We start from the raw sequence: 461,373 nt of genomic DNA, 5'->3' as shown, positions 1-461,373 counted from the left end.
AATTGATGAGATTGCGGATGCATTAAGGCGTGGTGAAAAAATAGGTGGTTAAGTTATCATACTTATCAGGTATGAATGTCATGCTAATCGCTTATTGTTCTTTTGCCAGTAAGTAAGGTAAGATAAAACTAATAGACGAACGGTAGTGAAGGGGAGTTTTGAGAATGATTGAGAGAAGAGTCCAGGTTAAATTAAAATTAGGACTACAAGCTAGACAAGCAGCATTATTTGTGCAAGAAGCAAATCGTTTTAGTGCTGATATCTTTCTAGAAAAAGATGAGAAAAAAGTAAATGCCAAATCCATTATGGGTGTTATGAGCTTAGCAGTTGCTAAAGGTACCGAAGTGACTTTAAGCAGTGAAGGTAACGATGCTGAGCAAGCGGTTACAGCATTGGCAACAATTATTGAAAATGAAGATTAACATTCATTAAATACAAAAGGCATCACAGAGCAATTCTGTGATGCCTTCTATTTTTTATTTATTATCGCTACGGTGCATAATATGATCGATTAAACCGTATTCTTTAGCACGTTCAGCAGTCATGAAGTTATCACGATCTGTGTCTCTTGCAATGACTTCAAGTGGTTGACCAGTGCGTTCAGATAAAATGCCATTTAATTTTTCACGTAAGAATAGAATACGTTTAGCAGCAATTTCAATCTCTGTCGCTTGACCTTGTGCACCACCTAGTGGTTGGTGAATCATGACTTCAGCATTTGGTAAGGCAAAACGTTTACCAGGTTCTCCAGCTGCAAGCAGGAAAGCACCCATTGATGCAGCCATACCAATACAAATTGTTTGTACCTGTGGTTTAATGATTTGCATTGTGTCATAGATAGCCATACCAGCCGTAATGGATCCGCCAGGTGAGTTAATATAAAGAGAGATATCTTTATCTGGATCTTCTGCCTGTAGGAAAAGAAGCTGAGCGACAATGGAGTTAGCAACATTGTCATCAATAGCACTTCCTAAAAGGATAATACGGTCTTTAAGTAGACGTGAATAAATGTCATATGCACGCTCACCACGACTAGTTTGTTCAATAACTGTAGGAATTAAATTCATGTTAAATCCTCCTTAAAAAGCTAAATTCGAATACCTTTGCTGAAAATTTTCCTTTGTATTTCAGCTGTATCCTTATCATACACATTATAGTCAGGGAAGGTCAAATATTAACCCTGCTAAAGTGAAATTAAAAAAAATAAATTGTTTTTGCATTCTATGGTTGAATTATATAGGATAGGCTTGTATAATGATTAAGGTTATAAGGTTTAAAGTACAGGACACTATTTTGCAGGTATGCTTCAAAAATGAGGGTTATCTACATCATGCTTTTCGTAAGCCTAGAGTGAGTACTTTTTTTTTTGTGTCTTTTGCCCTCGTGGTGTAATGGATAACACGTAAGATTCCGGTTCTTGCACTGGGGGTTCGATTCCCTCCGAGGGCGCCATTTTACTGATTAATTGATATACTGTTATAGCTCATCTCCTAATAAGTAGTTTAGCAGCCTGCTTACTGGAGATCGAGAGGAAGAATAAAGGGAATACTGTCCTAGTTGGCATTATTCCCCTATTTATTCCTTTCAAACCTTCAAAAAAGCAACAACTCCAAATTATTTTTTAGTGAACATACTGTACGTGAGACTAGTAATAGTCGAAAAAAAGAATCCTATCTGAGGGGATTCTTTTTTTTTGCCTAAATTTATCGAAATTTGGCATGGTTCTTATTGTATATATATTAGTTTTAGGTTAATTTTCTTGTTATTTATACATATTTTTTCAAAATATATGAATTTAATATAAATTTATATGAAAAAATATTTAATTTTATGCGAAAAGTTGTTGTCTAAATACTATAATGTTAATATAATTGACCTAATAGTCTAACATTTCCGAATTGCGAAAAATAATACGTAATTCGGAAAATTATCGAACTAGGGGGAAATACAATGAAAAAAACAGGTTGGATGTTACTGATGATAATTGCAGCATTAACATTAGCACTTGCCGGATGTGGTACAAAAGAAGATGCATCTTCAGGTAGCTCTTCTTCAGAAGATGGTGGAGATGGTAAAAAAGTTTATAAAGTAGGTACTGAGGCTACTTTTGCACCATTTGAATCTGTTGACGATTCAGGGAAAATTGTAGGGATTGATGTCGATATTTTACAAGCTATTGCAGATGAGATGGACTTTGAGGTTGAGTGGAATAATATTGGATGGGAGCCAGTGTTCCAAACAATTAAAAACGGTGAAACAGATATCGGTGCTTCTGGAATCACAATTACGGAAGAGCGTAAAGAATCATTTGATTTTACAGAACCGTATTATGAGTCTCAGTTATTAATTGTTGTGAAAGAAGATTCAAAAATTAAATCTCTTGATGAATTAAAAGATAAAAAAGTATCTGTACAAATCAATGCTACTGGTCATATGGCGGCGAAAAAGCTACAAGGGGAAGCAAGTACAAATATTATGGCTTTTGAAAGTCAGCCAATCGCTATTCAAGAAATGTTAAATGGGAATGTTGACGCAGCTATCGGAGATAACGCAGTAGTTTATGAATATATCAAAGCTCACCCAGATCAAAAACTAAAAGTAATTGAAGATGATGCATTCGAAAAAGAATACTATGGCTTCATGGTTCAAAAAGGAAATAAAGAATTGCTAGATAAATTAAACGAAGGTCTTAAAAAAATTAAAGAAAACGGTAAATTAAAAGAAATTACAGGCATTGATTTTCAATAAAAATGAATGAAATGATGCTTTAACATAGTAACTGTGCTAACAAGCTCATTTATTAATCGTAATTTAAAGGGGAATGGGGTTTTCGGATGGACATCTTTGACTTACGCTGGGACATTGTCTGGAACTACCGAGATATGTTTATACGAGGTATTGGCGTAACACTTATTTTGACACTTAGTGGTTATTTTGGCGGTATTCTATTAGGGCTATTTTTAGGCCTTGGAAAATTATCGAGTAAGAAATGGATTTATTGGCCATCTAAACTATATATCGATTTATTCCGTGGAACACCGATGCTTGTACAAATCTTGTTAATTCACTTAGCAGTTATTCCAACAATTTTTGGTCATTCTTTAGGTTATATGGTATCAGGGATTACAGCGCTTATTTTAAACTGTGCTGCTTATAATGCGGAAATTTTCCGTGCAGGGATTCAAAGTATTGCAAAAGGGCAAATGGAGGCTGCACGTTCTCTTGGATTAACGCATAACCAAGCAATGCGTAAGGTCATTTTGCCTCAAGCTTTTAGACGTATGATTCCGCCATTGGGGAATGAATTTATTGCATTATTAAAAGATTCTTCACTCGTAACTGTAATTGCAGCACCAGATATTTTATATGCTAGTAAGGTCGTAGCTGGTGCAAGCTTCCGCTTCTGGGAACCGTATATCGTTGCAGCATTATTATATTTAGTGTTGACATATGGTGTAACGAAGATTGTAGCATTTATCGAGAAACGATTTAGCAATAGTTACGTCCCTCGTAAAGCTAAGGTAGAAGGGCGGGAAGCAAGATGATAAGAATTGAAAACCTACACAAATACTTTGGCAAGCTTGAAGTATTAAAAGGAATCGATTATGAAATTCAAGAAAAACAAGTTGTCTGTGTTATTGGGCCATCTGGTTCAGGAAAAAGTACATTTCTCCGTTGTATCAATATGTTAGAAGAAGTAACGGATGGTGCTATTTATATTGAAAATGTAAAAATTAATGATCCTAAAACGAATATCAATGAAATACGCGCTGAAGTGGGTATGGTGTTCCAACAATTTAACTTATTCCCGCATATGACTGTTATCGATAATGTCACGATGGCACCTATGCAAATTCGTAAAATGAGTCGTACAGACGCAGAAGCTCTAGGACATGAGCTATTAAACAAGGTTGGGCTCGACAGCAAGGCCTATAATTATCCTGAGCAGCTTTCTGGTGGTCAGCAACAGCGTGTGGCGATTGCTCGTGCCTTAGCAATGAAGCCAAAAGCTATTTTATTTGACGAACCAACTTCAGCCCTTGACCCTGAAATGGTAAAAGAGGTGCTCGATGTTATGAAAAATCTAGCAGCTGAAGGGATGACAATGGTTGTTGTGACACATGAAATGGGCTTTGCTCGTGAAGTAGGCGATCGAGTAGTCTTCATGGATGGGGGCTATATTGTAGAAGAAGGGTCTCCAGAGGAACTATTCGGTAATCCACAAAGCGACCGTACGAAAGCGTTTTTAGGAAAAGTATTATAAAGCAGAAAAAGCGAACGAGCATGTCGTTCGCTTTTTTTGTGCTAAAAACAACAGAGCATGGTGAATATTCACCATGCTCTGTTGTTATTTAATGAAGGGGATTAGATGTTGTGTCGAATGCATTCAGCATCGTTTGCATATCCTGTTGGGAATACTGAGGCACCTGATAATAGCCGTGTTTGTTTTGATAAATGGATAATTCGTATCCCATTTCAATGCAGTTAGGAATACTATCCGCAACAACGCGACGAACTACAGGGTTTGTTGTCTCCAACGCAGCAGTTGTCATACATTTTGCTGCTCCTTTTTGAGCACCGAGTAAAAATCCAGAAATAGCTTCATCATTAATTTCATTAGCGTTTTGCATTGGCTTTTTTGGTTGACCAGGGTTTAGGCCATATTTGAAATCATTTCCTGTTTCCATCTGGTAGCGTCCTGTTGGAACAGATGGATCGTGTCCTGTTTTAAAGGACTCAACGATCGTATTGTACATACCAAGAGTGAAATTATATTGGCGATCCAAGATGTTGAGTAATTCAGGATCTTTTACATGGGGACGCAAAATAATAGCTTGGTTCATACCTGCAATAATTTCGCCAATTGTTTCATGCATGTCCATCATTTCATGTCCACCATGATTTAGGCTATGTTGTTGATTTAAATTTGTTTGGTTTGATGATTCATTGTAAAACGATTGTGACAAAAAAAACGCCTCCTCAATAATTTTTTGTTGCAGTATTTAGTATGGCGTGTCAATTCGATTTCATACGGTATAAATGTAAAGGTAAAAATGTAGACTAAAGATAGAAGGAAAAGCAAGTCAAGGAGGCTTAAAATTGAAAAAGTTACTTGGACCAATTGGAATAATTGTCATCATTCTTGTTGTCATCGCCTTATTATTTATACCTAAATATAATAGCCTGGTGACAGCTGAGGAAAATCTTGATTCTAAATGGGCACAAGTTGAAAATCAGCTCCAACGTCGCTATGATTTGATTCCCAATCTAGTGGAATCTGTGAAAGGCTATGCGAATCATGAGCAAGAGGTGATAGCAAATATAACGGAGGCACGTGCACAAATGGGAAATGCAAGCTCACCAGAGGAGCAAGCTGTTGCCAATGATGCTTTAACTGGCGCTCTTAGTCGTTTACTAGTAGTTGTAGAGAATTACCCAAACTTAAAGGCAGATGCAAACTTCCGCCAGTTAATGGATGAGCTAGCAGGTACCGAAAATCGGTTGGCTGTAGCACGTGAGGATTACAATAATGAGGTACAGCAATTTAATAAACATGTTAAACGTTTCCCGGGGAATTTAATAGCAGGGATGTTTGGTTTTGAACAAAAAGAATACTTTAAAGCCGCAGCAGGAGCTGACAAAGCACCATCTATCGACTTTAGTCAATCGGGTACACATTAATGAAACGTTGCATTGTACAGATGATCATCGTTTGTTCGGTGCTTCTTTTTTTCTCGAATCTAGCAGAAGCAACGATGCCATCACCGATGAAAAGTACGTATATACATGACTTTGCCAATGTAATTTCTGTCAATGTCAAAGAAGAGCTAAATCATTATTCCGAGCAGTTGGATCAAGGCACTGGTGCTGAAATCATGGTAGTCACAGTTGATAGTCTTTATGGACAAGAGCCGAAAATGTATGCGACAAAATTGATTCGTTCATGGGGCATTGGTGACAAGGAAAAAAATAACGGTGTCTTGATTTTAGCTACCTTAGGTCAAGGGGAAGGAAATAACGACGTTGTAATTGCCGTGGGTCAGGGATTAGAGGGAGCATTACCAGATGGTAAATTAGGACGCATTTTAGATAATGCATTTTATCCCTCAGCAAGTACTGGTAATTTAGATCAAGCTTTTCAAGCAACTTATTCTGAAGTTTTTCGCGCTGTTGCCCAAGAGTATAATTGGAACGGTGATTTGCCGGCGCAAACAAAAGAAGAGGATGACATACCCACTTGGTTAATTATCCTAATCATTATCATTGTTATTATTATCTATTCATTCTTTTCGAAAGGTGGCGGAGGTCCTCGCTCTGGAGGCTATGGCGGTTATCCAGGTAGTTTTGGTGGAGGACATTCGAGTAGAGGGAGCTTTGGCGGGTTTGGTGGGGGATCTTCTGCTGGTGGGGGAGCAAGCAGGAAATTTTAATAGAGGTAATGGCGAACTATTCTATTTAGTTCGCTTTCATTTTGGCTAAATCAAAAACCTCTCAATTAATAATGCTAGAATTGTTATAATTTAAATATATCGACAATCGATATAACGTAAACTGATATAGGGAGGAATCATTTTGAAAAAAAGATTTTTATCTGCATCGTTAGCAATTATTTTAACAACCTCTGTAGTTATTCCTGCAACAATGCAAGATGTTCGTGCTACCAATGAAACAAATAGCAGCGTAATAGCACAAGAAGAACGTGTGTCAGCGCAGGAATTTTTGAATTTAGCTGTAACAACTTTAACATTCCAGCACGGCTCAGGCTAAGACAGCTCAAATAACCATCATCAAAGAATAGTAGCCATTTCTTCATTGCCACATCGTTTATAATAAAGGAGGAGGTGCTATCTATGAAAATTAAATTTTTTAGTAGGGCGAATTGTCCTTTATGTGTAGAAGGGCTACAGACATTAAAGCTTGTTCAGGAAGATGTTCTATTTGATATTGAAATAATTGATATTGAGCAGGATGATCGCATACATGAAAAATATATGCTAATGATTCCGGTAGTTGAAAAAGATGGTGATGTCATGCAGTATGGTCATTTAGATTATGCCACTTTAATGGAGCGATTAGGCAGTTAATCTGCTGAAAGTATAAAGAGTTATTAACGGTATAAATGACTTTATTATTAGGTGTCATTCTCACAATTCACAAATTGTTCAATGAAAGCGGTTTGATTTTGAACAGTTTGTGAAGACCTTCACATTACTCTTTCTTTTCCTAAAAATCGGAGTAGAATAAGTATCAAGTAAGAAGTTGTTATAAAACAGTTTAACGAATGTATCACAAATTTTAGTGGTTGTTATATTACAAAAATGAATGATGTGAAGGGAGATTTTACAATGTGGGTTATTACAGTATTTGAGAAAAAGGACGTTCGTATTTTTGAGTTTACAAATAAAACTGAAGCAACAAAAGCTTTAGAAGGTTTTAAAAAGAATGCGATTTTATCTTTTACTAAATAAGTACAACAAAGTCTTGTAGCTGTTTTTATAGCTATGAGGCTTTTTTTATCCAGAACAAGACAACTACTTGCACTTTAAAACAATGCATATTATAATAAAACCATAAGTGGGACACAAAATAATTAAGTGGGTTAAAAATAAACCCACAACTATTAATTAGGGGAGTAGATAGATATGTTAACTGTTCCAGAGGCACAGCAAAGGCTACTTCCTGAAATGTATCCGCTTCTGCAAGCAAGATATCGAATATTGCAAGCCGTTCAACTCATGCAACCAATCGGACGACGTACACTAGCTGATTCACTGAAAATGACAGAAAGAGAAATACGCAAAGAAACTGATATTTTACGTGAACAAGGGTTATTAGATGCGCAAAAGTCGGGTATGGTATGTACAGATGATGGTGAAATAGTCATTGAAAAATTAAGAGCCATCGTTTATGAATGGTCTGGTTTAACCCAGCTTGCAAAAGTGCTTGAAAGCCACTTTGGCATCCAACGTGTAGTCGTAGTTCCTGGTGATTACAATGAGGATCATACAATCCTAAGCATGCTAGGCAAAGAAGCAGCATTGCAATTTATGTCAACTGCTTTTGATGAGCAAGTTGTAGCTGTCACGGGCGGAAAATCTGTTGCCTCTCTTGCGCAGTTTTTACATCCTTTAGACGGACAAAAGGATATCACTTTTGTAGCTGCACGGGGGGGGATTGGACATGAAATGCAAATGCAGGCCAATACACTTGTTGCAACATTTGCCATGCAAATGGAAACACAATACCGTACTTTATTTTTACCAGAGCATTTAAGTGAGCAAGCTTATCAAGCGATGTTAACAGAGCCGATGGTAACAGAAATGATGGCCTTCTATGATCAAGCAGATTGCGTCATTCATGGGATTGGCTCCGCAGAGGAAATGGCGATTCGTCGTAACTCATCTCCTGAGGACTTGCGAATTCTTGAGGAAAAAGGCGCTGTAAGTGAGGCTTTCGGCTATTATTTCAATGCAGATGGAGAAATAGTACATCGTATACGCACAATTGGTATCCAGCTTGAGCAGGTACAAAATAGTGAGCAGGTCATTGCAGTTGCAGCAGGAAAACAGAAGGTCAATGCAATGCTTTCTTATTTTAAAGTAGCACCTAAGCAAACCATATTTGTAACAGATGAAGCAGCGGCCAAAGCAATTGCTGCTAAAATATCTTCTATAGAAAATAAGCATCTTGAATGATGGCAAAGTTGTAAACATGTCACTCGATCTCAGAAAGTGCTAAAGCATTTTTTGAATGAGCATAAAGTAAATTTTGATGTCTCTATTCGTAGAGACAGACATCACACATTATTGGAGGAATTAACAATGGCATTAAAATTAGCGATTAATGGATTTGGACGTATTGGACGTTTAGTATTTCGTGAGGCAATGAAGCATGATGAATTTGAAGTAGTAGCCGTAAACGACTTAACAGATGCTGGTCAGCTTGCGCACTTATTGAAATATGATTCAGTACACGGTATCTATGATGCTGAAGTCAATGCAGATGAAGATTCTTTCGTAGTAAATGGTCAACGTGTAAAAGTATATGCTGAAAAAGATCCTGCACAATTACCATGGGGCGAATTAGGCGTAGATGTAGTGCTTGAATGTACGGGTCGATTCCGTTCAATGGAAGAAGTAGGCAAGCATATTGAAGCAGGGGCGAAAAAAGCGATTCTATCGGCACCAGCAAAAGGGGCAATGCCTACATTTGTTATGGGTGTAAACCATGAGGATTATAACCCAGCAACTGATGATGTGATCTCCAATGCTTCTTGTACAACAAACTGTCTAGCACCAGTAGCTAAAGTGCTTGATGAGAAATTTGGCATTGAACGTGGTATGATGACAACAATTCACTCTTATACAAATGACCAACGAATTCTAGACTTCCCACACTCTGACCCTCGTCGTGCACGTGCTGGAGCGGTGTCTATGATTCCAACAACAACAGGTGCAGCAGTAGCTGTATCAAAAGTATTGCCACAGTTAAAAGGTAAGCTAGATGGTTTCTCTATGCGTGTGCCAACACCTAACGTATCATGTGTTGACTTAGTTGTAGAGCTAAAAGCAGATGTATCGAAAGAAGCGATTAATGCAGCATTAAAAGAAGCTTCTGAAAATGAACTAAAAGGTATTTTAGATTACAATGAGCTACCATTAGTATCAATTGATTATAACGGTAACCATTATTCTTCTACGGTAGACGGCCTTTCAACAATGGTGTTAGAAAACAAAATGGTGAAGGTTTTAGCTTGGTATGATAACGAAATTGGTTACTCTACTCGCTTAATGGACCTAGCTTTATACATTGCTGAACAAGGCTTAAACCATAAATAAGTATCATATTTCGACATTTTGAGTAAAAAGTGTGACATATTACTGCTTTTTATGCACAAAAAGTATAGCCTTTATAATATCGAATAGATATAATATACAAGGGTATTGGGAGTAAGGGATAACCCTTACTCCTTTTTTTCTAGATTCAGCAGAAACGCCCACCTCTATAGGTGGTGAGATGAATACACAAATTACTCTCTTGATTCATTGGTGTCCAATCACCGACTGAATCAAGCTAAAAGCCGCTGCGAATGTCACAATTTTGAAGAGGAATGTTTCGAGCAACTCGAAAAAATGTGGACGCAATTACGCTGAGGCGTAATTGATACATGTTGATTGCAAGACATCGCAGTTAACTTTTGCTACTATAAAAACAAGTATTAGGGTTCATTATCAAAAGTTGGAGAATCATCCTTACACGAGATAGTGGCTCTGAAAAAGTACCAAAATGACTATTCAATTTAGTAAGCATGGTGTAGAGCCAAGATGGGTAAAACACAAGGATGTAAGACTAAAACAAACTTTGAAGGGAGTTTCTTCATGTTAAATAAGAAAACAATGAGAGATATTGATGTTAAGGGTCAACGCGTTTTTGTACGTGTAGATTTTAATGTACCAATGGCAGACGGTGCTATTACAGATGAGACGCGTATTCGTGCAGCGATTCCTACAATTGAGTATTTAGTAGAGCAGGGTGCTAAAGTTATTCTAGCTTCTCACTTAGGTCGTCCAAAAGGAGAAGTAAAAGAGGATATGCGTTTAACAGCTGTTGGCATTCGCTTAGCGGAATTAATGGGCAAGCCTGTTACGAAGCTTGATGAATCCATTGGGCAAGCGGTGGAAGAAGCCGTTGCAAACATGCAAGATGGAGACATTCTACTGCTTGAAAATGTTCGCTTCCATGCTGGTGAAGAGAAAAATGATCCTACATTAGCACAGCAATTTGCTCAGCTAGCAGATATTTATGTTAATGATGCTTTTGGTGCAGCCCACCGAGCTCATGCCTCTACAGAAGGAATTGCTAAGCATATTCCAGCTGTATCTGGATTCTTAATGCAAAAGGAATTAGATGTACTAGGTAAGGCATTGTCTAACCCTGAGCATCCGTTTACAGCCATTATTGGTGGTGCCAAAGTAAAAGATAAAATTGGTGTTATTGAAAGCCTATTAGAAAAAGTAGATCACTTAATTATCGGTGGTGGTTTATCCTTTACATTTATTAAGGCACAAGGCCACGATATCGGTAAATCATTGCTAGAGGAAGATAAAATTGAGCTAGCAAAGTCCTTTATTGAGAAGGCAAAAGCAAAAGGTGTGCAATTACATATGCCAGTCGATGCTGTTGTGGCAAATGAATTTTCACAGGATGCTGAAACACAAATTGTTGATGTAGATGCTATTCCAGCTGATTGGATGGGTCTAGATATTGGACCTAAAACGGCTGCAAATTATGCAGAAGTTATCAAAAACTCTAAATTAATCATTTGGAATGGACCAATGGGTGTCTTTGAAATGGACAAATTTGCAAACGGCACAAAAACAGTAGCTGAGGCAATGGCAACAACAGCTGGCTACACAGTAATCGGTGGCGGTGATTCAGCTGCGGCAGTTGAAAAATTTGAAGTAGCAGATAAGATGGATCACATTTCTACAGGTGGTGGTGCTTCCTTAGAATTAATGGAAGGCAAAGAGCTTCCAGGGATTGTAGCACTAAACGATAAATAAGCTAATCGGAGGCAAAATGATGCGTAAACCAATTATTGCAGGTAACTGGAAAATGTTTAAAACATTTGAAGAGGCTATTCAGTTTGTAGATGCTGTACAAGAAAAACTTCCTTCCAATGACAAAGTAGATGCTGTTATTTGCGCACCAGCTCTTTACCTACCTACACTTGTGCAAGTTGCTAGTGAGTCAGAGCTGGCAATTGGTGCACAAACTATGCACTATGAAAATGAAGGTGCTTTTACGGGTGAAATTAGTCCAGCACAGCTAGCAAGTGTGGATGTTGACTATGTCATTTTAGGACACTCTGAACGTCGCGAATACTACAATGAAACAGATGAAGCGATTAATAAGAAGGTAGCAGCAGCACTTGCCCATACTATCGTACCTATTATTTGCTGTGGCGAAACACTAGAAGAACGTGAAGCAGGCACAACAGAGCAAAAAGTGGCAGGCCAAATTAAAGCGGCACTTGCTGGGTTTGAAGCACAGCAAGTAGAGCATATGGTCATTGCCTATGAACCGATTTGGGCGATAGGTACTGGTAAAACGGCTACGGCAGACGATGCAAATCAAGTATGCGGAGCGATTCGAGCAGTAGTAGAAGAGCTATATAATGCTGAAACTGCGAATGCTGTGCGCATTCAATATGGTGGCAGTGTTAAGCCTGATAACATTCAGGAGCTTTTATCGAAAGAACATATTGATGGTGCTTTAGTTGGTGGAGCAAGCTTACAAGCAGAATCTTATTTAACATTATTGGAGGCGGCAGCAAATGCCTAAAAAGCCAGTAGCCTTAATTATTTTAGACGGCTTTGCATTTCGAGATGAAACATTCGGGAATGCAGTAGCACAGGCGAATAAGCCAAATTTTGATCGATATTGGCATCAATTTCCTCATGCGACATTAACAGCAGCAGGAGAAGCCGTTGGATTACCTGAAGGACAGATGGGGAATTCCGAGGTGGGACACTTAAATATCGGTGCAGGACGTATCGTATATCAAAGCTTAACACGCTTAAATAAATCTATTCGTGATGGAGATTTCTTTACGAATCAAGCCTTTTTAGATGCAGTAGCACATGTTAAAGCTCATCAGTCAAAACTACATGTTATGGGCTTATTGTCAGACGGTGGTGTTCATAGTCATTATGAGCATATGTTTGCACTAATGAAGCTAGCTAAACAGCAGGGATTAGAGGAAGTTTATGTACATGGCTTCTTAGATGGTCGTGATGTTGGTCCAACAACAGCATTAGACTATATCGAAGAAACGGAAAAGCAAATGGCTGAAATAGGCATAGGGAAATTTGCTTCGATTCATGGACGTTACTATGCAATGGATCGTGATAAACGTTGGGATCGTGTTGCACTGACTTATAATGTACTGGTGGATGGCGTCGGTCAAACAGCAGAAAGTGCTAAAAGTGGTGTAGCAGCATCCTATGAGCGTGAGGTAACAGATGAATTTGTCATTCCATTTAGCATTCAAGAACATGGCGAGCCAATAGCAACAATTGGCGATCATGATGCAGTGATTTTCTTTAACTTCCGTCCTGATCGTGCCATTCAGCTGTCAACAGTTTTTACAAATGAAGGATTCGATGGCTTTGCTATATCTGCAAATCATCCAAAGAATTTAAAATTTGTGTCCTTCACACACTATAGTGATGAAGTCAACGCACAGGTTGCTTATGAAAATGACAACTTGAAAAATACAATTGGTGAAGTATTAGCTACGAGTGGGAAAACACAGTTGCGGATTGCGGAAACTGAAAAATATCCACATGTTACATTCTTTATGAGTGGTGGACGTGAGGAAAAATTCCCTGGTGAAGAACGTATTTTAATTGCTTCTCCAAAGGTGGCGACATACGATTTAAAACCTGAAATGTCTGCCTATGAGGTGACAGAAGCCTTACTTGCAGAAATTGCGGCTGAAAAATTTGATGGCATTATTCTTAACTTTGCCAACCCTGATATGGTTGGTCATAGTGGAATGCTGGAGCCAACAATTAAAGCCATTGAAGTAGTAGATGAATGCTTAGGGAAAGTAGTAGACGCACTCCTTGCAAAAGGTGGCGCAGCTATTATTACAGCTGACCATGGCAACTCTGATGAAGTGTTAACTTTAGCAGGTGAGCCAATGACAGCTCATACAACAAATCCTGTTCCAGTAATTGTGACAAAATCAAATATAATGTTAAGAAATGGTGGTATTTTAGCCGATTTAGCGCCAACCATGTTAGAATTATTAGAGGTGTCACAGCCTACTGAAATGACAGGACAATCATTAATTGAAAAAGAGGAGAATTAATTATGCCATTTATTACACAAGTTTATGCGCGCGAAGTTTTAGACTCACGTGGGAACCCAACAGTAGAGGTTGAAGTATTTACAGAATCAGGCGCATTTGGCCGCGCAATCGTACCATCAGGTGCATCAACAGGTGAATACGAAGCGGTAGAATTACGCGATGGTGACAAATCTCGTTACCTAGGCAAAGGTGTATTAAATGCAGTTGAAAATGTAAACACAATTATTGCGGAAGAATTAGAAGGTAACTATTCTGTTCTTGATCAAGTAGTCATCGACAAAGCTTTAATCGAGCTAGATGGCACGGAAAACAAAGGCAAGCTTGGTGCCAACGCAATTCTAGGTGTATCCATGGCAGTTGCACATGCTGCGGCAGATTATTTAGATGTACCTCTTTATCAATATCTTGGTGGGTTCAATTCTAAGCAATTACCAGTACCAATGATGAACATCCTAAACGGTGGTGCTCACGCAGATAACAATGTAGACATTCAGGAATTCATGGTTATGCCTGTTGGTGCAGAATCATTCCGTCATGCATTACGTATTGGCGCGGAGATTTTCCATAGCCTAAAAGCTGTTCTAAAAGCAAAAGGCTACAACACAGCAGTAGGTGATGAAGGTGGTTTCGCACCAAACTTAGGCTCTAACGAAGAAGCAATTACAGTGATCTTAGAAGCGATTGAAAAAGCAGGCTACAAACCAGGTGACGAAGTGAAACTTGCAATGGACGTAGCATCCTCTGAACTATTCAATAAAGAAGATGGCAAATACCACTTAGATGGTGAAGGTGTTGTCAAAACTTCTGAAGAAATGGTTGATTGGTACGAAGAGTTAACAAATAAATACCCAATCATTTCAATTGAAGATGGCTTAGACGAAAACGACTGGGCTGGACACAAGCTATTAACAGACCGTATCGGCAAACGCGTACAATTAGTAGGTGATGACCTATTTGTAACAAATACGAAAAAATTATCAGCAGGTATTGAGCAAGGTGTAGGAAATGCAATCCTGATCAAAGTAAACCAAATCGGTACGTTAACTGAAACATTTGAAGCAATCGAAATGGCCAAACGTGCAGGCTACACAGCGGTTATTTCTCACCGTTCTGGTGAATCAGAAGATGCGACAATTGCTGATATCGCTGTTGCAACAAATGCTGGTCAAATTAAAACAGGTGCTCCATCACGTACAGACCGTGTAGCTAAATACAACCAACTTCTTCGCATCGAAGATCAACTTGGTTCAACAGCAGAGTATCTTGGTTTAAATTCATTCTATAACTTAAAATAAGTATTTGATTGAAGCGAAAATGCTTTGAACTTAGTAAAATACAGCTTTTATATTTGAACCTCTGATTTATAAGTGTGATAAACACTTGTAGATTGGGGGTTTTTCGTGCTTATTAAAGATTTGTTGAAAGAATTTACATTCGCATTACAGATTAAAAATTATTCAATTAGAACAACAGAAACTTATAACTACAATACAGCTCACTTCATTCAATATCTTAAAAAATATATTCAACATCAATTAATTCTTGGTAAAAAGGCGACTTACCTTAATTAAGTCGTTGGGGTGTTTTACACGTATTTGGTTGCGGAAGAATATGTCACTTAAACATCATGGCACACTCAGAATCGTTGTGTGATGAACCTTGGTGAAAAGGATACGAATTGTAATCTCACCCTTAGAGAGCAACTATGACGGACTTACCTATATTAACGCATACAAAATTGTATTAGTTGTATTTAATCAACGAACGCAATTTTGCGTTGGTACCTACTGTATACAATGTACATACCATTATCTACGAACAGGGTTTTTCATTGAAACTTATTTCAATATTCTGCTATTATTATCCTAATTACATAATATAAACCAATACATAATGATATAATGATATAAATGACAATGAGGAGTTAATGACATGAAGAGAAAAACAAAATCTGCAATTGTTATCATTGCAGTGTTGGTCATTTTTGGAGGGATTTTTGGTTACATTAAATCCACCGAACAAATGGAAAAACCTGTTGCCAAAAAAGAAAGAGCCACTATTGTTGTTGACGGAGTACCGCTTGAAGATAAAAAAGTTACAAAAGAAGAATTGCTTTATCCTGACAATTTAATGGAAAGCAAGGTGAATGAAACCATCCATAGCATGTCTCACCAAAAAGTGAAAGCTGCTTCTCAATGGGGTCGTGAGCGAATAACACAAGAAAAAGTTGACCGATTGTTAACTGTAGTTAAAATGAATGATTATAAATATAAAGAACTTTACATTTCAATATTGGAAAGATGGTCTAAAGGTGATTTTTCAAACGCCGTTGACGACCATAACAAAATTTGGGAAATGCAAGGCGGCGATGACACAACAAATTCAGGAAGAGCAACTCGTTTATTATCGCCCGAGGAAGAAGAGCAGTATATTGAACAATTTTACAAAGAAGAAAAATAGGTGAAGCTTTGAATTGTATGCAAATTTTTCTGTTTGTTATCATTAATATTTATTACACAAAATCCACCAATTACTAAGATACAAAAAATTATTGGTGGAGGGTTTTATTAATGAACGAAGAAAGAAGCGGCACGAGCAGACCAATGTGGTGCAGGTTTTAACATCGGAGTGCAAGAGGTAAGGAAGCTTTCTAGTGAGTCAGCTACAGCAACAGAACAAATGAAGCAGCCTCCAATGATCAGGCAGAGGAGGTTCAACAATTCAGTGAAGCCATTGAAAAACTAAATGAGATAAGTGAACAAATGGCGCTTTACATAAAAGGTCTCTTACGATAATAAGAAAGGACAGTCTACTATATTAGACTGTCCTGACTATGGTTATGGCTGTGACCAATGCTGATCTAGTTCTTGATCGAGATAGACCCAGCCCTTCCAGGCAATATGAATTGTATCCATTATAAAATAAGGATCATATTCATGATCTGAAAAATCAACATAGGCAACATTCGCATCCTTTAATACTTGCTCCATTTTATCGTAATACTTTTGACGTCGCTCCTCAGGATAGCCATTATAATCATACCAATAGCCATTCACCGGAATGGAGACGAATAGTGGCTTGGCACCTGCATCCTTTAAAACATCGATCACTAGTTGGAAATCCTCGTATTCAGGAGAGTTTGAATAATCCTCTTTTTTTCGTATATCCTTAAACTTTGAAAATTTAGCATTTACAAGTCGCTGATAGGCGCGATCTTCAATCATATAGTCATTGGATACACGCTTCTCCCCATATGCCTCTGCATGCTGCAATTGTTGCTCAAAGCTTTGATTGGCAATGAGCTTGTCATTACTTTTTAATGCATGACCTTTACGTGGGAAAAGGGAATAATATAAATCCTTCTTTTCTAGTAATGCCTTGTGGAAACGCCCCGCGACCATGGCCATACGTCCAGTAATTGGTTTTTCCTTGCCGTTAGACATTTGATATTGATACATGGTCTTTAAGAGGCGATCTCGTTTGACAGTATCAAATTCTAGTAGACGCTCCATTGCTCTTTTACGAAGATTGGCATCCATCTCCTGATTAAAGGCTAAATCATAAGCATGTAGCATGGAATAATTCGGTGAAAAGTGAAATTCACCCATGCCCTTCTCTGTAAACCACTGTGGAGAGATGATAAAGACCACTTTTTTATCCTTTAAATTCTTTTCTTGTGCTGCGAAATTCAAGAAGTGGGTAATGGACTGCATGCCTCCACGTCCAATCATAAAGGTCGAATACGGAGCATCAGTGGCTCGCGTATAATTGTAAGGATGGAACGGATCAAAACGGTTTAATTCCGAGGAGCCGTAAAGTGGCATGGAACTAGGCTCCTGTAACATTCGCTCCTGTAAATATGTGCCCTGAAATACAAGTGGAGACATGTTCGTTTTGGCTTGTTCCACATCCTCATTGGATATCCATGCTTTAATCCAAGCATTAGGAAAAAAGACAAAGCCCGTAAAAAGAGCAAATGCAATAAATAAAGAAAGAAAGCCTTTTTTGATCATTGTCTTTCAGCTAATTTCCCTGCTATTCGATTAGGCGTATTCCATTCTTCACGATTGAAATCAGTAATAGGGACAGAAATATTAAAACGATTTTCAATTTCAACTAATAAATTAATTGTCCCAAAAGAATCCAGTAAACCTTCTTCAAATAAATCTATATCTGGGTTTTCTACAATAATTTCATCTTCACATAACTCGACTAGCATTTCTAAAACTTGTTGTTGATCCATTAATAATTCTCCTTTAGTGAACAGGCTCTTACAGCCCTTTGTTTAAAATAATGTGCCAGAAAAAATATAGAAGCCGAAGCATACAGCATGAAATGTAATGATTACGCCAATAGCATGCGTCCATTTATTTTTTGGCCAACGCTTATGCTTTTTATTCCAGCGTTCAAATTTATCAAAGCTGATAATCAATAGGGCATGATAGAGTCCATAGACCACAAAGTGCCATTCCAGACCATGCCAAATACCCATTAAAAAGAATAGTAAAAAGAAGCCTATATACGAAATAGCAAATTTATTTTTTAACCATTTTTTCTTTGTCATCCAAAGGACAAAGCGCATATAGACATAATCCCTAAACCAGAAGGAAAGGCTCATATGCCAACGATTCCAAAAATCTTTAATATTGCGGCTGGCGAAAGGGCGATTAAAGTTAATCGGTGTTTGGATACCCATTATCCGGCTCACACCAACAGCAAATGCACTATAGCCAGCAAAATCAAAGAATAAGTAAAAGCTATACATATACATATACGCTAGCTGCCCCTGAAAAGGTGTCAAATAGTTATAAGTATGGTTAGGCAAATAAATAAGCGTGTAGTTGTAAATTAAATAAGCCAAAATAAACTTATATAAAAAGCCGACAAAAATATAGTTAATACCACTCAATAGCAGCTTTTGGTACTCCTCCGAGGAAGGCACGGCATGAAAATCCTTTGTAAAACGACGCCAACGATCAATCGGCCCCGATGATACGGTAGGAAAGAATAATAAGAAATAGACTAGCTCTACTACCGAAATTTTCTCTTTCATCAAGCCATCACGGGTTTCTAAAATCATTTGCACCGCTTTAAACGTAATGTAGGATACACCAAGGAAGCCAAATAAATGATGTAAACCGAGAATCGGCAAAACCTTTACAAGAATCAAGGGTAATATGGATAAAAGCACCGCTATTATAAAAATGGTTCCGCTATTTTGCTGAAGTCGATAGCGCTGATAAGCCACAATAAGTACTACCTGAAAGACAGTAAATAATACGAGCGAGATGGACCCATTCAATGAATGTCCGAAGATTAATGCTAAGACAATGACCGAAACAAAAAGATTATAGCGTTTCGAAGATTTGCCTCGTAATCCTAAGAGGATGGTAGGTAGTAATAAAAGTCCGATGATCACAAAAAATGCTATATTTCCATAAGGCGTCATACTGTCTCCATAACCGCCAATCCTTTACGATCTACCTTACCATTTGGATTTAGTGGTAAAGCGTCCATATATTTAAATGTTTTCGGTATCATATAGGCAGGTAAGTATGCCGATAAAAGTGCCTTCAATTGCTTTGTTGTTTTAAAAGCAGCGTCTGTTAATGGCTCACGTAAAACAATATGGGCACTAAGAGAAATGATTTCCTTCTCCTTATAAACAGGTACAACAACACAGCTTGAAACAGGTGGCAGGTTACTGATTTGTTTTTCAATCTCTTCAATCTCTAAACGATAGCCATGTAATTTCACTTGGAAATCCTTACGACCTGAAAAGAACAAATAACCATCCTGCACAAAGCCTATATCACCTGTTTGATAGATGTGATCGCCATCCACGATCGGGAAAGCTTTAGCTGTTAATTTAGGCGCTCCCAAATACCCTGCGCTAACGGTTGGCCCTGAAATAATAATTTCCCCATCTTCTGCTACAGAAACGTTTGGCTCCGTTATAGGGGCAATCGGTAATTGTTCGAAGCGTCCTACTAGCTCTTTCGTCACCTTTACATAGGATACAGCGACGGTTGTTTCCGTAGGACCATATAAATTATAAATTGTTGCCTGTGGAAAACGGAGCATCAACTCGTTACATACCGCTATCGGTAAAACCTCTCCGCAAAATAAAAAAGTATCCAATGCAGGCATGAGTTTTTGATCCCATTCTTTGTTCATCAAACACATCCTGGCAAAAGAAGGTGTAGAAGTCCATACACGAGTATTTGACGTCGCTAATGAATCAAACAATGCTTTTGGATTAGCAATTTCTTGCTGTGTAATCGCATAAAGTGTGTGTCCACCAACAAGAGCTGGGTAGAGATCCATAACAGATAAATCAAAGGAATAAGGTGCTTGGTTTAAAAATACGCCGTCTTCCTGTAAAGGGAAGTGCTCCTGCATCCACATTACAAAGTGTGTTAGATTACTAGCTGTTATTTGTACCCCTTTTGGTTGACCCGTTGAACCAGAAGTGTAAATAATATAATGGATATCCTCATCATGAACCCATGTTGCGGATGATAGGATCACGTTCTTTGAGGAGGCATCCAGAATATCATGCACTGCCATAACTGGAAGGTTCATCTGCATCTGTAATAGCTCTGTTGTCAATACTAAACCTGCTCCAGAAGCTTCTGTAATGAGTTGTAATCTTTCCGATGGTGTTGATGAATCAACAGGTACATATGGATGGCCAGCCTTTACAGCTCCGATAAACGCAACAATTTGCAGGGGGGACATATGTCCATAAATGACAATAGGTTGTTGTCTCCGCAAGTTAAGCTTCATTAAATAATCGGCAAGACGATCCGATAAATGCCAAAGCTCACTATAAGTTAAGGAGGCATTGTGTGTCTGATAAGCAGTTTTTTGTGGCTGCTGGATGGCCACACGTTCAATAGCTGCCAAAATACTTAACATTTTTTAATCTCCTTTATTTAAAATTCCGTATATATAAATGGTCCAGCGTTCATATCATGGAAGCCATGTATAAGAAACAACAGTACCAAAACAATCAAATAAAACAGCGTGAAGCCAATGAAGCGTAAATACTCATTATTTTTGATGGATTGCATTTGTCCACCTCCAATGAAAAAAAGTATAGGATTAAACTTTCAAAAAATAGTAATTTACTAGTTAAAAATCCTTACCTTATGTTTTTAACACTGATTTGACGGAATGTGGAGAAAAATGTTGCTGAATTAAGATGAATTCAGTAAATCATAAGATTAATTTAATGTAAATTTAAGGTTTTGGGGGGATATGTAGAGTTTACAAATTATTGGCTGGTTTACTTATGTAAAAAAAGCACGAACATAAGGAAATAATCTCAACTTATGTTCGCGCTATTATTTTTATTTCACTTGATTAATAACTTTTTTAGATACATAAAATTCAGAGCCATTGTAGACATTGATTGTATCAAATGTATGAGTCTTTGCCGTGTTTGAGGAAGTTTGTTCATACGTCATCGTGTTTTTGTTGACTGGAATTTTCACTGTGACATCTGCTTTTTGCGCAATAAATGTTGGATTTTCTTTATCCGATAAGTCGATTTTTGTTGTAAATCCTTTTTCCGTAAATGCCTTCGTTGCAGGCACATATAAATCATTTGTTAATGTGTTTAAGTCAAAGCCCATAAAGCGTGCCATTGTATGAGCTAAATCAGTGTTTTCTACTAATCCTGTCAATTTAGAAGGACCAAATGAATATAAGAATACATCTTCACCCGTATGGCCACCTGTTGTATAACCGATGTTTGCACGATTGGCTAGCATTTTTACCATTTCACTACCTAAGTCTTTAGCAGACTGTAATGTTTTAAGCTCGTCCTCCGTTAATGAATCTAAGCCATAAAGAGCAGCGACCTCAACTAAATTAGAGCGATCTTCTTTTAGCTGGCTTAAAGCTCCTTCAATGGTCATCGTAGCTTTTTTTAACGGGTCGATGTAAGCAGAGACTGGAATGCTAGAATAGGTACTAGTAGTGTTAGCGTTCCCCATCGTAATGCCGCTATTTCCATGATCAGTTACTGCAATGACTAGAGTATTACCGTCTTCCTTCGCAAAATCGACTGCTTCTTTCACTGCATCATCGAATGATAATATATCGCTAATGATACCAATTGTATCGTTGGCATGTGCAGCCCAGTCAACCTTGCTACCTTCTACAAAGAGGAAGAAGCCATCCTCATCCTTTTTCAGCGTATTGATTGCTTTATTCGTCATTTCAGCAAGTGTAGGCTCAGATGCTCTTGTTTTTGCACGATCTAAATCATAAGCAAGTGCACTTGGTGCAAAGCTTCCCCAAATTTTTGAGGATTGACTATTAAATAGCTCATCGCGCGTTTTAACGAGATCATAATTTTTTTCATTCAAAACCTTGATTAAATCCTCGCCATCTTGACGAGCATTTTTTGATGTGCCTGGTGATAGTGATTCCAGACCACCGCCTAAGACAACATCAATATTTTGATAAACCTGCTGCTCTGCAATATCCCCATATTGACTTCTATTGTTGACATGGGCAGAAAAACCAGCTGGTGTAGCATGTTGAATTTCGGAAGTAGAAATTAATCCAGTAGCCTTACCTTGCTGCTTAGCTCCTTCTAGCACATTGGCTACAGGGCGGAAGGCTTCATCCTTAGCGATTTGCGCTAATCCAGGGGAGTTGATCACAGATGGGAGAACACCTATATATTTATCGTTCGATTTATGGCCAGTTGCTAATGCTGTCGCAGCAGGCGCGGAATCGGTAATGGCAGATTCAGCAGAATATGTGCGCATAGCACCTGATAAAATTTCATCCATTGCTAGGCTTTCACCTTTATACCAGCGGGAAAGGGTGACAGCATTATTACTACTACCATCCATCACAAGCATAATGACATTTGTCGGTTTCTTTACTTCGGCTGCATGTACCTCTTGCTGTGAGATACTAACTGCGGATAAAGTCACTGCACTTGCTAAAAACAATGAAGTCCATTTTTTTGCGTATTTCATGATTTTCCTCCTTTAGATGAATTCAACTGTAAGTGTAAAGGAAGGGTGTAAAGCTAGCGTTAAAGGTTTGTTAATGAAATATGGTAATTATGTAAATGAAAGGGGAGGAAAGAATCTGTGTAAGGGTCACACAGATTCTTTTGGGGCATTACAAATTTTCCTGATGTTGTGCACCATCGATCGTTTCATAATATAAAATGTCTTCTTCAATGTACAAGTTGAGGACTTCATCTTCAAGTAAGACTTCTTCAGAGCCGTCCTGGACATTAATTTTTGTTAAATAACCGGCATTGTCATAGTCACTGCAATAAATGGAATCATCATAAGTAGCTAAATAATAGCATGCTGTTTCTGTAATTTGATTGTTTTCATTTGTGTCTAAATTATAGGAATAGACCATATTATCTTTGATATTATTATAATAAATCACATCATCGACAGTATTGGCATACCACATATCATGCATAAAATCATAATTGTTATTTGTAGCAGTAAAATAATTTTCATTAATCCATAAATGATCTTGGCTTAATTTTTCATCACTGACTAAAAAGTATTCATAGGAAATCGCATAAGGCTCCGCTGAATCCACGTCATTCCACGTTGTATCAAGATGATACCAATTGCCATCGATACTGACTAAATTCCAAGCATGCAGCTGATCCTCACTATAGCCATATACGTATTTCGCTTCTACATCCGAAGCTAATAGTAGGCGATAAGCTAGTAGAGCATAAGCTTGACATACCGCAGTTTCTTCGTTTATCAGCTCAAAAACCGTTTGTCCCTCAGTAGAGCCTTGTTCAGTATAAGTGGCTAACTGTACAACCGTATCATTAATGATTTTAGCACGTTCAAAATCTGTCATATCTGTCGAAATATACTGATCAGCAAAAGCCTCTACATATTGATCGACCTTTTGCTCCTTTTTGGCATCTGTTAAGTAATCAATCGACAACTCTACCAAATAGCCATTATCTATTTCCCAAGCCGTCCATTCATAAGTAAGAAAATAACCAGCTGTATAGGGATCGACGAAGGAAAGCAGGCTATTTAAGTCATTCAGCTGCACCTCAAAATCTTCGAAGTTTAGCTTCCCCGTATAAGGGACTTCAAAGTGCTGTTCAAACTTTGCTACTTGTTTTTCAACTTTTTTAGTGAATTGTAGTAAGGCAGGATCATCCTTAAATAATGAGGTTGAGAAAAGATCATTAGGTGAAAAAGAGGCAGATAGCGCTTTACTTTCTGGTTTCTTCATATCATTCTCTGTATCTTCTGCTAAGGTTGTGGTTGTTACATCCTCTTCCTCAAGAAGTAGGTCAATGGCCTTTGAGCATGCCGTAAGAAAGGGAATCATGCAGCATAGTACTAGCAGCGCTGTTATTTTTTTATTCATTTTCCCACCCTCCAAAAAAGTTCATTTTTGCCATTATAATTTAATTTGTAGGGAGTGACATCCACAAATAGTAGCATAAGTCGACAAGGATGGAAGCATGAGGCGGAAAATTTCCAGCAAAACATAAAGCGAAGTTTGTCATCACAACCTTTTTTTGTTATAATGTAGTCTGTTGTGATGTTTCAAAGTTCGGGAGGTGCAGTGAATGCATACAGTAGTATTAGTTTCATTAGTTATCGTATCATTAGCGTTAATCGTTGTGGTATTACTTCAATCTAGTAAAAGTGCAGGCTTATCAGGTGCCATCTCGGGTGGAGCTGAGCAACTATTTGGAAAGCAAAAAGCACGTGGTATGGATTTAATCCTTCACCGTGCAACAATTGTGTTAGCTATAGTGTTCTTTTTATTAGCAATCGCTATTACAAAAATCTAATAGTTGAAGATATATCGCCTAACCGAATTGGTTGGGCGTTTTCTTTTATCATTGTTAAATGATAAATTCTCTCTCTGTAGTAAAAAATGAATGGTAACGCAATAACCAATGATCCGCTAGGCATCATCGAGATGACGAGATTGGGTATAGTATGTATAAGTGTTTTAGAATGAAGGAGTGCTTACAGTGAACAAATCATTATCACAGCCATTTTTCTTTCAGGCAGGACCACGTGCTGTTTTATTATTACACGGCTTCACAGGAAGCTCTGCAGACGTACGAATGCTTGGTAGATTTTTAGAGAAAAAAGGGTATACTACATTAGCACCTCACTATAAAGGTCACGGTGTGGAACCAGAAGAACTAATCACAACAGGTCCAGCAGACTGGTGGCAGGATGTTATTGCCGCCTACAAACAGTTACAGGATGCTGGCTATCAGGAAATAGCCGTTGCTGGACTTTCATTAGGCGGTGTTATGGCATTAAACGTTGCATTAAATAATCCTGTTAAAGGAATTGTGACAATGTGTGCCCCTATGACAATGCGTACAACCGACGTTATGTTTGAGGGTGTCTTGAAATATGCAAGGGACTATAAAAAGTTCCAAGGAAAACAGGAAGAACAAATTGAAGCTGAAGTTGCAAGTATTGCTGACAAAGGCATGCCATCTCTACAGCAGCTTCGAGAATTTATAGTCCGCACTCGTCAAGAAATTGACATGATTTATGCGCCTATTTTCGTCGTACAAGCTACAAATGATGAAGTAATAGAGACAGAATCTGCCAACATTATATATAATCAAACTGAGTCACTTGAAAAGCACATCAAGTGGTATGAAAACTCAAAACATGTTATTACATTAGATCAAGAAAAAGATCAATTACATGAGGACATTTATCGCTTTTTAGAAAGCCTAAATTGGGCACAATAATATAAATAGGATTTTCTCATGAAGGAGGGAATATGTATGAAAGACCAAAAAGATACACTACAAAGTCGTTTACTCGATTTTTTCAGCACAGATGATTATAAACCACTAACAGTCGGTGAAATCGAGGATGAATTTGGCTTTGAGGATGCGGAGGAGTTCAAGGAGCTTGTGAAAACACTTGTCCGCATGGAAGGGCAAGGCTTAGTTGTGCGTTCCCGCTCCAATCGCTATGGCCTACCAGAGCGTATGAATTTGCTAAGAGGTAAATTTATCGGACATGCGAAGGGCTTTGGCTTCGTGACACCTGACGTCGAGGGCATGGATGATGTGTTCATTCCACCGCATGAAATTAACGGTGCCATTAACGGAGACATCGTTCTGATACGTGTTTTAAAGGAATCATTCGGTGATCGACGTGAAGGTACGGTTACAAAGGTCGTCGAGCGTGGTCAAACAAGCTTTGTCGGTACATTCCAGGCTAACCGTGGCTTCGGCTTTGTTGTTCTAGACGATAAAAAGCTACCAATGGATATCTTTATTGCCAAAGGAGATACATTAGGGGCTGTCGATGGACATAAGGTTGTTGTTGAGGTAGCAACATGGCCAGAGGATTTAAAATCTGCTACAGGCTATATTACAAAAATTTTAGGGCATAAAAATGATCCGGGTGTGGATATTTTATCCATTTTGTATAAGCATGACATTCCACCTGAATTCCCAGATGAAGTCATTGCTGCTGCACAGCGCGTGCCAGATGAAATTACAGAGGCCGATTTAGTAGGTCGTCGTGATTTACGTCATGAAACGATTGTGACAATTGATGGGGCAGATGCAAAGGATTTAGATGATGCCGTAACTGTAACGAAAAATGTAGATGGAACTTATAAGCTTGGCGTACATATTGCAGACGTAAGTTATTATGTAACGCAAGGCTCGGTCATTGACATTGAAGCTTACGATCGTGCGACAAGTGTTTATTTAACAGACCGTGTCATTCCAATGATTCCACATCGTTTATCAAATGGCATTTGTTCATTAAATCCACAGGTTGACCGTTTAACACTATCCTGTGAAATGATTATTGATGCGAATGGTAATGTGGTTGCACATGAAATTTTCCAAAGTGTCATTAAAACGACTGAGCGTATGACATATAAGGACGTTTACAAGATTTTAGAGGAGCAGGATGAGGCACTAATTGAACGCTATGAGCCACTTGTTCCAATGTTTAAAAACATGGCTGAGCTGTCGGGTATTTTACGCCTTAAACGCGAAATGCGAGGAGCCATTGACTTTGACTTCAAAGAATCCAAGGTAATCGTAAACGAAGAAGGATGGCCCGTTGATATTGAATTACGTGAACGGACAGTAGCGGAGAAATTAATTGAAGATTTCATGCTAGCTGCCAATGAAACAGTGGCAGAGCACTTCCACTGGATGAATGTACCGTTTATATACCGTATTCACGAAGATCCAAAGCCTGAGAAGCTTCAACGCTTCTTTGAATTTGTCACGAACTTCGGTATTTTAATTAAAGGTACTGGTAATACCGTTCATCCTAAGGCATTACAGGATGTATTGAAGGCCATTGAAGGTATGCCAGAGGAGCCTGTTATCTCAACGATGCTCTTACGTTCAATGCAGCAGGCGAAGTACTACCCTGAAAGTCTTGGACATTTTGGCTTATCAACGGATTTCTATACACACTTCACATCACCAATTCGTCGTTATCCTGACTTAGTTGTACACCGTTTAATTCGTACGTATTTAATTAACAAGGATACATCGAGAGAAACCATTGCACAGTGGAGTATGGCAATGGATGAAATTGCTGACCACACGTCTGAGCGTGAACGTCGTGCTGTTGATGCAGAACGTGATACAGACGCACTGAAAAAAGCACAATATATGTCCGACAAAATTGGCGAAGAATTCGAAGGGATTGTTTCATCCATTACAAACTTCGGTATTTTCGTTGAGCTACCAAACACCATCGAAGGACTAGTCCATATTAGCAATATGACTGATGATTACTACCGCTTCGATGATCGTCAAATGATTATGATCGGGGAACGAACGAATCGCCAATTCCGTATTGGGGATGAAGTGACAGTTCGTGTGGCAAATGTCATTATTGAGGAGTCATCCATTGACTTTGAAATCGTTGGAATGGTAACTTCATATGGACGAACACGAAAAGCAGCACCAACTGTTATTCATGCACGTAAAAATTACAGCGATAACAAAGGTGAACGAAGTCGCCGAAGCACACGCAGTGATGAGGAAAAAGGCGGACGTGGTGGCAATCGTAGAGGCGGTCGTCAAGAGGATGATCGTGGAACTCGTAGCACCAAGCAAGGTGAACGACGCGAAAGTGACCGGGATCCGCGTGGTCGCCGCAAAGATGACTCAAGCCCAGGTCCTAAAAAACGCGTGAAGCAAAAGCAAAAGTTCTATGAGGGCATTGCCAAAAAAGGCAAAAAGAAAAAAACAAAACGTAAATAAGCCTAAGCGAAAGTATTCATTGAAAGGGTGCTTTCGCTTAAGCTCAACCTTTTAAGTAGAGGGTGAAAGATATGGCAAAAGGTTCTGGTAAAGTATTAGCACAAAACAAAAAAGCAGGACACGACTACTTCATCGAAGAAACAATTGAAGCAGGCATGGTCCTAACTGGCACAGAAATCAAATCCATCCGTGCAGGCAAAGTCCAACTGAAAGACTCCTTTGTCCGCGTCCGCAATGGCGAAGCATGGATCAACAATATGCACGTTAGCGCCTTCGAACAAGGCAACCGTTTCAACCACGATCCACTACGCACCCGCAAGTTGCTGCTCCACAAAAAGCAGATCGGCGAGCTAGTCGGTGCCGTAAAACGTGACGGCTACACAATCGTCCCATTGAAAATGTACATCAAGGATGGCTACGCCAAGCTCCTAATTGGCATCGGTAAAGGGAAAAAAGACTACGATAAGCGTAGCGACATGCGCAAAAAAGAAGCTAAACGCGAGATGGAACGTGCCTTCAAGGAACGCCAGCGTTAAAAAGGCTGATGAGAAAGCAGGCAAGTGCCACACTTTCTCATCTGTTTTTTTCTATATTGAAGCAAATTTGTTAGAAGCTGTTTGGATAAATCCAACAGCTTCTTTTTTTGGTCCGATAACACAAAAAAATTAAAATATAATCCCCTTTTTTATCTTCTAAGACATATGTTTAGAAAATTCCAACAATTAAAATTGTAGTAACTACATAATTCATTTCGAGGTGAGTCTTATGAATAAAACAGTTATCGAAAAAATTACGCACATTGTTGGTGAAAAATACGTAAAAAGCTCAACTGCACAGCTCTTAGCTTATTCCTATGATGCAACAGCAAACTTCCAGCGCTTACCTGATCTTGTTATTTCACCAGGGAATGCAGAGGAAATTGCGGAGGTTTTAAAAGTATGTAATGAATATAAGATTTCAATTATTCCTCGAGGCTCTGGGACAAACCTTGCAGCAGGAACGGTGCCTTATGAGGGAGGGGTAGTGATTTTATTTAATAGAATGGATCAAATTGTAAATTTTGATAAGGAAAATTTAACGATTACAGTACAGCCAGGTATTATATCCGAGAATCTTTGTATATTTGTTGAATCACATGGTTTATTTTACCCTCCTGATCCAAGCTCAATGAGAATTTCTACAATTGGTGGCAATGTCAGTGAAAACTCAGGTGGCCTGCGGGGGTTAAAATACGGTGTAACAAAGGATTATGTGAAAGGGTTACAAATTGTTTTACCGAACGGAGATATTCTAGAAACAGGTGGCAAACTAGCAAAGGACGTAGCAGGCTATGACCTCACCTCATTATTTGTTGGAGCAGAGGGAACATTAGGTGTAGTAACAGCCATTACCTTAAAGCTTATCCCTTTACCACAATATAAAATGACGAGCATCGCATACTTTGAATCTTTAGAGGATGCAGCGAGAACAGTATCTAGTATTATTGCACATAAAATCATTCCAGTAACGCTAGAATTTCTTGATAAAAAAACAATTAGCGCCGTCGAGCAATATATGAAAATAGGTCTCTCAACAGATGTAGAAGCAATGCTCCTACTCGAGCAGGATGGTGAAATGTATCAAGTAGAACAAGATGTCAAAGAAATGGTACGAATTGCGGAAGAAAATGGTGCTCTTTTTACGCAAATTGCAAAAGATGCACAGGAAGCGGAGCAAATTAAAACAGCAAGACGTGTCGCATTATCAGCATTAGCAAAATTAAAACCGACAGTTATTTTAGAGGATGCCACAGTACCACGATCAGAGCTGGCCAAAATGGTGAAGAGAATTAATGATATTTCCGAAAAGTACAAGGTCAATATTGCCACATTTGGTCATGCAGGCGATGGAAATTTGCATCCTACATGCTTAACAGACCTGCGAGATGAAGATGAGATGCACCGTGTGGAAGCGGCATTTGCGGAAATTTTTGAGGCAGCACTTTCGCTAGGTGGCACGATTACAGGGGAGCACGGTGTAGGTGAAATGAAGGCACCTTATTTAGAATGGAAGATTGGTCCTGTTGGTATTACTGTAATGAAAAACATTAAGCAAGCCTTTGATCCAAACAATATTATGAATCCTGGCAAAGTTTTTGCAAAAGAGACGAAGAAAAGAGTGGTGGTAGATGGTGGCAACTAATGTTCAGCAGCAAATGCAACAATCCTTCGAGACGCATATCGATGAAAATTTATTACTGGACTGTATGAGATGCGGTTTCTGTTTGCCAAGCTGTCCGACATATCTTCATACAGAGCAAGATGAGGCCCAATCACCTCGTGGGCGTATTGCCTTAATGAAGGCGGTGCGTGATGGAATAGTACCCTTTGATGCGTCCATTGAGAAGTCATTTGATTTATGTTTAGGATGTCGTGCTTGTGAGCCAGCATGTCCGGCTGGGGTACAGTATGGTGCTTTGATTGAGCAAACGCGTGAGGCGGTACAAGAAGTGAAGCACGCATCCCTCGTAGAAAAAACAACACGTACAATTGTTTTTAATAATCTTTTCGTCAAACAAAAAAATATGCAACATGCCGTCAGCCTACTGCATCTTTATCAAAAAACAGGCCTACAAAAGGCTGTGCGAAAAATTGGCTTTTTAAATTTATTCCCCAAGCATGTAAAAACAATGGAGGCATCTCTACCACCCATAGCAAGAAAAATACAGCCATTCAAACAGGTGAAACCAGCTACGATGAAGGTGGCCTTTTTTACAGGCTGTTTAATGGATACGCTTTATAAGGAAACAAACGATAAAACAGTATTCTTGCTACAAATGCTTGGTGTGGATGTTATTATTCCAGATAATCAAAGTTGCTGTGGGGCTCTGCATGGACATAGTGGGGAGCTAAAGCGTGGTAAGCAAAACTTAATTCGTAATGTAGAGCTATTTGATTCAGATGATTACACTTATATTGTTAATAATGCTGGTGGCTGTGGAGCTTTCTTGAAGGAGTATGAAAAGCATTTACAGAGTGATGATCAGTATCGTGAAAAGGCAATTCGATTTTCTGAGAAGACAATTGATATTTCAAGCCTGCTTGTCAAAGCTGGTCTGCTTGATTATTTAGCCACCTTGCCTCAGCAAGCAAAGCAAACACTTGTAACGTATCAGGATTCCTGTCATTTACGCAATGTCAATAAAGTCTTCAATGAGCCAAGAATGATTTTACAGGCACTACCAAATGTCCTTTTCACAGAACTGCCAAATGCCAACACTTGTTGTGGTTCAGCAGGAATATATAATTTATTGCAACCTGCATCAGCTAATGACATTTTAGCTACAAAAATGGCAACGATTAAGGCGCTACAGCCCACAGTTATCGTTACGGCCAATCCTGGTTGCTTGTTACAAATTCAATCTGGTATCCATAAGGAAAAGCTAGAATCAAGCATGTATGCCTCACATATTGTTGATTTTATCTACAAGAGCATAGAAAACTGTAGTAAAATAGCTAAAATATACTAAATTTTCGGCATAATCAGTATATTAATCTTTATGGGGGGTGGCACAATGTTTGATTTGCAAATAATTGGCACAAAAATTGTAAGAGAGCTTGGTGAGTTGATTGATCAAAATGTTGTTGTAATCGATCATAATGGATTTATTATTGCCAGCACAGACATGTCGAGGATGAATCAATTTCATGAAGGTGCTTTAATAGCCATGAAAAACAAAGAAGTCATGCATATGACGAAGGAGCTGTCGATTCAATTGAAGGGTGTGCGTGAGGGTCTTGTCATGCCATTAGTTATTGAAGATACATCAATTGGAGTAATTGGTGTTACTGGCCAACCTGCGGAAATAGAAAAATATGGGAAACTTGTTCAGAAAATTACACAGTTTTTTGTGGAAGATTTTTTAATGCACCGTAAAAAAGAACGAGAGACTAAAATGTTTGAGCTCTTCCTGCTAGATTTATTAAATGGTCAGGTAAATCAATTGTTGCTAGAGCAACGAGCAGAAATGTTAAATATTGATACAGAGCTCTACAATCGAATTATTATAATTCAATTGAATAAGAGAATCGATGAGAAGGGGGTGGATTATTTGCGTGCAATTCAAATAATCCATCCTCAATTACATATTTTTCAATGGAGCTTTGATAAGCTAGTGTTGCTTGTCCCAAAAATAACGCGTATTCATTTAGAGCAAACACTTCATTCATTTAACCGCAAACTTATAAAGCTATATGATGACGATATATTTATAGGTGTCGGCAACTCACATTCCTTCTTTGAGCTAAATGCATCCTACAACGAAGCAAATATAGCGTTAACGGTTGCTATAGAAAATAGACAAATAGTATTTGAAGAGGATTTGAAATTAGAGTTACTATTGTCCGACCTTGATGAACAAAAGGTTGGCCATTTCATCGGCAGAACAATTGGTTCTTTATTAGAGGAAGAAGAACTAATATACAATCTAGAAATGTGGCTAAAAAGTAAAGGGGGCTTACAGGAAATTGCTGATGCCCTTCATATTCATAAAAATACATTAAAATATCGCTTAAAAAAAATAGAAAAGCTTTTAAAGATTGATATAAATAATAATGAAAATAAATTGGAATTAATGATTGCTATTTTGCTGTTTCGAAAAAGAAAAAGCGTTTAATGAAATACTTAAAATGCTGTTATTTGTATGATTTTTATTTATTAGAGACAAAAATCACTCAATTATCATGTAACTTTTTATCCCCTAGGAATATATATTTAGATTTTTCGGAATTATAAAATAATTATAGAATCTAATATAAAAAGAGTAGGGGGATATATTTTATGAGGAAATTTTTAAAAGGGAGAAATCTTCTCTTGGCTATGCTCTTGATCGTATCAGCAATACTAGCTGCCTGTGGTGGTAGCAGTAGCGGGGATGCTGATGATAAAGAAAAGTCATATAAATTAAAAATGTCTGTTACAGTATCAGATTCATCAACATGGTATGAGGCAGCAAAAAAACTGGCAGATGATATGGATAAAGAAACAGATGGTCGCATTAAAATTGAAGTATTTACAAATGAACAATTATCTGGGGGAGATTCGGGTAAGGCTGTTGAAGGCTTAGCAAAGGGTTCAATCGATTTAACATTTAACTCTACGATTATTTATTCGATTTTAGATCAACGTTTTGGTGTGACAAGTGCACCTTTTTTACTTAAGGATCATTCAGAGGTAGATAAAGTGTTTAATGGAGAAGGGGGAGAAAAGCTTAAAGAACTTTTAGCTGAAAAGGGTGTACAAGCTTTAGGCTATGGAGAGAATGGTTTCCGTCAAATAACGAATAGTAAGCGTGAAATTAAGCTACCAGAAGATTTAAAGGGATTAAAGATTCGTATACCTGGTATTACCATGTACACAGATTTATACCGTTCATTAGGAACAGATCCTGCAACAATGACATTCTCAGAAGTGTTTACAGCATTGCAGCAAGGAACGATTGATGGGCAAGAAAATCCTATTGATGTTATTGCTTCGTCAAAGCTTGACGAAGTTCAGGATTACTTAACATTGTGGAACTATTCATATGATCCATTAGTGTTAGGTATGAATAAAAAGCTCTATGATTCTTTAAGTGATGCAGACCGTGAATTATTTGATCGACTAGGTAAAGAGGCAGCTGCATATCAAGTGAAAATTGCACGTGAAAAAGAAGCATCACAAATTGAAGATTTAAAAGCTAAAGGAATGAATGTTTATACGCCAACAGATGCAGAATTGGAAGCGTTTAAAAAAGCTGTTCAGCCTATTTATGATAAATATACGGATATTTGGGGAGAAGATTTATTGAAAGCGTTTACGCCATAAGGGGGAAACATATGAAATTCTTAGACTATTTTGAAGAGATTATATTAAGCGTTACATTTGCAGCGATTACATTTATAACATTTGTAAACATTGTTTCTCGTAATTTAGTCAACTTATCCCTTTCTTTTACAGAAGAAATCACAGTTAATTTGTTAGTATTGCTTACATTTGTTGGTACAGCATTGGGTGTGCGTAGATACGCACACCTTGGTTTTACCTTATTGTTCGATAAAGGGAATAAGCTGACAAAAAAGGCGATTGTCATTATTTCATCAGTAGCAAGTGGCGTATTGTTTGCAGTATTACTTTATTACGGCATTGATATGGTATTGTTCCAAATGGAGATTAATCAAACAACACCGGCATTAGGAATGCCGCAGTGGATTTTATCTTCTGCCTTACCACTAGGTGCATTACTATGTTTAATTCGTACAGTTCAAGCGATGGTTGAAGAATATAAAGCGGTAAGTAATGAAGGGAATGGAGCGGAAGGAGATGAGCTAGCATGATAGCATTATTACTTTTTGGCTCCTTTATCGTGCTCGTATTTTTAAGGGTACCCATTGCTGCGTCCTTAGCAGTAGCTTCAATGGTAGTGCTATTTACATCACAAGGGCTATCTGGATTTGAGGCATTAACAGATATTATGTATACGAGCGTGGCAAAGTTTACGCTATTAGCGATTCCATTCTTTATTTTAGCGGGTGTCATTATGGACCATATCGGAATTTCTAAGCGTTTAATCGATTTTGCACAAACATTAGTTGGACATCGTAAAGGTGGCATTGTACTTGTAACGGTATTAGTAGCGATTTTCTTCGCTGCTATTTCAGGGTCTGGTCCAGCCACAGTTGCTGCCATTGGAGGTATTCTCATTCCGGCAATGGTGAAAAACGGCTACCGTAAAGAAACTGCTGGGGGATTAGTGGCGAGTGCGGGTGCGATAGGTATTATTATTCCCCCATCGATTGCCTTCATTATTTTTGCAGTAGTAGCAGGAGATCAAATCCCTATTACAATTAACCGTCTTTTTATGGCAGGGGTTATACCAGGTATTTTAGTAGGAATCGGTTTATTTATTGCTGGAATGTACGTTCGTAAACGGGACATTAAAAAAGGTATTTTTAATGACTCTGTGGAAGCAGTTAAGCGAAAAAGTACAGGAAAAGAACGCTGGGATGCATTTATTAAGGCACTTCCTGGATTAATGATTCCTGTCATTATTTTAGGTGGAATCTATGGAGGGTTTTTCACACCAACAGAAGCGGCAGTTATTGCGGTTGTATATGGACTAATTGTAGGACTGTTTATCCATCGAAAAGGCTACATAAAAATGATGTATCGTATTTTTATTGAATCGGCGTTACAAACAGCAGTTGTAATGATTATCGTAAGTGCCGCCTCTGTTTTTGCCTATATTGTCACAACAGAGCAAATTGCCTCAACTATTTCAAATACAGTTTTAGGTTTAACCGATAATAAAATCATTATTTTACTACTAGTAAATATTATTTTATTAATTGCGGGTGCATTTATCGATGCCATTTCTGCGTTTTATATATTTGTCCCGATATTACTTCCAATTATGTTAATGCTCGATGTAGACCCGGCTGTATTTGGCGTGTTTATGACGATTAACTTAGCAATCGGCTTATTTACACCACCTGTTGGCTTGAATTTATATGTTGCTGCCAGTATTTCAAAGGCCAATATCGTTCAAATTTCAAAAGGGGTGGTCCCGTTTATTGTTGCTTCGGTTATCGTTTTATTACTTGTAACCTATATACCTTCTCTATCAACATTTTTACCAGATTTATTAAATATTAAATAGCAAAGGGGAAAACTATGATGACATTAAAAGATGATGTAGCGATTGTTACAGGAGCGGCAAGTGGTATTGGACAAGCAGTTGCGGTCCAGCTTTCAAAGCAAGGGGTACATGTTGTTTTAGTTGACTTAAATTCATGTGAGAAAACAATTGAAAAACTAGCACATGATAGCTATTTAGAATGCTTAGGAGATATTCGTGATGCAGAGTTTGTGAAAGCAACAGTCAATCGCACAGTTGAAAAGTATGGAGAGATTCATATCTTGGTAAATAATGCTGGGACATGTAGTCGCAAAAATATTGAAACAATGACTTTTGAGGAATGGTCGCGTGATCTTGATACGAACTTAAAAGCAACATTTATGTTTACCCAGGCATGTGTGTACCCACATATGAAGGATGCACAATATGGTCGGATTATTAATATTAGCTCAGTTTCAGGTTTAAACGGTGGTGTTACCTCTGGTGAAGATGGTACAGGTCGCTCAGGTCCAGCTTATGCTGCATCAAAAGGAGGGGTTATTGCCCTTACGAAATGGGTAGCAAAAGAGCTTGGCCCACTTAATATTACTTGTAACTCTGTGGCACCAGGCGCAACCTTAACAGGTATTACAACAGGGGTTCCATACAATTTAGATCAACAGGTTATTAAGCGTATCGGCACACCAGATGATATTGCAAGTGCCGTCTTATACTTTGCATCGAGGGAGGCTAGCTATGCAACTGCTCAGGTGTTAAAGGTAGATGGAGGGATTAGTATTGGATAATTCTCGTTGGCAAGCTTTGTATGACCGACCTACGGATAGAATTATCGGGAGATTGAAAGCAGGAACGGATTTATTTACTGGGATAAAAGAGGTTTGCAATCACTTTGGGGTAAAGGGAGGGCAATTTCAATGCATGGGATCCCTAAAGCAGGCTACCTATGTTCAAGTTCAAAGAGGTGAAAAGCAAGGGACCATTGTTTATTCACCAAAACGGCAAACTACCTCTCCAGTCGAACTTATTTCTGGTTTAGGGTTTATTGGGATAGATATGGAGACGAATAATTTAGATATTCATTTCCATGGATCTTTTGTCGATTGTGATCAACATTTTACTGGTGGTCATTTTCTTGAAGGAGAAAATGAAATCGCCATCACAGTCGAATTCATCCTCTATCCATTAAGAGAGGCGATACCGAAAAGACGGAAGGATCACCAATTTGGGGTTCTAATTTTTCATTTTGATGAATAGGGGGAAGATAAATGAGTACAATTGGCCAATTAGCACTGAAATCGGCTCGAGCGTATCCAGATAAAATAGCAGTTAAATTCAAAGATCGTGCGATTTCCTATGCCAATTTGATGGAACGGGCCTATGCTCTAACAGCTTATTTTAAAAGCCTTAACTTACAAAAAGGAGAGCGCGTAGGTATTTTAATGTCAAATCGATTAGAGCATATAGAGCTTGATGTAGCTGTTTCTTTATATGGTCTTATTAAAGTCCCACTTAATTACCGATTGCATCCGAAAGAACATGAGTATCAGGTGAAGGATTCAGGCATGAGTCTGATGATTGGTGAAAAATCATTAATTGATCCGCTACAAATTGACTTTCCAATTCTTTATTGTGGAGAACCGTATGAGCTAGTAGTGAAACAGTTTAAAGGGCAATCCCATGAAAATGAAGTGAACGAAAATGATACGATGGCCATTATGTATACTTCAGGAACGACAGGTAATCCGAAAGGCGTTATGCTATCACATCGCAATATGGTTAGTGGAGCCCTATCCTTAGCAATAGCGTGTGAAGTTGACTATACGGATATGCTCGGTCACGTCGCACCACTGACACACGGGGCAAACTTTTTAAGTCATGTGGCATGGCTCTATGGCTTAACACAAGTTATTTACGATAAATTTGAGCCAGAGCAATTTGTTCATTTATTAGAGCAGGACCGTATTTCAATTATTTTCCTAGTCCCAACGATGGTCAACCTAATGATTCAGCACGATCAGTTCAACCCGCAGAAGCTTCGTACCATTAAATCGATTAATATGGCAGGCTCACCGATTGCTGCTGCTAAGTTGCAAGAGGCACTAGATAAAGTAGGAACAAAATTTGTAGAAACCTATGGTCAAGTAGAGGGACCGATGTGCATTTCGATGATGCCACGCGAGGATTTACCATCTCGCCTTGATTCATGTGGTAGAGTTGGACCATTTGTTGATGTGAAAATCGTGGATGCTGAGGGCAATGAATGTCCAGTAGGAGAAATAGGCGAAATTACGGCAAAGGGCCCGCTTATTATGCAAGGCTATTGGAATAACGAAAAGGCGACTGCCGAAACATTGCGTGATGGCTGGCTTCATACAGGTGATTTAGGCAAGCTAGATGCGCATGGCTACCTATCGATCGTGGACCGTAAAAAGGAGGTCATTATTTCAGGTGGCGTTAATATCTATCCTCGCGAAGTAGAGGAAGTGTTGAACAAGCATGAATTCGTCAAGGAAACATGTGTAATTGGTATTCCAGATGACAAATGGGGCGAATCCATTGTCGCCTATGTCGTGCCAAACGGCCGTGGAGAAATTGAGAAGGATGCCTTAATCGAGCTTTGTCAGCAACATTTAGCGAGCTTTAAAAAGCCAAAAGAAATTTTCGTAGTAGAGTCCCTACCAAAAAGCTCCTATGGGAAGATTTTAAAACGTGAGCTAGTAAAACAGCATATGGAGGTGACACAATGACGGTATATGTTCATAGTGTAAGCATGACGAAGTTCGGTAACAATGAAAATGCTTCATTAAAGGATTTAATGCTCACTGCTAGTAAAGAGGCGCTAGATGAGGCAAGAGACTTAAAAATCGATGCGGTTTATGTTGGCAACTATATGGGAGGTAGCTTAGCCAATCAAGAAATTCTAGGTGCGATCGTAGCAAATGACCTAGGGCTCGGCCCCATTCCTACAGCCAAATTAGAAGGTGCCTGTGCATCAGGTGGTATTGCATTACGACAAGGTATTTTAGGTATATTAAGTGGCGAATATGAAAGCGTTTTAGTTGTCGGTGTAGAAAAAATGAAGCATGCCCCAACCGCCACGGTCACGCAATTTATTAACTCTGCAATGGATCAGACGACAAACGAACGTTATGCGGGTCTAACTTTCCCAGGATTTTTTGGCGTAGTCGCAAACCGCTACTTCCATGAGACAGGTGCAAATAAATCCCATTTAGCAAAATTAGCGTTGAAAAACCGTGAAAATGCATTACAAAATCCATTAGCCCAATTCCAAAAACCAGCAACACTCGAAGAAATAATGAATGCACGCATGATTACAGATCCACTTGGTTTATTCGATTGTTCACCTATTACAGATGGAGCAGCAGCAGTTGTGTTATCTCGTAAGCCATCGGATATTAAAATAGTAGCATCTGCACAGGCTTCAGGACCGACAATGATGCAGGATGCCATTGATTTACTATCATTACCAGCGATTCGCATTTCAGGACAGCAAGCCTATGAAAAAGCAGGGGTTGGTCCTGAGGATATTGATGTTGTGGAAATTCACGATTGCTTCTCCATGACTGAAATGCTGGCCATTGAAGAGCTTGGTTTTTTCCCGAAATTAGAAGGCTGGCTAGCTATTGAGCAAGGAAAAACGCGCGTGAACGGAGAAAAGCCTGTCAATACAAGCGGAGGTCTATTATCGAGAGGACATCCTATTGGCGCAACAGGTGTGGCGCAGTTTTACCAATTAGTACTACAATTACGTGGATACGCGCCAAACCAGCTAGAAAAACGACCGCGGTTAGCACTTGCACAAAATTTAGGTGGTACTGGTTCTTATTCGGTTGTCCACATATTAGAAAGGGTGTAGCAGATGAAGGTTTATGAATGCTGTGGTGTAGAGTCAGTAACGAAAAAAGTGTATTGCAGCACCTGCCGCCAAGAAATTAAAAACGAACGAGAAGTCCCAGATGAGGGAACCGTGTACAGCTTTACGATCATTCAGATTGCACCAGCAGAATATGCCCATTTGGCACCGTATTCTGTGGCACTAGTCCAGCTAAAGGATTCAACAGCCAAGCTAACAGTGCGCATTCAAGAAAATGTCCAAATCGGTGACCTCGTACAGCTTGATGAAATGAAAGATGGAACATACATTTATCAAAAGGTGAGAAATGCTTAAGGATGAGTATGAAGTATGGTAGGCTGTTTGGAAGGCGATGTCTTTCCTGGCGGCCTACTTTCTTATGAATAGTCTACTAGACTTATTATAAAAGCCCCTTTATTGTGGCAAATTTCAATTTGGATCCTGCAGCAGGTGTTAGCCTGTTGTCTCATAGAACATAGAGAGGCTTCTTATCTTGCGATCGAATAAAACAGGAGGTGATGACATGGCAAATGCAAAGGTTTATTCCATTTTAATTTTCGTTATGTTTCTTTGGGGCATGAACGTTACATGGCTAAAAGTGATTGTTTCCAATGGCGATCCATTAACGATACAAACGGCGCGTATTTTTCTTGCAGCTATTACGATTTTTATTATTTTAAAGCTAACGAAGCAGCCGCTTTATAGAAAGGGGATGCCATTTAAGTACATATTCATTGGTTGTTTTTTCGGCGTCATTTGTCACCATGTCTTTTTAGCATATGGCATCGTTCAAACAACAGCCATGAAAACAGCCATTATTAGTGGCTTAAGTCCACTTTTTACGGCTCTCATTGCCGTACTATTTAAAGACACGGTTATGACAAAATCTAAATTAATTGGCTTTGCCCTTGGAGGAGTTGGCGTGCTATTCGCAGTGGTAGACGACATTACTGAGCTGACCAACCTACAGCTAGGTGATTTCCTCGTCTTTATGTCATTCTTTTTGCAGGCCTTTAGCTTTATTGCCATTCGCCGTGCCACGGAAGTCATCTCTCCCATGCTGATGACAGGCTGGATGCTTCTCATAGGCTCATCACTCTTATTAATTTTCACATTCGCTACAAGCTTCCGAAGCTACGGGGCATTCTTATCGCTCAGTCCGTTCATATGGCTCGTATTTTTCATGTCCGCCATTTTAGCCACTTCCATCGGACATACACTATATAATTTATGTATAAAACACATTGGTGCAGCGGAATCCGCAATTTTTGTGAATTTCAATACCATATTCGCACTCATTGGAGCGGCCTTATTTTTACATGAAATCATTACACTGCAACAATTTATCGGCAGTTTAATTATTATTTCAGGCGTTATAATCGGCACAAGCAATTTAGAAGAAAGACTTCTTCAAAGGAAAAAAAATCGCGATAAACTAGAGTGTTAGAATAGTAGAGATGCTCAACTTTTCCTAGGCTTCTAATCAGAATGTTTTAGTTGGTGAACTAGCTTATTCAGTGTCTCTACTTGATATTTTAAGCTTTTTATTTTATAATAGTACTACATGCCAGTGAGCATCTACTCATACGATGTTCATTTACAACCTGCCTTGTGCAGCGTTGTCCGAACGGTTTATAACCGGATTATATCCGGGGACGTTACGGATTCGACAGGGATGGTTCAAGCTTTGGTCGCGCGTCGGAGGGCTCGGCTCCGTCATCAACGACAGTTATATAATAACTGGCAAACAACAAAACTTAGCTTTCGCAGCGTAAGCTCGTAAGCGCTCTGCCTCTCTATCGCCCATGTAGAGAACGTGGGGCCCAACTTTAGTGGGATACGGTCGATGGTGCCACCTGAGTCATCGGCAAGAGATTTCCAGGTTAGCGTACAGGACGCCTGTTTGTCGGCATAATGTTACGTGAATCGTAAATAGGCAAACTACACGCGTAGAAGCTGAAGTATTGGAGTTTCTGGACGCGGGTTCGACTCCCGCCGTCTCCATACAGTGAAATTTACTGAATTTCATGGAGTGTCTGTGACGTAAAGCATAAAATTTCCGTTTGGAAAGTTTATGCTTTATTTTTTTTGTGGAAATTTTATGGTTGATTTTTATTTTTATAAATATTTTATGAAAAATTATAATAAAGGGGTAATATAATTATAGACATATTATTAGGAGGTGAAATTTTGAAGCGGAACTTGAGATTATTAAATGCAGAGGATCCAAATTACATTGTAGAAGTGAATTATAATGAGAGTATAAGTTTTACGGTAAGATACGTAAATGATAGAAATATGGGAGAGTTTTATTTCAACATTGAAGATGAATTTGTTTCTACTTTACCCGACACGGAGATTCAAAGGTTAAGGCATTTAATTAGGGGATTTGTAAATCAATATATAGAGCAGTTATAAATGAAAGATATTTATTATATAAGTGAGTTATTTAATAGGCATCTTTTATATTGCTTATTTTATAAGAATATTTGGGTGTTTTTTGGAGGGAATATAATGGAGGCTTGTATATATTGTAATAGGGATGACAAAGTGACAGAGTCACATATAATACCTAATGCACTTTCAAATGGAACTATGAAAAATTATTATGTTTGTCCCCTGCATAATAATAGTTTTAGTGATGCGTTCGAGACCAAGATAATAAGTGGTTTAGGTATTATAGCAAATCGATTAGATATAATATCTACTAACGGAAATGATTATCCTAGATATACTGTTGAATATGAGTGGGATGGAAAAACTTTCATTGATAACAAGCACACAAGTATCAATGGTTGGATTGATAAGATTTTAGAAAGTACAGATAGGACAATGAAAATTGGCCCTAAAAATAAAGTACATACAGAAAAGATAGTAGCAATTGATTTTGCAGACGCTAACCTAAAAATTAATTTTCCAATCAACTTAGAGATCTTTAATTCTTATGAAATGAAGCGTTTAATAGCAAAGATTGCTTATGAATGGTTTTGTAGTTTTAATAAAATTACTACTATGCCGGAGTTTTTGTATGAACTAAGGGAATTTATTTTGGGAGAATCAACTAATGACGTTGTGGAAGTAATTAATGATTTAAAAATTAAAAATGCCTTTAATGGAATTGGTGGAGATTACAGTCATAAACTACTTACATTTATAAATAGTAATAATAAATATTGTGTTATTATCGCATTTTGGGACATAGTATATTATGCAGTTGAAATTTGTCATGTTTCAAGCTTTCCAGAAGGAAAAGAACTTTTTTATCGGGAACAAGTGCTAGATTCTTCACATATCCCGTATGTAAAGCAAACACAAAAAGAATTTGAATTTGAATTTGGGGATTCGTTAAAGAACCTATATTATTCAAAAGATATTTTTGAAGAAAAAATGTTGTCGAATTCTGTGAAAATTACGGCGTTAAATCCTTCCGTTCAATTAAACGAAACATCGTTTAAAATAAACTTAATGATGTTATTAAATGCTTGTGAAAATTACATATGTGGTCAAAAAGAAGGATTTGAAGGCTATTATCAAATTCTGAAGAATGAAGTAGATGAAATTATAAGAAGTAGTGTAGTGACCCCTAGGAAGCTCAGAAGAATTGCCGATGCTATTAAATTTCAAAATAACTCGGTAGACATGAGTGCTTTAACTATAATGCAATTGCCTATTATATATTTGATTTATAAATTAGGGAAAAATCCTCCTCAAAACTTAACTGACATAAATTTTAAAGAATTTACTAAAAAACATCTCTCCACAATTTTTAATGAAAAAGTAGCTGATGAATTAACTAAAGAAATGGTTGAAGATTCTCATTGGATTTTTTATTTAGAACAGGGAACAAAGTATTTGAAACAAATTTGATTTTTTCTGTTTTTCTAAATCGAGATGTTAAAATTAACGAAAAGTTGGAAGGGTTTAAAATAACCTTCCAACTTTTTTTAAATCATTTTTGAATTCTCTAAAATCAGTTTCTTTAATAAAATAAACATCATGAGTGGCTCTAGTAATTGCTACATATAGCGTATTTATTTGAGTAGAGGATAACTTCATAATTGAAAAGTCATCATCAAATAATTCATTAAATGTATTAGTGAGGATAATACAGGTTTTCTTATAAGTATCTCCTTTTGAATAACCCCAATTTATATTTGGCGTGCAGGCATATTTTGAGCTTTCTTGATAGAAAAGTTTATGGATAGATTGATCAGATAGCATTTCCTTAATTTTCTCGCTATTATTTACTAATTCAAAATGACCTTTAACAGTACTTATTGATTCGATATGAATTTGTAATTTTGTTTTAATAAACTCACAAATTTCTTTGGGGACTCGTCTACTTTTGATTAAAGTTGTTTCATCAATTATTGTAGAAGCAGGAAATAGACTTTTGTAATCTTCTTTTGAAATATATGTCTTCCCCTTTTTAAACGGTTTACTAGCGGTCTTGTTAGATTTACTAACAGAATGTTGATAAAAGTCTCCTACAGCAATAACCTCTATACCTTTATATTTTATGAAGAATTGAATTAAATTAAAATCAGCTTCCATAAAATCTTGTAGTTCATCGAAATAAACACAATCACAAAACTTAATAAGTCGCTCTAAAATCAATTTTTTTACAATGCTTTTTTGTTCATTAAATAATGAAGACATTCTGGAGGAATAATATTTTTGATAATAGAGGTAATGTTTCAAATCTTCTTTTTTCTTATATTTGGGATTTGGTTTACCTTGTATTGATTGAGGCTCAGGTGACGTATGAACCTCAACACCTATGCTGGATATTCCTTCTAAATCCCCAATTTTCAACATAGGTTCAAAGGGCTTTAAAAGCCATCTATATGTAAAGCTTGAAAAAGTTAATACCCTAGTGTTTTTAGGAACTTTACCGTGTTTTTTTATAATTTCTCGTTCTAAATTTTTTACATTTTGATTTGTAAATGTAATGACTAGATTTTTTTTGAGTAGATCTAGATGATTAGCAATATAATGAGTTTTTCCAGAACCAGCAGTGGCCAGAATTACTGTTGAATTAGCCATTCAATGCCCTCCTTTATATAATTGGGTAGAAGGGTATTCCTATATTGTTCTTCAGTTGTGATACGCAATGCACTTTCAGTTTTATTTTTTAACATATATGCTAAATCCTTATCATAAGGTTTATTTTTATAAGAAGCTTGCGTTTTTGATTTTTTATTAGAAATATTTTTTAGAATCGATTTATTTTCGTTATAAAGGCATACTTCAAAGGTAAATTCGTCAACAGTGTTACCACATTTAATTAGAATATTAGAATTAGCATCATTAAAAGCAGTAATTTCATCTAAAATATCTTGGTTTTCATCATTATCTGTTATCACTAACAAATTGTTATTAATAATTTTTGATATTTCTATATAGTGTTTGTAAGTTATACCACCGCCAGATAATACCTCGATTTTTAAATTATCTAAGTGATTTTTAAATGAATTGTAGGTAAGGGTTGGTAGTAAAATATATTCACTATTACCTTCAACTAGAATAACTTTATTAGATAATATAAAGTTTAATAATTGCATATTATCGGTTTTCATAAAGTAATCAGCGGTTGCTTGGTTCACAGCTTTTAGAGAAAATGAATTGTAATCACAAATCCAAAGCGTATTTCGGATATTTAATCTACTTACTATTGAGGGGTTATGAGTTGTTATAATAATTTGGGCTTGTCCACAAAGCTGTTGAATATCATTTATTAATTTTCTGGTATTCACATAGCTTAAATGATTTTCTGGTTCCTCAAGCATTATTAAGTCGCTGTTAACTTCTAAAGCAATTTCTGTTTTTATAAGATTTTCTTTACCTTTTCCTTTATTCTGTATAGAGATTCCATCACTTTTTAAATCGACTAAGTTATCTAATATGGTTTTATTCTCATCAATACCAATTGTATAGTCTTTAATGATTAGATCACCATTGTTATCAGTGATAAAACTGTGAATTCTCTTTTTAAATTCATGTCCTAATTTTTGACGTTTAGGTCCATCAATATTTGCGTTGAAAATTTTCTTAGAATAAGAATCAAAAATATTATTTCTCCGTGTAGAATTATCTATTAGAACGTTTTTTATAGGAGTATTTCTGCTAATGTACTTTCTTCCTGCAAAAGTCATCCATTCAGCAATGTAATATTCGGTAGGTATAGGTACAGTAGACTTTTCTTTAGATAATTCATCTTTATCTATTTCAAATAATTCACGATAATTTTGGTCGAATTTGTATGTAAAAGTAATCCCACATTTTAGCTGCGGGCTAAATGAAGAATGGAGACCACAGTAAAATTCATTGTCGATTTTTGTATCATCATCATTAAAAATAACTTCAATTTTGATTTCTGGTAATGAATCGATTGAGGGATTATCCTGGAATTTGTTAATGTTGTTTAGATTAAAATATTTTTCGACAGTAGCATTATTATTAAATAAACGCTGATTTAGAACGATATCTATAGCCTCTAAAATGGTACTTTTACCAGCTTCATTTTCACCGATTAAGACATTAATATGTTCGTTAAATTCTATTTCAAATGCTTCGAATTTTTTTAAACCCCATATCTTTAACTTCGTTATATGCATATAATCACCTTAATTACTTATTTTTGTATATAATAACACAAAAAGGTTTTTTATTAGAAATTAAGGTAGGTGTTTGAATGCTAAAGTTAAATTTCGATGTTAAAAAAGCTAATGACTCACAGATAGAGATTTTTCTTGCGGGATATGATGATCTATGGAGGCTTACAAAGTTAATTTCAATCAAATATTCGCTTGAAGAAAGGGAAGCCTTGAAGAAAAAATTAAAGTCATATTATGGTCCCTCTTTTAGTGTTGATAGTGATGATTATATATATAATCAGGCAACTAACGGCCTATTATTTAGTGCTGTTTCAGAATTAGTAATGTACATGGAGGATTTATTTGTATTAATGAAATATATTCGTGAAGAAGAGGAATTTATCAAAAAAGTGGTAGTTTATTATGCAAATAAAATTGGTAAACTGCCTGAAAAAATATTGAAATTGGATAGAGAAGATATTTTAAAGATTTTCTTAATTCCTTCAAAAGACCATATAGATAAACTAATAAAAGAAACCAATTCACCTTTAGAACATTTAGATATTTATAGTGAAGGGATAAGTAATGTATATAGATATTTAGATGATATTATAATTTCATTTAAAAAATATAGATTTATTTACAATCAATATAAACATGGTTTAACAGTTGCGTTAAGACCTTATGGTAACAATTTATCGAAAAAAGAGTTAAATAGACGAAAAAATTCATTAGACAGTTCTTTATATTGTTATGATAATACCGATATTGGAAAAGCAATTGAAAGAAATCCAGCTCAGCCATTTATTATTCCTTCAATTACAGAGAATTTACAACCAGGGATTACGAGCTTAAATAATAATAACAATTTACTTAGATACAGTGGAGTATATGATGTAAGTATTGATGAACTTATTAAGTTAGGAAGTAAGGTTCATTCTTTGATTAGAATATTGAGCAGTAATAGATATGATTTTGTTAAACCACATCATTTAGAGGCAAATACATTTTATTTACCTGTTCCAACCAGAAAAGATAAATTGAGATTAGTTCAATTTAGTCTAGTACCTAAAGAGTCTTTGCTAAAACTAAATGATTTTAATGTAGAAATTTGAAAGAAGAGAGTATGTTAAATTCATTTAAGCTAGAAGTACTTATAAAAATGATGATCCAAGGGACAATTTGAGTCATCATTTTTATTATAAGTTCGAATTATAAGCTTGTGAATTATAGCACGAGTATAATAACAAGGTTATTATTAATAATTGAAGATACTGGAATCTAACATATTGGATTTAAGGAGTTTTGTAATGAGCATTCTAGAATTAGAAGATAAATTAAAAGAAATAGTGGATAGCCAGGATTACGAAAATTTCATCTACGGATTATTAGACATCTACGGTATTTCACGAAGCACTATAACTTTGCTGAAGAAAGGCTCTAAAAATCTTTCTAAAAACAAAGAAGAAGTCCATTTGAAAAATAAAGTCTGGTATGTCAAAGCAAGCCAAGGGATGACCTTAGAAAGATTCGCTGAAATTGACAATCAAGTTAAGGACCTAGCAGCTAAACCAAGATATACAATTTCTACTGATTTTAATGTATTTATAGCAAAGGATAATACGACTTTAGAAACAATAAATGTTAAATATAAAAATTTATCTTCAAGTTTCGATTTCTTCTTAGCATGGAAAGGAATAGAAAAGGTAGATTTTGAAAATGAGAGTTTATTAGATATTAGAGCAGCAAATAAATTTGCTAAGCTCTATGATATTTTAAAAAAAGAAAATGCAGAGCAAGACCTGAAAGCTATAAATCTAGATCAATTCTTAATGAGAGTGTTATTTTGTTTATTTGCAGAAGATACAGGTATTTTTAAACAAGATATTTTCACGAATCTAGTTAATATTTATAGTAAATCAGATGGTTCAGATTTAAATATTTTATTTAATGAGTTATTTACTGTTCTGGATGAAAAAGATAGAACTGATACCCCTAAATACTTAAAGGATTTCCCATATGTAAACGGGCAGTTATTTTCGGAACCTCACAAAGATATCGTCTTCTCACAAAAATCTAGAGATTTGATTATAGATTGTGGTGTTTCTTTAAATTGGAAAAAAATTAATCCTGATATTTTTGGTTCGATGGTACAGGCAGTAGCTTCAGATGAAAATAGAAGCCATTTAGGAATGCATTATACAAGTGTACCAAACATATTAAAAGTTATTAATCCATTATTTATGGACGGTTTAAAAAATGATTTTATGACGGTAATTAATGAACCAAAGAGGCTTGAAGAATTGCTACATCGGATTAGTAAAATGAAGTTTTTTGACCCAGCATGTGGACCAGGAAACTTTTTGGTAATTACTTATAAGGAAATGCGTAGATTAGAGATAGAGATAATAAAAAGACTTCAAAAACTTTTAGGAAACTATATGTATGTCCCGTCTATTACACTTTCTCAGTTCTATGGTATAGAAATAGATGAATTTGCCCACGACATAGCTAAATTATCTTTATGGATTGCTGAACATCAAATGAATGAGGAATTAAAACAAGAAATACTAAACGCGGTACGTCCAACACTGCCATTACAAACTGCTGGGGATATTAGATGCGCAAATGCCATACGAACAGATTGGCTTGATGTTTGTAAAGCTAATAAAAGTGAAGAAGTATTTATATTTGGTAATCCTCCATACTTAGGTTCAAAAAAACAAAGCAAGGCTCATAAAGATGATATGTTGACTTTGTTTGAAGATGTGAAAAATGGTAAGCAGTTGGATTATATTTCAGCATGGTTTTATTTAGCTGCTAAGTACGTCTCACAAACACATGCAAAAGTAGCCTTTGTTTCTACTAATTCGATTACTCAAGGTGAACAAGTATTCACATTATGGAATGAGTTGCTTAGCTATAATATTCAAATTAACTTTGCCTACAAATCATTTAAATGGACTAATAATGCTAAGAATAATGCAAAAGTTATAGTCGTTATAATTGGTTTTGGTCCAATAAATGAGAAAGAAAAAAGATATTTATTTGAAAATGAAACTAAAAAAGAGGTTCATAATATAAATCCATATTTAGTTGAAGGAGAAAATGTACTAGTTGAAAATAGAACAACTTCAATTGTAGGTTTACCTAAGCTGAGATTCGGTAACATGCCGAATGATGGTGGGGCTTTGTTATTTACTGTAGAGGAATATGAATCTGCCATCGAAGAATATCCAAGCTTAAAACCATACCTTAAAAGAATTGTTGGATCAGTTGAATTTATCAATGATAGTTTGAGATATTGCTTATGGTTAGATAAAGAACAATACAATCAAATAAAAGATAATCCGTTAATTAAAGATAGAATTGAAATATCTATGCAACATAGAAAGAATTCAAAAGATACAGGTACAAATAAATTAGCCTTAACACCTTGGAAGTTCCGAGATACCCACCAGGCTAAGAAACATACTATAGTTATACCTTCAGTTTCTTCTGAAAATCGATTTTATATTCCTATGGGAATCGTAGATAGCGATGTTATTTTATCTAATCTTATTTATGGAATATATGATGCAGATGTTTATCTATTAGGGATTTTAATGTCACGTATGCATATGACTTGGGTTAAAGCAGTAGCAGGTAGATTAAAAACTGATTATAGATATACAGCTGGATTATGTTATAACACCTTCCCATTACCTGAAATTTCAGCAAGAAGAAAAAATGAAATACAAGAAGTTACTCTTGAAATATTAGACATAAGAGAAGAGATTGGAGGGAGCTTAGCAGATTTATATAATGCTGAAAAAATGCCTAAAGAATTAAAGGCTGCACATGAGAAACTTGATGGAATTGTAGATAGAGCATATAAAAAGAGAGAATTTGAGAGCGATGAAGAACGTTTAAGTGTATTACTTAATTTATACCAAGATTTGATCAAAGGGGAGTCGTAATATGAGGAATATTATGCAGGTTAATTATCGTCAAACAGGTGAAAGTAAAAAGCTTAATCCTTTTGGTATGAGGGAAATGCAAGCAAGGGCTTTTGAAAAACGTAATGCTCAATATCTTTTAGTTAAGGCTCCCCCTGCATCTGGTAAGTCTCGTGCTTTAATGTTTTTAGGTCTAGATAAGTTAAGAAACCAAGGAATCCAAAAGGTTATTGTAGCTGTTCCAGAGAGATCTATAGGTTCTTCATTTAAAAATACAAGTTTAAAATCTAATGGTTTTTTTGAAGATTGGGAAGTTGAACCAAAAAATAATTTAACAGTGGTTGGTGGAGGAGAATCGAAAGTTAAGTCATTCATTCGCTTTATGGAGTCCGATGATCAAATATTAATTTGTACTCATGCGACATTGAGGTTCGCTTTTGAACAGATTGATGATAAAGCATTTAATAATTGCTTGTTAGCAATTGATGAATTCCATCATGTCTCCGCAGATAATAATTCTAGGTTGGGAGAATTATTAAGGAGTGTTATGAGAAATTCCTCTGCACATATAGTGGCTATGACGGGTTCCTACTTCCGAGGTGATTCTGTACCGATATTATTACCAGAAGATGAAGCACAGTTTGAAAAAGTAACGTATTCTTATTATGAGCAGTTAGACGGATATGAGTATTTAAAAGGATTTGGTATAGGATATCATTTTTATCAGGGCAAATACACTACAGCGATTGCAGAAGTCTTAAATACGGAATTAAAAACAATTATTCATATCCCAAATGTTAATTCAGGTGAATCAACTAAAGATAAATATGAGGAAGTTAGCCAAATAATAGATATCATAGGTGAAGTCGAATACCAAGATGAACAAAGTGGAATTATTTATGTTAAACGGCATATAGATGGGCGAGTTTTAAAAGTTGCCGATTTAGTGGACGATAGTGGAACCAGAGAAAAAGTAGTGTCTTATTTAAGGAATATAAATGGTGTTTCGGATTTAGATCTTATTATAGCATTAGGTATGGCAAAAGAAGGGTTTGACTGGCCTTACTGCGAGCATACTTTAACCATCGGATATAGAGGGTCTCTTACAGAAATAGTTCAAATAATAGGACGTTGTACAAGAGATAGTTTTAATAAGACTTATGCACAATTTACAAATTTAATAGCTCAACCGGCAGCTAAAGATGAAATAATTACACATACAGTAAATACAATGTTGAAAGCTATAGCAGCTTCATTATTAATGGAACAAGTACTTACACCAGATTTTAAGTTTAAGGCACGAAAGGATAATGATATTCCCTCAACAGATGCAGGTACACTGTTAATCAAAGGGTTAAAAGAACCTTCAACGGATAAAGTTAAGCAGATTATAGAAAATGATATTTTAGATTTGAAAGCTAAAATTATGCAAGATAGTCAAATACAAAAGACTTTCTTGAGTGATATCGACCCTAAAGTTATTAATAAGGTTTTGATACCAAAAGTAATTCAAAAAGTTTATCCCAACCTAACAGATGAGGAGATTGAAGAAGTAAGGCAGCATGTTGTGTTAGATACACTTGTAAAAGGCGCAGAACGCGAAGTAGTAGGGAGTAAAGAATTTATTCGGATGGCTGATAAATTTATAAATATTGAAGAATTAGATATAAACTTAATTGATGCAATTAATCCGTTCCAAAAGGCGTTTGAAATTTTATCTAAAGAACTTAATTCACCTGTATTAAAAATAATTCAAGAAGCAATTGATGTTAAAAAAATTTCTTTTGATGAAGACGAGCTAGTATATATATGGCCAAAAGTTGAAGAGTTTTATAAAAAAAGTGGAAAACGCCCTAATTCCAAATCACAAGATCCTTTAGAGAAACGTATGGGTGAAGCTGTATTATATATGCAAGATTTAAGAAGGAAGCGAGAGAATGCAGAATAGATATAATTCAATTCAAGACATATTAAGCAGTGATTTATTTGATGAATTAACTTTCGAAGAAAAGAAAGAAGCTAGTAAATTCACATATGATTTAGAAGTAGAAAAGTTCATCGAGATTGTAAATTTTGTTAAAGAAAATGAAAGAGAACCTTATAAAACTTTAGAAGATTTAATAGAAAGAAAACTTGCTAGCAGACTACAAGGAATTAGAAAAGACTCTGAACGAAAAAAATATTTAAAACCGTATGATGAAGTAGGGTTACTGGATCAAGAAATAGAAGATATTCCAAAAATCGAATCTGTTGAAGATATTCTTAATAATGCATCTAGTGGATTGCTAGATACTTTATCAAGTAAAGGCGACTCAATTTTTGATGTTAGTTCTTTACCCAAGACTACTACAATGCCAGACTATATAGCCAAAAGAAAAAAAGTTAAAAACTTCAGTCCATATGAGCCACTTTTTAAACAATGTCATTTGGAGCTTACAGAGGGTAAAAGAGTTATCAAACCATTTAAAAATGGTCAAGATATACATCCTAATAGTTTTTATTTACTAAAAGGTGTATTAGTTTATGTTGAACAAGTAGGAGAATTAAAAAAAGTTAAGGGAAGTTTAAATGCACGTTTGAGATGTATTTTTGAAAATGGAACAGAATCAGATATGCTATTGAGATCTTTAGCTGCCGAATTATATAAACATGGTCGAAGAATAACAGAGAATGAAGAACATTTATTAGATGAACTGGAGAATGCCAATATATCTTCCGGCCATATTTATGTTTTAAAATCTTTAAGTAATGATCCTCAAATAAAAGGAATCAAAAATCTTTATAAAATTGGATATACTAAAGGTTCAGTTGAAAAGAGAATTAGTAATGCAGAAAATGAATCCACATTTTTATATGCTCCAGTAGGGATAGTAGCTGTATATGAAGTTTTTAATATGAGTGGTAGTAAATTCGAAACAGCCCTTCATCATGTATTAGCACATAAAAATCTTGATGTTTCAATTCTTGGTGTAAATGGTAAAATGATTGTTCCGAAAGAGTGGTTTGTCATTTCATTAGAAGAATTACAAGAAGCTATAAATCAGATTGTAATGATGGTTAACTTATATGAAGATTAATTAATATACAAAATGTAAAGCACCTCCGTAAATAATCGGAGGTGTTTTTTAGGCTTCATTTTTATAACTATCGTTATTTTGAACGTCTTCATTTAAATGAATTGCTTTCAGTATAGCAAGGGTTTCTTTTCTAGCCGCAGGATTTAAAGTTAAAAATACTTCTAAAAAAGATTTTTCATCTGAAGTTAATGAAGTTAAGATTAGCTTTAAAAAATAAGCGTTATATACAGCGTTTACAATTTTTTTATCTAAATTAAATTTACTTATTAATTCTAATTTATTTTCAGATAGTTGCTGAGGAATAATTTCCATTATTTCCTGAATCATATCAGAATTGGAATACTGTGCAGCTAAACGTGTATCACCTTTAATTAGCCAATCTGTGGATACACCAAATTGTTCACTAATGTTGTTTAAAGTGTCTAAGGAAGGCTTAGATTTACCTTTTTCAATATCACTTAAAGAAGCCTGGGAAATTTGTATTTCTTTTGCAAAAGTGCTTTGATTCATAGAATGAGCTTTCCTAAGATATTTAATCCTACTTGCTAATGTATCCATTTTTTAATTCGCCTCAACATTTCTCTTTAATTTTTATAGGTAAACCTATATAATCAATTTATAGGTTTACCTATAAATATTTTTCTTATTCTGACTTAACAATTATAGCTATTATTTTATTACGAGTATATTAAGAAAGAAAAATTTACGCTTATAAATGACGAGGTATTAAGAAATATTGCTTTCGTGAAAAAAGTGGAAATGGTTGGACAAAAAATAGTGAAATATATAAGAGGGGCAGCAGGTTCTAAGATTTTAGCTAAATATATTTTAGGGTGGATGTATACATGATGTAAAGAATCCAGCTAAAAGCATTATTTTATAAGTTAGAAAAAGTCATTCTAGCTGGCCATATATTTTTTTACGGAGGTAGCTCTAATGTCAGAATTAATTCATCAACGAAGTGTCTTTTATAATTTACAACCATTTAATTTAAATTCAGGCTCAGTAGAAAGTTTGAGTAGTTATTTAATAAGGTTATCAAACACTCATAATATTGATGTAGGATCTTTAGTAAATAAAATAATTATTCCTAAATTGAAAAAAGACTACTTGAGTAGAAGTACAGAATATGGCGGTAATAGCTTCTTTGAGGGTGCTAAAACTATGAATAGCTTCAATGAAAATTCTTTTGATATGGCAAAAGTATTGGGGGAACTGACAAGTAGAAATGATTTAAATCAGTTAACGCTTTTGAATTTCAAGGGGAAGTTCTCTAATAGAGATTTGTTGAAAAATGAGCTTTCATGGTGTTCTGAATGTTTAAAAGAATGGCTGGAGAAAGATGGTCTATATTATCCTCTGATTTGGCATTTTAAATTAGTACAGGTTTGTTTTAAGCATAAATGTCTCCTTAGAAATTGTTGCGAGAATTGTTTCAGAATAAATCCAATTTTAAGACGTAAGATGCTTTTAGGATACTGTTCATATTGTGCGCAACCTATGTTTGAAAATAGCAAAGTAGTGAATTGTAATTTTAAAAAAGAAGAATTAGAATGGTATGATTTTTGTTTTCTGAATATTGAATTAATTTTAGAGAACCGTTTAGAAAATTTTAATGCATCAGGGTTTATCAATGCTATCTTTACTCAATATCTTTCTGATGATTTAAGTGTATTTACAAGAATTACCACTATACCAAAATCAACGTTAAGAGGGTGGTTAAGGGGCGATAATGTGCCAACGCTGGAGGGCATATTAAAGGTATGCTACGCATTAAATATAAGTTTGGCTAATCTAGGGAGAAAATCTTTACAAATATCCACAAATGGTTACTCAGAAACAATGACTTTCAAAAAAGAATCTAGTGCAAGGAAACCAATAGATTTTAAACAAACTGAATTAGAACTAAATAGGATCTTAAAACAGGAAATCCCTATTTCAATGATTAGTGCAGCACGTCTGATTGGGAGAAATAAGAGAGTATTATATTATAATTTTCCTGATTTGTGTAAATCGATATCAAAACGTTATTTAAACTATAAACAAACAGTGGCTAATAATAGGATTAAAAATATCCAAAATGAAATAGAAATAACCTTTTTCGAGTTGATGTCAGAAAATATTTTTCCAAGTAGAGCAGCAATTGAAAAAAGAATAAATAAACCAGGTCTTTTAAGAGAACCAAGAATAAAGTCTTTTTGGCAAAGTTTAATCAATACCGAGGTGAATATAAATGATGAATGAACATGAATTTACTAAATGGGCAGCAAGTATGGATTTGTCAGAAGAGGCTAAGGCAGAAATTCAGCGTATAAGACAATCACCACCAGCAAGAAGAGTTGGTGGAGGTAGAAATAACGTTAGCGGTAGATATAGTAGTAAAAAAATGGGGATGACCATTCAATTTGAGAGTCATAAAGTTGAATTACCAGCAATTTATATGATGGAATTTAACGAAAATGTTTTAGAGTATTACGATCAGCCTCCTAAAATTAAAGTTAACTATTTTCAAAGTAAAAAAAATGCAAGCAAAAAAATGGCTTATTGGTATACTGCAGATTTTTTTGTAATCGAAAAAGAAAGAGCATATTGGGTTGAGTGTAAAACAGAAGAGGAACTTATTAAGAAGTCTCAGGAAAAACCAGATAGATATTTTAGAAGAAATGGGGAATGGGGATTTTCCCCTGGTGTTAATTACGCAACTAAGTTTGGTTTAGATTTCATTGTACGTTCATCTTCTGATATTAATTGGATTCTTCATCGTAATCTGGAATTTTTAGCGGATTATATTGCAAGAGAATGCGTACCTGAATATTCAATTGTTTCTAAAATTAAGGGGGTTATCTTATCCTCACCGGGAATAACTCTTTTGGATCTAATTATACATTCAGAGGAACAGTATACCGCTGATGATATATATGCATTAATAACAAGTAACCATATTTATATTGACTTGTATAATGACTTAATTACGGAACCTGAGAATATAATCGTTTTCTTAAATAAAGAACAGTATAAAAGTTTTTCTATTGTTGAAAAGTCTAGTAGAAAAAATAAAAGTTCGAGTAAGGTAGATTTAAAACAGGGGCAAAGAATTTTATGGGGAGATATTATTTGGGAAATTCTACATTATGATATTAAGAATAAAATAGTTTTCCTACTAAAAGAAGGTGAAAAGGAGCATAAAGAGTTTCCACTTGAAGTATTTGAATCTTATATTTCTGATGGCTATATTGAAGGAATTAATAAAGAAAGTTCTAGTAATGATAATTTGAAGGAACTAATTTCTCAAGCAGCTGAAAAAGATTTGGAACAGGCAAATAAAAAATATGAGATAGTTATGAAGGTTTTAAATGGTGAAGTAGTGGAAACGCAAAATGTAACACAAAGAACTATTCGAAACTGGATTAAAAAATATAAAGATGCAGAAGAATTGTATGGAAATGGTTTTTTAGGTTTATTACCAAAAACAAAAGAAAGAGGTAACCGAACTGCAAAGCTTCCAACAGAAACTAAAGACATGATGGAACAAATGATTACTGAAAACTATGCAACAATAAAGTCTAAATCTGCAAGGGAAGTCTATCGCGAATTTATAGTGAAATGTGAAGAGTTGAAAATTCCAGAAGCATCATATAAAACATTTTTAAGTACTATAAAACAGCGTTCTAAATACGAAATAGAAAACGCCAGAAAAGGAAGAAGAGCTTCTTATAAATATGAGGAATTCTATTTTGAATTAGAATTTACTACACTTAAGCATGGTGAACGAATTTTTAATATTGCACACATTGATCATACCGAGCTAGATATTGAATTAGACGTTGGTAATGGTAAATCAATACGACCTTGGTTGACGTTAATGGTAGATGCATTTTCACGTCGTATACTTGCATATTATTTAACATTTGAGCCACCATCTTATCGTTCTTGCATGATGGTTATTAGACAATGCGTTAAGAATTATAATCGGTTACCAAATTATATTGTTGTAGATGGTGGAAAGGAATTTAATAGTGTATATTTCGAATCACTACTTGCATTTCATAGGATTCATAAGAAAGAGAGACCTGCAGCAAAAGCAAGATTTGGTAATGTTGTTGAACGATTGTTTGGAATAACGAATCAGTTTTTTATCCATAATTTGAAAGGTAATACTAAAATAACTAAAAATGTAAGACAAGTAACTAAATCTGTAAATCCCAAAAATCATGCTGTATGGACACTTGATTCTTTAAATATTAGAATTGAGAGTTGGATAAATGATGTATATGATAATTTAGAAAATAAGTCACTTGGACAAACACCAAAAGAAGCGTATAACGAATCTCTTGTGATTTCTGGGAATCGAGCTAACACATATATTCCTTACAATGACTTGTTTATTTTAATGACTCTACCTTCCCCTGTTGGAAGAGTTCGAAAAGTCCGTCCAGGGCAGGGGATTAAATTAAATTACTCTCATTATTGGTGTGATGAATTTAGAAATCCAAGAATCGAAAGTACTTCCGTAGAAGTTAAATACGATCCATTTAACATTGGTATTGCCTATGTATTTATAAATAATAAATGGGTCAAGTGTTTGGCTGAAGAATTTAAGTACTTAAACGGAAAAACTGAAAAAGAAATACAAATCATTGCAGAAGAAATTAAAAAGAAGAGAAGCTTACATTCAAAATCGAATTCAATTAATGCAAAAATGATTGCAAGGTTTATCATAGAATCTGAAATAATTGAAGAACAACTTTATGAGGAAAAGAAAAATAATAGTCCTGTAAAGCCCGATTTTAAGGTCATAACGGAACAAACCAATATAGATAAAAATCAAGGTGTAGTAAAGAAAATCCATTTTGAAGAAGACGTAGATGAAGAAGTTTTAGTGGATTATGGGGAGTTACCAATATGAAGAATAGTAATAGAAGATTTAATGAAGAGTTATTATTAGCTTCAAAAGAAGAACGATTGGATTACTTTAAAGATTATACCGTAGCACATCCAAAATTAGAAAAAGCATTAATTGAATTAAAAAAAGCAATATATTCACCTGATAACTTTAATGTAATAATGGTTGTTGGTCCATCGGGAGTAGGAAAATCGAGACTTTTTGAACAGACTATAAGATCAATTTTGAAAGATATGGCAGAAGATATTGAACAAGATAAAAGTATAATACCGGTAACAGGAATTGAATTGCCTAATCCTGATTTAGGTAAATTTAACTGGAAGGATTTCTATTATAGAGTACTTACTTCTTTAAATGAGCCATTAATAGATTTTAAGATTGATTATGAACAGATTTTAGGAAAAAAGGTTAAGAAAAAAATAAGTCCATTGAAATCTGAAACTACTCCAGAATTACGTAGATCCTTGGAAAACGCCTTTTTGTATAGAGAAACAAAGGCATTATTGATTGATGAAGCACAACATTTTTTTGATGTAGGTACATCTGTAAAAATGCAGAAACAGTTTAATTCAATTAAGTCGTTATCAAATATGGCAAACACAAAAATTGTTCTGTTTGGTACTTATGATCTTAATTCAGTAATAAATCTTGATGGACAATTGTCTAGAAGAGTTTATGAAATTCATTTTCCTAGATATGATTATAGCAATGTTGAAGAAATGAAAATGTTTAAAAATATGCTGTTTTCTTTTCAAAAAGCATTACCATTAGAGGAAGAACCTAATCTTATTATGATTCATGAATATATTTATGAAAATTCCATCGGATGCGCAGGTATTGTGAAAGATTGGTTGCAAAGATGTCTTTCGGAAGCGATTGATAATAACGAAAAGACTATAACTCTTGATAGTTTAGCTAGAAATGCTATTAATACTAAAAAATTATTAACTTTAGTAAAAGAAGCGAATAGTGGTGAATTAGACTTTATTGAGAGTAAGCAAGATAGGGAAGAGCTAAAAACTTTATTAGGAATAAATGGTGATACTAAAGAAACATCCGTACAAAAGAAAAAAGGTAATACGTTACCTGGAATAAGAAATCCTCAAAGAGACGCTGTTGAGCAAGTTGAATTTCAATAGAAAAAGAACATAAGACAATGAAAACTGGGTGATTTTACTGCTCGGTTTTTATTGTTGTAATAGGAGGGTTAAAGGTGGATGCACATGAAAATGAGGAAGAGAATGATATAATACATAGTTTATTATCAACTAGAAGTGTTTTATATAATTTGGAACCTATTGGTATAGGAACACCATATGTTGAGAGTATGACAAGCTATATTTCAAGAATAGCTATAGTTCATAATGTGAATGTAACTAATTTACTAAAAGGTGTGGTAGCACCAGTACTTAAAAAAGATTATTTAAAAAATGAACTAAGTACAGGGTTTTATAAAACCATTGAGCAATTTATTAATGAAAACAGTATTGTTACCCAAGATATAATAAATGCATTAGAGTTACTAACTTGTAGAGAAGATTTAAGTTATTTGACAATGTTAAACTGGCAAGGTGTTTTTCCTAGAAACATTCGTAGTTCTTCTCGAAAATGGTGTCCATTGTGTTTATACGATATGAAAGAACAATCTAAGCAAGTATTTGAGCCATTACTATGGAGTTTAGATGACATAAAAAAGTGCGATATACATGAGACTTTACTACAAGATGAATGTTCAAAATGTAATAGAAAATTGTCGTTCTTTCATAGTCATTATTTGGTGGGATACTGTCAATATTGTGGTACATGGTTAGGTAGCAAAGAGGTTACTCACAGAGAAAAGTTAAATGAAAAGGAATTATTTATCAATTTAAATTATAAACAATTAATTGAAAATGCACCACTAGTAACTTTTTTCCCTAGTAGTCGATTTATTGCTGTTTTCTTTAATGAAATAATGGAAAATTGTGAATTTAATAGTATAAATGCGTTTGCAAATTTTTTGGGATTTAATCTAAGTACGGTTTATAGTTGGATTAGAAATGTAAGTGTACCTAATCACAAATCCTTACTAAAAGCTGCTAATAGATTAAACAATACATTATTTGACTTTATTTATAAAGAAAATAAATACAATATAAATAGCAATAAATTCAATATTCCCCAAAAAAGAAATCTTTCAATTGATGAAATTAAGATCCACTTAGAAAGATCATTAATTTTAGTCGAACCAAAAAGTTTAACGAAAGTTGCTAGAGAGGCTGGTTTTGGAACTGGAACCGCAATAAAGTACTATCCAGATCTTTGTCTGAAAGTAAAAGAACGATATGTAAATTATCAAGCAGAAAAAAATATGTTCAAAAAAAAGGACTTAACACAAAAGCTTAATGATTGTTTAACAAGAGAAATACCTATTAGTTTAACACAATTTTCTAATATTATTGGTGTCCCAATTAAATCTATTAGGAGGATTGCCCCGGATTTAAGTAAAAAAATAAGTCATAGATATAAGGAATATGTGATTAAATCGAAAGAGGAGAAAATATTTGAAATTAAACAAGAAATCATGGAGTTAGCTATAGGTATGCATAAGGAAGGGGTATATCCTAGTTCTTGGAAAATTCAACAATCAATAAAAAATAAAAATTCATTTCTGTATGAGGAAGTTAGAGAAATATGGAAACAAGTATTGGAAGATTTGGGGTATGCAATTGACTAATGTAATTTTAACAAGTGTAATATAGGCAATAAATATGTATTGACTCGATATGAATCATAAAATTTCCTAAAGTAAAATAATAACCCATAAAGTTTCCTTAAGTATAAAAAAATGATATTTTTTCCTTATACCTAGCTTAAAATGTTACATACTAAAAATAAAAAATTACCTTTAGTATAGTTTAAAAGCTTGTGTCTGTAAGGCTGGAAACTTTATGGGTAACAGTTAGGAATTTATATGGGTAATGTCACAGAAGTGTTAAAATCCTTGATATATAAGGGTTTTGGCACTTTTTGATTTTCAAAATGTTTCATTGGATTTCAAGTTTTTTGGGTAATTTTTGGGTCAAACTAGGCCATTTTTAGGTCAGCATTTAGTCATTTTTTAAATACGCTTCGAATTTATCGATAGTGCTAGCCTTCGTTTTTTTCGAAACATGCGTATAAATGTCCATTGTCGTTTTGACGTCAGTATGACCTAAGCGTTCCTGTACTTCCTTAATACTTGCACCAGCCTCAAAGAGCAATGAACAATGCGTATGACGTAAACCGTGCGTAGTGATTTGGGGTAAATCTACTTTTTTAGAAATCTGCTGCAGCTACTTTTGTGTTTGAACCGGCTGAATGAAATCATTATTTAGATTAGTAAATACAAGCTGCTTTTTTGCTGTTTTCGTATTAAACTTTTTAGCCTGTTCATCTTTCCACTCTGCAAGTAAGTCCAACGATTGCTGATCCATGCCAATTTTTCGAGCGATTCCATTTTTAGTTGTCTTTAAGTAGAGCTGACAATCTCGTCCGTGTGAAATAGCTTTATTAATTCGAATTTCGTTATCTTCGAAATTAATATACGCCCAAGTTAAGGCTAGTGCTTCGCCTTTTCGCATTCCTGAGTAAGAAAGTAAATGGAAAAGTATCATAGTATTCCTATTTTGCTTAAATGCATCAAGTAATTGAAGTAACTGCTCACGCTCATAAAATTTAGAGAATTCTTCATCATCTTCGAGTGAAATTTGTTTTTTTTGGTTTAGGCATTTCAACTAAATCGAATGGATTTTTCGTTATATATTCATTTTTATTGCGTAGTTTAATACTTTTGCAGCATAAGCCTTTACTTTGCGGAAATGAACTAATTTTTTTGACCACTCATTTACATGCTTTTGACATGTTGCGATTCGATTTTATCAATTTTATAATCCCATCACAGGCAAAATATGATTCTTGAAAATACTAATTTTTTACAAACGTACTTTCCTAAGTATTTTCGTAATTGTCCACCCAAATGTTGTAAAGGTTTCGATAAGTCTCAGTTTGACGCTTTTTATAAGTACCAGAATTTACCTCAAATTGAAGCTGTTTAAAAGCCTCTTGAGCTTCTTTACGTGTCTTAAAGCCTCTGCGTGTTGCGCTAAGGGTTTACCTGTTGAAAGGGTCGACACATAAAGTAAAACTTGAACATAAAGCGCTTGCTGCCGTCTTTGTAGGTGTACTCTTTGATTAAATTTTTACTGCTCATTACTGTTCCTCCTGTTTAACTGCTTACGGAGACAGGAGTGTAGATTACATCTACAACTTTATTTTAATATGATTTAGGTATGGAGACAAATCAAAATAGCCACAAAAAAAGAGCAAGCTAAATGCTAGCTTGCCCTATAGATTAGTAATTCATATAATTAACAAATTTTTGGAATGCCTCTTATTTAGTTTCATCTATATCCATTATATACGATTTTTCAGTGACATCTTTGAATGAATGTCCTAACCGTTTCTTAACCTCATAATAGCCAACTCCTTCGTAGCGTGAGTACGGCGCAAGCCATGTGGATTAATGTATTTTAAACCATTTTTTTCGGTAATTGAATTGCACCAATCAAAGGCTTTCGATGGATAGGTAATTTCATTAAAGCTGTTAGGGAAAATTAGTTGGTCCTTTTTTACTTTTCCAAGAAGCATTTTTTGAGTTGTTTGCCATCTTTTAAAACCTTTAAAGTTTCGTCATCAACTTATAATGTTCTAGTATCTCCAGTTTTAGTTGAGCCTAGAGTTAAATTTTTATTTTCATCATATGTTACCGCTTTAGTGATTGAGATAGTCTTTTCTTTAAAATTTACATCAGACCACATTAAAGCGAATCCCTCGGATCGACGAAGTCCGAGATAGGCTAAAACACGTAAATAAGCATATTTTTTTAAAGAATCGTTTTAGCTGCTTCTAAAAATGCAATTAATTCTTCACGTTTATAGTAGTGTAGTACTATTATAGTCCTTGCTAGGAGTTTTAATGGGATCCATTGGATTACGATCAATTAATAAGGAACTGTGAGCATATGATCGAAAACCTATTTATGCAAAAGATATTCCCAATTTTTATTCCGCAATTGATAAAGAAGTAGATGGATTTGAAAAAAATTGCTTTTCGAACTTCCGAAGACTTTTGATTGAAAAAGATTTAAAATAATAAGAATCTTTTTGATCAGACTATTCAGCTGTCTAAGATTATGTTAAAATTTTACACGTAGGTTTTAGCCTAAAGCATGTGTAGATACACATGCGTCCCGATAATCGGTATAGGGCATTCGTTTCAGTCATTTATAATCAAATTATAAACGTTGAAATCGAATGGAGGATAATACTAATGAATCTATTAATGCAATTATTAATTGACTTATCAGTTTATCCAGCAGTCTTATATTACATATTAGGCTGTTAGAACTTTAACCTATCTTTGTTAGATAGGGAGGCGGTTGAACCCATTCCTCCTTGCCCACCGCCGCAGCGAAATGGAGGAATATCATAGCTATGGAAGAAAAAATTTTTTTTGAAAAGTTAGTGTCAAAAGAAAATATTAAAAATGTTTTTAACGAGTATGTTGCTCAAAAGACAGATTATTTAACATTAGAAAAAGCAGTAAAGGTTCCAGAAGGACTAGATAATATTGATTATTTATTGTTTCAAAAAAACATTTCTCATCAAGTAGATATGATTTTTAAAAGAATTAGAAGAGGTAATTACTTTTTTTATCCATTAAGAGAAATAGTCATTTCTAAAGATCCTCAATTAAATATACAAGAAGCTAAAATGTTAGGGAAAACAAGGGTTTTATCAATTGCAACGCGTGTTACTCACCCGTCCGCCGCTAACGTCAAAGGAGCAAGCTCCTTTTCTGTTCGCTCGACTTGCATGTATTAGGCACGCCGCCAGCGTTCGTCCTGAGCCAGGATCAAACTCTCCATAAAAGAAATTTGATTAGCTCAAATTGTTTTGCTGGCATCATGTTTGATGTCCAAAATTGTGTTTCGTTCACTAGTAAAACTAGCTACTTAAAACTTTATTGATTACGTTTTGCTTGTTCAGTTTTCAACTGCGTATAGAAAGAATGTAAATGCCCAAAAGGCAGCACAGAAAGTTTACAATGATTTAAATGAAGGATATATATATGCTTTAGATGTTGATTTAAAAGGTTTCTTTGATAATATACCTCATAATGAACTTTATCAACAAATTGTTTACTTCTTTAATGATATGCTAAAAATTCAAAAGCTTTTATATCGATTTATTCATGTTGATAAAGGATATAAAATAAAAAATAATAACAAGGTTGTAAGAATAAAAAGAACTAAAGGAATTCCGCAGGGTGGAATTATTTCCGGTTTGTTAGCAAATATCTATTTACATCAATTTGATTGTTGGATTATGTCTAATTTAAAATCCAAATATGATATCAGATATACTAGATATGCGGATGATTTTATAATTTTAGGTAAATCTGAAGAAGATATAATTAAAGTAAAAGATGAATGTGAAAATTATTTAAAGAGCATTAAGTTAACATTACACCCAGATCCAGAAAAAACTAAAATTAGTAAAGTAACTTATAAAAAGGGAATAAATTTTGTTGGATTTACAATTTCCAAAAGACATATCAGTATTAAACAATCTAATGTTATGAAATTCAAAAAAAGAATTGAATCTATATTAACTACAACGGATTTTAATAAAAAGAAGGCACTAAAACTTTTAAAGTTAAGGCTAAGTTATAAATATTTTGGAAATGAATATAAAAAGTTCAAATGTAAAACTTGTGGTGAATTTGAAAAGTCAAGAAATTGGATGAGTTTTTTTTAAGTATTACAGATTATAATCAATTAAAATACATAGACAATTGGGTTTATAAATCAATTAATTATTATTATTTCAAAGATACAGGAAAAAGATTACAGAAAAATGTTCTGAAAAAATTGGATTTTCCATCATTAGAAAAACTTTATTATGAATATCGTAAACAATTAAAAAACGAAATGACAACTTGTAAGTGTACAAGCTTGAATAAGAATTTATACGCAACAGAAGATCCATATAAGGAGCTTTTTAATATTTATCCTTAATTTGTTAAAAATAATTAGGTTTCAAAAGTATTTTCCGAAAAGTATTAATTCATTTGCAAGAGCTAATTTTGAGACTAAAAAAGTTTTAATATTGAAATGATAAGGTTTTTCTGCTTCTTAGACAGACAGATTATTTTCCATCTCTATACTATGAAGTGTACTGAATTTCACTTAGCGCCACAATCGTTGATAGACTAACGTTTGTGGCGCTTTTTTATTCCGTTGAATTGGATCCAACTTGAAAACTATAAAAGTTAAAATAAGAAAAATATAATAAAGTATTTGAATAAAATAAGCGAACAATATGTTGTCTGAGTTATTAGATTATTATGGTATTATTGAACTATCCTATAGTATAGCTAGAAAGCAATTCAAAAAGAACGTACAAAGTTTTTGGATTATTGTCAAAATTTTTATTAAGGAGTGGTATTATTGGATACTTTAACGATTAATAATAAGGCATCAAATTTGATTCAATATATAAATGATCTATCAAAACTGAAGCAGCGTCCGATTGCATCTTATAAAAGCTATGAGGAAATAATTTGGATTGAAAAAGATATTCCGACTGAGCCAGAAACAACGGACTTTTTTAGATCCGATACTAGCAATTGGTTAACAGTGAAAAAGCCTGTAAAACCTAAAGAGCCAATCTTGCCAAATGAATTAAAAGATTGGTTATTGATTAATTTTCATAAATTAACGTATGAAGAAATCGATGTGAAAAGCGAGCAAATTGTAAATGATGACAATGTAACGGTTATCATTGATGTTTCAATAGATGAATTTCCACATATAAAAGGGGAACGTAAAGCTTTTATTGAAAATGTATGGGAGCCTTACGTAAAAGAAATGAAACGCGTTAAAAAGGTTCAAGACTTATACGATCGCCTATTTACAATTCACCAGATGCTTCAAACGAACAGTGAATCACTAGAATTAATTGTAGCAATTGGTTTACTGCAATGGAATTTACCTAAGCAAGCGGTTGAAAGGCATGTGTTAATTAATAAAGTAGAGCTGCATTTTGATAAAGAAAAGGCTGTTTTTAAAATAGAGGACAGTGCAAATGGGCTTGCAGTTGAGTACGAAGAGGATATGCTTTCACTCGAAAATCAACTGCAAAAAGTGGATCACAATGAAGTACAACAATTAATCAAAGGAATTAATGAAGAACAGAGCGTCATGTCGCAGCTAGAAGCAATATTAAAGACGGTTGCGAATGCTTTAGATTCTCGTAGCCAATATAACGAATCTTTAGCAATCCCTAGTATAAAAGATAGCGCATCATTGCTAATTTCAAATAGTCCTGCATTTATTGTGAGAAAGAAAACACAAAAAAGCTTTCAAAATGCGTGTGAAGTTGCAGTTCAGCAATTAAGTGATGATAGTGTTGAAGTACCGACTAATTTAGCGAATATGTTTAATTATGAGCAAGGGGAAAAAAGCACGATTCACGAATATGAAGCGACTGAACATGACGAAGTAACACTGCCGAAAAGTAACCCATTTTATTTCCCTCTTCCTTCAAATGAAGAGCAAGAGCGAATTATAAAATCATTATCGAACAAGGATAATGTTTTAGTTCAAGGACCACCAGGAACAGGTAAAACGCACACGATAGCGAATTTAACCGCACATTTATTATCGACAGGGAACCGAGTGTTAATTACAAGTCAAACTGCTAAAGCGTTGAGCGTTTTAAAAAGTAAGCTACCTACGGATTTACAAGCATTAACCGTAAGTTACTTAGGTGGCGATTCTAGCTCTATTAAAGACTTAGAAAAAGTAGTAGGTACCATTTCGGTAAATAAAGAACGGTTCGATTTAAAAGAAAAGAAACTAATTGTTGAACAAAAAGAACAGCAGCTGAAGGAATTAAAAGGGAAATTAAATAAAACGAAGACGGAATTGCTCGAAATTAGAGAACAAGAAACGTATAAACATGATTTTTCAAAACCATATGTAGGGACCGCGCAACAAATAATAAGACAAGTTCATGCATTAGATGAGCAATATAAATGGTATACATCAGATGTTACTTTAGAAACACGAGAAGATTATTGGCAATTAGAAAAGAAATTAATCGATGACATTATCCTATTAAATGCGACTTTTGAAGATATACCTAGTGAATATAAAACATTTGATTATCCGAATTTGCCAATTGAAACGGAAATTCAAAGTTTTGAATCGTTATTTACTGAGGAAGTGCGTTTAATCGAAAATCTAAAATTATTAGAATCGGCCAAAAAGGAGAATCTAATTGAATTAGTACAGTCGTTGACACACGAGCAACAATCGAATATGTTAAACGAATTTGAACGGTATAATTCTTTGAAGCAGCCATTATTATTTAAAATATATCCAGCTTTACAAAAGATATTAGCAGATGTGTTTATGAACCGAGGAATGAACTGGAAAGAGTATAGCGAACAGTTAGCACATGCATTAAGTACCTATGTACAATATGAAAATGAAGTCGAAGAAACGTTATTTGATGTAAAGGAGATTTCGCTTGCAACTTTAAAAGTGATGTCTACTGATTTGACAACGTATTTAGATCAAGGTGGCAATTTAGGCAATTTTTTAATGAAGCCAAAAGTTGTAAAACAATATAAAGATCAATTAAGTGTTATAACGTATAATAGGCAGTTACTGAAAACGCCCGAGCAAATATATTTATTGAATAAATATGTGCTGCTTGAAACGGCTAAACAAAAATTGAAAGAATTATTAGTACCGCTATTTATAGAAGAACATTTAATGAAGCCAGTAACATTCAAACAGGAAGTTCAGTCTATAATGGAACAATTAAAAATGATAGAAGCTATTCATGAATGGCGAGAAAACGTATTAAACAAATTTGACGTATTATCACCTAATGAATTTGATGAAACGTTAATCGAACAATTAACAAATAATATTCAAATTGTTCAACTTGAAAAACAACTAGTGCAATTGCAGACTTCGCTTAAAGAAATTACGAAACCGATTGAAGAGGTTATAACAGATAGCGTACATGGTCTTTATAAACAGTTGTTAGAGGCGATGCAAGCAAGAAATAGCAATTTAGTTCGTAGCATGTGGGAGAGTTATATACTTTATCAAGAGGTTAAGAAACGTGATGAAACGGTAGTGGAGCTTAAAAATAAGCTGTTTGCTCATTCGCCATTAGTTGGTGCTTCATTTATTGAAACTATGGAAGATTCAATATGGCAAAAACGATTGATAGAATGGGAAAAAGCCTTTATGCATAAACAAGTGAAAAATTGGCTAGAGGCATTTTTATTACGTGATGAACATGTGTTATCTAAAAAGTACGATGAAATTGAAGCACAAATAAAGCAAACGATTATTGAAATCGGCTCTACTAAAGCATGGATCAATATGTTGCAATCCATGACAGATTTGCAAAGTCAGCATTTAAAAGCGTGGATGAAATCGGTTAAAAATGTCGGAAAAGGCACAGGTAAAAATGCTACAAGATATCGAATGGAAGCACAAATGCATATGGAAAAATGTATGGGGGCAATTCCAGCCTGGATTATGCCGATGAATCAGGTATTCGATAACTTTGAAATTAAACCGAATTTATTTGATGTTGTGATTATCGATGAGGCAAGCCAATCTTGGCATGAAGCGCTATTGTTAAAATATGTCGCAAAGAAAATGATCATTGTTGGTGATGATAAGCAAATTAGCCCGACAATAATCGGTATTGATGAAGATGATGTGAAGAAGCTACAAACAAGATATTTTAAAGATATTGGCTTCGACTTTGGCTTCGATTTAAATATTAAAAATTCATTTTTTGATATATGTTACATCATGTTTAAGGATACGATTACACTTCGTGAGCATTTCCGTTGTATGCCAGAAATTATCGGTTTCTCTAACTTAATTTCATACAGCGAAAATCCATTAATTCCTTTACGCCAATATCCTGCAAATCGTCTCGAACCGATAAAAACGAGGTATTTGCCTGAGGGTGTTCGAGAGGGAACAGGGCAATACGCATATAATGAGGCAGAAGCGGATGCAATCGTTGAAGAAATAGTGAAATGTATAGAAAATCCACAGTACGAGGGGAAAACGTTTGGCGTTATTTCGCTTTTAGGGATTGGACAAGCTAAGCTGATTCAAAATAAATTACTACAAACGATAGGCGCCGAAATAATGGAGGAACGTCATATTATATGTGGGGATGCATATAGCTTCCAAGGGGATGAACGAGATGTTATTTTCCTTTCATTAGTTGCAGCAAAAGGAGAAAAACGCATTACGGCATTAACGAATGAAGGCGCTCGTCAACGATTTAATGTTGCAGCCAGCCGCGCGAAAGATCAGCTATGGCTTATGCATTCAATTACGACAAATGATATTTCGAACAAAGAATGTTTACGTTATCAGCTGTTATCGTATATAGCCAATCCATTACAAGAAGAAAATGAATCCAATCGTCTACTATGTGAAAGTGAATTTGAAAAGAGTGTATCTGATGCTATCACTGTTAGAGGATATAAGGTTATTCCTCAATATCAAGTAAATGGCTATCGCATTGACCTAGTAGTAGTCGGTGAAAAAACAAGGATAGCAGTCGAATGTGACGGAGATCATTGGCATACTTCACCTGAAGATGTAGAACGAGACTTCCAGCGTGAAAAAATATTACAACGTGCTGGTTGGAAGTTCTGGCGTATATTAGGCAGTAAATATTATCACAATCCAGAGAAAGCATTGGAATCATTATGGGCTACATTAGAGGAAATGGGCATTTATCCGTTTGCAGCATCAGTAGAACCAACAACTGATGTGGTGGTAAATACTGAAATAGCAGCAACGACGATTGAGCTTGATACAGTTAGCGGTCCGACTGAACTTTATCATGATGTAAGAAAGATGCTACGAACGGAAGGCTTTGAAGTATTACAAGACAGACCTTTAACGAACAAGCTTTATGTAGTAGGTTCAAAGTTATTACAAAGAGAATTAGATTATGTTCTTCCTAAAGGCGTTGAATTTACTTTCTATTCAGATGGCCTTGATATAACGGAAGGAATGCCGGTGTGGGTTATTGTAATAAATAATTAGCCCTACTAGAGATTAGTTCAGCTTGGAAACAAGAAGAAATTACAAAGTGGAAAAAAATACAGCAATTTCAAACAGAACAATTATATGATAAGGCGTATATAGAGGTGAACAATAGATGTTAATAGATATAAAAAAATATAGAGAAGAAACACTAAAAATGTCAGTTGAAGAAGTTGCGGAACATTTAGAATATGGTGTCGAAGATATTGTTTATATGGAAAAATTAGGTGTTTATTCAAATGAATTTATCCAAGAGTTTTGCGGATATTTTGGAGTTAACCCATTAGATTTGAAGAAGGATAAATCTATTAAGAAAAAAGAAGTAAAAAATCTTGAATTAAATGATTGGCAAGAAATTAAAGATTATAGGGATGCTTTATTAGAGCAATTGCAATCAAATATAAAAGAAGTATCGAAGTTAAAACGACAAGAAAGTTCGGAATTTTTAATAAATCAATATAAAGCTAATATAGAATCCTTAAAAAAAGTTCATAATACAATTACATTAACATTCCGTAAACCAACGATTGCTATTGTCGGAATGTCTGATGCAGGAAAAAGCACACTAATTAATCACCTGTTAAATGCAGATAAAATGCCTACTTCATGGACACCGACTACTACGATAAGTGTAATTATCAAGCATATTAACGATCGACCAACTTTTTTACAAGAGGAATTAGTGATATTAGGTGGTCAGAAGTCATTTTTTAAAGTAGAAAATTTACATAATGAAACATATGTGAAAAAGTTTATTTTAATTGAGGGAGATTCGAGTCTATTACATGAATATGGCACTCGCCAAGGTAACAAAATGGATGAGGCAACCCATGCAATTTTATATTTAGATAGCGAATTATTAAAGGTTTGTGATTTTGTAGATTTGCCTGGATTCGGAACAGGGGAAAGTAAAGATGATAAATTAGCGCAGCAATCATATAAATTTGCGGATATCGTCATTTATTTATCCGTTGCGAATGGCTTTTTAAGAGGAAATGATATTGAATTTATAAAAACTTCATTACAATCACTTCAGCCTTTGGAAAACCCGACGAATAATCTAGCAAGCTTACGTAATTTTTATATTTTGGCCTCTCAATCACATACAGTGAATCGAGGAAATCGAGCGGATTTACAAATGATTTTGGATAAAGGTGCAGAGAGGTTGTATAACGAAATTCCACCAGAGGTATGGGAGCAAAAAGAGCAGTTAACAAATAGGTTTGTAGAGGAAACAGATATACGTAATCGATTCTTTACGTTTACTACCGATTCAAAGCTTTTACGACGTGATTTTGAAGAAGACCTTTATAATCTGTTAAAAGAGATTCCGAAATTAGTATTAGAAAAAGGTCAAAAAATGATTGCAAATGCTGTTTACTTAGAACGGGAAAATTTATTAAAGCAGCTAAATGCTATTCACGAAACAATGACGAAATATGAAGAAACCATGGGAAAGTATATAAAAACTAAAACGGAGGAAGGTGCGAGGGTACAAAAAGTTTTGTTAAGTAGGGAACGATTATTTAAAGCTTTAAAAGAAAAAGAACTCGCATCGATACAGCAGTTTAAAGGTGAATATCAAAGTGTTTTAAGCGAAATAAATATTATCGAGATAATTGACAAAAATAATTATAAAAAGAAAAAAGCAGATTTAGAACGATTAGTAAGTTATATAAGTACTCAATTACAGACAAAGTTGCAAGATACGCTATCTTATTATGCAAAGAAGTTCCAGGCTGATATTAACCAATTTTTAGAGGAATACGATAAAGCTATCCCAATTAATAGTGATACGGAAATATCTAATATTGTGATTCCTTTTAATACAAAGGCTGTTTTTGCAGGTGCTGTGGCAGGTTTAGGAACATTTGGAGCATTAAGTATATGGGCAGCATCAATGGGGAATTTAGGTGCTTATATTTTGGTGGCAAAAGGTGTTAGTCTATTATCTGCTGTTGGAATTAGTGTCGGTGGTACTGCAGCTGCTACAGCAGGGGTTGCTGCTATAGGAGGACCTGTAGTATTAGGGATTGCCATTGCGGCGATATTAGGAGTAGGAGTTTGGAAGCTGTTTTCAGGTGGCTGGAAAAAAGATATTGTAAAAAATATTAACAAACAATTTGATAAACAGGGTGTTAAAGATAAGCTTCTTGAAGAAGTATATAGTTTTTGGAAAACTACAGAAAATGAAGTGAAAAATGCTATTGAAGAACTTGAATCTTCATATCATAAAACATTAGAAGAATTAGAGGCTAATTTAGATGCTACTAATTCTAATGAACTTCCAGAAAAGAAAGAAATTATACAAATGAATATTAATGTTTATGATCAATTACTAGTTAAAATTGATTAATATATTCTAGAGTAAGAGGGATAAATGAGTATTTTTATCCTAAAATAAAAAGTAGACAGTCGGTGAAGGCTGTCTACTTTTTTGTAAAATACGAGGTAAATTTCAAAATAGAGACATTATATGTCCATTAGCTTTGATAAAGTAAAATCAATATCAACATACCTACTAGAGATTAGTGGTAATACATTAATTACTGATATTTAATATAGTATTGATTAGCGCTATTTATAAATACATTAGGTTCTAAAGTGTGTTTTTATTGTAAAATGATGTAATTGAAATTATGATTAATTAAAGCAAAAGAACTAATAATAGTAGTAGGAGGTTTTTGAATTGGTTGTAAAAAATGATTATAAAGAAAAGATACAGCAATTACTAGATGAAGCAGAGTCAGCTCAATCGAAAAGGTATAAAATTACATGGAATTCTACAATAGATCGTTATGTTTCAAGTTTAGTAAAAACAAAAACAATTTTAGGCAATAGCAATTTAACTGAAACAGTTGCTGGTGGTACTTTACCGAAAATTGATTCTTACATTTCACAATGCGTGAATCCAGAATTTCACATAGCGATAATTGGTGTTGTAAAAGCTGGTAAATCAACGTTAATTAATGCTTTATTAGGAAAAAATTTAGCTTCAACTGCTGTAACTCCTGAAACAGCTGTATTAACAAAATTCCGTTCTGGTAAAGGTAAGAATTTCGTGAAAATTAAATTTTACACGACAGAGGATTGGACTGAATTATGGTCAAGTGTAAAAGAAAATACGGGTTCTACATTCTTTAAAGAGTACCAAAACTTAAAGGCTGATAATGAAAAGGATAACTGGTTAAATCACAAAGAAGTTTATGCAGAGTTTACGCAAGAAAGTGATTTAAAAGAATTTATTAAAGAATGGACATCTTCACAAGAGCCAAAGCATTATTTTGTAAAAGAAGTAGAAGTGGGACTGCAAGACTTCAATTTACCGGATCACGTAGTGTTTGTGGACACGCCTGGATTAAATGATGTTGTACGTTACCGTTCAGATGTAACTCGTCGTTATATTGATCGAGCAAATGCGGTTATTTTATGTGCATTATCGAAAACTTTAAATACAGGTGATTTACAAGCGATTTATAGTGTATTTGCAAATTGTCGTTATAATCCGCAAAAGGTATACATACTTGGTACACAAGTAGACTTATTAAATGATCCTAATGAAGAATGGCTACAGCTAAAAGCACAGTGGGTTCGATATTTTGAGTATCAAGATTGTTATGGAAGCCGCGAACTAGCTGAGCATAATATTTATGGTTTATCTGCTTATTTGTATAATAGTGCGATAAATTTTGAAGGGTTAAACAGAAAAGCGCAAAGAATATTTGAAAATACTGTCTTCAAATATGTTGCTGAAGAAGTAGACGATATTTCTGACACGGAATTAATTAAGGTAGCAAAAAAGATATCAAAAATTAAAGATTTTGAAAAAACCTTATTTAAAGAAATTATCGATAAACACGAAACGTTATTACTAGAGGAATTAAAAGCTAGATTTGAAACGATTCAAAATGATTTAGTGGAACAATTCATCTATATCAAAAATTCGCAGCAGGAAACGTTAGCAATGGCGGATAAAGGACTAGATGAAGTCATTAAACAACAAAAAATGAAACAGGAAGAATTGAAGTTGGTTCAACAAGAGCAAAAATCGCTAGAGAACGCTTTATTAGAAATTCGTTTGGCTACAAGCGAGCGTACGAAAGCGCTTCGAGATAAGATGAAAGCATTAATTTAAAATTTACTTTATAGGAGAAGATAAAAATGGGACTATGGGGTTTTGTAAGTAGTGCGGTAAGCAGTGCAGTAAGTACCGTAAGTAACGCAGTAAAAAGTGTTGCGTCTTCAGTCGGCAGTGCAGTAAAAACGATAATTAGTAATCCTACAGATATTTTTATGGATAAACCTATTTGGCGAGAGGTTTTAGACATTGTTATAAATTTATTTAAAGATAAAAAATATGACTCAGGTACAGCTTCTGTTGAGGAAACATGCGATATTAACCGTGAATTAGCGAAATATGCAAAATCTTTTCACGAAGAAGCTAATAAGGTAGAAGGGCAAGCCATTGCCATTGCGAATGATTTCTTTGATCAGTTTTTAGATAAACTAGAAGAAATTAAATCGACAAATGATTTAATTGCAGGTATGCCGATTCAAAATATTAAAAAGGAAATTCGTGATTTACGTAATATGATTCAAGGAAGTATCAAGAAGGAAATCGATCAAAAGTACTCGCTAGATAATCCTGATTTACTTGTGATATTAGAAATGGATCCTGGCGAAAGTCGTGACCGTTTATTCCAAAATCTTTCGAAGGATATTATGCGCCAGGCGTTAGAAAATTTAACGAATAAAATCGAAGAAATGTCTGAAAAGCAAGGGCAAATTATTTCATCGGTTTTAGAAGAGCAAATCGATCAAATTTCTCAAACGATGAAGACAGAAAATAAATTGTTAGCGGACATTGAAAAATCAATTAAATTAGGTGAAGAAGAATTAAATAAGACAAAAGCTAACATTAACTACACGATTAATTTATGCGATATAGCGGTTAATGGGCTACAGTCAGTTAAATAGATAGCGAGGTAAACAAATGGGTGATTGGTCGAAAATAGGTTTAGTTTCTAAGCAACAATTTGATGAACAGATGCTAAATCAAAGTCAACAGCTTGAAGCTCTAAAAGAATTAATAATAGAGTCAAACAAAATCCAAGAGGCTAATGCTAAGTCTATACGTAAAGAATTAAAGGCTCTTAAAACACGTATGGATTTGATTGAAGAAGTGTTAAAATTAAATTGGACAAACGAATTATTAAATCAATTAGAGTCTAATCTTAATGAATATGAACTTCAAAACAGAAGATAATCATAACAGATTGACTGGAACCTACGCGAATCTGCACGTGCGAAGATGCATATTACGGTTAAACGACTGTTGAAGAAGTATGGTTTTCCACCTGACGTTCAAAGAGCCGCTGTTGATACAGTTATTAAGCAGGATGAATTGATGGCGCAGCTGGAATGCGAGCTTTGATAAACCAAAATAAAAAAGAGATTAAAGGTCTCTTTTTTATTTTTAAATATATGTTGTTTTTTTGTGTAAAGGATTTGTTAAAAATATACATAATTATATATTTTTGGTGTGGAATTTAAATGAATTGTAGAAAATCTCTAAATATACACTATGGTGCATATTTCATTTTAAAAGAAAGGAAGTCATAAGCGAACATGGACAAGTTTGAAGTATTAAAAACTACTTATTTAGAAAAGAGTTTTATTGATAACATTCAAGACATAAGATTGATTATTGAAAAGGACTTAATTGAATTTATTAAAGATGTAAAAAAAGAAAAAATAAAAATATTTGAAAATTTAGAATCGAGGGTAAAGAGTGTAGAGAGTTTTTGTGAAAAAATAAAAAGAAAAAACTATATTAATACTTGGGAGGTTCCTGAAGATAAAAATTTAATTGGAGAATTTATAGCTAAAAATTTACCTGATTTGATTGGCTTTAGAATAAATTGTTTCTTTTATGATGACGAAGAATTAATTTATAAAAAATTAAAAAACTATTATGTAGACGGGAAATTTGGTAAGGAATATTATTTAAATTTTGGCGAGAATACGCAACAATCTAATGGACATACTATTTATAAAGTATCGGGTAATTATAATGAAATTAATTTTGAAATTCAGATAAAGTGTTCAGTACATAATATTTGGGGAGAAGTAGAACATAGTAGAATATATAAAAGTGAACATTATGATCCCAAAATAAATTCTAAAAAATCCATAACCGAAGAAGTATTCAAAATATTAAAGTCTTCAGATCAACAATTGAAAACAATATTTGAAGAAGATTATTCTTCAGAAGAATTAATAAAGTCTCTATTTTATAAGTTCACTCAGGAAGATGTAGTTAACAGTGAAAATATAAAAATTTTATCTAATCATTACCAATATTTTTTCAATGTATTTAATAGTGAAAGTCATTTGGAAAATATAAAGACATTTGTTTCCGATAAATTAGTTAACAAGCGATATTCCCCAGTTAAATTAGAAATTGGAAAGTCAGAAATTATGACATCAACGGAATTTTTAAATAGATATATTCCGTTTGAAATTGAAATTATGCATAAAATTGTATGCATAATTTATGAAGAGATGAATATGGACGATTTTATTGAATACTTAATTAAAATTATAGAAGAACAAGCGACAAGTCAGGATGAATTTGATTTGGAAGAGGACTTCTTTGATTCAGAAAGTGAAAAAGAGGATTTAAAAAATTCTATATTTGCAGTATATGATAATTATTTCAAGAAAAGTGAGGAAAAGTAAATATGGAAATAACTCCAATTCGACAAGAGGACAATACATTTTTACATACTGTGAAAACTGTGGAATGGCTGGTTAATAATACAACTGTAAGTGTTTTTAACCCAATTGAATTTACTGGATATCAAAGAGAGATTAGTGATGCGCATTGTGCTAAAATAGTTAATTATTTAAATAGCAAATTTTATCTACCTACTCCTATAATTTGTGCTTGTGATAATGAATATAAAGACGCTGATTCTTTAAGAATTGTTGATGGTCAGCACAGAGTGCAGGCTTTTAGAAAACTTAAAGAGCAGAACGAAACTAGATATAATGAAATTAAAGATTACCAAATTTCTGTTATTGTAATGGAAAATGTAGACATTAGGCTAGAAATCGATACATTTATTACAATAAATAAAACTTCAAAGAGAGTGGATACTTCACTTGCTTATGTTTTGAAAAATAAGTTGAATATTGAGAAAAATAGTGCTGATTTAAATATTTCAAAATTGGACTATATTGCAGTCGAGTTAGCAGTTTTAATGAATGAAAGAAATCCATTATGGAAAAATAAAATCTCTTTTACAGAATCACCTAAACAAAGTGGTCCTGAAGTTATCAGCTTAAATGCCTTTGTTAAAGCAACTAGACGATTGATCGGACAATTAGAAAAAAAAGGTATTATTGAGATAAAATGGGAAAACGAGAGTGAGATAAACGAATGTATCGAGTTAGTAGAGGGGAAAATAGGTAATTTATGGAAGTTTGTTATGGGAAAATGGGGAAATTCTATTGAGTCTAATGAAAGTAACTTGAAAATATTACAAGGGCCAATAGGTTACTCATCCATAACTAGATTTATTTCAAATGAAATTAAAGATTTAGGAGACGATAAACTAGAAGGTATTTCAGGAAGTGCGATAGATATGATGATTTTTAATTGGATTAATTCAATTAATCTTTCAGAAGATGTATGGTATCCCGGAAATAAATTTTCAAAATTAACTTCAGAATCGGGTTATAATATTATAGCTGCCGAATTGAAAAATTCCATGAAGAAATAAATAATTTTAATTAATAGCAGCTCTTTAATCAACTTTATAATTATACATGTTATCTCTATATATAGAAAAATAATAAAACAAAAGAAAAAAATTAATGGGAAAATCAATCTTCTTAAAGAGTAAGTATCAAAAACATCAACTAACCAGTCTTTGCTAAATAATCAAAGACTGGTAGCTGAATGAGGAGACGGAGTTAAGAAAAGAACTTTATAATAACATGTGTCATATAGTCATTTACATAGTCAAAAAAATCATAAAATGGCGGATACAAATATTTTAAATACATTTGGCAAAGAATTATTTACTAAGCTTTTACTGAATTTAAGGTTAAGCAGTACACCAATATAGGAAAAAGGTTTACATCAGCAAAATAAGGTATACTATATTGGTTGAATAGATTTCTTTAAAGGCAGGAAAAGTAGGTGAACCAAAGTGGGGAAATATCAATTGGATACTAAAGGTAAGGCGGCTGTGACGAAGTATCATGAAAAAAACAAGCCAGCCCAATTTGATAAAAAGCAGCAACTTGAGAAAATACGTGCGGCGTATTTGAAAAAGAAGCAAGAACAAACAGATCAATAATTTGAATGAAAACATAGGAAGACTAAAATCTCCCTATGTTTTTCTTTAACATAAAATTGCGGTATATTTTATTATTCTCCTAAATTGCAGATTCGATGACAGACAACTTATTATCAGATATCCATTCCTCTTAACATTTCTTGTACCTTACCACCCTAGAATTTTTATTTGTTCATACTCCGTGCATTTGTTGTCATAGGGAAGATACTCTTTTTTGAAAAACAAATGAAATCGTTGGAAATTTGAGAGAATATATCCATCTCATTTTCATTTTTGTTTCGAACGCTTTTATGACAAATGCGAAAATGTCATCGATTCTATCAAGAGCTTTTGAATTAAGTGGTCTTTCTTCAGTTCAACTTAAGCTGATTTTGGCCTCTCAAAGTGTTTATTGTGGAGCATGATGCAACAATCTCAAAAAGTACGATTCGCGGGATTCAGCCTAAAAAGATGTGAATGTCATCACTATAATGTATAAGGGTGTACTAAAAGCCGCGAAACTTTTAGCACACCTTTTTTGTATTACTTGAACAGACGACAATGAAGGAGTATTATACCTCCGTATTTTTCTATCCATCATGTAAAAATATAGTATAGTTATTGTAAAAACAGAAATGATCGAGGGGACTGGAATAGATGAATTTACTAGAAGTTGGAGTAAAAATAAAGCAGATGCGGAAGAAAAATAAAATGTCTCAGGATGATTTAGCTTCGCAGATTCATTTAACGAAAAGCCATATTTCAAAAATAGAAAATGGCAAAGCGACACCGAGTCTGGTGACATTGTCCAAGATTGCAGAAATATTTGATGTGCCAATGGCTTGGTTTGTTATCCAGGATCAATTTGATGGCATTTCGATTGTATCGAAAAAAGAGCGCAATGAGACTGTTGAAACGAATGAACTTGGCTATCAATATGAGCTGTTGGCGAATAAGAGTTATATGAGCAATATCAATCCTTCTATTGTTACTGTACATAATGGAGCGGAAAATTTAGCCCCTTATACACATGATAATGATGAATTTATTTATGTCATTTCGGGTAGTATCGTCTTGAAATATGATCATAAATTTTACCATCTAGAAGAGGGGGACTCTGCGTATTTTTCTGGGAAAAAGGAGCATATCTTTATTAACAATTCTGCGGAAAACTCAAAGGTATTAACAATTTATGTTGAGGATTAAATCTTTCTTTTAAACGTAAATATTATCGAAAATACAAATTTCTTGTTTACAATACTATTCAGACAATTTACAATTGGTGTAATGTTATTCAACTAAGTTGAATTATATTACACTTTTTTATTTTTGGGGGTATAGGGATGACTTCACGAATTAAAGGATTTTATTTACTTTCAGTAGAAGAGCGAATTAAGTTAATCGCTGAAAAATCAAATTTAACCAACGAGGAAGTTGAAGCTTTAAAAAGTGGAATTTCATTAGAGCTTGCAGATGCAATGGTTGAAAATGTTATTGGACATATTTCAGTGCCTCTAGGGGTAGCGGCCAACTTTAAGGTGAATGGCAAAGAGGTATTTATTCCGATGGCTACCGAAGAGCCGTCAGTAATTGCTGCGGCTAGTAATGCGGCACGAGCAGCATATGAGTTAGGTGGTATTTTTACTTCCAGCTCTGGAACAGTTATGCGAGGACAGATTCAGGTATTAAATATTGAGGACCCTCATGCAGCAAGGGCGAAAATTTTTGAACATAAAAATGAGATCATCGAGCATTGTAATGAAAAGGATCCAACGTTAGTCAAGTTAGGCGGCGGAGTGAAGGATATCGAGGTACACTTAATCGACACAGCAAAAGAAACAATGGTTGTCGTCCATTTAATCGTAGATACGAAGGATGCAATGGGGGCAAACGCTGTTAATACGATGGCGGAATCTGTGTCACCATTAATCGAACGTATTACAAATGGACGAGTGGTGCTCCGGATTATTTCAAATTTAGCAGATAAGCGTATTGTTCGTGCGCGTGGAGAATTCTCGACAGAAATGCTCGGGGGGATAGAGATTGCGAAAAATATTGTAAGTGCTTACGAATTTGCAGATGCTGATCCGTATCGGGCTGCCACACATAATAAAGGAGTTATGAATGGTATTACTGCTGCGGTATTAGCATCAGGTAATGATACACGTGCTGTTGAGGCTGGTGCTCATGCCTATGCTGCTCGTTCTGGTAGATATCGTTCTTTAACAACGTGGGAGCTGAATAAAGCAGGCAATCTTGTTGGGACGTTGGAATTGCCATTAGCTGTTGGTATTGTGGGAGGGGCTACGAAGACTCATCCTGTTGCAAAAGCAGCGCTAAAAATTATGGATGTGCAATCTGCAGAGGAGCTAGCAAGCTACATTGCCGCAGTAGGATTAGTAGAAAATCTAGCAAGCTTACGCGCACTTTCAGCAGAGGGTATTCAATCTGGTCATATGCGTCTGCATGCGAAAAACTTGGCTGTAATGGCTGGGGCTACAGGCGATATTATTGATCGTGTTGTGCAGCAGGCGGTAGAAGAGAAGGATTTCCGTTATGATCGTGTTTTAGAGATTACAAACTCTCTGCGAGGTGAATAATACATGGCGAATACTCCATACAATGAGCAAAAAAAGGTAGAGGAAAAGAAGTTTATTGAAATTTTAGGAGACACGGTTTCTGGTAATCAGTTAATTATTTCAATTATTTTAAGCGTTGCCGCAAGCTTTTTAGGCTATCAGTTTGGCCAGTGGTTTTTTCCAAAGTTTGCAGACCCTCAAATGATTAACTCTTATTCACTGTTAACAGGAATCACGGGTATTCTGATTGTTGTCGCTATTAATACGATTCTTTTTAAACCAAAGCGTATTTTAGTAGAAGATGAGGCATCTAGTCATTCTTTAAAGGAAGCATTTGAGGATTTACAAATTGATATAGACGAGGAAATACGCTTAATCGAGGAAGATCCGGTGACAAAAAAGGAGCTTGAGGATTTTGGCATTCTTTCTAGCTTACAAGGCTTGAAGGGAGCGGATAAAAAATGAGTATTTATTTAATAGCTCTTTTATTTGCACTTCTTGGTGCAGCTATCTTTACTATAATTGGACTTATTTCAGGTACAGATGAAACAGCAATTATGGTACCCATTACATTGCTAGTTATTTTGCTGGGAGCGCCTCCTGAAGGGGTATTCGCCTTTTTCATGGCAGGCGTGTTAGCTAAGCATTTAACACATGCTGTCCCAACTGCGTTATTAGGCATTCCAGGGGATACAACGGCTGTACCTTTGATCGACCATGCCAATACATTACGCCGTTTAGGGATGCCGCACGTTGCACTACGTAAAATGATTTCTGGCGGCGTTATCGGTGCATTTATCGCTCTACCAACCGCTGTACTGTTAGGCCAGTTTTTAGGTCAATTTGCCGACTTTTTTAAATCTTCATCAGGCATCATTTTTACACTTGCCGCTATTTTAATCGCATTCTTTTCAAAAGGAAAATGGGCAAGTATTTTAATCATTATTCCATTTGCATTTTTCATTAAAGCTTTAGATAGCGTTAGCTTCGCGATGCTGGATAAACATTTAAGTATTACATTCTTTTTAGGAATTGCGATTGGACCGATGTTTTGCAATATTTTAATGGCGGCTTCCTCTGTTGCTAAAAATGATCTAGCACGCAGTAAGCCAAATCAATATAATCTTGCTCCCGAAACGAAATCATGGAAGGGCTATTTCCCGAATCCATTTAAAATTTTATCGAAAAGACAGACCATTTTTACGAGCATTACAACGTTTCTTTCCTCCCTTACATTTGTCTTTAGTCCTGTCGGGATGACGTCATTGATGGGAGAAATTGTAGGCTCTCGTACAAAAGGTGCCTATAAAAAATCAACAACGAGTCTTACTGTCATGAATGGTGTAACGGAATCGACTTATATAGCTGAAGCGATTATTCCATTAATTGCATTCGGTATTCCGTTAAGTCCAGTAGCACTTGGACCAGCATCACCTTTATTTAATGCACCACCGATTTTTACAGTAGATCCAGTTAACAACTTACACACGCTAATGTCTTCATGGGACTTTTTCATTTTTGGGTTAATCGGTATTAGTGTAGCCGCTTTAATTGCTTATCCATTTGCGATGAATTATGCACGTAAAGCATCTGTATTAGTATTGAAATATATTAGCCAGGAAGCAATCGTAGCAATGTTTATCGGATTAGCATTTTTGCTTGCCTATAACGAGGCACAATTACTAGGAGTAGTGTTAACATTTACAGTCGCAACTGTTGGTGGTTTATTAAATCGTATTTTAGGTGTAGGGGCCGGTGTGCAATTCATGGTATTCTACGCATCAAGCTGGATTATGCTACAGCTGTTCGGCATTTAATTAAAGGAAGTGTATCTTGATGAACTTACCAAAAGCAGTGGAAATAAGAGAAGTTGGTCCTCGTGACGGCTTACAAAATGAGAAAATTTTTATTCCAACTGATTTGAAAGTGCAATGGATTAACTTAATAAGTGAAACAGGTGTCCGCCATATCGAAGTATCCTCTTTTGTTAGTCCCAAGTGGATACCAGCTTTAGCCGATCATCATGAAGTGTTTGAGCAAATCACACGTCATGAAAAAATAACGTATGCAGCGCTTGTGCCTAATTTGAAAGGGGTAGAAGGAGCCATTCAACAAAAGGTTGATGAAATTGCGTTATTTATCTCGGCCTCTGAGGAGCATAATCAAAGTAATGTAAACGCTTCAATTAACCAATCTTTACAGAACTTAAAAGCTGTAGCTGAAGTAGCAAATCGTGAAGGTATATCGTTAAGAGGCTATATTTCAACTGTATTTGGCAGTCCGTTTGGTGATGAAGTAAAGCTTCAAACAGTGATGGATATCATTGATGCCTATCTAGCAATGGGCGTTTCTGAAATTTCACTCGGCGATACAATTGGGGTAGCGGATCCTGTACAAGTGAAGGCTATTTTATCAGAGCTGCTCACTCAATACGATCGTGATTTATTTGCCCTTCATTTTCATGATACGTATGGTCGTGCTTTAGCCAATATATTTGCAGCACTTGAGCTGGGGATTACAAAATATGACAGTGCTATTGGAGGTTTAGGGGGGTGCCCCTATGCCCCTGGTGCAAGCGGCAATGTGTCAACAAATGATTTAGTAAATTTCCTGCATCGTTTAGGTGTGCAAACGAATATTGATGAAGGAAAACTATTTACCGCCACACGATTTTTACAGCAGGCAATAAATAGACAGCTTGATAGTAAAGTATATAAAGTGCAAAGTAATTAAGTAAAAGAGCGCCTCTATAGTTAGAATTAAAATTAGAATTGCATCACCACTTGTTAGTCACACTCTACCAATTGGTGGTGCAATTTTTTCTATGGGGAAATTTCCTAATGAGAAAAAATAGAGGTTGTTTTAAGCTATTTGAAATCATAAATAAATTACACATAACGGTTTAACAAGCTACGCTTAATAGGAATCCTTCATCTAGCCAGAAATGATTTGACTGTCCTTGACATATCTTGAAACAAAAATCAAAATGAGAATGATTATCATAAATAATTCTAATTGTAATATGCATGGGAAGGAGCAATCTAATGGACAGGATAGATAACGTTCGTTTCGTGGCAATATTATGAATATAAGCGAACAAATTCAACTGTGGAATCAAGTCGTCATTCGCGTACTGGACATTCGGGTAAAACGAGTTGGAGGTGGTGACGAAATTTGTGATTATGTAACACCAGCAAGCATGTTTATGTTTGTGGCAAATGGACGTGGTGAACTGTGGACAAACGATGAAGTATGGCTATCCGAAAGGTTTCATTTAATACATATCGGCAAGGGGCAGCGGATAACGGTTCAATCCGCTGACTTTCTTGACACCTACATGATTTTATACAATGCTTCTTTACCCGCTTCAGCATTGCGGGAGTTTCATATGATGATGCAAACAGACAATCCATTTATGAAAAGCTGGGCAGTGTCACCATCCGAACCGCTCGTTATGTTGGAGATGCTAGAAACAATGCTTACCGACTGGCAACAAATAGACAATGGGCAGTTAGACAAAGAGAAAAACATGAAGGATGTCCATGAATTGAGAAGACTGAAGGCCAAGGGGGAATTCATCCGTTTCGTACATGCAACGTTACAGGAGCGGATGGAGCATGCTCACGCCCCATCTCTAACAGAACAAGTTGTCCGCTATATCGCAAAAAATTATCGTGGTATGATTTCTATGGAGCAGTTGGCCCAGCAAATGAATTACACTCCACAGTACGTTTCGAGGAAATTCAAAGAGCAGATGGGATGTAGTCCAATTGATTATACGATTCGATTACGCATAGACTTGGCGCGAAAATTACTGTGTGATACCGAAGCGACGCTACAAGAAATAGCTGCTTATGTTGGTTATCCAGACACGGTCTATTTTAACCGTATGTTTAAGAAACAAACAGGCATAACTCCAGGAGAATACCGCAAGCAATATCAGTATATAGGTTCGAAAGATACAATGAATAAGCCAAATTTGTCCATTGTTGCACCACATCCAGCAATGTATCATTTAAATGGTAATGATATTCATTATCAATTGATGTTGGGTGGAGGAAATGATATGGAAATTAGAAAGAAAAATCTATTAGCAATGGCACTATTGTGTCTGACTATGGTCGCATCAGGATGTGGAACAACACCAGAAGGGGCAAACGGAAAGAGTGGCGCAACAAAATCAAATCAAGTAAAGTCAGAGGCACCTGCCAATATCCAAATGCGAACAATTAAGACGGCACTCGGAGATGTAGAAGTTCCTATACAACCACAACGTATAGCAGCACCTGCCTATTTAGGAACCGTGTTGGCACTTGACGTCCAACCAGTTGCATCTGATTTTTTATTGATGGAAAGCCCGTATTTAGAAGGGATGCTTGACGGTGTAACTGATGTAGGAGATTCGCTAGAAGCACTGGTTGAATTGAAACCAGATTTAATCATCACAAATATTAATAAAGAAGAAGCAGTGGACAAATATTCACTCATCGCGCCAACAGTGGCTATGCCTTATAATAGCTTTGAAACCATTCAGGAGGAAATGCGTTATTTCGGTGATTTATTAGACAAAAAGGATGTAGCTGAACAATGGATTACCGATTTTGAGAGTCGCACTGGTAAATTACGTGATGAAGTTCAAGCTGCACTTGGTGAGGGAGAGACAGTTTCTATCATGCAGGAGTATGATGGAAAGGTATTCTTATTCGGATCAAAGTCTGGACGCGGCGGTCGAATTATGTATGAAATATTAGGTGCGAATCCACCTTCAACTGTTCCAGAACATATGCTAGCTGAATCATTTTACGAGTTTTCTCTAGAAATGCTTCCTGAATATACTGGAGATTATTTGGTATTAACAACAAAATCAACGTTGGAGGAACTGCAGGCTGATCCGATTTGGGGTAACTTGCCTGCGATTCGAGATGGAAAAGTATACTTGTGGACTGAAAGTGAGTCATGGTTTAGAGATCCGATTGCTGTAGAAGGGCAAATAGACAATTTAGCTAAATGGATTATTCAAACTGCTAAAACAAAATAAAAGTATAGCAAAAGAACGACTGTTATAAATAATTATCAAACATGATAGAAAAGAGACATTTCGATCTTCGAAATGTCTCTTTTCTAATGTCATCTCAGAATATAGTGTAGATACCCCTATAGTCCAAATGACAAATCATATCTTTTTAATAAGAGAAGGGTCCAGTTTGTATAAGAGTTCAATGTCACAATATGTGGGTATCGAACAGGAAATTATTCTTTGGATGACCCTACTAAACATGATCAATATATTTCAAACACTTTGCCAGCAGTTGGGTACGATTGGTTACTTGAAATTTTCTATATAGATTTTGAAGATGTTTTTTGATTGTATTTTCACTGACGAATAATTGCTTAGCGATTTCTATGTTTTTTAAGCCTTTGAATACAAACTTTAAAACTTCTCGTTCTCGATCTGTCATTTCCAACACGATGGAGGGCTGTGAAAAGTGATGTAAGGAATACATATTTTCGATATTTCTTTTCAAATATACTAACTTTAAAATATCTTTTTCATTAAATAGCTTCTCTCCTGTTTTCCTTAAAAAGCCAATAACGGCTACGAGCCTATTGTCTATCCTCAAATACATGGCCATTTCATCTTCATAGCGATTTTCTTTCAAAAATACTTCTTTATAGTGGGTTTGTTTTTGCAGGCACATCACTTCATTCCTACTCATTAGCTGAATGGAAGGCTGTGTATTTATATTTTGGGGGTGCAATGGATCAAAGCTTTTATATCTTTGTAAATAGTCATTAATTGTGTGACGCTCTATATTAAAAAGCACAGGGGCGGTTAGCTCATTATTTGCTATTTCCCAAAATAACATATGGTGATAGCCGAGATGCTGACTAATTGTTTGCAATAGTTCATGTTTAAAACCTTCATTGCTTTGTTTCACATTCATATTCGAAATATGATAGCTTGCTTTAAGAATGTTTTCTAAATCATTTTCTAAAAACATGAAAACACCTCGTTTCTCTATTATGCATTTATATTCTACTTAAAACAGAATTATCCTTTCGGGTAATATCTTAAATTTAGAATATTCAGTACATTATAGTTGCAAGATTACTACTATACGAGGTGATAATATGAATTTACAAGAGTATGCATCCTATGACGGTATTGGGTTAGCAGAGCTAGTAAAATCAAAGGAGGTAACACCACAGGAGTTAAAGGAGCTAGCGTTAGAAGGAATAAAAAAAGTCAATCCAACCATTAATGCGGTCGTTAATGTGTTAGAAGAGCAGGCTGACAAGGCAATTGAAAAGGTTGATGAAAATGCGCCGTTTGCAGGTGTTCCGTTTTTAATTAAGGAGCTTGTGTTACATGCAGAGGGTGTTCCGCATAGTATGGGGAGTCGTATTGGAGAAAATACAGTTATACCCGTCGATAGTGAATTAATGGCACGCTTTAGAAAGGCTGGCTTGATTTTAGCAGGTACTACGACAACACCTGAGTTTGGCTATAATGCAGCGACTGAAGCGGTTATTTATGGTGCAACGCGCAATCCGTGGAATTTAACTCATAGTCCAGGTGGCTCGAGTGGTGGGTCAGCAGCTGCTGTGGCAAGTGGTATTGTGCCAATCGCTCATGCCAATGATGGTGGAGGTTCTATTCGTATTCCCGCTTCCTGTAGTGGGTTAGTGGGATTAAAGCCAACACGGGGAAGAGTTCCAGCTGGTCCATTCAATAGCGAGCCTTTAAATGGTATTGCCATTGAGTTCGCTGTGACGCGTACAATTCGTGATACAGCTGTTTTATTGGATCAAGTAGCAGGCCCTGACTTAGGGAGCTATTCCAAATTAGAAGTAACACATGCACCATATGGACAACTTATCCAGGAAACAGTGCGCCCGCTAAAAATTGCTTGGACAACTGAAACAAATTCTGGGGCATTTGTCGATCCGGAATGTATAGAAGCGGTTCATAAAACAGTTCAAGTTTTAAAGGAGCTAGGACACGAGGTAGTAGAAGCGCGTCCGAAATATGAACAAGCATCATTTACAAAGGCGACGGTTGCTATTTGGACAGCGAATATTTATCACATGATTAAGGGGGCTGCAGCGGGAACTGGTAAAGCAGTTTCTCCGGACTATATTGAAGCAGCCATTTGGAAATGCTATGAATATGGTGGTCAATTAAAAGCGGCTGATTTATTGGAAGCTATTCATACAAATGCAGTCGTTTCACGTCAAGTAGCAGGCTTCTTTGAAGACTATGATATTTTATTGAGTCCAACCATTGGCACACTTCCTGCTAAAATTGGTGAATTAAATGCCAACAATCCTAACATTTCGGCTGTCGAATGGACGGAGCAAATTTTCACTTATGCACCGTTTACAAATTTATTCAATGCTACAGGCCAGCCTTCCATATCATTGCCTTTAGCCGAAAGTAAATCAGGCCTACCAATTGGTCTACAAATGACGGGTAAATTTGCAGATGAATTGACGTTATTACAGCTAGGTAGACAATTAGAGGAAGCCATGCCTTGGAAAGACCGTCAACCAGCAGTACATGTCAGTGAACAGCCTCAGCCAGCAGTATAATCTAGCATGAACGCACTTAGTAGAGACTAGGTGCGTTTTTTTGCGGTCGTAATTTTCAAGCTTCCTCATAAGCAGGTTTTATCCTGACCTCGAACTCATATACATAAAATAAAAGCTAATAGGAGTAGTGATTATTGGACAAACAACAACATAAGTACAGATGGATTGTGTTTGTTGCTGTATTGTTTACCTATTTGTTAATGGCAAGTCAGCGAACTGCTCCAGGGTTAATTACAGATCAATTGATGGAGGATTTTGGGGTAACGGCATCGACAATCGGCTTATTGACGAGTATTCAATTTTTTGTGTACACGAGTTTACAAATTCCAATGGGGATTTTAGCTGACCGATTTGGGCCAAACGTTTTCCTCATCATTGGTGCCATCCTTACAGGTATAGGAACCATTCTTTACAGTTTAGGTACACATGAATTCATTCTATTCTTTTCTAGAATACTTACTGGTATAGGAGATGCCACCATATGGGTGAATATGGTGCTTATTTTGGCACAATGGTTTCATAAAAAGGAGTTTGTCCGATTAATTGGCTTTGCAGGTATGACAGGGAGCTTAGGTTTCTTATTGGCAACAGTGCCTTTTGCTACATTGATTTTTTTATTAGGTTGGCGAATCACCTTTTTCTCTACAGGACTTTTACTATGCTTATGTGGTGTACTTCTTTATTTTGTGCTTGTACAAAACACAAAACGCATTTTTTCAAAGGAATCTGTAAGCATAACTAAAGAAATAAAACGTGAAAAAAGCTCCATATTATTACGAAGAATATTTTCAAGCAGGCAAGCATGGGCTTTATTTTTTTGTCATTTTGGCGTTGTGGGCGGGTATGTTGGCTTTATTAGCTCGTGGGCAGTACCATATGGGATCAATATGTATGAGATGTCACGGTCAGAGGCTAGTCAGCTAATTATGATTGGTCTAGTCGGAGCGCTTTTAGGAGCACCTTTAATGAGCTGGATTGCTGGCTGGTTAGGTACAATTAAGAGACCCTATATTGTTGTGCATATTGCGGTTTTAGTGAGTTGGATTGCCTTTCTTTTATTGAAAGGGCATCCGTCCATTTTCATGCTCATTGTCCTGTTCTTTATCATTGGCTTTGGCTATGGTGCAAGTGCTTTAACCTTTGCGGCAGTTCGTCAAACTTTCCCTTTAAATGAATCAGGCATTGTTTCTGGATTTGCCAATACTGGGGGCTTTCTAAGTGCCGCATTGCTGCCTATTATTTTTGGGTATATTTTAGATTATTTTCAGGCTGCTACAGGCAATGTAATTGATGGGTACTACTATGGCTTCATCTCGCCAGTCATATTTTCTATCATTGGCTTGATTGGAGTAATGATGTTTAAGGAAAAGCTTTTAAGAGTGATGGATTAAGTCATGCTATATAATATGAGCATAAAGGGGATACCTGCAATAGAGGTATTCCCTTTTTAACGTTGAACAAATTATCCCATATATACACTAGCACAAGTATCTGGAGCAGGTTCAAAAAAGCAATGATTCTTAAATTGTCCTGTAAACGGCTGACCATACCATGTTGGGGGACATGGTGCATATGGATTGAAGTACCAGAGTGCGTATTTTGCTGGATGTTCTCGCCAGAAATCTAAGTTTTGTTTCGCTAATCTTTTTTCCGTTTCTCTTGCTCGTTGGTAAAACATATTTCCTTTTTGAACAGCTTCGAAAGAATAGTTTCCGCCTTGTACCTGGTAAATAACCTGCTCAATCGTTCTTACATCATTGAAATCTAAACAGGATGCCACTGCACGATTCACAATGACATTGCCCACGTAAAGCATACCTTGTTGACCTTCACCCTCAGCTTCTGCTCTCATCATCCTTGCCATTAAAGCAACGTCTGCATCACGGTATTTTACTCTTGGCATTTTTCCACCTCCACCTTATAGTATGAAAAAGAACAAGGCTAGTTTCACTTTATCTTGAAATTCGTTGCTTTTGCAGATCACTCCATAAAAAACACCATCTTTCCTGTTCAACAGCAAGATGGTGTATTTTCATTAAAAATTGTTTTTGAAGTATGGCGTTTTTTTCAATACAACACATACTGGGATGGCAATAACTAAGCCTACGATGTTTTGAATGACGTCCCCAGGAATGGATGCCAGCGGGGCAATCCAGCTGTTGAACATAATGGCTTGCCCAACATAGTAAACAGCAATCATCACGGGCATTGATACTACTGCTCCTAAAATATTCAGCCCAAGATTATCACCTTTATGTCCTTTTGCCCAAGCAATTTTACCAACAATGAAGCCTTGTAATGCGCGTGAAATAATGGTTGTGGGTGCCCAAATTAACCAGCCACCTACGATATCGAATAAACCCATTCCAATAGCTCCAGCAAGTGCTCCTTTTTTAGGCCCAAATAAAATAGCGGAGATAAACAGCATAGATGTTCCTAAGTGGATAAGACCACCTTGCCCGAACGGTAGCTTAAGATTGATAAACATTGTAGCAACGAAAACAAGTGCTGCTAAAATGGCTGTAATGACTAAATCAAATGTTTTTGTGCGTGATTTTGTATAGGATGTTGGCCTTTGTATATTTTGCATTTGTCTCTTCCTCACTATGATGAATATTTTGATGATTTTTACTTTAGCAAAGGACTGACTATTGTAAAAGTGTCAATTTCATAAAAAAGTTAAGGGTCAGTTTGAGGTTATTTTCGCATCTTTCGAATTGTGATACGATGGGGAAAGTAAAAGCAGGATCAGTTAGGTGGAATGTATGATGAAAAAAGTTGCTGTAATTCAAGATATGTCGTCCTTTGGTAAGTGCTCATTGACGGCTGCGATGCCTGTACTCTCTGTGATGGGTGTGCAAGCAGTCCCACTACCAACAGCTATATTAACGGCACAAACAGGATATTCAAGCTTTTATTGTGAAGATTTAACGTCAAAGATGGACTCTTTTATTGAGGAGTGGAGTAAGCTTGGAGCTACCTTTGATGGAATTCATACAGGCTTTGTTACAGGTAAGGAGCAAATCGATAATATATTTCGCTTTTTAGATGTGTTTCACTCAAATAAGACAACGTTGCTTGTCGATCCAGTAATGGGCGATCATGGTGAGGTCTATAAAATGTTTACGGGTGAATTGCTTGATCGTATGAAAGCATTAGTAAAGCATGCCGATATTATTACGCCAAATGTCACGGAATGTTGCTTGCTTACAGGTTTATCCTATGAAAGGCTACTGAGCTATCAAAATGATACAGATTATATTCTTGCCCTTAAAGAGGCAGGTCAGCAGCTACAGCAAGCAACTGGAGCAAACGTCATTATTACGGGTTTGAATCCACCAGTAGGTGATACGGACAAGCGTTATGTTGGGAATATGTTTGTCGATTCTGAGCGGTCTTTTCATAGTATCCGCAACTATAATGGTGAGAGCTATTCAGGCACAGGCGACCTCTTCGCATCCATCATGATGGGCGGCATGATGCGCGGACAAGATTTAATGGAATCAATGACACTAGCAGAAACATTTTTAGCTGCAGCGATCGAAGCTACTTCGAAGGAGCAAGTACCCCGTGAGGCAGGCGTGCATTTTGAAAAGTTTTTACGTATGCTGCTGTAAACGTTAATAAGCCCATAATAAGTAATTGTGATAAAAAATTCGTAAATGTCAGATTTATAGTGACCTTTACGGATTTTTTTGTTGAAGGAAAATTAAATAATATAGGATGATTTTATTAGATAAATAGGGTGACATTATAAAAAAATAGTAAAATTAGAATGATTTTATGGTATTATTATGGGAATAAATTCCTTGAAAGAAGGCACCTCAGTAATATAAGTTTGCCAATCAAGGTTGCTAAAAATATGAAGTTTAGAGGAGGATTCCCCAAAAATGAGTCAATGCAATATCAATACCATCCTGTACGGTCCACCAGGAACAGGGAAAACTTATAATACGGTGAACTACGCGGTTAGTATTATTGAGAATAAAGAATTTATGGCGATTTGCGCAGAAGCGTATCAAGATGTTTTTGAACGTTATCTTACGTATAAAAAGCAAGGTCTGATTCGATTCGTTACTTTTCATCAATCATATGGATATGAAGAGTTTATCGAGGGAATTAAGCCTGTTTTAAACGATGAAGCAGAAGAGAGCATTCAATATAAAATTGAATCAGGCGTGTTTAAAGAATTTTGTGAGCAAGCGCAGCAATTAAAATTAACTGCTCATGATCAGGTGATGGAAGGAAATAAAAAAGTTTGGAAGATTTCTTTAGGAGGCAGTGGCAAGAATTGGCTGAAAGAAGAATGCTTTAAGGACAATCAAATTCGTATAGGCTGGGATGAGGAAGGTACTGATTTTATTGAGGATGGGGAATATCCTTCAGATACCTTGTACTATTTCTATGAGGGAATGAGTGTAGGCGATATTGTCTTTTCTTTAGGAGATCAAAAGCATATTGATGCAATTGGCATTATCACAGGAGAGCCTGAATGGTTAGAGGCAGAGGAAGATTTTAAAAGAAGTCGTGAAGTAGAGTGGATTGCCACGGATATCTATGAAAATATTTATGAGCTAAATGGCAAAACGAACTTAGTGCAGCAAACCATTTATGAGCTTTGGCGACTATCCATCAATGATGTGAATAATTTAATTTTAAAATACTCGCAAAATGATCAAATCGATGTGGAAGAAAACACTAATAATTATGTCTTTATTATCGATGAAATTAATCGAGGCAATATATCGAAGATTTTTGGTGAACTTATTACATTAATTGAGCCGACAAAGCGAATTGGAGCACTAGAAGAAATGCATGTGAAGCTTCCATATTCTAAAAAGGATTTTGGTGTCCCTCAAAACGTCTATTTGCTGGGAACGATGAATACAGCCGATCGTTCGATTGCGCTGATGGATACAGCACTTAGGAGACGCTTTGATTTTATTGAAATGCTGCCAAATTTGAATGCAGTAGCTAATATAAAAGTTGGGAACATCCATATTCAACATCTAATGGAAGTCATGAACGCTCGTATTGAAGCACTGTATGATCGCGAACATACTATTGGCCATGCCTATTTTATGAGCTTAAAAGAAGACAGTTCATTAGAAAATCTAGCTAATATTTTTAAGAATGCGATTATTCCACTTCTCCAAGAATATTTTTATGAAGATTATAGCAAGATTCAGTTAGTGTTAGGAGATCATTTAAAACCCCAGCAATATCGATTTATTTTGGATGAGAAATTAAGTATAAAAGGATTATTTGGTCGAGACATTGATATAGACCTCCCAGAAACGAAATACTATCTTCAAGCAAGTGCATTCGAGGAACCATCAAGCTATATATGGATCTATGGAAGGGTCGAGAATGAAGAGGCTAATTGAAATGAAGGAATACGATATTCTGACATGCAATCAAGCTTTTAAAGATGAGTATGTATACATAGACAATGATTCTTTCGAGCAGCTTGAAAATATGATTTTGGACTGTAATGAAATGGAAGATGTTGATGCATACAATTTTTTCTCTGTCTCCACAAAGCGGCATGTTGGAAAGGTCATTCGTGCAAAAAATTATGTTGGTATTGTGCAATTAAAGAATGGTACACAAATTCAAATTTTGCCAAAAATATATGGGAAAACAGCCATTGACCCTAAAAAAACATTTTTGAAAATGCTTAAGTCACTACAAGAATTTCCTAGCAAAACCTTTAATGAGACTAGTCTTCGTACAGATCAGATGACGTTATTGAAATTTTCATTCGATTGTACATTGAAGAAGTACAAAAATTGATTAAAAAAGGACTTAAATCATCCTATTATGCGATGGAGGATAACTTAAATGTATACAAAGGAAAAATGGTATTCTCACAGCAATTAAAATATAACCTTATTCATCGACAACGTTTCTATACACGCTATGATGAGTTTGGATTAAATCGAGCAGAAAATCGGCTAATCAAGGCTACATTGCTTTATTTGTTAAAACAATCTACTAGCAATGACAATATAAATGAAATTCGTAAGCAACTCATACACTTTGAACTCATTGAGCAATCAAAAAACTACAGTAAGGATTTTTCTCAGGTAAAGATTGATCGTAACTCAAAAGATTATGAAACGATTATGCAATGGTCTAAAATTTTTTTAAATAATCAAAGCTTTACAACTTTTTCAGGACATTCATTTGCTAAAGCCTTATTATTTCCAATGGAAAAAGTTTTCGAGTCTTATATTGGCTTTCATCTGAAAAAGCTACTAAGTGATTCAGCATGGCATGCACAATTACAGGATAAAGGCTATCATTTATTTCAAGGGAAATTTGCATTACGACCAGATATTGTGTTAACTAATGACGCTCGTAAAATTATTTTAGATACAAAGTGGAAAATGCTAAGTAACACGCCACACAATAACTATGGCATTTCACAGGCAGATATGTATCAAATGTATGCTTATGCTAAAAAATATCACGCTAAAGAAATATGGCTCCTTTATCCATTGAATACGGAAGGTGAACAAATGAAAGAAATACATTTTAACACAAATGAAGGGGATCAAAGTGCAGAAGTGAGGGTGTTTTTCGTCGACTGTCATCATGTAGAGAAAAGTTTGGAGAAACTAGTAAAGAAGTTTACTCTAGCAAATCAATAATATGAATAGACATCCTATCAGGAGGAATCTATGGGAGTTATAGTTGAAAATAAACGTAATCTATATGCAATAGGGGTAATAAGTTTACTATTGTCAGCCATTTTAACGTCTATTAGCCAAGTGTATTACTCGAACCGTGTACAAGCCGTGCATCCATTTCTTTTCACCGGTATTAGTTTTTTTCTCACGACTGTCTTCTTTCAATTAATCACAAGTAAGCAAAAGGTAGAGCCCTGCTGGAAAGAGGCACGTTCATCATTATGGAAGTTAAACGGTGCTTCCATATTAGCCTTTATGGGGTTTTACTTTGCATTAAAATATATTGAACCAGCGATAGTGAGCTCTCTTGAAATGGGACTAGGCCCCTTGTTTGCATTGCTACTTGCAATACAGCAGAATAAACGAGTGATACATGCACAGTGGGGTATTGCAATTGGCATATTTGCAGCTAGTTTATTACTGATTGGTGCTATTTTTACAGGGAAATCGGCTGTACAAACATGGGACCAATCAAGTATTTTAGGAGTCGGTGCGAGCATATTGTGTGGACTTGGTGCGGTATTATGTACAGTCTATTCTAAGCAGCTCAGTCAATTAGGATGGACAAGCTCGATGATATTATCAAAAAGATTTTATGGTATCATTTTGCTTTCATTTATCGCTACATATGATGTCATGTTTACTTATTTGCTTGAAAACATTGGTTGGATTTTATTGATGACCGTCATCGGTGTTTTGATACCAATGTATTTATTACAGAAGGGTATTCAATATTGTGAAGTATTTTTAGTCATGATGTCATTGTGCTTTATTCCTGTATTCACCTTCTTTTTTCAGCTATTCGATACAAGGCTACAATGGTCAAATATTACGTTAATGGGTGTCTTATTACTGTTATTGTTTGGAATTTTAAGTGTAATTCTAGAACAAAGAGCTCGTAGCGTTTCCTAATGAAATTTTTCCATGACAAAGTTGCTATACTGAAAAATCCGGAGCCAGTTTTGATGGGCATAAAATCATATTGGCTCTATTTGATTTCTTTAATTGTACCTTTCAAATTCTTTTCTCCTAAAAGCCCTTCCATCCTATTAAAGTGATGCCTCTCATGAATAGCCAGCAACTGAATAGCTTGAATGAGATTAGGATAATGCGCAATGGGATCAGGAAAAACAATATGCCCTGCAACATCCTCGTCTATATTTTGTACTAACTTTTGCAAAGCAAGTGTCTCGTTGATAAGTAATTGCTCGATATCATAACTGTTTAATACAAAGCGTACTTTCTTAGGTGGAACTAAAATACCTGGTGCTCGCATTCCTTGTCCTTTTTTGGATTGATATTCTTCATAAATATCATGTATTTCAGTAGAGTATGGCTTGTTTCTTCGCCTTTTAGCGATAGGCATGAGGAATAAAGAATATTTGGTTGCTGTGTGGAGCATTTTGAGAATCAAATAAAGGTGATAAAAGTGTTCACCAATGGACCATTTTCCCTCACGTGTTACTCGCCATAGTTCTTCCTGTGAAAGTGAATGAATAGCTGGTAGATAGTGTGCTCGTTGTGCCTGTAATGTAAGAAAGTGTTTTGACATATTAGTAGATTCCATAGATTTTCAGCTCCCTTATTTCCATTTTAAGGATTACTGTTGTAAAAGTACATCAAATGCCAATCGTTATGGCCGATAAATAGGAAAAGTATGATAGGAGGAAAAGGCATGGAAATTAGACAATTAACAGCTGCAGATGCTGAGGTATATAGAGATTTAAGATTAGAGGGATTACAAACAAATCCAGAAGCTTTTGGCGCTAGCTTCGAGGAAGAAAAGGATTTGTCACTTGAGTCGTTTGCAAGTAGGCTCGAAGGACAGGGAACATTTACATTTGGGGCATTTGACCAGGAGGATTTACTCGGTGTGGCGACATTGGTGCAAGCAAATAAAATGAAGCTAAAGCATAAAGCGAGTATTTTTGCCGTTTATGTTTCTTCAAAAAAGCGGGGATTGGGCATAGGAAAACAACTAATGGTAGGGATCATCAATCAAGCAAAGTCAATAGTAGACGTCGAGCAAATTAATTTAACAGTTGTTTCTTCCAATGAATCAGCAAAAGGATTATACACATCGTTAGGTTTTCACGTTTTTGGAACAGAACGAAACGCCTTAAAAATAGGACAGCAATATTTTGATGAGGATTATATGGTGCTGTATTTCTAAAAATGCTAAAAAGCCTTTGAAGTATTCATCTTCAAAGGCTTCAATTTATTATGGTGAGTAGCAATGGAACAATGAAAAGAAAGCAAGGTATAAAAGAATCCCCGTGATAAAAAGAATAAGTAAAGCACTAACAATGCCTGCTTTCTTTATAAGAAACCATATACTTAGCATGATAATAATGACCGAAAATGTGGATGCGAGCCAAAATCCAAGAATCTCCAAGTATTCAAGCATAATGGGGAATGAATCGTGAAAGTAATTATACGGAATATCTAGCCTAAGAAAAGTGGTCAACAGAAGATCCATAAAATCCCCCCATCTACATATTTGTTCTTACATATATGGTATGCAGAAGCATCTTTAAGTCACACGGCAGCATCCTTTAAAAAGGATGCTGTCGTAAATTTTTTTATAGGTTTATTAATTTTCCCTTTTATCTAACAACTTCAGGATGATCGCTTCCAAATTTTCTATTTTCTTCTCAAAACGCATAAAGAGATAGATGGTAATGGCAATAGGGAAACCTGAATTACCTATTAGGTGAACCCACATTTGTATAGTTTCAACTGGTATCATAACATCTTCCTCCCTCATTATTGTGATGCTTACAGTTCTTAAAAGTGAACGTACGATTAATAAAATCAATATGAATGAATAAAATATAGAACATTTGTTCTGTTTTTGGTTTATAATAGATATATGATATTCACTTTAATGAACAAGAAGGCGAATATATAGGAGTGATGCGAATGTGTAATGAGTACAAAATTATAGAAGAGTTTTTTTACAGAAATAGAGAACAGGTTAAAAATCCAATTATCAGAAGTTTTTTGGCAGATGCACAAAATCTTTATTTGGTACAACATGCAATCTTATATCCCAATGATTATAATTTGAAAATGGTTGATGAAACATTTCAAGCTCATTATCAAAGGGTACAGAAAATAAAATATATCAGCAATTTAATTTATTTCTTTAGCCTGGATTTCGATAAAAAAAAGAGAAGATTGCAAAATCGCTTTTTATTAGTCGCAGATAGTGGTCTAATGGACGACGGTATAAGAGAAGAAGAGAGCGGAGAAGAAGGGTTATTAGAAAAAATTGAAAATGAACAGCTCTTTAAAGGTTTGCAAAAATTAACAGACAAGCAACTTCAAATTTTAGAAATGATTTATGTCAAAGACTATTCTATAAAAGTAATCGCTGAAACATTACAAACAACATCACAGAATATATCCAATGTTCATCAAAAGGCTTTAAAGAAGCTTCATCATATTATTAGAAAGGAGGAGATTTAGTAAATGCAGAACAATATGAATGAGGAGATGCTAATAATTATCCAAAATTTTACTCCAAAAATTAAGCAGTGTCTCCACCAAACAAGTTACCAGGATAGAGAAGACTTAGAACAGGAGATTAAATTGAAAATTATTGAAAAGCTGACAACGAAGGAATTTCAAAACACACCTAGTTTTTGGGATTTTTTTGTATGAATAAAAAAGAGCAATGCCCTTTTAAGAAGGACCATTGCTCTTTCTAATCATTAACCCTTTAAGAAATCTGATTTTGCAAAGCTTGGGTTTGGATATGTGTAGAAACCTTCACCTGTTGCGCGACCTAATTTACCTTTTTCGATGTACTCTGTTTTTAAGAGGTTAGCTAATTTTTTCATGTTTTCATCACCAGTGGCATTTGCTTTCGCTTCCACAATGTTATAGGCAGTGTTAATGCCAACGATGTCTAGAATAGCAAATGGTCCAAGTGGAGCGCCTGTACCAATCATCCATGTTTTATCGATTGTTTCTGGATCAGCCACTTCTTTTACAAGTAAAGATTCTGCTGCATCTAAAAACGGAACTAGTAATGAGTTTAAAATATAGCCAGGTTGCTCTTTATGCAATGGTAGTGGTACCATGCCGATGGCGCGTGCAAATTCAATCACTTCATCAAATACTTTCATATCTGTACCTGGGTGTTTCATAATTTCTGCAGTATTGTTTTTCCAGATCGTATTAGCGAAGTGAAGTGCTAAAAACTTCTCTGGACGGCCAGTTGCTTCAGCAAATTGGCTTGGTAGTAAAGTAGACGAGTTTGTTGCAAAAATTGTATTTGCTGGTGCTACTTTTCCAAGATTCGTGTAAAATTCTGTTTTGATGCTCACAACTTCAGGGATTGCTTCTATAACAAGATCAGCATTGGCAACGGCTTGAGCCAAGTCACTATTAAATGTAAGACGTGCATAGGCTGCATCCACTTCTTCTTGTGTAGCACTTAAATCTTGTTGATAAAGTGGTTTTAATTTGGTAATACGATCCTGTGCATTTTTTAACGCCTCATCATTAATGTCATACACTGTTACATTAAAACCTTTGAAAGCAGATTGATAAGCAATTTGGCTTCCTAATACACCACTACCTGCAACCGTAATGTTTTGATAATTCATCGAAATTCCTCCTTTGGAATTGTTACATTAATATAATAGTGTAGATATGTAGAAAATCCTTCGTTACAATTCCATACTACTTCTACCATTGAATAAAAATCAAATGAAAGCCTCTAATGTTATATGAGTATAAAAATGTGATAGCAAGTTAAAACTCTCTTATTGAAGTATGTGCGAATTTACATTAAAAATAAGTCCATAAAAAATTGTCACCCAATTGAGTGACAAGCTTAGTCTATAAAAATTTTTACTTTTTTCGTTAATTATTCATATTTAATGAATTCGAAATTATAATGTAACCTTAAAACTAATAGCTTTTCCGATAATTTTTGCAGGATTATTCTCATCCACTATATAAGGTTCGTGTTTGGGGTTATCTGGCATAAGTAAAATCATGTCACCTTGTTTTTTTACGCGTTTAAGAGTCGCTTCAGTATCACCATTTACAAGTACAGCAGCTATTTCACCGTATTCAACTTCATTCTGCTCTCTTATAAGAACTTTAGAGCCGTTTGGTATAGTTGGTTCCATTGAATCACCTTTAGCCACAAGAGCGAAAATATTACCTGTTGGCAGTAATTCTGAAAACTCATACATATACCCTTCTACATTTTGTTGTGCAATGATTGGCTCTCCACAAGCGATCACACCTAAAATTGGAATTTTTACAAAGTTAGGTTGTACTTCTATTAAGTTTGTTGGTTGCTCCTCTGTTAAATCGGAACGTCTTATATTAAAATAGTCTGCCATTAATTGTATTTTATCATGTCTAGGGTATGTACTAGCTTTCATCCAATTAGATACGGTTGTTTCAGGTATATTTAGTTCCCTTGCCATGTCTGTTTGATTTAAACCCTTCTTCTCTAATTGAAGTTTTAAGTTTTTTGAGAAAACCCTCTTTAGTTTATCCGAGTTATCCATATTTCATCACCTCCTTATTATGATAATACCGATAAAAAGTATTTTTGTAAATATTTTAATACCTTTTAAAAGTATTTTCTCTTGACTGTACCGTTTAAAGGTACTATATTGGAAATAACTTGTTAAATGGGTAATAGATTATTAAAAGTAATAGGAGGAGTTAGATGTGCAATTTTAATAAATATCATTGTAAAAAAAGAAATGGGAAGACATAAGTTGTTACTGTGTAATACCGTTTAAAAGTGTTTTAGGAGATGTGAAAATTAGAGGTAAAAATTCAGAAAGCTAAAAGGGTGGTTGTTAAATATGTACGAATGGTTACTAGATTATCAGCAAATTGAGGATGAAATTGCTTATTTGGAATATAACCTTGAGCGATCACAGAAAGAATTAAAACGATGGGTTACTGGAGATTTGGCTAGGGTAAAACTCACTGCTGAATCGGATGGAGCAAAACTAGAAGAGCGAATTGAAAGAATTGAACGAGAGTTGCAAGTTAAACTTGTGGAACAAAAAAAAATCTTGGATCTTATTGGAAAATTTAGTGGGTTGAATCATAAAATATTAAAATTAAAATATGTGGATGGAATGACATTAGAAGAAATAGCTGAGGTATTAAATTATAGTGCTAGTTATATTTACAAAAAGCATGCAGAAATTGCAAAGATGATTAAATTTGCACATGAAATTAAACTAACAAATTGATTTAGTTTTTCTTATTAATATATAAACAATGTGGTGACCACTTTTTATTAAAGGTGGTCTTTTCTATTGCTTCAATTTAAGCTTTCACTTAATTGACACCAACTAGATTGTATAGAAATGATTGATAATCCATAATATGATGGTAATATAAAAATTCGGTTAATTGAAGTGCTATATTAGCAGAGGATTTTTTTAGTATCTTTCCTTTTACTGACACTCAGATGATTGAATAGAAGGTATAGAAATTCCGTAATATGATGTTAATGTAGAAGTTTGTTATATGAAATTTTAACTTTACATGAATTGTGTTAGGTGAAGGCCACTCAAAATTGAGTGGTCTTTTCAAATACTCATAATAAGGGGATGATTGGATGGAAGTAATTTATGCAAAATGCAATAAATCATGTGGTTATAAATTCTATGTTCAGTCTTTTAAGAACGTGAGACTGAGCCATACGATTGAAAAAAACTATTTTACTTGCCCTAACTGTGGTCGGGAGTATGTTTGTTTTTACACTGATGATAATGTACGAAAACTTCAAGCAGAATTAAGGAAACTATATCTTGAAATGAGAAGGGTTAATGGTTTTCAGTATAGGAAGTTAAAGAAAATAGAGTCTGCTTTGAAACAAAGTATTTTTAACAGTATGACGGATATTAAAAATATGGTTGAAAGATAGCTAGTGAAAATAAATATTTTGAAAGGAGGTGAAAAATAGTGATTAAGAGAGAACGAATGAAAACGTCTACTGAGTTATTGTCAGTAGGCGTTTTTAGCTTGAAAAAAATCCACAATTGCAGAATGACTGTAGTTGAAATGATTCTTTATTTTAGGAGTTCAATATTTCATTCACTTAAGGGGAATATGTTCAAAATCTAGCATGGACTGAGTTTTTTTCATATTTCAAAGAGTTAGGAGAAATAAATATGAGGGATTTAATGAATCATATTCCTATTATTTTAGAGCCATTAGGTTTGCCTATCATCTTTAATGGATTTCCTAAAGAATCCGAAAAACCAAATCAATTCATCACTTTTTTAGAAATAAGTGCCAAGCCTATCTTTGTAGCTGGTGGAAACGAAATTGAAACTGAACGGATTGTCCAAGTTAATGTATGGTCCAACCTGAACTATCACCAGCTAGCAGAGAGTATCAAACATTTGATGGGAAATGCAGGATTTGAACGGATTCTAGAATATGATGAGCCTTATATTGTAGGCGAATCTCATAATAACAGGGTACTTCAATTCGTCTTGTGTGAAGAATAATAATAAAAATATGGAGGTCATGTAAATGACAATTTTAAATGAAAAACCACAAAAACTGAGCTTAAAACGAATTCATTATGCACTAATGACAAATGAACAAACAGAAACATGGGGTGAAGTTAAAACATTAACAATGCCTATTTCCATGACACTTACACCTAACTTTTCAGAAGCACATTTAGATGCAGGAGACCGTGTAGTAGATCAGGAAGCACAATTGGATTCTATTACAATTGCAGGGGAAACAGCTGATTTACCAACTGACGTCCTAGTAGATTGGTATGGGCATAAGAAGTCAGCAGAAGGTGGTATCATTACAAATGCAAATGATACACCTAATCCAATTGCAATTGGTTTTGAATCGGGTACTAAGCTTGTTTGGCTATTAAAAGCGAAATTGAAATTAGGTGAAGAAACAAATTCGACTCGTAAGAAAGGTGAAACAGGTTACAAAGTATATCCATTCGGTGGTGAAGCATTACCATTAATCGATGGCGTAATTAAACATACAGTAGATACACGAGATGCAGGGGTAACGGTGACAGCTGAATCATTCTTTGACTCTGTCGCAAAACCAAGTGAAACTGTTGTAACTCCTTAAATGAATAGGCTAGGACATAACTAATTGAGACCTTCATAAAGCTGAATAATCTCTAGATTAACAAAAAATAGTAATTAAAAACCGAACTATTCGAAACACTTCGTGAGCGTTTCAAAGGATAGTTCGGTAATTTTGTAGGTTAAAACACTTTAGTCCCAAGCCTCTCTTCCCTAATATAGAAAGTTACTAGAAAGGATGAATAATAAAATGCAAATTACTTTAAAAATTGATGGTCAAGAAAAACAATTTTCAAATGACTTTGTGAAAGCCCGAGTGTTTCGCAATGCGCTCAAAATGAATGAGAAAATGAGACAAGAAGGGAATGAAATTTCTGTTGAAACTTTTGATGAAATGATTGCCTTTGTTGTCAATGTGTTTGAGAACCAATTCACAATGGATGATGTTTGGGATGGGTTAGAGGCAGGAAGATTGCAAGATGAAATTATGCGAGTTTTTAATAGTGTTCTAAACATTGGAGGACTAGAAACAAAAACCATCGTAAATGATGAAGAGGGAAAGTAAGTGAAATAACTCCTTATCAACATATTAAATTATTTTATAGAAAATTGATAAAAGAGGGTTATAAACTACATGAGATTGACGAAATGGATATTCATTTTTGGTTTGAATTGTTAGTTGATGATGATGAAATAGAGGAAGTCACAGCTGATGAAATTTCCTGGTTGTGATGAAACAAAGGCGGTGATGAAATATGGCAGAAATCAGTGCTGTTGAGCTTAATTTAAATACATCGAATTTTAATGGCTCTATAGAACAATTAACTCGTAATTTGACAGCAATGGGAGCTGAATTAAGGGCATTACAAGCACTAGGTAATGAATATGAAAGTTCGGTGGAAGGTTTAGCAAATAAACAAAATATTCTTAGGCGATCAGTTGAAGCTGCAAATCTAAATTTTACGGAGCAACGTAGAAAGTATGATGAATTAATAGCCTCAGGTTCAGCAAATACCGAGGAAATAGAAAAACAGGCAATTGCTGTGAATGAAGCTCTTGTTGAATACAATCGTTTAAATACACAGCTAACAGAAGTCGATCAGCAATTAAGTGAGCAATCATCAAAATGGAATAAATTTCAGGAGCTTGGTGGAAAGTTAAAGACTGTTGGGGAAAGTATGTCTACTATTACAGCTCCTATCAAAGCTTTTGGTGTGTATGCCCTTAATGCTGCTGTAGATTTTGAAAGTGCTTTTGCCGGTGTACGTCAAACTGTGAACACTAGTGAGGAAAATTTTAAGAAGCTTGAAAGTGGAATCCGTAGTATGGCTAAGGAGCTTCCAGTAAGTGCTACTGAAATTGCTGGAGTTGTTGAATCTGCTGGGCAGCTAGGAATTGCAGAAGAGCATCTTATTTCATTCTCCCGTGCTGTTATTGATATGGGCAATTCAACGGGGATGACACGTGAACAGGCAGCAAAAGAGTTCGCTGAGTTTGCAAATATTGTAGGAATGGGGCAAGGAGACTTTGATCGATTAGGTTCCTCTATTGTTGATTTGAGTACTACTATGGGTGTTGCTGCATCTGACATTATGAAGATGGGAATGGGATTTGCTGAGCAAGCTTCTAAAATTGGTTTAACCGAATCTCAAATAATGGGACTAGCTGCTACTATGTCGAGCCTAGGGATTAACGCTGAAACTGGTGGAGCGGCTATGACTTCTGTTTTGCAAAAGATTCAAAAAGCTGTAGGAGATGGCGGTGAAAGCTTATCTGGTTTTGCTCAGGTAGCTAACATGACTAGTGCCGATTTTAAAAAGGCATTTGAAACAGACGCGGCCTCTGCTTTAGATGCATTGGTTAAAGGGTTAGCAGAATCATCTGAAGGTGGAGCTAACTTAAAAGATGTGCTTGCTGATTTAGGGGTTAATGGTGATGAAACTGATGTACTTTTGAGTATGGCTGGTGCTTCGGATTTACTTACATCAGCTGTTAATTCTTCTACTGATGCCTGGAAGGAAAATACGGCTTTATCTGATAAAGCAGCCGAGCGTTATCAAACGACAGAGTCTCAAATGGCTATAATGAAAAATCAGCTTGTAGATGTAGGTATAAGCATCGGAAATGTATTAATTCCCATTGTACAAAAAGTTCTTGATATTTTTGTGCCCTGGATCGAGAAGTTCAGCAGTTTATCTTCTGAAACACAAAATACAATTGTTATTATTGGTGGTTTAGCAGCCGCTATTGGCCCTTTATTAGTAGTTGGGGGAACATTAATTTCAAGTATTGGATCAATCGTGACTGCAATCGGTGGGTTTTCAATGGCAATTGGAGCAGCAGGTGGGGCTACAACGGCGTTAGGTGCTACATTAGCATTAATAATGAATCCTGTAGGCATAGCTGTTGCTGCGTTTGCAGGTTTAGGAATCGCAGCATATGCAGTAACTAAGAATCTTAATGAATCATCTATCCAAGTAGAAGATTGGAAAGATAAAGTATCTGAAGCCACTGCCGAGTCAGTAGGAAGCTTTTTGGAGTTATCAGATCAAGCGACAGTGGCACTTAATCAACTAGCGTGGTCTGGTCAAGCAGTCACACAAGAAATGGCAACAAATATGATAACCATTTATAGTGAGATGGGTGATCAAGTGTTAGCCGAAATGCAAGCTGATCATGCTCAAGAACTAGAGACCATGCAGAACCATTTTGCTTCAAGTAATGCTCTAACTGAAGAACAGGAAGCAAATATTTTAGCTCGAGTAGCACAAAGTCAAACAGAGCAACAACAAGCTATTACAGATGGAAAGGCTCGAATTACAGAAATTTATCAAAATGCTGCTGCTAATAATAGAACCATAACTGAAGCAGAACAACATGAAATTAATCTGATTCAACAAACGATGAAGGAGAATGCAATAAAGCATCTTTCAGATAGTGAAGTAGAGCAAAAGATTATTTTAGAAAGCTTGAAAAATGAAGCCTCAAAAATTTCAGCAGAACAAGCTGCTGAAGTTGTCCAAAACTCCTTGAAACAAAAAGAAGATGTTATTCGAGATGCTGAGGATCAATACAACGAAACATACAAGTGGGCAGTTAGACAACGAGATGAAACAGGTGCGATGTCTGCAGAAGAGGCCCAAGCTGTAATTGATGAAGCTGGTCGTAAACGAGATGAAACCATTAAAAATGCCGAGTCTATGCATCAGAAGGTTGTTAATGAAGCAAAACTCCAAGCTGAAGAACATGTGAATAAAGTAAATTGGGAAACTGGAGAAGTACTTTCTAAGTGGGAAGTTTTTAAAAATAATGCTTCAAAAAAATGGGATGATATTAAAGTAGGTGCTTCAAATAAATGGGAAGAAATGAAAACAGACACTATTCGGATATGGGAAGAGATAAAGGCTTGGCCTGGTAGGAAAATAGAAGAGATGAAATCCACAGTCGAAGACAAAATGAACGACGTCAAAAATAAAATCGAAACAAAGTGGAATGAGGCACAGTCATTTTTGAAAAATATTGAGCTCTCAAGTATAGGTAAAAACATTGTCTTAGGTTTGATTTCTGGAATAGGTGATATGTTCGGTAATGTCCGTAGGAAAATTGAAGAATTAGCAGGACTTATTCCAAACTGGGCAATGGAAATCCTAGGTATTAAATCTCCTTCGCGAGTATTTATGGCTATTGGAAGAAATACAATTGAAGGCTGGGAAATTGGTATGGCCGAGAGAAAAAATAATCTAAAAGGAGTAATGGATGACTTAACAGATAGTGTTGAAAATACAGTTCGAAAAAACCTTGATATTCATTGTCCTTCACCCATTATGAGTAATTTTGGTAGTGATATAGGCCAAGGGTTAATTTTAGGAATTGATGACATGGCAGGTAGGGTTGCAAATGCAGCACAGCGTTTAGCATTCAATATGGATGGTCAGCAAGGGATAAGTTCTTCCCACGCAACGTCGATTGATAGATCTCGCTCTTATACGAGTGGAGATACAAATATTTATATATACGATAGTCACCCTTCTCCTTCGGAAATTGCTCGAAAAAATAAACAAGTACAACGTCAATTAGCAATGGAATGGGGGATGATTTGATGATTGAAGAAGTTATTTTTACAAATGCTCGGGGGCAATCTATTAAATTCTCCAACCAGAAGCCCTTCTTGTTACAGTCCATAGAGGGGAAAGCTGATGTTAGTGCTGATATTCAAACACAATCAGCACCTTTTCAAGACGGTAGTACTTATATAGACAGCTACCTACAACAGCGTTCAGTAGCTTTAAATGTGTCAATATTAGCAGAAAATAATTTATCTATGATAAAACAACGGCAGTTACTTGTTTCTGTATGCAACCCTAAATTTGGTCTTGGAAAGCTCACTTACATTAAAGGAAATACAAAACGCGAAATTCAAGCTGTAGTTGAAAATGTACCCGTTTTTGGTGTTGGGAGAGAGAATAATGGAATAAGATTCCAACGTACTATTATTAATTTTCTGTGCCCGTCACCTTTTTGGCAGGAATTTTCTACTGAAAGTTATAAATTGGAAGACTTTGTTAGCAACTTTAGATTTCCTTTTTATTTCCCAGTACGTTTTGCAACAAGAGGTGACTCGAAAGTGCTAATTAATAATGGTGATGTGCCGACACCAATCGTAGTTGAGTTCAGAGGACCTGTTGAAAATCCCCAAATCACCAATATAACAACAGGTGAATTTATTCGTGTAAATCGAGAAATACCTACAGGTTACAAACTTTTTCTTGATACATCATTTGGCAATAAACAAGTTGAAATAGAGAGTCCCAATGGAGTTAAAGAAAATGCATTTCACTATATTGATTTACAATCTACCTTCTTTCATTTAAATGTTGGTGAAAATAGGGTTGCTTTTATAACGGATAGTGGAAATCCAGAGGTTTACGTAAAGTTTAAACAAAGATATTTAAGTGTATAAGGATGTGATGAAATGGCTGAAAAATATAAATTTTTTGATCCAGTACAAAGAGAAGATGGTACTTACGATAGGGAATACAGCGCACAAGAATTTACCGATTATTTTAAAACATTAATAAATACAGGCATTCTAAAGGCAGCTGGTAATCAATTACATGTTGCAGCAAATGGATCTAATATGATGACAACCATTGACACAGGGGTGGCATTTATATTAGGACGCTATTATGAAAATGATAGTTTAAAAGAATTACTTCATGATACAGAATCACTCGGTAATAGTCGTATCGACAGAATAGTTATTAGAATGGATTTAAGTACAGAGGCAAGATATGTAAAAGCGTTTATTAAAAAGGGAGTAGCTTCCGCAAAACCAGTTGCACCAGCATTAACCCAAACGGCCAATTTTTACGAGATTTCATTAGCACAAGTTAAAGTGATAGGTGGGCAAACTTATATAAATGCTAGTGATGTGACGGATGAGCGTGGTAGAGATACACTTTGTCCATGGGCAGGGTCTAACATTTTACCAAGCTTTAATGACAATGCTTTGAATATGCATATTAATGATGGTACGTTGCATATACCTTATGCCATTACAAGTGGCTTAACAAATACCTATACAGTACTAATTCCTAACGTTAATCAATACACAGAAGGTATGGCGATGTCTGTAAAGATTAACATTCAAAATACAGGGGCATCAACTATAAATGTTAACGGATTAGGTGCCAAAAATATAATAAAAGCAAATGGGAGCCTTCTTTCAGGTGGTAATCTAAGAACAAATAGTGTTTACACATTAAGATATAATGGGACGGCTTTTATATTACAGGGTGAAGGGGGGGGAGGAACTGCAACCTCAACAGATGTACTAGCGGGAAAAACATTTACCAATGATAATGGTGAAGTTACAGGGTCTATGATTAATCATGGTTCAAAAGGAACTATTATACCTGGTACTTTCAATCAAAGCATGGCTGCAGGTTACTATAACGCTTTTAACGTTTTAGGAGATGCGAACTTGATTGCGAGCAACATAAAAAAAGGTGTTAATCTTTTTGGTATAGCTGGAACTTCTGAAACTAAAATTGCGTATACTTCAGCAAATAGAACTGTGTCATCTGGCAACCCCACTATGCAAACATTTACTATAACACTAAACGCAGGCTTTACAATAAAGGCATATATAATCGTTATTAATTCCATATATTTCGGACCTTATACTCTTAGTGGAATCGGAGTTTTGGTAGACGGAGTAAAAAGTGGGACACTACAATTAGGTGGGATGGGATATAACAATCAAAATTGGCTATACGTTAGCAATGGAAGTTCGATTTCTGGAACCACATTAAACGGTTCTATTACTGTTAATGCAAACTACTCTGGGATAACAAGTGGACAAACAATTTCATTAGAAGCTATAGCTTGGGGGTTTTAATAATGAGTTTTAAACAGTTAGGTTGAAGAATATAGTATTCAGTATCAAATGGTACGCTTATATTGGATACAGGAGAATATGCTGGATATGATCATATGTTTTTAATGAAATAGAACATATAGATTTATCTTTTGGTGAGTTTAGAGAAGAATTTACAACTTGTCTCTCGTTTAGAGTAAATCCCCCAAACCCCAAAAATTGAGTTTGCCTATCAAAACCAGATTTATTTGAAAAGCCAATCGAACATTTAAAAGGATTAAAGATGAGAGAGAACAAGATCAACAACGTATATTAGATTTAGAATTAATGCTTGCAAAAGCAAAAAAAAATTTTAGCAAGATAATTTTTAGAGTAACACTATTGTATATTTTTGTATAAGAAGTAGAGGTGAGTAACTATAAAAAAGAGCATTCGAATATTATCCCTAAACATGGACATATTAGCTGAAATTGACAACTATGAGTCCATGTTTTTCAATCGTTCATGGTATGATGTAGGAACAATAGAATTGCGAATAAATCGCCATATAAAATACGCTAACACTTTATTAAAAGATAACCTTATTCTCATCGGAACAGATTTGAATAAGGTTTTTATTATTAAACATCGTGAAATTGAGTTAGATGCAAGTGGTAAAATTACAGAGAACTGGTTAATTAAAGGTTACTCTCTAAAATCGATTGTTGCTCAGCGTATTACCATTCCACCTACAAATAATGCATATGATAGTAAGACAGGTACAGCTGAAACTGTAATGAAACATTATGTGTCTCAAAACCTTGTGAATCCATCTAATAGTAAAAGAAAAATACCCCATTTGTTCATAAAAACGGATCAGCAACGGGGTGTGTATTTAAGTTATTCAACTAGATTTAAAAATTTAGCAGAAGAGATAAGCATTCTTTCTCTATCGAGTAAGTTAGGTTGGGATATAATACTGGATTTAAAAGATAAAAAATGGATATTCGATGTGATGGAAGGTAGGAATTTAACAGTAGGGCAATCAATAAATCCACCGGTCATTTTTTCACCTCAATTTGAAAGTTTAAAATCATTGCATTACACAGAAAGTGAATTAAATTACAAAAATCTAGCAATAGTTGCTGGACAAGGTGAAGGTGTGGATAGGCGAATTATCGAGGTAGGTGACTATTCATCAACAAAACGTCATGAAGTTTTTATTGATGCCAGAGATATTGCAGAAGTTGATGATAATCAGCAATTAATATCACATGAGAAAATTACTGAAGCTTTGGTTGCTCGTGGAAAGCAACAGTTAAAAGAATTCATGCAAGAAGAGTATTTGGAGGGACAAATACTAACTAATAGTCCATTTAAATATCAAAAGGATTATGACTTAGGGGATGTTATAACAATTCAAAATTCTGAATGGAATATTTCAATGGATGCACAAATAACAGATATAAAAGAGATTTATGAGACCTCAGGATTTAGCATTGAAGCAACTTTTGGAAACAACAGACCTACACTTATACAAAAAATTAAGCAAGAGTTTACTCAAATAAGTGGAGAGATAAGAAAATAACTGATATGAATAACTATTTTAGTACTTATCTTAAGGCCTTCCATACTTTTGTGTATGGAAGGCTTTTTCTACAAAAAGGAAGTGGTGTAGTGGAAAAATGGATAGCAACATGGGGTGGCTTTATTGGAACTCTTATCTCATATTCAGTAAATGGTTTAGGAATCGCAGTAACTGTTTTGATCGGATTTATGGCTATAGATTATATTACTGGGATACTATCAGGGATAGTCAATCATAATTTAAATAGTCGGATTGGTGTTAATGGTATCATTCGAAAAATCTATTATTTGATGTTGGTAGGCTCTATTTACTTATTAGCTTTTGTGATTCCAGGGATTGAGTATGCAGGTGACGGAGCAGCTATTGCCTTTTGCGTCCTTGAATTTATTTCAATTACGGAAAATGGAACAAAGATGGGGTTGCCAACACCAAATTTCATCAAAAATATTTTAGCAATTGTAAAAGATCATGCTGGAGAGGAGGACAGCAAATGAGCATAAATATTACAAAGGCTTGTAGAGATTTAGATCAGTTGCTATCAGTAGCACAAATAGCATGTCGATTATTATTTCAAGAATGCTATAAAGAAGGGATTAAAAATATTTTTATTACTGAAACATATCGTTCTCAGGAAAGACAAAATTACCTATATGCACAAGGTCGAACTAGACCAGGACAAATTGTGACTTGGACATTAAATAGTAATCATACATCACGACTTGCTTGGGATATTGCAATTGGTCCACCACAATCTTTGTATGATGAAGCTACTTTAAAACGAGTAGGAGTTATTGCTCGTAAGCTAAGTATTATATGGGGTGGAGATTGGACAGGTAGTATAGATCGACCTCATTTCGAGGTACCAATATCTTGGAAAATGCCAGCTAATTATAAATTTGAGGGACAAGTCATTATACCTAGTAGCAGTACAAAGAAAGTCCAATTAATTATTGGAGAAAGGAAGGAGGAGACAAAATTGCCTCAAGCATGGAACCCACATTCAGCAGCAATACGTACAGCAACGGAGAGCTTTATAGCACAAGCAATCAAAGAAGGGGTTATTCAAGAATCACATTTAAAAGATTTAAGGAACGGTGTGATGACAACTGATCACTTACTAGGTCTTTTTATTACCATTCAACAACGACGTGCCAAGTAGTTAAAATACCGCCAAATAAATGGCGGTGTTTTAACAGTAAATCCACATAGTAACAACCATTACCATTAGGAAATCTCATTGCATGTAATATTATGAGGTTAGGCCATGACATGGAATAGCCAGCTACTAGCTTCTGAAGGACAATATATCAATAGGTAAGCATTCGGAATCAATTCAGATAAAGTGTTCACTTTTTTCAGTGACCCGATTAATGCATGAATACATATAATCACCAATAGGGTAGAACCTAATAGCCAGCTGATTAATTTGATACCCAACTGCATACACGACCATTAAATTGAATTAGTTGGGTAGATCTTATTCAAGGAACGGTAAGCATTTTAAGCACCTATTAATATAAAGATAAAAAATATTTTAGAGCTAATCATACAATGTGAGAATATTTGTATTATGTATAGTTACATATTTTGTTATAAATGAGGGAATTACTCTATAAAAATTTAATCTGTTTCTTTATTGGATTCTTCACCATTCAAAAATAGAAATAGGGAAATTATAACATATTAAAATAGGACTTTTATATAATTATTGTATAATTCCCATATTTTTATAGATTTACAAACTGTTGTTTTAGTACACTGAATCTATGAATCGAAGGGGGAAAAACAGTGAAGAAAATAATGTTAGCTGGTGCACTGAGTATTGCATGTTTTACAGGAGGGTTTGGTGGACAGGCGTATGCACAGGATGTAGTAAATGTGGCAAATATAATTCATCCAAAGCAGAATGTTGCAGCCACTAATCAGTTACAAGCCATGCCCTATCAAGATATTTATAAAATGCTTTTGTTATCTAAAATAGGCTTTGAAAATAACGAAGTGTCGATTGTTACAACAAAAAATAGTATTACAGTAAAAATTTCATTAGAGGCGATTCTTCAATCGTACAAAGATGGTACAAACCTCTATTCAGAGGGAGAAAAAGAGTTTAAGGAAAACTATGAAGAACTGAAGAAGTTATTTGGGCAGGCAATTCAAATAAAAATTACACAAACTAGTAATGGCTATAAGAGTGAAGTATATACAGCTGGCAAATGGGAAGCAGTTAGTGCAGAAGATTTAAATGATATGGTACAGGTATTTGCCCGTGCCGACGTTGAGTTAAAAGCAGGTGGATATTTCAAGGATGGTATTGGTCATTGGGCTGAAAGCTATATTCAGTTACTATATCAAACAGATATCATTAATGGGACAACAGCTACTACGTTTAATCCAAATGGACAAGTGACGCGTGGAGAACTTGCGGCTATTATTTTCCGTGCATCTGGCTTAAATGTGAATGAAGATTATGAGGGTCCTGCATCTTATACTGATCTTAATGGTTTCTGGGGTGCTAAGGAAGTAGCGATTCTTGAAGAGTATGGCTTAATCGATATTTTCAATGGTGAAAAATTTGAGCCGAAAAAGCCCGTTACGCGAGAGGAAATGGCCTATATTACTGCTAGGTATTTAGAAGGTATGGAAGTGGATGTTGCGCAAGTGAGCAAAAACAATTCATTCACAGATAAAAATCAAATGCGTCAAGAAACAGTAGAGGCTATTGGTCTATTGCAACATCTAGGTATTTTAAATGGTACGAATGGTAAATTTAATCCAAAAGGTAATCTTACTCGGGCAGAGGTTTCTAAAATTTTAACGCTTACTTTAATGCTAGTTAGTGAAGAAGAATAAAAAGGAAAGGGATGTCTCTTGTGCGGAGACATCCCTTTGTTATTCAACAAGTATATGGAACATATAGCTTAGGAAATAACCTAGAAATAGATACATAAAAAATGCTTTAATTGAGACTTTCTGTAGCTGATGCAAAATGAATTCAGAAATACTAGCTGTAGCAATCAATCCTATCGAAATGCCCATTAAGATCCCTTGTACTTTGTCTGGTAAAGCCCAATACTGACCAAACCAGATGAAAATACTAAAGAAAATGGAGAAGATAAAGAAATAAATGAAAAGTCTCCAAAGCCTTTCACCTTGAGAGATAAGTGCAGTAGATAGAGCAAATCCCTCTGGAACATGGTGAAGAATAATGGAGGCTGTGAGAGAAATACTTAATGCAGCATTTCCAAGTAAATTTCCAACAGTGAGGCTAATAGGGATTGTATGGATAATCATAGCTAGTGTTAATAGTGAGATAGAGGGATTTTGTGTATGAGAAGCATGAAATAAGGTATCTAGTAGTTGAAAGATAAAATAACCAATAAAAATACCTAATATAATCCCAAATGATTGATAGATTTGAAAGGAAGAGGGGATGATATCTAGCACAAGCAGGCCTACTAAAAAACCTCCGCACAATAATGATAATCCCTGTGTTGTATGCTGAAATAGCTTAGAGAAAATCCAGGCAATCGCGCCCCCAATGCTCACACTGAAAAATAGAAAACCGCCAAGTATCATTGCACTCACCTGTAAAATTCCTCCGCCCTATCATCAACTTAATGTCTTTATCAAACTATATGCTAAGTAGAAATGAATATGCTTGACATTGATTTGCCTGCATAAAAACGATAATGATAAAGATGTGCATACTGCAGGTTAGCGAAGGAAAGAATAGAGTCGAAAATCTATGCTTTTGTGATGATACATGCAAAGGGAGTTTTGTCGTGAAAGCTGTAACATATCAGGGAATTAAAGATATAGAGGCCCCAACTATTAAAAAGAAGGACGATATTATTGTGAAAATTACTTCTACTGCTATTTGTGAGTCCGATTTGCACATTTACCAAGGATATTCCCCCACATAAGGATTATGTAGTAGGTAGGAGTAGCTGTGACAAAAGTGAAAAAGGGAGACAGTGCCATCTTGCCATTTAATGTATCGTTTAGAGATTGTAATAATAGAATCGACAGAAATCATTGCACATCAATTGCCATTAGAAGAAGCAAATAAGGCCTATGAAATATTTGGTGGACGGGAAGATAACTGTATAAAGGTGATTCTAAAACCTTAAATGGAGAGTAAGTATGCGCCTTTTTTTGGGGAAAAATAGGGAATGGTTTAAATTGACTGAATATTGGTTTAATTCTATACTTTTTAATAGAAAGGACTGATTCATCGATTTAGCTCATATAGGGAGGAATGGTTGAATGAAATGGGATGCAAGTTATGATGTAGTAGTAGTAGGCTCTGGTGCAGCGGGATTGACAGCAGGTTTAACAGCAAAGTTACAAGGAATGAAATCATTAGTGATCGAAAAAACAGATCGCTATGGTGGTGCATCTGCTATTTCAGGCGGTGCCTTATGGATTCCTAATAATCATATCATTAAAGGTGCAGGTGTCCCAGATACACATGAACTTGCACGCCAATATCTTGATTCAACAATCGGTGATCGTGTGCCAGAAGAGCTAAAGGAAGCTTATATTACGAGAGGACCTGAAATGTTACGTTTTTTATACAATAAAACAAAGCATATGCGCTTCCAATATGCAAAAGGCTATTCGGATTATTATCCAGAAAAACCAGGTGGCTTGTCACAGGGACGCTCCATTGAACCACTTATTTTCGATTTAACAAAAATGGGCTCTTTAGCAAATTCTATGCGTCGTGCAACTCTATCAACAAAAGGCTTCACGATGAATAGCTACGAGTTTCATAAAGTGAATATGATTACACGGACGCTAAAAGGTAAAACTACTGCACTGAAATTAGGGGCGCGTTTAGTCAAGTCAAAGGTGACTAAGAGCGATCCAGTAGCATTAGGAGAAGCTTTAATTGCACGTTTACGCCTCTCCCTTGCAGAAGCAAATGGTGAGCTTTGGCTATCTACGGCCTTTAAAGATTTTATTATGGGCAAAGGAAGAGTAATTGGAATTATTGTGGAACGAGATGGACAAGAACTTAAAATTGAGGCAAAGAAAGGTGTTGTTCTGTCATCAGGTGGCTTCTCACATAATCAGACACTTCGGGAAAAGTATTTACCAAGTCCTACGAATGCTGCATGGACTTCTTCTCCAGAAGGTCAAACAGGTGACATCCTTGAACCTGGCGTAAGAATTGGTGCAACGTTGGATTTAATGGACAAAGTATGGGGAGCACCTTCTGTTATTGATCCACAAGGACATCCATTCTTCCTTGTGGCAGATCGTGGCGTGCCCAATATGATTGTAGTGGATAATGCAGGGCACCGTTTTGTCAATGAAGCAGCTCCATATCATGAATTCGTGGATACGATGTATAAGCATCAAGAGGTCACAAAGCAGGCTGTTCCTTCTTGGATATTAATTGATGCCTCAGCAAAAAGTCGCTATATTTTTACAGGATTGTTCCCAGGACAGGCATTCCCGAAAAGTTGGTTTGAGCAGGGAGTCGCAAAAAGTGCGGATACGATTGAAGAGCTTGCCAAACAAATGGATGTGCCAGCGGAGAGCCTAGTAGCAACGGTGAATCGTTTTAATGACTTTGCGCGGAACGGACATGATGATGATTTTTATCGAGGAGATAGTGCCTATGATAATTACTACGGGGACCCGACACTACCAAACCCAAATTTAGCAGAAATCAAGAAAGCACCATTCTATGCATTGCGTCTTTATCCTGGAGACATCGGCACAAAAGGTGGCCTCGTAGTGGACAAATATGCTCGTGTAATAAAGGAGAATGGCGAACCCATTGAAGGGTTGTACGCTTCTGGCAATTGTTCAGCATCTATCATGGGGGAAACGTATCCTGGCCCAGGCGCAACCATTGGGCCTGGGATGACACTAAGCTTTGTGGCGACAGCACATATGGCCAATGCAGTGACAAAAGATGAGGCATCACTTGTAAACGTGTAAATGAAACGAAGCCCTTCCTTTCTAATAAGGAGGGGTTTTTACGTTGGTGTAATGTTCTAATACTTTCTTGCTAGGAATATAGTGGCTACTAAATGTATGGCGATGATCATGTGAAAAGGAGCGATTTAGTTCATTGCTAGCTTATAAACTCATCACGACTATCGAAGAGTTAGAGCCCTATCGGAGCACTTGGTCAGAGATTCTGGAAAGAGAGTATAATAATAACCCTTTTATTGAGTACGAATGGATTTCAACTTGGTGGACAACACTCGGGATTCATGACAATGTCAAGATTTACATAGTGGAACATCAAGGTAGAGCAGTTGCCTTTTTTCCGTTAGTGCATTCTGTACGTTTTGGTACAATCCATTATTTCAGCTTTTTAGGACAAGGTTTTGCGACCTATATGGAAGTGATCGCTGACAAGGAGTGGTTAGAACCTTCCATTACGTTTCTTTTGAAGGAGTTTTCACGAAAATATAAGCGTTATTTAATCGTGTTACATGGATTATTAGAAAGTAAAAATACCTCTCAAGAATTAGAAAAATATGCGATTGAATATCAGATGCCTCATTCGATTTTTCGAACTGTCACATCTTATATTGATTTTCAAACCATTCCTATGGAAACATTTCTAAAGAGGCATCGCAAGAAATTCAAAAGCCTTAAACGGCGTGAAAACAAATTAAATTCACTTGGTCATGTCGTCTTTCAGGAAGTAAATCACAAGCATCTACAAGACATGTTTACGTTATTCAAGAGAAGATGGCAAAAGAAAATTGATAAAAGTGGCTTTACCGAAAAGCAAACTCGTCTATTTTATGAGCAGCTAGCTAAAACCAACAGTAAGGAGCTTCGCGTAGAAGTCGATAGCTTACAATTTGAAGGACAGTGGATTGCTTTTACAATTGACCTATGCTGTAGAGAGCGCAATTTTTGTCAGGCAATGGGCCATGAGCCAGATTTTAATCTATTTGGTCCAGGACGCCTCATTGAAAAAGAAAATATGCTAAAAGCACATCAAGCTGGCTATCGTTATTATGACTTAGGAAGTGGCTATGAGCCATATAAGTTTGAATGGTATACACATATTGATTTTACTAGGAAATTTGTGATGAGTACAAAAGGAGTTAAAGAGCGTAGTATTCGATTATGGATGGTCATACGTGATCGCCTAAAAGGGCTATTAACGAATAATCATCAGCTAGTAAAATTGAAGCGAGACCGATTAGGAGAACTACGTTATTTTCTGAAGCATGCAAGCATGAACGATTGGCTAAGAGCGGTTACAAAAATGTTCCAACGAATGCTAGCCATTCATATTTTAGACATTTATATTGCAGAGCAACAACAGAATAACGGAAATGTGAGATTTCAAGAATTATCAATGAAGGACATCATGACAATGAAGGATCGAGCGACAAATGTTACAGATTTCTATAAGGGCTATCGACTCTTTGCAGATAGCGTTCATGTCATCTATAAGCGACACGATAAAACGGTAACGGAAGAAACGGTTAACTATACCTATGAGCTGTCAGACAATATGTCGTTTATAAAAGAATATGATAGCCTGCGACTAGAGGAGATTGTTGCAGATGTGCAGCGGGAAGGGAGAGCAGTCTGTACAATAGCCCCGTGGTATAAGAGATACAGACGAAGAAAGCTCAGACAGGCAGGCTTCCATAAAGTAGCTAAAATTAATATAATAAAGATTTTCAAGTGGCAAAAAATATACCATATCTAATAACAACACCCTCAGCATATTTTGCTGAGGGTGTTTCATTAAAAATGAATACCAGGTTTATCAATTAGCTTACAGCCTGTACCATACTTGGCTTTTAAGGCACCTTTGAAAAGAGTGTGCTCCAGCTCTGGGAATGTCTGTTTCCAAAGTTCAAAGACATTATGGCTCGATGCTTTGCCGTCCTTTGTTAGTCGTGCAATATGGAAGCCATATTCATCATTACAGCGAGCCAATGGGCGGTTTTCTCTTACTGTAATAATTCGACCACTTGTCGTCATTTCATATAAGCCTTCATAGCCAGCAATCGCACGGCTTTCTTCTTGTCCTTCAACTAAAGGCTTTTCTTCATTTGGTGCTACTTTTTCCTCTGTCGTTGCTTCCTGTTCAGAAGATTGAGTTTCTTTAGCACTGTTTCCTTCTGGTAGTTGTTCAACAATCACAAAATCTTTCTTAGAAGCTTTATCGCTCATTGTCGCCATCACGTTCATGATAGAGCCTACATAGCGTAATGGTTTTTCTCTTCCTTCTTCGAAAACAAAAATATTATACTCGGTTTTATTAATCTTTTTCATAATAATATTACCAGTTGTAATAGTAAAACCGATGAATTTGTTCTTTTTAAGTGCCTGTATTGCTTCTTGCTTTGTTAAAATCATTTTGAAAATCTCCTAAAGAATTATTTATTCTATTCTACCATAAAAATTATCATATTGTTTTTCGTAAAATAATGGTTGATTTTGTACAATGCAGGGAAATATCCCTATTTTCTCAAATTTAATAATGGTACTATTAAGAATGTTTGGGGAATAAAACTCCTTTAAAAAGGAGTCTTTCATAATAGAGATACAATTTTAGTAGGGAGTGTTGATAGGTTGATCAATGTGCTTGGGGGCATCGGGTTATTCTTACTTGGAATGACGATGCTAACAAACGGTTTAAAGGAATTGGCAGGAGATGCGTTGAAAAAATGGCTCAATCGTTTTACAGGTGGGACCATTAGCTCGGTATTATCTGGTACATTTATGACAATGCTTGTACAATCCTCCACGGCCACGACCTTGATTACGATAGGTTTTGTCAGTGCTGGACTTCTCACATTTGTCCAATCGATTGGCGTTATTATTGGCGCCAATATCGGGAGTACGAGTACTGGTTGGATTATTTCATTAATCGGCTTTAAGATCAATATGCAGACAATGTCCTTGCCTTTTATTGCGCTTGGTGTATTTGTTCAATTGCTCGCACCGCGTGATTACAAAGCAATTGGGGGGTTAGTGACTGGTTTTGGCTTATTATTTTTAGGCATTGATGTTCTTCAGGGAGGAATGGCTGCGGTACAAGATAAAATTCCATTCGATGCATTTAGTGCCAACTCTATTAGTGGAAAACTAATTTTAATTGTTTTGGGTCTTATCATGACGGTTATTATGCAGGCTTCTAGTGCTGCAATAGCAGCCACTTTAACAGCTTTATATGCAGGTGCCATTGATTTTGAACAGGCTGCTTATTTAGTCATTGGTCAAAATATTGGGACGACAGCTACAGCGTTATTTGCTGCGATTGGTGCATCAACAGCTGCAAAACGAACAGCTGTGACACATGTCATGTTCAATGTAGTCACGGCTGTACTAGTGACATTCGGTGCAAGATTTATGTTTGCTCTTACAGAGTTCGTCACGAAATCCATCAATGGTAGCTTTGATGAAACACTGGGCATTGCTGTTTTCCATACATTGTTTAGTGTGATTGGCGCGATACTCTTTGTACCATTTGTTCGTCCTTTTGCAAAGGCCATTGAAAAAATGATACCTGAAAAAGGAAATTATTTAACTCGTAATTTAGATAGTAGTGTTGCCAAACTACCTGGGGTTGCTGTAGAGGTATCCTTTAATACATTGCAAGATATTACTAAGGAAATGACGACTGTACTCGTTTCACTTATTCAAGGAAAAAAACGCACAGCTGAAACAGACAGTAGATTGGCTCAAATAGATGAAGCAATCGAAAAAACGCGTTTATTTATGGATGCTATCCAATCTTCCTCTCAAAAAGAACGGTATAAGCATATTGCCCTTTTACATGCTTTAGACCACCTATATCGTTTGTCAAAGGCAATACGTGAGCAACATCCAAATGCCTTTCAATTACAGGAGACATTAACCCAAAAGTGGTTAGAGGTATTGGAAAAAGTACTATTAATCATTGATGAGGATGAACGTCTACCTGAGATTGCTACCTTGCTTGAGGTTACTTCCTCTGAAATGGCTGCGGTGCGTCGTGATAAACGAAACGCATATTTTGAGCATACTGTTGAAAATGTGGTAGAGTTAGAGACAGCCGTATCGAATGTGGAGACTTTGCTGTGGATTGATCGACTTGTCTATCACTATTGGCGTACAACGGCTCGTCTTGCGGAGTACCAAACCGTGACTAAGAAAGGTCGTCATATTGAGACAGAAAAAAATACAGTAACAGTTGAATAAAAGGAATGCTCGTCTTACGTTTGTAAGCGGGCATTTTTCTTCGCTTCACAAATAAAGGAGGATCTAGAATGGTTCAGCATAAATTTATAATGGACTTAACTTGGTCAGAAGGAAGAAACGGTACAGGAAATATCCAAGCTAGTAATTTGCAAACACAAATTTCTATTCCTCGGGAAATGAATGGACCTGGCATTGGTACAAATCCAGATGAAATGCTTTTAGGGGCAGCTGCAACCTGTTATTTAATTACACTAGCTGCTTTATTCGAAAGGTCAGAAATAGATGTGCTGGAATTATCCATGCAGGCACACGGATTTGTTAGTGTAGAAAATGGCATTTTTACGTATGAAAAAATTGTGCATAAACCGACTATTATTGTGCAAAAGCTAACAGAACATCTTGCAAAAAGACTTCTACGCTTAGCACACAAGGCAGAACAAACATGTATGATCAGTAAAGCATTAAAAGGTAATGTTGTGATTGAATGTGATGTGCAAATTTTTGAAGCAAGCATATAATAAGACAGCAAGAGTTATTCAGCAAGTAACGCTGATATAACTCTTTTTTCATAAAATAAGCACTTTTTCTAAAAGAGTTCTAGAAATGTTCAAAATGAATATATAGAGTTAAGTGCTAAAAAAATGCAAAGGATGATGTATTGCACGTTCAGACAGCTCAGAATCTCACATTCTATGGTCAGTACGGCAAAAGAATATTTGATATTATTGGGGCATTATTTTTGCTTTTTATAACGATACCTCTAATGCTAGCTATATTCCTCATTTTACTCATAACGACAGGTCGCCCCATTTTTTTTAAACAAATCCGAACTGGCCTCGATCATCACCGCTTTGTGATTTGGAAGCTACGAACAATGTGTATTCAGGCAGTTCCAGTCAATATGCCGACTATCTGTGCTGATGGAATCCCTGATGATTATTATTTTAAAACAGAGCAAGATACACGCATCACAAAAGTGGGCGCTATTCTTCGAAAACTCAGTATTGATGAAATTCCACAACTTTTAAATGTGTTAAAAGGTGATATGAGCATTGTAGGTCCACGTCCTGAGGTACCAACGATCACGAATGCATACAATACCTTACAGGCTCGGCGTTTAGAGGTAAAGCCAGGATTAACAGGCCTTGCTCAAATTAATGGTAGGTCGAATATTTCACATGGACAAAAAATATCATATGACATTGAATACGTTGATCATTATTCCTTTTGGTTGGATGTCCAAATTTTGTTGAAGACAATTTATGTTGTAGCTACACGCACAGGTGCTTATTAAAAAATAAGGAGTGGCCATACTGAAGATCGTTCAGCTTATTACACGAATGGATAAAGTTGGAGGTGCGCAAAAACATGTGGAGGCACTTGCTATCCACTTAAAACAGGATGGGCATGATGTCACAATAGTGACGGGCTCCTATCAACCATCACTGTGGCACTTACAAGAACATGAAATTCCAGTTATTGGTATATCTGCTCTTCAACGGGATATCCATCTAGCGAAAGATTTTCAAGCATTTTGGCAATTAAGAGCCGTTTTCAAACATCTACAACCAGACGTTATAGCCACCCACTCCTCTAAGGCTGGTGTGATCGGTCGCGTAGTTGGTAGGTTGTTAAATATTCCAACTATTTTTACAGCACATAGCTGGAGCTTTACAGAAGGTGTTCCTTACAAGAAAAAGCTATTCTATCAACGGATGGAAAGATCCATTCAGCCATTTACGACAAAAATTATTACGGTGTCTGAATATGATCGGGAACTAGCACTACTGAAAAAGGTCGCTCCTGCTCATAAATTGCTGACTATTCACAATGGCATTGACCCTATAGAGAGAAATGAGACAACTGAAAAGATATGCATGGAGCAGCCAGTCATTGTCATGGTTGCTCGTTTTGAAGTGCCTAAAAGACCAGATGTTTTGTTAAAGACTTTAGCGGAACTGACAGATATCCCTTGGCACCTTCAATTGATTGGTGATGGTTCTCTGCGTCCAGCTTTAGAACATTTCGTTGAACAAAATGGTTTATCAAATCGTGTAACATTTTTAGGTAATCAATTAGACGTTCATTCTTATCTTGAGAAATGCCACCTATTTGTTCTGTTATCAGATTGGGAAGGCTTGCCGATTTCGATTATTGAAGCGATGCGGGTAGGACTTCCTATTATTGCAACAAATGTAGGTGGTGTGAAAGAGCTTATTATTGATCATGACAATGGGTTTTTAGTGGAGCGAGAGAATAATGAATTATTGAAGAAGAGGCTGCATCAATTATTAATGGATGCTCCTTTAAGAGGGGAAATGGGGACGGCCAGTGAGCAGCGTTATTTAGAGTACTTCACCTTCACTCCCATGTATCAAAAAACATTAATGGTTTATCAACAGGCTGTTTCAGAACTAGTGAAGAAAGGGGATTAAATTGCAATTAATTCGCATTAGAACTGATGATGAGCTTATGTGGTACAAGGAAATTTGGGATGCCATTTTAGAAGAAGAGAACAATGATAATCCATTTATAGAATTTGCGTGGTTTTATAATTGGTGGCAAATTGTAGGACGGAAAGAGCGTGTAGAGCTTTACGCCATTGAACATGAGGGGACAATTAGGGCCTTTTTTCCATTTACAGTGTCTATTCGTTGGGGGATAAGGGTGTATGCTTTTGCAGGAGAAAACATCGCCAATTATACAGGGGTTGTGGCTAAAAAGGAATGGTTACAGCAAGTTACAACCTTTGTATTTGATGAACTAATAAAAAAGCATCGGCATATTCTTTTTTCCTTGCATGGGTTATTAGAAAGTAAGGTGTCTACTAAAATCTTAGAGCAATACTTTGTAGAAAGACAATTACGTACAAGCCTGTTCCGAGTTGTGACACCCTATCTTGCTTTTTCAGAAATTGACTTTCAGCGCCATTTCAATCAACGCCGAAAAATGCATGGCGTTGATCGATGAGAACGAAAACTAAGAAATTTAGGATCCTTAGAACGACGTGAGCCTTCACAGGACGAGCTTTGGCAAATGTTTCGGTTATTTGATCGACGATGGGCAAAAAAACTAGATACAAGTGGCTTTACAAAAGGTAAGAAAAGAGATTTTTTTGAGCGTTTAACAATGCTTAAAGGTGAGGCATTACAGGTAGAGGTCGATGCACTTGTCTTTGAAAACCGGTGGATTGCTTTTACCTATGGATTATGTTGTCGTGGCCGCTATGTAACATATGCTCTTGCGCATGAGCCAACTTTTAATTTATTTGGTGCTGGTCGGATAGTCACTCAGGAAACCATCCAGCGAACGTTTACTGCTAACTATCGCTTATATGATCTGAGCATAGGCTATGAGTCTTATAAATTTGACTGGCGCTCCGACATTGATTTTACCAGACAGATGCTTGCTAGCAGCGGTACGAAACGTACAAATCTACTGGCAGGTTTTTTATCGTTAAAGCAAAGGCTCAAAGAATTTATGAAAGGGAACCAACGAGTCGTAGATTGGAAGCGTAACACACTGGGCCATTTACGATACTTAGTAAAGTATGGAAAGGTAAAAGATTGGCTAGAATATGGACAACAATTCGTAGAAAAATTTATTCGTTTGAAACAAGTGGAGCTGTATGAATTATCCCCATCAGAGGACGTATCACCACAGCAACCTGTCGGAAACTTATTTGAAGAAATGTCGATTCAGGAAGCGATGCAGCTTGATCAGGAAAAAGTCATGGCCCTCCTTTATAAGGGCTATACGATTTATAAAGACTCCTTTGCGGAAACGAATAAGCTGGCGTTTGCATTACATGCCACAAACTGGCGAGTGGATTCAATGCAAATTGTAGAAGCCTTACCGAAACAAACCTATTTTTTAGCCTATGATGTTTTCAAACAAATCGATATTATTACAGCTTTTTTACGGAAAATAAAACCAGCACAAACATTGTGGATAACGGTAAGTTTTTGGCAATGGCGCAAGCGCAAGCGCTTAGTACAGCTAGGCTATAAACCTATTTCTCGAATGAAACATTATAAAATTGCTCGTTTTGAGCGACACCGTGTAGAAAAATATACAGAGAGTGGGGGCGATGTACATTCTGTCCATTAAAAGTAAGCGATGGAATATCGCAATGCAGCATTTTTATTTTCTCGAAAAGCCAGCCAATTTTCGAAAGTCTATGAAAGTTGTAGGCTATACGCATTCATTAGTACCAAGTCGGAAGCTTGTAAAAAGCGAAACGATTCACATTTCTTTGCAAGAGCATGAGCTTTCATTGTATTTAGCACTGTCTGAAGGGAATCGTAAAATCTTACGACGTGCCCAAAAAGAATCCTATCAAGTCATTTTGTATAAAGAGCCATCCATAGAAAATTTGAAAGCCTTTCAGCAATTTTACAATCAATTTGCCAAAAGAAAAAAAATTGAAGCAATCAGCAAGTCGCAAATGGAAACGATTCTGCTCCTCAATGAACAGGGTGCATTATTATTATCAGAGATCCAGAGTTTTTGTGGACAGACATTATGTTATCGATTAGATATTGTGCATGAGAAAAAAGCGATGTCTTATTTCGAGGCAACGTATCATGGAACGGCATTGCCTGCACAACTAAAACGTCCTTTCCGTTATGCAAATCGGTTTTTAATTTGGCATAATCTGCTACACCTAAAGGAGCAAGGTTTTGTCTTATATGATATGGGAGAATTAACGGACAATCGAAATGTACGAGCCTTTAAATTAAGCTTTGGTGGCCAGGTTGTTCATGTTTACTCAGGCTACATTATCCAATCAAAAATACGTGCACTACTACTAGGTGTGCAAAAATGGAGGAAGTAGCAACATGAATGGTGGGGGTCTCGTTATTTCATTAGATTTTGAGCTGAATTGGGGTGTCCATGACGTATTTCGTTATGGCCAATACAATAAAAACCTATATGGTGTACGTAAAGCCTTGCCCAGGATACTAGCGTTATTTGAGCAATATGACATCCATGCAACTTGGGCTACAGTTGGATTATTGTTTGCTGAATCAAAGGCAGAAATGGCTCATTATTTGCGAGGTATCCCTGTGAAATATGAAAATATGCGCTTTGCAGCACATACACAGCTAGCAAAAGTTGGCGAAAATGAACAAGAAGATCCACTGCATTTTGGTAAATCCTTACTAGAGGAAATTAAACGTACACCACATCAGGAAATAGGAAGTCATACCTTTTCTCATTTTTATTGCTTGGAGAAGGGCCAAACAGAAGCTGCCTTTTGTGCAGATTTACATGCAACCAAAACAATTAGTGACGGTTATACTGCGCCCATGAAATCCATTGTCTTTCCTCGTAATCAAGTAAACAAAGACTATTTTACAGCATGTTTAGAAGCAGGGTATGTTTGTTATAGAGGCACCGAAAATCATATGCTATATGACGCGCAAACGTTTACGAAAAAGGGAAGACTTTTAGGTGCTAAGAAGTGGTTAGATAGCTATTGGAATATAACTGGTCATCATATAGCCACCCTGGAAGAAATGCAAGAGGAGCAACTGATTAATATTCGATCAAGTGCTTTTTTAAGACCATACTGTAGTCCATTGCGTATATTCGAAAATTTAAAAGTAAAGCGAATAAAGGAAGGCATGCTCAAGGCTGCACAGGCACAAGCCTTTTATCATTTATGGTGGCATCCTCATAATTTTGGCAAGCATATTGATAAGAATTTGGCGATGCTAGAAGAACTATTAAGTTATCATCAAGAACTGCGTAGTCAATATAATTTTCAAAGCTATTCCATGTATGAGGTAGCGGAACTTTGCGATAGCCTTTCGAAACAGCAGAAGTAGACGAAATGGAAGAGTTCTCTGCTTGAGTAAGAGAGATTTCTGGACGAAGAGTTGGTAAAAAAGAGGTTCGCTCTCTGAAGAGTATTGACAGTGCTCGCACAAGAGAGAAAGCCACTCATAAAGAGTCTCAAAGGAATCACAAAAGAGTGGTACCCGCTCATTAAAAGTGTCAAAGCGCTCAAGGTCGGTGAACAACACTCAAAAAGTTGAGAAAAGCCACAATCTCCTAACAAAAGAAACATGCAATTTCTGAGCAAACTGATTTCAAGTTTGCTTTTTTTATTTGCTCAAAAGAATATTTTCAATAAAAGAGAAAAAAAGAAAAACTTTGACGAAAATCATTGGACGAATGGTACTATTACTATAAAGAAAATATGTTAGGACATTTACAGAGGAGCACCAATTGATTTAGGTCAATTGAACTTGAAAGGAAAAGAGAAGAAGGTGGTAGATGAATATGTTTACACAGTCAGAATGCCAATGGAGGCAGGAAAATGGATCAGCTATGCATCAGTGGATAAAGCAACAAACAAATCCGAATCCGAATGAGGTAGATATTGTCGTATATGGCGCTCTTTTATCATATGCCAATGGTGCGTCATCAAAAGCGCAATACCCAACAGCCTTTCGTAAGGCTTGGCCAGGGTTTCAATCGTATAATTTAGATGAGCAGGTGAATTTACGTGCCCTTTCAGTTGTGGATATCGGGGATGTCGCGATTCTAGAAAATGATAGAATGCTTTCGGAATCTGCCATCGAGGCTGCTGCGGAAAATTTAAGTATAGCCTTTCAAAGAAGTTTTACTTGTTTGATAGGGGGAGATCATACTATTACCGCACACTCCATAAAAGGTATAAAAAATGCCTTTCCACAAGATCGCATTGGCATCATTCAGATTGATACGCATTTAGATGCAAGAAACCAAGAGGAAATTGGTTTAGCGCAAGATTCTCCAATTCATCAGTTAATTGCAGCAGGGGTTGTGGAGGGGAGACATGTCTATAATGTCGGTTTGCATGGCTTTTTCAATTCACCCGAAATGATTCATTATGCTAAAGAACAAGGCATTCATATGATTACGTTAAAACAAATGCGACGTGATGGTATTCAACTCACAATACGTGAAATGCTGCGTCAGCTTATGTATGAAGTAGATCGCATTTATGTGTCAGTGGATTTAGATGCACTTGATATTGTATTTGCCTGTGATGTTCCTGCAGCCTCACCTGGTGGTTTAACGGCTTATGAGTTATTTGATATCCTCAAGCTTATTGGCGAAAATGAGGGTGTTCGTCATATTGATTTTGTTTATGCTGATCCTAAAGAAGGTATATTACGTCCAGAAACTGTTAAAATCGGTGTAACTGCATTTTTACAATGGTTAACAGGCATTCAGCTAGATCATCGTAATCGTATCTCTAAAAAAGGAAAGGTTATGTTGTAAAGCAAGTGTATTTCCGAGTATTAACAATGCTGATTTTTAAAAGTTTGCTATAATGTTTAAGTAGAAAACAATAAATAAATACAAACTTTGTATTGTAATAGAGAGGAAATTATTATGACAACAAAACCAAAATTATTGATTGTCGACGGTATGGCTCTGTTATTCCGTTCTTTTTTCGCTTCGGCTGCTATGGGGCATTTTATTCGCTTGGCAGATGGAACACCAACGAATGGAGCCCAAGGGTTTGTGCGACATGTTCTAACAGCACAAACGATTATGAAGCCAACACATATGGCTGTTTGCTGGGATATGGGCGCACACACATTCCGCAATGATTTATTTGATGGCTATAAAGCGAATCGCCCAGCACCTCCAGAGGAAATGCTACCACAATTTGATATGGCGAAAAATTTATCGCAGCAAATGGGCTGGCAAAATTTCGGCGTGAAGGGCATGGAGGCAGATGATTTAATTGGCTCCATGATAACGAAATGGCAGGACGAGGCAGAGATTACGGTCATTAGTGGTGATAAGGATTTACTTCAGCTTTTAAGACCATCTACAGAAATTGCGTTTATGAAAAAGGGCTATACAGAATATGATATTTATACACACGCTCGCTTTAAAGAAGAATATTGTATTGAACCATCACAGTTTGCACAGGTGAAAGCCTTTATGGGTGATTCAAGTGACGGCTACCCAGGTGTGAAAGGGATTGGTCCTAAACAAGCATTAACGCTTATTCAAACATATGGCTCAATAGACAAAATCCTGGTATCTCTCGGTGAATTGAAGCCAGGTCAAAGAACAAAAATTCAAGATAATTTAGATATGTTGCAGCTATCACATGAGCTTGCAACGATTCAAACCAATGTACCAATTGACGCTGATTTTACAAGCCTTGTGTTACCAACTTACGAACCACATATTTTTAAAGCAATAGAAGAGCGTGGCTACACGCTAATTGCCAAGCATGCCCGTTCTTTGTATTCGCTTATTTAATCAATCATCGCAGAGTATAGTCATATGCTCTGCTTTTTTTATTGTAAGGAAAAGAATAGAAAGCAAATAGAAGGTTAATCGATATTTGCTCTAGTAAGGAACCATTTTCACGAAGGATAATACCTTTTCGTTGTCTTTATAGAGAGCCTGTCGTATTTGGCTATCACGATGTGGACCACCATTATCATGGAATATTAGCCATAGCTTATCATTTTTTATCTCATAGCCAATAAGCGGTACCCAATGATAAGCAAAGGTTGATTTTTTATCTCGCCACTGAAGGCTAAAATAGCGATCAAAACGCATAGCAACTGGTCGACCTGCGTCAATTTCCTGTAGAGCTTCCTTTAATGAACAAGTTCGAATATCCCACGTTGGAAGCAGTTGACGAAGATGGTGAATCAGTCTCCATTTGAATAAGCCAATTTTTGTACCACCAAGCAGTTTATATAGCTCATTAATGGAAGGAGTTGACCCAATTAAAAATTTTAAGATGACATGAATCGTAGTAGGTCCACAGGCAGAATTGCGATAGCTTGGTGCAATGGAAATCCCATATTGTGAAGCCCCTCGTAGTGCCAATTGGTGACGCATAATAAACTCCTTTCAAAAAGAGCTGCATTTCAAGAAGAAATGCAGCTCTTTCACCATTATTGTTGAGCAGATAAAAATTCTGTTACTTGCTGAGGTGTTTTTGCATTTGCACTATGTAAGTGTGCAAGTTTTTCACCATTTTGGAAAATCAATAGGCTTGGAATTCCCATAACATCGTACTTATCAGCGATTTCTGGAAGCTCGTCACGGTTTAGCTCATACCAGTCATATTGGTTGTACTCTTCAATGATTGGATCGATGAACATATTCATACGTGTGCAATCAGGGCACCAGCCAGCATAAAATTTTACTAAAACTTTTTGGTCGCCAGCGATTAATTCGTTAAATTGTTCTGCAGTAGTAATAGTTTTCATTAAGTATTCACTCTCCTTGCTTTCCATTCTACACATTTTTCTCGCAATCTGAAAGTTTTCTGTTTGGCCGTTTCAATCGCTACTTCTTGTCCTCTTTTAGCTCGTTAAAAACAAAAAAAGATGTATACTGCAAAAATAATTCTTGAAAAAAGATTGCTAAATTAGACAAAATAATCTACACTAAAAACAGAAAAGTAGTTTTATCTTCATTCATTGAGAAGTGTCATTTTGGAGCGAAGATAAACCTTAGTCGTGCTTGGTTGAGTGGAGGGAATCTCATTCAACAAAAGGACAAAAAATTCACTAAGGAACACTTGATATTTTTTTGGCCAAAAAATGAATGGCTATTCATTCAATGGGAGAATAAGGGGGAATTGCTTGTGACTTACAACATTAAAAAAGCAGCTGTTCTAGGTTCTGGGGTGATGGGCTCTGGAATTGCAGCACATTTAGCAAATATCGGTATACCAACATTACTATTGGATATTGCACCAAAGGAACTGACGCAAGAGGAAGAAGCAAAGGGCCTTTCTTTAGAGCATCCAGCTGTTAGAAATCGTATTGTAAACGGAGCTTTGCAAAAGTTATTAAAGCAAAAGCCAGCACCACTTACTTCTAAGAAAAATTTATCACTACTATCAGTTGGCAACTTCGAGGATGATTTAGGGAAACTAAAAGATGTAGATTGGATTATTGAAGTTGTTGTAGAAAACTTATCAATTAAACAAAGTCTGTACGAAAAAATTGATGCAGTTCGTTCACCAGGAACAATCATTAGTTCAAATACATCTGGTATTAGCATTAATGCGATGGCAGAGGGACGTTCAGATGATTTTCAAAAGCATTTTCTTGGCACACACTTTTTCAACCCACCTCGCTATTTAAAATTATTAGAAGTGATTCCTGCCAATACAACTGCTCCTGAAGTAGTTAGCTTCATGAAAACGTTTGGGGAAGATGTGCTTGGTAAAGGTGTTGTACTTGCAAAAGATACACCAAACTTTATTGCCAACCGCATTGGAACATATGGTTTACTTATCACTTTACAGGAAATGTTAAAAGGTGGTTACTCTGTTGGTGAGGTAGACTCTGTAACAGGTCCGCTTATCGGCCGTCCAAAGTCTGCAACTTTCCGTACGCTAGATGTAGTTGGTTTAGATACATTCATTCATGTAGCGAAAAATGTTTACGATCAAACAACAGGTGAGGAGCAGCAAGTATTTGCAGTACCTGAATTTTTACAAAAAATGGTCACGAACGGTTGGTTAGGTGCAAAATCGGGTCAAGGTTTCTTCTTAAAACAAGGAAAAGAGATACATGAGATTGATCCAGCAACCTTAACGTATAGTCCAGCCAAAAAATTAAAAACACCTTCTATTGAAATGGCAAAACAAACTCGTGGATTGGCCAATAAAGTGAAGGCGTTAACCTATGCAAAGGATCGTACAGGCGAGCTATTATGGGGGATTTTTGCACCAACGCTCCTTTATTCTGCACAGCTACATGGGGAGATTGCAGATGATATCGTAGCCATTGATAACGCGATGAAATGGGGCTTCGGTTGGCAACAAGGGCCATTTGAGATTTGGGATGCTATAGGCGTAAAAGATTCTGTGGCGAAAATGGAGGCTGAGGGCCGAGAGGTACCTGCATTTGTCAAAGAGATGTTAGCAAATGGCGTGGAGACATTCTATACAGAATTAGACGGAGATTTAGCTTACTATAATGGTTCACAATATGTGAAAGTGCCAGTCAATGAAAAAGAGATTAATTTAAAACGTTATAAGAAAAAGCATGGTGTGATTAAATCAAACACAGGTGCTAGTTTAATAGATTTAGGGGATGGAATTGCATTACTTGAGTTCCATTCGCAATCCAATGCAATCGGTTTGGATATTATCCAAATGATTAACTTTGCGGTAGATGAAGTAGAGGCTAACTATAAGGGCTTAGTCATCGGTAATCAGGGGAAAAACTTCTGTGTTGGGGCTAATCTAGGAATGATTTTAGTAGAAGCACAGGATGATAATATATTTGAGCTAGATTTCGTCATTAAGGCATTCCAAGATGCTATGCAGAAAATAAAATATTCACGTAAGCCTGTTGTAGCAGCACCGTTTGCCATGACATTAGGCGGGGGAGCAGAGGTTTGCTTACCAGCTGCACATATTCAAGCAACAATGGAAACATATATGGGCTTAGTGGAAGTAGGGGTTGGATTAATCCCAGGTGGTGGCGGAAATAAAGCGCTCTATCAAAAATTCCTCAAGGGCTTACCAAACGGCGTAGAGGTAGACTATCAACATATTGCTAATAAAGTATTTGAAACAATTGCGATGGCGAAGGTTTCAACATCTGGTGAGGAAGCACGTGAAAATAATTTCCTAAACTTTGCGGATGGTATTTCAGTTAATCCAGATCATCAATTGTATGATGCGAAGCAGGCGGCATTAGCACTTTACGAAGCGGGCTATCAACCACCTGTACCAACTAAAGTGCCAGTGGTCGGTGCATCAGGCTATGGTACATTACTCATCGGTGCGCAAGGGATGTTTGAGTCAGGCTTTATTAGCGAACATGATTTAAAAATTGCTAAAAAATTAGCTTATGTTATTGCAGGTGGAAAGGTTCCGTACGGCACATTAGTCGATGAGCAATATTTATTGAACTTAGAGCGTGAGGCATTCCTTAGTCTTGTTGCTGATCCGCTATCACAGCAAAGAATGCAACACATGCTGTTAAAAGGTAAACCACTTCGTAACTAATTGACGAAATAGATCAATCTTGCACATGAAACAAAGGGGGATTAATACGATGCGTGAAGCCGTTATTGTAGCAGGAGCACGAACTCCAATTGGAAAAGCAAAAAAAGGTTCTTTAGCAACAGTAAGACCAGATGATTTTGGTGCTGTTGTAGTCAAGGAAACATTGAAAAGAGCAGGCTATGAAGGGCCAATTGATGATTTAATTTTAGGCTGTGCAATGCCTGAAGCAGAGCAAGGAATGAATGTAGCACGTAGTATTGGGGCACTTGCTGGATTACCAGATACAACCCCTGCTCTGACAATTAACAGATTTTGCTCATCAGGTTTACAGGCAATTGCCTATGCAGCAGAGCGAATTATGTTAGGACACTCAAAGGCAATTCTTGCTGGTGGTGTAGAATCCATGAGTATGGTGCCGATGGTAGGGAATACACCACGTTTAAATCCGACTTTAGCAGAAACGGCTCCACAATATTATATGGGCATGGGGCATACAGCTGAGGAAGTAGCTCGTCAATATAATGTTAGTCGTGAAGACCAAGATGCTTTTGCTGTTCGCTCGCACGAGCTTGCTGAAAAGGCAATTAAAGAAGGTAAATTCAATGATGAAATTGTACCAATCGAAGTGGAACAGCATTACGTAGACGATAACAATAAACCACAGGTGAAAAAATTCACATTTAGTATGGATGAAGGTGTACGTCCAGGTACATCAGTTGAAGGTTTGGCAAAATTGCGTCCAGCTTTCCACGTAAAAGGCAGTGTAACGGCGGGTAATGCCTCTCAAACTTCTGATGGTGCAGCAGCTGTACTAGTAATGGATCGTGAAGAAGCTGACAAGCAAGGACTGACACCAATGGCAAAATTCCTAGGCTTTGCAGTTGGCGGTGTACCTCCTGAAGTAATGGGGATCGGGCCTATCGTGGCAGTGCCAAAAGCGTTGGAAATTGCAGGTTTATCCATCGAGGATATTGATTTATGGGAAATCAATGAAGCGTTTGCTTCACAGTCATTACAAGTGGTACGTCATTTAGGCATCGACCAAGAGAAAGTCAATGTCAATGGTGGAGCGATTGCATTAGGTCACCCACTAGGCGCAACGGGAGCTATTTTAACATTAAAGCTAATTCATGAATTGAAGCGTCAAGGGAAGAAATATGGCGTAGTGACAATGTGTATTGGTGGCGGCATGGGTGCTGCTGGCGTATTTGAAGTTCTATAATTTTTGCTAGATCAGCTTGAGGTGTACTGTTTGCGGTTGCCTCCGAACATTGTATACGTCAAGCTTTTCTATATATGATCACTAGGGGAATCAACTAACAAAAAGATATATTGGGAGGAATTAATCATGACTGAAAAAACAACTGATTTCATTAAAGGCGGCGGATTTCTTATTGAAGATGTGGAATTAGATCGTGTATTTACACCGGAAGATTTCACTGACGAACATAAAATGATTGCTAAAACAACAGAGGAATACGTTACAAATGAAGTTTTACCAGTAGTGGAAAATTTAGAGCACCATGAATTTGAACATTCAGTGCGTCTCCTAAAAAGTGCAGGCGAATTAGGCTTACTTGGAGCAGATGTGCCTGAAGAATACGAAGGGCTTGGATTAGACAAAGTTTCTTCCGCTTTAATCGCTGAAAAAATGTCTGTTGCAGGTGGTTTCTCTATCACACATGGTGCTCACGTTGGTATTGGGTCATTACCAATTGTTCTATTCGGTAATGAAGATCAAAAGAAAAAATATTTACCTAAGCTTGCTTCAGGTGAATTAATCGCTGCCTATGCATTAACAGAGCCAGGTTCAGGTTCAGATGCTCTAGGTGCAAAAACGACTGCAAAATTAAATGAAGCTGGCACACATTATATTTTAAATGGTGAAAAACAATGGATTACGAATGCAGGCTTTGCTGATGTATTTGTGGTCTACGCAAAAATTGATGGCGATAAATTCTCTGCCTTTATCGTAGAACGTGCCTACAATGGTGTTTCAGTTGGTCCTGAAGAAAAGAAAATGGGGATTAAATCATCATCAACTCGTACATTAGTATTGGAAGATGCGGAAGTACCTGTAGAAAATCTATTAGGCGAAATTGGGCGTGGGCATATCATTGCGTTCAATATTTTAAACATTGGTCGTTATAAACTAGGCGTGGGCACAATTGGCGGATCGAAACGTGCATTGGAGTTAGCTATTCAGTATACAAACCAACGTCAGCAGTTTAAGACAAAGCTTTCTGATTTCAATCTGACAAAAGAAAAATTATCAACAATGGCTTCTCAATTGTATGCTTCTGAATCATTAAACTATCGTACTGTTGGACTATTTGAGGATCGCTTAAGCCAGTTAAGCCTGGAAGAGCAAAAGCAAGGAAAAGTAATTGCAGGTGCGATCGCCGAATATGCGATTGAATGTTCTATTGCCAAAGTATTCGGTTCAGAAACATTAGACTATATTGCTGACGAAGCTGTCCAACTTCATGGCGGTTATGGCTTTATGGCTGAGTATGAGGTAGAGCGTATTTACCGTGATTCTCGTATTAATCGAATTTTTGAAGGAACAAACGAAATTAACCGCATGATTGTACCTGGTACATTTATGAAAAAGGCGCTAAAAGGTGAGCTGCCATTATTACAAGTGGCTCAAAATTTACAGCAAGAGCTGCTTATGCTAATGCCAGAGGAAATCGGTACAGAGCCGTTAGCACAAGAAAAATATTTAGTGAAAAATGCCAAGAAAATTGCTGTCTTAGCTGCAGGCTTAGCAGCCCAACGCTTTGGTGCAAAGCTTGATCAAGAGCAAGAAGTATTGGTAAACATTGCGAATATAGCTAACCAATTATTTGCAATGGAATCAGCTGTCTTACGTACAGAAAAGGCAATTGCTCGTGACGGTGTTGAAAAAGCACATCAAAAATTGCTATACACACAAATTTTCTGCCAGGAAGCATTCGCAGAAATCGAAAAGGAAGCAAAAGACACAATTCTTGCTTCAGCAGATGGCGATGCAGCCCGTATGACATTATCTGCACTGCGTAAGCTAACGCGTAATAATCCATACAATCTAATTGTGAAGAAGCGTGAGGCTTCAGTTAAATTAATTGATGCTGAAAAATATATTGTTTAAAGCGCACACCTAACCTAGCTATCTGCAAAAGATAGCTAGGTTTTTTTATATAAGAAAAATGACTAATATCGTAAGAGGACGGATAAAAATGCAAAACTAGTGGATAAACTTACAAAAAAGAGTGAAGTTCACCATTGAAAACAACTATGATGGTATACTACAGAAAAAGACAGAAGAGGAGCATTGTAATGACGATTCAATTTTTCCATTATCCGAAATGTACAACATGTAAAAAGGCACAGAAGTGGTTAAATGAGCATGAGGTTTCCTATGAAGAGGTACATATCGCAGAGCAACCTCCCACTAAAGAAGAATTAACAGCTATTTGGCAGGCTAGCGGACAGCCTTTGAAGAAATTTTTTAATACCTCAGGTATGAAATATCGTGAGCTTGGCTTAAAGGACAAGTTAGCCGAAATGACGGAGGATGAGCAGCTTGAGTTATTAGCTTCAGATGGTATGTTAATTAAACGTCCCATCGTCACAGATGGAAAAAAGTTACTTTAGGTTTTAAAGAAGTAGATTTTGAGCAAGCTTGGAAATAACCGTATTAAACCTTGTATTTAGAGGAGAAGTATGGCACACTGAAAGTGAATATATTACATATTTATGGAGGGGTTTTTGCATGAGCACACCTAAAGACTTACGATACTCTGAAGAACATGAATGGGTAAAAGTAGAAGATGGAAAAGTACGTATTGGTATTACTCACTTCGCACAATCTGAATTAGGAGATATCGTATTCGTTGAGCTTCCACAAGTTGGCGACGAAATCAAAACAGATGATCCATTCGGTAGCGTAGAATCAGTAAAAACTGTTTCTGAATTATATGCACCAATCTCAGGTACTGTAGTGGAAGTAAATGCAGATTTAGAAGATAGCCCAGAATTCGTTAATGAATCACCATATGAAAAAGCATGGATGATCGTTGTTGAGCCTGCTGATGCATCAGAAGTTGAGAAACTAATGACAGCAGAGCAATACGAAGAAATGATCGCTGAATAAGACAAGCCATAATCGAAAAACGTCGGCAACTACCGGCGTTTTTTGTTATATAATGACTTATAAGTGGGGATCTCTAAATGGAGGTGGCGTAATGTTCGAGGGAAAATGCTTGATAGTAGAAGGGCGTTCAGATAAGCTACAAATTGAGCCTATTTTGAATGAGAATGTTACAATACTATGTACGAATGGTACAATTGGTGTGCATCAACTAGAAGAACTACTGGATCCCTATGAGGGCTGTGAGCTATTTACTTTTTTTGATGCAGATACTTCTGGGGATAAGCTACGTGCATTAATGGACAGACATTATCCAGAAGCTGAGCATCTGCGCACAATGCCAACATACAAGGAAGTAGAAACGACACCAAGAAAAGTCCTAGCGATGATTTTACTGCGTGCACATTTTTCAATCCATAATGAATATATTTTGTAAGGTTGCGTGAGTAAATGGAAGAATGGTCAACAGAGCAGTGGGAAACGGCTAAACAGTCGGGAGAGAAAACTGCATTTTATTTATATACACCGATGTGTGGAACATGTGCAGTGGCATCTAAAATGATGTCCGTTATTGAACAATTACTGCCACAGCTACAAATTGGTAAAGCAAATATCAACTTTTTGGAACACATTGCCTATGAGCATCAAATTGAAAGTGTTCCCTGTCTACTCATCAGTGATGGCGGAAAAGTGACAGAAAAAATTTATGCCTTTCAATCCGTACCATTTTTATATGAATTGTTAAAAAAATCAATTGACTGAACTTTACTAGCGTGGTAAAGTATCAAATATATTACTAAAACATTAAATATATCGAACTCTTATGAAGAGTGGCGGAGGGAAGTGCCCTATGAAGCCCGGCAACCATCACAATGTGAAAAGGTGCCAAATCACTCAAAGATTTTTCTTTGAAAGATGAGAGAACGGTTTAACGTATCATACGTGACCCCTTCTACTTGTCTGTGAGTGAAGGGGTTTTCTATATGAGAAAAGGAGTATTCGCTATGATCCAGCTTCAAAATATTACAAAGAAATACAAAACAGCAAATGGCGAATTAACGGCAGTCAAAGACGTCAACCTTACTATTAATAAAGGTGAAATTTTTGGCATTATCGGCTATAGTGGTGCTGGTAAAAGTACCATGATTCGTTTATTAAACGGTTTAGAGAAACCGACAGCAGGAACAGTAACGGTGAACAATCAAGAATTTTCATCGATAAAAGGGCAAAAGCTTAGAGCGGCTAGACAAAAGGTAAGTATGATTTTCCAGCATTTCAATTTACTTTGGTCGAGAACAGTTGCCGAAAATATTGCATTCCCTTTAGAAATCGCAGGCTTCCCAAAGGCTCAACGTGAAGCACGTGTGAAGGAATTGATTGCCCTTGTAGGCTTAGAAGGGCGCGATAAGGCCTATCCATCCCAGCTTTCTGGTGGACAAAAGCAGCGTGTAGGAATTGCACGTGCATTAGCGAATAATCCAGAGGTTTTACTATGTGATGAGGCGACTTCCGCACTCGATCCTGAAACAACGGATGCTATTCTTGATTTACTCGTAGATATAAATGAACGCTTAGGCTTAACAATCGTCCTGATTACCCACGAAATGCATGTCATTCGCAAAATTTGTCATCGTGTAGCGGTGATGGAGGCAGGCGAAATTGTGGAACGTGGTGAGGTATTGCAAGTCTTCCAAGCCCCACAGGCAGCTATTACTAAGAAGTTTGTATCTCAAATTACAGACACTAAGGAAACACAAGATACGGTAGCACAAATTAAAACAAACTATCCAACTGGACAACTTGTCAAACTTATTTTTGTTGGTGAAAAAACAGAACAGCCTGTCATCTCACATCTTGTGAAACAATTTGATGTAGAAGTAAGTATTGTTCACGGAAATATTTCGCAAACAAAAAATGGTGCATATGGTACATTGATTGTGCAAATTGATGGCTCTCAGACAAACGTCACTGAAGCCCTTCGTTATTTAAATACAGTGGAAGTACAGACGGAGGTGATTGAAAATGCTAACTAATCTCTTTCCGAATGTAGACTGGGAAAATATGTGGCAAGCTACGTATGAAACATTATACATGACAGCTATATCAACGGTTGTGACATTTATTCTTGGGTTAGTCATTGGTATTGTTCTATTTTTAACTAGTCCCAATCAGTTATGGGCAAATAAAATCGTTAACTTTTTAACAGGATCACTCGTCAATATTTTCCGGTCCATTCCATTTATCGTATTAATTATTTTATTAATTCCATTTACGAAGTTTTTACTAGGTACAATTCGAGGAGCTAATGCGGCGTTACCTGCATTAATTATCGGTGCAGCACCGTTTTATGCTCGTATGGTATTAATTGCGTTACGTGAAATTGATAAAGGTGTGATTGAAGCAGCTCGTTCAATGGGGGCGAAAACTTCTACAATTATTTGGAAAGTATTGGTTCCTGAATCATTGCCAGCCTTGATTTCTGGTATCACTGTAACGGCTGTTGCTCTTGTAGGTTATACTGCGATGGCAGGAATTATTGGTGCAGGGGGTCTTGGTAACTTAGCTTTCTTAGACGGCTTCCAGCGAAATCGCCAAGATGTGACATTAATGGCAACTATTTTGATCTTAGTAGTCGTATTTATTATTCAATGGATTGGTGATTTAATTACCGAGAAAATTGATAAACGCTAGCAAGTAAAAGAGGTTATTTCGGTTCTTACCGCTAACATATTTTAAACAAATAAAAGGGAGTGTCATAAATGAAAAAGTTATTAGCAGGATTATTTTTATCAATACTTGTACTAGCATTAGCAGCTTGCGGTACAGATAAAAAAGAAGATGAAAAATCAGCATCAGGTGATCAAACAGATAGCAAAGAAAACGTAACATTAAAAGTAGGTGCTTCTAATACACCACACGCAGTCATTTTAGACAAAGCAAAACCGATCTTAGCTAAAGAAGGCATAGACCTTGAAATTGAAACGTATACAGATTATGTTCTACCAAACCAAAATTTAGAGTCAAAAGATATTGATGCCAACTATTTCCAGCACATTCCTTATTTAGAGCTACAAATTAAAGACAATGGCTATGATTTCGTCAATGCAGGTGGTGTTCACATTGAACCAATCGGTATTTACTCAAAAAAATATAAAACGTTAGAAGACCTGCCAGAAGGCGCAACAATCTTACTTTCTAACTCAGTATCTGACCATGGTCGTATGCTGTCATTATTAGAGGCTAAAGGCTTAATCAAACTAAAAGAAGGCATTGATAAAACAGCAGCAGAATTAAAGGATATTGAAGAAAATCCTAAAAACTTTAAATTCGATGCAAATACTGCACCAGAGATGCTTGTACAAATGTACGAAAATGATGAAGGCGATGCAGTACTTATCAATTCTAACTTTGCCATCGATAACGGTTTAAACCCAATTGAAGATGCTATTTCTCTTGAAGATAAAGAATCTCCATATGTTAACATCATCGCTGTACGTGCAGGTGATGAAACAAAACCTGAAATTAAAAAATTATTAGAAGTATTAACATCTAAAGAAATCCAAGACTTCATTTTAGAAGAGTGGAAAGGTGCAGTAGTACCGGTAAAATAAGAATTAAATAAAAAGGGTACATAAGTTTAACGACTTATGTACTCTTTTTTATTTGTAGTTAAATTGATGAGAAACTATGTATTTTTTATGACGTCTATTTATGTTTAGATATTGTTTAGTCACATTTATTACTATAGTAATGTTGTTAATCTACGAAATAAATGATAGAAAGTAATAATAAGAAAAAACTAGATGGAGTGATTCTAATGAATGATATAAAATTCACCCATGACATCATGCAAGAACATGAAGTAGAACGTTACTTTAAAATATGGCGAGAAAGTGTTATTAGATCACGCCTTACCATAACAGCAGTCTTTTTAAAAACAGCTAATTCTACACCACTAAATGAAAATGTGAATGATCAAGTTACCTCGTTTTTACAATCAAAAATACGCAAGACAGACTTGCTTTTTCAATTAGCCGATGGGGATCATTGGGGCATCTTCTTTTTACAAAGTAGTGATGTAGAAGCTAGGGCGTTTTTAAAACGAATATTTGCCATCTTAAAAGCAGAACGGAAGTTCCAACAGATTACATTAAAGGCCTCTATAACAGAAATAAGAAATAATAACGTTATTTTTGAAGAGCTGTTAAATAAAAATAAACAGATGTTATCAAGGGATGAGCAATTGATATGGAGTATAGCAGAGGTTAAGGATTACTGTGAGCAACCAACTGAATTAGTGAAAGTTAGTATTATTGAGCAAAACGCAATTTTTAGACAAGTATTAGAGTCAACGCTTAATCAAATAAATATCCCTTATTTTTCTTTAGATGTGAAGGTTTATGAGGATGGCTATAGCTTTTTGCAATCGGATGATTATAAATCAGGGCATATGCATCTAATTCTTATGAATGATATTTTACCTCTAAAAAATGGTCTAGAAATATTGCATATCTTAAGACATATGCCCAATGAAAAGAAATTTATTATTTATATGATGTCAGAACGCAATTCTGAAGGGGCAGCGCTTAATGCTTATGAAGGCGGTGTTGATGAATATATTGTCAAACCTTTTAATTTACGTTTGCTAGAAGCCAAAATTAAAAGAACGTTTGCGAGGTTTTGGCTATGATCAAGCTGACTATTTCGACGCTTTTTGCAATAATTTCCTTCTTATTAGTTGTGCTCTTTATCTTTTTAATGTATTTACTTGTTCAGCGACAGCGTGAAAGCTATTTTGAAAAAGTTCGTGACCGTTATTTACAAAATTATTCTCAACTTTGGTATGATTACTTATTCAATAACGCATTATTTAGTATCGTATTGGTACCTCGAGGAAGTGCCCAAGTAGAAGCTATTGAAAAAATTTTTTCATCCTATTTAAAGAATATAAGGAATGAACAGGTGGAACTAAAAATTAAACAATTCTCCAATCAATATTTAAAAGCATTCTACGAAAAAGATTTATCAAGTAGACGATGGAGTATTCGAATGAATGCCCTCTATCGAATTGCAGACTTACAAATAGATGAATTGCTAACGAAGTGCCAAGAATTCGAAAAAAATAACATTACAGATGAAGAACATTTCCAGTTATTAAAAATCTACTCCCTTTTCCAACCAGATTTATTTATGGAGAAAATAAAAAATTCCAATGTAAATTACGCTGAAAGTGAATATAGAAGACTATTTGTATTATTAGATGATAATGTATTCATTCGATTTATCCGTGATTTTAATAGTTTGTCGGCCAATATGCAATTTGCTGTTATTGATACTGCTGCTGTAAAAAGAAAGATGGAGTATCTGGATGAATTAAAAAAATTATTAGATCATGATACACCGGAAATTAACATCAGAGCATTAAAAGGGCTTTATGAAATTGGTATTATTGATGAGATTGATCCCTTTATACCTTTTGTGACTTCAGAAATGTGGGAATCCAGGTTAATGGTTGCTAAAATTTTTAAGCATGTACCGCTAACTTACACTTATAGTTATTTAGAGCAGCTTCTTCAAGATGAGAATTGGTGGGTACGTTCCCAAGCGGCAAAAACGATTGTAGAAGATCGACAAGGTGTAGCCAAATTACAGCAATTCATTGAATCCTCAAATGACCAATATGCAATTGAAATGGCTCAGGAAATTGCAGCAAGAAAAGAGGGGAAATAAATGAAAATAATTGACTATTGCATGATGTTTTTTGGGGGCATCATTTTATTTTATATGCTGTTCGTTATCGTGTCATATTGTACAATGTTCATCATTGCTATGATGGATTTAAGAAAACGCTATCGTCTCGATCTATCAGAGTATGATGATGCACATATCGATGCCTTTTATTCAAAACCCGTGTCGTTACTTGTTCCTGCTTATAATGAAGAAGTAGGGGTTGTAGATACAGTTTATTCATTATTGAATTTACGTTATCCTCAAACTGAAATTATCATTATTAACGATGGGTCTACAGATCAAACCCTTCAAACGGTCATCGAACATTTTCAAATGAAGCCAATCAATAAAATTGTCCGAACTAACATCCCTACAAAAGACATTAAGCAAATATATGAATCTGAAATCTATAAAAATTGTATTTTAGTTGATAAAGAAAATGGTGGTAAGGCTGATGCGCTAAATGTGGGTATTAATGTCTCTCAATATCCGTATTTTTGCTCTATTGATGGGGACTCCATTTTAGATGAAAAATCCTTACTGCGGGTGATGAAGCCTATCATTTTATCTGATGGTGAGGTCATTGCAGCAGGAGGGAATATTCGTATTGCAAATGGTGCAAAGATGCAGTTTGGCTCTATTTATGAAACTCAATTACCTAGCAATTATTTAGTAATCATGCAAGTAATCGAATATTTGCGGGCATTTTTAATGGGGAGAATAGCTTTAAGTAAATTCAATTTAGTCCTTATTATTTCAGGAGCATTTAGTGTTTTCTCTAAAAAATGGGCTGTTGAAGCAGGTGGATATTCAACCAATATTATTGGCGAAGATATGGAACTTGTAGTGAATATTCATCGACTTATAAAAGAAAAAAAGGAAAATAAACGTATTGAATTTGTACCTGACCCAGTTTGCTGGACGGAAGCACCTCAAACATTAGGGGTACTGCGCAATCAACGAAGAAGGTGGCATCAAGGGTTATTTGAAAGTCTATGGAAGCATAAAAAAATGACCTTGAATCCTAGATATGGCATGATTGGATTTCTTTCGTTCCCGTATTTTTGGTTAGTAGAATGTCTAGGGCCTCTTGTCGAGTTAGGTGGGTATATTTATATTGTCATAGCCTTTTTCTTAGGGAAAATTTATTATGAGGTTGCTCTTATGTTGCTATTACTATTTGTGATTTATGGTGTTATTTTTTCAATAGCGGCAGTATTGTTTGAATCATGGAGTATGAATACGTATCCGAAAAAACGAGAGTTGTTCCGCATGATTCTTTTAGCGTTTACAGAAATATTTTGGTATCGTCCACTAACATTATTCTGGCGCTGTGAGGGATTAGTTCGTTTTGTCTTAAGAAAAAGTGACTGGGGTAATATGAAACGTGTCGGCATTGCTGAAAAGGAGAAAAGTGTATGAAACGAGTCTATATAGGGGTTATGGTCGTTCTAGTCCTCATTATAATCCCTATTGCATGGTGGTACTTAGAAGATGAAAAACAGCTTAATGTGGCCATTATAGATAAAACGGTTCCGAATGAATCTTACCGAGAGCACTTAGGGGTGAATTGGTTTTTAAACCATTATAAATATAGATTAAATAATGAACCTTATGACGTAGAACGCGATTACTATGGTACGGTTCCAAATGATGAAACTAAAAGTGTTGTTGAAAAGAATTTGCCAAATGATTATAGTGACTATGATGTCATTTATTTGGCAGATACGTACGGAGTTTATAAAGATGATTTACAACAAGCAAAACGTTTAGGTGAGCGTTCTGAAAAAATTGTTGGAGGACTTGAACAAAAAGAATGGCAGGCAATCGTCGAACGCTTAGCCAGCAAAAAAAAGAGCATGTTAATTGCTGAGTATAACACGTTTGCTTCACCAACATCAGGGGAAGTTCGTAAAGAATTACAGGATTATTTAGGAATCACATGGTCTGGCTGGATTGGGCGTTATTTCGATGAGCTTGATTATCATAAAAACTTAGAAATACCGCAATGGGTTATCGATGAACATGGCGATAATTGGTCATATAAAGGTGGCGGCTTTTTACTATTTAACGAAATAACTGAGGAGCTCCTTGTTCTAGAAATGGACAGGCATGTTAAATCTGAAGGCATTCAAGTGCAGTTTACTAAAAATGGGGAAAAATTCTTTCATTCATCTGCAAGGGCGCAATACGATTATTGGTTTGATATTATTACACCTAAATATGCTGAAGATGCTCTTGCAAATTATAAATGGGATTTAACAAAAAAAGGAACAGAGCTGTTAAAGGCTAATGGCATTCCAGAACAATTTGCAGCAATTGTAGGTCAAGATAAGCGCTACACATCTAGTTATTATTTTGCCGGAGATTTTAATGATATCGCACGGGTACCGAATATTTATAAAATAAAAGGGTTACCTACAATCTATAAATATGCTGAGAAGTATGCGGACAGTTCGTTTTATTGGTCCATTTACATCCCAGTAATGCATAAAATATTTGATTCATTTGAGCACAAAGAGGTTCAGGAAACAGTAAATTATGAAAAGTTAAACTATAATGCAAGGATCCAGGGACAATCTTTTGAAGTGCTAAGAGATGGCAAATGGGAACCAATCGTATTTAAGGGTGTCAATATCGGAATGGGGAAACCTGGCGCCTTTCCTGGAGAAGCAGCAATTACAGAAGAGGAATATTATCGATGGTTTAAACAAATAGCAGAAATGAATGCCAATACGATACGAGTCTATACATTACATCCACCTGGCTTTTATAGAGCACTTGCTAAATATAATGAAGAACATTCAACTAACCCATTATATGTTTTACATGGGGTTTGGATTAATGAAGAAGGTTTAGCAAATTCATTGGACGCCTATGATAAAGAAACGTTAAAAGATTTTCAATTAGAAATGAAACGAATGGTAGATGTCATTCATGGAAACATCTATGTGGAGCCTCGACCAGGACATGCATCTGGCTTGTATGATGTAGACGTATCAAAATATGTTATAGGATGGGTACTAGGAATTGAATGGTATCCACACATGGTTGCTGGAACGAATGAAAAACATGCAAATATTGGTCAGTACAATGGTACTTTTTTTGAAACCAAGAATGCCTCTCCATTTGAGCATTGGCTAGCAGAACAAATGGATGTTGTGTCAGTTTATGAAAAGATAAAATATAACTGGCTACGTCCAATGAGTTTCACGAACTGGGTCACAACTGACATTCTTGAACATCCGTCAGAGCCATCTGAGGAAGAAGATTTAGTAGGGGTCAATCCAAATGTTATTTATACGAAAGGAGAGATGACTGAGCCGGGACAATTTGCTTCCTATCATGTGTATCCTTACTACCCTGACTTCTTTAATTTCGATAAAGATTATTTAAATTATGTCGATTTCCGAGGGAACAAAAATAGCTATGCAGGTTATTTAAATGAGCTCCATGAAGCTCATACTATGCCTGTTCTTATTGCGGAATTTGGTATACCAGCATCACGTGGGAAAACACATGATAATGTATATGGTTGGAATCAGGGGCAAATGTCAGAACAAGCACAGGGAGAAACACTTCAACATTTATTTGAGGATATTATGCATGAAGGGCTCATGGGAGGACTTGTTTTTACATGGCAAGATGAGTGGTTTAAACGAACGTGGAATACGATGGATTATGATGATCCGAATCGTCGACCATTTTGGTCCAATGCTCAAACAAATGAGCAACAGTTTGGTTTATTAAGCTTTGATAGACTGAAGGTAAAAGTAGATGGAGAGACAACGGAATGGACAGGTAAACAGTTATATGATACTGCACCAAACAATCCAACAGATTTTGCAGTAGACTATGATGAGCGCTATTTGTACATTAAATTAAAAAGTGAGGAGTTAGCCAATACCTCCCCTCGCATTTTATTAGATGTTGTACCAGATCAAGGAAATACGTCTGCTACATCAATAAAAAATATGAAGTTTTCAAATGGTGTTGATTTTATAGTTGAGCTCAATAAAAATGGTCAATCTAGAGTTGTTATTGATGAATACTACGATTTCTATGATTATTTATATGGCCACCGTTTAAATTTAGTTGCTCCCCGAATGGCTAATGCTATTGAAAATAGTGGAAAGTTCTCCCCTATTTATTATGTGTTAAATAAGAAACTATTTTTACCGGAGCAAAATAGAACGACTGATTTTAGTATCTACGAAACTGGGAAATTACTTCAAGGAAATGCTAATCCAGAAGCAAAAGATTATGATTCTTTAGTTGATTATACTTGGACCGATGACAATGTTATCGAACTTCGCATCCCTTGGCTATTGATTCAAGCTAAAGATCCGAGTCAGCGTGAGTTTATAGGTAACCTGTATAAAGATGGCGATAAAGCGGCCGTTAAAGTAGACAATATTTATATAGGTGCTTTATTTGTAGATAAAGAGAACAACGTTGTTCAATCTATGCCAGCAGCTACTAATGGTATTTTACCACCACTGTCTGCTTATACATGGGAAACATGGCAAGTTCCAAAATATGAAGAGCGATTAAAACAATCCTATTATATTTTACAAAAATTATTTAAATCATATTAAAGGAGCTAAGGGTTGATTCTTCTACCCTTAGCTCTTTTTTATTGAAATTGGGATAGGCGAGAAAAGAAGTTTTTCACAAAGTCTAAAAATATAGCTTCTGAAGGTGCGATTTCTCGATTAACTGGTGAAATAATACCAACTGTTCTAGGTATTGTTGGAGATTCGATAGGGACCTTAATGGTAAAGCGAGCTGCTGAATCATAAAGAGAGCTCTCTGGTAATAGACTAACACCTATGCCAGCTGCGACTAAGCCCTTTAGTGCATCCAAATCTTCTCCCTCTGAAATGACATTTGGTAAAAAGCCTGCAGCTCGACAAGCATCCATTGCTACCTTATGCAAAATGTAACCATCTGGAAATAATACAAATAGATCATTTCTCAACTCTGCAAGCTGTATGCTTTCTCTTTTAGCTAATGGATGATTGGCTGGTAAAAGAGCAGCAATATTTTCAGTAAACAGAATGGTTGATTGGATGGATTCGTCCTTCGGGGGCAGGGGTCCCAAAAAGGCGAGGTTCAACTCCCGATTTTTGACTGCATCAATCAAAAATCGATAAGACCCTTGACGTAGTTGAAATTGTAAATCAGGATATTCGCGTTTAAAGGCAGAAATAACGGTTGGCAGAACATAGCTAGCTAAACTTGTTGGAAAGCCGATTTTAATTGAGCCCTTTGCAGGATCAAGATATTCTTCTATTTGCTTTGCTGCAAAATCGATGGCCTTTAATGCCGTAATGGTATGTTCAAGAAATGTCTTCCCTATTGGTGTTAATTTGACATTTCGTCCCACTCGTTCAAATAACGGGGTGCCTAACTCATCTTCAAGATTTGCGATTTGCCGACTAATGGCAGATTGGGCTACATGAAGATGCTCAGCTGCCTCTGAAATATGCTCACGTTCAGCAACCTCTACAAAATAGCGTAATTGACGTAACTCCACTAACATTTCACCTCTATTAATCTAAAAATAAGATTGATTATACCTTAATTATATATTATTTAAGATGAAAAATGACTGTTCATGTCAAAATAAAAATTATAAGCTGTTAGATATTTGAGAGTTTGCTATTGTAAGATGAGGAGGAGGTGGGATTCATGATAAAAAAAAGTTTAAGTTGGTTATTTATTTTAGTAGCCATCACGATGCTAACTTATTTAATTTTTAACGATCAAGATACAAGCAATACTAAGTTACAGGCAGTGGATGGTCAATTAGATTTATCGGAAATAACAAAAGAGGAAGAGATTGTAGCATTGTCTGGAGAATGGCGTTTTATAGGCAATAAATTTCTTGAACCTGCTAATTTTCCTGATCATGCTCCCATTGAAAAGGTTCCTGGACCATGGCAGGCCGATGCAGAGTATGGTACTTATCAACTTAAAATTAAGCTACCACCTCATTTCAAAAAAATAGGTATTCGGGTACGAAATATTTGGTCATCTCATCGACTTTTTATAAATAATGAGATCGCTGCCTCCTATGGTAAACTTGCTACTGCTCGAGAAGCATCAGAACCAAGTAATCCTGTTTATGAAGTGTATTTTTCACCTTCTTCAGATTCGGTGATCCTAACAATACAAGTTGCAGATTTTTATAATGCAAGGCATGGCATTATATTTCCTATAGATATTGGAGATGCGGATGCTCTAGCAAAAGATGTCATTCAAGATGTGTACTTAGAAAAAACAACGATTATCATGTTATTAATATTTTCAATCTTTCATTTTAGTTTGTATTTATTAAGAATAAGAGACAAAGCGTTTTTTTATAGTGCAATGTATTTTTTTACGTTGGCAATTTTGGTATGTACAAGAGGCGAACGAACTCTTTATAGAGAGTTTCCTACTATAGAATTTGAATTTTATTTTCGTTTGCAAGATTTTATAACGTATATAAATGCAGTGATGCTATTCCTGTTCTTTGCCTATACGGTAACAGCTATGATGAAGCGTAGGACAGCTTTATTATTTGTGTCACCACTACTATTATATGGTGTTGGAACACTGCTTTTACCAGCAAGATCCTTATCAGAGCTACAATATATATTTTTTACCTATATAAATTTCCTAGCATTTTTTATAATAGGACGATTATTGTATTTGATCATGACGAAAAGTGCTCATGTTCCGAAAAATGAACTGATAATATTAAGTGCCACAATTATATCTCTATTAATTTTTAGCATAAGTGGAACCTTTGATCAGCTTTTTTCTCTGGACGAAATGTTTTTAATCGTATTGGTCTGCTATTCTTTGTAGTATGTATGAATATTTATTTGGCAATGCGACTAATTAATCGAACAAGAGACGCTGAATTATATAGTCAACGTCTAGAAAAGGCGACAATCGGTAAGGATTCCTTTTTAGAAGTGACAACAAATGAATTAGAACAACCTCTTTATCATGCATTAAATATAATAAAATCCTTATCCAATCAATCTATGACGGATAAGCAACAACTACTAGAACAACAATTAGAACGCTTATTATATCTAGTAAATGACTTAAAAGATTTTACTAGAATAAGATTTCAGGATTTCAAAATAGATGTACATCCAGTTAATATGCAAATGATTATTCAGCATGTACTAACTATGCACGAAAAGAAAATAAAAAAAACGCATATTCGTTTATACAAGCACATGAATCCGAAATTATTAGTTCAAGCTGATGAGCAGCGTGTAGGACAAATCTTATACAGGGTACTTGAAACAGCTATTGCTCACGCTGGGAATGGGGATGTGATCCTAACTGTTTTACATCTTAATACAGACGTAAGGCTCTTGGTAGAAGGAGCTGGCCCTGAGCCTATACAGCAAAAAGCAGCAGATGAGACAGGACAGTCGATAGGGAAAGCCATCATTGAGCAGATGGGTGGTACATATTCGATAGATTTATTACAAAATGGCATTCGATTTATCATCACCTTGCCATTTGGGGGCTACGAGCAAGTGCTAAAAGACAATGAGAAGTTTATCATTACGAATGATCAGCCACTGTTCAATGAAAATTTGCCAAGATTACTCATAGTTGAGGATGATGTCATTCATGCAGAGGTTTTACAAACATTACTACAAGGCCAATATGCGATAGAGGTAGTGCATTGTCCTGAGGAGGCACTCAGCATTATTCAGCAAAAAAGACCTGATTTTTTATTAATAGATGAAGTGATGCCTGGAATGGGGGGCATTGCCCTAACCAAATATATACGTCAGTATTATAGCTATATAGATTTACCGATTATTATGTTAGTAGCTAATGAATATCCAACGAATATTTCACTTATCCTGGAATCAGGGGCCAATGATTATATCCGTAAGCCAGCTACAAAAGAAATGTTACTTTCGCGTTTATCGGCTATAGCATTAACGAAAGAGGCTATGGGCAAAGCGATACAGCATGAAATGGCTTTTCTACAGGCACAAATCAATCCTCATTTTTTATACAATGCACTCAGCAGTATTATTTCATTTTGTTATACAGACGGGGAGCGAGCAGGGCATTTATTAACGATGCTTTCTACCTATTTACGTTATATATTAGAATCAGGTAAGGATGGACAACGCGCAACGTTAGAGAAAGAGCTTGAAATTATACATGCCTATGTAGAGATTGAACAAGCACGCTTTGGTGATAAGTTAACGGTTATTTTGACAGTAGAAGAGACATTAGATGTTGCCAAGGTAGAAATTCCAAGTTTACTGATACAGCCTTTGGTTGAAAATGCAATTCGTCATGGGATTTTTGAAAAGGATGGAAATGGGACAGTCTTTATTGAAATTAAAAGGCGGCAAAATAATCTTAGCATTCAAGTGAGAGATGATGGCGTTGGTATGACTGAGGAACAGGTAAAAGCTTTAAACAATGGAGAAAATATATTTTCAAATGGCATCGGATTTACTAATGTTCTACGTCGAGTAAAAGAAATGCCGAGTGCTACTCTTTCTATTACTTCTAAAAAAGATGAAGGTACAACAATGATATTTATACAACCTTTAAAGGAGCTTCAACATGTGGAAAATTATTATGGTAGAGGATGAACAGCCAATTTTAGATTTGCACAAGCTATTACTTGAAAAAGAGGGACTTTTTCAAGTTATTGCCACCTTTACATCACCTTTAGAAGCAATAACTCAAATTTTGTCCATTAAGGGTGAATATGATGCGCTAATTTTAGATATAGAAATGCCTAAGATGAATGGATTAGAGCTTGCGGCTATTTTAGTAGAAGAAGGCATTGATGTCCCTATTATTTTTTCAACAGCCTATGCAAAATATGCTGTTGATGCTTTTCGAGTACAAGCATTAGATTATGTATTAAAGCCCATGACACCAAGTATTGTACTACAAGTAAATGAAAGACTTACAAAATATTATGGGCGTCAAACACAGCGAAACACTACGAAGTTGGTAGTTAGTTTAAAAGGTGAGGTTGGAACAAGGATACATGACAAAGCTATTAAATGGCGAACAAAGGTTATGGAGGAGCTATTTTATTATTTATTAGTCCATGAAGGCATCGTAGTATCGAAGTATCGTATTTTAGATGATATTTGGCCTAATATAGATGAGAAAAAAGCGTTAGCTAATCTTTATAATACGATTTACCGTCTACGTCAGCTTTTTATAGAGCTAGGTTTACCTATTCAAATAGAACGCGTGAATGAGGGCTATGAGCTGAAGACAAATGATGCAATTGTTATCACTTCTACCTCAGAGTCAGATGCTTTTTTACTGGAATCAAAAGGATATTTATGGGCATATCATCTAAATTAATGGAGAAATGGCAGAAATGTTGGATACAATCTACGTTTCTGTCTTTTCATTTACCTAAATTTACTTTTTTGAGGATACAATCCATTAATTTTTATAGCAAAATTTCTTTCTTCCAATATGAACTTAAATTGATTCCATCTTAATGAAATAGGTTATAGTATAGATATGTTGTTTATGCTAATTTGTCACAAAACCTCTACAATTAGCACTTTTCTCGAGGTTTTCACTATGTAGCTAGATGAAATCAATTCTCAATTAGCGATATTTTATTGAAAATGAAGAAAGTCTATTCTCATTGTTTAGGTGAAGTAGTAATAATCTGAAAATGCTTACAAAGTCTTTATTTTTAAAGATTTTATTTAAGGAATAGGAAAGTAATTGAAATGGTTTGCATAGAGAACGATTTTCAGTTAAGATTAGAATGATGATAATTAAGGAATGGTTGACCCATTCACTGAACACTATGGAGGTATTTTCATGTCAACTTTAGTTATTAAAGATCTTCACGTTGCTATCGACGGAAAAGAGATTTTAAAAGGCGTAAATCTAACAATTAATACAAACGAAATTCACGCAATTATGGGACCAAACGGAACTGGTAAATCAACACTAGCTTCTGCTATTATGGGTCATCCAAAATATGAAGTAACTTCAGGTACTGTTGAGCTTGATGGCGAAGATGTACTTGAGATGGAAGTAGACGAGCGTGCTCAAGCTGGTTTATTCCTAGCTATGCAATATCCTTCTGAAATTGCTGGTGTTACAAATGCTGATTTCCTACGTTCAGCAATTAACGCGCGTCGTGAAGAAGGCGATGAAATTTCATTAATGAAATTTATCCGCGAATTAGATAAAAACATGGAATTCCTTGAAATGAACGAAGATATGGCACAACGTTATTTAAATGAAGGTTTCTCTGGCGGTGAGAAAAAACGTAATGAAATTCTTCAATTAATGATGATTAAACCAACGATCGCTATTTTAGACGAAATTGACTCTGGTCTTGATATTGATGCTCTTAAAGTAGTATCTAAAGGAATCAACGCAATGCGCGGTGAAGGCTTTGGCTGCTTAATGATTACACACTATCAACGTCTTCTTAACTACATTACACCAGACCATGTACACGTAATGATGCAAGGACGTGTTGTGAAATCAGGTGGTGCAGAGCTTGCACAACGCTTAGAAGCAGAAGGTTATGACTGGATTAAAAAAGAATTAGGAATCGAAGAAGAAACAGAAGAACAAGAAGCATAAGAAGGAGGACGAACTAGCATGACAGTGGAACTTAACTTGCCTGTAACAGTACAGGACGTGCGCTCGTTCTCAGAAGCAAATGGTGAACCTACTTGGTTTACAGAACTTCGCGCGGCAGCACTAGACAAAGTAACTGGTTTAGATTTGCCAAAACCAGATAGAACGAATATTACAAAATGGGATTTCATGAACTTCCCAGCGTTGGCAGTTCATAGTGAGGCATTCCCTTCATTGGATGCTCTACCTGAAGAAGCAAAAGGTTTAATTGACCTTGAAGCACAAGAAAACCTATATATTCAACGTAATAATACACCAGCATATATTAAGGCATCACAAGAACTTGCTGATAAAGGTGTTATTTTTACTGATATTTTCACAGCAGTTCGTGAACATGGCGAACTTGTACAAAAATACTTTATGACAGAAGCTGTTAAAGTAGATGAGCATAAGTTAACAGCACTTCATACAGCACTTGTTAATGGTGGAGTGTTTGTATACGTACCAAAAAACGTGATCATTGAGCAACCACTTCAAGTTGTTTTCCTTAATGACAATGCGGAAGCTTCATTATATAACCATGTTTTAGTAGTAGCAGAAGCGAATTCAGCAGTAACATATGTGGAAACTTATGTTTCAACAGTTGAAGAGGCAAAAGGGCAAGCAAATATTATTGCGGAAGTCGTTGTTCAAGATAATGCACAGGTGACATATGGTGCAGTAGATGTCCTTGCAAAAGGCTTTACGACTTATGTAAATCGTCGTGCACGTTTAGCACGTGACGCAAAAGTAGATTGGGCTCTTGGTTTAATGAATGACTCAGATACAATCTCAGAAAATATTACTCATCTAATTGGTGACGGTTCTCATGCAGATACAAAAACAGTAGTTGTTGGTCGTGGAGAACAAAAACTTAACTTCACTACAGAGGTTCGTCACTGGGGTAAAAACTCAAACGGGCATATCTTAAAACATGGTGTCATGAAAGATGCAGCTCAATCTATCTTTAATGGTATTGGCTATATCGAGCATGGTGCAACAAAAGCAGATGCACAGCAAGAATCACGTGTACTAATGCTGTCAGAAAAAGCCCGTGGGGATGCAAACCCAATTTTATTAATTGACGAAGATGATGTAACAGCAGGACACGCAGCATCTGTTGGTCGAGTAGATCCATTACAGCTTTACTATTTAATGAGCCGTGGTATCTCGAAAACAGAAGCAGAGCGCCTTGTTATCCATGGATTCCTTGCGCCAGTTGTTACGCAATTACCAATTGAAGGCGTTCAAAAGCAACTGACGGAGGTTATTGAAAGGAAAGTTCGCTAATGATGAATAAAGACATTAAAAGCTATTTCCCAATTTTAAATCAGGATGTAAATGGTCATAGACTTGTATATCTTGATAGTGCAGCGACGTCTCAGAAGCCTGTTCAAGTGATTGAAGCCATTAAAGCTTATTATGAATTTGATAATTCCAATGTTCACCGTGGGGTGCATACACTAGGAAACCGTGCAACAGATAAATATGAAGGTGCTCGTGAAAAGGTTCGTAAGTTTATTAATGCACAATCAACACAGGAAATTATTTTTACGCGTGGTACAACAACCGCTTTAAATACAGTTGCGACAAGTTATGGACGTGCAAATGTTGTCGAGGGTGATGAAATAGTCATTACTCATATGGAGCATCATTCCAATATTATTCCTTGGCAACAATTAGCCAAAGAAAAAAATGCAACTTTAAAATACATTGAGCTTGAAGCTGACGGCACTCTTAGCCTAGAGAAAGTACGTGCGACAGTCACACCTAAAACTAAAATTGTTTCGGTGTCTATGGCATCAAACGTACTTGGAACAATAAATCCAATTAAAGAAATTGCTCAAATTGCACATGCTAATGGTGCTGTCATGGTAGCCGATGGTGCACAAGCTGCGCCACATATGAAAATTGATGTGCAAGATTTGGATGTAGATTTCTTAGGTTTCTCAGGGCATAAAATGTGCGGACCAACTGGAATAGGTGTACTATATGGTAAAAAGGAACACCTTGAAAAGATGGAGCCAATTGAATTTGGTGGCGAAATGATTGATTTTGTTGGGCTTTATGAGTCAACGTGGAAGGAATTACCGTGGAAATTTGAAGGTGGAACGCCTATTATTGCAGGTGCAATAGGTTTAGGAGCCGCTATAGATTTCTTAACTGATATCGGGTTAGATAACATTCTAGAGCATGAGCATAAGCTTGCAGGCTACGCAATGGATCAACTTGAGACAATTGACGGTTTGAAAATTTTCGGCCCACGTGACCCTATGAAGCGTTGTGGATTAGTGACATTTAATCTAGATGATGTACATCCACATGATGTGGCAACGGTGCTTGATATGAACGGTATTGCTGTTCGTGCTGGACACCATTGTGCACAGCCACTAATGAAATGTCTTCAGCAAGTAGCGACAGCACGAGCAAGCTTCTATCTGTACAATACAGAGGAGGATATTGACCGTTTAGTTGCAGGGTTACGTTCTGCGAAGGAGTATTTTGGCGATGTCTTTTAATAATTTAGATCAACTATATCGTTCAGTCATTATGGATCACTATAAGAATCCTCGTAATAAAGGATCTTTAGAAGAGAATGCTGTAACGATCGATATGAACAATCCGACTTGTGGCGACCGTATTCACTTAACATTGAAAGTGACAGACGGTGTTGTAGAGGATGCAAAATTTGATGGTGAAGGCTGTTCTATTTCTATGTCCTCTGCATCAATGATGACACAGCTCATCAAAGGAAAGAAAGTAGAAGAAGCTATTGAGCTTTCTGATATTTTTTCTAAAATGATGATGGGTGAAGAGTACAGTGATAAATATGACCTTGAGGATGTTGAGGCACTGCAAGGTGTTTCACAATTCCCAGCACGAATTAAATGTGCAACATTGGCTTGGAAAGCAATGGAAAAAGGTGTGAAATAAATCTTACTTCCTTGTTCTTGAGTGAAAGCTACTATGGCTTCACTCAAAGCAAGGGATGATTATCTAGAAAAATACATCTCAATGAACGGAGGAGAAACGATGGCTAAAAAAATGCCTGATATCGGCGATTACAAATACGGTTTCCATGACAAGGACGTATCAATTTTCCGTTCAAAACGCGGTTTAACTGAAGAAATCGTCCGTGAAATTTCAAATATGAAACAAGAGCCAGAATGGATGCTAGAATACCGTTTAAAAGCTCTTGAAACATTTTATACAAAACCGATGCCACAATGGGGTGGCGATCTTGGAGATTTAGATTTTGATGAAATTACGTACTATGTAAAACCATCAGAAGCTACTCAAAAATCATGGGATGAAGTACCTGATGAAATCAAAGCAACTTTTGATAAATTAGGTATCCCAGAAGCAGAACAAAAATATCTTGCAGGTGTATCTGCACAATATGAGTCTGAGGTAGTTTATCACAACATGAAAAAAGACCTTGAAGATCTTGGTATTGTGTTCAAAGATACTGACTCTGCTCTACGTGAAAACGAAGATATTTTTAAACAATATTGGGGCAAAGTGATTCCTTACACAGACAATAAATTTGCTGCTTTAAACTCAGCAGTATGGTCAGGTGGATCATTTATTTATGTGCCACCAGGTGTTAAAGTAGAAACACCGTTACAAGCTTACTTCCGTATTAACTCAGAAAATATGGGTCAATTCGAACGTACACTTATTATTGTAGATGAAGGCGCTCACGTACACTATGTTGAAGGTTGTACAGCTCCTGTTTACACAACAAACTCTTTACACTCAGCAGTTGTAGAAATCGTTGTACGTAAAGATGCATATTGCCGTTATACAACAATTCAAAACTGGGCGAACAATGTTTACAATCTTGTAACGAAACGTACAGTTGTAGAAGAAAACGGTACAATGGAATGGATTGATGGTAACATCGGTTCTAAATTAACAATGAAATATCCAGCATGTATCCTAAAAGGTGAAGGTGCTCGTGGTATGACATTATCGATTGCATTAGCAGGTAAAGGACAACACCAACATGCTGGCGCAAAAATGATCCATATGGCACCGAACACATCTTCAACAATCGTTTCTAAATCGATTGCTAAACAAGGTGGTAAGGTAACGTATATGGGACAAGTTCGTTTCGGTCCTAAAGCAAGTGGTGCACGTGCTAACATCGAATGTGATACGCTGATTATGGATAATCAATCGACTTCTGATACAATTCCTTATAACGAGATCTTTAATGATAATGTATCTTTAGAGCACGAAGCAAAAGTTTCAAAAGTATCTGAAGAACAATTATTCTATTTAATGTCTCGCGGAATTTCCGAAGAAGAAGCAACAGAAATGATCGTAATGGGCTTCATCGAGCCATTCACAAAAGAACTACCAATGGAATACGCAGTAGAAATGAACCGTCTGATTAAATTTGAGATGGAAGGTTCTATCGGTTAATTTATTAGCCACCCCTAGTCACAACATACATTGTGACTAGGGGTTTTTTGTTTTGTGTTTTTACTTGAGAATGAAAGTGGATATTTATAATATATCGAAATAGTACTGGATTTTTTTAAGATTACATACTAAAATGATAATGAAAATCAATATCAATTAAAAAAGGGGTTGATAAATCTAGAAGATGTTCGGTACTTCAATAAAACCAGATGAGATAGTTAATGATCATAACAATCATCATTCAAAGGTGAATATGTAAATGAAAAAAAGTTTTTATTTATTAGCTACATAGCAATTAGAATTAAATCCAGATGTCATTTTAGGGTCGACAAAGTTCCCAGAAGAGGTGCAAAGTAAATTAGAGAAAATTGCCCCTACAATTTTGGTTTCACATATTTCGACGAACTGGGAATCTAATTTGAATTTACTAGCTGAACTAACTGGTAAGCAAGCAGCTGCTGAGAAGATATTATCTAGATATAAGGCTGATATTGAAGCTGCTAAATCCACGTTAACTGAAAAACTACAAGACCAAAAAGTGGCGGCTATTCGTATTCGTGGAGGACAAGCGTATGTTTATCCAAAAGAAGTATTTTTAAATGCTGTTCTTTATGGAGAGCTTGGTTTAGCAGTACCTGATGAAGTTGCTAAAGCTAAATCTCAAGAGGCCATTTCTGTTGAGCAACTTGCAGATATGAATCCTGATTATTTATTTGTGCAGTTTTCAACAGAAGAAAATGCGGATGCGCCGAATGCTTTAGAAGACTTTAAAAAGAATCCAATCATCCAAAACATTAATGCATTTAAAAATGACCAAGTATTTGTTAATGTATTAGATCCATTAATGGAAGGCGGCCCTGCATACAGCCGGATTAAGTTTTTAGAGGCGATTCAGCAAAATCTTGTGAAATAAATGTAGCCTGTTAAAGTAGCATGAGTTCAATGGAATATGGACGCATGCTTTTTCTTTTGCAAAATTAAGTAGATGCTCAATCTGCTATTAGTTTAGACAAAACAAGGTATATTTTTTACATGATGTTTATTTGTAGTGACATACTGTGTGCTATGATTATGTACATAGAGGAGGATGTCACATGATTGTAGTAGGATTAACTGGTTGGGGCGATCACCCTTCACTTTATAGTGGAGTGACTACTTCAAAGGATAAATTATTTGATTACACAGGTCATTTTTTAACGGTTGAAGTAGATACTTCTTTTTATGCTATACCAGCCAAAGAGCATGTTCGCAAATGGTGTGAGGATACACCTGAAAACTTCCGTTTTGTTGTGAAAGCTTACCAAGGCATGACGGGGCATTTACGTGGAGAGATTCCCTTTGAATCCAAAAATGATATGTTCAATGCATTTATTGAATGTGCCAATGAATTTAAACGTTATGGAAAGCTAGCCATGGTATTAGCACAATTTCCACCATGGTTTGATTGCCAAGGAAAAAATGTGCAATATTTATTGTATATCCGACAACAGTTAAAGGATTTTGAAGTAGCGATTGAGTTTCGAAATCAAACATGGTATGCAGAAAATGTTGTCAAGCAAACGATAGATTTCTTACGAGAACAACAATTTATCCATACGATTTGTGATGAACCACAGGCTGGTGTAGGATCTGTTCCTTTCTATCCTGTAGTGACTGCAAATAAAGCGTTGATTCGTCTCCATGGTCGCAATATACATGGATGGCGGAACACAGGAAATGCAGAAAATTGGCGTAAAGTTCGCTTCTTATATGATTATAATAAAGAAGAATTACAGCAGCTTGGGGATAGCATGAAAAAGCTTGAAACAGAGGTCAATGAACTCTTCGTTTTATTTAATAATAATTCAGGTAATCATGCAGCGAAAAACGCAAAGGAGCTACAAGGTATGTTGAATATTAACGATGTCGGGTTGGCACCTAAACAATTAAACATGTTTGAAGGGGAACTATAATGGAGTTTATTTTATTAGTCATCATTGCATTGCTAGCTGGTCTAATTGGCTCATTAGTTGGGCTAGGTGGTGGTGTAGTATTAGTACCAGCAACATTATACATCGGCTTAAATTTAGGAATGATCCCAGATATTACACCACAAAAAGTAGTCGGTTTATCAGTTGTGATGATGATTTTCACGGGACTTGCCTCCACACTAAGCTATATGAAATCTAAAACGGTGGATTATAAAAGTGGTTTTATATTCTTTATTGGAAGTATCCCTGGAACGATTCTTGGCGCATGGGTCAATAAAGGGTTAGATTTACCATCCTTCAATTTATATTTTGGTATTTTACTTATTATTTTATCGATTATTTTGCTTGTGCGTGACAAACTGAAGCCTGTAAAATGGTTTGTAAAAAATGGTATGCAGCAAGAATTTACTGACTCTGAGGGAAAAACCTATGTATATGGCTATCCCATTTGGTTTGCCATTACATTAACATTTGGTATTGGCTTTGCTTCCGGGTTATTTGGAATAGGTGGCGGCTCCATGATTGTGCCAGCAATGATTATTTTATTCTTATTCCCACCACATGTCGCTGTGGCAACATCGATGTTTATGGTATTTTTAACGTCCATCGTTAATTCCGCAAGCCATATTGCGTTAGGACATGTCCCTTGGCTCTATACAATCCCAGTGATCCCAGGTGCTTACTTGGGTGCAAAGCTAGGTGCTGCGTTAAATAAAAAAATTAAATCCGATACACTTGTACTAGCTTTAAGGATTATTCTATTATTATTAGGAATTCGATCTATTATAGAAGGCATATTAGCTTAATTTGAAGTGAGGTGGCTTTAATGCTTGAAAAGATCCATATTTTTCACACAAATGATTTGCATAGTCATTTTAAGTATTGGCCACGAATGCAAAGCTATGTGAAAGAGAAAAGAAATAATCTGGCGAATATCGGGGAAACAAGCTATTTGTTTGATGTTGGAGATCATTTAGATCGTTCCAACATTTATACAGAAGCAACAGTTGGGAAAGGCAATGTGCGATTGCTCAATGAAGCAGGTTACGATGTGGTGACAATCGGCAACAATGAAGGCATTACATTATCTCATGAAGAACTCTTTCACTTGTATGACAATGCTAATTTTGATGTTGTTGTGGCAAATGTATATGCCTCCCATGGGAAGAAGCCAGCATGGATGAAACCCTATGTAATATTAACAACAGCAACGGGTACGAAGCTGGGTGTCATTGCAGCCACGGCCATGTTTGAAGTATATTATGAAGAATTAAATTGGCATATGGACGACGCTCGTAGTACATTGCTACGTTTAGCGCATCAACTACGTGAAGAAGTAGACATTGTTGTATGCTTATCCCATTTAGGCATTACAGAGGATGAACTCTTAGCGGACGAGTGTCCAGAAATTGATGTTATATTCGGCTCTCATACGCATCATGTCCTACCAGAGGGCAAAGTGGTTAATGGGGTTTTACTGACAGGTGGAGGTAAGTTTGGCCAATATACTGGACATCTTATCATAGAATATGATAAAAAATTGAGGAAAATTGTTGAAAAAAAGGATACTTTAATTCATAATAAGGATTTGCCAATTGTTAAGAATGAACAAAACATGGTGCAGTTTTTGGAGGATGAGGGTAACAGAATTTTGGATACTCCAGTTTTTACAACAAAGAAAGCCTACAACAAGGAATGGTTCCATTATTCACAGCTATCTGATTTATTTGCACATGCAATTTTGGAGAAAAGTGGTGCCGACTGTGCATTATTCAATGCAGGGATATTTTTAGATGGTCTTCCTAAGGGAATAGTGACTGCCTTAGATTTGCACCGAATTTTCCCACATCCCATTAATTTATGTACAATTGAATTATCCGTTGCTGAAATGAAAGAAATTTATATGCAATCCAAAAATGAAGAATGGCCCTATATCGAACTAAAAGGATTAGGGTTTAGAGGCGTCATTTTTGGAAAAATATTGACATATGGATTTTCCATGAATGAAAATCGGCAATTATTAATTAATGGTAAGCTAGCCAATCAAAATCACATTTATAAACTGGTCACATTGGATCTGTTTACATTTGGTTATTTTTATCCAAGTTTTAAATATGCAAAAAAACAATATATTTTACCTGAATTTTTACGAAACATTATGATAGATTATGGTCAAAGATTCTTTAAACAATAGAGAGAGTTTAAAGAATGGAATGGGGAAGAAGTCATGCGATTAATTTCAATCGATGTATTAAAAGAAGGAATGGTATTAGGAAGAACCATTTGGAATGAGGCAGGTCATCCGCTTTTAAAGAAAGATGTTGTCATTAATGACCGTATTATTCAAAGACTTCAACAGTTAAATACACATTATTTATATATTGACGATGAGATTTCTGAGGGTATAGAAGTAGAAGAGACCGTTCCACCTGCTATGCGAAATAAAGTCATCAAAACTATAAAGGATTCGTTCCAATCCATTGATGGTTTGAATCCAGTAAATGCTTCTTATATATTAGATCAGCAATCAAAGACAATTGTTTCGATTGTAGATGAATTACTTTCTGCAGTTACTGGAAATAATGAAATTCTAACCATTTTAACAGATGCTTATTTATTTGATGAATATTTATATCAACACTCTTTCCAAGTGACATTGTATTCTATTGCCATTGCCAAAGAACTTGGTTACTCTGCTGAGGATTTACGTTTGATCGGGATCGGTGCATTATTACACGATGTCGGTAAACTAATGGTACCGAAAGATATTTTAACAAAGCCAGGACGTTTAACGAATGATGAGTTTGAAATGATGAAGATGCATGCTCGTTACGGTTTTGATTTATTGCGGAATTTACATTCAATCTCTCTGCTTGTGGCGCACTGTGCTTTCCAACACCATGAACGTATTGATGGAAGTGGCTATCCAAGAGGACTTGTTGACTTTGAAATTCATCCATTTGCCAAGATAATTGGCGTTGCAGATGTTTTTGATGCGGTGACGACGAATCGTGTATACCGGGAAAAGATGCTTCCTTCACAAGGACTAGCTATTGTTGAAGCTGGCTCGGGTACTCTTTATGATGCTCGAATTGTAAAAGCTTTAAAAAGAGCTGTCGTTCATTATCCAAATGGTGTTATTTTAAAATTATCAGATGGACGCCGTGGGATTGTATCTAGACAAAACACGTTGGATGCGGCATTACCATGGATTCGTATTTTTGAAGAACAAGATCAATTGCTTGCAGCTACATATGAAATTAATTTAGTGGATTATCCTGAGGTAACAGTTGAAAATGTTGAGACGGATTATGTGGTTCCCGCAAAAGTAGAATAAATTACTCCTCCTGTTCATACGTTATGGAACAGGAGGAGATTTTTTTGTTTTTCCCTCGAAAAAGAATGAAATTACGCTCATATGGTAGAAGGGGAATGCGTCTTAATAAATTAACGATTTTAATTGTTAGTATGGTTGTTTGCCTTATATTATTTATTTATTATTTAAATGAACGGCTCATGCCAACCTATTTGCAATATGCAGAAGTACAAACTACGAAGATTGCCTCATATGTTGTGAGTAAAGCCATTAATTCACGTACCTCTAATGTATTAGATGTAAATGATATCATTGAAGATATTCCTCCAGGTACGTCTGAAATGATGACCACCAAGTTTAATACAGAAATCATTAATCGTGTTCGAGCAGAGACATTAGAGCTTGTTAAAATGTATTTGGAGCAAGCTGAACAAGGAGAGCTATCCCATTTACCTGAATTAGATAATGTTGAATATGATATTAACAGGATCCAAGATGGTGATGGCATTGTCTTTTTTGTACCGCTTGGTCAAGCAGCCAATATTCCTTTGCTTGGAAATTTGGGGCCCAAGATCCCGATCCGCTTCCATGTGATTGGGAATGTTCATAGTAATGTGACATCCTCTATTCAAGAATTTGGAATCAATAGTGCTTATGTGGAGGTAGGTATTCATTTAGAGGTAAATGTTCAGATTATTGTTCCATTCGCTAGTAAGTCTTCTACCGTTGCGCAGGATATACCTGTAGCGATGGGTCTAACAAGGGGACCAGTTCCAAACATTTATACCAATAGTAGTGACGCGCCCCAACCGTCCATAGAAATACCTGTCCCTTATAAATAGAAATGTTTGTTGTGATAGTTGTTGGAGTGCCTTTAATATGTTACATTGACAACAGTGAAGATAGTTAATATTAAAAAATGTATATTTTTGATAGGGGCGATATTCGTATGACATCTTGTAAACCTACAAGTAAAGAAGAACATGTAAGAAAACCAGACTGGCTAAAAATAAAACTAAACACGAATGATGAATATAAAGGGCTTAAAAAGCTGATGCGTGAGAAAAATCTGCATACAGTATGTGAAGAAGCTCGTTGTCCAAACATCCATGAATGCTGGGGAGAGAGACGTACTGCTACCATGATGATTCTTGGTTCCGTTTGTACACGTGCTTGTCGTTTCTGTGCAGTGAAAACAGGTTTACCAAATGAACTAGATTTGGCAGAACCAGAGCGCGTTGCAGATTCAGTAGCCATTATGAATTTAAAGCACGTAGTTATTACAATGGTAGCACGTGACGATTTAAAGGATGGTGGAGCGCAAGTTTTAGCAGAAACAGTACGTGCAATTCGTCGTAAAAGTCCTTTCACATCTGTAGAGGTATTGCCATCAGATTTAGGTGGGATGAAGGAGAACCTTCAAATGTTAATGGATGCAAAACCAGACATTTTAAATCATAATATTGAAACAGTACGCCGTTTAACACCAAGAGTGCGCGCTCGTGCAAAATACGAACGCTCTTTAGAGTTCCTGCGTTTAGCTAAAGAGATGCAGCCTGAAATACCAACGAAATCATCACTAATGATCGGATTAGGCGAGACACATGAAGAAATTTTAGAAGTCATGGACGATTTACGTGCAAATAATGTTGATATTATGACGATCGGTCAATATTTACAGCCAACGAAAAAGCATTTACCAGTTAAAAAATACTATTCACCAATAGAATTTGGTAAACTGCGTAAGATAGCCATGGAGAAAGGCTTTAAGCATTGTGAGGCTGGCCCACTTGTACGTAGTAGTTATCACGCAGACGAACAAGTAAATGCTGCAACGAAAGAACGTCAATTACAAGCGGAAGTGTAAACGTCAAGGCTGAACGAAAAGGGTGGTGTCACTTTGATCATAGTTGAAGGATTAGAATATGAACTAATAGAGGATTATCGCGAGGCCTTTCAGGAGGAAGTTTTTCAGGAAAGATACTCAGATATCTTAGCCAGATACGATTATATTGTAGGTGATTGGGGCTATAACCAGTTACGTTTAAAGGGCTTTTTTGATGACAAAAATCAAAAATCCACTTTTGATACAAAAATAAGTACGCTTCAAGATTATCTATACGAATACTGTAATTTTGGTTGTGCTTATTTCGTATTACGTAAACTGGGGAAAGTTATGAAACAGCCAGAAGTAGTGGATATGAGTGAAGTAACAAAGCCAACAGACCATGAACCTTTAGCAGAATAAATTCTTATACAAAAACCTGATGTGATAGGCATCAGGTTTTTTTTCATCATTGTTAGCTTTTGTGTAATTAGGGAAAACTAAAGCACAAAACAGCTTATCGAAGGTGTGTTGTAAATGAAAAGAGCCGTATTTTTAGATCGTGATGGTGTTATCAATGAAGTACTAACAAATCGTGTGAAGTTTGTGAATAAGCCTAAGGATTTATACTTTTTACCGCAAGTGCCTGAGGCAATCAGAAAGCTAAATAAGCATTTTGATTATGTGTTTGTCGTGACAAATCAAGGTGGGGTTGGATTAGGCTTTATGAAGGAAAGTGGCTTACAGAAAATACATGAACATATGGTGAAGGAGCTAAAGAAAAAAGGGGCAACGATCCATGAAGTCGTTTATTGTCCGCACAAACCTAAGTCAGGTTGTGCCTGCCGAAAGCCCAATAGTAAATTAATTGTGGATTTAGGAAAGAAATATAACATTGATTTATCAAAATCCTATATGGTAGGCGATACAGATACGGATATTATTGCAGGAAAACGGGCAGGAACAAAGGGTGTTTTCTTAGGAGAACAAGATTCATTAGCAGATGCTGTCTTTCCAGATTTAATAAGCGCTGCCCAGTGGATTATTAAGGATGCAACAGCTTAAACGTATTGAGAAAAAGGAAGTATAAATCATTAAAAAAGGGATAATTTATGAATGGAGGTGATGATGTTGGCAAAAGAAAAACGCAATAAAAAGCCATTAGATCGAGAGGAATATGGGTATGGTTTTGATATTAGTGTAGACGATTTAGCTGTGATTGGTCAAAATCAGCAAGCGAAAAAACAAAATGATAATGAAAATAAAGACAAGCCCCATAATAAAGATAATCCATCCACTTTAAATAAATAACAATACGTAAAAAGATTTCGCAATCGCCCATGGCTAGCGAAATTTTTTTATATAATATAAAAAAACACCCAATAAATTGGGTGTTAGTTCAATAATTCACGCAAGTATTCCCGTAATTCGATTGTTTCTTCCTCTGTGCGATTGTACACATGTTCTAAGTAACCAGGCTCTTCTACATCATCAGGACCAATAATAGCAAAGCGACCGAACTGGATATCCATGACAAGCACTTTTCCAAAGAAGCGGCCAGATTGTAATATAGCTAAATCATAACGTAGCTTTTGTCCAGCAAAACTAACAAATCTTGTTTTCGTATCTTCTACATCATCATATAAAAAAAAACGTTCCATCTTTTAATCTCCTTCCAATCCTATAGTTATGGTACTATAGAAGAGAAAAGACTATCAACTTTTAAAGATTTGAATGGAGGCTTTCCTTGTGTATTTTGTAGATCGTAATAAAATCACAAAAAATTTACAGTACTTAGATGGGCTATTAACTATTTTGGAAACAGAGGATAACTGGCTTCAGAATGATATAAAGAAATTAGCTATCGAGCGAATTGGACACAACATTATGGAGTCAATGATGGATGTAGGAAATTTAATGATTGACGGTTTCATTATGCGCGATCCAGGAAGCTACGAGGATATTATTGATATTTTAGTCGATGAAAAAGTTGTAGCTGCTGATTTGGAAGCACCATACAAAGCAGTTGTTGGCTTACGTAAAATGCTTGTGCGTGAGTTTATAGAGGTAGATATCCAAGAGGTTATCCATGTACTAACAGCTAATCTAACAGCTTTAAAGCAGTTCTCGCCAGCAGTTCATAATTATTTAACAAATGAATTAGGACCTGTTTCAGCATTTTTGCCAGAGGATCATCAATGAAACAATATAAGGCCTATTGCTTTGATTTAGATGGAACTGTCTACCGTGGGAAGGAAGGTATTCCTTCTGCGGTAGCTTTTATTCATCGTTTACAGCAAGCAGGAATTGAGCCATTCTATGTAACGAATAATTCTTCGAAGACGCGAGAACAACTGCAAGAAGCTTTACTGTCTATTGGTGTGAACGCGCCATTAGAGCATATTTATTCAAGTGCATTGGTCACAGCAAAGTATGTGGCCTTACATTTTCCAAGCAAGAAAGTAGCCATGATGGGTACAGATGGTATTCGTCAGGCACTACTCAATGAAAATATTGTGCCTGTTGAGGATGAGCCCGATGTATTTGTTATGGGGATTGATCGTACGCTTGATTATATGGCACTAGCTAGGGCAACGGTTTTTGTTCAGCAAGGAGCAACCTTTATTGCCACGAATCAGGATATTAAATTCCCAACAGAATATGGGTTCTTACCAGGCAATGGTTCTTTTGCACGCTTGGTAGGAGAAGTTGCAGATGTTGAACCAATCTATATTGGTAAGCCATCGCCAGCCATGCTGGAAGTAATTGCTACCGAGCATGGGATTGCGAAAGAAGACATGGTAATGATCGGTGATAATTATGATACGGACATTATGTGTGGTATTCGTTTTGGCTGTGACACCATTCATGTGAATACTGGGGTGACGCCTACAAAGACTGTCCTCGAAAAAGAATGCCAACCTACATATGTAGTGGACGTACTAAAGTAATAAAAGGATGTTTATGCTAATTTTCAGCATAACATCCTTTTTATTTGTTCAAATTTATTCATATAGGCATTTTAGAAAACTACCATAAAGGATTTTCTTCGATAAATTGATAAATGGCTTTCGTTAATTCATCAGGAGAATCAGCTTCTACTAATTCACCGTTTACAATTGCATAAAAGGATTCTGAGCACTTTGTACAATAACTGAGGCAGCCATATTCCAAAACGTCGATGTTTGGATCGCGTTCGAGTACTTCATAAGTTGCTTGAGAGCCATTTGCTAAATTACTTATACAAAATTCAACCATTGGATTCATCCATGTCACCTCACCAAAGTAATGCTACTCGGTTTTGCGATTTTCGTCAATTATTTATGTTTAAGAGAAAAGAAACGTTTTTTAATAAAACATAAAGGGAATTTGTTATTAATGGCTTAAAAATCAATAGAAATGAACAGGTTTTCGTTTATTTTGTGAAATCTTTCACAAAATTTCATTCTGATATTGTGAAACTTCTCACAATCGGTTATACTCGTTTGTGGATACTTTGTGAACAATTATTAAAAGAGATATAAAAGGAGACTATTATGGGAAAATTAGTACTTTTAGGTGGCGGCTACGGCAATATGCGTGTCATGCTTCGTCTATTAAACAGCCTACCATTAGACAGAGAGGTAGTTATAGTAGATAGAGCCCCTTTCCATAGTTTAAAAACAGAGTTTTATGCATTGGCGGCAGGGACAGCAACAGATAAAGAAATTCGTGTAAGCTTCCCAGAGCATGAACGTTTAACAGCCGTATATGGAGAAGTCGTTGAAATTAATCGTGCGGAAAAAGTAGTCATTCTTGAAGACGGACAACGTATAGAATATGATGATTTAGTCATCGGGCTTGGCTGTGAAGATAAATATCATGGTGTACCAGGTGCGGAAGAGTATACGTACAGCATTCAAACAATGGGCAAATCACGTGCAACATTCCAAGCACTTTGTGGGTTACCAGCTGGATCTACAGTTGGAATTATAGGGGCTGGCTTAAGTGGAATCGAGCTTGCAAGTGAGCTACGTGAAAGTCGCTCAGATTTAAAAATCAAGCTATTTGACCGTGGTCAACGTATATTGAAAGATTTTCCAGAAAAACTAAGTAAGTATGTAAAGGATTGGTTTGTTAAGCATAATGTTGATGTTGTTGCCAATTCAAATATTACAAGAGTAGAGCCAGGTAAAATTTTTAACCATGATGATGAAATTTTACTCGATGCAGTGGTTTGGACTGCTGGTGTTCAGCCAGTCAAAATTGTTCGTGATATGGATGTTGAAAAAGATAAACATGACCGTCCACTTGTCACACAGTATTTTAATTTACTGGATGATGAACATGTCTATGTTGTAGGAGATTGTGCTTCATCAGATTTAGCCCCAACAGCACAATTAGCAGAGGAACAAGCGGAGCAAATTGTGAAAGTACTTCGTATGCGTTGGAAAGGTGAACATTTACCAGAGAAGATGCCAGATATTAAATTAAAAGGCTTCATGGGGGCTCTTGGTAAAAAACAAGGCTTTGTATACTTAGCTGATACAACAGTAACTGGGCGTATCGCTCGCTTAATGAAATCAGGATTATTATGGTATTACAAACGTCAAAATGATTAATTAGCTAAAAGGGATTGTTTCAAAAATCATTTTGATACAATCCCTTTATTTTTGTTAAACCGTTTCGTCTGGAACAAACCCTAAATTTTCAAGTGCTGTAAATACAGGCTTTAATTGGACGTAGCCCTCTCCAACTACCTCATTGTTAATGAGGACAAGGGGATAGAAAAATTCATCATCTTGAATACGTGATGCATACTCTTGATCGCGTTCATTCTCAATTGGCCCTTCAATATCGATATAGCGAATATCATATACTTGATCTGGATATTTCCGATTGATGGCCGCTTGTAGCCATTCATATGTATCCTTGGAAGATGGGGCATTGACACAGCTAGCACAGATGACAGCTGTTCCATAAATTTCAATCATAGGTTTTGTTGATGGCATAGTATTTTCTCTCCTTGTGATTCAATATTGGATTTTTTCTGTTGCTAACATTATAATCATTATAAGGAAAGGAGTCGAGATAAATGGCAGAAGCAACAATTAACGACCAAGTTCAAGAGGTATTAGATAAATTACGTCCATTCTTACTACGTGACGGTGGAGACTGTGAATTAGTAGATGTTGAGGATGGCGTTGTGAAATTACGTTTATTAGGTGCTTGTGGCAGTTGCCCAAGTTCTACGATTACATTAAAAGCTGGTATTGAACGAGCATTATTAGAAGAAGTACCAGGTATTGTAGAAGTAGAGCAAGTATTCTAAGCCTTTCTAAAAAGTTCTAGCTGTTAAGCTAGAACTTTTTTATCTCCCTATATATGACGCGCATGTTCTTTTTCTTCACGAATAATGGCCCACTGTTCTTTCGCCATATCTATAATTTTTGCCTCACCACCGACACTTTGTTTTTCAATGACTCTAGAAAAGAAGCGTGTCGCATTTTCAATATCTCCAATACGTCTAGATAATTCAGCAATCATATACATAATTCGGACGGCTGACATTTGTGTGGAGCTGTAGTCCTCGGTTGAATAAGATTCCATATAATAATCACGTGCTAATTTAATAAAGCGCTCTTCTTGTCCACTATTGTTCAAGGAACGATAGAGCCATGCAAGACGTAAAGTTAGTCCAGCAATCGCTACATTTTTTTCTTTTTTAATCGTGCCACAAAGAAACGCTAACTTATAGGCTTGAATGGCTTGAAATACAGTACGTTCACCCTTGAAATCATGATGCACCCATTTTTCTGTAATTTGTGTACGTATATGATCTTGGATACCTGGTGCAAAATATTTTGTAAAATCTTCTGTAAAGGAAAAGCCACAATGCTCACATACAAAAACATTGTAATAAAGAGCATTCACTTCATCTGCATAAATAGGTTGAAAATCTGTTTCTGTATGATCTACTTTAATAAATTTTGAACGCACTTTTAATGTGGGAAATTCTTTTTTGCAATTTAAACATTGAATCTTTTTCTCGTAATATGGTGAAATCTCCATATATATTACCCCCTGCCAAGAATTCGTTGTAACTATTATACCAATGATGTTTTTATTAACATGAATAAAAAATACTATTAATGTGAAAAATATGAGAATTATAACTTAAAATCGACATGAAGCTGAATGTTTGTCATACAATGGTCAAAATTGTTATGATAATACGTAAGAAGGAAGGTGATTGGGATGACAAGTACAAAGCAAATTATAGAAGTGACACAGGCTGCTGGCTTTCATATTAATGAAATGATGGAGCATAATGAAGAACAAGGTTCTTTTTTACGTGTAGTGGTGAATGGTGGCGGCTGTAGCGGGCTATCCTATGGCATGCATTTTGATAAAGAGAAAAAAGAGGATGATTTTGAAGATGTACAGCATGGTTTAACAATTCTTGTTTCCCGTGAAGATGCGCCGATTTTGATGGGAACAAAAATTGACTATAAACAATCGCTAATGGGCGGTGGCTTCACAATCGATAATCCAAATGCCATTGCATCATGTGGCTGCGGTACATCTTTCAAAACAGCAAAGCGTGAAGGTACACCTGAGGTTTGTGAGTAAAAGTAAATAAATCCATTCGAATAATGGGCTAACAATAACAGGCTTCTTTGATTGATGATGTTGCAAAACATGATGAATGAAAGGAGCTTTTTTCTTTCTTTTTATTTTCCAGTTTGTAAGTAACTATGTTAAAAATCATCTGACACTTCTAAAAAATTTTTATGACCTTATTTAGTGAAATTCTAGGCAGTGTATAATAGCTTCTTTCATTGAGGTTGAATGAAGGAAGCATTTTCACTGTGAATTAACTGTAAAATTCTGAATAAATGCTTCATTCCATAGAAAGTGAGCAGGTATAATAGGTAGATAGAGGTGAAGGTTATGAGAAAAGATAGAGGGAAAATATGGTTGGGTGTATCAGGTGTTACGGTGAATGAGCTTGGGCAATGGTTAGTTGTGAAAAAGGCTTATAGCGGATTGAAAGGACGTTGGTCATTGCCAGCAGGTTTTGTTAATGCAGGAGAAACGGTGGATGAGGCGGTCATTCGTGAAATCAAAGAAGAAACAGGCATCGATTGTAGAGTCTCAGGCTTAATTGGATTTAGAACAGGTGTTATCCGTGATGACATCAGTGATAATATGGCCATTTTTTATTGTCGAATGCTAGATGAGCAGCAGCAGGTATGTATTCAGGAAAATGAAATTTTAGAAGCTAAATGGTTGTACCCTAATGAGCTAGCCCAAGATGAATCAACATCTGTTATGTTAAAGGAAATGGCTTCCAATCAATTTGAAAGACATCAACTAGAGGCGATAGAAGGGATTAATCCAGGTGATATTTTTGGTTATACCTCTTATCGTTTATTCTTTAAAAAATAATATGACCTTTAGGAGGTGACCTTTGATGGAGCTGTTTTTATTTATGTTAGAGCGAGTTGGGCTGATCATTGTGTTTGCCTTTTTAATGTCAAGATGGCGACTCTTTCGAGAAAAGCTGTTTCAGGAGCAAGGAACGAAAGAGAAAATATGGCTCATCATTATCTTTAGTAGCCTATGTATTATCAGCAGTTATACAGGGATTAAAATTGAAAGTGGGACAATCCATCCTTTAAATCAGATGATACATAGTACGATCAATGCGGAGGAGGCCATTGCTAATACGAGATTAATTGGTGTCGCCATTGCAGGAATTTTTGGTGGACCACTTGTTGGTGTATGTGTAGGAATTATTGCAGGTATTCACCGAATTACACTTGGTGGTTTTACAGCAATAGCCTGCGGTATTTCAACGATTCTAGCTGGCTTTATTACAGGTGGTTTAAGTAAACGCTTTAAAATACGTCAAACTTTTTCCTATAAGAAAGCAGTCATCATCGGCATCTGTGCGGAAACAATTCAAATGCTGGTGATTTTAGTAGTTGCGAAGCCATTTGAGCAGGCTTTGCAGTTAGTCTCATTAATTGCAATGCCGATGATTTTAATGAATGCCTTTGGGATATTTTTATTTTTCATGATTATTAAAACGTTTATTGATGAAGAGGAGCGAACAAAGGCGTTACAAACCCATCAAGCTTTTTCAATTGCCCAACAAACAATTGAGCATTTTCGTAAGGGCTTGAATGAAGAATCATGCCAAACGGTTGCAGAAATTATTAAAAGAGAAATAAAAGTAGATGCGGTCGCTATTACCGATAAAAATGGGGTGCTTGCACATGTTGGCGTTGGTGAGGATCATCATTTAATTCATCGAGAAATTATGACAGCTTTGACAAAACGAGTATTAGAGGAAGGCAAAATTTTAATGGCTACATCTGAAAAAGAAATTCAATGTCCACACGCTAGCTGCCCATTAAGTGCTGCCATTGTCTTGCCCTTGAAGGTACAGCATCGAACAGTTGGAAGCTTAAAGCTTTATTTCACTAAAGCAGATTCTATGACAGGGGTGAAGAAGGAGCTAGCAGAGGGTTTGAGTAGACTATTTTCCTCACAGCTTGAATATGCTGAAATTGAGCAACAGCGAAAATTATTAAAGGATGCTGAAATCAAGGCATTACAAGCACAAGTTCATCCACATTTCTTCTTTAATAGTCTAAATACTATTTCAAGCTTGATTCGGACAGATGCAGATGAGGCAAGAGCGTTATTAATCAAGCTTAGTACATTTTTTAGAAGCAATTTGCAGGGCGCACGACAAATGCTTATTCCATTAAAAAATGAAATTGATCATGTTGAAGCTTATTTATCTATTGAGCAAACACGGTTTCCAAATCGTTACGAAGTTGAATTTATCATGGATGAAACACTCTTTGATGTGCAAATTCCTCCATTTACCTTACAGCCTCTTGTCGAGAATGCTATTTATCATGCCTTTAAAAATCGTAAAGAAGGCAAAATTTATGTCAAAGTACAACGAGTGAATGATAAGCTACTGCTGTTGACCGAGGATAATGGGTGTGGCATGAGGAAAGAACAGGTGAAACAACTAGGTAAACGTATTATGGAATCGGAACAAGGGACAGGCACGGCTTTATGGAATATTTATCAGCGAATTCATGAAATTTACGGTTCGGAGGCTGATTTTCATATAACAAGTACGTTAGATGTGGGCACAAAAATTATGATTCAACTGCCGTTAAAGGCGACTAGATGGGAGTAGAAGAATTTGAATGTATATATTGTGGATGATGAACCCTTAGCACGCAAGGAACTGCGTTATTTATTAGAGCAAACAGCATTAGTGAATGTTTGTGGTGAATCTGAAAATCTTGAGGAATTGTGCAAAGCGTCACAGCTTGAAGAAGTCGATTGTATATTTTTAGATATTGAATTAGGCATAAACAATGGACTTGACTTAGCTAAACAATTATTACTGAATGCGCAGAGACCTGAAATTATTTTTGCTACAGCTTACGATGACTATGCTTTGCAGGCATTTGAAGTCAATGCATTCGATTATATATTGAAACCCTTTGAGGCCCAAAGGGTACAAACGGCCGTGGAAAAACTGTTAGCTAAAAAAAGAGCTGCTCAGGCAAAAACATTGGAGGAGTTAAAGGTGTCGCAGCTGGACAAGCTCGATAAATTAACCGTTTATGCAAACGATCGAATTTTGTTACTGAAAATACAGGATATTTTGTATTGCACCTCTGAGGATAGTAAAACGGTTGTTGTGACAGAGCAGGGGCGCTTTATTGCTTCCGAATCATTGGCTGCGTTAGAAAAAAGACTTACCTTAAAAGGCTTTGTACGTGTCCATCGTGCATATATTGTCAATTTAGAGCATATTGTGGAACTTGAGCCTTGGAGTAGTTCGAAATTTAATTTAATCGTGCACAACAGACATGCCATTCCTGTCAGTAGGCTGTATATGAAGGATGTACGGAAAATTTTTGACCTATCGAGGTAGTTGCATTTCAACGGACAAATACTACCTTTCAACTTTAATTTCTGACATTTCAGTTATTTTGAGAATAATAGGGACATTCCTTTGCTATGATGTGGAAAAAGTAAAAGGGGTGTTTGCATGAATGCGATTACAATAGTGATAGGGTCTATTTGTATTTTGATGATCAGCTATCGTTTGTATGGCATTTTCTTTACAAAGAAGGTACTCAAAATAAAAGATGATACGCCCACCCCAGCCCACGCTTTGGAAGATGGTAAAGACTATGTTCCGACGAATAAATGGGTAACCTTTGGGCATCATTTTGCAGCGATTGCAGCAGCAGGACCTTTAGTTGGACCAATCCTAGCCGCACAGTTTGGATATTTACCTGGACTTCTATGGCTATTAATCGGGGCAGTAATTGGTGGGGCAGTTCATGATGCTGTTGTTTTATTTGCATCCATGCGTCATGGTGGTAAATCCCTATCTGAAGTGATGAAGGAGGAGTTAGGCCCTATCGCAGGTTTCTGTACAGGCCTTGCAATGCTATTCATTATTACGATTACAATGGCAGGTCTTTCGATGGTGGTGTTAGGTGCTTTAGAGCGCAATCCATGGGGAACGTTTGCGGTAGGTATAACGATACCAATCGCCATGCTTGTGGGTATTGCCTATCGTAAAACAGGCAATTTAATTGTTACATCTACTATAGGCTTTATTTTATTAATGATTGGGGTATTTATCGGACCGCTTATTCAAGGCACAGCATTCGGTGACTTTTTAACATTTGATCGGGAGACATTAGCTATCATCTTACCGATCTATGCCTTTTTCGCCGCTGCGTTACCTGTGTGGCTATTATTAGCACCTCGTGATTATTTAAGTAGTTTCATGAAGATTGGGGTATTTATTGCACTAATTATTGGCGTTTTCTTTGTTAATCCTGCTATTCAATTCCCTCCATTGACAGAGTTTATTCATGGTGGTGGACCAGTAATTGCCGGTCCTGTGTGGCCGTTTGTCTCTATTACAATTGCCTGTGGTGCCATTTCTGGCTTCCATGCTTTTGTAGGCTCAGGAACAACGCCTAAGATGATTGATCGTTGGGAGGATATTCGTATTGTAGGCTTTGGCGCTATGTTAGTAGAGTCACTAGTAGGTGTGATGGCTTTAATCGCAGCTACTGCTCTTCATCCAGCCGACTATTTTGCGATTAACTCAGCACCAGCTGTGTTTGCTACATTAGGGATGGAGCCCGTTCATCTACAAGCATTGTCTCAAAGTATCGGCATGGACTTGGAAGGACGAACAGGAGGTGCTGTAACGCTAGCAGTGGGCATGACAGATATCTTTACAGGTATTCCTTGGTTCGCAGAGTTATCTTCGTACTTCTATCAATTTGTCATTATGTTTGAGGCAGTTTTCATTCTTACAGCCATTGATGCTGGAACAAGGGTAGCTCGTTATTTAATACAGGACTTTGGTGGCAATGTATATAAACCACTGAAGCGTACCAATTGGGTACCAGGTACAATTTTTGCTAGTGCACTTGCCTGCTTTATGTGGGGCTATTTATTGTATTCAGGGGATATTAGCTCTATCTGGGTATTATTCGGTGTATCCAATCAGCTCATGGCAGCCATTGGTCTAGTATGTGGAGTAACGATGGTATTGAAGGTCGCAGATAAACGCATCTATGCATTGACATGCTTTATCCCATTGGCTTATTTATACATTACGGTCAACGTTGCAGGCTATTGGATGATTAAAAATGTATACTGGAATCCAGCCGCTGCAGGTTTTAATATGTTAAATGGGATTTTATCAGTTATCATGCTAATGCTTGGCTTCTTAATTGTGCTGACAGCATTTAAAAAATGGGCACAGCTTTGGAAATCACCAAAGTTTTTAGTAGCTCAATCAACTTCATAAAATCATTGAAACTATTGAAGATAAGCATTTGTCTTCAATAGTTTTTTGATGAAAAAGCATCTACGGTGAAGGAGAAGCAAATACCCGAGGAAGAAGCAAATACCCCTAAATTTAAAGATCAACCATAGATGATCGATTAATGATTTTCCCAAATATGACGAACAAGCGAAAACAAGGATATGTTCATTGAAAGCGGTGTCGTAATCATGTAAACTAATGAGAGGAAAACGGAGGTTATACATACATGGATGGTCCAGTTTCATTAGTACAGTTAATCATTTCTATTTTGTTATTTTTCGTCATGTTTTTTGGTATCGGATTCTTGTTAAATATGCTGTTACGGATGACATGGTTAATGGCAATTGTGTATCCAATTGTTGTCATCTTTATTGTAGATGAAGTAAGCTTCTTAGATTATATTTTTAAGCCAGGCTCTGCATTCCCAGCATTAATTGATAAATTACAGGCACTTCAGTTTGTGGATATTGCTATTTTATCAGGTGGCTTTGCGGGTTCTATTGTGGCGGGTATCGTGATGATTTATTTACGTAAAAGTGGCTATCGAATGTTCTAACGTGCTTAGTATTCTTTCTTCAACTGAAGGGGGAATACTTTTTTTATACAAAAAAACACAGCCTCCCTCTAGAGGATGTGTTTATGTCTGTTAGATAAAAAACTCGTAGGTTATGATGGCGATAAAAATACCCGTGAGAGCCCCAAAAAATACTTCACTTCGTTTATGGCCTAATAGTGTTTTTAATTCCTCCAATTTTTCTTGTCCGTCCATCTGTGGCCATTTTTTTAAATCATGAAGCAATGTTTGGAAATCCTTACGTAGTTGATTTAAAATGGCTGCATGCTGCCCTGCTTGGTAACGAACACCACTAGCATCATACATCACAATAATGGAAAACATGGCGGCTACCGCAAAAATGGGGGATTCCAAACCCGTCTCATAGGCAATTGAGGTTGCCAATCCAGTGACAGAAGCAGAGTGAGAACTAGGCATTCCACCTGTTGACGTAAAAAGTCCCCATTTTACTTGTCTGGTCATTAAAAAATGAATGGGGATTTTAACTAACTGTGCAAAGAGAACCGCAAAGAGGGCAATTAGTAATGGGGTATTTTGGAGTAAACTCAATTTCATCACAACCTTCGCAAATAATTGCTTTTATTATAACATTCATTATTTTCTAAAAGAAGATATAGGCAAATATTACGCGCTTTTCAGAAACTTCGTTATAATAGTATATGGAATGGAGGAATTTACATGCATATTGTAAAAGAAGCAAAAACATTTGAAACGATTTCTACAGAACTATTAGTGGTAGGAGTCACAAAACATCGTGAACAAATGCAGGACTGGGCAAGCTTTTCATCTTTTTACGGTGAAACCCTTGATACATGGATTAGTGCAGGAGACGTCTCAACTGAATTAAAGAAACTAACGAAATTACCATTTGTGAAAAACCATAACAACCTGAAACGTATTGTATTTGTAGGTTTAGATGAGCGTAAAAACCTAACAGAAGGTGATATTCGCGCAGCATTTGGTTTAGTAGGGAAAGAATTAAGATCTTTAAAAGTAAAAGAGTATTCCATCTGGCTTGAATCATTTACAACAGAGTCAATTTCAACAGCAGATGTAGCATTTTTAGCGGGGGAAGGAATTGGCCTTGGCTATTATGCTGTTCCACATTATAAAACAACTTCAAACGAAGTAGATAAACGTATTGATACTGTTCACCTTGTGACTACAGCAGAGGATTTAGATGAAGTGGTGGCAAGTTTTGAGGTAGGTACGATTTATGCAGATGCTGTCAATGAAGCTCGTAGCTTAATTAATTTACCTCCAAATCTACTAACAGCTACGGATTTAGCTAACTATGCACAATCTCTAGCTGTGGAATACGATTTTGAAGTAGAGATATTAGATAAAGCACAATTAGAGGAACTAGGTATGGGTGGTATATTAAGTGTTAACCGAGGCTCTTATGAAGAACCACGATTAATTACCTTAAAATATAAAGCGACTGAAGATTTTGAAGATCCAATTGGTCTTGTTGGTAAGGGTGTAACGTATGATACAGGCGGCTATTCTTTAAAACCAAAGGATTCTATGGTTGGTATGAAAGGTGATATGGGCGGTGCTGCTGCTGTACTTGGTGCGATGAAAATTATAGGCGAATTACGTCCAAATAAAAATGTTGTAGCCGTTATCGGTTCTACAGATAATATGGTGTCGGATACAGCGTTTAAACCAGATGATGTGATTACGACGTACAGTGGAAAAACGGTAGAAGTATTAAATACGGATGCAGAAGGGCGTTTAGTTCTGGCAGATGCAACTACATATGCTAAACAGCAAGGGGTTACTTCACTGATCGATGTTGCTACTTTAACTGGAGGCGTTATTACTGCACTAGGTATGGATAAAACAGGTGCACTTGCAAATGATGATGCATTTTTTGAAGCATTTATGGAAGCTGCAAAAGAGACAGATGAATTTGTTTGGCGTATGCCTTTAACAGAAAATGATAAAAAACGAATTCGAAAATCAGATGTAGCTGATTTAAATAACTCACCTGGTCGTGATGGTCATATGATTTTCGGCGGCGGTTTTGTGGGCGAATTTGTTGGTGATACACCATGGATTCACCTGGATATAGCAGGCACATCAGATGCAGTAGCTGTACATGATTTAGGACCTAAGGGTGGTACTGGTGTTATGGTCCGTACACTCGCGAATTTTGTCCAACGTTTAGGGGAAGAAAAATAATAAACTGTGTCAATCAGCGGGAGTTTATTCTCGCTGATTTTTTGTAATTTACGCACTAATCCCGATAGAATAGGCATTCTACATATGATAGATGTATCTTCCTTCATACGATAGAGTAAAAAGGGGAGGTAGCATATGCGCAATTTCGGAGGTTATCCAGGCGGAGGATTTGGAGGCTTTATTTGGCCATTTGGCGCACCGTTTTTTGGTGGTTTTTTAGGCAGTTTCCTTGGCTCTCAATTTAATCAATATCCTTACAATCCATATTATCCAAACTATCGACCATATCCACCAGGTCCATATTTTCGACCAGGTCCGCGATATCGTAGACCATGGTAAGCACATAATTAGATCAGCCAGTTGTCGATCTTGATATCGACAACTGGTTTTTATTGTGCCTAACGAAGTATCAAATTTAGTGTTGACAGAATATACTAAATTATTTATTATTCTTATTATATTACTAAGAATTAAATATGTGGCTGACTAGCAAACTAGAGGCTTTTATTATTCATAGGCATTTTTGTGCCTAAGGGTAATATTAGCCTTTTTTCTTTATCTTAATTTAGTAAAGGTTTTTGTACCGAAAGCAAAGTGTCAGGTTTAGAAAATCGAGGACCATTATTAGTAAGTTTAATCAATCTGAAATGCCATGACAACAAGGCTAATTAACAGAAGGAGTGAGATGAAATGGGGAAAGTGTATATTGTCGGTGCAGGTCCTGGAGATGTTGACCTCCTTACGATTAAAGGATTACGTTGCATTGAATGTGCAGATGTCATTTTATATGACAGACTCATTAATAAAGAGCTATTAGCCTATGCCAAGAAAGACGCTAAATTAATCTTTTGCGGGAAGTTGCCTCAGCAACATGCCATGATTCAGGAGCAAATCAACCAAACGCTTGTTGATTATGCCCAACAAGGATATGTTGTCACAAGATTAAAAGGAGGAGACCCATTTGTTTTTGGTAGAGGGGCAGAGGAGGCAGGTGTGCTAGCGAAGCATCAAATTCCCTTTGAAATTGTGCCTGGTATTACGTCAGGTATAGCAGCTCCAGCATATGCAGGTATTCCTGTCACACATCGTGATTTAGGCTCAAGCTTTGCTATGGTTACTGGGCATATGCAGGATGGAAAAGAAGATGCTATCCGTTGGGAAAGTCTTGCAAAAGGGATTGATACGATTGCCATTTATATGGGTGTTGGTAATCTGCCGTATATCCGTCAACAATTACTCAAATATGGCCGTGATGAAAAAACGCCTGTGGCTGTTATTCACTGGGGAACAGTTTCTACTAAGCAAAGAACTGTTACGGGTACTTTAGCTACAATTGAGGAAATCGTGTGTGTGGAAAAGATTCAAAACCCTAGCATCATATTAGTAGGGAAGGTTGTGACATTAAGAGAAACCATTCATTGGTTTGAGCAAAACCCAGCACAGCCAATCCAAATAACGGGATAAGGTTGTGGGATTATGCAGGCTATTTTATATATTGCACATGGCAGTCGTGTAAAGGAGGGTGTAGAGCAGGCCGTAAACTTTCTTCAAGGCGTTCAACAAGAAGTGACAGTACCTATTCAGGAAATATGCTTTTTAGAGCTGGCAACACCAACCATTGCAGAAGGCATTGCTAGCTGTATTCGTAAAGGAGCAACAGCGATTGCCGTAATGCCTATTCTCCTACTAGCTGCTCAACACGCAAAGCATGATATTCCGAAAGAAATGGCAAAAGCTCAAAAACTATATCCATATGTAAAGTTTACATATGGTGAGCCTCTTGGCATTCATGAACGATTAATTGACACGTTACAGGCTAGGATAATAGAAAAACTGAAACCTAACAGCAATGCGAGTGTTTTACTCATAGGACGCGGGAGTAGTGATCCAGCCGTCAAGAGGGATTTAGCCAAAATTGCCAAAAGGCTACGTACTAAATATCACTATAAAGCCGTTGATACATGCTTCTTATACGGAATGGGACCAACCTTTGAAGACTGGTTACTGCAAGTTAAAGGGAAGCAACAGCAAATTTTTATTGTCCCTTATTTATTATTTACAGGCATTTTAAGACAAAGTATTGCCAAGCGATTACAAGGCTTTGACAGCCAAAACATTTTGTTATGTGAAAGCTTAGGCTATGACGACAATGTGAAAAAAGTATTAGTGGAACGTATTGATGAATTACTACATTTTAAAGAGGAAGGTGTTTCGTAATGGTAGATAAAAGAACTGAAAATGTAAATCTAGCATTAGATAATGTCCGCCAAATGTTAAATACTGTGAACCACGGATCCATTACATTGATTGTTCAAAATTCCTATGTGGTTCAGATTGAGAAAAAGGAAAAAATAAGGCTTCGATAAATTTAAAAATATGAAATGATGATGATTCGTGAGGTGGCAAAGATTGAAATTACAAGTAATAAACAGTCCATTTAATGAAGAGCAGGTGAAGTTATTAAACGAGCTTCTCCCTAAATTAACAATTGAACAAAAATTTTGGCTAAACGGTTACTTAAGTGCTCCCCAAGCAACTCTTGATGCAATTGCTGAACAGGCACCACCAGCAGCCCAACCGATTACAAAAACAATAGCAATTTTATATGGTTCCCAAACAGGCAATAGTCAAGGATTAGCTGAGAAGTATGCAGCAGCTTTAAAAGAACAGCAGGTAGATGTAACTGTCTCATCATTAGGGAAATTTAAAGCTAGTAATTTAAAAAAGATCACCAATCTATTACTTATTGTGAGTACACATGGAGAGGGAGATCCCCCAGATCAAGCAATACAATTCTATGAATTTTTGCATAGCAAACGGGCGCCTAAACTAGAACACCTACAGTATTCGGTCCTTGCTTTAGGGGATAGCTCCTATGAATTTTTCTGTAAGACAGGTAAGGACTTTGATGAGCGATTTGCGCAATTAGGTGCAACAAGAATTGTTCCTCGTATAGATTGCGATGTAGATTATGATGACGCAGCTGCACAGTGGTTCTCTGCGGTTCAACAGGAATTTCTTCAGCACACAACTTCAGCAGCGTCTACTTCAGCACACAACGAAGGGGCGCAAGTACTTGAAGAATCTACATATTCAAGAAAAAATCCATTTTACGCTGAAGTACTTGAAAATATAAATTTAAATGGTCGTGGCTCCAATAAAGAGACACGTCATCTTGAATTATCGATTGAGGGAGCTAATTTCCATTTTGAACCCGGCGATAGCATTGGCATTCTGCCAGAGAACGATGAACAATTAGTCAATGCATTGCTGACAGCACTTCAATTTGATTCGGAGACAGAAGTGACTGTTTTTGATGAAACAATAACAATAAAAGATGCACTACAGAAAAAATTAGAAATTACGGTGTTATCTAAGCCGTTACTCGAAAAAATTGCTGCTCATACAGAGCATAAAGAATTTTCTAAGCTATTTGAAGAACCAAAAGCATGGAAAGACTATGCAAAAGGAAGAGACTTGCTCGACCTAGTAGAGGAATTTACACCATTTACTTGGAATGCACAGCAGTTTGTAGAGTTACTGCGTAAAATTCCAGCTCGACTTTATTCTATTGCTAGTAGCCAAAAGGCCAATAGCGAAGAGGTTCATTTAACGATTGGCAAGGTAAGCTATGAAACAGCAGGTAGACAACGCCTTGGTGTTTGCTCTGGAAGTGTGGCAGAACGAATACAAATAGGTGATACATTACCAATCTATGTTCATAAAAATCCGAATTTCAGATTGCCAGAGAATAATGAAACGCCAATTATTATGATTGGTGCAGGCACAGGTGTTGCACCATATCGAGCTTTTCTAGAGGAGCGAGAAGAGTTAGGGATTGAGGGGAAAGCTTGGCTCATCTTTGGTGATCAGCATTTTGTTACGGATTTCCTCTATCAAACGGATTGGCAACGTTGGCTAGCTACTGGCACATTAAGTCACATGCATGTAGCCTTTTCACGTGATACAGACAAAAAAATCTATGTTCAACATAAATTGCAAGAAAATGCCGCAAGTTTTTATGAGTGGCTGGAGCAGGGGGCTGTCATTTATGTATGTGGTGACGAAAAATCAATGGCATCTGATGTGGATGCAACCATTCATCAAATCATTGAGCAGCAAGGACAGAAAACACCAGAGGAAGCAAAAGCCTATGTGAATGAATTAAAACAGCAAAAACGCTACCAACGTGACGTTTATTAATGCAGTTCAACACAAATTTCTAAAAATCCTTCCCTTATTAATGAGTTGATCTCTTTGTTAGCAAGTAAACCCTCAGGTATGCCCAATACGCTGAGGTGTAATGGATTAAAGGAGCGATAAAGAATGACTGAAAAAATAGTGTTACCTCCACAGCCTGGGAAACCAAGCGATGTAGAGCGTATTAAAACCGAAAGTAATTACCTACGTGGAACACTGGAACGTACCATGAACAATCCATTAAGCTCTGGTATTCCAGAGGACGATAATCGCCTTATGAAATTTCATGGCAGTTACTTACAGGATGATCGAGATCTTCGGAATGAACGTCAGAAACAAAAGCTGGAACCTGCCTATCAATTTATGGTACGTGTACGAACACCGGGTGGAGCAGCCACCCCAGCACAATGGCTTGTGATGGATGAAATGGCTAGAAAGTATGGCAATGGCTCTTTAAAATTAACAACACGTCAAGCATTTCAAGTACATGGCATTTTAAAATGGAATGTTAAAAAATATATGAAGGAAATCAATGAGGTGTTATTGGATTCTCTTGCGGCTTGTGGAGATGTGAACCGTAATGTGATGTGTAATGTCAATCCAAACCAATCTGCATTACATGAAGAGGTCTATAATTGGTCTGCGAAACTAAGTGAGCATTTACTGCCGCGAACACGCGCTTATCATGAATTATGGTTAGATGGAGAAAAGGTAGTAGATAGTCAGGATGTAGAAATTGAACCGATTTACGGAGCTCAATATTTGCCCCGTAAATTTAAAATTGGTATTGCAATTCCACCAAGTAATGATGTAGATGTTTTTTCACAAGATATCGGACTGATTGCCATCGTTGAAGACAATCAGCTTGTTGGTTTTAACGTAGCGGTCGGTGGAGGCATGGGCATGACACATGGTGATCATGAAACCTATCCACAGCTTGCTCGTGAAATTGGCTTTATAACGCCAGATAAATTACTAGAAACAGCAGAAAAAATAATCACGATACAGCGTGATTATGGGAATCGCTCTGTCCGTAAAAATGCACGATTTAAATACACAATTGATGCGAGAGGACTTGAATGGTTCCAAGAAGAATTAACGCGTCGTCTAGGCTGGGAAATTCGGCAGGCTCGTCCTTATACATTTGAGCGTACAGGTGATGAATTTGGCTGGATTAAAGGGGCAGATGGTCATTGGCATTATACGTTATTTATTCAAAATGGCCGTATAAAAGACTTTGAGGATTATCAGTTGTTAACTGGCTTACGTGAAATAGCTAAGGTGCACACGGGTGATTTTCGTTTAACACCGAACCAAAACTTAATGATTAGCAATGTAACCCCCAGAAAAAGAAACAAATAAATATCCTTATTGAACAATACAAGCTAACAGATGGTGCGCATTATTCTGCCTTACGCCGCAATTCTATTGCCTGTGTCTCGTTACCGACATGTGGCTTAGCCATGGCAGAAGCAGAACGCTATTTACCTTCTCTTATAACAAAAATTGATGCCATTATTGATGAGGCTGGCTTAAATGAAACAGAAATTGTTATTCGCATGTCTGGTTGTCCAAATGGCTGTTCACGTGCAGCAATGGGTGAAATCGGCTTTATTGGCAAAGGGCCAGGTAAATACAATATGTACCTTGGTGCAAGTTTTACAGGCAACCGCTTAAATAAAATCTATCGTGAAAATATTGGTGAAGAGGAAATTTTAGCAGAGCTACGCCCAATTCTTCTGCATTTTTCAAAGGAACGTTTAGAGGGCGAGCATTTTGGAGACTTTGTCATTCGTGCAGGGAATGTCACAGCTGTTTATGATGGAAGAGAATTTCATTAAAAATTAAAACCATGTAGCAAATTTTTCTTTGCTACATGGTTTTTTTATATAGAATAATCTTCAGGAATAAACACCTTTAATTGTTTCGGCTTTACAAATACCTGATCGCCCACCTTCAGTTGAAGAAGATGAAATTGTTCTTTTGATAACTCCGCTTCTAAAAATTCATCAAGATCCTCACGACGTAGCTCAATTTGGACAATAGGGCCTAGTAAATGAATATGGCTGATTTTAACAGGAACCGTATCTGGAATACTTGTTTTCTCAATCTGAATATCATGTGGACGGACATAGCCTATCGCATTGTCCTCTGAATGTGTTAGGGCATCAGGTACATCAAGTACAACTTCGCCCTGCATGAGCTTACCATTATGTAAGCGACCTTTAAATAAATTGACATTGCCCAAGAAGTCATAGACAAATGGACTTTTGGGATTTGTATAGACCTCGTCTGGACTACCAATTTGCTCGATTTTGCCATTGTTCATGACCACAATACGATCTGCAACATCGAGAGCTTCCTCCTGGTCATGTGTCACAAAAATACTTGTAATATGAAATTCATCATGTAACTTTCGAAGCCAACGACGTAACTCCTTGCGTACTTTTGCATCGAGAGCTCCAAATGGTTCATCTAGTAACAGTACCTTTGGCTCTACGGCAAGCGCTCTTGCCAGTGCGACACGTTGTCGTTGCCCACCCGAAAGCTGTGTTGGAAACCGATCTGAGAAATTTTCAAGCTTCACAAGTTGCAATAATTCCATCACTTTATCTTTGATTTGTTGTTTTGAAGGTCTGCTTTTTCGAGGACGTACCTTCAAGCCATAAGCTACATTGTCAAAGACCGTCATGTGGCGAAAAAGCGCATAATGTTGAAAGACAAAGCCCACATTACGTTCCTTTGGATGGTGATCTGTGATGGATTGACCATCAAATAAAATGTTGCCAACATCCGTTGTTTCAAGCCCAGCAATCACACGTAATAAGGAGGTTTTTCCTGATCCAGAAGGGCCGAGCAGTGCTACTAGTTCCCCAGACTGAATATGTACGGATATATCCTCTAGTGCCTGAAAGGACCCATATTTTTTGGATACGTTTTGAATTTGTATACTCATTGAGACCATCTCCTTTTAACTAGATCTTGATTTCCAAGCAATAATGTCTTTCACAATTAATGTAAAGATGGCCATTACGCTCATTAAGGAAGCAACTGCAAAGGCTGCTGCAAATTGATATTCATTATAGAGAATTTCAATATGAAGTGGCATCGTATTTGTCATGCCACGAATATGACCAGATACAACAGACACAGCCCCGAATTCTCCGATGGCTCGTGCATTACATAAAATCAAACCATAGAATAGTCCCCATTTAATATTGGGTAATGTGACATACCAAAAGGTTTTAAAGCCACTTGCCCCCAATGAAATGGACGCTTCTTCCTCAGATGTACCTTGGGTTTGCATCAGCGGTATTAATTCACGTGCAACAAAGGGCAAAGTGACGAAAATTGTGGCAAGGACAATGCCTGGTAGTGCAAACACAATTTTAATATCATGTACAAACAACCAATCACCAAATAGTCCCTGTGAGCCAAACAATAAAATAAACACTAAACCTGCGATAACAGGTGAAACTGCAAAAGGTAAATCTACCATAGTAAGTAATAGATTTTTCCCCTTAAAATTAAACTTTGTGAGTGCCCAGGCAGCCATTACGCCAAAGATTGCATTGAGGGGTACAGTAATGGCTACGACGATTAAAGTAAGCTTAATAGCAGCTAATGCATCTGGATGTGTAATCGCAGCAAAGTAAACGTCGGCTCCTTTTTGAAAGGCTGTAATAAAAATAGATACTAAAGGTAGTACGATAAAGAAAGCTAAAAAAGCTAAGGCAATAAATATTAACATATAGCGAATAATACGAGGCTCCTGTAAGGCAGCAGACTGAGTAGCTGCTTTACTTTTTTCTGTACTAGCCTGCTGAATAAAAGCTGATTGTTCCATATAGTACCTCCTAATGTACAAACCGACGATTGGCTAGCCATTGTATCAAGTTAATGGTGAACAACAAAATAAAGGATGTCACAAGCATGACAACAGCTATGGCAGTTGCCCCTGCATAATCATATTGCTCAAGCTTTGTCATAATAATTAACGGCGTAATTTCCGTTTTCATCGGCATATTTCCTGCAATAAAAACAACCGAGCCATATTCACCTAAAGCGCGCGCAAAGGCCAAGGAAAAGCCAGTTAAAATAGCTGGTACTAGCTCTGGTAAGATGACTTTACGGAAGGTTTGTAAACGATTGGCTCCAAGGCTTGCCGAAGCTTCCTCAACCTCAGCACTGATATTTTGTAAGACGGGCTGGACCGTTCGTACAACAAAGGGTAGCCCGATAAAGGTTAAAGCAATAATGATGCCAAGAGGTGTAAAAGCAATTTTAAAATTAAAAAATTGACCAATCCAACCATTTGGCGCATAAAGAGATGTTAAAGCAATTCCAGCAACAGCAGTAGGTAATGCAAAAGGTAAGTCTACAAGCCCATCAATGATTCGTTTAAAGGGGAATTGATAGCGAACGAGAACCCATGCAATAGTCGTACCGAAAAAAACATTTAGTAAGCCTGCAATCAATGCAGTGCTAAAGCTTACTTTGTAGGAAGCAACAGCACGGGGATCTGTAATGATATCGATAAATGCTGACCAGCTTAAGGACATGGTATGAATGAAAATCATTGAAAGTGGTAGTAACACTAGTAAACTTACGTAAAGCATTGTATAACCAAGAGATAAATGAAAGCCTGGAATAATTCGACGCGATTTTTTAGGAATGATTAAACTGCTCATCAAAACGCTCCTTATTGTGGTACGTATATTTCATCAAAGGTACCACCGTCTTTAAAATGGTTTGCTTGTGCTTGTGACCAACCACCAAAATCATCAATGGAAACAAGTTCAAGCTGAGGGAATTGATCTTTATATTTTGCTAGAATCGTTTCACTACGTGGGCGATAATAATTTTTCGCCGCAATTTCTTGCCCTGTATCACTATATAAATGCTGTAAGTAAGCTTCAGCGACTTCACGTGTCCCTTTTTTATCTACGATTTTGTCTACAACTGCAACTGGTGACTCTGCTAAAATACTTAATGAAGGCGTGATGATTTCAAATTCATCCTTACCTAATTCATTGAGAGAGAGATATGCTTCATTTTCCCACGCAATTAAGACATCTCCAATTTTACGTTCTACGAATGTTGTTGTAGCTCCACGAGCGCCAGAATCAAGTACTTCTACATTGCTGTAAAGTGATGTCATAAATTCTTTTATTTTTGTCTCATCATTGTTATATAACTTTCCGGCATAAGCCCAAGCAGCTAAGTAGTTCCAACGTGCACCTCCAGATGTTTTGGGATTAGGTGTAATGACAGATACATCATCTTGAATCAAATCATCCCAATCTTGTATGTTTTTTGGATTGCCCTGGCGAACTAAAAAAACAATTGTAGATGTATAGGGCGTCGAATTATGATCAAATTCGGTTTGCCAATCTTTATTCAGCAGCTCACGTGTTTGAGCAATTTCATCAATATCGTAAGCCAGTGCGAGTGTCACAACGTCGGCTTCAAGACCATCTATAACTGCACGTCCCTGTTTGCCAGATCCACCATGTGATTGATTGATTGTGACGTCTTGGCCAGTATCATCCTTCCATTTTTTTATAAAATCCTTGTTGAACTCATCGTAAAGCTCCCGTGTTGGATCATAGGATACATTTAGTAGCTCTACAGACTTCTTGTCTTCCTGGCCGCTTGCTTTTTCATCTGAGTTAGCACTTCCACAGCCAGCTAAACTAAGTGTTAGAATAGTTAAAAATGCTAATGATTGGAGAACATAGCTCTTTTTTCTCATAGTTAATCCGCCCCTTTTCTGTCTTAAGAATGCAAAAAGCCATCACCCACAATGACATGACAACATTGGGTAGATGGCCTTCAGATCCTCTGATCAGCGTTTTTTTATTTAGGTCAAAGCTTTAGTAATACATTAAACATATATTTCCTATTAGTCAACAAGGAATTATGAAAAAGATTATTTATTTTGAAAATTAATGGAAGTGTCCCTAGATACCATTCATCATATGCGGCAAGGAACAAAAAAAATGGGTGTAAGGAAAAGATATTAAAAAAACCTAGTTGACTGCTTGGTGTACTTTAGTATATATTTGGTAATAAGTAGAATGATTGTGATACGAGGTAGCAACTACTAGTGAACAATCATTAAATATAGAGCTGGCTAGTCAAACTAGAGGCGTTTTAACAAAGACCTGTTTTTCCTATGTCTTTTGTTAGAACGCCTTTTTTGCTATGAGGGGGATTCGATGTTAACTTACGAAAATTGGCAAGAACCGATCATTGATTTTCAGGTTGATGATTTGTATAAGGCTGCACTAGAGGTTTTACAGTGGAGCTATCAAGAATATGGAGATGAAATCGTCTATGCATGTAGCTTTGGTATTGAGGGCATTGTCTTAATTGATCTCACTTCAAAGGTAAAGCCTAACGCTACGATTGTTTTTTTGGATACAGATGTACACTTTAAAGAAACATATGAAACCATTAATAAAGTCAAAGAAAAATATCCACAACTCAACATTGTCATGAAAAAGCCAGCCCTTACACTAGAGCAACAAGCTACACAACATGGTGACGAGCTATGGAAGTCCAACCCAAATAAGTGCTGTGATATTCGTAAGATAAAACCTTTACACGAAGCCTTATCAGGTAAAAAGGCTTGGATATCAGGCTTACGTCGTGAGCAATCACCAACACGTCAACAAACAAACTTTCTAAATCGTGACGATAAATTTAAATCGATTAAAGTTTGTCCATTGATTCATTGGACTTGGAAGGATGTCTGGCGCTATGTTTCAAAGCACAGTTTGCCATATAATCCGTTACACGATCAAGGCTATCCAAGCATCGGCTGTGAGCATTGTACGAAACCAGCATTTACAATGGAGGATTTACGTTCAGGTAGATGGCAAGGTTCTGGTAAAACTGAGTGCGGGTTACATGAATAAAGGAGTTCTGCCATGCTTGAATATTTTGCAATAGCTATTAGCTTATTTTTTGCGATGAACATAGGGGCAAGCGGAGCAGCAGCCTCAATGGGTGTTGCTTATGGGGCAGGTGCCATCAAAAAAGCGTGGCAAGCATTGCTTTTATGCGCGATAGGCGTATACAGTGGAGCTGTATTAGGCGGAGGAGAGGTAGTCAAAACGATAAGCTCAGGCATTATGCCCCAGGAATATATTACGGTAAAGGTTGTCATCATTATCTTGATTTCTGCGACAAGCTCGTTATTTTTCGCCAATCTTTTAGGCATTCCCTTATCAACGAGTGAAGTAACAGTGGGTGCTGTCGTGGGTGTAGGAATTGCCTATAAAGTTTTATTCGTCAATTCGCTGCTTGTCATTATATCATTTTGGGTGATTGTACCGCTTGTTGCCTTTGTCATTGCTCTTGTATGTGGAAAGTTATTATATAAGTTACAAAACAGAGGGCTGCTGAAAGATCGGCCAATTTTAACTGTTCTTCTCATATTAGCAGGATTTTTTGAAGCATTTTCAGCGGGTATGAATAATGTTGCCAATGCAGTTGGACCGTTGGTGGGAGCAGGAATGATGGATGTGACAACAGGCATTGTGCTTGGCGGTGCATTTGTCGCAATAGGTGCTATGCTACTTGGTAAACGAGTGCTTGAAACAAACGGTAAAAAAATAGTGCGCTTTCAAAAGGTTGAGGGCATTCTCATTTCAAGTACAGGTGCATTGCTTGTTGGCGTAAGCTCAATTTTTGGGCTTCCAGTACCCTTAACACAAGTCACTTCTTCATCCATCATTGGGATGGGGATGGCGAAAAACGGAAAGCAAATCTTCCATAAGCATATTGTGAAAAAAATTATACGTATTTGGGTTGTATCACCCATCTTTTCATTAGTCATTTCTTATTTTTTAGTGCAGTTATTTTTAGAAAAAGACTTTTATGCCATTATTTTAAATGGCAGCATTATTGTTGGGACGCTAGGGGTTATTAGTCTGATGCGTACGATGCGTGAAGAAGAGCAGTCTATCTATGATGCAGGGGAAGGCATTTAAATTGAATCATGCCATCACTAGCTCTTGACTATAAAACTTAGTATTTAACTAGAATTAGGAGGAGATTTTAATGAGTCTACAACCACATGGTGGGCTACTTGTGCAAGCATTTAATCCAGAAAAAGAAATCACATCTATTCATAAGGAAATTGAGTTGGATGCGATTTCGTTGAGTGATTTAGAGCTAATTGCTATAGGGGGTTATAGCCCAATTGAAGGTTTTTTAACACAAATAGATTATGAGTCAGTCGTGGCACAAAGTCGTTTAGCATCAGGTGTAGTATGGAGTATTCCGATTACATTACCTGTTTCAAAAGAGAAAGCGTCCATTTTACAGCCTGGTGACGAGGTAAAGCTGGTTTATGGTGATGAAGTATATGGCGTTATTGAAGTAGCAGATATTTATGAGCCGAATAAACGAAAAGAGGCTTTACTTGTCTATGGAACAGAGGATTTAGCACATCCGGGCGTTCAAAAGCTTTTTGATCGTCCTGCCATTTATGTTGGAGGAAAAATTACGTTAATTAAACGTCTTACACAAAAGTTCCCTGCTTATTCATTTGACCCAATAGAAACACGACAATTATTTGCTGACAAGGGATGGAAAACCATTGTTGGCTTCCAAACACGTAATCCAGTCCATAGGGCGCATGAATATATTCAAAAGGCAGCACTTGAAACGATTGATGGGTTATTTCTAAATCCACTTGTTGGTGAAACAAAGTCAGATGATGTATCAGCTGCTATACGTATGGAGAGCTATGAGGTTTTATTAAAAAACTATTATCCTGAAAGTCGTGTACAATTAGGTATTTTTCCAGCCGCTATGCGGTATGCAGGACCAAAGGAAGCTATTTTCCATGCACTTGTTAGAAAAAATTATGGCTGTACTCATTTTATTGTTGGTCGTGATCATGCAGGTGTTGGTGATTATTATGGCACATATGATGCACAAAAGATTTTTGAACAGTTTACTGAAGATGAATTAGGAATTGTCCCACTAAAATTTGAGCATAGCTTTTATTGTCAGCAATGTGAAGGCATGGCTACGACAAAGACATGTCCACATGATAGCTCTGCCCATGTCATTCTATCAGGAACGAAGGTACGTGAGATGCTACGAAATGGAGAAGTACCACCAAGTACATTCAGTCGTAAAGAAGTCGTAGACATTTTAATTAAAGGCATGAGTAAGGAGGTAGTGAAATGAGTTCAAACATTGTTTGGCATGAAGCCTCCATTACAAAAGAGGAACGCCGTTCAAAAAATAAACATCAAAGCTTTATTTTATGGTTTACGGGTTTATCTGCTTCAGGGAAATCATCAGTGGCCAATGCTTTTGCCCGTCGATTATTTGAAAGGAGCAATCAAGCCTTCGTATTAGATGGTGATAATGTGCGTCATGGCTTAAATAGTGACTTAGGATTCGATGAAGCAGGGCGCAAAGAAAATATTCGTCGAATAGGTGAAGTCTCAAAGCTATTTATAGAGAGCGGTCAAATTGTACTAACAGCTTTTATTTCACCTTATCGAGAAGATCGTCAGGTAGTTCGTGAACTTGTAGAGGATGGTGAATTTTTAGAGGTCTATGTAAAGTGTTCAGTAGAAACATGTGAAAAAAGAGATCCTAAAGGTTTGTATAAAAAAGCAAGGAATGCTGAAATTGCTAATTTTACAGGGATTAGCGCTCCATATGAAGAACCAATTAACCCAGAAGTTATTTTGGATACAGAACAGCATTCTATAGAAGAATGTGTGGAGCAACTGACAAATATTTTAACTGCCAAGGGATATATTTAACTAAAAAAATCTGCTCGATTTTGTAATCGGGCAGATTTTTATATTTATTTTACACCTTGTTCCTTTTTCATTCTGTCAATTTCAGGACCTAGTTCATCACGTACAGTACCTTTCCATGGCTTAACACCAGCAATATAGGAAGAACGCGTCATAATGTGTCCGCCAACAGGACCAGTGATAAAGAGGAAGAGTATCCCCAGTAAAATACGAGGGTTGAAATGATCTTCAATCAGCCAAAAGTGAAAGAATACACCGATCAGTACACACATGACGCCAAGTGTTGCACTTTTTGAAGCGGCATGGGCACGTGTATACAAATCAGGTAAACGGACAAGTCCGATAGCTGTCACGACAATAAAGAGTACTCCAACAGTAATGAAAAAGATAACTAAACTATTAGCGAGAATTGTCACGTTTGATGATATCTCCTTTCTCTATGAATTTAGAGAAGGCCATCGTACCGATAAACGATAAAATTGCTAGCAATAAAATGATTTCAAGAAAGAAGCTTGTTTCCACTAAAATCGAAAATAGTCCGATTAGGGAAATGAGTGAAACCCCAAGTGAATCCAAAGCTACAACTCGATCGGATGCGGAAGGACCTTTTACCATTCGATAAATGACCGCTATCATCGATAAGCAAATCACTACGATTACAGCAATAATAAATGTTGTCATGATTTACTCACCTCCAAAATCGCTTTCTCAAATGAATCTCGAATGGAAGCAATGGCTTCATCTGCATCATTAATATCAATTGCATGTACATACAATGTTTTCGCATCGTCTGATACATGCACTACGACTGTTCCTGGTGTTAGAGTAATAAGGCTTGATAATAAAGTGATTTCCCAGTCTTGTGTTAGAACAGTTGGATAAGCAAAAAAGGCAGGTTGCATGTCCAACTTTGGCTTTAATACTACTTTCAATACTTGAACATTTGCTAAAATTAACTCTTTTAAGAACAACAAAGTTAATTTTAGAATGGCCCATAATCGATAGACATAAAGACGCGACTTGAAAAACCTCCGCATGAGAAAGAGTAAGATTATTCCCATAATGAATCCTATGATAAAACCAGTTGCTGTGTAATTAGAGGAAAGGAACATCCAGACAAAGGCAAGTACAAAATTTAAAATCATTTGAAATGCCATAGTGCTAATCCTCCTTCATCACAGCATCTATATAGATAGATGGATCATTTAATAGTTTTGCAGCATCATCCATAAATGGCGTAATCCATTCAGAACCCACACCATATGCGACAGTAATAAGTACTAGCAACGCAGTAGGCATAAATAGCATTTTATAGGTAGATTTGTCGACGGTACCTTGTGTTTCTTTTTCCCTACCCCAAAAGGCATAGAGGAAAATACGAATCACGGATAGTAAAACAAGCAGTGAAGATGCTAAAATGAAAATACTGCTCCACATACTTCCAGCCTCAAAGCCTCCCTGAACAATTAACAGCTTTCCAACAAACCCACTAAGTGGTGGAATTCCAGCTAAGCCAAAAGCTGCTATTAAATAACACCAACCCAGTGCAGGGTATTTTTTCATTAGCCCACCCATTTTACGCAAGTCAGATGTACCAGTAATATAGATGATAATGCCGATTAACATAAAGAGTGCTGCCTTAATCAGCATATCGTGTATTAAATAAAACATAGCTCCTTTTAAAGAAGCCTCATTCATTTGAGAGACACCAAATAAAATGACACCTACTGCAATGACAATGTTATAGATAATAATGAGCTTTACATCGAAATAAGCGAGTGCTCCAATACAACCAGCCACAATTGTTGCAATAGCTAATGCCATTAGTAAATCATGTGTATAGGATAAATCATGTACAAAAAATAGTGTATAGGTACGTGTAATGGCATATACCCCAACCTTTGTGAGCAGAGCGCCAAATAGAGTTAAGACAGGGATCGGGGCTGCTGCATACGAAGTAGGAAGCCAAAAGTATAATGGGAAAATAGCTGCTTTTAGTCCAAATACCATTAAAAATAGTACGGCAATAACAGTAATAATTCCTGGTTGATTAATTTCAGCAATTTTTACCGCAATATCAGCCATATTTAATGTCCCTACTACAGAATATAAATAGGCAACGGTTATAACAAATAAGGCCGAAGAAATAACATTAATTAAAATATATTTAATAGACCCTTTCAGTTGCCCCTTCTCACCACCTAAAACGATAAGCAAATAGGAAGCCATTAACAATACTTCAAAGAACACAAATAAGTTAAAAATATCGCCTGTTGTAAAGGCACCATTGACCCCAGTTAAAATAAACATAATACCAGGGTAATAAAAGAAGCGTTCGCGTTCCTTAGTAATAGAACCGAAGCCATACCAAACAACAAATAGCGCAATAAGCAATGTCGTTGTAACGAGCAATGCAGACACCATATCAGATACCATTGTAATACCGTAAGGAACAGGCCAATTTCCAAATGTGACCTTTTGAATACCATCTTCCTTCACTTTTAAAAGCAGTGAAAGGGCAGAGAGGAGGGCTAGTCCAATCCCAAGTAATGAAAATGATCGCTGATAAGTTAGATTTTTTTGTCCAAACATTAAAATCATACCGAAGAAAAACGGGATGATTATGGGTAATAGTAGGAAGTTATTCATCCTCATCACTTCCTCTCATTAAGCTAATATCATCCGTGTTAAGCTCTTGATAGGAACGGTAGGCAAGTACAAGGAAGAATGCTGTCACCCCAAAGCTTATAACAATCGCAGTTAAAATAAGTGCTTGGGGTAAAGGATCAGCAAATGTTTTGGCTCCTTCGTTTAAGACAGGTGGAGCTTCACCACCAAGACCACCCATTGTTAAGATGAGTAGATGAGCACCATGACTTAACAGACCTGTTCCAATAATAATGCGCAATAAACTTTTTGATAAGATTAAATAGACCGCTGCCATAAAGAGAAAGCCGATCACAAATGCCATAATTATTTCCATTATTCATCCTCTCCAATCGTTTGAATAATGGTCATCGTAACGCCGACAACAACCAAATAGACACCGCTATCAAAAAGCATAGCCGTGTGTAATGACTGTTTGCCTAGAAGCGGTAAATCGAAATAATCAAAGAAATGTGTGAAAAACGGTTTGCCCACAAACATTGGGTATGCCGCAGTAGCAAGGGCTAATAGTAAGCCAATGGCTGTTAAATATGTGTAATTAATCGGTAGAATATGGCGGACTGTGTTGATATCATAGGCTAACACTAAAAGAACAAGTGCACTTGATGTTAACAGACCACCAACAAAGCCTCCACCAGGCGTATAGTGACCAGCTAAAAAAATATGAATGGAGAAGAAGAAAATAATGAAAAATACAATTTTAGCTGTAAATTGTATTATCACATCATTTGTTTTCATGAGTGTTCTCCTTTCTATTCATACGTAACTTAATCATAGCTAAGATGCCCATGCCAGCTATGCCGAGTACTGTAATTTCAAACAATGTATCGAAACCACGATAGTCTACTAAAATTACGTTTACAATATTTCCGCCACCAGCTAATGAATAGACGGTTTCCTCGTAGTACTTAGCAATAGAGGGAATTAGTTTTTGGGAATGAGCTGATAACGCAACAAGTGTTACCATCACACCAACTGCAATGGAAACAATGGCACGATTTAACTGGAACCTCATTCGCTCCTCGCGTTTACCAAGCTTAGGTAGATGGTAAAATGCTAATAAAAATAGTGCTACTGAAATCGTTTCTATAACGAGCTGTGTCAACGCTAAATCAGGTGCGTTAAAAATGACAAAGAATAAGGCTACTGTATAGCCAACAGTACCAAGCCCAATAATGGCCGTTAATCGTGATTTTGCCAAAATGGTGATGCCAGTACCAATTAATAAGACAATGATCAAGATAATTTCGTATAGATTAATTGGTGAGGCTCCTTGGAATGAAATATTAAATGCATCTTTCACAAATAGAGAGCCGATAACAATAATAGTTATTCCGCTAAACATATAGAGTAAATAGTGACGCATAGAACCTGTCATATAGCGTCTAGATAAACGATTTAAGCCAACATCTAATCCCTGCATGATTTTGTCATAGGCATTGTTTAATGTTAACGCTTGTGGGAATCGTTGATACATCCCTTGCCATTTTGGTAAGGCAACAAATAACAATACGCCAACTATTATAATTCCAATAGTCATCAGTAGCTCAGGAGTGATCTTACCATGCCAAGCAGATACATGAATATCAACAGCTTGAGGCGAATCATACAAAAATGGCTGTATCGCTTGAACGGCTGGTTTTACAAAGGTATTACCTATAAAGTTTGGAATAAAGAAGATTGTCACAACTAAAGCCGCTAAAAGCATAGGAGAAATTAGCATACCAATCGGCGCCTCATGTGGTTTATGAGGTAACTGCTCCGGTTTGTAATTTCCATTAAATGTTCGGAAAACAAAATAGAAGCTATAGATAAATGTAAAAATACTAGCAATCCACGCAACAATAGGGAAAAGTGCTCCCCATGTTTCAAAGCCGAAAAATTCAAACTTTTGAAGTGCAAGCATGGCTGTTAAAAACATTTCTTTACTTAAGAAGCCATTAAATGGTGGAAGACCAGCCATTGATAAACTTCCTATTGCAGCCACAGTAAAACTAATTGGCATAATACTCATTAAACCACCGAGTTTACGAATATCTCGAGTTCCTGTTTCATGATCAACAATACCCGCAATCATGAAGAGACTGCCTTTAAATGTTGCATGATTAATAAGGTGGAAAATGGCAGCAAATGCAGCAAACTTAATGGTATCGACTGAGCCATTTGCATGAAAAGCAACAGCACTTGCCCCAAGTAGTGACATAATAAGCCCAAGCTGACTGACTGTAGAGAATGCTAGAATACCTTTTAAATCAGTTTGCTTGACTGCAAAGAAGGAACCCCAGAATAAAGTTAAGATACCGACACCTGTTACAAGCCAGACCCAAAGCTCAGAGGCTGCAAATATCGGCGTAAATCGTGCAACTAAATAGATACCTGCTTTAACCATTGTAGCTGAGTGAAGGTATGCACTTACTGGTGTTGGCGCCTCCATGGCATCTGGTAACCAAATGTAGAATGGGAATTGCGCGGATTTTGTAAATGCTCCCAAGAGTAATAGGACAAGTGACCAAGTAAATAAAGGCTGATCTACTAAATTTGGTGCCATGACAATCAATTCTCGAATGGAATAGGTTCCTCCCATTAAATAAAGAAGAACGAAGCCACCTAGCATCATTAAGCCGCCGCCAACTGTAATCATCATAGACTTTAATGCACCGAAGCGTGAGGCATCTCTATTATACCAATAGCCGATGAGTAAAAATGATGATATGGATGTTAGCTCCCAGAAGAAATAGAGTGTAATTAAATGATCTGATTGTACTACTCCCAGCATGGCTGACATAAATAACAGTAAGTAAACATAAAAGTTATGTAATTTTTCTTTATGTTTATCTAAGTAAAAAATGGAGTAAAGCACTACTAACGAGCCAATTCCAGTAATGAGTAATGAGAATAATAAGCTAAGTCCATCTAAATATGAGATGATGGAAATATTAAGCGATGGAATCCAAGGTAGCTCTGCAGTAAATACCTCACCTTTAGCAACTTGAGCAATATATGTTGCATAAATAACAGCAAGCGTAACAGGTACAGCAAGAACAAACCAACCTGTGTGAATATTATTCATGCGTTTATATAATAATGGCACTAATATTGCAACAAGCATTGGAATAAAAATATAAAGTACTTGTAACAAAAAAACCCTCCTTTATGCAGGTAAGTAAATCAATTATAACGTACTTTAATTGAGAATGCATATGTACTATAGGGATTTAGCTTGCGGTCATTGGAGAATTTTCGTTATATTATAAATAGGAAGTTATCAATAAAAATAGAGGAAAAAAATTTTTTATGAAGAACCCATATATCTATGGTTATCTACCATTAATTACAATTTTATTGTTTAGTTTGACATTTGGGATGTATGCTGTTGGTAAATCTTTGCAGATTTTTCAAGCCATCGGTGTGTATTCAGGAATGCGAGAGTTTTTATCAGATTTTGAATTACGTGTATTTCTTCTTATCGTCTTTGCCATTGTTTTTTTTATGTTATTTTCTGCTCTTAAACTTGTAGGCGAAACTATTCATGAAGTAGGAATGCTGTTCTTTTCAAAGGACAACGAAGGAGCCACAGTTAGTCAGGCTCGAGGTGGCTATATTATTTTATTTGTAGGTGCTATGTGTTCTGCATTTGCCATCCAATTTATTTATGTTTTAATAGGTATTTTTGTCATAACGATATTTACCTACTTTATTTATCTGATTTATAAAATGAGCCATTTTATATCAATGGGTGGCACAATCGGACTATTAATCTTTGAGCTTTTTATGTGGACGATTCTTTTAACATTAATTGTTTATGTCGTATTAAAGCTATATAATGGCATTTTGGCAAGTTTGCCATTTGCAAATTAAGACATACTATTAAAATAGTGATGTTAATAGCAGAAAAAGCGAGTTTGCAAGGCGAGGGGTTGATTTCCGTTACGCCAGCTAAGTCCCCTAGGAGTGACGCTGGCTCCACCCCAATTAGTAATGTGTAAAAGTGTCTTTTCTTTATTTTCATACTAGCTGTAGTAAACAAAATAACTCATTATCTGTATGATTAGAGAGGGATAACCTTTCCCAAAAATTTTATTGATCGTTTTGTTTTTTAACACTATGAAAAGGTAATAGTCTCAGTGACTACTACCTTTTATTTGTTTTACTATTCAAGCAACACATTAAATAATTGATGATGAATTTTGTACTCTTCTAATTGCTGCATCGATTGAGGTTTATCATACCCTAGCCATACAGCAGCAGTATATTCATTATTGAGTCCAGCAAGCCAGTAGTCACGATAGTCATTCGTTGTCCCTGTTTTTGCACCAACGTAGCTGCTGTTACTATAGACACCTTGACCCGTACCGTTTGCTACAACATCCGCAAGGAGTTCACGCATGTATTTTACTGTTTTAGGAGACCAAATTTGTTCACGCTGTGAATCCCAACTATAAAGCTCTGTTCCATCTATTGCTGTGACTTTGCGAATACTATGAGCAAGTACATAAGAGCCATCAATAAAACTAGTATAAGCATCTGCTAGTTCTAATGCTGTTACACCATAAGTTAGTCCTCCTAATGATGCGGCATAATTATAATCTTTCTCTACAATCGAGCGGAAGTGAAAGCGATTAAGGTAATGAAAGGCTGTCTCGACGCCAACGGTTTGAAAGAGACGAAGTGCTGATGTATTATAGCTATGTCGAAAAGCAGTACGAATTGACACGTCACCATACGTATAGCCCCCATAGTTTTGTGGACAAAACGAGCCCACACAATAACGCCCACCATTGACAATCGAATCAGGTGTATGAGATGTTGTTTCGAAGAATGGTGCATAGACTGCCAGAGGCTTAAAAGCTGAGCCTGGCTGACGTGTTCCTTGGAATGCACGATGGAAATCAAATTTTTCATAGTTTTTTCCTGCATACAGACTGACTATTTCTCTTGATTGGTTTTCAATGGCTGCACCTGCTGCTTGCAATGGGTTAGTACCTAAAATAGCTGACATTTTTTCCTCATCATGCTGCTGTTTAGTAGGATCAAGTGCTGTGTGAATGATGAGTCCATTTTGAAATAAAGTATTGAGTCGATTGTCTAATTGTGCTTTAATTTTTTTCTTTTCTTCCTCATTATCTGTAGAGCTTAGTCGATCCGCATAACCTTCTTTTTCTGCAATAAGCCATTTTAGCTCTTGAAGAACATAAGTGCTATACATTGGATAACTTTGAATTTTATCTTTCACATTTAATGTAATGGGATCAGCTTTATAGTCTTTTGCCTCTTCCTCTGTAATAGCCCCATTTGCTGCAAGGGTATCTAACAAACGCTCTTGCCTTGCTTTAGTTTGATCATAATTCTTTAAAGGATTATAAAGGGAAGGGTTATTTGGGATAGCAGCAATGAAGGCTATTTCAGCTATGGATAATTCTTGGAGTGGCTTTTGAAAATAATAGGTGGCTGCTCCGCCAATGCCATAGACTTGATTACTGAAATAGGACTCATTTAGGTACATCGTTAAAATGGCTTCTTTATCAAATTCTTTTTCTAATTCATATGCATAAAAAAGCTCTGTTAATTTTCGTTCATATGTTTTTTCTTCAGATAAATAACGCATTCGAACAAGTTGCTGTGTGATTGTACTACCACCTTGAGAGGTTGTGTTGCTATTTGAATTGGCTACAACTGCACGAATAATCGCACTTAAATCAAAGCCAATATGCGTATAAAAATCAGCATCCTCACTGGTAATGAATATTTCCTGGGCAATTTGTGGAATTTCCTGTAAACTTAGTGGCTGCCGCCATTCGACATATTCCTCACTAAATGTTTGCCCATTTCGATCAATAAGGGTAACAGGTAGCTGGGCCACTACCTCAGGTAAATGTATAGCATTAGTCATTTGTTCCTCATGTGCTTGTGCAATATTGATTTCTGTTTTAATGTTTGTGCTAATCCACCATAAAGCAGGAAGGGATAGTACTATAATAAAAAAACCAAAAGCCTTTTTCATGTGTGCCTCCACTCTTTCTATAAATCCTTCATCAGAATAACATATTTTGGATTGATTCCAAATACTCGCTCAGACCTATTTACATAGTTTTAAAAATGAATAGTAAAAGTGCAAAAATCGTCAATACTTAGATGGAGAAAACCAGTAGGAAGTATGTTAGACTAAAATGAGGTCAGAAAAGGTGCAAGGGCATCTTTTTCATTGAAACTGAAATTTATCATTAAAGGAGAGACTTCCATGTTTCCACAGTTAACAACAGACGTACAAGCAGGCGAAGTGCTTGTAGAAATGAACACAACATTAGGTGCTATCAAAATTAAATTATTCCCAGAGCACGCACCGAAAACGGTTGAGAATTTTTTAGGTCATGCTAAATCAGGCTACTATAACGGCATTATTTTCCACCGTGTTATTCAAGACTTTATGATCCAAGGTGGCGACCCAACTGGTACTGGTATGGGCGGAGAATCAATTTGGGGTAATTCCTTTGAAGATGAGTTCTCAGAGCAATTGTTTAACCTACGTGGAGCGCTTTCAATGGCAAATGCAGGTCCAAACACAAATGGTTCTCAATTCTTTATTGTACAAATGAAGCACCTTCCAAGTGATATGCTTCGTCAATTACAAGGGGCGGGCTTCCCTGAAGAGATCATCGAAGCTTATGCTCAAAATGGTGGTACACCTTGGTTAGACCATAAACACACAGTATTCGGTCATGTAGTAGAAGGTATGGACATTGTGGATAAAATTGCAGATGTGGAAAAAGATTTCCGTGACAAGCCATTAGAAGATGTGAAAATTGAGTCAATTACAGTCTTTGAATAATACGTATAAGGACGTGTAGAACATGCAGAACTTTATGTATCAATTTTTATATTTCCCAGAAGATAAATCAGGTTATATTCCAGCAGCATTTGAATTTTTAATTATGCTTATTTTATGTATTATCGTTTTTACGCTTTTCAGAAAAATTTCTAAGAAACAAGAATTAAAATCAAAAGAAATTGAAGCACGTATTTTAGCAGAAAAGAAAAACACAAACAATCAACAGAATATATAAGAAAAAGAATCCGCTTGCCACAGAGGGCGAGCAGATTCTTTTTTATTGTATCAATTTTTTTTAAAGCGTCGGATAGTATTTTGCAGGGCCTTGACGGCAGTGAAACAAACCAGTACAAGTGACAAGCCAATCCCACTCAATGCAGTAATAAACGCTACCCACTCAAAGAGTGTATAACTACCGATGCTATCGAAATCACTGCTATCTTTCCAACCTTCAATGACTAAGTTCATCCCATAAATGCCGGATACCACTGTAAAGACTGTTAAAATAAATAGTAAATTATTACTTCGATTATCGGATTGATCTTCCTGTGTTCGATACAAACTATTCAATGTTTCTTTCGTTTCTACATAATGTTCATTTATACGGAAGAACTTTCGTAACAATTGAGCAATTTCTCTACCTTCTGTTCGTACGATGACTTCTTCAAAATAATAGCGTGCAGAAAATTTTGTAATCAGCTCGATTAGTTCATTGACAACCTGTTTATCTTTGCCCCACTTTATTTCACTATACTCATAGGAAAGCTTTAAGAGCATCATTTTATAAAAATAATGAATGAACAAATTGTAATAGTGTGTACCCATAAATTCTTGAATACTATGTGTACATTTGGCAAACGGCCTATTTGTAATCGTTATTTGTGCTTGTGACGAGGTGATAATATAACTGTTAGGAGCCCAGCGTGTATGGGCATGCTCTTGTACATAATTAGAGATATATGGAGGATTAGTGCTAGAAATAAAAGGTTTGCCAGCAGGAGTCCTACCGTCTACTTGCCCTAATCGAAATAAATGCTCGGGTATAATTTTAGCTTCTTCCTCTGCAATTAAATAAGCTGAGGCAAACATTCTCTCATCTTCAAAGAAAGGTAAGCCTTCATAGCTATGGTCTTGTTGATGTAATAGAAAGGGTTTTAAATAAGGTATAAAATACTTAAATAATAATTCACTCGTAGAAGAACAATGACCAAATGAAAAATGATGACTTGCACCTTTCTCCTCTCTTAGTTTAGCCTCTAATACTCTAAAATAGTGAATAAAATTTAATATATCACTTAGATCATGTGATTGATCTATAATATTTGTTCTTACTGTTATAATCCCATTCCCAAAAGGACATAATGTCACATCAATACTCATCACTTCGTAATCATAATTGATTTGACTTTCTTGAAGATGTAAGGCGCCTTGTGTATAAAAAGCTTTCGAAAAACGAATAAAGTCAGGGTTATTCATATCGTTCGGAAATAATTTATCCTCCAAAAAAGGATAGAAAAATTGGGCAAGTTCCTCATGTATAATCGTCATATCACCATAAAAAGCGTCTTCAAGAGATGTATTTTTTAAGGTGAAAAAGGAAAAGCCCTCGTTTAGTAGTACATCACTGATTTTTTGACGATTTTTTTCGGAATAGGCGAAGGGAAATAGGAATGTCATATAAGCACGTTTAATCGTTAATGGGACAATGTCCATGTAAAATCACCTCTTTATAAATCCGATTGATAAGAACCTTTTCCACAAAATTTTGATTTTAAACATAGAAAAAGGATATCTCCAAGGGAGAGATATCCTTTCAACCATTTTATTGCGCAAAGACCTTTTTAAAACGCTCGACTCCATCCTTCACAGTATCAAATGAACAAGCAACATTCATACGTAGGAAGCCACGACCTTCTTCTCCGTATTTTGTACCTGGTTCTAGAGCAAGCTTTCCGATTTCAAGTAAGCGGTTCATGATCTCCTTCTCTTCAAGCGCTAGCTCTCGGTAATCAATCCAGATTAAATAAGTGGATTGAGGAATCGTAACACGAATACCTGGAATCTGCTCTAACTCAGCTTTCACATATTCCATATTGGCAGAAATATAAGGGAGTAATTCATCTAACCAAGGAGCCCCTTCTGTGTATGCTGCATGAAGGGCAACGGAGGCAAATGTATTTAATGAGCCTTGACCACTTGCCATATTGATGGCCTCTAGCTTCAAGCGTTTTTTCTTATCTGTTACGATCATATATGAAACTTGAATTCCTGCTAAGTTAAATGTTTTTGTAGGAGCCATACACGTAACAATGCGATTGATTTCATCACCTGCAACTTTAGCTAAAGGAATATGTTTATCCCCATTGATCATTAAATCAGCATGGATTTCATCAGAGATAATAATGACATCATATTTAGCACAAAGTCGTACAATTTCCTTTAAAGTAGCTTCATCCCATACATAGCCTCCTGGATTATGCGGGTTACATAGTATGTAAGCTTTCACATCTTGAGCTAATGCCTGCTCGAAGGCTTCAAAATCATAGACAAACAACCCGTCTTTTTCTGTTAATGGACAGCTCACAACTTCACGACCATTACTTTTTGGTATGTTAAAGAATGGCGGATAAACTGGAGGTGAAATGAGTACTTTGTCACCAGGGTTAGTTAGGGCAACAACGCTGTTAGCTAATGCAGCCACCACACCATTACAGAATAGGATGGCTTCTTTCTCAATGTGCCAGTTATGGCGAGTATTTTGCCAGTCTATAATGGATTGAATCGCTTCTTCACTCATATAACTATAGCCAAAAATAGTATGTTCAGCATGTTGTTGTAAAGCCTTTGAAACGGCTATTGGAGCAGCAAAATCCATATCGGCTACCCACATTGGCAAGATATCTGAGGCATCGTTTAGGCCATAAACCTTTTCCATTGCGTCCCATTTGACAGAGTTTGTACATCGACGTTTGATAGTTTGATCAAAAATAGACAAGTAAAATCACTCTTTTCTTTTTTTTTTACTATGGTATCATACGAGTATGATCAAAGGATAATAGGTGAGTATTTTGGAAAATATAAAAATGAATCAAGCAGCTGTCCATCTGCTAGAGGAGTGGGATCCATTCCACTTAGGTCCAGACCATTATGATACAGAAACAGCAGATGTAGTTGCAGCACTGCAAGGGATTGATGATCCATCAACACTTGCAAAAGTTATTCAAGAAACATATGAGCATTCGTTTGAGCAATGGATACCGTTTGAAGATTGTGTAGCCATTTCTTACAAACTAATTGCCATTAAATTTGAAGCGAAATGTATTATTTAAAATATTTTGCATATTCCTTATAAAAAAGGGGTTGTCAATGGACAACCTCTTTTTTAATGTATCATGAGGCTAATACTTATTTAAATAAAGGCAAAATCCCCTGGATGAAAATAATAAAAATGGCGAGTGGGGAGACGTAGCGAATTAAAATGTACCAAATATTAAACAAGAAGCTAGACGCAGCTAATTCTTTACGTGAAATATCCCTTGTATAATAATAACCTGCAAAAATTGAAATCAACATAGCTCCAATCGGCATACCGATGCTATTAGTCATAAAATCAACAAAGTCAAAAATAGAGCGATCTACTATTTTTATATCTGCTAATATACCAAATGAAAGGGCACTTGGAATACCAAAGATGAAAATAATGATTCCACCAATCCAAGCAATTTTTCTGCGTTTTTCTGTTTTATCACCAATTGCGATTGCCACGACTATTTCTAACATGGAAATGGAAGAAGTGACTGTAGCAAAAAGCAATAGAATGAAGAAGATTATTAAGAATAAGCCACCAAGAGGTAACTGCTCGAATACAGCTGGCAAAATAATGAATACTAAGCCTGGCCCTTGATCAGGCGTATAACCAAGCGCAAACACTGCTGGGAAAATAACAAGTCCTGCAAGTAAAGAGATAATAATATTCATAGATGCTACATTAATCGCAGAGTTACCAATCTTCTCTGTTTTAGATAAATAGGAAGCATATGTAATCATAACCGCAATACCTACACTTAATGAGAAGAAAGCTTGTCCTAAGGCCATTAAAAATGTTTCAGCATTCAAATAGGACCAATCAGGTACAAACATAAATTTAACGCCTTCCATAGCCCCGTCTAAAGTTAGAGAGCGAATAACTAGGACAATAAAGAAAATAAAGAGGAGAGGCATCATCCATGTGCTGGCTTTTTCAATTCCACCCTTAATACCTGCTGACACAATGACTACTGTTAATAACATAAATAGTCCTTGTACAAGTACTGCTTCAAAGGGGCTTGAAATAATATCGCCAAATAAATCAGCGTAGTTGAAGTCAGAGCCAGCATTCGTTAGCTTAAATGTAAAGGCACGACCCAAGTAGCTTAAAATCCATCCACCAACAACGCTGTAGAATGATAAGATAAGACCTGCGATTACCATACCGCCCCAGCCAATCAAATACCATGGCTTCCCTGGCGCTTGTTCCTTAAAGGAAGTGACGGCATCCTTTTGACCACGACGACCAATCATGAACTCAGCAATGAGTACGGGTAAGCCAATAAAGAAAGTACATAAAATAAATAATAAAATAAAGACACTACCGCCATTCGTACCCGCCATATAGGGGAATTTCCAAATGGCTCCTAATCCTATAGCACTTCCTGCGGCAGCTAAAATAAACCCAATTTTTGTTGTAAATTGATCCCTCGATGACACGAAAATAAATCCTCCTTATACTAAAGTATTATTTTACCTCAATATTCTCATAACACAAGCAAATATCAGAAAATTGATGATAGCTAGAAAGACATTTGACGGAGTAAAAATATAGAGAGATGACATATGAGGAAAGACATTTAAATTATGTAACAATTAGGTAGAATGCTTCGTTTCATTATTAAAAGGGGGGGTAGCTATGACGGAGGTTGAACTAATAGCAAGGGCTCAGCAAGGAGATAAAGATGCCTATATCGAGCTTATCCGTATACATCAGCAAACCGTTGAAAAGTTTGCCTTTCAATGTGGCGTACATACAAATGATTTAGCTGATGTTTCACAGGAGGTATTTGTTAAACTGTATCGCTTTTTACACCAATTTAAACAGGATCGATTTACCACGTGGCTCTATAAAATCACATTAAATGCTACGCGCGATTATTATCGTAAGGAACAACGGCAGCAGGCTAAAGAGGACAAGCTACAAGCCCAACAGCAAAAGACTCATTCATCTGCTGAAGAGGATGTTCTTTTGTTTGAAGAGGACAGGCATCTACATCGTGCTATTCAGGTCCTTGACGAAAAATACCGTTATCCTCTCGTGTTGTATTACTTCCACGAATTAAAATACGAAGAAATCGCTGAGGTCTTAAATATTTCGTTATCGACGGTGAAAGTGCGATTATTACGAGCAAAGGAAAAGCTAAAGGCAGCATTAATGCAAGATGGGAGTGTTGAAAATGGATGATAAGCAATTTGACCAACGTATGGCACTACTGAAAAAATCCTATGAACGAATGGAACCGAAGCTTGATCCACAACGTGTTCTTCATCAAATTGAAGCTGAGGATAATGTAAGGGAGTCTCTAGAAAGTATGAATCCAGTTCGAAAGCCTTCTGCAAGATGGCAAAAATCGGCTGTATGGATCGCGAGTATTGCCAGTGTGCTTTTGGTAGGTATTCTAATTTCATCTTATATGTTCCATCCTTCAGCACTCGTTCATTCAGATGAAGAAAAAATAGAAAGCAACTATGAAGATTGGTTTTCTAGATTTCAAAAGAAATATCATGAAAAACGTGAAAAAACACGCCTTGAGCTCAATATACCTGAGGAAAATTTTAAGAAACTAACATTTGTTGTATCTGCTGATTATAAATACAATGATAAAGCTAAAAATAAAAAAATAGTACTAAATAAAATGGCTTATGATCCTAAATATTTAACACAGTTAGAGCAAGAGATACTAGACAGTTTGCAAACACCTCGAGAGCTGATAGAGCGGATTGAAACGTACGAAAATCCGATGTCATTTGCCGAGTCTAGATATTTCTTTAGCATATATTACCCAACAAAAGATGTTTTGCAATATTATACAAATGAACTTTCCCAATATAATAAAGTACTGTCACAAAAAAAGAAAGATTATCCTAAAGAACTAAATCAATTAATTGCAACGGCAAAAAAACAATATTTTGAGTTGTCTTATGATGGGCAAAACTATAGTTTTAGAACGAATCCGATTTTTATGAAAGATGCACCAGTATCCATTGACCGTCTTCATCCTGATATATTAGGTTATTTTAAATATTTGGCTACAGGCTCTTTATTCAATGGTGAGGATTTACGTTTTTCTGCAGAAGAATCTGCTCGTATTTTAAAATTATACGAAAGAACATTAGTTAACGATTTATCAAATTCATACCTCGATTTCCAATTGCGAAATTTAAACAAAGAGTTTGAAAATACGTGGCTTGTACTTTTGAAAGGTGATGACAAAACTAGATACTCACCAGAACATATAGAGCTATTAAATGATACGGCTAATGGGAAGTATGGGGAATCGATGCGTTTGACCGCACAATTCATCCTCGAAGAATTTAAGAGAGAAGGAACATCCAAAACCATAGACAAACTAACAAGACAGGATATTAGGATGGAGCTTTCATATTTGAGTAATGAAGTCTATATAGAAATATATGATGGTTCAACAGGTTTACAAATTGATAACCGTTGGATTATCCAAACGGAAGGTTTATACAACGCGTATGTGTCAAGTAAAGATGATACCATCCTAGATTCATTAAACCCAATGAATGTTGTGAGCCTATTCTTATATGCACAAGGAAAAGGCGATCAAGAAACAGTAAAACAGTTAGTGTCTCAAGCTGTAGATGTGGATAAATTGGTTCAATTTGATGGTATGCAACATTTTACAGTTCTATATGCAACAGATACATCCCAAACAACCATTAAAGTAGGTGTTAAACCAGAATCCATTCAAATGATTGGCCAGCGCTTAACCTTCCAATTAGGTACAGTGACTACAGGAAAAGGTGAAAAACGTTACATCATTACAGCCATTGCCGAATAAGGAGATTTTTTGCCCCGTTTTTACACGTATGTTATAATTTAAGCGATATATACGTAGCAAACAAGAGAAAGTGGGCAAAGGTTATGGTAAAAAAATATGAATTAGGAGACGTGTTGACCGGAAAAGTTACAGGTATTCAACCATACGGTGCATTTGTTGCACTAGATGACAATACGCAAGGCCTTGTGCATATTTCGGAAATCACATACGGCTTTGTGAAGGACGTTAGTGAATTTTTAGCTGTTGGGCAAGAAGTTGAAGTCAAGATTCTTGAGATCGATGAAGAGGCCGAAAAAATTAGTTTATCGATGAGAGCGCTACAGGATCGCCCAGCAACAGTAAGAAAAAAAGATGCACCACCACGTAAATCATTGCAGGACCGTGTAGATGAATCGGATGCCAATGGTTTTAATTCCTTAAAAGATAAATTGCAGGACTGGATTGAACAATCTGGTCAATAAAGAAACGAGGATGCTTTCGAATGAAAGGATCCTCGTTTTTTCTATTGTTTTTTTATTTTACGGATTCGATATTGTAGGTTTTGTCTGCTCATACCAAGTGCATTTGCTGCCTTTGTTATATTGCCCTCATATAAATTTAAGACATTTTGCACATAATATGATTCGGCTTCACGCAAATAGGCATCGAGTGGCATGACATTGTGATTTTGATGGAACATAAAAAATTCTGGTTCACGATTATTTGTATCTTGCTGTTGCACTTTGAAGCGAAAATGTAAAGGTAATAAATCTGAGGTAACAGTGGATTCCGTTGTCATAAATGAAACAATTTCATCCAATAGTAGCTCAAGCTCTTTTAGATTTCCTGGCCAATCATATTGTAAAAATAATTCCTGTACATCTGGTGCAAGTTCAGTGACTTGTGAGGCAAATCGTTCTCGATGTCGACTAAAATAATCTTCTACAAATGGAAGAATGTCTTCTTTTCGATCCGTTAAATTGGGAATAGTAATAGCCATTGTTGCAAAGAAATAATATAGAGATTTTGACAGCTTCTTTTCGGCAATCAATGTAATGGGATCACTGCCCACACTGCCAATTAGCATATATTTGGACTGTGGAAGTGAATGTAGTATATCTAAAAGTTGCTCTTGAATGTCTAAGCTTAAAAAATCTATACGTTCGAAGAAGAAGGTGTAATCTTTATCTTCTTCTAATAATTGCTGTAATTTATCAAGCACCGATTGAGCTGAACGGCGACTAACGAGTGTCACAAAGGCATCAGGATCAGGTGAAGCTGCGTGGTGAATTCCCTCTGCTACTAAATCTTTCCCTGTGCCAGATTCACCAATTAATAATACTGGTAATTTTACAGCAGCTGCTTTTTTAGCGTTGTCAATAACCTGCTTCATTGATTCAGAATCAGCTTTAATCATATCAAATGTTAATGGTTCATCGTACCTACGAAGGGGCTGATAAACAAGCTTTTCCAGTGAAGTAATATCACGTGCAAATTCGATTGCTCCAATCAGTTTGCCTTCAACAAAAAGTGGAAAAGTATCATTAATTGTTGTAATTTCATGACCATTTTTATTCCAGTAGGATTGTTTAACATTCATTTCTTTTTTTCCTGTTTGTAAAACACGCATTAACGTACTTTCATGTTGACGGAAGGAAAACATTTCAATAATGGAACGATCCGCAAGTTCATCAAAATGAAATCCTTCAATTTCTTTCATTTTCGTATTGTAAATAATCGTTTTGCCAGATAGGTCTACTGCATGAATACCAACGGATACATTTGTTGCAATAAACTCATAAAAAGGTAGTAAAGGTTCAGAATTTTTCATAAAAATGTGCACCTCAAAAATTTTTTACTTGAAATATGCAACGAAATTTTGCATTATAATAAGTGTAAGAATATTTTATACGCAAAGATATTTTGCGTCAATGTTTTTTGCATACCCAAACACATCTCACAAGGGAGGATTAAGTATGATTCCATACAAACACGAACCATTCACAGATTTTTCACAAGAGGCAAACTACAATGCTTATGTAGAGGCTTTAAATAAAGTTGAAGGTTACTTAGGTCAAGACTACCCACTAATTATCGGTGGCGAACGCATTACAACAGAAGACAAAATCGTTTCGTACAATCCTGCAAAGAAAACAGAAGTCATTGGTCGCGTTTCGAAAGCAAGCAAAGATTTAGCTGAAAAAGCGATGCAAGCGGCAGATGAAACATTCAAAACGTGGAAAAAAGTTGATCCAGCCATTCGTGCAGACGTTCTTTTCAAAGCGGCAGCGATTATCCGTCGTCGTAAACATGAATTCTCAGCTTTATTAACAAAAGAAGCTGGGAAACCATGGGCAGAGGCTGATGCAGATACAGCGGAAGCAATCGACTTCATGGAATACTATGGTCGCCAAATGCTACGCATTAAAAACGGTCAGCCAGTTGAAAGCCGTCCAGGTGAATACAACCGTTATGACTATATTCCACTAGGAATCGGTATTGTCATTTCTCCTTGGAACTTCCCATTTGCAATCATGGCTGGTACAACAGTAGCTGCTTTAGTAACAGGGAACACAGTGTTATTAAAACCAGCTTCCACGACGCCAGTTATAGCGTATAAGTTTATCGAAGTATTAGAAGAAGCTGGTCTTCCAGCAGGTGCGGTGAACTTCGTACCAGGTTCTGGTGCTGAAGTAGGTGACTACTTAGTCGATCATCCAAAAACACGCTTCATCAGCTTCACAGGTTCACGTGATGTCGGCTTACGTATCAACCAACGTGCATCTGTGCTAAATGAAGGCCAAATTTGGATTAAACGTGTCATCGCTGAAATGGGCGGTAAAGATACAATCGTAGTGGATAAAGAAGCAGATTTAGAATTAGCTGCACAATCGATCGTGAAATCAGCATTTGGTTTCTCAGGTCAAAAATGTTCAGCATGTTCTCGTGCTGTCATCGTAGAAGATGTATATGAGCAAGTGGTAAATCGTGTAGAAGAGTTAACAAACGCTTTAACAGTGGGTGACCCAACTGATTACAGCAACTTCATGGCAACAGTTATTGACCAAGCAGCTTTCAACAAAATTACTGAGTACATTGAAATTGGTAAAGGCGAAGGCCGTCTAGTAGCTGGTGGTACAGCGGACGATTCAGTAGGTTACTTCGTACAACCAACTGTATTTGCTGACGTAGATCCTTCTGCACGTATTATGAAAGAAGAAATCTTCGGACCAGTTGTAGCCATTGCAAAAGCAAAAGATTTCGACCATGCGATTGAAATTGCAAACGATACAGAATACGGTTTAACAGGCGCTGTTATCACAACTAACCGCATGAACCTAGAAAAAGCGCGTGAAGAATTCCATGTAGGAAACCTTTACTTCAACCGTGGCTGTACAGGTGCAATCGTTGGTTACCAACCATTTGGTGGCTTCAACATGTCAGGTACAGATTCAAAAGCAGGTGGCCCAGACTACCTACAACTGCATATGCAAGCAAAAACAACTTCAGAAATGCTTTAATTTTCACACTGACGTGAGGGCTATTCAAAGTAAGTAGAAATTAAGGCATTTTGAATAAATTTGTGACACTTCTCCAGGTAACGCTACCCTGGCTAAAACCGTAAACTTTCATGACGTAGTTTATCTTGGAGAAGTTAGCAAATTTCTCGTTTGAATTGTTGCTATATTCTTAATCATTCTACTTATAGTGATACATAGTCCCTTTCTTTTATAATGATGATTAGTAAGGAGAGAATAGGATATGACAAAAACTCAACAAGTTATTGAACAAACACAAAATTTTGGTGCGGCAAACTATCATCCACTGCCAATCGTTATTTCAGAGGCTGAGGGTGCTTGGGTTAAAGATCCAGAAGGTAACAAATATTTAGATATGTTATCTGCTTATTCAGCAGTAAACCAAGGACATCGTCACCCAAAAATTATCGCTGCTTTAAAAGAGCAAGCTGATAAAGTAACGTTAACTTCACGTGCTTTCTATAGCGAAAATCTTGGTGAATGGTATGAGCTAGTAGGGAAATTAACAAATAAAGAAATGGTATTACCGATGAATACGGGTGCTGAAGCAGTAGAAACTGCGTTTAAAGCAGCTCGTCGTTGGGCATATGATGTAAAAGGCGTAGAAGAGGGTAAAGCTGAGGTTATTGCATGTAATGGTAACTTCCATGGTCGTACAATGCTAGCTGTATCTTTATCTTCTGATGAAGAATACCGTCGTGGTTTCGGTCCAATGCTACCAAATGTTAAGTTAGTAGATTATGGTAATCTGGAAGCTTTAAAAGCTGCTATTACACCAAACACTGCTGCATTTTTAATTGAGCCAATTCAAGGTGAAGCGGGTATCGTAATTCCAACAGAAGGCTTCTTAAAAGCAGCTCGTGAACTTTGCCGTGAAAACAATGTACTATTCATTGCTGACGAAATTCAAGCTGGTTTAGCACGTACAGGTAAAATGTTTGCTTGTGATTGGGAAGAAGTAGAACCAGATATGTATATCTTGGGTAAAGCTCTAGGTGGCGGCGTGTTCCCAATTTCTTGTGTGGCTGCAAACCGTAGTATTTTAGGTGTATTCAACCCAGGTTCACATGGTTCAACTTTTGGAGGTAATCCTTTAGCTTGTGCAGTTTCAATTGCATCTATTAAAGTATTATTAGATGAGAAATTAGCAGAGCGTTCACACGAACTTGGTGAATACTTCAAAGGTAAATTAAAAGAAATTAACAACCCAGTTATTAAGGAAGTACGTGGTCGTGGTTTATTTATCGGTATGGAGCTAACAGAAGCAGCTCGTCCATACTGTGAAAAACTTAAAGAATTAGGTCTATTATGTAAAGAAACACATGATACAGTGATTCGTTTTGCACCACCACTTGTTATTTCTCAAGAAGATTTAGATTGGTCAATTGAACAAATTGAAAAAGTATTTAAACTTTAACAAAATGTTCACATTTTAATTCGGAAGTATGTTACAATGATGCCGATAACTATCATTAAAAAAAACAAAGAGGCGATTTAATAATGTCTGAAAACTTAAATCTTTTCACATCAACACAAGATGTCATTCAAGATGCTCTAAATAAACTTGGCTATGATGAAGCAATGTATGAATTACTAAAAGAACCGCTTCGCATGCTACAAGTACGTATTCCAGTGAAAATGGATGATGGTACAACAAAAGTATTTACTGGTTACCGTGCACAACATAATGATGCCGTAGGACCAACTAAAGGTGGGGTTCGTTTCCACCCACAAGTGTCTGAGGAGGAAGTTAAAGCGCTTTCAATGTGGATGACATTGAAATGTGGTATTGTCGATCTACCATACGGCGGTGGTAAAGGCGGTGTCATTTGTGATCCACGTCAAATGTCAATGGGCGAAATCGAACGTTTAAGCCGTGGCTATGTTCGTGCGGTAAGTCAAATCGTAGGACCAACAAAAGATATTCCTGCGCCAGACGTATTTACAAATGCACAAATTATGGCATGGATGATGGATGAATATAGCCGCATGGATGAATTCAACTCTCCAGGCTTCATCACTGGTAAGCCACTAGTACTTGGTGGTTCTCAAGGTCGTGACCGTGCGACTGCACAAGGTGTTACAATCGTAATAGAAGAAGCAGCAAAAAAACGTGGTATTGATATTAAAGGTGCTCGTGTTGTTATTCAAGGATTTGGTAACGCAGGAAGCTTCCTTGCGAAATTCATGCATGATTTAGGTGCGAAAGTAATCGGTATTTCAGATGCTTATGGTGCACTTCATGATCCTGAAGGTTTAGATATCGACTATTTATTAGATCGTCGCGATAGCTTCGGAACAGTAACTACTTTATTTGAAAACACAATTTCTAACAAAGAATTATTAGAGCTTGATTGTGATATTTTAGTACCAGCTGCTATTGAAAACCAAATTACTGCTGACAATGCACATAATGTAAAAGCAAGTATCGTAGTAGAAGCAGCAAATGGTCCAACAACAGCTGAAGCAACTAAAATCTTAACAGAGCGTGGCATTTTACTTGTACCAGACGTATTAGCCTCTGCAGGTGGGGTTACAGTTTCTTACTTTGAATGGGTGCAAAATAACCAAGGTTATTATTGGACAGAAGAAGAAGTGGAAGAGCGTCTATACAAAAAAATGGTCGAAGCATTTGATAATGTATATACAACAGCAACAACACGTAACATCAACATGCGCTTAGCAGCTTACATGGTAGGTGTTCGCCGTACTGCAGAAGCTTCTCGCTTCCGTGGTTGGGTTTAAGTAAAATTAAGATAATGAGTCATTCCTATATTAATGGGATGACTCATTTTTTTCATTTTTATTCGATTGAAGAAGATGGTCTAGGCGCTGTTCTAGTAGCATCTTTTTTTCGTTCCTTATTTTTTTGATTTTAAAAAATCTTAGCAGAAAAAAGCCCGGAATTATAGTTATGACAACAATTATAATAATAAGCATGTGCAAAAATTCCTTTTATTTTATGTAATGTCTAGTACTATACAACTATTGCCTGAACAAAATCTAAACAACTTGAAAAAACGCCTTCGAAATAGCAAAGTGTTGACAGCGTTTAATCTTTGCTTTCTCTAGCGTAATTATGAGAAAATCCAACTAGAAAGGGGCGAATTAGATGGATTCATTTACTTTTTTTAACCCAGTGAAACTACATTTTGGTGAGGATGCACTTGAAAAATTACCGAAAGAATTAGAGCAATTTGGAAACAAGGTATTAGTTGTATATGGTGGCGGAAGTATTAAATTGAATGGTGTATATGATGCTGTTATCGAGAAATTACAACAGGCGGATAAGACTGTATTTGAATTAGGTGGTGTAGAGCCAAATCCACGAGTGGAAACAGCTAGACGAGGTATTGAGATATGCAAAACAGAAGGAATTGACTTGGTTCTTGCTGTGGGTGGTGGTTCAGTAATCGATTGTTCTAAATTAATTGTTGCTGGCGCTAAGTATGATGGCGATGCTTGGGATATCGTGAAACGTAAAGTGTTTGTAGAACAAGCTATACCACTAGGAACGGTATTAACACTTGCTGCTACAGGCTCAGAAATGAATGCTGGATCAGTGATAACGAATGCTGCTACTGAAGAAAAACTAAGTTGGGGTAGTCCAGCAGCCTTCCCGAAATTTTCAATACTAAATCCAGCATATACAGTGACTGTACCTAAAAATCACACTGTATATGGAATAGTGGATATGATGTCACATGTATTTGAGCAATATTTCCACAATACAACGAATACTCCTATCACAGATGAAATGTGTGAAGGGGTATTGCGAACGGTTATTACGACAGCTCCAAAATTATTAGAGGACCTAGAAAATACGAAGTTACGTGAAACCATTCTATTAGCAGGGACAATTGGTTTAAATGGATTCCTATCAATTGGTTCACGAGGGGATTGGGCATCTCATAATATTGAACATGCCGTATCTGCTGTTTATGACATTCCACATGCAGGTGGTTTAGCCATTCTTCAACCGCATTGGATGCGTTTAAATGTACCAGTAAATCCTGAGCGTTTTGCAGGTATAGCAACACGTGTGTTTGGAGTCGAGGCAACAGGCAAAACAGTAGAAGAGGTTGCTTATGAGGGGATTGATCGTTTATCTGCATTTTGGACATCATTAGGGGCACCTAGTCGTTTGGCAGATTACGATATTGATGATTCGAAATTCCAGCAAATTGTAGATCATGCTATGCAAAATGGCCCTTTTGGCAACTTTAATCGATTGCAAGAGGAAGATGTAAGAACTATTTTACAAAATTCTCTTTAATACATTAAGTATGAGACTATGCTTATAGCCTCATACTTTTTTTATTGCAAGGTTAAGAAAAATTAACGATAAATGTAGAATTTTGTCGTAGAAGTTTCTTTAGTCCTGCAATATAATAAAATAGATAGATAATAAAGGGATTGCAAATACATTTTTCTTTATTTTAAGTGAGTAAAGTCATGTTTTTATTGAGTCATTCAACCTATATTGTAGATTGTTTTACTATAAGGTGATTTATTGAATGACAGAAAAGAATGGTTTTTTGTCGTAATCAGTCAATTCGTGTGTCAATGTTCAGAAGTTGTTCAGCCACCTTTACTAAAATAATTACAATATTAAACAAAGAGGAGAGGGATCAAATGTTGAAACAATTGCTACAGGACCGTATTGTTACATTAAGTTGTATAGAAATGCCATTTCAGCAACATGTTTATAAAATGCAAAATTGTGTAGAAGTATTAGGAATTGAAGCGAAATCATTGCAAATTGAAAATGATAAAATTATCACTGGATACATTGTAGATCAAAGTATATTTTTTAAAAGCGTGCGTTTTGGGCAAACGAATGTTATTTTTTCGGATGGTGTAAATAAAGCAATTGTACAATTATTTGTTCGTCCTTCTGGAGAAATTGTTGTAGAAGTTAAGCCGTATTTGGGGGGTGCTGAGATTGTTCCTGTTTATTATCGAACAATTTTAGCAGATACAGCTATTGCAATTGATTTAAAAGGTGCTTTAAAACATTATTTGGTAGCCCATCAATTCATGAATTTAGAAGATTCAATTGCTGAAGTACATTATCAATCCATGCATCCGAATGTATTAAAGGATTCTTTTGCAGGAAATTTTGTGTTGGGTTGTCATGTGGATGGCAGAAATATTCTCAATGCAGAAGAGTATGCATTAGCTAATCGTCAAGCCTCCTTACAATTTTCAAAAATTGTTATTCATCAGAATGGTAAAAGACAAATGATTGCTTGTAATAAATTACTTACTTTTATGGTTACAAACCATGTTTATGTAGGTTATGAGGATATTCCTAATTTAAAATTAGTCTAACAAATAGCCAACTGCCTGAAATACGGCAATTGGCTATTTGTTTTTATAAAGTATTAAATGGAGTTATTTGGTTTCTCACCAACGTGTATCCAGCTAGCTTTCCCGTCATCCTCGTCGAATAAAATAGCTACTTTAGATACTCCTTTTTGGCTTATGATTACCTCTGTTAAATGATCACGTACATCATCTAAAAAGGCTAACGATAAAAGCGGATCTGCTTCAGCTACTAATTCTACATGTAAAAACTCTCCTTCTTTAATCACTTCAAGACGCACAATATCTTTTATATTCGGATCATCCATTACGAGGTGAGCGATATGGTTTAACATCTCTTCATCAGTCTCGCCAATGACGCCACGTGCATTATCGAGGAATACCTTACCAACTACATAAAACATCATGACCCCAATTATCATCGAAACTAGTCCTTCTATTCGACCCCAACCTGTAAAATAAGCAATTAAAATAGCAGCAAAGGCTAAGAAGTTGCCCCCAGTAGCAACTAAATCTTCCATAAAAACTAATTTTGTTGCCGGTTTTGCCCTATTCAAGTATGAGAAAGCTTTGGGAATAGCTGCGATACCTGCCTTTTCTTGACCTGCTTCATGTAACACTTCTGCAGCCGCTTTAGCTAGGACCGTCCCTTCTAAAACAATCCCGATGAATAATACCCCTAGGGCGATCAGTATCCCGCTAGACTCTCCTGCGGGATGAATAAAATGATGCCAACCTTCTTTTATTGTTTCATAAGAAAGGATAGCTACAATTATTACGGCAAAAAGGCATACTAAATTGACAATACGACCGAAGCCACCAGGAAATTGTTTTGTAGGTGCCTTTTTAGAGAGTGCTGAGCCTATATACACAAATAATTGGTTTGCTGCATCGCCTAGAGAGTGCATCATTTCTGCAAACATCGCCACGTTACCTGTAAAGAAAAAGGCGATTCCTTTAATAATTCCTAAAAAGGCATTTACACATGCAGCCATTAGAGAGGGTTTGTTGCCGTCTTTTAGTAGTTTTAATAGTTCTGCCATAAAAAATCCTCCAACTAGTTTAAAATTTCCATTTCGATTTTTTCTATATAAGATAGTGCTCGTAATGAACGATAAAAGGACAACAAATTATCCGAGACGATTAAGGAAAGGCGTAAATCTAACTCATGTAAAACACTATCATTTTTTAAGTGCACATCTTTAATGCGTATATTTTCAATGATAATGTTGTTGTCCTTTAAAAATAATAGAAATGCTTCTGTATGGTTGTCATCATCAATTTGAACTTTTAATAAAATTTCCCGCATACGAATTCGCTTGGGTCCGATTTTCATAAGAAAAGGTGATAGTACTTCAATTCCAAAAACAATGATCACAACAGCTAGTGTTGCATCCATGTAAAAACCTGCACCAACCGCAATACCGATACCAGCGGCTCCCCAGATCATAGCAGCGGTTGTTAAACCCGTAATGCTGTCATTCCCGCGTCTTAGAATGACTCCTGCACCAAGAAAGCCAATTCCACTAACAATTTGTGCTGCTAAACGAAGAGGGTCCATCGTAATATTAATATCATCTCTAGCGGGGGTTGAGTAGGCTGTTTCAATGGAGATAATCGTTAATAAGCAGCTGAAAGTAGCAATAACTAAACTTGTTTTTAATCCAACTGGTTTTTTCTTTAATTCCCTTTCGATACCGATTACTAAACTTAATGTGGCTGCAATAACTAATTTTATGCCAACTTCATATGTAATCATATTTTCGAATAATGTTTCCATACACAACCCTCCATTGTTATTTCGTATTGCTAAGAGATATGCAAACTGTCATTATTATATGTGCATCACTTTTTTGTATTGTACAACATGAAGTAAGGACATATAAGTATTTTTTTAGGAAGGTGGGGTTTTTTGGAGCAGCCAAAAATTCATCCATACATCCCAATTGTGATCGGTGTAATTTCAGTATCGATGTCAGCAATTTTTGTGAAATTAGCATCGGCGGAAGCGGGGATTATAGCATTTTATCGCATGCTATTTTCCGTTTTAATCATGGCGCCATGGTTTTTAAGAGGATATACAAAGGAGTTAGCAACTTTAAAAAGACGTGATTGGCTATTTTCTTCAGTTGCTGGGATTTTTTTAGCTTTTCATTTTATATTATGGTTTGAATCACTCAACTATACTTCAGTAGCAAGTTCAACAGTTTTAGTAACGCTACAACCTTTGTTTGCGTTTGTGGGCACTTATTTTTTCTTTAAAGAAAAAATTACGATGAAAACAATCGTAGCAGGATCCATTGCAATAATAGGAAGTGTTTTAATTAGTTGGGGCGATTTTAAAGTAAGTGGAACAGCCTTTTATGGAGATGTACTGGCGCTCGTTGCATGTGCACTTGCAACAGCTTATTTTCTATTAGGACAGGATGTACGTAAAAGATTATCACTTGTGACCTATACAATGGTTGTATATGTTGTAAGTACCATCACTTTATTTATATATGTAATGATTAAAGGGGAATCATTTGGTCCATATTCTTCGATGGATTGGTTATGGTTTTTCTTATTAGCATTAATCCCAAATTTACTTGGTCATACTTTGTTTAATTGGTCAATTAAATATGTTAGTACGAATGTTGTTTCAATTGCTATATTATTTGAGCCTGTAGGAGCTGCTCTTTTAGCTTTGGTGATATTTAAAGAGTATTTAATCATGACACAAATCATCGGTGGATTGATTGTATTAGCAGGAATTCTATTGTTTGTAATAGATATTAAAAAGATTTTTAATTTTTTTATGAAAAATGCTTGATTTTTAAAATGCTATATTATATATTATTACTTGTCCTTAACAAGAAGAAACGCTTGAAAATAAAGTTTTAAAAAGTTGTTGACTTATAGTTAAGAATGAGGTAAGATAATAAAGTCGCTGAAAAAGACTTGAATAAAATGAACCTTGAAAACTGAACAAGCAAAACGTAATCAATAAATTTTTAAGTAGCTAGTTTTACTAGTGAACGAAACACAATTTTGGACATCAAACATGATGCCAGCAAAACAATTTGAGCTAATCAAATTTCTTTTATGGAGAGTTTGATCCTGGCTCAGGACGAACGCTGGCGGCGTGCCTAATACATGCAAGTCGAGCGAACAGAAAAGGAGCTTGCTCCTTTGACGTTAGCGGCGGACGGGTGAGTAACACGTGGGCAACCTACCCTATAGTTTGGGATAACTCCGGGAAACCGGGGCTAATACCGAATAATCTCTCTTGCTTCATGGCGAGAGACTGAAAGACGGTTTCGGCTGTCGCTATAGGATGGGCCCGCGGCGCATTAGCTAGTTGGTGAGGTAACGGCTCACCAAGGCGACGATGCGTAGCCGACCTGAGAGGGTGATCGGCCACACTGGGACTGAGACACGGCCCAGACTCCTACGGGAGGCAGCAGTAGGGAATCTTCCACAATGGGCGAAAGCCTGATGGAGCAACGCCGCGTGAGTGAAGAAGGTTTTCGGATCGTAAAACTCTGTTGTAAGGGAAGAACAAGTACAGTAGTAACTGGCTGTACCTTGACGGTACCTTATTAGAAAGCCACGGCTAACTACGTGCCAGCAGCCGCGGTAATACGTAGGTGGCAAGCGTTGTCCGGAATTATTGGGCGTAAAGCGCGCGCAGGCGGTCCTTTAAGTCTGATGTGAAAGCCCACGGCTCAACCGTGGAGGGTCATTGGAAACTGGGGGACTTGAGTGCAGAAGAGGAAAGTGGAATTCCAAGTGTAGCGGTGAAATGCGTAGAGATTTGGAGGAACACCAGTGGCGAAGGCGACTTTCTGGTCTGTAACTGACGCTGAGGCGCGAAAGCGTGGGGAGCAAACAGGATTAGATACCCTGGTAGTCCACGCCGTAAACGATGAGTGCTAAGTGTTAGGGGGTTTCCGCCCCTTAGTGCTGCAGCTAACGCATTAAGCACTCCGCCTGGGGAGTACGGTCGCAAGACTGAAACTCAAAGGAATTGACGGGGGCCCGCACAAGCGGTGGAGCATGTGGTTTAATTCGAAGCAACGCGAAGAACCTTACCAGGTCTTGACATCCCGTTGACCACTGTAGAGATATAGTTTCCCCTTCGGGGGCAACGGTGACAGGTGGTGCATGGTTGTCGTCAGCTCGTGTCGTGAGATGTTGGGTTAAGTCCCGCAACGAGCGCAACCCTTGATCTTAGTTGCCATCATTTAGTTGGGCACTCTAAGGTGACTGCCGGTGACAAACCGGAGGAAGGTGGGGATGACGTCAAATCATCATGCCCCTTATGACCTGGGCTACACACGTGCTACAATGGACGATACAAACGGTTGCCAACTCGCGAGAGGGAGCTAATCCGATAAAGTCGTTCTCAGTTCGGATTGTAGGCTGCAACTCGCCTACATGAAGCCGGAATCGCTAGTAATCGCGGATCAGCATGCCGCGGTGAATACGTTCCCGGGCCTTGTACACACCGCCCGTCACACCACGAGAGTTTGTAACACCCGAAGTCGGTGAGGTAACCTTTTGGAGCCAGCCGCCGAAGGTGGGATAGATGATTGGGGTGAAGTCGTAACAAGGTAGCCGTATCGGAAGGTGCGGCTGGATCACCTCCTTTCTAAGGATTATTTCGGAATACAAACCTTGGGTTTGTACGATTACGTTTTGCGTTCAGTTTTGAAGGTTCATTCTATCTGAATGAAACACTTCAAAACTTGTTCTTTGAAAACTGGATAAAACGACATTGAAATTGTAACAAACACATTTATTTTTTAAGTTTTTTTATAGGCTTAATAACTTGGTTAAGTTATTAAGGGCGCACGGCGAATGCCTTGGCACTAGGAGCCGAAGAAGGACGGCACTAACACCGATATGCTTCGGGGAGCTGTAAGTGAGCTTTGATCCGGAGATTTCCGAATGGGGGAACCCACTACGTTTAATCGCGTAGTATCTTGACGTGAATACATAGCGTCTTGAAGGCAGACCCAGGGAACTGAAACATCTAAGTACCTGGAGGAAGAGAAAGAAAAATCGATTCCCTGAGTAGCGGCGAGCGAAACGGGAAGAGCCCAAACCAAGAGGCTTGCCTCTTGGGGTTGTAGGACACTCAATACGGAGTTACAAAAGAGCGAGTTAGATGAAGCGACTTGGAAAGGTCCGCCAGAGCAGGTAAAAGCCCTGTAGTCGAAAGTTCGTTCTCTCCTGAGTGGATCCTGAGTACGGCGGAACACGTGAAATTCCGTCGGAATCCGGGAGGACCATCTCCCAAGGCTAAATACTACCTAGTGACCGATAGTGAACCAGTACCGTGAGGGAAAGGTGAAAAGCACCCCGGAAGGGGAGTGAAAGAGATCCTGAAACCGTGTGCCTACAAGTAGTTAGAGCCCGTTAATGGGTGATAGCGTGCCTTTTGTAGAATGAACCGGCGAGTTACGATTACGTGCAAGGTTAAGCTTTAGAAGGCGGAGCCGCAGCGAAAGCGAGTCTGAATAGGGCGAAATAGTACGTGGTCGTAGACCCGAAACCAGGTGATCTACCCATGTCCAGGGTGAAGGTGAGGTAACACTTACTGGAGGCCCGAACCCACGCACGTTGAAAAGTGCGGGGATGAGGTGTGGGTAGCGGAGAAATTCCAATCGAACTTGGAGATAGCTGGTTCTCTCCGAAATAGCTTTAGGGCTAGCCTCGTGATGAGAATACTGGAGGTAGAGCACTGTTTGGACTAGGGGGCCATCCCGGTTTACCGAATTCAGACAAACTCCGAATGCCAGATATTTATACACGGGAGTCAGACTGCGAGTGATAAGATCCGTAGTCAAAAGGGAAACAGCCCAGACCACCAGCTAAGGTCCCAAAGTAATCGTTAAGTGGAAAAGGATGTGGCGTTGCACAGACAACCAGGATGTTGGCTTAGAAGCAGCCATCATTTAAAGAGTGCGTAATAGCTCACTGGTCGAGTGACGCTGCGCCGAAAATGTATCGGGGCTAAACGATTCACCGAAGCTGTGGATTGACATCTACGATGTCAGTGGTAGGAGAGCGTTCTAAGTGCGTTGAAGTCAGACCGGAAGGACTGGTGGAGCGCTTAGAAGTGAGAATGCCGGTATGAGTAGCGAAAGACGGGTGAGAATCCCGTCCACCGTATGACTAAGGTTTCCTGAGGAAGGCTCGTCCGCTCAGGGTTAGTCGGGACCTAAGCCGAGGCCGATAGGCGTAGGCGATGGACAACAGGCTGATATTCCTGTACCACCTCCTCACCGTTTGAGAAATGGGGGGACGCAGTAGGATAGGGTAAGCGCGCCGTTGGTTGTGCGCGTCCAAGCAGTAAGGCGTGTGTGTAGGCAAATCCGCACACTGTAACGTTGAGCTGTGATGGCGAGTCCGTATGGACGAAGTTCCTGATTTCACACTGCCAAGAAAAGCCTCTATCGAGGTGAGAGGTGCCCGTACCGCAAACCGACACAGGTAGTCGAGGAGAGAATCCTAAGGTGTGCGAGAGAACTCTCGTTAAGGAACTCGGCAAAATGACCCCGTAACTTCGGGAGAAGGGGTGCTCTTGAGCGTGCAAGCGCATGAGAGCCGCAGTGAATAGGCCCAGGCGACTGTTTAGCAAAAACACAGGTCTCTGCAAAACCGTAAGGTGACGTATAGGGGCTGACGCCTGCCCGGTGCTGGAAGGTTAAGAGGAGTGGTTAGCGCAAGCGAAGCTGCGAATTGAAGCCCCAGTAAACGGCGGCCGTAACTATAACGGTCCTAAGGTAGCGAAATTCCTTGTCGGGTAAGTTCCGACCCGCACGAAAGGCGTAACGATCTGGGCACTGTCTCAACGAGAGACTCGGTGAAATTATAGTACCTGTGAAGATGCAGGTTACCCGCGACAGGACGGAAAGACCCCGTGGAGCTTTACTGTAGCCTGATATTGAATTTTGGTACAACTTGTACAGGATAGGTAGGAGCCAGAGATCTCGGAGCGCCAGCTTCGAAGGAGGCGTCGGTGGGATACTACCCTGGTTGTATTGAAATTCTAACCCATGCCCCTTAGCGGGGCAGGAGACAGTGTCAGGCGGACAGTTTGACTGGGGCGGTCGCCTCCTAAAAGGTAACGGAGGCGCCCAAAGGTTCCCTCAGAATGGTTGGAAATCATTCGTAGAGTGTAAAGGCACAAGGGAGCTTGACTGCGAGACCTACAAGTCGAGCAGGGTCGAAAGACGGGCTTAGTGATCCGGTGGTTCCGCATGGAAGGGCCATCGCTCAACGGATAAAAGCTACCCCGGGGATAACAGGCTTATCTCCCCCAAGAGTCCACATCGACGGGGAGGTTTGGCACCTCGATGTCGGCTCATCGCATCCTGGGGCTGTAGTCGGTCCCAAGGGTTGGGCTGTTCGCCCATTAAAGCGGTACGCGAGCTGGGTTCAGAACGTCGTGAGACAGTTCGGTCCCTATCCGTCGTGGGCGTAGGAAATTTGAGAGGAGCTGTCCTTAGTACGAGAGGACCGGGATGGACACACCGCTGGTGTACCAGTTGTCTTGCCAAAGGCATCGCTGGGTAGCTATGTGTGGACGGGATAAGTGCTGAAAGCATCTAAGCATGAAGCCCCCTCAAGATGAGATTTCCCATTACGCAAGTAAGTAAGATCCCTCAAAGACGATGAGGTAGATAGGTTCGAGGTGAAAGTGTGGTGACACATGGAGCTGACGAATACTAATCGATCGAGGACTTAACCAAAAAAAGTTTGAAACATTCAATGCACCGTTTATCCAGTTTTGAAAGAACAAATCTTTCAATAAAAAAGAGAGCTTCAAGACACAAGTAGTACAAGGAAGCAAACGAGTGATTGAAGGAGCGTACTTTTGTACGTGACTGATTGAACGAGAGCAGCTGACGCAGTAATACGCCGTGTATTGGAGGTCGAATAAGTCTAGTGATGATGGCAAAGAGGTCACACCCGTTCCCATACCGAACACGGAAGTTAAGCTCTTTAGCGCCGATGGTAGTTGGGGGCTTCCCCCTGTGAGAGTAGGACGTCGCTAGGCATAATACCCAGGAGGATTAGCTCAGCTGGGAGAGCATCTGCCTTACAAGCAGAGGGTCGGCGGTTCGAGCCCGTCATCCTCCACCATATGCCGGTTTAGCTCAGCAGGTAGAGCAACTGACTTGTAATCAGTAGGTCGTGGGTTCGATTCCTATAGCCGGCACCATTTTTTCGAGCCATTAGCTCAGTTGGTAGAGCATCTGACTTTTAATCAGAGGGTCGAAGGTTCGAGTCCTTCATGGCTCACCATTTTTAAATAATAATAAGCGGGTGTGGCGGAATTGGCAGACGCACTAGACTTAGGATCTAGCGCCGCAAGGCGTGGGGGTTCGACTCCCTTCACCCGCACCATTATTTTCATTGCCAGATAAAAAAACTTATGCACATGCGGAAGTAGTTCAGTGGTAGAACACCACCTTGCCAAGGTGGGGGTCGCGAGTTCGAACCTCGTCTTCCGCTCCAAATGTGCCGGGGTGGCGGAACTGGCAGACGCACAGGACTTAAAATCCTGCGGTAGGTGACTACCGTACCGGTTCGATTCCGGTCCTCGGCACCATTTTAAATGCGCCCGTAGCTCAATTGGATAGAGCGTCTGACTACGGATCAGAAGGTTATGGGTTCGACTCCTGTCGGGCGCGCCAAAAGAACAACGGGAAGTAGCTCAGCTTGGTAGAGCACTTGGTTTGGGACCAAGGGGTCGCAGGTTCGAATCCTGTCTTCCCGACCATTTCCAAAAAAATTATGGGGCCTTAGCTCAGCTGGGAGAGCGCCTGCCTTGCACGCAGGAGGTCAGCGGTTCGATCCCGCTAGGCTCCACCATAAGTAAATTAACCAGTATAAAGATCCTGGCGGCGTAGCTCAGCTGGCTAGAGCGTACGGTTCATACCCGTAAGGTCGGGGGTTCGATCCCCTCTGCCGCCATCTTAAAGGACCTTTAGCTCAGTTGGTTAGAGCAGACGGCTCATAACCGTCCGGTCGCAGGTTCGAGTCCTGCAAGGTCCACCATTTATATATTGTAACGGAGGTATACCCAAGTCTGGCTGAAGGGATCGGTCTTGAAAACCGACAGGCGGGTAACACCGCGCGGGGGTTCGAATCCCTCTACCTCCTCCAGTTTTAAATTTTTATAAATGGTGCTTTAAAAACTCGAAACAGCATAAAATTATCGCGGGGTGGAGCAGTGGTAGCTCGTCGGGCTCATAACCCGAAGGTCGTTGGTTCAAATCCAGCCCCCGCAACCAAAAGGTCCCGTGGTGTAGCGGTTAACATGCCTGCCTGTCACGCAGGAGATCGCCGGTTCGATCCCGGTCGGGACCGCCATTTTTAAAATAAAAGTCATGAGAAGCAAAAGAATGAGTAAGCTTAGCATGGACGAAATGGGTCAGTAGCTCAGTTGGTAGAGCATTAGATTGAAGCTCTAAGTGTCGGCGGTTCGATTCCGTCCTGACCCACCATTTATGCGGGTGTAGTTTAATGGTAAAACCTCAGCCTTCCAAGCTGATGTCGTGGGTTCGATTCCCATCACCCGCTCCAAGGGCCTATAGCTCAGCTGGTTAGAGCGCACGCCTGATAAGCGTGAGGTCGATGGTTCGAGTCCATTTAGGCCCACCATTATTCCGAAGTAGCTCAGTTGGTAGTAGCACCTGACTGTTAATCAGGTTGTCGCAGGTTCGAGTCCTGCCTTCGGAGCCATTTTTATTTTGGGGAAGTACTCAAGAGGCTGAAGAGGCGCCCCTGCTAAGGGTGTAGGTCGGGTAACCGGCGCGAGGGTTCAAATCCCTCCTTCTCCGCCATGGGCCCGTTGGTCAAGTGGTTAAGACACCGCCCTTTCACGGCGGTAACACGGGTTCGAATCCCGTACGGGTCATACTAAAAACAGTAGATGCATTTGCATCTACTGTTTTTTGATATTCATAGATACAAAATTTACTCTTGATTCAATGCATTTTCATCCATATAAACCACTTCCCAGATATGCCCATCTACATCTTGAAAACCCCGACCATACATAAATCCGTGATCTTGTGGTTCACTATATGGTTTACCACCAGAGGCAAGTGCCTTATTCACTAATTGATCTACTTGTTCTCGGCTTTCAGCAGAAAGACATAAGATTGCTTCTGCAGAAGTAGTAGTATCTGTAACTTCTTTCTTACTAAATCCTTTAAATCGTTCTTCAACCATTATTAATGCGAAGATATTTTCACTAATAATCATTGAGGCTGTTGTTTCATCACTGAATTGTTGATTGAACTCAAAACCTAATTCCTTAAAAAAACTGATAGATTTGTTTAGATCTTTTACTGGTAAATTGATAAAGATATTTTTCGATTGAAAAGCCATTTAATATCACCTCCAAATTGACAGTATCATGGAGAATAAAGTCGTGTCAATTTTAGCAATGTAGGCGAAAATGGAAGCCATTAGCACTATTGAAAGCAGGTGTTTGTAAACAAAAACAGAAAGGTTATATCTTCAACCTTTCTGTTTAAAAAGTGTAACTATTTATCCTCTGGCTAGCATTCTATCAAGTGAACTAAGTGCTTCAGCGGTAGTATGTTCATCTACTTGTATACGGTTATGAGGTTGACCTTGCTCAATACTTTCTAAGCTCCATAACAAATGTGGAAGGTCAATTCGATTCATTGTTAAACAAGGACAAAAGTTTTCATTTAAGGACACAATATGTTTATCAGGATGCTGCTTAATAATGCGATTGACAAGATTCATTTCTGTTCCAATTGCCCATGCAGATCCGCTTGGAGCTCGATTGATTGTATCAATAATGTATTTTGTGGAGCCTGCATCATCAGCCGCTGCTACCACTTCACGGCTGCACTCTGGGTGAACGATAATCCTCATAGTCGGGTGTTCTTTGCGAATAACCTCTGTATGTTGAACCGTAAACCCTTCGTGCACAGAGCAGTGACCCTTCCAAAGAATAACCTGGATATTTTCAAGAGGCTCTTTTGTTTCGAGCATGTTCTTATGTGGATTCCAAACAGCCATATTTTCAAGAGGTATACCTAAATCATAGGCAGTATTCCTTCCTAAATGTTGGTCAGGTAAAAAGAAGATACGCTGTTTTTGGGTAAAAGCCCATTGAACAAGTTCCTTTGCATTCGATGAAGTGACACAAGCACCACCATGCCTTCCAGTAAAGGCTTTAATAGCCGCAGTTGAATTAACATAGGTTAGAGGAATAATCGTATCACCAAAGAGTTCTTGAAGAATGGGCCATGCTTGTTCTGTTTGATAAATATCTGCCATATCAGCCATTGAACAACCAGCGCGCATATCTGGTAAATAGACACGTTGCTGTTTCGTTGTCAGCATATCAGCAGTCTCTGCCATAAAATGTACACCGCAAAATACGATGTGTTCAGCTTCCTTATTTGCTGCGGATAATTGAGCTAACTGTAAAGAATCCCCAGTTGCGTCTGCAAATTGAATGACTTCATCTTTTTGATAATGGTGGGCAGGAATAAATAATTTAGGACCTAATTTTTTCTTTATTGATAAAATACGAGATTCCATTTCCTTTACAGATAGTTCCCGATAATGCTCTGGGAGTAATGTCGTCTGTTGTAATAAACTAGTGATGGACAAGGGAATGATCTCCTTTCATTTGAACGAGTGCACTAATATCAAAAGCTTTAACTGAATGTGTTAAGGAGCCAAGTGAAATCCATTGAATACCCGATTGGGCATATGCCTTTAAATTTTCAAGTGTGATGCCCCCAGATGCTTCAGTCGCAATAGTGGGAGGAACAATGGGAAGCCATGCACGAATTTCTTCTGGGCTACGGTTATCAAACATAATAATATCTGCTCCTGCGTTGATAGCTTCTTCTAATTGTTCTTTTGTTTCAATTTCAACTTCAATTTTTACGGTATGACCGACTTTTACTCTAGCGGCCTGAACTGCCTTTGTAATGCTACCAGCAAAGGCAATATGATTATCCTTTAGCATAATTGCGTCATACAGGCCATTACGATGATTAAAAGCACCACCAATTCGAACAGCATATTTATCTAACATACGCAGTCCTGGTAGTGTTTTACGCGTATCACATATTTTTGCGTGAGTACCTACTGTTTCTTGAACGGCAAGATGGGCTGCCGTTGCAATAGCAGACATACGTTGAATAAGATTTAAAATGACACGCTCACCGATTAATAACTTTTGTAAGGGACCTTTAATCACAGCGAGTACATCACCTGACTTAACCATCTCTCCATCTTTTTTATGAAGGTTGACTTCGATTGATCGATCGAGTAAGAGAAAGCCATGCTCAATAATGTTAGCCCCGCAAAAAATTCCGCTTTCTTTCGCGTAAAAAGAAAAAGCTCCCTGCTGTTCGGGTGAAAAGATAAATTCACTCGATAAATCTCCATCTCCTAAATCCTCATTAAAAAATTGCTTGAGCATTTCCTCGAGTTTGATGATATTCATACAATGAGTTCCTCACTTTCATTTGTCCTTGCGAAAAAATAATCCATCGGCTTGCCCATTGTGATTTCATTTCGGGTTTATCCGTTCGAATATGAGCTCCTCTTGTTTCCGTTCGGGTAATTGCTGCATGTGCCATTAATGTGGCGACTACATGCATCATAAATAATTCCAACTCAGCTAGTTCAAGACCCTTTAAATTAACTTGAGTAAGTGATTGCAAGGAGGGGAGTTGCTTTGCAAAATGCTGCAAGTCATCAATATTTCTAACAATACCTAGGAACCGCATCATGTGTTGCTGTAATTGGGGTTTGCTAAATAAAGGTGGCATTTTATCAGCACATTGATGCTTTTCCAGTAAAAAGTTTTTTTGATGACACCCTTTTTGAATAATGTACTGCGCCATTTTTTGACCAAATGTAATACCTTCCAATAGGGAGTTACTTGCTAAACGATTCGCGCCATGTACGCCTGTACAGGCAACCTCACCGACTGCATATAAGTTTGGTATAGTAGTTCTTCCTTTGTCATCAGCAATAACACCACCCATCAAGAAATGACTTCCTGGAGCCACGGGGATTAGGCCATCTTGTAAATGAACGTGATGAACATGGCATAGCTGAGCAATTGTTGGAAATTTTTCTTCAAAGTCGTGAATGTTAGTGATATCAATATACGTTTCTTCACCAGCTGCACGTTTTGTAAATAGGGCAAGTGCAGTAATATGTCTTGGTGCTAGGTCAAGTTGAGCATGTAAACCTTTCATAATGGGCTGATGCTGTGCATTAACAAAAATACCACCAGCCCCTCTGACAGCTTCAGAAACTAATCCCTTTGCTTCATTTTTACACCAAAGAAGACTCGGGTGAAATTGCATAAATTCCATATCACTAATGGCAGCGCCTGCTCGAAATGCTAATGCGATCCCATCCCCTGTATTAGTTGGAAAATTAGATGTACTTGAATAAAGGGCACCTGCGCCACCTGTCGCTAAAATAACATGATGTGCCAAATAACGTTTTGTACCTTTTTCTCCTTTGGTTAATACTCCTACACAGTCACCATCTGTATTCCGTAAAAGCTCATAAGCCATTTCATAGCAATTGATCTTTGTTTTGGGTGAGAGTTTATGAAGCAAATAATCTATGAAAATCTGACCAGTACGATCACCACCTGCATGTAGAATACGATGATGACTATGTGCTCCTTCAAGTCCTAGAGCAGGTTTTCCATCGACCTGCCGATCAACAGGGAGGCCATCCTTTAGATAGTTTTGCATAATCTCAGTGCCATCTTTTATAAGTGTTTTAACATGCCTTTTCTCATGATGATACTCGCCAGCTTTCAATGTATCAGCAATATGGTGTTGAATATGATCTTCCTCACTAGTAACAGCAGCAATCCCACCTTGTGCACGGTAAGAACTACTCATATATAAAGATGATTTTGTAACAATTTGTATTTGAAAATGTTTTTCAAGCACTAAAGCAGCCTGAAGTGCAGCAATTCCACTACCAATTATAAGGACGTCTGTCTTTACATCCATAGTTATACCTTCTTTACAGTTGTCTTGACACTTATCTTTACATAAAATAAAAAAGAAAACAAGACCTGATGAACAAGAGAGGAAGAAGACGATGATTTATATGGATTATGCTGCAACATCACCTATGATGAGGGAATCTCTTGAGGCCTATGTAGAGGTGGCACAACGGTATTATGGAAATAGTGCGAGTCTGCATGATTTAGGGGGACAAGCCCTTTATTTTGTCCAGCAATCAAGAGAGGTTGTAGCCCAAGCCCTAGGTGTAACTAGTGATGGTGTAATTTTTACGGGTAGTGGAACAGAGGGAAATCTCATAGCCATCTTGTCGTTAGCACTAGCCTCAAAAAAAGGAAAACACATTATTTCTTCTCAAGCTGAGCATACGTCAGTGCATGCAGCTTTGAATACACTTGAGAAAAAGGGCTTTACTGTAACAAAATTACCTTTGCAGAAGGATGGTTGTGTTGATCTGGGACAATTGCAACAAGCAATCCGAGAAGAGACTGCTTTGATTACCATTCAACATGTCAATTCTGAAATTGGTTCAATCCAGCCTGTAGAGAAAATCGTAAAGATGGCAAGAAAATCAAATATTTTCTGTCACGTTGATTGTGTACAATCATTTGGTAAACTAGCTATACCAAAGGGGGCCGATGCTATTACCATCTCGGCTCATAAAATAGGTGGGCCAAAGGGCTGCGGTGCTATATATATGAACCCTGCAATCAGAGTACCTGCATTAACACCAGGTGTGACACATGAGAGGGGTCTTAGAGGGGGAACATTAGATACTCCTGCAATCGTGGCCTTTGCCGCGGCAATTGAAAACTATCAATATGAGTTGCAACATTATGAAACGTTAAGAGATTATTTTGAAAATAATTTACCTGAAACATGTCAGCTCGTTGAATGTAAACAGCAACTACCTAATATTTGTGGGGTAATGATGGAGAAAGTAGAGGGGCAATATGTTCTTTTAAAGTTAAATGAGGCGGGAATCTGTATCTCTACTGGTAGTGCATGTGATATTCATAGTGAATCGGGAACAAAGGCTATTCTATCTATGGGGTTCTCTTTGGAAGCGGCACGCCAATTTTTTAGAATATCTTTTGGTCCTTCTACTACACTTGAGGATATTGTAAAATTAAAAATAGAGCTTTCAAATATTTAATGAAAAGAAGAGTGAAGGATTATCTATATTCTTCACTTGTATTGAAATAGATTATAAGCTAAGAATATCGGCAAATAAAATAATTGTTTTCTTTTGAACCAACAATTGCTATAATATTTTGCAGGGCAATATTTTCTCTTACTTAACAAAAATAACTTTAAAAAGTAATAATTTTTTTTTTATAAAAAAGTATTGCACAATGTTAGAAAACGTTATACAATAATTCTTGTCTTGAAGGACAGGTAAACAACTTCAAAACAAGATACATAACAAAGTCTAGTGATGATGGCAAAGAGGTCACACCCGTTCCCATACCGAACACGGAAGTTAAGCTCTTTAGCGCCGATGGTAGTTGGGGGCTTCCCCCTGTGAGAGTAGGACGTCGCTAGGCATAATACCCAGGAGGATTAGCTCAGCTGGGAGAGCATCTGCCTTACAAGCAGAGGGTCGGCGGTTCGAGCCCGTCATCCTCCACCATATGCCGGTTTAGCTCAGCAGGTAGAGCAACTGACTTGTAATCAGTAGGTCGTGGGTTCGATTCCTATAGCCGGCACCATTTTTTCGAGCCATTAGCTCAGTTGGTAGAGCATCTGACTTTTAATCAGAGGGTCGAAGGTTCGAGTCCTTCATGGCTCACCATTTTTAAATAATAATAAGCGGGTGTGGCGGAATTGGCAGACGCACTAGACTTAGGATCTAGCGCCGCAAGGCGTGGGGGTTCGACTCCCTTCACCCGCACCATTATTTTCATTGCCAGATAAAAAAACTTATGCACATGCGGAAGTAGTTCAGTGGTAGAACACCACCTTGCCAAGGTGGGGGTCGCGAGTTCGAACCTCGTCTTCCGCTCCAAATGTGCCGGGGTGGCGGAACTGGCAGACGCACAGGACTTAAAATCCTGCGGTAGGTGACTACCGTACCGGTTCGATTCCGGTCCTCGGCACCATTTTAAATGCGCCCGTAGCTCAATTGGATAGAGCGTCTGACTACGGATCAGAAGGTTATGGGTTCGACTCCTGTCGGGCGCGCCAAAAGAACAACGGGAAGTAGCTCAGCTTGGTAGAGCACTTGGTTTGGGACCAAGGGGTCGCAGGTTCGAATCCTGTCTTCCCGACCATTTCCAAAAAAATTATGGGGCCTTAGCTCAGCTGGGAGAGCGCCTGCCTTGCACGCAGGAGGTCAGCGGTTCGATCCCGCTAGGCTCCACCATAAGTAAATTAACCAGTATAAAGATCCTGGCGGCGTAGCTCAGCTGGCTAGAGCGTACGGTTCATACCCGTAAGGTCGGGGGTTCGATCCCCTCTGCCGCCATCTTAAAGGACCTTTAGCTCAGTTGGTTAGAGCAGACGGCTCATAACCGTCCGGTCGCAGGTTCGAGTCCTGCAAGGTCCACCATTTATATATTGTAACGGAGGTATACCCAAGTCTGGCTGAAGGGATCGGTCTTGAAAACCGACAGGCGGGTAACACCGCGCGGGGGTTCGAATCCCTCTACCTCCTCCAGTTTTAAATTTTTATAAATGGTGCTTTAAAAACTCGAAACAGCATAAAATTATCGCGGGGTGGAGCAGTGGTAGCTCGTCGGGCTCATAACCCGAAGGTCGTTGGTTCAAATCCAGCCCCCGCAACCAAAAGGTCCCGTGGTGTAGCGGTTAACATGCCTGCCTGTCACGCAGGAGATCGCCGGTTCGATCCCGGTCGGGACCGCCATTTTTAAAATAAAAGTCATGAGAAGCAAAAGAATGAGTAAGCTTAGCATGGACGAAATGGGTCAGTAGCTCAGTTGGTAGAGCATTAGATTGAAGCTCTAAGTGTCGGCGGTTCGATTCCGTCCTGACCCACCATTTATGCGGGTGTAGTTTAATGGTAAAACCTCAGCCTTCCAAGCTGATGTCGTGGGTTCGATTCCCATCACCCGCTCCAAGGGCCTATAGCTCAGCTGGTTAGAGCGCACGCCTGATAAGCGTGAGGTCGATGGTTCGAGTCCATTTAGGCCCACCATTATTCCGAAGTAGCTCAGTTGGTAGTAGCACCTGACTGTTAATCAGGTTGTCGCAGGTTCGAGTCCTGCCTTCGGAGCCATTTTTATTTTGGGGAAGTACTCAAGAGGCTGAAGAGGCGCCCCTGCTAAGGGTGTAGGTCGGGTAACCGGCGCGAGGGTTCAAATCCCTCCTTCTCCGCCATGGGCCCGTTGGTCAAGTGGTTAAGACACCGCCCTTTCACGGCGGTAACACGGGTTCGAATCCCGTACGGGTCATACTAAGTGCAGTAGATGAATTTACATCTACTGCACTTTTTAATTTATTAGATACTTAGATTAATAACATAGCTATATTAAATGAAAGCCTACACAGATTAATCATTCTGTGTAGGCTTATTTTTTCAAATTAACGATTAAATTTTTCGTCCTTTTCCATATGGGATGCAAAGAGGTGTACCAAAGATTGGATCTGTCGTCATTTGGCAATCAAGGTCAAACACATGACTAACTAAATCAGTTGTCATAATTTCTTCTGGTTTCCCTTGACGATAGACACCACGGTCACGCACTGTAATAATATGATCGGCATAGCGACAAGCAAGATTAATATCATGTAATACCATAATGATAGTTCGCTTTTGCTGTTGGTTCAATTCGTACAGTAAATCTAAAACGTCTATTTGATGAGTTAAATCTAAGTATGTCGTAGGCTCGTCTAAAAGAATGATATCTGTATCTTGAGCAAGCGTCATAGCTATCCACGCACGTTGACGTTGTCCTCCTGATAGCTCATCTACTGGTCTATCTTGTAAATGCTCAGTACCTGTAGCTTTTAAAGCATTTAAAACGATTTCTTCATCCTTTTCAGTCCACTGTTGTCGCCAACTTTGGTAAGGATAGCGACCTTGTTTCACAAGTTGTAGGACAGTTAATCCTTCTGGTGCAACAGGAGATTGGGGAAGAATAGAGAGGTTTTTAGCCACTTGTTTTGTTGATAATTTAAAAATATCCTCACCATCTAATAAAACGGAGCCTTTTTTAGGTTTTAATAATCGAGCAATGGAGCGTAAGAGTGTGGATTTAATTTAATTATTGGCAATAAATTACGACAAGAAAAAGATTATGCGAAACTTAGCAAAATTGCTCCAACAGTGTTTTCTGAAACATTACGTGGCGACTGGAAAGAGAATTTTAAATTATTCGCTAAAGCAGTAAATCAAGAAACAAAAGGTGAAGAAGTACTAAAAGCTTACGAAGATAAGTTACAAGCACTGAAAGAAGAGCTTGGAGAACAAACCAACCAAGAAGTTTCATTTGTACGCTTTATGGCCGATAAATCTCGTATCTATTACACAGATTCATTCTCAGGTGTGATTTTTGATGCTTTAGGATTTAAACGTGTTGCAGCGCAAGCAGATTTATTTAAAGATAATGCAAAACTAGGAAACTTAGCGATTGAAGTTGGGAAAGAAGCAATCCCTCAAATGGATGGGGATGTTATTTTCTACTTCACGTACATGCCAACAGGTGATGATTCAGCACTAGCAACTGAACAAGAGTGGACACAAGACCCACTTTGGAAAAACTTAACAGCTGTCCAAAAAGGCAATGCACATAAGGTGGATGATGTCATTTGGAATACGGCTGGAGGCATTTTAGCTGCGAATATTATGCTAGATCAAGTGAAAGAAATCTTTGTTAAATAATTTTCTCATAAACTATACATTTATCGGTGTTTGATAAATGTATAGTTTTTTTATTTCCTAATATATACTCTCCTGGTACTATTAAGTTAGATAGACTATGATGTAGATATTGACCGTAAATTGAGGGGGATGGCGATGAAGGAAAAATTAAGGTGGGTTTATAATCAGCATTATTTAGAGCAAGACCATATAAAACAAGCAACTGCAATACTTCCATATTTTTCACTAGACCAAGTGAGAAAGATTGGTCAATTTCAGCGTACATATGAGCATTTTGAGAAGACACCACTCCATCATCTTGAGGCACTATCTTCATATATGGGTGTAGAAAAAATCATGATTAAAGATGAATCTTATCGATTTGGTTTAAATGCCTTTAAAGTTTTAGGCGGAATTTATGCAATTGCACAATATGTTGCCAATAAGCTTGGAAGGAATATAGAGGAGCTATCGTTTGAACAGTTAAAAACCCCAGAAGTAAGAGCGCAAGTAGGCAATCCAACATTTATTTCAACGACAGATGGTAATCATGGTCGTGGTGTGGCCTGGGCGGCAAGAGAACTGGGTTTTCAAGCAAGAATATATATGCCAACTGGTAGCTCCGCTGAGCGGTTACTGCATATTAAAAGTGAAGGGGCTTTTGCTGAAATTACGACAATGAATTATGACGATACTGTTCGTTATACCTCACGGCTTGCACAAGAAAATGGCTGGGTCTTGATTCAGGATACGATGTGGGAAGGCTATGAAGAAATTCCATTATGGATTATGCAGGGGTACACAACCCTTGTACAGGAGATTGTTGAACAGATTCAGCAAGCCCCAACACATGTATTTTTGCAAGCTGGTGTGGGGTCCTTTGCCGGAGCAGTAGTAGCATTTTTACAGCAATACTATGAGCAGGAAATTACATTTGTCTTGGTTGAGCCTCATGTCGCTAATTGCTATTATGAAAGCTTTAAGAAAAATACAGATCAATTTGTCACTGTTGGTGGAGAGATGCAAACAATAATGGCAGGTCTTGCTTGTGGTGAACCTAATCCACAGGCTTGGCAAATCTTAAAAACCTTTATAAAAATAAGTATCTCGTGTGAGGAAGAAATAGCAGCAACGGGTATGCGCGTTCTAGGAAATCCTTTAGCTACAGACACCCGCATTATAGCTGGTGAATCAGGAGCGGCGCCATTTGGTTGCTTTTATGAAATAATGACTAATAAACAATATAAGGAATTAAAACATGCCTTGCACCTAAATGAACATGCAAGGGTGCTGTTTATTAATACAGAGGGTCATACAGATAAAGAGAGTTATCGAGAAATAGTATGGCATGGGAAATATGCGAATCAATAGCAAACTAGTGATTTACTAGTTTGCTATTTTTACTTTTGTAAAAGGATATGAAGGTATGATTAAGTTTAATAAAATTTTTTTATTTTACTCTTGACCTTAACGTTGCGTCAAAGCTTACAGTAGCATTAAGTGGAGGTGATGATATGGAATATACCATTCAGGAGCTTGCTCAACTATCGGGTGTTAGTACAAGAACATTGCGTTATTATGATGAAATTGGATTGCTAAAACCAGCAAGAACCAATGAGGCAGGTTATCGATTTTATGGCCAATGGGAGGTCGATATGTTGCAGCAGATTTTATTTTATCGTGCATTAGATATGAAATTAGCGACAATTCAGACTATTGTTCAAGCACCAAATTTTCAGCATGCTGAGGCGCTCAAAACACATAGAGCTGCTTTGCTTCAACGCAAAGAACAGTTGGAAACGATCTTACAGACAGTAGAAAAAACAATACAATCCATTGAGGAGGAACAACCAATGTCAAATGAAGAAAAATTTAAAGGCTTTAAAGAAAAGTTAATGGAGGATAACGAAAAGCAGTACGGCAAAGAAATCCGTGAGAAATATGGGAATGAAACAGTGGATGCATCCAATGCTAAGCTTATGAACATGACGGAGCAACAATATCAAGCGATGCAACAGCTAGAACAGCAAATGTTTGAACGCTTAGCAGAGGCAATGAAACTTGGAGATGCTGCAAGTGACATTGCGATGGAAGTTGCAGAGTTGCATAAACGCTGGCTCAACTTTACGTGGAAAGAGTATTCCAAAGAGGCACATGCAGGGCTGGCACAAATGTATATTGCTGATGAACGTTTTACAGCTTATTATGATGAACGTGGTGAAACAGGAGCAGCGCAATTTTTGCATGACGCCATTATAGCTTATACAAGTAAGTAAATAGGTCTTCCTTATGCTGACATGTTTTAGAAATCGTAAAATAGGAAAAAATGAAAGCATGAGGAGGAGATTATTGTGGATCAACAAGTAATGCAACAATTAAAAAGACAACTAGAGCAAGAATTACAAGAAATAGAACAACGAATAGAAGAATCAGAGCGACCTCAAGCGACAGAACTATCGAATTATGATAATCATCCAGCTGATAATGCAAGTGATTTAACGGATCAGCTCACAGAAATGGCTATTGATGAGCATCGTGGTGATAATGCTGAAGAAATAAAAGAAGCTCTTCAAGCAATGGCAGACGGTACATATGGCAAGTGTGCAGTCTGTGGTAAAGAAATTCCGATTGGTCGCTTAAAGGCAATGCCGCAAGCTCTGACATGTGTGGAGCATGCTGAAAAGAAAGAAGACAGTTTACGACCAGTGGAAGAAGATGTTCTTTCTTCAACACCAAAATCAGATGATTTTATCGAGCTTGAGGAATTCGGCTCTTCTGATACACCACAGGATAAAATGTAGTCAGCTTTTCCTTACAGAAGCAGTATAATAACTGTAGAGGTGAGGATATGAAGATTATTGATTTACATTGTGATGCGCTTTTAAAGTTAACTACTCTTGAAACGGCAAATTTTGCAGAGGATGTGCGACTACATGCTAATCAAAAAAGATTGCAATTAGGGCAAGTAGAGGCTCAAGTGTTCGCTATCTTTATTGACCCAAAAATCGCGCAAAATTTGCAATTTCTTGAGGTCATGCGCCAAATCGAAGCATTCCATACTCACGTAATACAAACAGAGGGCATGGTGCATATTACAGATTGGGCACAGTTAGATCAATTAGCTCCACACGAAATAGGAGCCATTTTAAGCTTAGAGGGCTGTAGTGCCATTGGCGAAGATTTAACAAAACTGACAGCTGTACTGGATGCAGGAGTGAAATTAGTAGGTTTAACGTGGAATGAAGAAAATGCTGTGGCTCATGGTGCTGAACAGGATGCAACTCTTGGTTTAAAGCCATTTGGTAAAGAAGTTATACAATTATTAAATGAACGCGATATTATTATTGATGTATCTCATCTAAATGAGCAAAGCTTTTGGGATGTTTTGCCGCTTGCAAAGCATATTATTGCAAGCCATAGTAATGCACGTGCACTATGTGATCACCCGCGTAACTTAACAGATGACCAGGCAAAGGCACTTGTAGAGGCGGGAGGACATATCCATGTAGTTTATTTCCCACTCTTTATAGGCAAAGGTGCAACACTAGACCATTTAGTGGGACATGTGGAGCATTTAGCAAAACTGGTAGGTGTGGAGCATATTGGATTAGGCTCCGATTTTGATGGGATTGATCGGACTGTCAGTGGCTTAGCACATGCAGGAGAGGCGCAAAATTTACTAGAGGTATTACGTACACGCTTTTCAGATGAAGAAGTGTATGGTATTGCAAGCAAAAATTTTCGACGCTATGTAAAAAAAGCAGCAACCCGTTAAGGCTGCTGCATCTTAATAAAAGAAATAATGAATTAATAAACCGATTCCTAATAGGAAGCCGAAGAATGTATTTGTTTGCGCTGTATATTTCATCGCAGGCATTACCTCTTTGGCTTCTTTTTTGTCTCGGAAAATTTGAATGGCACGTAATGGTTTTGGAATACTTAGGAAGATGATTAATGCCCAAAAAGTAATGCCATCAACTGCTACAAGAGCAATCACCCATAAATAAGAGACGATAAAAAAGCCTGATAACACGGAAATCGCATTATCACGTCCTACCAAAATAGCTAAAGTTTTTCGTCCGCCTTCTGTATCGCCAACGATATCACGTATATTGTTCGATAGCATAATGGCACCGACTAAAATCATGCTTGGTACAGAGAGCAAGACAGCATCCAGTGTTACTGTAAGCGCTTGAATATAGAAGGCAATTAATACAATGCCCATCCCCATTACTGCGCCAGAAACAATTTCACCAAATGGCGAATAGGCGATTGGGTACGGTCCACCTGTATATAAAAAGCCAATAAGCATACAAACAAGTCCGACAGCAGCTAACCACCAAGATGTTGAGGCACATATGTAAATGCCAAGAAGCATGGCAATAGCATAAAAGCTTAATGCAATCATCATAATTGTCTTTGGCTGTACACCATGACGGACAATCGTTCCGCCAATCCCGACGGAATGCTCGTTATCTAATCCTAATTTGTAATCATAATATTCATTGAACATATTCGTTGCTGCTTGTATAAGCATACTTGCAATGAGCATAGCAAAAAATAGTCCAAAATCAATTGTTTCTTTTTCAATTGCTAAGGCAATTGCTGTTCCTAGGAATACAGGAACAAATGAAGCGGTTAAAGTATGTGGACGTGTTAAATGCCACCAAACTTTAAAACCCCTATCAGCTTCAATGACTTTGGTCATAAGGTCTTTCTCTCCTTCAAATGTTGTCGACTCTTCTTATTTTAAACGAAGATTGAGAAAATGGGTAGGTTCACAGCTTATTACATACTGTTTAATGAAAAAAAGTGATACAATAGAACATGCATTTATGAACTGAAAATAAAAAAGAACGATTAGCAACAGGACGAATCACGTGTTGCCAACCAAAATATGATGTGTTATTTAATCATCATTAAAATTATGTACATTGCAACAACGGAGGTAATTTTCATGCAACAGAAGTGGTACCAAGCCACAGAAGTAGAAGTGGACTCTTTGGGCCAAAGCCTTCATTTTTATATGGAAACAATGGAAGTAAGTCGCCTATCTGCACTGGCGTTTTATGCAGCTGGCGAGGAATGTTATAAAGGTGAACGATTTTATTGGCAAAATAGAGAGAAAACAATGACATTAGTTGGGCTAGGACATGCTCATATTATTCAAAACAACGCTAAAGAAAACCGCTTTGATGCAGTTGAAGCGGAATGGAAAAACATAACGAAAAACTGTCCAAAAGGTCAACAAGAGTTACAACCAATTTTGTTTGGCGGTTTTACATTTGATCCTCAAAATAATGTAGATGGGGAATGGACGGATTTCCCAGAGGCTTATTTTGCATTAGCAACGTTTCAACTGGTGATACGCGATGATAAAGCATATGTGAGTATTCATCTTTTGACACAAGACCAACAGGCTGAGGATCAGTTCGAAGCTTTAAGAAAAGAGCGAGATCATTTAATCCATGCAGCTCAGGTTAAAGAAGTGAAAACGTATACAAAACCTGAAATCACAAGTTATTTTGAACCATATAAAGAACCTTATTTAGCCTCAATCGATCAAGTGACAGCATTAATTAAACAGAAAAAGGCAGATAAGGTGGTCATTGCACGATCACTTGCTTTGCAATTTAAAGAGTATGTATCCGCACCACAAGTACTTTCTCAAATTATTCATGAACAGCCAGAAAGCTATTTATTTGGTTTAGAGCATAGACATTTATTGTTTTTCGGAGCATCACCCGAACGACTTGTGAAGGTAGAAGATGGTCGAGCATTTTCTTCTTGTATTGCTGGCTCAATTAAACGAGGTAAGACTGCAGAGGAAGATGAGGCTTTTGGACAAAGTTTATTAAATGACCCTAAAAATGGCGGAGAACATCAGTATGTTGTGGATATGATTGCGGAAACATTCCGTAAAAATTGTGTGGACATGACGGTGCCAGATAGACCACGCTTGTTAAAAATACGAGATATTCAACATTTGTATACACCTGTTGAAGGTCAGTTAAATCAGGATGCAACAATCTTACAATTGACTAAATCATTACACCCAACACCCGCTTTAGGTGGTGTACCACGCACGGAAGCATTGGCAGCCATCCGTAAATATGAGCCGATGAATCGAGGACTGTATGCTGCGCCAATAGGCTGGCTAGATGCAGAGGGGAACGGTGAATTCGCAGTTGCCATTCGTTCAGCAGCCTTATTAAATGATAAAGCTTATTTATATGCAGGCGGTGGAATCGTCGCAGATTCCGAACCACAATCTGAATATGAAGAAACATTAGTAAAATTCCGTCCAATGCTTCGTGCGCTAGGGGGACAATTACATGAGTGAACGAAAAATACTAACAGATTATGTTTATAAAATGGTCGCATCACTAGTGCAGGCTGGTGTAGAAAACGTTGTCGTTAGCCCAGGCTCACGTTCAACGCCGCTTGCTTATGCGGTTGCATCTACTAAACAAGTAAAAATGTATCGGCAGGTAGACGAGCGCTCAGCAGCATTCTTTGCGCTAGGGCTTGCTAAGGCAACTACTAAGCCTGTGGTTCTTTTATGCACATCTGGTACAGCAGCAGCTAACTATTTTCCTGCGATTGTGGAGGCAAGCTATGCACGTGTACCATTAATTATTATAACAGCTGATCGCCCACATGAATTACGTGAGGTAGGCGCTCCACAGGCTATCAACCAACCCAATTTATATGGTTCACATGTGAAGTGGAGTGTTGATTTTCCGTTAGCAGATGGTGCTGAACCAACATTGCCTTTTATTGAGCGCCATCTTGCTCGTGCGGTAGCCATTGCCACGAGCGCACCTTTTGGACCCGTCCATATTAATGTACCTTTCCGTGAACCACTATTAATTGATTTACAGCAGGAGCTACCAGCAGTGACGTTTAAGCACAGCAGTATGGGACAATTAACCCCAACACGTGTGGATCAACAGGAACTATCCTCTATTATACAATCGACTAAAAGAGGTTTTATGATCATTGGTGAGTTAGCTCTTGGTACAGAATTATCCATTGTTTGGGAATTTGTACGTCAGCTGAAGTGGCCTGTCATTGTTGAAAGTTTATCGAATATGCGTACATCCGTACCAGAGGATTGTTTACCATATATCGTGACAACCTATGATGCCATTATGAAGAGTGATGACTTCAAAGCACTGGTGCAACCAGATACAGTAATCCGAATAGGGGCACAACCAGTCTCGAAGTTTATGATGCAATTTATTACAAAGTCACGACCAAATGCATATGTGATTATCGATGAAGATCCTATGTTCAGAGATGCTACAGGCGTATCTACGCATTTTATTCATGCGAATGTCGATCAATGGCTAACAGAATTAGCTATCACTGAAACAGCTATCGAGGAAACATACTTAGCTGAATGGCAAAAAGCGAATCAGCTTGCTTCTATGTATATTGAGCAATATTCAGAGGTAGAAAAAGATGAAGGGGCTATAGTCAGTCGTTTACTCAAAATGATTCCTGACGGTAGTGATATTTTCGTTAGCAGTAGTATGCCAGTACGAGATATTGATACATTTTTATTGGCTACACCGAAAGATTTACGTGTTTTTGCCAATCGAGGAACGAACGGGATTGATGGTGTTGTATCAACAGCAATCGGTTTCAGTCAAGGAAATAATCGAGAAAGTTATTTACTGATTGGTGATTTAGCTTTTTTACATGATGTGAATGGACTCATTGCTTCCAGATATCAGGAATGTAACTTAACGATTATTGTGATGAATAATGATGGTGGTGGTATTTTTTCTTATTTACCACAGTCAACTGTTGAAGATCACTATGAGGATTTATTTGGCACACCGACAGCCCTCGAATTCCGTGATATTGCACATATGTATAATATGGACTATGTACGTGTCGAAACAATCTCTGAGCTTTCTGAAAAATTTTCAACTTGTAAAAACCATTCTTTACGATTAGTTGAAATATTTACAGATAGAACTGAGAATGTGAATGCACATCGAGGTCTATGGAATCGAATTAATGCGGAGTTAAAAGCATGACAAAGTGGATGATTCGTGGTCTTGAAACCCATGTCGACATATGGAATGAAAACGGTGAATACACAGTCGTTGCCTTACATGGATTTACCGGTAGCTCAGCAACATGGCATAATCTAGCACAAGCTCTACCTCATGTGCGTGTTATTGCGGTTGATTTAATCGGACATGGTCAAACAGCTATTCCACAGCACGTACAGCGTTTTTCTATGGAAGAGCAATTACAGGATTTAGAAGAACTATTTTGCCAGCTTCATTTAGAGAAATTTACACTGCTAGGCTATTCAATGGGTGGAAGAATCGCTTTATCCTATGCCATTTCGTATCCAGCTCGCATACATCAGCTCATTTTAGAAAGTGCTTCTCCTGGCTTGCGAACAATGGAAGAGCAACATGAACGTTGTAAGCGAGATGAAGAACTGGCGCAAAAAATAATGACAAATGGTTTACTGTCCTTTGTCAATGCATGGGAAAGCATCCCGCTTTTTGCTTCACAGCAACGTCTACCTAAAAGGGTAAGAGAAACCATTCGAGAAGAGCGACTTTCACAGAAGGAAGAGGGACTTGCTGGTAGCTTGAGAGGTATCGGGACAGGCGTTCAACCTTCAAATTGGGATAGACTGATGCAACTAGAAATACCTGTCCTGCTAATTACCGGTTCATTGGATGAGAAATTTTGTAAAATTGCACTAGAAATGAAAGCGCTATTAAATACTGTTAAGCATTTAACAGTAAATGACGCTGGACATGCAATTCATGTGGAAAATCCCGCTGAGTTTGCTACAATAGTAGAGGAGTATTTAACGTAATATACGATTACGTTAGCGCCTCGCTAGAAACGAGACGAATTTAATGATATAGGAGGCAATTCAATGACACGTCAATGGACAACATTACATACTTATGAAGACATTAAGTATGAGTTCTATAACGGTATCGCAAAAATTACGATTAACCGTCCAGAAGTGCGTAATGCATTCCGCCCAAAAACGGTAATGGAAATGATTGACGCATTCTCACGTGCACGCGATGATAAAAATATCGGTGTTATTATTCTAACTGGTGAAGGTGAACATGCTTTCTGCTCAGGCGGAGACCAAAAAGTTCGCGGTCACGGTGGCTACGTAGGAGAAGATGAAATTCCACGTCTAAACGTTCTTGATTTACAACGTTTAATCCGTGTAATTCCAAAACCTGTAGTAGCAATGGTAGCTGGCTACGCAATTGGTGGAGGACACGTTTTACATGTTGTCTGTGACTTAACAATTGCAGCTGACAATGCTCGCTTTGGACAAACTGGACCAAAAGTAGGTTCATTCGATGCTGGTTATGGCTCAGGCTATCTTGCTCGTATTATTGGTCATAAAAAGGCACGTGAAATTTGGTACCTATGCCGTCAATACGATGCACAACAAGCACTTGATATGGGCTTAGTCAATACAGTTGTGCCTTATGCGCAATTGGAAGATGAGACAGTTCAATGGTGTGAAGAAATGCTTCAAATGTCACCAACTGCACTACGCTTCTTAAAAGCAGCGATGAATGCAGATACAGATGGTTTAGCAGGTCTTCAACAAATGGCTGGAGATGCTACACTTCTTTACTACACAACTGATGAAGCAAAAGAAGGCCGCGATGCATTCAAAGAAAAACGTCAACCAGATTTCGGTCAATTCCCAAGATTCCCTTGATTAATATAGGGTTGAAAGCTCGTATCTTTTGGAGATACGAGCTTTTTATATGTCTTGAGCAGATTGAGGATAAAAATCTAAAAGTAGGGGATAGAAGCGGCTAAGAGGTGGATAAAATTATTAAAGTAGCGGATAGAACTCAATAGGTGAAGGATAGAGGTTTTCACTAAAAAGCTAGATACTACATGGAGTAATAGACAAACTAGATGGGAAAGCGTTAAGATGTAGGGTGATTGGAGTGACAAAGATGTATCCTAACTGGATTTTACAAAGAGCTTATTTAACACCATTGCGCAAGGCACTTACTTTTAAAAAGCAAAGCTGGACTTTTCAAGAATTAAATAATGAATCGATAAAACGTGCTCGACAATTAGTGACACTCGGTATTCAACAGGGTGATCGAATTGCTATTATGGGGCCAAGTAAGCCTGAGCTTGTGATCATGATGTATGCCTGCATGCATCTGCAATGTGAAATGGTGATGCTTAATCGTAGACTTTCACAGGATGAGTTGGCTTATCAGTTAGAGGATTCAGAGGCTGTAGCCGTATTGGTTGCCGATGAGGATATAGCAAAGCTGCCATCTGAAACAACCTATCATTTATTTTCAGCAATTGAAAAGGGTGCAGAGAGTGCAGTAGATATTGTAAAGGAATGGCCTCTTCATCAAACAACTACGATTATGTATACGTCGGGTACAACAGGCTTTCCAAAAGGGGTTCGCCAAACAGTTGGAAATCATCAGGCTAGTGCCACTGCCTCCGTTTTAAATATTGGGCTGCAGGCGCATGACATTTGGCTATGTGCGGTCCCTTTATTCCATATTAGTGGATTCTCCATTTTAGTGCGTTCTCTGCTATATGGAAATCAAATCTTTTTATATGAGCAATTTGATGTAGAAGCTATCGCACAAAATATTATGGATGGGGATGTCACCCATATGTCTGTTGTAGCGGTGACCTTGGAACGAATTCTACATACGCTAGAGCAACGCAATGCGAAAGCTTCCTCTTATTTTAAGTTAATGCTAGCTGGAGGTGGACCTGTTCCCGTTGATTATTTAGCGAGAGCACATGCTTTAAATTTAGCTGTCGCACAAACGTATGGAATGACTGAAACCTCCTCACAAACTGCCACATTGGCAAGTGAAGATGCTATGCGGAAAATTGGTTCTGCTGGAAAGCCTCTATTTTTTAATCAAATAATGATTGCTGAGCCAAATGCTAAAGGTGAAGGGGAAATTTGCATTCGAGGTCCCCATGTTACACCTGGCTATATTGGACGTTTTGCACAAAAAAATGCAACGAAGGCTGGCTGGCTTCATACAGGTGATATTGGTTATGTGGATGAAGAGGGTTATTTATTCGTCATTGATCGAAGGGCAGATTTAATCATTTCAGGGGGAGAAAATATTTATCCTGCAGAAATAGAAAATGTACTACTTACACACCCAGCTGTCAAAGAGGCGGGTGTATGCGGTATGCCTGATGAACAATGGGGACAGGTACCCATCGCATTTATCGTGTTAAATGAGCAGGTATCTGTTGAGCAACTAAAGGCCTTTTGTTTACAGAAACTTGCTAAATATAAAGTACCTAAAGAAATGATTATTACAGACAGTCTTCCGCGCAATGGTGCGGATAAATTGTTGAGACGGAAATTATTACAGTAAAAACTTTGTGAGAGAAGTCTTCTTAAAAGGAAGGCTTCTTTTTTATTTGAACTTTTAGCATGAAATTAATCATTTATTAACATAATAAAAAAAGAGAGGCATAAACTATTTAGTAAAGGAGAATGACTCATATGAGGAAATATATATATAATGTTGTCATTATATTATTTGTTCTACAAATGAGTCATGTGCAAGTATTTGCAAACTATGAAAAAGAAGATGTAGCAACAGCTCATTCAATTGAAACACTACAATCTCTCATTAATAAAGAAGTTATGCATCTATCATCCGAATTCTCGATTCGTTATACTGGTGACTTAGCCAAGATAAAGGATGAACTAACAGAAATTACTAAAAATGCAATTGAAAACTCTTATATTTATACTAATATTTCTAGTTTCCAATGGAAGTACGAAGGTTATAGCAATAATATCGTCATTGCCTTTGCATTTACGTACCATCTCTCACAAACAGAGGCGTTATTTGTAGAGCAAACTTTGGAAAATATTATTGCACCTATGCATGGATTAAGTGACATAGAAAAACTACAGGCTGCACATGATTTTATTGTATTGTCCGCGGAATACTCTAAGGAAACAGAAGGAAGTCAATATTCTCCTTATACATTATTAACGGAGAATAAGGGCGTCTGTCAGGCATATGCTTTAGTGCTATATAGAATGTTAGAAATGTTGGGCTTTGAGGTACAATATGTACCTGGAAAAGTAGGAGAACAGCTACATGCCTGGGTATTAGTGAAACTTGATCATGCTTGGTATCATATTGATGTGACATGGGATGACCCTTTGCCTGATCGTAAAGGAGAAGTGCGCTATCAATATTTTTTAGTGTCTGATCGCCAATTAGCACAAGATCATACATGGGATTATAAAAATTTCCCTGCTGCAACAAGCGAGAAATATATAGATTTGCAGGAAGAAACAAAAAGACAAAGTTTAGCAACACCTATACAACATCAATTGAATCAAATTATGGGGTTATCAATCATCGAAGAAAATCGGTTAGCCGTACAACCATTAGTGGAACAGCCGATGAAGCTTATTACTCAAAAAACAAATAAACAAGACAATTCAATTCAGTTTAACTTTACGGAGTGGCCACCGATGCTAGTAGAAAGTAGTATAACGGCTTTTGTTGTCCTTCAGCCAAAATTTAAGCATGTAACTAAGCAAAAAGCAATGAAGTGGCTAGGGTCTTTTTATCGAACGGGAAAACGAATGCCACAAGAAAAATACGTCATAATAAAGGAGGTGTCCCAATAGCGGGGCACCTCCTTACTCATATTATTGAACGCTTAAAGCTTTTTCTAATGTTTGAATATTTTTTTGCATCAATGTGAAATAGGTTTCTTTATTTTTTTCATCATCAGCTGTTAATACGCTTAAATTATGCAAGACAAGAGATTCTGCACCAACTTCTTTTTGAATAATCTCTGCTAATTTGGAAGAGACGTTTTGTTCAAATAAAATATAGTGAATGTGCAATTCATTTGCTTTGTCTACAATCTTTGTTAATTCCTTTTGAGATGGCTCATTTTGTGAATTCAAGCCAGCAATCGGCACTTGAGTTAAGCCGTATTGACCTGCAATATAGCCAAATGCAGCATGGGATACAAAGAATGTTTTATTTTGTGCTTTGTCAGTCATTGCTTTGAAATCTTGATCTAAATCCTGCATTTCTTTTACTAACGCATCATAATTTGTGTTAAAAGTTGCCTCCTGTGCTGGCATTTTTTCAACTAGTGTGTTTTTAATAGCCAGTGCTAAGTCTTGACTAATTGTAGGAGATAACCAAACATGCGGATCGATATCCCCATGCTCATGCTCATCATGTCCATGTTCTTCAGCTTCATGTTCATGATTGTCCTCTGCTGTACCGTGCTCATGCTCATCATGTGCGTCTACTTCATGTTCTTCATCTTCTGCATGAACATGTCCTGTGCTTACAGCTAATTTTTCATCTGAAACTTCATCAGCAGTTGCCACCATTGTGACATCTTCGTTCGCTAAAGTTTTTTTAGCGTTTTCTACAAAGCCTTCAAGTCCTAAGCCAATATAGAAAAAGATATCAGCATCTGCTAATTTCATCATATCTTTTTGAGTTGGCTCGAAGGTATGTTCATTCGCACCAGCTGGGTATATAGAAGCTACTTCAACATAATCTCCACCAATCCGCTGTGCAAAATAGCTTAACGGATAAACCGTTGTATAAATACTTAATTTATCTTTTTTCTCAGTCTTTTGGGATGTGGACGATTTGTCTCCACAAGCGGCAGTAAATAAAGCAAGAACTGCGACTAACAGTAATACATATAGTTTTTTCATATAAGTAAGATACCTCTCTTAAATAGTAATCATTACGATTTATTTTTTAGAACAGTTATTATGATAACGCACAACTTAAAAAAGTACAAGAAAAAAATGCCCTCCGAAATTAATTCTTTTTCGAAGGCCATTTTTCAGGCACAGGATCAAAGCCACCAGGATGAAATGGATGGCATTTGGATATACGTGTAATGGTTAAGAGGAAGCCTTTGAATCCACCGTGCTTTTGAAAAGCTTCGAGCCCATAAGAAGAACAGGTAGGATGAAAACGACACGTAGGTGGCGTCATAGGTGAAATAAATTTTCTATAAAACTGGATGAGCCAAATAAAGGGGTATTTCATCGTTGCTCTTCCTTTTGCTGAGACGTAAGTTGTTCAGGCTTTGGATCAATTGTTTGTGTAAAAATATTATTTTTTTTCTTCATAATGATAATGACAGAAACACCAAACATTAGCATCATCATCGCAATCATAATGATAATTGGTAAAGGTACGCCCATTTCTTTCACTCCAAATTCAGTAATGGTATTTAATTTTCCTCTTGATGATAGCTTTGCTTCGGTTTTTCATCAACAGTATGTTTAAAGGCATAGGCACGGTTGACACTGATAATTGTCGCAATGGTGATTAAAATAACGATGATAACTGCGACTATTAAGAGCGTAGTTAAACTCATAGTATTCACTCCGTTCTTTATTCATCATACCTATTATAAATTATCTGGTCCTATTAATTGTGAAGGAAGTTTGACATAAAAGCGAATAAAACAACACCTATCACTCCATACTATGGAAAAAGGAGTGAATCGTAAAGATGGATCGTCAGCGCGTATATTTTTCACTTGCCAATAGAACGTATTATACCAACCCATATGCAGGCCCATGGAATTTCGAACTCAATGTAGATCGACAAGCATTAGATGTGTTTGAGAGAATCTTTCAGCAAATGCAACTGTTGGAAATTTCGAATGCATGGCGTGCACAGTTACCGTATTTACAGTATCACCTAGATAGAGAAAATGATGAAATAGATAAAAGATTAATGAAAATCTATGCACTTGTTCATGAATATGGAGATGATGATACGAAGGCATTCGTTGAGCAGCTTCCTTATTTCAATAAGCGTGTCTAGCGAATAGGGGAAAAGGTCACTGAATCAGAAGTGACCTTTTCTTCTATTAACAAATGGCTTTTAAAATTGTAAAAACCGCTTCTCGAGGGACGATGATGGGGATAGTGAGTTGATCTTTAATCATGTTTTTCATTGTTGTGGAATAGCCCATACAATCAAGAATAAGCAAATCAGCTCCTTGCTCTTCTAATTGTTGTGCTTTTGACAATAAATGTTGGTTATCAAAGTGATATGGGGAGCTTGCTGAAAAAGTTACATCGAACTGTGCTTTTTGCCATTTCTCTGCAACCGATTGTTGTTGTTCGGGTTCGGGACCTATTAAACCAATGGCTAATTCTGTATGTAAGCCCTTCACTAAATTAGTCATCATACGATCAGGTAATAAAAGATTTTTATAGGATAATTTATTCGCAAAATCTCCTGTACACATAAGTAGTATCCAAGTGAATTCATGTAGATCATCAATGCAGCTTTGAATATAAGGCATGAGCTTTTGTTTACTGAGCTTTACTTGTCGACCATTGGTAAGAAGTGTTACTAAAACATCTGAGTCCTCACAAGAAGGCGAAAGTGTAGCAATTTCCTCTGAGGAAAGTGAATCCAGTACACCGAATTCATGAACATGTAAACCTGCTTCTCTTAATTGCTGTATATCCTCTGCCATATCTTTACGTGGTGCCTGACCAATTGTTACAACGGCAATTTTCGAATGTTGCATTGCGCTCACTCCGCTTCGTAATATTTTTGTCCATTTACATAAGTTTGTAAAACCTTTGCTTCTGTTTCAAAAATAGGGTGCGACCAAACAACAAAATCAGCATCTTTGCCTTCCTCAAGGCTACCAATGCGGTGATCTAGCTGTACAAGCTTAGCTGCATTGATCGTAATGCTTTTGAGGGCTGTGTCTTCATCTAAACCATAACGAATCGCTTCTGTGGCACAATACTTTAAGTATTGAATTGGTACAAATGGATGATCTGTCATGATAGCAAACGGAATATTATGTTCTTTAAAAATGCCAGCAATTGCTGGTGTAGAATGACGCGTTTCGTATTTAGATGGCGTTAACATATAAGGACCAAGCGTTGCATGGAATCCACTTTCTTTAACGGCATCCACAATGAGATAGCCTTCTGTGCAGTGTTCTAAATGAAGCTTCACATTAAATTCTTTGGCAATTCTAATTGCTGTCATAATGTCATCTGCTCTATGGCAGTGAAGGCGAAGTGGCATGTCCCCTCGAAGAACCTCAATAAACGGGCGTAACTCAGCATTTTGTTTAATTTGCTCAGTTTGTTGTTGTTCATTGAGTTGACTTGCACGTTGGAAACCATCTCGTAAAAGCTGTGCAATGGCCATGCGAGTCATCGGCTTGCGCTTATACTGATTGCCAAAGACGTTTTTCGGATTTTCCCCTAGGGCCCCCTTTAAACCGCTCCGCTCTACTAAAACACGAGAGGAAAGGGTAGGCCCTGCTGTTTTAAGAATGCTCCAAATGCCACCAATGACATTGGCACTACCTGGCCCAGTTTGTACAGTGGTTACGCCACCTTCTAACGCATGTTGAAAAGAAAAGTGTCGGATATCTACACTGTCTAAAGCGTGCATAAGAGGTGTAAAGGGTTCGCTATATTCATTGGCATCATTAATGTCTTCAGTGACTTCAGCCCATGTTCCAACATGGGCATGAATATCAATTAACCCTGGTGTAACATAAGCTCCCTGTAGATCAACTAGCTCTGCTTGTGAGGGGAATTCTTTGGCTGGTCCAATATAGACAATACGCCCATCTTCGATCCATAACTGTTCACAAGTATCGTTCTGCTCATTGACTGTAAGAAACTTCGCATGATGATAAATAATCATTGTGTAAACCCTTCTTCCCGTGCATAAACTTTTGTTCCTTTAATATAGGTTGCGATAACCTGGGCATCTAAATTTAATGGATGCTTATCCCAAATAACAAAATCAGCAAGAAGACCATCACGAATAGCACCTGTTTTATGGGCGATCCCTAGAAAACTTGCAGCCCCTGTTGTGAGAGCATATAGCACGTCCTGGCGTGCCATACCTTCTCTTACAGCTAAGCAACCTTCTAATGTTAGATGAGAGGTGCTACTAACAGGATGATCCGTACAAAAAACGAATGGAATATTGTTCTTAAACAGTTGATGATACAGTTTGGGTGATAGTGCCATCATCTCATTGTGTTCAATATATCGAAATGTGGGACCAGCTATAACCGTATTAAAGGATGTTTCATGAAGGAATGTAACTTCAGTGCCATGGATAATATGAAAATCAAAAATTGACCCAAATTCTTGTTGAAGGCGGCTAACGAATTCAAGATCAACGGCTTTGTGAGCTCGAATAACGATTTTCGTAATGGACGGCTCTTGTTGCTGAATTTGTTGTAATGTTTCTCTTAAAATTTTAGCAATGCCCATACGTGTGAGTGGTTTTTTCTTTTCAGCGAAAAATGTACTTTTTGCCTGATGTCCAATAGAGAAGGAATAAGCCACATCTTTTGAAATAACCATTTCATCAACCGTTGTATGTGTATGATGTATAATAGCCGTTTTTGCACCTATCAAGCTTTTAGGTGAGGGAACAATATGAGATGCCGTCACCCCATGAGAAACAGCTTTTTGAAAAGCAGTATCAAATGGGTATATGCCATCAACTACAGAATATTGCAGATGTGAGTCAAATTCATAGCTATCATCTCCTTCCCAACGAATCCCTATTTCAGCTAGACCGATTTGTGAGCAGCTATCGATAAAACCTGGTGTAATATAGTAGCCATCTAAATCCAACTCTGTTTCAGGTGAATTAGTAGCGGGTTCAAAGTATTGCCCTTGTACTTGAAAAGATTGCTTATTAAAGCTACGAGTCTCAGAATTAAAAACAAGTCCATTTATATAGCGTGTCATCGGATCAAATCTCTCCTTATGAAGAGAAAAGCGGAGACTGGTATCCCCACTTTTCAAGTTTAATTATTTTGTAATGGATACGTTTGTGCCATTTGGATGGACAATTTGTACGGAGTTATCAGCAGAAACCTCAAAGCCCTGTACTTTTTTGTTTACACCTGCAACCGTTTGTGTTGCCTCTAATTCAATACGTGGAACATCAGCTAAAATCAACTTTAATGCTTCTTGGTATAATTTTGCACGTTCTTCTTGCACCACTGTTTCTGATACGGCACGTTCTAATAATTTATCCACTTCTGGATTGCTGTAGCCTTTACCATTTCCTAACGCACCAATTTGATTTGTGTGGAATAATTGATAAAGGAAGAAATAAGGATCTGGGTACCAAGTCCAGCCACCAATATTCATTGGCGCATTACCCTTTGCCACAGTATCACTGTAAGTACCCCATTCAAGCACTTTTATTTCCACATCAATATTTAAGTTCTTCTTTAACTGACTTTGGAAAATCGTTGCGTAAGGAACACGTGCTTCTGATACAAAAATCTCTGTCTTGAACCCATCAGCATAACCAGCCTCTGCTAGCAATTTTTTTGCTTCTTCTGGATTATACTTTGGTACCATATCAACTAACGATTGATCATATCCCCATGAACCTGGTGGTAATGGTAAATAAGAAACATCGCCGCCACCCCATTGGTTAACGCCAGAAATAATTTCCTCTACATTTGTTGCCATATAAATTGCTTCACGAACGCGCTTGTCAGCAGTTGGACCTACTTTGTTATTAAGATCAAGATAAACAATAGATAGACCTGGATTTGTTAAAAGCTCAAGGTTACTATCTTGATTGATGATTTCTCGGTTTTGACCTTTAACATCCATGGCAATATCAATATCACCAGAACGTAATGCGTTTGTCATCATATTTTGATCGGAGATAAATTTCATTGTTAAGTTATCGATATTCGGCTTATCGCCCCAGTAATTACCGTGACGAACTAATTTTACCTCTTGGTCTTTTTTCCATTCAGTTAGTTGGAATGGACCTGTACCAACAAAGTGTTCAGAAAAATTATCGCCCCATCCTTCAACCTCTTCTTTTGGAATAATAATATTCCCTGCATCCGTTAGCATAGCAAGTAGGGCAGCATTCGGTGTAGCTAAGTGAATCTCTACCTCATAATCCGATAACACTTTCACTTCTGTGACACCACTTAAACGATTCATAGCAGATTCTTTAGCAGAGCGTTCTAAAGAGTATTTCACATCTTCAGCTGTCATTTCACGGCCATCCTGATACTGACCTTTTTGGAATTTAACACCTTCGCGTAATTTGAATGTGTAGACTAACATATCCTCTGATACATTCCATTCTGTTGCTAACGATGGGATGATATCAGATAGATCTTTGTTATAAACAACTAACGTATCACCCATTTGACGCATTACCTGTGATTCATAAACCCCTGTATATTTGATCGGATCAAACGTTTTTGCATTGGCTGACAGACCGACATTTAATGTGCCTCCAGAAGTAGCTTCTCCTTCTTTTTCCTCCGTTGAAGTACTTTTCTCATTGTTTCCACCACAAGCTGCTAAAACACCAATTAGTAAAGTTAAAAAGAGTAGTAGTAAAGACTTTCTTACGTTTAATTTCTTCATATGCACTAGCCTCCTTAGTTTTTGTTTCACAATATGAACCGTTGATTCAAAAATGGTAGGTTCGAGATTAAAATTAGCACATTTGTAAACAGAAAGTAAATATAAAATTACAAAGATTCAGAAAAAAATATATTTACAAACAATTATTATGTGGTGTACTATGTGATTATTCACAATATGAACCACTGATTCTAATAATGAAAAGGAGGTCTTGCTAAGATGGGCTCATTTATTTTAAAAAGATTAGTTAACCTCATCCCGACACTGCTAGTAGTAGGAATTATCGTCTTTATTATTACGCGAATGATTCCTGGTGACCCGGCTTCAGTCATGCTTGGACCACAAGCGAGTGTAGAAGATGTAGAGAATTTAAGAGAAGAGCTAGGATTAAATAAATCCATGCCTTCGCAATTTATTTCATATGTAGGAGATCTAGCACAGTTAAATTTAGGATATTCCTATTCTTATAGTGAGTCTGTCATCGGACTTATTCTCGAAAGGTTCCCTAATACAGTGATATTGGCATTGGCAGCGCTGTTAATAGCAGTCGTGATTGGCATCCCAGCAGGAATATTTGCAGCGAGAAAGCAAAATACCATCATTGATTATGTTGTTATGCTTGTGTCGTTAGTTGGTGTATCCATGCCAATTTTCTGGTTGGGCATCATGCTTGTTTTATTCTTTAGTGTTAATCTTGGTTGGTTCCCGGCGACTGGGATGGGGAATATCAGCGATGGACTCTGGACCTATTTGAAGCATTTAATTTTGCCAGCATTTGCTTTAGCAACGATTCCAATGGCGACATTTGCACGGATTACCCGTTCAAGTATGTTAGAGGTTATTTCGCAAGATTATATTAAAACAGCTCGTTCTAAAGGTATTAAAGAATATTTAGTAATTGGTAAACATGCATTTAAGAATGCACTAACACCGATTTTAACCGTGTTAGGAATGCAAATTTCTAATTTACTGGGCGGAGCGGTTTTAACAGAAACAATTTTTAGTTGGCCTGGTATGGGTCGATTAATTGTAGATGCCATTGATAAACGTGACTTTGTAGTCGTCCAAGGTACTGTTATTTTCATTGCGTTTATCTTTGTGCTTGTTAACTTAGTAGTCGATGTACTTTATAAAGTGGTGAATCCTAAGGTCAATTTAGAATCGGATGGGGGGAAAAAATAACAATGACTCAAGCAATCGTCCAAGAAACGAAAAAAAGAAATACCTTATTGCGCAAGTTGCTAAAAAATAAATTAGCGACAATTGGGTTAATCATTGTCACTTTAATGGGTATTGTTGCTATTTTTGCCCCATTGATTGCTACCCATCCACCGAATGAAATGATTGTCGGTAAATCGTTTTTACCGATGAATACAGAAGGACATTTGTTAGGAACAGATAACTATGGTCGTGATTTGTTTAGTCGCTTAGTTTACGGTACAAGAATCTCAATGATTGTTGGGATTGCGGCAGTGCTATTTGGTGCTGTGTTTGGCACACTGCTAGGCTTAGTGGCAGGGTATTTTGGTGGACGCATTGATTCCATTATCATGCGCACAATGGATGGTCTTTTCGCATTCCCGTTTATATTATTAGCTATTACATTAATGACGGTATTAGGGCAAGGACTTGTCAATGTCATTGTTGCGATTGGTATTGCTAATATTCCAGGTTTCGCACGTCTTGTTCGAGGACAGGTGTTAAGTGTAAAAGAGGAAGAATTCGTTGAAGTAACGCATTCTTTAGGTGCTACACATACGAGGATCATTTTTAGCCATATATTACCGAACTGTTTGGCACCTTTAATTGTCTATGGAACGATGAGCACAGCTGGCGCTATCATTTCAGAAGCTGCCCTTAGCTTTTTAGGATTAGGCGTTCAACCACCGACAGCTTCATGGGGCAGTATATTAAAAGATGGCAAAGACTTTTTAGTATTAAATCCCCAAATGGCGACATTTTCAGGCATTTGTATTTTATTAACAGTTCTTGGAATTAACCTATTAGGGGATGGATTGCGCGATGCATTAGATCCGAAAATGAAAGTTTAATGGAAGGGGGTGGAGTCATGACTGAACGTTTACTAGATGTAGAAAACTTAACAGTAGAATTTAAAAGTGGCGGCTCTACAATGAAAGCTGTTAATGAAGTAAATTTACAATTAAATAAGAAGGAAACACTAGGTATTGTGGGAGAGTCAGGATCAGGAAAAAGTGTTACAGCCACTGCTCTCATGCGTTTAATTCCATCTCCGCCAGGAAAAATAACGAATGGAAAAATTCTATTTAATGGCCGCGATTTAATAGGAATTTCTGAAAAGGAAATGCGCAATGTACGAGGCAATGACATCTCAATGATTTTCCAAGATCCTATTACAAGTTTGAATCCTGTATTAACAGTAGGCAATCAAATTATTGAAGTGATTCAAGCACATGAAACAATATCGAAGAAAGATGCTGCTATCAAAGCCGTTGATATGTTAAAAATGGTTGGGATTCCTGAGCCAGAGAAACGATTAAAAATGTATCCTCACGAATTTTCAGGTGGAATGCGTCAGCGTGTCATGATTGCTATTGCCCTAGCTTGTAACCCGAAACTACTCATTGCTGATGAGCCTACAACTGCACTAGATGTAACTGTACAAGCTCAAATTCTTGATTTAATGAAAAAATTACAACAAGAACACGATACAGCCATTATTATGATTACGCACGATTTAGGTGTGGTTTGGGAGCTATGTGACAAAGTAAATGTTATGTATGCAGGTCGTACAGTAGAGTCTACTACAACAAGACAGCTCTATGAAAAACCTTTACATCCCTATACGTGGGGATTATTAGAGTCTCAAATTACAATGGGGACACAAGAGCAACAAAGGCTGCCAGCTATTCCAGGTAGTCCGCCAGATTTAACAATGCCACATAGTGGCTGTCACTTCTCAGCACGATGTCCTTTAGCAACAGATATTTGTCGTAGTAAGGTGCCTGACTTAGTGGAAGTACAGGACAACCATTTTGTAGCCTGCCATTTACAAGCAAAAGATCAAATTGTCCCAAGGAAGGAGGGAATTTTTAATGCAACAGTACAATGAACTTGTCTTAAAGGTAAGTAATTTAAAAAAGCATTTTCCCATTAAAAGTTCAATTCCTTTTAAAAAACCAACACAATTTGTGAAGGCGGTAGATGGTGTAAGTTTTGAGTTATATAAAGGCGAGACACTGGGGATTGTGGGAGAGTCGGGGTGTGGTAAATCGACAGTCGCCCGTTTAATCAACCAGCTAATTTCACCAACAGAGGGAATAGTTGAATTTAAGGGAACGGATTTAGCAAGCTTAAATTCAAAAGATATCCGCTCTGCTCGAAAATCCATCCAAATGGTTTTCCAAAATCCTTATGCATCACTCGATCCTCGTAAAACGATTGAATATCTTATTGCTGAGCCATTAGTGATTCATGGGATTGGTGATGAGGCATCCCGTAAAAAGCGAGTAGTTGAATTACTTGAAACGGTCGGATTAAGTGCCTACCATGCAAAGCGCCATCCACATGAATTTTCTGGTGGACAGAGACAACGCATTAATATTGCTCGGGCTCTTGCACTGAATCCAGATATTGTGGTGTGTGATGAACCTGTTTCCGCATTAGATGTCTCTGTACAGGCTCAGGTTATCAATCTATTAAAAGATTTACAGAAAGAATTCGGTTTAACCTATATTTTTATTTCACATGATTTGAATGTGGTGAACTACATGTGTGATCGTATTGCTGTCATGTATTTAGGGAAAATAGTGGAAATTGGTTCATACAAGGAAATTTATGAGAAACCTCAGCATCCTTATACAAAAGCCTTGTTATCGGCCATACCTAAGGAAAATCCTTTTGATAAAAAGGACCGTATTATTTTATCTGGCGATGTTCCAAGCCCTGTTAATCCTCCGAGTGGCTGTGCATTCCATAAGCGTTGTCGTTTTGCTACAGAAAAATGTGCAGAGGTCCAACCGACACTTGATACAGTATCAGCTACACATCAAGTATCGTGTCATTTATTTAAGTCGATACAGCAAGAAGTATCATCCATTTAACGAAAGATAAAATTTATTGAAGCAGAAAAAGGAGCGGACTGATTATGTCATTGAAGCATGTTATTGAATTATACGAGGTAATGGATAGTATTTATGTAAACGGAGACACGATTAAAGAGTATTTACACAATATTGATTCCACAGCAGATGTCAAGGTAAAAACTATTCAAGGCGAAAGCGGCTCAACTGATTTTGTTCGCGTCCTCGTGAAAGGAAAGAACGGTAAATCCTCTGGCGGGAATGCACCTACATTAGGAATTATAGGACGATTAGGTGGTATTGGAGCACGCCCTGAAATGACAGGCTTTGTATCAGATGGAGACGGTGCACTAGCATGTCTGGCAGGAGCAGCCAAAGCTATTGATATGGCCTTAAAGGGTGATCAACTAGAGGGTGACGTTATTTTCTCCACACATATTTGTCCAACAGCTCCAACCTTACCACATGAGCCAGTGCCATTTATGAACTCTCCAGTGGATATTAGTGTCATGAACGAAAATGAAGTAGAAGATACAATGGATGCTATTCTATCCATTGATACAACAAAAGGCAATCTAGTATGTAACCATAAAGGATTTGCTATAACTCCAACTGTCAAAGAAGGTTACATATTAAAAATTAGTGATGATTTATTGCACGTTTATACACAATCTGCTGGCATTTCTCCAGTTGTTCTGCCGATCACGATGCAAGACATTACACCATATGGGAATGGTTTATTCCATATCAATAGTATTTTACAACCAGCAGTTGCAACATCTAGCCCTGTTGTAGGTGTAGCGATTACAACTGAATCTGTTGTGGCAGGCTGTGCAACAGGTGCAACCCATGTCACAGATGTAGAAAATGTTGTGCGATTTGTGTTAGAGGTAGCAAAAACTTATGGTGCTAATAAATGCTCTTTCTTTGATGAAACACAATTTACACATATGAAAGGCTTATATGGTAGCATGAGTCATTTACAAACGAAAGGAAAAGAGGTACACACACATGAATGATTTACAAGCACTTAAAGCTCAATTAGTAGATGCAGTTGAAAATCATCAAGATGAATTGATAGCGTTTTGTTCAAAGCTCATTCAAATTCCAAGTGTCAATCCTCCGGGGGATACGACTGAAATAACAGCTTTTATCGAAAATTATTTAAATGAAGTAGGCATTACTTATCAAAAATATGAAGCTGCAGATAAAATGTTTAATTTAGTAGCTTCTATTGGAAATGGGGAAGGAAAAGAACTCGTTTATTGTGGCCATACCGATGTTGTTCCTGTCGGTGATCTATCAAAATGGGATTTTGATCCGTTTTCAGGAGAAGTGAAGGATGGCTGGATGCTTGGCCGTGGGGCGAGTGATATGAAAGCCGGTTTAGCAGGTATTATTTTTGCAACAAAGCTATTAAAGAAACTGAACATTGAACTACCAGGGAAATTAACTTTGGCGATCGTACCAGATGAAGAAACTGGCGGTGAATTCGGTGTTCCTTGGCTGTTAGAGCGAGGCTATGTGCAGGGAGATGGTTGTTTAATCGCTGAGCCCTCTTCACCTTTAAACCCAACCATTGGACAAAAGGGCTCTTACTGGTTTGAATTAGAGGTGCGTGGGGAACCTGGTCATGGAAGTCTATCACCATTGGCTGGACGAAATGCCATTGTCGATGCAATTCGAGCTATAGAAGAGATTCGTACACTATGGGATGTAGAAATCACAATTCCTGAAGAGGTACAGCTACTTATTGAGGTATCAAAAAAATACATGCGTGAAGTGGAGAAAGATCGCTTGAAATATCAAGAAGTTTTAGAGAAAATTACTGTAAATATTGGTACAATTGAGGGAGGTACGAAGTCAAACGTAATCCCAGATTACTGTAAGGTCCAGGTCGATTGTCGTTTACCATTTGGTATTACACAAGAAGAAGTAACTGAAATCTTGACAACTAAACTAGATGGCTTGGCTATGGATTATTCAATCCAACGTTTTGGCTTCAAAAGCGTAGCCAATTATACGCCTGCTGAAAATCCTGTTTGCCAATCGATAGTGGAAAATATATCGTATGTGACAGGGCAAGAGGCATATGGTGTCATGCAATGGGCAAGCAGTGACGCTCGTCATTTCAGACAATATGATATTCCTGTATTGCAATACGGCCCAGCTTATTTACCAAGTATTCATGGTTATAATGAAAAAGTGCGTGTTGAGGATATCGTACGCTGTGCAAAAGTTTATATAACTGCTGCTGTTGATTTCCTATATCAAAAGTAAGAGATTAGCTACTCTCTTACTTTTGATAAAGTGATATCAGGTGCTGACGGCTGCTAAATCTGTCAATTATTTCCCCCTTAAGAGAGAGATTTGCAGCCGTTTGTACAGATAAATAGTTCAGAAGGATGAGAGATATGCTAAAGACATTAAATTTATCAATTGCGGTTTTAAAAATGTTTACAAAGGAAAAGCCCACATGGGGTGGTCGAGAGTTAGCACTGGCGATGAACATGAATCATACAAATTTATATCGCATTCTTGAAACCTTCGAAAATAATGGGTTTATTACAAAAGATCCTATAACAAAAAAATATTCTCTGGGAATTGCACTATGGGAAATAGGTATGAATATGTATGATTCATTAAACATAGATCAGCTATGTATGCCAGTTCTTGAAAAATTAAAGGATGTCACTGGTGAAACAGCCATTTTTACCGTACTGAATGGACTGGAAGCGTTAACATTATTGAAAGCAGAGCCTGTAAATAAGGTGAAGTTTACAGTTTCAAGAGGAAGTAGATCGCCACTGTATGTAGGAGCATCTTATCGTTCGATGCTTGCTTTTTTAAATGAAGAACAAATTGCAAAGGTTATAGATGAACCATTAACAGCTTATACAAATAATACAATGACAGATGCCACAGAAATAAGGGCAGAGCTAGAAAAAATTAGAACATGTGGCTATGCACTTAGTAACAGTGAGTATTCGGTCGATGTATTGGCGCTAGCTATGCCTATATTTAATAGTGAGGAACAGGTCGTAGCGTCTATTACCGTTTCTGGACCAATTTATCGTTTTACAGAGCAACGTGTTCCTGAGTTTTTGGGACCTTTAACGGAAGCTAGAAATGAAATAGAAGGAATTATTCGTAGATATCATTTGAATTTTAATTAAGGAGTCCTATTATGCATCATTTACATGACATTGCACTAAATGTTTTAAAAGGCAATTTAAATGTTCAATCTTCAGAGTCACTATTAATTTTGACGGATAGCCACAAACAAGACATCGCGAAAAATTTTTATGAAGCTGGACTGTCAATTACTGCAAATACAATGTTCATGGTGATGCCCCTGTTAGAGAAATCAGGGCAGGAGCCAATCCATGCAGTTTCTGAGCTTATGGCAAATGCCGATGTTACACTGTGTATTACCTCCCACTCCCTAACACATACATTGGCTCGTAAACATGCCTGTGAAAAGGGTGGACGTGTAGCAACAATGCCAGGGGTAACATTGGAGATGCTGGAGCAAGGTGCCCTTCATGCAGATGCACAGGAGATCGAAGCTACAGTAGAAAAATATGTCCTTTTACTTGATACGGCAAAAGATATTCGTATTATCAAGGATGGCCATGAGCTGACGTTCAGTGTAGAAGGTCGTTTCGGCATTCGTTCCACAGGGGTGATTCGTCAACCTGGTGAGTATGGGAATATTCCTTCAGGAGAATCCTATATTGCACCAATAGAAACATCAGCGAATGGAGAGATTTTAGTAGATGGTTCTATTGCTAATATTGGTGTCTTAAAAGAGCCATTATTATTAAAAATAAAGAATGGTCGCTTAGAAGAAGCAATCGGTCCTGATGGTCCACGACTACTGGCATTACTTGGTGAAGGCAATGGTAGAGTTATTGCTGAGTTTGGCATTGGAGCCAATAAAAGTGCTATCCTATGTGGCAATGTATTAGAGGATGAGAAAGTGTATGGGACCATCCATATCGCTTTTGGCAGTAATGCGCCATTTGGTGGAGCCAATGCGTCAGATGTTCATATTGATTGTGTTGTGAAAAGTCCTATCGTCTATTTTGACGGTCAGCAAGTAATTTAAAGAAAAGCGTGTCTTCCTATGAAGCACGCTTTTTTCATGCTTTATAAGACTGTAGCTTAGGGTTGCTTGTCATTGTAGGTTTACAATATAGTTAATAGAGATAGGAATAGGAATTGGAATGATGATTAAATTCTGTCCATAAAATAGAAGTATTGATGAAGAAAGTAACTTTTGTTTTGCAACAAGAAAGAACGTGAGGGTGAAGAGATGTTAACATTTACAGATTTACATGGCCTACAAGTAGATTTGAGTTTTACAAGAGGCGAATTTAAAGTAAAACCTAAACACGTCCTTGTCCTTTTAAAGTATGAAAATAAATGGTTATGTACTGTCCATAAACGACGTGGTGTAGAAGTGCCAGGGGGGAAATTAGAAGAAGGCGAAACATTAGAGGAGGCGGCGATTCGAGAAGTTTTTGAAGAGACGGGTGTTCATGTGAAAAATCTTCAATGGTTTGCAGAGTATGCAGTGTATGATGAAATCGTTTTTTGTAAAACTGTTTTCACTGCACAATTTTTAGCGCAAGAGGATATAGAATTTGATTTAGAAACGTCAGGCATGCTTTGGTTAACCGATGAAGAATTTGTTCAGCATCCTAACTTGAGTTTTCACATGAAGGATGAGGGGATGAAGAAAATGCTGGAGGAGCTGAAACATCGTGACATACAATGGTGATATTATCGAAAAACGCCCCTATCCTTCACCAAATCCAGCTATACGTTTAACGGAAATAACCTATCTTTCACAGGGCTTACGTATAAAAGGACTATTAGCAGAGCCAAAGGCAGAAGGTACATATGATGGCTTTTTATATTTAAGAGGCGGCATGCAAAGCATTGGGATGGTCAGACCCTCTCGTATTGCACAATTTGCGGCGCAGGGCTTTATCGTATTTGCCCCATATTATCGTGGGAATCGTGGGGGAGAGGGTCGTGACGAGTTTGCAGGGGCAGACCGTTACGATGCGGTCTATGCCGTAGATGTACTCAAACAATTCTGCAATGACAATATCCATGTTTTTGGTTTTTCACGAGGTGGTATTATGGCTCTGTGGACAGCCATTTTAAGAAGGGATATTACTTCTGTTGTAACATGGGCAGGTGTTTCTGATGCAACGGCCACCTATTGGGAACGTACAGATATGCGCAGGATGATGAAGCGCGTTATTGGAGGAACACCTAATCGTGTACCAGAAGCGTATGATGCAAGAACACCTCTTTTTGAGATAGAGCGAATAACAGCTCCCGTTCTTATCATTCATGGCTATCGTGATGAAAATGTGGATATTGAACATGCCAGACAATTGGCATTTTTTTTAGAAGAAGCAAATAAATCATTCGAAACTTGGTATGATCTTCACTATGCACATCAATATCCACCAGCAAAAAATCGTGAAACTGTCCGTGCTCTTTGCAAGTGGATGAAACAACAATAAAGCGTAGAGAAAACAAAAAGACAAAGGGAACGAATAATTTGTTCCCTTTGTCTTTTATATAGACGTTACTTTAATGGGCCACCAAGTGTAGTGATGGCTTCAGAAACGTTTGAGAATTTCTTGAAGTTTTCGTTGAATAAGCCTGCAAGCTCAGCAGCTTTTGCATCGTATGCAGCTTTATCTGCCCAAGCTTCACGAGGATTTAACACTTCTGAAGGTACTCCTTCAACTGCTGTTGGAATGTGTAAACCAAACACAGCATCTTGTGTTGTTTCAACATCTGCTAATTTACCATCGATTGCTGCACGGACCATTGTACGTGTGTATGAAAGTTTCATACGGCTACCTGTGCCATATTCGCCACCAGTCCAACCAGTGTTTACTAAGTATACCTGTGCACCGTGCTCGTCAATTTTTTGACCTAACATTTCTGCGTATACTGTTGCGGGAAGCGGAAGGAAAGGAGAACCGAAGCAAGTAGAGAATACTGGTTCTGGCTCAGTCACACCACGTTCAGTTCCAGCAAGTTTAGAAGTGAACCCGCTTAGGAAGTGATACATTGCTTGTTCTTTTGTTAATTTACTGATTGGAGGTAACACGCCAAATGCATCAGCTGTTAGGAAGATGATTGTTTTTGGATGACCTGCAACAGAAGGATCAACGATATTTTCGATATATTGGATTGGATAAGCTACACGTGTATTTTCTGTTAGTGAACCATCGTCATAGTCACAAATACGAGTTTCTGGATCAACAGCTACGTTTTCTAATACAGAGCCGAAGCGGATTGCATTGTAGATTTCTGGTTCTTTTTCAGCAGAAAGGTTGATTGTTTTTGCATAGCAACCACCCTCAATGTTGAACACACCATTATCAGACCAACCGTGTTCATCGTCACCGATTAGCTTACGATCAGGATCAGCTGATAACGTCGTTTTACCAGTACCAGATAGACCGAAGAATAACGCCACATCGCCAGCTTCACCAACGTTTGCTGAGCAGTGCATTGAAAGAATACCTTGTTGTGGTAATAAGTAGTTCATGATACCAAAGATAGATTTTTTCATTTCACCAGCATATTCTGTACCACCAATTAAAATAATTTTCTTTTCAAGTGATACGATGATGAATGTTTCAGAAGCAGTACCATCAACCGCAGGATCTGCTTTAAAGTTAGGAGCTGAGATGACAGTGAAGTCAGCAACATGAGAAGCTAATTCATCTGCTGTTGGACGGATAAATAATTGATGAGCAAAAAGATTGTGCCATGCGTATTCATTAATAACTTGAATGCTTAATTGTGAATCTTTGTCAGCACCTGCAAAGCCTTTGAATACGAATAACTCGTCACGTTCTTTTAAATATTTTATTACTTTTACATATAGGTTATCGAACACTTCAGAAGAAATTGGTTGGTTTACTTTACCCCAGTCAATTTGATCTTTTGTGCTTTCTTCTTCTACCGTATATTTATCTTTAGGTGAACGACCAGTGTATTTGCCAGTTTCTGCACGAACTGCGCCATCTACTGTTAACATTGCTTCACCACGAGATGTAGCTTTTTCTGCTAATTGTGGTACTGAAAGTTGAACATTAATGTTACCGCCGTTTAATAATTCCTTCAGTTCGTTTGCAATTTCTACTGAATTCATCGATTAAATACCATCCTTTTTTATAGTATTCCCTTGATTTAGAGGGATTTTTTCTTAATTTCAAAAATAGTATAACACAATTGCTTAAATAATCTATACTAATTAAGAAATTATTTTAGAGTTTTTACCACTTTTCAATAAACTGACAAAAAATAATGTTTTTCGAGGAGAATACCATCAATCCTACTGTAATTAGGCATGAAGATTGAGCCACACATATGTTACCACAAGTAGCTAGGTATGTTGTAGGGATTAATTTGCTTCTATTTACATCATCATCCAAGTATGAAAAGTTTTTGTGTAATAAGTTCTTTCCTTTCTATACAGTAATACATAAGAAAATATTTGACAACGTTCGACCTTTTCAGTAACATGAGATTGAACGGATACTCTTATCCCGAGCTGGTGGAGGGTCAGGCCCTGTGAAACCCGGCAACCTGCATGAACTATTTCACGACATGCGTTGGTGCCAACCTGATGCAAGGGAACATCCCTTGAACGATAAGAGTGAAAGGTTACGCAGTCATTATTCCTTTCCTCATGTAAAGTAACGTGAGAAAAGGATTTTTTTATTGTTAAAAATCAATGTAAAGGTAAGTATATGTAGTTCTTTCCTTATTATAATGACGGATCTTTCGAAATCCTCGTGATAAAAGCAGCAGTAACGGCTTGAGAGTTCAATCCTTAGGAGCGGACTTGACATGGGTAATGAGTACCGTATTCATACACAACTACTTATTGTAAGAGTATTTAGGAGGAAAACCAAATGACAAACCGTCGACTGTTTACATCAGAGAGTGTAACAGAAGGACATCCAGATAAGATTTGTGACCAAATCTCGGATGCCATTTTAGATGCTATTTTAGCAGAAGATCCAAATGCACGTGTAGCGTGTGAAACAACTGTAACAACAGGATTAGTATTAGTAGCAGGAGAAATTACAACTTCTACTTATGTAGATATTAAAGGTATTGTTCGTGACACTGTAGCTGAAATTGGCTATACACGAGGTAAATATGGCTTTGATGCTGAGAACTTAGCGGTGCTTGTGGCAATTGGTGAACAATCACCTGATATTGCTCAAGGTGTTGATCAGGCATTAGAGGCACGTGAAGGCTCTATGACAGATGCAGATATTGAAGCAATTGGTGCTGGTGACCAAGGCTTAATGTTTGGCTATGCATGTAATGAAACACCAGAGCTAATGCCATTACCAATTAGCTTGGCACACAAATTAGCACGCCGTTTAACAGAAGTACGTAAATCAGGTGAACTTGCCTATTTACGTCCTGATGGTAAAACGCAAGTAACGATAGAATATGATGACAATAATGTACCGGTTCGCGTGGATACAATTGTTATTTCAACACAGCATGATGAAGAAGCAACACTTGAACAAATTCAAGCAGATTTAAAAGAATTTGTTATTGCACCAGTTGTACCAAGTGAATTATTAGATGCTAATACGAAATACTTTATCAATCCAACTGGCCGTTTTGTAATTGGTGGACCAAAAGGTGATGCTGGATTAACAGGACGTAAAATCATTGTTGATACATACGGTGGTTATGCACGTCACGGTGGTGGTGCCTTCTCAGGTAAGGATGCAACCAAGGTAGACCGTTCAGCGGCATATGCAGCACGTTATGTAGCGAAAAATATCGTAGCAGCTGGCTTAGCAGAGCGTGCTGAAGTGCAACTCGCTTATGCGATTGGCGTTGCGCAGCCTGTTTCCATTGCTGTCGATACATTTGGCACAGGTAGAGTGAAAGAAAGCGAGATCGTTGAATGGGTACGCGAGCTATTCGATTTACGCCCAGCAGGTATCATTAAAATGCTTGATCTTCGTCGTCCCATTTATAAACAAACTGCTGCATATGGACATTTTGGTCGTACAGATTTAAATGTACCATGGGAGCAAATTGATAAAGCAGACGCGTTACGAGAAAAAGCATGTTTATAAACTATTGAACTAAAGTAATGAAGTCATTAGAAAATTATTCTAATGTATTAATAAGCAAAGGAGCAATATTGCTCCTTTTGTTTTATAAAAAATACCTCGCTAGGATTCGTGAACATATTCGGTACACGAAAACGCGAGGGATTTTTTCGTTGGTATTAATTTTTTTGTGTAGATTATTTATTTTTGAAGTGATTTATAATATTGACCTTTTTCTGCGTATTCTCGTACGATGCGTTCCATATCCTCTTTATCCTCAGCATTTAATTCTCGGACAACTTTTGCTGGACGACCTAAAGCTAGACTATTTGGAGGAATGACTTTACCAGGAGGTACTAGGCTTCCTGCTCCAATAAATGCACCTTCTCCAATCTCAGCTCCGTCTAAAATAATGGATCCCATACCAATTAAGGCATTTTTGCGAATTGTACAACTATGTAAAGTGACTTGGTGTCCAACTGTTACCTCATCTTCAATAATGAGCGGATATTTTGGGCTTTGGTGTAAACAGCAAAGATCTTGAATACTGACACGTTTACCGATAATCGTTGGGGAAACATCACCACGAATAACCGTATTAAACCAAATGGTTGTTTCGGCGCCAATTGTTACGTCGCCCGTAACAGTTGCATAATCAGCAATGAAAACAGATGGATCGATCTTTGGCGTTTTATCTTTAAATGGATAAATCATGAAAATCGCCTCTTTTCTTTCTATAATGTAGTATTATCGTATCAAATACGCAACATTATGGAAATATAAAATTAAAATGTGCTATTTATTTCGATATAATCAAAGTGTAATTATTTTTTAGGAGGACTATGTAAATGTGGAAATGGGAAGCTGATGGACAAGCAAAAGCTGTGATTGCTATTCTTCATGGTGCTTATGAAAATCACCGTTGGTATGCATGGCTGATAGAGAAATTAAGATTAGAAGGCTTCCACATAGTCATGGGGGATTTACCGAATCATGGGGGTAATGCAAGGTTTGCTCGAGTCCATGATGAAGACTTCAAATTGTACAATAAGTATACAAGAAACCTGATTGAGAATGCTTTTTCATATAATTTACCAACCTTTGTAATAGGACATGGACTAGGTGCAACATTAATCCTCCATACAATGCAAAAGAGACAATATGAATGTGCGGGCATTATTTTAACATCACCTTGGTTGCAACTAAAGCTATTACCAGGTAAATTAACAAATGCTTTAACAAGTCTAAGTGCGTTAACAGCGAATGTTAAATTGACACATGACATTACATTAGAGAAATTAACGCGTAGTGTTGAAGGCAGAGAAGAAATGAAAGATGAGGTACCGCTCATGTCTGTTGTTTCTGTGAAATGGTATCGAGAGCTTCAGCAGATGATGAAAAATTTAGTGATGCTGCCTAAAGGTGAAATGCCAAATATGCCTATGCTCATTATGACAGCTGAGAAGGATAAAATTACGGACACTCGCCAAACTCGAAATTGGCTTCATCAACAGGAATTCACGGAATTTCAGTTTAAAGAATGGGCAAATTGTTATCATAATTTATTCCATGAGGGAGAGCGCGAAGAAATTTTTATGTATATACGAGATTTTATTAATAATGCTCTTCGAAGAATTGGTTATATAATTAAATAGGTTTATACCCTTCCATTTACTAGGTTACTTACTTAAATATTGTTACTCAAAAATAATATTGTAATTTTCTGAAAAGTGTAATACTATAATGATCTAAAGTAAGGTATTTTAAATTGGAGGGGTAAAATGGATGTAATTGTGGAGAAGTTGAATGGTATTTTATGGGGACCATGGTTTATTTATGGTATCTTATTGATTGGGTTATTTTTCTCAATTATCACAAGGTTCCTACAGGTAAGGCACATTAAAGATATGTTTGTTTTAATGTTTAAAGGGGAGAAATCGGAAAAGGGAATATCTTCTTTCCAAGCAATGTCTATCGCATTATCAGGACGTGTAGGTACAGGTAATATTGCTGGTACTGCGACAGCAATTGGAATGGGAGGACCTGGTGCTGTCTTTTGGATGTGGGCAATCGCTTTCATTGGTGCGGCTACCGCGTATGTAGAGTCAACATTAGCTCAAATCTATAAAGAAGAGAAAGATACAGAATATCGTGGTGGACCGGCCTTTTACATAGAAAAAGGAATGGGTCAAAAATGGTTTGCAGTTATTTTTGCTGTAGCTGCTTTAATTGCAATGTTAATTTTGATGCCTGGTGTGCAGTCAAATGCCATCGCAGGTGCTGTTGAAAACGCTTTCGGTTTGGATACATGGATCACAGGACTTATAATTGTTGTGTTACTAGGTGCTATTATCATTGGTGGTATTAAATCGATTGCAAACGCTGCTCAAATAATTGTACCATTTATGGCATTAGCTTATATCATTATGGCCATTATCATTATCTTTATGAATATTTCACAAGTACCAACAGTTATCGGATTAATTTTTTCTAGTGCCTTTGGGGCTCAAGAAATTTTTGGCGGCGTTATTGGTTCAGCGATTGCTTGGGGTGTTAAACGTGGAATTTACTCCAATGAAGCTGGTCAAGGAACTGGAGCTCACCCTGCGGCAGCTGCGGAAGTATCGCATCCTGCTAAGCAAGGAATTGTTCAAGCAGCGTCTGTGTATATTGATACATTATTAATTTGTTCTGCTACGGCCTTTATGATTTTATTTACAGGTATGTATAATGTGCAAGATGAAAAGGCAGCTGAAGGCGCAGATCCATTTATTCATGTTGGAGAATTCAATAGTGGTGGATTAGCAGGCGATGAGCAAATGACTTTTGCGAAAAGTATTGAAGCAGGAGCTGCGTATACACAATATGCAGTTGACTCATCATTACCTGGCTTTGGAGCTCCGTTTGTAGCCATAGCGTTATTCTTCTTTGCCTTTACAACAATTATGGCTTACTACTATATTGCAGAAACAAATGTTGCTTACTTATTTAGAGGTAGCACAGAAAAGGTATTCATCTGGATTGCCAAAATTGCCATTTTAGTTGCGGCCTTCTATGGTACAATCCGTACGTCTGGTCTAGCATGGGCAATGGGTGATGTAGGCCTTGGTCTGATGGTTTGGATTAATGTTATAGCTATTTTAATTATTATGAAACCAGCTATTGTTGCATTAAAAGATTACGAGAAACAGAAAAAAGAAGGAAAAGACCCAGTCTTTGATCCTCGTAAATTAGGAATTAAAGGTGCAGATTTCTGGGTTGACTATAATGAAAAACGTAATAACAAGTAGATAAAGCAAGGCGATCAGCTAGTTTGATAGAAACTAGCTGATCGCCTTTTAGCTTGTCCTCAACAATAGTATTAAATAGGATATTCTTTCATTTTTTCTAACGCAATGACGAATGGTGGATCATTTTGTTGATTAAGAAATGCGTATTTTAAGACATGGATATATTTTTGTGGAAGTTGACTTACATAATCAATGACCTTATCACGTTCTTCTTTTCCACCTGGATGACCATGATAAATAACAAGAACAATCAAACCGCCCACTTTCAAGAGCTTTAATATATCTTCAAGAGCTTGAATTGTTGTATTAGGCCTTGTAATAATATCATGGTTGCTACCAGGTAAATAGCCGAGATTAAAGATTGCCGCAGCTACTGGCTTGTGTACAAACTGTTTGACTTCTTCATGCCCTTTATTTAAAACGAGTGCTCGATGTTCTAAACCATGATCTAAAAGTCGAAGGAGTGTCGTGTCAACCGCCTTTTTTTGGACATCAAAGGCATAAACTTGTCCTTCATCCCCAACAAGCTGTGCCAGAAACAATGTGTCATGACCGTTTCCAGCAGTTGCATCAACAACTGTATCTCCCTCTTCTATATTATCTTTTAATAACTGCTGGGCATATTGTAAAACGCGTTGTAGTTTCATTTCGTAACCTCTGTCTTATACAACTTCCCTTGCCAACTACCACGACGTTCAAGCTCAGCGTCAATGCCATTCAGTACTTCCCATTTATTGACACTCCACATTGGTCCAATCATTAAATCAATCGGTCCATCACCTGTAATACGATGAATGACCATCTCTGGTGGTAAAATTTCCAATTGGTCTGCTACTAGTTTTGTATAGACATCTTGATCTAAAAACTCTAGCATACCTTTTTCATATTGCTTCACCATAGGCGTTCCTTTTAATAGATGAAGTAAGTGGATTTTAATGCCTTGGACATCTAATTGAGCAACTGCTCGTGCCGTTTCCATCATCATGTCATAGTCTTCGAGAGGCAACCCATTAATGATATGTGAGCAAACACGAATGCCATGCTTACGCAATTTTTCAACGCCTTCCACATACGTTGCATAATCATGGGCGCGATTAATAAGATTAGCCGTTTTCTCATGCACCGTTTGTAGACCGAGCTCAATCCATAAATACGTCCGTTCATTTAACTCTGCTAAATATTCGACAACATCATCGGGTAAACAATCAGGGCGAGTAGCAATAGAAAGACCTACTACACCTTCTTGCGCTAAAGCTGCTTCAAATTTTTCTTTTAAAACTGGCAAAGGGGCATGTGTATTTGTGTAGGCTTGGAAATAAGCCATGTATTTGCCATCCTTCCATTTCTGATGCATTTTGTCTCGGATTTCAGCAAATTGAACATCAATTGGATCTACCTTATTGCCAGCAAAATCACCAGAACCTGCAGCACTGCAAAATGTACAGCCACCGAAAGCGACTGTGCCGTCGCGGTTAGGGCAATCAAATCCTGCATCTAAGGCCACTTTAAATACTTTATGACCAAATTGGTCACGTAAATAGCGATTCCATGTATAGTATCTTTTCCCCTCTGAAGGAAAAGGAAAATTCGTCTCTGTCATTTATTTCACTCCTCTAACGCTCTATTCTATCATGTGCATTTCGTTCCGTCATGGGGTAAGGGTATTATCAAGATTTGGATAAAGAAAAATGGAAAGGAACATAACTAAATATGATGGAAAATAGGATAGAAGTCTTGTAAAAAAGGTAAAATTATTTTCCTTGTACTTTTAAGTATTTCAGCATACACTAGCTATTTAGAGAAGCGAAATAATGGAGGTCATTCTATGCCAAAACGTGTTTGGTTTTTAATTATCGGAATGCTTGTGAACACAACAGGCAACTCTTTTTTATGGCCTTTGAATGCCATTTATATGCATGATTATTTAGGCAAATCTTTAGCTATGGCTGGTTTTGTCTTAATGTTGAATTCTGCTGCTGGAGTAATAGGCAATCTATTAGGTGGTTACTTATTTGATAGAATTGGTGGCTATAAAGCTATTATGCTTGGTATTCTGTTAACGATTGCTTCATTAATTGGCTTAACAATTTGGCATGGTTGGCCACATTATGTGTGGTTTTTAACGATACTAGGCTTTAGTGGGGGCATTGTTTTTCCGGGTATGTTTGCCTTAGCTGGAGCTGCCTGGCCCGAAGGTGGACGTAAGGCTTTTAATACTATCTATTTAGCACAAAATGTCGGTGTTGCCGTAGGTCCTGCCCTTGCAGGTATAGTGGCAGATTATCAATTTGACTATGTGTTTAAAGTAAATTTAGGTATGTATATTTTATTCTTTTTCATTGCCTTATTTACATTTAAGCGTTTGGAGGCGGGCAGTATTGCACCTAAAAATGTCTTGAGTGAAAGTAAACGAATCGTAAACAAGGCCCCTTTCTATGCTTTGTTAATAATTAGTGCATCCTCTGTTTTATGCTGGCTAGCATATTCTCAATGGAGTGCAACCATTTCATCTTATACACAAGATTTAGGATTGGGATTAAAGCAATACAGCCTACTTTGGACAATCAACGGTCTTCTAATTGTCATTGGGCAACCACTCATTGCACCGCTCGTAAAGCGGTGGGAACACAATTTAAAGCGTCAGTTAGTATTTGGTGTAACGCTGATCGCACTTTCCTTTGGTATTATTGCCTTTGCAAATGATTTTAAAATGTTTGGAGCAGCGATGCTTGTCTTAACATTTGGCGAAATGTTTTATACGCCAGCATTACCAACGATTGCTAATCAACTGGCACCAAAAGGTCGTCAAGGATTCTATCAAGGGATTATCAATAGTGCTGCTACTGGAGGACGGATGATTGGTCCACTATTTGGTGGTATTATGGTAGATCAATTTGGCATGATTCCTCTCGTTTTAACATTGGTGGTCATCGTACTATTGGCGATTATTCCATGTTTAACATACGATTATCCTTTAAAGAAGAACAAAATAGTAGCAGATTAATACACTGAAAAGAGCAAAAACGAGTGTTAAGCACTTGTTTTTGTTCTTTTTTTATAGTAGATATTGAAAAAATGTTGTGACAGGATTACAATCATACATATTCAAATATTTGAATATGTAGTTATATGGAGGGGTTTTTTATGGAAGAGGGCTTACAACAGTTTAAAGCAGATTTTTTCAAAGCATTAGCACATCCGTTACGCATTAGAATACTTGAACTCCTTGTAGATGGACAGAAAAGTGTCAATGAGATTCAAGATTGCTTAGAGAAAGAGGGTTCTGCTGTTTCTCAGCAATTAAGTGTATTGCGTGCTAAAAATATTGTTTATGGCGTCAAGGAAGGCAAAAAAGTTTATTATTCTTTAAGTGACCCAATGATTGGTGCATTACTTGGGGTGGCAAAGGATATTTTTAATAACCATTTGGTTCATACCATTTCGAGATTAGAGGAAATGACAAGTAATGAAGGTGACGAAGAGAATAAGTAAATCAATGATGATGACAAATTGGGCTTTGCTTATTATTTCGAAGGGAAGATTTATCTATGAAGTCACTGTTTACAGGACGCTTTGAAGGATATTCAGTTCAACATGTAAAGAAGGATTTATTGTCAGGGATTATTGTGGGAATCGTTGCTATTCCGCTTGCCATGTCCTTTGCCATAGCATCGGGTGTGAAACCAGAATATGGGATTTATACGGCTTGCATTGCAGGTATTCTTATTTCTCTCTTTGGCGGTTCTAAATATCAAATAGGAGGGCCTACGGGGGCGTTTGTGCCAATTCTATTGGGGATTGTACTTACCTATGGTTATGAAGATTTATTACTTGCGGGTTTAATGGCAGGGGTATTGCTTTGTGTCATGGGCTTTTTTAAGTTAGGGACTTTAATTAAGTTTATTCCACGTCCTGTAACAGTTGGTTTTACAGCAGGGATAGCTGTGATTATTTTTACAGGTCAAATCGCTAACTTTCTAGGCCTAACAAATGTTAAAAGACATGAATATTTTATCGCCAACATACAGGAAATCATTAAGCAGCTTGGTACGACAAATACGTATAGTATTCTTACTGCCGCCGTATGCTTGGCGACAATAATGATAACACCAAAGTTTTTTCCAAAGGTTCCTGGAGCATTAGCGGGTATCATTGTCTCTACACTGATGGCAACTTTCTTCTTTTCAGGACAAGTTGCTACTATTGCAACCGCTTATGGTCAGATTCCTAATACATTACCTCATTTCGCCTTACCGAACATCACGCTCGAACGATTACAACAACTTATTGGTCCCGCGTTTGTCATTGCAATGCTAGGTGGTATTGAGTCTCTATTATCGGCAGTTGTGGCGGATGGAATGACAAATAGTAAGCATAACAGTAATCGTGAGTTAATTGGTCAGGGGATTGCTAATATTGTGACGCCTTTATTCGGTGGTATTCCAGCAACAGGCGCCATTGCACGCACAGCGACCAATATCAAAACAGGCGCAGTATCTCCCATGTCGGGTATCATTCATGGTGTGTTTGTTTTAATCACATTATTGTTATTAGCTCCATATGCATCTCATATTCCGTTAGCAAGCATGGCTCCGGTACTGATGGTCGTAGCCTGGAATATGAGTGAACGACATCATTTTTCACATATCGCAAAATTAAAATCAGGCGACACACTAGTATTATTGATTACCTTTTTATTAACGGTATTCACTAGTCTTACATTAGCAGTTGAGGTAGGGCTTGTGCTGGCTGTGCTATTATTTGCGAAACGCATGAGTGAAAAGCTTGTTGTTACAAAAGTACTTCCAGATCATTCAAATAAAAGTGAAAAGGTACAGCCACATGTAGTGCATCAGCAGCATGATTGCCCGCAAATTAGTATGTACACAATTGAAGGGCCGTTGTTTTTTGGTGCTGCACAAATGTTTGAACAAACGATTGAAAGTACTTTGCATCAGCAACCAAGAGTTTTGATATTACGGATGGGGAAAGTGCCCTTTATGGATTCTACTGGAGAAGCATATTTTAGCAATATCATTGAAAATTATACAGCACAGGGCGGTACTATTTTGGTAACGGGTGTGCAAGGAGATTTAAAGGATGCTCTGCAGCACAATGGACTTTACGATAAAATAGGCGCGCAGCATTTTTTTCAGCATACTGGAGAAGCGATTACAAAAGCTTTCCATTATTTAAACGTCAATCAATGTATTGGTTGTCAGCACTTTGCTTTTCATGAATGTCAGGATTTATCAAAGTCTAAGGAAGAAAAGGATTTAATTGTTCAGTAATGGGTAAGCTGTAAACAAAGGCTTGTGCTTTTCAATACTTTCCATTAGAATAAATGCAATATCATGTAAAGACTGTGATGAGGAATAGTAGATTTGTGGTTCTTTTTAGAGAGCTAGCGGTTGGTGGGAGCTAGTAAGAATGCAAGTTGAACTCGCCTTCTGAGTCTGCCCGCGTGAAACAACGTGTGTCGTTTCTTCCGCGTTAAGGAAGCTTGAGCCGAGTGTAATCACTAATTTGGGTGGTACCGCGGGAGTACAAATTCTCTCGTCCCTTCTATAAGAAAGGGGCGAGTTTTTTTATTTTTTAAATATTTTGTCAATTATGATGGAGAGCAGCACGATCAATCGAAGGAGGAAAAAAATGAGTTTTAATCATGAACAAATTGAAAAAAAGTGGCAGCAATATTGGGCTGATAACAAAACATTTAAAACTGAAAATGAAACAGCGAAGCCTAAATTTTATGCATTAGATATGTTCCCTTATCCATCTGGCGCAGGACTTCATGTAGGCCATCCAGAGGGGTATACGGCAACTGATATTCTATCACGCTTTAAACGTATGCAAGGCTATAATGTACTTCATCCAATGGGCTGGGATGCTTTTGGTTTACCGGCTGAGCAATATGCACTTGATACAGGGAATGATCCAGCTGAATTTACAGCTAAAAATATTGCGACATTTAAACGACAAATTCAAGAGCTAGGCTTCAGCTATGATTGGGATCGCGAAATTAACACAACTGATCCAGAGTATTATAAATGGACACAATGGATTTTTATCCAGCTTTATAAGAAAGGTTTAGCTTATGTGGATGAAGTAGCTGTTAACTGGTGTCCAGCACTTGGTACGGTATTAGCTAACGAAGAAGTAATTGATGGGAAATCAGAGCGTGGTGGTCATCCAGTAGAGCGCCGACCAATGAAGCAGTGGATGCTTAAAATTACAGCCTATGCTGACCGTTTAATCGATGACTTAGAAGAAGTTGATTGGCCTGAATCTATTAAAGATATGCAACGCAATTGGATTGGCCGTTCAGAAGGGGCAGAAGTGACATTTGCCATTGACGGTTCAGATCAAAACTTCACAGTTTTCACAACACGTCCTGATACATTGTTTGGTGCTACATACTGTGTGCTTGCACCAGAGCATAAATTAGTGGAACAAATTACAACAGCTGACCAACGCCAAGCTGTTGAGGCTTATTTAGAGAAAGTTAAAATGAAATCTGACCTAGAGCGTACAGATTTAGCGAAAGAAAAAACAGGCGTATTTACAGGTGCTTATGCAGTGAATCCGATTAACGGTAAAAAAGTGCCAATTTGGATTGCTGACTATGTGTTAGTGTCTTATGGTACAGGTGCTATTATGGCGGTGCCAGCACATGATGAGCGTGACTATGAATTTGCAACTGAATTTGGCTTAGACATCGTTCCTGTCCTTGAAGGTGGAGACATTAGCAAAGAAGCATTTACAGGTGATGGTCAACATATTAACTCTGAATTCCTGAATGGCTTAAATAAAGCAGATGGCATTGCGAAAGCCATTGAATGGTTAGCGGAAAAAGGTGTAGGGGAGAAGAAAATTTCTTATCGTCTACGTGACTGGTTATTCTCCCGTCAGCGTTATTGGGGTGAACCAATTCCAATGATTCATTGGGAAGATGGCACGATAACGCCAGTTCTAGAATCAGAATTACCATTAATGCTACCAAAAACAGATAATATCCGTCCATCAGGTACTGGTGAATCACCATTAGCAAATATTGATGAATGGGTAAATGTTGTCGACCCAGAGACAGGTAAAAAAGGGCGTCGTGAAACAAATACAATGCCGCAGTGGGCAGGTTCGAGCTGGTACTTCCTACGCTATATCGACCCTACAAATACAGAGGCGATTGCAGACCCAGAGTTACTAAAACGTTGGTTACCAGTGGATATTTATATTGGTGGTGCGGAGCATGCTGTATTGCATTTACTATACGCTCGCTTCTGGCATAAAGTTCTCTATGATTTAGGCGTTGTTCATACAAAAGAGCCATTCCAAAAATTATTTAACCAGGGAATGATTCTAGGTGAAGGTAACGAGAAAATGTCTAAATCTAAGGGTAATGTTGTCAACCCAGATGAAATCATTACGTCACATGGTGCCGATACATTACGTTTATATGAAATGTTCATGGGCCCACTTGAGGCTTCTGTTGCATGGTCGACAAATGGTTTAGATGGAGCACGCCGCTTCTTAGACCGTATCTGGCGTCTATTTGTCAATGAAGAAGATGGCGCAATTTCAGCAAAAATCCAAGTGTCTAACGATCAATCACTTGAAAAATCATACCACCAAACAGTGAAAAAAGTGACAGAGGATTATGAAGGCATTCGCTTTAACACAGCTATTTCACAAATGATGGTCTTTATTAATGATTGCTATAAAGCTGATGTGATTCCAACGACTTATGCTGAAGGCTTTGTGAAAATGCTAGCTCCAATCGCTCCGCATATTGCAGAAGAACTATGGCAGTTATTAGGACACGATTCAACACTTTCATATGAGCAATGGCCAACATATGATGAAGCAAAGCTTGTGGATGATGAAGTAGAAATTGCAGTACAAGTTGCTGGTAAAGTACGTGCTAAGATCGTCGTAGCAAAAGATGCTTCAAAAGAGGATATTGAAAAAGTAGCACTTGCCGATGAAAAGGTTCAAGAATACATGGTAGGAAAGAGCTTAGTGAAAATCATCGTTATTCCAGGCAAACTTGTCAATATTGTCGTAAAATAAAGAGATATAAAGTAAAAATGTACATTACTAAATTCAATTTTAGTAATGTACATTTTTTAATTTGGAGTAACCCTAAGCAATAAAAAAGGACTGCACCCCTCTAACTGAGTGCAGTTCAATAAATAGTTCCTGATACAATTTAAATAATCAATCCCACAATAATAGCTGTTAGGATACTTACGAGTGTAGCGCCGTACAACAACTTTAAACCAAATCGAGCAACGACATTCCCTTGCCTTTCATTCAAACCTTTTACAGCTCCTGAAATAATCCCGATTGATGAAAAGTTGGCAAAAGATACGAGGAATACAGAAATAATACCTAATGTACGTTCACTCATGGACTCGGCAACATCGCCAAGGTTAATCATAGCAACAAATTCGTTTGTTACTAATTTGGTTGCCATAATACCGCCAGCAGCCACAGCATCTGCCCATGGGATACCCATTAGGAAAGCGATTGGCGCAAAGATATAGCCTAATATTTCTTGGAAAGATATACCGATAATCATATCGAATAATGAATTGATTAAATCCATTAATGCTACGAAACCAATAAGCATCGCCCCAACAATGATGGCTACTTTAAAGCCATCCATAATATATTCGCCAATCATTTGAAAGAACGCTTGCTTCTGTTCATCTTCAATTGTTAAGATATCTTCTTTTTCATCCACAGTATATGGATTAATGATGGAAACAATAATAAATCCACCAAACAGGTTTAATACAATGGCTGTAACAACATACTTTGGCTCAATCATCGTCATATAAGCTCCCACTACTGACATCGAAACAGTCGACATAGCAGATGCGCATAATGTATACATTCGTTGAGGTGCAATCTTATCTAATTGCTTTTTAACAGTTATGAACACTTCTGATTGGCCTACCATAGCAGAAGCAACAGCATTATAGGATTCCAACTTCCCCATACCACTTACTTTACTTAAAAATAAGCCTACCCATTTCATTAGAAAGGGAAGAATTTTAAAATGCTGCAAGATCCCAATCAGAACAGATATAAAGACGATCGGTAATAAAACTGCTAAAAAGAAGGGTGATTCTCCTTCATTTGCTAAGCCACCAAAAACAAATGATATGCCCGCATTTGCATAGGACAATAAGTGATCAAATACTTTGGTGATTCCTTTAATTAGCACATAGCCAACTGTTGTATTAAGGAGTAAAGCTGCCAATAAAAATTGGATGATCAACATAATCGCTATATATTTATATTTTATTTCTTTTTTGTTTTTACTCATTAATAAAGCTAAGGCAAAAACAAGTAACAATCCACAAAGGGAAATTAAGTATCTCATAAGTTCCTCCATAAGTATCTGTGATTTTTTGTCCTGATGTTCCAATTTCAGAAGAACAGCTAAAAGATCTTAATTAGTCAGACGTCAGACAAACAATCTCACTATAACAGTTTTTTTGCTAGTTATTCAATAGATAATAGAAAAAAAGTATGTAACATGGCATACAAATAAATTCAGTCTAAAAAATGTAGGATATTTCATAAAAAATACCCTCTTATTGTGTGAGGATTTTTTCTTTTTATGACTCTCATGTTAACGAAACTTTTTCGATTTTTTTGAAACCAACTAAGTTCGGATTACGACTATAGGGTGAATGTTTATAGGAGGTGTTTGGATGAGTGAGCATTTAGTGGCCATTATGAAAGAACACGGAGAATATTGCTTACGTGTGGCTTATCTTTATGTAAAGGATTGGGCGATGGCAGAAGAAATAGTCCAGGATGTCTTTTTTTCTTATTATCGGCAGCGGGATCGCTTTGAACATAGAGCATCTCTAAAGACCTATTTAGTTAAAATAACTGTACATAAAAGTCATGATTATTTACGAAGCTGGAAAAATAAACGCCATCAACTGTTTGAAAAATTGCATATTGGTGCAAGTAAACGAACACCAGAAACGCTGCTATTAGCACAGCATGAACGGTCAAACTTAACAAATGCTTTATTTGAGTTGCCTATTACTTATAGAGAAGTCGTCATTCTTTATTATTATCAGGAATTAAAGGTTAGAGAAATTGCAGATATTCTTACATGTGCAGAAAATACAGTTAAAACCAGATTGCATCGAGCAAGGAAAATGTTACAGGAAAAATTAGTGAATAGTGAGTGGGAGGTGTTAATGGATGACAACTTTTAAAGAGAAATTGGATCAAGAACTTGGTGAAGCACCACGATTTACACAATCCTTACAGGAGGATATTTTACGGCAAGTGCGGAAAACAAAAAAAACAAGACGCTGGACATATCCCTTGATCATCATAGGCACGATTGTCATGTTTCTATTGATAATAGAAATCGGTCCATTAGGGCAGATAGAGCAAAAGCAACATGCTTCAATTGTTCAGTTAGCACAGCAGCAATCAATAAAAAAATATACAATGATTTATAATTCAGATGAGGAGATCTTTAAGGCTGGAAGACCTGGGTGGGTCATTGGACAACGAGTAATGGAGCAAAGTTCAGAAAAAGAGTTATTACATCAACTATTACAGCAAGCTACAATGAAACAAATGAATGAGCGTACCTTTTTTAGATTACAACGTGATGTCTGGGTAGAGTTTGAAAAAGGGCAGGTTATGAAGCTGAAAATGTTCATAAACGAGGAGGATATCGGAATTGTTGATTATGACAACAATTCATTTTATAAAGTAGATAATAAAGAGCTGGCAAAGGCTTATTTAGATCTTGCTCTCAAAGAAGATGCTAAATTGGGAATGTCAGGTTTAATCGTTATGCTAGTTTTTCTCATAGCTATCCAAATGCTTGTCGATAAACTAATGAGGAAAAAATTTAACATACCAAAGGAATATGTCAATAGTCGGCATAGACGTGCTGTTTGGGCTATTAAAATTTTGAATACCATGATGCTCATGGTGATCATAATAAAAGGATGGATTTTATTTACTGTTATCATTGGAGGATATTTAGCTGTCAGCCTTTTCAGCTCTATTTTTATTGACTATTACTATGGTCGAGAGGAAAAAAGACATTATGTTTCCATTAGTTCGGCCATTGTTGGCTTGCTATCACTAATTCTATTCTTATTTTATATCAGTTAAATAAAGTATAAACCTGAACCCGAATAATCTCGAGTTCAGGTATTTTTTTCTATCGTTTCTGTCTGAAGCATTAATTGATAAATACTCGAGATCATAAAGCTTGCAGCTAATCCGTAAAGCGTATTAAAGCTTAAACCAACACCAATTCCAATGATGATGGAAAGCAGGATGACAAGCCAACTATGCTTATGAACATGACGATTCGTAAATAAAAGGATTAACACAAACGGTAGCATGGTAATGTGCAGGAAGGCAAAAGAATAAATAACACCTAAAATCGTTAAATCGATAGATAAGAAACAGGTGAATAAAATAATCATCAGGCCAATCAAATAGAAATAATAGGGTCTTTTGGTCACAAAAAAACGTTTCGTTGCCCGCATGTCCACAAGCAAGGTTGTGACAATGGCTAATAGGACAATGACGAGAAAAGCAAATGTAAGAAAGCCTGGTTGCACTTCATATAAAAACGTAAAAATCAGTACTTGGAATTGGCCAAATGATCCGCTGTATAGGGCAATCATTAAAATCGCAGTAAATGATAGCGTTAATAACGCTAAAATTACACCTGAGGAAAACAGACTGCGACGTACTTTTTTAGGTTTTATAAAGGCAATTAAATACCATGTTGATTTATCAAAAAATACTTGTCCTAAAACAGCTAGTTGAATAATGACATAGAACAGCAGAATTTCGCTATTTTTAAAATAAAATAAATAAGGGTGATATAAGCGAATACCCTCATATACGGTGCTTGCCCCATTTAATACAAAGTAATAAATAGGGATAAAAATAAGTAATGAAAAAAGAGCAATAATAAATAAAATTTCCAACCATAGTATACTTTTCACTGACATGATGCGGTCAAGAAGTAAGATGCCGATTAAAAAGAAAAAAAGTGTAATAGGTACTGGAATATTTAACATAATTTCAGACAATACACTAATGCTTATTAATTGAATAAGCCAAAGTTCAATACCTGTTAGCAGGTAAAATAGACGTATAACCTTTAAATTCATTCCACACAATTTACGCTGTATGGTAAAGAGCAAAAAACTTTGTGTATGCTGATTTTTTGTGTAATCGCTCTTATTCAACAATGAGCCAAGTATGATAAACGAAATAGCTGTTGCTAATGTATAACAAATGCCCGCCATAAAACCAAAAGAAATAAGGGCTGAAGGAGAGGACAATAATAAATTACCATTAATCCATCTCGCTAAAAGAATAATGACTCCTGCTGCTGTGCTTAAACTTCCAAATGGAACAAGCAATGAAAACTTCCTTAACATACTATCTAAAGACCTTTACTCATTTTAGAGGATTTATATTGACGTGGTGATTGATTATATTTTTTCTTAAACGCAACACTAAAATAGTGCTGACTATTAAAACCACAGCTCTCAGCAATCGCAGACATACTTGTGTCTAGATTTTCATTGATTTTCTTTACAGCCATTTCTAGGCGATAATTATTAATATATTCATTAATGCCAATAGACTGCTCCTCCAAAAATTTCCTACTTAAATAGCTAGGATTCAAATGAATTTTTTCAGCAATAATATTGAGACTCAGTTTTTCATAATAGTTTTCATGAATATAGGAAAGTGCGCTTTGGATCGCATCATGGTTAGAACTCCACACCTTATATTTCTCCACAATCGCATCTAATTCACTTGCAATGACTGGTTTTGTAAGATAATCCTTTACTCCGATCCGCAATGCTTGTTGGGCATATTCAAACGTTTGATAAGCTGTTACCATGATGATGTCTACCTCATAAAGCGCTTTTAATTCCTTGCTCAACGTGATTCCATCTTTCCCAGGCATTTGAATATCCAAAAAGGCGATAGTCATACGGTGCTTTTTAGCTAATTGCAGAGCTTGTGAGGCATCTTGGGCAGTATGGAAGGTCCAATTTGGAAAATGTGGCTTTAATAAATAAATCATTTGCTCAAGCTCTAATGGCTCATCATCTGCGATTAAAATATTCATGGTGAGATTCTCCTTTCTCCTTCCAGTTGATAGAATGCCTAAGCAGGAACATGGATTGTAACGGTGTAATGCTGTTCATTGTTTTGTATCGAGAATAAAATATTTTCTAGCCCATAGATAAGCTCAAGCCGTTTTCTAATATTTTCGAGACCATAACCTTGCTGCAGTTCGTCTACTACCTGTTCAGTAGTCATTTCTATTTTTTCTAATGGCTGTGTATTTTTAATTTCAATTAATAAGCTATTATCCATTTTTTTGATTATAATGGATAGCTCTGCAGGTCCTATATGTTTTTCAAAGCTATGTTTATATGCATTTTCAATAATGGTCTGCAGAATAAAAGGTGGTATTTGGACGGATAGTGCTTTATCATCAACATATTTATTTACAGTCAAACGATGGCCAAATCGCAATTGTTGAATATTTAAATAACTATCGACAAATTGTATCTCGTTCTTTAACGCAATTAACACCTCATGATTATTGTATTTAAATTTAAAAAATGTTGCCAAAGCCTCAATGCCCGCAACCAAATCTTCCTTCCGATTGATGCGAGCTAGGCTTAATAATGAATTTAATGCATTAAAAAAGAAATGTGGCTGTATTTGCTGATTCAACTGGAGAATATTTGCTCTTTGTAAATCCTGCTCAAGCTCTAAATTTCTTTTTTCCTCCTCAAGGCTATCGATTTGCTTTTCGAAAATAAATATAAAAGTAAGCAGAAAAGCTCCAATAATTGGAGCAATTACACATAGGAGAATATATATGTTGAAGGTTTCTGGTTGTAACATAATGACCTCTCCGTTTATTTTGTAAGTGTAAGATACATTAAACTAAATTTTCTGCGAAATGGCAAGCTACCTTATGTGTTGCAGTGATCTCTCGTAGTGCTGGCACTTCTGCTTTACATTTATCCGTCGCGAATGGGCAACGTGTGTGAAAGCTACAGCCAGTAGGGGGACTAAGAGGTGATGGTAAGTCACCTTTTAAAATAATACGCTCCTTACGATACTGCTTATCAATAACAGGTATAGAAGAAAACAGTGCTTTTGTATAAGGATGATGTGGCTGAGTAAAAAGGGAATGCTTATCAGCAATTTCTACGACCTTTCCAAGATACATCACCATAATACGGTCTGAAATATGTCGAACAACACTTAAATCGTGTGAGATAAATAAAAAGGTTAAATCTAAATCTCTTTGTAGTTGTTTTAGTAAATTTAGTATTTGAGCTTGAATGGAAACATCTAGGGCAGAAACAGACTCATCACAAATAATAATTTTAGGATTAACAGCAAGGGCTCTGGCAATACCAATCCGCTGACGCTGACCACCCGAAAATTCATGTGGATAACGCTCTAAGTATTCAGGACGTAACCCGACAAGAGACATTAATTCAATCATGCGTGCTTCTTGATGCTCAGGTGGTACAATTTTTTGAATAGACATGGCCTCTGTTAACATTTTACGAATGGTTCTTCGTGGGTTAAGGGACGCATAGGGATCTTGGAAAATAATTTGAATGTCCTTGCGTGCAGCACGAAGCTCTTTTTTGTTCATATTCACTAAATTTTTACCGAATAATAATACCTCTCCAGCAGTAGGCTCATCTAATCTTAAAATAGAACGACCAGTTGTTGATTTTCCGCAGCCAGATTCTCCTACAATACTGAGCGTCTCACCAGGCATGATGTCGAAAGACACCCCATCCACAGCTTTTACAACCTGCTGTGGACCGAAGAGCTTTTCTTTTTTAAGAAAAAATGCTGCTTTAAATCATTTACTTGTAATAGTGGTTGTGTGTGTTGCGCTGTTGTCATACTGTCAGCTCCTTCATAAGTGTGTCTCCTTGCCATTCATTACTGTACATCCAGCATCTTACCTTTTTACCTTGCTCAACAGTCAAAAGCTCAGGCTGTTGTTCACGACATAAATCCGTAGCAAAAGGGCAACGTTCTGCATAACGGCAGCCAATTGGATAATTATAGGGACTTGGGACAGTTCCGTGAATAGTAGATAATTCTTCTTGGTCTTCATATAGCTTCGGTAATGATTGAATTAATCCATTTGTATAAGGGTGTAGCGGTTTTTCAAAAAGACTTTCTGTTGTGCCTTCTTCTACAACCTGTCCCGCATACATAACAGCAATCTTATCGCAGATTTCTGCTACAACACCAAGGTCATGGGTAATGAAGATAATGCTCATGCCTAGTTGTTTTTGCAGGTTTTGAATAATATCAATAATTTGAGCTTGAATGGTTACATCTAGAGCAGTCGTCGGTTCGTCAGCAATTAACACATCTGGTGTACACGCTAGTGCCATGGCAATCATAATGCGCTGTCGCATCCCACCACTTAACTGATAAGGCTCCTGCTTCGCTCTTTTTTCGGGTGCAGGAATTCCAACTAGGCGAATCATATCGACAGCCTTTTGCCATGCTTCTTTACGTGATAAGCCTTGGTGCAATCGAATGGATTCAGCTATTTGCTCTCCAACGGATAACACAGGATTTAAGCTTGTCATAGGCTCTTGGAAAATCATCGAGATTTTATTGCCTCGAATTTTACGTAGCTCTTCATCTGAGAGCTTCAAAATGTCTGTATTATTTAATAAAATTTCGCCATTAATAATTTTACCCGGAGGCGATGGTACTAAACGAAGTAATGACAAGGAAGTCATGGATTTCCCACAACCAGATTCACCAACAATGCCCAGTGTTTCTCCTTTTTGAAGCGTAAAGGATACCCCATCTACAGCTTTGGCAACCCCTTCACTCGAATAAAAATAGGTTTGTAAATGTTTTACTTCCAACACGGTTTCTTGTTTCATCCGTTTTTCCCCTCCTTAGTTTAAATCCATCCGTTTATTAAAGAATCGGTACAATATGTCTACAAAAAGATTAATGAAAACAAATATTAATGAGGCAACAAGAACGCCACCTTGTACGACTGGTATATCACGTGTTCGAATGGCATCTACAATCATTCGTCCTAATCCGTTTACAGCGAAAACAGATTCAACTAAAACTGTTCCGCCAAGTAAACTACCAAACTGTAAGCCTACTACTGTAATAACCGGAATCAAGGCATTGCGTAATGCGTGCTTTAAAATGATGATGTATCCTTTTAAGCCTTTTGCTTTCGCTGTTCGTATATAGTCTTGGTTTACAACCTCTAACATACTAGAGCGAGTCATACGAGCGACGATGGCAGCTCCACCAGCACCAAGTGTGACAGCTGGTAGAATAATATGTTTGGCACTATCCCAGCCTGCTACAGGAAGCCAGTGTAACTGTACAGAGAATACATACATTAATAAAATTCCTAACCAGAAGCTTGGAAGGGAAATCCCTAATAAAGCGACAACCATTAATCCTATATCCATCAATGAATAAGGACGGATAGCGGAGATAATACCCGCAATAAGCCCTAGAACAATGGTGATTAAAATACTATAAAAGGCTAGCTCTATTGTAATTGGTAATCGGGAGGTAATTTCCTCGAATACTGGTTGATTATTTTTCAAAGAGTTACCCATATCTCCTTGTAGAAGATTTTTAATATAGTCTGTATATTGAACTGCTAATGGTTTATTGAGCCCTAAATTTTCACGTAATTCTGCCACTGTTTCTTGAGAAGCTCCTTCTCCTGCTAAAATAATCGCTGGGTCTCCAGGAATCATCTGCATAATTAGAAAAACAACAAGCGTTACACCAAGTGTCACAGGAATAATTTGAGCTAGTCGTTTTAAGATAAATAATGTCATGTGTCTTCTCTCCTTTAATTTTTCATTCTTGGATCGAGTGCATCGCGTAAACCGTCACCAAATAAGTTAAAGCCTAATACAAGTATAGAAATCATAATACCTGGGAATAGCGCCATATAAGGAGCGGTAAATAGGAAATCTCGTCCGTTAGAAAGCATGGCACCCCATTCAGGAGATGGTGGCTGAGCACCTAAACCTAAGAATGATAGACCTGCAGCAGATAGAATAGCGGTTGCTAAGCGCATAGATGCTTGTACAATAATAGGTGATAAAATATTTGGAAAAATATGCTTAATTAAAATCGTCATATCATTCGCTCCAAGTGTTTTGACAGCATCGATATATTCTAATTTTTTAACTTCCATTGTTGAACCACGTACTATACGAGCAAACATGGGAATAGAGAAAAACCCAACAGCAATTGTGACATTGATAAGGCTTGGTCCCAATGCACTGACAATCGCTAAAGCTAGCAAAATACCAGGGAAGGCAAGCATGATATCTAAAATTCGACTAATAATAGAATCAACCCATCTGCCATAATAGCCAGCAATAAGACCTAAGAAAGTGCCGATTGTACCACCGAATAAAACAGCTGAAATACCAACACCGATTGATAAACGGGATCCATATAAAATTCGACTTAAAATATCTCGCCCTTTGTCATCCGTTCCCATTAGATGGTCAACGCTTGGCCCTTGTAATTTTTGATCTAATTGTACGTCGTAGGGATCGTAGGGGGCTAAAATGGGCCCGATAAGAAACATCAATATATATAGAAGAATGATGATGCCTCCTGCGACAGCTGCTTTATTTTTTTTGATTTTGTTTAGGAAAGAAACAAGATTCTTTTTTCTAGATGCCTTGCGTGCATTCACTAAAACAGAACGATCAATAGTAGTTGCTACTTTATTCATATCGAATACTCCTTTTCTATTTGAGTTGATTTCAATTTAGTGAAAAGCGTAAAGAATGTAAATATTTTATGGCTTATTAGTCAGAAAATTTAAAAAACACGTAAAAATATTAAAAAACAAGTGAATTTTATTTCTTTATAATTCGAAATGTAAGGAACAAATCACACAAGGAGGAAATGTTGATGAAGAAAATGAAGTTCTTTTTATTCATGGCACTAATGACTGTACTTATTCTGCAAGCCTGCTCTACTGCTAGCAATAATAGTACAGAAGGTTCCAAAGAGGGATCAAAAAGCGTAGGAGGAGAATTAGTTGTTCTAAGAGCAGCAGATGCGACAAGTCTTGATCCTCACTTTATTACAGATATTCCATCAGCAAATATTATTCATGGCAAGGTATATGAAACACTTGTCGCTTTTGATAGAGATCGTAAAATTGTTCCATTACTTGCAAAAGAGTGGGAGCAAAAAGATGAAGTCACTTGGACATTTACATTGAATGAAGGCATTAAATTCCATGATGGAGCAGGTTTTAATGCAGAGGCTGTAAAAGCGACATTTGACCGAATTCTAGATCCTGCAACTGGATCACCACAGCGTGATAAATTATCTATGATTAGTGAAGTAGTGGTAGATGATGAATATGTTGTAACGTTGAAATTAAAAGAACCATATGCTCCGCTTCTATCTATTTTAGCTAGTCAAGAGGGGAGTATGATGAGCCCAAAAGCGATTGCTGAAGCAGCGGACGAATTAGCAACTCATCCAGTAGGAACAGGCCCATTTGTATTTGAAACTTGGAAATCAGGTCAAGAAATTACTTTAACTTCGAATAAAGACTATTGGGGAACTGTACCGAAAGTAGATAAAGTAACATTTAAAGTTGTACCAGAGGATTCTACTCGTCTAGCAATGATTGAAAGTGGAGAAGCACATATTGCTGAACAAGTACCTGTAACAGAGATTGATCGTATTGATAATTCTTCAACGATGAATTTATTCCGTGCAGAAGGACTAGCAGTAGAATTTATCGGATTCAACGTGAAAGATGCGTTATTATCAGATGTAAAAGTACGTCAAGCTATTAGCTATGCTGTTGACCGTGAAGCAATTATTAGCGGTATTTATGATAATGTAGGAACACTTGCAAATTCTGCAATGAGTCCAAAAATTATTGGATATTCTAGTGAAACGAAACCGTATGACTATGATGTAGTGAAGGCAAAAGAATTGTTAAAAGAAGCTGGTGTTCAAGAGGGAACAAAAGTTAAATTACTGACAAGTGATCGTAAAGAGCGTATCAACATGGCGGAGGTTATTCAATCTCAATTAAAAGGAATCGGATTAGATGTAGATATTCAAGTAATGGAGTATGGTGCATTTATTTCTGAAATTACGAAAGAGCAGCACCAAATCTTTATTAGTGGCTGGGGTAATGCAACGGGTGATGCTGATTATAACCAATACAATCTATTCCACACTGCTTCTATGGGACCTCCAGGAAACCATTTCTACTATTCAAATCCAGAAGTAGATAAGCTAATTGAGCAAGGACGTTCTGAAGCAAACCAAGAGGCACGTAATGAAATCTACAAAGAAGCCATGCAAATCGAGTTAGACGAGGCTGTCTATATTCCAGTGCGTAACTATGAGCATTTAGCAGTTTACAGCAATGCTGTAAAAGGTTTCTGGTTAGATGCATCTAACTACACGATGATCAGTGGCGTTGAAATTGTAGAATAATCAAATTTGGTGATAGACGAAAAAATACCAATTAGGAGGAAACTATGAGTAAACTATTGCTGAAAAATGTGAGATTAGAAGAAGCATATGAGCGCGAAAATGAACACATTGTTGCTACTCGTACAGGTATTTATGATGTTCTAATCGAGGATGGGTATGTTCAACAAGTAGATAAGGATATAGTGGCTGATGGAGATGTAGAAGTAATAGATGCACAACAGCAACTATTAGTCCCTTCATTCCGAGAGATGCATATTCATATCGATAAAACTTATTTCGGCGGAGAATGGCAGGCACCAAGGCCCATTACTAAAGGGATTTTAACACGCATTGAAGAAGAAAGAACACTACTACCTAAACAATTGCCGACAGCTGCTTATCGAGCTGAGGAAATGGTGAAGTGGCTCATTTCACAAGGGCATACACATATTCGTTCCCATTGTAATGTCGACCCACAAATTGGGACAAAGCATATTGAAATGACAAAAGAGGTTTTAGCAAACTATCGAGATCAAATTACCTATGATATTGTGGCCTTCCCACAGCATGGCTTATTACGCTCCAATGTAGAGGGACTGCTCCGTGAGGCAATGGTAATGGGAGCAACGCTTGTTGGTGGCGTTGACCCATCCATTGTAGATCGCAATATCGAAAAGTCATTGCAAACAACGATAGGTATTGCCCAAGACTATAATGCAGGGATAGATATTCATATTCACACGGCGAACACACTAGGCGAATTTGAATTTTATAAGCTGATTGAGTTAACGAAACAAGCGAAAAAAGAAGGACAAGTCACAATTAGCCATGCGATGGCACTTGCTGATTTAGAACAGTCACGCTTAGAAAATTTAGTTCAAGCGATGGCTGAGGTACAAATGGATGTTACGACAACTGTCCCAATCGATTTGAATCGTTCGACGATACCAATTCCTTATCTTTATAACAATGGTGTCAAGGTATCTGTAGGACATGATAGCTTAACAGATCATTGGTCACCATATGGTACTGGTAATACGATTATGAAATTAAATGTCATGGCGGAGAGATTCCGCTTTATTGATGAATATTCATTAAGTCGAGCTTGGAAATACGCTTCTGGTGGTATCACACCAATGAATGATGCTGGAGAACGGGTTTGGCCTCAAGTTGGTGATAAAGCTAATATGCTGTTAGTGGATGGTGTGAGCACTGCCCATGTGATAGCAAGAAGATGTCCAATTACTACCGTCATTTCACGAGGTAAAATGATACACCAACAGGATGTAGGAGAGTTGAAAGGAGAATTCAGATGAAGCACTGGCTGACAAATGTTCTACTTGAAACAGGAGAATATCTAAAGGAAAATGATACAGTTGGAACGAAAGTGGAGCTTTTTCACCTTGAAATTACAGATGGCTTCATTTCGCAAATTGTACCCGCAACAGACGCAATCGAGTCTCCAAGCGAAGTCACAGATATGAAAGGGAAGCTGCTATTACCTGCCTTTAAGGAAATGCATAATCATTTAGATAAAACTTACTTATCTTTACCTTGGAAGGCTTGTGTGCCCGTAAAGAATTTAAAGGAACGACTTGATCGTGAAGCACAAGAGCTATCCGTTCTAGCTACAACAGGTAAACAACGTGCGACTGCAATGATTGAAAAAATCCTTAAGAATGGTGCGAATCATATTCGTACACATGTCAATATTGATCCATACATTGGATTAAAAAATTTAGAAGGTGTACTAGCGGCATTGGACGATTATAAAGATGTCGTGACATCCGAAGTCATTGCCTTTCCACAGCATGGTCTATTAAGAGATGATGTCCCTAAATTATTGCGTGAAGCTTTACGCAATGGAGCGACGATGATTGGCGGCCTAGATCCAGCTGGCATCGATAACTCGATTGAGCCTTCTCTTTATGAAGTGATGGATATTGCACAGGAATTTAATGTTGATGTCGATATTCATTTACATGATGGTGGCCATGTTGGGTATTACACAATCGATAAATGGATAGATATCGTGGAGGATGCCAAATATCAGGGGAGAACGGCGATAAGTCATGCCTTTTCACTTGGTGATGTATCAGTCATGGAGCAGCATAAAATTGCAGATCGTTTAGCACAACAACAAGTAAAAATAATGTCAACGGTGCCATTTGATTTGCGACGATTAATTCCACCAATTGAATTACTAGCAGAGCGCGGCGTGGATGTCCACTTTGGTTGTGACGGCTTTTATGATTCTTGGAGTCCTAATGGCTCAGGAGATATTTTAGAAAAAGCGACTACTTTTGCAGACATTTCTCGTAAACTTGACGAACGTTCGATTCGACAAACATTAAAATATATTACAAATGGTATCACACCATTGGATGCAAATGGTCAAAAGGCTTGGCCTAATGTGAAAGATGAAGCAAGTTTTGTATTCTTTGACGCAGTTTCAAGCGCTGAAGTTATTGCACGTAAACCATCCAACCGAGTGGTTATGTCAAAAGGTAAGTTTATCAACAAAGTATAAATCTAAATCCCCCTTATTTAGATAACATAGCAAACTAGAAATCTTCTAGTTTGCTATACTTATGTTTTAATAGAAAAGATGAATAAAGGAAAGTAGATTTGCCATTACTTATGTAGAAATCTCTTTATTTGCGGGTGTGATAAAATATGAAACAACTAACAATCTATATGATTTTATTTAGCTGTGTATTTTTTTGGGCTAGTAACTTCATTATTGGCTCTATTTTAATTGACCATTGGGATCCTTTAACAGTCTCCATTTTTAGATTGATTGTCATTGTTCTGTTTTTAGGAAGTATTAGTTGGAAAATAATTTTCCGAACAACATTTACAAGAAATGATTTATTGTTATTGATCCTTGCAGGAATACTAGGCGTTTCCATTAATCACTATAGCTTTTATGCTAGTCTCCAGCACACTTCTCCTATCACTGCCGCTTTAATATTAGCCTGTGCACCGATTGTTACATCTCTACTGAATAAAATGATCTATCATGAATCACGGAACGGCATATTTTGGCTAGGTGCGATACTTTCATTTGTTGGTGTTGGCCTCATCATTACCAAAGGGGCACTTATCACCATTTCAATCGGTGTGGGTGAAGTGTTGAGCTTAATTACAATGCTAAGCTTTGCTTTGTTCCTCATTATTGTCAATCATCTTAGTCAGAAAATGTCAGCCCAGTCGATTACGTTCTATACAAATTTAATAGGTTTACTGGTGCTCGTGCCGTTTTCATTTACTATTTTGCCGCAGACGAATTGGCAAGTTGCAATGCCCTACTGGTTTTTGCTCATTTTATCAGCGATTATTATCCACGGGGTAAGCAATTTAATATGGAATCAAAAAATGAAGGAGGTCGGCTCAACAAATGCGTCACTGTTGTTAAACTTTGAGCCAGCTATAGCCATGCTATTGAGTGCGGTATTTTTAAAACAATTCCCTACAAGTGTTCAATTATATGGCTTTTTATTAATTTTAGTAGGAATTTTACTGTGCATATATTATAAAGAAATGAAAGCAATTGTACTTGTAAAAAAACAATGAATTAGCAAAAAAAGAGATGCTCATTTTTTGAGTACATCTCTTTTTTTCTGTTTCTGTAGCGAATTTAAAATAAATAGGTATGTTATTGGCAGAAAAGCAGTAATGATTACGATACCATGCCATTGAAATAATGACCAAACAGGGCTTAATATTGTGCTTCCAGAGGCCACCCCAAGGTAATAAGCGACCAGATATAGACTAGAGGCACTTCCTTTTTGAGAAAGAGCTAGCCGACTTACCAATGAAGAAGTTAATGCATGAGCAGTAAAAAAACCTAAACATGCTAGACAAAGTCCAATTACAATAATGAAAAGTGACTTGCTTAATGTAAAAAGTATTCCCACAGTTAATAAACAAACTCCAAATGTTCGAATGGTATTTAATCCAACTTTTCCTGCAAGTGCATTAGCAATAGGCGAACCAATAATACCTAAACCATAGGCTAAAAAAATAAAAGAAATGCTTTGTAAAGATAATAGAAAAGGAGGCGCTGTTAAGTAATAGGGAATAAATGACCAAACCCCAGCAAAGGATAATTGTAAAATAACTCCTAATCCAAAAAGTATTAATATTTGAGGGTTTTTCAAATGGAAACAAAAGCCTTGTAAATCTTGTTGAATCGTACGCTGTTGTACCGAAAAATTTTTGGATTTAGGTAGCATCCACCAGACAATTACCATAACGATGCACCCCATAATGGCTAATGAAACAAATGCCATTTTCCATGAAAAATATTCAGTGATATACCCCACCATGAGTCTACCAATTGTTCCGCCTAGTGCATTACACGAAATATACAATGCAGTGGCAAAGCCCATTGATTGTTGATCAATTTCTTCGCTAAGATAGGCAAGTGCTGCTGCAGGTACACCTGCAATAGCAAAGCCCTGAATAAAGCGTAATAAAATAATAGTAGAAAAAGAATCAGTTAGTGGCATGAAGAAAAATGGTATGATGGTAAAGACTATGGATAAATGAATGAATAATGCTCTTCCATATCGATCTGATAAAAAACCTAGCACGATTAATCCAACAATTACTGATAGAGTAGTCATAGATACGGATAGACTTGCAACGGATACAGAAATATGAAATTGCTCTGTAAAGAAGGGGAGCAGGGGCTGAACAGAATACATTGCAGCAAAGACAAAAACCGAAGCCCCGCCCAAACTAATGAAAATTGTCCAAAAAGAGCGATCTCTTATTGAATAACCCTTTGTATTTATACCCATCTTAATGCCTTATTTCATTTGCTCTGGTAACCAGAGAGAAAGTTGTGGGATTAAGACAACAAGTGCTAAGAAGATAATCATTAAAATGATAAACGGTATAACGCCTTTTACCACTTCCCCAAGTTTTTCTTTTGCTATCCCACTTACCACAAAGAGATTCAATCCAACTGGTGGTGTGATCATACCTAATTCCATATTAATCGTCATAATAATGGCAAAGTGTAATAGATTGATATCGAAGTGTGCAAGAATTGGCAATAATATTGGTAAAGTGATTAAAATAATAGAGACAGCTTCTAAGAACATACCCATAATAAAGAACAAAATATTGACAATGATCATAAAAATCCACTTATTTAAATCGCTTTCAGCAATCCATGCGCCCACTTGTTGTGGTACTTGTGCATTTGTTAAATAAAGCCCAAATAACGAAGCGGCACCTATTATTAAGAAAATCATAGCGGTAATATTAATAGATTCTACTAATACTTCGCGGAAATCCTTTAGCTTCATTTCACGATAGATAAACAAGGATACAATAAGGCCATAAAAAACTGCAATCACCGCTGATTCAGTTGGTGTCACAACTCCTGAATAGATTGTTCCTAAAATTAAAAAAGGTAAAAATGCTCCCCAAATGGCTTTTAAAGATTTACGCCCACGTTCTTCCCAAGAAGCTGGTTGATCTCCATTAAATCCATTGCGTTTCGCATAAAAGATGGCAGCAATAATTAAAATTCCTGTTAAAGCTAATCCAGGAAGAACCCCAGCCATAAATAATTCACCAATTGATTGCTCCGAGGTGATACCATAAATAATTAATGGAACACTCGGTGGAATTAAAATTCCTAATGTACCACCTGCTGCAACAAGTCCCATCGAATAACGTTTTTTATAGCCTGCTGAAATCATTGCAGGGATCATAATAGAGCCAATTGCTGCTGCTGTGGCAGGTGAAGAGCCTGAAATAGCGGCAAAAATAGCACAGGCAACAATTGTAACAACTGCAAGACCACCTGGCAGGTGACCAATCCATGCACGTAAAGCTTCAATTAAATATTTTGATATCCCACCGCGCGCCATTAATACGCCAGCTAGCACGAATCCTGGGATGGCCATCATAGGGAAGGAATCTAATGCAGTAAAAATGCGCTGTGGAATCATATTCATATTAAAATCTATTTGGAAGAACACTAGAATTGTTGATAGTGCTAAGCTAATAGCAACAGGTACTCGTAGAAATAATAGCAAAAAGAAACTAAGTAAGAGGATTAGCATATTCTTCATCCTTTCCTCGTAGAATATTAACTAATCGTTCTACGAATCTTAGTAAAAATAAAATACCTGAAAGAGGTAGGACTAAATATACAATCCACATTGGAATCCCGATATCAAGTGAAACCATACCAGATGTATAGCGATTTTCCACTAAAACAAAACCATAGTACGTGTAAATTAAGCAAAAGGCGATGCTCAAGCCTGTTGCTACTAAATCTAATAGACGTTTTTTCGATGGCTTTAACTTGTCATATAGAATATCCACCTGTATATGCTGATTGTGGCGAAGAGCTAAGCCAAACCCCAAAAATGTACCCCAAATTATAGAATAGCGTGCTAATTCCTCTACCCATGCTTGTGGCTCATTGAATATGTAGCGCATAATAACCCCATAAAAAATGAGTACAACACCTGCTACGAAAAAAATTCCTGCAAGAATTTCTTCTAAGTAGCCCCATATTTTATAAACGGCCTTCATGTTTTTACCTCCTTTATTTAAAGTTAAAAACGGATGCTTTTATTCCCACTGTAAATGTTGCAGTTTGAAGTGAGCTTCTTAGCACCCGTTTTTAAGTAAGCGATATACTAATAAAATTATTGATATTGACGATAAATCATCTACTACAGTGCAACTTCCTAACAAAGAATACCCTAGAAGTTGTTACGATTTTCTATTCCTTACATCAACTAATTGTTGGAATAGTAAGTTTTTTAAGAACTCTGTTTATTTTAAATCACGAATACCATTAATGAGTTCTTCTGTGATAACATCAGTAAACTCTTCATAAACTGGTTCCAGTTGTTTTTTGATGGCTTCTTTTTCAGCATCTGATAGCTCAATGACTTCGATGCCAGAATTTTTAATGTTTTCGAATGATTTTTCGTTTTCTTCCGCAGCTAAATCCCAAGCTAACGTTGTTGCCTCATTTAATGATTCTTCAACTGCTGTCAATAGCTCTGAAGGTATTTTTTCCCAAAATGTTTTGTTTACAAAGATGGCATAGTCTAGACGACCATGTTCAGATACGGAGAAGTACTTTTGAACTTCTTGATATTTTTGAGTATCAAAGTTATTAAATGTGTTTTCTTGTCCATCTACTGTTCCTTGTTGTAAGGCAGCATACGTTTCACCAAATGCAATTGTCGCAGAACCTGCATTTAAAGCCTTAAACTGCGATTCTAAAACTTTACCTGCTTGTGCTCTGAATTTTAGTCCTTTAAAATCGTCCACTGTCACAAGTGGGTGTTTGTTATTGGAAAAGTGTTTAAAGCCATTTTCCCAGAACACGAGACCTTTAATGTCGTTAGCTGCTAGTTGTTCAGATTCTAAAATTAATTTTGCAACATCTGAATTAAAGAACTTACGAGCATGCTCTTGATTTTCAAAAAGATATGGCATATCAACGTATTGCCAGCGAGGGTCGATTTTTACCATTTTCGTTACAGAAGGAGCAATCATATGCACATTTCCTGATACTAAGGCATCTAATTCATCGTTATCTCCATAAAGTTGCGAGGATGGATAAACCTCAACTTTCACTTTACCCTCTGTTTTTTCCTCTACTAATTTTGCAAATGCCTCGGCTGCTTTACCTTTAACACTATCAATTGAAGTTACATGCGAGAATTTAATAACAAGAGGTTTTTCTTTGGTGTAGCCACCATCTCCCTCAGCTGCTGGTGCAGAAGCTTGTTCTTTTTTGTCGCCACCACAAGCTGCAAGTACTAGTAAAAGCAAAGCCATGAATGACATGAAAAGCCATTTTTTCATTCTATATCCCCCTAAAATATATATTTATAGTTAAAAGGGCAACCTTTTAAACCCTAGTTAATGAAATTGATTTTTAGGAAGTGCCTCAATATATTTAAAACCATAATTTTCTGTATAATAGTCGTATACTGGTTTAAAGGCTTTTTCCCAATCCTCTATTTCTTCCTCCGTTAAATAATGAATTTGTATGCATTGACATGCTTCCATTTCCTGAAGTCTTTCTGCACTTAAATTCTCTGCTTGTTGCCACTCCCATTTTTGTACTTCCTCAAGAGTATCAATCAAAAGCTCCTGTACATTTTTAGGGAGGGAATTCCAAAATTCATTGTTCATTAATAACAAATAGCCTAGATAGCCATGATTACTAATAGTTAAGTAATCTTGAAGTGAATGTAGATTTTTGCTTGTAATATTAGTGAGCGTATTTTCTTGCCCATCAACATTGCCTTTTTGTAGTTGATGGAAGACCGTATTAAAATCGATTCGTCTAGGATAGGCACCGGCAATGGAAAATTGCTCGGCTAAAATATCACTTGGCATTATTCTCATGCGTAAGCCTTGTAAATCAGTTAAGTTTTGGATGGGACGAATACTATTACTTAACTGTTTAAAACCACTATCCCATATGCCCATCGAGATTAGATTGTGTTTATTTAATCTCTTCATTAATGATTGCCCAACTTCGCTTTCAACATATGTATGAACTTCTTTTGCATTTTTAAATGCATAAGGTAAATCCATGACAGACCATTCGGGTACAAACGTAGTAATTTTTGAAATGGCAGGGGCAATCATCTGAATATCTCCTCTTAAAAGAGCATTCATCTCCTCACCATCCTTGTACAGTACACCATTTGGAAAAACTTGAATCTCTACATGACCATTACTTCGTTCCTTAATAAGCTCCGCAAATTTAATTGCTGCCATTCCTTTTGGTGTGTTTTCACCAACAACATGTGAAAAACGAATGACAATTTGTTCTTCATGACTTAATTGCTCATTGTCAGTTGGATAGGTTTGCTGTTGACAGCCTATAAGGATGGTTAAAAAACATAAGTTTAAGAATAGTACTTTTATAGGGTTACGCCACATGTCAATTCACTCCTAACTGTATAAGATGTGAACGCTTTCTATTGTATTTTATACGAATAAATATTCAATATTATGGTTTTAATGAACATTTTGGTATTTATGGTATATAACAATTAGTTATATTGATAAATTGTTATAATACAAGATGATTGCTAGAGAAAAAAGAATCTGCTTACTTTTCTTTTATTAATGTGCATAGTAAAGCATCATAAAGCTATGCATAATAAGAAAAATAGCAGATTCTATATGAGTTTTTATTTTAATAACTATTTGTGCTCAACTATTTTATAGAATAATATTTCGTTGGTCGTCCAACTGTTCCATATTGTAGTTCAATGCTAACGGTTCCTTTAGTTGCTAAAAAATCTAGGTATTTTCGAACTGTGACCCTTGCCATTCCAACATTTTGGGCCAGCTGCTCGGAGGTTATAGCTACTCGATATGTTGTTAAATAATCTAATATTTGTTTCATCGTTAAATTGTTTAAGCCTTTAGGTAATTCATTTGACCCTTGTTGTATACCTAGCCAATTATCAATATCCTCTTGATTTAAGGCCGTGCAATTAGAAAACAACTTGGAGCTATTTTTATATTGCTGTAAAGCTTTTTCAAAACGTTCGAAACGAAAGGGCTTAATGAGATAATCGCTTGCACCAAATCGTAAAGCCTCTTGAACAGTCGGAGCATCCCGCGCAGCAGTTATCAGAATAATATCTGAGGGAATCCTTTCTGAACGGAGTTTTAAAAATAAATCCATACCAGTCATATCTGGTAAAAACATGTCTAGTAAAATTAAATCTGGTTTTTTCACTTTAATTTTTTCGTAAGCATCACGACCAGTGATCGATTCGCCTACAAGCTGAAAACCAACCATTTTATTTAAAAAACCTTTATTTATCTCAAGCACCATTGGATCGTCTTCTACAATAAAAACTGAAAGTATGCTCATTGTTCCTCTATCATCCCTACCTCAATAGTAATATTTGTACCGATATTGACCGTTGATTCAACTTGTATATTTCCGTTATTAGATTCTACAATTTGTTTAACAAGTGCAAGGCCAATACCATGTCCTTCCTTTTGTTTGGTAGTAAAACCATATTCGAAAATTCGATGCGGTAAACCTATTATCCCCAAGCCACTATCCTGTACTTCTATATATAGATAGTGCTTATCGCCAATTAACGTTAATCGTACATCTTTATACGTACACTCAAAGCATGCTTCCATCGCGTTATCAAGCAAATTCCCAATTATAGTTACCAAATCACCACTAGAAAAACCGCTCATAATATCGGCTAGCTTTGAATCATCATCAATGGTCAGTTCCACGCCGAGTTCTTTTGCTCGCGAGTACTTCCCAAGTAGTAAACCTTGAATCGAGTAATCAAGTATTTTATCATGTAAAATTTGTATAATTTCCTCTTCATCCGTAATTTCATCAATAATAAGACTCAGAGCTTCCTCATTACGATCTAGTTGAATTAATCCTGCAATACTATGTAAACGGTTCATATATTCATGCTGTTGAGCTCGTAAGGAATCCACAAGCATTTTAATCCCTGTTAATTCTTCAGCTAACATATTTGCCTCTTTACGATCCGTTAACATTATAAGGTATCCAGCATTTTGATCTAAAATTCGAATAGGGAAGGTGCGTACTAAATACATCTGGTCATGTATAAGTAAAGGTCTATATATTTCATGCTGCTGTAAAATGTCTTCCGCAAGCCATGTCCCATTAAATAATTCTTTGCGGGAAATTCTTTGTTCAAAGAAATGAGTATACTGCCTTGCGAGACGGTTAATAAATGATACATTACCGCTTTCGTCAGTTGCTAATATACCGATATCCATTGCCTGTATAATGCCAGATCGTTCTTCGACTAAGCGAGCGATTTCGTATGGTTCTAAGTTAAATGTTTGACGCTTTAAGTGATTAGCCACCCAGACTGAACCACCTAATCCAATAGCTAGTCCCCAAAAAAGAGAAATCAATATATCAAATTGATATTCATCTAATAGGTTGTACCATTTTGGTGTGAGTAACCCAACTGTAATAACACCAACTTGTTGTGTACCTTCTTCATTCATTATAGGAACGAATGCACGGATGGAATAGCCAAGCACTCCCTGAGCTTTTGATATGTATTCATGCTGTGAAAAAGCTTCTATTTCGTCTCCACCCTCAAAAACTGTGCCAAGTTTGCTCTCGGAAGGGTGAGAATAGCGGATTTTCTTCATATCAATAATCACGATATAATCAACATCAGTTGTTAAACGAATTCTCTCCGCAATGGGTTGAATAACTTCAAATCCATTCGGCTTCCCAACATTATTTTGTACATCTGTCAGTTGTGAAACGGTTCTCGCGATAGCAATGGCTCGTGCTCCAAATTCTTTCTCAAATGCACCCGAAAGGTTATGGAGCATGATAGCACCACTTGTTGCTATAGAAAAAAGGACAATAATAAATGAAAAAATAAACATTTTTAGACGTAAAGATATATTTTTCATAGACATATAAAAGAGCGATAGCTATTAGCTTTCTTTTATACATTCATCACCTCAATTCTACAAAATAAGCATGTTTACCTTAAAACATACTAAAAATTCTTAGTTTATACTAAATTACCATAAATAACAAAGCTGTTGTAATACAAGATTTGTTGAAGAGTATTTTTTTTATTGTGTAGTATAACAAAACGATTGATAAATATGATTTATATTGTTGTAATGGCATACATATGCCAGAAAATTGGACTCTAATATATATATTTGAATAATAAAAAATTTTTCACTTTCAATAAATAATTTGAAATATACATTGATTGTATTGTAATTTTTTTAAATTATAATAAAAATATGGAAATAAAAGACGGAAACCAGCTTTTTGTTCATACATATAAAAGTAAAAATCTTGTAGAAAATAGTTTCAAATTTCTCTTCTGTTCTTAAAAATTCTAGCGTAATAAACTAAATAAATAGTTCTTTCTTTAGATAGATAATAGAAATTAATTTTCTAATTAAGATTTTATTCATAAACAGCATGTGAAAATATACACAAAAATAATTATTTAAGAATAATTAATATATAACGATAAAATAGAGTAGAAAAATAATAAAATCTAGTTTATGTAGATTTTTTAGTTTGTAAAACTTCATTTTTCTTAGAGGCTGTAAGGTTTGTTTGATTTTAATTTTTAAGAAAAGAATGAAAAACTTTTTGGAGAAATAATATTTTTTAGAAAAACATCTTGCATTTGAATAATTCTAAGTGGTAAATTGTTTTACATGGACGTTCATAGAATTTTCACAGGTAGCAAAAGAGGGGAGAAATGAGAATTTATGAATAAAAATAGATGGTTAATTGCATTATCTGCAATCGCTATTCACCTTTCAATCGGTGGAGCCTATGCATACAGTGTATACAAGCTACCGATTGTCACAGAAATGGGATGGAGTGAAACAAAGGTAACGATTGCCTTTACCATTATGATGGGATTAGCTGGTTTCTCAGCTGCATTATTTGGTAGTTTAGTAGAAAAAATGGGACCACGTAAATCGGCGATGGTAGCAGCTGTCTTATTTGGAGCAGGACAAGCTGGTGCTGGTGTAGCCATTTCAATGGATTCTGTTGTTATGTATTGGTTAACATATGGTGTTCTTAGTGGATTAGGAATGGGGATTGGCTATATTGCACCTGTATCAACACTTGTAAAATGGTTCCCAGACCGTCGTGGTCTAGCAACAGGTATGGCCGTACTTGGTTTTGGATCGGGTGCACTGATTACAGCACCAGTCGCAGCCAACTTAATGGAGGCAGTTGGCATTTCTACAACATACTTTATTCTAGGGGCAAGTTACTTCACGTTAATGATTTTAGGGGCTTCATATATAGCACCACCTAAGCCAGGTTATATGCCTGCTAATATGAAAGCAGCTGCCAATAATGGTAAGGACGTAGTGAAGAAAGATTTAGCTGTTATGTCAGCACGAGAAGCTGTTAAAACAAAGCACTTCTGGATGCTTTGGTCAATGCATTTAGTTAATGTAACAGCAGGGATTATGATGATTTCTGTTGCTTCACCAATGGCACAGGAAATTGTTGGTCTATCAGTAGCAGGTGCTGCCGCAATGGTAGGAATTATGGGGTTATTTAATGGTGGTGGTCGTTTAATCTGGGCCGCTGTGTCTGATTATATCGGTCGTTCTAACGTTTTCGTTATTTTCTTTACTGCACAGCTAATCACATTTATCGTTTTACCACATACAACTAACGTAATTATTTTCCAAGCACTTATCTTCTTAGTTGTTAGTTGCTATGGTGGTGGGTTCTCAAATCTACCTGCATTTGCAAGTGATTTATTTGGCACAAAGCAACTTGGTGTGATTCATGGTTATTTATTAACAACGTGGTCATTGGGTGGAGTATTTGGACCGTTGTTAGTAAGTGCAATCAAAAATGCGTATGGAAGCTATATTCCTGTATTCTATGTATTCGCAGGTTTAATCGCAGCTTCGTTGATTATTTCCTTAACGTTACGTGCAGATGTACGTAAGCAAACAGCTTTAAAAGCAGCGCAAAATGTTGGAGATGTATCTGCTACACAATAATATGAACTTTCAAATTACTATATAGGTGTCATTTCGTGGATGGCACTTATATAGTTATTTTTTTGAAGCGCTTGTTATATAACAATTGTAATTTCTTTGTTTAATGTATAACAGCACATGTCTGATGTCAATAACATTACTGGAAATAAAGTGATTTCGTTATTAAAAGAGAAATTTTGTAACGAAATGCACAATGAGGAACAAACCGTTAAAAATTGAATCTTTTCTCAAAGATCAACGTATATAAAGTAATTAGGGAGGGATCAATCATGGGGAAATTTTCTTTAGATGAATTTGTTCATAAAACACAGCAGGACGATAATGAGAATGATTATTTTGAATTGGAAACTGAACGCGTATTAGAGGTTAATCTAAACGGTGAAGTGTGGTCAAAAATGGGCGCTATGATTTCCTATACAGGTGATATTAAATTTGAACGTGAGCGCGTCTTGGAGCATGGTCTTGGCAAAATGTTTAAAAAGGCTTTAACGGGTGAAGGTACGCAATTGATGAAAGCTAGCGGAAAGGGTAGACTCTATTTAGCGGACCAAGGAAAGAAAGTAACTGTTTTTGATTTGAAAAACGACAGTATTTGTGTCAATGGTAATGATTTACTTGCCTTTGAGCCTAGCATCGAATGGGATATACGTTTGATGCGTAAAATGGCTGGCATCATGTCAGGTGGTTTATTTAATGTAACCCTTCAAGGAACAGGGAAGGTTGCGATTACAACTCATTTTGAACCACTGACATTATTAGTGAAGCCAGGTGAAACAGTATATACTGATCCGCATGCTACTGATTTGAACGACAAAAAGATAAAATGTTAGAACACGCTACCTATAAGGGTTTAGCGTGTTTTTTGTTTTCAGTAAGATTCAACAATCTATCAAAATTCACAAGTAAGGAAAGTTTTTTTCATTTTCTAAAAGCGTAATTATTAAGCTTATATTAATCAATGATGCTATTCTGCAAAAATTTATTTTTGGAAAATCCTTTGCAAAAGTTGAAAATTAACATAAAATATATAGTAAGGGGTATTTTACCCTAAGAATAGATTTGAGGTTTTGGAAGATAGGTAAACACACACAAATATTCTATCTAAAGGAACTGATAACTAATGAAACAGCAACAAGAAGAAACAGCAAGAAGCAAACAGAAAGAGCAAGCTCGCACAGTGAGCAGACTATTCGCTAAACATGGCATTGACCTGAGTTTGGTAGAAGCAGGCAGGACGCTTTACCAATCGTTTATTCAAGCCAAAGACCGCACAAAAAAAGACCCTTACTATATCAAAAAGGGCATCAAATTTAACTTCAACAAAAAGCCAAGTTTAGCTTTGATTGAAGTCATAAACGGTGACATTGCTTTTTGGCAAGGATGGTTTAAACAGCAGGCAATCTTTGATAAAACAGGTCTTGAAGACGATAGACCGACTTTGCATAGATTAGACCCCGATGGTCACTATGAGTTTGGCAATATTGGAGCTTTACCATGGGGAGAGCACAAGCAAGAACACGCAGTCCCCTTGCTGATTATTGACACTGACAATCTGACAATCAATAGCTATGAGAGCATTACGAAAATGGTTGATGCAGAGGGCATTAAACAGCACAAAATTGATGCTGTTCGAGCTTCCAAAAAAGATGCAGAAAAGGAATAGGGGCTTAATGCTCCTATTTTTTTGATTGAAGAAGTCGCCCCTATAATAAGGTTAGCAAAAGGTTACTTTCTTCAATTCTAATTCTAATTTTAATCGTAATTTATAGTTGATATTGATTAGTTTCAATGTTGATAGAAAGAGTGAATCATATGACAACTAAGACAAACACAAATTCAGCAATTGGTAAGGATATTTCAAAGATTCCTAACCGACATAAACCTTATTTCAAGGTTGATTCAGATAACAAAATCATTGGATATAAGCGTAACATAGGCATTGATAAGCTGATTCTAAAGGCAAGGTTCACAAAAGAAGAAATTGAGGATTTGACTTCACAATTTATCTCTTATGACCAACATGAATCATTGCCCAATGGCTATACATTGGTTTACCATATCGTTGACTTAAGAGAGCCATATGGTGTTTATATCAAGTTATTGCCTTTTGAAGATGGCGTAAATACAGAGATTCAACTTCATTCAAAGTTCACAACTAATCTAATTGGGAACAGTCCTGTGATTCTTGATATTCTAAACAATCCAAAGTGGTTCATAGTTCGCTTAGATGTAGCTACTGACTATGTAACACCATTCAATACAAGTGCTTATTTGCGTACTCATGGCAACAAGAAACAAACCAATTTTGAAACATCATCATGGGCAGGTTCAATGGGCAATCCAAATAAAAAAGCTTGTGATTCTCATTATGACCGCAAAGCAAAAGATGAAATGTTAGAGGACAACTTCATTAATCGTTTTGAGGTCAAATTGTTCTTCAAAGAATCAGATGGTATGAAGCTTTATGACTTAAATCATGACGAAATCATAGCACGCTTGCAGAAGGAAATGTTTATTCCATGCCTGACTTATTCGTATTTCCATGATAAGCAGGTTAAAACAAATCGAGGTCAGAAGGAATACATTGACCTTATTAAACAAGCAAAAGGGGCGGATTGTGAGAACACTATCAAACCACATCTTACTGATGCACAGTGGAAAACATTCCGTAAGCATTTCAAAGAGAGCAGGGACGATATTGAGCAAGCTTATATTGACGTACAGGACTTTATGTATGATTTTTTAAAAGCACAACATTAATTGTTGTGCTTTTTCTTTTTGAAGCACCGCAGAACAGCATTGTAAAGCATCGAGATTCGTTCAAGTGGATGATTGGTCACGTGGATTAAGCTCACAGAGCGATTCTAAGAAGCGTACTTGTGATTGTTATGATGCATAACAAAAGGACTTGGGTGAATGTTACTCACAAGCCCTTAGATTGATTGTGATGAGTATTGTTTCGGCTAAAGAATAGTCAATAGTTGCCCACTTAAACTATTTTTAACCCTAATAAACTTGCAAAGCCGATTGCTTGTTCAGTAGATACTGTACAACCCCTTAAAGATTCTAAATCTAAAGTTATGTGTTGAAACGAACTTGTACTTAAATCAATTCCTTTAAGAGAAGTGTCTGTGAAATCAATATCATTTATATCACAGTTTTCAAAACCAACTTTATTCAAAACACAATCATAAAAATATGCATTTCGGAGAGAAGCTTCATCGAAAATGACTTGTTTAAATCGAGCTTCTGCAAAGTTAGTTAAATTTGCTATACACTCATTAAAAATGGAATTACTAATATTTGCCTTAGTGAAATTACTTCCTAAAAGCTTACACCGTTCAAATCGAACTCTATTTAACCTAGCATTGCTTAGGTCGAGATTGGATAAATCACAGTTTTCGAAAATAACGTCTGTCATATCTATTTGATAAAAAGTGCTATCTATAAAAGTAACATTTTTAAGATGTATTTTTGATAAAGTTAGTAAATCTATTCTCTCGTTTTCAATCAATGTATTTTCGATTAATCCGTTTGATAAATATGGCTCTTCTTCATAAAAAATATCTTGAAAGTTTATCTTATCTATTACTGTTGGAATAATTGGTTCATCTAGTTTTATTTTTCTATTCATAAATTAGTTCCACGCTTTCTATATAAATTTACAATACAAAGTTTAGAACATTTGTTCTTGGTAGTCAAATAAAAGTGCTACAAAAACACAACCTTGTTGTTGCAACGATACGAGCTTGTCTAAACCGCTACTAATCTAATCAATCACTAATGCTTGATGAATCGCATCATAAACCTGTATCAATTGCACCAATGGATAAATAGATGAAAGAGCAGCGATACACAGGTCAAATTGGTTCATTGATTAAAAGCAGATGATTCTATATAGCTGTTTATTCAAATGGAACATACGTTCTAACGAGAATGGATTGGAATTTGAATGTATGCTTTTGTTTAAAAGGATACATATGAAATGTTGGTATATAGCTGTTCTTATATTGACCTTTAATTGAATGTATGGTATTATAAAAATAATAATAAAAGGATACATAAGAAAGAGGTCATAAACATGGCAAATAAGAATCCAAAAGAAGGTACATTAATTGATGTACAACCATTGAAAGATAAGAAAGATATTAATAACTTAATTGAAGCTTTAGGCATGACAAAAGAATTTGGTCTACGCAATCAACTTCTATTCAAGCTCGGCATTTCAACAGGTCTTAGATGTGGTGACCTAGTGGCACTTACTGTGGAACAGGTTAAAGGGAAATCTAATTTTAAAATTCGTGAGGGTAAAACTAAGAAAGAGCGTACAGTGTACCTTAACAATCTTATGGCTGATATTGCAGAATACATTGAAACGCTACCACAAGGCACAGTGTACCTATTCCCAAGCCGTAAAGGTGACGGTCATATTTCAACTACACAAGCTTATCGCATCATCACAAAAGCAGGTGAAATGATTAGTAGGAATGACATTGGTACTCACACAATGCGTAAAACATTTGGTTACACATACTACCAAGCTACAAAAGACGTAGCCACACTCATGGAAATCTTTAATCACAGCTCGCAGAAAACAACGCTACGCTATATCGGAATCACAGAAGAATCAATAGAAAATAGCATTAAGAGCATTTCATTCTTCTAATGGCTCTATTGTTCTAAAAGCATTGATTTATAAGGGTTTATCATCTATTCAATAACTTTAAATTGACCTGTAAAATCTCTCTTTTACTTAGTATTGATATTGCAGGTCAGTGAGCTTGTCAGAGCCGTAAAGTGACCTCGTAGGAGCTTCACAGAGCCACGTCACAGGTTGGGGCGATACATAAAGTTGTGTGAGCGTCAGAACGTCTCAGAAGGGCATCTGACAAGGATTTAGAAAATATTTACAAAGGGCGGTAGGTAGCCCCCTAGTTTCCGATATTTGAGCTATTAGCAATTGAAAGTAGGCATGACCTGCTACATCTACACACCACGAGAGAAGGAGCGAAACGATATGACACAGAATAAACAAGATATTCGTGCTGTAGCATATACACGTGTAAGTACCAAAAAAGAAGGACAAGATAAATCCTATGAAGGTCAAAAGAGATACTATAAATCTTTTTGTAAGCAACAAGGATATAATTATATTGACACATATGCAGATAAGGGAAGTGGAACAAACGCTACAAGAAAAGAGTTTTTAAAAATGCTTAAAGACGCAGGGATTGACGCTAAAAAGCTCGATGGTAGTAAAGACTACGATTATACAATATCAAAAACACGTAAACCTTTATTTGATTTGATAGTCTGTAAAGATACAAGTCGCTTTGCTCGTAATGCGTCAGAAGGAATGACTTTAGTAAAGCGGTTAAGAAAAATTGGAGTACATATTTTCTTTGAAGGACTAGATTTAAGTACAGATGTTGCCGATAACGATAATCAAATCAATCAATGGTTTTTAAACGGTGAAAATGAATCGAGAGCTACTTCAAGGCGCATAAAAAATGCTTTTAAGTTCATTAAAGAAGAAAATGAATACCCAACAGGCATGTTTCCTTATGGACTATATAAAGATGAAACAGGTAAGCTATGTGTCGATGAAGATAAAAAGAAGGTTGTTAATGAAGTTTTTGAGTTAGCAAAAACAATGGGCTGTAGAAGAATTGCTAACATTTTAAATGAAAAAGGTTATCCAACAACTACAGGCACTAAGTGGGGCTATTCACAGGTAAACACTATGCTGAAAAACACATTGTACTATGGAACAGCTATGAGTGGCAAAACAGAGGTCAAGGCTTTAACTGAAAATCCTAGTCCTGTGCCTGTTGAACAACAAACGAAAATGGTTGATATTCTAAAAGAGCCTATTATATCCAAAGAGGAATTTGAAAAAGTTCAATTAATCTTAGCGGATAGAAGTTCTAACAAAAATGGTACTAAACGAGGACAAAACGTTGCTAAGAAAAAGGATATATTTTCTAAAAAAATCAAGTGTGCGAGATGTGGTGGTGCTTATACACGAGCTGTAAGAAGGTATAAACATCAGAACGGTGAGGTAGTTGAGTTCTACTATTATTACTGTCTGACACGTAATAGAGCCAACGCATGTGATAACAGTAGGCATGTACCATTTAATACATTAAAAAAAGCAATCTCTATGATAGAGCCAAAATTACTTTTCGGTGACAAGGGAATGGGTGCTTCAATCATAAAGACGATTGAACAAGTGAAACGTGAACATGCAAAGATTGCAAGTGACTATCAAACTAAGATTAGTGACAATATGGTTTTGATTGCTGAAAAGTCACAAGTTCTTACAAAGCTAAAGATAGACAGTGTAATTGAGATGGTGGAATCTGAAATCAACGAATTGATGGAACAGAACCACGAGCTACAGCAGAAAATTAACTCTCTTAAGCTCTCTAATTTGGATAGACTTGTTCAAACTGTAGGAGAGCGTGAAGCAGAAATCTTAAGTCTATCGGAATCAATAACAGAGGAAGATAAGTTGAGAATGATAAGTGAAATAAGAATAGATGGTTACAAGTACACATTCTTTTTTGATGTGCCTAACTTCAATGATATTATCAATGAGTTGAACAGTTTTGTTTCAACAACTTTAGAAGCTGATACAGTACTTGAGGATATTTTGAATGAGTTTAGAGTGGTTGAGCAAAACAAGAAATTAGTAGTAGCATACTGATTTATATTTATCTTTTTGTCCTAATAAACAACTGTCGCATGGTCAGGCAACTTAACACCTGAATTTAAAACAGATATTAGCTTCCGTACATTTATCGGCCGAGGCAGTGGAGAATCCATCCAGATGGCGTTTTCTGGTGAGGGCTTTGTTATTATCCAACCATTTGAAGAAGTTTATATGTCTAGTGAAAGCTAAAAAAGCGCGTCCGTTTTCTACGGACACGCTTTTTCTTCTATTATAATGCCGCATGCATTCCTGCAATACGTCCCGTTACGAGGGCTGAAGTGATGTTATAGCCGCCTGTATAGCCATGAATATCAAGAATTTCTCCACAAAAGAACAGTCCTTCTTTTTTCTTTGAGGCCATTGTTTTTGGCTCGATTTCTTTTACAGAGACACCGCCACCTGTTACAAACGCCTTATCGAGTGACTGTGTGCCACTCACTGTTAAGGTGAAGTTTACTAGTAAACGTGCTAGCTGACGAATTTTCTCTTGGGATAATTCAGCGCCCGTCAATTGAACATCAATATGTGCTCGCTCACATAAGAACAAGAGCCATCGTTCAGGTGCTATGCCTTTCCAAACATTTTTCACAGCCTTTTTCGGATCTTCTTTTATTAATTTATTTAAATATTGTAGACATGTTTCTTCATTATAATGTACCAGTGTTTGAATACGCATTGTCACGGGCTCATAGCCTGTTTTCATTAATTCTTTCACAACGAATTGACTACAACGCAAAATAGCAGGACCACTTAAACCAAAATGGGTAAAGAGCATATCCATTTGATGGGTGACGAGTGTCTTGCCTTTTTTATTTAGCACGGAGACAGCAACATCACGCAATGCTAGTCCTTGTAGCTCACGTGCTTGAATAAAATCTTCTTTTGAAATAACAGGGACTTCTGTTGGGAATAAGGTAGTGATTGTATGACCCGCACGTTCAGCCCAAGGATAGCCATCACCTGTTGAGCCTGTTTGTGGAACCGCCTTGCCCCCAACGGCTACAACGACTGCTTGACTACGGACTTCTGTGCCATCAGCAAGACGTACACCCAAAATTTTATCTTCATCCATTAGAAGCTTACTGACAGCTGTGTGTAAACGTACTTCAATATGAAGACGTTGTAGCTGTCTAATCAGCGCATCAACGACATCTTGTGCGCGATTGGATACAGGGAACATTCTACCGTGGTCCTCTTCCTTTAGGGCGACACCAAGTCCTTCAAAAAATGCAATTATATCTTCATTATTATAAACGGTAAATGGACTATAGAGAAAACGACCATTACCGGGTATATGTTTCACAATTTCTTCAACAGGCAAACGATTTGTAACATTACAGCGTCCTCCGCCAGAAATGGCCAATTTCTTGCCTAGTTTTGTGCCTTTTTCTAACAATAACACCTTCTTTTTGCGCTCTCCAGCAGCAATCGCCGCCATTAATCCAGATGGGCCACCACCAATCACGATTACATCATACATAGTTAGAAACTCACTTTCTGTTCAAATTAGGAATCTTTCCTATTATACATGAAGTCTATATAGAGAGGGGCTTTCTTTGACATTGAAAATAATAGAAAAGTGTTTTATAATTCTTTATCTCTTCTTTTGGGATGAAGAGCTTATACAGTAGAATGAAACACAATATTCTTTGTTATACAATTGGATGAATGAAAGTTTTCCTTTATTAGCATTGTCAGCATGAAATGAATGTCTTTTCGTGCTATTATGGTAAAGGTTATGCACTAAATTATGAGGTGAAAAATAGAATGTGCGGATTTATAGGTTATATTAATGGAACAAATGTGATTGATCATCATCAGACGATAGAAAATATGATGAATACAATTATTCACCGTGGACCAGATAGCGGTGGTATTCATAGTGACGATAAAGTGACGTTGGGTTTCCGTCGATTAAGTATTATTGACTTATCAGACGTAGCAAATCAACCATTATATAGTGCAGATGGCAATATTGTGCTTGTATTTAATGGAGAAATATTTAACTTCCAAGAGCTGCGTGCAGATCTTATTGAAAAAGGTCATACGTTTAAAACGCAGTCAGATAGTGAAGTCATTATTTATGGCTATGTAGAATATGGCGTAGATTTTGTGAAGAAACTGCGTGGGATGTTTGCCTTCTGTATTTGGGATAAAAAGAATGATTTACAATTCATTGCGCGCGATGGCTTTGGAATCAAACCATTGTATTACTCTGAGCATACAACTGACGGTACGTTTATCTTTGGTTCTGAGATTAAATCGTTTTTACCACACCCATCATTTATTAAAGAGTTAAATAAACAGGCACTTCGCCCTTATTTAACATTCCAGTATTCATCTATGGATGAAACATTCTTTAAAGGTGTCTTTAAATTACCACCAGCACACTATATGCTAATTCAAAATGGACAAAAGCAAATCGTGCAATATTGGGATAAAAAATTCCATGCAAAAGAAGCACCAATCGAAAAATATATTGAAGAAATTCGTTCAACTGTTAAAGAATCTGTAGAGGCTCATCAAATCAGTGATGTAAAAGTTGGTTCATTCTTATCGGGTGGTATTGACTCTAGTTATATTACGTCCTTATTACGCCCAGATAAATCCTTCTCAGTCGGGTTTGCGGACTATGAAGATATGTTCAATGAGACAAATCTTGCAAAAGATTTATCGGATACGTTGAATATTCAAAATGAACGTAGATACATTACAGCAGATGAGTGCTTTGAAGCGCTACCTAAAATTCAATGGCATATGGATGAACCACAATCCAATCCATCTTCAGTGCCACTTTACTTCCTTTCGGAGCTTGCTTCAAAGGATGTAACGGTTGTCCTATCAGGTGAAGGTGCTGATGAAATTTTTGGTGGGTATGCTTGGTATCAAAACTCAGGAAGAATGCAAAAATACGAAAAATTACCATTAGGTCTTCGTAAAACATTACGTGGGATGGCAGAAGCTCTACCGAAAAATCAATACACGAATTTCCTTATTAAAGGTGCTCAAACAGTAGAAGAGCGCTTTATTGGAGAAGCGGTAGTGTGGGATGAAGTAGATGCTATTAATGTTTTAAAGCCAGCTTATAAAAATGCCCCATCTGTAAAATCGATTACAAAACGTATTTATGATGAAGTGCCTGGCGATGATGATGTGACAAAAATGCAGTATCTAGATCTAAATCTTTGGATGCCTGGTGATATTTTATTGAAGGCAGATAAAATGAGTATGGCACACTCGATTGAATTACGTGTACCATTTTTAGATAAGGAAGTAATGGAGTTAGCGAAAAATATTCCTTCAAGATACCGTGTGAATGATATCGATACAAAATATGTTTTACGTCAAGCTGCACATCAGGAATTGCCAGAAGAATGGGCAAAGCGTCCGAAACTTGGATTCCCAGTGCCAATTCGTCACTGGTTACGTGAAGAAAAGTATTACAGTATGGTAAAAGAAATGTTTACAACTGACTTTGCAAATGAATTTTTTGATACAAAACAATTAGTTGGCTATCTAGATGAGCACTACGAAGGGAAAGCAAATCGTGGTCGTTATATTTGGACAGTTTATGTATTCCTAGTATGGTATAAAAAGTTCTTTGTGGACATGGTATAAGAAATACCTTAATCGGTGGGGATGTTCAATTCCTCACCGATTATTTTAAGGCCTTTTTTCTTCAAGTTTCTTTATGAATGAACTTTTTGGTGTTTTTATGCGTCTCATTTCCTATAAATGTGGTAAGATTACAATTGGTTTACTTAAATCATTTACAAGGTGACAGCGTTTGCATGTCGTGTATGAGTAAGGAAAATGTTTTATAAGAGCCATTAAAGTGTTACGATAATAATATTGATTTTACAATGAATGGATGGGTATGATGTCCAATTTAATGAAAGGTACTGCGATATTAACAATGGGGATGTTTTTATCGAAGGTACTCGGATTAATTTATATTTTTCCGTTTTATGCAATTGTTGGCGAGAAGAACATTGCGCTTTACCAATATGCATATATTCCCTATTCAATTATGCTGGCAATCGCCATTTCAGGTGCACCAATAGCCGTCTCTAAATTTGTATCCAAATATAATGCTATGGGGGATTATCAATCGGGTCGCAAGCTGATGAAATCTGGCATTCTTATTATGATGATGACTGGCTTTGCAGCATTTATTGCCCTCTTTCTACTTGCTACGCCAATAGCAGGGTTAGTTATTAAGAGTGAGGAACAAGTCTTTACAGTCGAACAAATTGCTTCAGTAATACGATGGGTTAGTTTTGCCTTAATCGTAGTACCATTTATGAGTCTATGGCGTGGCTTCTTCCAAGGCTACGACAAAATGGAGCCTACTGCCGTTTCTCAATTGGTGGAACAAATTGTGCGAATTGTTGTGTTACTTGGTGGATCGTTCCTAGTGGTTATTGTGTTTAAAGGAAAACCAGAGACAGCCATCTCCTTTGCTGTGTTTGCTGCATTTATCGGGGCAATCGGAGGATTAGGTGTTCTTTATTATTACTGGAAAAAGTATCAGCCTGAATTTAACTTATTACGTAGCCAAAGTGTGACTTCCACACAGTTACCAATGTCCAATATTTATAAAGAAGTGATTACCTATTCCATCCCAATGGTGTTTGTAGGGGTGGCCAATCCGTTATTCCAATTAGTCGACATGCTTACGTTTAATGGAGCAATGACGTCCATTGGTTTAGCAGAAGTAACAGATACTTATTTATCGATGATTAACTTTATGACACATAAAGTTGTTATCATCCCTGTTATGCTAGCGACTGGATTTTCGATGGCGCTTGTACCAACAATTACAAAGTATTTTACACAGGGGGAGTATTTAGCGCTCCGCCATGCAATGGATAAGACCTATCAAATTTTAATCTTTATTACATTGCCAGCTGTGGTTGGTATTTCTCTATTAGCCAATGAAATTTATTTTATGCTTTATTCAGAAAGCGAAATGGGAGCAACGATTTTAGCGCATTATGCACCTGTTGCTATTTTATTTGCGTTATTTCAAGTCACAGCAGCACTACTTCAAGGAATTGATTTTCAAAAGTGGATTGTTTTCAGCTTATTATCTGGAATTTTCGTAAAGCTAGCATTAAATATTCCTTTAATTCGCTGGTTAGAGGCAGATGGTGCAATAGTAGCTACAGCTATTGGCTATAGTGTTTCGATTATCATTAATATGCTTGTGTTACGAAAAACGTTGAATTATCGATCAGAAATGGTTGTGCGTCGTGTCATGCTAATTGCTTTATTGACAATGGCGATGGCCATTAGCGTGCTGATGGTGCATAAATTATTGGAATTACTAATGGGACCAGTTGATAGTAAATTCTCAGCATTACTATTCTCAATTATTTGTGCGGGTGTTGGTGCGGCTGTTTATGGCTTTTTATCATTACGCCTAGGTTTAGCCCAAAAGCTATTAGGTGAACGATTAACCCGTATTATGAGTAAACTGGGATTGAAATAGGAGTGGAACGATGCGTTTAGATAAATTACTAGCAAATATGGGGTACGGTTCTCGTAAGGAAGTGAAGCAGTTATTAAAGCAAAAAGCTGTCACAGTAGATGGTGCTTATGTCAAGGATGCAGCTTTACATGTAGACCCAGAACAGCAAATTGTTTCAGTGTTTGGAGAGCGCGTTGTTTATACAGAATTTGTTTATTTTATAATGAATAAACCGCCTGGTGTTATTTCTGCCACTGAGGATTTAAGAGATGAAACAGTAATTGATTTATTAGAGCCATTACACCAGCATTTTCAACCGTTTCCTGTTGGTCGATTAGATAAAGATACAGAAGGGTTGCTCTTATTAACAAACGATGGTCAATTAGCTCATAATTTATTGTCTCCAAAAAAGCATGTGCCAAAAGTTTATTACGCACAGATTGAAGGCGTTGTGACAGAAGAAGATGCCGAGAAATTTGCAAATGGTGTTGAACTAGATGATGGCTATGTTACAAAGCCTGGAAAGCTTGTGATTCTAAAGTCTGCACAGCAATCGGAAATAGAGCTAACGATTCAAGAAGGCAAGTTTCATCAGGTAAAGCGAATGTTTGAGGCTGTAGGAAAACGTGTAACATATTTAAAGCGTATTTCTATGGGAAGCCTGATATTAGATGAAAATCTAGCGTTAGGTGAATATCGTGAGCTCACTACAGAAGAGCTAAACGGTTTACAAAACAATCATTAAACATATTATTCCTCGATGCCTCACATAGCATCGGGGATTTTTATATACAGTAATATGACTGTAACTGTATAATATGAAATGAGTTATTGTGATATAGTCATAGAATGTATCATATTTTGAAATGTTTCCCAAAAGACGATGGTATAAATAAGTAGAGGACAATGAAATGAAGAACCTGCGTATTAAATTATTACTATCTTTAATAGCATTTGCACTCATACTTGTTGCTGTTATTTCATATGTGAACCGACAAATACTGGTAACAGAGATAGAAAAACAAGTGAGCATGAATAAAATATTAATTGAAAATCATATTTTGACAGATATGCAAACTGTTGATAATGCCCATTTTTATTTTGATAATACTATTTCAGACAAAATGGAACAGGAGCTTAGACAGTTAAAAAACTATTACCATGAAAACCCTAATGTAGCTACTTGGGATTTGCAGCAAATGAAAAAGAAACATGGTATGGATATTTACATAGTAGATCAATCCAATACAGTGGTTTACACGACTTTTGCCAAAGATATTGGCTTGGATTTCTCGCTTTGTTGTCAACGTTTTTCTGCTTTATTGGATGAACGGCGCGCTAGTGGCGAATTTTTTACAGATGGCATTGATATTTCAACATCAACAGGAGAATATCGAAAATTTGGCTATCTGGCAACACATGATAAGAAATATTTGCTTGAGTTAGGTATAGACCTACTAAATGATCCTGTCTTCCAAACCTTTAATTTTGAGAAAACTGCACAGTACTTAATTGGTAAATATATTGATTTAGTGGATGTGCAAGCTATTAATGCAGGTGGCGTTTTCTTTAATGATTCGAGATCGAAGAAAATCACTGTACAGGAGCAATCTAAGAAATTTCAAGAATACTTCGAGCTAGCAAAGAAAACAATGGAGCCAGTTGAGTATGAAAAGGCTTTAGACAATGGTTATATAGAAACACATCGTTTTCTGCCCTATGAAGCAGAGACAGTGAGAGGGGAGTCATCCAAAAGAATTGTCTATGTGAAATTTATTAATTTCACTAAAATGGAAGCTCTTCAAAAAAATACGAAACAATTTTGGTTTTTACTGTCTATCGCCCTACTAACATCCTTTATTATGCTGTTAGTTATTAATAAAATTTTATCTAAAACAATACACCTAGCTACCTTCGATCCGTTAACAGGTGTTTATAACCGTGCTACATATATTAGAAAAATTGATAATTTATTAAGAAAAAGAAAAATGAATGTGCCAGGTTTATTGTTAATTGATTTAGATAACTTTAAACAAGTAAACGATCAATTTGGTCATGTAGAAGGAGATCATATCCTCATTGAAACAGCGAAAATTTTAAAGCATGTTGTGAAACAAAGTGGCTTTGTCGTACGCTTCGGTGGGGATGAATTTGCCATTGTTTTATACGATACAACAGAGGAACAGATGCAGCACATGGCAGAGGACATCTTGACTCAAATAAGATCAGTTAGATATGATGGCCAAGTGAGCGAGAAATGGTCTGTGTTGTCTGTGAGCATGGGCGGAGCCATTTATAATCATGCTGAGGATACAGAAATGAGCTTATTTGAACGGGCCGATAAAGCGCTTTATCAATCCAAAAATGCTGGTAAGGATCAATATTCTAGTTATGCAGAGGTCGCTGCTGACGAGGGTTATAATAGTTAAAAAAACGCCCCATTCTATCGATAGCATAATTAGCTATTTTGATAGCAATGAGGCGTTTATTATTGAGCTGCTATTTTTGTTCTATAAAAGATACAACTACATAAAACAAGAACAGCGATGACTGGAAACATAGCGTTCATATAATGAGTCAAGAGCCATCCGCCTATTATTGGGCCAATAAAGCCACCTAAATTTTTAAATTGTGCAGCACCTAAATAGGTTGCCTTTTGAGTATCTGGTGCAATTTCATCAATCATGACATTCATTGTAGGGAAGGCAAAGATTTCACCTATGGTAAAAATAATCATGGCAATGATATAGAGCGTATAATTATTGGAGAATCCAAACATACATAATCCAATAGCAAAGAACAGTACACCTACTAATAATGTTGCTGTAGATGAAAAGCGCTCTGATACTATACTAATAGGTAATTGTAGTAATAACACAACTGCTGCATTGAGAGAGATTAATAACGAATAAAGTTTCGCACCTTCATCAATCTTTAATTCGATAATTTGAGGTAGCGTTGAGTCAAATTGCGAGTACCCAATATTGATTAAAATGGCTCCCAATATGAAGCTAAGCAGCACACGATTTGTCAAAAGAATCGTGAATGTACTGAGTATTTTTGTTTGTGTAACAGCTTTGGGTTGCTGCATTTGATAGCGATTTAACACAAAAAATAAAAACACTGCGTAAATAATATACATCATCCCTGTCAGCATAAAAGGGATACTTGGACTGGATAGCTGTGAGATATACACGCCAATAATAGGACCAATAACCGCTGCAATATTTATGGCCGTATAACGTAAGGAAAATAGTCTTTTTCGTTTATCGGCAGGTGTAAAATCAATCATCAATGCCTGTGTGGAAGGTTCAAAAAATGATCGACAAAGTCCATTTAAAGCATTGAATAGGATAAAAAGCCAAACAGCATGAACCGTTGCGAAGCCAAAGAACACAAGACTCCAAACGATAATTGTTAATAGAATAACGCTTTTTCTACCAAAGCGATCTGTTAAATACCCCCCGAAAAATCCACCTACTGTGGAAATGAGCGGCGCGATACCGATTGTCAATCCAATTTGTAAGGGAGAGGCTTGAATTTCATTATGTAAATAAATAGCTAAAAAAGGCATTGCCATAAAGCTTGCAATACGTGTAAAAATTGTCCCACCTAAAATAATCCAAACTAATGGATGAAACAACTTTGACAAAGTCATATAAAATCCTCCTCTCAACATTTAGAATGTTTCGAGTTTAACGGATTGTTAAGCAACTGTAAATAGTTAAAATAATCTTGAAAGAGAACAGAGCAGCTAATGGCGCGCAGATTTATGCTACTATGCTAAAATGTGTAGCTCAGATTGAAGGGTAAAGGAGCGATGTAAATAATCACTTTATAAATCATCAATTTACGGAGAAGTCAGTAAGCAAAGTGGGCAAAAAATCTAATAATCTTCTTACGACAAAAAAGAATGACCCCGACGAAAGGTCATTCTTTTTCCATACATAATGCTTTACGTACAAAACGTAAAACTAAGACGTTAATTTTACTTTTTTCTTCGTCGTTGTCCATCTGCCTCGACTTGGACTCGTCACCAAATCGTTAAAGGCTAACACGTTCAAATCTCTTTGAACGGTGCGAGGAGTGATACTAAACTCTTCGACTAAATCCTGTGTAGACACGGTTCCTTTGTCTAAAATAAACATGTACACGTCTTTAATACGATTAAGCATTCGATCAGTAGTTGGTTTCATTAAATGAACCACTCCTTCATCTTAATTCTCTTGGCAAAGACTAGCGGACGACAATATGTGCGGAGTGCACTTAGGCTAATAAGTAGCTGCCTTAGACATCCCCTTTTCTAATTTTATAGTCAGAACAATTATTCTGATAACTTTATTATATAGAAAAACTACTTAATTTTCTAGTGAATGCAAGAGAAATTTACAATTAATATATAAAATTTATACTGTATTTTGTGGGAATACGTGAAAAACGTGCTATATATGGTAGTGACAGTAGAAGTTACTGAAAATAGTTGTCAGAAAGCTGATTGTCATATATGTTGTAAGGTGTAGAATAATGTTAATACTTTGAAGGAGGTACATGGTATGGATTGGTTACAAGCTGCAAAAGAAAGGCAAGACGAATTAATACAAGAGTTACAGGAGCTTGTGCAAATAAATAGTGTGCTCGATGAGGATACAATAACTACTGAAGTACCTTTTGGAGATGGTCCACTTCAAGCGCTTGAATGGTTACTAGCAAAGGGTCAAAAAGAAGGCCTGCTCACGAAAAATGTTAATAATTATGCTGGACATATTGAAATGGGAACTGGTGAAGATTTACTTGGTATTTTATGTCATGTTGATGTTGTCCCAATTGGAGAAGAAGCAGATTGGACTTACCCTCCTTTCAGCGGCACAGTAGCTGATGGTAAATTATTTGCACGTGGTGCGATTGACGATAAAGGGCCTACGATTGCGGCATGGATGGCCATGAAACTTGTGAAAGATGCAGGTATTCCGTTAGAAAAAAGAGTACGAATGATTATTGGTACAGACGAAGAAACAGGATTCCGCTGTGTCGACCACTATTTTAAACAGGAGGAAATGCCGACAATTGGTTTTGCACCAGATGCAGATTTCCCGCTCATCAATGCAGAAAAAGGCATTGCAGAGCTTGTGTTCTCTCAAAATAAAGTGGGTGATGCAACGAAAGAACAACTACTACTATTTAATGCAGGAAAGCGCTCAAATATGGTACCTGATTTTGCAAAAGCAATGATTCAGCATGTAACAGCATCATTCGAACAGAATTTTCAAACATTTTTAAGCAAAAATCAGCTAGAAGGCTCTTTATTAATGGAGGAGTCTCGCTATATAATAACTATCAAAGGTAAAGCAGCCCATGCAATGGAACCAGATAAAGGTATCAATGCAGCTGTTTATCTTGCAGCATTTTTACAACAAGAGTTGACGACAGAAGCAAGTAAACAATTTGTCGACTTTATTGCAGATGTTTTTTATCAGGATCATTATGGTAGTCAGCTCGATCTGCAGTTTGAGGATACAATGTCAGGACCAACAACATTAAATCCAGGGATCGTAAGCTATGATGTCCATAAAGGTGGCAGTTTAGTAATTAGTATGCGCTATTCAGTTTCCTATCCGTTCGATGAAAAAATAACAGCAGCACAACGCTTAACGGTAGAAAAAGGGTTTTCTCTAGACATACAAGACGACTCCAAGCCACATTATGTCAGCGAAGATGATCCATTCATCCAGACATTAGCAGCTATATATAGACGTCAAACGGGAGATACAGAAACACCTTTATTATCAACTGGTGGTGGGACGTATGCACGTGTGATGAAAAAAGGCGTGGCATTTGGCATGTTGTTCCCAGGGGAGCCAGATGTAGCGCATCGAGCGGATGAGTTTGTTGTCGTTGAAAACCTCGTAAAAGCAGCGGCAATTTATGCTGAAGCAATTGTTGAACTTGCAGGAAAAAAATAACTCAAAGACGAAAAGGATGAACAAAACATGGCATATTCATTATGGAATGATCAAATTGTTGAAGAAGGATCCATTGCAGTATCACCAGAAGATCGAGGCTATCAATTTGGTGACGGCATTTATGAAGTAATCAAAGTGTATAACGGAAATATGTTTACAGCACAAGAGCATATTGATCGTTTCTATGCAAGCGCCGAAAAAATTCGTCTTGTTATTCCTTATACAAAAGACGTTTTACACAAATTATTACATGAGCTGATTGAAAAAAATAATCTTGGTACAGGGCATGTTTATTTCCAAATTACACGTGGTGCCAATTCACGTAATCACGTTTTCCCAGATGCGAGTGTCCCAGCTGTATTAACAGGTAATGTGAAAGCTGGTGAACGTGCATATGAAAACTTTGAAAAAGGGGTTAAGGCTACGTTTGTAGAGGATATTCGTTGGTTGCGCTGTGATATCAAATCTTTAAACTTACTTGGTGCAGTATTAGCAAAACAAGAGGCAGCTGAAAAGGGCTGTTACGAAGCAATTTTACATCGAGGGGATATCGTAACAGAATGTTCATCAGCAAATGTTTATGGGATTAAAGATGGTAAGCTTTATACACACCCAGCTAATAACTTCATTTTAAACGGTATTACTCGTCAGGTCATTTTAAAATGTGCAGAGGAAATTAGTTTACCTGTCGTTGAAGAACCAATGACAAAAGCTGATTTATTAACAATGGATGAAATCATTGTATCCTCTGTATCTTCAGAAGTTACTCCTGTTATTGATGTGGATGGCAACCAAATCGGTACTGGAGTGCCAGGTGAATGGACGCGTAAATTGCAACAAGCTTTTGAGGCGAAATTACCACTTTCTTTGAATACAAAATAAAAGAACCGTTTAAGAGAACTATCGATAAGGGTAGTTCTCTTTTTTATGGATGTAATGTTTGGTATCGTCATGTAAAATAAAAAGGATAGTAATGAATAATTTTACAGATTGAAATTTGTAGAATAATTGTCGATGTATTGAATACAATGCCTCTTTTTTCTACCAAAGCAATCTAGATAAAAGAGAACTATAGATATGGTGAGTAAGAATGGAGTGACCTTTACATGGCACAATTGGTGAAATTACAAGATTACATTTCACGCTATCAAATTGATTTAGCGAGATACCCAACACAATTTGTGCGCTTGAAGAAAAACCAATGGGAGCGCATTAAGCGACAGTGGGAATTGGGAGAAGATATTAGCGAGTGGCAACATGTCGACAATGAGGCTGAAGCGGAGGCTTACGAGGAAAAAGAACGTTTTTCCTTCATAAAAAAATTATTTGCTGGACGTCAAAAGGAAACAACGGAGGATGTGGAAGAAGTAGAAATATCAAATGAGCTTGTTAGCGATGAGGATATCATTCCTGAAGAAGAAACGACGCTCACATTTGAACCTAAAATTGTGTATGCACCACAATCCATCCATGAGTTGAAACGAATGTTTATTGATCAGTTCTTTCATTTTCAAATGAAATGGGCCAGTTCAACATTACGGGAAAAATCATATGTAGATCCTCGCTTCATGCGTGACTCATTGCTCCGTATGCTATTGCAAACATTGCCAGATAATTATCTGTTGTTTTATTATCCAATACTACAAATTAGAAAAGCACCTATAGAGCTAGATGTAGTGTTAATGTCGCCGACAGAGTGTATTTGTATTACGGTCTTAGAGGCTGAAAATCAAGCTGTATATGTAGGTGGCAGTGATCGCTTCTGGATTAAAAAAGTAGGGACGAAGGATTCTAAAGTTCTGAATCCAACAATTAACTTAGGGCGGATGGAATCGGTACTGTCGCAATTATTTAAACAAGAGGATATTGATATGCCCATCCGTAAGGTTGTGCTATCTCGTAATGGTTATTTTGATTATCCTGGTTCACCATTTGGGGTTCGCTTTGTTGATCGTCGAAATTATCATGAATGGATAGAGCATTTAAGAAAAGTTTCCTCTCCTATGAAGCATATGCAAATCCGAGCTGCGCAGACAATTTTAAATACGGTCCAAACCACCTCCTTTAACCGAGATATTTGGCAGCAAGCATCTCAGCCAACAGAGGAATGATCTATGAACATTCTATTTATTGTCAATGAGGCTGCTGGGAATGGAAAAGGAAAAAAAGTTTGGCTCCAACTTCAAGAGCAACTAACGATTTCCTACCAAGTGGCTTTTACTGAATATGCAGGACATGGACAGAAAATCGCTCAACAATGGGCACACCAGCAACAAGAGAAAAAATTGCTTGTCGTTGTTGGCGGTGATGGCACTATTCATGAAGTGGTTAGTGGTGTTATACATAATAAATACATCATAATTGGTGTAGTTCGTGCTGGCTCTGGTAATGACTTTGCACGTTATTTTCATACCTTTTCCAATGCCCAGCAAATCGAGGATTATGTAAAGACTACCTTGGCTAATGTAAGAATGGATGCAGGGATCGTTCATATTGGTAATCAACAAAAGGAAATATTTATTAATAATGCTGGCATAGGCTTTGATGCCTTTGTGACAAAATCAATTAACACTTCTCGTCTTAAGTTTTATCTCAATAAGATTGGACTAGGCAAACTTTCGTATGCTGTCGCTGTAATTAGAGGGTTATTTCGCTTTGAACGCTTTGACATAACGATACGTTCAGGGGAACAGGAATGGCAATTTCAGCAGACGTGGTTTGTGGCGATGAGTAATCAACCTTATTTTGGAGGCGGCATGAAAATATCACCTGCCGCAAAAGCAGATGATGGGCAAGTGGATATCACGATTGTACATGATATTTCTCGTATCAAATTATTACTTGTATTTGTCACTGTGTTTTTTGAAAAGCATACAAAATTTAAGGAAGTTACTTTTTTACAGGGGCAGGTCTTTGAACTTATCGTAGCAGATAAGGTTGACTGCCATACGGATGGTAATTATATTGGCATTGTCAATCAAGAGACCAATATCCATTGTACAATACAGAAAAATGCTTGGCAGGTTATTGTTAAGGATTTATAAAAATATCATGGTGCAATAATTTCATGCGAATTATAAGGGAATACGTTATACTATAAAAAAATCAATAATTTCATAAGAAAGAAATGAGGAACAACATTGAGATTAAGAAATAAGCCTTGGGCAGAGGAAATGATTACAGATCACCCAGAGGTGATTATTCCAAATCCTGAAGACTTTAAAGGAAATTGGCAGGCTGTTTTCGGCAATGACAACCCTATCCATATTGAAGTAGGGTCTGGAAAAGGACAATTTGTGACCGGTATGGCTTTGCAAAATCCAACAATCAATTATATTGGCATTGAACTTTACGATAGTGTGATTGTTTGTGCACTAGAAAAAGTGCTAGAGGCAAAATCTCCAGCGAATTTACGGTTACTAAAAGTAAATGGCGCAGATTTATATAAATTCTTTGACAAAAACGATGTATCACGTGTATACCTGAATTTCTCAGATCCTTGGCCAAAAACAAGACATGCAAAAAGACGTTTAACGCACGGGGATTTTTTGAAATTATATGAGTCGATTTTAGTGGATAATGGGGAAGTCCATTTTAAAACAGATAACCGAGGTCTTTTCGAGTATTCTTTAATCAGTATGTCTGAATATGGGATGTTATTAAAGTATGTATCTCTCGACCTGCATGCAAATATGCCAGAGGATAATGTGATGACGGAATATGAAGAGAAGTTTTCTGCGAAGGGGCAGCCGATTTATCGCTTAGAATCGCAATTTATCACTAAATTGTAGGGGGAATATGGATGGATCAGTTACAGTTTCACAATATGTCATTATCATGGCTAAACGGGGGTGTTACGTGCCTAGATGGTGGTGCGATGTTTGGTGTTGTACCAAAGCCTCTTTGGTCCCGCAAATATCCAGTCAATGAAAAAAACCAAATTGAATTGCCAACAGAACCTATCCTTATTCAATTTGGGGGCAAAAACTACCTTATTGATACGGGTGTGGGCTTTAACAAATTAAATGAAAAGCAGCTACGAAACTTTGGTGTAACAGAAGAATCTTCGTTAGCAGATAGCTTACAAGAGTTAGGATTAACGACAGCGGATATTGATGCAGTGTTAATGACGCATTTACATTTTGATCATGCTGGTGGATTAACGCAGTGGGAAGGGGATGTACTTGTACCGACTTTCCCAAATGCCAAGATTTTTGTAACGAAAATTGAATGGGATGAAATGCGTAACCCCAATATCCGTTCTAAAAATACTTATTGGAAAGAAAATTGGGAGCCAGTTCAGCATTTAGTTGAAACCTACGAAGAGTCATTGGAAGTAGTACCTGGAATCGAAATGATTCATACTGGTGGTCATAGTGAGGGACATGCTGTCATTAAGCTAACGCAAAATGATGAAGTGTTATTGCATATGGCAGATATTATGCCGACTCATGCTCATCAAAATCCATTATGGGTATTAGCCTATGACGATTATCCAATGACAAGTGTATTTGCAAAGGAGCGACTGATGAAGGAAGCCCTTGCAAATAACTATGGCTTTATTTTCTATCACGATGCTTATTACCGTATGATTAGATGGGATGAGTCAGGTAAAGAGATTGTGGATAAATTAGAGCGTAGTAGACAAGCTGTTATTACATTTTAATAGAGCAAGCAAAGGCGAGGTATTTTGGCATATAAAATGTCAATACCTCGCGTTTTTGTTCGTGAACAGGATAGAAAATATGATACACTTAACACGATACTAAAATACAAAAGAGAGTTGAAATAAACATGGCAACTGAACAACCATTTTTACCCGTTTTACTTGGATCAGATATGAATGCATATGGAATGGCACGTGCGTTTTATGAAGCATATGGTATAAAACCACTTGTCTTAGGACGTTCTCATTTAACAGCAACACAAGATAGCCATATCCTACAATTTCAAGAAATAGACCGTTTAAATGAACAAGATGTTTTTGCACCTGCCCTTGCAGAAGTTGCAAAAAAATATGCTGATAAAAAACTGTTACTTTTAGCATGTGGGGACGATTATGCCAAGCTGATCATCAAAAATAAACCAGCGTTACAAGAGCATTTTACCGTACCTTATATCGATGAATCGTTGATGGACGAAATTTTATTGAAAGAAAATTTCTATAAAATGTGTGATCAATATAATTTTAAATATCCAGGTACAACAACGGTGACAGCGGACAACTATGAAAACTTTACACCACCATTTGCTTACCCTATTATTTTAAAGGCTTCAAACTCTGTAGAGTATTGGGCTTGTAAATTCCCTGGGAAGAAAAAAGTATTTGTTGCACATGATGAAGCGGAAAAAACGGCTATATTAAAAGCTATTTATAGCTCTACTTATCAGGATACAATGATTATTCAAGAATTTATTCCTGGGGATGATTCCTATATGCGTGTGTTAAATGCCTATGTAGGGAAGGATGGAAAAGTGAAGCTGATGTGTCTAGGTAACCCTATTCTAGAAGAACATTCTCCTGAAGGAATCGGAAGTTATGCAGCCATCGTGACAACCTATGATAAAGAATTAATGGATCAAGTACGTTTCTTCCTAGAAGACATTGGCTATACAGGTTTTGCGAATTTTGATATGAAATATGATATTCGAGACAAGCAATATAAACTTTTTGAAATCAATTTACGTAATGGTCGTTCTAGCTATTATGTAACAGCAAGTGGGCATAATTTAATGAAGTATGTTGCGGATGACCATATGTTAAATATCGAGCAAGAAGTCACATATGTGCAGGACAAGCATTTATGGATGATTATTCCTAAAGGTGTATTATTCAAATATGCATCCAATGAAAAGCTCAAACTAGAAGCAAAAAAATTAATTAGTGAGGGTAAATACACAAATTCTCTTTACTTTAATGAGGATATGAATGCGAAGCGTTGGGTGAAACTAACACTCAATAATTTAAATTATTATCGTAAGTATAAAAAGTACTTTAATAATAAAGGATTATCCGAATAACATAGAGAAGCCATCTCCATTTTATGAGATGGCTTCTATTGTATATACATAATTAAACTTCTGTTAGTTCCACGACAACACCAGAGCGTGCATCGGCAGCAAATTCGAATGTCTGCATCTCACCTTCATGCATACGCGAGATCCCCCCACGATATACTGGGATGGTAATAATACCGTTTGTGAAATCTTCAGTTTTCATAAAAATCCAAGAACCATCAATCGGCGAATCCTTTTTAAATTCTCTTTTTATGTTTTCAAGTACTTGTCCTGCAGGTACGAACGGAGAAACTTTTTCACTAGCTTCTTTAATAATGACTGCGGCAGCTAAGCCAGTTGCGACACCAATTAAAAAATCACGTAATTTCATACTTTTTTCCTCCTTTTTCTATACCTTTATTTTAGCATAGCCTATAGAGTGAATGCACGTTCACAATTAGCGGATTTAGGAAATGTATCAATATTTCGAATTCGGAAATAATTGTGTTACAATAGGCAAGGAAGAATATTCTACTTCGTGGGGAGAGAGTCATCATGAATGAGGACACATTACAATTATTTAAAACATTAACAGAATTACCAGGCGCTCCGGGTAATGAACACGCAGTACGTGCGTTCATGCGTTCTGAGTTAGAAAAGTACTCGGATGAAATCGTTCAAGATAATTTAGGGGGTATTTTTGGTGTTAAGCACAGCGATGTTACGGATGCACCGAAAATATTAGTTGCTGGTCATATGGATGAGGTTGCATTTATGGTTACTTCTATCACAGATAATGGAATGATCCGCTTTCAAACATTGGGCGGCTGGTGGAACCAGGTTATGCTTGCACAGCGTGTAGAAGTATATACGAAAAATGGGGCAATTCCTGGTGTAGTTTCATCCATCCCACCACATTTATTAACAGATGCAGAACGAGCGAAGCCAATGGATATAAAAAATATGCTTATCGATGTTGGTGCTGATAATAAAGAAGATGCTATGTCTATGGGTGTTCGTCCTGGACAATCCATCATACCAATTTGTCCATTCACACCAATGGCAAATCCGAAGAAAATTATGGCTAAAGCTTGGGATAACCGCTATGGCTGTGGTCTAGCGATTGAATTAATGAAAGAAGTACAGCACGAAAAATTAGGCTCACATTTATACTCAGGTGCAAATGTAATGGAGGAAGTTGGCTTGCGCGGTGCACAAGTATCAGCAAACATGATTAAACCAGATTTATTCTTTGCACTAGATGCTTCTCCTGCCAATGATATGTCAGGTGAAAAAAGTCAATTTGGACAGCTCGGCAAAGGTACTTTACTTCGTATTTTAGATCGTACAATGGTAACACATCGAGGTATGCGTGAATTTATTTTAGATACGGCCGAATCCAATCATATCCCTTATCAGTACTTTGTCTCCCAAGGTGGAACAGATGCTGGTCGAGTGCATACGGCAAACGATGGCGTTCCAAGTGCAGTCATTGGTGTATGCTCACGTTATATTCATACATCAGCGTCAATTATTCACATTGATGATTATGCAGCTGCCAAAGCATTAATTGTTGAATTAGTGAAAAAAGCAGATCGTTCGACATTAGAGACAATTCACGCTAATGTATAAGAAGTTAGAAGATGCCTTTTAGAGGCATCTTTTTCTATGGAAAGAAAGTAGGGATTAAATGAAGATAGCAATTGGCACAACCAATAAAGCCAAAACAGAAGCAGTTGAAGTAATTGTTCGCAAATACTTTGAGGATTCTCTCTTTACTCATGTCAAAGCTGCTTCTGAAGTATCAGATCAACCGATAAGTAATGAAGAAACTAGATTAGGAGCAATGAATCGTGCTAAAAACGCATTGATTTTAACGGATGCAGAATTATCATTTGGCTTAGAAGGTGGCGTAACTGAAATCGATGATGAAATGTACGTTTGTAACTGGGGTGCATTAACTGTATCAGACGGAACAATGTTTACAGCTGCCGGCGCACAAATTATTCTGCCAAAAGAAATTGCCCAGGAAATAAGAACTGGTGGAGAACTTGGACCGATTATGGAGCAATATACAAAGCGTCGAGATATTCGACAGGGTGCAGGTGCTGTAGGTATTTTTACGCAAGGTTTAGTGAGTAGACAGATGATGTTTGAGCATATTGTCTCGCTTTTGGTTGGTCAATATTTGTTCACATTTTCACAAAAATAGTTAAAAAGAATTAGTGGCGAGAGGGTAGTTAGGTTGCATCTTATGAATAATTTTTTTAAAATAGAAAAAAGTTAGTAGTGAAAGGAAGAGAGACATGTTATTTTCATGGCTAAGAGCAATTGGCCTAATGCTTTTACTTCTTGTCCTTTCTGGCTGCAATCAATCTATTGATGATCAAATTGCTAATGGGCTCCAATTAACGGAGAAGGTTTTTGCTGAAGAGCCAGAAGAACATACAGTAGAAATTGGGGATATCAAATTATACTTACCTTCAAACTTTAAAATTGAAGACAGTTCAGATGCTTATAATATTGTGATTTCAAAAGGAAAAGAAAGCTACATTCTTTTTATCAATGATCGTGAAGCACAAGACAGTAAACTTTATTATAGTCTTTTAAAAGAAAATGATGCGGACAAAATTATCGAGGAATCGACTTTTGATAAGGATGGTCGTTTTGGCTTTACAGCGGTTCTAAAAACGGACGAAGAAAATGAAATGGAACTCATTGTAAGTAGTGGTGGTGTGAAGATGACAACCATTTCAAAGGCTAAACAAATTGAAAATAATTTGCGTGAGATGACGAAAATCGTTCATTCGGTTAAGATAAAGTAAATAGAAGGAATGAACAGAACGGTTCACAAACATGTGAGCCGTTTCATTTTGAAGTTAGGATGTGAAAAAGATGAAGCAAATGAAGTCTGAACAACTAGTCGAGCTATTAAAAAAGCATTTAACTGAAGAGAAATATGAATTTCATTTTGATAAAAAGTACGATAAATTACGCTTGAATCATAAGATGATTGAAAAAGGGATGGAGCTCTCCTTACCTGGGATTTTAGCAAAATATAATGAGAAGCAAGAGTCGGCGATTGAAGAAGTTATATATACAATTGAGCAAACCTTTAATGCGATGGTACAAGAAAAAGAACAGGGTTTCCAAACGACTACACAGATTTATCCCGTAATTCGTGCCACTTCTTATCCACAGAAATCGAAAGAAGGGCATGCCTTTATTACAACTGAGCATACAGCTGAAACGCGCGTTTTTTATGCACTCGATTTAGGTAAAACCTATCGCTTTATTGATGAATCCATGCTAGAAGCCTTACAATTAACTGTAGAACAAATTCGAGAAATGGCACGCTTTTCGGTGAAACAACTACCAACCGCCTATAAAAAAGATGAGGTAGCAGGTAATATTTTTTACTTTGTCAATGTGAATGATGGCTATGATGCTAGCCGTATTTTAAATGAGAGCTTTTTAAAAGAAATGCAGGCACAAGTGGAGGGCGATATGACATTATCTGTGCCTCATCAAGATGTATTAATTATAGGTGATATTCGTAATGAAACAGGGTATGATGTATTAGCACAGATGACAATGCATTTCTTTGCAGTCGGTACTGTACCGATTACGTCATTATCTTTTATTTATGAAGATGGGGAACTAGAACCAATCTTTATCTTAGCAAAAAACAGAGTGAAAAAGGAGCAAGAATAACAATGAACGTATTTTACAACAAAGAGCATGTAGGAGATGTCTTACTAGTTCAACTAGCAACGGAGGCCATTGTGAAAACAGAAGTAGAACGTGCTGGTGATATTGCTATTTTAAGAGAAGCTCAAACGGGAGAAATTAAAGCCTTCAATTTATTTAATGCGAGCAGTTACATCCAAACAGATGCTAAAGGCTTAGTAGAAGTGACACCAGAATTAGTAGCACAGCTAGCAGTGGCAATCGAAAAAAATGGAGCTAATATTAATCTTGATGTTGATTTTTCACCAAAATTTGTTGTTGGTTATGTAGAAACAAAGGACAAGCATCCTAATGCTGACAAATTGAGTATCTGTTCAGTCAATGTAGGAGATGAGATACTACAAATTGTATGTGGTGCCCCTAATGTAGAAGCAGGTCAGAAGGTAGTTGTTGCGAAAATTGGTGCCGTAATGCCTTCAGGAATGCTTATTAAAGAAGGGAATTTACGCGGTGTTGAGTCTTACGGCATGCTTTGTTCAGCGCGTGAATTAGCGATTCCTAATGCACCATCTGAAAAAGGAATTTTAGTATTACCAGAGGATGCTATAGTAGGTAGTGCTTTTGAAGCACCAACTAAATAAAAATTTCCCTATTTAAAAAAGAAATTATTAAAATTTAAAGGTTTTATCATGATATTATTCCTTGTGTCAAGGTGAAATGCCCTAAATCGTTATGTTACTAATATGCTAGTAGCATAACGATTTTTTTGTTTAGAATGAGCCTCTAAATGCAAGTTTCAAGACCGTTTTTATGGTATGCTTTTTGATGTAGACATTGAGCTATTGATAAATTTAAAACTAGACAATGCTATAAATGAAGTGTAAGAGAAATGAGTGAAACGAAGTGAACTGGTTTAAAAAACAAATTAGTAAATTTATTAATAAAGAAGATGAAGACTATGAGTATGAAGAATATTATGAGGATTATGGAGAAGTTCAGTCGGAGCAATTACATACACAAAAAGAACCACCAATCTCTAAGCAAAAGACTTTCCGTTTTCCTTTGATTGACGATGATGAAGGTGAGGCTTCCTATACGTCCTCAAAAGAAATGTTTGATCAAATGGAAGATGATGAATATGGACAAATAGGGGAATTATCGTTACCAAAACATTTAAATCATCATATTGTCGATTCTAGTGTTTATGATGTAGAGGTTTCAGGAATTCGAGATTTACTAGCAAATCGCTCTAAACGTACAGGTAGAAAAACAACGATGAAAAGTCAGCCTTCAGAACAAGAATTTCGTTCAAGAGCAAGCTTAGTGTTTCGTGATGCACAAAATGAAACAGCTAATATAAGTCCTATGACTGCACCTGCACCAAAAGAAAAGAGTCAGCGAAAAGAACAAAAAGTTGAAAATATTATGCCTGAGAATCGCAAAAGATTTGTTCCAACAGATGTGCCTTCACCTGTCTATGGTTTTGCAAAACCAAGTCCCATCAAAGAATTATTAGATAAAAGAAAAGAGGAATACGAGAAGCAAGAAACCGATGTACAGGCAGTTGAAAAGGTAACTGTTGCAAAGCCTTTAAAAGAAGCGACAACAAATGAGGTCAATGAAAATATACTAGAAGAAAAAGAGCCGGCTAGCACAAACCAAACGGTTGTATCCGAACACCATGAGATTATTCAATCGAAAGAAATTTTGACAGTAAGTGAACCAATTATTTTTGAGGAAGAACTGTTGGTTGAAGAGAACGATGATAAGGAAAATTTGTCATCAAATGTAGCTGTGCCTCAAACGACTTCTTTTGCTATGGATTTTGAAGGGCAAGAGAAGGAAGCTGTTGTTCAAGATCAAACAGTTCAACAACTTTCAGCAGATCAATCCGAAATCCATGTCAAAGAAATGATTGTGGAACAAGTACAAATTGAAAATTCTACGATCCATATTGGAGAAGTTACTGTCGTTCAACCGTCAATGGATGACCAATCTCCTGATACTGCATCGAGGGAAGACAAAAGTCGAATTCCATTTAATGTACTCATGTTAAAAACAGATAAAGAAAAATGGAGAATCCAACAGCAATTAAAGATGGCTCATCAGCCTATACGTGTAGAGAGCAAGCCGGAAACAGAGAAAAACAAACTAGTGGATGTGATGCCAGAAAAATCATCGTCCTTAGACAGCATGACAACAAATGAAATGTCCGTTTCACCATCAAAAGATGACAACGATTTCCATATGACAGAGAATGTTCAATTGCAAGTAGATGGTCCAGTGCAACTTGATATAAAAGATGAAGTAGAAAGTGTCACTACAAATAGCAATGCTGAAGAGCCTATTGCTGTAATTACAATGGCTCCTGTTACATCAATGTCAAGTATCTCAACAAATGAAAGAATAGAAATTGAAAAAACCACTGCAGATGAAATTTCTGCAACTATTGAGCCAAAGCTTGAGTTAGAACCAGAACTTGAACTAGCTTCAGAACGACTTGAACTAGCTTCAGAACGGGAACAAGTGTCAGAACCAGAACTAGCTATCGAACCTGAAGTCGTTTCAGAAATTGTAGAGTATGCTCCAGTAGAATCTGTTGAGAATCAAGTAGTAGAAGTAGAAGTTGAGTTACCAGCAAAGCCTGCTCACGTCTATCAAAAGCCTACGGATGAATACCTAGAGCCACCAGAGGAAAAAACACAAGATACGGATTGGATGGAGCAACAGGGCGACACATTAGTCGAAGCACTATCTTATTTCCAAGTTTCTGCACAAATTGAATCGATTATGCAAGGTCCTGCCGTTACTCAATTTGAAATAACGGTGAGCCATGGTACAAAGGTTAGTAAAATTCGAAACTTAGCAGATGATTTAAAACTTGCCTTAGCAGCAAAAGATATTCGTATTCAAGCACCAATTCCTGGGAAGAGTTCGATCGGTATTGAGATCCCAAATCGGGTATCACGAGCTGTTCGCTTATCTGAGGTAACAAATAGTCCCTCCTTTGTTGAGTCAGATTCACCATTAGAGGCAGCATTAGGACTTGATTTGACTGGAAAGCCTGTTACGTTAGATCTACGTAAAATGCCACATGGCTTAATCGCTGGTGCTACAGGTTCGGGTAAATCCGTTTGTATTAATTCTATTTTGGTTAGTTTATTATATAAAGCTGCACCACACGAGCTAAAACTCATGCTGATCGACCCTAAAATGGTAGAACTGGCGCCTTTTAACCATATTCCGCATTTAGTTAGTCCTGTCATTACAGATGTAAAGGCGGCAACGGCTGCACTTAAATGGGCAGTTGAGGAAATGGAGCGTCGCTATCAACTATTTGCTCATGCAGGTGCACGTGATATTACACGTTTTAACGCCATAGCAGATAAAAATAATGAACATAGCCTGAAGTTGCCTTACATTTTAATTGTCATTGATGAGCTAGCTGATTTAATGATGATGTCTCCAGCAGATGTAGAGGAGGCCATTTGCCGTATTGCTCAAAAGGCACGTGCATGTGGTATCCATTTAATTGTTGCAACACAAAGACCTTCAGTGGATGTTATTACAGGGTTAATCAAATCAAATATCCCTACACGTATTGCCTTTGCCGTTTCCTCTCAAATTGATTCTCGTACCATTTTAGATGGGCAGGGAGCAGAAAGGTTACTTGGTCGAGGGGATATGCTATATTTAGGTAATGGTATGTCAGCGCCAGTGCGTTTACAGGGAACTTTTGTAACAGATGATGAAATTGAATCGATTATTGAGCATGTTCGTGAACAGGGTGAGCCTGATTATATTTTCGATCAAGAGGAATTATTAAAGAAAACAGAGGTGTCGGCAGAACAGGACGATTTATTTGAAGATGTTTGCCGATTTGTCTATGAGCAAGGTGGCGCTTCTACCTCATTGATTCAACGAAAGTATCATATAGGCTATAATCGTGCTGCTCGTTTAATTGACATGTTAGAATCACATGGTTTTGTTTCGGAAGCAAGAGGAAGTAAGCCACGTGAAAGTTACATTACCGAAGAAGATTTAATTACTATGTTTGAATAAGAATTGCATTGTTTTCGTCTAGATTATCTAATTTACGTCGAATTTAGTTTTTTTAGAAAAGTTACACATCTATCCTTATGCATAAAAAGTGCTATAATAGACAAGATGTGTTGAATAGTACGTATTTTTTAACACTTGTGAAGGTATTAATACCTAACCATTCGTGAAATAATACGATACACCTAATAGATGATAGATGGGATATTGAAATTCCCGGGGGGTTTAATTAATGACAGTTTTTCATTTCACAGGCATTAAAGGTTCTGGCATGAGTTCGCTTGCTCAAATCTTATTTGATGCTGGTGAACAAGTACAGGGCTCAGATGTCGATAAATATTTCTTCACGGAGCAGCCGTTACGTGAACGTAATATTCCAATTTTTACATTTAATGCAGATAATATTAAAGAAGGTATGACAGTGATCGCAGGTAATGCATTTTCTGATGATCACCCTGAATTAGTACGTGCTCGAGAAATAGGTGTAGAAGTCATTCGTTACCATAAATTTTTAGGTGAATATATTGGCAACTATACATCCATTGCCATCACAGGTGCACATGGTAAAACGTCTACGACTGGTTTAATGGCACATGTAGTAGGTGGCTATAAACCGACATCTTATTTAATTGGTGATGGTACTGGGGCAGGTCATGAAAATGCTGATTTCTTTGTGATGGAGGCGTGTGAATACCGCCGTCACTTTTTAGCCTATAATCCTGATTATGCTGTGATGACGAACATCGATTTTGATCATCCAGACTACTTCGCTAATATAGAGGACGTATATTCTGCATTTCAATCATTAGCATTACAAGTGAAAAAAGCAATTATCGCATGTGGTGATGATGAACAGCTTCAACGTATTCAAGCAAAAGTACCAGTTGTGTATTATGGATTTGGTGCCGAAAATGATTTTGAAGCACGTAATGTTGAAAAAACAACTGAGGGTACAAAATTTGATGTTTTTGTACGTAATGAATTTTATAGCACTTTCTTTATCCCATTATTTGGAGATCATGCTGTTTTAAATACATTGGCGGTTATTACGCTATGTGAATATGAAGGCATTTCTCCAGATATTATTCAGGAGCGTTTACACACGTATAAAGGTGTAAAAAGACGTTTTACTGAGACCAATATAGGGGATAATGTTTTAATAGATGACTATGCACACCATCCAACGGAAATTCGTGCGACAATTCAATCAGCACGACAAAAATACCCTGAGCGTGAGCTAGTTGCGATTTTCCAACCACATACATTTACACGTACACAAGCTTTTTTACAAGATTTTGCGGATAGTTTGAGCCTTGCTGATACAGCCTATTTATGTGATATATTTGGCTCTGCGAGAGAAACGCAAGGCGCACTTTCTATTCATGATTTAGCGTCACTTATTGAAGGCAGTGCAGTGATTACCACTGAAGGAATTGATATATTAACAAAACATAATGGCGCAGTATTCTTATTTATGGGCGCTGGTGATGTTCACAAGTTCCAAGATGCTTTTGAAGACGTGCTTAAAAACAATGAAACAGCTTAGTCCGTAGGGGTTAAGCTGTTTTTTCTCAAATTTAAGCAGGAATTCCGTTTTTTTTGTCGAAGATAGGGAAAGTAATAGTAAAGACAATTTACTAGCAGGAGGTCAACTTATGGAAGTGATTTTGTATATTGCAGCCATTATTGCTGCAATCGGTTTTTTAATCTTATGTGTGAGCGTGGGCATGACACTATTCTCGCTTAAATCCATCCTAAACAGCTTAGCTGGGACATTATCTGGGATTGAAGGCCAAATGGAAGGCATTACACGCGAAACAACGTCTTTATTATCAAAAACAAATAGCTTAGCAGAGGATATTCAACATAAATCTGAACAATTAAATTCAGTTGTTCAAGCTGTTAAAGGTATTGGTGACTCCGTTAATGGTTTAAATAATTCTGTTCAGCAGATCACTTCTTCTGTTTCTAAAAGCGTAGAACAAAATGAAGAAAAAATTGCACAAGTTGTACAATGGAGTAACGTTGCGATGGGTATTGCGGATAAATGGAAAAAACGCAAAATCATCGAGCAGGAATCGGTATCACCAGATGCCTATGCATTTGAAACTGTGCAAGTAGAAGAAACACCAAAAAGAAAATGGGGTCGTAAAAAATGATAATTATTCAGTGAGTATTCTATGCTGGCTGAATAAAAATAAAGTCTTAGACATATAAGTTGAAGATGCATCTGTGAAAGTAGATGGACAACCAGTCTAGACAAATTTGATAATTAGATGGGGAGGAATTGTTGCATGACAACTCAAAAGCCAAATTTTAACGAAGTAAAGGAACAGCAGCTTGAAAGTTCTTTGCCTCAGCTTTATCATCCACAAGACTCGATTTATGAAGAGGAGCGTGTTAACATGAAGGATTTTGTGATTGGCGCATTAGTTGGTGGAATCGTAGGGGCTGCTGCAGGTCTACTGTTAGCTCCAAAATCAGGAAAAGATTTACGCAGTGATGTGGCTGTACAAGCTGTTCAGCTAAAAGATAAGAGTGCAGACTTCTCGACAACTGCAAAAGATAAAACAGTTCAACTTTCTAAACAAATTCAAGAACAATCTACACAATTAGTAGAGAAAGTAAAAACACTAAAAACCGCAAAAGCACCAACTGTTTTTGATGATGGTACGGTTTCCTTTGAAGGGGAAGAACCATTAGAGGATTACATTCCAAGTGAGGAACCAAAAGCCGAAGAAACGACAGAAAACGCAGATCAAAAAGAAGAAACAAATGAAGAAGTTCGTGCATAATGCATAATATAAAGGGATACGTTACAAGATAAAATTGTAACGTATCCCTTTTTTTAAATGATAGGTGTAGATTCTAATATTATTTCTAATTGATCACCACCAAATATCTCTGTATCAAAGCTCGCTGTCTGGCCATTTCTTAAAATTGTAAAATTCCCCTTAAAGTTGCTTGGTAGCTGCCAATTAGAGAATCGGAAAACATCTTGATAAATCCAACGACTGCGATCCTTTTCTTTAAATATTAAAGTCGCTCCATTGTGTACAGTGGACTGTGGTGATACAACCATTTTATTAACAATTGCTTCATTTGCAGTCTTCTTTAGTTCCAAAACTTCCTGTTGGAAATGAATAATGATTTTATCCTCTAGCAAAAGATTCATTTGGTCTGCGATGTGTTGTACTGTTGGTAGAGATGGTTGTTGGAAGCTTATCACATCTCCATTTTGTACAGCATAGCTCAATTTTGCTACTTTTCCATTAATCATTAGCTGAGGGGAAAATTCTGGTAAATATAAAGGTTGTCCATCCACTTGAATCGTATAGGACTCAAATTGTTTTAACAAATGCCAATTATTAGTGATTTTAAAGACATCCTCAATTGTTTCGGCAATATCAAAAACGACGATATCACGATCATTTAAAACGGTATCGAGTGATGCAGAAGAGTTATTGACAGTAATTTTCGGCTCAATCACATATTTGGTGTTTTGAATTGTCACTGTCTTTATTGCTGCATCATCTATAAGATCTCTTACTGTAGCCGTCGCCTGTTGCCCATCTTGGCCTTCTATTAACTGAATGGCATCTCCAGTTTTAATCAGGCTTTTTGTAGATGCCTGTTGCCCGTTTACCAATATTTCAGCAGGCTGACCATGTCCGCCTGGTATAAAAATGTCCTGTCCGTTGACACTGATAGATAGCCCATGTCCTGGTTTTCCATATAATTGCTTTGCGCGAATATTTGCAGCTAGAAAGGCATCAGCCACAGTCATTTCTTTTAGTTCAAAAAGACGTACCACTTGATTATTGACTGTTAAACTCATATATTGAATCGGCATCTTTTTAGCAGCAATGGCAATACCAATAGGTGTGACTAATTCAGGTGAGGCTTTTATATGTTCTTCTTTTGTTAAGTTTTGAATAGCATCAATGCCTCGAACAGCAATACGATTAGCTGGTAAATTTAGAACTTGACCTAGTTCTGTAGTAAGGTTGGGTGTTAAACTACCTCCACCAACCAGCATAACGGCTTTGGGTGCTACTCGGTTATTGAGTCGTAAAATTTCTTCTCCGATAGACTTCGCCAACTGTTTCACTGCAGGCTCAATAGCTAAAAAAACCACTTCTTTGGGATAGAACTGATCAAAGCCTAAAATATCTTGAATCAATATCTCTTCAGAGGTTTGTAGCTGACGTTTAGCCTCTTCAGCTACAGGGAAGTCTAGCAAATAGTGGTCGCTTAAAGCTTCTGTTATTTCATCGCCAGCTGTAGGGACCATGCCATAAGCTACAACTGTACTTTTATCCGTAATGGCAATATCTGATGTCCCTGCCCCTATATCAACAAGTGCCACATTTAAGCGACGCATCGTTGGAGGAATCAGCACATTAATGGCAGCAATCGGTTCTAACGTCAATGCTTCCATCTCTAAATCAGCTCGTTTAAGAGCAGCAATCAATGATTCCACCACCACCCGAGGTAGAAATGTTGCTATCACTTCGATTTGGGCTTCATCCCCTTGTTGATCCAACAGGCTTCCAATCTCCTCGCCATCCAAGCGATAATACAGGACTGAGTAACCTACACAATAATAGTGGCTAATTTTTGCATCCTCTTTTTGTTGCAAGAGTTGCTGCTGTGCTTGTTGAACAGCCTGAAGTTCCAAGCGACTAATATCTTCTTCAGTAAAAATGGGTCGATTACGTATATTGATGGTCACACTAGCTTGTTCAGTTTTCAAAGATCGACCTGCTGCAGCGACACTTACCTTTGTGAGAGGTCCATGTTTCTCTTCAAGTTCACGTTTTATTTCATTAATTAATTCTGCCACATACATGACATTATGTATTTGTCCATCTACCATGGCACGTTCTTTATGCTCTTTTACTAAAATATCTTCCACATGAAAATGGTCATTTTCTTCTTGGAGAATAATCCCGACCACAGAGCGAGTGCCAATATCAAGTGCGAATAGTTTAGAACTCAATGTAATCGCTTCCTTTCGCGTCATACTTGAAAATAATTTAGCGAGTTGAAGCGCTAAATTAAAAATGCGTGACATTCTGAACAACATTGATTATAATAATGCTATTATCTAAAAATGTAACATACATTTCAGAGTTCTGAAAGTGTCTGTCATGAGGAGAGGAGCAAGAAAGCATGAGCCAAAAAGATTTAGAAAGCTTACGTAGTCAAATAGACGGTTTAAACTTAGAAATTCTTCGTCTAATTAATGAGCGTGCAGCTGTAGTTGATGAAATCGGTAAAATTAAAGAAAAACAAGGTGTGAATCGCTATGATCCGCTGCGTGAAAGACACATGCTTGATCTTATTAAAGAACACAATCAAGGTCCATTAAACCAAATGACGGTTGATTATATATTTAAGCAAATCTTTAAAACAGCTTTAAAACAACTTGAAGCTGATAAAAAGAAAGAGTTGCTTGTATCTCGTAAGAAGAAGTCAGAAGATACAATTATTAATATCAATGGTGAATTAATTGGACAAGGAAAACCATCTTTCGTATTCGGTCCTTGTGCGGTTGAATCTTATGAGCAAGTAGCAGCAGTTGCCGCTTCTATTAAAGCAAAAGGCGAAAAGTTAATTCGTGGTGGTGCTTATAAGCCACGTACTTCTCCTTATGACTTCCAAGGTCTTGGATTAGAAGGTCTGAAAATCTTAAAACGTGTGTCCGAGGAATATGGTTTAGGTGTTATTACAGAAATCGTGACACCAGGTCATTTAGAGGAAGCATTGGATTATATTGATGTCATCCAAATTGGTGCACGTAATATGCAAAACTTTGAATTATTAAAAGCAGCAGGTGCAACAAATAAACCTGTATTATTAAAACGAGGCTTAGCTGCAACAATTGATGAATTCATTCATGCTGCCGAATACATTATGTCTAAAGGAAATGAAAACATTATCCTTTGTGAACGTGGTATCCGTACTTATGAAAAAGCAACTCGTAATACATTAGATATTTCAGCCGTACCAGTTTTAAAACAAGAAACGCATTTGCCAGTATTCGTAGATGTTACGCATTCAACAGGGCGTCGTGATTTATTATTACCATGTGCAAAAGCAGCGATTGCCATCGGTGCTGATGGCGTTATGGCAGAAGTGCATCCAGATCCATCTGTTGCATTGTCTGACTCACAACAACAAATGGACATCCCAACATTTGACGCATTCTATGAAACACTACAAAAATTCATGAAAAATCATGAAATTCATGCTTAATTGTTAACAGCGAACACCGCTTGCTTACTTCGGCAGGCGGTGTTTGTTATATCGTGACAAAATAATGTCTAGAATAGGACTATTAGTACTTGGTTTTTACGTAGTTCTTCTTGAAAATAATATGAAAATTATCGTATGATAAGGCTATAATAGGAAAAAAGGGAGGCACGTACGATGACTGTTACAATTTATGATGTTGCAAGAGAAGCAAATGTTTCTATGGCAACGGTCTCTCGTGTAGTCAATGGTAATCAAAACGTAAAACCAGCAACACGAAAAAAAGTACTAGAAGTAATTGAACGATTAGAATACCGTCCAAACGCAGTAGCGCGTGGATTAGCAAGTAAGAAAACAACAACAGTTGGCGTGATTATCCCAGATATTGCAAACAATGTTTATGCAGAGCTGGCTCGTGGTGTAGAGGATATTGCCACAATGTATCGTTATAATATTATTTTAGCCAACTCAGATCAACATGAAGATAAAGAGTTACAGCTACTGGATACTATGCTTGGAAAACAGGTTGATGGTATTGTTATGATGAGTGATGAGGTTACAGAAAAGATGCAGCAAACGATGGATCATTCGCCAGTACCAATTGTGCTTGCAGGCTCTGTGGATGAATCCCAAACAATTGCAACTGTCAATATCGATTATTTCCAGGCGGCTTATGAAGCTATTTCATTACTTATTCAAAATGGCCATACACGGATTGGTTTCGTAACGGGTCCACTTTCGTATACAATTAACGGAAAATTCAAGCTAGCAGCCTATAAGAAAGCATTGCAGGATGCTGGTTTACCAATAGATGAAGCATTAATTGCTGCAGAAGAGTCCAGCTATGATATGGGCTTAGAGGCATGGGAAATTTTATCTGCACTTGAACAGCCACCAACAGCTTATTTTGCAGGAAGTGACGAACTGGCCATCGGTTTAATTCATGGCGCACAAGATGCGGGCAAAAATGTTCCAGAAGATATTGAAGTTATCAGCTTTGAGAACTCAAAGTTAGCACGAATGGTTCGTCCACAGTTAACAAGTGTCGCGCTACCGCTTTACGATATTGGAGCTGTTGCAATGCGTCTGCTGACAAAATTAATGAGCAAGGAAACTGTTGAGGACGAAGCGGTTATTTTACCACACCGTATTGAGCATCGACAATCTGTCAAAAGTAAATAATGATACCTAACACGTAAATCGCTTATGAAGGATTTGCGTGTTTTTTACTGGAAGGAACGTCAAAAATAGAGGATAGCGTTTCAAAAATGAGGGATAGAACAAAAGAATTGATGGATATACGACCAAAAGACCAAAAGCATTAATCTAATTTAAAAAGCCCCACGAATATCGTGAGGCCAAGAAATTAATCCCGTCTTTCATTCCGAATAATATATAGCGATTTGGCTAACATTTGAGCATTCTTTTCCTCTATTTCTGCTTTACGCGGAATTGGCTCATATAAAGGCATCGGGTCCTCCCATGTTGGAATAAAAGGAACAGGGGCTTCTGGTTGCCAGCGATCCAACCATGCTTGAGGGAGTGGCCCCATTGGTAACACTTGGTCAGTCATTTCCAACCATAACATGGACCAGGCACGGGGCACCACTCGCCAAATATCGTAGCCACCGCCACCCACTGCAATCCATCGACCATCACAATATTCATGTGCTAATTGATGAGCTAGCTTAGGAATTTCGCGATAAATATTCATTGTTCCATGTAAATGTGTTAATGGATCAAAATAATGTGCATCTGCCCCATTTTGCGTTAATACAACATCTGGCTTGAAAAATTCAAAAATCTCTCGCATTGACTGTTCATAGATCTCTAGAAAACTTTCATCCTCAGTAAATGCATCCATTGGAAAATTAAAGGAGGTTCCATAGCCTTGACCATTGCCACGCTCAGTAATATTTCCGGTTCCAGGGAATAGATAACGACCAGTTTCATGTATGGACAGTGTACAAACATTAGGATCCTCATAAAAGCTCCATTGGACACCATCCCCATGATGGGCATCTGTATCTACATAAAGTACACGAGCGTTGTACTTTTCCTGTAAGTAACGAATAGCCACTGTGCTATCATTGTAAATACAAAAACCTGATGCACGACCACGGAAACCATGATGGAGTCCTCCACCAAGGTTAAGGGCGTGTTCGGCTTTTCCTTCCATTACATAATCAACAGCGGTTAAAGTTCCACCAACTAGCTGTGCACTTGCTTCATGCATATTTTCAAAAATGGGGGTATCTTCAGTGCCAATCCCGTAGCTTTCACATTGTGCTTCTGATAATTCACCATGCCCTGCTTTTTTTACGATATCTATATATTTTGAATCATGTGCAAGCAATAGTTCTTCTTCCGTTGCAACACGTGCTGGTACAATATCTACATCATCGAGAGCATTAATATTTTTTAGTAAATCCATAGTTAGCGTCAAGCGTTTATGATTGAAAGGATGTGTATCTGAAAATTTATATCCGAGTTGTTCTGGCGAGTAAACGAATACAGCCTTTTTCATTATAGTGAAACACCTGGTAAATTTGGCCATAGGACATCAAAGCCCTCTTTGCGTAGATCTTCAATCATTGCTAAAGGATTTAGTGTTTTTACTCGGACGCTTAAAATTTTGTTTTGTGTATTTTCAGAGTCAGGATAAACTAAGACGCTTTGAACATTGGCATGATGTTGATGAAATATTTTTGTAATTTCAAATAAAACTCCCGGTGTATCGGATACCCGAATCTCGATTTTTGACCCAGGCTCTGTAGCACCAGTCAGCTCTATATATGTATAGAGTAAATCTGTTGTGGTAACAATGCCTACCAATTTTCCACCAGAGACGATAGGTAAACAGCCTATTTTTGATTCGTAAAACGTCAGTGCTACCTCTTCAACAAAATCTAGTGGATGACCTATAAGGGGGTCTTTCACCATAATATCCTCTACTTTTGCATTAAAAATAGGAGAGTTTGGTTCATCCTGCAAAGATGAGGGCAAGACCTCTTTAATATCTCGTTCAGTAATTACTCCTAAAACGTGTTGTTCATCATCTACAACTGGTAAATGACGAACTTTCTTTTCACGCATTAACTTTAGTGCCTCCTGCACTGTATTGGTAGGAGCTAATGTATAAGGCTTATCATTCATAATTTCTTCTACAATCATATATGCATCCCCTTTGTATTAGTTTTAATACATGAAACGATTTCTAAAACGAAGTCTATCAAATCTTTCCATTGTCTCAGGAGGCACCCGTTTTCCTTCGCGTGCCATCAGGCAATTGGCTGGATGTGATGTAATTTCAGGATCATCTGTTGCAAAATATTCGAAACCAGCAGAGCTCATCATTTTCTCCATCATTTTGCGGTAATCCCAAACATTTAAACCAGTTCCTTTTAAATCCCAATGCCAATAGTACTCGGTAGTAATCACAAGATAATCTTCCATTTCATCCCCCATAAATGAAACGGCTAGTAGTGCCTTCCCAGCACCAGTACCACGGTAGTCTGGAATGACTTCAATGGCACCTAATTCAATCATGTCATCGATACGATCTTCTGCCCATCGTTCAAGTGGATCAGGGTAAAGATAGGTAACATAGCCTACAATAATATCTTGGTTTCGAATAATAATAATTCGGCCTTCGGGTAGTCCAGCAATTTCTATAAGGGCCTGCTGTTGCTGTTTTGGAGGTCTGAAGGCAACCAAGCCTTCATGGAATGAATATGTAGCTAATTTTTCTGGAGGCACAGGTCCTTCCACATACACAGTACCATGCTTTGTTTCCTTTGTGACAGAAAAAAAAGTTTTTTTATGTTCCATAATTACACCACCTGAGTTTAATAATTCCATTATAGCTGATTTCTTGCGTAAAAACGCTTATTTTTGCAAAATATACCTGTATTTTTGGAAAAATAAAAATATTGAGACAATCCATCCTAATTCGTGTAAAATAAGATTATATTGCTTCTGTTATTTAACAGATAAAAGTAGTGCCATTAGGGATTCGACCATTAATACTACGGATAACTGTTATATAACAAATGCTACATATCAATTTTGCTTTTGAAAAATTCTCTGATTTTCAACAGGGGGGATTGTTGAAATTTAGTCAAAAACAAAAGCAAAGAAAGGGGTATTTTCATGGGGATGAAAATGAAGGAGAAGTTAATGGCTTTACCTGGTCAACACCATTTAACGAATTATGAAGAAGTGGCAGAATCTCATAATTGGGCAGATACGGAAAAGGCATTTAGTTGGAGCGAAACAGGTTTAGTGAATATGGCATATGAGGCCATTGATCGCCATACCGAAACACACCGCAAAAATAAGGTGGCATTGTATTTTAATGATGGTAAACGGAAAGAGGCATATTCATTTAATGAAATGAAAAGGTTAACAAACAAAGCAGCAAACGTTTTTAAAACGACTACTAATCTGCAGAAAGGTGATCGTTTATTTATTTTTATGCCTCGTTCACCTGAGCTTTATTTTTCATTATTAGGTGCGTTGAAAATGGGGGTTATTGTTGGACCATTGTTTGAAGCTTTTATGGAAGGTGCCGTGTATGATCGACTTGCTGATAGTGAGGCGAAAGTATTAGTCACGACACCCGCTTTACTTGAACGTGTACCTTTAGCTAAATTACCTAAATTGGAGCATATCTTTTTAGTAGGGGAGGGCATTGAGGAAACAGCTCAAATCCTAGACTTTACTAAACATTTAAAAGAAGCTTCCGCTCATTTTGATATAGAGTGGGTAGACAGAGAAGATGGGATGATTCTTCACTATACCTCTGGATCAACAGGTGCTCCAAAGGGCGTATTGCATGTCCATAATGCTATGATTCAGCAATATCAATCGACGCAATGGGTACTTGATTTACGTGAAGATGATATTTATTGGTGTACAGCCGATCCTGGATGGGTTACAGGAACAGCCTATGGCATTTTTGGTCCGTGGTTAAACGGTGTAACAATGCTAATCGTCGGAGGAAGATTTTCACCACAAGCATGGTATCAGGCTATTGAAGATTATAGTGTGACAGTGTGGTATAGTGCACCAACAGCGTTCCGTATGCTGATGGGGGCAGGTAGTGGCTTGCTTGAAAGCTATGATCTAACATCTTTACGCCATGTGCTGTCTGTTGGTGAGCCGTTAAATCCAGAAGTTATTCGCTGGGGAGTAGAGGAACTAGGTCATCGTATACATGATACATGGTGGATGACAGAGACGGGAGCACATATGATTTGTAATTATCCTTCGATGGATATTAAGCCAGGTTCAATGGGGAAACCTCTTCCTGGTATTCATGCGACGATTGTAGATGATGCAGGCAATGAGGTACCACCATTTACAATGGGGAATCTAGCTATTCGTCGTGGTTGGCCTGCCATGATGCGCCAAATTTGGGGAAACCCAGAGCGTTATGAGTCTTATTTCCTGAAAGGAGAATGGTACGTTTCTGGAGATTCTGCCTATATGGATGATGAAGGTTACTTCTGGTTCCAGGGGCGTGTGGATGATGTCATTATGACGGCTGGTGAACGTGTAGGACCTTTTGAAGTAGAAAGTAAGCTACTTGAGCATCCGGATGTAATTGAAGCAGGTGTTATCGGGAAACCAGATCCGGTGCGAGGCGAAATCATTAAAGCCTTTGTATCCTTACGAGAAGGGGTTGAACCTTCTGATGCATTAATTGAAGATATACGTGATTTTGTTAAAAAAGGTTTATCTGCACATGCAGCACCACGTGAAATAGAATTTAAAGATAAATTGCCAAAAACACGTAGTGGTAAGATTATGCGTCGTGTTTTGAAAGCTTGGGAATTAAATTTACCAACTGGTGATTTATCAACAATGGAAGATTAATTAATTATCTAAAACATCAATTGATATTTATACAACATGTGCATAAAAAGAAGGCAGGGATTCATTCGATGGGCGAAAGGATTCTTGCCTTCTTTTTTCTGTTTTTACAATAGTATAGAAGTGAGAGTAGGTGAAATATTATCTGTTTCAAAAAAACAATGAATTAAATAAAAATTCAGTTGACTTAATAAATATGCAGACGTATACTATTTTTAACTTATTTCAGAGGTGAGTGCAGTGAAAGTAGGTATTGTTGGAGCAACTGGATATGGTGGTCTAGAACTTATTCGATTTTTACATAATCATCCAGCTGTGGAACGAATTGATTTATTTACTTCTTCAGAAGAGGGTGTCCAATTTTCTTCGAAATTTGGTCATCTTGTTAGGATAGCTGATACACCGTTACAAAAGATAGCGTATGACACTTTAGAAAAATTCGATGTTGTTTTTACGAGTACACCATCTGGAGTGACAAGTGAGCTATTACCGCCTTTGGTTGGGAAAGGACCAAAGCTAATCGATTTATCTGGTGATTTTCGGTTAAAAGATCTAGCAAGCTATGAAACCTGGTATGGCAAAAAAGCTGCACCGTTCCATAGTGTTCAACAAAGTGTATATGGTTTAACAGAATGGAATGCAGAGCTTATACGTCAAGCAACACTCGTTGCTAATCCGGGTTGCTACCCAACAGCAGTTTTATTATCCTTACTACCACTTGTAAAAGAACGTTTGATTGATCCTAGTTTTCTAGTTATTGATGCAAAGAGTGGCATTTCAGGAGCAGGCAATAAGCCCTCACAAACTACCCATTTTAGTGAGACAAATGAGAATTTTTCGATCTATAAAGTAAATACACATCAACATATTCCCGAAATTGAACAGGCACTTTCCATGTTTGCTCAAGCAGATACAAAGGTTACTTTTAATACGCATCTGGTTCCAATGACTAGGGGAATTTTGGCGACCTCCTATGCACCAGTAATGCAGGGAATTACAGATTCGCAATTGATCACTTGCTTACAGGCAACCTATGAGAATCACCCATTTGTTCGAATCGTTACGGATGCATCTAGTTTAGGGACAAATCGTGTCAAGGGATCAAATTATTGTGACATTCTAGCGAAAGTAGATCCCCGTACAAATCGCGCTACAATTGTTAGTGTAATTGATAACCTTGTCAAAGGAGCAGCAGGGCAAGCTATCCAAAATATGAATGTGCAATTTGACTTACCCCAAACGACAGGGCTAGATGTCGTACCGTTCTTTATTTAACAGCATGCAGGAAACTGTATGCTTCTCTTATTTATTAATCTAAGGAGGAATTTCGGATGACAGTTACCACTTCAACGACTCTAATGAAAAAATTATCAAGTAAAAATATTGTTTCACCAAAAGGCTTTAAGGCAGCTGGATTACACTGTGGTTTAAAGCATAAGAAAAAGGATTTAGCCCTTTTGGTAAGTGAAGTCCCAGCAAGTGTTGCGGGTGTTTTTACTACAAACGCTGTGCAAGCAGCACCATTAAAAGTTACGAAGGAAGTTGTTTATGCAACTAAGAAAATGCAAGCGATGATCGTCAATTCAGGCAATGCGAATGCTTGTACAGGTAAACAAGGTGTAAAAGATGCCCAAACAATGCAAGCGCTAGCTGCGGAAAAATTAGGGATTGCACCAAATTTGGTGGGAGTTTGCTCGACGGGTGTTATTGGAGAAATGATGAAATTAGAGCCAGTAGCAAACGGTATTCTACAGTTAGAGCCAAAGGACAATTTAGAAAGTGCGATTGACTTTGCACAGGCTATTTTGACAACAGATACCGTCATGAAAAACACAAGCTATAGTACAACTGTGGATGGCAAGGAAGTTATTGTTGCAGGTGTAGCAAAAGGTTCAGGTATGATCGAACCTAATATGGCCACAATGCTAGGCTTTATTACAACAGATGCCAATATTGAATCTGAGGTGTTGCAAGCAGCTTTATCGACTATTACTAATTTAACATTTAACGCTATTACAGTTGATGGGGATACGTCCACTAATGACACAGTGGTAATATTGGCTAATGGCTTGGCAGGGAATAATTCTTTAACACCAGAGCATCCAGATTGGCAAAATTTCTTTTACACTTTGCAAACAGTAGCGGAAGATTTAGCAAAAATGATTGCCAAAGATGGTGAAGGAGCAACGAAGCTTATCGAAGTGGAAGTTGTTGGTGCAATTTCAGACGAGGAGGCACGTAAAATTGCAAAAACAGTCGTTGGTTCACCACTTGTAAAGACTGCTGTTTTCGGCTGTGATGCTAACTGGGGGCGTATTATTGCAGCAGTAGGGTATAGTGGCGCAACAGTTGATCCAGATAAAATTACCATCCAAATCGGTGGTGCTACTATGGTAGAAAACGGTGAACCAATTCCTTTTTCTGAGGATGAGTTAATTCAAATATTAAAAATGCATGAAGTAAAAATCTATGTGTCCCTTGGTGTGGGTGATGGTAAGGGGCATGCTTGGGGATGTGACTTAACATATGACTATGTTCAAATCAATGCATCATACCGCTCATAAACGTATGGTCATTAAGCTTGGGGGCAGTACACTGGAAGGTTTAAATGAGGCTTTCTTTGATAATTTTAAAAGATTACAAGAGAGTGGAGTAGAGCTGATTATTACCCACGGAGGTGGGCCAGCCATAAATCGAGAATTAGCTGTCCAAGGCATACAATCACATACATTAAATGGAATACGTGTCACGAACGAGGCTGCAATTAAAGTTGTCCAATCGACCCTAATAGGGCAAGTAAACACTGCATTAGTTCATGAGTTAACAACAGCTGGTATAGCAGCCATCGGATTAAATGGCTTTGATGGTCAGTTGATGGTCGTAGATTTTTTAGATCAAGAGACTTATGGCTATGTCGGAGCTATTAAAAATATCAATACATCCTTATTGGAAGCTTTAATGGGTGTAGGGATTGTACCTGTTATTGCCTGCGTAGGTGCCACCGAAGCAGGTCAGGCTCTTAATATTAATGGCGATACGGTAGCCAGTGAAATTGCTTTAGCCGTCGGAGCAGATAGCTTACTACTCGTGACGGATGTGAGTGGTATCCGTATTGAAGATGAATATCAAGCAATAGCTACACCTAGTCTTATAGATCAATGGACAGAGCAGGGCCATATTTACGGTGGAATGATTCCGAAAGTGCAAGGAGCGATTGACTGTTTACGGGCAGGGATTCCTTCTGTACAAATCGTAGGTGCAACTTTAATTGGTACAACAATTGTAGCCACAAGTGAACTTCTTTCTTCCTAGTGTTCTAAATAGGATAGCTTGAGAAGTATAGTTGTTGAAAGAAACTATTTTAAATGATAGTGGAGATGATAACATGAGTGTTTTATTTGAGAATTACGGCAAGCGTCGTGCACAAATTGTCAAAGGTCAGGGGACAATTGTTGAGGATTCAACAGGGAAGCAATACTTGGATTTTACTAGTGGCATTGCTGTGGTGAGTCTTGGACATGCTCATCCAGCCGTTGTACAGGCACTTCAAGAGCAAAGCGAAAAGCTATGGCATATTTCAAATCTTTTTGAAATACCAGGTCAGGAAAAGGTGGCAGAAAAATTAATTGCTAATACACACTTTTCACATGCCTTTTTTTGTAATAGCGGGGCTGAGGCTAATGAAGCGGCCATTAAATTAGCTCGTAAGCATACAGGCAAACATCATATTATTACATTTGAAAAATCATTCCATGGTCGTACCTTTGGAGCAATGTCTGCAACAGGTCAAGGCAAAGTACATAATGGCTTTGGACCACTCGTAGAAAAATTTTCGATTTTGCCCTTTAATGATGCTGCTACACTTGAAGCAACCGCTGATGATTCTGTGGCAGCTATAATGTTAGAAATGATTCAGGGAGAGGGTGGCGTTAATAGTGTATCGGCAGAATTTGCAGCAGCTATTGCAAAAGTCTGTGAGGAGCAAGGTATACTACTAATTGTTGATGAAGTGCAAACGGGCATTGGGCGAACAGGAACACGCTATGCATTTGAACAAACGGTATTAAAGCCACATATCATAACTTTGGCAAAAGGCTTAGGTGGTGGTTTCCCTGTTGGTGCAATGCTCGGAACTGCTGAGCTTCATGCTACATTTAGTCCAGGAACACATGGTACAACATTTGGTGGAAACCCTCTTGCGATGAATGTGGCACAAGCTGTTTTGAATCATGTGTTTGAGCCGGATTTTTTACAGCATGTACGAGAAATATCTGCCTATTTTGTGGCACAACTAAGGGCTCATTTACCTTCTAGCTATACTGTTCAAGGTCAGGGTCTCTTGTTAGGGATTGGCTGTGGGGACACGGAAATAGCGCCTTATATCGCGGCAGCGGAAGAAAGTGGTCTTTTATTAGTAGGGGCAGGGCCAACAGTTATTCGTCTCTTACCTCCATTAACGGTCACAAAGGAAGAGATTGATAAAGCAGTAGCTATTTTAAAGAACATATTACCGTGATACACTTCAGCAATGAAAGTGAGGCACCAGCGGCAAAAATGCCTTTGAAATTAGGAATGAACAAAGAATCTGCTAGATACTAGCAGATTCTTTGCGCTATAAATGCTACTGTAGCTGTTTTACTAATGTTGTCACTAATTTTGGTAGCCAATCTTCAAGCTGACTAAACGTAAATCCTGCCTTCTCGGCCTTTGCATTGGACATATACCAATCAGCAGGCACCCCATAAGGAGACTGTGATTCCTCATCACCACCAATGAGGGAAATTTTTGCGCGCTGACCACTCGCTTCTTCGATTAGAGCAATTAGATCTTTGAGAGACATTGCCCCTGATGCGGTAGCATTGTATGGTCCCTCAATAGGAGTAACACCCGCAAAGTATAAAAATTCAGCTGCTTCTTCATCTGTAATATAACTCATCTTTGCATCAATGTTCGGTAAAGTAATCGGCTGATTCTGTAAAATATGTTCAACGTGGAAATGTAAACGTCGAGTATAATCATCTTCACCCATCACAATTGGGAAACGTACAGCTACGACTGGGAATGAAGCTTCTTTGAATAATACTGCCTCCGCTTGTCGTTTTCCTTCTCCATAAGAAAATTGCTCTTGATGTCCCATGCGAATTTGATACTGGTATGGATCAAAGTCTTCTTCCTTTTTCATTTTACCATCTACCTCATAGGTTGAAAGAGTAGAAGTAAAGACCAGCTTTTTCGTTTTCCCTTTTAATATCTCGCAAATCGCTTGTGCCTCGTTGGGCGCATAGCAAATATTATCATAGACAATGTCCCATGTTGTATTGGCTAGTGCCTGTTCTAAAGCATCACGATCATTACGATTTACTACTAATTGCTTAACATGTGTACCAAAGGGATTGCCACTTTGACCACGTGTTAAAATCGTTACATTATGTCCATTTTGAATACAAAGATCAACTAGCTTTTTTCCAAAAAAACGCGTGCCTCCTAAAATCAATATGTTCATATATTTTCACCCCTTCAAAATAGTAGTCCTCTTAATAATGACAAAAAAACAGACTAACTACAATTCATAAGTAAAATGCAGTAAGTCTGTTTAATTGATTATCTACTACAAATGCTTGCTAAGGCATAATGGATTAGCGCCTTGACGTTTCAGTTGGAGTAGTGGTATTACCATTGTCTCCTCCGTTTGTGCCATCTCCAGGGTTATCAGATCCATCACCATGGCTTCCGGATCCATTTCCATTATTGGAGCCATTGTCGTTGCTACCAGAACCATCACCGTTATTGGAGCCATTGCCGTTATTACCAGACCCGTTCCCGTTATTGGAGCCATTGCCGTTACTACCCGAACCATTACCATTGCCATTAGTAGGTGGCGTTGTAGGTGGTATTGGTTCTTGGTCGTTTTCCTCTGGATCAGGTTCGTTTTCACTACCGCCAGTAGACACAACATTGGAGTGTGGTGATGTTAAACCTGTAATATCTACAGCGACCACTACATAAGCTTGTCCACTAGCAACCGTAATGCTTTGTGTTGACTCTAGTACGGACGTTACAAGTGTATTACCGCCATTCGTAACGTTGTAGATACGATAACCAACAACATCATTCGATGACTCTGACCATGATAATGTAGAGCCATTTACTGAAGCTGAGACAGCTGCTGGAGGGCTACCATCTGCTGGGAAATCAACAGCTGATACAGATGAATTCGACAATGTAGAATTCTTTGGTAACAGACTAGCAGGGTTCCCGCCAAGTCTACCTAACATTCGTTTAATAAAGTCTTGATTAATGCCTGCGCCACCTGCTTTTACAAACTCGGCTGGTGTATTTGGCAACGCATTATAAGTTTTTCCTTTAATCGTCACAACACTTGAAGAGGCTAAGCTATCATCAGGTTGTGAGGGTAAAAATACTTTCGCATTAAATAAATCTGAGCGTACAAGACCTGCGCTAGCACAAGCTGCAGAAGGGGCCATGCCGGAAATGCCACAGAATGACGCAGTCACAACATTTTTAGGCGCCTTAAAACTTGTTGGTGGGTCAATTAGCTGAGGGTCCGCATCGTAAACGGCATTCATTAAAGTACCCCATAGCTTATTCACCCGAACGCTTGGCTGTAAATAGGTATTGTTAAATGCATAAAGTGTACGAGGTTGATCGTAACCCATCCAAACACCAAGAGATACATTAGGGTTATAACCAACTAACCAAACATCTTTATATTCTTGAGAAGTCCCTGTTTTTGCAGCAAAATCAGAAGAGAACTTTAATGTATTTCGTGCCATTGTCCCTGTTCCTTTAGTGAGAACATCACGTAACATATCTGTCACGATATAAGATGTTTCTGGGCTAAATACTTGAACAGGTTCTACTTCATGTTGGTAAACAATATTACCTTCTTGGTCTTCAATTCGATCAATCATATAAGCGTCAATGAATTGGCCACCATTTGCAAAGGTAGCAAAGGCATTTGTATTTTCTTCAACAGTAGTTCCTTCTCTTAAAGCGCCGATCCCAGTTGCTAGGTTAGTAAAATCATCGGGATGTAATTTTGAGAATCCCATTTTTACTAACAAATCTGCAGGGCGTCTACTAATAATATCATTATATAAACGTAGTGCTGAAATGTTTTGAGAATCTGCTAAAGCTTCACGTGCTGGGATAAGACCTCGCTCATCACTCGTAATATAGTTACTTGGACTCCAAGAACCGACTGAGAATTTCACGTCAACTAATGGGCTACCCGCACCGATTACGCCATACTCAATGGCAGGTCCATAAACAAGTAATGGTTTCATTGTAGAACCGTTAGAACGATAAGCTTGTGTTGCATGGTTTACTTGAGTGGTTTTAAAGTCTCGACCACCAACAAAGCTTAAAATGCGACCTGTCGTATTTTCTATTAAAATACTACCTACCTGTACTGGCATCTCAATATCAATTTCTTCACCAGTAACAGGGTCTTTCCCTTTACCAGTATACGTATGACCATAATACTGGAAGTCTTTTGCTGCTTTTTGCATTGCATCATACATATCTTTATTAATGGTTGAATAAATACGATAGCCTTTTGAGCGAACATCACGATCTGCTAAAATCGTATATTTATCCTTTAATTTCTTTTCTGACTTTAAGCGCTCTGGGTCAATCCCATCATCTTTTGCTAGTTTTTCAGCAATAATATCTTTTGCACGAGCTTCAAGCTCATAAGTCAACCAAGGATATCGATCCTCCGCGCGCATTTCTGGTCCACGGAAATCAGCAGCAATATCATAGTTTAACGCTTCATTATACTGTGCATCATCAATATAACCAGCTTCTTTCATACGATAAAGTACTGTTTTCATACGATCAATACCTGGTTTCAAAGCTTCTTCACTTTTCAGTTCACCTGTATTTGTAAATGGTGTATAAGCAAATGGTGCCTGTGGAATACCAGCTATGTACGCAGCTTGAGGAAGAGACAATTCTTTTGCTTTTACGCCAAAAATTCCTTCCGCAGCTGTTTCAACACCTGCAATATTTCGTCCTGAAGAGTTACGACCATAGGGAATGATATTTAAATAAGCCTCTAATATTTCTTCCTTCGTCATAAAATGTTCTAAACGCATCGCCAGTAAAATTTCCTTAGCTTTACGCTCGTATGATACTTCATTAGTTAGTACTTGGTTTTTAATAAGCTGCTGGGTAAGTGTAGAACCACCTGTTTGCGTTGCAGAGTTAGTGACATCTTGTAATAACCCACGAACAACCGCTTTAGGAACAATTCCGTTATGCTCTCGAAAATATTCATCTTCTGTTGCCAGAACAGCATTCACGACCTCTGGTGCAACATTGCTAAGCGAAGTTTCACGTCGATCTAAATCTGTCCTTAATTTCCCAATATAAATATCGTTGGCAAAATAAATCTCACTGGTTTCTTCATAGCTAAAAATTTGATCCCTTAACTCTTGTTTTGAGCGTAAGGGTTCTTCTTTCACAAGAGAAGCAAAATAACCAGCTCCAACTGAACCGACAAATACAGTGCCAACCAATGCAAAGACTAAAAATAGTAAAAATAAGTTCCAGGTAACACTACCTGAAATACGTAATTTCTTCATCCATTTTTGTTCAAGTAATTCATCGATCTTTGCATTGATTTTTTCAATCCAATCTTTCAATGTATCGACCTCCTAAAATCTTGTCTATTATAGCACATATTGTTTTGGCACGAACATAGTTATTGACTTTGAAAAAGAATCGTATAAAATTATGTTTATAGTTTTCTGGTGATGAAGAGTTTGCAGTAGTGTCTATATTCCCTGTTTAGAGAGCCGGTGGTTGGTGAAAACTGGTCATAATGTAGAGACGAATTACGTACTTGGAGCTTAGACGTGCGCGCCTGCGATAAAGGCGGCTGAATGAAGTGGAAGGTGGATGACATCTTCAAGCTGGGTGGTACCGCGTTAGTTTGCAACTTAACGTCCCTGCATGCAATTGTTTGCGTGTAGGGACTTTTTTTATTTAAACATGTCCATGCACGTAACGAATTTAACCATTTTAGGAGGAATGAACATGACAAACGAATTATTACAAGATTTAGAATGGCGTGGTTTGCTATACCAACAAACAGATGCGGAAGGCATGGCAAAATTATTAAATGAACAATCCGTATCTTTATACTGTGGGGTAGATCCAACAGCTGACTCCATGCATATTGGACATATTGTTCCATTGTTAACACTTCGTCGATTCCAAAAAGCAGGCCACCGTCCAATTTTACTTGTTGGTGGTGCAACAGGGATGATCGGTGACCCGTCTGGCCGTTCAGAAGAGCGTCAATTACAGACAGTAGAGCAAATCGATAAAAACGTTCAAGGAATCCGTAGTCAATTAGAACGTATTTTCGAATTTGCAGAAGATGGCAATGGTGCTCAGCTTGTGAACAATCGTGACTGGATTGGTAATATAAACACAATTGAGTTTTTACGTGATTATGGGAAATTAATTAACGTAAACTACATGTTAGCAAAAGATACGATTGCTTCTCGTCTTGATACAGGAATCTCATTTACAGAGTTTGCCTATACGTTAATTCAAGGTATTGATTACAATCATTTATACAATCACTACAATTGCCGTATTCAAGTAGGTGGCTCTGACCAATGGGGTAATATTACAACAGGGTTAGAGGTTATTCGTAAAACACACGAGGAAGAAACGAAAGCCTTTGGAATTACGATTCCATTAGTAACCAAGGCAGATGGCACAAAGTTTGGTAAAACAGCAGGTGGTGCTGTTTGGCTAGATAGTAAGAAAACATCTCCATATGAGTTCTACCAATTCTGGATCAATGCAGCTGATGCAGATGTCATAAAATACTTAAAAATCTTCACGTTCCTATCTCGTGAAGAAATTGAAGCTTTAGCCGTATCTGTAGAGGAGGAGCCACATTTACGTAAGGCACAAAAGGCACTAGCTGAAGAAATGACTCGTTTAATACATGGTCAAGAGGCATTAGAGCAAGCCATCCGTATTACAGCTGCATTATTCTCAGGAGATCTAAAAGCACTTTCAGCTGAAGAAATGAAGGATGCTTTTAAAGATGTTCCTTCTATTGAAATGGCTAAAGATGATAAAAACATTGTGGAGCTACTTGTGGAGGCGGGCATTTCCTCTTCCAAACGTCAAGCACGTGAAGATGTATCAAATGGTGCAATTAGTGTAAACGGTGAAAAGGTAACGGATTTAGAATATGTAGTCGATGCGAAGGATCGTTTAGAGGATGCATTTAGCATTGTTCGACGAGGTAAGAAAAAATATCATATGGTGAAATTTATATAATTTCTATTTGCAAAACCACATCCCAAAAAAAGTTGGATGTGGTTTTTTAATCATAAGAAACTTGGAGGTTTTATTTGTTCATATTCTTTAGGATGCAGTATTTTTCCAAGCTTTATAGCACCTTCAATAAGTCGTGGAGAAGGGCGACAATACAGCCATTCTTCCATTACATGGAGCTGTTCCGATTGAATGGCATGTAACTCTTTGGCATATGGACGTTTTAATAAATTAGCAGGTTGGATACGCTCAAATGCTACACCAACCCAAGCCATCATGATATAGTCAGGCTGGCGTTTAACAACATCTGTCCAATCTGTTTGAACACTAGCAAGCTCAACATCTTGAAATAGATTAATGCCACCGGCAAGAGCGCTAATTTCTGTTAGCCAATTTATTTTCCCAGGAGTAAAAATAGGGTTCGGCCACCATTCCCAATACAGGGTAGGTTTCTTCGGAATTGTTTGTGCAATGGAATACATTTTTTCGATGGAATGCATGTACTCTTCAGCAATTTTCTTTGCTTGTTCCTCCACTTGACAAGCTTTCCCGAGTGTCAGAAGATCTTGCGCAATTTCTTCTAATGAGTTTGCATTAAAAATAATATGAGGAATATTTCTTTCTTTTAGTGCCTCAATGTTTTTTTCCATACCAGGTACACTCAAGGAAGCCAGAACAAGATCAGGCTGTAGTGCCTCTAATGCCTCCATGTTAATTGATAAATCAGGCCCAAGCTGTGGTAGATCTTTAACCGAGGATGGCCAATCGGAATAATCATCAACTCCAACGAGCTGGTCTGTCAGCCCTAAATAGGCGACTAATTCTGTATTGCTAGGACAAATTGAAATTAAACGCATTATTGTTTTCTCCTATTCTTTTTAAGAAAAGTATAGCGAGAGTTCCCGTGATAGACAACGTGTGTGTATCGAGCCCATAAAAAAAGGGGAGAAAACATTTGTTTTCTCCACCCTTTGTATAGGCTTATAGGAAACCATCGATTAAGAAAGGGCAACTGCCTCGAGTGACTCTTCTTTTTTCACAATAGGACCCATTGCATTTGTGATGATTTGTTTGATATCCTCTAGTGTTGCTTTACGAGGGTTCGTCTCAGCACACACATCTAACAATGCATTTTTTGCTAAGATCTCAATATCCTCATCTTTTGCACCTAATTCACGGAAGCCGCTAGGAATATTTAAATCTTGTGATAACTTCTCAATAGCTGTAATAGCCTTTTCAGCGGCATCGCGCTTACTTAAACCTTCTACATTTTCTCCTAATAATTCAGCGATACGAGCAAAGCGCTCTGTACGTGCTGTGACATTAAATCGACAAACATGTGGCAATAAAATTGCGTTGCACACGCCATGCGGTAGGTTATAGAAACCACCCAATTGATGAGCAATTGCATGAACATAGCCAAGTGATGCATTATTAAAGGCCATTCCCGCTAAAAATTGTGCATATACCATTTGTTCACGAGCTTCTATATCAGCTCCATTTGCATAGGCACGAGGTAAATATTCAGGGATTAGTTGAAGGACCTTTTCAGCACATGCGTCCGTGATTGGTGTAGCATTCGTAGAAACGAATGATTCAATAGCATGTGTTAGTGCATCAACCCCAGTAGCTGCCGTAAGAGCAGGAGGTAAACCAATCATTAATTCAGGATCGTTTATAGAAAGTAACGGTGTCACATGCTTATCAACAATGGCCATTTTTACTTTGCGTGCTGTATCCGTGATAATAGTGAAACGAGTCATTTCACTGGCAGTACCAGCAGTTGTATTAATTGCAATTAATGGCACAAGTGGATTTTGTGATTTGTCAACGCCTTCATAATCATGAATGCGTCCACCATTCGAAGCAATAAGTCCGATACCTTTTGCTGCATCGTGTGCGCTGCCTCCTCCAAGAGAAACAATAGAATCGCAGTTTTCCGCATGATACACGGAAATACCATCTTCAATGTTTTGATCTGTTGGATTTGGTTCTGCTTTAGGGAAAATTGCTACATCAATTCCAGCAGCTGTAATGATGTTTGCAATTTGTTCTGAGAGACCTAATTTGTGTAGGCCCTCATCTGTTACGATTAATGTCTTTTTCACTTCTAAATCATTTAAGCGTTTACCAACTTCTTGAATTGCTCCAGGTCCAAATAAGTTTGTTTTCGGCATAACAAATTGCTTTAGAACGTCTGACATATTTCCAACCCCTTTTAAAAAATTATTATTGCTTGAATGATGGTGAACCACCTTTCGCAATTCATCGTATTCTATTTTTTGTGAAAGTTCAACTCGTATTTTTATTAAAATTGTTAATTTTTTTCGTGTTATTATTTTACAAAAAAGTTAAGGCGGTGAAAGAAGGGGGGAATGTTGTTTTGTAGTAGAATATTGAATTTAAAAAGGTTTTAAAAATATTTTACTATGAAAGTAAATTATATTTTTTGGAAAACAGTTCTATTTTGATGACCTAATGAATAGTAAATAACTGATATTTTGTTTTTAATATAAAGGTAGTGATTATGTTATATTGAAACTATGTAATTGCTATTTTAAAGTACATAAAAATGTCACAATATAAGATGGGAAAATTATTGTTAATTATAATAATTGGGGCAATGCGTCTGTGCTGAAAAAGTAGTGCATCATTTTGGAGAAATTAGTGGAAATATAAATTCTTGCTTTCGCTTAAATTTATAGTTAGGCTGGTTTAACAATCATGAGTATTTTATTTGTTGGTGGGATTGCACTTGCTGTCCCTTTATTAGTGGCGCTTGTTAAACAGTTAGGTTGGAATATGGGAGGGATTGCAATCTCTATGTACACAGTAATATTATTTGCTGGAACAAGTGTTGCACCGTTCATATCTGTTTATTTCAAACAATTTCTTTACTGTAGCCTTCCTCCTACTTGCTACAATACTCGGTACGGGATTAGTTTCTGCATTAATGATTAAAAGCAAGAAAAAACGTAGGTTCTAATTGATTGTTCATAGGAAGTAGGATCAGGACGATCAAACGTTGAAAAATAAAAAAGCCCTGAAGCCTTGGGATGCAAGGGATTTCAGGGTTTTTATTAGCATTATTTGCAGTGCAAACTGATTAACGAGAGTAGTACTCTACGATGAATGCTTCGTTGATTTCAGCTGATAATTCAGAACGTTCTGGAAGGCGAGTGAATGTACCTTCTTTTTTGTCAGCATCAAATGTTAAGTAGTCAGGTACGAAGTTGTTTACTTCGATTGCTTCTACTACTACAGCAAGGTTTTGAGATTTTTCACGAAGAGAAATCGTTTGACCTGGTTTTACGCTGTATGATGGGATATCAACGCGTTTGCCATCTACTAAGATGTGACCGTGGTTAACTAATTGACGAGCTCCACGACGAGTACGAGCTAAACCTAAACGGTAAACTAAGTTGTCAAGGCGAGTTTCAAGAAGGATCATGAAGTTTTCACCGTGAACACCTTTCATTTTACCAGCGCGGTTAAATAGAGTACGGAATTGACGTTCGTTCATACCATACATATGACGAAGTTTTTGTTTTTCTTGAAGTTGTAAACCGTATTCTGATAATTTTTTACGTTGGTTTGGACCGTGTTGTCCTGGTGCGTAAGGACGTTTTTCGATTTCTTTACCTGTACCGCTTAGTGAGATACCAAGACGACGTGATAATTTCCAAGATGGACCTGTATAACGAGACATATTGTTGTCTCCTCCTTTAAATTTGGTTTTTTTGTTGTAAAACAAAAACCAGTAGTACCCGTTCTTACACGCATTTTATTTTCATGTACTTTCGCCTATGCAGCCGTTAGGTTACACAATACACCATCTAATTTTCATTACTGATCATCTAAGTAGTTGTACATCAGAAAATAGAGGAATAAAATACAATCATAAGCTTATACCACTGCTGCGTTTATTTTACACAACCTCCATTGTAACTGCTTAGGACAAGGACGTCAATTATTAGCTAGTGAAAAAATATAAAAGAACATAGTAGGAAATTCCTCATTACCTATTTTGAATAATATGGGAATAGTTAATGATACGCTGTGTTATGTAAATTGTAAAAGTAAGGGATAATTACATAGTCAAAATGACACAAATTATGTATAATATATTATAAGTTAATAGTAATTGATTTGGACGTTATATAGAAAAGGTGATTTCATGACAGACCATTTACAAACGCTAAAATATATAAAATCTGATGTTTTGAGCTTTTGGGTGAGTTCTTATGAAGAACAAACTAGTTTTAATGGGTATTTTTGTTCATTGAAACAGTTTCTAAAGAAGCGCTTGAAAATTGATAATGCTGCTTTTCTTAGTTTTGAAGGTAATTCCTTAATCCCAATCGAAGAGATGGCTTCATTAACAATTGAAACAAAGCTAAATGCTGTGTCATGGCTGATGATCGAAGCTAGTTTTTATCAACAAAAAGTAGTGAAAATTCCTTATGTATTGAAAGCAAGACAGGCCTATTCAATGATGACAGATATGGTGCTTTTCCAAGCAGAGGGCAAAAATCCCATTGGTATATTACTTGTGGAGGCAACAGAGTCTTGGACAGACTTTATGACCTCGGAGTATGGTGAAGAGTGTATAGAAATACTTTCAAAGGTTCTTCAAATGATTAGAGACAATTTAGATGTCAAAATAAATGAAGACCAATATAGAAAACTATATAACATGACTGACTTATTTCATTCAACAATGGATATTGATTTAATTTTAGAAAACGTATTAAAAAATATACGGGATAATTTTCCTGAGTTTAATGTGGAGCTTATTTTATCGAATGATCAAGATCGACACACGACCATCGATATTAAGCTTTTTGATTATTTATCAGAAAGACCTGCTACAATTGAAGCCTTTGTATCAGGAGAGTTAACGACAGAGTTAGCGAGCGATTTAAATTGTCGGTTGTTAAATGCACCGATTAAGGGCAGGCAAGCTATTTATGGCATCTTGCAAGTAAGTGCTCCCACCACTTATCTTTTTTCAACAACCGAAAAAGATTTTGTACGGATGTTGGCACAAGCTTCAGGAAATGCTCTTGAAAATGCAAAGTTATATCATCAATCGCATCGCCTCGTAAGTGACTTACAACTCATCAATGAAACTTCGCATCGTTTAAATATGCGAATTGACATTCATGAAATGTTACTTTTCCTACAAAAGCAGTTACTGAAATCCTTTCAGCCAATGGAAGTATGTTTCGCATTTAAAAAACACGATACATTTGAAATAACAGGTGCAAGTACCTCCCTGTTCCATTCAGAAAACGGTCAATGTTATATAAAACATGTTGAACAGCACTTTGCTCAAACGAATGATCCACTATTTGTTGCCGATTTCAGCCGTCTAACTCCTAATCAAATTGAGTATCGCTCTATTATGGCGATTCCTATACTTATGGAGGAAAAGATTAATGGTTTTAGTATTGTCTTACATAAAGAGCCATATTTCTTTTCATTCGATAGTTTCAAATTAATGCAATCTTTAATTCACCATTCATCATTAGCCATTGCAAACTCAATTTTACGAACACAGCTTCAGGAAATGGTCGATTTGGATCATTTAACGAAATTGTATGCTCGCAGTTACCTCGATCAGTTTGTAGAAAAATCACTTGAATATGATCAATCGGGTATGTTTTTGTTAATTGATATCGATAATTTTAAACGCATTAATGATACGTATGGTCACCAAGTTGGAGATAAAATTCTTGTTCAGATTGCGGTTCAATTAAAAGAGACTATTGGAAGTCGTGGGATTTGTGCAAGATGGGGTGGAGAAGAAATGTCTGTCTATGTCCCTAATATCGATGAAAAAGAAGCTTTAGAATTAGCATCAACCATTGTGGAAGTCATCCCAAGTGCCACAGATCCACAAGTAACCATTTCTGCGGGTCTTATAACATGGAATGAGCGAGATCGACCAGCATTCCAATCTGTGTTTTTACATGCAGATACAGCCTTGTATGAAGCGAAAAACAGCGGGAAAAATCGCTTTTGTACTCACAATGGATCGTTCCAAACGAATTCATAGAATTGATAATGCAAAATGTAAATGGTTGTTTAAATAAATCGCCCTGAAATGACAATATAAAACATTTCAGGGCAATTTTTAATATTGTATTATAAATGGTTAAGGAGTGTTCTAGCAAATTCCTCTAGGCCACTACGATCTTCCTCTGTAAATCGATTCACGATAGGACTATCGATATCTAACACACCAATAATTTCATCTTGCTTCATTAGCGGTATAACAATTTCAGACTGCGATGCAGCATCACAGGCAATATGTCCTGGAAAATCATGTACATCTTTTACAACAACTGTTTCTCTTGTTGCCACAGCTGTACCACAAACACCACGCCCAATAGGAATTCTAACACAGGCAGGAAGACCCTGGAATGGTCCTAACACAAGCTCATTATCCTGCAAGAGATAAAACCCAACCCAGTTAATGTTCGTTAAAAATTGATTTAACAGAGCGGAGGCATTACTTAAATTGGCGATTTGATTGGTTTCGCCAGTTAATAGTGCATCTAATTGTTTTGATAATGTCAGATACTGGTCAGCAATTGATCCTTCGTAATTAATTTGTGTAAACATACTAAGCACCTCGTTTAAAAGTTATTCATATTGGTAATATAACATTATAGTGTTGATGTAAATCTTCTGCGCTATGTGCATCTGAACCAAATACATATGGTAGTTTAATGGTTTGACTATAATTGATAAGAGCAAATGGTGGATAAGGCTCCTGACAATATTGTTTACTTAAACCAGCACTATTTAAATCTAATTCATAGCCCGCCAATTTCATGCTGTCTAATACTTCTTTGATATGTGGGATGTCATTGATTTTTTCGTTGTGCGCTAGTTGGAATTTATGAATAAGTGATGGGTGCCCAATCCGTTTCGGTTTGTATGGACCAAGATCTGCTCTAATCGATTGTAGGACAGTATCATAATATAAATCATAAACCTGTTCAACAGAGCCAACTTTTTTGAAAAATCAATAAAGCATTCAGAAGAAAAGTCGATACATACAAAGGTATCTTGCCATTTTAAAAAATGGACTGATAAAATAGCGTCATCTAAAAGATGTCCATAGGTATCAAGGAATTGACGAGTTTCTTGTTCGTAGCCTTGGATGTAGTCTACTTCTAGTCCGATGCGGATACGAATAGCTTGTGCATACTGTTGTTGCAGATGTTGCAATTCTTCAATGTAAGACATGAGATCATCAGGATTCATGCCACTATCTTGTTGCGGGGTTGGATCGACAAAACTTTTGGGCAATGGGGCGTGTTCTGTAAATGTTATATCTGTGAAATGTTGAGAAATTGCTTTTTCAATATATTGCTTGAATGAGTCCGTAGTGCCATGTGGACAAAAAGGACTATGTATATGCCCATCACGTTTCATAATTTACCACTCCTTTAGCTCTATAGATACGCTATTTAAGTATTTCTCAATAGCGAAAATACAGTTTTCTGAAAAACACTTAAATTTTAGTACAAAAGGCGAAAACATAGTATATAATAAATACAACTAGCCAATTCGTTTATTGTAGAATAGGAGGCTTACGATGGAGTATATCATCATTCCGATTATCCTACTATTAATTTTAGCCATAGTAGGATTTATGATGCGAAGAAAACATGTTGCAATTATTGCAAAACTAGAAAATGAAAAATTACAAATACAACATAATCCTATAAATGAAGAAATTTCAAAAGTAAAATCTTTAAACATGAACGGTGAAACGGAAGAAATGTTTGAACGATGGCGTAATACTTGGGATGAAGTCATCGACGTACATATGACTAAAATCGATTCTCTTCTATTTGATGCTGAGGATCAAATTAATCGACTTCGTTTTAAAAGGGCAACTTTTATAGAACGTGAAATTGAAGATTACATTGAGAAATGCGACCAAGATAAAAATAAAATTTTAGAAGAACTGAATGAATTAATTGGCAGCGAAGAAAAAAATCGAATTGAAATCGAACAATTAAAGGAATACTATCGCTCTGCAAGAAAGACATTGCTGGCTCATCAACATTCATTCGGTGTAGCATTACCTGCATTAGAGAAGAAGCTAGAGACATTTGTTCAAAAATTTGAAGAGTTCGATGTCCTAACAAATGAAGGTAATTATTTGCAAGCGCGAGAAATTGTCATTAGCTTAAATCAAGAATCACAGCAGACATTCGAATATATTAATGATGTTCCAACCATCTTAACGGAAATTCAAGTAAAGCTACCAGGTGCGGTTCAGGAGTTGCGTAATGGTCAGCGTGAAATGGAAGACCAATCTTACTATTTACAGCATTTAGAATTGACAGATGCACTTAATAAATATGAAAAAGAATTTGAGGCATTAAAACTCGAACTTGCAGAGCTGAATTTAAAAGTTGTTAAACCGCGTGTGACAGAAATAAATGAAGAAATCGACCATTTTTATGATTTACTTGAAAAAGAGGTTATTGCTAAAAATTATGTAGATCAAAATTGTGATCGTTTATTAAGTTCTATTACCAATGTCATTTCTTCAACAAAATTGGTGAATGACGAGGCAACGTATGTACAGCAAAGTTATCATTTAAATGAAAAAGATGCCGAAATTCCAAAAGTCGCTTTAAAACAATTGGAAGCACTGCAACGTCGCTATGATCTATTAGCTATGCGAGTTAGTGAAGAAAAATCAGCTTATTCTAGCTTACAGGAAGAGTTAATCGAAATTAGTGAAGAGCTTGAACGAATTCATGAAGAACAAGGTCATCTATCGAATACAATGAAGAAACTTCGAATAGATGAAAATAAGGCACGCGCTCAAGTCGAAAACTTAAAGAAAATATTACAGGATACTGATCGTTTATTGAACAAGGCAAATATTCCAGGAATTCCTGAGGAGATGGATGCAAGACTTGATGAGGCAGCAGAGCACATCTATGTTGTCATGCAAAGCTTGCAAGAAGTACCACTTAATATGGGTACTGTTCATAATAATCTAAATGCAGCAACACTCTGTGTAGAGGATGTTAAAGTAAAGGCACATGAGTTAATAGAAAATGTGATGCTCATTGAACGTATTATTCAGTACGGTAATCGCCATCGCGCATCGAACCCAAAATTGAACGGACGTTTACGAGAAGCAGAAGAGGCTTTCCACCAATTCCGTTATGCAAAGGCTTTAGAAGAAGCAGGTACTGCAGTGGAAGAAATGGAGCCAGGTGCCTTAAAGCGTATTCAAGAAATGGTTGCCGAAGAATTCATAGCAAAATAATTCAAATAACATTTTGAGCTGTCTAAAAAGTATAGCGATTACTTTTTAGACAGCTTTCTATTTATGCTTAGATTAGGATGTGATTCAGTATGAAACTGTCGAACAAAGAAATGAATGAACATTTTGCAAGTGAAATTTTACAATGGCAATATGTAGCACCTTACAATTTTTACAATAATGAATTATCGGGTGAAAATGTAAAAGAAATGCTTGATAATCCTTACTTTGCGATCTTTAATAATCATAGTGAATTAATTGGCTATTATTGTACAGGTACGGCAGCACAAGTGCCAAAAGGGCAAGATATCGGAGCGTATGAAGAATACTGTATAGATATTGGAATTGGTATGAAGCCAAATCTAACAGGTCAAGGATTAGGAACGACATTTTTTTCGTTTATTGTTCAAACAGTTCAAGAAGAACATCATCTACCATTACGTTTAACAGTTGCCCTATTTAATAAGAGAGCAATTCATCTTTATGAAAAATTTGGTTTTGTGAAAGCAATTGAATTTAGTACACCAACAGAGTTTGTCACGATGGTGAAAAAAATGTAGGATATCAATTAAAATTTAAAGAATCGTTAAAGTTAGTGGTCAATCGCCAAAGATTGCGTTATGATAAATACCGTTAAATCAACGTTTTGAAAGTGTGTGAAAAGTTATGGTTAATACAATTTATTTAGATAATAGTGCAACAACTAAGCCATTAAAAGAGGTTATGCAGGCATTTATGGTTGTGAATGAGCAGTATTATGCCAACCCAGCTTCCATTCATGCTATGGGTGTTGAAGCAAATGATTTATTAATACGTGCGCGTGAGCAAGTAGCAGATATTTTGCAGACAGAGGCAAAAAATGTGCTATTTACTTCAGGTGGTACAGAATCAAATAATGCTGCTATTTTTGGCATAGCACGTAGTAATACGCATATAGGAAAGCATATTTTAACGACTGAAATCGAACATCCATCAGTGCTAGAAACAATGAAACAGCTTGAAAAAGAGGGCTATGATGTTGAATATCTTCGTGTAGATCGAAATGGTGTGATTTCTCTAGATGAGCTTCGTACTAAAATACGAAAAGAAACAATTTTAGTTAGCATCATGCATGTGAATAATGAAATGGGTGCAATTCAGCCTATAAAGGAAGCTGCAAAAATGATTCATGAAATGAGTCGTGCTGCCTTTCATGTTGATGCTGTGCAAAGCTTTGGGAAATTAGCAATATCCTTTAAAGAAGAAGGACCTGACTGTATTTCTATCTCTGGCCATAAAATACATGGCTTTAAAGGCTCAGGAGTGTTAGCATTCCGTAAACCCATAAGATGGCAGCCATTTGCTCTTGGTGGAGGTCAGGAATTTGGTATGCGTAGTGGTACTGTAGCAGTTCCGCAAGCTGTTGCTTTAGCGAAAGCGGCTCGACTTGCTGTTGAAACAATGAACGAACGCACAAATAAATACCGTCAATGGCAAGATGAAATCCGTACTCAGCTAGAAAGTTTCGGCGAAGCAGTCCATGTTTTATCAACCCCACAGGGAGCTGCGCATATTGTATCATTTAGTGTTCGAGATTTAAAAGGGGAAGTCATTATTAATGCTATGCAAAAACGTGGTGTCATTGTGTCGACATCAAGTGCATGTTCTTCCAAGCAAACGAAAACAAGTCATGTAGTCGAGGCGCTTCACCTTGATGAGCATTATAAAAAAGGTGTGATTCGCCTTAGCTTTGGCGCACATAACACAATAGAAGATATAGAAAACTTTAAACAAGTACTAGCAGAAGTAATGTTGGAACTCAAAGGAGAAAATAAGTAAATGATTTGGAAAGAAATTTTAATTAGATATGGTGAGCTTTCTACAAAAGGTCGCAACAAAATGGATTTTATCCGCCGCTTACGTGAAAATATTCGTCATGCCTTTGCAGATTTAGGTCAACTGCATATTCGCACAGAACGCGACCGTATGTTTATTGCCATAGAAGACGAAGCACAAATGCAAATGCTAATTACAGGTTTACCTAAAATTTTTGGTATTCAATCATTTAGCCCTGTTGCTGCATGCGAAAAAGATATGGACAGTATGAAAAAGCTTGCTATCACGATTATGGAGACATTTAAAGACGAGCCACATACATTTAAAGTAGAGGTAAAACGTACTGATAAAACATTTCCTTTAGAATCTCATGCCATCCAACGTGAGATCGGGGGCTATGTTTTACCACAATTTCAAAATTTATCCGTTAAAGTGAAGCAGCCTGATATTGAGCTACGTGTAGAAGTTCGCCATGATGCAACTTATATGATGGCACAAGTCATTCCTGGTGCAGGTGGAATGCCTGTAGGATCAAATGGCAAGTCTTTATTAATGCTATCTGGCGGTATTGATAGCCCTGTTGCAGGTTATTTAATGATGAAGCGTGGTGTGCGATTAGAGGCAATTCACTTCTTTAGTCCACCTTATACAAGCCAAAATTCATTGGAAAAAGTTAAAGTGCTTGCCAATGAATTAACAAAATTTGGTGCTAGTATTCGTTTACATGTCATTCCTTTTACTGAAATACAAGTTCTTATTAAAGAAAAAGTACCTTCTAACGTATCGATGACTACAACACGCCGAATGATGTTGAAGGTTGCTGATCAGGTGCGTGAGGAAATTGGTGCACTTGCTATTGTAACGGGTGAAAGTCTGGGGCAAGTAGCGAGTCAAACGCTTGAAAGTTTAACAGCAATAAACGCAGTAACAAATACACCTATTCTTCGTCCGCTGATTTCAACAGATAAATTAGAAATTATTGATATTGCAGAAAAAATCGGCACATACGAAACATCTATTCAGCCATTTGAAGATTGCTGCACGATTTTTACACCAGCAAGTCCAAAAACAAAACCGAAGCTTGAAAAGGTTGAGCATTATGAAAGCTTCTCTGACTTTGATGAATTGATCGAGCGAGCAGTGAAGAATCGCGAGGTCTATATTTTCCCTAAGAAAGAAGAACAACAAGATAAATTTGCAGATCTACTATAAGGATTTAAAAGCCGTCTCAAAGCCCATTTTGAGACGGCCTTTTTGTATGGATATCGATATTCCAATAGAGGTACAATTTACCTCTAATTTTTTTGTATTAAAAATCTAATATCGCACATTCTATATTCACAAGGAGGTGAGAAACATGGCTTCAAACAACAACCGCAGTTCAAACCAGCTTGCAGTACCTGGTGTACAACAAGCACTAGATCAAATGAAATACGAAATTGCACAAGAATTTGGTGTTCAATTAGGAGCTGAAGCTTCAGCTCGTGCCAACGGTTCCGTTGGTGGTGAAATCACTAAACGTCTTGTACAAATGGCAGAATCTCAATTAAAAGGTATGCCAAACAACAACCAATAAATGCTGATTAAGCATTTATAAACTTAAAACCAGTGACCGTAAAAGGCACTGGTTTTAGTTTGTTTATTTGATCATTTATTTATACGAGTTAGAGATCTAAATGTAGCTACTGTATGATCAACATCTTTGCTTTGACAGATAGCTGAAATAACAGCAACACCATCAACCCCCGTTTGAAATACAGAATGTGCATTTGTGAAATTTATTCCACCGATTGCTACAATTGGTAATTCAGGATGCAGTGAATGAGCCTCCTGTAAAAAAGTTGTGCCACATGGTGGTTGTGCATCGCTTTTAGAGGATGTTGGAAAGATTGGACCGATACCAACATAATCAGCTTGATGGTTAATAGCTATTTGCAATTCTTCCTCGCAATGGACAGATACACCAAGAATCATTTTCCCAACTCTTTTACGTGCTACACTTACAGGTAAATCATCTTGTCCGATATGAACACCATCAGCGCCGAGTCGTATCGCTAGATCAACATCGTCATTAATGATGAAGGGCACATTATATTGATGACATAGTTTTTGACATTGGCGTGCAAATTGTTCATAGGCAAGTCCAGTTAACGCATGAGGACCTTTTTCGCGAAATTGAAACATTGTAATGCCTGCTTGCAAGGCTTTTTCTAGGATATAGAGTGGTTGTTCTTGAGGAGGAACATTGCTCGTACCCATAATAAAATAAAGCTGCAAATCCTCACGTTTCATGAATAATCACCTCACAGGCTTCCTTATGCTGTTGATAAGCAAAATGATTAGTGGGTCCATGACCATTTCCAATCGATAAATTATACATAATAGCTAATTGGATAAATTTTTTAGCTTCTATAATGGCATTTTCCAGAGTGAATCCTTGTCCAAGAAAAGCAGTAAGTGCTGCGGAAAATGTACATCCAGTACCATGCGTATTTTTTGTTTGGATTCGAGGAGACTGCATCGAAAAAGAACGTCCATTTTTAAAAAATACATAATCAATGGCATAAAGTGGATCTGCTAAATGACCACCTTTAATGATGACACATTGTACACCTAGCTGTAACAAGCTTTGAGCTACTTCTTTCATATCTTCAAAATGATGTATAGCTTTCCCAGTAAGTGTCTCTGCCTCAGGTATATTAGGCGTAACAACCGTAGCAAGTGGTAGTAAAGTTGAGCATAAGGCATCGATAGCTTCTTGCTGTAATAGGCTTTCCCCACCTTTTGCAATCATCACCGGATCAACAATCAGTGGAATGTTTAGCTCACTGATCGTGTGTGCAATTGCTTTGATAATATCTGAGGAATAAAGCATTCCTGTTTTAATCGCAGCGATTGGAAAATCTTCTACCAAGGCCTCGAATTGTTTTTTTATAAAGGAAACGTCAATTGGGCAAACACCTGTTACACCCAAAGTATTTTGAGCAGTTAAAGCAGTAATCACAGAAGTACCAAACACTTCTAATTCCTGAAATGTTTTTAAATCAGCCTGTATACCCGCGCCACCACCACTATCTGAGCCAGCGATTGTTGTTACAATATGCATGAAGCTACACCATCCTTTGATAAGCGATGTATAGCATTGAGTAAGGCTATTTGAAAATCACCAATGTCTGCAGTAAATGCTGATGCCAGTACACCTGCTTTTTTATAGTAAGTAAGTGTTTCTATTAATTGTTGGTAAGGGTTATGGCTTACACTATAGGCTGCGCCACAAATTGCGCTAAGTAAACAACCTGTACCCGTTACTTCCGTCATTTGTGGATGACCACCAGCGATCCATTGACTATGCTTGCCATCAGTTATAAAATCGCGTTCTCCTGTGACAATAACAATGCATTGATAGCGTTGAGCCAATGATACGGCTTCTGCTTCCATAGCGATAGTGCCATGACCACTATCGACACCTTTTTGTTGCCAATTTACACCAGCTATTGCTGCTAGCTCGCCGAGATTACAGCGAATAACGGCAAATTGTATGTTTTCAAGTAAATATTTTACGGTTTCCTTACGGTAAGTTGTGGCTCCAACTCCGACAGGATCTAAAACAACAGGAATATCAAGTGTATTGGCTTTTTCACCTGCTAATAACATGGCACTTTTTGTGCGATTATTAAGTGTTCCAATATTAATTAATAATGCTTGAGCAATGGCTACCATCTCCTCTACCTCTTGGCAGTCATCGGCCATTACTGGTGAAGCACCTATCGCTAATAAACCATTTGCTTGAAAATTTGCCACTACATAATTGGTAATACAATGTATAAGTGGTTGTTGTTGACGAATTGTTTGAAAAATCATTGTAGTCCTCCTTTAGGGATGGACGTAAGCATGCAAAAAAGGCTCTTTTTGTGTAAAAATGCACGAAAAGAGCCTTTCATCTGAAAAAAGATGTTTATTGCTCCCTACGTCAGTATTAACTAACAGGTTCAAAGGGTCAGGTTTTACCTTCTCAACTCTTGCGAGTCCCCCTGCAATCTTGCTTTTAGTTGACCAAAATGTACCATACTTTTCATTTGTATTCAATAGCAAGTTTTCCTATAGATAAAATGTGACCGATGCCATATAGGAGAGTATGATAGTTGTCATGACTTTACCGAAATTAAACACAAACCATTGAAAATGCTGAAAAAAGAGTTTTATAATGTGTCATAACAAAAGGGGGCAATTGCCATGAAAAGACAAGATTTAGTTGCACCAGAATGGTATAACATAGTAGAGGAAATTGAAAAATATGCTCAGGATGCAACCAAAAATGCTTTAATCATTTATGAAGAAAACCAAGACATCCAATGTATTACATATGCACATTTATTGGAAAAAGCGAATCAAGCAGCACATGTATTCACCAAGCAAGGTTTAAAGAAAGGTGATGTCATTTTAGTGATGGTACCCCGTTCAGTGGAAGCATATATTGTGTATATTGCTGCATTAAAAGCAGGTTTAACTATTATTCCAAGTTCTGAAATGTTAAGAACAAAGGATATTGAGTATCGAATTCGTCATGCAAATGCTAAAGCGGTTATTGCATTTGAACCCTATATTGAACAGTTCGATAAGGTGGGGAATTTACAAGACATCCAACAATTTGTCATAGGGAATGCACATAAACCTTGGCAGAACATACTTGAAAAAATGTATAATCAATCTACAACCTACATAAATCCTATCCCAACAAAAAGCACAGACAATGCATTTTTAGCCTATACAAGTGGAACAACAGGAAATCCAAAAGCAGCAGTGCATACTCATAGTTGGGGCTATGCTCATTTACGAACAACAGCACCACATTGGTTGGGTGTACAAGAAAATGATATTGTTTGGGCGACTGCAGCACCAGGCTGGCAAAAATGGATATGGAGTCCGTTTCTGGCTACTTTAGGCAGTGGTGCTACTGCATTTGTCTACAAAGGTAAATTTGAAGCATCTTCTTATTTAGCATTGCTTCAGAGATTCAAAATCAATGTACTATGCTGTACACCAACTGAATATCGTTTTATGGCAGCGCTTGATAATTTACATGAGTATGATTTAAGTGCAATTCGCCAAGCTGTATCAGCTGGTGAGCCATTAAATAGTGAGGTCATTAGAGTATTCTTGGAAACATTTAAATTACAAGTGCGAGATGGCTATGGACAAACGGAAAATACATTATTAGTAGGCACAATGGTAGGGATGGAAGCAAGAGTTGGCTCTATGGGAAAACCTACTCCTGGCAACACTGTTGAAATTATTAATGATGTGGGCAAACCCGTTACAATCGGAGAAGTTGGTGATATTGCTGTTCATCGTGAAACACCAGCCCTCTTTAAAAAATATTTAAATGATCCTGAACGTACAAATTTACAATTTCGAGGGGATTGGTATATTACAGGAGATCGTGCCTATAAAGATGAAGATGGCTACTTTTGGTTTGATGGGAGAGGAGACGATGTTATTATATCCTCAGGCTATACAATTGGCCCTTTTGAAGTAGAGGATGCTTTAATGAAACATCCAACCGTAAAAGAGGCTGCTGTTATTGCGAGCCCTGATAAAGTAAGGGGAAATATTGTCAAGGCATTTATTGTTCTGCGCAATGGTGAAAAAGGTGATGAAGCGCTTATTCAAACACTCCAAAGTCATGTGAAATCATTAACCGCTCCTTATAAATATCCACGTGCTATTGAATTTGTAGAGGAGCTACCGAAAACATCTTCTGGGAAAATTAGACGTGTCGAATTACGACAACATGAAGTCAAACACCTCCAATTATAATCATTTCCTAGGAAATAATGTCGAAAATCAAAGTTCATCAAAGGTATGGACTTTGATTTTTTTATTTTTTTTAGGTAAGGTAATATGAGGAAATACATAGCTTAAAGCTTTTTGTGTTTAATTATTGCAAAAAAATGAAACAAATTGGCAAGTCATACGTATTACGTGTTGAGGAGGCGGAAAGACATGAATGTAAAAAGGTGGGTTGCTTTAGTAGTGGCAGGTGTTCTCTTATTATTTTCGTTGGGAATTAATACCATTTTTGCGCTATTTAAAGCAGATTTCCTAGGTAATTTTGATAGCTTAATGGCAGGTAATAGCTTAGATGTATATGAAAATGTCATTGAAGGGGAAAATTTTGATAAGCGAATTGCTTATTTAAAGGTAGATGGAACGATTCAAGATATCGGCTCAAGTACATTGTGGCAACCAGTTGCCTATGATCATCAATTTTTCTTAGAACAATTGGATAATATTTTATATGATGAGTCCATACAGGGTGTTGTTTTAAGCGTTAATTCACCAGGTGGTGGTGTAAAGGAATCTGCAGATATCTATAAAAAGCTACTAAAAATTAAAGAAGAACGACAAATTCCAATTTATGTATCGATGGATTCTATGGCAGCTTCAGGTGGTTATTATATTTCGGCACCAGCAGATAAAATATTTGCCCATCGTGATACAATAACAGGCTCTATTGGTGTTATCATGCAATCTATTAACTATCAAGAGCTTGCTGAAAAAGTAGGGGTCAAATTTGAGACGTTTAAATCTGGAGAGCATAAAGATATGCTAAGTCCAATGCGTGAAGTGACAGCTGAGGAACGTGCAATGATGCAAGATATGATTAATGAAACGTACGAAGAATTTGTAGATATTGTAGAGCAAGGACGTAATATGTCTGAAGCAGAAGTGAAGAAGGTTGCAGATGGTCGTATTCTTGGTGGTACAAAAGCGCTTGAAGCAGGGTTAATTGATGAAATTGGTGATGAAGAAGCGGCCATTGCAGCTCTTCGTGAAGATTATGGACTTGAAGAAGCGGCTTTATTTGAGTATTCATACGATATGGGTGGCTGGCAATCATACGTAGGTATGAAAATTGGCTCCATGTTCGGTCCCTCTGCCGAAGAAAAAATGCTAATGAAAATCATGACGGACTATAGCGCACCGAAAATGATGTATCTATATGGGGAATACTAAGGGGGAGCACAATGACAAACAATGAAATTGTTATGCAAGGTTCACCCTCTATGGAAAATGGGTTCTATATAAATACCTCAGGAGAATCAGTAAATGAAAAAAACTATGCTTTAAAAACTGCTGGTTTTTGGGTACGATTTTGGGCATTTTTATTAGATGGATTCATCATTTCTGCTGTAGGTGGAATACTCGTCAATCCTATCTTCTATTTAATGGATTGGTCTTTATCTGATTCTGTTTGGTATGCGCCAATTTCTATTATTACAGCAATTTTCTACTATAGCTATTTTGTGCTGATGACCAAGTTCTTTGGGCAAACACTAGGGAAAATGGTGTTTGGATTACGTGTAATTTCATTAAAGCACGATCAGCTAACTTGGTCAGATGTGTTATTCCGTGATTGGATTGGTCGTATCATCAATAATATTTTTATGCCACTGTATATTTTGGTAGTGATTTTACCAGAAAATCAAGGTTTACATGATTATTTTGCCGATACAACAGTGGTGCACGAAAAAATCTTTATTGAAAAGGCTTCAACACCGACTACTTTACCAAAACAAGAAGAACATGTAGAAATTACTGTACAAGAAGAAAAAATAGACTTAGCCAAGATAGAGGAAAAGAATGAACAATAAACATAAGACTGTCTCAAATTATGAGACAGTCTTATCTATTTCTAAGTATGTAAGCTATCATAGTTGCAATTAATTCCCTTCATTTAGTAATATTATGTACATATGATGATTAGGAGGCGTTTATATGGCACAAGTAACATTTAAAAATGGTCCAGTGACACTAGTAGGAAATGAAGTAAAGGTGGGCGATCAAGCTCCAGATTTTACGGTATTAGCGAATGACCTATCACCTGTAACATTAAATGATTCAGAAGGGAAAATTCGTTTATTTAGTGTTGTACCATCATTAGATACTGGTGTATGTGATGCGCAAACACGTCGATTCAATGAGGAAGCAGCTAACTTAGGTGATAATGTAGTCATTTATACAGTATCTGTGGATCTTCCATTCGCTCAAAAGCGTTGGTGTGGTGCAGCAGGTATTGATGCAGTCCAAACTGTATCAGATCACCGCGACCTTTCATTTGGTGAGGCATATGGCGTATACATTCAAGAATTACGTCTTCTGACACGTGCAGTATTCGTTGTGGATGCAAACAATAAAGTAACATATGTTGAATATGTACCTGAAGCTACAGATCATCCAAATTATGAAGCGGCCATTGCAGCTGTCAAAGCACTAGCATAATAAGCTGCTTTTAGGCTAAGATAATACTAGACAAAGGGGCTGTGACAAGTGTTTGTCACGGCTCTTTTCTGCGTGAAAGGAAGTTAGATATGGAAAATATCGAAAAGTTATTTGGTTTGCTAAATGAGCATGCCGAAAAAATCGAAAAAGAACACAATATAACGTTACTAGAGGGATTATTAAATGGGTTAGAGGCATGGCTTGATGGTGAAGTTGATTTTTCTCAAAAAGATGCAACAAAAGAGGATATTCGTAAAGCGATTCAAATTGCTATTTTAAAAGGAATGCGCAAAGGCTCACAACCGAATCATCAAATGACTCCTGATACGTTAGGGCTATTAGTGGGCTACTTTGTGGAGCAGATTTTTGCAGAGCGTCTTGAAAATGAAAAGATCTCGATCATGGATCCAGCAGTAGGCACGGGCAATTTATTACTGACGGTTATGAATTTATTAGATGGAAAAGTAGAAGCAACAGGTGTAGAGGTGGATGAGCTACTTATTCGCCTTGCTGCGGCAACTGCTGATTTAACAGAACAACCTATTTCTTTATACCGTCAAGATGCATTAGAAGATTTATTGGTGAATCCAGTTGATGCCGTTGTTTGTGATTTACCTGTAGGTTATTATCCCAATGAAGAAGTGGCGCTCGATTATGAATTATGTCCAGCGGAGGGAATGAGTTATGCCCATCATTTATTCATCGAGCAATCAATGAATTATACAAAGGATGGCGGCTATTTATTTTTCCTTGCACCAGCTCATCTTTTTGAGTCAGAGCAGTCTAAGCAATTACACAAATACATTCAAAAGCATGCGTGGATTCAAGCGATTATTCAATTACCTGACTCCATGTTTGCGAATAAATCATTAGAGAAGAGCATTGTGATTTTACAAAAACAATCGAAGGAATTGAAAGCTCCTAAAGAAGTCCTATTAGCTAAAGTACCAAATATGCAGAATAAGCAGGCACTTGCGCTATTCTTTGAAAAAGTGAAGATATGGAAAGAGGGCAAGTAATTGCTCTTAAGTGCAAGTAAAAAGGTATCCTATACAAGGATACCTTTTTATGTATTACAAATTAGTTTTCTGGCGTACGGATAACTAGTACGTCACATTTAGCTGAACGTACGATAGCCTCAGATACAGAACCGATTAGGAAGCGTTCTACTGCATTTAGACCAGTTGCACCACAAATGATTAAATCTGCGTCTACGATGTTAGAAAGCTCTTTTGTTATGATATTTTTTGGAGAGCCATACTCGATGATAAGATTAACGTTCGTTAAACCTTCATCTTCAGCTTGCTTTTTGTAACCATTTAATAGTTCTTCAGAAAATGCTTGAGCACGCTCTGCAATGGAACGGTCATATGCTTCGATAGCAGCAAATGAACGAGTATCGATTACATTTACTAGATTTAACACTGCACCTTCGTTTCGTTTTGCAACATCAATTGATTTACGAAACGCGTATTCAGCTTCTTTTGAACCGTCTACTGCAACAACAATGCTTTTATAATGATTAGCCATTTGAAAAACCTCCCTGATTTGTATATGTTGATTATACCAAATGATTTTCTAAAGGAAATACTTTCCGCAAGAAAAATTATGAAAATGTGAAGGCATTTCATGTAGAAATGTTAATTAATTATAAATATCTAATTCCCACTATTTGCAGTGTGTAAACGTTCTTTGGTTGGTTTCAACTACACATGAATCAGCTCCATTAACTGCTACTTATACTCCTTTTTAGTTTTTAAATATAGTAATTTATAATGTTATACAACGTTTGAATATTTGTTATTTTGGAAATCTTATAAATTTTATCTGTATTTGCATTAGTTAAAGCTTTTTTTGCAATTGTTTGGTAATATGGAAGTGCAAGGGGTGCATCAAGTTTAGTTACATAAATGATGCTTATTTCTTACGTTATGGAAGGGGATAGGAAACAATGAAGATTGGTATTCCAAAGGAAATTAAAAACAATGAAAATCGTGTAGCAATGACACCAGCAGGAGTTGTCACTTTAACACATGCAGGGCATGAAGTGTACATTGAAACAGGAGCGGGGCTAGGTTCAAGCTTTACGGATGCTGATTACATTGCAGCAGGTGCTCATATTGTTCAAACAGCTAAAGAAGCTTGGTCCCAAGAAATGATTATGAAGGTAAAAGAACCCGTAGCTTCTGAGTATGATTACTTCTACGAGGGTCAAATTTTATTCACTTATTTACACTTAGCGCCAGAGGTTGAATTAACTCAGGCACTTTTAAATAAAAAAGTAGTAGGAATTGCCTACGAAACAGTACAATTAGCAAATGGTTCATTACCATTGTTAACACCAATGAGTGAAGTCGCTGGTAAAATGGCTACACAAATTGGTGCACAGTTCTTAGAGAGAAACCATGCTGGTAAAGGTATTTTACTAGGTGGTGTATCGGGTGTACAACGTGGAAAAGTGACAGTAATTGGCGGTGGTATTGCAGGTACAAATGCTGCAAAAATTGCTGTTGGCATGGGTGCTGATGTGACAGTTATCGATTTAAGTCCAGAACGTTTACGTCAATTAGAAGATATGTTTGGACGTGATGTTCAAACATTAATGTCTAATCCATATAATATTGCACAATCAGTGAAAGATTCAGATTTAGTTATTGGTGCGGTACTAATCCCAGGCGCAAAAGCACCGAAACTTGTATCGGAAGAAATGATTCAGTCAATGCAAGCCGGCTCTGTTGTAGTCGATATCGCAATTGACCAAGGTGGTATTTTTGCAACATCTGACCGTGTGACAACACATGATGATCCAACATATGTGAAGCATGGCGTTGTACACTATGCAGTTGCTAATATGCCTGGTGCGGTACCACGTACTTCTACAATTGCTTTAACAAATAATACAATTCCATATGCACTTCAAATTGCTAACAAAGGCTACAAACAAGCTTGCCTTGATAATGCAGCACTGAAAAAAGGTGTGAATACATTAGATGGACAACTAGTTTATAAAGCAGTGGCAGATTCACAAGGGCTACCATTTGTCAATGTGGATGAGTTAATTCAATAAACTTTGTTAGAAAGAGAAAAAGGAAGCACACTAATTGCTTCCTTTTTTGCATTATAGAATGATTAAATCTTTCGGGAATTTTGTTAATACTTCAACGCCATCTTTTGTAACGACAACATCATCCTCAATACGTACGCCTGTTACATCTGATTTATAAATGCCAGGCTCAATCGTAAAGACCATACCTTCTTCCATCGTCATCTCATTTGCACCTGTAACAGATGGGAATTCATGTACAGAAATACCAAGACCATGTCCAAGGCGGTGCGTGAAATATTCACCATAGCCAGCCTCTGTAATTGTATCACGCGCAATTTTGTCTAAGTCCATCGCACGAACACCTGGTTTTACTGCTGCGACCGCATTTGTGTTGGCAGCTAAAACAGTTTGATAAATTTCTTTTTGTGCTTCGCTAGGTTCACCAAAAGCTACAGTACGTGTAATATCTGAGCAATAGCCATCGTAAATAACGCCAAGGTCAAATAGTACCATATCACCCTTTTCGATTTTACGTGCACCTGGTTTCCCATGAGGAGAGGCCGTTTTTGGACCACTCAATACCATTGTTTCAAAAGACATTTTACATCCTTTATCTTGAATGGCACTTTCGATTGCTGTTAGGATTTCCATTTCTGTTTTACCTTCAGCAATTTCCTTGCAACCGATTTCAATTGCATAATCGGCCAATTCAGCAGCTTTACGTAATTTTTCTAATTCACTTTCATCTTTGATTACGCGCATCGCATTAATCTTTTCGTCAAGACGCACAAAGCTAGCTTGAGGGAAAGATTGCTGTAAAGCTTCCAAGCGCTCAACGATGAGTTGTGCTTTTTCAATAGCAAATGTAGCTGGGGTGATTTGGCGTGCTACGATCGCTTGAGCAAGAACTTCCATCGAATTTTCTGTATCTTGATGACCAATTACCTCATAAGACCAACCAGCAGCCTTTGCATCTGGAATCTCCATTTGTGGACAAATTAGAAAAGGCTCCACATCTTTAAAAATCATGACTCCTAGTAATCTTTCATGTGGATTACTTTTAAAGCCTGAAACGTAAAAAACATTGTCAGGTGTTGTTACGAACGCTGCATCGATATGATTTTGCTGCAAGTAACGTTGGATTTCTTCAACCGTCGACATCAATATGTCCTCCTTTTATTGCATGGAAAATTTTACGTAAGAAAGCTTCGACTGCCGAAAAAAGTAGCGAGGATTCTTATCGAGTACTGAATAATTATGCTCTAACAGGGTATAAGGCTGTTAGAGAAAACTACCATTATTCTCTGTACAAGCATATCAAAAAAAGGGAAAAAGCGCATGGGTAGCGAATTAAAATGTTGAACTGTATTTGTTAACCGAGGAGGATGTTAAGATGAAAATAAGTTATCATGGGCATTCAGTTGTAAAAATTGAATCAAATGGAAAAACGATATTAATTGACCCTTTTATTAATGGCAATGGGCAAACAGACTTAAAAGTGGCTGATGAAGCGCCAGATATTATTTTACTTACACATGGCCATAATGATCATGTTGGAGATACAGTAGAATTAGCGAAGAAAAAAGATGCGCTAGTGATTGCGCCAAATGAGCTGGCTAATTGGATTTCTTGGCAAGGTGTAAAAACACACCCGATGCATATAGGTGGTGCGAAGGAATTTGACTTCGGTAAAGTAAAGTTTACACAAGCCTTTCATGGATCTTCTTATGTAACAGAAAATAACGAAATTATTTATATGGGCATGCCTGCCGGAATTTTATTATTTATTGAAGGATTAACGATTTATCATGCGGGCGATACAGCTCTTTTTGGTGATATGAAACTAATTGGTGAACGACATCCAATTGATATAGCATTCTTACCGATTGGTGATAATTTTACAATGGGGCCAGAGGATGCAGCCTGTGCAGTTTCGTTTTTAAAACCGAAAATTGTCGTACCGATGCATTACAATACTTTTCCACCAATCGAGCAAGATCCGCAAATTTTTGCAGATTTAGTACAAAATACAGAAGTTCAAATTTTGAAAGCTGGCGAAAAAGTAAACTGTTTCTAATCGTTGGTAATGCTGTACTATATGAATTGACACCACGCTGGTAGTTGAAATGATGGGGAAAGTTAAACTATTTCATCACTTTATATTAAATATTTTCTTAAAAAATATGGTACACTAAGAGCAGAATTGAAGCTTAGGAAATAGGTGATATTTTGTCTACAAAACATGAGAAAATTTTACAATACATCGAATCACTACCCGTGGGCGATAAAATTTCAGTACGGCAAATAGCAAAGGAAATGCAAGTGAGTGAAGGAACGGCTTACCGTGCAATAAAGGAAGCTGAAAATCGTCGCTTAGTAAGTTCTATTGAACGTGTTGGAACAATTCGTATTGAGAAAAAAAGAAAGAAAATATTGAGCGCTTAACTTTTGCAGAAATTGTTAATATTGTAGATGGCCAAGTTTTAGGTGGTAAATCAGGTCTACATAAAACACTAACAAAATTTGTTATTGGTGCCATGCAATTAGAGGACATGATGCGTTACACGGATGCAGGTAGCTTATTAATTGTTGGTAACCGTATTAAAGCACATGAAAATGCCCTTCGAGCGGGTGCAGCTGTTTTAATCACGGGCGGTTTTGATACTACGGAAGATAATAAGTTGCTTGCAGATTCTTTGGATTTACCAATTATTTCAACGAGCTACGATACGTTTACAGTAGCAACAATGATTAATCGGGCAATCTATGACCAATTGATTAAAAAAGATATTCTTTTTATCGAAGACATTTATGTACCAATGACTGACACTGCAGCATTAAAAAGTGATGAAACAATTCATCATTTCCAGAAGCTGAATGAACGAACTACCCATGGTGCATTTCCTGTAGTTACCCACCAAAATAAACTGGTCGGTATGATTACCGTAAAAGACGTCATTGGTCGTGAAGAAAACGAGCTTATTGAAAAAGTAATGACGAAAAACCCGATTGCTGGCTCCATGAAAATGAGTGTCGCCTCTGCAGGGCATCGAATGATTTGGGAGGGGATTGATCTCTTACCAATTGTAGATGACGACAATATTTTACAGGGTGTTATTAGCCGTCAAGATGTACTGAAGGCGTTGCAATTAGCACAAAGACAGCCACAGCACGGTGAAACGATTGATGATTTAGTGAAAAATGAAATGAAGGTATTAGGTGATGAAGAACTCATAGTTGAATTTAAAGTCACACCACAAATGACCAATCAATATGGAGCAATTTCATACGGTGCTTTTACAACTTTACTGGCTGAGGTCGGTTCATTCGCATTAAAACGACGTAAACGTGGAGATGCAGTGGCAGAGAATATGACTATTTATTTTATTAAACCAGTCCAAATGGAAAGTACGCTAACTGTTAAGCCTCGGATTTTAGATATGAGTCGTAAGTTTGTGAAAATGGATTTTGAAGTGTATAATCAACAAATGCTTGTTGGTAAGGCAATGATGATGTTCCAACTATTAGAACGTTAAGTATTGAAAAGGGATGGCCTAGCGCAATTGCTTGGTCATCCCTTTGTTACATATATTATTGATTAATGCGGAATTCTTCCTCAACAAATTGTCCATAATGACGTGCTTTTTTTATATTTTCTATAATAACTAAGATGCCGAGCGCGGCAAGAATTGCTACAATAATAAATGTAAATAAGCTCGGGAATAAATAAGCTTGATTTAAAGCAAATGACAAAATTAAGGAACCTAAGCCGATGTTCGCTTTGCTTTTATACCAGTTTTTAGCAATAGGTAATGGAGAACGGAATTGTTTTGTTTTAAAATAAAAATAAAAAACAAAAGATATGATAATCGCAAACACAAATATTAAATTGAGCATAGTAAACCTCCTAGCATAACTAGACATTATTGTAACGATAATTATGCGAAAATGCTAACGGTTCTTACTATCATTTTGGGGGAAATTATTGTGAAAAGACAAATCATCGACACAATTGAGGCCAATGAAACCATTATTATCCATCGTCATGTACGTCCTGATCCTGATGCTTATGGCTCGCAGCAAGGCTTAAAAGAGATTATTTTAGCCAATTATCCTGAGAAAAAGGTTTTTGCTGTAGGGGAACATGATGCTTCTTTATCTTTTATGGCACAGCCTGATGAAATAGCGGATGAAGTGTATGAGAATGCTTTAGTAATTGTCACTGACACTGCTAATACAGAACGTGTTGACGACCAACGCTACACAAAAGGAAAAATGGTGATAAAAATTGATCATCATCCAAATGATGATGCTTATGGTGATCTTTTATGGGTGGACACGACAGCAAGCTCTTGTAGTGAAATGATCTATGAATTATATGTAGAAGGCAAGGAAGCAGCAAACTGGAAGCTTTCAGATGCTGCTGCACGCTTATTATTTGCAGGAATAGTGGGCGATACAGGTAGATTCCAATTCCCAAGTACAACAGCTAAAACATTTAAAGTTGCTGCGGATCTGATTACATATGATTTTGATCGAAATCAACTATTCGATGGCATGTATGAAATGGAGCAAAAGTTACTTAATTTACAGGGATATATTTATCAAAACTTTACAATGGATGAGCATGGAGCAGCCTATGTGAAGCTAACAAAAGAATTACTGGCAGAGCATGATACTGTGCCATCTGAGGCTTCTTTATTAGTAGGCTGCCTTGGCAGTGTTAAAGATATATGCTCATGGGTTGTTTTCATTGAAGAAGGGGATCAGATCCGTGTACGATTACGTTCGAAGGGTCCCGTTATCAATACATTAGCGAAAGAATTTAACGGTGGCGGACATCCGCTTGCATCTGGTGCTACTGCCTATTCATGGGAAGAAGCAGACCTTGTTATTGCAAGATTAAAAGAGATTTGTAAAGCATATCATTAACAGAGAAAAGGAAGGGATTCATTTGACACATGTATATACAAAGATGCATACGAGCGCGGATTTATTGAAAAGCACAATTCGGCTTGAGCAATTGATTCCTTTTTTACAAGAACAAAAGACACAAGCCTGTGCAATCGTTAATACGAAATTGTACGGGCTTTTGCCTTTTTGTAAAGCCTTGCAGCAAGCAAATATCCATGCGGTTATAGGGCTTTCGGTTAACGTTCAGTGGCATGATAAAACGCTTCCCCTCGTCCTATATGCGCGGACACAGGAGGGCTATCAACATTTATTAAAGATTAGTAGTGCGATTTCAATTAGACAAGATGATGTGCTGCCGTGGAAATGGCTTGAGGGATATTCAGCAGGCTGTATAGCTCTACTTTCTTCAGACGATTTAACTGATGTAGATGACTGGCAGGCAATGGTTTCTGCATTGGTCCAACTTTTTAACCATCATTTCTATATGGGGATTGCTAGACCTGGAGGAATAAAGGCTGAACAAGAAGATGAATTCGTTTCTTGGTGTGAAGAACATGCTATTGCTCTTGTAGCCTCTCAAAGCTGTTATTTCTTGCGTCCAGAAGATCATTTTGCTTATGAAGTAGCAAGAGCAATTGATACAGGAGAAAAGCTTAGTAATACTATGCAAACAGCTGATGTACAGGGCTATTTTGCCCCAACAGCATTCGAATGGCAAAATTGGTTTGCTGATCATCCAGATTGGCTTGATTCCAGTACGAAAATGCTTGCTTGCTGTAGAGCTGATTTACCAAAAATGACTGTGCAAATGCCTAAATTTCCTGTACCTGAAGGTGAAACAGCTGAAAGCTTGCTTGCTAAAGAAGCATTTACTGGATTAGAAGAGCGATTCAAGCAACTGGCAATACCCGTTGCTTACCATGAGCGATTACAGTATGAACTTGAAATTATTTGCTCTATGGGCTTTGCTGACTATTTTTTGGTTGTGGCAGATTTCATGCGTTATGCAAAAGAAAATCGAATTTTGACGGGACCTGGACGTGGTTCCTCAGCAGGTTCGCTTGTGGCATATAGTCTTTCGATTACCCAAGTAGATCCACTTGCCTATGGTTTATTATTCGAACGCTTTTTAAATCCTGAAAGAATTACCTTACCTGATATTGATATCGATTTTGTTGATAGTAAAAGACATCAAGTCATTCAGTATGTTGCCCAAAAGTATGGCAAAGCAAATGTCGCACAAATTATTACATTTGGTACATTGTCTGCAAAAGCAGTTGCCAGGGATGTTGCAAGGGTATTTGGCTTTGATGCGGAAATGCTAGAAAAAATTTCGAAGATGATTCCAAATAAGCCGGGTATTACATTACAAAGAGCTGTTGGAGAGTCACAGAACTTTCAAAGCTGGTTAGCGGAGAATGATATGCATTTGCGTTGGTACGAGGTGGCATTAAAATTGGAGGGACTACCAAGAAATTCGTCTATACATGCAGCTGGTATTGTCATCGCTCCATCGCCTTTAGTGAATACTGTACCGATTGAAGAAGGGCATGATGGTATTTATAGTACGCAATGGCCAATGGGAGATATTGAAGCATGTGGTCTCGTCAAAATGGATTTTTTAGGCTTGCGAAATCTCACTATTTTAGAGCAAATACGTTGGTCAATTTATAAAGCTGGTGGTCCTTGGATAGAATTCGAGCGAATCCCAATGCATGATGACAAGACGTTTCAACTATTACAAAGAGGGGATACGCTGGGGATCTTTCAATTAGAATCAGACGGTATGAAACAAGCCTTGCGTGATATCGGTCCTACAAGTTTTTTAGATATTGTGGCTGTAAATGCACTTTATCGCCCAGGTCCAATGGATTTTATTCCTGTCTATGCAAAACGGAAAGCTGGTAGAGAAATGGTAACGATGCCACATCCAGTGCTAGAGCCTATTCTACAAGAGACCTTTGGTGTGATCGTTTATCAAGAGCAAATTATTAAAATTGCATCCGTACTGGCCGGCTTTACAATGGGGCAGGCAGATTTGCTTCGCCGCGCAGTGAGTAAAAAAATCGACAAGTTTTAGAGGAACAACGCACAGCATTTGTTCAGGGGGCGCTACGCCAAGGCTTTGATCAGCGTTTAGCTGAAGAAGTATACGAACTGATTGTACGCTTTGCGGATTATGGTTTCCCTAAAAGTCATGCTGTGGCCTATAGTGTTATTTCCTATCAAATGGCATATTTAAAGGCGCATTTCCCTCAAAACTTTTATGCAGCGTTATTATCAAATGCCACTGGAAATGTAGAAAAGATTCAACAATTTGTCCATGAGGCAAAAGAAAAGGGCATCCCATTTTATCCACCTTCATTAAAAAATAGTACGAAATATTTTACGGTAGAAAATGAAGGCATTCGCTACAGCTTATCAGGAATTAAGGGTGTGCCTCATACATTTATAGAAAAAATACATGGACTCCGTCAAACAAATCCAGAGGTATTAAATAACCTATTTGATCTAGCTGTTGCCTTAAGTGCGCAGCATTTTAAGCCAAAAGTGTTGGAATCATTGATATATGCCGGGGCGCTTGATTATCTAGAAAAAGATAGAGCAGTCCTCATCATGACAGTAGAGGCAGCTTTGAAACACGCGGAACTTTTAAGGCCTACTGAAGATATTGATTTGGCATCAGCAATGGCATTTAGTTTTGGTAAACCAAAATATATGCAGGCAGAAGCAATGTCCCAGAAGGAAAAATTGATGCATGAAAAAGAGAGCTTGGGCTTTTATATTTCTACCCATCCTGTTGCACAGGAAAGACTCTTCTGGGCGGATATCAATAGTACCTGCCGAGAGTTAAAGCAGAAGCGTGATGGTACCCCAATAAAAATGATTGGTCTGATTGAAGAAGTGAAGAAGATCCGTACAAAAAAAGGTGAGCAAATGGCTTTTGTTCAGCTACAGGATGAGTTTGGAACAGTTTCCATTACATTTTTTCCACAAACCTTTCAATTAGTCCAAGACCTGCTGGTAGAGGAGGAAATGTTGTGGATTGAAGGTGTTTTAGAAAGACGTTTTGGCAAGCCGCAAATCAAAGTAAAACATGCGCAAACGACGAAAAAGATATAAAATGAAACAAAAAATTAGAAACTGCATTAAATTTTATGCAGTTTTTTCTTTACTTTTGCACAGTTATTTTGTAAGCTAGAGTCAACGTTAAAAAGTGGTCAGACCACTTTTTTGATAAGGGGAGTTAGTCGTATGGATAAAAAAACAGAACAAAAAAAAGTGTTTTTAGAAATCGTCCAACAACTACGTCAACTCATTAAAATGGAAAAAATTCAAGCAGGTGAGAAGCTACCTTCTGAACGAGTTCTATCAGAGCGTCTAGGTGTCGGGCGATCCTCTGTGAGAGAGGCTTTGCGAAGCTTAGAGTTGCTAGGGCTTATTGAAACAAGACATGGTGGTGGTACTTTTCTTGCGTCCACACATAAGCATCAGCTCGTAGAAATACTGTCGATGTTTATATTAGAAGATGAGAAATCAAAAAAAGATGTCGAATTAACGCGACAAATTCATGAAATGGAAGCAATCCGCGTAATAAGTTGTACAGAGATTCTTCGCACACTACCTGTGTGGGATAGTTTTTTTGTGAAACTAGAAATAGAAGGTACAATTAATTGTCGAGATATTTTAAGAGAACTATTAATTACGACAGGTAATCGTCTTTCGTTAAAAATCTGGTTTCAATTAGCAGCTTATGATGGCGACCGTTTAAATCGAAACTCAACAGAAAATGAAAAATTAATCATTCAAACGATGTTGAAATCGATGCAGCTGGGTTACGAAAAAGAAGCATTAAAAGCTTATGAGCAGTGGATGAGTACTGTACAGAGCATTTAGACAACAACAAAGGGGGAGTCGAACATGGCAATACGTAGCTTATTTAGTGGTAATCGAAAGAAGAAAGAGGACGGGCAAGAAAAGGCATTTCCAGAAGGGTTAATGACAAAATGTCCTGAATGTCGTCACATTCAATTAACAAAAGAATTAGAAAAAAATCATAAAGTATGTACAAAATGTAGTCATCATTTCAAAATGACGGCACAAGAGCGTGTGGAATATTTCTTAGATGAAGGCTCATTCGAATCCATGGATGATCATTTACAAACAAGTAATCCCCTTAATTTCCCAGCATATGTTGAAAAAATTTCAGCAGACCAAGAGAAAACAGGCTTGAATGAGGCTGTCCTAACAGGCGTTGGTACAATAGATGGTGAGGAAATTGTCGTAGCGATTATGGATTCGCACTTCCGTATGGGGTCTATGGGCTCTGTAGTTGGTGAAAAAATTACGAGAGCAGTAGAGAAGGCAACAGAACTAGGTGTACCATTTATTATCTTTACTGCTAGTGGTGGTGCTCGTATGCAAGAGGGCGTATTATCGTTAATGCAAATGGCGAAAACTAGTGTCGCATTAAAACGCCACAGTGATCAAGGCTTATTGTTCATCTCTATCTTAACGCATCCAACAACAGGTGGAGTTTCGGCAAGCTTTGCTTCTGTTGGTGATATAAATATTGCAGAGCCACAGGCATTAATTGGCTTTGCAGGGCGACGTGTAATTGAAGAAACTGTACGAGAAAAACTGCCTAGTGATTTCCAAACAGCAGAATTTTTATTAGAGCATGGTCAGCTTGATGCCATTTTCCATCGCAAAGATTTACGTAAACAAGTATCTTTACTTGTAAAAATGCATACGAAAGGCGGCGTGCAACATGTCTAAAAATTTAGCATTTGAAGAACCAGTCGTACAATTACGTGAGAAAATTGATGAATTAAAAACAATCGCTGCTGAAGCAGAAGTTGATATGTCTGGTGAAATCGAAAAGCTTGAAACACGTTTATCACAATTAGAGCAATCGATTTATGCCAATATGAAGCCGTGGGATCGTGTGCAAGTGGCAAGACATCCAGAAAGACCTACAACGCTTCAATATATTGAAGCAATGTGTGAAGATTTTATTGAATTACATGGTGATCGTACATTTGGTGATGATGCAGCCATTCTTGGTGGGATTGCCATTTTCGAAGGGCAACCAGTCACAATTATTGGACATCAACGTGGTAAGTCTACTAAGGAAAATATACGTCGTAATTTTGGTATGCCTCATCCAGAGGGTTATCGAAAAGCACTACGCTTGATGAAGCAAGCTGAAAAATTCAAAAGACCGATTATTTGTTTTATTGATACAAAAGGCGCTTACCCAGGGAAAGCTGCTGAAGAACGTGGTCAAAGTGAAGCAATTGCTAGGAATCTTGTAGAAATGGCTGGCTTAACTGTTCCTGTAATTAGTATTGTTATTGGTGAAGGAGGAAGTGGTGGTGCACTAGCGTTAGGTGTAGCAAACCGTGTCTTTATGCTCGAGAACTCGACTTACTCTGTTATTTCGCCAGAAGGAGCGGCATCTATTTTATGGCGTGATGGTAGTCTGGCTAAGCAGGCAGCAGAAGCAATGCGTATCACAGCACCCGATTTGAAAGAACTTGGTGTAATTGATGGCATTATCCCTGAAATTATTGGTGGAGCACATCGCAATGTAGCAAAACAGGCCCTTTCTATTAAAGAATGCATTAGTGACACACTTCAAGCATTAAATTCTTTAAATGGAGAACAATTAGTAGAAGATCGCTATGAAAAATTTAAAAAAATTGGACAGTATACAGAAGTGTAAATCTGTTTGTAAAAAGATGAATGTTGTTTAGCTTAACAGGGTATAACATTTAAAAGCTATAAATTTGCTCGTTAAGAGACAAAATTTGTATCTTAACATATTAAAAAGCTATAAAAATTAAAGAAGATAATAGCGCATAATAAACGCCAGACTTCTTGAAAAAATGTTAGATTTAGGATGTTTTTAGGTGGAAAGAGTGTGTGAAAGCGCATTCTTTTCATTTTTTATGTAAAAGTTATGTTTTTGTATCCCCAGAACCCTTACATAGTTTGTTTTTTCATGTTAATGTGAATAATAATAGTAACTGCAGGAGGTTCGACAATGAAAAAAATTGCTGTATTAACTAGTGGTGGAGATGCGCCTGGAATGAACGCTGCTATTCGAGCGGTCGTTCGTAAGGCAGCATTTCATGGAATTGATGTTGTCGGAATTAAGCATGGTTATGAAGGCTTAGTAAAAGGATTTATGGAAGAACTTGATTTAGGTGCAGTTGGTGGTATTATCCAACGCGGTGGAACGCATTTGAATTCGGCAAGATGCCCAGAATTTAAAGAGGATGCTGTTCAGCAACGAGGTATTGAGAATTTACGAGCTGCTGGTATTGAAGGACTTGTTGTCATTGGTGGTGATGGGTCTTATCGAGGTGCCATGGATTTGGTGAAAAAAGGCTTCCCTGTTGTAGGGGTACCTGGGACAATTGACAATGATATTCCAGGAACTGAATATACGATCGGCTTTGATACAGCCCTAAATACAGTTGTAGAATCCATTGATAAAATCCGAGATACTGCTACATCCCATGAAAATTCTTTCATTGTAGAGGTCATGGGACGTGATGCAGGAGATATCGCTTTATGGGCAGGTCTTGCTGCTGGTGCTGAAACAGTTTTAATTCCAGAGGAAGATTATATTTTAGACGATATTGTCGCACGCTTAGATCGTGGTGCTGCACGTGGTAAAAAGCATAGTATTATTATTGTTGCAGAGGGTGTTATGTCAGGAAGTGAGCTGGCTAAACTGTTAAAAGAAAAAACAGGTAAAGAAACACGTGTTTCAGTATTAGGTCATATCCAACGTGGTGGATCACCAACAGCTAGAGATCGTGTATTAGCGAGTCAGTTTGGCGCACATGCAGTTGAATTACTTATGGAAGGCAAAGCTGGTCGAGCAGTAGGTATTCGCAATCATCAAGTCATTGATTATGATATGCCAGAGGCTTTTGAAAAGAATCATGAGGCTGATGTAAGCCTATATACACTAATGAAAGAACTATCAATATAATTTGTTATAAAACGGAGTGGGCAAAAATGAGAAAAACAAAAATCGTATGTACAATTGGACCTGCAAGTGAATCACCAGAAATTTTAGAAAAATTAATCGAAGCAGGTATGAATGTAGCCCGCTTGAATTTTTCACACGGATCACATGAGGAACATGCAGGGCGTATTCATTTAATTCGTGAAGTGGCACAAAAATTAAATAAACCAGTGGGAATTTTACTTGATACAAAGGGACCAGAAATTCGTACACACAACATGAAAAATGGCGAGCTTCATTTGTCAGCAGGTCAAGTTATTGATATTTCAATGACAGAAGTAGAAGGTACTGAGACGAGCTTTTCTGTCACATATGAGCGCTTAATTGAAGACGTTGAGCAAAATTCAATTATTTTACTTGATGATGGTCTAATTCAACTACGTGTATTAGCAACGGATATGGAAAAAGGATTAATTCATACAATTGTTGAAAATGCTGGCGTTCTAAAAAATAAAAAGGGTGTTAACGTACCAGGTGTTTCTGTACAACTACCAGGTATCACAGAAAAAGACGCACAAGATATTTTATTTGGTATCGAACAAGGTGTTGATTTTATTGCTGCTTCATTCGTTCGTCGTGCAAAAGATGTTCTTGAAATTCGTGAATTACTTGAACAAAATGGTGGTAGTCATATTCAAATCATCCCAAAAATTGAAAACCAAGAGGGTGTCGATAACATCGATGAAATCATCCTGGTATCTGACGGTTTAATGGTTGCTCGTGGAGATCTTGGTGTTGAAATTCCAGCAGAAGAAGTACCGCTTGTACAAAAGAAGTTAATTCTAAAATGTAATCAAGTTGGTAAACCGGTAATTACTGCAACTCAAATGTTAGATTCCATGCAGCGTAACCCACGACCAACACGTGCAGAAGCAAGTGATGTAGCCAACGCAATTATTGATGGAACAGATGCTATCATGTTATCTGGTGAAACTGCTGCAGGTCTTTATCCAGTTGAATCGGTACAAACGATGAATAAAATTGCACAACGCACTGAAAATTCATTAGATTATCGATCAATTGTTTCTACACGTAGTCGTGAGAAAGAAGCAAATATGACAGAGGCAATTTCACAAGCTGTAGCTTACACTTCTATCAATTTAGGAGTGAAAGCCGTATTAGCACCAACTGAAAGTGGTAATACAGCGAGAATGATTGCAAAATATCGACCAGGAGTGCCAATTGTTGCCGTAACAGGCTCTACAAATACAGCTCATACATTAACACTAGTATGGGGCGTATACCCAATTGTGTGTCAACGTGTGACAACAACAGATGAAATTTTAGAACTAGCTGTGGATGAAAGCTTGAAGCATGGTTTTGTTACACATGGAGACGCAGTTGTCATTACTGCAGGTGTACCTGTAGGTGAAGCGGGTACAACAAACTTAATGAAAGTACACATTATTGGAGATTTACTTGCACGTGGACAAGGGATCGGAAAAGCATCAGTTGTTGGTAAAACAGTGGTTGCTAAAAATGCTGCTGAGGCACTTGCCTACGATACAGACGGATGCATCCTTGTTACAGTCGGTTCAGATCGTGATATGATGCCTGCTTTAGAAAATTGTATTGGCCTAATTACTGAAGAAGGTGGACTTACTAGCCATGCAGCAGTTGTAGGGTTAAGCCTAGGTATTCCAGTAATCGTTGGTGTAAAAGAAGCAACTACATTAATCCGTCATGGTCAAGAAATTACAATGGACGCTGAAACAGGTGTGATTTACAAAGGACATGCAAGCGTTCTTTAATAATTAACAAAAAGCTCTAGTGCGGTTTGTTGTACTAGAGCTTTTTCATAAAGGTTGTACACACACTTTATGGAAACTATTCATTTCTTCCTTTAACAGAAGTTACTTTCTCTTAGAATAGGTAAATTCATTTTTTTATGAAACTAAACGGGCTATAATAACGTATAAAAGGTATAGCTTTTTAAGTAGAAAGGAGAAAAAGATGCGAAAAATTTTTCTTGGTTTTATTATCTACACATTAGCCGAATTGACGTTATTAATAGTCATTGGACAAAATATTGGTGTTTTAAGTACATTATTGCTCATTATTGCTACGAGTGTGATTGGGATTTATGTCATGAAGAATAAAGGTATGAACTCTGTTCAAAATGTGAAAAATACATTGGCACGCGGAGAAGCGCCAGGAACTGCATTAGTGGATACTTTCTTAACTTTTGGTGGTGGTTTGTTTTTAGCGTTACCTGGATTTTTAACAGATGTCCTAGGTTTATTACTACTCATGCCATTTTCTCGAAAAATGTTCCAACCCATTGTCTATTACTGGATGCGTAAAAAAATGAAAAAAGGTCAATTTATCATCGTTCAAAGATAGAGTTTTCTTTCAGTTTTACAGCTAGAAATAAAAAGATAGGGCTTAGTAATATACCATAAAAGCCAAATAATAGAATAGAGGCAGCGCTGATAAAGAATGTATGGAATGTGCGTAGCTGAAGTGTGTTGGACCAAAGCATCGAATCGGCTAGCTGCCTTGTTAATTGTACAAATAAATAGAGTAATAAAATGGCCACACATAAAAAGGTATTGCCGTTGAAATAAAAATAAATGCTCATTGGCACAAGAAAAACCCCGATACCGAAAAACGGTAGTACATCTGCAAATGCTACAATAAATGCTTTAATAATGGCTTGTTCAAATTGAAGGATCATAAAGCCAGCACAAAGAATGAGTAGGGTAATCGTAAATAATTGAAACTCCACAAATAAGAAATAATGAAAAAGTTGCATCATTTTTGCAAAATGAGATTGCCACTCTTGACGATATTTTTTAGGCACATATTGAAAGAACCAATAGCGTGATTTACGTGTTTCTAGAAGCGCAAAGTAATAAGCAACCAAAAAGATGAAAACCTCAATGACATGCTTCATTAATAATTGGAAAAGATCTGCTGTATATACGATGATGGAATCGAAAATGGACAGTGATTTTTCTTTTAAAACTTGTACAAACATGGATTCATATTCACTGAAAAGTGGGAAATTTTGTAAAGTCTCTCGAATTTCTGGGAAAATGACGATAATACTGTTAATAGATATGACAACTAGTAGAAAAATACAGGTTAATATTAATACTTCCACAATAATTGCTGCAATCCAATACGCAATCCTACAATATTTGTGTAAAAAATTTATGATAGGATACGTTGAAAATGATAAAAAAATTGCGAGTGACACAGGTAATACAAACCAAAGTATGACTAAATAAAAAATAAATAGCAAAACACTCGTAGTTCTTTCGTATGAAAAATACTTTAAATTCCTCATTTTTACAAATTCACCCCAAACCAATTGATAAATTAATGTCAAAATATACAAAAAAATCTCTTTAGGACAATTATATAGTCGTTCGGACGTCTTTTTCTTTATTTGGAGGATTTTCATTCACAAAGCTGTCAAAAATGATTATAATAGCAATGTAAGCGATTTACTTAATGGTTCATATGAGCAAAATTCGTAAATGCAACATAAAAAACGCATTTGCAACAAAAAAATAAGTATGAGGGAGCGATAATTTATGTCAGCAACTAAAGGTTTAGAAGGTATCGTAGCAGCGGAATCTAAAATCAGTTCAATTATCGATGACACACTTACATATGTTGGTTACAACATTGATGATTTAGCAGAAAATGCGTCATTCGAAGAGGTAATTTACCTGTTATGGCATACTCGTTTACCAAAAGAGGACGAGCTAGCTGAATTAAAACAACAATTGGCAGACAACATGTCAATTCCGCAAGCGATTGTCGACCAATTTAAAACATACCCACTTTCAACTGTACATCCAATGGCTGCATTGCGTACTGCAGTATCTTTACTTGGTGTATTCGATGAAGAAGCGGATGTTATGGATCCAGAAGCAAACTACCGTAAAGCAATTCGTCTACAAGCTAAAATTGCAACAGTAGTAACTGCATTTGCACGTGTTCGTAAAGGTTTAGAGCCAGTTGCGCCAAAACCAGAATTAGGATATGCGGCAAACTTCTTATACATGCTAAAAGGTGAAGAGCCAGAAGCTATTGAAATTGAAGCATTTGACAAAGCATTAGTGTTACACGCTGACCATGAATTAAATGCATCTACATTTACAGCACGTGTATGTGTAGCTACATTATCTGACGTTTATTCAGGTGTAACTGCAGCGATCGGTGCATTAAAAGGACCACTTCACGGTGGAGCAAATGAGCAAGTTATGAAAATGTTAACTGAAATTGGCTCACTTGAAAATGTTGAATCTTATATTCAAAATAAATTAGACAACAAAGAAAAAATCATGGGCTTCGGTCACCGTGTATATCGTAAAGGCGACCCTCGTGCTCCGCATTTACGCGTAATGTCTAAAAAATTAACTGAGCTAACTGGTAAACCAGAGCTTTACGAAATGTCAGTTAAAATTCATGACATGATCGTAGAACAAAAGAAATTACCTGCAAACGTAGATTTCTTCTCTGCGTCAGTGTATGATTCTTTAGGTATTGATCATGACCTGTTCACACCAATTTTCGCAGTATCACGTACTTCAGGTTGGGTGGCACATATCCTTGAGCAATATGCTAATAACCGCCTAATCCGTCCACGTGCTGAGTATGTTGGACCAGGCATGCAAAAATATGTTCCAATCAGCGAGCGCTAATTTGGAAAATATGCTAGAATGTTTGGGACTGTGTTATCACTAACACAGTCCTATGATTATGAATTTAGGAGGCAACAGAATGTCAAACAAAATTGTAGTTGAAAATGGCGTACTTAATGTACCAAACAATCCAGTAATTCCTTTCATCGAAGGTGATGGAATTGGTCCAGATATCTGGGCTGCAGCATCACGCGTAATCGACGCAGCTGTAGAAAAAGCTTACAACGGTGAAAAGAAAATTGAATGGTTAGAAGTTTTAGCTGGTGAAAAAGCATTTAACCAAACTGGTGAATGGTTACCACAAGAAACTTTAGACAAAATTAATGAATACTTAATTGCAATCAAAGGTCCTCTTACTACACCAATCGGTGGTGGTATCCGCTCTCTTAACGTAGCATTACGTCAACAACTTGACTTATATGTATGCTTACGCCCAGTACGTCACTTTGATGGAGTGCCTTCTCCAGTTAAACGCCCAGAAGACGTTGATATGGTAATCTTCCGTGAGAATACAGAAGACATCTACGCTGGTATTGAATTCGAATCTGGTTCAGAACAAGCTCAAAAAATCATCAACTTCCTACAATCTGAATTTGGTGTAAATCAAATCCGTTTCCCAGAAACTTCTGGTATCGGTGTTAAACCTGTATCTAAAGAAGGGACTGAGCGTTTAGTACGTTCTGCTATCGAATACGCAATTAAACATAAACGCCCATCTGTTACTTTAGTTCATAAAGGTAACATCATGAAATTCACTGAAGGTGGATTCAAAAAATGGGGTTATGAATTAGCAGAAAAAGAATTTGCTGATCAAACTTTCACTTGGAACCAATACGATGCAATCAAAGCTGAACAAGGTGAAGAAGCGGCAAACAAAGCTCAATCTGATGCTTTAGCAGCTGGTAAAATCTTAGTAAAAGATTCTATCGCTGATATCTTCTTACAACAAATCTTAACTCGTCCAACTGAGTTCGATGTAGTAGCTACAATGAACTTAAATGGTGACTATATTTCTGATGCACTTGCTGCACAAGTTGGTGGTATTGGTATCGCTCCAGGAGCTAACATTAACTATGTTACTGGACATGCGATCTTCGAAGCTACTCATGGTACAGCTCCAAAATATGCTGGTTTAGATAAAGTAAACCCATCTTCAGTATTACTTTCAGGTGTATTAATGCTTGAACACTTAGGATGGCAAGAAGCTGCTGACATGATCACTAAATCTGTTGAGAATACAATTTCTTCAAAAGTTGTAACTTATGACTTCGCTCGTTTAATGGACGGCGCTACAGAAGTGAAATGTTCAGAATTCGCTAATGAGTTAATCAAAAACCTATAATTTTCTATTCTACAATAGAATTTATCGCTAAAGCGGATGCTTTTTTCTGCCGATATAATTAGGGTGATAGTAAATTTTAATTGAATATTTACGATAAACTTGTTTAATTGAGGGAGTGAGATGGATGTCTCCTCCCTCTTTTAAAATATATAACCTAATTTTAAAGGAGCGTATTCAAATGTCTCTGAAACGAAAAAAAATCTCAGTTATCGGTGGCGGTTTTACAGGCGCTACTGCAGCATTTTTAGCAGCTCAGAAAGAACTTGGTGACGTCGTATTAGTGGATATTCCACAGGCAGAAAACCCAACAAAGGGTAAGGCGCTAGATATGTGGGAAGCAGCACCAATACAAGGGTTTGACTCTTATGTGCAAGGTACTTCCAATTATGCAGATACGGCGAATTCTGACGTAGTGATTATTACTGCTGGTGTTGCACGTAAACCTGGTATGAGCCGTGATGACCTTGTACAAATCAATCAGAGTGTTATGAAAACTGTTTCAAAAGAGATTGCTACGCATTCACCAAATGCTACAATCCTTGTACTGACAAACCCAGTTGATGCCATGACATACACAGTATACAAAGAAACTGGCTTCCCTAAAAACCGTGTTATTGGTCAATCGGGTGTTCTTGATACGGCTCGTTTCTGTGCATTTGTGGCAGAAGAACTTAAGATTTCAGTAAAAGATATCACTGGTTTTGTATTAGGTGGTCACGGTGATACAATGGTACCGTTAACACGTTATTCATTTGCTGGTGGTATTCCGTTAGAAACACTTATTTCTGCTGAACGTTTAGAAGAAATTGTTGACCGAACGCGTAATGGTGGAGCAGAAATTGTCAACTTACTTGGTAACGGCTCTGCCTATTATGCACCTGCTGCGGCACTAATAGAGATGGCTGAAGCTATTGTAAAAGATCAAAAACGTATTTTACCATCTATTGCTTATTTAGAAGGCGAGTACGGCTATCATGATCTATACTTAGGTGTTCCAACATTACTTGGCGAAAACGGTATTGAAAAAATCTTTGAGCTAGAATTAACGGACAAAGAAAAAGCAGCTTTAGATCAATCGGCAGAAGCAGTTCGTAATGTGATGAAAATTTTAGTGTAAAATATCAGTCTAAATCTTAAAATGAGTAGGGAATGTTCCTGCTCATTTTTTTATGTTTCCAGGGTTGAGAAAGGTAAGGTTCTTCTGCTTTTCATTGTACTTTTAGCATAAAATTGATACTATGAATGTAGTATGATAGAAAAGGGGTTGGCGTATCTTTGCTTCAAAAAAATAGTAAACTTGGTCTCACAATCGATGAAATTACAGTTGGCGAGAAAATCCATATCACTGAAAAAATTGAAGATAGGGATCTATTGCTTTATTTAGGCCTTACAAACGATAGTAACCCGCTTTATATTCAACATGATTATGCGGCTATGACACCTTTTCAAAAGCCAATTGTGCCGACAATTATGTTAAATGGTATTATTACATCAGCTGTGTCAAAGTATATTCCAGGACCAGGTGCACGAATTATTGAGCAACATTTGAAATATTTAGGACCTCTCTATCATTATGAATTGTTCGATACGCTATTAGAGGTTACAGCAATCAATAAATATGACAATACCATCACTGTATCTGTCCACTCATATAATGAGCAGAAGCAGCTTGTAATTGAAGGTTTATTGCTTGTGACTCCACCACTTGCGCTATAGACGTCTTGAGATTTGAAATGGGGGTTTCAAATCACTAACGGAGGCATTAGACATGACAAAAACGATTTTAGTAATTGAAGATGAATTTTCGATTGCAACATTATTGAAATATAATTTAGAACAGGCAGGCTATGTAGTGGAAACGGCTGCTGATGGTCAGGAAGGGCTTGAAAAAGCAATCGACTTACAGCCAAATTTAATTCTTTTAGATTTGATGCTTCCAAAACTAGATGGCATGGAGGTCTGTAAACAAATACGACAACAACGTATGAATACGCCAATTATTATGCTAACTGCTAAAGATGACGAATTTGATAAAGTTCTTGGTCTTGAGTTGGGAGCAGATGATTACATGACAAAGCCTTTTAGTCCTCGTGAAGTTTTAGCGCGTGTCAAGGCTGTATTAAGACGTTTCACGCAAAATGTTGTCGCAGATGATAAGGATGAGGCGCAGGAAAAAATGTATGAGTTTGGACAATTGCGAGTGTACCCAGAGCGATTTGAAGTATTTTTACAGGATGAGGCACTGGAATTTACACCAAAAGAGTTTGAGCTACTCATCTATTTACTTGAAAATAAAAATCGTGTATTAACACGTGATCAGCTATTAAGTGCTGTATGGAAATATGATTTTGCTGGCGATACTCGAATTGTGGATGTACACATTAGCCACCTTCGCGATAAAATTGAAGAAAATAGCCGTAAGCCGATGTTTATTAAAACAATTAGAGGCCTTGGTTATAAATTTGAGGAGCCGAAAACGACATGAAATCGATGAGCAACCGCTTATTCTTGACATTCATGCTTTTACTTGGAACGATACTAGCTGTCCTAATGATTGTTATAGGTCAGCTTTTTCCTGTTTATATCAAGCAATATAACGAGCAGGCAACAACTGAGATAAGGACATCAATGGACCAAGTAATCGATGAACGCAAAATGGATTTAACGAAGGAAGATCAGGAAGCCTTGTACGCAGCTCAGGCTATGGAACGAGACGAATCCTTATTGAACTATGTGCGTGCTCGCCTTTATGGAGTACTGGCTATTCTCTTTACCATCACGTTGATATTAATAGCAATTATAAGTCGTTATATGATACGTAACTTTACTGCACCGATTGATAATGTGACAGACACTGCCCTTGAGCTTGCAAAGGGTAACTATCGTGCGCGTGCTCAAGAAAATGAACATGAACGGATGATACCACTGAGTCATTCTATAAACATATTGGCACGGAATTTGCAAGATATTACAACGATAAGAGAAGTAGAGGAAGAAAGACTGAAAACCTTAATTGAAAATATGGGGAGCTCCCTTATGATGATTGGTCGTGAAGGAAATATTTCCATTGTAAATCGAGTATTTCTAGAGCGCTTTGGAATGCAGCTTGATGATGTCCAAGGAAAGGTTTTTCGTACAATAGGCTTACCTAAATCATTAGAACAATTTATCGATCATGTCTTTCTGACAGAAATGCCTTATCGACAACAAATTAAAATGGAAGTACAGCAAGAGCTTTATAACAAAGAAGTTTATGGGGCACCGGTCATCGGAGATCATGGACGATGGCTAGGCGTTGTTATCGTTATGCATGATATCACGGAACTAGTTCGATTAGAACAAATTCGGAAAGACTTTGTTGCGAATGTATCACATGAATTACGCACACCTATTACATCTATTAAAGGCTTTTCAGAAACTTTATTGGATGGGGCCTATAAAGACGAAAAAATGCTGATTTCCTTTTTGGAGATTATATATAAAGAAAGTAATCGACTTCAAATGCTGATTCAAGATTTACTAGAGCTCTCAAAGATCGAGCAGCATGGTTTTACTGTCAACATTATGCCGATGGGCTTACAGGATGTTCTAATTCGTGGAGCAGAATTGACAGCTCCGCGATTGGATGAAAAAAATATGAGCTTCCAGGTGGATATCGAACGAGATGTTCAGGTTATGGGGGATGCCAATCGTATCATTCAGATCGTGACGAATTTAATTACCAATGCGATTACATATTCTCCTGAAAACACGACAGTTTCTATTCGATTAAAGGAAAATGAAACACATGGCATTATCGAAATAGAGGATCAAGGGATTGGCATTGAAAAACATGAAATACCTCGCGTTTTTGAAAGATTTTATCGGGTGGATCGAGCGAGAAGTCGTAATTCTGGTGGAACAGGCTTAGGGTTAGCGATTGTTAAGCATTTAGTAGAGGCTCATCATGGCCGAATTCAAGTAGAGAGCGAAGTCGGCATAGGAACTAAAATGATTGTCATGATTCCGAAAAATTAACAAATCCTTTACATGAACAACATGTTACATTCATATTAGGGCACTATACTTATTACTAGAAACCCCCAATATGATTGTTAAGACGATGACCATAAAAATCTAATAGAAGATTTTTAACTGCTTTATATTCGCCACAGAAAGAATTTAGTGTTTTTTAGACACTAGGTTCTTTTTCTGTTTTACAGGGAACGTAAATAGGTGTAAAGTATAGTAGCATAAAGTTTAACAACCATCTTATCCGCGATTGTCTGTTAGACGAACGCTTTGACAGTCAGTGAATCAACCTTCTTATCATTCGAATTGTGTTTTCCCGACTGTTGAGGCAGAGAAAAAAATGAGAGAAGGATGACCATGAAAATCGTCAAAAGTATCGTGCAAATCGGCTATCTTTATATACTATTATTAATCGGAAATACTATTGCACGCCTACTTCACTTGCCGATTCCAGGAGTATAATAGGACTTGTCCTATTATTTTTGATGTTACAGTTTCATATAATCAAACTTGAATGGATTGAATTAGGAGCAGCCGTACTATTAAGTGAACTCTTACTATTCTTTATTCCATCTGCCATCGGTGTTATTGATTATCATGCCTTATTCGGTGTGCAAGGAATGAAGGTTGTGCTTGTCATTGTTGCGAGTGCCATTGTGGTAATGTTTGTAACGGGGTATACAGCACAATGGCTAGAGCAGCGAAAGAAGGGTGATGCGATATGACTTTATTAATCGCCATTGTCAGCTTACTTGGGACTGTTGCTATTTTTTATATTTGTAAAATGTTTTATAAGAAATATAAAAAAGAATGGCTGACACCTATGCTGATTACACCTTTAGTAATTATAGGTATTTTACTATTGACAGGAATTTCTTATAAATCCTACAATTCTGGAGCGAGTGTCTTAACAAATTTGCTAGGACCAGCAACCGTTGCGTTTGCCGTTCCTATATATAAAAATGTCAACCTATTAAAAAAACACGCATTTGAAATTTTCATCAGCATTGCTGTTGGTTCTGCGGTTGCTATTGTGTCATCCTTTATGATGGCTCTATTGGTGGGCTTAAATGATGAGTTGGTGCATAGTTTAGTGCCACGTTCTGTAACAACTCCTATTGCGATGGATATTTCTAATATGATTGGTGGTTCTCCTACCCTTACAGCTGTTTTCGTTATGACGACTGGTATTTTAGGGAGCTTGTTAGCGCCAATCGTTATCAAAGTATGTCGTTTTCACAGACCTTCATCTAGAGGATTAATGCTTGGTATGGGTGCTCATGGAACGGGTACATCAAAAGCATTTGAATTTGGAGAGCTAGAAGGCACATTTGCTAGTCTAGCGATGATCGTTGCTGCATTAATTAGTATTGTATTATCCACAACCATTTTCCCAGTATTTGAACATCTGGTTATCAATATCCTGTTGCCATAAAAGGTAACAGGATTTTTTGCTTTAAAAAGCTTTTGTTAAGCATGAGATACAGAGGATTCTCTCCTTTACAAGCATTATATGAAAATATTTTGAAACTTTTTATAAAGGTTCACCGTAAACAATAGTACTAAGCAAAAGGAGGAACAGACATGAGTGTGAAAAGGACACTAATGATTGTTGGACTTGGAATATTTGGAATTATTGCACTTATTACAGTTTTTACTTCATGGTACACGGTAGATGAATCAGAGCAAGCTGTGGTTATTACATTTGGTCGTGCCGATGATACAGTAACAAATCCAGGTCTTCATTTTAAATTACCTTGGCCCGTCCAATCCGTAGAAATTTTGTCAAAAGAAACATTTAGTCTGCAATTTGGTTATAAGCAAAATAAAGCAGGTGAGCTAGAGGCATACGACGCTGAAACAAAAATGATTACAGGGGATGAAAATATTGTCTTAACAGACCTTGTTGTTCAATGGAAAATTACAGAGCCTAATAAGTTTTTATTTAATTCGCAAGATCCCGAAAGAATATTACATAGCGCGACATCGAGTGCCATTCGTTCTATAATCGGAAGTTCTTCTATCGATGCAGCGTTAACGGAAGGTAAAGCTGACATCGAAGCAAATACTCGCCAATTATTAGTTTCTCTTATTGAAAAATACGATATTGGAATAAGCGTTTTAGGTGTGAAATTGCAAGATGTAGAATTGCCAAATAAAGATGTGCGTGCAGCATTCACTGCTGTAACAGATGCACGTGAAATGAAAAATACAAAAATAAATGAAGCTGAAAAATATGAAAACCAACGCATTAATGAGGCTCAGGGTGAACGCGATGCTATTATGTCAAAGGCTAAAGGTACTAAAACAGCCCGTATCGAGCAAGCTCAAGGAGATGTAGCCGTCTTTAATAAAATGTATGAGCAATACAAGGGAAATCAGCAAATTACAAGAGAGCGATTAATATTAGAGACGCTTGAAAATGTCTTACCAAAAGCCCAAATTTACATTATGAATGATGATGGTAGTACGATGAAGTATTTACCACTTCAGCAACTACAGCCTCAACAGTCGCAACAGACACAAACAGAGAAAAAAGAGGGGAGCGGTAACTAATGGACCAAAAAAATAAGGATCTAGAAAAATTCCTCAATTTCTTATCTGGCAAAAGTAAAAAAGCTGCTCCTTCAGAAGGTGATTCGGGAGACAATGTAGTGAAAATGTCGAAGAAAGGACCGAAGAATCCTAAAAAATATATCTCTCTAGCTGTAACCTTAACGGTCATATTCGCTCTAGTGATTACTTTATTAACGAATATTTATATCGTTAAAGAATCAGAGTATGCAGTTGTTCGGCAGTTTGGAGAGGTTGTTAAGTTTGAGCGTGAACCAGGTTTAAATATAAAAATTCCTTTTATTCAAAGTGTCACGAAGTTACCAAAAAACCAAATGACATATGAGATTTCGGAAGAAGAGATTAATACAAAGGATAAAAAACGAATTATTATTGATAATTATGCTGTATGGCGTATTACAGACCCTAAGTTATTAATTTCGAATGCTGGTACGATAGAAAAAGTTGAATCACGTATGGAAGAGTTCATTTATTCTGTTATTCGCTCTGAACTTGGCCGAATTAACTATACTGAGATTATAAATGATGAGGATTCTTCGCGAGGCAGCATCAACGATCAAGTAACTGAACGTGTTAATGAACTTCTTTCCAACGATAACTATGGTATTGAAGTAGTAGATGTACGTATACGTCGCATTGATTTACCAACTGAAAATGAACAATCCGTTTTTACGAATATGATTTCAGATCGTGAATCAATTGCACAAAAGTATCTTTCAGAGGGAGATGCACAGAAACGTCGTATTGAGGCACAAACGGATCAACAAGTACAAGAAATGCTTGCTAAAGCAAGTAAAGAAGCTGCTTTAATTCAAGCTGAAGGAGAAGCAGAGGCTGCAAAGATTTACAATAAATCTTTCTCACAAGATCCTGAATTTTATTCTTTATACCGCACACTAGAATCCTATAAGAAAACGGTTGGGGAAGATACGGTTATTATCTTGCCAGCTACTTCACCATATGCCAACATCTTGTCTGGTTATATAAAATAAACGCAGTTTAAAGGTCGTCTCTGTCTTTTAGGAGACGACTTTCTTGTTGCACTAGAATTATAACTATCCGTGAAATCGAATTATTATAGTATAAAAATAATAGAAATTTATAAGTTTGTATTCCCCAATCAACTATAATTTGATAGAATGATAATGTTTAAAAAAGAATAGTTGGGGGTAAGGGCTTTGAAATTACAAATTAGCAAATGGCTCCAAAATTTAGGAATTGCTTGTAGTATAGCTTCGATATTAACACTTTTCTACCGTCTATCCGATTTTTCGTGGGTGACGAAGAGTGTTTATCATATACCAGTGTTTTTTGTTTGTATCTTTTTAGTCAGTATCATTATTGCAGATGATGTAAGAAACCTTTTTAAGAAGTTATTTTGGTATGAAAAAAGAAAGGTCAAGCGTCCTATTTGGCAGGTTGGAATTGGCTTAATCTTCTTTTTAGCACAAATTAGTACAGTAATGGTCTTTAATCAAGAGCTAACACATCTACAATTAGGTGGCATGCCGTTATTCCTTGTGTTTGCTTTTATGAATGCATTTATACTAACTGTCATCTATGAAGAAGTTTTTTATCGTACTTCAAATCAATAACAACTATTAGGAACTTTCATTCACAGGAGACTTGTCCTTGAATGAAAGTTTTTGCTTTTTATGCCTTGTTAACACGTAAATTATTAACATTTGTCAGTATTGCCCTTATTTAATCTGTAGTACAGTCAAGATATTGAGAATAGTCAATGACTAAACTTGATAGGCGGATACATACATACCATAATGAAAATTAGATTTTTTTAACCTAGTTTTAACCTTTAGTATGTATGATAAGCAAAGATTCATTAATAGGAGGAGGTTCAAGATGAAGAAGGTAGTGTTTGGAAGTGCTTTAGCAGTGGGATTATTATTTAGTGGGGCAGGGCAATCCTCTGCTAATAGCCAAATTCAACCAATTGATATTCAAGGCATGGATCTAGAATCGGCATTACAGGCAGTTCAATCACAGCGAGCACAGCTGTTAGAAAATCAACTTAAGGATCAACTAGAAGGTGTTCAACAACGAAATCAGCAGCTAACTGATTTGAATGCACAGCAAGGTCAAATGGATGCTTTAAGTAATTCTCAGCAAATGGATATGCTCCGTTTACAAAGCATGAATAGTAAACGGAATGAGGCTTTTGATGTAATGACTAATTTTGTAAAAAAAATGCAGGATAGTCGTTCGTCTATTATAGGTAATATGCGTTAAGGATGTTAAAATATTTTAAGCAAGTCAACCGCTGTGCGAGCGGTTGGCTTTTTTGAATGAATAGGAATGCTAAAGTAACGGATAGAGCCTTAAAAGTGGTGGATAAACCATTAAAAATAAGGGATAACCTTGAGGATGGACGCCTGCTTTTTTTACTTGAAATGTATTGTTATGATAAAGTAGAAGTAGAAGACAACGCAGGAGGATAAAATCATGACCAAGGAAAAATTACTATTATTGGACGGTAATAGTTTAGCGTATCGCGCGTTTTTTGCGTTGCCATTGCTAACGAATGATAGTGGCATTCATACTAATGCTGTATACGGCTTTACAACAATGCTACAAAGAATATTAGAGGAAGAACAGCCAACGAAAATATTGGTTGCTTTTGATGCGGGGAAAACAACATTCCGCCATGAAACCTTTACAGAATATAAAGGAGGACGTCAAAAGACACCACCAGAATTATCAGAGCAATTTCCATATTTACGAAAGCTCATTGATGCGTATGGCATTAAGCAATATGAGCAGGAATTATATGAAGCAGATGATATTATCGGAACGCTTGCAAAAGAGGCTTCATCGCAGGATATAGATGTTATCATCGTTTCTGGAGACCGTGATTTAACACAGCTGGCGACAGAGCAAGTAACCGTTTATATAACGAAAAAGGGTATTACGGAAATAGAGAAAAATACACCAGCTTTTATTGCGGAAAAGTACGGGTTAACGCCGCTCCAAATTATTGATATGAAAGGCTTGATGGGGGATTCCTCCGATAATATTCCTGGTGTACCAGGCGTCGGGGAAAAAACGGCTGTAAAATTATTAAAAGAGCATGGCTCCGTTGAAGCACTTTATGAAGCAATGGATACGTTGAAAGCTTCTAAAATGAAGGAAAAGCTTGTAGCTAATGAAGAGCAGGCCATCATGAGTAAGAAGCTGGCAACGATTTATACGGATGCTCCAATCACCATTTCACTGGCTGATCTTGCCTATAATGGGCCAAAAGAAGATGAATTAATCAATTTGTGGCGTGAGCTTGGCTTTAAATCGCTGCTTGATAAAAGTGACTTTACAGTGCAGGAAAAAGAGCAAACTCCTTTCGATTATGACCTTGTTCAGGAAGTTCGACCTGAGGATTTACAAGATGTGATGGCTGTGCATGTAGAGCTTGAAAACGAGCACTATCATACTTGTCAGCAGCTAGGAATTGCATTATCTGACGGCATAAAGACGCAATATATTCCATTTGAGAATGCAGCAAAATCAGATACTCTCCGTCGTTGGCTAGAAGATGCCACAAAAATAAAATATATGTCCGATTCTAAGGCAGCTCAAGCATCATTAAAGCGAGCTGGGATTCAATTAGCTGGCGTTGACTTTGATTTGCTACTTGCCTCTTATATTAATAATCCAGCATTAAGTGGCGATGATATCGCAACACTTGCAAGGGAATTAGGATACTATGATGTCCAAGCAGATGAAGCGGTTTATGGAAAAGGTGCTAAGCGTGCAATTCCTGATTTGGATCAACTTGCACAGCATGTTAGCCGTAAAGCTTTTGCAGTATGGTCATTACAGCCGAAACTGGAAGCCTTATTAAAGGAAAATGAACAATTCGATCTTTATAAAAACCTAGAGCTACCATTAGCAGGGATTTTAGGTGAAATGGAAAGCGAAGGGATTACGGTTAACCGTGCTACGTTAGAGAAAATGGGGCAAGAGCTTAATGATAAGCTTGTGGTAATTGAGCAAGAAATTTATGCAGAAGCTGGAGAAACCTTTAATATTAATTCACCAAAACAATTAGGTGTGATTCTATTCGATAAGCTAGGGCTACCTGTGATTAAAAAGACGAAGACAGGCTATTCAACTGCTGCGGATGTCCTAGAAAAATTACAGTCAGAGCATGCTATCATCGAACATATTCTGTTGTATCGCCAACTTGGAAAATTACAATCCACATATATTGAAGGCTTACTAAAGGAGATTCATGAATCAGATAGTAAAGTGCATACACGCTTCCAGCAAGCTTTAACTGCAACAGGGCGTTTAAGCTCAACAGACCCAAATTTACAAAACATCCCAATTCGTTTAGAGGAGGGCCGCAAAATTCGTCAAGCCTTTGTACCTTCAAAAGAGGATTGGATATTATTTTCTGCTGACTATTCGCAAATTGAATTACGCGTTCTTGCGCATATGTCAGAAGATCAAAACCTTGTTGAGGCTTTCCGTGAAGGAATGGACGTTCATACACGTACAGCTATGGATGTATTTCATGTGTCAGAAGATGAGGTTGATAGTAATATGCGTCGCGCAGCGAAAGCTGTTAACTTTGGAATAGTCTACGGTATTAGTGATTATGGTCTATCACAAAACTTAGATATTACGCGTAAGGAAGCGGCTAATTTTATTGAAAAGTATTTCGCGAGTTTCCCTGGTGTAAAACAGTACATGGATGACATTGTACAAAATGCGAAATTTAATGGTTATGTGACAACGATATTAAATAGACGCCGTTATTTACCGGATATTACAAGCTCGAATTTTAATTTAAGAAGCTTTGCTGAGCGTACGGCGATGAATACGCCAATTCAAGGTAGTGCAGCTGATATCATTAAAAAGGCAATGATTGATATGGATGCTCGATTGAAAAAAGAAAAGATGCAGGCAAAACTGCTGCTTCAAGTGCATGATGAGCTGATCTTTGAGGCACCAAAGGAAGAGATTGCCTTACTAGAAAAAATTGTACCAGAAGTTATGGAAAACGCTATTGAGCTTGCTGTACCGCTTAAAGTAGATTTTAATCATGGCTCAACATGGTACGAGGCAAAATAAGGAGGGATTCAAATGCCTGAATTACCAGAGGTAGAGGGTGTCGTCCAGGCATTGAAGCCAACAGTTGAAGGACGTACCATTCAACAGGTTAAGCTTTCTGAACGAGTACATTTCTCTTTTAGTGAGGGTAAACAATGTATTGTCAAACAAGCAGAGCCTGATGCTTTTGAAAGTACTTTGTCCCAGATGACCATTACCAGAATTGAACGAAGAGCCAAATATATTTTCTTTCATTTGCTGAAGGATGATGTTCCATACGTACTTGTTAGTCACTTAGGTATGACAGGTGCTTGGTTTGTTGTGAATTCACCCGAAGAAATCAATGAGGCGAAATTTCAAAAGCATATCCATGCGACATTTGAAATGGCAGATGGGGGATACTTGATTTATTCAGATATTCGTCGCTTCGGTGAACTACGTTTTCTGACAAAAATTGAAGATCATGCGCCATTGACAAAAATGGCACCAGAGCCATTTGATGAGCATGCATGTGATTTTTTTATAACAAAATCTAAGCTACCGAAATATGAAAATAAAGCCGTAAAAGAAGTAATTATGGATGGGCAAGTCATTTCGGGTTGTGGCAATATTTATGCAACAGAGGCATTGTTTGCTCAGAAAATTCACCCTGCACGCAAAATGAGCCGCATTAGTGAAAAGCGGAAGCGAGCATTATTTGAGGAGATTGTTGCTGTCCTACGTCAAAGCATTGAAGCGGGTGGTTCAACTATTTCTGATTATCGGAATATTAATGGGGAAGCCGGGAGTATGCAGAATCGATTAAAAATGTATGGGAAAAAGGTATGTCCAGCATGTGAAACGGCTACAAGTCAAATGACAATTGGAGGGCGTACCTCTGTCTATTGCCCAAATTGTCAACATTAAAGGGGATTTAGCAATGATTATCGGACTTACAGGAAGTATTGCAAGTGGAAAAAGTACAGTAGCTAAAATGATGAGCGAACTGGGTTTACCGATTGTTGATGCAGATGTTGTAGCACGAGATGTCGTAGAACCTGGAACAGAGACATTAGCATTGATTGCTGAAAGCTTCGGACAAGCTATCTTGCTTGAGGACGGCAATTTAAATCGAACTATGCTGGGAGATATCATATTCCATGAGCCTGCAAAACGCAAAACGTTAAATGATATCATGCATCCGGCAATCAGAAAAGAAATGTTACGTCAGCGTGATGCCTATTTAGAAGCAGGACATGAACATGTTGTGATGGACATTCCTTTGTTATTTGAGAGTAAGCTTCAACATTTTGTGGAACGTATCATTGTGGTATCGGTCAGTGAAGAAGTTCAGCTTCGACGTTTAATGGAACGAAATAATTTATCTAAAGAAGATGCCTTGGCACGTATGCACTCTCAACTGCCGATGTCTGTCAAAGAAAAGGGTGCACATGCGGTCATTTATAATAATGAAAATATAGAAAGTACTGAAGAACAATTAAAAAAAATCCTGCATTATTGGGATGTTATTTAATGAGTTCTTTTATGATGCGTAGCAAGGCACCTTGCTACGCATTTTTTTATGGGGAAACGCCATAATAAAGAATGATTTTTCAGAAAATAAGAACTTTTATATTCTCAATATATAATGTTCATCTTTTTTAAAATTGTGTTATACTAATCACCATAAAGTATATAATTAATTAATCTGAGTATGTACTCACAGGAGGATATTATAAATGACAGTATCAATTGCTATTAATGGTTTCGGGCGTATCGGACGTATGGTTTTCCGCCAGGCTATCGTACAACAAGATTTAAACATCGTTGCGATTAACGCAAGCTATCCTGCAGAAACGTTAGCACATTTGATTAAGTATGACACAAATCACGGAACTTTTGAAGGTACGGTAGAACCAGCAGGCGATGCTTTAGTTGTAAATGGTAAACGTGTTCAAATTATTAGTGAACGTGATCCATTAAAATTACCTTGGTCTACAATGGGTGTAGATATCGTGATTGAAGCTACGGGAAAATTTAATGAACGTGATAAAGCAGCCATGCACTTAGCAGCTGGCGCGAAAAAAGTAATCTTAACAGCACCAGGTAAAAACGAGGATGTAACAATTGTTTTAGGTGTTAATGATGACAAATTGGATATTGCTAAACATGATGTTATTTCAAATGCTTCTTGTACAACAAACTGCTTAGCGCCAGTAGCAAAAGTATTGAATGACACATTTGGTATTGAGAATGGTTTAATGACAACAGTTCATGCTTATACAAATGACCAAAAGAACTTAGACAATCCGCATAAAGATTTACGTCGTGCACGTGGATGCGCCCAATCCATTATCCCGACATCTACAGGTGCAGCGAAAGCATTAAAATTAGTTTTACCTGAATTAGAAGGTAAAATTCATGGTATGGCACTTCGTGTTCCTACACCAAACGTATCTTTAGTTGACCTTGTAGTAGATTTAAATACAGATGTAACAGTTGATGCAGTCAATGCAGCATTTGTAAAAGCGGCAACAGAAGGTCCAATGAAGGGGATCCTTAATTTCTCTGTTGAGCCATTAGTATCTTCTGATTACAATACAACAACTTATTCTTCAACAGTTGATGGGCTTTCTACAATGGTGTTAGGCAACCGCAAAGTAAAAGTACTTGCTTGGTATGATAACGAGTGGGGCTACTCTGCACGCGTTGTGGACCTTGTAAAAAAAGTGGCAAATGCTTTAGAAACGGTAAACGCGTAATAATTTCTATAGAGAGCACATTGAAATCGAAAAGGTTTCAATGTGCTCTTTTTTTACAGAAACTTATCTTGTACTTCAGGTGCTTTAGATTTATCATGAGACCACAAACGTGAATGCACTTTTCTTACATGTAGGAAATTTGTTATAATAGATATATTAAATTGTTGTAAACCAGGAGAGTAATTATATGAGATGTCCATCTTGCCAATTTAACGGAACGCGTGTTGTGGATTCGAGGCCAGTAGATGATAATAAAGAAATACGTAGACGTCGTGAATGTGAGTCATGTGGCTTCCGTTTTACAACGTTTGAAAAAATTGAAGAGACGCCATTAGTCGTTGTCAAAAAGGAAGGTTCACGAGAAGAGTTTAGCCGTGAGAAGGTACTTCGTGGGCTTATTCGTGCTTGTGAAAAACGTCCAGTGGCACTTGATGTGCTGGAGGAACTTGTTCTGTCCATTGAAAAAGATCTTCGTCGTATTGGGAATTCGGAAGTACGCTCAGAAGATGTTGGCGAAATGGTCATGGACCGCTTAGCCAAAATTGATGAGGTTGCCTATGTGCGTTTTGCGTCGGTCTACCGTCAGTTTAAAGATATCAATGTCTTTATTGAGGAAATAAAGGACATTATTCAACGTCAAACGGAGAAGAAATCATAGCAAACAGAGAGGATGAATGACGTTGATTCATTTATATAAGGAATTGCAGCCTGGCGATCCTTTCGACATTCGTCTACCTCATGCATTTTCTACACAAGAGCGTCAATTAGTTACATTATTTTATCAACCATTAACGGGATCAGAGCCAGTTAGCCTCTATTTAACATTGTGGGCAGAAGCAGAGCAAATGCCAAAGCAGCAAATGACACATTATTATTTAATGAATGTGCTAGGGCTACCAATTGGTAAAGTGTTTGAGGCTCGTATTGCATTAGAAGCTATTGGTTTGCTGCGTACATGGAAAAAAGAAAATGCTGGTGAGCGTAGTTTTTTATATGAGCTACAGCGCCCATTAGATGCTGATAGCTTTATGAAAGACCCGCTGCTGTCGATGTTTTTGTTTAGTAAAATTGGAGAGCAGGCTTATCGCAACTTACGTCAGCGCTTTATGTCACCTGTAAAGGACTCGGCGTTTAAGGATGTATCTCGTGCTTTTATTGATGTCTATAAGCCTGTGCATGCCAATATTCCATCAGATTTACAAGTGGATACAAGTCATAAGGATAAACAGCAAAAAGTATATCCTTTTTATTTGGAGCAATTCGATTTTGATTTATTGCAAGCGGGTTTGTCTGAGCAATTGGTACCTTCTAATTTATTGACATTTGAGGTGCGTGAAGCTATAGCCAAGTTGGCATTTTTATATCATTTAACAGCCCTTGATATGCAAAAAGTAGTCATACTTGCTTTAGATGATGATTTAGGAATTTCTCAGGAACGTTTACGAAAGGCTGCTGCTGATTTTTATAAATTAACCGTATCCAAGGAACCGCCAAAACTTGCGCGTGTCACCGAGCCTTTACCAGTAGCAGATGCGGGACAAAAAACCAAGGATCAGGAGCTTCAACACTATTTAGAAACAACGGCGCCTGTCCAAGTTTTAAGAGATATAAATAATGGTAAAGAACCATTACAAACCTCTGTCCAGCTTGCAGAAAATTTAATCGTTCAACATGGTATGCCAATTGGAGTGGTCAATGCATTGTTAGAATACGTTATGCTAACAACAGATATGAAGCTCCCTAAAAAATATGTGGAAACGATTGCCGATCATTGGGTAAGAAAAAATGTCCAAACAGCTAAGGAAGCAATGGAACTTGCACGCCAAGAGCATGATAAATATACAGCCTGGAAAAACAAGCCGCAAACTTCCAATAAAACGAGTCAACAGACTAAGGGACGTTCAAGATATCAACGTGAAGAAAAAGTGCCTGAATGGTTCTATAAACGAAATGAAAATCAAGAGGAATCTACCTCTAGTACTATAGATTTTGAAAAAGAGCGACAAAAAATATTAGAGATGCTAGGAAAAAGCGAATAGTAAAGAAGGTGAGCAGTAATCGAACCTATAAATGGACCACTAAAGCGAGCAATTAATGTACCCTCGTTCCAAGAACGCTATGAAGCCATGCGACGTGAAATTTTAGAGCATCCGCATGTGCAGGAATTTTTAGCGCAGCATGCAGATGAATTAAGCTATGACAATGTTGAGCGAAATTTACCTAAACTGCATGAGTTTATTAGTCAATCTACTGAGTGCTGTGGGTGTGATAATACAGAACATTGTACAAACTATTTAAAAGGATTCCTCCCTACATTAAGGGTTGTTCGGAATTCTATTGAAATGGACTATGTGCGCTGTGAGCAAAAGATTAGGGAAGAAGAGCGTCGAGATGTTGCGAATATGATTGCAAGTATGCATATGCCAAAAGATGTGCTACAAGCAACAATTCATGATTTAAGTATTGATGATGAATCACGTGTGGCGATTGCACAAAAAGCAGCTCAATTTGTTAAAATAACAAAAGAAACTGGTCAATTACCTGCAAAAGGATTTTACTTATATGGTAAGTTTGGTGTTGGGAAATCCTTTGTACTTGGTGCATTGGCCAATGAATTAGCATCTATTAAAATCCGCTCTGTGGTAGTTTTCGTTCCAGAGTTTTTACGAGAAATGAAAAATGCCATTGGTGATAATACATTGAATGAGAAAATTGATTATATTAAAAAGGCTCCTGTTTTAATGCTAGATGATTTAGGTGCGGAGACGATGACTGCCTGGACACGTGATGAAATTTTGGGGACTATTTTCCATTATCGGATGGCAGAGCAATTGCCAACTTTTATTACGTCTAATTTTAACTATGAAGAATTAGAGCATCACTTAGCACAGTCACAAAAAGGTGATATTGAGGTTGTCAAAGCGGGACGAATTATGGAACGAATTAAAGCCCTAACAGTGCCGATCGAAATGCGAGGCAAAAATCGTCGGATGTAACATTGATAGTTGCATTTTTCGACAATCGAGCGTATACTGACTCATATACTTAATATCAATATGCATTGATGAGGACATGAATTTTGTGTATCAGCTTTTAGAGAGGGAAGTCATTGGCTGAAAACTTCCTAGTATGGGCACATTATTTACTACCTACTGAGCAGCGAAAGGGATAATCTTTCGCCGGTCCCTAGCCCGTTAGCTAGCCTTGAGCTTCGTCTGACTTTATGTAAGTCGGAAGGAAGAAGGGTGGAACCACGAGCATACGCTTCGTCCCTTTTGTGAGGGACGGAGCTTTTTTTATTTTTCTCCGATTTCATTGAAATCGATGTGAGAAGTGATGGCCCCACTCCTATAGGAAGGGAAGTTGCTTGCGAAAGTGGTTAACTTGCTCTTAGAGAGTAAGAAACCGCTCAGAAACATGAAGATGCCGCTCTGATTGCACAGAGAAATGCTCAAAAAAGCAACGACTCCGCTCAAACCAAGCGGTAGAGTCACACAAACATTGCTCCAGCCAATCATCAAGCATTATGTATTTATCAAAAACAAAGGAGTGCAAAGAAGATGTCAGAAATGATTAAATTAACTTTCCCAGATGGCGCTATAAAGGAATTTGCAAAAGGCACATCAACTGATGACGTAGCATTATCTATTAGCCCTGGCTTACGTAAAAAAGCGTATGCAGGTAAAATTAATGGTGTGTTAGTGGATTTAAAAACACCAATTGAAGAGGATGCAACAATTGCAATCATTACACAAGATGATGAGGAAGCACTTGAAATTTTACGTCATTCAACTGCCCATTTAACAGCGCAAGCTATTAAACGTCTATTCCCAGATGCAAAGCTTGGTATTGGTCCGGTAATTGAAGGTGGTTTCTACTATGATATCGACTCACCAACACCAATCACAGCTGAAGATCTACCAGCCATTGAAAAAGAAATGAAGAAAATTATTGCTGAAAACCTTGAGGTAGAACGCAAAAATGTAAGCCGTGCAGAAGCACAAGCCCTTTATGAAGAAATTGGTGATGAGTATAAATTAGAGTTACTTGAAGCCATTCCTGCAGATGAGCAAGTATCTATTTATTATCAAGGCGAGTTTTTTGATCTTTGCCGTGGTATCCACGTACCATCTACTGGTAAACTTCGTGAATTCAAGCTTTTATCATTAGCGGGGGCTTACTGGAGAGGGAACTCTGATAACAAAATGTTACAACGTATTTATGGTACAGCGTTCTTCAAAAAAGAGGAATTAAAACACCACCTCCAAATGCTAGAAGAAGCAAAAGAACGTGATCACCGTAAAATCGGAAAAGAATTAGAACTGTTCACAACTTCTCAAAAAGTTGGCCAAGGTTTACCACTTTGGTTACCAAATGGTGCAACAATTCGTCGTGTTATTGAACGTTATATTGTCGATAAAGAATTATCACTTGGCTATAAGCACGTTTATACACCAGTATTAGGTTCTAAAGAGCTTTATCAAACTTCTGGTCACTGGGATCATTATCAAGATTCAATTTTTCCACCAATGGAAATGGATAATGAAACATTAATTATGCGTCCAATGAACTGTCCTCACCATATGATGGTGTACAAAAACAGCATGCATTCTTATCGTAACCTACCATTGCGTATTGCAGAACTTGGCACCATGCACCGTTACGAAATGTCAGGGGCTGTTTCAGGCTTACAACGTGTTCGTGGGATGACATTAAATGATGCCCATATTTTTGTTCGCCCAGATCAAATTAAAGCGGAATTCCAAAAAGTAGTACAGTTAATTTTAGAGGTTTATAAAGATTTCGATCTTAATGATTACTCATTCCGTTTATCTTATCGCGACCCAGCAGATACTGAGAAATACTTCGATGATGATGCAATGTGGGAAAAAGCACAAAGCATGCTAAAAGAAGCAATGGATGAACTTGGCTTAGACTACTTTGAAGCGGAAGGTGAGGCTGCATTCTATGGTCCTAAACTTGACGTTCAAGTAAAAACAGCAATTGGTAAAGAAGAGACTTTATCTACAGTTCAATTAGACTTCTTATTACCAGAACGCTTCGACCTAACTTATGTTGGGGAAGATGGTAAACCTCATCGTCCAGTTGTTATCCACCGTGGTGTTGTATCAACAATGGAACGTTTTGTTGCCTTCTTAATTGAAGAATACAAAGGTGCATTCCCAACTTGGTTAGCACCGGTACAAGTTGAAGTTATTCCAGTATCGAATGAAGCTCACTTCGACTATGCAAAGCAAATTGAAGAGCAACTTACAGCGGCTGGTCTACGTGTGGAAATGGATGATCGTGAAGAGAAATTAGGCTATAAAATCCGTGAGGCACAAATGAAAAAGATTCCTTATATGCTTGTTATCGGGGATAAAGAGGTTGAGGCAAATGGCGTAAATGTTCGACGTTATGGCTCGAAAGATTCCGAAACAATTAGCTTTGAGGATTTCCTATCAGCTATTAAAACAGAAATTACAAAATAATCTTTAACTAGAAACCCTTGCTTGCCAAAGTGAGGGTTTCTGTATAAAATAAATCTTGCATTTGTATAGAATAGTTTCATTTTGGTTAAGTTAGCACTGATAAGAAAATAAATATTTGACAGCTTATCATATACATGCTAATATAGTTAAGGTTAATGAATACAAAGTTTGTGGTTGAAGTAGAGGCTGCCCGCTTCTCACCTGATACAACGCTTTAAAGGCTGTGAACAGGTATGACACGTTGAATTGTTTTGCGTAGACTTGCGCATGCACATATAGCGGGCGGACATCTTCAAAAATGTCCGTCCTTTTTTTATGGACATGACGAGAGGATGTACCGTTCAACCGGGCAAGGCTTTGCCCAAACCATGTATTCGCGACAACTACTTGGAGGTGGATTACTATTAGCAAAGACATGTATGTAAACGAAGGCATTCGCGCACGTGAACTTCGATTAATCGATCACAATGGTGACCAGCTTGGTGTAAAGACACGTAATGAAGCGCTAGAAATCGCCGCTCGTGTAAACTTGGATCTTGTCCTTGTGGCCCCTCAAGCCAAGCCGCCAGTCGCTCGTATCATGGACTATGGTAAATTTAAGTTTGAACAGCAAAAGAAAGACCGTGAAATTCGTAAAAATCAAAAGGTCATCGTAATGAAAGAGGTTCGTTTGAGCCCAACAATCGATGAGCATGATTTCCAAACGAAGTTACGTAATGCGATTAAATTCCTTGAAAAAGGCGATAAAGTAAAATGTAGCCTACGTTTCAAAGGTCGTGCGATCACACACAAAGAGATTGGTCAACGTGTGTTAGATCGTTTTGCTGAAGCTTGTGCTGAAGTATCAACGGTAGAACAAAAACCGAAGATGGAAGGCCGAAGCATGTTCTTAGTTCTTCAACCAAAGAACGAGAAATAATATTAGACGAACAGTTTAGGAGGAATTCGACATGCCAAAAATGAAAACTCACCGTGGAGCTGCGAAACGTTTCAAAAAAACGGGTTCAGGTAAATTAAAATACGACCGTGCTTATGGAAGCCACTTATTCGCAAACAAATCTACGAAACAAAAACGTCACCTACGTAAAGCGAACATCGTATCATCTGGTGACTTCAAACGCATCAAATCTTTACTTGTATACATGAAATAATTGACTACAAAAAAATACTAACATTCATTTTTAAATGAAAAGCAGGAGGTAATTCATATGCCACGCGTAAAAGGCGGAACAGTGACGCGCAAACGTCGTAAAAAAGTATTGAAATTAGCTAAAGGTTACTATGGTTCAAAACATACATTATACAAAGTTGCTAACCAAGCAGTAATGAAATCAGGTCAATATGCATACCGTGACCGTCGTCAGAAAAAACGTGATTTCCGTAAATTATGGATCACTCGTATCAACGCAGCTGCTCGTATGAACGGTCTTTCTTATAGCCGTTTAATGCACGGTTTAAAAGTTGCAGGTATCGAAGTTAACCGTAAAATGTTAGCTGACCTTGCAGTAACTGATGCTGCAGCATTCACTCAATTAGCAGACGCTGCTAAAAAAGCAGTAGCTAAATAATAGCTGACAACATTAACTGTTATTTCTGCACCGAAAGCGCAGCGACAGGTGCAAAAGAGGAATTTTCTGCACCGAAAGCGTAGCGACAGGTGCAAAATGACACAAATGCGATAAAAAGACTGATGGGTTTTTCCATCAGTCTTTTTTGTGTTAGATTAATAGTATCACGGTTTTAAAGGAGTAAGAAATGGGACAAGCATTATTAGCTTATATGAGCATTGTATCAATTGTATTGCTCATTTTAATGGGGATGGATAAATCGCGCCCAAAGAATCATGAATGGCGTATAGCAGAGCGTACATTATTTACACTAGCCATAGCAGGAGGGGCAGTTGGGGGTGTATTGGGTATGTATTTATTCCGCCACAAAACACGTCATAACCACTTTGCATTTGGTTTTCCCCTACTTGCAGCCATACAAATTTTTATCATTGTGCAGCTGTGGACATAAATGAGAATAATTAAAACACATCCTCATTATGGGGATGTGTTTCGCATAAGCTGTTCAATGGGCTGCTTCCAATTGATTTTGGCGCTTGGATAGTTCAATAATATTTCTTGCTGCAAATATTCAAAGTCGCTTTTGCTGAAGCCTTGTAATGTTGCAGCATCACGCGCACCGACGAAAATGGTTACAACCTCAAATGCATCCTCTGTTGTGCCTAGGTATTTTTCACCTTCAAAAAGAGCACCCTTATAAGAAATAAAGAAATTTTTTCGGACATTTTTAACGTCATCATAGAAATAATACTGGCCTTTTTCATAGGCTTCATCAAGTTTGCGTTTAGGATCGGTTATATAACGAATCGCTTTGTAAAATACATAGATAATAAGCGCTATTACAGCAAGTCGAATTAGTAACGGCAACATGTTTAAATTTCCCCCTTGAAGAAAGGTTATTCTTTCCTATACGATTAGAAGGGTCAAATAGTTTCACTTTTTATAAAAAATTTTTTAGAAATTTAGGAGAAAAAAATGAATTTACAACAATTGTTTACCATGCAAAAAGAGCTTGATGATTTTATCGAGCAAACACAAAATATTCAGCAAGATGTGTTTCAGGAAAAGGGCTTAGCCTTACTAGTGGAGCTAGCTGAGCTTGCTAATGAAACACGTTGCTTTAAATTTTGGAGCACAAAGGGACCATCAGCACGTGAAGTCATTTTAGAAGAATATGTAGATTCGATTCATTTTATCTTATCTCTTGGCTTATTAAAGGGCTATACATCGATTGAAATGTGGCCTTTCGTAGAAGAGAACAAAGATTTAACGGCTACTTTTTTAGAAACACAAAGTGCTATTTTAGCATTTATTCATCAACCTACAGAGGAGCGTTATTTAGCTATTTGGCAATACTATGGGTTACTAGCGTATAATCTCGGTTTTACATTTGAGGATGTGGTAAGTGCTTATCTTGAAAAAAATCAAGAAAATTATCATCGGCAGCGTTCAGGTTATTAAATTAAGAAATACACCAATTTTCAGACGATTAAGCTAGGAATATTTCGGTAAACGAAGTATAATAAAATAGATACAAGAAGTAGGAGGCAAAAGGATGACACAACTAGATCCAACATTACAAATGTTTAAAGATTTAACAGATGCAAATGGTATTGCAGGCAATGAACGTGCACCGCGTGAGGTCATGAAAAAATATATTGCACCATATGCAGATACTGTAGAAACAGATAACTTAGGTAGTGTCATTGCTAAAAAAATTGGCAATGAAAACGGTCCTAAAATCGTCGTGGCAGGACATTTGGATGAAGTAGGCTTCATGGTTACACAAATTGATGACAAAGGCTTTATCAAATTCCAAACAGTAGGTGGCTGGTGGAGCCAAGTTATGCTTGCACAGCGTGTAACGATTACTACACGTAAGGGCGATGAAGTGATTGGGGTTATTGGTTCAAAGCCACCTCATATTTTACCTGCTGATGTACGTAATAAAGTAGTAGACATTAAAGATATGTTTATCGACATTGGTGCAGCTTCTAAAGATGAAGTTCTTGAGTGGGGCGTTCGTCCTGGCGATATGGTAACACCGTACTTTGAGTTTAATGTAATGAAAAATGATAAGTATCTATTAGCTAAAGCTTGGGATAACCGTATCGGCTGTGCAATTGCGATTGATGTTATGAAAGCGTTACAAAATGAAAAGCACCCTAATATTCTCTATTCTGTAGGGAATGTACAAGAAGAAGTTGGACTTCGCGGTGCTAAAACTACTACACATAAAATCCAACCAGATATAGGATTTGCAGTAGACGTAGGTGTAGCAGGAGATACTCCTGGAGTTACAGCAAAAGAATCAACGAGTAAGATGGGTGCAGGCCCTCAAATCGTTGTGTATGATGCATCTATGGTTTCACATCGTGGCTTACGTGAATTCGTATTAGATGTAGCAGATGAGCACAATATTCCATATCAATTTGAAGCGATGGCTGGCGGTGGTACAGATGCTGGCTCCATCCACGTAACAGCAAATGGTGTACCAGCACTATCAATTGGTATTGCGACACGCTATATCCATTCACATGCAGGTATCCTACATCGTGATGATTATGATAATGCCGTTAAATTAATGGTAGAAGTCATTAAAAAATTAGATCGTGATGCAGTCAATAAAATTACTTTTGAATAATTAGAAGAAATGGACTTGCCCTCTAACAAATGTTGTTAGGGGGCTTTTCATTATTTTTAGTATTAAATTTTCTCCCTCTGCTACCAATAGTGACAAAGCTCCCAAACTATTTTTACACATTGTACCTTTGATACATTTTAGTACCTTATCCATAAACAAGTTATAAATGCATAAATATTCGCTTTGACGAATTTTTGTCACATTTAATAACAAATAAATAAGAATAAAAATTAATTATAAAAATTCAGTTGATTTTATATTTATGCATGTTATACTAATTTCAACAGCAACGATATAAGGAGCGAAGGCTATGAAATTACTCGAAGAAGTACAGTTAAAGTTAGTGTCTAGTTTAAAAGGAAAAGATCTACTAACTTTGCTAGACTATACAAGTCAAGAGGTTCAAGATCTTATTGAATTAGCAACACAGCTTAAAATGATTACAAAAGAGGGGAAATGCCCAAGATTATTAGAAGGTAAAACGCTTGGAATGATTTTCGAAAAGCATTCAACTCGTACACGTATTTCATTTGAAGTTGGTATGAATCAATTAGGTGGAAAAAGTATGTTTATGCATGCGCGTGATTTGCAAATTGGTCGTGGCGAATCGATTTATGATACAGCCCATGTATTATCGGGCTATTTAGATGGTATTATGATTCGTGCAAACTCTCACGCAATGGTCAAAGAGCTGGCGGAGCATGCAGTAATCCCAGTTATTAATGGATTAACGGATATTTATCATCCTTGTCAGGCATTAGCTGATTTAGAGACGATTGCAGAAAATAAAGGCATGTTAAAAGGACTTAAAATTGCCTATGTAGGAGATGGCAACAATGTAGCACACTCACTCGTAGTAGCTTCAGCACACGTTGGCATGAATGTAGCTGTTGCGACTCCTGTAGGGTATGAATGTGATGGGGAAGTCATCGCTAAAGCACAGGCGATTGCGGCAGCAAATGGCAGTACGATTATGATCACGAATGATCCTGTTGAAGCAGTATTAAATGCAGATGTCGTCTATGCAGATGTTTGGACATCTATGGGTCAAGAGGAAGAAGCAGCAAAACGTTTACAAGACTTTGCTGGCTATCAAATTAATGATGAGCTAGTAGCCTATGCAAAACCAAATTATATGTTCTTGCATTGCTTACCAGCACATCGTGAGGAAGAGGTTGCAACTTCAGTTATTGATGGACCTAATTCTTACATCTTTGAGCAAGCTGAAAATAGATTGCATGCACAAAAAGCTGTATTAGCATCGATTTTAGCTTAAATTTAGACATATGCTTTCTCGAGTTGAGAAGTACGATAGATAGAGTTTACATGGACAACAGAGGGTGTTCATGTAAATAACATAAAAGTGGTAGGCAGACAGAGGGATGTTCACCACGTGCGATGTTTGTTGTCAAGATGGATGGCTACATCGCTACATAGTAAAGTAACCTGGGAGACGCTGGGTTACTTTTTTTCTTTGTCAAAATATAAAACATAGTTTTCTTATAAGTTATAGAGAATATAAGGAATTATTTATATAATAGGTTAAATGAGTAATGAAGGGGTGAGTTTATTACTAAGTTTAGAAACAAGAAAAATAGATTTTATTGCCCATCAAATGGAAGTTAATAGTGAGCGCGAGGAGAAATTTTTTGACCCAGAGCACTGGCAATCATATTTAAGTGATATCCATGCTTCGGTTGGTAATCCGAATGCAGAGACAATTCTTATTGCAAAACGCGGAGATGATATATTAGGTGGATTACAACTATTTACGGATGCAGGGAAAGCGTATGGCCTGCCAGAGCTAAATATTCAATCGACGATTGTGCGCTTATTAGGTGTGCATCCAAAAGGAAGAGGGCAAGGGGTTGCTAAGAAATTATTAAATGAAAGTTTAGCCTTTGCAAGAAAGAGACAGGATCAGGCACTTTATTTACACTCAGGTGATATGATGCAGGCTGCCATTAATCTTTACTTATCATTAGGTTTTGTGCGAGATGAGTCGAAAGAATTTTACAAGGGAGATATATTAGTTAAGAGCTTCCGTTATGATTTATAATGATAAACCCGCTGATATTCTAGTCAATCAGCGGGTTTTAATGTTAATTATAGAGTGAAAATCTTTCCTGGATTCATAATGTTAAGTGGATCAAGTGCTGCTTTTATGCTTTTCATGACGACTAAAGAGGTACCGTGCTCAGTGGCTTGGTATTTCATTTTGCCAATGCCAACACCATGCTCGCCTGTACATGTGCCACCTCGAAGTAATGCATATTGCACGATTTGTTCATTGAAGCGATCCGCTTTTGCCTGCTCCTCGGCGTCATTTGGATTTAACATTAAAAGTGCATGGAAATTTCCATCGCCCACATGGCCAACAAGCCCACCTGCGAGTCCAACATGATCAAGCTGTTCTCGTGCATATAAAATGGTTTCGGCAAGCACAGAGATTGGTACACAGACATCCGTTGACATGAGCTTCTTACCAGGATAAGCATGAATATATGCATAGGCTAAAGAATGTCGTGCTTCCCAAAGCTTGTTACGAGCAGCATTATCTTGTTCGAATTCGACGGATAGACAGCTGTAGTCTTCAAAAATTTCTGTAGCGAATGCGATGTCCGCATGCATACCCGCTTCGTTTCCGTGGAATTCTAAAAACAATGTTGGTTTTTCGCTAAAGGATGTATCGTTATAGACATTGGCCTGCTTCATAGAGGATTCATCGACCAATTCCACTCGACCAATTGAACTACCAGCCTGTAATAAGGCGGTAACAGCACTCACAGCATCTCCGACTGTGTCAAAAACAGCTCGCCCCGCTGTCACAAATTCAGGTATACCATACACTTTTAACGTTAACTCCGTAAAGCAGCCAAGTGTTCCTTCAGAGCCGACAAATAGACCATTTAAATGATAACCAGAAGAGGATTTCGCGGCTAAATTACCTGTATGGATGACAGAGCCATCTGCAAGGACAACCTCTAAATCACGAACCTGATCACGCATAACACCGTAACGCACAGCAGTCGTACCACTAGCATTCGTCGCAGCCATGCCACCTAGTGTTGCATCTGCACCTGGATCCACTGTGAATTGTAGACCGTGTTTTTTTAACTCCTTATTCAGCTGAGAGCGTGTGACGCCAGGCTGAACTTTTACTAGAAGGTCATCAGGTCGAACTTCTAATATCGTATTCATTTCAGAGAAATCAATAGAAATACCATGTGCAATAGGAATCGCGTTTCCTTCTAAGCTGGAGCCAACACCGAATGGTACAACTGGTACACGTTGTGCATGTGCAATTTTTAAGATGGCACTGACATCAGCTGTGGAACGGGGAAAGACAACGATATCAGGTAATCTCATCATATGATGAGATTCATCCTTTCCATGTAGCTGTCGTACCGTTTCGTTTGTTGACACTTGTTCTTCTAATAAAACCTGTTTGAGTTGATTGACAAGTAATTCTACTGCAACAGTCATTCCAATCCCTCCAAATTTTCTGATAAGTAAAACTTTATCACGCATTTATTGGAAATGGAATGCACAGTTCATTAAAAATCAGTTAGCAAATACTTTTTCTAATTTTTGAACAAATTCATCTTGTTCTGATGGACTGGATTGCTTCCACCATTTTTCAAAAAACACCCCAAGCCCTGGTAGTAAATGCTCTTCTCCACGATTAATAGCATCTTCCACAATGTCTTTAAATTCTGCGGCAGATTGACCATGTACATTCGCTGTAATTGCATCTCTTATTTGAAAATTCATCTATATCGCCTCCTTAGTAGTAATTTGTCCAACTAACGTTTAAATATGTATGAAATACCAAAGAAAATAGATAATTTTTGTAATAACTTTGGGGGAATTATGACTAAATATGCCAGGCATTTTATTCTTTCTGCGCGCTGAAATGCTGAAAATGGGCATTAGCTCTCAAGCAACATGACAGTCTAAGATTGTGTTACCTAGGAATATTGAACTGTGCACAGTTGACAGGAAGAGTGGTATGTCTATTCGCAACGATCACAAGCTTTCATTAACACAATCTTTTGAAGAAATTTTAGAGGCAGTGCAACCAATGATTACAGCCATTTTCACGCAGCTCCATATTTACAAGGATTTTGATTACTATCGTCATATCGCTTCTATTGCTGTATGGAGGGCATGGCTAAAAGCAGATCCAGCAAAGGGACAATTTTCTGCTTATCTTTATTCTTCGATAAAAGGTGAGATTCTAAATGAATTATCAAGGGAAAAAAACTATACAGAGCGAATAACGGTTGTTGATGGTGAAACACTCAATTTTATTCTTAATGACTTGGAGGGTTGGGACAATCAAAAAAATCCTAGCTTACTTGAGATTAAGTTGTCTCAGCTTAAGCAGATAGAAAGAGAAATATTACTACTTTATTATGCAGAAGGTTACAGTGATCAAGAAATAGCTAATGCATTAGGCTTATCCGCTGTTGCTATTAAAAAAAGAAGAGGTAGAATCATCCAGAGATTGAAACAGCAACTTTTCAGGGTGGAATAAAGAACTAAAAATATCAAAAGTATGCTAATATTGAAATAAAATGAATATTAGCATACTTCATATAGGTGCATACAAATTCCGATAAAAGTGTTATGATTTGTAAGAAGTCAAAGAAATATACAATTCAAATTTAAATAATCGATATAGATAGATAAAATTTCCTAGTGAATGTTTATATAGTAGTATGGAGGGTTTGGAGTGGAGAGATGGTTTAATCAGATAGAGAAAAAAGAGATTTGGTACATGGTATTACCCTTATTACTTGTCATACCATTACTGAGCTTTAGCAATCAAATATATGGTGTTTTCCAAGGTAACATGTATCAAGATATAAAACTGGTGATACAAGTATTAATCATCGTTTTTACAATGGCAATTGCGATCCAATCCTATTTAGTATTTTCACACTTATTATCCAATCAAACTTTATACATAGGAAACATGTTTTTCATTATTGCCTTATTAGAATTAATTAGCTTGTTTTTTAGCCAATCTAGAGAATGGAACTTTATGAACGAGCCTCTACATATATTAATGCGTTTGTACTTAGCCATTGGATTTATACTTATTATTTTAAACCCTAAAAAGCGATTAACCATGAATCATCGGATACTGACATATGGTTGTTCGATGCTTTTCGTTCTAGGAAGCGTTTTTCTGGCTTATAATTCGCCCAAAATATTGCCTGAAAATTGGTTAGATACGATTGATAATATGGTACATCTAATTGCTATTATTCTTCAAATTTTAACCATTGCTATTGTTAGTACATATGTAAAAAAATTACCGAAGCGTTCCATGTGGCTCATTAGCGCAGCTATTTCTCTCATTGTGAGTGATATCTTCTTTATTGTTAGTCAAGATCAAAATGCAATATGGGATTTCTCAGCACTGATCTATCAGTTTTTAGCATTCTATTTTTTCCTAAAGGCGATTTATTATACGTCTGTGGAAAAACCATTTCAGCAGCTGTTGAAAATTAAAAAGGATCTTGAACAATCTCAACAGGAACTTCGATTTCAAGCTTATCATGATGATATTACATTGTTGCCAAATGAACATTTACTACTAAAGACGTTAAAAGAAAATTTACATGAACATAAAGCCCAAAAGGCTATCATTGCCATAGAAATTGATCGCTTTGCGGCAATTCGTTCGTCCATTGGTATAAGTAACTCTAATACAATGATGAAACTTGTTGCAGAACGAATTCAATCGATTGTACCTCCACATTATTTTGCAACTAAACTGCGTGAGGGACAATTTGTTATTTATATTGACCATGTAAAGACGATTGAGGAACTACTGCAATTTTGCTTAAATCTTAAAAGTGCCATGACAGATCCTTTACAGGTCCAATTATTTTCATTAAATGGCAGTCTAAATATTGGGATTGCTCTCTATGAGGAGCAATGGACTGGTGAAGAGCTATTAATGCATGCACAGTTAGCGATGCGAGAGGCTAGACAAATACCTCAAAGATTTCTTTTTTATAAACCGTATATGTCTAAAGGTATTGCAGATCGAATATTGTTAGAGCAAGACTTACATAATGCGTTAGCCAATAATGAATTTTATTTAGACTATCAACCACAGGTCAACTTAAAGACAGGTACCATCGAATCGGTCGAAGCTTTGGTACGCTGGCGTCATCCAACGCGGGGCTTTGTTCCACCTGATGTCTTTATTCCTATTGCTGAAGAATGTGGCCTTATTATCCCGCTAGGTAAATGGATTTTAGAAACCGCATGCACACAAGCGAAAGCATGGGAGAAACAAGGCTTACCTCCAATGAAAGTGGCAGTAAATTTATCACTTGGCCAGTTATTTCAACAGGATTTAGTAGAAATGGTACAAGATATTTTACAACGTACCAATTTAGATCCGTCATTTTTACAATTAGAAATTACAGAAAGTATGACCATGAATATTGATCAAATGACACAGCTATTACATGAGTTAAAGGCATTAGGTATCCAAATTGCTGTAGATGATTTTGGAACAGGCTATTCCTCTCTCTCTTATTTAAAGGAATTCCCAATTGATTGTTTAAAAATTGACCGAACATTTGTGAGAAACGTGCCACATAATCCAAATGATGAAGCACTTGTTTCCATGATTATTTCGATGGCTAAACATTTACGTTTGAAGGTTGTGGCAGAGGGCATTGAAGAAGTGGAGCAATTATCTTTTCTAATAGATGGTGGCTGTGATTATATTCAGGGCTATCTATTCAGTAAGCCAATATCCCCTCAGCAAATTACCGAAACCTATAAAGATTTACATCATCGTGTGGAGGAAGTATTAACACAACTTCAATATATTGAAGATTATATTATTTAAAAAAGAACCTGCTTATTACTATTGAGTAAGCAGGTTCTTGCTGTTTAGTGAACGAGATATTCTTCTTTTAATTCGGATATAGCTACTTCAGATCGCTCTTCTAAAGAACGGCGTAGGTGAACTGTCGCTGTTTTTTCATCATCGTGGAGCTGATCGATCCAGATGGAAACGCCATTATAGCTCACTTCAAATTCTAAAGGTGAGGCGACAATTTCTTGAGCACGCTGAAAATCCAACTGAAGCCCCCCTTATTTTTTCTGCTTATTCTTATTTTGCGTGACTGTATTAATTAGCTCCATAAACTCTTGAGAAAATTCCTCACTCACCTTATTTGGTGCAATCTTTTGGTTTTTCGGCGTTTGAGGTAATGAGCCTTTATTATTGCTTTGACCTTGTTTATTGTCTCTTCCCATGTGAGTTGCTCCTTTCCTGTTGATATAAATTAATATGGCTTTGAAATGAACTTTTTATCCCGTCAGCACAGATCGCACTTCACAAGGAATAATTCGCATAGCTCTTTGTTTATTGCGAACAATAATGAGTATTAAGATTTTTTAACAGAAAAATTATCGTTTAATAAAACCCAATTTTGAGGAAACGGGAATCCTAATGCCCAATAGCTAATGCCACGTAAGTTGTAATGTTTAGTCATGTCGAATTTGGCTTGTGCACTTCTCGCATCTTCAAACCATACCTCGTGCTGCCTTCCTTGCTCATCAACATATCGATAAAAAGGAGATTGTGCCGTTGGATCATACTGAATTGTTGCCCCGTACTTGATGGCCCTATTGAGCGCTTCCTGCGGGCTAAATGTTTCGGCTTCTTGGCCTTTGACATGAGGTAAGAGCCAATCACGCGCATACAATTCAAAACCCAATAAGATTTTATCAGCTGGTATTTCGGTTAAAGCATATTCCACGACTCTTCGCATTTCATTAATGGGGGAAATGGCTTGTGGAGGGCCAAGACGATAGCCCCATTCATATGTCATTAATACAACAAAATCTGCTATTCTCCCATGTGCTTCGTAATCATGCGCTTCATATAATGTCCCAGTTTGTGAAGCACTTGTTTTAGGTGCGAGCGCTGTTGAAACTAAATAGCCTTTTGGATGAAGGGTATCCACAGCCAATTGAATAAAGGCATTGAAATTTTCGCGATCAGCAGGTAAAACATTTTCAAAATCAATATTTAATACTTGATAACCTTTATCTTGCATCACCTGTAACACATTATTCATGACCTTTTTACGTAACTCTGCATTGGACAAGACGACATGTGCTAAATTAGAGCCTTCTTCTGTAGAAGTAAAATTAGTGAGCGTTAACATCGGGATAATATGTTTAGCCTCTGCTGCCGCTATCATATTTTCATCATTAATGGGCTGTAATGTCCCATCTTCCTTCATCTTATAAGCAAAAGGACTAAAATAAGTTAGTAGATGACCAATAGCATTAATGGAGTCTACAGCTTCTTCTGAAGGTTGGTAGGAATAAGCATTGACTTCAATCATCGGTAATTTTCTTGGGATCATAAATTGTGAACCGACATAAAGCATATTGGGATTGTTTAGATTATTTTTTACTGCAATGGCTTGAACGGTCGTACCATAGCGATGTGCTATTTGCCATAAAGTTTCTCCTGGCTGCACGTTATGAACAATGGGTGGAATAATTAATTTCGTTCCAGGTGTTAATAGATCGGGATTCGTTAGATGGTTTTCTATTATGATAGATTGCAAGGGAACGCTAAATTTCTGTGCGATGGACCATAACGTATCTCCTTTTTGAACCGTATAAATTGTATAAGGAGAAGGGATAACCAGTGATTGTCCGATGGCTAATTGATCAGGAGTAGCTAATGCATTTAATTGGCTAATCGATTGAACGGGTACAGCATAACGATTAGCGATTTGCCACAGTGTTTCGCCAGCACTTACCACATGGATAAGCATAGAACACCTCCAACACGTTGTTATTAGTGCATCATATGTTTCAAGTGTGAAAAAGAGTATTTTAGTGTGAGTCCAGTAAAATAGTTGAAAAGTCAAATTCTTTCTCAATGAGTTGCATAGGATAAGTATCATTGTGAGAAAGGGGCTTGATGTTGAAAAAGGCGAAGCTCACAGGAAGAATCGTCACGCCGGAAGATTCGGATTATGAACAAGCGAGAACGAATAATAATCTAAATAATCCAAAATATCCGAGTGTCATTGTGTTTTGTCAAGAAACGAAAGATGTGGTTAATGCCTTAAAATGGGCTAGAGAAAACAACGAGCCTTTCAGAATTCGAAGTGGTCGTCATAGCTATGAAAATTTTTCTTTAGTAAATAAAGGGCTTGTCATTGATGTAAGTGATATGAATGATATTTCAGTAAATCTCTCAGAAATGACGGCTAGAATTGATGCTGGAGCTAATATGGGAATCGTATACCGTACATTATGGGAGCAAGGTGTTACCATTCCTGCTGGTACAGAAAGTAGTGTTGGGGTGGTCGGTTTGACCCTTGGAGGGGGGATAGGGATGCTATCACGACCGTTTGGATTAACTTGTGACAATCTAATTGAAATCGAAACGGTGGTTGCTAGTGAACATGAGGGTGCTCAGGTAATCAGAGCGAATAAGCAACAACATCATGATCTGTTTTGGGCAAGTCGTGGTGGAGGAGGAGGCAATTTTGGTATAGTCACTTCTTTGACATTCAAGCTTCATGCGATTAATAAAGTATCACTCTTTTCTATTACATGGGGATGGGATGACTTTGAAGTGGCCTTTGATGCATGGCAAAAATGGGCCCCCTATACAGATAAGCGTCTAACTTCACAGATTGAGCTAAAAACAAAGGAAGTAGGTGAACTAGTCGCACAAGGTGAGTTTATAGGAACAGCAGCTGAATTAAAGAAATTGCTTCGCCCTCTTAGAAAAACAGGCATGCCAACAAGTATTTGGATAAAGGAAGTGCCATATAGCAAGGCAATAGAATTTTTTGATTTACCAAGCGGCAATCAGCCTGCCTTTCGAAAAAGATCCGGGTCATTTTTGGAGAGACCGTTTCCATATAAGGCGATTCAAAGAATGATAGAATTTTTAGCCCATGCACCTAATTCAACTACAACAATATGGCAACAGTCTTTAAGAGGAGCAGTAGGTGAAATTGCTCCCCAGCATACAGCCTATTACTATCGCAATGCGATAATAGCTCAAGAATATAATACTTCCTGGGAAAACCCGAAAGAGGAAGAACAAAATATTAAGTGGGTAGAAAATTTACGTCAAGCTTTATCACCTTATACGGCTGGTGATTATGTGAATTTTCCAGATCGATATATTCAGGACTGGCATACAGCCTATTACGGACACAATTTTAGAAGGCTTCGTGAAGTGAAAACAAAATATGATCCGTATAATATATTTCAATTTCAGCAGAGTATCCCACCTATTAGGAAGTGGTTGTAGCTGGAGAATGGGGCAGGTGAAGCGTCACTCCTGCTCCTTTTTGATTTTCACGTTTTAGCTTGATAAATACTGTATAAGGGGTCACAATAAAACTATTACATATATTTCTAAAAGGATTGATCGGAATGGAAAATGTTGTTGTTCGTAATAATGTAACAATACTCGGACAAGGAGACCAACCGCTTATTTTTGCACATGGATTTGGCTGTGATCAAAATATGTGGCGTTTCATTACGCCTGCATTTATGGACAAATATCAGATTATATTATTCGATTATGTAGGCTCAGGTAACTCAGATACAAATGCCTATTCATCAGAAAAATATCAATCGTTACAGGGCTATGTCCAAGATGTATTGGACATTATTGAAACGCTATCATTACAAAATAGTATTTTTGTCGGGCATTCCATTAGTGCCATGATAGGACTGCTCGCATCTATCCAGCACCCTGACTATTTTAAGAAATTGATTATGATTGGTCCTTCTCCGTGTTATTTAAATGATGATGGTTATCGAGGGGGTTTTGAGCGAAGTGATATAGCGGAGTTATTAGACATGATGGAAATGAACTTTACAGGTTGGGCCAGCTATATGGCACCAATTGCAATGAGTAATCCTGAACAGCCAGCATTAACACAGGAACTGAAGCAAACCTTTATAGCAGCAGACCCTATCATTGCAAAAGAATTTGCTGAGGTCACATTTTTATCTGATCATCGTAGTGAATTATCAAAGGTCTCCGTTCCTTCGTTAATTATCCAATGCTCGGAAGATAGTATTGTGCCAATTGGTGTTGGAGATTATTTGCATCATCATCTCAAAAATAGTACGTTACAATTAATGGAAGCAAAAGGTCATTATCCACATATTAGTCACCCAAATGAAACGATACAATGTATTGCAGATTTTTTGTAGGGAAAAATGAAAGGATTATCAACAATGGAAAAACGACTTAACAATGCTCCATGTGGATTTCTTTCCATCACACATGAAGGGCTTATTTCAGAAATCAATCAAACCCTGCTAGATTGGATCGGCTATGAGCAAGAGGAATTATTACATATGCATCTAGAAATTCTTCTATCTACGCCCAATAAGATGATTTTTCACTCTTATTTTTATCCTATGATTAATCTAGAGGGACAAGTAGAGGAATTATTCATTCATTTCAAACAGAAGGACGGGATGTCGGTTCCGTTTTTAATGAATGCTAAATTGTACAAAGAGGATATGGTAGAGCGAATTGATTGCATTTTAGTAAAGATGAAAAAGCGTATAGATTATGAACAAGAATTACGATCAGCCAAAAAACTACTTGAGGCTGCCTATCAAGAAAAGGATCGTGCATTAGCTAATTTGGAGCAAATTCATGTAGAAATAGAACATCAGCAGGCGAAATTATTGGAAATGAATACTGCTTTAGTAGAATTATCAATGACTGATAAACTGACTGGCTTGAAAAACAGGAGATTTTTCCAGGAACAACTCGAACAACATTTTAATCGTTTTCATGAGACAGCAAAATCTTTTTCGTTATGCATTTTAGATATCGATCATTTCAAAAAGGTCAATGATACATATGGTCATCAAGTTGGAGACGATGTCCTCGTTCAATTGGCACAACTATTACAAATACAAGTACGTCTAGAAGATATCGTCGCTCGTTATGGTGGGGAGGAGTTTATTATCATCTTACCAGAGATCGAGATACCTGAGGCAAAAGAAATCGGCGAAAAAATTAGACACACCGTGGAGCAGGATCGTTGGCCAACAGGCAGTCTTACGATCAGTATGGGAATTGCCACAGTAACTTCAGAAGATACAGAGACGACATTGATAAAAAAAGCAGATGAAGCATTGTATGAATCGAAAGAGCATGGACGAAACAAAGTGACTCATTTTCATGAGATAAAGTGAATAGCTTTTACAATTCGGCTATTAATTTTTGAATAGAAGGAAGATCTGCTGGAGCAAATGGGAGATCAAGCAATTGGTTGCGGGGAACCCATCTTGCTTCAGCATGTTCTAAAATTTGGGGTGTGCCTTTTATAATTGAAGCTTTGTATGTTTCTAAATGAACGAAAAATTGTTCGTATTCATGAAGCGTTACAGCCACTTGTTTACCTACTTGAATCTTACAGTTAAATTCCTCAAGAATTTCTCGATAAAGGGCCTGTTTTGGTGTTTCGCCCCGCTCTATTTTACCACCAGGGAATTCCCAATAATTTGCTAAAACCATTTGGGGATTTCTTAAAGCACAGAAAATTTCTTGTTGCTCATTTTCAATAATAGCCCCTACTACATGTATTGTTTTTTTCATTTATATACCCCACTTTGTGTCTTCATTATTATGTGTATGATTATAGCATGTTTAAGTTGTACGCCACTTGCCACCACAGGAAAATAACAGTTTTCTTACTTAGCTATGAAATTTGCCATTTCGTAGGGTATAATAGTGGTCAATATATAGGAAAAAGGCGGTAAGAGGTAGCGATGAAGAGAATTGAATCTACGCAAAATGCGTTAGTGAAATATTGGAAAAAGTTAGCGACTACAAGAAAAGAGCGTGAACGTTCGGGTGAATTCCTAGTAGAGGGCTTTCATCTTGTTGAAGAAGCATTAAAAAATAAAAAGCAAGTATTACAAATTATAGTGCGTGAAGGTATAGATTTGCCAATGTTATGGCCAATCGATGATGTAGCTATTGTAGAGGTATCGACTGCGGTAGCGAAGGAATTCGCGGAGACAGAAACTTCCCAAGGTGTTTTTGCTGTATGTAAACAGCCCGTCTTAGAGGATAATGTGATGACTACTTGGCGAAAAGTGTTATTAATTGATGCTGTCCAAGATCCTGGTAACATTGGAACAATGATTCGTACAGCAGATGCTGCAGGTTTAGATGCTGTAATTTTAGGAAAAGGCTGTGCTGACCTTTATAATCCTAAAACACTACGTGCGGCTCAAGGCTCCCACTTCCATATTCCGGTAGTGCGTGGAGATTTAGCAGATTGGATAGATATATTACAGGGACAAGGTGTACCAGTATTTGGTACTGCATTAGATGAGGAAGCGGTGCCGTATAGTGATATTCAGCATACGGGTGCATTTGCGATTATCATGGGGAATGAAGGAAGTGGCATTCAGCCTCAGTTATTAGCGATGACAGATCAAAATATGATCATTCCTCTTTTTGGACAGGCTGAATCATTAAACGTAGCAGTAGCCACAGGCATTGTTTTATATGGCTTTGCCAAGTAATAAATTGATCATTGTGGGATTGAGGCAGTTGTCTCTTGATTTGCTACAGCCCCATATTGTATAATTTATTCTAAAATGTAAGTTTAAATAATAAATGCTTTGACCGGGAAGTAGTAAAGATTGCGAATGGACGACAGGGAGCGTAGGCCAGAGATTGAGAGCCAACGCCGTTTCAATGCAGTTTTGAATTCAGCCCGCGAGCAGCTACCGGGACCAGTGTCATGCTGTAAAGGTGAGCCGGCTTTCTCAAGTCGTTATGTCAATGAAGTGATTGTAAGGCTTTGCTTTGCAATAACTAGGGTGGTACCGCGAAAATGTCCTCGTCCCTTTTTAGGGGCGAGTTTTTTTATGTCTAAAAAGCAGGCATTTATTTTCTGAGGAGGTTTTAACATGGAAGAGCAATTAAAACAATTAGAGCAAGAAGCACTTGCTAAAATTGAAGCAGCTGCAAATTTAAAAGAATTGAATGAAGTACGTGTTGCGTATTTAGGAAAAAAAGGACCTATTACTGATTTACTAAAAGGGATGGGGAAATTATCAGCTGAAGAACGTCCGAAAATGGGTGCTTTAGTGAATAATGTCCGTGAAAATGTAACGGCAGTATTAGAAACAAAGATTACCGTGTTGGAAGAGGCAGCCATTGCTGAAAAATTAGCGAGTGAGTCGATTGATGTCACTTTACCAGGTCGTGAAATTAAAGTGGGGAACCGTCACCCTTTAACACGTGTCATTGAAGAAATTGAAGATTTATTTATTGGAATGGGCTATGAAATTGCTGAAGGTCCAGAAGTGGAGAAGGATTACTATAACTTTGAAGCACTAAATTTACCAAAAGGACATCCAGCTCGTGATATGCAAGATTCGTTCTATATTTCCGAGGAAATATTATTACGTACCCATACTTCACCAGTACAGGCTCGTACGATGGAAGCCAAAAAAGGTGAATCGATTCGCATAATTTGTCCTGGTAAAGTATTCCGACGTGATAATGATGATGCAACACATTCACATCAGTTTATGCAAATTGAAGGTTTAGTCATTGGCGAAAATATTCGCATGAGTGACCTTAAAGGAACATTAGATACTTTAGCGAAAAAAATGTTTGGTGCAGACCGCGAAATTCGACTACGTCCGAGCTTCTTCCCATTTACTGAGCCATCAGTAGAGATGGATATCTCTTGTTTCAAATGTGGTGGAGCTGGCTGTAACGTATGTAAGGGCACTGGCTGGATTGAGATTCTAGGAGCTGGTATGGTGCATCCAAACGTATTAGAAATGGCTGGCTATGATCCAAAGAAAGTTTCAGGATTTGCATTTGGTATTGGTGCAGAACGTATTGCGATGTTGAAATATGGTGTTGACGATATTCGTCATTTCTATACAAGTGACACTCGCTTCTTATCACAATTCGAGCGAACAGAAGCGTAAGGGGGATAAAACATGTTAGTATCATTAGAATGGTTAAAAGATTATATCAATACGCAGGACTTAGCACCTGAGCTATTAGCAGAAAAAATTACACGCTCTGGGATCGAAGTAGATGCAGTAATTGATCGTGCTAATGCTATGGATAAAGTTGTAGTTGGTTACGTAGTTTCTAAGGAGAAACATCCAGAGGCTGATAAGTTAAATATTTGTCAAGTTGATGTTGGAGAAGTAGAACCACAACAAATAATTTGTGGTGCACCGAATGTTGATGCTGGTCAAAAAGTCATAGTTGCTCGTCCAGGTGCACATTTACCAGGTGGCATTAAAATCAAAAAAGCAAAACTTCGCGGTCATGAATCGAACGGAATGATTTGTTCCTTACAAGAGCTTGGAATCGAAGGGAAACTTGTTCCTAAGGCTTATTCAGAGGGTATCTACGTACTGCCAGCGGAGGCAGAAGTAGGTTCAGATGCACTTGCGATTTTAGGCTTACGCGATACAGTGCTAGAGTTAGGCCTAACACCTAATCGCTCTGACGCTCTTTCAATGCTAGGTGTAGCTTATGAAGTAGGTGCCATTCTTTCAGAGGAAATTCAATATCCAAAAATTTCCTACCAAACTGCTGGTGAAAAAGCACAGGATTACCTAAAGCTTCATGTGGAAGATTTACAAGCAAATCCTATGTATGTGGCAAAAGTTGTGAAAAACATAAAAGTCGGTGAATCACCAATATGGCTTCAAAATCGTTTAATGGCTGCGGGAGTACGTCCACACAATAATGTTGTAGATGTAACGAACTATGTATTAATGGAATATGGTCAACCTCTACATGCTTTTGACTATGATAGCCTAGCAACAGGTGAAATCGTTGTTCGTAAAGCAACAGAAGGTGAAAAAATTACAACATTAGATGACCAAGAACGTACATTAAAAGCTTCAGATTTAGTCATTACAAATGGCAAAGAGCCAGTAGCTATTGCTGGTGTAATGGGTGGTGCTAATTCAGAGGTAACAGATTCAACTACGACTGTTGTCATTGAGTCAGCCTATTTTGATGGTTTAACAGTGCGTCAAACGTCTCGTCATCTTGGCCTACGTTCAGATGCATCGGCTCGTTTCGAAAAAGGGGTAGACCCAAATCGTGTCTTACCAGCTGCTGAACGTGCTGCCGCTCTACTTGCTGAATTAGCAGGAGGCGAAGTATTAGAAGGTACGTGTTTAGTAGATGAGTTGGATAAAACACCAGCGCGAGTAGTCGTTTCCCCAGATTTTATTAATGAACGTTTAGGTATGAAGATTGCATTAGAAGATATGCTTTCTATTTTAGAGCGTTTAAAATTTGGTGTAGAGGCAGCAAATGGTTTATTAATTATTGATGCACCCACACGTCGCCAAGATATTAAAATTGAAGAGGATATCGTGGAGGAAATTGCTCGTCTTTATGGTTATGATGAAATCCCAATGACATTACCAGAGGGTGCAACACAAGTAGGTAATTTATCACCTTATCAAGCAAATCGCCGTGTTGTTCGTCATTACATGGAAGGGGCTGGCCTGTATCAAGCGGTAACTTATTCGTTAACGTCGGATGCATTGTCGCAACGTTTTGCTTTGAAAGCAGAGCCGGTAACTCGCTTGCTTATGCCAATGAGTGAGGAACGTTCTACATTACGTCAAAGCCTTATTCCACATTTAATCGAAGCAGCTGCGTATAATGTTGCACGTCAAGCTGAAGGCGTGGCTTTATATGAAATTGGTTCCGTGTTCCTTGGTCAATCAGATGAGGGGCAACCTTATGAGGAAGAGCATGTGGCAGCAGTATTAACTGGCAAATGGCTAGACCATGCTTGGCAAGGTGAGAAAAAAGCTGTAGATTTCTTTGTGCTAAAAGGTATCGTCGAAGGTGTCATTGGCAAACTTGGCTTAGAAAATCGCATGACATTTGTGAAATCACAAGTGGATGGCTTACATCCAGGTCGTACGGCTAGCATTTTATTAGATGGCAAGCAAGTCGGCATCATCGGTGGACTTCACCCAGCAGAGCAAAAAGCATGGGGAGTAAAAGACACGTATGTAATGGAGATGAATTTAGTGGCGCTACTAAATGCAACAGCACAAGAAGCACCACTTGCCTACACACCAGTGCCTCGTTTCCCAGCTATGTCTCGTGATATCGCTCTTATTATGGACCGTACAACAACAGCGGGCGAAGTAATGGAAGCAATTGACGCAGCGGGTGTGAAACTATTAAAAGATATCCGCGTATTCGATGTTTACGAAGGGGAGAAAATGGAACCAGGTAAAAAATCGGTTGCCTTCTCACTCACATACTTTGATCCAGAACGTACTTTAACAGACGAAGAGGTAGTGGCCGCACATAACAAAGTGTTAAAAGCGATTGCTACGATTGCAGGCACAGAAGTACGCTAATATATGAAAAAAGACTGTCTTACGAGGCAGTCTTTTTTTGTTTGAAAATGGTGAAGATGATGATCTAAAAGGTGAAGAATCTGCTCAAATGAGAGATGATCTGAAAAGTGGTGAAGTTGCTCAAAAGAGAATGTGAGGAAATATAAAAGGAATAATACACTCACTAGAGATTAGACAGTTCCATCAGAATCGAATCTACTAAAAATATAGACTGAAAGATATTCACAAAAATTATTAAAAAACTAAATATAGAGCAGCAAAGTTGATCAAATAAATAGTTTCGTAAATAGTCTAGGAATGGATAATTTTCCTTGCTATAGTCATTAAAAAAGGAGTGATGAAATGTTTATTAAACCATATGAGGAAGCGAAAATGACATTAGGTTTGCGATCTTTAGTTAGAAGACTCATACCAAATCATCCATCTCTTGATCAAATGAAGAGGAGTTATTACAGGCTGAAGCAGGCGAATACGGTGAAAAATTTATTATGAAACAACTGGAGAAATTAACTTTTACGAAAAACTTTCAAGTTTTACATAATATCACTTTTCAGCATTCATACTCATTACAGTTAGATGTTGTGGTGATAACACAATATGAAGTAATAATTATTGAAAGTAAGAATATTCGAGGAGAAGTTGAATTAAAAAATCGACCACGTCAAATGATTCGGACTCTTGAAACAGGTGAACAGCGTGTATTTCATCATCCTGAAGTGCAGCTCGAGGAATATGTATATAATTTAAAGGGATTTTTCAAGCAACATCACATTGAAGTACCTGTCAACGGTATCATTGTTTTTCCTTTTAATAATGCACGAATCAATTATGAGGATGGATTATTTCCAGTATTGATGGGAAGAGAGTTAACGAGCTTTTTGCAACAACGTCCAATGAAGCCAAAAACTATAGATTATCAATATATTAGTGCACTACTTGTGCAACACAACAAACCATATGAGGGGTTTCCACTAAGTCGTTACTTTGGGATAGAGGTGGATGCGATTCAAACAGGCGTGATCTGTCCAAAATGCGAATGTGGACAGATGCATTGGGTTAAGATGAAATGGACCTGTTCCAGCTGTCATTATTCGAGTAAAAAGGCACATTTATCTGCTCTGCAAGATTATGGGATGCTCATCAATAAAAAAATTACGAATGCACAAGCCCAGCATTTTTTACAGTTAAACAATCGCCATACAATAAAAAGAATGTTAATGGCAAGTTGTTATCGGGATTCGGGATTAAAAAGATCAAGAGATTATCAAATTTTTTTATGACCTTTATAAAAATACTAGAAGCGGTTATCTAATTGGAGACCCGCTCCAAAAGGTGCCTGAAGCGCTCATCCCAAGTAGGAAACCGCTCCAAAAGGTGCCTGAAGCGCTCATCCCAAGTAAGAAACCGCTCCAAAAGGTGCCTGAAACGCTCATCCCAAGTAGGAAACCGCTCCAAAAGGTGCCTGAAGCGCTCCCCCAAGTAGAAAACCGCTCCAAAAGGTTCCTAAAGCGCGCTCACGCTCCTCAGGAACCCCCAAAAAGCTTTTTTAAGCAACCCATAGTACGATTTACTTCATCTTCCTTGCTTTATCAGTGTTGGCGAAATGCCATTTTGTGATGGAGCGTAGAAATTCTTCGCCTTGATTACGCCAGATTCGGGCTGCTTGCACATCTACCTTGTTAGAGGCGCCCTTCATTAATGTAAGCCCTGTAATGTCACTCAAACGGTCCATTTCCTTTAAAAAGGCAGCACGAGCTAAAATAGATGCTGTAGCCACAGCTACATGTAATTGTTCTGCTTTAGTAGAAAAGTAGACATTCTCTTGTACAAGTTCACGTTCATTTTTTAAATAATTGTAATAGACACCACGTTCAGCAAATTGGTCGATTAAAATAAATTCAGGTTTTTCAGGTGCCATTTTTGATAGCGTGTTTTGTAGTGCCTTGTTATGCATCATGGCTTTCATTTTACCTTGGGAATAGCCTTTTCCTTGTAAGTTGTTATATTTCTCGTTACGTAAGACGAGAACACTATGGACACAGGCTGCACGCAAATCAGGTGCAATTTTCCTCATATAGTCGTCTGTTAGCATTTTTGAATCTTTTACCCCAAGCTCATTCATGAGTTCGATTTTTGAAGTAGGCACATACACTGCTGCTACTGTGATTGGACCGAAATAATCACCTGTGCCTGTTTCGTCTGAGCCTAAGACAGACATGGTAGCGAAATTGTTAGGCAGAACATCACCTTTTGCCGCGATGGAGGAGGGTGGAGTAGGAGTTTTTTCAACAGTTCCCCAGCGTGCTGCCTCGCGTTCAGCACCGCCCCCTGGAACATTAATTTGCCTGATTTATACATAGTTATGGCTGTATCTGGTAGTTTTGCAGCAAATATGACACCAGGAGCCTTTCGTTCTATAAAGTGCGTTGCATAGTAAGCCATCACCTCTTTTTGAATATTTGTTGAAATGGAAAGCACAATATTTGCCATTTAATCGTTCCTTTCTGTCCTCGTTGTTCACAATTTTATACCTTTCATGGTATGATAATAAATAGCTTTTTTGTGTGATGGTGCTCACAAGCCTCTAAAATCGTGTGTGCATCGAATTTATAGGAGGGTGCGACTATGGAAAAACAAGAAAAGAATAAAATTTCTGTTGAAATATATGGTCATACATATAAAATGGTCGGCTCTGAATCCATTGGCCATATGCGACTTGTTGCTTCGATTGTTGATGACCGTATGCGCGAGATGAACGTACATAATCCCTCACTTGATAGCACAAAACTTGCTGTTCTGACAGCAGTAAATACAGTTCATGATTATTTACTATTAAAAGAACGAATGGAGCAGTTAGAAGAAGAATTGAAAAAGTTAAAGGGTTGAAGGAAATGTTAGATTTAATCATATTAGTGGTACTGTTAGCTGGTATAGGCGTCGGTGCAAAACGAGGTTTTATTGTACAGATGATGCATATTGTCAGCTTTGTAGTAGCCCTAATTGTTGCGTATATTTATTATAAGCCATTAGCACAAAAATTTGTATTTTGGGTTCCATATCCAGGCGTAACTGACACAGGTAGCCTTGGCGTTGTCATTGATAGTCTAGATTTAGACCGTACCTTTTATCGGGTAATTGCCTTTGCTGTTATTTTCTTTGCAGTAAAAATAACGTTGCAAATCGTGGCATCGATATTTGACTTTATCGCGTATTTGCCTGTGCTAAATACAGTGAATCGTTGGCTTGGGGCGTTACTTGGCATGATTGAAAACTATTTAATTATGTTTATTTTGCTATATGTGTGCGCCTTATTACCAGTAGATGCCATACAAAATTTAATGTCGAAGTCATTGTTAAGTGGTCTCATGTTGGAGCATACACCAATTATTACAAAGATGTTCCAAAACTGGTGGTATATTTATATGCAATAGTAACTGTGCACTTCTCTCTGTCTTGAGGGAAGTGTTTTTACGATAGGAGGAATTACCAATGAATAAAAAAACAATTATTCGCACACTCGAAAAAATTGCTTTATATATGGAACTACAGGGAGAAAATCCATTCAAGGTATCAGCCTTTCGAAAGGCTGCGGCAGCACTAGAGGGGGACGAGCGTTCATTAAGCGAAATGGATGATGTAACAAAACTCAAAGGGATTGGTAAGGGTACTGCGGCTGTAATAGAGGACTTAATGGCAACAGGTGAATCGAGTTTGTTAAAGGAGTTAGAAGAAATTGTACCTAAAGGGTTACTGCCATTGCTGAAATTACCTGGCTTGGGAGGAAAAAAATTGCGAAACTACACCAAGAGCTTGGTATCGACTCTGCAGAAAGCTTGAAGGCAGCTTGTGAAGCAGGAAAAGTACGTGAATTAGCTGGATTTGCTGTAAAAACAGAGGAGAAGATTTTAAAGGAGCTAGCCATTTTAGCAAACCGTTCAGAACGACTACCAATTTGGCAGCTTGAGCCTGTGGTTTTACAAATTGAGGCGCTTCTAGGTAGTATGAAGGAAGTAGACCGGTTTTCAGTTGCTGGGAGTTTCCGTCGAGCATTAGAAACTAGCAAAGATATTGATTTTATTGTTGTGACAGAAGCAGTTGAGGAAGTACGCGAAAAGTTGTTAAATAGCTTGGCCATTCAAGAAGTCGTGGCGGCAGGGGATACAAAAATTTCTGTGATTTTAGACTTAGATGACCCAGTTAGCGTTGATTTCCGTTTAGTGAAAGACAATGAATATGCGACTGCGTTGCATCATTTCACAGGTTCAAAAGATCATAATGTTCGTATGCGGCAAATTGCCAAAGCCCGTGGTAAAAAAATAAGTGAATATGGTGTGGAACAGGAAGATGGTACCGTTTTGACATTCCAAGACGAGGCTGCATTTTTCGCTCATTTTGATCTACCTTGGATTCCACCGAGCTTACGGACAGGAACAGCAGAATTTGATAAAACAAACATAATTCAAAACTTAGTTCGACTAGAGGATATTAAAGCTGATTTGCATATGCATACAACATGGTCGGATGGTGCATACTCTGTTGCAGAAATGGGCGAGGCGTTACTAGCACGGGGCTATCAATATAGCGTTATTACAGACCATTCGCAATTCCTAAAAGTAGCAAATGGATTAACGCCAGAGCGTTTAGAAAAGCAGCGTGGAGAAATTGAGGTGTTTAATGCAGCACATCCAGATTTTCATTTGTTTAAAGGGACGGAGATGGATATTTTACCAGACGGCTCCCTTGATTTCGAAGATCAGGTGTTAAAAGAGCTCGATTTTGTTATTGCTTCCATTCATTCTAGTTTTACACAATCACAAGATAAAATTATGGCACGTTTACTAACAGCTATGCAAAATCCCTATGTTCATATGATTGCCCATCCGACTGGTCGAATTATTGAAGATCGCGATGGTTATAATCCTGATATGAAACAGTTAATTGCCTGGGCAAAGGAATATGGTAAAATTTTAGAGTTAAATGCAAATCCGTATCGTCTCGATTTATGTGTAGAACATTTAGAAATGGCATGCGCTGCAGGTGTGCCAGTAGCCATCAACACAGATGCGCATGATATTGCACATTTACGTTTTATGGATATTGGGGTTCGCTATGCAAATAGAGCATGGTTACCGAAAGATATGATTGTGAATACATGGACGCGTGAACAGTTTGAAGCGTTCATACAACGAAATAAATAGGCTGAGGAGGTGTTCTCAGTGATTGCAGAACGCGCATTGAAAACACTAGAATACGATAAAGTTAGGCAACAAGTGGCTTCCTATTGTACTTCCTCCATTGGTAAATCTGCCATTGAGGAGCTTGTGCCACAAACAGATTTTGATAAAGTAGTACAATTATTAGAGGAAATGGATGAGGGACTATCCATTTTGCGTGTGAAGGGCAATGTACCAATGGGAGGGATTTTTGATGTCCGTCCCTCTGCCAGACGTGCTCAAATAGGAGGCATGTTAGCAGCAGTAGAACTAATGGAAATTTCCAGCACGATTCGAGCAAGCCGAATTTTACGCAATTTTATTGAAGATTTAGAAGCCGATGAAGTGATTGATATTCCCCATTTCATTTCCAAAAAGGAAGCAATGCCTGTCCTAACAGGATTGCAACATGAAATTAATAACTGTATTGACGACAATGGAGCTGTCTTAGATTCTGCTAGTCAAACATTGCGCTCTATTCGCCAATCTTTGCGTGCTGAAGAAGGGAAAGTCCGCTCTAAGCTGGAAAGTTTAATTCGGGGAAGTAATGCAGCGAAAATGCTTTCTGATACACTTGTGACAATTCGTAATGATCGCTTTGTTATTCCCGTAAAGCAAGAATATCGTCACCACTATGGTGGGATTGTCCATGACCAATCTTCTTCTGGTCAAACCTTATTTATTGAGCCAGATTCTGTTGTCCAAGCAAACAATGAAATTCATCGCTTGAAAATGAAAGAGCAGGCAGAAATTGAACGTATTTTACTAGCATTAAGTGCAATGGTGCAAGAAGTAGCATCAGATTTATTTAACTTAGTGAAGGTATTAGGCGATATCGATGTCATTTTAGCAAAGGGCAAATATGGCCAAGCCAATAAATGTACAATGCCTAAAATGAATCAGGATGGCTATATCCGACTAATACGTGCACGTCATCCACTACTACCAATAGAATCAGCTATTCCCAATGATATTGAATTTGGTAAAGACATTACAGCTATTGTCATTACAGGCCCTAATACAGGTGGTAAAACGGTGACATTAAAAACGGTTGGTCTGTGTACATTAATGGCACAAGCGGGATTACCAGTGCCAGCATTAGATGGCTCAGAACTTGCTGTATTTGAGCAATTATTTGCCGATATTGGTGATGAGCAATCAATTGAGCAGTCACTTTCTACGTTCTCGTCCCATATGGTCAATATTGTAGATATCCTACAAAAATTTGATCACGAATCACTTGTTCTTTTTGATGAGTTAGGGGCTGGTACTGATCCACAGGAAGGGGCAGCCTTAGCCATTTCAATCTTAGACGAAGTACATGGGCGCGGTGCTCGAGTAATGGCTACAACTCACTATCCTGAGCTAAAAGCTTATGGCTATAATCGACCAGGGGTAGCCAATGCCAGTGTAGAATTTGATATTGAAACTTTGAGCCCGACCTACCGTCTACTTATCGGTGTACCTGGGCGCTCAAATGCATTTGAAATTTCCAGTCGTCTTGGTTTACCTGAATCCATTATTGATCGTGCTAAAGGCTTTACTGGAACCGATCGACATGAGGTTGAATCGATGATTGCCTCATTGGAAGAAACACGTCGCCAATCCGAAGATGATGCAGAGCGTTCGCATGCATTACTATTAGAATCAGAGACATTACGTAAAGAGCTTCAAGATAAATTGCAAGCCTATGAGGAGCGCAAAGAGGCGCTTGATAAGAAGGCGAAGGAAAAAGCGCGTAAAATTGTTGATGAAGCAAAACGTGAAGCAGAAGCGATTATTGCAGAGCTTCGAGAAATGCGTAAAAATGCTGATCAAGTTGTCAAGGAGCATGAATTGATTGAAGCACGTAAACGCTTGGAAGAAGCAACACCACTTGAAGACAATAAAGTGCTAAAAAAGGCGGCACAAGTCAAAGCTCGTGCACAAAACTTAGTTGTCGGAGACGAGGTAAAGGTGTTAAGCTATGGTCAACGAGGTACTTTGTTAGAAAAGGTGTCGAATACCGAATGGGTTGTCCAAATGGGGATTTTAAAAATGAAAATCTCAGATAGTGATTTGGAGTATATTAAACCTGAAAAAGAGCCTGTATTACGAACAGCTGGTGTGAAAAATCGAAATAGTCATGTGAAACTAGAATTAGATTTACGTGGTGAACGTTATGAGGATGCAATCGTAAGAACAGAGAAATATATTGATGATGCATTACTCTCTAATTATGGTCGTGTGTCCATTATTCATGGAGTTGGTACAGGGGCTTTACGTCAAGGTATTCAAAGCTATTTGAAAAAGCATAAGCGCGTAAAATCCTTCCGTTTTGGTGAAGCCGGTGAAGGGGGCTTAGGCGTCACAATTGTTGAATTGAAATAAGCTATAAAGGGGACGGAGAAAAATGCTGAATTCTGGTTTTTGGCGATATCCAATTATCGAAACGGCAGGATATTTTAGTGTTGTAGTATTGTGTTTAGTCGTCTCGATGGCATTGTTCGAAGTCGTTACGAAATATAAAAATTGGGAAGAAATTAAAAAAGGTAATGTCGCTGTGGCTCTTGCAACAGGTGGGAAAATACTAGGGATTTGTAATATCTTCCGCTTTTCCATTGCACGTCATAGCACATTAAGTGAAATGATCGGTTGGGGCCTTTTTGGCTTTACATTATTGATTGTAGCGTATTTCTTATTTGAATTTATGACACCTCGTTTTAACGTGGATCAAGAGATTGCCAATGATAATCGCTCAGTTGGTTTCATTTCCTTTACCATTTCAGTCGGTCTTTCGTTTGTAATTGGGGCAAGTATTGCATAGGAGTGTCATGACATGGAAAAATTAGCAAAAGTACTAATCGTTGTCTGTATTGCATTTTTGGCAGTAGGTGTCTACTATATGTTAACGATTTAAATAAAAAACGCATTCTCTTTATGAGGATGCGTTTTTTTGTTAATTGTACATAGCATAAATTTCTACTACAACCTATTAACTTTCTTTCATATAACTCTATTAAAGGGTAGAAAAATTATTTTTATAATATAGGAATATGCTGATTATTTTTTTATGGAGTGACTCAAGAATGAACGAGCATTCATAAGGTGTATTAAAATAAATCCCGATAAATACCAATCATATTAATGTTGTTAATTGCATAATAATTAATCGAAAATGCATTTATTTTCTATTTTCTGTTTGAAACTGTATTTCTTTTTCATTATAATAAATATAAGAATTGACAAAGTTTGGGACAAAGGGGAGAGGACGTATGACAGCAAAACCATGGCTAGCAAATTATCCTGAAGAAGTACCACCGTCTTTAACGTTTGAGGAAATTCCAGTGCAAGAGTTTTTGACACGTGCCTATAAAAAGAATCCATCCAAAGTAGCGATTCATTTTATGGGAAAGGATTTGACGTACACCGAGCTATATGAGTCAGCTTTAAGGTTTGCAAACTATTTACAAACACTAGGTGTGAAAAAGGGAGATCGAGTAGCAATTATGCTGCCTAACACGCCACAAAGTGTAATCGCTTACTATGGTGCCATGTATGCAGGTGCTGTTGTAGTACAAACAAATCCACTTTATACTGAACGTGAGCTTCAATATCAAATGGCTGATTCAGGAGCAAAGGTTATTCTCGTAATGGATATTTTATATCCGAGAGTCATGAAAATTATGAAAGAGACAGCTCTTGAAAATGTCATTGTGACAGCTATTAAGGATTATCTACCATTCCCAAAAAATTTAGTCTATCCATTTATTCAAAAAAAGCAGTATGGCTTTAGTGTCAAGGTTGAACATAGCGGTCAAAATCATCTGTTTTCAGAAATAATGCGTTCAGCACCGATTAAGCTAATTGACAATATGCCATTTGATTTTGAAGAAGACCTAGCGCTCCTTCAATATACGGGTGGGACAACAGGTTTCCCAAAAGGCGTAATGCTGACCCATAAAAATTTAATTGCCAATACGACAATGTGTGATGCTTGGATGTATAAATGTGTTCATGGTGAAGAAACCATTATGGGCATTCTACCATTCTTCCACGTCTATGGCATGACAACTGTTATGCTCTTATCTGTATTTACTCAAAATAGAATGGTGCTTTTACCGAAGTTTGATGCAGAAACGGCATTAAAAACGATTGATAAACAAAAACCAACCCTGTTCCCCGGCGCACCAACCTTATACATTGGCCTTTTAAATCACCCAGACATTTCGAATTATGATTTATCATCTATTAAGGCATGCCTAAGTGGCTCAGCTTCATTGCCGATTGAAGTGCAAGAGAAGTTTGAGGCCGTTACTGGTGGAAAGCTTGTAGAAGGATATGGGTTAACTGAAACCTCACCTGTAACACATGCTACGCCAATTTGGGGTAAGCGAGTGATTGGCTCAATTGGTTTACCTTGGCCAAATACAGAAGCGGTTATTTTACGTACAGGTGATACAGAAGAGCTACCTATCGGTGAAGTTGGTGAAATTGCTGTTAAAGGACCACAAGTAATGAAGGGCTACTGGAACCGTCCCGAGGATACAGCTGCGACATTTGCTGACGGTTGGTTTTTAACAGGTGATCTTGGTTATATGGATGAGCAAGGCTTCTTCTATGTGGTAGATCGTAAAAAAGATTTAATAATAGCAGGCGGCTTTAATATTTATCCACGTGAAGTAGAAGAAGTGTTATATGAACGCGAAGAGATCCAAGAGTGCGTAGTGGCAGGAATACCTGATCCGTATCGTGGTGAAACAGTTAAAGCTTATATTGTGTTAAAAGAAGGATATTCGATTACTGAGGACGAATTAAATAAATATTGCCGTCAGCATCTAGCGGCTTTTAAAGTTCCGCGTTATTATGAATTTAGAGAAGAGCTGCCAAAAACAGCTGTAGGAAAAATTTTACGCCGTACGTTAGTTGAAGAAGAAAAAACAAAATTAGCGAATAAAGAAGCGAAATAAATACGTGTGAAAGTATTGACAAGCAATGCTGTAAAATATAATATGAAAATATGAATGAATGACCATTCATATTTTCATATTTTTTTAGGTTTACACGTCATATCGACGTGCGCATGTTTTTTAGGTGGTGATATAAAAGTGAAACGAGATAAGCCAAAATATAAACAAATTATTGATGCAGCTGTCATCGTTATTGCGGAAAATGGGTATCACCAAGCGCAAGTATCGAAAATCGCCAAACAGGCAGGGGTGGCCGATGGAACAATCTATTTATATTTTAAAAATAAAGAAGATATATTAATTTCTGTCTTTAATGAAAAAATGGCTGTTTTTGTAGAGTCATTACAAGATATAATAGAAAATGGGAGTACGTCTAAAGACAAACTTTCACGAATGATTGAAAATCATTTTAATGTTCTAACGACAGATCGATACCTAGCAACTGTCACACAATTAGAACTTCGCCAGTCAAACAAAGACTTACGATTAAAAATTAATTCAGTATTGCGCGAGTATTTACAGCTACTTGATCAAATTTTAATCGAGGGTATGCTTACAGGTGAGTTCAATCAGACGATGGATGTACGCTTGGCTCGACAAATGGTTTTTGGAACAATTGATGAAACTATTACGTCGTGGGTTATGAATGACTATCGATATGATTTGATGGAACAGGTTCCAAAGGTTCAGGCGTTAATCCTGAACGGCATTAAAGCTTAAAAGGATGTGGAGAAATGGAATTTCTAAGTTGGAAAGTAGAAGATGGAGTAGCGATTATTACAATTGCACGTCCACCAGCAAATGCATTATCTCGCGGTATTATTGCAGAAGTTAACGCTGTGCTAGATGCTGTAGAACACGATGATGCTGTAAGAGTCCTTGTACTTCATGGTGAAGGCCGTTTCTTCTCTGCAGGGGCAGATATTAAAGAATTTATTGGGGTAGAATCTGGTGAGGAATTTACAAAGCTAGCTAGCAACGGGCAGCAGGTTTTTGAGCGTGTTGAGTCGTTTTCTAAGCCTGTAATTGCAGCCATCCATGGTGCGGCATTAGGCGGAGGGCTTGAGTTAGCAATGAGCTGTCATATGCGATTTGTCACTGAATCAGCAAAATTAGGTTTACCTGAATTACAATTAGGGCTAATTCCTGGTTTTGGTGGTACACAGCGCTTACCACGCTATGTTGGAGTAGCAAAGGCTGCTGAAATGATGTTTACAAGTGAACCAATCTCTGGTAACGAAGCTGTTCAGTGGGGCTTAGCTAACCGTTCATTCTCAGACGAAGTATTGCTAGAAGAGACGTTAAAGATTGCTAAGAGCATTGCTAAGAAAAGCCCAATTGCTTTAAAAGCAGCTATTCAAACATTGCAATATGCAAAGCATGCATCATTCTATGAAGGCATTGAAGCAGAGGCTAAATCCTTTGGGACAGTGTTTGTCACAGAAGATGCCAAAGAAGGAATTCAAGCATTCATTGAAAAGCGTGAGCCTGTGTTTACTGGCAAATAATTTTCCAAATGTCGATAGCAACGTTCAGTATGTTATCGGCGTTATCGAAACTGAAAATATATAATATTTATAAGTTTACTTAGAATTATAAAACGTTCCAGGAGGTATGGATATATGAACATTTTTGCATTAATTAAACGTACGTTTGATACAGAAGAAAAAATCGTTGTGTCGGGTGGTAAAATCCAAGAGGACGGCGCAGAATTCATTATCAACCCTTATGATGAATATGCCATTGAAGAGGCAATCCAAGTTCGCGATGCTGCTGGTGGTAAAGTAACAGTGGTGACAATTGGTGGCGAGGATGCAGAGAAGCAATTACGTACAGCACTTGCTATGGGAGCAGACGAAGCAGTGCTTATTAATACAGAAGATGATCTAGATGAGCTGGACCAACATGCAGCAGCTTATCTACTAGCAGAATACTTAAAAGATAAAGATGCAGATTTAATTTTAACAGGAAATGTTGCGATTGATGGTGGTTCAGGGCAAGTTGGTCCACGTGTTGCTGATTTATTGGATATGAATTATGTAACTACGATTACAAAACTTGAAATTGACGGAACATCTGCGAAAATTGTTCGCGATATCGAAGGGGATTCAGAGGTAATTGAAACTTCTTTACCGTTATTAGTAACTGCTCAGCAAGGTTTAAATGAGCCTCGTTACCCATCTCTACCAGGTATTATGAAAGCGAAAAAGAAACCGCTTGCAGAGCTTGAGTTAGATGATTTAGATATCGATGAAGATGATGTAGAAGTGAAGATTGAAACAGTAGACATCTTCTTACCAGCTCAAAAAGCAGCAGGCCGTATTTTAGAAGGCGACCTTTCTGCACAAGCAAAAGAACTGGTAAATCTACTTCACACGGAAGCAAAAGTTGTTTAATTATTTGATGTCAATCGAATCTTAAAGGGTAACGGAGGGAATATGCTATGTCAAAAAAAGTATTAGTATTAAGTGAAGTTCGTGAAGGAAGCTTACGTAATGTTTCTTTCGAAGCAATTGCAGCTGCAAAACAAATCGCTGATGGTGGCGAAGTTGTTGGGGTACTTTTAGGGGATGCTGTAGCAGGTTTAACAGGTCCATTATTTGAATATGGTGCTGATCGAGTAGTAACAGTGGAACACCCACATTTAAAACAATATACATCTGATGGCTATAGTCAAGCACTATTAGCTGTTATCGAGCAAGAACAACCAGCAGGTATTGTCTTTGGTCATACAGCGAATGGTAAAGATTTATCGCCAAAAATTGCAAGCAAATTACAAGCAGGTCTAGTATCTGATGTCACTGCTATTGAAGGTGCAGGCGATGATGTCGTATTCATCCGACCAATTTACTCTGGTAAAGCCTTTGAAAAAGTAAAAGTTAAAGAAGGCATTGTTTTAGCTTCTATTCGTCCAAATAACATTACACCTTTAGAAAAAGCAGAAGGTAAAACAGGTGATGTGTCTGCAATCACTGTAGAGATTACAAACCTGCGCACAATTATTAAAGAAGTTGTTCGTAAATCTTCAGAAGGTGTAGATCTTTCAGAAGCGAAAGTAGTTGTTGCTGGTGGTCGTGGCGTGAAGTCAGAAGAAGGCTTCGAGCCATTGAAAGAGCTAGCTGATTTACTAGGTGGTGCAGTAGGTGCATCACGTGGTGCATGTGACGCTGAATACTGTGATTACTCGCTTCAAATCGGACAAACTGGTAAGGTTGTCACACCAGATCTTTATATTGCAGCAGGTATTTCGGGTGCAATTCAACATTTAGCTGGAATGTCCAATTCAAAAGTCATTGTTGCTATCAATAAAGATCCTGAAGCAAATATTTTCAAAGTAGCGGATTATGGGATCGTAGGAGATTTATTTGAAGTTATTCCGCTTCTAATTGAAGAATTTAAAGCATTAAAAGTGAACGCGTAATACAGAAGCAGGAAGGGTTATCCCTTCCTGCTTTTTTATATTGCTTTCCATTTCAAAAAATACTATTTGAAAATTATTGCAAAATAAAATATTGACATAATTAACGATAGACATTATAGTGATGGATACATTAATGATTTGAAACGCAAAGATTAGGAGTAGTAAAAGCTCGTTATTCGGTGAAGAGAGCTGCGGGTTGGTGCAACGCAGACCAATAAGACTTTGAACTTGCCTAGGAGTGGTAACACAAATAGAATTATTGGATTATTCTATTTGTTTGACGGTTAACCTTCGTTACAAGGTTTTTTAAGCTGGGTTCTCAAGAGCCAATTAGAGTGGTACCGCGGTTTGCTGATAGCATGTCGTCTCTTCTTTCATTTGATGATGAAGGAATAGACGATATGCTTTTTGATTTTTTAGGAGGTAAGAAAGTGGAAAAAAACAAGCAACAATTAACAAGAACAATGACCTCGCGTCATATCACGATGATGGCATTAGGTGGAGCCATTGGAGCGGGATTATTTAAAGGAAGTAGTGCAGCCATTGATATGGCAGGACCATCAGTGCTGATTGCGTATTTAATCGGCGGCATTATTTTATTATTTGTTATGCAAGGCTTAGCAGAAATGGCCGTGCGTAATAAAGAAGCAAGAACCTTTAGAGATTTAGTGCAATCCGTGTTAGGCAAATACCCTGCTTATTTCCTAGATTGGATCTACTGGAAAATGTGGGTTTTAAATATTGCAGCAGAGTCTGTCGTGGCTGCTATCTTTATTCAATATTGGCTACCAGAATATCCAATTTGGATACTGGCACTATCTGTTTCTGTGTTAGTAACAGCGATTAATTTATTATCCGTAAAAATCTTTGCAGAAACAGAATATTGGCTAGCATTAATCAAAATTACTGTTATTATTGTCTTTATCATTGCAGGACTTATTTTATTGCTTGTGACGTTTGGAAATCATAGTGCTGTTGGTTTTGCTAACTTAACGGAGCATGGTGGGTTCTTCCCAAATGGTTCAACCGGATTAATTGCTGCTATGCTTGTAGTGATCTACTCTTATGGTGGGACAGAAATCATTGGGATTACATTAGCTGAAACGAAAAATCCTGAAAAAGTAGTACCAAAAGCTGTTCGCAGTACATTAGTGCGTATTGTTACTTTTTATTTACTACCGTTCTTTATTATCGTAAGCTTAATTCCTTGGAATGAAGTAAATGGGGTTCCTGAAAGCCCATTTGTCATGGTTTTTAAAATGGTTGGTATTCCAGGGGCAGACCATATTATGAACGCTGTTGTGTTACTTGCCATTATTTCATCAATGAATTCAGGACTGTATGGTTCATCACGCGTACTATATACACAGGCTGTAGATGGACGTGTGCCTAAAATCTTTGCTTATTTATCGAAACGAAAAGTACCAGTATATGCTATTTTAATGTGTACTTTAGCGATGTATTTAGGGGTCATTTTATCTTTATATGCGGGAAGCAAAACCTTTGATTTTCTAATGGGATCACTTGGTTATACTGTGTTATTTATTTGGTTAATTATTGCAATTGCACATTTAAAATCACGTAAAAAACAAGCAGAACACACAAGTGCCTATGAAGTTAAATGGTTCCCTTATACTACTTGGGTAGCTATACTGGCATTAAGTGCGATTCTCATCGGGATTATTTTTACCACATCGATAATCGTGACAGGCATTACGTTAGCTATTTACCTTTTTATTACGTTAACCTATGTATTGAAAGGTCGTTATCAAGCCAATTAATGACTGTGTATTGATTTTTCGACACAGATTTGCATAAAAAATACATTGTAGGCAGATTGTTCGCTCAAGTGAATTTATCCATGCTATACTACAATCATAGTAAGCTTAAGGAGGATTTCAAATGGCAATTGTACATGCAACAGATGCTACGTTCCAAGATGATATTAAAGAAGGGTTAGTACTAGTAGACTTTTGGGCTGCTTGGTGCGGACCATGTAAAATGATTGGGCCAGTTCTTGAAGAAATGGACGCAGCAGGTAGTGCGGCTAAAATTGTAAAAGTTGACGTTGACAATAACCAAGGTACTGCAGCTCAGTATCAAATTATGTCAATCCCATCTTTACTATTATTTAAAGATGGAGAATTAGTTGACAAAACAGTAGGCTTCCAACCAAAAGAAGCTTTAGAAGCATTTATCGCAAAACATGCGTAATGAATGAAGTTCACAAAGCCGAGCCATCAATTGATGTGTTCGGCTTTTTTTCGTTATATAATAAAGAAAATAACTAACATTATTCTAATGAGGGGAATTTTTACTTAGGGGGCAGGTAGGTAATGAACGATTTAATAAAGCGGAAACTGGATATTTTACCAGATCAACCTGGCTGCTATTTGATGAAGGATCGACAAGGGACTATCATTTATGTCGGTAAAGCAAAAGTTCTGAAAAACCGTGTACGATCTTATTTTACTGGAACACATGAAGGGAAAACGCAAAGGCTTGTAGGTGAAATAGAAGATTTTGAGTATATTGTGACGTCTTCAAATATTGAAGCACTTATTTTAGAGCTGAATCTCATCAAATTACATGATCCAAAATATAATGTCATGTTAACGGATGATAAGACCTATCCATATTTAAAAATTACGAATGAAAAACATCCTCGTCTGATTACGACAAGGAAGGTAAAAAAGGATAAGGCTAAATATTTTGGCCCTTATCCGAATGCCTATGCAGCAAGTGAAACGAAAAAGCTATTGGATCGATTGTATCCGCTGCGCAAATGTGTTCAATTACCTTCCAAGGTCTGCTTGTACTATCACATGGGTCAATGCTTAGCACCTTGTGTGAAGGAAATTGATGGTCAGGTTTATCAAGAAATGATTGAGGATATGACGAAGTTTTTAAATGGTGGTGTGGAGGCAGTCAAAAAAGAGCTTGAAGTTAAAATGCTAGCAGCTGCAGAAAACCTGGAATTTGAACGAGCGAAGGAATTCCGAGACCAAATTGCCCATATTGATACGGTTATGCAGAAACAAAAAATAGTTTCAAGTGATACAACAAATCGAGATGTATTTGGCTATGCTGTTGAAAAAGGATGGATGTGTGTTCAGGTTTTCTTTGTGCGCCAAGGAAAGCTGATTGAGCGTGATGTCTCAATTTTCCCCATCTATCAAGATGCAGAGGAAGAATTTTTAACATTTGTTGGGCGCTTTTATGAAAAGCCAGAGCATATTAAGCCAAAAGAAATTTTTATTCCACCAGCCATTGATGCAGCTATCTTAACAGAATTATTAGAAATTAAAGTGCTCACACCGAAAAGAGGTCAAAAGAAGGAATTGGTTGAATTAGCTACCAAAAATGCTGAAATTGCTGTGGCAGCTAAATTCCAGCTAATAGAGCGTCAGGAAGAACGTACGATTGGTGCTTGTGAGGCACTTGGTGAAGCAATGGGTATTAGTGTACCTTTACGAATTGAAG

399 protein-coding genes, 41 tRNA genes, 4 rRNA genes, 1 other RNA gene, 20 pseudogenes, 3 riboswitches and 3 other annotated features (2 of these 471 cut by a window edge) are annotated in these 461,373 nt (G+C 37.3%); of the genes and pseudogenes, 352 read left to right on the top strand and 113 right to left on the bottom strand.

All coding sequences use genetic code 11. From position 1 onward, the window contains the following. On the top strand, positions 1 to 52 hold the final stretch of the coding sequence (whiA, locus tag NP781_RS17965) for a DNA-binding protein WhiA (protein WP_004228019.1). It extends 896 nt beyond the left edge of the window; only the last 52 of its 948 coding nucleotides appear in the window; the start codon falls outside the window, past its left edge; the stop codon is at positions 50 to 52. 112 nt (positions 53 to 164) lie between these two features. Next, positions 165 to 422, top strand: coding sequence for an HPr family phosphocarrier protein (locus NP781_RS17960; protein ID WP_004228023.1), 258 nt, complete (start codon positions 165 to 167; stop codon positions 420 to 422). Between the two features lie 54 nt (positions 423 to 476). Here NP781_RS17960 and clpP read toward each other — a convergent pair whose 3' ends face one another. After that, entirely contained in the window at positions 477 to 1,067 is a 591-nt protein-coding gene (gene clpP, locus NP781_RS17955; RefSeq protein WP_004228025.1) for an ATP-dependent Clp endopeptidase proteolytic subunit ClpP, read from the bottom strand. A gap of 310 nt (positions 1,068 to 1,377) precedes the next feature. Between clpP and NP781_RS17950 the strand changes: the two genes are divergently transcribed. The 4 genes from NP781_RS17950 (at position 1,378) to NP781_RS17935 (ending at position 4,264) form a co-directional block, all read left to right on the top strand. After that, positions 1,378 to 1,452 (top strand) — tRNA-Arg (locus tag NP781_RS17950). Between the two features lie 498 nt (positions 1,453 to 1,950). Beyond that, the gene (locus NP781_RS17945) at positions 1,951 to 2,748 is read left to right on the top strand and encodes a basic amino acid ABC transporter substrate-binding protein (RefSeq protein ID WP_257520505.1); all 798 of its coding nucleotides are present in this window, start codon (positions 1,951 to 1,953) and stop codon (positions 2,746 to 2,748) included. Between the two features lie 86 nt (positions 2,749 to 2,834). Further along, on the top strand, positions 2,835 to 3,545 hold the full coding sequence (locus NP781_RS17940; protein WP_004228035.1) for an amino acid ABC transporter permease: 711 nt from the start codon (positions 2,835 to 2,837) through the stop codon (positions 3,543 to 3,545). Then, on the top strand, positions 3,542 to 4,264 hold the full coding sequence (locus NP781_RS17935; RefSeq protein ID WP_221681179.1) for an amino acid ABC transporter ATP-binding protein: 723 nt from the start codon (positions 3,542 to 3,544) through the stop codon (positions 4,262 to 4,264). The genes NP781_RS17940 and NP781_RS17935 overlap by 4 nt, the downstream gene beginning before the upstream one ends. A gap of 88 nt (positions 4,265 to 4,352) precedes the next feature. Here the strand turns inward: NP781_RS17935 and NP781_RS17930 are convergent, their stop codons facing one another. Further along, positions 4,353 to 4,967: a spore coat protein gene (locus tag NP781_RS17930; protein ID WP_004228038.1), complete on the bottom strand. Its 615-nt coding sequence runs from the start codon at positions 4,965 to 4,967 to the stop codon at positions 4,353 to 4,355. A gap of 133 nt (positions 4,968 to 5,100) precedes the next feature. Between NP781_RS17930 and NP781_RS17925 the strand changes: the two genes are divergently transcribed. The 12 genes from NP781_RS17925 (at position 5,101) to NP781_RS17870 (ending at position 16,339) form a co-directional block, all read left to right on the top strand. Then, positions 5,101 to 5,682, top strand: coding sequence for a LemA family protein (locus tag NP781_RS17925; protein ID WP_257520504.1), 582 nt, complete (start codon positions 5,101 to 5,103; stop codon positions 5,680 to 5,682). Then, the gene (locus NP781_RS17920) at positions 5,682 to 6,431 is read left to right on the top strand and encodes a TPM domain-containing protein (protein ID WP_257520503.1); all 750 of its coding nucleotides are present in this window, start codon (positions 5,682 to 5,684) and stop codon (positions 6,429 to 6,431) included. The genes NP781_RS17925 and NP781_RS17920 overlap by 1 nt, the downstream gene beginning before the upstream one ends. A 142-nt stretch (positions 6,432 to 6,573) precedes the next feature. Then, positions 6,574 to 6,768: a hypothetical protein gene (locus NP781_RS17915; protein WP_255601261.1), complete on the top strand. Its 195-nt coding sequence runs from the start codon at positions 6,574 to 6,576 to the stop codon at positions 6,766 to 6,768. A gap of 83 nt (positions 6,769 to 6,851) precedes the next feature. Next, positions 6,852 to 7,085 (top strand): glutaredoxin family protein, encoded by a 234-nt coding sequence (locus NP781_RS17910; protein WP_257520502.1) that lies wholly within the window; start codon positions 6,852 to 6,854, stop codon positions 7,083 to 7,085. 261 nt (positions 7,086 to 7,346) lie between these two features. Further along, entirely contained in the window at positions 7,347 to 7,469 is a 123-nt protein-coding gene (locus NP781_RS17905) for a hypothetical protein (RefSeq protein WP_004228055.1), read from the top strand. A 174-nt stretch (positions 7,470 to 7,643) separates the two neighbouring features. Beyond that, the gene (locus NP781_RS17900; RefSeq protein WP_257520501.1) at positions 7,644 to 8,696 is read left to right on the top strand and encodes a sugar-binding transcriptional regulator; all 1,053 of its coding nucleotides are present in this window, start codon (positions 7,644 to 7,646) and stop codon (positions 8,694 to 8,696) included. 126 nt (positions 8,697 to 8,822) lie between these two features. After that, entirely contained in the window at positions 8,823 to 9,839 is a 1,017-nt protein-coding gene (gap, locus tag NP781_RS17895) for a type I glyceraldehyde-3-phosphate dehydrogenase (RefSeq protein WP_257520500.1), read from the top strand. A 540-nt stretch (positions 9,840 to 10,379) separates the two neighbouring features. Continuing rightward, positions 10,380 to 11,564: a phosphoglycerate kinase gene (gene pgk / locus NP781_RS17890; protein ID WP_257520499.1), complete on the top strand. Its 1,185-nt coding sequence runs from the start codon at positions 10,380 to 10,382 to the stop codon at positions 11,562 to 11,564. Positions 11,565 to 11,583: 19 nt separating this feature from the next. Beyond that, complete coding sequence (gene tpiA / locus NP781_RS17885) at positions 11,584 to 12,345, top strand: triose-phosphate isomerase (protein ID WP_257520498.1); 762 nt, start codon at positions 11,584 to 11,586, stop codon at positions 12,343 to 12,345. Then, entirely contained in the window at positions 12,338 to 13,879 is a 1,542-nt protein-coding gene (gpmI, locus tag NP781_RS17880; RefSeq protein ID WP_257520497.1) for a 2,3-bisphosphoglycerate-independent phosphoglycerate mutase, read from the top strand. The genes tpiA and gpmI overlap by 8 nt, the downstream gene beginning before the upstream one ends. Before the next feature lie 2 nt (positions 13,880 to 13,881). Continuing rightward, on the top strand, positions 13,882 to 15,174 hold the full coding sequence (gene eno, locus NP781_RS17875) for a phosphopyruvate hydratase (protein WP_221681187.1): 1,293 nt from the start codon (positions 13,882 to 13,884) through the stop codon (positions 15,172 to 15,174). Positions 15,175 to 15,811: 637 nt separating this feature from the next. After that, positions 15,812 to 16,339, top strand: a complete 528-nt coding sequence (locus NP781_RS17870) for a DUF6241 domain-containing protein (RefSeq protein WP_257520496.1) — start codon at positions 15,812 to 15,814, stop codon at positions 16,337 to 16,339. Positions 16,340 to 16,716: 377 nt separating this feature from the next. Here NP781_RS17870 and dltD read toward each other — a convergent pair whose 3' ends face one another. From dltD to NP781_RS17835, 7 genes are all read right to left on the bottom strand, one after another. Then, positions 16,717 to 17,892, bottom strand: a complete 1,176-nt coding sequence (gene dltD, locus NP781_RS17865; protein WP_216485890.1) for a D-alanyl-lipoteichoic acid biosynthesis protein DltD — start codon at positions 17,890 to 17,892, stop codon at positions 16,717 to 16,719. Continuing rightward, the gene (gene dltC, locus NP781_RS17860) at positions 17,889 to 18,122 is read right to left on the bottom strand and encodes a D-alanine--poly(phosphoribitol) ligase subunit 2 (RefSeq protein WP_016994756.1); all 234 of its coding nucleotides are present in this window, start codon (positions 18,120 to 18,122) and stop codon (positions 17,889 to 17,891) included. The genes dltD and dltC overlap by 4 nt, the downstream gene beginning before the upstream one ends. Positions 18,123 to 18,164: 42 nt before the next feature. Then, positions 18,165 to 19,328: a D-alanyl-lipoteichoic acid biosynthesis protein DltB gene (gene dltB, locus NP781_RS17855; protein ID WP_221681190.1), complete on the bottom strand. Its 1,164-nt coding sequence runs from the start codon at positions 19,326 to 19,328 to the stop codon at positions 18,165 to 18,167. Next, on the bottom strand, positions 19,325 to 20,800 hold the full coding sequence (dltA, locus tag NP781_RS17850) for a D-alanine--poly(phosphoribitol) ligase subunit DltA (protein WP_257520495.1): 1,476 nt from the start codon (positions 20,798 to 20,800) through the stop codon (positions 19,325 to 19,327). Before dltA ends, dltB begins: the two co-directional genes overlap by 4 nt. Before the next feature lie 17 nt (positions 20,801 to 20,817). Further along, positions 20,818 to 20,955: a teichoic acid D-Ala incorporation-associated protein DltX gene (locus tag NP781_RS17845; protein ID WP_004228095.1), complete on the bottom strand. Its 138-nt coding sequence runs from the start codon at positions 20,953 to 20,955 to the stop codon at positions 20,818 to 20,820. A gap of 279 nt (positions 20,956 to 21,234) precedes the next feature. Further along, a complete protein-coding gene (locus NP781_RS17840) occupies positions 21,235 to 22,881 on the bottom strand; it encodes an alkaline phosphatase (RefSeq protein WP_257520494.1) in 1,647 nt (548 codons plus the stop codon). A gap of 148 nt (positions 22,882 to 23,029) precedes the next feature. Beyond that, positions 23,030 to 24,277 (bottom strand): transglutaminase domain-containing protein, encoded by a 1,248-nt coding sequence (locus NP781_RS17835; protein WP_257520493.1) that lies wholly within the window; start codon positions 24,275 to 24,277, stop codon positions 23,030 to 23,032. Positions 24,278 to 24,482: 205 nt separating this feature from the next. Here NP781_RS17835 and secG point away from each other — a divergent pair, with 205 nt between their 5' ends. From secG to NP781_RS17745, 18 genes are all read left to right on the top strand, one after another. Beyond that, a complete protein-coding gene (gene secG, locus NP781_RS17830) occupies positions 24,483 to 24,710 on the top strand; it encodes a preprotein translocase subunit SecG (RefSeq protein WP_004228101.1) in 228 nt (75 codons plus the stop codon). 186 nt (positions 24,711 to 24,896) lie between these two features. Next, complete coding sequence (locus tag NP781_RS17825) at positions 24,897 to 25,643, top strand: alpha/beta hydrolase (protein ID WP_257520492.1); 747 nt, start codon at positions 24,897 to 24,899, stop codon at positions 25,641 to 25,643. 36 nt (positions 25,644 to 25,679) lie between these two features. Continuing rightward, the gene (gene rnr / locus NP781_RS17820) at positions 25,680 to 28,148 is read left to right on the top strand and encodes a ribonuclease R (RefSeq protein WP_257520491.1); all 2,469 of its coding nucleotides are present in this window, start codon (positions 25,680 to 25,682) and stop codon (positions 28,146 to 28,148) included. A 71-nt stretch (positions 28,149 to 28,219) separates the two neighbouring features. Next, positions 28,220 to 28,684: an SsrA-binding protein SmpB gene (smpB, locus tag NP781_RS17815; protein WP_009373233.1), complete on the top strand. Its 465-nt coding sequence runs from the start codon at positions 28,220 to 28,222 to the stop codon at positions 28,682 to 28,684. A gap of 229 nt (positions 28,685 to 28,913) precedes the next feature. Next, complete coding sequence (locus NP781_RS17810; RefSeq protein ID WP_221681196.1) at positions 28,914 to 30,329, top strand: FAD-binding oxidoreductase; 1,416 nt, start codon at positions 28,914 to 28,916, stop codon at positions 30,327 to 30,329. After that, positions 30,316 to 31,656 carry a (Fe-S)-binding protein gene (locus tag NP781_RS17805; protein WP_237497365.1) on the top strand — a complete coding sequence of 447 codons (1,341 nt, stop codon included), beginning with the start codon at positions 30,316 to 30,318 and terminating at the stop codon, positions 31,654 to 31,656. The genes NP781_RS17810 and NP781_RS17805 overlap by 14 nt, the downstream gene beginning before the upstream one ends. A gap of 45 nt (positions 31,657 to 31,701) precedes the next feature. Continuing rightward, complete coding sequence (locus tag NP781_RS17800) at positions 31,702 to 32,802, top strand: CdaR family transcriptional regulator (protein ID WP_221681197.1); 1,101 nt, start codon at positions 31,702 to 31,704, stop codon at positions 32,800 to 32,802. Positions 32,803 to 32,966: 164 nt separating this feature from the next. After that, positions 32,967 to 33,992, top strand: a complete 1,026-nt coding sequence (locus NP781_RS17795) for a DctP family TRAP transporter solute-binding subunit (RefSeq protein ID WP_009373225.1) — start codon at positions 32,967 to 32,969, stop codon at positions 33,990 to 33,992. Between the two features lie 11 nt (positions 33,993 to 34,003). Beyond that, a complete protein-coding gene (locus NP781_RS17790; RefSeq protein ID WP_112116600.1) occupies positions 34,004 to 34,501 on the top strand; it encodes a TRAP transporter small permease in 498 nt (165 codons plus the stop codon). Beyond that, positions 34,498 to 35,823, top strand: a complete 1,326-nt coding sequence (locus NP781_RS17785; RefSeq protein WP_257520490.1) for a TRAP transporter large permease — start codon at positions 34,498 to 34,500, stop codon at positions 35,821 to 35,823. The genes NP781_RS17790 and NP781_RS17785 overlap by 4 nt, the downstream gene beginning before the upstream one ends. A gap of 14 nt (positions 35,824 to 35,837) precedes the next feature. Beyond that, complete coding sequence (locus NP781_RS17780; protein ID WP_009373217.1) at positions 35,838 to 36,587, top strand: SDR family NAD(P)-dependent oxidoreductase; 750 nt, start codon at positions 35,838 to 35,840, stop codon at positions 36,585 to 36,587. Continuing rightward, positions 36,580 to 37,056: a PCC domain-containing protein gene (locus NP781_RS17775; protein ID WP_257520489.1), complete on the top strand. Its 477-nt coding sequence runs from the start codon at positions 36,580 to 36,582 to the stop codon at positions 37,054 to 37,056. The genes NP781_RS17780 and NP781_RS17775 overlap by 8 nt, the downstream gene beginning before the upstream one ends. An 11-nt stretch (positions 37,057 to 37,067) precedes the next feature. After that, positions 37,068 to 38,549 carry a class I adenylate-forming enzyme family protein gene (locus tag NP781_RS17770; protein WP_257520488.1) on the top strand — a complete coding sequence of 494 codons (1,482 nt, stop codon included), beginning with the start codon at positions 37,068 to 37,070 and terminating at the stop codon, positions 38,547 to 38,549. Beyond that, positions 38,546 to 39,679, top strand: coding sequence for a thiolase C-terminal domain-containing protein (locus NP781_RS17765; RefSeq protein WP_257520487.1), 1,134 nt, complete (start codon positions 38,546 to 38,548; stop codon positions 39,677 to 39,679). The genes NP781_RS17770 and NP781_RS17765 overlap by 4 nt, the downstream gene beginning before the upstream one ends. A 3-nt stretch (positions 39,680 to 39,682) precedes the next feature. Beyond that, positions 39,683 to 39,991 carry a Zn-ribbon domain-containing OB-fold protein gene (locus tag NP781_RS17760; RefSeq protein WP_257520486.1) on the top strand — a complete coding sequence of 103 codons (309 nt, stop codon included), beginning with the start codon at positions 39,683 to 39,685 and terminating at the stop codon, positions 39,989 to 39,991. A 208-nt stretch (positions 39,992 to 40,199) separates the two neighbouring features. After that, a complete protein-coding gene (locus NP781_RS17755; protein ID WP_257520485.1) occupies positions 40,200 to 41,123 on the top strand; it encodes a DMT family transporter in 924 nt (307 codons plus the stop codon). Positions 41,124 to 41,327: 204 nt separating this feature from the next. Then, positions 41,328 to 41,683: a transfer-messenger RNA gene (gene ssrA / locus NP781_RS17750) on the top strand. A gap of 507 nt (positions 41,684 to 42,190) precedes the next feature. Next, the gene (locus tag NP781_RS17745) at positions 42,191 to 43,543 is read left to right on the top strand and encodes a hypothetical protein (protein WP_257520484.1); all 1,353 of its coding nucleotides are present in this window, start codon (positions 42,191 to 42,193) and stop codon (positions 43,541 to 43,543) included. A gap of 54 nt (positions 43,544 to 43,597) precedes the next feature. Here the strand turns inward: NP781_RS17745 and NP781_RS17740 are convergent, their stop codons facing one another. Then, positions 43,598 to 44,722 carry a UvrD-helicase domain-containing protein gene (locus NP781_RS17740; protein WP_257520482.1) on the bottom strand — a complete coding sequence of 375 codons (1,125 nt, stop codon included), beginning with the start codon at positions 44,720 to 44,722 and terminating at the stop codon, positions 43,598 to 43,600. Continuing rightward, entirely contained in the window at positions 44,704 to 46,293 is a 1,590-nt protein-coding gene (locus NP781_RS17735) for an ATP-dependent nuclease (RefSeq protein ID WP_257520481.1), read from the bottom strand. The genes NP781_RS17740 and NP781_RS17735 overlap by 19 nt, the downstream gene beginning before the upstream one ends. A 77-nt stretch (positions 46,294 to 46,370) precedes the next feature. Here NP781_RS17735 and NP781_RS17730 point away from each other — a divergent pair, with 77 nt between their 5' ends. The 4 genes from NP781_RS17730 to NP781_RS17715 all read left to right on the top strand — a co-directional run bounded on the left by NP781_RS17730 (position 46,371) and on the right by NP781_RS17715 (position 53,287). After that, a complete protein-coding gene (locus tag NP781_RS17730) occupies positions 46,371 to 47,387 on the top strand; it encodes a hypothetical protein (protein WP_257520480.1) in 1,017 nt (338 codons plus the stop codon). Between the two features lie 195 nt (positions 47,388 to 47,582). After that, the gene (locus tag NP781_RS17725) at positions 47,583 to 50,231 is read left to right on the top strand and encodes a class I SAM-dependent DNA methyltransferase (protein ID WP_257520479.1); all 2,649 of its coding nucleotides are present in this window, start codon (positions 47,583 to 47,585) and stop codon (positions 50,229 to 50,231) included. Between the two features lies 1 nt (position 50,232). Beyond that, positions 50,233 to 52,158, top strand: coding sequence for a DEAD/DEAH box helicase (locus tag NP781_RS17720; RefSeq protein WP_257520478.1), 1,926 nt, complete (start codon positions 50,233 to 50,235; stop codon positions 52,156 to 52,158). Continuing rightward, the gene (locus NP781_RS17715; RefSeq protein ID WP_257520477.1) at positions 52,148 to 53,287 is read left to right on the top strand and encodes a GIY-YIG nuclease family protein; all 1,140 of its coding nucleotides are present in this window, start codon (positions 52,148 to 52,150) and stop codon (positions 53,285 to 53,287) included. Before NP781_RS17720 ends, NP781_RS17715 begins: the two co-directional genes overlap by 11 nt. Positions 53,288 to 53,335: 48 nt before the next feature. Here NP781_RS17715 and NP781_RS17710 read toward each other — a convergent pair whose 3' ends face one another. Next, positions 53,336 to 53,845 (bottom strand): helix-turn-helix domain-containing protein, encoded by a 510-nt coding sequence (locus NP781_RS17710; protein ID WP_257520476.1) that lies wholly within the window; start codon positions 53,843 to 53,845, stop codon positions 53,336 to 53,338. Between the two features lie 378 nt (positions 53,846 to 54,223). Here NP781_RS17710 and NP781_RS17705 point away from each other — a divergent pair, with 378 nt between their 5' ends. From NP781_RS17705 to NP781_RS17690, 4 genes are all read left to right on the top strand, one after another. Continuing rightward, on the top strand, positions 54,224 to 55,531 hold the full coding sequence (locus NP781_RS17705) for a TniQ family protein (RefSeq protein WP_257520475.1): 1,308 nt from the start codon (positions 54,224 to 54,226) through the stop codon (positions 55,529 to 55,531). Further along, positions 55,521 to 58,193, top strand: a complete 2,673-nt coding sequence (locus NP781_RS17700) for a TnsB C-terminal domain-containing protein (protein WP_257520474.1) — start codon at positions 55,521 to 55,523, stop codon at positions 58,191 to 58,193. Before NP781_RS17705 ends, NP781_RS17700 begins: the two co-directional genes overlap by 11 nt. Beyond that, positions 58,190 to 59,329 (top strand): TniB family NTP-binding protein, encoded by a 1,140-nt coding sequence (locus NP781_RS17695; protein ID WP_257520473.1) that lies wholly within the window; start codon positions 58,190 to 58,192, stop codon positions 59,327 to 59,329. Before NP781_RS17700 ends, NP781_RS17695 begins: the two co-directional genes overlap by 4 nt. Before the next feature lie 74 nt (positions 59,330 to 59,403). Then, complete coding sequence (locus NP781_RS17690) at positions 59,404 to 60,906, top strand: TniQ family protein (RefSeq protein WP_257520472.1); 1,503 nt, start codon at positions 59,404 to 59,406, stop codon at positions 60,904 to 60,906. Positions 60,907 to 61,279: 373 nt separating this feature from the next. Here NP781_RS17690 and NP781_RS17685 read toward each other — a convergent pair. Then, positions 61,280 to 61,825: pseudogene (locus tag NP781_RS17685) on the bottom strand (site-specific integrase). A gap of 334 nt (positions 61,826 to 62,159) precedes the next feature. Continuing rightward, positions 62,160 to 62,273 (bottom strand): annotated as a pseudogene (locus NP781_RS17680) (hypothetical protein); the annotation flags it as partial. A 1,430-nt stretch (positions 62,274 to 63,703) separates the two neighbouring features. Here NP781_RS17680 and NP781_RS17675 point away from each other — a divergent pair. The 17 genes and pseudogenes from NP781_RS17675 (at position 63,704) to NP781_RS17595 (ending at position 86,348) form a co-directional block, all read left to right on the top strand. Next, on the top strand, positions 63,704 to 64,093 hold the full coding sequence (locus NP781_RS17675; protein ID WP_257520471.1) for a hypothetical protein: 390 nt from the start codon (positions 63,704 to 63,706) through the stop codon (positions 64,091 to 64,093). Between the two features lie 153 nt (positions 64,094 to 64,246). Beyond that, entirely contained in the window at positions 64,247 to 65,029 is a 783-nt protein-coding gene (locus NP781_RS17670) for a reverse transcriptase/maturase family protein (protein ID WP_257520470.1), read from the top strand. A gap of 692 nt (positions 65,030 to 65,721) precedes the next feature. Further along, a complete protein-coding gene (locus tag NP781_RS17665; RefSeq protein WP_257520469.1) occupies positions 65,722 to 70,383 on the top strand; it encodes an AAA domain-containing protein in 4,662 nt (1,553 codons plus the stop codon). Positions 70,384 to 70,498: 115 nt separating this feature from the next. After that, positions 70,499 to 72,739: a dynamin family protein gene (locus tag NP781_RS17660; RefSeq protein WP_257520468.1), complete on the top strand. Its 2,241-nt coding sequence runs from the start codon at positions 70,499 to 70,501 to the stop codon at positions 72,737 to 72,739. A 333-nt stretch (positions 72,740 to 73,072) separates the two neighbouring features. Beyond that, positions 73,073 to 74,518, top strand: a complete 1,446-nt coding sequence (locus NP781_RS17655; protein WP_257520467.1) for a dynamin family protein — start codon at positions 73,073 to 73,075, stop codon at positions 74,516 to 74,518. Positions 74,519 to 74,544: 26 nt separating this feature from the next. Next, complete coding sequence (locus NP781_RS17650) at positions 74,545 to 75,360, top strand: hypothetical protein (RefSeq protein WP_257520466.1); 816 nt, start codon at positions 74,545 to 74,547, stop codon at positions 75,358 to 75,360. 16 nt (positions 75,361 to 75,376) lie between these two features. Continuing rightward, positions 75,377 to 75,649 carry a hypothetical protein gene (locus NP781_RS17645; RefSeq protein WP_216485264.1) on the top strand — a complete coding sequence of 91 codons (273 nt, stop codon included), beginning with the start codon at positions 75,377 to 75,379 and terminating at the stop codon, positions 75,647 to 75,649. Positions 75,650 to 75,658: 9 nt separating this feature from the next. Further along, positions 75,659 to 75,817 (top strand): annotated as a pseudogene (locus NP781_RS17640) (type I restriction enzyme endonuclease domain-containing protein); the annotation flags it as partial. Positions 75,818 to 76,011: 194 nt separating this feature from the next. Next, positions 76,012 to 77,124, top strand: a complete 1,113-nt coding sequence (locus NP781_RS17635) for a nucleotidyltransferase family protein (RefSeq protein ID WP_257520465.1) — start codon at positions 76,012 to 76,014, stop codon at positions 77,122 to 77,124. Positions 77,125 to 77,126: 2 nt separating this feature from the next. Then, on the top strand, positions 77,127 to 78,170 hold the full coding sequence (locus NP781_RS17630) for a DGQHR domain-containing protein (protein WP_257520463.1): 1,044 nt from the start codon (positions 77,127 to 77,129) through the stop codon (positions 78,168 to 78,170). Between the two features lie 432 nt (positions 78,171 to 78,602). Continuing rightward, positions 78,603 to 78,752: a hypothetical protein gene (locus NP781_RS17625; RefSeq protein WP_009373145.1), complete on the top strand. Its 150-nt coding sequence runs from the start codon at positions 78,603 to 78,605 to the stop codon at positions 78,750 to 78,752. A gap of 636 nt (positions 78,753 to 79,388) precedes the next feature. Next, the gene (locus tag NP781_RS17620) at positions 79,389 to 79,937 is read left to right on the top strand and encodes a helix-turn-helix domain-containing protein (protein ID WP_257520462.1); all 549 of its coding nucleotides are present in this window, start codon (positions 79,389 to 79,391) and stop codon (positions 79,935 to 79,937) included. 137 nt (positions 79,938 to 80,074) lie between these two features. Further along, positions 80,075 to 81,331: a hydroxymethylglutaryl-CoA reductase, degradative gene (locus NP781_RS17615; protein ID WP_048394314.1), complete on the top strand. Its 1,257-nt coding sequence runs from the start codon at positions 80,075 to 80,077 to the stop codon at positions 81,329 to 81,331. A gap of 3 nt (positions 81,332 to 81,334) precedes the next feature. After that, on the top strand, positions 81,335 to 81,775 hold the full coding sequence (locus tag NP781_RS17610; protein ID WP_257520460.1) for a hypothetical protein: 441 nt from the start codon (positions 81,335 to 81,337) through the stop codon (positions 81,773 to 81,775). Next, the gene (locus NP781_RS17605; protein WP_016995237.1) at positions 81,772 to 83,127 is read left to right on the top strand and encodes a tripartite tricarboxylate transporter permease; all 1,356 of its coding nucleotides are present in this window, start codon (positions 81,772 to 81,774) and stop codon (positions 83,125 to 83,127) included. Before NP781_RS17610 ends, NP781_RS17605 begins: the two co-directional genes overlap by 4 nt. A 19-nt stretch (positions 83,128 to 83,146) precedes the next feature. Beyond that, entirely contained in the window at positions 83,147 to 84,043 is an 897-nt protein-coding gene (locus NP781_RS17600) for a hydroxymethylglutaryl-CoA lyase (RefSeq protein ID WP_257520459.1), read from the top strand. Positions 84,044 to 84,392: 349 nt separating this feature from the next. After that, positions 84,393 to 86,348 carry an AraC family transcriptional regulator gene (locus NP781_RS17595; RefSeq protein WP_257520458.1) on the top strand — a complete coding sequence of 652 codons (1,956 nt, stop codon included), beginning with the start codon at positions 84,393 to 84,395 and terminating at the stop codon, positions 86,346 to 86,348. 232 nt (positions 86,349 to 86,580) lie between these two features. Here NP781_RS17595 and NP781_RS17590 read toward each other — a convergent pair whose 3' ends face one another. Next, positions 86,581 to 87,312 (bottom strand): response regulator transcription factor, encoded by a 732-nt coding sequence (locus NP781_RS17590; RefSeq protein ID WP_257520457.1) that lies wholly within the window; start codon positions 87,310 to 87,312, stop codon positions 86,581 to 86,583. A gap of 130 nt (positions 87,313 to 87,442) precedes the next feature. Here NP781_RS17590 and NP781_RS17585 point away from each other — a divergent pair, with 130 nt between their 5' ends. Continuing rightward, on the top strand, positions 87,443 to 88,903 hold the full coding sequence (locus tag NP781_RS17585) for an amidase (protein ID WP_257520456.1): 1,461 nt from the start codon (positions 87,443 to 87,445) through the stop codon (positions 88,901 to 88,903). Between the two features lie 134 nt (positions 88,904 to 89,037). After that, positions 89,038 to 90,294 carry an MFS transporter gene (locus tag NP781_RS17580; RefSeq protein WP_257520455.1) on the top strand — a complete coding sequence of 419 codons (1,257 nt, stop codon included), beginning with the start codon at positions 89,038 to 89,040 and terminating at the stop codon, positions 90,292 to 90,294. Between the two features lie 71 nt (positions 90,295 to 90,365). Here the strand turns inward: NP781_RS17580 and NP781_RS17575 are convergent, their stop codons facing one another. Together NP781_RS17575 and NP781_RS17570 are read right to left on the bottom strand one after the other, a co-directional pair. Beyond that, positions 90,366 to 90,806, bottom strand: a complete 441-nt coding sequence (locus NP781_RS17575) for a cell wall hydrolase (protein ID WP_257520454.1) — start codon at positions 90,804 to 90,806, stop codon at positions 90,366 to 90,368. Between the two features lie 132 nt (positions 90,807 to 90,938). After that, on the bottom strand, positions 90,939 to 91,493 hold the full coding sequence (locus NP781_RS17570) for an ECF transporter S component (protein ID WP_221681224.1): 555 nt from the start codon (positions 91,491 to 91,493) through the stop codon (positions 90,939 to 90,941). Positions 91,494 to 91,671: 178 nt separating this feature from the next. Here NP781_RS17570 and NP781_RS17565 point away from each other — a divergent pair, with 178 nt between their 5' ends. The 4 genes and pseudogenes from NP781_RS17565 (at position 91,672) to NP781_RS17545 (ending at position 96,510) form a co-directional block, all read left to right on the top strand. Continuing rightward, the gene (locus NP781_RS17565; RefSeq protein WP_257522550.1) at positions 91,672 to 92,520 is read left to right on the top strand and encodes a pyridoxamine kinase; all 849 of its coding nucleotides are present in this window, start codon (positions 91,672 to 91,674) and stop codon (positions 92,518 to 92,520) included. 273 nt (positions 92,521 to 92,793) lie between these two features. Continuing rightward, a complete protein-coding gene (locus tag NP781_RS25565; RefSeq protein WP_306827865.1) occupies positions 92,794 to 94,290 on the top strand; it encodes an McrB family protein in 1,497 nt (498 codons plus the stop codon). Continuing rightward, positions 94,259 to 95,559, top strand: a pseudogene (locus NP781_RS17550) (McrC family protein). The gene NP781_RS25565 and the pseudogene NP781_RS17550 overlap by 32 nt, the downstream one beginning before the upstream one ends. A gap of 30 nt (positions 95,560 to 95,589) precedes the next feature. Further along, on the top strand, positions 95,590 to 96,510 hold the full coding sequence (locus NP781_RS17545) for a DMT family transporter (protein ID WP_257520451.1): 921 nt from the start codon (positions 95,590 to 95,592) through the stop codon (positions 96,508 to 96,510). Positions 96,511 to 96,586: 76 nt separating this feature from the next. On the opposite strand, the gene NP781_RS17540 is transcribed toward NP781_RS17545, so the two are convergent. Then, positions 96,587 to 97,165, bottom strand: a complete 579-nt coding sequence (locus NP781_RS17540; protein WP_257520450.1) for a DinB family protein — start codon at positions 97,163 to 97,165, stop codon at positions 96,587 to 96,589. A gap of 108 nt (positions 97,166 to 97,273) precedes the next feature. On the opposite strand from NP781_RS17540, the gene NP781_RS17535 reads away from it, so the two are divergent. Further along, a complete protein-coding gene (locus NP781_RS17535; RefSeq protein WP_221681229.1) occupies positions 97,274 to 97,771 on the top strand; it encodes a GNAT family N-acetyltransferase in 498 nt (165 codons plus the stop codon). Between the two features lie 420 nt (positions 97,772 to 98,191). On the opposite strand, the gene NP781_RS17530 is transcribed toward NP781_RS17535, so the two are convergent. Beyond that, entirely contained in the window at positions 98,192 to 98,347 is a 156-nt protein-coding gene (locus tag NP781_RS17530) for a YvrJ family protein (RefSeq protein ID WP_004228185.1), read from the bottom strand. Between the two features lie 173 nt (positions 98,348 to 98,520). Here NP781_RS17530 and NP781_RS17525 point away from each other — a divergent pair, with 173 nt between their 5' ends. Together NP781_RS17525 and NP781_RS17520 are read left to right on the top strand one after the other, a co-directional pair. After that, complete coding sequence (locus NP781_RS17525) at positions 98,521 to 99,069, top strand: sigma-70 family RNA polymerase sigma factor (protein WP_257520449.1); 549 nt, start codon at positions 98,521 to 98,523, stop codon at positions 99,067 to 99,069. A 3-nt stretch (positions 99,070 to 99,072) separates the two neighbouring features. Continuing rightward, on the top strand, positions 99,073 to 99,264 hold the full coding sequence (locus NP781_RS17520) for a hypothetical protein (protein WP_221681231.1): 192 nt from the start codon (positions 99,073 to 99,075) through the stop codon (positions 99,262 to 99,264). A gap of 50 nt (positions 99,265 to 99,314) precedes the next feature. Here NP781_RS17520 and NP781_RS17515 read toward each other — a convergent pair whose 3' ends face one another. Beyond that, complete coding sequence (locus NP781_RS17515; RefSeq protein ID WP_257520448.1) at positions 99,315 to 100,214, bottom strand: 3-hydroxyacyl-CoA dehydrogenase; 900 nt, start codon at positions 100,212 to 100,214, stop codon at positions 99,315 to 99,317. Positions 100,215 to 100,502: 288 nt separating this feature from the next. Further along, on the bottom strand, positions 100,503 to 101,135 hold the full coding sequence (locus tag NP781_RS17510) for a LexA family protein (RefSeq protein WP_221681233.1): 633 nt from the start codon (positions 101,133 to 101,135) through the stop codon (positions 100,503 to 100,505). Between the two features lie 306 nt (positions 101,136 to 101,441). Between NP781_RS17510 and NP781_RS17505 the strand changes: the two genes are divergently transcribed. The 12 genes from NP781_RS17505 to NP781_RS17450 all read left to right on the top strand — a co-directional run bounded on the left by NP781_RS17505 (position 101,442) and on the right by NP781_RS17450 (position 114,463). Then, positions 101,442 to 101,840, top strand: coding sequence for an ECF-type sigma factor (locus tag NP781_RS17505; protein WP_221681234.1), 399 nt, complete (start codon positions 101,442 to 101,444; stop codon positions 101,838 to 101,840). Positions 101,841 to 102,211: 371 nt separating this feature from the next. Next, on the top strand, positions 102,212 to 102,520 hold the full coding sequence (locus tag NP781_RS17500; RefSeq protein WP_221681235.1) for a hypothetical protein: 309 nt from the start codon (positions 102,212 to 102,214) through the stop codon (positions 102,518 to 102,520). A gap of 247 nt (positions 102,521 to 102,767) precedes the next feature. Then, positions 102,768 to 103,109 (top strand): hypothetical protein, encoded by a 342-nt coding sequence (locus NP781_RS17495; RefSeq protein WP_221681236.1) that lies wholly within the window; start codon positions 102,768 to 102,770, stop codon positions 103,107 to 103,109. Positions 103,110 to 103,134: 25 nt separating this feature from the next. Next, the gene (locus NP781_RS17490; RefSeq protein ID WP_221681237.1) at positions 103,135 to 103,710 is read left to right on the top strand and encodes a major tail protein; all 576 of its coding nucleotides are present in this window, start codon (positions 103,135 to 103,137) and stop codon (positions 103,708 to 103,710) included. Between the two features lie 207 nt (positions 103,711 to 103,917). Continuing rightward, positions 103,918 to 104,232, top strand: coding sequence for a phage tail assembly chaperone G (gpG, locus tag NP781_RS17485; RefSeq protein WP_221681238.1), 315 nt, complete (start codon positions 103,918 to 103,920; stop codon positions 104,230 to 104,232). Between the two features lie 190 nt (positions 104,233 to 104,422). Continuing rightward, on the top strand, positions 104,423 to 107,767 hold the full coding sequence (locus NP781_RS17480) for a phage tail tape measure protein (RefSeq protein ID WP_257520447.1): 3,345 nt from the start codon (positions 104,423 to 104,425) through the stop codon (positions 107,765 to 107,767). Then, on the top strand, positions 107,767 to 108,627 hold the full coding sequence (locus NP781_RS17475; protein ID WP_255601290.1) for a phage tail family protein: 861 nt from the start codon (positions 107,767 to 107,769) through the stop codon (positions 108,625 to 108,627). The genes NP781_RS17480 and NP781_RS17475 overlap by 1 nt, the downstream gene beginning before the upstream one ends. Positions 108,628 to 108,639: 12 nt before the next feature. Continuing rightward, on the top strand, positions 108,640 to 110,067 hold the full coding sequence (locus NP781_RS17470; protein WP_221681240.1) for an autotransporter outer membrane beta-barrel domain-containing protein: 1,428 nt from the start codon (positions 108,640 to 108,642) through the stop codon (positions 110,065 to 110,067). A gap of 430 nt (positions 110,068 to 110,497) precedes the next feature. Continuing rightward, entirely contained in the window at positions 110,498 to 111,613 is a 1,116-nt protein-coding gene (locus NP781_RS17465; protein WP_221681241.1) for a siphovirus ReqiPepy6 Gp37-like family protein, read from the top strand. Between the two features lie 89 nt (positions 111,614 to 111,702). Then, positions 111,703 to 112,107: a phage holin family protein gene (locus NP781_RS17460; RefSeq protein WP_221681242.1), complete on the top strand. Its 405-nt coding sequence runs from the start codon at positions 111,703 to 111,705 to the stop codon at positions 112,105 to 112,107. Beyond that, positions 112,104 to 112,772: a M15 family metallopeptidase gene (locus NP781_RS17455; RefSeq protein ID WP_257520446.1), complete on the top strand. Its 669-nt coding sequence runs from the start codon at positions 112,104 to 112,106 to the stop codon at positions 112,770 to 112,772. Before NP781_RS17460 ends, NP781_RS17455 begins: the two co-directional genes overlap by 4 nt. Before the next feature lie 629 nt (positions 112,773 to 113,401). Then, the gene (locus tag NP781_RS17450; RefSeq protein WP_257520445.1) at positions 113,402 to 114,463 is read left to right on the top strand and encodes an S-layer homology domain-containing protein; all 1,062 of its coding nucleotides are present in this window, start codon (positions 113,402 to 113,404) and stop codon (positions 114,461 to 114,463) included. Between the two features lie 39 nt (positions 114,464 to 114,502). Here NP781_RS17450 and NP781_RS17445 read toward each other — a convergent pair whose 3' ends face one another. After that, complete coding sequence (locus NP781_RS17445) at positions 114,503 to 115,189, bottom strand: ZIP family metal transporter (RefSeq protein ID WP_257522549.1); 687 nt, start codon at positions 115,187 to 115,189, stop codon at positions 114,503 to 114,505. A gap of 206 nt (positions 115,190 to 115,395) precedes the next feature. Between NP781_RS17445 and NP781_RS17440 the strand changes: the two are divergent. From NP781_RS17440 to NP781_RS17425, 4 genes and pseudogenes are all read left to right on the top strand, one after another. Next, a pseudogene (locus NP781_RS17440) lies at positions 115,396 to 115,625 on the top strand (glutathione-dependent formaldehyde dehydrogenase); the annotation flags it as partial. Beyond that, a complete protein-coding gene (locus NP781_RS17435) occupies positions 115,588 to 115,743 on the top strand; it encodes a hypothetical protein (RefSeq protein ID WP_257522578.1) in 156 nt (51 codons plus the stop codon). The pseudogene NP781_RS17440 and the gene NP781_RS17435, both read left to right, overlap by 38 nt. A gap of 136 nt (positions 115,744 to 115,879) precedes the next feature. Further along, a complete protein-coding gene (locus tag NP781_RS17430) occupies positions 115,880 to 117,568 on the top strand; it encodes an FAD-dependent oxidoreductase (RefSeq protein ID WP_257520444.1) in 1,689 nt (562 codons plus the stop codon). Positions 117,569 to 117,701: 133 nt separating this feature from the next. Then, on the top strand, positions 117,702 to 119,315 hold the full coding sequence (locus NP781_RS17425; RefSeq protein ID WP_257520443.1) for a GNAT family N-acetyltransferase: 1,614 nt from the start codon (positions 117,702 to 117,704) through the stop codon (positions 119,313 to 119,315). A 38-nt stretch (positions 119,316 to 119,353) separates the two neighbouring features. Here the strand turns inward: NP781_RS17425 and NP781_RS17420 are convergent, their stop codons facing one another. Continuing rightward, a complete protein-coding gene (locus NP781_RS17420; protein WP_257520442.1) occupies positions 119,354 to 119,971 on the bottom strand; it encodes a 3-ketosteroid-delta-1-dehydrogenase in 618 nt (205 codons plus the stop codon). A 225-nt stretch (positions 119,972 to 120,196) separates the two neighbouring features. On the opposite strand from NP781_RS17420, the gene NP781_RS17415 reads away from it, so the two are divergent. From NP781_RS17415 to NP781_RS17370, 10 genes and pseudogenes are all read left to right on the top strand, one after another. Next, entirely contained in the window at positions 120,197 to 121,798 is a 1,602-nt protein-coding gene (locus NP781_RS17415; RefSeq protein ID WP_257522548.1) for a Na/Pi cotransporter family protein, read from the top strand. Between the two features lie 68 nt (positions 121,799 to 121,866). Continuing rightward, the gene (locus NP781_RS17410; RefSeq protein ID WP_257520441.1) at positions 121,867 to 122,316 is read left to right on the top strand and encodes an SACOL1771 family peroxiredoxin; all 450 of its coding nucleotides are present in this window, start codon (positions 121,867 to 121,869) and stop codon (positions 122,314 to 122,316) included. Between the two features lie 140 nt (positions 122,317 to 122,456). After that, a complete protein-coding gene (locus NP781_RS17405) occupies positions 122,457 to 123,092 on the top strand; it encodes a sugar transferase (protein ID WP_257520440.1) in 636 nt (211 codons plus the stop codon). A 10-nt stretch (positions 123,093 to 123,102) separates the two neighbouring features. Continuing rightward, a complete protein-coding gene (locus tag NP781_RS17400; RefSeq protein ID WP_257520439.1) occupies positions 123,103 to 124,233 on the top strand; it encodes a glycosyltransferase family 4 protein in 1,131 nt (376 codons plus the stop codon). A 1-nt stretch (position 124,234) separates the two neighbouring features. Next, positions 124,235 to 124,768 carry a GNAT family N-acetyltransferase gene (locus tag NP781_RS17395; RefSeq protein WP_257520438.1) on the top strand — a complete coding sequence of 178 codons (534 nt, stop codon included), beginning with the start codon at positions 124,235 to 124,237 and terminating at the stop codon, positions 124,766 to 124,768. A gap of 63 nt (positions 124,769 to 124,831) precedes the next feature. Continuing rightward, positions 124,832 to 125,908 (top strand): annotated as a pseudogene (locus NP781_RS17390) (GNAT family N-acetyltransferase); the annotation flags it as partial. Continuing rightward, positions 125,889 to 126,635, top strand: coding sequence for a hypothetical protein (locus tag NP781_RS17385; RefSeq protein WP_257520437.1), 747 nt, complete (start codon positions 125,889 to 125,891; stop codon positions 126,633 to 126,635). The pseudogene NP781_RS17390 and the gene NP781_RS17385, both read left to right, overlap by 20 nt. A gap of 4 nt (positions 126,636 to 126,639) precedes the next feature. Continuing rightward, entirely contained in the window at positions 126,640 to 127,632 is a 993-nt protein-coding gene (locus NP781_RS17380) for a polysaccharide deacetylase family protein (protein WP_257520436.1), read from the top strand. A 457-nt stretch (positions 127,633 to 128,089) separates the two neighbouring features. Next, on the top strand, positions 128,090 to 129,076 hold the full coding sequence (locus NP781_RS17375) for an agmatinase family protein (protein ID WP_257520435.1): 987 nt from the start codon (positions 128,090 to 128,092) through the stop codon (positions 129,074 to 129,076). A gap of 114 nt (positions 129,077 to 129,190) precedes the next feature. Beyond that, complete coding sequence (locus NP781_RS17370) at positions 129,191 to 130,078, top strand: 5'-3' exonuclease (RefSeq protein WP_257520434.1); 888 nt, start codon at positions 129,191 to 129,193, stop codon at positions 130,076 to 130,078. 90 nt (positions 130,079 to 130,168) lie between these two features. On the opposite strand, the gene NP781_RS17365 is transcribed toward NP781_RS17370, so the two are convergent. Beyond that, complete coding sequence (locus NP781_RS17365) at positions 130,169 to 130,672, bottom strand: C39 family peptidase (RefSeq protein WP_257520433.1); 504 nt, start codon at positions 130,670 to 130,672, stop codon at positions 130,169 to 130,171. A 56-nt stretch (positions 130,673 to 130,728) separates the two neighbouring features. Beyond that, the gene (locus NP781_RS17360; RefSeq protein ID WP_081010969.1) at positions 130,729 to 131,073 is read right to left on the bottom strand and encodes a thioredoxin family protein; all 345 of its coding nucleotides are present in this window, start codon (positions 131,071 to 131,073) and stop codon (positions 130,729 to 130,731) included. Positions 131,074 to 131,426: 353 nt separating this feature from the next. On the opposite strand from NP781_RS17360, the gene NP781_RS17355 reads away from it, so the two are divergent. From NP781_RS17355 to NP781_RS17290, 14 genes and pseudogenes are all read left to right on the top strand, one after another. Further along, a complete protein-coding gene (locus tag NP781_RS17355) occupies positions 131,427 to 133,811 on the top strand; it encodes a 3-hydroxyacyl-CoA dehydrogenase/enoyl-CoA hydratase family protein (protein WP_257520432.1) in 2,385 nt (794 codons plus the stop codon). 49 nt (positions 133,812 to 133,860) lie between these two features. Next, positions 133,861 to 135,033, top strand: a complete 1,173-nt coding sequence (locus tag NP781_RS17350; RefSeq protein ID WP_221681258.1) for an acetyl-CoA C-acetyltransferase — start codon at positions 133,861 to 133,863, stop codon at positions 135,031 to 135,033. A gap of 126 nt (positions 135,034 to 135,159) precedes the next feature. Next, a complete protein-coding gene (locus tag NP781_RS17345; protein ID WP_004228223.1) occupies positions 135,160 to 136,944 on the top strand; it encodes an acyl-CoA dehydrogenase FadE in 1,785 nt (594 codons plus the stop codon). 188 nt (positions 136,945 to 137,132) lie between these two features. Further along, positions 137,133 to 137,488: pseudogene (locus NP781_RS17340) on the top strand (arsenate reductase family protein). Between the two features lie 80 nt (positions 137,489 to 137,568). Then, entirely contained in the window at positions 137,569 to 137,949 is a 381-nt protein-coding gene (gcvH, locus tag NP781_RS17335; protein WP_004228227.1) for a glycine cleavage system protein GcvH, read from the top strand. Positions 137,950 to 138,040: 91 nt separating this feature from the next. Continuing rightward, a complete protein-coding gene (locus NP781_RS17330; RefSeq protein WP_004228229.1) occupies positions 138,041 to 138,382 on the top strand; it encodes a toprim domain-containing protein in 342 nt (113 codons plus the stop codon). A gap of 14 nt (positions 138,383 to 138,396) precedes the next feature. Next, positions 138,397 to 138,708: a thioredoxin family protein gene (locus tag NP781_RS17325; RefSeq protein ID WP_221681260.1), complete on the top strand. Its 312-nt coding sequence runs from the start codon at positions 138,397 to 138,399 to the stop codon at positions 138,706 to 138,708. A gap of 56 nt (positions 138,709 to 138,764) precedes the next feature. Beyond that, positions 138,765 to 138,868: riboswitch (SAM riboswitch) on the top strand. Positions 138,869 to 138,950: 82 nt separating this feature from the next. Continuing rightward, positions 138,951 to 139,979 carry a methionine ABC transporter ATP-binding protein gene (locus NP781_RS17320; protein WP_004228232.1) on the top strand — a complete coding sequence of 343 codons (1,029 nt, stop codon included), beginning with the start codon at positions 138,951 to 138,953 and terminating at the stop codon, positions 139,977 to 139,979. Continuing rightward, on the top strand, positions 139,969 to 140,637 hold the full coding sequence (locus NP781_RS17315; RefSeq protein WP_004228234.1) for a methionine ABC transporter permease: 669 nt from the start codon (positions 139,969 to 139,971) through the stop codon (positions 140,635 to 140,637). Before NP781_RS17320 ends, NP781_RS17315 begins: the two co-directional genes overlap by 11 nt. Positions 140,638 to 140,705: 68 nt before the next feature. Continuing rightward, a complete protein-coding gene (locus NP781_RS17310; protein WP_004228236.1) occupies positions 140,706 to 141,557 on the top strand; it encodes a MetQ/NlpA family ABC transporter substrate-binding protein in 852 nt (283 codons plus the stop codon). A 206-nt stretch (positions 141,558 to 141,763) separates the two neighbouring features. Further along, positions 141,764 to 142,636 carry a response regulator gene (locus NP781_RS17305; RefSeq protein ID WP_257520431.1) on the top strand — a complete coding sequence of 291 codons (873 nt, stop codon included), beginning with the start codon at positions 141,764 to 141,766 and terminating at the stop codon, positions 142,634 to 142,636. After that, the gene (locus tag NP781_RS17300) at positions 142,633 to 143,676 is read left to right on the top strand and encodes a HEAT repeat domain-containing protein (protein WP_257520430.1); all 1,044 of its coding nucleotides are present in this window, start codon (positions 142,633 to 142,635) and stop codon (positions 143,674 to 143,676) included. The genes NP781_RS17305 and NP781_RS17300 overlap by 4 nt, the downstream gene beginning before the upstream one ends. Beyond that, positions 143,677 to 145,098: a glycosyltransferase family 2 protein gene (locus NP781_RS17295; RefSeq protein WP_257520428.1), complete on the top strand. Its 1,422-nt coding sequence runs from the start codon at positions 143,677 to 143,679 to the stop codon at positions 145,096 to 145,098. It abuts the gene before it with no gap. After that, positions 145,095 to 148,274 (top strand): hypothetical protein, encoded by a 3,180-nt coding sequence (locus NP781_RS17290; protein ID WP_257520427.1) that lies wholly within the window; start codon positions 145,095 to 145,097, stop codon positions 148,272 to 148,274. The genes NP781_RS17295 and NP781_RS17290 overlap by 4 nt, the downstream gene beginning before the upstream one ends. A 38-nt stretch (positions 148,275 to 148,312) precedes the next feature. Here the strand turns inward: NP781_RS17290 and NP781_RS17285 are convergent, their stop codons facing one another. After that, positions 148,313 to 149,215 (bottom strand): glutamate biosynthesis transcriptional regulator GltC, encoded by a 903-nt coding sequence (locus tag NP781_RS17285; protein ID WP_004228242.1) that lies wholly within the window; start codon positions 149,213 to 149,215, stop codon positions 148,313 to 148,315. A gap of 155 nt (positions 149,216 to 149,370) precedes the next feature. On the opposite strand from NP781_RS17285, the gene NP781_RS17280 reads away from it, so the two are divergent. The 18 genes and pseudogenes from NP781_RS17280 (at position 149,371) to NP781_RS17195 (ending at position 167,197) form a co-directional block, all read left to right on the top strand. Further along, positions 149,371 to 150,534: a hypothetical protein gene (locus NP781_RS17280; protein WP_257520426.1), complete on the top strand. Its 1,164-nt coding sequence runs from the start codon at positions 149,371 to 149,373 to the stop codon at positions 150,532 to 150,534. A gap of 5 nt (positions 150,535 to 150,539) precedes the next feature. Further along, the gene (locus tag NP781_RS17275; protein ID WP_257520425.1) at positions 150,540 to 152,315 is read left to right on the top strand and encodes a histidine kinase; all 1,776 of its coding nucleotides are present in this window, start codon (positions 150,540 to 150,542) and stop codon (positions 152,313 to 152,315) included. Continuing rightward, a complete protein-coding gene (locus NP781_RS17270; RefSeq protein WP_221681266.1) occupies positions 152,287 to 153,051 on the top strand; it encodes a response regulator in 765 nt (254 codons plus the stop codon). The genes NP781_RS17275 and NP781_RS17270 overlap by 29 nt, the downstream gene beginning before the upstream one ends. 477 nt (positions 153,052 to 153,528) lie before the next feature. Further along, positions 153,529 to 154,308 carry a Fe-S cluster assembly ATPase SufC gene (sufC, locus tag NP781_RS17265; RefSeq protein ID WP_004228249.1) on the top strand — a complete coding sequence of 260 codons (780 nt, stop codon included), beginning with the start codon at positions 153,529 to 153,531 and terminating at the stop codon, positions 154,306 to 154,308. A gap of 18 nt (positions 154,309 to 154,326) precedes the next feature. Then, complete coding sequence (sufD, locus tag NP781_RS17260; protein WP_221681267.1) at positions 154,327 to 155,634, top strand: Fe-S cluster assembly protein SufD; 1,308 nt, start codon at positions 154,327 to 154,329, stop codon at positions 155,632 to 155,634. Beyond that, on the top strand, positions 155,634 to 156,863 hold the full coding sequence (locus NP781_RS17255; protein ID WP_048394396.1) for a cysteine desulfurase: 1,230 nt from the start codon (positions 155,634 to 155,636) through the stop codon (positions 156,861 to 156,863). Before sufD ends, NP781_RS17255 begins: the two co-directional genes overlap by 1 nt. After that, positions 156,853 to 157,278, top strand: coding sequence for a Fe-S cluster assembly sulfur transfer protein SufU (gene sufU, locus NP781_RS17250; RefSeq protein ID WP_221681269.1), 426 nt, complete (start codon positions 156,853 to 156,855; stop codon positions 157,276 to 157,278). Before NP781_RS17255 ends, sufU begins: the two co-directional genes overlap by 11 nt. A 99-nt stretch (positions 157,279 to 157,377) precedes the next feature. Next, the gene (gene sufB / locus NP781_RS17245) at positions 157,378 to 158,775 is read left to right on the top strand and encodes a Fe-S cluster assembly protein SufB (protein WP_016993620.1); all 1,398 of its coding nucleotides are present in this window, start codon (positions 157,378 to 157,380) and stop codon (positions 158,773 to 158,775) included. Between the two features lie 295 nt (positions 158,776 to 159,070). Next, positions 159,071 to 159,688: pseudogene (locus NP781_RS17240) on the top strand (ABC transporter substrate-binding protein); the annotation flags it as partial. A 181-nt stretch (positions 159,689 to 159,869) separates the two neighbouring features. After that, on the top strand, positions 159,870 to 160,727 hold the full coding sequence (locus NP781_RS17235) for a DUF72 domain-containing protein (RefSeq protein ID WP_004228255.1): 858 nt from the start codon (positions 159,870 to 159,872) through the stop codon (positions 160,725 to 160,727). Next, a complete protein-coding gene (locus NP781_RS17230) occupies positions 160,727 to 161,551 on the top strand; it encodes a sulfite exporter TauE/SafE family protein (RefSeq protein WP_004228257.1) in 825 nt (274 codons plus the stop codon). Before NP781_RS17235 ends, NP781_RS17230 begins: the two co-directional genes overlap by 1 nt. Before the next feature lie 20 nt (positions 161,552 to 161,571). After that, entirely contained in the window at positions 161,572 to 162,939 is a 1,368-nt protein-coding gene (locus tag NP781_RS17225; RefSeq protein ID WP_257520424.1) for a bifunctional metallophosphatase/5'-nucleotidase, read from the top strand. A 33-nt stretch (positions 162,940 to 162,972) separates the two neighbouring features. Next, the gene (locus NP781_RS17220; RefSeq protein ID WP_004228267.1) at positions 162,973 to 164,082 is read left to right on the top strand and encodes an HD-GYP domain-containing protein; all 1,110 of its coding nucleotides are present in this window, start codon (positions 162,973 to 162,975) and stop codon (positions 164,080 to 164,082) included. Between the two features lie 23 nt (positions 164,083 to 164,105). Further along, complete coding sequence (yunB, locus tag NP781_RS17215) at positions 164,106 to 164,903, top strand: sporulation protein YunB (RefSeq protein WP_048394406.1); 798 nt, start codon at positions 164,106 to 164,108, stop codon at positions 164,901 to 164,903. Between the two features lie 107 nt (positions 164,904 to 165,010). After that, entirely contained in the window at positions 165,011 to 165,928 is a 918-nt protein-coding gene (gene lipA, locus NP781_RS17210; protein WP_004228269.1) for a lipoyl synthase, read from the top strand. Between the two features lie 33 nt (positions 165,929 to 165,961). Further along, entirely contained in the window at positions 165,962 to 166,309 is a 348-nt protein-coding gene (locus tag NP781_RS17205; protein WP_004228271.1) for a YutD family protein, read from the top strand. Between the two features lie 114 nt (positions 166,310 to 166,423). Then, on the top strand, positions 166,424 to 166,951 hold the full coding sequence (locus tag NP781_RS17200; protein ID WP_257520423.1) for a D-glycero-alpha-D-manno-heptose-1,7-bisphosphate 7-phosphatase: 528 nt from the start codon (positions 166,424 to 166,426) through the stop codon (positions 166,949 to 166,951). Positions 166,952 to 167,002: 51 nt separating this feature from the next. Then, positions 167,003 to 167,197: a hypothetical protein gene (locus NP781_RS17195; protein ID WP_175400780.1), complete on the top strand. Its 195-nt coding sequence runs from the start codon at positions 167,003 to 167,005 to the stop codon at positions 167,195 to 167,197. Between the two features lie 83 nt (positions 167,198 to 167,280). Here the strand turns inward: NP781_RS17195 and NP781_RS17190 are convergent, their stop codons facing one another. After that, entirely contained in the window at positions 167,281 to 167,547 is a 267-nt protein-coding gene (locus NP781_RS17190) for a DUF3055 domain-containing protein (RefSeq protein WP_009371988.1), read from the bottom strand. An 88-nt stretch (positions 167,548 to 167,635) separates the two neighbouring features. On the opposite strand from NP781_RS17190, the gene NP781_RS17185 reads away from it, so the two are divergent. Continuing rightward, positions 167,636 to 168,088: a DUF86 domain-containing protein gene (locus tag NP781_RS17185; RefSeq protein ID WP_009371987.1), complete on the top strand. Its 453-nt coding sequence runs from the start codon at positions 167,636 to 167,638 to the stop codon at positions 168,086 to 168,088. Beyond that, positions 168,085 to 168,837 carry a TIGR01457 family HAD-type hydrolase gene (locus NP781_RS17180; protein ID WP_048394415.1) on the top strand — a complete coding sequence of 251 codons (753 nt, stop codon included), beginning with the start codon at positions 168,085 to 168,087 and terminating at the stop codon, positions 168,835 to 168,837. The genes NP781_RS17185 and NP781_RS17180 overlap by 4 nt, the downstream gene beginning before the upstream one ends. 79 nt (positions 168,838 to 168,916) lie before the next feature. Here the strand turns inward: NP781_RS17180 and NP781_RS17175 are convergent, their stop codons facing one another. Continuing rightward, positions 168,917 to 169,153 (bottom strand): YuzB family protein, encoded by a 237-nt coding sequence (locus tag NP781_RS17175; RefSeq protein WP_004228286.1) that lies wholly within the window; start codon positions 169,151 to 169,153, stop codon positions 168,917 to 168,919. Positions 169,154 to 169,422: 269 nt separating this feature from the next. On the opposite strand from NP781_RS17175, the gene NP781_RS17170 reads away from it, so the two are divergent. Then, on the top strand, positions 169,423 to 170,487 hold the full coding sequence (locus NP781_RS17170; RefSeq protein WP_004228288.1) for an NAD(P)/FAD-dependent oxidoreductase: 1,065 nt from the start codon (positions 169,423 to 169,425) through the stop codon (positions 170,485 to 170,487). A gap of 54 nt (positions 170,488 to 170,541) precedes the next feature. On the opposite strand, the gene NP781_RS17165 is transcribed toward NP781_RS17170, so the two are convergent. Continuing rightward, positions 170,542 to 170,877, bottom strand: coding sequence for a YuzD family protein (locus NP781_RS17165; protein ID WP_004228290.1), 336 nt, complete (start codon positions 170,875 to 170,877; stop codon positions 170,542 to 170,544). Between the two features lie 83 nt (positions 170,878 to 170,960). On the opposite strand from NP781_RS17165, the gene NP781_RS17160 reads away from it, so the two are divergent. Beyond that, positions 170,961 to 171,197 carry a NifU family protein gene (locus NP781_RS17160; RefSeq protein ID WP_004228295.1) on the top strand — a complete coding sequence of 79 codons (237 nt, stop codon included), beginning with the start codon at positions 170,961 to 170,963 and terminating at the stop codon, positions 171,195 to 171,197. 47 nt (positions 171,198 to 171,244) lie between these two features. Here NP781_RS17160 and NP781_RS17155 read toward each other — a convergent pair whose 3' ends face one another. Further along, positions 171,245 to 171,937, bottom strand: a complete 693-nt coding sequence (locus tag NP781_RS17155) for a DUF2225 domain-containing protein (RefSeq protein WP_257520422.1) — start codon at positions 171,935 to 171,937, stop codon at positions 171,245 to 171,247. Between the two features lie 186 nt (positions 171,938 to 172,123). Here NP781_RS17155 and NP781_RS17150 point away from each other — a divergent pair, with 186 nt between their 5' ends. From NP781_RS17150 to NP781_RS17125, 6 genes are all read left to right on the top strand, one after another. Next, positions 172,124 to 172,498 carry a HesB/IscA family protein gene (locus tag NP781_RS17150; RefSeq protein WP_009371985.1) on the top strand — a complete coding sequence of 125 codons (375 nt, stop codon included), beginning with the start codon at positions 172,124 to 172,126 and terminating at the stop codon, positions 172,496 to 172,498. Positions 172,499 to 172,819: 321 nt separating this feature from the next. After that, entirely contained in the window at positions 172,820 to 173,317 is a 498-nt protein-coding gene (locus tag NP781_RS17145; protein WP_221681279.1) for an NUDIX hydrolase, read from the top strand. A gap of 25 nt (positions 173,318 to 173,342) precedes the next feature. Beyond that, positions 173,343 to 175,094, top strand: coding sequence for a sensor histidine kinase (locus NP781_RS17140; RefSeq protein ID WP_257520421.1), 1,752 nt, complete (start codon positions 173,343 to 173,345; stop codon positions 175,092 to 175,094). Positions 175,095 to 175,100: 6 nt separating this feature from the next. Next, complete coding sequence (locus tag NP781_RS17135; RefSeq protein WP_257520420.1) at positions 175,101 to 175,844, top strand: LytR/AlgR family response regulator transcription factor; 744 nt, start codon at positions 175,101 to 175,103, stop codon at positions 175,842 to 175,844. A 117-nt stretch (positions 175,845 to 175,961) separates the two neighbouring features. Then, positions 175,962 to 177,755, top strand: a complete 1,794-nt coding sequence (locus tag NP781_RS17130) for a carbon starvation CstA family protein (protein WP_221681282.1) — start codon at positions 175,962 to 175,964, stop codon at positions 177,753 to 177,755. Between the two features lie 244 nt (positions 177,756 to 177,999). Then, positions 178,000 to 178,329, top strand: coding sequence for a YuiB family protein (locus NP781_RS17125; protein WP_004228336.1), 330 nt, complete (start codon positions 178,000 to 178,002; stop codon positions 178,327 to 178,329). A gap of 90 nt (positions 178,330 to 178,419) precedes the next feature. On the opposite strand, the gene NP781_RS17120 is transcribed toward NP781_RS17125, so the two are convergent. Next, positions 178,420 to 178,902 carry a divergent PAP2 family protein gene (locus NP781_RS17120; RefSeq protein WP_257520419.1) on the bottom strand — a complete coding sequence of 161 codons (483 nt, stop codon included), beginning with the start codon at positions 178,900 to 178,902 and terminating at the stop codon, positions 178,420 to 178,422. A gap of 123 nt (positions 178,903 to 179,025) precedes the next feature. On the opposite strand from NP781_RS17120, the gene NP781_RS17115 reads away from it, so the two are divergent. The 7 genes and pseudogenes from NP781_RS17115 (at position 179,026) to cysI (ending at position 186,575) form a co-directional block, all read left to right on the top strand. Then, complete coding sequence (locus NP781_RS17115) at positions 179,026 to 180,534, top strand: leucyl aminopeptidase (RefSeq protein ID WP_257520418.1); 1,509 nt, start codon at positions 179,026 to 179,028, stop codon at positions 180,532 to 180,534. Positions 180,535 to 180,669: 135 nt separating this feature from the next. Then, the gene (locus tag NP781_RS17110; protein WP_016991509.1) at positions 180,670 to 180,873 is read left to right on the top strand and encodes a hypothetical protein; all 204 of its coding nucleotides are present in this window, start codon (positions 180,670 to 180,672) and stop codon (positions 180,871 to 180,873) included. A gap of 351 nt (positions 180,874 to 181,224) precedes the next feature. Further along, positions 181,225 to 181,998, top strand: a complete 774-nt coding sequence (cobA, locus tag NP781_RS17105) for a uroporphyrinogen-III C-methyltransferase (RefSeq protein WP_257520417.1) — start codon at positions 181,225 to 181,227, stop codon at positions 181,996 to 181,998. A 12-nt stretch (positions 181,999 to 182,010) separates the two neighbouring features. Then, entirely contained in the window at positions 182,011 to 182,751 is a 741-nt protein-coding gene (locus tag NP781_RS17100) for a sirohydrochlorin chelatase (protein WP_221681286.1), read from the top strand. Then, positions 182,751 to 182,900, top strand: a complete 150-nt coding sequence (locus NP781_RS17095; protein WP_004228347.1) for a YezD family protein — start codon at positions 182,751 to 182,753, stop codon at positions 182,898 to 182,900. The genes NP781_RS17100 and NP781_RS17095 overlap by 1 nt, the downstream gene beginning before the upstream one ends. A gap of 43 nt (positions 182,901 to 182,943) precedes the next feature. Further along, positions 182,944 to 184,737: an assimilatory sulfite reductase (NADPH) flavoprotein subunit gene (locus tag NP781_RS17090; protein WP_257520416.1), complete on the top strand. Its 1,794-nt coding sequence runs from the start codon at positions 182,944 to 182,946 to the stop codon at positions 184,735 to 184,737. A 123-nt stretch (positions 184,738 to 184,860) separates the two neighbouring features. After that, positions 184,861 to 186,575: pseudogene (cysI, locus tag NP781_RS17085) on the top strand (assimilatory sulfite reductase (NADPH) hemoprotein subunit). A 44-nt stretch (positions 186,576 to 186,619) separates the two neighbouring features. Here cysI and NP781_RS17080 read toward each other — a convergent pair. The 4 genes from NP781_RS17080 to NP781_RS17065 are packed head-to-tail and all read right to left on the bottom strand — an operon-like array spanning position 186,620 to position 190,489. Next, positions 186,620 to 187,690 carry a sulfate/molybdate ABC transporter ATP-binding protein gene (locus NP781_RS17080; protein ID WP_257520415.1) on the bottom strand — a complete coding sequence of 357 codons (1,071 nt, stop codon included), beginning with the start codon at positions 187,688 to 187,690 and terminating at the stop codon, positions 186,620 to 186,622. A 15-nt stretch (positions 187,691 to 187,705) separates the two neighbouring features. Beyond that, positions 187,706 to 188,581 carry a sulfate ABC transporter permease subunit CysW gene (gene cysW, locus NP781_RS17075; RefSeq protein ID WP_257520414.1) on the bottom strand — a complete coding sequence of 292 codons (876 nt, stop codon included), beginning with the start codon at positions 188,579 to 188,581 and terminating at the stop codon, positions 187,706 to 187,708. A 10-nt stretch (positions 188,582 to 188,591) separates the two neighbouring features. Further along, complete coding sequence (gene cysT / locus NP781_RS17070) at positions 188,592 to 189,425, bottom strand: sulfate ABC transporter permease subunit CysT (protein ID WP_257520413.1); 834 nt, start codon at positions 189,423 to 189,425, stop codon at positions 188,592 to 188,594. An 11-nt stretch (positions 189,426 to 189,436) separates the two neighbouring features. Next, positions 189,437 to 190,489, bottom strand: coding sequence for a sulfate ABC transporter substrate-binding protein (locus NP781_RS17065; protein ID WP_257520412.1), 1,053 nt, complete (start codon positions 190,487 to 190,489; stop codon positions 189,437 to 189,439). A 466-nt stretch (positions 190,490 to 190,955) separates the two neighbouring features. On the opposite strand from NP781_RS17065, the gene NP781_RS17060 reads away from it, so the two are divergent. From NP781_RS17060 to cysC, 4 genes are all read left to right on the top strand, one after another. After that, positions 190,956 to 191,657 (top strand): phosphoadenylyl-sulfate reductase, encoded by a 702-nt coding sequence (locus NP781_RS17060; RefSeq protein WP_257520411.1) that lies wholly within the window; start codon positions 190,956 to 190,958, stop codon positions 191,655 to 191,657. A 12-nt stretch (positions 191,658 to 191,669) separates the two neighbouring features. Next, the gene (locus NP781_RS17055; RefSeq protein ID WP_221681293.1) at positions 191,670 to 192,734 is read left to right on the top strand and encodes a sulfate permease; all 1,065 of its coding nucleotides are present in this window, start codon (positions 191,670 to 191,672) and stop codon (positions 192,732 to 192,734) included. 70 nt (positions 192,735 to 192,804) lie between these two features. Beyond that, on the top strand, positions 192,805 to 193,944 hold the full coding sequence (gene sat / locus NP781_RS17050) for a sulfate adenylyltransferase (RefSeq protein WP_257520410.1): 1,140 nt from the start codon (positions 192,805 to 192,807) through the stop codon (positions 193,942 to 193,944). Next, complete coding sequence (gene cysC / locus NP781_RS17045) at positions 193,941 to 194,534, top strand: adenylyl-sulfate kinase (protein ID WP_004228371.1); 594 nt, start codon at positions 193,941 to 193,943, stop codon at positions 194,532 to 194,534. The genes sat and cysC overlap by 4 nt, the downstream gene beginning before the upstream one ends. A 44-nt stretch (positions 194,535 to 194,578) precedes the next feature. On the opposite strand, the gene mnhG is transcribed toward cysC, so the two are convergent. From mnhG to NP781_RS17010, 7 genes are read right to left on the bottom strand one after another with little or no spacing between them, the layout of a single operon-like run. Next, entirely contained in the window at positions 194,579 to 194,947 is a 369-nt protein-coding gene (mnhG, locus tag NP781_RS17040; protein ID WP_004228373.1) for a monovalent cation/H(+) antiporter subunit G, read from the bottom strand. Beyond that, the gene (locus NP781_RS17035; RefSeq protein ID WP_004228375.1) at positions 194,931 to 195,212 is read right to left on the bottom strand and encodes a Na(+)/H(+) antiporter subunit F1; all 282 of its coding nucleotides are present in this window, start codon (positions 195,210 to 195,212) and stop codon (positions 194,931 to 194,933) included. Before NP781_RS17035 ends, mnhG begins: the two co-directional genes overlap by 17 nt. After that, positions 195,209 to 195,688: a Na+/H+ antiporter subunit E gene (locus tag NP781_RS17030; RefSeq protein ID WP_004228376.1), complete on the bottom strand. Its 480-nt coding sequence runs from the start codon at positions 195,686 to 195,688 to the stop codon at positions 195,209 to 195,211. The genes NP781_RS17035 and NP781_RS17030 overlap by 4 nt, the downstream gene beginning before the upstream one ends. A gap of 4 nt (positions 195,689 to 195,692) precedes the next feature. Next, positions 195,693 to 197,180, bottom strand: a complete 1,488-nt coding sequence (locus NP781_RS17025; RefSeq protein WP_306827782.1) for a Na+/H+ antiporter subunit D — start codon at positions 197,178 to 197,180, stop codon at positions 195,693 to 195,695. Continuing rightward, positions 197,173 to 197,514 (bottom strand): Na(+)/H(+) antiporter subunit C, encoded by a 342-nt coding sequence (locus NP781_RS17020; RefSeq protein WP_004228379.1) that lies wholly within the window; start codon positions 197,512 to 197,514, stop codon positions 197,173 to 197,175. The genes NP781_RS17025 and NP781_RS17020 overlap by 8 nt, the downstream gene beginning before the upstream one ends. Then, positions 197,514 to 197,936 carry a Na(+)/H(+) antiporter subunit B gene (locus NP781_RS17015; protein WP_004228380.1) on the bottom strand — a complete coding sequence of 141 codons (423 nt, stop codon included), beginning with the start codon at positions 197,934 to 197,936 and terminating at the stop codon, positions 197,514 to 197,516. Before NP781_RS17015 ends, NP781_RS17020 begins: the two co-directional genes overlap by 1 nt. Continuing rightward, positions 197,923 to 200,337, bottom strand: a complete 2,415-nt coding sequence (locus NP781_RS17010; protein ID WP_274770024.1) for a Na+/H+ antiporter subunit A — start codon at positions 200,335 to 200,337, stop codon at positions 197,923 to 197,925. The genes NP781_RS17015 and NP781_RS17010 overlap by 14 nt, the downstream gene beginning before the upstream one ends. 155 nt (positions 200,338 to 200,492) lie before the next feature. Here NP781_RS17010 and NP781_RS17005 point away from each other — a divergent pair, with 155 nt between their 5' ends. Then, the gene (locus tag NP781_RS17005) at positions 200,493 to 201,056 is read left to right on the top strand and encodes a DUF5366 family protein (protein WP_004228386.1); all 564 of its coding nucleotides are present in this window, start codon (positions 200,493 to 200,495) and stop codon (positions 201,054 to 201,056) included. A 292-nt stretch (positions 201,057 to 201,348) separates the two neighbouring features. Here the strand turns inward: NP781_RS17005 and NP781_RS17000 are convergent, their stop codons facing one another. Next, positions 201,349 to 203,199 carry a transglycosylase domain-containing protein gene (locus NP781_RS17000; RefSeq protein ID WP_221681297.1) on the bottom strand — a complete coding sequence of 617 codons (1,851 nt, stop codon included), beginning with the start codon at positions 203,197 to 203,199 and terminating at the stop codon, positions 201,349 to 201,351. A gap of 237 nt (positions 203,200 to 203,436) precedes the next feature. Between NP781_RS17000 and NP781_RS16995 the strand changes: the two genes are divergently transcribed. Both NP781_RS16995 and NP781_RS16990 read left to right on the top strand, forming a co-directional pair. Beyond that, complete coding sequence (locus NP781_RS16995) at positions 203,437 to 204,024, top strand: peptidylprolyl isomerase (protein WP_004228389.1); 588 nt, start codon at positions 203,437 to 203,439, stop codon at positions 204,022 to 204,024. A gap of 22 nt (positions 204,025 to 204,046) precedes the next feature. Beyond that, positions 204,047 to 204,259, top strand: a complete 213-nt coding sequence (locus NP781_RS16990; RefSeq protein WP_004228391.1) for a hypothetical protein — start codon at positions 204,047 to 204,049, stop codon at positions 204,257 to 204,259. 50 nt (positions 204,260 to 204,309) lie between these two features. On the opposite strand, the gene NP781_RS16985 is transcribed toward NP781_RS16990, so the two are convergent. After that, the gene (locus tag NP781_RS16985) at positions 204,310 to 205,737 is read right to left on the bottom strand and encodes a magnesium transporter CorA family protein (protein ID WP_221681298.1); all 1,428 of its coding nucleotides are present in this window, start codon (positions 205,735 to 205,737) and stop codon (positions 204,310 to 204,312) included. A gap of 109 nt (positions 205,738 to 205,846) precedes the next feature. Then, positions 205,847 to 207,019: a MalY/PatB family protein gene (locus tag NP781_RS16980; protein WP_257520408.1), complete on the bottom strand. Its 1,173-nt coding sequence runs from the start codon at positions 207,017 to 207,019 to the stop codon at positions 205,847 to 205,849. 73 nt (positions 207,020 to 207,092) lie between these two features. On the opposite strand from NP781_RS16980, the gene NP781_RS16975 reads away from it, so the two are divergent. Continuing rightward, a complete protein-coding gene (locus tag NP781_RS16975; protein ID WP_004228396.1) occupies positions 207,093 to 207,353 on the top strand; it encodes a DUF1871 family protein in 261 nt (86 codons plus the stop codon). A gap of 76 nt (positions 207,354 to 207,429) precedes the next feature. On the opposite strand, the gene NP781_RS16970 is transcribed toward NP781_RS16975, so the two are convergent. Then, positions 207,430 to 208,770 carry a sodium-dependent transporter gene (locus tag NP781_RS16970; RefSeq protein ID WP_257520407.1) on the bottom strand — a complete coding sequence of 447 codons (1,341 nt, stop codon included), beginning with the start codon at positions 208,768 to 208,770 and terminating at the stop codon, positions 207,430 to 207,432. A gap of 199 nt (positions 208,771 to 208,969) precedes the next feature. On the opposite strand from NP781_RS16970, the gene NP781_RS16965 reads away from it, so the two are divergent. The 3 genes from NP781_RS16965 (at position 208,970) to yugI (ending at position 211,603) form a co-directional block, all read left to right on the top strand. Next, on the top strand, positions 208,970 to 209,518 hold the full coding sequence (locus NP781_RS16965; protein WP_004228406.1) for an RNA polymerase sigma factor: 549 nt from the start codon (positions 208,970 to 208,972) through the stop codon (positions 209,516 to 209,518). Continuing rightward, on the top strand, positions 209,511 to 211,142 hold the full coding sequence (locus tag NP781_RS16960) for a hypothetical protein (RefSeq protein ID WP_257520406.1): 1,632 nt from the start codon (positions 209,511 to 209,513) through the stop codon (positions 211,140 to 211,142). The genes NP781_RS16965 and NP781_RS16960 overlap by 8 nt, the downstream gene beginning before the upstream one ends. Positions 211,143 to 211,225: 83 nt before the next feature. Beyond that, entirely contained in the window at positions 211,226 to 211,603 is a 378-nt protein-coding gene (gene yugI, locus NP781_RS16955; protein ID WP_004228409.1) for a S1 domain-containing post-transcriptional regulator GSP13, read from the top strand. A gap of 41 nt (positions 211,604 to 211,644) precedes the next feature. Here the strand turns inward: yugI and NP781_RS16950 are convergent, their stop codons facing one another. Beyond that, entirely contained in the window at positions 211,645 to 212,952 is a 1,308-nt protein-coding gene (locus tag NP781_RS16950) for an AAA-type ATPase lid domain-containing protein (protein ID WP_221681303.1), read from the bottom strand. Between the two features lie 145 nt (positions 212,953 to 213,097). On the opposite strand from NP781_RS16950, the gene pruA reads away from it, so the two are divergent. The 5 genes from pruA to NP781_RS16925 all read left to right on the top strand — a co-directional run bounded on the left by pruA (position 213,098) and on the right by NP781_RS16925 (position 219,994). Beyond that, positions 213,098 to 214,642, top strand: coding sequence for an L-glutamate gamma-semialdehyde dehydrogenase (gene pruA, locus NP781_RS16945; protein ID WP_103118703.1), 1,545 nt, complete (start codon positions 213,098 to 213,100; stop codon positions 214,640 to 214,642). Positions 214,643 to 214,883: 241 nt separating this feature from the next. Continuing rightward, positions 214,884 to 216,077: an ornithine--oxo-acid transaminase gene (locus NP781_RS16940; RefSeq protein ID WP_004233780.1), complete on the top strand. Its 1,194-nt coding sequence runs from the start codon at positions 214,884 to 214,886 to the stop codon at positions 216,075 to 216,077. A gap of 83 nt (positions 216,078 to 216,160) precedes the next feature. Further along, on the top strand, positions 216,161 to 217,405 hold the full coding sequence (locus NP781_RS16935; RefSeq protein WP_257520404.1) for a Glu/Leu/Phe/Val family dehydrogenase: 1,245 nt from the start codon (positions 216,161 to 216,163) through the stop codon (positions 217,403 to 217,405). 367 nt (positions 217,406 to 217,772) lie between these two features. Continuing rightward, positions 217,773 to 218,936, top strand: a complete 1,164-nt coding sequence (locus NP781_RS16930) for an iron-containing alcohol dehydrogenase (RefSeq protein ID WP_257520403.1) — start codon at positions 217,773 to 217,775, stop codon at positions 218,934 to 218,936. A 359-nt stretch (positions 218,937 to 219,295) separates the two neighbouring features. Further along, positions 219,296 to 219,994, top strand: coding sequence for a hypothetical protein (locus tag NP781_RS16925; RefSeq protein ID WP_257520402.1), 699 nt, complete (start codon positions 219,296 to 219,298; stop codon positions 219,992 to 219,994). A 53-nt stretch (positions 219,995 to 220,047) separates the two neighbouring features. Here NP781_RS16925 and NP781_RS16920 read toward each other — a convergent pair whose 3' ends face one another. Then, positions 220,048 to 221,031, bottom strand: a complete 984-nt coding sequence (locus NP781_RS16920; protein ID WP_257520401.1) for a cation diffusion facilitator family transporter — start codon at positions 221,029 to 221,031, stop codon at positions 220,048 to 220,050. Positions 221,032 to 221,045: 14 nt separating this feature from the next. Next, the gene (locus tag NP781_RS16915; RefSeq protein ID WP_257520400.1) at positions 221,046 to 221,768 is read right to left on the bottom strand and encodes an MgtC/SapB family protein; all 723 of its coding nucleotides are present in this window, start codon (positions 221,766 to 221,768) and stop codon (positions 221,046 to 221,048) included. A 132-nt stretch (positions 221,769 to 221,900) separates the two neighbouring features. On the opposite strand from NP781_RS16915, the gene NP781_RS16910 reads away from it, so the two are divergent. The 24 genes from NP781_RS16910 to NP781_RS16795 all read left to right on the top strand — a co-directional run bounded on the left by NP781_RS16910 (position 221,901) and on the right by NP781_RS16795 (position 229,904). Further along, positions 221,901 to 222,800, top strand: coding sequence for a DMT family transporter (locus tag NP781_RS16910; RefSeq protein ID WP_257520399.1), 900 nt, complete (start codon positions 221,901 to 221,903; stop codon positions 222,798 to 222,800). Positions 222,801 to 223,069: 269 nt separating this feature from the next. Continuing rightward, positions 223,070 to 224,621, top strand: a 16S ribosomal RNA gene (locus NP781_RS16905). A 182-nt stretch (positions 224,622 to 224,803) separates the two neighbouring features. Beyond that, positions 224,804 to 227,730: ribosomal RNA gene (locus tag NP781_RS16900) — 23S ribosomal RNA — on the top strand. Positions 227,731 to 227,922: 192 nt separating this feature from the next. Then, positions 227,923 to 228,038, top strand: a 5S ribosomal RNA gene (rrf, locus tag NP781_RS16895). Together the 16S, 23S and 5S rRNA genes with 20 tRNA genes alongside form the textbook arrangement of a ribosomal RNA operon. Before the next feature lie 10 nt (positions 228,039 to 228,048). Then, positions 228,049 to 228,124: transfer RNA gene (locus NP781_RS16890), tRNA-Val, on the top strand. Positions 228,125 to 228,127: 3 nt separating this feature from the next. Next, positions 228,128 to 228,203 (top strand) — tRNA-Thr (locus NP781_RS16885). A gap of 7 nt (positions 228,204 to 228,210) precedes the next feature. Continuing rightward, a tRNA-Lys gene (locus NP781_RS16880) sits at positions 228,211 to 228,286 on the top strand. Between the two features lie 17 nt (positions 228,287 to 228,303). Continuing rightward, a tRNA-Leu gene (locus tag NP781_RS16875) sits at positions 228,304 to 228,388 on the top strand. A gap of 36 nt (positions 228,389 to 228,424) precedes the next feature. Continuing rightward, a tRNA-Gly gene (locus NP781_RS16870) sits at positions 228,425 to 228,499 on the top strand. A gap of 5 nt (positions 228,500 to 228,504) precedes the next feature. Further along, positions 228,505 to 228,593: transfer RNA gene (locus NP781_RS16865), tRNA-Leu, on the top strand. 8 nt (positions 228,594 to 228,601) lie between these two features. Further along, a tRNA-Arg gene (locus NP781_RS16860) sits at positions 228,602 to 228,678 on the top strand. A gap of 9 nt (positions 228,679 to 228,687) precedes the next feature. Further along, positions 228,688 to 228,764, top strand: a tRNA-Pro gene (locus NP781_RS16855). Between the two features lie 16 nt (positions 228,765 to 228,780). Next, positions 228,781 to 228,856: transfer RNA gene (locus NP781_RS16850), tRNA-Ala, on the top strand. Positions 228,857 to 228,884: 28 nt separating this feature from the next. Then, positions 228,885 to 228,958 (top strand) — tRNA-Met (locus NP781_RS16845). Positions 228,959 to 228,965: 7 nt separating this feature from the next. Further along, positions 228,966 to 229,042: transfer RNA gene (locus tag NP781_RS16840), tRNA-Ile, on the top strand. A 15-nt stretch (positions 229,043 to 229,057) separates the two neighbouring features. Further along, positions 229,058 to 229,150 (top strand) — tRNA-Ser (locus tag NP781_RS16835). Positions 229,151 to 229,203: 53 nt separating this feature from the next. After that, positions 229,204 to 229,278: transfer RNA gene (locus NP781_RS16830), tRNA-Met, on the top strand. A gap of 3 nt (positions 229,279 to 229,281) precedes the next feature. Continuing rightward, positions 229,282 to 229,357 (top strand) — tRNA-Asp (locus tag NP781_RS16825). Between the two features lie 58 nt (positions 229,358 to 229,415). Beyond that, positions 229,416 to 229,491, top strand: a tRNA-Phe gene (locus NP781_RS16820). A 5-nt stretch (positions 229,492 to 229,496) separates the two neighbouring features. Continuing rightward, positions 229,497 to 229,570 (top strand) — tRNA-Gly (locus tag NP781_RS16815). 1 nt (position 229,571) lies between these two features. After that, positions 229,572 to 229,648, top strand: a tRNA-Ile gene (locus tag NP781_RS16810). A 4-nt stretch (positions 229,649 to 229,652) separates the two neighbouring features. After that, positions 229,653 to 229,729, top strand: a tRNA-Asn gene (locus NP781_RS16805). A 10-nt stretch (positions 229,730 to 229,739) separates the two neighbouring features. Then, positions 229,740 to 229,830, top strand: a tRNA-Ser gene (locus NP781_RS16800). Between the two features lie 2 nt (positions 229,831 to 229,832). Beyond that, positions 229,833 to 229,904, top strand: a tRNA-Glu gene (locus tag NP781_RS16795). Positions 229,905 to 229,963: 59 nt separating this feature from the next. On the opposite strand, the gene NP781_RS16790 is transcribed toward NP781_RS16795, so the two are convergent. From NP781_RS16790 to nadB, 4 genes are all read right to left on the bottom strand, one after another. After that, complete coding sequence (locus tag NP781_RS16790; protein ID WP_257520398.1) at positions 229,964 to 230,380, bottom strand: VOC family protein; 417 nt, start codon at positions 230,378 to 230,380, stop codon at positions 229,964 to 229,966. A gap of 162 nt (positions 230,381 to 230,542) precedes the next feature. Further along, positions 230,543 to 231,646 (bottom strand): quinolinate synthase NadA, encoded by a 1,104-nt coding sequence (gene nadA, locus NP781_RS16785; RefSeq protein ID WP_257520397.1) that lies wholly within the window; start codon positions 231,644 to 231,646, stop codon positions 230,543 to 230,545. Continuing rightward, positions 231,633 to 232,493 carry a carboxylating nicotinate-nucleotide diphosphorylase gene (nadC, locus tag NP781_RS16780; protein WP_004227779.1) on the bottom strand — a complete coding sequence of 287 codons (861 nt, stop codon included), beginning with the start codon at positions 232,491 to 232,493 and terminating at the stop codon, positions 231,633 to 231,635. Before nadC ends, nadA begins: the two co-directional genes overlap by 14 nt. Further along, a complete protein-coding gene (gene nadB / locus NP781_RS16775; protein WP_257520396.1) occupies positions 232,450 to 234,036 on the bottom strand; it encodes an L-aspartate oxidase in 1,587 nt (528 codons plus the stop codon). Before nadB ends, nadC begins: the two co-directional genes overlap by 44 nt. Positions 234,037 to 234,136: 100 nt before the next feature. Here nadB and NP781_RS16770 point away from each other — a divergent pair, with 100 nt between their 5' ends. The 22 genes from NP781_RS16770 to NP781_RS16665 all read left to right on the top strand — a co-directional run bounded on the left by NP781_RS16770 (position 234,137) and on the right by NP781_RS16665 (position 237,464). Next, positions 234,137 to 235,207, top strand: coding sequence for a cysteine desulfurase family protein (locus tag NP781_RS16770; RefSeq protein WP_257522546.1), 1,071 nt, complete (start codon positions 234,137 to 234,139; stop codon positions 235,205 to 235,207). A gap of 275 nt (positions 235,208 to 235,482) precedes the next feature. Then, positions 235,483 to 235,598, top strand: a 5S ribosomal RNA gene (rrf, locus tag NP781_RS16765). A 10-nt stretch (positions 235,599 to 235,608) separates the two neighbouring features. Next, positions 235,609 to 235,684 (top strand) — tRNA-Val (locus tag NP781_RS16760). A 3-nt stretch (positions 235,685 to 235,687) separates the two neighbouring features. Continuing rightward, positions 235,688 to 235,763, top strand: a tRNA-Thr gene (locus NP781_RS16755). A gap of 7 nt (positions 235,764 to 235,770) precedes the next feature. Further along, positions 235,771 to 235,846: transfer RNA gene (locus NP781_RS16750), tRNA-Lys, on the top strand. 17 nt (positions 235,847 to 235,863) lie between these two features. Then, positions 235,864 to 235,948, top strand: a tRNA-Leu gene (locus NP781_RS16745). Positions 235,949 to 235,984: 36 nt separating this feature from the next. Then, positions 235,985 to 236,059 (top strand) — tRNA-Gly (locus tag NP781_RS16740). A 5-nt stretch (positions 236,060 to 236,064) separates the two neighbouring features. Further along, positions 236,065 to 236,153: transfer RNA gene (locus tag NP781_RS16735), tRNA-Leu, on the top strand. An 8-nt stretch (positions 236,154 to 236,161) separates the two neighbouring features. Further along, positions 236,162 to 236,238, top strand: a tRNA-Arg gene (locus NP781_RS16730). A 9-nt stretch (positions 236,239 to 236,247) separates the two neighbouring features. Continuing rightward, a tRNA-Pro gene (locus tag NP781_RS16725) sits at positions 236,248 to 236,324 on the top strand. A 16-nt stretch (positions 236,325 to 236,340) separates the two neighbouring features. Further along, positions 236,341 to 236,416 (top strand) — tRNA-Ala (locus tag NP781_RS16720). A 28-nt stretch (positions 236,417 to 236,444) separates the two neighbouring features. Beyond that, positions 236,445 to 236,518 (top strand) — tRNA-Met (locus tag NP781_RS16715). 7 nt (positions 236,519 to 236,525) lie between these two features. After that, positions 236,526 to 236,602, top strand: a tRNA-Ile gene (locus tag NP781_RS16710). A 15-nt stretch (positions 236,603 to 236,617) separates the two neighbouring features. Next, positions 236,618 to 236,710, top strand: a tRNA-Ser gene (locus tag NP781_RS16705). 53 nt (positions 236,711 to 236,763) lie between these two features. Next, a tRNA-Met gene (locus tag NP781_RS16700) sits at positions 236,764 to 236,838 on the top strand. 3 nt (positions 236,839 to 236,841) lie between these two features. Beyond that, a tRNA-Asp gene (locus NP781_RS16695) sits at positions 236,842 to 236,917 on the top strand. Positions 236,918 to 236,975: 58 nt separating this feature from the next. After that, positions 236,976 to 237,051, top strand: a tRNA-Phe gene (locus tag NP781_RS16690). A gap of 5 nt (positions 237,052 to 237,056) precedes the next feature. After that, positions 237,057 to 237,130 (top strand) — tRNA-Gly (locus NP781_RS16685). A gap of 1 nt (position 237,131) precedes the next feature. Continuing rightward, positions 237,132 to 237,208, top strand: a tRNA-Ile gene (locus NP781_RS16680). A 4-nt stretch (positions 237,209 to 237,212) separates the two neighbouring features. Beyond that, positions 237,213 to 237,289 (top strand) — tRNA-Asn (locus NP781_RS16675). A 10-nt stretch (positions 237,290 to 237,299) separates the two neighbouring features. Beyond that, positions 237,300 to 237,390 (top strand) — tRNA-Ser (locus tag NP781_RS16670). A gap of 2 nt (positions 237,391 to 237,392) precedes the next feature. Continuing rightward, positions 237,393 to 237,464, top strand: a tRNA-Glu gene (locus NP781_RS16665). A 137-nt stretch (positions 237,465 to 237,601) separates the two neighbouring features. On the opposite strand, the pseudogene NP781_RS16660 reads toward NP781_RS16665, so the two are convergent. Beyond that, positions 237,602 to 238,270, bottom strand: a pseudogene (locus NP781_RS16660) (ABC transporter ATP-binding protein); the annotation flags it as partial. Between NP781_RS16660 and NP781_RS16655 the strand changes: the two are divergent. The 5 genes and pseudogenes from NP781_RS16655 to NP781_RS16635 all read left to right on the top strand — a co-directional run. Then, positions 238,271 to 238,894, top strand: a pseudogene (locus tag NP781_RS16655) (ABC transporter substrate-binding protein); the annotation flags it as partial. Between the two features lie 135 nt (positions 238,895 to 239,029). Further along, positions 239,030 to 240,244, top strand: coding sequence for a diaminopropionate ammonia-lyase (locus tag NP781_RS16650; RefSeq protein ID WP_257520395.1), 1,215 nt, complete (start codon positions 239,030 to 239,032; stop codon positions 240,242 to 240,244). A 143-nt stretch (positions 240,245 to 240,387) separates the two neighbouring features. Next, positions 240,388 to 241,149 carry a MerR family transcriptional regulator gene (locus NP781_RS16645; protein ID WP_221681082.1) on the top strand — a complete coding sequence of 254 codons (762 nt, stop codon included), beginning with the start codon at positions 240,388 to 240,390 and terminating at the stop codon, positions 241,147 to 241,149. A gap of 75 nt (positions 241,150 to 241,224) precedes the next feature. Then, the gene (locus tag NP781_RS16640; protein WP_221681081.1) at positions 241,225 to 241,674 is read left to right on the top strand and encodes a TraR/DksA C4-type zinc finger protein; all 450 of its coding nucleotides are present in this window, start codon (positions 241,225 to 241,227) and stop codon (positions 241,672 to 241,674) included. A gap of 47 nt (positions 241,675 to 241,721) precedes the next feature. Further along, positions 241,722 to 242,648 carry a dipeptidase gene (locus tag NP781_RS16635; RefSeq protein ID WP_221681080.1) on the top strand — a complete coding sequence of 309 codons (927 nt, stop codon included), beginning with the start codon at positions 241,722 to 241,724 and terminating at the stop codon, positions 242,646 to 242,648. Between the two features lie 12 nt (positions 242,649 to 242,660). Here NP781_RS16635 and NP781_RS16630 read toward each other — a convergent pair whose 3' ends face one another. After that, positions 242,661 to 243,581, bottom strand: coding sequence for a 1,4-dihydroxy-2-naphthoate polyprenyltransferase (locus NP781_RS16630; protein ID WP_036078494.1), 921 nt, complete (start codon positions 243,579 to 243,581; stop codon positions 242,661 to 242,663). Between the two features lie 249 nt (positions 243,582 to 243,830). Between NP781_RS16630 and NP781_RS16625 the strand changes: the two genes are divergently transcribed. From NP781_RS16625 to NP781_RS16600, 6 genes are all read left to right on the top strand, one after another. Beyond that, positions 243,831 to 245,216, top strand: coding sequence for an isochorismate synthase (locus NP781_RS16625; protein WP_221681079.1), 1,386 nt, complete (start codon positions 243,831 to 243,833; stop codon positions 245,214 to 245,216). Further along, positions 245,209 to 246,924: a 2-succinyl-5-enolpyruvyl-6-hydroxy-3-cyclohexene-1-carboxylic-acid synthase gene (menD, locus tag NP781_RS16620; RefSeq protein ID WP_221681078.1), complete on the top strand. Its 1,716-nt coding sequence runs from the start codon at positions 245,209 to 245,211 to the stop codon at positions 246,922 to 246,924. Before NP781_RS16625 ends, menD begins: the two co-directional genes overlap by 8 nt. Then, positions 246,921 to 247,730 (top strand): 2-succinyl-6-hydroxy-2,4-cyclohexadiene-1-carboxylate synthase, encoded by an 810-nt coding sequence (menH, locus tag NP781_RS16615; RefSeq protein WP_221681077.1) that lies wholly within the window; start codon positions 246,921 to 246,923, stop codon positions 247,728 to 247,730. The genes menD and menH overlap by 4 nt, the downstream gene beginning before the upstream one ends. Before the next feature lie 63 nt (positions 247,731 to 247,793). Next, entirely contained in the window at positions 247,794 to 248,612 is an 819-nt protein-coding gene (gene menB, locus NP781_RS16610) for a 1,4-dihydroxy-2-naphthoyl-CoA synthase (protein WP_004225917.1), read from the top strand. A gap of 247 nt (positions 248,613 to 248,859) precedes the next feature. Then, complete coding sequence (locus NP781_RS16605; RefSeq protein ID WP_221681097.1) at positions 248,860 to 250,284, top strand: o-succinylbenzoate--CoA ligase; 1,425 nt, start codon at positions 248,860 to 248,862, stop codon at positions 250,282 to 250,284. A 131-nt stretch (positions 250,285 to 250,415) separates the two neighbouring features. Then, the gene (locus NP781_RS16600) at positions 250,416 to 251,567 is read left to right on the top strand and encodes a transglutaminase domain-containing protein (protein WP_221681076.1); all 1,152 of its coding nucleotides are present in this window, start codon (positions 250,416 to 250,418) and stop codon (positions 251,565 to 251,567) included. Positions 251,568 to 251,588: 21 nt separating this feature from the next. Here the strand turns inward: NP781_RS16600 and NP781_RS16595 are convergent, their stop codons facing one another. From NP781_RS16595 to ytzI, 4 genes are all read right to left on the bottom strand, one after another. After that, positions 251,589 to 252,629 carry a metal ABC transporter solute-binding protein, Zn/Mn family gene (locus tag NP781_RS16595; protein WP_221681075.1) on the bottom strand — a complete coding sequence of 347 codons (1,041 nt, stop codon included), beginning with the start codon at positions 252,627 to 252,629 and terminating at the stop codon, positions 251,589 to 251,591. Positions 252,630 to 252,738: 109 nt separating this feature from the next. Continuing rightward, positions 252,739 to 252,972: a membrane protein insertion efficiency factor YidD gene (yidD, locus tag NP781_RS16590; protein WP_221681074.1), complete on the bottom strand. Its 234-nt coding sequence runs from the start codon at positions 252,970 to 252,972 to the stop codon at positions 252,739 to 252,741. Then, entirely contained in the window at positions 252,969 to 253,130 is a 162-nt protein-coding gene (locus NP781_RS16585; protein WP_016992522.1) for a hypothetical protein, read from the bottom strand. Before NP781_RS16585 ends, yidD begins: the two co-directional genes overlap by 4 nt. 29 nt (positions 253,131 to 253,159) lie before the next feature. Continuing rightward, complete coding sequence (gene ytzI, locus NP781_RS16580) at positions 253,160 to 253,306, bottom strand: YtzI protein (protein ID WP_221681073.1); 147 nt, start codon at positions 253,304 to 253,306, stop codon at positions 253,160 to 253,162. Between the two features lie 137 nt (positions 253,307 to 253,443). Here ytzI and NP781_RS16575 point away from each other — a divergent pair, with 137 nt between their 5' ends. Continuing rightward, positions 253,444 to 253,761, top strand: coding sequence for a transposase (locus NP781_RS16575; protein ID WP_221681072.1), 318 nt, complete (start codon positions 253,444 to 253,446; stop codon positions 253,759 to 253,761). 46 nt (positions 253,762 to 253,807) lie between these two features. On the opposite strand, the gene NP781_RS16570 is transcribed toward NP781_RS16575, so the two are convergent. From NP781_RS16570 to NP781_RS16555, 4 genes are all read right to left on the bottom strand, one after another. Beyond that, entirely contained in the window at positions 253,808 to 254,479 is a 672-nt protein-coding gene (locus NP781_RS16570) for an AroM family protein (RefSeq protein WP_257520394.1), read from the bottom strand. Between the two features lie 5 nt (positions 254,480 to 254,484). Continuing rightward, complete coding sequence (locus tag NP781_RS16565; protein WP_221681070.1) at positions 254,485 to 255,627, bottom strand: amidohydrolase; 1,143 nt, start codon at positions 255,625 to 255,627, stop codon at positions 254,485 to 254,487. After that, the gene (locus NP781_RS16560) at positions 255,624 to 256,694 is read right to left on the bottom strand and encodes an amidohydrolase family protein (protein ID WP_221681069.1); all 1,071 of its coding nucleotides are present in this window, start codon (positions 256,692 to 256,694) and stop codon (positions 255,624 to 255,626) included. The genes NP781_RS16565 and NP781_RS16560 overlap by 4 nt, the downstream gene beginning before the upstream one ends. A gap of 63 nt (positions 256,695 to 256,757) precedes the next feature. Beyond that, positions 256,758 to 258,359 (bottom strand): ABC transporter substrate-binding protein, encoded by a 1,602-nt coding sequence (locus NP781_RS16555; RefSeq protein WP_257520393.1) that lies wholly within the window; start codon positions 258,357 to 258,359, stop codon positions 256,758 to 256,760. A gap of 219 nt (positions 258,360 to 258,578) precedes the next feature. Between NP781_RS16555 and NP781_RS16550 the strand changes: the two genes are divergently transcribed. The 10 genes from NP781_RS16550 (at position 258,579) to NP781_RS16505 (ending at position 267,966) form a co-directional block, all read left to right on the top strand. Further along, the gene (locus NP781_RS16550) at positions 258,579 to 259,541 is read left to right on the top strand and encodes an ABC transporter permease (protein WP_004225947.1); all 963 of its coding nucleotides are present in this window, start codon (positions 258,579 to 258,581) and stop codon (positions 259,539 to 259,541) included. Positions 259,542 to 259,543: 2 nt separating this feature from the next. After that, positions 259,544 to 260,410, top strand: a complete 867-nt coding sequence (locus NP781_RS16545) for an ABC transporter permease (RefSeq protein WP_004225950.1) — start codon at positions 259,544 to 259,546, stop codon at positions 260,408 to 260,410. Positions 260,411 to 260,427: 17 nt separating this feature from the next. Further along, positions 260,428 to 261,450, top strand: coding sequence for an ABC transporter ATP-binding protein (locus NP781_RS16540; protein ID WP_257520392.1), 1,023 nt, complete (start codon positions 260,428 to 260,430; stop codon positions 261,448 to 261,450). Next, positions 261,434 to 262,441 carry an ABC transporter ATP-binding protein gene (locus NP781_RS16535; protein ID WP_257520391.1) on the top strand — a complete coding sequence of 336 codons (1,008 nt, stop codon included), beginning with the start codon at positions 261,434 to 261,436 and terminating at the stop codon, positions 262,439 to 262,441. Before NP781_RS16540 ends, NP781_RS16535 begins: the two co-directional genes overlap by 17 nt. A gap of 44 nt (positions 262,442 to 262,485) precedes the next feature. Further along, positions 262,486 to 263,439: a DUF1177 domain-containing protein gene (locus tag NP781_RS16530; protein ID WP_221681065.1), complete on the top strand. Its 954-nt coding sequence runs from the start codon at positions 262,486 to 262,488 to the stop codon at positions 263,437 to 263,439. Next, the gene (locus tag NP781_RS16525; protein ID WP_257520390.1) at positions 263,432 to 264,700 is read left to right on the top strand and encodes a M20 family metallopeptidase; all 1,269 of its coding nucleotides are present in this window, start codon (positions 263,432 to 263,434) and stop codon (positions 264,698 to 264,700) included. The genes NP781_RS16530 and NP781_RS16525 overlap by 8 nt, the downstream gene beginning before the upstream one ends. Positions 264,701 to 264,834: 134 nt before the next feature. Continuing rightward, on the top strand, positions 264,835 to 265,596 hold the full coding sequence (locus NP781_RS16520) for an IclR family transcriptional regulator (protein ID WP_221681063.1): 762 nt from the start codon (positions 264,835 to 264,837) through the stop codon (positions 265,594 to 265,596). Between the two features lie 11 nt (positions 265,597 to 265,607). Further along, on the top strand, positions 265,608 to 266,531 hold the full coding sequence (locus tag NP781_RS16515) for an aminopeptidase (protein ID WP_257520389.1): 924 nt from the start codon (positions 265,608 to 265,610) through the stop codon (positions 266,529 to 266,531). A gap of 207 nt (positions 266,532 to 266,738) precedes the next feature. After that, entirely contained in the window at positions 266,739 to 267,206 is a 468-nt protein-coding gene (locus tag NP781_RS16510; RefSeq protein WP_257520388.1) for an NUDIX domain-containing protein, read from the top strand. Beyond that, positions 267,190 to 267,966 (top strand): alpha/beta hydrolase family protein, encoded by a 777-nt coding sequence (locus NP781_RS16505; protein WP_257520387.1) that lies wholly within the window; start codon positions 267,190 to 267,192, stop codon positions 267,964 to 267,966. Before NP781_RS16510 ends, NP781_RS16505 begins: the two co-directional genes overlap by 17 nt. A 65-nt stretch (positions 267,967 to 268,031) precedes the next feature. On the opposite strand, the gene pckA is transcribed toward NP781_RS16505, so the two are convergent. After that, a complete protein-coding gene (pckA, locus tag NP781_RS16500; RefSeq protein ID WP_066038097.1) occupies positions 268,032 to 269,618 on the bottom strand; it encodes a phosphoenolpyruvate carboxykinase (ATP) in 1,587 nt (528 codons plus the stop codon). A gap of 389 nt (positions 269,619 to 270,007) precedes the next feature. Then, positions 270,008 to 270,126: riboswitch (SAM riboswitch) on the top strand. A 258-nt stretch (positions 270,127 to 270,384) separates the two neighbouring features. On the opposite strand from pckA, the gene metK reads away from it, so the two are divergent. Beyond that, positions 270,385 to 271,581 carry a methionine adenosyltransferase gene (gene metK, locus NP781_RS16495; protein WP_221681059.1) on the top strand — a complete coding sequence of 399 codons (1,197 nt, stop codon included), beginning with the start codon at positions 270,385 to 270,387 and terminating at the stop codon, positions 271,579 to 271,581. 177 nt (positions 271,582 to 271,758) lie between these two features. On the opposite strand, the gene NP781_RS16490 is transcribed toward metK, so the two are convergent. Beyond that, a complete protein-coding gene (locus tag NP781_RS16490; RefSeq protein ID WP_016994472.1) occupies positions 271,759 to 272,271 on the bottom strand; it encodes a gamma carbonic anhydrase in 513 nt (170 codons plus the stop codon). Between the two features lie 134 nt (positions 272,272 to 272,405). Between NP781_RS16490 and NP781_RS16485 the strand changes: the two genes are divergently transcribed. Together NP781_RS16485 and NP781_RS16480 are read left to right on the top strand one after the other, a co-directional pair. Continuing rightward, positions 272,406 to 273,212 carry an alpha/beta hydrolase gene (locus tag NP781_RS16485; RefSeq protein ID WP_221681057.1) on the top strand — a complete coding sequence of 269 codons (807 nt, stop codon included), beginning with the start codon at positions 272,406 to 272,408 and terminating at the stop codon, positions 273,210 to 273,212. 126 nt (positions 273,213 to 273,338) lie between these two features. Beyond that, positions 273,339 to 274,847 carry an alanine/glycine:cation symporter family protein gene (locus NP781_RS16480; RefSeq protein ID WP_221681056.1) on the top strand — a complete coding sequence of 503 codons (1,509 nt, stop codon included), beginning with the start codon at positions 273,339 to 273,341 and terminating at the stop codon, positions 274,845 to 274,847. Between the two features lie 71 nt (positions 274,848 to 274,918). Here the strand turns inward: NP781_RS16480 and NP781_RS16475 are convergent, their stop codons facing one another. Together NP781_RS16475 and NP781_RS16470 are read right to left on the bottom strand one after the other, a co-directional pair. Beyond that, positions 274,919 to 275,494, bottom strand: a complete 576-nt coding sequence (locus NP781_RS16475) for a tRNA 5-(aminomethyl)-2-thiouridylate-methyltransferase MnmM (protein ID WP_257520386.1) — start codon at positions 275,492 to 275,494, stop codon at positions 274,919 to 274,921. Beyond that, positions 275,491 to 276,447 (bottom strand): tRNA modification radical SAM protein MnmL/YtqA, encoded by a 957-nt coding sequence (locus NP781_RS16470; RefSeq protein ID WP_004225990.1) that lies wholly within the window; start codon positions 276,445 to 276,447, stop codon positions 275,491 to 275,493. The genes NP781_RS16475 and NP781_RS16470 overlap by 4 nt, the downstream gene beginning before the upstream one ends. Before the next feature lie 225 nt (positions 276,448 to 276,672). On the opposite strand from NP781_RS16470, the gene NP781_RS16465 reads away from it, so the two are divergent. From NP781_RS16465 to leuS, 4 genes are all read left to right on the top strand, one after another. Then, the gene (locus tag NP781_RS16465; protein ID WP_221681053.1) at positions 276,673 to 277,851 is read left to right on the top strand and encodes an MDR family MFS transporter; all 1,179 of its coding nucleotides are present in this window, start codon (positions 276,673 to 276,675) and stop codon (positions 277,849 to 277,851) included. 140 nt (positions 277,852 to 277,991) lie between these two features. Continuing rightward, positions 277,992 to 278,339 carry an ArsR/SmtB family transcription factor gene (locus NP781_RS16460; RefSeq protein ID WP_221681052.1) on the top strand — a complete coding sequence of 116 codons (348 nt, stop codon included), beginning with the start codon at positions 277,992 to 277,994 and terminating at the stop codon, positions 278,337 to 278,339. A gap of 56 nt (positions 278,340 to 278,395) precedes the next feature. After that, the gene (locus tag NP781_RS16455) at positions 278,396 to 280,138 is read left to right on the top strand and encodes a SulP family inorganic anion transporter (protein WP_221681051.1); all 1,743 of its coding nucleotides are present in this window, start codon (positions 278,396 to 278,398) and stop codon (positions 280,136 to 280,138) included. Between the two features lie 65 nt (positions 280,139 to 280,203). Further along, positions 280,204 to 280,414 (top strand) — a binding site (T-box leader). Between the two features lie 85 nt (positions 280,415 to 280,499). Further along, complete coding sequence (leuS, locus tag NP781_RS16450) at positions 280,500 to 282,917, top strand: leucine--tRNA ligase (protein WP_257520385.1); 2,418 nt, start codon at positions 280,500 to 280,502, stop codon at positions 282,915 to 282,917. A 139-nt stretch (positions 282,918 to 283,056) separates the two neighbouring features. Here the strand turns inward: leuS and NP781_RS16445 are convergent, their stop codons facing one another. Next, complete coding sequence (locus tag NP781_RS16445; protein ID WP_305068589.1) at positions 283,057 to 284,238, bottom strand: NupC/NupG family nucleoside CNT transporter; 1,182 nt, start codon at positions 284,236 to 284,238, stop codon at positions 283,057 to 283,059. Between the two features lie 334 nt (positions 284,239 to 284,572). On the opposite strand from NP781_RS16445, the gene NP781_RS16440 reads away from it, so the two are divergent. Further along, entirely contained in the window at positions 284,573 to 285,094 is a 522-nt protein-coding gene (locus tag NP781_RS16440) for a sigma-70 family RNA polymerase sigma factor (RefSeq protein WP_257520384.1), read from the top strand. Further along, positions 285,081 to 286,016, top strand: coding sequence for a DUF4181 domain-containing protein (locus NP781_RS16435; RefSeq protein ID WP_257520383.1), 936 nt, complete (start codon positions 285,081 to 285,083; stop codon positions 286,014 to 286,016). Before NP781_RS16440 ends, NP781_RS16435 begins: the two co-directional genes overlap by 14 nt. A gap of 35 nt (positions 286,017 to 286,051) precedes the next feature. Here the strand turns inward: NP781_RS16435 and NP781_RS16430 are convergent, their stop codons facing one another. From NP781_RS16430 to NP781_RS16400, 7 genes and pseudogenes are all read right to left on the bottom strand, one after another. Then, positions 286,052 to 287,290 carry a permease gene (locus tag NP781_RS16430; protein WP_257520381.1) on the bottom strand — a complete coding sequence of 413 codons (1,239 nt, stop codon included), beginning with the start codon at positions 287,288 to 287,290 and terminating at the stop codon, positions 286,052 to 286,054. Positions 287,291 to 287,313: 23 nt separating this feature from the next. Then, a complete protein-coding gene (locus tag NP781_RS16425; protein ID WP_004226027.1) occupies positions 287,314 to 288,012 on the bottom strand; it encodes a response regulator transcription factor in 699 nt (232 codons plus the stop codon). A 38-nt stretch (positions 288,013 to 288,050) separates the two neighbouring features. Next, positions 288,051 to 288,803 (bottom strand): sensor histidine kinase, encoded by a 753-nt coding sequence (locus tag NP781_RS16420; RefSeq protein WP_257520380.1) that lies wholly within the window; start codon positions 288,801 to 288,803, stop codon positions 288,051 to 288,053. Between the two features lie 37 nt (positions 288,804 to 288,840). Then, positions 288,841 to 289,832, bottom strand: a pseudogene (locus NP781_RS16415) (ABC transporter ATP-binding protein). Further along, a complete protein-coding gene (locus NP781_RS16410; protein ID WP_257520379.1) occupies positions 289,829 to 290,842 on the bottom strand; it encodes an ABC transporter ATP-binding protein in 1,014 nt (337 codons plus the stop codon). The pseudogene NP781_RS16415 and the gene NP781_RS16410 overlap by 4 nt, the downstream one beginning before the upstream one ends. Positions 290,843 to 290,857: 15 nt before the next feature. Then, entirely contained in the window at positions 290,858 to 291,778 is a 921-nt protein-coding gene (gene nikB, locus NP781_RS16405; RefSeq protein ID WP_257520378.1) for a nickel ABC transporter permease, read from the bottom strand. 14 nt (positions 291,779 to 291,792) lie between these two features. Next, complete coding sequence (locus NP781_RS16400) at positions 291,793 to 292,695, bottom strand: ABC transporter permease (RefSeq protein ID WP_257520377.1); 903 nt, start codon at positions 292,693 to 292,695, stop codon at positions 291,793 to 291,795. 182 nt (positions 292,696 to 292,877) lie between these two features. Between NP781_RS16400 and NP781_RS16395 the strand changes: the two genes are divergently transcribed. The 4 genes from NP781_RS16395 (at position 292,878) to NP781_RS16380 (ending at position 297,992) form a co-directional block, all read left to right on the top strand. Then, the gene (locus NP781_RS16395) at positions 292,878 to 294,437 is read left to right on the top strand and encodes a glutathione ABC transporter substrate-binding protein (RefSeq protein ID WP_257520376.1); all 1,560 of its coding nucleotides are present in this window, start codon (positions 292,878 to 292,880) and stop codon (positions 294,435 to 294,437) included. Positions 294,438 to 294,481: 44 nt separating this feature from the next. Further along, entirely contained in the window at positions 294,482 to 295,732 is a 1,251-nt protein-coding gene (locus NP781_RS16390) for an amidohydrolase family protein (protein ID WP_257520375.1), read from the top strand. Beyond that, on the top strand, positions 295,729 to 296,946 hold the full coding sequence (locus NP781_RS16385) for an amidohydrolase (protein WP_221681040.1): 1,218 nt from the start codon (positions 295,729 to 295,731) through the stop codon (positions 296,944 to 296,946). The genes NP781_RS16390 and NP781_RS16385 overlap by 4 nt, the downstream gene beginning before the upstream one ends. A gap of 146 nt (positions 296,947 to 297,092) precedes the next feature. After that, entirely contained in the window at positions 297,093 to 297,992 is a 900-nt protein-coding gene (locus NP781_RS16380; RefSeq protein ID WP_257520374.1) for a DMT family transporter, read from the top strand. A 20-nt stretch (positions 297,993 to 298,012) separates the two neighbouring features. Here NP781_RS16380 and NP781_RS16375 read toward each other — a convergent pair whose 3' ends face one another. The 7 genes from NP781_RS16375 to NP781_RS16345 all read right to left on the bottom strand — a co-directional run bounded on the left by NP781_RS16375 (position 298,013) and on the right by NP781_RS16345 (position 305,798). Further along, the gene (locus NP781_RS16375) at positions 298,013 to 299,224 is read right to left on the bottom strand and encodes an MFS transporter (protein ID WP_257520373.1); all 1,212 of its coding nucleotides are present in this window, start codon (positions 299,222 to 299,224) and stop codon (positions 298,013 to 298,015) included. A gap of 9 nt (positions 299,225 to 299,233) precedes the next feature. Beyond that, the gene (locus NP781_RS16370; RefSeq protein WP_004226042.1) at positions 299,234 to 300,502 is read right to left on the bottom strand and encodes a TRAP transporter large permease; all 1,269 of its coding nucleotides are present in this window, start codon (positions 300,500 to 300,502) and stop codon (positions 299,234 to 299,236) included. Next, a complete protein-coding gene (locus NP781_RS16365; RefSeq protein WP_048391136.1) occupies positions 300,483 to 300,980 on the bottom strand; it encodes a TRAP transporter small permease in 498 nt (165 codons plus the stop codon). The genes NP781_RS16370 and NP781_RS16365 overlap by 20 nt, the downstream gene beginning before the upstream one ends. Positions 300,981 to 301,226: 246 nt before the next feature. Next, positions 301,227 to 302,273, bottom strand: a complete 1,047-nt coding sequence (locus tag NP781_RS16360) for a DctP family TRAP transporter solute-binding subunit (protein WP_221681037.1) — start codon at positions 302,271 to 302,273, stop codon at positions 301,227 to 301,229. Between the two features lie 57 nt (positions 302,274 to 302,330). Then, positions 302,331 to 303,365: a DctP family TRAP transporter solute-binding subunit gene (locus NP781_RS16355; RefSeq protein ID WP_257520372.1), complete on the bottom strand. Its 1,035-nt coding sequence runs from the start codon at positions 303,363 to 303,365 to the stop codon at positions 302,331 to 302,333. A gap of 280 nt (positions 303,366 to 303,645) precedes the next feature. Next, on the bottom strand, positions 303,646 to 304,314 hold the full coding sequence (locus NP781_RS16350; protein WP_257520371.1) for a response regulator: 669 nt from the start codon (positions 304,312 to 304,314) through the stop codon (positions 303,646 to 303,648). After that, positions 304,311 to 305,798: an ATP-binding protein gene (locus NP781_RS16345; RefSeq protein WP_221681034.1), complete on the bottom strand. Its 1,488-nt coding sequence runs from the start codon at positions 305,796 to 305,798 to the stop codon at positions 304,311 to 304,313. The genes NP781_RS16350 and NP781_RS16345 overlap by 4 nt, the downstream gene beginning before the upstream one ends. Positions 305,799 to 306,713: 915 nt before the next feature. Here NP781_RS16345 and NP781_RS16340 point away from each other — a divergent pair. From NP781_RS16340 to NP781_RS16325, 4 genes and pseudogenes are all read left to right on the top strand, one after another. After that, the gene (locus NP781_RS16340; RefSeq protein ID WP_004226054.1) at positions 306,714 to 307,982 is read left to right on the top strand and encodes an L-lactate MFS transporter; all 1,269 of its coding nucleotides are present in this window, start codon (positions 306,714 to 306,716) and stop codon (positions 307,980 to 307,982) included. A gap of 269 nt (positions 307,983 to 308,251) precedes the next feature. Next, a pseudogene (locus NP781_RS16335) lies at positions 308,252 to 308,782 on the top strand (AIM24 family protein); the annotation flags it as partial. Between the two features lie 320 nt (positions 308,783 to 309,102). Then, the gene (locus NP781_RS16330; protein WP_257520370.1) at positions 309,103 to 309,645 is read left to right on the top strand and encodes a hypothetical protein; all 543 of its coding nucleotides are present in this window, start codon (positions 309,103 to 309,105) and stop codon (positions 309,643 to 309,645) included. Between the two features lie 149 nt (positions 309,646 to 309,794). After that, on the top strand, positions 309,795 to 310,742 hold the full coding sequence (locus NP781_RS16325; protein WP_257520369.1) for a hypothetical protein: 948 nt from the start codon (positions 309,795 to 309,797) through the stop codon (positions 310,740 to 310,742). A gap of 229 nt (positions 310,743 to 310,971) precedes the next feature. On the opposite strand, the gene NP781_RS16320 is transcribed toward NP781_RS16325, so the two are convergent. Then, positions 310,972 to 311,616, bottom strand: coding sequence for a pentapeptide repeat-containing protein (locus NP781_RS16320; protein WP_257520368.1), 645 nt, complete (start codon positions 311,614 to 311,616; stop codon positions 310,972 to 310,974). 447 nt (positions 311,617 to 312,063) lie between these two features. On the opposite strand from NP781_RS16320, the gene NP781_RS16315 reads away from it, so the two are divergent. From NP781_RS16315 to NP781_RS16305, 3 genes and pseudogenes are all read left to right on the top strand, one after another. Further along, positions 312,064 to 312,648 carry a tyrosine-type recombinase/integrase gene (locus NP781_RS16315; protein ID WP_257520367.1) on the top strand — a complete coding sequence of 195 codons (585 nt, stop codon included), beginning with the start codon at positions 312,064 to 312,066 and terminating at the stop codon, positions 312,646 to 312,648. Between the two features lie 351 nt (positions 312,649 to 312,999). Further along, positions 313,000 to 314,691: a recombinase family protein gene (locus NP781_RS16310; protein WP_257520366.1), complete on the top strand. Its 1,692-nt coding sequence runs from the start codon at positions 313,000 to 313,002 to the stop codon at positions 314,689 to 314,691. 30 nt (positions 314,692 to 314,721) lie between these two features. Further along, positions 314,722 to 314,886, top strand: a pseudogene (locus NP781_RS16305) (AIM24 family protein); the annotation flags it as partial. A 40-nt stretch (positions 314,887 to 314,926) separates the two neighbouring features. On the opposite strand, the gene NP781_RS16300 reads toward NP781_RS16305, so the two are convergent. Further along, entirely contained in the window at positions 314,927 to 316,177 is a 1,251-nt protein-coding gene (locus NP781_RS16300; protein WP_048393473.1) for a BaiN/RdsA family NAD(P)/FAD-dependent oxidoreductase, read from the bottom strand. Positions 316,178 to 316,464: 287 nt separating this feature from the next. Here NP781_RS16300 and asnB point away from each other — a divergent pair, with 287 nt between their 5' ends. The 4 genes from asnB (at position 316,465) to NP781_RS16280 (ending at position 322,599) form a co-directional block, all read left to right on the top strand. Next, positions 316,465 to 318,315 (top strand): asparagine synthase (glutamine-hydrolyzing), encoded by a 1,851-nt coding sequence (gene asnB / locus NP781_RS16295; protein WP_131521294.1) that lies wholly within the window; start codon positions 316,465 to 316,467, stop codon positions 318,313 to 318,315. Positions 318,316 to 318,577: 262 nt separating this feature from the next. Next, entirely contained in the window at positions 318,578 to 320,191 is a 1,614-nt protein-coding gene (locus NP781_RS16290) for a putative polysaccharide biosynthesis protein (RefSeq protein WP_221681031.1), read from the top strand. A 10-nt stretch (positions 320,192 to 320,201) separates the two neighbouring features. Beyond that, positions 320,202 to 320,915, top strand: coding sequence for a pseudouridine synthase (locus NP781_RS16285; RefSeq protein ID WP_221681030.1), 714 nt, complete (start codon positions 320,202 to 320,204; stop codon positions 320,913 to 320,915). Between the two features lie 166 nt (positions 320,916 to 321,081). Further along, positions 321,082 to 322,599 (top strand): GGDEF domain-containing protein, encoded by a 1,518-nt coding sequence (locus NP781_RS16280; protein WP_221681029.1) that lies wholly within the window; start codon positions 321,082 to 321,084, stop codon positions 322,597 to 322,599. Between the two features lie 59 nt (positions 322,600 to 322,658). Here NP781_RS16280 and NP781_RS16275 read toward each other — a convergent pair whose 3' ends face one another. Then, complete coding sequence (locus NP781_RS16275) at positions 322,659 to 323,828, bottom strand: MDR family MFS transporter (RefSeq protein ID WP_221681028.1); 1,170 nt, start codon at positions 323,826 to 323,828, stop codon at positions 322,659 to 322,661. Positions 323,829 to 324,144: 316 nt separating this feature from the next. Beyond that, entirely contained in the window at positions 324,145 to 324,366 is a 222-nt protein-coding gene (locus tag NP781_RS16270) for a DeoR family transcriptional regulator (RefSeq protein WP_004226074.1), read from the bottom strand. A 357-nt stretch (positions 324,367 to 324,723) separates the two neighbouring features. Here NP781_RS16270 and pepV point away from each other — a divergent pair, with 357 nt between their 5' ends. The 7 genes from pepV (at position 324,724) to NP781_RS16235 (ending at position 332,151) form a co-directional block, all read left to right on the top strand. Continuing rightward, entirely contained in the window at positions 324,724 to 326,130 is a 1,407-nt protein-coding gene (gene pepV, locus NP781_RS16265) for a dipeptidase PepV (protein WP_004226076.1), read from the top strand. A 27-nt stretch (positions 326,131 to 326,157) separates the two neighbouring features. After that, on the top strand, positions 326,158 to 327,012 hold the full coding sequence (dat, locus tag NP781_RS16260; RefSeq protein ID WP_221681027.1) for a D-amino-acid transaminase: 855 nt from the start codon (positions 326,158 to 326,160) through the stop codon (positions 327,010 to 327,012). 224 nt (positions 327,013 to 327,236) lie between these two features. Then, the gene (locus NP781_RS16255) at positions 327,237 to 328,241 is read left to right on the top strand and encodes a nuclease-related domain-containing protein (RefSeq protein WP_221681026.1); all 1,005 of its coding nucleotides are present in this window, start codon (positions 327,237 to 327,239) and stop codon (positions 328,239 to 328,241) included. A 3-nt stretch (positions 328,242 to 328,244) separates the two neighbouring features. Beyond that, entirely contained in the window at positions 328,245 to 329,174 is a 930-nt protein-coding gene (locus NP781_RS16250; protein ID WP_257520365.1) for a diacylglycerol/lipid kinase family protein, read from the top strand. A gap of 96 nt (positions 329,175 to 329,270) precedes the next feature. Continuing rightward, a complete protein-coding gene (gene trmB, locus NP781_RS16245) occupies positions 329,271 to 329,921 on the top strand; it encodes a tRNA (guanosine(46)-N7)-methyltransferase TrmB (RefSeq protein ID WP_016991781.1) in 651 nt (216 codons plus the stop codon). Positions 329,922 to 329,932: 11 nt separating this feature from the next. After that, on the top strand, positions 329,933 to 330,796 hold the full coding sequence (locus NP781_RS16240; protein ID WP_221681024.1) for a YtnP family quorum-quenching lactonase: 864 nt from the start codon (positions 329,933 to 329,935) through the stop codon (positions 330,794 to 330,796). Between the two features lie 128 nt (positions 330,797 to 330,924). Then, on the top strand, positions 330,925 to 332,151 hold the full coding sequence (locus NP781_RS16235) for a carboxylate--amine ligase (RefSeq protein ID WP_066037570.1): 1,227 nt from the start codon (positions 330,925 to 330,927) through the stop codon (positions 332,149 to 332,151). A gap of 52 nt (positions 332,152 to 332,203) precedes the next feature. On the opposite strand, the gene NP781_RS16230 is transcribed toward NP781_RS16235, so the two are convergent. Continuing rightward, entirely contained in the window at positions 332,204 to 332,518 is a 315-nt protein-coding gene (locus NP781_RS16230) for a hypothetical protein (RefSeq protein WP_004226089.1), read from the bottom strand. Positions 332,519 to 332,682: 164 nt separating this feature from the next. Between NP781_RS16230 and NP781_RS16225 the strand changes: the two genes are divergently transcribed. The 9 genes from NP781_RS16225 (at position 332,683) to NP781_RS16185 (ending at position 342,671) form a co-directional block, all read left to right on the top strand. After that, entirely contained in the window at positions 332,683 to 333,759 is a 1,077-nt protein-coding gene (locus tag NP781_RS16225) for a M42 family metallopeptidase (RefSeq protein WP_221681023.1), read from the top strand. 58 nt (positions 333,760 to 333,817) lie between these two features. Next, positions 333,818 to 334,339 carry a DUF84 family protein gene (locus NP781_RS16220; RefSeq protein ID WP_257520364.1) on the top strand — a complete coding sequence of 174 codons (522 nt, stop codon included), beginning with the start codon at positions 333,818 to 333,820 and terminating at the stop codon, positions 334,337 to 334,339. 94 nt (positions 334,340 to 334,433) lie between these two features. Further along, entirely contained in the window at positions 334,434 to 334,952 is a 519-nt protein-coding gene (locus tag NP781_RS16215; RefSeq protein WP_221681021.1) for a hypothetical protein, read from the top strand. A 70-nt stretch (positions 334,953 to 335,022) separates the two neighbouring features. After that, positions 335,023 to 335,841 (top strand): DUF1444 domain-containing protein, encoded by an 819-nt coding sequence (locus tag NP781_RS16210; RefSeq protein WP_221681020.1) that lies wholly within the window; start codon positions 335,023 to 335,025, stop codon positions 335,839 to 335,841. A gap of 2 nt (positions 335,842 to 335,843) precedes the next feature. Next, positions 335,844 to 336,458: a YtpR family tRNA-binding protein gene (gene ytpR / locus NP781_RS16205; protein WP_221681019.1), complete on the top strand. Its 615-nt coding sequence runs from the start codon at positions 335,844 to 335,846 to the stop codon at positions 336,456 to 336,458. A gap of 262 nt (positions 336,459 to 336,720) precedes the next feature. After that, positions 336,721 to 339,879 carry a DNA translocase FtsK gene (locus tag NP781_RS16200; RefSeq protein WP_257520363.1) on the top strand — a complete coding sequence of 1,053 codons (3,159 nt, stop codon included), beginning with the start codon at positions 336,721 to 336,723 and terminating at the stop codon, positions 339,877 to 339,879. 229 nt (positions 339,880 to 340,108) lie between these two features. Continuing rightward, complete coding sequence (gene murC / locus NP781_RS16195) at positions 340,109 to 341,422, top strand: UDP-N-acetylmuramate--L-alanine ligase (RefSeq protein WP_221681017.1); 1,314 nt, start codon at positions 340,109 to 340,111, stop codon at positions 341,420 to 341,422. 109 nt (positions 341,423 to 341,531) lie between these two features. After that, positions 341,532 to 342,035 (top strand): DUF948 domain-containing protein, encoded by a 504-nt coding sequence (locus tag NP781_RS16190; RefSeq protein ID WP_004226103.1) that lies wholly within the window; start codon positions 341,532 to 341,534, stop codon positions 342,033 to 342,035. A 135-nt stretch (positions 342,036 to 342,170) separates the two neighbouring features. Then, positions 342,171 to 342,671, top strand: a complete 501-nt coding sequence (locus tag NP781_RS16185; RefSeq protein WP_257520362.1) for a YtxH domain-containing protein — start codon at positions 342,171 to 342,173, stop codon at positions 342,669 to 342,671. 53 nt (positions 342,672 to 342,724) lie between these two features. Here NP781_RS16185 and pilM read toward each other — a convergent pair whose 3' ends face one another. Further along, positions 342,725 to 344,878: a pilus assembly protein PilM gene (pilM, locus tag NP781_RS16180; RefSeq protein ID WP_257520361.1), complete on the bottom strand. Its 2,154-nt coding sequence runs from the start codon at positions 344,876 to 344,878 to the stop codon at positions 342,725 to 342,727. Between the two features lie 173 nt (positions 344,879 to 345,051). On the opposite strand from pilM, the gene NP781_RS16175 reads away from it, so the two are divergent. Further along, a complete protein-coding gene (locus tag NP781_RS16175; protein WP_004226108.1) occupies positions 345,052 to 346,137 on the top strand; it encodes a bifunctional 3-deoxy-7-phosphoheptulonate synthase/chorismate mutase in 1,086 nt (361 codons plus the stop codon). Between the two features lie 174 nt (positions 346,138 to 346,311). Further along, complete coding sequence (ccpA, locus tag NP781_RS16170; protein ID WP_048393506.1) at positions 346,312 to 347,316, top strand: catabolite control protein A; 1,005 nt, start codon at positions 346,312 to 346,314, stop codon at positions 347,314 to 347,316. Between the two features lie 184 nt (positions 347,317 to 347,500). Here ccpA and NP781_RS16165 read toward each other — a convergent pair whose 3' ends face one another. From NP781_RS16165 to NP781_RS16155, 3 genes are read right to left on the bottom strand one after another with little or no spacing between them, the layout of a single operon-like run. Beyond that, positions 347,501 to 348,661, bottom strand: coding sequence for an acetoin utilization protein AcuC (locus tag NP781_RS16165; protein ID WP_257520360.1), 1,161 nt, complete (start codon positions 348,659 to 348,661; stop codon positions 347,501 to 347,503). Further along, on the bottom strand, positions 348,661 to 349,308 hold the full coding sequence (locus NP781_RS16160; RefSeq protein ID WP_004226115.1) for an acetoin utilization AcuB family protein: 648 nt from the start codon (positions 349,306 to 349,308) through the stop codon (positions 348,661 to 348,663). The genes NP781_RS16165 and NP781_RS16160 overlap by 1 nt, the downstream gene beginning before the upstream one ends. 24 nt (positions 349,309 to 349,332) lie before the next feature. Continuing rightward, complete coding sequence (locus NP781_RS16155) at positions 349,333 to 349,965, bottom strand: GNAT family N-acetyltransferase (protein WP_221681012.1); 633 nt, start codon at positions 349,963 to 349,965, stop codon at positions 349,333 to 349,335. Positions 349,966 to 350,286: 321 nt separating this feature from the next. Between NP781_RS16155 and acsA the strand changes: the two genes are divergently transcribed. The 5 genes from acsA to NP781_RS16130 all read left to right on the top strand — a co-directional run bounded on the left by acsA (position 350,287) and on the right by NP781_RS16130 (position 356,527). Then, a complete protein-coding gene (gene acsA / locus NP781_RS16150; protein ID WP_370635378.1) occupies positions 350,287 to 352,014 on the top strand; it encodes an acetate--CoA ligase in 1,728 nt (575 codons plus the stop codon). A gap of 237 nt (positions 352,015 to 352,251) precedes the next feature. Continuing rightward, positions 352,252 to 353,286 (top strand): N-acetyl-gamma-glutamyl-phosphate reductase, encoded by a 1,035-nt coding sequence (gene argC, locus NP781_RS16145; RefSeq protein WP_257520359.1) that lies wholly within the window; start codon positions 352,252 to 352,254, stop codon positions 353,284 to 353,286. A gap of 56 nt (positions 353,287 to 353,342) precedes the next feature. Beyond that, entirely contained in the window at positions 353,343 to 354,575 is a 1,233-nt protein-coding gene (argJ, locus tag NP781_RS16140) for a bifunctional glutamate N-acetyltransferase/amino-acid acetyltransferase ArgJ (RefSeq protein WP_221681010.1), read from the top strand. After that, positions 354,538 to 355,323, top strand: coding sequence for an acetylglutamate kinase (argB, locus tag NP781_RS16135; RefSeq protein ID WP_257520358.1), 786 nt, complete (start codon positions 354,538 to 354,540; stop codon positions 355,321 to 355,323). Before argJ ends, argB begins: the two co-directional genes overlap by 38 nt. 73 nt (positions 355,324 to 355,396) lie before the next feature. After that, positions 355,397 to 356,527, top strand: coding sequence for an acetylornithine transaminase (locus NP781_RS16130; RefSeq protein ID WP_257522545.1), 1,131 nt, complete (start codon positions 355,397 to 355,399; stop codon positions 356,525 to 356,527). A 105-nt stretch (positions 356,528 to 356,632) separates the two neighbouring features. Here the strand turns inward: NP781_RS16130 and NP781_RS16125 are convergent, their stop codons facing one another. Both NP781_RS16125 and NP781_RS16120 read right to left on the bottom strand, forming a co-directional pair. Then, positions 356,633 to 357,514, bottom strand: a complete 882-nt coding sequence (locus tag NP781_RS16125) for an NAD-dependent epimerase/dehydratase family protein (protein ID WP_221681008.1) — start codon at positions 357,512 to 357,514, stop codon at positions 356,633 to 356,635. Between the two features lie 133 nt (positions 357,515 to 357,647). Further along, positions 357,648 to 360,680, bottom strand: a complete 3,033-nt coding sequence (locus NP781_RS16120) for a transglycosylase domain-containing protein (RefSeq protein WP_221681007.1) — start codon at positions 360,678 to 360,680, stop codon at positions 357,648 to 357,650. A gap of 394 nt (positions 360,681 to 361,074) precedes the next feature. Here NP781_RS16120 and tyrS point away from each other — a divergent pair, with 394 nt between their 5' ends. Further along, the gene (gene tyrS, locus NP781_RS16115) at positions 361,075 to 362,343 is read left to right on the top strand and encodes a tyrosine--tRNA ligase (protein WP_221681006.1); all 1,269 of its coding nucleotides are present in this window, start codon (positions 361,075 to 361,077) and stop codon (positions 362,341 to 362,343) included. 50 nt (positions 362,344 to 362,393) lie between these two features. Here the strand turns inward: tyrS and NP781_RS16110 are convergent, their stop codons facing one another. Next, on the bottom strand, positions 362,394 to 363,197 hold the full coding sequence (locus NP781_RS16110) for a cobalamin-binding protein (protein ID WP_221681005.1): 804 nt from the start codon (positions 363,195 to 363,197) through the stop codon (positions 362,394 to 362,396). Positions 363,198 to 363,338: 141 nt separating this feature from the next. After that, positions 363,339 to 364,544 (bottom strand): iron-containing alcohol dehydrogenase, encoded by a 1,206-nt coding sequence (locus NP781_RS16105; protein WP_004226138.1) that lies wholly within the window; start codon positions 364,542 to 364,544, stop codon positions 363,339 to 363,341. Positions 364,545 to 365,064: 520 nt separating this feature from the next. On the opposite strand from NP781_RS16105, the gene NP781_RS16100 reads away from it, so the two are divergent. Next, complete coding sequence (locus NP781_RS16100) at positions 365,065 to 365,301, top strand: hypothetical protein (protein ID WP_221681004.1); 237 nt, start codon at positions 365,065 to 365,067, stop codon at positions 365,299 to 365,301. Positions 365,302 to 365,446: 145 nt separating this feature from the next. On the opposite strand, the gene rpsD is transcribed toward NP781_RS16100, so the two are convergent. Continuing rightward, positions 365,447 to 366,049 (bottom strand): 30S ribosomal protein S4, encoded by a 603-nt coding sequence (gene rpsD, locus NP781_RS16095; RefSeq protein WP_004226141.1) that lies wholly within the window; start codon positions 366,047 to 366,049, stop codon positions 365,447 to 365,449. A 468-nt stretch (positions 366,050 to 366,517) separates the two neighbouring features. Between rpsD and NP781_RS16090 the strand changes: the two genes are divergently transcribed. Continuing rightward, entirely contained in the window at positions 366,518 to 368,401 is a 1,884-nt protein-coding gene (locus NP781_RS16090) for a sensor domain-containing diguanylate cyclase (RefSeq protein ID WP_257520356.1), read from the top strand. A gap of 89 nt (positions 368,402 to 368,490) precedes the next feature. Here NP781_RS16090 and NP781_RS16085 read toward each other — a convergent pair whose 3' ends face one another. After that, positions 368,491 to 368,970, bottom strand: coding sequence for a GAF domain-containing protein (locus NP781_RS16085; protein WP_221681002.1), 480 nt, complete (start codon positions 368,968 to 368,970; stop codon positions 368,491 to 368,493). Positions 368,971 to 368,995: 25 nt separating this feature from the next. Continuing rightward, positions 368,996 to 369,789: pseudogene (gene hisJ, locus NP781_RS16080) on the bottom strand (histidinol-phosphatase HisJ). 163 nt (positions 369,790 to 369,952) lie between these two features. Between hisJ and ezrA the strand changes: the two are divergent. The 5 genes from ezrA to NP781_RS16055 all read left to right on the top strand — a co-directional run bounded on the left by ezrA (position 369,953) and on the right by NP781_RS16055 (position 375,041). Then, the gene (gene ezrA, locus NP781_RS16075) at positions 369,953 to 371,653 is read left to right on the top strand and encodes a septation ring formation regulator EzrA (RefSeq protein WP_257520355.1); all 1,701 of its coding nucleotides are present in this window, start codon (positions 369,953 to 369,955) and stop codon (positions 371,651 to 371,653) included. Between the two features lie 89 nt (positions 371,654 to 371,742). Then, positions 371,743 to 372,210: a GNAT family N-acetyltransferase gene (locus NP781_RS16070; protein ID WP_257520354.1), complete on the top strand. Its 468-nt coding sequence runs from the start codon at positions 371,743 to 371,745 to the stop codon at positions 372,208 to 372,210. A 106-nt stretch (positions 372,211 to 372,316) separates the two neighbouring features. Continuing rightward, the gene (locus tag NP781_RS16065; protein ID WP_257520353.1) at positions 372,317 to 373,468 is read left to right on the top strand and encodes a cysteine desulfurase family protein; all 1,152 of its coding nucleotides are present in this window, start codon (positions 372,317 to 372,319) and stop codon (positions 373,466 to 373,468) included. Continuing rightward, entirely contained in the window at positions 373,469 to 374,677 is a 1,209-nt protein-coding gene (thiI, locus tag NP781_RS16060) for a tRNA uracil 4-sulfurtransferase ThiI (protein ID WP_048393538.1), read from the top strand. 145 nt (positions 374,678 to 374,822) lie between these two features. Beyond that, positions 374,823 to 375,041: an alpha/beta-type small acid-soluble spore protein gene (locus tag NP781_RS16055; protein ID WP_004226165.1), complete on the top strand. Its 219-nt coding sequence runs from the start codon at positions 374,823 to 374,825 to the stop codon at positions 375,039 to 375,041. A gap of 71 nt (positions 375,042 to 375,112) precedes the next feature. Here the strand turns inward: NP781_RS16055 and thiE are convergent, their stop codons facing one another. From thiE to thiM, 3 genes are read right to left on the bottom strand one after another with little or no spacing between them, the layout of a single operon-like run. Further along, positions 375,113 to 375,757 carry a thiamine phosphate synthase gene (thiE, locus tag NP781_RS16050; RefSeq protein ID WP_221680997.1) on the bottom strand — a complete coding sequence of 215 codons (645 nt, stop codon included), beginning with the start codon at positions 375,755 to 375,757 and terminating at the stop codon, positions 375,113 to 375,115. Further along, entirely contained in the window at positions 375,747 to 376,571 is an 825-nt protein-coding gene (thiD, locus tag NP781_RS16045) for a bifunctional hydroxymethylpyrimidine kinase/phosphomethylpyrimidine kinase (protein ID WP_257520352.1), read from the bottom strand. Before thiD ends, thiE begins: the two co-directional genes overlap by 11 nt. After that, entirely contained in the window at positions 376,559 to 377,326 is a 768-nt protein-coding gene (thiM, locus tag NP781_RS16040; RefSeq protein WP_257520351.1) for a hydroxyethylthiazole kinase, read from the bottom strand. The genes thiD and thiM overlap by 13 nt, the downstream gene beginning before the upstream one ends. Before the next feature lie 84 nt (positions 377,327 to 377,410). After that, positions 377,411 to 377,508, bottom strand: a riboswitch (TPP riboswitch). 190 nt (positions 377,509 to 377,698) lie between these two features. On the opposite strand from thiM, the gene mbcS reads away from it, so the two are divergent. The 5 genes from mbcS to NP781_RS16015 all read left to right on the top strand — a co-directional run bounded on the left by mbcS (position 377,699) and on the right by NP781_RS16015 (position 382,767). Continuing rightward, positions 377,699 to 379,282: an acyl-CoA synthetase MbcS gene (mbcS, locus tag NP781_RS16035; RefSeq protein ID WP_221680994.1), complete on the top strand. Its 1,584-nt coding sequence runs from the start codon at positions 377,699 to 377,701 to the stop codon at positions 379,280 to 379,282. Between the two features lie 186 nt (positions 379,283 to 379,468). Then, positions 379,469 to 380,482, top strand: a complete 1,014-nt coding sequence (gene sppA / locus NP781_RS16030; protein WP_257520350.1) for a signal peptide peptidase SppA — start codon at positions 379,469 to 379,471, stop codon at positions 380,480 to 380,482. An 11-nt stretch (positions 380,483 to 380,493) separates the two neighbouring features. Then, the gene (locus tag NP781_RS16025; protein WP_257520349.1) at positions 380,494 to 381,120 is read left to right on the top strand and encodes an RDD family protein; all 627 of its coding nucleotides are present in this window, start codon (positions 380,494 to 380,496) and stop codon (positions 381,118 to 381,120) included. Between the two features lie 124 nt (positions 381,121 to 381,244). After that, complete coding sequence (gene tpx / locus NP781_RS16020) at positions 381,245 to 381,748, top strand: thiol peroxidase (protein WP_004226187.1); 504 nt, start codon at positions 381,245 to 381,247, stop codon at positions 381,746 to 381,748. Between the two features lie 89 nt (positions 381,749 to 381,837). Then, positions 381,838 to 382,767: a class I SAM-dependent methyltransferase gene (locus tag NP781_RS16015; protein WP_221680992.1), complete on the top strand. Its 930-nt coding sequence runs from the start codon at positions 381,838 to 381,840 to the stop codon at positions 382,765 to 382,767. 61 nt (positions 382,768 to 382,828) lie between these two features. Here NP781_RS16015 and NP781_RS16010 read toward each other — a convergent pair whose 3' ends face one another. Continuing rightward, positions 382,829 to 383,278: a universal stress protein gene (locus NP781_RS16010; RefSeq protein ID WP_004226191.1), complete on the bottom strand. Its 450-nt coding sequence runs from the start codon at positions 383,276 to 383,278 to the stop codon at positions 382,829 to 382,831. 421 nt (positions 383,279 to 383,699) lie between these two features. Here NP781_RS16010 and ald point away from each other — a divergent pair, with 421 nt between their 5' ends. Then, positions 383,700 to 384,815 (top strand): alanine dehydrogenase, encoded by a 1,116-nt coding sequence (ald, locus tag NP781_RS16005; protein ID WP_257520348.1) that lies wholly within the window; start codon positions 383,700 to 383,702, stop codon positions 384,813 to 384,815. A 51-nt stretch (positions 384,816 to 384,866) separates the two neighbouring features. On the opposite strand, the gene NP781_RS16000 is transcribed toward ald, so the two are convergent. Continuing rightward, positions 384,867 to 385,955: a M24 family metallopeptidase gene (locus NP781_RS16000; protein WP_257520347.1), complete on the bottom strand. Its 1,089-nt coding sequence runs from the start codon at positions 385,953 to 385,955 to the stop codon at positions 384,867 to 384,869. Between the two features lie 232 nt (positions 385,956 to 386,187). On the opposite strand from NP781_RS16000, the gene NP781_RS15995 reads away from it, so the two are divergent. Both NP781_RS15995 and NP781_RS15990 read left to right on the top strand, forming a co-directional pair. Next, on the top strand, positions 386,188 to 386,871 hold the full coding sequence (locus NP781_RS15995) for a metal-dependent hydrolase (protein WP_257520346.1): 684 nt from the start codon (positions 386,188 to 386,190) through the stop codon (positions 386,869 to 386,871). Between the two features lie 152 nt (positions 386,872 to 387,023). After that, positions 387,024 to 388,330: pseudogene (locus tag NP781_RS15990) on the top strand (DRTGG domain-containing protein). Positions 388,331 to 388,385: 55 nt separating this feature from the next. On the opposite strand, the gene NP781_RS15985 reads toward NP781_RS15990, so the two are convergent. Continuing rightward, positions 388,386 to 388,691, bottom strand: a complete 306-nt coding sequence (locus NP781_RS15985) for a YtpI family protein (RefSeq protein ID WP_221680989.1) — start codon at positions 388,689 to 388,691, stop codon at positions 388,386 to 388,388. 90 nt (positions 388,692 to 388,781) lie between these two features. Here NP781_RS15985 and NP781_RS15980 point away from each other — a divergent pair, with 90 nt between their 5' ends. The 8 genes and pseudogenes from NP781_RS15980 (at position 388,782) to NP781_RS15945 (ending at position 399,096) form a co-directional block, all read left to right on the top strand. Beyond that, positions 388,782 to 389,726: a DHH family phosphoesterase gene (locus NP781_RS15980; protein ID WP_221680988.1), complete on the top strand. Its 945-nt coding sequence runs from the start codon at positions 388,782 to 388,784 to the stop codon at positions 389,724 to 389,726. A gap of 22 nt (positions 389,727 to 389,748) precedes the next feature. After that, positions 389,749 to 392,831: pseudogene (gene dnaE / locus NP781_RS15975) on the top strand (DNA polymerase III subunit alpha). A 132-nt stretch (positions 392,832 to 392,963) separates the two neighbouring features. Further along, positions 392,964 to 393,605: a FadR/GntR family transcriptional regulator gene (locus tag NP781_RS15970; protein ID WP_004226221.1), complete on the top strand. Its 642-nt coding sequence runs from the start codon at positions 392,964 to 392,966 to the stop codon at positions 393,603 to 393,605. Between the two features lie 24 nt (positions 393,606 to 393,629). Continuing rightward, positions 393,630 to 394,487 carry an acetyl-CoA carboxylase, carboxyltransferase subunit beta gene (gene accD / locus NP781_RS15965; RefSeq protein ID WP_004226223.1) on the top strand — a complete coding sequence of 286 codons (858 nt, stop codon included), beginning with the start codon at positions 393,630 to 393,632 and terminating at the stop codon, positions 394,485 to 394,487. Then, a complete protein-coding gene (locus NP781_RS15960; protein WP_221680986.1) occupies positions 394,480 to 395,436 on the top strand; it encodes an acetyl-CoA carboxylase carboxyltransferase subunit alpha in 957 nt (318 codons plus the stop codon). The genes accD and NP781_RS15960 overlap by 8 nt, the downstream gene beginning before the upstream one ends. Before the next feature lie 321 nt (positions 395,437 to 395,757). Further along, positions 395,758 to 396,717, top strand: a complete 960-nt coding sequence (gene pfkA / locus NP781_RS15955; RefSeq protein ID WP_221680985.1) for a 6-phosphofructokinase — start codon at positions 395,758 to 395,760, stop codon at positions 396,715 to 396,717. Positions 396,718 to 396,743: 26 nt separating this feature from the next. Next, entirely contained in the window at positions 396,744 to 398,504 is a 1,761-nt protein-coding gene (gene pyk / locus NP781_RS15950; protein ID WP_048393575.1) for a pyruvate kinase, read from the top strand. A gap of 202 nt (positions 398,505 to 398,706) precedes the next feature. Beyond that, entirely contained in the window at positions 398,707 to 399,096 is a 390-nt protein-coding gene (locus NP781_RS15945) for an FxsA family protein (RefSeq protein WP_221680983.1), read from the top strand. Here the strand turns inward: NP781_RS15945 and NP781_RS15940 are convergent. After that, complete coding sequence (locus NP781_RS15940; RefSeq protein ID WP_221680982.1) at positions 399,080 to 400,045, bottom strand: AI-2E family transporter; 966 nt, start codon at positions 400,043 to 400,045, stop codon at positions 399,080 to 399,082. The two genes, NP781_RS15945 and NP781_RS15940, sit on opposite strands and share 17 nt — an antisense overlap. 250 nt (positions 400,046 to 400,295) lie before the next feature. Here NP781_RS15940 and citZ point away from each other — a divergent pair, with 250 nt between their 5' ends. From citZ to NP781_RS15815, 25 genes and pseudogenes are all read left to right on the top strand, one after another. Continuing rightward, complete coding sequence (gene citZ, locus NP781_RS15935) at positions 400,296 to 401,411, top strand: citrate synthase (RefSeq protein WP_004226238.1); 1,116 nt, start codon at positions 400,296 to 400,298, stop codon at positions 401,409 to 401,411. 79 nt (positions 401,412 to 401,490) lie between these two features. Further along, positions 401,491 to 402,753, top strand: coding sequence for an NADP-dependent isocitrate dehydrogenase (gene icd / locus NP781_RS15930; protein ID WP_025114483.1), 1,263 nt, complete (start codon positions 401,491 to 401,493; stop codon positions 402,751 to 402,753). Between the two features lie 178 nt (positions 402,754 to 402,931). Beyond that, on the top strand, positions 402,932 to 403,870 hold the full coding sequence (gene mdh / locus NP781_RS15925; RefSeq protein ID WP_004226243.1) for a malate dehydrogenase: 939 nt from the start codon (positions 402,932 to 402,934) through the stop codon (positions 403,868 to 403,870). 158 nt (positions 403,871 to 404,028) lie between these two features. Continuing rightward, positions 404,029 to 404,469, top strand: a complete 441-nt coding sequence (locus tag NP781_RS15920) for a MaoC/PaaZ C-terminal domain-containing protein (RefSeq protein WP_004226245.1) — start codon at positions 404,029 to 404,031, stop codon at positions 404,467 to 404,469. Between the two features lie 52 nt (positions 404,470 to 404,521). Continuing rightward, complete coding sequence (locus tag NP781_RS15915; protein ID WP_016993215.1) at positions 404,522 to 405,238, top strand: response regulator transcription factor; 717 nt, start codon at positions 404,522 to 404,524, stop codon at positions 405,236 to 405,238. Beyond that, on the top strand, positions 405,235 to 406,770 hold the full coding sequence (pnpS, locus tag NP781_RS15910; protein WP_257520345.1) for a two-component system histidine kinase PnpS: 1,536 nt from the start codon (positions 405,235 to 405,237) through the stop codon (positions 406,768 to 406,770). The genes NP781_RS15915 and pnpS overlap by 4 nt, the downstream gene beginning before the upstream one ends. 351 nt (positions 406,771 to 407,121) lie before the next feature. Further along, a pseudogene (locus tag NP781_RS15905) lies at positions 407,122 to 407,489 on the top strand (CidA/LrgA family holin-like protein). Then, complete coding sequence (locus NP781_RS15900; RefSeq protein ID WP_004226253.1) at positions 407,486 to 408,199, top strand: LrgB family protein; 714 nt, start codon at positions 407,486 to 407,488, stop codon at positions 408,197 to 408,199. Before NP781_RS15905 ends, NP781_RS15900 begins: the two are co-directional and overlap by 4 nt. 149 nt (positions 408,200 to 408,348) lie before the next feature. After that, on the top strand, positions 408,349 to 409,320 hold the full coding sequence (gene hflK, locus NP781_RS15895) for an FtsH protease activity modulator HflK (RefSeq protein WP_131521350.1): 972 nt from the start codon (positions 408,349 to 408,351) through the stop codon (positions 409,318 to 409,320). Then, a complete protein-coding gene (gene hflC / locus NP781_RS15890; protein WP_221680979.1) occupies positions 409,320 to 410,330 on the top strand; it encodes a protease modulator HflC in 1,011 nt (336 codons plus the stop codon). Before hflK ends, hflC begins: the two co-directional genes overlap by 1 nt. Before the next feature lie 186 nt (positions 410,331 to 410,516). Next, positions 410,517 to 410,933: a DNA polymerase I gene (locus NP781_RS15885; RefSeq protein WP_221680978.1), complete on the top strand. Its 417-nt coding sequence runs from the start codon at positions 410,517 to 410,519 to the stop codon at positions 410,931 to 410,933. A gap of 265 nt (positions 410,934 to 411,198) precedes the next feature. Continuing rightward, the gene (locus tag NP781_RS15880) at positions 411,199 to 411,585 is read left to right on the top strand and encodes a hypothetical protein (RefSeq protein ID WP_255601189.1); all 387 of its coding nucleotides are present in this window, start codon (positions 411,199 to 411,201) and stop codon (positions 411,583 to 411,585) included. Between the two features lie 56 nt (positions 411,586 to 411,641). Next, a complete protein-coding gene (locus NP781_RS15875) occupies positions 411,642 to 411,794 on the top strand; it encodes a hypothetical protein (protein ID WP_221680977.1) in 153 nt (50 codons plus the stop codon). A gap of 4 nt (positions 411,795 to 411,798) precedes the next feature. Continuing rightward, positions 411,799 to 414,426: a DNA polymerase I gene (polA, locus tag NP781_RS15870; RefSeq protein WP_257520344.1), complete on the top strand. Its 2,628-nt coding sequence runs from the start codon at positions 411,799 to 411,801 to the stop codon at positions 414,424 to 414,426. 12 nt (positions 414,427 to 414,438) lie between these two features. Continuing rightward, positions 414,439 to 415,311 carry a bifunctional DNA-formamidopyrimidine glycosylase/DNA-(apurinic or apyrimidinic site) lyase gene (mutM, locus tag NP781_RS15865; protein WP_257520343.1) on the top strand — a complete coding sequence of 291 codons (873 nt, stop codon included), beginning with the start codon at positions 414,439 to 414,441 and terminating at the stop codon, positions 415,309 to 415,311. A gap of 13 nt (positions 415,312 to 415,324) precedes the next feature. Continuing rightward, the gene (gene coaE, locus NP781_RS15860) at positions 415,325 to 415,918 is read left to right on the top strand and encodes a dephospho-CoA kinase (RefSeq protein ID WP_036078324.1); all 594 of its coding nucleotides are present in this window, start codon (positions 415,325 to 415,327) and stop codon (positions 415,916 to 415,918) included. A gap of 205 nt (positions 415,919 to 416,123) precedes the next feature. Beyond that, positions 416,124 to 417,146 (top strand): glyceraldehyde-3-phosphate dehydrogenase, encoded by a 1,023-nt coding sequence (locus NP781_RS15855; protein WP_004226274.1) that lies wholly within the window; start codon positions 416,124 to 416,126, stop codon positions 417,144 to 417,146. A gap of 187 nt (positions 417,147 to 417,333) precedes the next feature. Next, positions 417,334 to 417,804, top strand: a complete 471-nt coding sequence (gene nrdR, locus NP781_RS15850; RefSeq protein WP_004226277.1) for a transcriptional regulator NrdR — start codon at positions 417,334 to 417,336, stop codon at positions 417,802 to 417,804. A gap of 16 nt (positions 417,805 to 417,820) precedes the next feature. Further along, positions 417,821 to 419,185, top strand: coding sequence for a replication initiation and membrane attachment family protein (locus tag NP781_RS15845; RefSeq protein WP_257520342.1), 1,365 nt, complete (start codon positions 417,821 to 417,823; stop codon positions 419,183 to 419,185). 51 nt (positions 419,186 to 419,236) lie between these two features. Then, positions 419,237 to 420,142 (top strand): primosomal protein DnaI, encoded by a 906-nt coding sequence (dnaI, locus tag NP781_RS15840; protein WP_232735597.1) that lies wholly within the window; start codon positions 419,237 to 419,239, stop codon positions 420,140 to 420,142. A gap of 564 nt (positions 420,143 to 420,706) precedes the next feature. Next, on the top strand, positions 420,707 to 422,638 hold the full coding sequence (gene thrS, locus NP781_RS15835) for a threonine--tRNA ligase (protein WP_221680973.1): 1,932 nt from the start codon (positions 420,707 to 420,709) through the stop codon (positions 422,636 to 422,638). A gap of 171 nt (positions 422,639 to 422,809) precedes the next feature. After that, positions 422,810 to 422,958: a sequence feature (ribosomal protein L20 leader region), on the top strand. Positions 422,959 to 423,053: 95 nt separating this feature from the next. Next, positions 423,054 to 423,557: a translation initiation factor IF-3 gene (gene infC / locus NP781_RS15830; protein ID WP_016994853.1), complete on the top strand. Its 504-nt coding sequence runs from the start codon at positions 423,054 to 423,056 to the stop codon at positions 423,555 to 423,557. 31 nt (positions 423,558 to 423,588) lie between these two features. Then, entirely contained in the window at positions 423,589 to 423,789 is a 201-nt protein-coding gene (gene rpmI / locus NP781_RS15825) for a 50S ribosomal protein L35 (protein ID WP_004226312.1), read from the top strand. A 57-nt stretch (positions 423,790 to 423,846) separates the two neighbouring features. Continuing rightward, positions 423,847 to 424,206, top strand: coding sequence for a 50S ribosomal protein L20 (gene rplT, locus NP781_RS15820; RefSeq protein WP_004226314.1), 360 nt, complete (start codon positions 423,847 to 423,849; stop codon positions 424,204 to 424,206). A 187-nt stretch (positions 424,207 to 424,393) separates the two neighbouring features. Continuing rightward, on the top strand, positions 424,394 to 424,657 hold the full coding sequence (locus tag NP781_RS15815; protein WP_257520340.1) for a DUF1294 domain-containing protein: 264 nt from the start codon (positions 424,394 to 424,396) through the stop codon (positions 424,655 to 424,657). A 26-nt stretch (positions 424,658 to 424,683) separates the two neighbouring features. Here NP781_RS15815 and NP781_RS15810 read toward each other — a convergent pair whose 3' ends face one another. Next, positions 424,684 to 425,076, bottom strand: coding sequence for a sigma-w pathway protein ysdB (locus NP781_RS15810; protein ID WP_221680971.1), 393 nt, complete (start codon positions 425,074 to 425,076; stop codon positions 424,684 to 424,686). A gap of 105 nt (positions 425,077 to 425,181) precedes the next feature. On the opposite strand from NP781_RS15810, the gene NP781_RS15805 reads away from it, so the two are divergent. The 4 genes from NP781_RS15805 to NP781_RS15790 all read left to right on the top strand — a co-directional run bounded on the left by NP781_RS15805 (position 425,182) and on the right by NP781_RS15790 (position 428,909). Next, the gene (locus tag NP781_RS15805; protein WP_221680970.1) at positions 425,182 to 425,667 is read left to right on the top strand and encodes a dUTP diphosphatase; all 486 of its coding nucleotides are present in this window, start codon (positions 425,182 to 425,184) and stop codon (positions 425,665 to 425,667) included. Positions 425,668 to 425,761: 94 nt separating this feature from the next. Next, complete coding sequence (locus NP781_RS15800) at positions 425,762 to 426,850, top strand: M42 family metallopeptidase (protein WP_257520339.1); 1,089 nt, start codon at positions 425,762 to 425,764, stop codon at positions 426,848 to 426,850. Between the two features lie 310 nt (positions 426,851 to 427,160). Beyond that, positions 427,161 to 428,126 (top strand): ornithine carbamoyltransferase, encoded by a 966-nt coding sequence (gene argF / locus NP781_RS15795; protein ID WP_004226343.1) that lies wholly within the window; start codon positions 427,161 to 427,163, stop codon positions 428,124 to 428,126. 339 nt (positions 428,127 to 428,465) lie between these two features. After that, positions 428,466 to 428,909 (top strand): GNAT family N-acetyltransferase, encoded by a 444-nt coding sequence (locus tag NP781_RS15790; RefSeq protein WP_257522544.1) that lies wholly within the window; start codon positions 428,466 to 428,468, stop codon positions 428,907 to 428,909. A gap of 47 nt (positions 428,910 to 428,956) precedes the next feature. Here the strand turns inward: NP781_RS15790 and NP781_RS15785 are convergent, their stop codons facing one another. Further along, positions 428,957 to 430,336 (bottom strand): FAD-binding oxidoreductase, encoded by a 1,380-nt coding sequence (locus NP781_RS15785; protein WP_221680960.1) that lies wholly within the window; start codon positions 430,334 to 430,336, stop codon positions 428,957 to 428,959. 78 nt (positions 430,337 to 430,414) lie between these two features. Next, positions 430,415 to 430,624: a small acid-soluble spore protein SspI gene (sspI, locus tag NP781_RS15780; protein WP_004226361.1), complete on the bottom strand. Its 210-nt coding sequence runs from the start codon at positions 430,622 to 430,624 to the stop codon at positions 430,415 to 430,417. A 238-nt stretch (positions 430,625 to 430,862) separates the two neighbouring features. On the opposite strand from sspI, the gene NP781_RS15775 reads away from it, so the two are divergent. After that, positions 430,863 to 431,390: an RNA polymerase sigma factor gene (locus NP781_RS15775; protein ID WP_221680959.1), complete on the top strand. Its 528-nt coding sequence runs from the start codon at positions 430,863 to 430,865 to the stop codon at positions 431,388 to 431,390. A 198-nt stretch (positions 431,391 to 431,588) separates the two neighbouring features. After that, positions 431,589 to 433,733 carry a bifunctional diguanylate cyclase/phosphodiesterase gene (locus NP781_RS15770; protein ID WP_257520338.1) on the top strand — a complete coding sequence of 715 codons (2,145 nt, stop codon included), beginning with the start codon at positions 431,589 to 431,591 and terminating at the stop codon, positions 433,731 to 433,733. A gap of 44 nt (positions 433,734 to 433,777) precedes the next feature. Here the strand turns inward: NP781_RS15770 and NP781_RS15765 are convergent, their stop codons facing one another. From NP781_RS15765 to NP781_RS15755, 3 genes are all read right to left on the bottom strand, one after another. Next, entirely contained in the window at positions 433,778 to 433,969 is a 192-nt protein-coding gene (locus NP781_RS15765) for an H-type small acid-soluble spore protein (RefSeq protein WP_004226369.1), read from the bottom strand. A gap of 12 nt (positions 433,970 to 433,981) precedes the next feature. After that, complete coding sequence (locus tag NP781_RS15760; protein ID WP_004226371.1) at positions 433,982 to 434,146, bottom strand: YfhD family protein; 165 nt, start codon at positions 434,144 to 434,146, stop codon at positions 433,982 to 433,984. Between the two features lie 131 nt (positions 434,147 to 434,277). Continuing rightward, complete coding sequence (locus NP781_RS15755; protein WP_257520337.1) at positions 434,278 to 435,687, bottom strand: glycoside hydrolase family 18 protein; 1,410 nt, start codon at positions 435,685 to 435,687, stop codon at positions 434,278 to 434,280. 152 nt (positions 435,688 to 435,839) lie between these two features. On the opposite strand from NP781_RS15755, the gene NP781_RS15750 reads away from it, so the two are divergent. The 3 genes from NP781_RS15750 (at position 435,840) to NP781_RS15740 (ending at position 439,108) form a co-directional block, all read left to right on the top strand. Next, positions 435,840 to 437,189: an FAD-binding oxidoreductase gene (locus NP781_RS15750; RefSeq protein WP_257520336.1), complete on the top strand. Its 1,350-nt coding sequence runs from the start codon at positions 435,840 to 435,842 to the stop codon at positions 437,187 to 437,189. 125 nt (positions 437,190 to 437,314) lie between these two features. Next, the gene (locus NP781_RS15745; protein ID WP_221680956.1) at positions 437,315 to 438,106 is read left to right on the top strand and encodes an alpha/beta fold hydrolase; all 792 of its coding nucleotides are present in this window, start codon (positions 437,315 to 437,317) and stop codon (positions 438,104 to 438,106) included. 24 nt (positions 438,107 to 438,130) lie between these two features. Then, entirely contained in the window at positions 438,131 to 439,108 is a 978-nt protein-coding gene (locus NP781_RS15740; RefSeq protein WP_257520335.1) for a sensor domain-containing diguanylate cyclase, read from the top strand. A gap of 7 nt (positions 439,109 to 439,115) precedes the next feature. Here NP781_RS15740 and NP781_RS15735 read toward each other — a convergent pair whose 3' ends face one another. Further along, positions 439,116 to 439,511 (bottom strand): (deoxy)nucleoside triphosphate pyrophosphohydrolase, encoded by a 396-nt coding sequence (locus NP781_RS15735; protein WP_221680954.1) that lies wholly within the window; start codon positions 439,509 to 439,511, stop codon positions 439,116 to 439,118. A 173-nt stretch (positions 439,512 to 439,684) separates the two neighbouring features. Here NP781_RS15735 and NP781_RS15730 point away from each other — a divergent pair, with 173 nt between their 5' ends. From NP781_RS15730 to NP781_RS15710, 5 genes are all read left to right on the top strand, one after another. Next, positions 439,685 to 440,449: a TrmH family RNA methyltransferase gene (locus tag NP781_RS15730; RefSeq protein ID WP_257520334.1), complete on the top strand. Its 765-nt coding sequence runs from the start codon at positions 439,685 to 439,687 to the stop codon at positions 440,447 to 440,449. Positions 440,450 to 440,839: 390 nt separating this feature from the next. Beyond that, positions 440,840 to 441,877: a phenylalanine--tRNA ligase subunit alpha gene (gene pheS, locus NP781_RS15725; protein ID WP_004226385.1), complete on the top strand. Its 1,038-nt coding sequence runs from the start codon at positions 440,840 to 440,842 to the stop codon at positions 441,875 to 441,877. A gap of 12 nt (positions 441,878 to 441,889) precedes the next feature. Continuing rightward, positions 441,890 to 444,307 carry a phenylalanine--tRNA ligase subunit beta gene (gene pheT, locus NP781_RS15720; protein WP_257520333.1) on the top strand — a complete coding sequence of 806 codons (2,418 nt, stop codon included), beginning with the start codon at positions 441,890 to 441,892 and terminating at the stop codon, positions 444,305 to 444,307. Positions 444,308 to 444,649: 342 nt separating this feature from the next. Then, a complete protein-coding gene (locus NP781_RS15715; protein WP_257520332.1) occupies positions 444,650 to 444,799 on the top strand; it encodes a hypothetical protein in 150 nt (49 codons plus the stop codon). Further along, on the top strand, positions 444,796 to 445,587 hold the full coding sequence (locus NP781_RS15710; protein ID WP_257520331.1) for a nuclease-related domain-containing protein: 792 nt from the start codon (positions 444,796 to 444,798) through the stop codon (positions 445,585 to 445,587). Before NP781_RS15715 ends, NP781_RS15710 begins: the two co-directional genes overlap by 4 nt. Positions 445,588 to 445,874: 287 nt before the next feature. Here the strand turns inward: NP781_RS15710 and rnhC are convergent. Further along, a pseudogene (rnhC, locus tag NP781_RS15705) lies at positions 445,875 to 446,797 on the bottom strand (ribonuclease HIII). 135 nt (positions 446,798 to 446,932) lie between these two features. Here rnhC and zapA point away from each other — a divergent pair. The 13 genes and pseudogenes from zapA to uvrC form a co-directional block, all read left to right on the top strand. After that, a complete protein-coding gene (zapA, locus tag NP781_RS15700; RefSeq protein WP_016991554.1) occupies positions 446,933 to 447,193 on the top strand; it encodes a cell division protein ZapA in 261 nt (86 codons plus the stop codon). 5 nt (positions 447,194 to 447,198) lie between these two features. Next, positions 447,199 to 447,738 (top strand): CvpA family protein, encoded by a 540-nt coding sequence (locus NP781_RS15695; protein ID WP_004226395.1) that lies wholly within the window; start codon positions 447,199 to 447,201, stop codon positions 447,736 to 447,738. Positions 447,739 to 447,796: 58 nt separating this feature from the next. After that, positions 447,797 to 449,505: pseudogene (gene polX / locus NP781_RS15690) on the top strand (DNA polymerase/3'-5' exonuclease PolX). 18 nt (positions 449,506 to 449,523) lie between these two features. Further along, positions 449,524 to 451,890, top strand: a complete 2,367-nt coding sequence (locus NP781_RS15685) for an endonuclease MutS2 (protein WP_054549978.1) — start codon at positions 449,524 to 449,526, stop codon at positions 451,888 to 451,890. Between the two features lie 22 nt (positions 451,891 to 451,912). Next, entirely contained in the window at positions 451,913 to 452,326 is a 414-nt protein-coding gene (locus tag NP781_RS15680) for a DUF350 domain-containing protein (RefSeq protein ID WP_008179180.1), read from the top strand. 448 nt (positions 452,327 to 452,774) lie between these two features. Beyond that, positions 452,775 to 454,469: an AMP-binding protein gene (locus NP781_RS15675; RefSeq protein ID WP_221680947.1), complete on the top strand. Its 1,695-nt coding sequence runs from the start codon at positions 452,775 to 452,777 to the stop codon at positions 454,467 to 454,469. 54 nt (positions 454,470 to 454,523) lie between these two features. Further along, positions 454,524 to 455,189 carry a fatty acid metabolism transcriptional regulator FadR gene (locus tag NP781_RS15670; protein ID WP_373880526.1) on the top strand — a complete coding sequence of 222 codons (666 nt, stop codon included), beginning with the start codon at positions 454,524 to 454,526 and terminating at the stop codon, positions 455,187 to 455,189. Positions 455,190 to 455,203: 14 nt separating this feature from the next. After that, positions 455,204 to 455,977 (top strand): enoyl-CoA hydratase, encoded by a 774-nt coding sequence (locus NP781_RS15665; RefSeq protein WP_221680946.1) that lies wholly within the window; start codon positions 455,204 to 455,206, stop codon positions 455,975 to 455,977. Between the two features lie 114 nt (positions 455,978 to 456,091). Next, the gene (locus tag NP781_RS15660) at positions 456,092 to 456,865 is read left to right on the top strand and encodes an electron transfer flavoprotein subunit beta/FixA family protein (protein ID WP_004226415.1); all 774 of its coding nucleotides are present in this window, start codon (positions 456,092 to 456,094) and stop codon (positions 456,863 to 456,865) included. 47 nt (positions 456,866 to 456,912) lie between these two features. Next, positions 456,913 to 457,890 (top strand): electron transfer flavoprotein subunit alpha/FixB family protein, encoded by a 978-nt coding sequence (locus NP781_RS15655; RefSeq protein WP_257520330.1) that lies wholly within the window; start codon positions 456,913 to 456,915, stop codon positions 457,888 to 457,890. Between the two features lie 139 nt (positions 457,891 to 458,029). Then, positions 458,030 to 458,263, top strand: a binding site (T-box leader). 28 nt (positions 458,264 to 458,291) lie between these two features. Beyond that, complete coding sequence (locus NP781_RS15650; protein WP_373880557.1) at positions 458,292 to 459,671, top strand: amino acid permease; 1,380 nt, start codon at positions 458,292 to 458,294, stop codon at positions 459,669 to 459,671. A gap of 121 nt (positions 459,672 to 459,792) precedes the next feature. Further along, positions 459,793 to 460,104 carry a thioredoxin gene (trxA, locus tag NP781_RS15645; RefSeq protein WP_004226420.1) on the top strand — a complete coding sequence of 104 codons (312 nt, stop codon included), beginning with the start codon at positions 459,793 to 459,795 and terminating at the stop codon, positions 460,102 to 460,104. A gap of 122 nt (positions 460,105 to 460,226) precedes the next feature. Next, a protein-coding gene (gene uvrC / locus NP781_RS15640; RefSeq protein WP_257520329.1) for an excinuclease ABC subunit UvrC crosses the window boundary here: on the top strand, positions 460,227 to 461,373 show its 5' portion. Its footprint extends 644 nt past the window's final position; the window shows 1,147 of its 1,791 coding nt (coding positions 1-1,147); its start codon is at positions 460,227 to 460,229; its stop codon lies beyond the right edge, outside the window.

The sequence above is a fragment of the Lysinibacillus sp. FN11 genome (genome assembly GCF_024628845.1).
In the GTDB taxonomy this organism is placed as follows: domain Bacteria; phylum Bacillota; class Bacilli; order Bacillales_A; family Planococcaceae; genus Lysinibacillus; species Lysinibacillus capsici.
This window is presented reverse-complemented; position numbering and strand designations above follow the sequence as displayed.

Excerpts from the sequence above, each read along its gene's own strand:
- nadB (WP_257520396.1), bottom strand. The coding sequence starts at position 234,036 with ATGGATGTAAAGACAGACGTCCTTATAATTGGTAGTGGAATTGCTGCA.
- yunB (WP_048394406.1), top strand. The coding sequence starts at position 164,106 with ATGGAACAGGAGGAGATTTTTTTGTTTTTCCCTCGAAAAAGAATGAAA.
- cysW (WP_257520414.1), bottom strand. The coding sequence starts at position 188,581 with ATGGAACAATCAGCTTTTATTCAGCAGGCTAGTACAGAAAAAAGTAAA.
- NP781_RS16585 (WP_016992522.1), bottom strand. The coding sequence starts at position 253,130 with ATGGGCGTACCTTTACCAATTATCATTATGATTGCGATGATGATGCTA.
- NP781_RS16625 (WP_221681079.1), top strand. The coding sequence starts at position 243,831 with ATGCAACAGAAGTGGTACCAAGCCACAGAAGTAGAAGTGGACTCTTTG.
- NP781_RS17650 (WP_257520466.1), top strand. The coding sequence starts at position 74,545 with ATGGGACTATGGGGTTTTGTAAGTAGTGCGGTAAGCAGTGCAGTAAGT.
- NP781_RS16360 (WP_221681037.1), bottom strand. The coding sequence starts at position 302,273 with ATGAAAAAATGGCTTTTCATGTCATTCATGGCTTTGCTTTTACTAGTA.
- thrS (WP_221680973.1), top strand. The coding sequence starts at position 420,707 with ATGTCAGAAATGATTAAATTAACTTTCCCAGATGGCGCTATAAAGGAA.
- NP781_RS15785 (WP_221680960.1), bottom strand. The coding sequence starts at position 430,336 with ATGACTGTTGCAGTAGAATTACTTGTCAATCAACTCAAACAGGTTTTA.
- NP781_RS16300 (WP_048393473.1), bottom strand. The coding sequence starts at position 316,177 with ATGTATGATGTAATCGTGATTGGTGGTGGCCCATCTGGATTAATGGCG.
- NP781_RS16425 (WP_004226027.1), bottom strand. The coding sequence starts at position 288,012 with ATGAATATTTTAATCGCAGATGATGAGCCATTAGAGCTTGAGCAAATG.
- NP781_RS17110 (WP_016991509.1), top strand. The coding sequence starts at position 180,670 with ATGCGCAATTTCGGAGGTTATCCAGGCGGAGGATTTGGAGGCTTTATT.
- tpx (WP_004226187.1), top strand. The coding sequence starts at position 381,245 with ATGGCACAAGTAACATTTAAAAATGGTCCAGTGACACTAGTAGGAAAT.
- NP781_RS16280 (WP_221681029.1), top strand. The coding sequence starts at position 321,082 with ATGAAGAACCTGCGTATTAAATTATTACTATCTTTAATAGCATTTGCA.
- NP781_RS17570 (WP_221681224.1), bottom strand. The coding sequence starts at position 91,493 with ATGCAAAATATACAAAGGCCAACATCCTATACAAAATCACGCACAAAA.
- NP781_RS17565 (WP_257522550.1), top strand. The coding sequence starts at position 91,672 with ATGAAAAAAGTTGCTGTAATTCAAGATATGTCGTCCTTTGGTAAGTGC.
- NP781_RS17160 (WP_004228295.1), top strand. The coding sequence starts at position 170,961 with ATGGCAGAAGCAACAATTAACGACCAAGTTCAAGAGGTATTAGATAAA.
- NP781_RS16480 (WP_221681056.1), top strand. The coding sequence starts at position 273,339 with ATGGATGTAATTGTGGAGAAGTTGAATGGTATTTTATGGGGACCATGG.
- NP781_RS16345 (WP_221681034.1), bottom strand. The coding sequence starts at position 305,798 with ATGCTCCATAACCTTTCGGGTGCATTTGAGAAAGAATTTGGAGCACGA.
- NP781_RS17735 (WP_257520481.1), bottom strand. The coding sequence starts at position 46,293 with ATGCATATAACGAAGTTAAAGATATGGGGTTTAAAAAAATTCGAAGCA.
- NP781_RS15970 (WP_004226221.1), top strand. The coding sequence starts at position 392,964 with ATGGATAAAAAAACAGAACAAAAAAAAGTGTTTTTAGAAATCGTCCAA.
- ytpR (WP_221681019.1), top strand. The coding sequence starts at position 335,844 with ATGAACGTATTTTACAACAAAGAGCATGTAGGAGATGTCTTACTAGTT.
- nadC (WP_004227779.1), bottom strand. The coding sequence starts at position 232,493 with ATGAATATCATCAAACTCGAGGAAATGCTCAAGCAATTTTTTAATGAG.
- NP781_RS16085 (WP_221681002.1), bottom strand. The coding sequence starts at position 368,970 with ATGTTTACACAAATTAATTACGAAGGATCAATTGCTGACCAGTATCTG.
- NP781_RS17535 (WP_221681229.1), top strand. The coding sequence starts at position 97,274 with ATGGAAATTAGACAATTAACAGCTGCAGATGCTGAGGTATATAGAGAT.
- NP781_RS15855 (WP_004226274.1), top strand. The coding sequence starts at position 416,124 with ATGACAGTATCAATTGCTATTAATGGTTTCGGGCGTATCGGACGTATG.
- NP781_RS17600 (WP_257520459.1), top strand. The coding sequence starts at position 83,147 with ATGAACTTACCAAAAGCAGTGGAAATAAGAGAAGTTGGTCCTCGTGAC.
- NP781_RS17920 (WP_257520503.1), top strand. The coding sequence starts at position 5,682 with ATGAAACGTTGCATTGTACAGATGATCATCGTTTGTTCGGTGCTTCTT.
- NP781_RS16250 (WP_257520365.1), top strand. The coding sequence starts at position 328,245 with ATGAACATTCTATTTATTGTCAATGAGGCTGCTGGGAATGGAAAAGGA.
- yugI (WP_004228409.1), top strand. The coding sequence starts at position 211,226 with ATGGTAAAAAAATATGAATTAGGAGACGTGTTGACCGGAAAAGTTACA.
- NP781_RS16555 (WP_257520393.1), bottom strand. The coding sequence starts at position 258,359 with ATGAAGAAATTAAACGTAAGAAAGTCTTTACTACTACTCTTTTTAACT.
- NP781_RS17270 (WP_221681266.1), top strand. The coding sequence starts at position 152,287 with ATGTGGAAAATTATTATGGTAGAGGATGAACAGCCAATTTTAGATTTG.
- NP781_RS15715 (WP_257520332.1), top strand. The coding sequence starts at position 444,650 with ATGTTTATTAAACCATATGAGGAAGCGAAAATGACATTAGGTTTGCGA.
- smpB (WP_009373233.1), top strand. The coding sequence starts at position 28,220 with ATGGCAAAAGGTTCTGGTAAAGTATTAGCACAAAACAAAAAAGCAGGA.
- NP781_RS17255 (WP_048394396.1), top strand. The coding sequence starts at position 155,634 with ATGATGAATAAAGACATTAAAAGCTATTTCCCAATTTTAAATCAGGAT.
- ald (WP_257520348.1), top strand. The coding sequence starts at position 383,700 with ATGAAGATTGGTATTCCAAAGGAAATTAAAAACAATGAAAATCGTGTA.
- NP781_RS16790 (WP_257520398.1), bottom strand. The coding sequence starts at position 230,380 with ATGGCTTTTCAATCGAAAAATATCTTTATCAATTTACCAGTAAAAGAT.
- NP781_RS17575 (WP_257520454.1), bottom strand. The coding sequence starts at position 90,806 with ATGCCAAGAGTAAAATACCGTGATGCAGACGTTGCTTTAATGGCAAGG.
- NP781_RS16605 (WP_221681097.1), top strand. The coding sequence starts at position 248,860 with ATGTATCCTAACTGGATTTTACAAAGAGCTTATTTAACACCATTGCGC.
- NP781_RS16950 (WP_221681303.1), bottom strand. The coding sequence starts at position 212,952 with ATGAAAAATTCTGAACCTTTACTACCTTTTTATGAGTTTATTGCAACA.
- NP781_RS17170 (WP_004228288.1), top strand. The coding sequence starts at position 169,423 with ATGGGAAAATTAGTACTTTTAGGTGGCGGCTACGGCAATATGCGTGTC.
- coaE (WP_036078324.1), top strand. The coding sequence starts at position 415,325 with ATGATTATCGGACTTACAGGAAGTATTGCAAGTGGAAAAAGTACAGTA.
- NP781_RS17195 (WP_175400780.1), top strand. The coding sequence starts at position 167,003 with ATGGAGGTGATGATGTTGGCAAAAGAAAAACGCAATAAAAAGCCATTA.
- NP781_RS17475 (WP_255601290.1), top strand. The coding sequence starts at position 107,767 with ATGATTGAAGAAGTTATTTTTACAAATGCTCGGGGGCAATCTATTAAA.
- NP781_RS17540 (WP_257520450.1), bottom strand. The coding sequence starts at position 97,165 with ATGGAATCTACTAATATGTCAAAACACTTTCTTACATTACAGGCACAA.
- pheT (WP_257520333.1), top strand. The coding sequence starts at position 441,890 with ATGTTAGTATCATTAGAATGGTTAAAAGATTATATCAATACGCAGGAC.
- NP781_RS17430 (WP_257520444.1), top strand. The coding sequence starts at position 115,880 with ATGAAATGGGATGCAAGTTATGATGTAGTAGTAGTAGGCTCTGGTGCA.
- NP781_RS17235 (WP_004228255.1), top strand. The coding sequence starts at position 159,870 with ATGATTGTAGTAGGATTAACTGGTTGGGGCGATCACCCTTCACTTTAT.
- NP781_RS16595 (WP_221681075.1), bottom strand. The coding sequence starts at position 252,629 with ATGAAAAAACTATATGTATTACTGTTAGTCGCAGTTCTTGCTTTATTT.
- NP781_RS16240 (WP_221681024.1), top strand. The coding sequence starts at position 329,933 with ATGGATCAGTTACAGTTTCACAATATGTCATTATCATGGCTAAACGGG.
- gpG (WP_221681238.1), top strand. The coding sequence starts at position 103,918 with ATGCAAATTACTTTAAAAATTGATGGTCAAGAAAAACAATTTTCAAAT.
- tpiA (WP_257520498.1), top strand. The coding sequence starts at position 11,584 with ATGCGTAAACCAATTATTGCAGGTAACTGGAAAATGTTTAAAACATTT.
- NP781_RS17295 (WP_257520428.1), top strand. The coding sequence starts at position 143,677 with ATGAAAATAATTGACTATTGCATGATGTTTTTTGGGGGCATCATTTTA.
- NP781_RS16540 (WP_257520392.1), top strand. The coding sequence starts at position 260,428 with ATGACTGAACGTTTACTAGATGTAGAAAACTTAACAGTAGAATTTAAA.
- thiE (WP_221680997.1), bottom strand. The coding sequence starts at position 375,757 with ATGAAACGTGAGGATTTGCAGCTTTATTTTATTATGGGTACGAGCAAT.
- ccpA (WP_048393506.1), top strand. The coding sequence starts at position 346,312 with ATGACTGTTACAATTTATGATGTTGCAAGAGAAGCAAATGTTTCTATG.
- sufU (WP_221681269.1), top strand. The coding sequence starts at position 156,853 with ATGTCTTTTAATAATTTAGATCAACTATATCGTTCAGTCATTATGGAT.
- NP781_RS17720 (WP_257520478.1), top strand. The coding sequence starts at position 50,233 with ATGAGGAATATTATGCAGGTTAATTATCGTCAAACAGGTGAAAGTAAA.
- NP781_RS15745 (WP_221680956.1), top strand. The coding sequence starts at position 437,315 with ATGGAAAATGTTGTTGTTCGTAATAATGTAACAATACTCGGACAAGGA.
- NP781_RS16565 (WP_221681070.1), bottom strand. The coding sequence starts at position 255,627 with ATGATTATTTATCATCATGCGAAGTTTCTTACAGTCAATGAGCAGAAC.
- NP781_RS16915 (WP_257520400.1), bottom strand. The coding sequence starts at position 221,768 with ATGGAAACATTATTCGAAAATATGATTACATATGAAGTTGGCATAAAA.
- NP781_RS15815 (WP_257520340.1), top strand. The coding sequence starts at position 424,394 with ATGGGACAAGCATTATTAGCTTATATGAGCATTGTATCAATTGTATTG.
- thiD (WP_257520352.1), bottom strand. The coding sequence starts at position 376,571 with ATGCATATTGTAACAACAATCGCTGGCTCAGATAGTGGTGGTGGCGCG.
- NP781_RS16475 (WP_257520386.1), bottom strand. The coding sequence starts at position 275,494 with ATGAAACTACAACGCGTTTTACAATATGCCCAGCAGTTATTAAAAGAT.
- NP781_RS16535 (WP_257520391.1), top strand. The coding sequence starts at position 261,434 with ATGCAACAGTACAATGAACTTGTCTTAAAGGTAAGTAATTTAAAAAAG.
- NP781_RS17545 (WP_257520451.1), top strand. The coding sequence starts at position 95,590 with ATGGGAGTTATAGTTGAAAATAAACGTAATCTATATGCAATAGGGGTA.
- NP781_RS16065 (WP_257520353.1), top strand. The coding sequence starts at position 372,317 with ATGGTTAATACAATTTATTTAGATAATAGTGCAACAACTAAGCCATTA.
- ezrA (WP_257520355.1), top strand. The coding sequence starts at position 369,953 with ATGGAGTATATCATCATTCCGATTATCCTACTATTAATTTTAGCCATA.
- accD (WP_004226223.1), top strand. The coding sequence starts at position 393,630 with ATGGCAATACGTAGCTTATTTAGTGGTAATCGAAAGAAGAAAGAGGAC.
- NP781_RS15660 (WP_004226415.1), top strand. The coding sequence starts at position 456,092 with ATGAACATTTTTGCATTAATTAAACGTACGTTTGATACAGAAGAAAAA.
- NP781_RS17635 (WP_257520465.1), top strand. The coding sequence starts at position 76,012 with ATGGACAAGTTTGAAGTATTAAAAACTACTTATTTAGAAAAGAGTTTT.
- cysT (WP_257520413.1), bottom strand. The coding sequence starts at position 189,425 with ATGAGCAGTTTAATCATTCCTAAAAAATCGCGTCGAATTATTCCAGGC.
- NP781_RS16270 (WP_004226074.1), bottom strand. The coding sequence starts at position 324,366 with ATGAAACCAACTACTGATCGAATGCTTAATCGTATTAAAGACGTGTAC.
- NP781_RS17530 (WP_004228185.1), bottom strand. The coding sequence starts at position 98,347 with ATGATACCAGTTGAAACTATACAAATGTGGGTTCACCTAATAGGTAAT.
- zapA (WP_016991554.1), top strand. The coding sequence starts at position 446,933 with ATGGAAAAACAAGAAAAGAATAAAATTTCTGTTGAAATATATGGTCAT.
- NP781_RS16010 (WP_004226191.1), bottom strand. The coding sequence starts at position 383,278 with ATGGCTAATCATTATAAAAGCATTGTTGTTGCAGTAGACGGTTCAAAA.
- NP781_RS17375 (WP_257520435.1), top strand. The coding sequence starts at position 128,090 with ATGTTTACACAGTCAGAATGCCAATGGAGGCAGGAAAATGGATCAGCT.
- NP781_RS16125 (WP_221681008.1), bottom strand. The coding sequence starts at position 357,514 with ATGAACATATTGATTTTAGGAGGCACGCGTTTTTTTGGAAAAAAGCTA.
- NP781_RS16510 (WP_257520388.1), top strand. The coding sequence starts at position 266,739 with ATGTTAACATTTACAGATTTACATGGCCTACAAGTAGATTTGAGTTTT.
- NP781_RS17505 (WP_221681234.1), top strand. The coding sequence starts at position 101,442 with ATGTACGAATGGTTACTAGATTATCAGCAAATTGAGGATGAAATTGCT.
- NP781_RS15940 (WP_221680982.1), bottom strand. The coding sequence starts at position 400,045 with ATGAGGAATTTAAAGTATTTTTCATACGAAAGAACTACGAGTGTTTTG.
- NP781_RS16545 (WP_004225950.1), top strand. The coding sequence starts at position 259,544 with ATGACTCAAGCAATCGTCCAAGAAACGAAAAAAAGAAATACCTTATTG.
- acsA (WP_370635378.1), top strand. The coding sequence starts at position 350,287 with ATGGGGATGAAAATGAAGGAGAAGTTAATGGCTTTACCTGGTCAACAC.
- yidD (WP_221681074.1), bottom strand. The coding sequence starts at position 252,972 with ATGAAATACCCCTTTATTTGGCTCATCCAGTTTTATAGAAAATTTATT.
- NP781_RS17120 (WP_257520419.1), bottom strand. The coding sequence starts at position 178,902 with ATGAAATTGAGTTTACTCCAAAATACCCCATTACTAATTGCCCTCTTT.
- gap (WP_257520500.1), top strand. The coding sequence starts at position 8,823 with ATGGCATTAAAATTAGCGATTAATGGATTTGGACGTATTGGACGTTTA.
- hflK (WP_131521350.1), top strand. The coding sequence starts at position 408,349 with ATGAGTGTGAAAAGGACACTAATGATTGTTGGACTTGGAATATTTGGA.
- NP781_RS17225 (WP_257520424.1), top strand. The coding sequence starts at position 161,572 with ATGCTTGAAAAGATCCATATTTTTCACACAAATGATTTGCATAGTCAT.
- NP781_RS16770 (WP_257522546.1), top strand. The coding sequence starts at position 234,137 with ATGGATTATGCTGCAACATCACCTATGATGAGGGAATCTCTTGAGGCC.
- NP781_RS17310 (WP_004228236.1), top strand. The coding sequence starts at position 140,706 with ATGAAAAAGTTATTAGCAGGATTATTTTTATCAATACTTGTACTAGCA.
- cobA (WP_257520417.1), top strand. The coding sequence starts at position 181,225 with ATGGGGAAAGTGTATATTGTCGGTGCAGGTCCTGGAGATGTTGACCTC.
- leuS (WP_257520385.1), top strand. The coding sequence starts at position 280,500 with ATGAGTTTTAATCATGAACAAATTGAAAAAAAGTGGCAGCAATATTGG.
- NP781_RS16550 (WP_004225947.1), top strand. The coding sequence starts at position 258,579 with ATGGGCTCATTTATTTTAAAAAGATTAGTTAACCTCATCCCGACACTG.
- NP781_RS17725 (WP_257520479.1), top strand. The coding sequence starts at position 47,583 with ATGAGCATTCTAGAATTAGAAGATAAATTAAAAGAAATAGTGGATAGC.
- NP781_RS16190 (WP_004226103.1), top strand. The coding sequence starts at position 341,532 with ATGGAAGTGATTTTGTATATTGCAGCCATTATTGCTGCAATCGGTTTT.
- NP781_RS16380 (WP_257520374.1), top strand. The coding sequence starts at position 297,093 with ATGAAACAACTAACAATCTATATGATTTTATTTAGCTGTGTATTTTTT.
- NP781_RS17900 (WP_257520501.1), top strand. The coding sequence starts at position 7,644 with ATGTTAACTGTTCCAGAGGCACAGCAAAGGCTACTTCCTGAAATGTAT.
- NP781_RS15960 (WP_221680986.1), top strand. The coding sequence starts at position 394,480 with ATGTCTAAAAATTTAGCATTTGAAGAACCAGTCGTACAATTACGTGAG.
- NP781_RS15670 (WP_373880526.1), top strand. The coding sequence starts at position 454,524 with ATGAATGACCATTCATATTTTCATATTTTTTTAGGTTTACACGTCATA.
- NP781_RS17595 (WP_257520458.1), top strand. The coding sequence starts at position 84,393 with ATGAATATAAGCGAACAAATTCAACTGTGGAATCAAGTCGTCATTCGC.
- NP781_RS16365 (WP_048391136.1), bottom strand. The coding sequence starts at position 300,980 with ATGAAGGCCGTTTATAAAATATGGGGCTACTTAGAAGAAATTCTTGCA.
- NP781_RS17350 (WP_221681258.1), top strand. The coding sequence starts at position 133,861 with ATGCGTGAAGCCGTTATTGTAGCAGGAGCACGAACTCCAATTGGAAAA.
- argJ (WP_221681010.1), top strand. The coding sequence starts at position 353,343 with ATGACAGTTACCACTTCAACGACTCTAATGAAAAAATTATCAAGTAAA.
- gcvH (WP_004228227.1), top strand. The coding sequence starts at position 137,569 with ATGAGCACACCTAAAGACTTACGATACTCTGAAGAACATGAATGGGTA.
- NP781_RS16325 (WP_257520369.1), top strand. The coding sequence starts at position 309,795 with ATGACAACTAAGACAAACACAAATTCAGCAATTGGTAAGGATATTTCA.
- NP781_RS16645 (WP_221681082.1), top strand. The coding sequence starts at position 240,388 with ATGGAATATACCATTCAGGAGCTTGCTCAACTATCGGGTGTTAGTACA.
- nikB (WP_257520378.1), bottom strand. The coding sequence starts at position 291,778 with ATGACATTATTTATCTTAAAACGACTAGCTCAAATTATTCCTGTGACA.
- pfkA (WP_221680985.1), top strand. The coding sequence starts at position 395,758 with ATGAAAAAAATTGCTGTATTAACTAGTGGTGGAGATGCGCCTGGAATG.
- NP781_RS17605 (WP_016995237.1), top strand. The coding sequence starts at position 81,772 with ATGAGTATTTATTTAATAGCTCTTTTATTTGCACTTCTTGGTGCAGCT.
- NP781_RS16175 (WP_004226108.1), top strand. The coding sequence starts at position 345,052 with ATGAGCCAAAAAGATTTAGAAAGCTTACGTAGTCAAATAGACGGTTTA.
- NP781_RS15695 (WP_004226395.1), top strand. The coding sequence starts at position 447,199 with ATGTTAGATTTAATCATATTAGTGGTACTGTTAGCTGGTATAGGCGTC.
- NP781_RS15675 (WP_221680947.1), top strand. The coding sequence starts at position 452,775 with ATGACAGCAAAACCATGGCTAGCAAATTATCCTGAAGAAGTACCACCG.
- NP781_RS16220 (WP_257520364.1), top strand. The coding sequence starts at position 333,818 with ATGAAGATAGCAATTGGCACAACCAATAAAGCCAAAACAGAAGCAGTT.
- NP781_RS17785 (WP_257520490.1), top strand. The coding sequence starts at position 34,498 with ATGATAGCATTATTACTTTTTGGCTCCTTTATCGTGCTCGTATTTTTA.
- NP781_RS15655 (WP_257520330.1), top strand. The coding sequence starts at position 456,913 with ATGTCAAAAAAAGTATTAGTATTAAGTGAAGTTCGTGAAGGAAGCTTA.
- pruA (WP_103118703.1), top strand. The coding sequence starts at position 213,098 with ATGATTCCATACAAACACGAACCATTCACAGATTTTTCACAAGAGGCA.
- trxA (WP_004226420.1), top strand. The coding sequence starts at position 459,793 with ATGGCAATTGTACATGCAACAGATGCTACGTTCCAAGATGATATTAAA.
- NP781_RS17845 (WP_004228095.1), bottom strand. The coding sequence starts at position 20,955 with ATGCAATCCATCAAAAATAATGAGTATTTACGCTTCATTGGCTTCACG.
- NP781_RS17945 (WP_257520505.1), top strand. The coding sequence starts at position 1,951 with ATGAAAAAAACAGGTTGGATGTTACTGATGATAATTGCAGCATTAACA.
- NP781_RS17145 (WP_221681279.1), top strand. The coding sequence starts at position 172,820 with ATGAGAAAAGATAGAGGGAAAATATGGTTGGGTGTATCAGGTGTTACG.
- NP781_RS16225 (WP_221681023.1), top strand. The coding sequence starts at position 332,683 with ATGAATGAGGACACATTACAATTATTTAAAACATTAACAGAATTACCA.
- NP781_RS16485 (WP_221681057.1), top strand. The coding sequence starts at position 272,406 with ATGTGGAAATGGGAAGCTGATGGACAAGCAAAAGCTGTGATTGCTATT.
- NP781_RS17695 (WP_257520473.1), top strand. The coding sequence starts at position 58,190 with ATGAAGAATAGTAATAGAAGATTTAATGAAGAGTTATTATTAGCTTCA.
- NP781_RS16350 (WP_257520371.1), bottom strand. The coding sequence starts at position 304,314 with ATGAGCATACTTTCAGTTTTTATTGTAGAAGACGATCCAATGGTGCTT.
- NP781_RS15880 (WP_255601189.1), top strand. The coding sequence starts at position 411,199 with ATGAAGAAGGTAGTGTTTGGAAGTGCTTTAGCAGTGGGATTATTATTT.
- NP781_RS16320 (WP_257520368.1), bottom strand. The coding sequence starts at position 311,616 with ATGAATAGAAAAATAAAACTAGATGAACCAATTATTCCAACAGTAATA.
- murC (WP_221681017.1), top strand. The coding sequence starts at position 340,109 with ATGACAGTTTTTCATTTCACAGGCATTAAAGGTTCTGGCATGAGTTCG.
- NP781_RS16255 (WP_221681026.1), top strand. The coding sequence starts at position 327,237 with ATGGCACAATTGGTGAAATTACAAGATTACATTTCACGCTATCAAATT.
- NP781_RS15650 (WP_373880557.1), top strand. The coding sequence starts at position 458,292 with ATGCTTTTTGATTTTTTAGGAGGTAAGAAAGTGGAAAAAAACAAGCAA.
- NP781_RS16525 (WP_257520390.1), top strand. The coding sequence starts at position 263,432 with ATGAATGATTTACAAGCACTTAAAGCTCAATTAGTAGATGCAGTTGAA.
- NP781_RS16390 (WP_257520375.1), top strand. The coding sequence starts at position 294,482 with ATGAGTAAACTATTGCTGAAAAATGTGAGATTAGAAGAAGCATATGAG.
- pckA (WP_066038097.1), bottom strand. The coding sequence starts at position 269,618 with ATGAATTCAGTAGAAATTGCAAACGAACTGAAGGAATTATTAAACGGC.
- NP781_RS17190 (WP_009371988.1), bottom strand. The coding sequence starts at position 167,547 with ATGGAACGTTTTTTTTTATATGATGATGTAGAAGATACGAAAACAAGA.
- NP781_RS16530 (WP_221681065.1), top strand. The coding sequence starts at position 262,486 with ATGTCATTGAAGCATGTTATTGAATTATACGAGGTAATGGATAGTATT.
- NP781_RS15800 (WP_257520339.1), top strand. The coding sequence starts at position 425,762 with ATGACACAACTAGATCCAACATTACAAATGTTTAAAGATTTAACAGAT.
- NP781_RS16420 (WP_257520380.1), bottom strand. The coding sequence starts at position 288,803 with ATGTTACAACCAGAAACCTTCAACATATATATTCTCCTATGTGTAATT.
- sufB (WP_016993620.1), top strand. The coding sequence starts at position 157,378 with ATGGCTAAAAAAATGCCTGATATCGGCGATTACAAATACGGTTTCCAT.
- NP781_RS16090 (WP_257520356.1), top strand. The coding sequence starts at position 366,518 with ATGACAGACCATTTACAAACGCTAAAATATATAAAATCTGATGTTTTG.
- gpmI (WP_257520497.1), top strand. The coding sequence starts at position 12,338 with ATGCCTAAAAAGCCAGTAGCCTTAATTATTTTAGACGGCTTTGCATTT.
- NP781_RS17840 (WP_257520494.1), bottom strand. The coding sequence starts at position 22,881 with ATGAAATACGCAAAAAAATGGACTTCATTGTTTTTAGCAAGTGCAGTG.
- polA (WP_257520344.1), top strand. The coding sequence starts at position 411,799 with ATGACCAAGGAAAAATTACTATTATTGGACGGTAATAGTTTAGCGTAT.
- NP781_RS16400 (WP_257520377.1), bottom strand. The coding sequence starts at position 292,695 with ATGAATAAAGTAGCAACTACTATTGATCGTTCTGTTTTAGTGAATGCA.
- NP781_RS16105 (WP_004226138.1), bottom strand. The coding sequence starts at position 364,544 with ATGTCAGACGTTCTAAAGCAATTTGTTATGCCGAAAACAAACTTATTT.
- NP781_RS16460 (WP_221681052.1), top strand. The coding sequence starts at position 277,992 with ATGGAAGAGGGCTTACAACAGTTTAAAGCAGATTTTTTCAAAGCATTA.
- NP781_RS17470 (WP_221681240.1), top strand. The coding sequence starts at position 108,640 with ATGGCTGAAAAATATAAATTTTTTGATCCAGTACAAAGAGAAGATGGT.
- NP781_RS17615 (WP_048394314.1), top strand. The coding sequence starts at position 80,075 with ATGACTTCACGAATTAAAGGATTTTATTTACTTTCAGTAGAAGAGCGA.
- NP781_RS17765 (WP_257520487.1), top strand. The coding sequence starts at position 38,546 with ATGACGGTATATGTTCATAGTGTAAGCATGACGAAGTTCGGTAACAAT.
- sufD (WP_221681267.1), top strand. The coding sequence starts at position 154,327 with ATGACAGTGGAACTTAACTTGCCTGTAACAGTACAGGACGTGCGCTCG.
- NP781_RS16275 (WP_221681028.1), bottom strand. The coding sequence starts at position 323,828 with ATGACTTTGTCAAAGTTGTTTCATCCATTAGTTTGGATTATTTTAGGT.
- eno (WP_221681187.1), top strand. The coding sequence starts at position 13,882 with ATGCCATTTATTACACAAGTTTATGCGCGCGAAGTTTTAGACTCACGT.
- NP781_RS15945 (WP_221680983.1), top strand. The coding sequence starts at position 398,707 with ATGCGAAAAATTTTTCTTGGTTTTATTATCTACACATTAGCCGAATTG.
- NP781_RS17140 (WP_257520421.1), top strand. The coding sequence starts at position 173,343 with ATGGAGCTGTTTTTATTTATGTTAGAGCGAGTTGGGCTGATCATTGTG.
- NP781_RS16650 (WP_257520395.1), top strand. The coding sequence starts at position 239,030 with ATGAAGGAAAAATTAAGGTGGGTTTATAATCAGCATTATTTAGAGCAA.
- NP781_RS15845 (WP_257520342.1), top strand. The coding sequence starts at position 417,821 with ATGACGTTGATTCATTTATATAAGGAATTGCAGCCTGGCGATCCTTTC.
- NP781_RS25565 (WP_306827865.1), top strand. The coding sequence starts at position 92,794 with ATGAGTCAATGCAATATCAATACCATCCTGTACGGTCCACCAGGAACA.
- NP781_RS16375 (WP_257520373.1), bottom strand. The coding sequence starts at position 299,224 with ATGGGTATAAATACAAAGGGTTATTCAATAAGAGATCGCTCTTTTTGG.
- rpsD (WP_004226141.1), bottom strand. The coding sequence starts at position 366,049 with ATGTCTCGTTATACAGGTCCATCTTGGAAATTATCACGTCGTCTTGGT.
- NP781_RS15665 (WP_221680946.1), top strand. The coding sequence starts at position 455,204 with ATGGAATTTCTAAGTTGGAAAGTAGAAGATGGAGTAGCGATTATTACA.
- NP781_RS17325 (WP_221681260.1), top strand. The coding sequence starts at position 138,397 with ATGGAAGAATGGTCAACAGAGCAGTGGGAAACGGCTAAACAGTCGGGA.
- menB (WP_004225917.1), top strand. The coding sequence starts at position 247,794 with ATGACACGTCAATGGACAACATTACATACTTATGAAGACATTAAGTAT.
- NP781_RS16635 (WP_221681080.1), top strand. The coding sequence starts at position 241,722 with ATGAAGATTATTGATTTACATTGTGATGCGCTTTTAAAGTTAACTACT.
- NP781_RS17520 (WP_221681231.1), top strand. The coding sequence starts at position 99,073 with ATGCAGAACAATATGAATGAGGAGATGCTAATAATTATCCAAAATTTT.
- NP781_RS17055 (WP_221681293.1), top strand. The coding sequence starts at position 191,670 with ATGCTTGAATATTTTGCAATAGCTATTAGCTTATTTTTTGCGATGAAC.
- citZ (WP_004226238.1), top strand. The coding sequence starts at position 400,296 with ATGTCAGCAACTAAAGGTTTAGAAGGTATCGTAGCAGCGGAATCTAAA.
- NP781_RS17525 (WP_257520449.1), top strand. The coding sequence starts at position 98,521 with ATGTGTAATGAGTACAAAATTATAGAAGAGTTTTTTTACAGAAATAGA.
- NP781_RS16130 (WP_257522545.1), top strand. The coding sequence starts at position 355,397 with ATGAGTGTTTTATTTGAGAATTACGGCAAGCGTCGTGCACAAATTGTC.
- tyrS (WP_221681006.1), top strand. The coding sequence starts at position 361,075 with ATGACAAACGAATTATTACAAGATTTAGAATGGCGTGGTTTGCTATAC.
- NP781_RS16965 (WP_004228406.1), top strand. The coding sequence starts at position 208,970 with ATGACGGAGGTTGAACTAATAGCAAGGGCTCAGCAAGGAGATAAAGAT.
- NP781_RS17770 (WP_257520488.1), top strand. The coding sequence starts at position 37,068 with ATGAGTACAATTGGCCAATTAGCACTGAAATCGGCTCGAGCGTATCCA.
- pnpS (WP_257520345.1), top strand. The coding sequence starts at position 405,235 with ATGAAATCGATGAGCAACCGCTTATTCTTGACATTCATGCTTTTACTT.
- NP781_RS17015 (WP_004228380.1), bottom strand. The coding sequence starts at position 197,936 with ATGAAAACAAATGATGTGATAATACAATTTACAGCTAAAATTGTATTT.
- NP781_RS15995 (WP_257520346.1), top strand. The coding sequence starts at position 386,188 with ATGAAAATAAGTTATCATGGGCATTCAGTTGTAAAAATTGAATCAAAT.
- NP781_RS16520 (WP_221681063.1), top strand. The coding sequence starts at position 264,835 with ATGCTAAAGACATTAAATTTATCAATTGCGGTTTTAAAAATGTTTACA.
- NP781_RS17385 (WP_257520437.1), top strand. The coding sequence starts at position 125,889 with ATGTACATTCTGTCCATTAAAAGTAAGCGATGGAATATCGCAATGCAG.
- NP781_RS15730 (WP_257520334.1), top strand. The coding sequence starts at position 439,685 with ATGAAGAGAATTGAATCTACGCAAAATGCGTTAGTGAAATATTGGAAA.
- NP781_RS16445 (WP_305068589.1), bottom strand. The coding sequence starts at position 284,238 with ATGAGATACTTAATTTCCCTTTGTGGATTGTTACTTGTTTTTGCCTTA.
- ytzI (WP_221681073.1), bottom strand. The coding sequence starts at position 253,306 with ATGAGTTTAACTACGCTCTTAATAGTCGCAGTTATCATCGTTATTTTA.
- NP781_RS17645 (WP_216485264.1), top strand. The coding sequence starts at position 75,377 with ATGGGTGATTGGTCGAAAATAGGTTTAGTTTCTAAGCAACAATTTGAT.
- NP781_RS17230 (WP_004228257.1), top strand. The coding sequence starts at position 160,727 with ATGGAGTTTATTTTATTAGTCATCATTGCATTGCTAGCTGGTCTAATT.
- NP781_RS16925 (WP_257520402.1), top strand. The coding sequence starts at position 219,296 with ATGTTGAAACAATTGCTACAGGACCGTATTGTTACATTAAGTTGTATA.
- NP781_RS17610 (WP_257520460.1), top strand. The coding sequence starts at position 81,335 with ATGGCGAATACTCCATACAATGAGCAAAAAAAGGTAGAGGAAAAGAAG.
- dltB (WP_221681190.1), bottom strand. The coding sequence starts at position 19,328 with ATGACGCCTTATGGAAATATAGCATTTTTTGTGATCATCGGACTTTTA.
- infC (WP_016994853.1), top strand. The coding sequence starts at position 423,054 with ATGTATGTAAACGAAGGCATTCGCGCACGTGAACTTCGATTAATCGAT.
- sspI (WP_004226361.1), bottom strand. The coding sequence starts at position 430,624 with ATGAATTTTCAAATAAGAGATGCAATTACAGCGAATGTACATGGTCAA.
- sat (WP_257520410.1), top strand. The coding sequence starts at position 192,805 with ATGAGTCTACAACCACATGGTGGGCTACTTGTGCAAGCATTTAATCCA.
- NP781_RS16355 (WP_257520372.1), bottom strand. The coding sequence starts at position 303,365 with ATGTGGCGTAACCCTATAAAAGTACTATTCTTAAACTTATGTTTTTTA.
- NP781_RS15810 (WP_221680971.1), bottom strand. The coding sequence starts at position 425,076 with ATGTTGCCGTTACTAATTCGACTTGCTGTAATAGCGCTTATTATCTAT.
- menD (WP_221681078.1), top strand. The coding sequence starts at position 245,209 with ATGAGTGAACGAAAAATACTAACAGATTATGTTTATAAAATGGTCGCA.
- NP781_RS16930 (WP_257520403.1), top strand. The coding sequence starts at position 217,773 with ATGGATTCATTTACTTTTTTTAACCCAGTGAAACTACATTTTGGTGAG.
- NP781_RS17200 (WP_257520423.1), top strand. The coding sequence starts at position 166,424 with ATGAAAAGAGCCGTATTTTTAGATCGTGATGGTGTTATCAATGAAGTA.
- NP781_RS16215 (WP_221681021.1), top strand. The coding sequence starts at position 334,434 with ATGTTATTTTCATGGCTAAGAGCAATTGGCCTAATGCTTTTACTTCTT.
- NP781_RS16990 (WP_004228391.1), top strand. The coding sequence starts at position 204,047 with ATGCAGAACTTTATGTATCAATTTTTATATTTCCCAGAAGATAAATCA.
- NP781_RS17420 (WP_257520442.1), bottom strand. The coding sequence starts at position 119,971 with ATGATTTTAACAAAGCAAGAAGCAATACAGGCACTTAAAAAGAACAAA.
- NP781_RS16315 (WP_257520367.1), top strand. The coding sequence starts at position 312,064 with ATGGCAAATAAGAATCCAAAAGAAGGTACATTAATTGATGTACAACCA.
- pepV (WP_004226076.1), top strand. The coding sequence starts at position 324,724 with ATGGATTGGTTACAAGCTGCAAAAGAAAGGCAAGACGAATTAATACAA.
- NP781_RS17805 (WP_237497365.1), top strand. The coding sequence starts at position 30,316 with ATGGTGGCAACTAATGTTCAGCAGCAAATGCAACAATCCTTCGAGACG.
- NP781_RS16230 (WP_004226089.1), bottom strand. The coding sequence starts at position 332,518 with ATGAAATTACGTGATTTTTTAATTGGTGTCGCAACTGGCTTAGCTGCC.
- NP781_RS16185 (WP_257520362.1), top strand. The coding sequence starts at position 342,171 with ATGACAACTCAAAAGCCAAATTTTAACGAAGTAAAGGAACAGCAGCTT.
- NP781_RS17130 (WP_221681282.1), top strand. The coding sequence starts at position 175,962 with ATGAATGCGATTACAATAGTGATAGGGTCTATTTGTATTTTGATGATC.
- NP781_RS16340 (WP_004226054.1), top strand. The coding sequence starts at position 306,714 with ATGAATAAAAATAGATGGTTAATTGCATTATCTGCAATCGCTATTCAC.
- NP781_RS17320 (WP_004228232.1), top strand. The coding sequence starts at position 138,951 with ATGATCCAGCTTCAAAATATTACAAAGAAATACAAAACAGCAAATGGC.
- NP781_RS16995 (WP_004228389.1), top strand. The coding sequence starts at position 203,437 with ATGTTTCCACAGTTAACAACAGACGTACAAGCAGGCGAAGTGCTTGTA.
- NP781_RS16570 (WP_257520394.1), bottom strand. The coding sequence starts at position 254,479 with ATGCAACATTCGAAAATTGCCGTTGTAACAATTGGTCAGGCACCACGT.
- NP781_RS17935 (WP_221681179.1), top strand. The coding sequence starts at position 3,542 with ATGATAAGAATTGAAAACCTACACAAATACTTTGGCAAGCTTGAAGTA.
- NP781_RS16410 (WP_257520379.1), bottom strand. The coding sequence starts at position 290,842 with ATGAAACAAGAAACCGTGTTGGAAGTAAAACATTTACAAACCTATTTT.
- NP781_RS16985 (WP_221681298.1), bottom strand. The coding sequence starts at position 205,737 with ATGGACATTGTCCCATTAACGATTAAACGTGCTTATATGACATTCCTA.
- NP781_RS17940 (WP_004228035.1), top strand. The coding sequence starts at position 2,835 with ATGGACATCTTTGACTTACGCTGGGACATTGTCTGGAACTACCGAGAT.
- NP781_RS15775 (WP_221680959.1), top strand. The coding sequence starts at position 430,863 with ATGTCTATTCGCAACGATCACAAGCTTTCATTAACACAATCTTTTGAA.
- NP781_RS16155 (WP_221681012.1), bottom strand. The coding sequence starts at position 349,965 with ATGGAACATAAAAAAACTTTTTTTTCTGTCACAAAGGAAACAAAGCAT.
- NP781_RS16310 (WP_257520366.1), top strand. The coding sequence starts at position 313,000 with ATGACACAGAATAAACAAGATATTCGTGCTGTAGCATATACACGTGTA.
- NP781_RS17590 (WP_257520457.1), bottom strand. The coding sequence starts at position 87,312 with ATGTTTTTAGAAAATGATTTAGAAAACATTCTTAAAGCAAGCTATCAT.
- NP781_RS16575 (WP_221681072.1), top strand. The coding sequence starts at position 253,444 with ATGGATCGTCAGCGCGTATATTTTTCACTTGCCAATAGAACGTATTAT.
- clpP (WP_004228025.1), bottom strand. The coding sequence starts at position 1,067 with ATGAATTTAATTCCTACAGTTATTGAACAAACTAGTCGTGGTGAGCGT.
- rnr (WP_257520491.1), top strand. The coding sequence starts at position 25,680 with ATGAAAGACCAAAAAGATACACTACAAAGTCGTTTACTCGATTTTTTC.
- NP781_RS17060 (WP_257520411.1), top strand. The coding sequence starts at position 190,956 with ATGTTAACTTACGAAAATTGGCAAGAACCGATCATTGATTTTCAGGTT.
- NP781_RS15740 (WP_257520335.1), top strand. The coding sequence starts at position 438,131 with ATGGAAAAACGACTTAACAATGCTCCATGTGGATTTCTTTCCATCACA.
- dltD (WP_216485890.1), bottom strand. The coding sequence starts at position 17,892 with ATGATCAAAAAAGGCTTTCTTTCTTTATTTATTGCATTTGCTCTTTTT.
- NP781_RS15790 (WP_257522544.1), top strand. The coding sequence starts at position 428,466 with ATGGAAGTTAATAGTGAGCGCGAGGAGAAATTTTTTGACCCAGAGCAC.
- NP781_RS17490 (WP_221681237.1), top strand. The coding sequence starts at position 103,135 with ATGACAATTTTAAATGAAAAACCACAAAAACTGAGCTTAAAACGAATT.
- NP781_RS17065 (WP_257520412.1), bottom strand. The coding sequence starts at position 190,489 with ATGAGAAAAAAGAGCTATGTTCTCCAATCATTAGCATTTTTAACTATT.
- NP781_RS16015 (WP_221680992.1), top strand. The coding sequence starts at position 381,838 with ATGGAAAATATCGAAAAGTTATTTGGTTTGCTAAATGAGCATGCCGAA.
- NP781_RS17445 (WP_257522549.1), bottom strand. The coding sequence starts at position 115,189 with ATGATACTTGGCGGTTTTCTATTTTTCAGTGTGAGCATTGGGGGCGCG.
- NP781_RS17275 (WP_257520425.1), top strand. The coding sequence starts at position 150,540 with ATGAATATTTATTTGGCAATGCGACTAATTAATCGAACAAGAGACGCT.
- NP781_RS17380 (WP_257520436.1), top strand. The coding sequence starts at position 126,640 with ATGAATGGTGGGGGTCTCGTTATTTCATTAGATTTTGAGCTGAATTGG.
- NP781_RS16070 (WP_257520354.1), top strand. The coding sequence starts at position 371,743 with ATGAAACTGTCGAACAAAGAAATGAATGAACATTTTGCAAGTGAAATT.
- NP781_RS17080 (WP_257520415.1), bottom strand. The coding sequence starts at position 187,690 with ATGAGTATACAAATTCAAAACGTATCCAAAAAATATGGGTCCTTTCAG.
- rpmI (WP_004226312.1), top strand. The coding sequence starts at position 423,589 with ATGCCAAAAATGAAAACTCACCGTGGAGCTGCGAAACGTTTCAAAAAA.
- NP781_RS17510 (WP_221681233.1), bottom strand. The coding sequence starts at position 101,135 with ATGGATAACTCGGATAAACTAAAGAGGGTTTTCTCAAAAAACTTAAAA.
- NP781_RS15680 (WP_008179180.1), top strand. The coding sequence starts at position 451,913 with ATGCTGAATTCTGGTTTTTGGCGATATCCAATTATCGAAACGGCAGGA.
- NP781_RS16235 (WP_066037570.1), top strand. The coding sequence starts at position 330,925 with ATGGCAACTGAACAACCATTTTTACCCGTTTTACTTGGATCAGATATG.
- NP781_RS17030 (WP_004228376.1), bottom strand. The coding sequence starts at position 195,688 with ATGGCATTTCAAATGATTTTAAATTTTGTACTTGCCTTTGTCTGGATG.
- NP781_RS16440 (WP_257520384.1), top strand. The coding sequence starts at position 284,573 with ATGAGTGAGCATTTAGTGGCCATTATGAAAGAACACGGAGAATATTGC.
- NP781_RS16055 (WP_004226165.1), top strand. The coding sequence starts at position 374,823 with ATGGCTTCAAACAACAACCGCAGTTCAAACCAGCTTGCAGTACCTGGT.
- asnB (WP_131521294.1), top strand. The coding sequence starts at position 316,465 with ATGTGCGGATTTATAGGTTATATTAATGGAACAAATGTGATTGATCAT.
- NP781_RS16110 (WP_221681005.1), bottom strand. The coding sequence starts at position 363,197 with ATGCGTTTAATTTCAATTTGTCCTAGCAATACAGAATTAGTCGCCTAT.
- NP781_RS17300 (WP_257520430.1), top strand. The coding sequence starts at position 142,633 with ATGATCAAGCTGACTATTTCGACGCTTTTTGCAATAATTTCCTTCTTA.
- NP781_RS16455 (WP_221681051.1), top strand. The coding sequence starts at position 278,396 with ATGAAGTCACTGTTTACAGGACGCTTTGAAGGATATTCAGTTCAACAT.
- rplT (WP_004226314.1), top strand. The coding sequence starts at position 423,847 with ATGCCACGCGTAAAAGGCGGAACAGTGACGCGCAAACGTCGTAAAAAA.
- mbcS (WP_221680994.1), top strand. The coding sequence starts at position 377,699 with ATGAAAAGACAAGATTTAGTTGCACCAGAATGGTATAACATAGTAGAG.
- secG (WP_004228101.1), top strand. The coding sequence starts at position 24,483 with ATGCATACAGTAGTATTAGTTTCATTAGTTATCGTATCATTAGCGTTA.
- NP781_RS17025 (WP_306827782.1), bottom strand. The coding sequence starts at position 197,180 with ATGAATAACTTCCTACTATTACCCATAATCATCCCGTTTTTCTTCGGT.
- mdh (WP_004226243.1), top strand. The coding sequence starts at position 402,932 with ATGTCTCTGAAACGAAAAAAAATCTCAGTTATCGGTGGCGGTTTTACA.
- NP781_RS17960 (WP_004228023.1), top strand. The coding sequence starts at position 165 with ATGATTGAGAGAAGAGTCCAGGTTAAATTAAAATTAGGACTACAAGCT.
- NP781_RS16630 (WP_036078494.1), bottom strand. The coding sequence starts at position 243,581 with ATGACCAAAGTCATTGAAGCTGATAGGGGTTTTAAAGTTTGGTGGCAT.
- NP781_RS17585 (WP_257520456.1), top strand. The coding sequence starts at position 87,443 with ATGAATTTACAAGAGTATGCATCCTATGACGGTATTGGGTTAGCAGAG.
- NP781_RS16285 (WP_221681030.1), top strand. The coding sequence starts at position 320,202 with ATGCGTTTAGATAAATTACTAGCAAATATGGGGTACGGTTCTCGTAAG.
- NP781_RS16290 (WP_221681031.1), top strand. The coding sequence starts at position 318,578 with ATGTCCAATTTAATGAAAGGTACTGCGATATTAACAATGGGGATGTTT.
- NP781_RS17125 (WP_004228336.1), top strand. The coding sequence starts at position 178,000 with ATGGATGGTCCAGTTTCATTAGTACAGTTAATCATTTCTATTTTGTTA.
- NP781_RS15900 (WP_004226253.1), top strand. The coding sequence starts at position 407,486 with ATGACTTTATTAATCGCCATTGTCAGCTTACTTGGGACTGTTGCTATT.
- NP781_RS17360 (WP_081010969.1), bottom strand. The coding sequence starts at position 131,073 with ATGGAAAGCAAGGAGAGTGAATACTTAATGAAAACTATTACTACTGCA.
- NP781_RS17370 (WP_257520434.1), top strand. The coding sequence starts at position 129,191 with ATGACAACAAAACCAAAATTATTGATTGTCGACGGTATGGCTCTGTTA.
- NP781_RS16025 (WP_257520349.1), top strand. The coding sequence starts at position 380,494 with ATGACAAACAATGAAATTGTTATGCAAGGTTCACCCTCTATGGAAAAT.
- NP781_RS17000 (WP_221681297.1), bottom strand. The coding sequence starts at position 203,199 with ATGAAAAAGGCTTTTGGTTTTTTTATTATAGTACTATCCCTTCCTGCT.
- icd (WP_025114483.1), top strand. The coding sequence starts at position 401,491 with ATGTCAAACAAAATTGTAGTTGAAAATGGCGTACTTAATGTACCAAAC.
- pheS (WP_004226385.1), top strand. The coding sequence starts at position 440,840 with ATGGAAGAGCAATTAAAACAATTAGAGCAAGAAGCACTTGCTAAAATT.
- NP781_RS17455 (WP_257520446.1), top strand. The coding sequence starts at position 112,104 with ATGAGCATAAATATTACAAAGGCTTGTAGAGATTTAGATCAGTTGCTA.
- NP781_RS16515 (WP_257520389.1), top strand. The coding sequence starts at position 265,608 with ATGCATCATTTACATGACATTGCACTAAATGTTTTAAAAGGCAATTTA.
- NP781_RS17780 (WP_009373217.1), top strand. The coding sequence starts at position 35,838 with ATGATGACATTAAAAGATGATGTAGCGATTGTTACAGGAGCGGCAAGT.
- mutM (WP_257520343.1), top strand. The coding sequence starts at position 414,439 with ATGCCTGAATTACCAGAGGTAGAGGGTGTCGTCCAGGCATTGAAGCCA.
- NP781_RS15735 (WP_221680954.1), bottom strand. The coding sequence starts at position 439,511 with ATGAAAAAAACAATACATGTAGTAGGGGCTATTATTGAAAATGAGCAA.
- NP781_RS15760 (WP_004226371.1), bottom strand. The coding sequence starts at position 434,146 with ATGGGAAGAGACAATAAACAAGGTCAAAGCAATAATAAAGGCTCATTA.
- NP781_RS17165 (WP_004228290.1), bottom strand. The coding sequence starts at position 170,877 with ATGCCATCAACAAAACCTATGATTGAAATTTATGGAACAGCTGTCATC.
- NP781_RS17730 (WP_257520480.1), top strand. The coding sequence starts at position 46,371 with ATGCTAAAGTTAAATTTCGATGTTAAAAAAGCTAATGACTCACAGATA.
- NP781_RS16210 (WP_221681020.1), top strand. The coding sequence starts at position 335,023 with ATGAAGCAAATGAAGTCTGAACAACTAGTCGAGCTATTAAAAAAGCAT.
- NP781_RS16165 (WP_257520360.1), bottom strand. The coding sequence starts at position 348,661 with ATGAAAAAGGCTGTATTCGTTTACTCGCCAGAACAACTCGGATATAAA.
- NP781_RS17315 (WP_004228234.1), top strand. The coding sequence starts at position 139,969 with ATGCTAACTAATCTCTTTCCGAATGTAGACTGGGAAAATATGTGGCAA.
- NP781_RS17035 (WP_004228375.1), bottom strand. The coding sequence starts at position 195,212 with ATGACAACATTTATTATTGCTGTAATCGTAGTGATTTGCTTATCGATG.
- NP781_RS16395 (WP_257520376.1), top strand. The coding sequence starts at position 292,878 with ATGAAGAAAATGAAGTTCTTTTTATTCATGGCACTAATGACTGTACTT.
- NP781_RS17005 (WP_004228386.1), top strand. The coding sequence starts at position 200,493 with ATGAAGAACCCATATATCTATGGTTATCTACCATTAATTACAATTTTA.
- NP781_RS16160 (WP_004226115.1), bottom strand. The coding sequence starts at position 349,308 with ATGATTGTAGAAGAAATTATGAATGATAAGCCTTATACATTAGCTCCT.
- sppA (WP_257520350.1), top strand. The coding sequence starts at position 379,469 with ATGAATGTAAAAAGGTGGGTTGCTTTAGTAGTGGCAGGTGTTCTCTTA.
- NP781_RS17115 (WP_257520418.1), top strand. The coding sequence starts at position 179,026 with ATGCATATTGTAAAAGAAGCAAAAACATTTGAAACGATTTCTACAGAA.
- lipA (WP_004228269.1), top strand. The coding sequence starts at position 165,011 with ATGACATCTTGTAAACCTACAAGTAAAGAAGAACATGTAAGAAAACCA.
- NP781_RS16330 (WP_257520370.1), top strand. The coding sequence starts at position 309,103 with ATGAAACAGCAACAAGAAGAAACAGCAAGAAGCAAACAGAAAGAGCAA.
- NP781_RS17740 (WP_257520482.1), bottom strand. The coding sequence starts at position 44,722 with ATGGCTAATTCAACAGTAATTCTGGCCACTGCTGGTTCTGGAAAAACT.
- NP781_RS16370 (WP_004226042.1), bottom strand. The coding sequence starts at position 300,502 with ATGCTAATCCTCTTACTTAGTTTCTTTTTGCTATTATTTCTACGAGTA.
- NP781_RS17180 (WP_048394415.1), top strand. The coding sequence starts at position 168,085 with ATGAAACAATATAAGGCCTATTGCTTTGATTTAGATGGAACTGTCTAC.
- NP781_RS17910 (WP_257520502.1), top strand. The coding sequence starts at position 6,852 with ATGAAAATTAAATTTTTTAGTAGGGCGAATTGTCCTTTATGTGTAGAA.
- NP781_RS15985 (WP_221680989.1), bottom strand. The coding sequence starts at position 388,691 with ATGCTCAATTTAATATTTGTGTTTGCGATTATCATATCTTTTGTTTTT.
- NP781_RS17365 (WP_257520433.1), bottom strand. The coding sequence starts at position 130,672 with ATGCGTCACCAATTGGCACTACGAGGGGCTTCACAATATGGGATTTCC.
- NP781_RS17760 (WP_257520486.1), top strand. The coding sequence starts at position 39,683 with ATGAAGGTTTATGAATGCTGTGGTGTAGAGTCAGTAACGAAAAAAGTG.
- pyk (WP_048393575.1), top strand. The coding sequence starts at position 396,744 with ATGAGAAAAACAAAAATCGTATGTACAATTGGACCTGCAAGTGAATCA.
- NP781_RS17870 (WP_257520496.1), top strand. The coding sequence starts at position 15,812 with ATGAAGAGAAAAACAAAATCTGCAATTGTTATCATTGCAGTGTTGGTC.
- pgk (WP_257520499.1), top strand. The coding sequence starts at position 10,380 with ATGTTAAATAAGAAAACAATGAGAGATATTGATGTTAAGGGTCAACGC.
- NP781_RS17500 (WP_221681235.1), top strand. The coding sequence starts at position 102,212 with ATGGAAGTAATTTATGCAAAATGCAATAAATCATGTGGTTATAAATTC.
- metK (WP_221681059.1), top strand. The coding sequence starts at position 270,385 with ATGACAAACCGTCGACTGTTTACATCAGAGAGTGTAACAGAAGGACAT.
- NP781_RS17795 (WP_009373225.1), top strand. The coding sequence starts at position 32,967 with ATGAGGAAATTTTTAAAAGGGAGAAATCTTCTCTTGGCTATGCTCTTG.
- NP781_RS16920 (WP_257520401.1), bottom strand. The coding sequence starts at position 221,031 with ATGGCAGAACTATTAAAACTACTAAAAGACGGCAACAAACCCTCTCTA.
- NP781_RS16600 (WP_221681076.1), top strand. The coding sequence starts at position 250,416 with ATGAGGAAATATATATATAATGTTGTCATTATATTATTTGTTCTACAA.
- NP781_RS17675 (WP_257520471.1), top strand. The coding sequence starts at position 63,704 with ATGGAAGAAAAAATTTTTTTTGAAAAGTTAGTGTCAAAAGAAAATATT.
- NP781_RS16470 (WP_004225990.1), bottom strand. The coding sequence starts at position 276,447 with ATGACAGAGACGAATTTTCCTTTTCCTTCAGAGGGGAAAAGATACTAT.
- NP781_RS15755 (WP_257520337.1), bottom strand. The coding sequence starts at position 435,687 with ATGCTTATCCATGTGGTAAGTGCTGGCGAAACACTGTGGCAAATCGCT.
- NP781_RS17710 (WP_257520476.1), bottom strand. The coding sequence starts at position 53,845 with ATGGATACATTAGCAAGTAGGATTAAATATCTTAGGAAAGCTCATTCT.
- NP781_RS16940 (WP_004233780.1), top strand. The coding sequence starts at position 214,884 with ATGACAAAAACTCAACAAGTTATTGAACAAACACAAAATTTTGGTGCG.
- NP781_RS17100 (WP_221681286.1), top strand. The coding sequence starts at position 182,011 with ATGCAGGCTATTTTATATATTGCACATGGCAGTCGTGTAAAGGAGGGT.
- hflC (WP_221680979.1), top strand. The coding sequence starts at position 409,320 with ATGGACCAAAAAAATAAGGATCTAGAAAAATTCCTCAATTTCTTATCT.
- thiM (WP_257520351.1), bottom strand. The coding sequence starts at position 377,326 with ATGATTTTTCAAACAATTCGTCAACAACAACCACTTATACATTGTATT.
- NP781_RS17495 (WP_221681236.1), top strand. The coding sequence starts at position 102,768 with ATGAGGGATTTAATGAATCATATTCCTATTATTTTAGAGCCATTAGGT.
- NP781_RS17150 (WP_009371985.1), top strand. The coding sequence starts at position 172,124 with ATGACAAGTACAAAGCAAATTATAGAAGTGACACAGGCTGCTGGCTTT.
- NP781_RS16490 (WP_016994472.1), bottom strand. The coding sequence starts at position 272,271 with ATGATTTATCCATTTAAAGATAAAACGCCAAAGATCGATCCATCTGTT.
- NP781_RS15915 (WP_016993215.1), top strand. The coding sequence starts at position 404,522 with ATGACAAAAACGATTTTAGTAATTGAAGATGAATTTTCGATTGCAACA.
- NP781_RS17345 (WP_004228223.1), top strand. The coding sequence starts at position 135,160 with ATGACTGAAAAAACAACTGATTTCATTAAAGGCGGCGGATTTCTTATT.
- thiI (WP_048393538.1), top strand. The coding sequence starts at position 373,469 with ATGATTTGGAAAGAAATTTTAATTAGATATGGTGAGCTTTCTACAAAA.
- nrdR (WP_004226277.1), top strand. The coding sequence starts at position 417,334 with ATGAGATGTCCATCTTGCCAATTTAACGGAACGCGTGTTGTGGATTCG.
- NP781_RS15875 (WP_221680977.1), top strand. The coding sequence starts at position 411,642 with ATGAATAGGAATGCTAAAGTAACGGATAGAGCCTTAAAAGTGGTGGAT.
- NP781_RS17480 (WP_257520447.1), top strand. The coding sequence starts at position 104,423 with ATGGCAGAAATCAGTGCTGTTGAGCTTAATTTAAATACATCGAATTTT.
- NP781_RS17280 (WP_257520426.1), top strand. The coding sequence starts at position 149,371 with ATGATAAAAAAAAGTTTAAGTTGGTTATTTATTTTAGTAGCCATCACG.
- NP781_RS17700 (WP_257520474.1), top strand. The coding sequence starts at position 55,521 with ATGATGAATGAACATGAATTTACTAAATGGGCAGCAAGTATGGATTTG.
- sufC (WP_004228249.1), top strand. The coding sequence starts at position 153,529 with ATGTCAACTTTAGTTATTAAAGATCTTCACGTTGCTATCGACGGAAAA.
- argF (WP_004226343.1), top strand. The coding sequence starts at position 427,161 with ATGAAATTACTCGAAGAAGTACAGTTAAAGTTAGTGTCTAGTTTAAAA.
- dat (WP_221681027.1), top strand. The coding sequence starts at position 326,158 with ATGGCATATTCATTATGGAATGATCAAATTGTTGAAGAAGGATCCATT.
- argB (WP_257520358.1), top strand. The coding sequence starts at position 354,538 with ATGACTATGTTCAAATCAATGCATCATACCGCTCATAAACGTATGGTC.
- dltA (WP_257520495.1), bottom strand. The coding sequence starts at position 20,800 with ATGTTAAGTATTTTGGCAGCTATTGAACGTGTGGCCATCCAGCAGCCA.
- NP781_RS16385 (WP_221681040.1), top strand. The coding sequence starts at position 295,729 with ATGAAGCACTGGCTGACAAATGTTCTACTTGAAACAGGAGAATATCTA.
- NP781_RS16435 (WP_257520383.1), top strand. The coding sequence starts at position 285,081 with ATGACAACTTTTAAAGAGAAATTGGATCAAGAACTTGGTGAAGCACCA.
- NP781_RS17330 (WP_004228229.1), top strand. The coding sequence starts at position 138,041 with ATGTTCGAGGGAAAATGCTTGATAGTAGAAGGGCGTTCAGATAAGCTA.
- NP781_RS17755 (WP_257520485.1), top strand. The coding sequence starts at position 40,200 with ATGGCAAATGCAAAGGTTTATTCCATTTTAATTTTCGTTATGTTTCTT.
- NP781_RS16000 (WP_257520347.1), bottom strand. The coding sequence starts at position 385,955 with ATGTCGACGGTTGAAGAAATCCAACGTTACTTGCAGCAAAATCATATC.
- NP781_RS17790 (WP_112116600.1), top strand. The coding sequence starts at position 34,004 with ATGAAATTCTTAGACTATTTTGAAGAGATTATATTAAGCGTTACATTT.
- NP781_RS17175 (WP_004228286.1), bottom strand. The coding sequence starts at position 169,153 with ATGAATCCAATGGTTGAATTTTGTATAAGTAATTTAGCAAATGGCTCT.
- NP781_RS17905 (WP_004228055.1), top strand. The coding sequence starts at position 7,347 with ATGTGGGTTATTACAGTATTTGAGAAAAAGGACGTTCGTATTTTTGAG.
- NP781_RS17290 (WP_257520427.1), top strand. The coding sequence starts at position 145,095 with ATGAAACGAGTCTATATAGGGGTTATGGTCGTTCTAGTCCTCATTATA.
- NP781_RS16465 (WP_221681053.1), top strand. The coding sequence starts at position 276,673 with ATGCCAAAACGTGTTTGGTTTTTAATTATCGGAATGCTTGTGAACACA.
- NP781_RS17305 (WP_257520431.1), top strand. The coding sequence starts at position 141,764 with ATGAATGATATAAAATTCACCCATGACATCATGCAAGAACATGAAGTA.
- NP781_RS17705 (WP_257520475.1), top strand. The coding sequence starts at position 54,224 with ATGTCAGAATTAATTCATCAACGAAGTGTCTTTTATAATTTACAACCA.
- NP781_RS16100 (WP_221681004.1), top strand. The coding sequence starts at position 365,065 with ATGAGTATTTTATTTGTTGGTGGGATTGCACTTGCTGTCCCTTTATTA.
- NP781_RS17220 (WP_004228267.1), top strand. The coding sequence starts at position 162,973 with ATGCGATTAATTTCAATCGATGTATTAAAAGAAGGAATGGTATTAGGA.
- NP781_RS17715 (WP_257520477.1), top strand. The coding sequence starts at position 52,148 with ATGCAGAATAGATATAATTCAATTCAAGACATATTAAGCAGTGATTTA.
- NP781_RS17810 (WP_221681196.1), top strand. The coding sequence starts at position 28,914 with ATGAATAAAACAGTTATCGAAAAAATTACGCACATTGTTGGTGAAAAA.
- NP781_RS17155 (WP_257520422.1), bottom strand. The coding sequence starts at position 171,937 with ATGGAGATTTCACCATATTACGAGAAAAAGATTCAATGTTTAAATTGC.
- NP781_RS17465 (WP_221681241.1), top strand. The coding sequence starts at position 110,498 with ATGGACATATTAGCTGAAATTGACAACTATGAGTCCATGTTTTTCAAT.
- NP781_RS17515 (WP_257520448.1), bottom strand. The coding sequence starts at position 100,214 with ATGAATTATCAAAACATTACGGTTGCAGGTAGTGGTGTATTAGGAAGC.
- NP781_RS16560 (WP_221681069.1), bottom strand. The coding sequence starts at position 256,694 with ATGACACGCTATATAAATGGACTTGTTTTTAATTCTGAGACTCGTAGC.
- NP781_RS17800 (WP_221681197.1), top strand. The coding sequence starts at position 31,702 with ATGTTTGATTTGCAAATAATTGGCACAAAAATTGTAAGAGAGCTTGGT.
- NP781_RS16935 (WP_257520404.1), top strand. The coding sequence starts at position 216,161 with ATGTCTGAAAACTTAAATCTTTTCACATCAACACAAGATGTCATTCAA.
- dltC (WP_016994756.1), bottom strand. The coding sequence starts at position 18,122 with ATGGATCAACAACAAGTTTTAGAAATGCTAGTCGAGTTATGTGAAGAT.
- menH (WP_221681077.1), top strand. The coding sequence starts at position 246,921 with ATGACAAAGTGGATGATTCGTGGTCTTGAAACCCATGTCGACATATGG.
- NP781_RS17745 (WP_257520484.1), top strand. The coding sequence starts at position 42,191 with ATGGAGGCTTGTATATATTGTAATAGGGATGACAAAGTGACAGAGTCA.
- NP781_RS17660 (WP_257520468.1), top strand. The coding sequence starts at position 70,499 with ATGTTAATAGATATAAAAAAATATAGAGAAGAAACACTAAAAATGTCA.
- NP781_RS16960 (WP_257520406.1), top strand. The coding sequence starts at position 209,511 with ATGGATGATAAGCAATTTGACCAACGTATGGCACTACTGAAAAAATCC.
- NP781_RS17410 (WP_257520441.1), top strand. The coding sequence starts at position 121,867 with ATGGTTCAGCATAAATTTATAATGGACTTAACTTGGTCAGAAGGAAGA.
- NP781_RS17620 (WP_257520462.1), top strand. The coding sequence starts at position 79,389 with ATGAATTTACTAGAAGTTGGAGTAAAAATAAAGCAGATGCGGAAGAAA.
- cysC (WP_004228371.1), top strand. The coding sequence starts at position 193,941 with ATGAGTTCAAACATTGTTTGGCATGAAGCCTCCATTACAAAAGAGGAA.
- NP781_RS15710 (WP_257520331.1), top strand. The coding sequence starts at position 444,796 with ATGAAACAACTGGAGAAATTAACTTTTACGAAAAACTTTCAAGTTTTA.
- NP781_RS17095 (WP_004228347.1), top strand. The coding sequence starts at position 182,751 with ATGGTAGATAAAAGAACTGAAAATGTAAATCTAGCATTAGATAATGTC.
- NP781_RS17630 (WP_257520463.1), top strand. The coding sequence starts at position 77,127 with ATGGAAATAACTCCAATTCGACAAGAGGACAATACATTTTTACATACT.
- NP781_RS15805 (WP_221680970.1), top strand. The coding sequence starts at position 425,182 with ATGAATTTACAACAATTGTTTACCATGCAAAAAGAGCTTGATGATTTT.
- NP781_RS17020 (WP_004228379.1), bottom strand. The coding sequence starts at position 197,514 with ATGGAAATAATTATGGCATTTGTGATCGGCTTTCTCTTTATGGCAGCG.
- NP781_RS17835 (WP_257520493.1), bottom strand. The coding sequence starts at position 24,277 with ATGAATAAAAAAATAACAGCGCTGCTAGTACTATGCTGCATGATTCCC.